We start from the raw sequence: 389,135 nt of genomic DNA, 5'->3' as shown, positions 1-389,135 counted from the left end.
GAGTTCTCAGTGGAACCCCGCTGACCCGGCGGCTTGCGTGCCGTTGTTCCGTGTCAGTGGAGGCGCATTATAGGGAGTTATTTCAGACTGACAAGGGGAAATTTAAAATAACTTTCCGAATGCGTGTTTTTTCACCAAAACCACCATTAACATGCCATAAAATAAGCAATTTGCCGTTTTTGCAGCCGCAATCACACTCCCTGATGGCATACTAATGAATAAGAAAAAGCGTAAGGAAGAACATTCATGCCTTTAAATGCCCAACAGATAGCTGCCCAAAAGAATCTTTCCTATGTTCTGGCAGAAAAGCTGGCTCAGAGAATATTAAAAGGTGAATACGCACCCGGCGCTATCCTGCCAGGTGAAATTGAGCTGGGCGATCAGTTTGGCGTAAGCCGAACTGCGGTAAGAGAGGCAGTTAAGACATTAACGGCTAAAGGTATGGTATTACCGCGCCCACGTATTGGTACACGCGTTATGCCGCAGGCAAACTGGAACTTCCTCGATCAGGAGCTGCTCACCTGGTGGATGACGGAAGATAATTTCCCACAGGTCATTAAACACTTTCTGGTGATGCGTATTAGCCTGGAGCCTCAAGCCTGTTCACTGGCGGCGACCATTGGTACGGCAGAGCAGAAAGCCCATCTCAATACATTAATGGAAGAGATGGTCGAGCTGAAAAGAAACTTCAGACGCGAACGTTGGATTGAAGTTGATATTGCCTGGCATGAGCACATTTATGAAATGAGCGCGAATCCATTCCTGATATCCTTCGCATCATTGTTCCATTCCGTTTATCAGACCTACTTTACGTCGATTACCTATAACGATGTGGTCAAGCTGGATTTGCACCAGGCCATTGTCGATGCAATAGAAGATAGCGATGGCGAACGCGCTTTTGCCGCCTGTCAGGCATTACTGATAGCACCGAACGAGCTCCCGGATAAATAATCTATGTCAGAAAAGAAATCGCGCAGTATGGCTGGATTGCCATGGATAGCCGCCATGGCCTTTTTTATGCAGGCATTAGATGCCACTATCCTCAACACGGCCTTACCCGCAATAGCACATAGTCTTAACCGCTCCCCGCTTGCTATGCAATCAGCCATTATCAGCTATACCCTGACAGTCGCGATGCTGATCCCGGTAAGTGGTTGGTTGGCAGACCGATTTGGTACCCGACGTGTATTTATGATTGCCGTTAGCCTGTTTACGTTGGGATCGTTGGCTTGTGCACTTTCCAGCTCATTAAGTGAACTGGTGGTTTTCCGCGTGATACAGGGTATCGGTGGCGCAATGATGATGCCTGTTGCCCGTCTGGCATTATTGCGTGCTTACCCGCGCAGCGAACTGCTCCCCGTACTTAATTTCGTGACCATGCCCGGTCTTGTTGGACCGATTTTAGGTCCGGTACTGGGTGGCGTGCTGGTAACGTGGGCCAGTTGGCACTGGATCTTCCTGATTAATATTCCCATCGGCATAGTCGGTATCTTCTATGCCCGCAAATATATGCCGAACTTCACCACACCACGCCGCGGCTTCGATATGACCGGTTTCTTTCTCTTTGGTCTAAGCCTGGTACTGTTTTCCAGCGGTGTTGAGTTGTTTGGCGAGAAACTTGTTGCCAGTTGGGTCGCACTTGGCATTATTCTCGCCAGCATTGTGCTACTGCTCGCCTACATTCGTCATGCGCGTCGCCATCCGACACCGTTGATTGCGCTTCCTATTTTTAAAACGCGAACCTTTTCTGTTGGCATCGCCGGAAACCTTGCTACTCGCCTGGGAACGGGATGCGTACCTTTCTTAATGCCACTGATGCTGCAGGTAGGCTTTGGATACCCGGCACTCATTGCCGGTTGCATGATGGCTCCGACAGCGCTGGGGTCAATTCTGGCGAAATCAATGGTGACACAGGTACTGCGCCGACTCGGCTACCGGACCACGCTGGTCGGTATTACAGTGTTTATCGGCCTGATGATTGCACAGTTCTCTTTGCAGTCTCCCGCCATGCCGGTCTGGATGCTAATTCTGCCACTGTTCATTTTAGGTATGGCGATGTCCACCCAGTTTACCTCAATGAATACCATTACTCTGGCCGATTTAACTGATGAGAATGCCAGCAGCGGCAACAGTGTTTTAGCCGTTACGCAGCAGCTGTCTATTAGTTTAGGGGTTGCCATTAGTGCCGCGGTTCTGCGTATCTACGAAGGTATGGAAGGAACCAATACGGTTGAACAGTTCCACTATACCTTTATTACAATGGGCGCGATCACCGTCGTATCGGCGCTGATGTTTATGCTGTTAAGAGCCAAAGATGGGCGCAATCTGATCAAAGATCGACATAAGCCTAAACCGACCCCCGCTCCATCAGAACAGGAGTAAGCTGCAAGCGCTGTTGCTGCAATGCGGGCTGTGCCATACGGTGGATTAACACATCAATGGCCAGTTCACCCAACTCATCTTTCGGTTGGTGAATAGTTGTCAGCGGCGGCGTCATATAACGCGCCAGTTCTATATCATCATAACCGACTACCGCCATATCCTGCGGGATACGCAATCCAGACTGATATAAAGCCTGATATGCTCCAACCGCCATCGCGTCATTGCCGGTAAAAACAGCCTGTGGGCGGTCTTTATGCGACAACAGCGTTTGCATAGCTTCAAACCCACCGCCAAACTCGAAGTCACCGGTGATCTCGTAACCGTCCGGGATAGCCAGCCCTGCACGCTTCATTGCCGCGCGATACCCTTCCAGACGCAGACGCGCCGGTGTTTTATCCAGAGGGCCCGTGATGCAGGCAATGCGCGTAAACCCTTTTTCGATCAGATGTTGAGTGGCTAAATCCCCACCTAACAGGGAGTTATCCTGAATCAGATCGCTTTCACCATCAAAAGGCGACCAGTCCATCATCACGGTCGGTATAGAAGGGTAACGCTGCATGATTTCTCTGGAAGGCTGATGTGTTTCCGTGCAGAGCAGCAGCAAGCCGTCTACCCGCTTTTGCATCAACGTTTCCAGATTACGGTTCATACGCTGCTCGTCACCTTCGGTGTTGCACAGCACCAGGCTGTAACCGCGCTCAAAGCAGCTACGTTCAACACCACGAACCAGCTCAGAGTAAAAGGGATTAGTACTGGCTGTGATTAACATGCCAATAGTGCGGGTCTGATTCAGTTTGAGACTACGCGCCAACGCGGAAGGCGCATAGTTAAGCTCTTTGATTGCCGCATCAACTTTGTCAGTGATAGCCTCACTGACAAAGCGATCTTTATTAATGACGTGAGAAACCGTCGACGTGGAAACACCCGCCAGGCGGGCAACGTCCTTCATTGTAGCCAAGCGTTACCTCTGTTGACTTAAAAACGCTTCGATTTCTTCACGCCATGGAACGGAAGGCTGTGCACCTTTACGTGTGACCGCAATCGCGGCGGCAGCATGTGCAAAACGGATGGCTTCCGATAGCGGAGTCTCTTCCAGTAACGCTGTGATTAACGCACCGTTAAAGGTATCTCCGGCAGCGATAGTATCAACCGCGTCAACTTTAAAACCCGGTACTCGCTGACCTTCACCGTTTACACTGGCCCACACACCGCGACTCCCTAAGGTAATCAGTACAGTATGGATCCCTTTCGCGTGCAATGCCTGCGCCGCTTTAGCTGCATCTTCATCGTTTTCTACCCGGATCCCCGTCAGCTTTTCAGCCTCGGTTTCATTCGGGGTAATAATATCCACCAGCGCCAGCAGCTCGTCGGATAGTTCACGTGCCGGAGCTGGGTTAAGGGCGACCAGAGTCTTATTCTGATGGGCAATCTTTGCCGCAGCCAGAACGCTTTCGATCGGTGATTCTAATTGCATCAGTAACGCAGACGCCTGAGCAATACGGTCACGCTGTGCTTCTACCAACGCCGGAGAAAGAGCAGCATTCGCGCCGGCATGAATACCGATAACGTTCTCACCTTCGGCATTCACAAAAATCAGCGCCACACCGGTCGATTCACCCGAAATAACGCTAATCGGGGCAATATCAATATTATCGCGAGCTAACTGTTTACGCACACTTTCGCCAATATCGTCATCACCCGTACAGGCAATGAACGCGATATTCGCGCCACTACGCCCTGCAGCAACCGCCTGATTCGCGCCTTTACCGCCAAACGCCACCTGATATTGACTACCGGTTACGGTTTCACCCGGTGTCGGGAAAGAGTTAAGGTTGAGGATGTGATCGGCATTAATGCTGCCAAGAACAACGAGGTTGCCTGCGGTTTTCATGTTAGGTATTCCAAGTCAAAGTGCGCCACCGGGTTAGGGTGGCGCGTGCCCTGCTTTTCTTTTTACGCTTTCATCCTCAGAACAAGATCCAGGGATGGCGTATTTATGTCTCCATCAGGTCGCGAGCGGCCTGAATCGGTATTACTGCTTGATAACCAGCTTCAGGTCAACCGGATATTTAGCCTGAACCTTCTCGCCTTTCAGGACTTTATCCGCAGTCTCAACGCCTTTCGCGCCGATCTGATCCGGCAGCTGAGCAATGGTCGCAGCCAGTTTGCCATCATTTACTGCTTTTTCGCCATCTGGAGTGCCGTCAAATCCAACCACCATCACATCAGATTTACCCGCCGTTTGCAGCGCACGCAGCGCACCCAGCGCCATTTCATCGTTCTGGGCAAATACGGCCTGCACGTCAGGATGCGCGGTCAGCAGGTTCTGCATAACGTTCAGACCTTTAGTGCGGTCGAAGTCTGCCGGCTGGCTGGCCAGTACGTTAAATTTGTGTGCCGCAACGGCCTGCTGGAAACCTTCGCCACGCTCACGCGCCGCAGACGTTCCGGCAATGCCCTGCAGTTCGATAACTTTCGCGCCTTCACCGGCTTTTTTCGCGATGTAATCACCCGCAATTTTTCCGCCCAGCACGTTATCAGACGCAATATGGCTTACCACTTCACCTTTAGACGCTACGCGGTCAAGGGTGATAACCGGAATCTTCGCCTGGTTAGCCATCTTCACGGCGTTACCCACGGCATCGGAGTCAGTTGGGTTGATCAGCAGGATTTTAGTCCCGCGAACCGTTAAGTCCTGAACGTTAGCCAGCTCTTTCGCCGGGTTGTTCTGCGAGTCCAGAATAACCAGGTTGTAACCCAGCTTATCTGCCTCTTTTTGCGCCCCATCCTTCAGGGAGACAAAGAACGGGTTATTAAGCGTGGAGACCACCAGCGCAATGGTATCTTTCGCCATCGCATTCGCGCTCACGGTGGCGCTCAGCGCAACAGCAGAAACCAGGGTAGCCAGTTTTTTCATGTTCATATTTAAGATGTCCTGTAATCGTTGTTACTGCTTTTTGTTGTCTACCAGTACCGCCAGCAAAATCACCACCGCTTTGACGATCATCTGGTAATAGGAGGATACACCTAACAAATTCAAACCATTATTGAGGAAACCAAGAATCAATGCGCCGATCAGCGTCCCAACAATGCGTCCTTTACCACCCGCCAGGCTGGTACCACCTAATACCACCGCGGCGATAGCATCCAGCTCATAGCCTGTACCTGCCGTCGGTTGTGCAGAGGAAAGACGCGCCACTTCAATGATGCCCGCCAGCGAAGCCAGCAGCCCACAGAGTGAATAGACGATAATTTTGATTTTACTGACGCTGATTCCGGACAGACGCGTTGCCGCTTCGTTACCGCCCAGCGCATAGATATAACGACCCAGACGCGTGTGGTGCAGCATGTACCACGCCGCGAGGAAAACAATCCCCATAATCCACACCGGCGTAGGGATGCCTAATGGACGACCAATCCCGAACCAGCCAAACAGATCGGCATTATCAGTAAAACCAGTGTTTACCGGACTGCCGTTGGTGTAGACCATGGTCACACCGCGCAGCAGCAGCATCATCACCAGAGTCGCGATAAACGCCTGTACGCGACCTTTCGCGACAATCACCCCGGTTACCGCGCCAATGGCTGCGCCGAGCGCCAGAGCCGCAGCAACAGCCACCAGCGCATTGACTTCAATCCCTACAATCGAAGCCGCAACCGCACCGGTCAGCGCCAGTAAGGAACCGACGGACAGATCGATACCCGACGTCAGGATAACCAGCGTCATGCCGACCGCCATGATGGCGTTCACCGACGTTTGCTGAAGAATGTTGAACAGGTTATTAACGGTAAAAAAGTTAGGGCTCATGGTGGAAACAATCGCGATCAGCACTAACAGAGCGATAAGCGACTTTTGCTCCAGAAGCCATGCTTTAGTGAAATAACGGCGACCAGAAACAGCCTGGGTAGTCATCTTTTTTACTCCTGATTCACGCGATTAAGCTTGCCCACAGCGGCAGCCATTAATACTTCCTGAGTGGCCTGCTCGCGAGTGAATTCACCGCCGAGATGCCCTTCATGCATAACGATAATTCGATCGCTCATGCCCAATACTTCTGGCATCTCAGAAGAGACCAGAATGATGCTCAGCCCATCGGCCTTAAACTGGTTGATAAGCTGATAGATTTCTTTTTTCGCCCCAACGTCAACGCCGCGCGTCGGCTCATCGAGGATCAGGACTTTTGGACGGGTCATCAGACCGCGCGCAATCGCTACTTTCTGCTGGTTACCGCCGGAGAGCAGGCCGATAGCCTGTTCCATCGATGGCGTTTTAACATTGAACAGGCGAATAAAATCACCCACCGCCTGCTGCTCATCTTTATGTTTAAGGCTTCCGCCTGCACGGCTGAAATAGCGCAGCGCGGTCAGTGACATGTTCTCTTTCACCGACATACCGAGCACTAAACCATCGCGTTTACGGTCTTCAGAAATATAGACGATGCCATTAGCCAGTCCATCCTGCGGCGAACGGGTGACAACTTCATGGCCATCAAGCGTGACGTAGCCGCTGGTGCGCGGCAATGCGCCGTACAACACTTTCATCAGCTCGGTACGTCCTGCCCCCATCAACCCCGATACGCCAAGGATTTCGCCTTTACGCAGCGTGAATGACACATCGTTTACGCCAGGGCCGCACAAATTATCGACTTTCAGGCGAATATCACCCGGCGCTTTTTCCAGACGCGGGTACTGATCTTCCAGTTTACGTCCCACCATCATTTCAATCAGCGAGTCTTCGGTAAGCGATGCGACTTCACGCTCGGCAATAAACTGCCCGTCGCGAAAGACGGTTACGTCATCGCAAATCTCGAAGATCTCTTTCATGCGGTGAGAAATATAGACAATGCCGCGTCCCTGGGATTTCAGTTCGCGAATGACGCGGAACAGGGATTCGGTTTCAGTATCGGTGAGGGCATCCGTCGGTTCATCCATAATGATGACCTTCGATTCAAAGCTCAGCACTTTGGCGATTTCAACCATCTGCTGATCGCCAATCGACAGCTCACCGACCAGCCTGTCGCTTTTAAAGCGCAGATTGAGTTTGGCGAGCAGCAGATCGGCTTCGGCGTACATCTTCTTCCAGTCTATTTTGCCAAAGCGATTCACAAACTCGCGACCGAGAAAAATGTTCTCGGCAATAGTGAGTTGCGGGATCAGGTTCAGCTCCTGGTGGATGATACCGATTCCGGCTTCCTGGGAGGATTTCGGGCCGTTAAAGGTGGTCTCTTTACCCAGCCACAATAAGGAACCGGCATCACGGGTGTAGATTCCGGTCAGCACCTTCATCATGGTGGATTTGCCCGCGCCGTTTTCGCCCACCAGCGCCATTACGCGGCCTGGGTAGACATTCAGCGCGGCGCCGGATAGCGCTTTTACGCCCGGGAACGCTTTATCGATCCCTTTGAGTTGCAGTAATGCGTTCATGATGGCCTCAGAACGTGACGCCAGCACAGAGAATGATATTCGCATACGGAGAACATTCTCCGCTGCGAATTACCGCCTGACTGTCTGCGGTTTGTTTTTTGAATTGTTCATGCGTGGTATAACGAATTTCTATGGTGTTTCCCTGGTGTTGTTGCAGTTGCTCAATGTGACTGAGCAACGTTTCGTGGAGTTGCGGATTATGTTGTTTAATTTCCGACGCGAGAATGGCCGCCTCGACCTGCATTTCACGTGTAACCACATCCAATACCTGCATAAAAGAAGGTACGCCCTGGGTTAATGCCATATCGATACGCGTTGTGCTGTTCGGGATGGGTAAACCTGCATCACACACCACCAGCGTATCGGTATGCCCCAGACGGGAGATCACCGATGAAATTTCAGAGTTGAGTACCGTGCCTTTCTTCATTTTCTTTCCCCACTAGCGAAACGTTTCGCTGAAGATAAGTGTAGTTCGAAGAGTGGACAGAAAACCACCGCGACGTTACGAAAATGTGATCACCATCGAAACGTTTCGCAAGGATTATCATGAGATGAAAAGAAAACTGAGAGGGGTCAAACAAAACGCCCCCTTTCACGATGAAAGAGGGCGTTAACAACATTAAATCTCGACCTGCGTACCGAGTTCAATAACCCGGTTCGGTGGGATTTCAAACTGGTCCGGCGCGCGCAGCGCATTGCGCTGTAGCAGCAGATACAGCTTGCCACGCAGGCGCAGATACCATGGTCGTTTGCCGACAATCAACGACTCGTGCGACATGAAGAAGGAGGTTTCCATCATCCGACAGCTTAAGCCTTCCAGACCGCAGCGGTGGAACACTTCTTCAACGTTTGGCGTTTCACGCCAACCGTAGCTGGCCACCACGCGCCAGAAGGTAGGCGACAATTGCTCAATCTGCACTCTACGTACATTGTGTACATAGGGCGCGTCTTCCGTACGCAGCGTCAGCAGAATAACGCGTTCATGCAGCACCTTGTTATGTTTCAGGTTATGCAGCAGCGCAAACGGGATGACGTTCAACGCACGAGACATATACACCGCCGTTCCTGGCACGCGCACCGGTGGGGATTTCTCCAGCGAGGCAATCATCGCCTCCAGAGAGTTACCGTGCTCATGCATGCGACGCAACAGACGGAAGCGTTCGCTTTTCCAGGTCGTCATAATAGTGAACATCACCAGACCCAGCGAGAGCGGCAACCAGCCGCCTGAAACGAGCTTATCGAGGTTTGCAGAGAACAACGGAACATCGATGCACAGGAACGCAACCAGGATCAGGAAGACGAAGTATTTATTCCAGTGCCAGTTTTGCCGCGCCACGGTCGTCGACAGAATGGACGTCAGTACCATCGTTCCCGTTACCGCAATACCGTACGCAGCAGCCAGATTACTGGAGTGCTCAAAGCTCACGATCACGATAACCACGGCGAAATAAAGCATCCAGTTTACGAAAGGAATATAGATCTGACCCGATTCCATTTCTGAAGTATGGATAATCCGCATCGGCGATAAATACCCCAGACGCACAGCCTGGCGCGTCAGTGAGAATACGCCGGAGATAACCGCCTGCGAAGCGATTACCGTCGCCAGCGCGGCAAGGATCAGCAGCGGAATCAGTGCCCAGTCCGGTGCCAGCAGGAAGAACGGGTTTTTGATCGCTTCAGGATGCTTTAACAGCAATGCACCCTGACCAAAATAGTTCAAAACCAGCGAAGGCAATACGACGGAGAACCATGCAAGGCGAATCGGTAACTTACCGAAGTGGCCCATATCCGCATACAGCGCTTCAACACCGGTAATCGACAGCACCACCGCGCCCAGCGCAATAAAGGACAGCGTTTTGAATTCCAGGAAGAAATGAACAGCCCAATACGGATTTAGGGCATGCAACACTTCCGGATTTGCAATAATGCTGCGTACACCCAGCACGGCAAGTACCAGGAACCATATCAGCATAATCGGCGCAAACAGCTTACCGACCATGCCGGTACCGTGTTTTTGAATCAAAAACAGCAGGGTAAGTACGATAATAGAGAGAGGAACAATCCAGGTGTCCAGTTGTGGAGCAATAATCTCCAGACCTTCAATCGCCGACATCACCGAAATGGCTGGCGTAATCACCACCTCGCCATAGAAAAAGCTGCCGCCAATCAATCCCATAATCACCAGCATCGAGGTCGTTCGCGCCGACGTATTACGCCCGGCCAACGACATCAACGTCAGGATCCCACCTTCCCCGGCGTTATCAGCACGCATAACAAATGACAGATACTTAACGGAAACAACCAGAATCAGCAGCCAGAAAATCAGCGAGAGAAAACCAAACACGGCATCACGTTCAACGCCAAAACCAAACTGCCCGGACAAACATTCACGAAGCGTATAAAGTGGGCTGGTACCAATATCACCGTAGACAACCCCAATGGCCGCGAGGGTAATCGCAGACAATGATTGCTTATTATCAGTGCTCATAGACTCGTCTTTCGTTTATACACATCATCGTTCAAGCTACCTCCGCGTTGGCTGCATTCGTTATTCCGCCCATCCCAGGGAATAACTCCATTGCCGCCTTGGTGCAGCTTGATTGATATGGTGTATATATAAGAAATGTGTGCGTCGTCCCTTGGCCCACAAAAAGGCGCACAGTATGCACGATTAATCGCAAAATCGTACCCCTAAATGAGACCAGATTAATCTGGCTCAAAGAAAAATAAACGCGCCTTCAGTCTATTACAGCCCAGGGGCGAAACATCTATACTCGCTGTTTAACGCGGTACATTTGGCGAAAGGACGCCACTTCATTATGGCTCACCCACATTTATTAGCGGAAAGAATTTCCCGTCTGAGCAATGCGCTGGAAAAGGGACTTTATGAACGTAGTCACGCCATTCGCCTTTGTCTGCTGGCCGCGCTCAGCGGCGAGAGCGTCTTCTTATTAGGCCCTCCTGGGATAGCGAAAAGCTTAATCGCTCGCCGACTGAAGTTTGCCTTTAAAAATGCCCGTGCTTTCGAATATCTGATGACGCGCTTCTCAACACCTGAAGAGGTCTTTGGCCCGCTATCCATTCAGGCGCTTAAAGACGAAGGTCGCTATGAGCGCTTAACAGCAGGCTATCTTCCTGAAGCCGAAATTGTTTTTCTCGATGAAATCTGGAAAGCAGGCCCGGCCATTCTCAACACCCTGCTAACCGCCATTAACGAACGCCACTTCCGCAACGGCGCACACGAGGAGAAAATCCCGATGCGCCTGCTGGTCGCGGCCTCCAACGAACTACCTGAAGCAGACAGCAGCCTGGAAGCATTGTACGACCGTATGCTGATTCGCCTGTGGCTGGATAAAGTACAGGACAAGGCCAACTTCCGGTCCATGCTGTTAAGCCAGCAGGATGAAAGTGACAACCCCGTTCCAACAACGTTACAAGTGACCGATGAAGAGTACTACCAGTGGCAAAAAGACATTGGCAAAATCACGCTTCCCGATCGTGTATTTGAATTGATTTTCACCCTGCGCCAGCAACTGGATGCGCTACCGAACGCCCCCTACGTATCTGACCGTCGCTGGAAAAAAGCAATCCGCTTACTCCAGGCCAGCGCCTTCTTTAGCGGGCGCGATGCCGTTGCGCCTATCGACCTTATTCTGCTGAAAGATTGCCTGTGGTATGACGCGCAAAGCCTGAATCTGATGCAGCAACAAATCGAAATATTGATGACCGGGCACGCCTGGCAGCAGCAGGCAATGTTGACTCGCCTTGGGGCAATAATGCAGCGCCGCATCCAGCTACAGCAGCAGCAAAGTGATAAAACGGCCTTCACGGTAATTCGTCAGGGTGGCATGTTCAGCCGCCGTCCTCATTATGATTTACCGCCGGAAGCCAACACTTCCGTACTGACGCTGCTACTGCAAAAACCCCTAAAACTGCACGATATGGAGGTTATCCATATTGCCTTTGAACGAGGCGCTCTGGAGCAGTGGCTGACTAAAGGCGGTGAGATCCGCGGAAAATTAAACGGTATCGGATTTGCCCAGACGCTGAATATGGAAGTCGACAGCGCTCAGCACCTGGTCGTGCGCGACGTCAGTTTGCAAGGTTCTCGCCTGGCACTACCCGGTGCATCAGAAGAAAGCATGCCCAGTGAGATAAAGCAGCAACTTGAAGCGCTCGACAACGAATGGCACCAGCAGCACAGCGAATTTAGTGAACAGCAAAAATGTCTGTTTATTCATAGTGACTGGTTAGGCCGCATTGAAGCCAGCCTGCAGGACGTCGGTACACAGATCCGACAGGCACAACAATGCTGACCCTTGATACGCTAAATATCATGCTGGCGGTCGGCGAAGAGGGGATGATTGAAGAGATGATCATCGCACTGCTGGCTTCCCCGCAGATGGCGGTCTTTTTCAAAAAATTTCCCCGGCTAAAAAAAGCGATTACTGACGATGTTCCCCGCTGGCGCGAAGCGTTACGTAACCGCCTCAAAGATACCCACGTACCGCCGGAGCTCACAGAAGAGGTCATGTGCTATCAGCAAAGTCAGCTCCTCTCCACTCCGCAGTTTATCGTCCAGCTACCGCAAATATTAGCGCTCCTGCACCGACTCCACTCGCCATGGGCTGGGCAAGCGCAGCAACTGGTTGATGACAACAGTACTTTTACGCCCGCACTGCATACTCTCTTTCTCCAGCGCTGGCGCCTGAGCCTGGTGGTTCAAACCACCACGCTTAATCAGCAGCTACTGGAAGAAGAACGCGAACAGTTGCTCAGTGAAGTGCAGGAACGGATGACGCTCAGTGGTCAACTGGAACCTGTGCTGGCGGAAAATGACAACGCAGCGGGTCGTTTGTGGGATATGAGTGCGGGCCAAATCAAGCGCGGTGATTATCAGTTGATGGTGAAATACGGTGAATTTCTGACGCAACAACCCGAACTCCAGCGCCTGGCCGAACAGTTGGGGCGCTCCAGAGAAGCGAAATCCGTGCCGCGTAAAGACGCGCCAATGGAAACATTCCGTACGCTGGTGCGTGAACCGGCCACCGTCCCGGAGCAGGTGGATGGCATTCAACAAAGCGATGATATCCTGCGTTTACTTCCCCCCGAACTGGCCACGTTGGGTATTACCGAACTGGAATATGAGTTCTATCGGCGGCTGGTGGAAAAGCAGCTCCTGACATACCGCCTGCATGGAGAAGCCTGGCGCGAGAAAGTCACGGAGCGGCCGGTTATCCACCAGGATTTTGACGAGCAGCCTCGTGGGCCCTTTATTGTCTGTGTCGATACCTCGGGTTCGATGGGCGGATTTAACGAACAGTGTGCGAAAGCCTTTTGCCTGGCGCTAATGCGCGTCGCCCTTGCCGATAACCGGCGCTGTTTCATTATGCTGTTTTCAACAGAAGTCGTGCGCTATGAGCTATCCGGTCCGGAGGGTATCGAACAGGCGATCCGCTTTTTAAGTCAGCGCTTTCGTGGCGGCACTGATATTGCCAGCTGTTTTCGCGCCATTATTGAACGCATGCAGGGTCGGGAATGGTTTGATGCCGATGCGGTGGTGATCTCAGATTTTATCGCTCAGCGATTACCTGATGAAGTTGTCAATAAAGTGGGGGAATTGCAGCGAGTGCACCAGCATCGTTTTCATGCTGTGGCGATGTCTGCACATGGCAAACCCGGCATCATGCGCATTTTCGATCATATCTGGCGCTTTGATACCGGGATGCGAAGCCGCCTGCTCAGACGCTGGCGGCGTTAATTTTTACAGCAGAGATGCGACGCTTTCACGGACCTGTGCAGGCCACACACCGCACTGAACCTGGCCAATGTGCGGCAACTGCAGCAGCAGCATCGTCAGGCGTGACTGCCCAATACCGCCACCAATGGTCTGCGGCATTTCACCGCGCAGCAGTGCCTGGTGCCACTCCAGACTCAGGCGATCTTCATCTCCGGTCAGAGCAAGTTGGTGTTTCAGCGCATCGGCATCCACGCGGATCCCCATAGAAGACAGTTCAAACGCATCTTCCAGTACCGGGTTCCAGACCAGAATATCACCGTTCAAACCGGCATGACCCAGTTCGGACGCTGAACTCCAGTCATCATAATCCGGAGCACGAACGTCATGACGGTGGCCGTCACTAAGTTTGCCGCCGATCCCGACCAGGAACACCGCGCCCAGCTCTTTTGCAATCGCACGTTCACGACCTTTTGCGTCAAGATCCGGATAACGAGATAACAGCTCCTGGCTATGCACAAAGTGGATCTGCTCTGGCAGGAACGGTGCCAGACCAAATTCTTTGCTTACCGCAGCTTCGGTGGCCTTAATTCCCGCCCAGATAGCCTCTACCGTGCTTTTCAGAGTGGAAAATTGACGCTCACCGTCGCCCATCACGCGCTCCCAGTCCCACTGATCAACATACACTGAGTGCAGCGGGGAGAGGCGATCTTCATCGGGACGCAGGGCCTTCATGTGCGTGTACAGCCCTTCGCCTGCGCTAAAGTCGTGTTGTCCTAACGTTTGACGCTTCCACTTCGCCAGGGAATGAACCACTTCGAATTGAGCGTCCGGCAATGCTTTAACCTTCACCTGCACCGCTTTTTCACAGCCCGACAAGTTATCCTGCGTGCCATCTCCTACGCGGCTGAGGATCGGTGCCTGAACTTCGATCAGACCTAAACGCTCTTCCAGCTGGCGAGAAAAATGAGATTTTACGAAGCTAATTTGACGTTGTTTGGCAATGTAAGCGGTTTTCATTATGTGTACTCCTGTGTCCTGTTGCCCATGATTAAGCAACAGAATGGAGGTAATATTCAATAATCCACAAACAAAAAGCCGACTTCAATTTTGATTCGTTAAAAATAACGTCTAAAATAGAGTGAATCATTAATCTACATAAGAAAAACCTATGGAAAATTATCAGATCGACAATCTGGACCGCGGCATTCTTGACGCCCTGATGGAAAATGCCCGTACCGCCTACGCTGAATTAGCTAAACAGTTCGGCGTCAGCCCGGGGACAATTCACGTTCGTGTAGAAAAAATGAAGCAGGCTGGGATTATTACCGGTGCGCGAATTGATGTCAGTCCAAAACAACTGGGCTATGACGTCGGCTGCTTTATCGGCATTATCCTGAAAAGTGCAAAAGACTATCCGTCAGCGCTGGCCAGACTGGAAAGTCTCGATGAAGTGACCGAGGCGTATTACACCACCGGGCACTACAGCATCTTTATTAAGGTAATGTGTAAATCTATCGATGCCCTGCAACAGGTACTTATCAACAAGATCCAAACAATTGATGAAATTCAGTCCACTGAAACCTTGATCGTCTTGCAGAACCCGATCATGCGTACCATCAAGCCCTGATCGCTTTTTTTTAATCCCCTATTTTTCCACAGGTAGATCCCAACTCGCTCACAGCGTACAATGCTGCCTCTTCATCGAGGTAGCGATCAATGGCAGATATCACTCTTATCAGCGGCAGCACGCTTGGCAGTGCGGAATATGTAGCAGAACATCTGGCAGAAAAGCTGGATGACGCCGGTTTTTCCAGCGAAATACTGCATGGACCGATGCTCGACGAGGTTCCGACTCAAGGGGTTTGGCTGGTTATCAGCTCAACGCACGGTGCGGGAGACATTCCGGATAACCTGCAACCTTTATATGACGCATTGCGTGAGCAGAAACCGGATCTTTCGCAGGTACGCTTTGGTGCCATCGGCATTGGTAGCCGCGAATATGACACGTTCTGCGGTGCGATTGACAAGCTGGAAGCTGAACTGAAGGCCTGCGGGGCGAAACAGATCGGTGAAACGCTCAGGATCAACGTACTGGAACATGAGATTCCGGAAGATCCGGCAGAGATTTGGCTGGGATCCTGGCATCCATTGCTCAGAGATTTGTAAAGATCGTACTTTTTTATGTGGATAACTCTGGTTAAAAGCTTGGATCAACCGGTAGTTATCCAAAGAATAACTGTTGTTCAGTTTTTGAGTTGTGTATAACCCTTCATTCTGATCCCAGCTTATACGGACCAGGATCACCGATCATTCACAGCTAATGATCCTCAACAACCCGTTGATCTTATTCAAAGGATCGCCCTTATCCACAGATAGTTGCGATCCTAATAAGAGATCACAATAAAACAGATCTCTAAATAAAAAGATCTTCTTTTTAATACCCAGGATCCGAGGTCTTTCTCCATCGACTAAAGTTGAGTAGAATCCACGGCCCGGGCTTCAATCCATTTTCACACCGCGTTATGCGAGGCAATTACCATGTTTTATCAGGATCCTTTTGACGTCATCATCATTGGCGGGGGTCATGCAGGCACCGAGGCTGCAATGGCCGCGGCGCGAATGGGTCAACAGACCCTGCTGTTGACACACAATATCGACACTCTGGGACAGATGAGCTGTAACCCGGCGATTGGCGGCATTGGGAAGGGACACCTGGTAAAAGAAGTGGATGCACTTGGCGGCCTGATGGCAACCGCAATTGACCATGCTGGTATCCAGTTTAGAATACTAAACGCCAGCAAAGGCCCGGCAGTTCGCGCCACCCGTGCTCAGGCGGATCGCGTGCTCTATCGTCAGGCTGTACGTACTGCGTTGGAGAACCAGCCGAATCTGATGATCTTCCAGCAAGCGGTTGAAGATCTGATTGTTGAAAACGATCGTGTTGTCGGTGCAGTGACTCAGATGGGTCTGAAGTTCCGTGCCAAAGCGGTTGTATTAACCGTAGGGACTTTCCTCGACGGGAAAATTCACATTGGTCTGGACAACTACAGCGGTGGCCGTGCTGGCGATCCGCCGTCTATCCCACTGTCACGTCGCCTGCGTGAGCTACCGCTGCGCGTTAGCCGTCTGAAAACCGGCACACCGCCGCGTATAGATGCGCGTACCATCGATTTCAGCGTACTTGGCCAGCAAAACAGCGATAACCCAATGCCGGTCTTTTCGTTCCTTGGCGATGTTTCTCAACATCCGCGCCAGATGCCGTGCTACATCACGCATACTAACGAGAAAACCCATGATGTGATCCGTAATAACCTCGATCGTAGCCCGATGTACGCAGGCGTGATCGAAGGTATCGGCCCACGTTACTGCCCGTCGATCGAAGACAAAGTGATGCGCTTTGCCGATCGTAACCAGCACCAGATCTTCCTTGAACCGGAAGGACTGACGTCTAACGAAATTTACCCGAACGGTATTTCCACCAGCCTGCCGTTTGACGTGCAGATGCAAATTGTCCGCTCCATGCAGGGGATGGAAAATGCCAAAATTGTCCGTCCTGGCTACGCGATTGAGTATGATTTCTTCGATCCGCGCGACCTGAAACCTACTCTGGAAAGCAAATTCATCCAGGGTCTGTTCTTTGCTGGTCAGATCAACGGTACGACCGGTTATGAAGAAGCCGCTGCGCAAGGTTTGCTGGCGGGTCTGAACGCCGCACGCTTGTCTGCTGACAAAGACGGCTGGGCGCCGCGCCGCGATCAGGCTTATCTTGGTGTGCTGGTGGACGATCTGTGTACGCTGGGCACGAAAGAACCGTACCGCATGTTCACATCACGCGCGGAATACCGTTTGATGCTGCGCGAAGATAACGCCGATCTCCGTCTGACCGAAATTGGTCGTGAACTGGGTCTGGTGGGGGATGAACGCTGGGCGCGCTTCAATGAAAAACTGGAACGCATCGAACAAGAACGCCAGCGTCTGAAATCTACCTGGGTGAACCCGCTTGCCGAATCTGCAGCAGAAGTGAATGCTCACCTGGCTACGCCTCTGTCACGCGAGGCCAGTGGTGAAGATCTGCTGCGTCGCCCGGATATGACCTATGCTCAGTTGACCTCTTTATCTGCGTTTGCACCCGCGCTTGATGATCCTCAGGCGGCTGAACAGGTTGAAATTCAGGTTAAGTACGAAGGTTATATTGCCCGTCAGCAGGATGAAATCGAAAGACAACAGCGTAACGAGAATACGTTGCTGCCTGCGACTCTGGATTATCGTCAGGTTTCCGGTTTGTCGAATGAAGTTATTGCCAAGCTGAACGATCACAAACCGGTGTCAATCGGCCAGGCATCGCGCATTTCAGGTGTCACGCCTGCCGCCATCTCCATTCTGCTGGTTTGGCTGAAAAAACAAGGTATGCTGCGCCGTAGCGCTTAATCACACTATTTGGGCGGGGGCGTTTCGCTTGCCCGCCCTGCAAATTTGTCGACCCGATACGCTATAGCTTATCGGGTCATTGATTATTAACAGGTAACGACCGTGCTCAACAAACTCTCTCGTCTGCTGGCTGATGCTGGTATTTCTCTTACCGATCACCAGAAAAATCAGCTGATTGCGTATGTCGATATGCTGCACAAATGGAATAAAGCGTACAACCTGACATCGGTGCGGGATCCCAACGAAATGCTGGTGCGCCATATTCTGGACAGCATTGTTGTCGCCCCCCATCTGCAAGGCGAGCGTTTTATTGATGTCGGCACAGGACCGGGCTTACCAGGAATTCCTCTTTCTATCGTGCGTCCTGAGGCGCATTTTACTCTGCTGGATAGTCTGGGAAAACGCGTACGTTTTCTGCGTCAGGTACAACATGAACTTAAACTGGATAACATCACTCCAGTGCAAAGCAGGGTAGAAGAATTCCCTTCCGAGCCGCCTTTTGATGGCGTGATAAGTCGTGCTTTTGCGTCTCTTAACGACATGCTGAGCTGGTGCCACCATTTGCCTGGTCAAAACGGGCGTTTTTATGCTTTAAAAGGGCAATTACCGGAAGATGAGATCGCCACATTGCCTGCGGCGTTCAGCGTCGAATCAGTTGTAAAATTACGGGTTCCGCAACTGGATGGTGAGCGTCATTTGGTGGTTATTAAGCCAAACAAAATTTAATTTTTATCAAAAAAAATAGAAAAAAAACGGCTCTTCAGGTGTTAAAAGTCATAGGGAATAGTGTGGTTAAATGTCGTTACATTTCACTAATGTCTTACGGTTTTGCATCATAACTATAACGTACCGTTTTTTGTTAAAAGTGAAACAAGTCAACTGTGAAAATATCAGCCTGCTAAAAATAGAATCAAAGAATCACCGCTTGTGTTAATTTTTTATTATAAATGTCAATGGGTGGTTTTTTTGTTGTTATTCGCTATTTTTAAAACAGTAACGGATTTTAGGCTTAAATATCAAAAAGTTGAAATGGCATCATTTGCCAAGTAAATAAATAGTGCAGGGGCGAATATGCTTAATATGTGATCTGATGCACGCTTTGCAGCCAGTGTTTACGCGGCTTTTGCAGTTTTGCATGATCGTTCACAGTTTGCCGAAAAGTAATAAATGTGGCCTGGAGAAAAATATTTAAACATTTATTCACTTTTTAGCTACTTATTGTTTGAAATCACGAAGCCGCACCGTATAATTTGACCGCTTTTTGATGCTTGACTCTAAGCCATAAAGAACGTTTTATACGACACGCGGCATACCTCGAAGGGAGCAGGAGTAAAAACGTGATGTCTATGTCGCTCTTGAGTCGAAACGTTGCTCGTAAGCTTTTGCTCACACAGCTTCTGGCGGTAATAGCAAGTGGATTGCTGTTTAGCCTCAAAGACCCTTTCTGGGGCATCTCCGCATTGTGCGGGGGATTGGCAGTGTTACTGCCTAATATGTTGTTTATGATATTTGCCTGGCGTCACCAGGCACATACACCAGCAAAGGGCCGAGTGGCCTGGACGTTCGCTTTCGGCGAAGCCTTCAAGGTGTTAGCTATGCTGGTTTTGCTTGTGGTGGCGTTGGCGGTTTTGAAGGCGGTGTTCTTACCGCTGATCGTTACGTGGGTTTTGGTGCTGGTGGTTCAGATACTGGCACCGGCTGTAATTAACAACAAAGGGTAAAAGGCATCATGGCTTCTGAAAATATGACGCCGCAGGAATACATAGGGCACCATCTGAATAACCTTCAGTTGGACCTGCGTACTTTCTCGCTGGTAGATCCGCATAACCCCCCAGCCACCTTCTGGACACTCAATATTGACTCCATGTTCTTCTCGGTGGTGCTGGGTCTGTTGTTCCTGCTTATGTTCCGTAGCGTTGCTAAAAAGGCAACCAGCGGCGTACCAGGGAAATTTCAGACCGCGATTGAGCTGGTAATCGGCTTTGTTCATGGCAGTGTCAAAGACATGTACCATGGCAAAAGCAAGGTTATCGCACCGCTTGCCCTGACGATCTTCGTTTGGGTCTTCCTGATGAACCTGATGGATTTACTGCCAATCGACCTGCTGCCGTATATTGCTGAGCATATACTGGGCCTGCCGGCGCTGCGCGTGGTTCCGTCTGCGGACGTAAACATCACCCTGTCGATGGCGCTGGGCGTGTTTATCCTGATTCTGTTCTACAGCATCAAAATGAAAGGCATCGGCGGCTTCGCGAAAGAGTTGACGCTGCAGCCGTTCAATCACTGGGCGTTCATTCCTGTCAACTTAATCCTTGAAGGGGTAAGCCTGCTGTCCAAACCAGTTTCTCTTGGTCTGCGACTGTTCGGCAACATGTACGCTGGTGAGCTGATTTTCATTCTGATTGCTGGTCTGTTGCCGTGGTGGTCACAGTGGATTCTGAATGTGCCGTGGGCCATTTTCCACATACTGATTATCACGCTGCAAGCCTTCATCTTCATGGTTCTGACGATTGTCTATCTGTCGATGGCGTCTGAAGAGCATTAATTTACCAACACTACTACGTTTTAACTGAAACAAACTGGAGACTGTCATGGAAAACCTGAATATGGATCTGCTGTACATGGCTGCCGCTGTGATGATGGGTCTGGCGGCAATCGGTGCTGCGATCGGTATCGGCATCCTCGGGGGTAAATTCCTGGAAGGCGCAGCGCGTCAACCTGATCTGATTCCTCTGCTGCGTACTCAGTTCTTTATCGTTATGGGTCTGGTGGATGCTATCCCGATGATCGCTGTAGGTCTGGGTCTGTACGTGATGTTCGCTGTCGCGTAGTAAGCGTTGCTTGAATTAAGAGCAATATCAGAACGTTAACTAGATAGAGGCATTGTGCTGTGAATCTTAACGCAACAATCCTCGGCCAGGCCATCGCGTTTGTCCTGTTCGTTCTGTTCTGCATGAAGTACGTATGGCCGCCATTAATGGCAGCCATCGAAAAACGTCAAAAAGAAATTGCTGACGGTCTTGCTTCTGCTGAACGAGCACATAAGGATCTTGACCTTGCAAAGGCCAGCGCGACTGACCAGCTGAAAAAAGCGAAGGCGGAAGCTCAGGTAATTATCGAGCAGGCAAACAAACGCCGCGCTCAGATCCTGGACGAAGCTAAAACTGAAGCAGAGCAGGAACGTACTAAAATCGTGGCACAAGCGCAGGCGGAAATTGACGCCGAGCGTAAACGTGCTCGCGAAGAGCTGCGTAAGCAAGTTGCTGTCCTGGCTGTTGCTGGCGCCGAGAAGATCATCGAACGTTCCGTGGATGAAGCTGCTAACAGCGACATCGTGGACAAACTTGTCGCTGAACTGTAAGGAGGGAGGGGCTGATGTCTGAATTTATTACGGTAGCTCGCCCCTACGCCAAAGCAGCTTTTGACTTTGCCGTTGAGCACCAAAGCGTTGACCGTTGGCAGGATATGCTGACGTTTGCCGCTGAGGTGACGAAGAACGAACAAATGGCAGAGCTTCTCTCTGGCGCGCTGGCGCCGGAAACGCTCGCTGAGTCGTTTATCGCAATCTGCGGTGAGCAGTTGGACGAAAATGGCCAGAACCTGATTAAGGTAATGGCTGAAAATAACCGTCTTAATGCGCTCCCGGATGTTCTTGAGCAGTTTATTCACCTGCGTGCAGCCAGTGAGGCTATCTCTGAGGTAGAAGTCACTTCTGCCAATGCACTGAGTGATGAACAGCTTACGAAGATTAGTGCAGCGATGGAAAAACGTCTGTCACGCAAAGTTAAGCTGAATTGCAAAATCGATAAGTCTGTAATGGCAGGCGTAATCATCCGTGCGGGTGATATGGTCATTGATGGCAGCGTACGCGGCCGTCTTGAGCGCCTTGCAGACGTCTTGCAGTCTTAAGGGGACTGGAGCATGCAACTGAATTCCACCGAAATCAGCGAACTGATCAAGCAGCGCATTGCTCAGTTCAGTGTTGTGAGTGAAGCTCACAACGAAGGTACTATTGTTTCTGTAAGTGACGGTGTTATCCGCATCCACGGTCTTGCTGACTGTATGCAGGGGGAAATGATCTCTCTGCCGGGTAACCGTTATGCTATCGCACTGAACCTGGAGCGCGACTCCGTAGGTGCAGTTGTGATGGGTCCATACGCTGACCTCGCCGAAGGCATGAAGGTTAAGTGTACGGGTCGTATTCTGGAAGTTCCGGTTGGCCGTGGCCTGCTGGGTCGTGTGGTGAACACTCTGGGTTCCCCAATTGACGGTAAAGGTCCGGTTGATAACGATGGCTTCTCGCCAATCGAAGTTATCGCACCAGGCGTAATCGAACGTCAGTCCGTAGATCAGCCGGTACAGACCGGTTATAAATCCGTTGATGCCATGATCCCAATCGGTCGTGGTCAGCGTGAGTTGATCATCGGTGACCGTCAGACCGGTAAAACCGCGATGGCAATCGATGCCATCATCAACCAGCGTGACTCCGGCATCAAATGTGTGTATGTGGCTATCGGCCAGAAAGCGTCCACCATTTCTAACGTGGTTCGTAAACTGGAAGAACACGGCGCACTGTCCAACACCATCGTTGTTGTGGCGACCGCGTCTGAATCTGCTGCACTGCAATATCTGGCACCTTATGCTGGTTGCGCAATGGGCGAATACTTCCGTGACCGCGGTGAAGATGCACTGATCGTTTATGATGACCTGTCCAAACAGGCTGTTGCTTACCGTCAGGTTTCCCTGCTGCTCCGTCGTCCACCAGGACGTGAAGCATTCCCGGGCGACGTATTTTACCTCCACTCCCGTCTGCTTGAACGTGCTTCCCGCGTTAACGCGGAATACGTTGAGAAATTCACCAATGGTGAAGTTAAAGGTAAAACTGGCTCCCTGACCGCTCTGCCGATTATCGAAACCCAGGCGGGTGACGTTTCCGCGTTCGTTCCGACCAACGTAATTTCCATTACCGATGGTCAGATCTTCCTGGAAACCAACCTGTTCAACTCCGGTATTCGTCCGGCAGTTAACCCGGGTATCTCCGTATCCCGTGTAGGTGGCGCAGCGCAGACCAAGATCATCAAGAAACTGTCCGGTGGTATCCGTACCGCGCTGGCACAGTATCGTGAACTGGCAGCGTTTTCTCAGTTCGCTTCCGACCTTGACGAAGCTACGCGTAAGCAGCTGAGCCACGGTCAGAAAGTAACTGAACTGCTGAAGCAGAAACAGTATGCCCCAATGTCTGTTGCACAGCAGGGCGTGGTGCTGTTTGCGGCTGAACGCGGTTACCTCGAAGATGTGGAACTGGCGAAAATCGGTAGCTTCGAAGCCGCTCTGCTGGCTTACGTTGACCGTGATCACGCTCCGCTGATGCAAGAGATTAACCAGTCCGGTGGCTATAACGATGAAATCGAAGGCAAGCTGAAAGCTATCCTCGATTCCTTCAAAGCAACCCAGTCCTGGTAACGTCTGGCGGTCTGTCTTAGGGCGGACCGCAAGGCATTGAGGAGAAGCTCATGGCCGGCGCAAAAGAGATACGTAGTAAGATCGCAAGCGTCCAGAACACGCAGAAGATCACTAAAGCGATGGAGATGGTCGCCGCTTCCAAAATGCGTAAATCGCAGGATCGCATGGCGGCCAGCCGTCCTTATGCAGAGACCATGCGCAAAGTGATTGGTCACCTTGCGAATGGTAATCTGGAATATAAGCACCCTTACCTGGAAGAACGCGACGTTAAGCGCGTGGGCTACCTGGTGGTGTCGACCGACCGTGGTCTGTGCGGTGGCTTGAACATTAACCTGTTCAAAAAGCTGCTGGCGGATATGAAAACATGGTCCGATAAAGGCGTTCAGTGCGATATCGCAATGATCGGCTCTAAGGGCGTGTCTTTCTTTAATTCCGTAGGCGGTAACGTGGTTGCTCAGGTAACCGGTATGGGGGATAACCCTTCCCTGTCCGAACTGATCGGCCCGGTTAAAGTGATGCTGCAGGCCTACGATGAAGGTCGTCTGGACAGACTGTACGTTGTCAGCAACAAATTTATTAACACCATGTCTCAGGTTCCTACTCTCACTCAACTGCTGCCTTTACCGGCTTCAGAAGATGAAGAGTTAAAACAAAAAGCCTGGGATTACCTGTATGAACCAGACCCGAAACCGCTGCTGGATACCCTGCTGCGTCGTTACGTTGAATCTCAGGTTTATCAGGGCGTGGTAGAAAACCTGGCCAGCGAGCAGGCCGCACGTATGGTGGCGATGAAAGCCGCGACCGACAATGGCGGCAGCCTGATTAAAGAGCTGCAGTTGGTATACAACAAAGCTCGTCAGGCCAGCATTACTCAGGAACTCACCGAAATCGTCGGTGGTGCATCCGCGGTATAACCAGGTTAATTCGTAGAGGATTCAAGATGGCTACTGGAAAAATTGTCCAGGTAATCGGCGCCGTGGTTGACGTCGAATTCCCTCAGGATGCCGTACCGCGCGTGTACGATGCTCTTGAGGTTATGAATGGTAAAGAGAGCCTGGTGCTGGAAGTTCAGCAGCAGCTCGGCGGCGGTATCGTACGTACCATCGCCATGGGTTCTTCCGACGGTCTGCGTCGTGGTCTGGAAGTTAAAGACCTCGAGCACCCGATCGAAGTCCCGGTAGGTAAAGCAACGCTGGGTCGTATCATGAACGTTCTGGGTCACCCGATCGACATGAAAGGCGATATCGGAGAAGAAGAGCGTTGGGCTATTCACCGCGCAGCACCTTCCTATGAAGAGCTGTCCAGCTCTCAGGAACTGCTGGAAACCGGCATCAAAGTTATCGACCTGATGTGTCCGTTCGCTAAGGGCGGTAAAGTTGGTCTGTTCGGTGGTGCGGGTGTAGGTAAAACCGTAAACATGATGGAGCTTATTCGTAACATCGCGATCGAGCACTCCGGTTACTCTGTGTTTGCGGGTGTAGGTGAACGTACTCGTGAGGGTAACGACTTCTACCACGAAATGACCGACTCCAACGTTCTGGATAAAGTATCCCTGGTTTATGGCCAGATGAACGAGCCGCCGGGAAACCGTCTGCGCGTTGCGCTGACCGGTCTGACCATGGCTGAGAAATTCCGTGACGAAGGTCGTGACGTACTGCTGTTCGTCGATAACATCTATCGTTATACCCTGGCCGGTACGGAAGTATCCGCACTGCTGGGTCGTATGCCATCAGCGGTAGGTTACCAGCCGACCCTGGCGGAAGAGATGGGTGTTCTGCAGGAACGTATCACTTCTACCAAAACCGGTTCTATCACCTCCGTTCAGGCGGTATACGTACCTGCGGATGACTTGACTGACCCATCCCCAGCAACCACCTTTGCTCACTTAGATGCAACCGTGGTACTGAGCCGTCAGATCGCATCTCTGGGTATCTACCCGGCAGTTGACCCGCTGGACTCCACCAGCCGTCAGCTGGATCCGCTGGTTGTTGGTCAGGAACACTACGACACCGCGCGTGGCGTACAGTCCCTGCTGCAGCGTTATCAGGAACTGAAAGACATCATCGCCATCCTGGGTATGGATGAACTGTCTGAAGAAGATAAACTGGTGGTAGCACGTGCGCGTAAAATTCAGCGCTTCCTGTCCCAGCCGTTCTTCGTTGCGGAAGTATTCACCGGTTCTCCGGGTAAATACGTTTCCCTGAAAGACACCATCCGTGGCTTTAAAGGCATCATGGAAGGCGAATACGACCACCTGCCAGAGCAGGCGTTCTACATGGTTGGTTCTATCGACGAAGCCGTAGAAAAAGCCAAAAAACTTTAACGCCTTAATCGGAGGGTGATATGGCAATGACTTACCACCTGGACGTCGTCAGCGCAGAGCAACAAATGTTCTCTGGTCTGGTCGAAAAAATCCAGGTAACGGGTAGTGAAGGTGAACTGGGTATTTTCCCGGGTCACGCACCGCTACTCACCGCCATTAAGCCTGGTATGATCCGCATCGTTAAACAGTTCGGTCATGAAGAGTTTATCTATCTGTCCGGCGGCATTCTTGAAGTGCAGCCTGGCAACGTGACCGTACTGGCTGATACCGCGATTCGCGGGCAGGATCTCGATGAAGCGAGAGCCCTGGAAGCGAAACGTAAGGCTGAAGAGCATATTAAGAGCTCTCATGGTGACGTGGATTACGCTCAGGCATCTGCGGAACTGGCCAAAGCGATCGCGAAACTGCGCGTTATCGAGTTGACCAAAAAAGCGATGTAACACCGGCTTGAAAAGCACAAAAGCCAGTCTGGTTTCCAGGCTGGCTTTTTTTGTTTTGTTGCATAAACATTTAAAGTGAAATCTGTTTTGTGATTTAGATCAAAAAAAGTTGATTGGTTAAAAAATGCGGCGTAGACTCTTTTTATGTGATGAATATCACATAATGAACTCAAATAAAAAGAGATGCCAACATGAAATTACTCAATAAAATCATCGCCATGTTCAGCAATATGAGCTTTTAGCTTTTACCTGCCCGTCCTGTGGCGCGATGCTTGATACGGTTTATCAGTCAGCGCCACTTGTTGTTATAGATCCTCTCTTCCTCCTCTTCTCCCTCAACTTTTTATTTTCGCGTACGCATTTTCGGTTTCTTACTGAATCACATAAATAAAATCGGGCTTTGCATGTGTAACTCTTTATTCATGCGGTAAAAAAATAGCAAAAACATTAACCTAAGGCTTTAATAAGAGCATGCTCCTGGTTTTTGGGAGACAAAAGGCGCCGATATAGTCGAAAATAGTGAGTTAATAGTTAGGGATTTTCCCCTATTGAACGTTTTATCTTCGGCCCATTTCATGATGAAAAAAATGTAGTATTTTCAATATGAAAGGGTATAAATTCGTTCTCAAATGACAGTCAGGATGTGTATGTTGAATAATGCTATGAGCGTCGTGATCCTTGCCGCAGGCAAAGGTACACGTATGTATTCCGATCTTCCTAAAGTGCTGCACACTCTCGCAGGAAAAGCGATGGTGCAGCATGTTATTGATGCCGCTAATGAATTAGGCGCAACTCATGTACACCTGGTCTACGGGCACGGTGGTGATTTGCTTCAGCAGACGTTGAAAGATGGCAATCTGAACTGGGTTCTGCAGGCAGAGCAGTTGGGAACCGGTCATGCTATGCAGCAGGCTGCACCGTTCTTTGGTGATGACGAAGACATTTTAATGCTCTATGGCGATGTGCCGTTAATCTCCACTGAAACGTTACGCCGCCTGCGCGATGCTAAACCTCAGGGGGGTATTGGCTTATTAACCGTAAAACTGGACGACCCAACCGGCTATGGGCGCATTACGCGTGATAACGGCAGCGTTACTGGCATCGTTGAGCATAAAGATGCGACCGACGAGCAACGCAAGATCCAGGAAATTAACACCGGCATCCTGATTGCCAATGGCGCTGATATGAAGCGCTGGTTATCTAAACTGACCAACAACAACGTGCAGGGTGAATATTACATCACCGATATCATTGCGATGGCGTACCAGGAAGGTCGTGAAATTGCTGCGGTACATCCGGCACGTATTAGCGAAACCGAAGGGGTGAACAACCGACTTCAGTTATCCCGTCTTGAACGTGTCTATCAGTCCGAACAAGCAGAGAAACTGCTGTTAGCTGGCGTTATGTTACGCGATCCCGCACGTTTTGATCTTCGCGGTTCGCTTATTCACGGGCGCGATGTTGAAATTGATACTAACGTTATCATTGAAGGCAACGTAACCCTTGGCGATCGCGTCAAGATTGGTACTGGCTGCATTATCAAAAATAGCGTAATTGGCGATGGCTGTGAGCTTAGCCCGTACAGCGTGGTGGAAGATGCCCATCTGGAAGCGGCCTGTACTATCGGGCCTTTTGCGCGTCTGCGTCCGGGTGCTGAGCTGCAGGAAGGCGCACACGTGGGCAACTTCGTCGAAATGAAAAAAGCGCGTCTGGGTAAAGGTTCTAAAGCCGGTCATCTGACCTATCTGGGCGATGCTGAAATTGGCGATAACGTGAACATCGGCGCGGGGACGATCACCTGCAATTACGATGGTGCTAATAAATTTAAAACCATTATTGGTGATGATGTGTTTGTGGGTTCGGATACTCAACTGGTGGCGCCTGTTACCGTGGGTAAAGGCGCGACGATCGCCGCTGGAACCACAGTGACGCGTAATATCGCTGATAACGAACTGGTATTAAGCCGTGTACCGCAGGTCCATAAACAGGGCTGGCAGCGTCCGGTGAAGAAGAAGTAAGTGATTTTGCCGGATGGCGGCCTACGTGCGGTGACGTTCTGTAGGCCTGATAAGCGTAAGCGCCATCAGGCAGACAAGAGATGAGGGGATAACATAATCCTCCGCTCAACAAGCAGTACCTATAAAAATAACCCCACTCTCTACAAGGCTCGGGGCGCCCGGAAAGGGCAAATACAGGTCAGCGACAACGACAGGCATAATGCCTAAATTCGGAATTAAAAAATATGTGTGGAATTGTTGGCGCTATCGCGCAGCGTGATGTAGCTGAAATCCTTCTCGAAGGTTTACGTCGTCTGGAATATCGTGGTTATGACTCAGCCGGTCTGGCCGTCGTCGATGCTGAAGGTAACATGACCCGTCTGCGTCGTCTGGGTAAAGTGCAGATGCTGACTGCTGCTGCGGAAGAACATCCGTTGCATGGTGGTACAGGTATCGCTCATACCCGTTGGGCGACACACGGTGAACCTTCAGAAGCGAACGCGCATCCTCATGTTTCTGAACACATTGTGGTGGTGCATAACGGCATCATCGAAAACCATGAACCACTGCGTGAGCTGTTGAAAACGCGTGGCTATACCTTTGTTTCTGAAACCGACACCGAAGTGATTGCTCACCTGGTGCATTGGGAGCTGGAACAGGGCGGTACACTGCGTGAAGCGGTATTGCGTACTATTCCGCAGCTGCGCGGTGCCTACGGCACAGTGATCATGGATACCCGTAATCCGGAAACTCTGCTGGCGGCGCGTTCTGGTAGCCCGCTGGTTATCGGTCTGGGCATGGGTGAAAACTTTATCGCTTCCGACCAGCTGGCTCTGCTGCCGGTAACCCGTCGCTTTATCTTCCTGGAAGAGGGCGATATCGCCGAGGTAACGCGTCGTTCAGTCTCTATTTTTGACAAGACTGGCGCGGAAGTAAAACGTCAGGATATTGAATCTAATCTGCAATACGACGCGGGCGAAAAAGGTATTTATCGCCACTACATGCAGAAAGAGATCTATGAACAACCGAACGCGATAAAAAATACGCTGACCGGGCGTATCAGTCATGGCGAAGTGGATTTAAGTGAGCTTGGCCCTAATGCCAATGCGTTGCTGTCTCAGGTCGAGCATATCCAGATTATTGCCTGCGGCACGTCATACAACTCAGGCATGGTATCCCGCTACTGGTTTGAGTCGCTGGCCGGCATTCCTTGTGATGTGGAAATTGCTTCTGAGTTCCGTTATCGCAAATCCGCTGTGCGTCGTAACAGTTTGATGATTACCCTGTCTCAGTCCGGTGAAACGGCGGATACCCTGGCGGGTCTGCGCTTATCTAAAGAGCTGGGCTATCTGGGGTCGCTGGCAATCTGTAACGTTCCAGGCTCTTCTCTGGTACGTGAATCTGACCTGGCGATGATGACCAATGCCGGGACCGAAATCGGCGTGGCCTCCACGAAAGCATTTACCACCCAACTGACTGTTCTGCTAATGCTGGTGGCGAAGCTGGCTCGTCTGAAAGGTCTGGATGCGACTATTGAACAAGAGATTGTTCACGGGTTACAGGCGCTGCCGAGCCGTATTGAGCAGATGCTGTCACAGGACAAGCGTATTGCCGCACTGGCGGAAGACTTCTCTGACAAACACCATGCACTGTTCCTTGGTCGTGGCGATCAGTACCCCATTGCGCTGGAAGGCGCCCTGAAGCTGAAAGAGATTTCTTATATTCACGCAGAAGCGTATGCCGCTGGTGAGCTGAAGCACGGTCCGCTGGCGCTGATTGACGCGGATATGCCGGTTATCGTGGTTGCACCGAACAACGAGTTGCTGGAAAAACTGAAATCCAACATTGAAGAAGTGCGTGCCCGTGGCGGCCAGTTGTACGTCTTCGCCGATCAGGATGCAGGATTTATCAGTAATGAAAATATGCATATCATCGAGATGCCGCATGTGGAAGAGGTGATTGCACCGATCTTCTATACCGTTCCGCTGCAACTGCTGGCGTATCATGTGGCGCTGATTAAAGGTACTGACGTGGACCAGCCGCGTAACCTGGCGAAGTCGGTTACCGTGGAATAAGCGATACCTCGCTGAACTGAAAATGCCCTGCTCAAAGCGGGGCATTTTTTTAAACGCGTTCTGTTTTTAATCAATTATCCCGCCTGTTTTATGTGACAAACCGTCATCTTCAGCTACTGTTTTCAGTGTCATAAAAAGAAAATTTTGCCGAAATATGATTGTCATATAATCTATTAACTTGCTGTTTTTATACAATTTTTAATTGTTCTTGGCGCATTATTTTTCATTGTCATAAAACTGTCATATTTCGTACATTTAACTGTCACCTGTTTGTCCTATTTTGCTCACAGTAGCAACTCAAACAACAATTTACGAAAACCGTGCAGGAGACATTATGAAAGTTATGCGTACCACTGTCGCAACTGTTGTCGCCGCGACCTTATCTATGAGCGCGTTCTCTGCCTTTGCTGCAGCGAGCCTGACAGGTGCTGGTGCAACTTTTCCTGCGCCAGTGTATGCCAAATGGGCTGATACTTATCAGAAAGAGACCGGTAGCAAAGTAAACTACCAGGGTATCGGCTCCTCCGGTGGTGTAAAACAAATTACCGCAAATACCGTTGATTTCGGTGCATCTGATGCGCCGTTATCTGACGAGAAGCTGGCTCAGGAAGGTCTGTTCCAGTTCCCGACAGTGATCGGCGGTGTGGTGCTGGCGGTGAATATCCCTGGCCTGAAGTCCGGAGAGCTGGTGCTTGACGGTAAAACTCTGGGCGATATCTACCTCGGCAAAATTAAGAAGTGGGATGATGAAGCCATCACCAAACTGAACCCGGGTCTGAAGCTGCCTTCTCAGAACATTGCCGTTGTGCGTCGTGCAGATGGTTCCGGTACCTCCTTCGTCTTCACCAGCTACCTGGCGAAAGTGAACGAAGAGTGGAAATCTAAAATTGGCGCAGGCTCTACTGTGAACTGGCCGACCGGTCTGGGCGGTAAAGGTAACGACGGTATCGCTGCGTTCGTCCAGCGTCTGCCAGGCTCTATCGGCTACGTTGAGTACGCTTATGCTAAGCAGAACAACCTGGCATACACCAAACTGGTTACTGCTGATGGTAAGCCGGTAAGCCCGACAGAAGAAAACTTTGCTAATGCAGCTAAAGGCGCTGACTGGAGCAAAACCTTCGCTCAGGATCTGACTAACCAGAAAGGTGACAATGCGTGGCCAATCACTTCCACCACCTTCATCCTGGTGCATAAAGAGCAGAAGAAGCCTGAGCAGGGCGTTGAAGTGCTGAAGTTCTTTGACTGGGCGTACAAAAATGGCGGCAAACAGGCCAACGACCTGGATTACGCCAGCCTGCCGGACAGCGTGGTTGAGCAGATTCGTGCTGCATGGAAGACCAATGTGAAAGACAGCAGCGGTAAAGCGCTGTACTAAATACCCGTCATACTTCGAGCCGCAGCTGTGTTGGCTGCGCTTGTTCACTCCAGTCACATAGTAAATCTATGCTCCTGGGGATGAATGAGGGACATCCTTGTCCCTCACCGAAGGCAGCCTCCGGCTGTTCAAATTCGTTCCTGACGAATTTGTCACAAGCTTGCCGCCTTGCTGCAACTCGAATTATTTAGGGTATGGCATTACGTTAGCTGGGAAGCACGATAAAATGCGCGCTTCCTGGCCCAAACTTAAAGAGTGATTTATGGCTGCAACCAAGCCTGCTTTTAACCCACCGGGTAAAAAGGGTGACATGATCTTCAGCGCGCTGGTAAAACTGGCTGCGCTGATTGTGCTATTGATGTTGGGTGGCATTATTGTCTCTCTGATCATCTCCTCCTGGCCAAGCATCCAGAAATTTGGTTTCTCATTCCTTTGGACCAAAGACTGGGATGCGCCAAATGATATCTACGGCGCACTGGTACCGATTTACGGTACGCTGGTCACCTCACTTATCGCACTGCTGATCGCCGTTCCGGTGAGTTTCGGCATTGCTTTGTTCCTGACGGAACTTGCACCTGGCTGGCTGAGACGTCCGCTGGGTATCGCTATTGAACTGCTGGCGGCGATCCCGAGTATCGTTTACGGCATGTGGGGCCTGTTTATCTTTGCCCCGCTGTTTGCGACGTATTTCCAGGAGCCGGTCGGTAATATTCTTTCCAACATTCCGTTTGTTGGCGCACTGTTTGCTGGCCCGGCATTTGGTATCGGTATTCTGGCGGCTGGCGTGATCCTCGCCATCATGATCATCCCGTACATTGCGGCAGTTATGCGTGATGTGTTCGAACAAACGCCGGTACTGATGAAAGAGTCAGCCTACGGTATTGGCTGTACTACCTGGGAAGTTATCTGGCGTATCGTTCTGCCGTTCACTAAAAATGGTGTCATTGGCGGCGTAATGCTGGGTCTGGGTCGCGCGCTGGGTGAAACCATGGCGGTGACCTTTATCATCGGTAACACCTACCAACTCGACAGCGCATCGCTGTACATGCCGGGCAACAGTATTACCTCTGCGCTGGCGAATGAATTTGCCGAAGCGGAATCTGGGCTGCACGTTGCCGCGTTGATGGAGCTGGGTCTGATTCTGTTTGTGATCACCTTCATCGTACTGGCTGCGTCTAAGTTCATGATCATGCGCCTTGCGAAAAATGAGGGGGCACGCTAATGGCTACGCTGGAAATGCAAAACACCACCGCACTGGCAGAATCACGCCGTAAAATGCAGGCGCGTCGCCGTCTGAAGAACCGCATCGCGCTGACGCTCTCAATGGCGACGATGGCATTTGGTCTGTTCTGGCTTATCTGGATCCTGATGTCCACGATTACCCGCGGTATTGACGGTATGTCGCTGGCGCTGTTCACCGAAATGACGCCGCCGCCGAATACGGCAGGTGGTGGTCTGGCGAACGCCCTGGCCGGTAGCGGTCTGTTGATTCTGTGGGCGACCGTGTTTGGTACCCCGCTCGGCATTATGGCGGGTATCTACCTGGCTGAGTATGGGCGTAAGTCCTGGCTGGCTGAGGTCATCCGCTTTATCAACGACATTCTGCTTTCTGCACCATCCATCGTGGTCGGTCTGTTTGTTTACACCATCGTGGTAGCAAAAATGGAACATTTCTCCGGCTGGGCGGGCGTGATTGCGCTGGCGTTGCTGCAGGTACCTATCGTTATTCGTACCACAGAGAACATGCTCAAGCTGGTGCCGGATAGCCTGCGTGAAGCCGCCTATGCGCTGGGTACGCCGAAGTGGAAGATGATTTCTGCAATCACCCTGAAGGCGTCTGTATCGGGCATTATTACCGGTATTCTGCTGGCAATTGCCCGTATTGCAGGTGAAACGGCTCCGCTGCTGTTTACGTCGCTCTCCAACCAGTTCTGGAGCACTGACATGATGCAGCCTATAGCCAACCTGCCGGTCACGATCTTTAAGTTTGCGATGAGCCCATTTGCTGAATGGCAACAACTGGCCTGGGCTGGGGTACTGATTATTACCCTGTGCGTACTGCTGCTGAACATTCTGGCGCGCGTCATTTTCGCGAAGAAGAAACACGGTTAAGTTTATTGCCTTGCCGGATGGCGGCGTAAACGCCTTATCCGGCCTACGAATGACATAGATGTAGGCCTGAAAGCTGCGCGCCATCAGGCATGATGAGGAAGAGATTGAAATGAGTATGGTTGATACTGCCCCGGGTAAAATTCAGGTTCGTGATTTGAACTTCTACTATGGCAAATTCCATGCCCTGAAGAACATCAACCTGGATATCGCGAAAAACCAGGTCACGGCGTTTATCGGGCCGTCAGGCTGTGGTAAATCGACGCTGCTGCGTACCTTCAACAAAATGTTTGAACTGTACCCGGAGCAGCGTGCGGAAGGTGAAATCCTGCTGGATGGTGACAATATTCTCACCAACACCCAGGACATCGCGCTGCTGCGTGCCAAAGTCGGCATGGTGTTCCAGAAGCCGACGCCGTTCCCAATGTCTATCTACGACAACATCGCGTTTGGCGTACGTTTGTTTGAGAAACTCTCGCGTGCGGATATGGACGAACGTGTGCAGTGGGCATTGACCAAGGCCGCACTGTGGAATGAAACCAAAGATAAATTACACCAGAGCGGGTACTCTCTCTCCGGTGGTCAGCAGCAGCGTCTGTGTATTGCGCGTGGTATCGCCATTCGCCCGGAAGTGCTACTGCTTGATGAGCCATGTTCAGCGCTCGACCCGATTTCTACCGGGCGTATTGAAGAGCTGATCACTGAGCTGAAAGAGGATTACACCGTTGTTATCGTTACCCACAACATGCAACAGGCAGCGCGTTGTTCCGATCACACGGCATTTATGTACCTGGGCGAGTTGATTGAGTTCAGCAACACGGACGATCTGTTCACCAAGCCCGCGAAGAAACAAACTGAAGACTACATCACCGGTCGTTACGGCTGATTCAGGAGCTTGTTGTGGATAACCTTAACCTTAATAAACATATTTCCGGCCAGTTCAATGCAGAGCTGGAAAGCATCCGTACCCAGGTGATGACCATGGGTGGCATGGTAGAGCAGCAGCTTTCTGATGCGATTACCGCCATGCATAATCAGGACAGCGAACTGGCGAAGCGCGTCATTGAAGGCGATAAAAACGTCAACATGATGGAAGTGGCGATCGATGAAGCCTGCGTGCGTATCATCGCCAAGCGTCAACCTACCGCCAGCGACCTGCGTCTGGTGATGGCGATTATCAAAACTATCGCTGAGCTGGAGCGTATTGGTGATGTGGCGGACAAAATTTGCCGCACCGCGCTGGAGAAGTTCTCGCAACAGCATCAGCCGCTGCTGGTAAGTCTGGAATCGCTGGGTCGTCACACCGTACAAATGCTGCATGACGTGCTGGATGCGTTTGCGCGTATGGATCTCGACGAAGCGGTACGTATTTATCGTGAAGATAAGAAAGTCGACCAGGAATATGAAGGCATTGTGCGCCAGCTGATGACCTACATGATGGAAGACCCGCGTACCATTCCAAGTGTGCTGACCGCGCTGTTCTGCGCACGTTCCATCGAGCGTATCGGTGACCGCTGCCAGAATATCTGCGAATACATCTTCTATTTCGTGAAGGGACAAGACTTCCGTCACGTGGGCGGCGATGAACTGGATAAGCTGCTGGCGGGCAAAGATCCTAAAGAGTGAAAAAACGTAGAAAGTAGGCCGGATAAGCGTTAGCGCTATCCGGCAATTGCCCGGTGGCGCAAGCTTACCGGGCCTACAAAAAATTACCGGGTAATATCCCAACCCCGTGCCTTCCACAATTCCGGCAACTGCGCCAGATCGGTAAAGGTCGTGACTTTTGGGTTTTCGATCGGTTTGTTATGCGGATCGGCACAGAAGTAGAACACTTCCATCCCGGCGGCAATTCCCGCCTGCGCGCCTGCGCTGGAATCATCAACCAGAATGCAGTTCTCAACGTTAACGTCCATTGCTTTTGCCGCATGGAACATCAGGGCCGGATCGGGCTTCCAGCGTTGGATATCGTAGCCGCTGAACAGTAAATCAGGAAAATGGTGCAACATGCCCAGCTTACCCAGCGAATGCTGCATTTTGCTGACCGGACCGTTTGAGACCACGCACATTGGCACTGTCATGCTGTCCAGCAGAGCATTTGCCCCAGCGATAACCTCCAGTTCCGAGTCGAACAGGCGTGCGACCTCTGCGCGGTAAACGGGCTCTAAATCGGCTTTCGCCAGCGTAACGCCGTGCTCTTCGTTGATGATATCGATGATTTCGTAGAGTTTTACGCCTTTAAAGCGTTTAAACACCTCTTCGAGATCGAGTTTGATACCAAACTCCTGGAACATGGCGACATACGCCCGGGAACAGATCACTTCACTGTCGACCAGCGTACCGTCACAGTCAAAAAATACCGCTTCTATCTGGGACATGCCTTCCTCTTATCGCTAGTTTAACGTTTACGTCATGCTTATTTACGCCACGCAATCGTTGCCGTATAAGCAAAATCAATGAAAAAAGTTGCTCATAACCCAACCCTATTGTCGCATTTTGGTATAGGATAGCGACGAATTTTCCCTCCTTGTTCGGAAATTGATAATGAGTCAACAACACACAACCCAGGCTTCTGGCCAGGGGATGCTGGAACGCGTGTTCAAACTGCGCGAGCATGGCACAACGGCACGGACCGAAGTGATCGCCGGTTTAACCACCTTCCTGACGATGGTGTATATCGTTTTTGTTAACCCGCAAATTCTTGGCGTGGCTGGCATGGATACCAGCGCCGTCTTTGTTACCACCTGCCTTATTGCTGCATTTGGTAGCATCCTGATGGGGCTTTTTGCCAATCTGCCGGTTGCGCTGGCACCTGCTATGGGCCTGAACGCATTCTTTGCCTTCGTGGTCGTTGGCGCGATGGGCCTGTCATGGCAGATAGGTATGGGCGCAATCTTCTGGGGCGCGATAGGTCTGCTGCTGCTGACCATTTTCCGCGTACGTTACTGGATGATTGCCAATATCCCGGTGAGCCTGCGCGTGGGGATCACCAGCGGTATCGGTCTGTTCATCGGTATGATGGGGCTGAAAAACGCCGGCGTTATCGTCGCCAACAAAGACACGCTGGTATCTATCGGCAACCTGACGTCCCACAGCGTACTGCTCGGCATTCTGGGCTTCTTTATCATCGCGATTCTGGCGTCACGTAATATTCATGCGGCGGTGCTGATCTCTATCATCGTGACCACGCTGCTGGGTTGGATGCTGGGTGATGTCCATTACAGCGGGATCGTCTCCGCGCCGCCGAGCGTGATGTCGGTTATCGGGCATGTTGACCTGGCCGGTTCGTTTAACATTGGCCTTGCGGGCGTGATTTTCTCGTTCATGCTGGTGAACCTGTTTGACTCCTCCGGTACCCTGATTGGCGTGACGGATAAAGCCGGTCTGGCAGACGCGAAGGGCAAGTTCCCACGCATGAAGCAGGCGCTGTTTGTCGATAGCGTGTCGTCTGTTACCGGCGCGTTTATCGGTACCTCTTCCGTTACCGCCTATATTGAGTCTTCTTCCGGGGTTTCTGTTGGTGGGCGTACCGGCCTGACCGCGGTCGTTGTCGGTCTGTTGTTCCTGCTGGTTATCTTCCTGTCGCCGTTGGCGGGAATGGTGCCGGGATATGCCGCCGCAGGTGCGCTGATTTACGTTGGCGTCCTGATGACATCAAGCCTGTCGCGCGTGAAGTGGGATGACCTGACTGAAGCGGTTCCAGCGTTTATTACCGCCGTGATGATGCCGTTTAGCTTCTCGATCACCGAAGGTATTGCGCTGGGCTTTATCTCTTACTGCGTGATGAAAATCGGTACCGGACGTTTCCGCGATCTCAGCCCGTGCGTCATCGTTGTCGCGCTGCTGTTTGTACTGAAGATTGTGTTTATCGACGCGCACTAAAATATCGGTCTGGACAACGGCCCGCCAGGCATCGTTGCTGGCGGGCTTTTTCTTTAGGCTTTTACACGTTGAATATAGTCGCCAAATGCGGTCAGCTGACCGGTCAGATGGTCCAGCGTGCTTTGGTCGATCACTTCACCCGCCTGCGGGTCCACTTTATTCTGAATCACGCCGCCCATAAATTCCGGCTTGTTCATTACCATCGCGTCGAGGAACACCAGGATTTGACGCAGATGATACTGGCAGCGTGCGCCGCCAATGGCGCCCATGGAGCTGGTCTGGATCAGCACCGGTTTGCCGGATAATGGTTGATCGGGCAGGCGAGACAGCCAGTCGATGGCATTTTTCAGCCCGCCAGGAACAGAATAGTTGTATTCCGGTGTGACGATAACGACGCCGTCAGCCTTCCTGATTTGTTCCGCCAGCGCTTCTACACTTGCCGGAAAACCCTCTTCCTGCTGGAGGTCGGCATCGTACAGAGGAATATCCCCAATCGACGGTAATGCATTCACTTCCATCCCCGCGGGGGCAATTTTTGGCAGCGTACGGGCAACCATTCCATTAAACGAACCCTTGCGCAGGCTCCCCAGTAACGTAACAACATTCAATGTTTCAGACATGGTTACTCCTGTTTCATCATGAAGGTTAAATCAAAGCGTATGGCTCTTTGCTGCGCATAATTGCGAGAACCGGATCAGGCGACCCGTTGGCTCATTGGCGCGTGTCTGGATATCAGGCAAGCTTTTCCAGTCCTGTTTACCATCAAACTCCCAAACGTTGAGTTTTTCAATGGTTGGCGTGACCGCGACCGACCACACCAGCACATCTTCGGCATCGCAAATGGCTTCTATCTGCGTAACGTGAGCACATCTCAGACGGCCCGCACCCGGTAACAGCTGGAGTTCACGTGGATCGTCATTGCACACGTCGCCAGTGAGCTTGAGAACGCTCTGGCGTAACGTTATGAGCTGCGCACGCGCTTCATTGGGGTCGTTTTGATTATTGATCCACAGGTTTTCGTTACTGGAAAAGCGGTAGGAATCTGTGGCATTCGGGGTATGGAACCCGCGAGTTGCCCGCTGAAGCTCCATATCCAGACCGCATGAACCTTCTGTGGTAAGCGCGACGCCGACAATATTCCCGGCATAGGAAATCGAAAAGCCAGGCAGGTTTTTATCGCGAAAAACGGGCTTACCTTTCGCCTCGGTAACAATCTCGGGCAATGTGCTGGTGCCGTAAAGCATAAACATCAGTTCAGCGAGAAGACTTCGGGAGGCCAGAAAGCGTGTTCGGCGGTGAGTGGGTAGATTTCTTACTTCAAAATGACATGGAGTAGGGAGACGAACTGAAACCAGGTGTCCCTCCGTAAGAATCCCTCTGGCAAAATGTGTCGCCATTTTTCGCTCCGTGATTAATGGTCCGTGATTATTATCAGAGTAACATTTACGCGGCCTCCAGGCAGGCTTTACTGCCCAAAAAGTAAACGGAATCGGGATACATTACGCGACATTTACATTTCCAGCGCCAGGGAGGTTAATAAAACAACAATATAGCAAAGGATCTTCATGACATCTCGCGATAGAGTGCCTTGATCGTCTCTTTCAGCCATACGATCTTAGGATTGTGGCTGTTGCGTTTATGCCAAAGTAGGGTGAACGGGACGCGCATTTTTTCCAGTTGCGCTGCATCAAAAGGCATTGGACGTGCCACGAGCGGAAGCTGGTGGAGTTGATTGTAACGCTGACAATAGACCGGGGCGGTGGCTATCAATGCGTGATCGGGCTGCGCGGCCATAAACAGCGACTGCTCAAAGCCTGGCAGACACAATGCGATGTTACGCGCACGCCCCATCTCCTGAAGTACATCGTCCAGCGCCCAGGTGTCGCTCTGCTCCCAGCTAATGCTGATATGGGGATAGCGCAGGAATGTTTCCAGATTCCACTCTTCCTGCAATGCCGGGTGGTCTTCACGCAACCAGACGCAGGGGAGATCGGAAAACAGGACCTCGTGGTCGATCGATAACGGTAGCAGACTCAGCAATTCACGCGAGCGCGGGTGACTTTCACGTCCGGTAAAGCCGATATCCACCTCGCCACGGATAATGGCATCCAGCGAATCGTAATCCCAGTTGTGCACTTTGATCGTTGCCTGTGGATAACGTTGGTAGATCTGTTGGGAGAGCGCGTTAAACATGATCATCACCAGCGGCGTTTCAGCCACTAAATCAAACTTCAGCCCACGTGGTGCTTCATGGTGTGGCTTATCGAGCAATTGATTGCCCATCTGCATCCACTCAGCCAGGCTCTGTTCCATGTTGAGCATCAGCGGCGTTGGCGTTAGCCCCAGCGGGGTGTTAACAAACAAGGGATCGTCAAACCAGGCTCTCAGCTTCGACAGCGATTTGCTGACCGCCGACGGCGTGACGTTCATCCGTTTGGCGGTTTTAGTGACGCTGCGTTCCTGCATCAGGAGTTGCAGGCAGAGCAGTAAATTAAGATCGAGACTGCTGAGGGATTTCTTCATGAGTTGGTGTGGGCCGGTTTGGTGCAACAGTGATAATCAGCATGATACTCACTATGCTACAGCCAATCAGAATCCCGATCAGCATATTCAGTGCGTCGAGACCGAGGATGGCAGCCAACCAAATCCATAGAGATGAACCGCAAACCTGGGCAATGCCTAATGCCGAGCTGGCGACGCCTGCGCGCAGCGAGAACGGCCCCAGCGCCTGGCTCATGGCAACGCCGAAACCGACCGAGAATCCGGCGCAGATTAAGGTTAACCCGAACAACGTTACCGCGTGCGTACTGGCAAGGATTAACACGATGCCCGCAGCCAGGAACAAGACCTGTGAAGTCAGCATCAGGATGCGGGGTTTAAAAATACTCAGTGCGAATGGCGTAGAGAAAGAGACCGCCATACTGATGCCTGCGGTCATGGCCATGGTAGTGGCGTACTCGCCGCGGTCGAAGCCCATAACTTCCATCAGCAGCACCGGAGACGTATTCACGAAGGTCAGGATCACCGACACGCTGAGGGTGGTAATGGCCAGACGGCTTAAGAAAAAACGGTTTACCAGCGACTCTGCGCGATGATCGCTCTGCGTAGAGGTCGAGAGCGTCGCTGGGCGCGATTCTCGCAGGATAAACACCGACAGCAGGCAAACGACCACGCCCATGCCCATCATCGTGTAGAACAGGCTCTGCCACGGGTATTTGAGCATGATCAGATGCCCCATCACCGGAGCCAGTACCGGCACGATACAGGTAATACCGTTCAACAACGACAGTACCTTCGCCCGGCGACGATCGTCGAGCGTATCGCGCAGAATAGCGAAAGCCACCACATAGCAGCAGCCGGCGCCCACACCCTGAATAAAGCGGCCTACCAGGAACGGCGTACCGCTCTCGGCAAATGAACACAGCGCAGAGGCGAAAATAAAGATGAGTGCACCGACAATAGCGACTGGTTTACGTCCTGACTGGTCGGCAACTTTTCCGGCGAAAAGCATCGCCGTCGCCATTCCCGCCAGATAAACCGAAAACGCGATATGCAGCTGCGCCTCGCTGGCCTGTAGATCGGCCGCAATACGGGGCAGCCCCACCAGATACATATCAATACCGGCAGGATAAAGAAGAACCAGGGCGAAACTGCAGATTAGAAAGCGTGTCATAGCGACCTCATGAGAAATGTGGCGCTAAGCATACGGTCAGAGAGTCAACTGCACGAGTTGCCATTTGGACAACAGTGATTTCCGCATGGGAAATTGTTGTTGCCGGATGGCGGTGTAAACGCCTTATCCGGCCTACAGGGCCTGTAGGCCCGGCAAGCATCGCGCCACCGGGCAACACAACGTTACTTACCAATACAGAAACTGGAGAAAATTCGTCCCAGCAGATCGTCGGAGGTAAATTCCCCGGTGATCTCACTGAGGTTCTGCTGCGCCAGACGTAGCTCCTCTGCCAGCAATTCTCCGGCCCATGCGCCGAGAAGTTGGGCTTTACCCTGCTCAAGATGCTCCGCCGCTTCTGCCAGTGCCTGCAGGTGACGACGACGCGCCAGGAAGCCACCTTCCATATTGGTTTCAAAGCCCATGCTCTGTTTGAGATGGTTACGCAGTACGTCAACACCTTCACCGGTACGTGCGGAGAGACGAACCAGTGAGTGGCCATTTACTTCGCTAAGGCCCAGCGTCTCACCGGTAATATCCGCTTTGTTACGCACCACGGTAATCGGCAGTTTGGCTGGCAGACGGGCAATAAAGTCTGGCCAGATGTCAGCTGGGTCCACGGCATCGGTGGTGGTGCCATCCACCATAAACAGCACACGGTCGGCTTGTTCGATTTCCTGCCACGCACGTTCGATACCAATGCGTTCAACTTCATCGCTGGCATCGCGCAAACCGGCAGTATCGATGATGTGCAGCGGCATACCGTCGATATGAATATGCTCACGCAGTACGTCGCGAGTCGTCCCCGCAATGTCGGTCACAATAGCCGCCTCACGGCCTGCCAGCGCGTTCAGCAGGCTTGATTTCCCGGCGTTAGGGCGACCGGCAATGACTACCTTCATCCCTTCGCGCAGCAGGCTACCCTGACGCGCTTCGGCACGTACGGCATCAAGATCGCTGATAACGTTATTGAGCTGCGCTTCAATCTTGCCGTCAGACAGGAAGTCGATTTCTTCATCCGGGAAGTCGATCGCCGCTTCCACATAGATGCGTAGGTGAGTGAGCGCTTCCACAAGATGATTTACCCGTGCGGAAAATGCACCCTGCAACGAGTTCAGCGCCGAGCGAGCGGCTTGCTCCGAGCTGGCATCGATCAGGTCGGCAATCGCCTCTGCCTGGGCTAAATCGAGCTTATCATTGAGAAACGCGCGCTCGGAGAATTCACCCGGTCTGGCAATGCGCAACCCGGGAATGGTCAGAATACGTTTGAGCAGCAGGTCAAGAATCACCGGACCTCCGTGGCCCTGAAGCTCTAAAACGTCTTCGCCGGTAAAGGAGTTCGGGCCGGGGAACCACAGGGCAATCCCCTGATCCAGCGTGCTGCCATCCGCGTCTTTAAACGGCAGATAATCGGCGTAACGCGGTTTGGGTAGTTTCCCCAGTACGGTTTCTGCGACCTCACGCGCCTTCAGGCCGGAGATACGCAGGATACCCACGCCACCACGTCCCGGTGGGGTGGCCTGAGCGACGATGGTGTCGTTATGGCTCATGGTTTGTCTCTTCTTAATGCAATAAAAAAGGCGGTCTAATGACCGCCCTTTACTTTATGTTCCGTTTGCCGGATGGCGGCTTCGCCTAATCCGGCCTACACCGAATCAGGAGTTTTTCTTCTCGCGGCTATGCAGGCCACGCTTCTCCAGACCACGGTAAATCAGCTGCTGCTGAATAATGGTTACCAGGTTGCTGACGATATAGTACAGCACCAGACCTGACGGGAACCACAGGAAGAACACGGTGAAGATGACCGGCATAAAGGTCATGATCTTCTGCTGCATCGGGTCGGTTACGGTGGTCGGAGACATCTTCTGAATGAAGAACATCGTCACGCCCATCAGAATCGGCAGAATGTAGTACGGGTCCTGTGCAGACAGGTCATGGATCCACAGCGCGAACGGCGCATGACGCAGTTCAATGGAGCCCATCAGCATGTAGTACAACGCCAGGAAGATTGGCATCTGGATGATCAGCGGGAAGCAGCCGCCCAGCGGGTTAACCTTCTCAGCTTTGTACAGGGCCATCATTTCCTGGCTCTGACGCTGTTTGTCATCGCCCAGACGCTCACGCATTGCCTGAATCTTCGGCTGCAGCATACGCATCTTCGCCATGGAGGTGTACTGCGCTTTGGTCAGCGGGTACATGATGCCACGAACGATAAAGGTGATAACGATGATGGAGAAGCCCCAGTTACCCAGGAAGCTATGGATCCACTTCAGCAGTTTAAACAGCGGCTGAGAAATGAACCACAACCAGCCGTAATCCACGGTCAGATCCAGGTGCGGTGCAACGGCCGCCATTTTATCCTGAATTTCCGGGCCGACCCACAGAGTACTGGTCATCGCGCCAGTCTGGCCAGGCTGTACCAGTACCGGCTGTGACTTATAGCCGATAGCGGCAATGCCGTTACCCAGGTTAGCGGTATAGAAGTTGTTGGTGCCGTCGTTACGCGGAACCCATGCCGTTGCGAAATACTGTTGCAGCATTGCGACCCAGCCGTCTTTAGCATTGACGTTCAGGTTTTCGTTGTCAGCAATGGTGTCGAATTTGTATTTCTCATACTTCTCATCCGGCGTGGAGTACGCCGCGCCGCGGAAGGTGTGCAGCGCAAAGTTGCTGCTACCTGTGTCGCGATGAGATGGCAGATTGATGGATTGCTTCAGCTGACCAAAGGTGGAGACTTCCAGCGGTTTTTCGCCGGCGTTCTGCACGCTGTAGTTAACGTTGACAGCATATTCACCACGCTTGAGTACAAACGTTTTAGTGAATGTGTTACCCGCTGCGTCAGTATAGGTCATCGGGATCTGCAGTTCGTTCTGACCGTCAGCCAGTACAAACGCGTCTTTTTCGACGTTGTACAGCGGACGCGGGCCGTTAGCCGGGTTATCCGGGCCGTCACGACCTGTCAGGCCACTCTGTGCCTGATAGATGAACTGTGGCGTGGTTTCCAGTAACTGGAACGGTTCGGTAGAACCGAGTTCTTTCGGGTAAGCTGGCAGTGAAGCCTGTTCCACATCACCACCACGGGTGTTGATGGTCAGATCAAGCACGTCAGTTTTAACCGTAATCAGTTTCCCCTGGCCACTGGCCGGTACGCCCTGGTCTGCGGCGCTACCCGCTGCGGTGGTCGTTGTCTGCGTGGTCTGTTGGGCCTGAGGTTGCGGGTTTTTATCCTGCTCCCAGGCTTGCCAGATCATGAAAGACACGAACAGCAAAGCGATGACTAAAAGATTGCGTTGCGAATCCATCGTTAGTGTTCTCTGGTATCAAATGGTCCGGGCGGGACGGGATCGTCACCACCAGGGTGTAAAGGGTGGCATTTTAATACGCGTTTCACCGTCAACCAACTGCCTTTTATCACTCCAAACCTGCGCAATGCCTCAATTCCGTAGCTCGAACAGGTTGGAGTGAAACGGCAATGCGGCCCAAGCAGCGGACTGATCAGGCGTTGATAGACCCGAATAAGGGCTATCAGGACCCGCGAGCCAGGCGACAATGGCGACGCCATAATTTTTCCAACGCTTCCGAGAGAGCACGGTTATCGAGGTCAGCAACCCCTTTTTTCGCCACCACCACGAAATCCATTGCTGGAAGGTCGTGCTGACGTAAACGGAAGCTTTCACGCGTCAGACGTTTAATCCGATTGCGTTCATGCGCACGTTTAACATTTTTCTTGGCGACTGTAAGACCGATACGGGGATGCCCCAGCGAATTCAGGCGGCCGAGGATGGTGATTTGCGGCGTGCCAGCCCGTTGTGGCTGCTGGAAGACGAATGTGAAATGAGTGGGAGTTAACAAACGTAACTCCCTGGGAAATGCGAGCTTAACCACTCAGGGGCTAGCTTTTATTACTTAGAAACGGTCAGACGAGAACGGCCTTTAGCACGACGACGTGCCAGAACCTGACGACCATTTTTATTAGCCATACGAGCACGGAAGCCGTGAGAACGGTTGCGCTTCAGTACAGACGGTTGAAAAGTGCGTTTCATGGCGATTTCTACCTAAACTTGAATAAATTCACTGACTTTTGCGTATACCCGAACGAATTTCGAACGACTTACGCCACAGTGTGGGTGATTAAAGAGGCCGGATTGTAATAATTGTACACTCCGGAGTCAATTCTCTTTCCTTATTTCCCGCTTTTTTCCGCATGGTTTCGCGTAAAAAACAGGCAGCGTTGACGCCGTAAGGCGACCGTTACTCGCTGGGGGTAAGAATTATACGGGCTGGTGGATAAAGCGCAAGGATCGCTCGGGATCTTTATTAGATCGTTTAAGCAGTAAAGCATCTTTACTCATTAATTTTTTCAATATGCGCGCTAAAACCTGCAGCACTTCTCCAGGATCGTTTACACTTAGCCGATTCTGGATCATCCTGTGGATAAATCGGGAAGAATCTGTGAGAAACAGAAGATCTCTTTCTCAGTTTACGCTATGATCCGCGGTCCTGATCGTTTCAATGGATCCTGATCGGGTAAAAATTGCAGATAGCAATTCGCACGTCACCCTTTGCATAGGGTCTTGTCGATGTGCGTCAACAATCATGAATGTTTCAGCCTTTGTCATTTATCGACTTTTGTTCGAGTGGAGTCCGCCGTGTCACTTTCGCTTTGGCAGCAGTGTCTTGCCCGATTGCAGGATGAGTTACCAGCCACAGAATTCAGTATGTGGATACGCCCGTTGCAGGCGGAACTGAGCGATAACACGCTGGCTTTGTATGCGCCAAACCGTTTCGTGCTCGATTGGGTAAGGGATAAATACCTTAATAATATTAATGGATTACTCAATAATTTTTGCGGAGCGGATGCCCCACAGCTGCGTTTTGAGGTTGGCACTAAACCCGTTACGCAAACGCTGAAAACGCCGGTCAACAACGTTGTGGCGCCCGCCCTCGTGGCTCAGCAAGTGCAACCGCAACGTACCGTACCGGCAGCGCGCCCTGGCTGGGATAACGTCCCGGCTCCGGCTGAACCTACCTATCGCTCTAACGTCAACGTCAAACATACGTTTGATAACTTCGTTGAAGGTAAATCTAACCAACTGGCGCGCGCGGCGGCACGTCAGGTGGCGGACAATCCAGGCGGCGCCTACAATCCGTTATTCCTTTATGGCGGTACGGGTTTGGGTAAAACCCACCTGCTGCACGCTGTCGGTAACGGCATTATGGCGCGTAAGCCGAACGCAAAAGTGGTGTATATGCACTCCGAGCGTTTTGTGCAGGACATGGTTAAAGCCCTGCAAAACAATGCGATCGAAGAGTTTAAACGCTATTACCGTTCCGTTGATGCGCTGCTGATTGACGATATTCAATTCTTTGCTAATAAAGAACGTTCACAGGAAGAATTTTTCCACACCTTTAATGCCCTGCTGGAAGGTAATCAGCAGATCATCCTGACCTCGGATCGCTATCCGAAGGAGATCAACGGCGTTGAAGATCGTCTGAAATCTCGCTTCGGCTGGGGACTGACTGTCGCGATCGAGCCGCCTGAGCTGGAAACACGCGTCGCGATCCTGATGAAAAAGGCTGACGAAAACGACATTCGTCTGCCGGGTGAAGTGGCGTTCTTTATCGCCAAGCGTCTACGCTCTAACGTGCGTGAACTGGAAGGCGCACTGAACCGCGTGATCGCTAACGCCAATTTTACCGGCCGGGCAATTACTATCGATTTCGTGCGTGAAGCGCTGCGCGATTTGCTGGCTTTGCAGGAAAAGCTGGTCACCATCGACAATATTCAAAAGACGGTGGCAGAGTATTACAAAATCAAAATTGCGGATCTGCTTTCTAAGCGTCGATCTCGTTCGGTAGCACGTCCGCGTCAGATGGCGATGGCGCTGGCAAAAGAGCTCACTAACCACAGTCTGCCGGAAATTGGCGATGCGTTTGGTGGGCGCGATCATACTACCGTGCTTCATGCCTGCCGTAAGATTGAGCAGTTGCGTGAAGAAAGCCATGATATTAAAGAAGATTTCTCCAATTTAATCAGAACATTATCTTCGTGACGCTATGAAATTTACCGTTGAACGTGAACATTTATTAAAACCGCTTCAGCAGGTCAGCGGCCCGCTGGGTGGACGTCCTACACTGCCGATCCTCGGAAACCTGCTGCTGCAGGTTGCTGACGGTGCGCTTTCTCTGACCGGTACCGATCTCGAAATGGAGATGGTGGCGCGCGTGGCGCTGATCCAGCCGCATGAACCTGGTGCGACCACCGTTCCGGCGCGTAAATTCTTCGATATTTGCCGCGGGTTGCCGGAAGGCGCAGAAATTGCCGTTCAACTGGAAGGCGACCGTATGCTGGTGCGTTCTGGCCGCAGCCGTTTCTCGCTGTCCACGCTGCCTGCCGCCGACTTCCCGAATCTGGACGACTGGCAGAGCGAAGTCGAATTCACGCTACCGCAGGCGACGATGAAGCGTCTGATTGAAGCCACGCAGTTTTCAATGGCGCATCAGGACGTGCGTTACTATTTAAACGGCATGCTGTTTGAAACCGAAGGGGAAGAGCTGCGTACCGTGGCGACCGACGGTCACCGCCTGGCGGTCTGTTCAATGCCTGTCGGTCAGCCGTTGCCCAGCCATTCGGTGATCGTACCGCGTAAAGGCGTGATTGAACTGATGCGTATGCTCGACGGCGGCGATAACCCGCTGCGCGTGCAGATTGGCAGCAACAACATTCGTGCGCACGTGGGTGATTTCATCTTTACCTCCAAGCTGGTTGACGGTCGTTTCCCGGATTATCGCCGCGTACTGCCGAAGAATCCGGACAAACATCTTGAAGCAGGTTGCGATATCCTCAAACAGGCGTTTGCTCGTGCGGCGATCCTCTCTAACGAGAAATTCCGCGGCGTGCGTCTGTATGTCAGTGAAAACCAGCTGAAAATCACCGCTAATAACCCGGAGCAGGAAGAAGCCGAAGAAATTCTGGATGTCTCCTACCCTGGTACAGAACTGGAAATCGGCTTTAACGTTAGCTACGTACTGGACGTTCTGAACGCGCTGAAGTGCGAAAACGTGCGTATTCTGCTGACCGATTCCGTCTCCAGCGTACAAATTGAAGATGCAGCCAGCCAGAGCGCGGCTTACGTTGTTATGCCAATGAGACTGTAATGTCGCTGACCCGCCTGTTGATCCGCGATTTTCGTAATATCGAAAACGCGGATCTCGCTTTATCTCCCGGCTTTAACTTCCTGGTAGGCGCTAACGGCAGCGGCAAAACCAGCGTGCTGGAAGCTATCTATACGCTCGGCCACGGTCGGGCGTTTCGCAGTTTGCAAATTGGCCGCGTGATTCGCCACGAGCAGGAATCGTTTGTTTTACACGGGCGTTTGCAGGGTGATGAGCGTGAGACGTCGATTGGCCTGACGAAAGACAAACTGGGCGACAGTAAAGTGCGCATTGACGGCACTGACGGGCACAAGGTCGCGGAACTGGCGCACCTGATGCCGATGCAGCTGATCACGCCCGAGGGGTTTACTTTACTCAATGGCGGCCCCAAATACAGAAGAGCATTCCTTGACTGGGGATGCTTTCACAATGAAGCCGGATTTTTCACCGCCTGGAGCAACCTGAAGCGCCTGCTCAAGCAGCGCAATGCGGCACTGCGCCAGGTAAGTCGTTATGAGCAACTCCGCCCGTGGGATAAAGAACTGATCCCACTGGCGGAACAAATCAGCACCTGGCGCGCGGAGTACAGCGCCGGTATCGCGCAGGATATGGCGGATACCTGCCAGCAGTTTCTTCCCGAATTTTCTCTCTCCTTCTCTTTCCAGCGCGGCTGGGAGAAAGAGACAGATTACGCCGAAGTGCTGGAACGCAGTTTTGAACGCGATCGCATGTTGACCTACACCGCGCACGGCCCGCATAAGGCGGATTTCCGCATTCGCGCCGACGGTGCGCCGGTGGAAGATACGTTGTCGCGTGGGCAGCTCAAGCTGCTGATGTGCGCCTTACGTCTGGCGCAAGGGGAGTTTCTGACCCGTGAAAGCGGGCGGCGCTGCCTGTACCTGATAGATGATTTTGCCTCTGAACTGGATGACGCGCGTCGCGGACTGCTGGCCAGCCGCTTAAAAGCCACGCAATCTCAGGTCTTTGTCAGCGCAATCAGCGCTGAACACGTTATAGACATGTCCGATGAAAATTCGAAGATGTTTACCGTGGAAAAGGGTAAAATAACGGATTAACCCAAGATAAAATGAGCGAGAAACGTTGATGTCGAATTCTTATGACTCCTCCAGTATCAAAGTCCTGAAAGGACTGGATGCGGTGCGTAAGCGCCCGGGTATGTATATCGGCGACACGGATGACGGCACCGGTCTGCACCACATGGTATTCGAGGTGGTAGATAACGCTATCGACGAAGCGCTCGCGGGTCACTGTAAAGATATCGTGGTAACGATTCACGCTGACAACTCCGTGTCTGTTACCGATGATGGCCGTGGTATCCCAACCGGTATCCACCCGGAAGAGGGCGTTTCGGCAGCGGAAGTTATCATGACCGTTTTGCACGCAGGCGGTAAATTCGATGATAACTCCTATAAAGTTTCCGGTGGTCTGCACGGCGTAGGTGTTTCCGTCGTTAACGCCCTGTCACAGAAGCTGGAACTGGTGATTCGTCGTGAAGGCAAAGTGCATCAGCAAACTTACGTGCACGGTGTGCCGCAGGCGCCGCTGGCAGTAACTGGCGAAACAGAAATGACGGGGACTCAGGTCCGTTTCTGGCCAAGCCACGAAACCTTTACCAACGTCGTTGAGTTCGAATACGACATTCTGGCTAAGCGTCTGCGCGAGCTGTCATTCCTGAACTCCGGCGTGTCTATTCGTCTGCGCGATAAGCGCGATGGCAAAGAAGATCATTTCCACTACGAAGGCGGCATCAAGGCGTTTGTTGAATACCTCAACAAAAACAAAACGCCGATCCACCCGAATATCTTCTACTTCTCCACCGAAAAAGACGGTATTGGCGTTGAAGTTGCGCTGCAGTGGAACGATGGTTTCCAGGAAAACATCTACTGCTTCACCAACAACATTCCGCAGCGTGACGGCGGTACTCACCTTGCAGGCTTCCGTGCGGCGATGACCCGTACCCTGAACGCCTACATGGACAAAGAAGGCTACAGCAAAAAAGCGAAAGTCAGCGCCACCGGTGACGATGCCCGTGAAGGCCTGATTGCCGTTGTTTCCGTGAAGGTACCGGATCCGAAATTCTCCTCCCAGACCAAAGACAAGCTGGTCTCTTCTGAGGTGAAATCGGCGGTAGAACAGCAGATGAACGAACTGCTGAGCGAATACCTGCTGGAAAACCCGTCTGACGCGAAAATCGTCGTCGGCAAAATTATTGATGCGGCGCGTGCTCGTGAAGCGGCACGTCGTGCGCGTGAAATGACCCGCCGTAAAGGTGCGCTGGACTTAGCGGGTCTGCCGGGCAAACTGGCGGACTGTCAGGAACGCGACCCGGCTCACTCTGAACTGTACCTGGTGGAAGGGGACTCAGCGGGCGGCTCTGCGAAGCAGGGACGTAACCGTAAAAACCAGGCGATTCTGCCGCTGAAGGGTAAAATTCTTAACGTTGAGAAGGCGCGCTTCGACAAGATGCTCTCTTCTCAGGAAGTGGCGACGCTGATCACCGCACTGGGCTGTGGCATCGGTCGTGACGAGTACAACCCGGACAAACTGCGTTATCACAGCATCATCATCATGACCGATGCGGACGTCGATGGCTCGCACATCCGTACGCTGCTGTTGACCTTCTTCTATCGTCAGATGCCGGAAATCGTTGAGCGCGGCCACGTCTACATTGCGCAGCCGCCGCTGTACAAAGTGAAGAAAGGCAAGCAGGAACAGTACATCAAAGACGATGAAGCGATGGATCAGTACCAGATCTCTATCGCCCTTGATGGTGCTACGCTGCACACCAATGCCCACGCGCCGGCGCTGGCGGGTGATGCGCTGGAAAAACTGGTTTCTGAATACAACGCCACGCAGAAAATGATTGGCCGTATGGAACGCCGTTTCCCGAAAGCGCTGTTGAAAGAACTGGTTTATCAACCGACGCTGGCTGAAGCCGATCTCACTGATGAAGCGAAAGTCACTGCCTGGGTTTCCCAACTGGTTAACGTGCTGAATGAAAACGAAATGCACGGCAGCACCTGGAACAGCTTTGTGCGTAAAGACGCTGAACTGAACCTGTTCGAGCCGGTGATCCGCGTGCGTACCCACGGTGTTGATACCGACTATCCGCTGGATCACGAGTTTGTGACCGGCGGCGAATACCGTCGTATCTGCACGCTGGGTGAGAAACTACGTGGCCTGATCGAAGACGATGCGTTTATCGAACGTGGCGAGCGTCGTCAGCCGGTTGCCAGCTTCGAGCAGGCGCTGGACTGGCTGGTGAAAGAGTCCCGTCGTGGCCTCGCGATTCAGCGCTATAAAGGTCTGGGCGAGATGAACCCGGAACAGCTGTGGGAAACTACCATGGACCCGGAAAGCCGCCGTATGCTGCGCGTTACCGTGAAGGATGCGATTGCCGCTGACCAGTTGTTCACCACGCTGATGGGTGATGCTGTTGAACCGCGTCGTGCATTTATCGAAGAAAACGCCCTGAAAGCGGCGAATATCGATATCTAACATGTACCTCAGGCCTGCTCCTGTAGGCCTGATAAGCGAAGCGCCATCAGGCAGTTCGTCTGCGTTTGCCGGATGGCGGCTCAGGCCCTATCCGCCCTACCATCGATTGTCAAAAGGGGAATCCCGATTCCCCTTTCCATCCCCCTTTTCGTAGCTGTTTTTTGAGCGGAATCGCGTTAGCATGAGGATGGACTCATTTAATCCGGGGAACTCATGGCTATCAAACTTATTGCTATCGACATGGATGGCACACTTCTGCTGCCCGATCACACCATTTCACCAGCGGTCAAAACGGCGATTGCCGCGGCACGCGCGCGAGGTGTGAATGTGGTGCTGACCACGGGGCGCCCGTATGCTGGCGTCCACAGCTATCTGAAAGAACTGCATATGGAACAACCCGGTGACTACTGTATTACCTACAACGGTGCGCTGGTGCAGAAAGCCGGAGATGGAAGCACCGTCGCGCAAACCGCGCTGAGCTATGATGATTACCGCTTCCTGGAACAACTCTCCAGGACGGTCGGTTCGCATTTCCACGCACTCGATCGCAATACTCTGTATACCGCCAACCGTGATATCAGTTACTACACGGTGCATGAGTCTTTTGTCGCGACCATCCCGCTGGTGTTCTGTGAAGCAGAGAAAATGGACCCGGCGACCCAGTTCCTGAAAGTGATGATGATTGATGAACCAGAAATCCTCGATCAAGCCATCTCGCGTATTCCAGCAGAGGTAAAAGAGAAGTACACCGTGCTGAAAAGTGCGCCATATTTCCTCGAAATTCTGGATAAACGCGTCAATAAAGGCACTGGCGTGAAATCGCTGGCCGATGCGTTAGGAATTAAAGCCGAAGAGGTGATGGCGATTGGCGATCAGGAAAATGATATCGCGATGATCGAATACGCAGGCGTAGGCGTTGCAATGGATAATGCTATTTCGTCGGTGAAAGAAGTGGCTAACTTCGTGACGAAATCCAATCTTGAAGACGGCGTAGCCTGGGCGATTGAGAAATACGTTCTCTCCTGATACACGTATGCCTGGCTTCGGCCAGGCATAAAACATTAAGAATGTTATAAAAATCATGTTTGTATTATCAGATGTGAAATCGCACATTAATCCCCCCACTTAGCACGTAACTTCTATACTCTCCCCCCTTCTTTTATATTCGGGCGATTCCTGCCTGCAACTATGTTTCCTTATGACTAACACACGCATCCGCCTGGTGTTGATGACGTCTTCCTGTTTGGCTTTTCAGGCCTGGGCTGCGACGGATTCTGGCTCAACATTGACACCGCTGTATGACTATCAGGACGATGGTCAGGCTACTTCTTTGCCGACAAAACCCGCGGCTAAACCAACCACAAGCCACTCTGTTTTGCCGTTTTTAGGAGAGGAGGCACGTAAACGAGGCTACGACCTGCCTGAGCCGTTTGGCGTGAATATTAACTACATGAATATCAGGCAAAACATTAATGTAGACAGCATCAATTTCAACGGTCTTTCCCTGCGCGGTCACTCGTTGGATAACGCGTTTAAAATCAACGTCGGCAACACCCGGGAGAGAAGTAAAACCGAAACCTTAAAACTGGATGCCTGGCTGCTGCCCTTTATGAACGTCTATGGTCTGATTGGCTATACCGACGGACACTCTGTTTCGCAGATAGGTGTAGGAATCAAAGGACCACGTAAATACCGTACACCAGCCAATTTGCAGAATCTGGCATTTCAGCTCGACTTTAAAGGCACAACCTACGGTGTAGGAACGACTCTGGTTGGTGGAGTGGGCAACTGGTTTACGGCTTTTGATGCCAACTATACGCAAACACAGTTCGATATCCTTGATGGCAGTATTAATGCCTTTACCATCTCTCCGCGTGTAGGTTATCGCTTTACCACTCCCGGCATGGAGACCCTGCACATGCCATCCGGTAAGTTAAATCTGTGGGTGGGCAGCATGTATCAGGATGTGCAGCAAGAATTTAGCGGCAGCCTGAACGATCTCACGATGCCTTCTGCGGCGCTGCAAAAAATGGTGGATATTGCGAACAAGGATAGCAATGGTCGCTTCGATGTTAAACAACACCTGCAATCCCCCTGGAACGTGCTGGTAGGCGCGCAATATGAGTTGACCCGCAACGTTAATATCACCACCGAAATTGGCTTCGCCGACCGTAATAGCTTCTTTGCTGCGGGAGAGTATCGTTTTTGACGCGCATCGGCCTGCTTCTGTTTTTCTGCCTGTTTGCCGGATACGTTCAGTCGGCGCTGCCGACCCGCAATGAGATTGACGGCTGGCTGAATAAACTGGGCGCCAGCGATAACTTTAACGCTACTAAAGGTATCGACTGGGGAGTGATGCCTGGGCCGTTTTATACCCCGGAACTGGGGCTGGGGATCGGGACGGCGGTAGTGGGGATGTATCGACCCGATCCGAACGATACGGTGAGTCAAAACTCGACGCTGACGTTGAGCGGCTACTTTAGCTCAACGGGGGCCTTTGGCATCACGATGCAAAATTATGCTTTTTTCGCCGACGATCGCTGGCGTTTCTTTCTTAATGGCGCATTAACAGATACCCCAACCTACTACTGGGGGCAGGGTTTTAGCGCCGGAGATAAAGATAGCCAAAAACAGCAATATACCGCTCAGGTCCTGGATTTGCGTCCAACGCTATACCGGCGGTTAGCGCCTAACATCTATCTGGGGGTCGGCTGGTCGCTGAATACCCAGCATGCTGCGCAAATGGACGACAACGATCCGCCGAAAATTGAAACTACGCCGCAGGGGGCATCGGTTCTCAGTTCCGGGAGTAGCGTGGAACTGAGCTGGGACGATCGTGATTTCGTACCCAATCCGCGTAAAGGGCAGTATGCCGATGTGCGCTACACCCGCTTTACTCCTGAGGTGGGGAGCGATACCCGGTTTGATGAATACCAGTTGCATTACAGTCGTTACCACTCTCTGGACGATAAAAACGTGCTGGCATGGGAGGCGGATGGCACGTTTACCCAGGGAGCAGTGCCGTGGAGCATGATGCCGCTGCTCGGTAGCAATCAACGCATGCGCGGTTATTACGAAGGGCGCTATCGGGACAAGAATGTCGTCAGCGGGCAACTTGAGTATCGCCGCAAGCTCGATTGGCGGCACGGCGTGGTCGGTTGGCTGGGTGCAGGGACTATGGGGCCATCATTTAGTGCGCTGGACGACGGACGACTCCTGCCCTCGGCAGGAGTCGGTTATCGCTTTGAATTCAAGCCGCGCGTCAACGTACGCCTGGATTACGGCATCGGCAAAGGCAGCAGCGGTTTCTATTTTCAGGTCGGAGAGGCATTTTGAGCAGGTTGCTGAAAACTATGTCGTTACTGGCATCACTTCTCGCAGGCAGCGCTGGGGCGGCACTGCCAGTGGCATTAGATCTGTCTCCGCAGGTAACAACGAGAGCGACCACCGCGTGGCCTGCTATGCCGCCACAGCCACTGCCTAAAGGGTTACGTCCTTGCTGTGCATTTGGCTACAACTTGCATGCGGAATTGCTGGGCATGCCGGTACCGTTTTATCAGCTGGATAACGTGGTCCCGGCGAGCCACCTTGGATTGCATCAGTACAACGATAGCATGCTGGCCGGGCTGGAAAACCTGACCGGCTTAAGCCGTGAAAATAACGGCATTCTCTACACCACGCACGGTGGCTTTATTGATACCGCCCATGTGCGTGATACCGCTGATATGACGGTCTATATCTTTAGTCAGATCCTGCCGAAACTGGGGCAGGCTTTTACGCTCGATCTGGATAGCGAACTGGCCCAGCGTCGGTTAGTGTTTAATGCCTTTACACCACCAACCGATCCTGTCGCGCGTTACACGCTGGCAGCCTGGCTGGCCGCTCATCTGGCGTTTCAGGTAGCGGAGTGGCATGAAATTGCGCAATGGTACGGTTTTGAGTCTGTTCCCGGATTTTCTGAAGGTGTTTCTGCATTTTCGCCAGAGGATCTTTACTCCAATCTGCTTGGTGCCCGCCTGGCGGTGTCGCTGATTCTGGAGGGGCAAACAGTTTCTCAGGGGGTTTACGAGGTGGCGATGGGGACGGCACTTCGCCAGGCACTTGTCCATCTTGGCGCTCAGTCGCCGGAACTCACCCGTTTCCATTTCGATATGCTGGACGGCCGCTGGTGGAACAGTCGGCGTCGGGTGCCGGAAAAGTATCTGGTGCTGCGGCGTAACTATCAGATGGGGGATAATCGTTTGCCGACACGCGTGCCTGGCGAGCGGGCTGTTCTGCAGCGACTGGCGCTGCCGCACCACTGGCAGGGCGTTGATCTCAATGCTGTCGGAGAGTTGCAACTGTGGCCGGGTACAGCAATGGAGCAGTTACCGCCACCCATTCGTTACTATACGTTCGAGGACTTCCCCGCTTTGGCTGTGAACGCTCAGCAAGCTGATGCGCTTGCGGCCCGCTAAAGGCTTATGGGATACGCGCTGTGCGTGGTAAAAAGGAGCGGTATTTTTCGTCCGGGACACCACCATGAAACAAATCACCTTTGCAGCGCGTAATCATCAGCTTACCAATATCAACACCTGGACACCGGACAGCCAGTGGCTGGTCTTTGATGTGCGTCCTTCCGGTGCATCGTTTACCGGAGAGACGATTGAACGCGTCAATATTCACACCGGTGAGGTGGCGGTGATTTACCGTGCTACGCAAGGCGCACACGTCGGCGTGGTGACCGTTCATCCAAAAGCTGAAAAATATGTGTTCATTCATGGACCAGAAAACCCTGATGAAACATGGTATTACGATTTTCATCATCGACGTGGTGTGATTGCTACGCAGGCAGAGGTGGGGAATCTGGATGCGATGGATATTACTGCGCCGTATACCCCAGGCGCGCTGCGCGGTGGTAGTCATGTGCATGTTTTTAGCCCAAACGGCGAGTTTGTCAGTTTCACCTATAACGATCACGTGCTACATGAGCGCTCACCGGCGCTGGATTTACGCAATGTCGGCGTTGCTGCGCCGTATGGGCCGGTGAATGTATCCGCGCAGCATCCCCGTGAATACAGCGGGAACTCTTGGTGCGTGCTGGTGAGCCAGACGACACCAACGCCAAAACCGGGGAGCGATGAGATTAACCGCGCTTATGAAGAAGGCTGGGTGGGGGATCATACGCTGGCCTTTATCGGCGACACGTTGTCTGTCAGTGGCGAAAAAGTACCGGAACTGTTTATCGTTGATTTGCCACGCCATGAAAGTGGCTGGAAACAGCCTGGCGAGGCACCTCTGGAAGGAACGGAAGCAACAATGCCTGCGCCACCAGCCGGCATCGTTCAGCGCCGTCTGACGTTTACTCATGATCACGCCTTCCCGGGGCTGGTGAATCAACCGCGGCATTGGGTGCGCAGTAATCCAACGGCAGCCGAAATTGCGTTTCTGATGCGTGATGACAACGGTATCGTGCAGTTATGGTTGATTTCCCCACAGGGAGGAGAACCGCGTCAGCTTACCCGCTGTGACACGGATATTCAGTCAGCATTCAACTGGCATCCGTCGGGAAAATGGTTGGGATTTGTACTGCAGAACAGAATCGCTTGTTGTGATGCGCAGACGGGAGAGATTGAATTTTTAACGACCAGCCATGGCAACCCACCTTCAGCAGATGCGATCGTCTTCTCTCCTGATGGCCGACAGGTTGCATGGATGGAAGACGTCGACGGTTTCCGCCAGCTATGGGTGACAGAAACCAGACGTTAACTTAAGGCGCAGGCATTTGAGCTGGGGGGATAACGGCGTTGGTGGCTTGCGTTCTCTCCTCGCTCTTTTCTACGCGAGATCGAACCGAGTTATCTTTGCGAAAGAGATCCCACGGAAGCAGTACCGTATCCAGAACCGCGGTAAAAGGCATATCCAGAATCGCCAGCGACTTTGTTCCCCAGTTTGTATCACTTTCGCTAATCATTGTGGCGCTGGCGCGCGTGCCAGGATATATCCCTTCTTTCCCTCCGGTATGTGACATCACGCTGGAACAGCCGCTGATAAAAACCATCCCGCTGCACATCATCAGTGTTAACACTATTTTTTTTATCATCATTATTTCATCTGCTAATCATCGTGTTTGCAGGGTGAGTTAAAGCGATCCGTTGCGAAAATAACATCACCATCTTGTCGCACTGTGGCGGCAATCGCGATTTAACGATAACGACTGCTCCCCCCAGTGTATGCAATAGACAACAAACTGCAAAAAAAGTCAGAGGAGTACGCTTGAAAAGTTTGTATTAAGACCCATTTTTAGGGTGTAGACAAATGAAGGGCATGCCTGATGGGTGTCCTGGCTACCTGACCTGTCCAAGATGGAAGGTCCAACATTCTCGCTGATTTCAGGAGCTATTGATTATGCGTAACTTTGATTTATCCCCGCTATACCGTTCTGCTATTGGATTTGATCGTCTGTTTAACCTGCTGGAAAACAACCAGGGCCAAAGCAATGGTGGCTACCCTCCGTACAACGTTGAGCTGGTAGACGAAAACCACTACCGCATTGCGATTGCCGTTGCGGGCTTTGCTGAAAGCGAGCTGGAAATTACCGCCCAGGATAATTTGCTGGTGGTGAAAGGCGCGCATGCGGACGAGCAAAAAGAACGTACTTACCTGTACCAGGGTATTGCCGAACGCAACTTCGAACGCAAGTTCCAGTTAGCGGAGAACATCCACGTTCGCGGCGCAAACCTGGTAAACGGTCTGCTGTATATCGAGCTTGAGCGCGTGATTCCTGAAGCGAACAAACCGCGCCGCATCGAAATCAACTAATTTATCTGTCGGGCCGCTTGCGCGGCCCTGCTAAGCACAGGCTTGCCGTCAGGGAGCCGAAAGGTACTTACTCGCTTCTTAGAAGGAGAATATTATGCGTAACTACGATTTATCCCCACTGCTGCGTCAATGGATCGGTTTTGACAAACTGGCCAATGCATTACAAAACGCTGGTGAAAGCCAAAGCTTCCCACCCTATAACATCGAAAAGAGCGATGATAACCACTACCGCATTACCCTTGCGTTAGCCGGTTTCCGTCAGGAAGATTTGGATATTCAACTGGAAGGCACGCGTCTGACCGTAAAAGGTACGCCGCAGCAGCCGGAAAAAGAGACCAAATGGTTGCATCAGGGGCTGGTCACTCAATCATTCAGTCTGAGCTTTACGCTGGCTGAAAATATGGAAGTCTCCGGCGCAAGCTTCACCAATGGCTTGCTGCATATTGATTTGACCCGTAATGAACCTGAAACTATTGCTCCACAACGTATCGCCATCAGCGAACGTCCCGCATTAAATAGCTAAATAGCTCCAAGCCTTTGCCCCGCCAGAAATGACGGGGCTTTTTTGTGCTTTACCCCCCATACATTGCGCTTGTACTCTGCGAGAATCCATTTACTTAATGATGTTATTCACAGGGAACAGAAGAATGAGTGATATAGCATTGACGGTCAGCGTTCTGGCATTGGTGGCGGTTGTCGGGTTATGGATCGGCAACATTAAAGTACGGGGCGTTGGTTTTGGCATCGGAGGCGTACTGTTCGGCGGTATCATCGTCGGACACTTTGTCGATCAGGCAGGGATGACCCTGAGCGGCGATATGTTGCATTTTATTCAGGAATTTGGCCTGATACTCTTCGTCTATACCATCGGCATCCAGGTAGGGCCGGGTTTCTTTGCCTCACTGCGTGTTTCGGGACTGCGTCTGAACCTGTTTGCAGTGCTGATCGTGATTATCGGGGGGCTGGTTACCGCGCTTCTGCATAAGATCTTCGCTATTCCGCTGCCTGTGGTGCTGGGGATCTTCTCCGGCGCGGTCACCAATACGCCCGCACTGGGTGCCGGGCAGCAAATTCTGCGCGATCTGGGTACGCCGGGGGATGTGGTCGATCAGATGGGGATGAGCTATGCCATGGCTTATCCTTTCGGTATTTGCGGCATTTTGCTCACAATGTGGCTGATGCGCCTCATTTTCCGCGTGAACGTTGAGTCCGAAGCTCAGCAGCATGAATCAACGCTGACCAACGGTCATACGCTGATTCAGACGATGAACATTCGTGTTGAAAACCCGAACCTCAATAATATGGCGATTCAGGATGTCCCCATTCTGAACAGCGACAAAATCATCTGTTCACGCCTGAAGCGAGATGAAACGTTGATGGTGCCGTCGCCGGGGACGATTATCCAGATGGGCGATCTGCTTCACCTGGTCGGACAGCCTGGCGATCTGCATAATGCGAAGGTGGTGATTGGGCAGGAAGTGGACACTTCGCTGTCAACGCGGGGTACGGATTTGCGTGTTGAACGTGTCGTTGTGACCAACGAACAGGTGCTTGGCAAGCGGATCCGTGACCTGCACTTTAAAGAACGTTACGACGTGGTGATTTCCCGTCTGAACCGCGCGGGCGTTGAGCTGGTCGCCAGCAGCGATGCCAGCCTGCAATTTGGCGATATCCTCAATCTGGTGGGGCGTCCTTCGTCGATTGATGCCGTTGCCAATGTTGTGGGTAACGCACAGCAAAAACTGCAGCAGGTGCAGATGTTGCCGGTGTTTATTGGGATCGGGCTGGGGGTGTTGTTGGGTTCAATCCCGCTGTTTATCCCCGGTTTCCCGGTGGCATTAAAACTGGGGCTGGCCGGTGGACCACTGATTATGGCGCTGATTTTGGGGCGTATTGGCAGTATCGGTAAGCTGTACTGGTTTATGCCTCCCAGCGCGAACCTGGCGTTGCGAGAGTTGGGTATCGTACTGTTTCTCGCGGTGGTTGGTCTGAAGTCAGGCGGTGATTTTGTTCATACCCTGACGCAGGGCGACGGTCTGAGCTGGGTGGGCTACGGTATTTTTATCACCGCAATCCCGCTGATTACCGTCGGTCTGCTGGCGCGCCTTCTCACCAAAATGAACTACCTGACGCTGTGTGGCATGTTGGCCGGCTCAATGACCGATCCTCCTGCGCTGGCGTTTGCTAACAACCTGCATGCCACCAGCGGGGCGGCAGCGCTCTCCTACGCCACCGTTTATCCGCTGGTCATGTTCCTGAGGATTATCACCCCACAACTGCTGGCGGTGCTCTTCTGGGGATTAGGTTAAAACTGACCTATCCAGTCAGCATATCCAGGAATGCCTGATGCGCTGCGCTTATCCGACCTACATCGTTCACTGTAGGCCGGATAAGGCGCCAGTCGCCATCCGGCATTTCAAAGCACATCTCTCTTTTCCATTGTCTCATCACATTACACTCCCTTTCGTTTGCGAATCAGGTTCATACTCTTTCACTGTTCCGGTATAACGACCAGACTACAATATTGAAGGAGTCGCCATGAAGATTTCCCGCCTTGGAGAAGCGCCGGATTACCGCTTCTCACTGGCAAATGAGCGTACGTTTCTGGCGTGGATCCGCACTGCGCTGGGTTTTCTGGCGGCGGGCGTTGGTCTTGATCAACTGGCCCCGGACTTTGCTACGCCAGTCATCCGTGAGGCACTTGCTTTGCTGCTGTGTCTGTTTGCGGGTGGTCTGGCGATCTACGGTTATCTGCGCTGGTTGCGAAATGAAAAGGCGATGCGTCTGAAAGAGGACATGCCGTACACCAACAGCCTGCTGATTATCAGCGTCATGCTGACGCTTGTGGCGGTGATTGTTATGGCGCTGGTGCTGTATGCCGGGTAGTCGTAAGGCCCGTCGCCAGTCCGATCCTGGTCTACAACCGGAACGGACATCGCTGGCCTGGTTTCGCACGTTGCTAGGCTATGGCGCACTGATGGCGCTGGCGATTAAGCATAACTGGCATCAGGCGGGAGCGTTATTCTGGGTTTCAATAGCGGTGCTGGCAATTGTGGCGATTATTCTCTGGCGCTACACCCGCAGCCGTAACCTGATGGATGTTACGCATAGCGATTTTTCTGAATCTCGTGCGGTGCGTGACAAATTTATGATCTCCCTCGCGGTGTTATCCCTTGCAATACTGTTTGCTGTAACACACGTTCGTCAACTTATCGTATATATCGGGAATTTTGCATGACAGTATGTGAGGACATGGATGTTAGTGAGGGTATTTTAAAGGTGGTGATTGATCACCAGAAGAGTTTGCAACCTATTGAACTGTACCGTGATTTACGACAAGGTGATGTTCGTCTCGTACAGTTTATCCCTCTGATTAAGCGCGATGAAGCAGGCAACCTGACGGCTGAATCTGTCACACCAGAAGGGTGGGGGCAGTTTTTAAATACGATATTTGATATCTGGGTTCGTGAAGATATTAATCGGGTATCTATTCAGCTTTTTGATAAAACTCTGCGTCGATGGTGTGGTCTGGCGGTTCAAATTGAACGGCAATCGACCTCACAGCAGAGCGTGCGTTGTCGGTCATGTTCCTTATCGCAATTTTACCGTGGTGATTGCCCGGTGCATGGGGATACTCACGGGGAAAATGTGCTGTGTGCGGGATATCAGGCCTTCTTTGAACACTCATCACCCCATATGCGCGTCATGCGCGATCTGATTAAACAGCATCGCTCACCGATGGAGCTGATGGCGATGCTGCGTTGAGATCAGAGGGGGTTAGCGCCCTTTCACCAGGTATTGCGCCATCTCGGTTTCCGGCACCATGCCGCCGCCGGTCGCCCACACCAGGTGCGTGGCGTTATTGAGCTGATCCGCGCTCAATCCTTGCATCTGCTGGTAATTCGTGGAGGCGCAAACGTGCTGAGGGCCAGCCATGCCCGCCAGCGCCGATGGCTCAAGGCGAATACCTTCTTCCTGCGCCAGCCAGCCCAGCATATCGTACATAGTCTGATCGTCCAGGGTGTACAGTCCGTCGAGCAGGCGTTCCATCGCCCGGCCAACAAAGCCCGAGGCGCGACCGACTGCCAGCCCATCTGCCGCCGTCAGATTATCGATGCCGATATCCTGCACGGAAATGGTATCGTGCAGCCCGGTGTAAATCCCCAGCAGCATGCACGGGGAGTGGGTTGGTTCTGCGAAGAAGCAATGAACGTTGTCACCGAATGCCAGCTTCAGACCAAATGCCACCCCGCCAGGGCCGCCGCCGACGCCGCATGGCAGGTAAACAAACAGCGGATGATCGGCATCCACCACGCGCCCCTGCTGGGCAAACTGCGCTTTCAGACGCTGACCGGCGACCGCATAGCCTAAGAACAGCGTGCGGGAATTTTCATCATCGATAAAGAAACAGTTTGGATCGGACTGTGCCGCTTTGCGGCCCTGTTCAACCGCCACTCCGTAATCTTCTTCGTACTCCACCACCGTCACGCCGTGGCTGCGCAGCCTGGATTTTTTCCACGCGCGGGCATCGGCAGACATATGGACCGTAACGTTAAAGCCGATTCGGGCGCTCATGATGCCGATAGACATCCCCAGGTTGCCAGTTGAACCTACTGCGATGCTGTACTGGCTGAAGAACTGTTTGAACTCAGGAGAAAGCAGAATGCTGTAATCATCATTTGTCGTTAGCAGACCCGCTTTCAACGCCAGTTTTTCCGCGTGGGTCAGGACTTCATAAATGCCACCGCGGGCTTTAATTGAGCCAGAAATTGGCAAGTGACTGTCTTTCTTCAGCAGGATTTCGCCGTTAATGTGCTGCCCGAACTCTTTTTCCAACCGCTTTTGCATAGCCGGGATTGCGGCCAGCTCAGATTCGATAATGCCCCCAGTGGCGGCAGTTTCCGGGAAGGCCTGCGCCAGATACGGTGCGAAGCGCGTCAGACGCGCGTGGGCATCCTCAACGTCGTGTGCTGTCAGGCCAACATAGGGTAAACCTTCTGCAAGAGAGGTGGTGCCAGGGTTAAACCAGGTTGTCTCTTTCAGAGCCACCAGATCTTCCACTAAAGGATGCTGGGCGATAAGTGTTTGAATGTTTTCCATAGTCAGTCTCTTCGCGCTTAGATAATAAAGGAAAGCAGGAATGTGCAAGCCAGTGCAATAACGGACGCGATAAATGTCGCGGTCGTATAGTATTTGAACGTTTCATTCAGGGTGGCGCCGCAATACTGCTTCACCAGCCAGAACAGGGAATCGGTGACGATCGTGCAGCCAATAGCGCCGGAACCGATGGCAATGGCGATGATCTCCGGGCTAACGTTGGGATAGAGCGGCAGCATCGGTGCCACAATTGCCGTTGCGCCCATCATCGCCACCGTGGCAGAGCCTACCGCCGCATGCAGAATCAGAGCGACCAGCCACGCCAGCAGAATCGGGTGCATATGCATGTTTGAGAGGATCAGCGCGAGGGTATCCGCCAGCCCACTGCTCTTGAGGATAGCGTTGAATGCGCCGCCTGCACCGATAATCAGCAGAATGTTAGCAATCGAGCCAAAACCGTTTTCGGTGTGGGTCAGCAGCGCTCCCATACCAATGTGTTGACGCAGGCCGAGAATGTAGTAGGCCACGAAAACGGCGATAAACATCGCGGTGATCGGGTTACCAATAAACTCCAGCAGCGTATACAGCGTACCGCCTTTCGCCATGTTCAGCTCAGCGACGGTTTTGACCAGCATCAGGCCAATGGGTAACAGGACGGTAAACAGCGTGGCACCCAGCGACGGCAGCGTACTTTCGTCGCGCACTTTCAGGTCGGAAAACTCAGCCGGTACCGGTTTAAATGGCAGACGGTTACCGAGGAATTTCAGGTACAACGGTCCGCCGACAAGCGAAGCCATTAAACCCACCAGTAAGCCGTAGACAATCACGGTGCCAATGTCTGCGCCCAGCTTGTTGGCCACGAACAGCGCCGCCGGATGCGGAGGTACGACGCAGTGCACCGCCATCAGCGCGGTACACAGCGGGATCGCCAGCTTCAGTAATGAGGTATTGGTTTTTTTAGCAATCGAAAAGGCCAGTGGAATCAACAGCACCACGCCGACCTCAACGAACAGCGTGATCCCGCAAATCAGCCCGACCAGCACCATAATGACGTCAGCGGAAAGCCAGCGGCAGCGCTGCAGCGTCAGACCGATGCGTTCGGCCGCGCCGGACACTTCCATCATTTTGCCCAGAATGGTCCCAAGGCCAATAACCGCCGCGAGGAAGCCCAGCGTACCGCCGATGCCGCTCTCAATGGCATTGACCATATCCAGCGGCCCCATCCCCATCATCGTACCCACGAAGAAACTGGCTAACAGCAGCGCCAGAAACGGGTGGAATTTGAACTTCACGATGGTCAAAACGATTAACACGATGCTTATCAGCAGCGTGCTCACAACCCCGATTTGAGAGTGCATAGCTCACCTTGCCCTGTGATTAATATAGGGTTATTGGACAAAAATAAGGCACCGTCTGACAAACGATATAAATCTCCTTTCACATGAGCCAGATTGCATCAAATGAGTGATTTACGTCTAATTACGCTGCATTTATGCGATATGATTCACCTTGATTCATCTTTGTGCTGATTTTTACAGCGAACTTTTTTACACTCCGGCGCATGAATCAGGAGGACTGGAGGTGAGTTTGGATCCCCTACGCGAGGTCAGAAACCGGCTGCTCAATGGCTGGCAGTTGTCAAAGCTGTATACCTTTGAAGTGGCGGCCCGGCATCAGTCGTTTGCGCTGGCAGCAGATGAGCTGTCGTTAAGCCCCAGCGCCGTCAGCCATCGCATTAATCAGCTGGAAGATGAGCTGGGCATTCAGCTGTTTGTCCGTTCACACCGTAAAGTGGAACTCACCCACGAGGGTAAGCGGGTGTTCTGGGCGCTGAAATCGTCGCTGGATACGTTGAATCAGGAGATCCTCGATATTAAAAATCAGGAGTTGTCCGGGACGCTCACCGTCTACTCGCGGCCTTCTATCGCCCAGTGCTGGCTGGTTCCGGCGCTCGGCGACTTTACCCGTCGCTATCCGTCGATTTCACTGACCATCCTGACCGGCAACGACAACGTCAATTTACAGCGTGCCGGGGTCGATTTGGCTATCTATTTTGACGATGCGCCCTCCGCGCAGCTTACGCACCACTTCCTGATGGATGAAGAGATCCTGCCGGTATGCAGCCCGGACTACGCTCGCCGCCATGACCTTACCGGTTCGCTGGTGAATTTGCCGCACTGCACCTTGCTGCATGACAGACAGGCATGGAGTAACGACTCAGGAACCGATGAATGGCACAGTTGGGCGCAGCATTTTGCCGTGAATTTGCCGACATCATCGGGTATCGGCTTTGATCGTTCTGATTTAGCGGTAATTGCCGCCATGAACCATATCGGCGTGGCGATGGGCCGAAAACGGCTGGTGCAGAAACGTCTCGACAGCGGGGAACTGGTCGCGCCTTTCGGTGATATGGCGCTGAAATGCCATCAACACTATTACATCACCACGCTGCCCGGCAGGCAGTGGCCAAAAATCGAGGCATTTATTGGCTGGCTGCAGGAGCAGGTTAAATAAGCGGGCCGCGAATATTTTTTACGCTTTCTCTCTACACGGAAAGTGAAAAAGCATGCTAAATACGTGATATCACTCCTGATGATTTGCGTAAGGACGACCGTGTTAAAGCCGATTGTTTCCCTTTTACTGTTAGCCAGCGCCACCGTGTATGCCGCGCCCCCTGTGCTGACGGCGGCGCTGTATGCGCAGCAGCTTGGCGTTGGAATGGACGTAGACTGGGCTCGCACAGATCGCGGTATCCGCGAGTTCGATCCGCTGGTGGTACGGGATTTCAAGGCGAAGGGGATCTCTCATGTGCGTATTCGTGTGGCTGGTGAGCCAACAGAAGCCAGGCTCATCCATTTGCGCAAGCTGGTAGAGGCTTGCGAGCAATACGGCGTGATCCCGATCATTGCCTATCAGGCAGACGAATATAAAAAAGACCCCAGCGCCGGTAACGAAAAAGAGGTGGTTAACTGGTGGGTGGCGGTGGCGCATTACTTTGGTCAAGGCTCGCCGTTGCTGGGTTTCGACCTGATATATGAGCCTGCCGATAAGCTTAATCACAATCAGACTTCGCTCAATCGGGTGTACGACAAAACGATTCGCACAATCCACGCCATTTCGCCGCAGCGGATGATTTTCATTGCTCCGCGACTGCGCGCGGCACCGGAAGATTTGCCTAATCTGAAATTACCGCCGCAAAGTCAGAATACCGTTCTGGCTGAATGGCATATCTTCCCGTGGGGGCCGCTAAAAAATAACGGTAAGTATCCCTGGACGTCGGGGACTGCGGCAGAAAAAGCCGCCATTCGCGCCCGTATTAATACGGCCATTCACTGGCAACAGAAAACGGGTCATCTCAGTTGGGTGGGGGGCTGGTCGCCGGGAGAGACCATCAAAAACGCGCCTTCTGCCGCGCAAACTGCATTTGCACGGTTTATGGCATGTGAACTGCGCAAGGCGAAAATCCCCTATGCTATCAATGCGGATATGCAGTTCTATGATGGCGAAGAAGGGGCCTGGCGTCCGGCGCTGGAGCCGTTGCTGACGACGATGATCGCGCCAGAATGCGAAAAGCCCGGCGATAAGCCGGGCCATCATACGCTTAAACCGCCTGTCCCTGATGCGACACGCGTGATGCCAGCGGAAGCCAGCAAACAAAAATCAACAGCCCCATAAGGGTCATCAGCAGGCCCAGACTGGCTTGCCCGGTCTGCGGCAGCATGGCAGAAAACCATGCCAGCACGCCGGAACCAATGTTCTGTAATCCCCCAACCAGCGCGCCAGCCGTGCCTGCCAGGAACGGGAAAGGCTCCATTGCACCGCTGGTTGCCAGCGGAAACAACATTCCGGCACCGAAGAAAAACAGTGCGGCAGGAACCAGCAGCGTCCAGACGTTCATCACGTCAAACAGCCCTGGGATCCACATCATTAAACCCGCTACCAGACAGCAGGTCACCGACTGCCACATTAGCGTCGAGAAACGCTTATTAGGGCGACCGGCGAACCATGCGCCGAAAAACGCCGCCGGAATAGGCAGAATAAACAGGATGCTGACCGCCATGCTGCTTAGACCGAGCCGTGCGCCCAATAATACTCCGGAGCAGGCTTCAAAGACCGCAACGCCCGCCAGACCGCCGATCAACATCAGCACGTAACAGGTGAAAGAGCTATTACCAAACAGGGTTTTGTAGCTGGCGATCAGCCGTGGACGCGGCGCACCCGCAGGCCGTGTTTCCGGCATCCAGCGCGCCATGCTAAACGTCACACCCGCACACAGAATCAGCAGGAAAATATAGCAGGCGCGCCAGTTCCACACTGTATCCAGCATGCCGCCAATCAGCGGAGCTAACAGCGGACTGACCAGAATCCCCATGTTTAACAGACTATTGGCGTGGCGCAGTTGCGTGCCTTCGTACAGATCACGCGGTAACGTTCGCGCCATCACACCGCCGACGCCCGTTCCCATCCCCTGAATGGCACTGGCGATAATCAGTACCGTCAGGCTATGAGTGGTAATGGCGACCAGCGTGGCCAGCATAAAAATAGACATCCCGGCGAGGATCACCGGGCGGCGCCCTACGCGGTCTGAAAGGGGACCGTAAACCAGTTGCGACACGCCGTAGGTCAGCAGGTAGGCAGCCATTACGCTTTGCACCGCGCCTTCGCGAACGTTCAGTTCACGCGCCATATCAGCAATCGCGGGGATATAAATGGTTTGCGCCATTTGACCTACCGCCACCAGTAATACCAACATCAACAACAAATTGACGCTTCTATGCCTTTTCATTTCGCTGATTACTTTTAAAAAAGAGAAAAAAGAAGAATAAGGTGCTGCACTTTCCCGTAAATGCGCGTGGAATCTACCACAACAGAAAAAGAAGGCCAGATAGTGGACTGGAATGTTTGTGTGACGGACGGCAGGAAATGTAAACAAAATCCGGCAACAAATGTTGCCGGATTACATCGGGTTTACAACGCGATCATGATAAGCGGAGTAAAACTGCGCCGGCGGCAATACCTCCGGCTGCGACAAGACGTATTCCGGCAACCTTTTCTTTCAGCAGCAGCCACGCGAGCAGTGCGCCAAACAGAATGGATGTTTCACGCAGTGCAGCGACCACCGTCAGCGGGGCCTGAGTCATCGCCCACAGTGCCAGGCCGTAAGACCCCATCGTACCAATCCCGCCAAGAATACCTTTTTTCCACTGCTGTACCAGATAACGTGACGCTTCCCGGCGTCGGGCGAACATCGCCCAACCCAGCAGGCAGGAGCCGTTCAGAAAGAAGGTCCACAGCGTGTAGCCCAGCGCGGTTTCTGAAAGCCGAACACCGGTGCCATCAACCAGCGTATAACCGGCGATAAAACAGGCATTAATGAGTGCCAGGATAATCCCACGTTGCGAGCCGCAGCGTCCGTTAAATGCCATCCCGAGAATAGCCAGACAGATGGTGGCAATCCCCACCCAGGCGAGTAGCGAGAGGCTATCGCCAAGAAACAGGACGCTGATAATCGCGACCAGCAGCGGCGCTGTGCCGCGCATCATAGGATAGGTCTGGCTCATATCCGAAACCTGATAGGTTTTAGCGACCAGGACGGTATAGACCACCTGTAATGCGGTTGAGACAGCTAAAAACGGCAGGCTGGCGGCAGAGGGTTGCGGCGCAAAGGGTAAACAAATCAGCGCCATAATCGCAGCGGTTCCGCTGACGCTTATAGCCGAGTACAACTTGTCGTTTCCCGCTTTTACGATGGCATTCCAGCTGGCATGCAGCAGTGCGGCGAACAGCAAAATGCAGAAAACAGAAAGCGTCATGGCGGAATTCTTCCCTGAGGATGTCATAAAAACGTAACACATTGGCACGACACAAGCACCAGGGAGAAGGTGAAAGGGGAGCGGAGTGTTACCCGCCCCCCTTAGGTGCGACTTGAATCTGAATTACTTAACGTATTTCAGAACGGCATCAAGGAGTTGCAGTGCTGCAACAATGAGTTTGAGGATAAGAATAGCGATATCCACGAGGCTCATACGCTCTCCTTTTGGTACAAGGAGCACGGTGCTGGCGTACCTCGCCGCTGCCTGTTGCCAGCACCTTTGTTGACGTAACACAGTGTGCTCACTTAGGGGGTTAAGGCGCTGACGGCACCACCCGTTTCAGCCAGGACTTTGATGCGCCGGTAAAACAGCGGCCCCCTCGCGCACTGCGAACATTTACAGTATAGATAAATACTGTATGTATGAACAGTATTTTATGGACAAAATCCGCAAAGCGATCCATACTCAGAAACGTCAAAATCCGTGCCTTAAATTGCGCGTTCGTTCCCGATCGCGTATACTTCTTGCGTTGACGTAACACAGTGTGTTCTGCGGTTACCAGCCGCAAACCCTGAAAAAAACCTCGCCCCGGCGGGGTTTTTTGTTTTTACATTGCGTACAGATAAACGTGATCTTTGGCGCATTTTTGCGCAGATGAAAAATTTTCCATTGTCACGCTGAAAAACCTGTGTTTGTATAAATCCTGTTAACCAACAAACAGACAAGGCCCCTAATGAACCCTTCCATGCTGACTGCGACCCTACTAAAAACTGCGCCATCTCGCGCAGCGGTCGTCGTGCGTGTGGTGGTGGTCGTCGGCAATGCGCCGTAGGGTCCGGAACAACACACGATTCCAAAACCCCGCCGGCGCAAACCGGGCGGGGTTTTTCGTTTCAGAGACCTGCCCGGAGCAAAGGCCCAGAATAAAAGGACTGGAGCATGGCAAGTTCGGGCATAACATCCAAGCGTACGCGTTTTACGGGCGCAGAATTCATCGTTCATTTCCTGGAACGTCAGGGAATTAAAGTGGTCACCGGTATTCCTGGCGGCTCAATTCTCCCCGTCTACGACGCCTTGAGCCAAAGCACGAAAATCCGTCATATCCTGGCGCGCCACGAGCAGGGTGCGGGGTTTATCGCCCAGGGGATGGCACGAACCGAGGGTAAACCCGCCGTCTGTATGGCCTGTAGCGGACCGGGCGCAACCAACCTGGTGACCGCTATTGCCGATGCGCGCCTGGATTCCATCCCGTTGGTGTGTATCACCGGTCAGGTTCCGGCCTCGATGATCGGCACCGACGCTTTCCAGGAAGTTGACACCTACGGCATCTCTATCCCCATCACCAAACACAATTATCTGGTTCGCCATATCAATGAATTACCGCAGGTCATGAGCGATGCCTTCCGCATTGCGCAGTCAGGACGCCCAGGCCCGGTGTGGATAGACATACCTAAGGACATTCAAACAGCCGTATTTGAAATTGAAGAGATGCCGGAGCCTGCAGAAAAAGCCCCTGCGCCAACCTTTAGCGCGGACAGCGTTCGCGATGCTGCCGCCATGATTAATGCGGCACAACGTCCGGTGTTGTACCTCGGCGGCGGCGTGATTAACGCGCCGGAGCGCGTTCGTGAGCTGGCCGAAAAAGCAAAACTGCCTACCACCATGACGTTGATGGCGCTGGGCATGCTGCCAAAAGCGCATCCACTGTCGTTAGGCATGTTGGGTATGCATGGCGCGCGCAGCACCAACTTTATTCTGCAAGAGGCTGATTTACTGATTGTTCTTGGCGCACGTTTTGATGACCGGGCAATTGGTAAAACCGAACAGTTCTGCCCGAATGCCAAAATCATCCACGTGGATATTGACCGCGCGGAGCTGGGTAAAATCAAACAGCCGCACGTGGCCATTCAGGCAGATGTCGATGAGGTGCTGGAACAGCTGATCCCATTGATTGAGGCACAACCGCGGGACGCGTGGCATCAGATGGTGGCCGATTTACAACGCGAATTCCCTTGTACTATTCCACAGGAAAGCGATCCGCTCAGCCATTATGGGCTGATTAACGCCGTTGCCGCCTGCGTGGACGACAGCGCGATTATCACTACCGACGTCGGCCAGCACCAGATGTGGGCGGCGCAGGCTTACCCGCTGAACCGTCCGCGCCAGTGGCTGACCTCCGGCGGTCTGGGAACCATGGGCTTTGGCCTGCCTGCGGCGATTGGTGCGGCGCTGGCGAACCCGGACAAGAAAGTGCTGTGTTTCTCCGGCGACGGCAGCCTGATGATGAATATTCAGGAAATGGCGACTGCCAGCGAAAATCAGCTGGATATTAAAATTATCCTGATGAATAACGAAGCACTGGGTCTGGTGTATCAGCAGCAGAGCCTGTTCTATAAGCAAGGCGTGTTTGCTGCGACCTATCCGGGGATGATTAACTTTATGCAGATTGCCGCCGGTTTTGGTCTCGAAACCTGTGATCTGAATAACGAAGCGGACCCACAGGCGGCGCTGCAGGAGATAATCAATCGTCCAGGACCCGCGCTGATCCACGTACGTATTGATGCAGAAGAAAAAGTGTATCCGATGGTACCGCCGGGTGCGGCAAACACTGAAATGGTGGGGGAATAAGCCATGCAACAGCAGACTCATGACAACGTAATCCTGGAACTCACCGTACGCAACCACCCGGGTGTAATGACCCACGTTTGTGGGCTGTTTGCCCGCCGTGCGTTCAACGTGGAAGGTATCCTCTGTCTACCGATTCAGGACAGTGATAAGAGCCGGATCTGGCTATTGGTGAATGATGACCAGCGTCTGGAGCAGATGATAAGCCAGATCGACAAACTGGAAGATGTGGTGAAAGTGGCGCGCAACCAGTCCGACCCGTCGATGTTTAACAAAATCACCGTGTTCTTTGAGTGATTCGCTCAAGGCTTGAACACCAAAGCACTTATCGTTAAGGTAAGCGCTTTTGCCGGATGGCGGTATTAATGCCTTATCCGGCCTACAACGGCACCTGCCCGTAGGCCTGATAAGCGCAGCGCCATCAGGCGTTTTCCAGCACCAGGACATAACCCATGATTACCGTTGCCCTTATCGACGACCACACTATCGTCCGCTCCGGCTTTGCCCAACTGCTGGGGCTGGAACCTGATTTGCAGGTGGTGGCTGAGTTTGGCTCAGGTAGCGAGGCGCTGGCAGGATTGCCGGGGCGCGGCGTGCAGGTCTGTATCTGCGATATCTCCATGCCTGACATTTCCGGCCTCGAACTGTTAAGCCAGTTGCCAAAAGGCATGGCGATTATCATGCTCTCCGTCCACGACAGCCCGGCGCTGGTGGAGCAGGCGTTGAACGCAGGGGCGCGAGGCTTCCTCTCAAAACGCTGTAGCCCCGATGAGCTGATTGCCGCGGTGCGTACCGTGGCGACCGGCGGCTGCTATTTAACGCCGGACATCGCCGTCAAACTGGCGGCCGGACGTCAGGACCCGCTCACCAAACGCGAACGTCAGGTGGCAGAAAAACTGGCGCAAGGGATGGCAGTCAAAGAGATTGCGGCTGAACTGGGCTTGTCACCAAAAACGGTACACGTGCACCGCGCCAACCTGATGGAAAAGTTGGGCGTAAGCAACGATGTTGAACTGGCTCGGCGGATGTTTGACGGCTGGCAATGAACACGTTCTTTTCCCGGTTAGTCACCATTGTTGCCTGCTTTTTTATCTTCTCTGCCGCATGGTTTTGCCTGTGGAGCATCAGCCTGCATCTGGTTGAACGCCCGGAGCTGGCAGTGCTGCTGTTTCCATTCGGCCTGCGCCTGGGCTTAATGCTGCAATGTTCGCGCGGCTACTGGCCGGTACTGTTGGGTGCGGAATGGCTGCTTCTGTTCTGGCTGGCGCAGGAAGTGGCGCTGTCCCATCTGCCGCTTTTGGTGATCGGTAGCTTTCTCACCTTACTTCCCGTCGCACTGACCTCACGTTTCCGCCATCAGCGTGACTGGCGCACATTGTTATTACAGGGGGCAGCGCTGACCGCAGCGGCACTGCTGCAATCGCTACCATGGCTTGGGCAAGGTGAAGAGGCGTGGACCGTGCTGCTGCTGACGCTCACCGGCGGATTAACGCTGGCGCCGATCTGCCTGGTGTTCTGGCACTATCTGACCAGCACCACCTGGCTGCCGCTGGGCCCTGCGGTGGTGTCGCAGCCGGTGAACTGGCGCGGGCGGCATCTGGTCTGGTACCTGCTGCTGTTTAGCGTCAGCCTGTGGCTACAGCTCGGTTTACCCGCCGAGCTTTCGCGCTTCACACCGTTTTGCCTCGCGTTGCCGATCATTGCGCTGGCCTGGCACTACGGCTGGCAGGGGGCGCTGATTGCGACGCTGATGAACGCCATCGCGCTGATTGCCAGCCAGACCTGGCACGATCATCCCGTCGACTTGCTGCTCTCCTTGCTGGTGCAAAGCCTGACCGGGCTGCTGCTCGGCGCGGGCATTCAGCGTCTGCGTGAGCTTAACCAGTCGCTGCAAAACGAATTAGCGCGCAACCATCGTCTGGCTGAACGCCTGCTGGAGACCGAAGAGAGCGTGCGCCGCGATGTGGCGCGTGAACTGCACGATGATATCGGCCAAACCATCACCGCCATTCGTACCCAGGCGGGTATTGTCCAGCGCCTGGCGCCGGAAAACGCAGGGGTGAAGCGTAGCGGGGCACACATCGAACAACTTTCTCTCGGCGTGTACGATTCGGTGCGTCGCCTGTTAGGCCGCCTGCGACCACGCCAGTTGGACGATCTCACGCTGGAGCAGGCCATCCGCTCATTGATGCGTGAAATGGAGTTGGAAAGCCGCGGCATCGTCAGCCATCTCGACTGGCGAATTGACGAATCTGCACTCAGCGAAAGCCAGCGGGTGACGCTGTTTCGCGTCTGCCAGGAAGGGCTGAACAACATCGTTAAGCACGCCAACGCCAGCGCGGTGACACTTCAGGGCTGGCAACAGGATGAACGACTGATGCTGGTGATTGAGGACGACGGCAGCGGCCTGCCGCCGGGGTCGAATAAGCAGGGATTTGGCCTCACCGGGATGCGTGAGCGCATTACGGCCCTCGGCGGTAAGCTTTCGATATCCTGTACGCACGGTACGCGGGTCAGCGTCTCTTTGCCTCAGCGTTATGTGTAAGGAATGGCAATGTTTCAGTTTCTAAAAGCCCCGGCTAATGCGCCACACATTACCAATAAAAGTGAGGTAGATGCCCGTTATCGCTACTGGCGGCGGCATATTCTGACCACCATCTGGCTTGGCTACGCGCTGTTCTATTTCACGCGCAAAAGCTTCAACGCTGCGGTGCCGGATATCCTCACCAGCGGTGTGCTGACCCGCAGCGACATTGGCCTGTTGGCAACGCTGTTTTACATCACTTACGGCCTGTCGAAGTTTGTCTCTGGTATTGTCAGCGATCGTTCCAACGCCCGCTATTTTATGGGCATTGGTTTGATTGCAACCGGCGTGGTAAACATCCTGTTCGGTTTCTCGACCTCGCTTTGGGCCTTTGCGCTACTGTGGGCACTGAATGCGTTCTTCCAGGGCTGGGGGTCGCCGGTCTGTGCGCGTTTATTGACCGCATGGTATTCGCGTACCGAACGCGGTGGCTGGTGGGCGCTATGGAACACCGCGCATAACGTCGGCGGGGCGCTGATCCCGATGGTGATGGCGGCGACGGCGCTGCATTATGGCTGGCGTGCAGGAATGATGATTGCCGGAATACTGGCGATTGTGGTCGGATTTTTCCTGTGCTGGCGGTTGCGCGACAGGCCGCAGGCGATTGGCTTACCTCCGGTTGGCGACTGGCGACATGATGAGTTAGAAATTGCCCAGCAGCAGGAGGGCGCAGGCTTAACCCGCAAAGAAATTCTCACTCGCTATGTGTTGCTGAATCCCTACATCTGGCTGCTGTCGTTGTGTTATGTGCTGGTGTACGTGGTACGTGCGGCGATCAATGACTGGGGTAATCTGTACATGTCAGAAACGCTGGGGGTCGATCTGGTGACCGCCAACACCGCGGTGACCATGTTTGAACTGGGCGGGTTTATTGGGGCTCTGGTGGCGGGTTGGGGGTCAGATAAGCTGTTCAACGGCAATCGTGGGCCAATGAACCTGATTTTTGCCGCCGGGATTTTGCTTTCCGTCGGTTCGCTGTGGCTGATGCCGTTCGCCAGCTACGTGATGCAGGCAGCGTGCTTCTTCACCACCGGATTTTTCGTCTTTGGCCCGCAAATGCTGATTGGTATGGCGGCGGCGGAGTGCTCGCACAAAGAGGCGGCTGGGGCGGCGACCGGGTTTGTCGGGCTGTTCGCTTACCTGGGCGCTTCGCTCTCCGGTTGGCCGCTGGCGAAGGTAATGGAAGTCTGGCACTGGACCGGATTCTTTGTGGTTATCGCCATCGCGGCGGGGATCTCCGCGCTGTTGCTGTTGCCGTTTTTGAATGCCCAGGCGCCGCGTGAGCCTGGTGAAGCGTGATGTACCTCACCTTTTTGCCCCGAGTGGGGTAAAACTAAGAAATTTTCCCGGTTTCACCTGGACGCTGTCTCAGGCGTGATCCCCGGCTGATTTTTACAATGCCTGCTATTCGCAGGTATAAAAATTAGCTCGGAGAGTCCTATGCTGGCCTTCTTAAACCAGGTGCGCAAGCCAACCCTGGATCTGCCGCTCGATGTGCGGCGCAAAATGTGGTTCAAACCGTTCATGCAGTCTTATCTGGTAGTTTTCATCGGCTACCTGACCATGTACCTGATCCGCAAAAACTTCAACATCGCGCAGAACGACATGATCTCCACCTACGGGCTGAGCATGACGCAGCTGGGGATGATTGGCCTGGGCTTCTCCATCACCTACGGCGTGGGTAAAACGCTGGTTTCTTATTACGCGGATGGCAAAAACACCAAGCAGTTCCTGCCGTTTATGTTGATCCTCTCTGCTATCTGTATGCTCGGTTTTAGCGCCAGCATGGGGGCGGGTTCGACCAGCCTGTTTCTGATGATCGCCTTTTACGCGCTGAGCGGCTTCTTCCAGAGTACCGGCGGCTCGTGTAGTTATTCCACCATCACCAAATGGACGCCGCGTCGTAAGCGTGGATCGTATCTCGGTATGTGGAACATCTCCCACAACCTCGGCGGTGCCGGTGCGGCGGGTGTGGCGTTGTTTGGCGCCAACTACCTGTTCGACGGTCACGTCATCGGGATGTTTATCTTCCCGTCGATTATCGCCCTGATTGTCGGTTTTATCGGCCTGCGCTACGGCAGCGACTCCCCGGAATCTTACGGCCTCGGTAAAGCCGAAGAGCTGTTCGGTGAAGAGATCAGCGAAGAGGACAAAGAGACCGAAGAAAACGAGATGACCAAATGGCAGATCTTTGTTGAGTACGTGCTGAAAAACAAAGTGATCTGGCTGCTGTGTTTCTCCAACATCTTCCTGTACGTGGTGCGTATCGGTATTGACCAGTGGTCCACCGTCTACGCTTTCCAGGAGCTGAAGCTCTCCAAAGAAGTGGCGATTCAGGGCTTTACTCTCTTTGAAGTGGGCGCGCTGGTCGGCACGCTGCTGTGGGGCTGGCTCTCCGATCTGGCGAATGGTCGCCGGGCGCTGGTGGCCTGCGTGGCGCTGGCATTAATCATTGCGACACTGGGCGTTTATCAGCACGCCAGCAACCAGTATGTCTATCTGGCGTCGCTGTTTGCCCTCGGCTTTCTGGTGTTTGGTCCGCAGCTGTTGATTGGCGTGGCGGCAGTCGGATTTGTGCCGAAAAAAGCGATCGGCGCAGCCGATGGGATTAAAGGGACATTCGCCTATCTGATTGGTGACAGCTTCGCCAAGCTTGGTCTGGGGATGATTGCCGACGGTACGCCGATTTTCGGCCTCACCGGCTGGGCAGGAACCTTCGCCGCGCTGGACACCGCCGCCATCGGTTGTATCTGCCTGATGGCCATCGTGGCCGTGTTTGAAGAACGTAAAATTCGTCGCGAGAAAAAGATTCAACAATTGAAAGTCGCTTAAGTTAAGTGTGCATTGGTAACTTTTGCCCGCCTTAATGGCGGGCTTTTTTATGCCTTAAACTGGCTGGTTTCATGTACCAGATTACGTAGCCACTGATGAGCGGCATCGCGGTGCGTGCGTTCATGCCAGGCCATGCTTTTTGTAAAACCGGCAATGGGCAGCGGGGGCGGCAAAACGCACATTCGTGTCTCGTCATATGCCAGACGGGCAGGAACCACGGTAATCATATCGCTGATGGCGAGGATGTCCGGCAATACCAGGAAGCTGCTAACCGACAAACCAATCTGCCGTTGGCGTCCGACGCTTGCCAGTGCCTCATCGGTGACGCCCCAGAAACTTTCACCCTCATAAGAAACCAGCACATGCTCCAGCGCGCAGAAGCGATCGAGCGTCAGCGTTTTTCCCGCGTCAGGATGCTCATGACGCATGAGGCAGACGTACTCTTCATCATATAACCCCCGACTGTGCAGGTTATCGGGCGTTGTATCCGGCGTCAGTAACGCCAGGTCGACTTTCCCCTGCTCAAACTGCGTGGTAAGTAGCGCTGGCTCAACCGGAACCACCCGCACACGGATGCCTGGGGCGCGCACGCGAAGCGCGGCAATAAACGGCACGATCACTGCTTTGAGCGCGTAATCCGTAGCGGCGACGGTAAAGGTGAGCGCTGCGGTGAGCGGGTCAAACTGTGTCGGTTTAAGCAGGGTATCGATGTCGCTGAGGATCTGTTTGACCGGGGCGGCCAACTGTTGGGCACGCAGCGTCGGGACAATGCCGTGCGGCGTGCGACTAAATAGAGGATCGTCAAAATAGTCGCGTAGGCGGTTGAGCATACCGCTTACCGCAGGCTGAGTGAGCGACAGCCGCTGTGCCGCCCGGGTTACGCTGCGTTCATCCAGCAGGGCATCCAGCGTTTTTAACAGATTAAGATCGAGCGTTCTGATATCAGATATCATGATGTCTGCCTGCGAGTTCAATAAGTCACATTATGACACGTTCAGTCGTCGACAGAGGTGAATTTGCCGCTATGATGGGCGTCCTGTCTGGTAATGGATGTGCGCATGATTTGGATAATGCTGGCCACGTTGGTGGTTGTTTTTGTGGTGGGATTTCGGGTGCTAACGTCCGGGTCGCGGCGGGCAATTCGCCGTCTGAGCGAGCGGCTGAACCTTGATGTCGTGCCGGTAGAATCGATGATCGATCAGATGGGAAAAGTACAGGGTGAGGCTTTTTTACAGTACCTCCACCGCCCTGATGAATCACATCTGCAAAATGCCGCCCAGGTGCTGTTGATCTGGCAAATCGTGATTGTCGACGGCAGTGAGCAGAACCTGTTGCAATGGCACCGCTGGCTGCAAAAAGCCCGGCTGGCTGCACCTATTACCGATGCGCAGGTACGTTTGGCGCTTGGTTTTCTGCGCGAGATGGAGCCGGATATGCAGGAGCTTAATGCGTTCCAGATGCGCTATAACGCCTTTTTCCAGCCAGAGGATGGCGTGCACTGGCTGCACTGATATCAAAATTTATGATGACGATTATTTTGAATCGTCATTATCTTTATATCTTACGCGAAAGCATGATGTACCTCGTTAACTCACACGACGAGGTACATCATGAATCACGCGACTCAACAAAGTGCAATTATCTGGCCTGAAGCGTATCTGCCGGGGACGACCGATAACTTTGCCTCAAATGAAATTATCGTTGCCGGACTGAGCGCCCGTGCCGTCTGGGCACAGCTTAATGACACAACGCGCTGGCCAACGTATTACAGCAACGTGGCGGATATCCGGTTTCATGACGGTTCCGGTCCGTTGTTAAGCATGGATGCCCGTTTTCGTTTTACGACTTTTGGTTTCCCAATCGAAGCGCAAATCACCGAGTATGTGCCGCCGGTTGACGGCCAGGCCGCGCGTGTTGCCTGGCATGGCTGGGCGGAAGGTGATGCCACTACACGTCTGGATGTGATCCACGCCTGGCTCTTTGAGGATTTACCCGGCGGGCGCGTACGTATTCTGACCCAGGAATCACAAATTGGCGTTCCGGCACAAGAACTGGCGCGTACGCTGCCCAATCCGATGATCAACGGTCACCAGGAGTGGATAACCGGCCTGGCCCGGGCTGCGCGTGACGCTAAATTGAGCCAGTAAGGGTGCTCTGTCCTGGGCCGGATAAGGTGCAGCCGACATCCGATGAATAGTTGTCAAAACGCTAAATGCGTCACAAATTTAATGTTACACTGCGTAAATTTTCTACAATAACCCCACGCAGGTAACAAAATGAGTGAAGCTGTTGAACAAAAATCCCGCGCTGAGGCAAATTCCCGACCTAACTGGTCGGCGGTATTTGCCGTGGCGTTCTGCGTTGCCTGCCTGATAACTGTTGAGTTTCTGCCCGTTAGCCTGTTAACGCCGATGGCGCAGGATCTGGGTATTTCGGAAGGTGTTGCCGGGCAATCGGTGACCGTGACGGCATTTGTCGCCATGTTCGCCAGCCTGTTTGTGACGCAAATTATTCAGGCGACCGATCGTCGCTACGTGGTGATCCTGTTTTCGGTGCTGCTGACGCTTTCCTGTCTGCTGGTTTCCTTTGCCAACTCTTTTTCGCTGCTGCTCATTGGCCGCGCCTGTCTCGGTCTGGCGCTTGGTGGCTTCTGGGCGATGTCGGCGTCGCTGACCATGCGTCTGGTTCCTGCACGTACGGTGCCGAAGGCGCTGTCGGTTATTTTTGGCGCAGTCTCCATCGCGCTGGTGATTGCTGCACCGCTGGGGAGCTTTTTGGGCGGCATCATCGGTTGGCGTAACGTATTTAATGCGGCGGCGGTGATGGGTGTGCTGTGCACGATTTGGGTGGTGAGATCGCTGCCATCGCTGCCTGGCGAGCCGTCGCACCAAAAACAAAATATGTTCAGTCTGCTGCAACGTCCGGGCGTGATGGCTGGCATGATCGCCATCTTTATGTCCTTTGCCGGGCAGTTCGCCTTCTTTACCTATATTCGCCCGATCTATATGAATCTGGCGGGCTTTGACGTTGATGGCCTGACGCTGGTGCTGCTGAGCTTCGGTATTGCCAGCTTTGTTGGTACGTCGCTTTCGTCGATGATTTTGAAGCGTTCGGTCAAACTGGCGTTAGCCGGTGCGCCACTGGTGCTGGCGCTCAGTGCACTGGTCCTGATTCTGTGGGGCAGTGACAAAGTGGTGGCGGCGGGTATTGCGATTATCTGGGGACTGTTGTTTGCGCTGGTACCGGTCGGCTGGTCGACGTGGATCACGCGCTCGCTTGCCGATCAGGCAGAAAAAGCCGGATCGGTGCAGGTCGCCGTGATCCAGCTTGCCAATACCTGTGGGGCTGCGGTGGGAGGCTATGCGCTCGATACTCTCGGACTGCTGTCGCCCCTGATGCTTTCCGGCAGCCTGATGCTGCTGACGGCACTTCTGGTGGCAGCAAAAGTTCGCATAAAGGGTATGCAATAAACTAAAGCTCGGTATGCCGGATCGTTATCCGGCATCCTGGTTATTTTTTTTAATTAAAACCATTGTTTTCGGCAGTATGGGCAAACCATTCGCCGCTCTTTTTCACCGTACGTTTTTGCGTTGCTAAATCTAACTGAACAAAACCGTAGCGGTTTTTATATCCGTTGAGCCAGGACCAGTTATCAATAAAAGTCCACATATGGTAGCCAAGACAATTACAACCTTCGCTGATGCCTTTATGTAGCCATTTAAGATGCTCAGAAACAAATTCAATGCGGTAGCTGTCGTTGATCTGGTCATGCTCAACGAAACGCTGCTCATTTTCCACGCCCATCCCGTTTTCAGAAATAAAACAGCGCGGGTTGCCGTAATTATCACGCAGATTAGTAATAATATCGTAAATACCTGGCTCATAAATTTCCCAGCCACGATAAGGGTTCATTTTCCGCCCCGGCATTTCGTAATAATCAAACAGCCACTCCGGCATAAACGGCGCGTTTGGATTGACGGCAGTATCACGACATTTCACGCGGCGCGGCTGATAATAATTGATACCGAGCAGGTCGATTTTCCCCTCGGCGATGAGCTGACTGTCGCCCGGCTGGCATACCGGTAACTGATCGTACTCTTTCAGCAGTTCGACCAGATCCGCCGGATATTCCCCTTTTAGTACCGGGTCAAGGAAGCTGCGGTTAAACAGCAGATCCGCATGGTGCGCGGCTTGCACATCCGCCGGGTGCTGAGAGCGTGGATAAGAGGGCGTCAGATTTAGGATCACACCGATCTCACCGCCGTAGTTTCCGGCGCGATACGCCCGCACCGCCGTGGAATGCGCCAGCACAGTGTTATACGCCACGGTGGCCGCGCGTTTGAAATCCACCACGTTTGGGTAATGGAAGTCATACAGATAGCCGCCTTCTACCGGAACAATCGGCTCGTTAAAGGTGAACCAGTGCTTCACCCGGTTGCCGAACAATGTAAAACACGTCTGTGCGTAGCGGCCAAACGCCTCAACCACCTCACGGTTTTCCCAGCCGCCTTTCTCCTGCATCACCATCGGCATGTCAAAGTGGAACAGGGTGATAAATGGCGTAATGCCTTGCGCCAGCAGCTCGTCGATGACGTTGTTATAGAAATCGACGGCCTCAGGATTCACCTCGCCAGTACCGTCCGGAATCAGTCGTGACCAACTGATTGAGGTGCGGAAGCTGTTGTGTTTCAGCTGTTTGAGCAGTGCGATGTCCTGTTTCCAGTGCTGATAAAACGTGGATGAGTTCGCCGGACCAACCCCCTGGTGGAAACGCCCTGGCTGGCGGTCGAACCACACGTCCCATGTTGTCTGGCTTTTGCCGCCATTCAGGCTATCCCCTTCGGTTTGCAGCGCCGAGCAGGCACTCCCCCACCAAAAGTTATCAGGAAAACGGTATCGCATTATCTTGCTCCTTGATGTATTTCACTTCCCTACACAATAGGCGATTTTGCTAAACAGAAACCGGTTACAGCGCTCGTTTTTCAATACGATAGTTACAAATCCGGGCATTCAACTTTGCCCAACGCTTCCCAGTAGTTGTTCTGGTTATTTCTTTGTATTGCCAGAATAGCCTCGCGGATATGCTGCTGATTACGTGTATCAGACATAATCGTTTTTTCCCACACGTCATCGGAGGGGGATCCCTGTGGGGTGCAAATCTTGCGTAAATCCTTTAATACGGTGTTTTTTTCATGAACAGACTGTAGAGAGCCGTAAGCCGAATCGGCCTGCGCTAAACCCGGCAGCGTGAAAAGAATGGCAATAAGCGGTAAAGCGGCTCGTTTCATGATAATAATCCTTGTTGTCGATGCGCATCATCTCAAGAGTAAGTGTAGACGGCATGCGCCTCACTCATCAGCCTGTGTTAATTTCTAAACAAATAATCAGCCAGAAGTTGTAGTTTTTCAGGAGGATAGGATGCAAATACAGATTACAGATACCATTACCGAAGACGATCAAAATGCCCTGCTTGCCGGATTGCGCGCCTACAACCGCCAGTTCCTGAGAACCACCAACTTTGGCGACCTGGCGGTGTACTGGCGCGATGAACGCAATGAAATTCTGGGCGGGTTGATTGGCAAAATCAAAGGCGAATGGCTGTGCATTGATTTCCTGTGGATGCATGATTCGCTGCGCAAAGGCGGTTATGGCACAAAATTGATGCAGGCTGCCGAGCAGACAGCGCGTGAGAGAGGATGCCTGCATGCGCTGGTGGACACGATGAGTTTCCAGGCGCTGCCGTTTTATCAGAAAAACGGCTATCAGCTGCAAATGACCCTCGATAACTTTCCGGAAACCGGCTCAGCGCGGCATTATTTGTCGAAAACGTTTTGATGACCGGAAGGTCTGGACGCCGCCTCACTGTCTTGCGTAGCAGAATAGTGTATGTTCTGAACAATCATTTATTTCTTAAGCGGTAAAGAGATGAGACGGATTGAGATAATACTGGGGGAGCTGGAACGGCTGACGCGAGGACTGAATCTTGCCCATCTGGCGCAGGAAACGGCGTTCACAGCGGAAGCTATCGGCTTTAACCTCGGACTGGCGCGCAACTCGGTCAGTAAAGATCTCAATCAGCTCTGGAACGACGGCCTGGCGATTAAAAGCCGCGGACGCCCGGTATTCTTTCTGCATCGTCAGGCGATTGAAACGCTGCTGGGGCGCAAACTCGATGAGTCCGAGCGCGAAGTGCAAACCGTTGCCGACCTGTTGCCTGTTCAGGAAAACCAGGCGACAGAGGATCCCTTTTCTGGCCTGATTGGTTACGATCGCAGCCTGCGCGACGCGGTGGAAAAAGGCCGCGCGGCGGTGCTGTATCCCCACGGACTGCACGTTCTGCTGACCGGTCCCTCCGGCGTCGGCAAAACCTTTTTTGCCGAACTGATGCACCGTTTCGCCTGCGAACGCGCAGTGGGAGCGTCGCCGCCGCTGGTTTACTTTAACTGCGCGGAATACGCCCATAACCCGGAGCTGCTTTCTTCGCACCTGTTTGGTCATCGACAGGGGGCATTTACCGGCGCAAATGAAAATAAACCCGGTCTGGTCGAACAGGCTGATGGCGGCTATCTCCTGCTCGATGAAGTGCATCGTCTGCCGTATGAAGGTCAGGAAAAGCTGTTTTCTATTCTCGACAAAGGTGAGTATCGCCCGCTGGGCTCAAGCGCCGTGGCGCGGTCAATCTCGGTTCGCCTGATTTGCGCCACCACCGAGCCGGTGAGTTCAGCATTGCTGCGCACTTTCCAGCGACGTATTCAGGTATGTATCGATTTGCCCGGCATCCGCCAGCGTTCGGTGGAAGAGCAGGTTGAACTGATCGTTGGCTTCTTACAGCGTGAGAGCCGCAAAATCGAGCGTACGATAAGCATCGACCGTACCTTGCTGCTCTGGCTGTTGAACAAGCCGCTGGAAGGCAATATTGGTCAGCTCAAGAGCGATATTCAGTTTCTCTGCGCCCAGGCCTGGGCTTCGGGAATGACGGAGCACAGCGATACGCTACAGTTGGATAAACGTCTGACCGAGATCCCCTTTAACGCCACGCCGGAACAACGTCTGCTGGTTGGCGCACTGTTCGAAGGCAAAGAGCATTTAAGCATCGATGCCCGCACGCTGCCCGCGCTGAAAAACTCGCTGGCGACCGGAGCCGAAATTGAAGAGAGCGATCTCTTCTACAGCTTCCTGACCCGCGAATATATCAACCTGCGTAACAGCAACGTGCCGCCAGCCGAAACGCTGGCAATCCTCAAAAACAAGCTCAGTTCGATATTTGAATATGGTCTCTATAGCCGCGACAGCGTGGCGCATCCTCCGCGCTATGGCGATCAGATTGAAGAGCGCGTCACGCTGCTGATCGGCTGCGTTGAACAGGTGCTTGGTTTTACGCTGCCGGAAAATCTGATTAACCCGCTGCGCAAACACTTCCTGGCGCTGATTGGCTATGTGCAGCGCGGCCTTATTCCGCAACTTTATTCTTCCAGCCTGATCCTCGATCGCTGCAAAGATGAATATGATAACGCCACGCTGCTATGCCGGAAAATCAATGAACTACTGCATATTCAATGTCCGGCGACGGAAGTGGTCTGGCTGTGCCTGTTCCTCAAAGAGTGTCGCCATTACCGCCAACGGATTGACGCCAGTCCGGACTGCGGGGTGATTTTGATTGCCCACGGTGCGACGACGGCGACAAGTCAGGCGCAGTAAGTGAATCGCGTGCTGGAGCGCGAGGTGTTCAGCGCTATCGATATGCCTTTCGAGCAGTCGGTGCATGACACGCTGGAAGCTTTGACACAGATGATCCAGACCCGAAAATATCGCCGGTTGATCCTGATGGTGGATATTGGCTCGCTGGTCCATTTTGGCAGTACGATCAGCAAATTATTTCAGATAGACGTTCTGCTGATGCCCAATATTACGCTCACCAGCCTGCTGGAAATCGGGCTGGATTTAAGCTACGAAACCAGCGACTTGCCGCAGCTGGCGGCGTTGATGCAGAGCAAAAATATTCCCTGTCAGCTCTGTACGCCGCAGCAGGAAAATAGCGGTAAAGTGCTGGTTATCTCCTGCATCACCGGGATGGGGACGGCAGAAAAAATCAAAAAGGTGCTGGAAGAGAGCTTCGGTGAGTTGATGTCGCAGGATACGCGGATGGTGATCCTCGATTACAACGAAGTCCGCAGTCTGGAGCGCGTGCAGCAGGCGATTAACGCCAGTGAACGCCTGGCGGGAATAGTGGGCACTTTCCAGCCAGGACTGCCGGATATTCCGTTTATCTCGCTCGAGGAGCTGTTCTCTGAGCAAGGCCCCGAGCTGGTACTCAGCCTGCTGACGCCAGATCTCTCCAGCAGCGAACGCCGTCTGGAGATGGAGCGCAGCGCGATGCGCTTTATCAGCGCGTTGACCATGGAGAGCATCATTAACCATATTTCGGTGCTCAACCCGCAGCGTATTCTCAAAGAGATGGAAGGCGTGCTGAACCATCTGACCACCGCGCTTTCGCTCAAACCGAGTCGTCAGGTGACACTGCGCTTCCTGATCCACTGCTGCTGTATGGTCGAGCGTATCGTGATTAACCGCAAACCGTTACAGATGGCGCTGGAGAACAAGCCGGATCTGGATAATCGCGCGTTTAGTGTCATTAAATCTGCTTTCCTGCCGATCGAAGAGGCCTATGCCATTCGCTTATCGGACGCGGAATATTTTTATATCTACGAACTGCTGTATAGCTAATCCCTTTACTGGCGCGGCTTTCTGCTCCGCCAGCACTCATCTCTTCCCTGCGTGACACAAATTCTGGCACAGCCTTTGCTCTGTTTACCTATGTCTATGTAATCGAGCCAGGAGGCCATTTTGACTACCACTGAATCCTTGCCCCAGATCCTGCTGCTGACCCATGGCGGCTGGGGGCAACAGCTTTGCAACAGCCTGCGCATGGTGATGGGTGAAATCAAAGGCGTGACGGAAATTGCGCTGATGCCCGTTGATACGCTCGGCGAGTTTTACCAGCGCGTTGAAGCTGTGGTGAAAACCATGCCGGAAGGTTCACTGATCCTGACTGATTTTATTGGCGGCACCACCTCTAACGTGGCGGCGCGGCTGAGTGCCGATTACCCGGTGGCAGTGATTTCCGGGCTCAATGCCTCTTTGCTGCTGGAGGCGCTCGACAAACGCGAGCATGGCCAGTTGACCACCTGCGTGGCTGAACTGGTCGAGGCCGGGCGTAGCAGTTGCCTGGACGTTGTCGCCCACGTGCGTCAATTACAACAATCACAATAAGGAATAAACATCATGGCAAACATCGTCTTATGTCGTATCGATAGCCGTCTGATTCATGGACAAGTGGTGACTAAATGGGTTGGACAATCTCAGGCCAACCGGATTGCGGTGGTCAGCGATGAGCTGGATGCCGATCCGTTTATGAAAAACATCTACCTGATGGCCGCGCCGCCAAACATCAAAGTGGATTGTTTCGGTAACCAAAGTTTTGCGGCAGCCTGGAAAGAAAACCAGCTTGGTGACGGCAAAGTGCTGGTGCTGTTCCCTTCTCTGGCGGCGGTTCAGGAAGCGGTCCAGTTGGGGTTTGACGTCACTACCATTCAGGTCGGTGGACTGGGCGGCGGGCCAAACCGCAAAGCGGTATTCCAGAACATTACGCTGGATGAAAAAGACGTCGGCATTCTGAGCGACCTGAAAAATCGTGGGATTCAGGTGTTCTTCCAGACTATCCCGGAAGATAAGCCGCAGTCGCTGGACGATATCCTGAAAAAATTCTAATTCTTTGATAACAGGGTACTTAACTATGGATACTTTAGTCTTTGCAAGCCTGATGGGGTTGTATTACTGGTTTGCCCGATTACGCCTTGGCTACACCTTCTCCGCCATGCTGCTACAGCCCGTCGTGATTGCCGTATTCGTTGGCCTGCTGTTAGGCAACATGGAAACGGCGATGATCATCGGTGCAGGCATGCAGCTGGTTTATCTCGGCGTGACCTCTACGCCAGGCGGTAACGTGCCCTCTGATCCAGCGCTGGCCGCCTGTATTTCAATTCCTATCGCCGTGAAGGCCGGAATGGACCCGAACCTGGCTATCGCGCTGGCGATCCCGTTTGGCGTCATCGGCGTGTTCCTCGACCAGTTGCGCCGCACGTTAAACGCAGCGTGGGTGCATATGGCCGACAAACATGCAGAAACGGCCAACATGGCGGGCATTATGCGCTGTGCATTCCTCTACCCGGCGTTGCTTGGCCTTGTACTGCGTTTCCCGGTGGTGTTCGCCGCCAACTATTTTGGTCAGGACGTGGTGGAAAGCTTCCTCAAGCTGATGCCGCACTGGCTGACGCACTCCTTTGAAATTATGGGCGGCATTCTGCCAGCGCTGGGCTTCGCTATCACCATTATGGTGATCGGTAAAAAGAGCCTGCTGCCGTGGTTTATCGGCGGATTCTTCGCAGTGCTGTACCTGAAGGTGGACATCATGGCGATGGCAATCTTTGGTACCTGCGTGGCCTTCCTGATTAAAGGTCTGGCGAAAAATGAAGGAGCAGCATGATGAGCAACGACGTAATGCAACATGAACTGGTGGAGCGTGCGCGTGAAAGCGGCACGCTGACCAAAGCAGACATCACCAAAGCCTGGTTTATCTACTGGCTGGGCGCGGAAGTCTCCAGCTCCTATGAGCGTTTGCAGAGCCTGATTTTCTGCGCCTCGATGACGCCGATCATCAAAAAGCTCTACCCGCAAAAAGAGGAACAGGTAGAAGCGCTGAAACGCCATCTGAACTTCTTCAACTCAGAGCAGACGTTCGGGGCGGTAATTCAGGGGATCTCCATTGCGATGGAGGAACAGAAAACCCGCGGCGAGCCGATCAGCGATGCCTCAATTACCGGGATTAAAACCGGGCTAATGGGACCGCTGGCGGGGATGGGAGACTCCATCATCTGGGCCGCCGTGATGCCGCTGTTAATTGCTATTTTCATCCCATTCGCCGCCAATGGCAGCGCGATGGGCGGAATTGTACCGTTAATCCTCTACCCGGCCATTACGCTGGCAATCAGCTATGGCATGGTGCACAAAGGCTATACGCTGGGACGCGACTCGATAATTGGTCTGCTGCAGGGAGGGCGAATTAAGGAACTGATCTACGGCGCGAACGTGTTGGGCCTGATCATGATGGGCGCGCTGTCGGCAAGCTACGTCAAGATCACCACGCCGTTAAAACTCAGCGCCCTGAAAGGCTCTGAAGTGGTGGTCCAGCAAATCCTCGACTCTATTGCCCCCGGCCTGCTGCCGCTGGCGGCGGTGTTCGCCATCTACTTCTATCTGGTGAAGAAAGGACCGCGTTACACCACGATTTTGCTGTCGATTGTCGCGCTCAGCGTGGTCTGTTCGCTGCTGGGAGTGTTGTAAGCCATGACACAGAATATCTATCAACAACTGGGGCTAAAACAGGTGATTAACGCCTGCGGCAAAATGACGATTCTGGGCGTTTCCAGCGTCGCGCCGGAAGTGATGCAGGCCACCGCGCGGGCAGCCTCGGCCTTTGTTGAAATTGACCGGCTGGTGGACCGTACCGGTGAATTGGTTTCCCGCTACACCGGCGCGGAGGACAGCTATGTTACTTCGTGCGCCTCGGCAGGTATTGCGATATCCGTTGCCGCCGCCATTACGCGCGGCGACCAGGCGCGAGTCACGTTGATGCCGGATAGCGCGGGTATGGCCAATGAAGTGGTCATGCTGCGCGGGCATAACGTGGATTACGGTGCGCCGATCACCAGCGCGATTCGCTTAGGGGGAGGGCGCGTGGTGGAGGTTGGCTCGAGTAATCTGGCGGCCCGCTGGCAGCTGGAGAGCGCGATTACCGACAACACCGCCGCGCTGCTGTATGTGAAATCGCACCACTGCGTGCAGAAAGGCATGTTGAGCATTGCAGACTTCGTACGGGTTGCGCAGGTTCATAACCTGCCGCTGATTGTCGATGCCGCCGCCGAGGAAGACTTACACGCCTGGGTGGCGAGCGGGGCGGATATGGTGGTCTACAGCGGAGCAAAAGCCTTTAACGCGCCGACCTCCGGGTTTATCACCGGGAAGAAACAGTGGATTGCCGCGTGTAAAGCGCAGCACCACGGAATTGCCCGGGCGATGAAGATCGGCAAAGAGAATATGGTCGGGCTGGTGTATGCCCTGGAAAACTATCATCAGGGGCAAACCGTGGTCACCGCCGAAGAGCTTCGCCCCGTGGCGCAGGCGATTTCAGCGATTCGCGGACTGGATGCGGATATTGAGCAGGACGAAGCCGGGCGCGCCATCTGGCGGATTCGTATTCGGGTGAATGCACAAGAGCTGGGGATGGATGCTTACGCCGTAGAAGCGCAGCTGCGAGAGGGTGATATCGCGATTTACGCTCGCCGTTACAACCTTCATCAGGGCGTCTTTAGTCTTGACCCGCGTACGGTCGCAGAAGGGGAAATGGCACTGATCGTGGCCCGACTAAAGGAGATTGCAGACCATGCAGCACATTAATTTTTATCGCAATAAAGTGGCTATTAACGTGCTGGCGAAGGATATCGCCAACGCCCGGGAAATCTATGACGCTGCCGAAGGTCACGCGGTGATCGGCATTCTTTCGGCGCAGTTTGCCTCGGTTGAGGAAGGGGTTAAGGAAGTAAAACGCTGGATGGTCCACGTGCCGTCGATTTCCGTGGGGCTGGGGGCGGGCGACCCGGCGCAGTATTACAAAGCGGCGATGATTGCCTCACGGGTCCATCCGGCACACGTCAACCAGACCTTTACCGGTTGTGGGTTTGCGGCAGGCGCGCTGGCCGCAACGGGCGGTGAACAGACCCATATCAACGCGTTAGTCAGTCCCACGGGCACGCCGGGGGAAGTGTTGATCTCCACCGGGGTCAGCAGCAGCCAGGGCACGCCAGCCCGCGTTTCCTGCGATGCCGCAGTGCGCATGATGCTGGACTCTGGCGCGCATGCCGCGAAGTTCTTCCCTATGGGCGGTGAGAAATCGTTGCCTGAGCTGTACTCACTGGCGACGACAGCGGCACGCAACGGCATGACGTTGATTGAACCGACCGGCGGTATCGATCTCGATAACTTCGGCATTATCCTGCAATCCTGTCTGGAAGCAGGAGTACCGCGCGTCATGCCACATGTTTACAGCTCGATTATCGACCCACAGACCGGTAATACCCGGCCTGCAGATATCATCAGGTTGATGGAGATAGTCAAAGCCCTGGTGTGATGTTGCCATCGTTGGAGAGCGAAAAGAGAATGCCCGGAGGTGCTCACGCCTACCGGGTATTTTTGCGAACATCATTCATGGAAAATGAATGCATTGCAGCAGCATCTATTTATCCTCGAAAGCGCCTCGCAAAGGGGTAATTTCCCTGATGTGGTCTGTGCCACTGGCGAGTAATGTCCCGTCATCTTGTTCTTCCGGTGACGGACCGCCATGCAAAAACCAACAACATCTACACCGCATGATGCGGTGTTTAAAAAATTCTTAGGCCATCCAGATACGGCGCGGGATTTTCTTGATACCTATCTTCCTTCGTCATTACATGAGCTTTGCGATCTGGATACACTGAAACTGGAACCCGGGAGTTTTATTGAGGAGGATCTGCGTGCCAGTTATTCCGATGTTCTGTGGTCGCTAAAAACTAGAACCGGTAAAGGCTATATCTACGCGTTGATTGAACACCAGAGTTCATCGGATGTTCATATGGCATTTCGGATGATGCGTTACGCCATTGCCGCGATGCAAAATCACCTTGATGCAGGACACAAAACGCTGCCACTGGTGGTGCCAATACTTTTTTACCATGGCGTTGACAGCCCGTATCCGTACTCGCTGTGTTGGTTGGATGAATTTGACGATCCAGAAACCGCACGGCAGCTTTATGGTTCTGCCTTCCCGCTGGTAGACATTACGGCGCTGTCTGATGATGAGATTATGCAGCATCGGCGGATGGCGCTACTTGAGCTTGTCCAGAAGCATATACGTGAACGTGACCTGATGGTGCTGGTGGATAACCTGGTTGCTCTGCTGGTTAAGGGATACGCTAATGACAGCCAGGTAGAAACGCTATTTAATTATCTGATGCAGTCTGGCAGCGCACCGCGTTTCGAGGCGTTTATTCGCGAGGTGGCTTTACGCGTTCCCCAACACAAGGAGAGATTAATGACGATTGCAGAATGTTTACGTGAATCAGGGCGAAGAACGGGTCATTACAGTGGCTTACAAGAGGGATTACAAAAGGGCAAGATTGAAGGCAAACAAGACGAAGCGTTGCGGATAGCCCATGCCATGCTGGAGAAGGGGATCGATCGTGAACTGGTGCTAATTATCACCGGGCTTTCAAGTGATGAACTAACGGCATCTTCCGACTAATGTATCTTTTTCCCGTTATGCTTTTTTCTTCTTGCTGATGCTTTTTCGTTTTTTAAACCGCAGCGGCCTTGCCGCTATAGTCATTTCATTACTCATCAGGCGGTTATTGCAAAAGGATAAAACGTGAAGCTGAAGATACCTTTTTTCGGGGCAGGGGCGGCGGTATTACTGGCGGGATTATTGCTGGCAGGATGCGATCAACAGAGCAGTGATGCAAAGCATATCAAAGTGGGTGTGATTAACGGTGCCGAGCAGGATGTGGCGGAGGTCGCGAAGAAAGTCGCTAAAGAAAAATATGGCCTTGAGGTGGAGCTGGTGGGTTTTAGCGGTTCTCTGCTGCCCAACGATGCCACTAATCATGGTGAGCTGGATGCCAATGTCTTCCAGCATCGTCCGTTCCTCGAACAAGATAATAAAGCACATGACTATAAGCTGGTTGCGGTGGGCAATACCTTTGTGTTCCCGATGGCAGGGTATTCGAAGAAAATCAAAACCGTCGCTGAACTTAAAGACGGTTCAACGATTGCGATACCTAACGATCCAACCAACCTCGGGCGGGCGCTGTTGCTGCTGCAAAAAGAAAAGTTAATCACGCTGAAAGCAAATACAGGCCTGCTGCCCACGGCGCTGGATATTACTGATAATCCGCGACACCTGAATATTATGGAACTGGAAGGCGCGCAGCTGCCGCGCGTGCTGGACGATCAGAAAGTGGATGTGGCGATTATCAGTACCACCTACATCCAGCAAACCGGGCTTTCTCCGGTACATGACAGCGTATTTATTGAAGACAAAAACTCACCCTACGTGAACATCCTGGTGGCGCGAGAAGACAACAAAGATGCCGGGAATGTGAAAGAATTCCTGCAATCTTATCAGTCACCGGAAGTGGCAAAGGCGGCAGAAACTATCTTTAACGGCGGCGCGGTTCCGGGCTGGTAATCGTGACCCGTTGCCGCGCCGGTTGGGGTTAAACCGCTCTGGCGCGGCGACGTGAGTCCATTGAGATCAGCACTACCGATGAGAGGATCAAAAGCGTGCCCAGCCAGTCAGGCAGGGTAAAGGTAATACCTAACAACAGTAGTGACAGCAACGCGCTGCTCAACGGTTCTGCGCAGCTTAAAATGCTCGCCTTCGGCCCACCAATCATCTGCGCGCCTTTCAGGTACAGGCTAAACGTGAGCGACGTACCGATGACCACCAGATAGAAAAACGCCAGAATCAAACTGCCATTAACCACGAAGTTTGTTCCCTCTCCGGCATAGAACGGGAGCAGGATCAGGCCGCCTATCAACATGCTCCAGCCGACAATCGGCAGCGTGCCGTAACGCGCGATAAGCGTTGAGGGGTAGGTGGTATAAAACGCGGCGGCAAACGCCGAAGCAATTCCCCAGAACAGCGCGGCAGGTGAAATAGACAGCGACGTTGGGTTACCGTGGGTGACCAGTAAGAAGGTGCCGATGAGCGAGGTGAAGATTGCGGTCAGCACTAAAATCCCCGGTCGTGCTTTGCGCACCACGGAAAACCACGCCACGATAATGGTCGGTGACAAAAATTGCAGCACCGTCGCGGTGGCGGCGTTGGATTTTTCAATGGTCAGCAGAAAGGTGAGCTGTACGGTGAGCGCTCCAACTACGGAAAAAATCAGCAGGCTGATGGCGTCTTTGCGGTTTTTGATAATGGAGAACACTTTGTCGCCGTGAACGAAAGAGAGCATCAGCAGAATCAGCCCGGCGAAAATCAGACGTGTCATGGTCAGAAACTGCGACGACATCTGACTTTGCTCCATGATGTACTGCGCGCAAACGCCTGAACTTCCCCACAATACGGCGGCAATCAGGACGTTCATCATCCCTCTTCTGGTGGAACTCATCTTTCCCTCGGCATGTTGTTTTGTTTTATTTGTGTGCAGGCATCATAGCAGAGATAGCGAAGCGAGTGAGACATGACTGGTGTAGCCCCCCACGCGGCAGGGGGCTTCGGCAGTTATTTTATGGCGCAATCGGCGTCAGATAATCCAGCCGTAGCGGTTCGGCTAGCAGATCGTTCATTTGTAGAATGAACGCCTGGAAATGTGGCAGAGCGATATGCTCGTCCAGACCGGCCTGACCGTGCCAGGATTCGCGTACGTAGAATACATCCGGCGTGTCGCGTAACTGGAACAGGGCATATTCAATATTGCCCGGCTCCCGGCGAGTAGGCAGTAACAGAGCCTGCAGTGCCTGTTTCAGTGCATCGATTTTCCCTGGTTTGGCTTTCAGTACCGCAATAATTGAAATCACTTCTGAATCGGACATGTTAAAACCCCTCCAGCACAATCTTGCCGACCGAGCGACCGGTTTCAATTTGCGCGTGGGCTTTTTGCAGATTCGCCGCAGTGATCGCGCCAAAATGCTCGCCCAGCGTGGTGCGGAGGGTGTTGCTGTCGATCAGCTGTGCCACGCGGGTCAGTAACTGATGCTGCGCAATGATGTCGTGGGTTGTAAACATCGAACGGGTAAACATAAACTCCCAGTGCAGCGAAATGCTTTTGGCCTTCAGCGGACGGGCATCGAGGAATTCAGGATCGTCAATCAGCGCCAGTTTACCCTGTGGTGCCAGTGCGGCAATAATTTGTTGATAATGCTGCTCAGTGTTGTTCAGGCTGGCAACGTGCGTCACCGCCTTAACCCCTATCCGTGCCAGCTCTTCCGTCAGCGGCTTGCTGTGGTCAATGACATGATGAGCGCCTGCTTCACGTACCCATTTCTGGCTTTGCGGACGTGATGCGGTGCCGATGACGGTCATTTTAGTCAGCTTACTGGCCAGTTGCGTCAGGATAGAACCGACGCCGCCAGCCGCGCCAACGATCAGCAACACATCATCTTCATTGCCGTTTTCCTCAACGCCCAGACGGTCAAACAGCATTTCCCAGGCGGTGATCGCGGTCAGCGGCAGCGCCGCCGCAGAGGCGTTATCGAGTGATTGTGGCTTCAGCGCGGTAATACGTTCATCAACCAGCTGAAATTCACTGTTACTGCCAGCGCGACCCAGCGCACCGGCGTACCAGACTTCATCGCCCGGTGAGAACAGGGTGACGGCTTCACCCACGGATTTCACCACGCCCACGGCATCCCAGCCCAGCACGCGCGGCACATCAGCGTTAAAACCTTCGCGAACCTTGGTATCAACGGGGTTGACAGAAATGGCCTTCACTTCAACCAGCAGATCGTGCCCGGTGGCATCCGGCACGGGCAGGTCAATCTCTTGTAAAAATTCAATGTTATTGCCGTTGGTCGCGGCGCGGGTAATAGCGATGGTTTTCATAATCTCTCCGGTTCAGAAACCTTATCTCTGTTGAATAATTCGATGGTAAACCGGCAGCAGAACGGGAAAAATAGCCCTACGGCGACAGGACTTATACTCGGGGAGTGAAAATGTTCCGGCTTGAAGATCTCACGTTGTTTGTCCGCGCCGCGGCGCTGAACAGTTTTAGCGATGCCGCGCGCGAAGTCGGCGTTCAGCCTGCTCAGGTCAGCTCCGCCATCAAGCGTCTGGAGTCTACGTTGGCTATCCGCTTGTTCGCCCGCTCCACGCGCAGCCTGCGCCTGACGCCGGAGGGCGAGGTCTGGCTACCCTATGCCCGCCAGATGCTGGACGTGATGCATGCCGGGCTGCAAAAAATTCAGACCCCAGAAGATGAAGTGTCTGGCACGCTGCAAATTGCTGTGCCTTCCGATCTTGGCCGTAACCTGCTGCTGCCGGTCTTTCAGTCGTTTCGACGCCGATATCCCGCGCTGCGCCTGCGGATTTTTTTCTCCGATCAGGTGACGGATGTCTTTAAAGACCCCGTCGATGTTGCGTTTCGCTATGGCAATACCGAAGACGCGTCTTACATTGCCCTGCCCGTGGTGCCGGGGAACCGACGTGTGCTGGTGGCCTCACCGGATTGGGTTGCACAAAACGGTGCGCCGCAAAGCCCGGGTGACTTAGCGCAGCTCAACGCCATGACCTTCGTATTACGCGGCCGTCTGCACGATCGCTGGACGTTTACGCGCAACGGCGAGGTCAGTAGTGTGCAGGTTAACGGCACCATTATGAGCGACGATGCGGAAGTGATCCGACGCCTGGCAATTGCCGGGGAAGGTGTGGCGTACAAGTCGTGGCTGGATGTCAGTGAGGATGTGCGTGACGGTCGATTACAACTGCTGATGCCGGATTATCAGGGGGAGAAAGTCCCGCTGAATATGATTTGCCCGCATCGGAAGCAGCTTTCAACGGCGGTCCGTCTGCTGCACGACGCAGTGAAGGCGCGGTGTGAAATGCTGGCGCAAAGCTAATAAGCGCTTTACGCCAGAATACTATCGCGTCGCTACTCAGTCTTTTTTCGCCGCGTTGGCAAAGAAAATATCAGACTGAATGTCTTTGGTGCGGATGGTAAATAGCTGATTAGTCAGATCTTCCGTCAGCTTCTCGGCGTCGGCCATGATGCGCAGGTTGAAGTCATTCAGCATCTTATCGGCGGCTGGTTTATCGGTTTTCGCCATCTTCAGATACTCTGCTTCGACCTCTTTTTGCTCCTTCGCCACTTTGTCTTCCCATGCTTTGTAGGCTTTTTTGACGATTGGCGCGAGCTTCGGATAATCGGTCATCGTCAGCGTTTGTAATTTACGATATTTCCAGTAGATAGACTGATCGTCCGCTTTATCGGTACCCATCGTATAGTTAGCCGGATACGCTTTCAGGCCGCTGTAGTACGGAACAAAGGCGGTGAGATCAGCCATGCCCAAACCAATGTAGGTCGTTTCACCGATCTCTTTTGGCAACCACGGACGGACCTGCATAACATGCGCTTCATAGGTGCGGAAGACGCTGACCGGACGCCATGGTTCTTTGCCATTCAGACCGTTGGTGTAGGGGTCATGGCTGGTGCCTTCATAATGGTTACGCAGTACGGCCTTCACATCGTCCAGCGTCATTTTCTTCTCTGGCGTCATGAAGACCGGGAATTCACGCCCTTTGGCCATATCCTGGTTTACGGAAGGATTGAACTCTTTCTGGATGGTCCATACGCGAGGGTCGTTATACGTGCGGTCACGCTCGTCATCACGGGTATAGGCTTTGGAGAAGTTGAATTTGCCATCTTTCGCCGGTTCGTACAGACCCTTTTCGGTCGCAAATTGAATCAGGTTTTTTGACGCCATCATGTCCGGGTTTTTCGGATCGTAATCCTGTAAGCGGCCCTGGTTACCGGTGGCAAAATACTGGTTATTTGGCAGACGCTGCGCCATCCACTGATGGCCGCTGCCGGTTTCCAGATACCAGATCTCGTTATCGTCGACAACGGCAACGCCAAAGCCTTCGCCTGCGCCGACGGTCTCAACGATATGGCCCAATAGCGCCACGGCTTCACGCGCGGTTTTACTCTGCGACAGCAGAATATCCGGGATATCGTCTTCGGTGATCCCTTTATCTTCAACGTACGGGTCGGCGGCCAGCGCTTTTGGTGAGGCAAAAATAGATTCTGTCCCGCTCACGCCAACGCCCAGTTCGTTAAATCCGGTCGCGCCGTGCAGTTGGGTTTTCCAGTTTGGAACCGTGGTATAACGCAGAGAGTTTTTGGGTAGCGGCCAGGTAAAGTCATTCGCACCGTTATGTGCTTTGGTGCTGTATACCCCTGTCTGATTCTGTTTTGCCGGGTGAATGACAAAATGTTGCGCTTTCAGGGCATCGCTGTCAGCGCTACGGGCAACCAGCATCGAGCCGTCCGCTGATGCTTCGTTACCGACCAGCAGGGTCGTACAAGCAAAACCTGATGAAACAACGGCCAAGTTTATAGAAAGTGCAATCAGGCACTTTTTAAAAGTAAACATTACGTATCCCTCATATGTACGCCAAAAATACACCGGAAACATACCGTTTCCTGAAATGCGATAACGTCTGAACCCTCAGACATTGCTCGCGAGAGAGATAAACGCCCCTGCCCACGCCTTCTCCAAATATCCATCCGTAGATTGAAGTCTTCTGGGCAAAATAAAACGCCCATTTCGCTTAATTATTACGCAATAGATATCGTGATATTCAGGATGTTTCCTGATTCGGGATGAAGAATAGCAATGGGTTATTAGAGGATTCAGTGACCCATGTCGCGTAAGTCGATGATGGCAAATATGAATTCCATTGAGGGGGCGTGATTTTTGTTTCCGGATATGACGTTACTTTTTACGGCAATACAACGAAGGAACAGTGGAACTCGCCACTATCCACGCCCCTTTATACTCCTCCATAACCAGACTCAGGCGCTGTCCGGTTTCGCGATAAAAACTGGGCAACGTCTCGTTGATATCGTCTTTATCGGCGGAGTCTGAGAAGGTTTTGACCAGTTGCGTCGACTGCAGTATGCGCGCGTCGTGGTGCTGGGTATAGGTAAAATAGATATTCCTGCTAATACCTGTGACGTGACGTCCGTACAGTTTTCCGGTTAAGGTTGCCAGCCCCTGATGGTCGTACAGCCGATATGACACCGTGCCGGTAAAGCGGTTGCTGCCAATATTCCACTCCACGTTACCGACGCAGTTCAACGGTCTGTCGGCGTAGCGTGAATACCATAGCCAGGCGCCCGAACCCAGCATCAATACCACGCCAATCGCCAGCAGGATAAGATTGTGTATTTTGTTCATTTCCCGCGCATCCAGTAGTAATGAGTAGAACAAAACGCGTGAACATCTATCCGCGCATCCTTATCGCATACAAAGGCCACCATCCTCTGTGCCTTACGGTAACCTGAAAGAAACACATGTTTGTTATATTCACAAAGATCGGGATGCGATTGCATCAGGCTGAAATAGCTTTCCAGATTGTGTTCATTCGGTGAGTAATAAATTTTACAGTTTTCCTGTGAGGGAATTTGCATAGAAACCGACACGAATTTACTAAACGGCATGACAGGTCGAGTCTGATACCAAACCAGCCAGATAATCAGAGTAGTAATAATCACTCCGGTGGTTAAGAAAATGTTCCACCAGGGAATCGACGTTGCTACTTGCGGTGGAGAGGGCATTTCCTCGGGATCGTTGTTTTCCTTAATAAATGGTGCTAAAGGGGGCTCAGTTTGGGAATGTGTGATCGTCTCCACATGCGTACTCTCATTTAATCTGAGTCCACGCCGGGAAATAGTTTTGACTGTATCACGGGGCAACCCGACATCCGCCAGTGCATTGCGCAACGTCAAAATTGCCTGGTAAAAAGTATTGGTCGTGGTCACATTGTTTCTTTCTCCCCAACCTACTTTGAGCAGCGTGCTCTGAGAAACAATGTCACTTGCGTGAGTAATTAAATAGAGAAAACAGAGCGAGGCTGGGATCTGCAGTTGAATTGCTCGCCCTGTCTGTCGATTGACCAGGCTTTTGTTATCAGGATTAAATTCGACCAACTGGTTGATAAGGTACAATGCCCGGCCCTCAGTAACGAAACGTCTCATATGTTGCATCAACATACCCATTTAATATTACATCGAAATGGATAAGACGCCTCTACCTTTGTACTTGATCAAAGATAAGAGTTTTACTCTTAATAATTAAATCCTTTTAATACAATGAGTTATAGTGGCTATATCTTAGGTGATAATTAACTAAGGTTAAATAATAAGAATTAATTACAGGTTTATCTGATTAGCTATTATATTTATCCCACAACATCACAAAGGTTTCTGGTTTTTAGGAATTTTGTGATTTACTAAAATCATTTCGCAAGGTTTTGTTTTAGCAAATAGTGCTGTATTTACGTTTACCGTGATGTCTGGATTTGTGTATAAAACTCCTAATATATGGGCTTTTAATCTGAGATAAAGCTCCGTAATACTTATCAACATAACGACATTTACAGTTGGAGATTATTTTTCTATAGGATTTTATAACATTTTTACCACTCGACTGTTATTAGCGAAAACGGATTTCACCACCTGTCGGATTGACACATTTATTTACCGATGAAATATTTATGGAAAATAACAGGGGCATAGTAGATGAAGAGAAAGCCGCTACAGAGTGTTCGTTGCATAAGCTGTGAATTATCCTGTGAATTATTTCCGGATGCTGCCGTACGCGCACAATACTGCCACCGTGCCGCTTTTGCTGTCTGGCCAGAGGGTAATGATTATTTGAAGAAAGGTATTATTGAAAAGCTTTTACTTAATAATCACAATCATTTATCCCATGGATTTATTTTTATCGATTTTTCATTCCCGAATTTGCGTCTGTTCACCGATCCGCAATGGGTGGATCGCCTGACGCAGAGTGGTATGCATATTGTATTGATAGCGGATCGGATCCTGACGCCGTTAGCCAATTACTGGTTATCGAAAAGCAATAAAATTCAAGGGATTATTTATTCCAGTGATAGTGATGAAGTTCAGCATCAGAAAATACGTCGCTTATTCCGGGGGCATCTCGCCAACAGCAAACGTGGGCGTTCATTGAATTATACGGAAATGATATTACTCAAGCGATTTATTTCAGGGATAAGTATTCAGCAAATTACCCGAATAGATAATATTGATGTTAAGAGAATATATGTCTACAAACTTCGACTTGAAGATAAGTTAGGCCTAAGTATTCATAAAATACTCTCTAACATTTTATAGCTGATTCTCATTTTTATTATTTCCACATCATCGCGATGTGGTGGACGCTCTACGCCTGATAGCAGGAGGCTAATATGCCAAATCCCAAATCTTACTCTCGTATTGCCATCGCGGTTTCAGCCGCATTAACTTCTATGGTATTTTCGGCCCATGCAGCCTGGATTGATGTTGATAGTCTTCCTTCCAGCGGTCTGGTTAGCAGTCTGCCCCCGGAGTTGCAGGCTTTATTTCCTGCACAGGCGAATGCCAGTTTCGCTAAAACCAGCGCGACGCCGAATTATGTTTATCAGTGGAGTGCCGGCACCATTCCCGTTTTTGGTCATGGATTAACGCTGAATGGGCCTGGAGCTGAAGCCTTCGAACACTCTATTACCGTTATTCAGAACAGTGCGACGGGTAGCCCGGGCGTTATTTTCGGTGACGACCTGACGATCCGCACGCAGTCGAAGAATGCCGCTAATAATGGTAAGGATGTTGATGGTATCCGCACGCACGGGGGCAATTCGCCGGATAACCCGGTCTTTATCATCACCGGAGATCGCACCAGCATCTATGTGGACGGTCAGGATGGTGACGGCATTAACGCCGGTTACAGCGCCTATAATCAGGGGCAGGGTTGGAAAGGTTCGGCCAATATTTACGTTGGCGACGATCTGTATATTCAAACCACCGGTTATCAGGGGCGTGGGATCACTGCAAACGCGATGAGAGACGAAACGCAGGCCAAAAATACGATTGTCGTCGGCGACCGGGCACACATTGTGACGATAGGTGACAGTTCAGAAGGTCTTCGCACCGGGCAGAGCGGCTCCTCGATCCGCCTTGGTGATGGTGCCACTATCGAGACGTCGGGTGCTTCCTCAACAGGGATCTATGCCGCCTCATCTTCCAAAACGGAACTGGGCAACAATGCCACGATTACGGTCAACGGCGTCAGCGCACATGCGGTTTATTCCACCAATGCGACGGTGAATCTCGGCGAAAACGCGACGATCAACGTAAACAATTCGGCCAAAGCGGCGTCATACAGCAAAGCGCCACGCGGCCTGTATGCGGCTTCACGCGGTGCGATAAACCTGGCGGGCGGCGCTGCCATTACCATGGCGGGAAATCACAGCAATGAAAGTTATGCCATCAGCACCGAAACGGGCGGCTCCGTAGACGGCTCCGCAGGTGGGCGCTTCCTTATCGACGGCGATCTTCACGCCGCCGGCGCGACTGCCGCGAACAGCAGCCTGCCACAGCAAAACAGTACCATTACGCTCAATATGACCGACAACTCGTTGTGGAGTGGGGCGTCATACATCACCAGCGTCACGGCCGGAACGGGTGTTATCTCGCTGCAAATGAGCGATGCGACCTGGAACATGACCAACAGCTCAACGCTTACTGACCTGACGCTGAACGGCGGGTCCGTGGTGAACTTTGGCCATGCTGACGGAGAACCGTGGCAGACGCTTACCATTAATGAAGATTTCACCGGCAACGGCGGCAAACTGGTTTTCAATACCGTCCTGAATGACGATGCCTCCGAAACCGACAAGCTGAAAGTGCTCGGCAATACCGCCGGTAACGCGTTTGTGGCGGTGAATAATATTGGCGGAACCGGGGCACAAACTGTTGAAGGTATTGAGATTATTGAAGTGGCCGGTAATTCTGACGGCACTTTTGAGAAAGCGGGCCGTATTGTTGCCGGTGCGTACGACTATAACGTGGTGCAAAAGGGCAGCAACTGGTATCTGACCAGCTTTATTCCTGCTCCGCCGGATCCGGAAGACCCGGACCCGGTCGATCCGCATGACCCTGATCCTGTTGACCCAGACCCGGTCGATCCAGACCCGGTAGATCCGATAATCCCTGAGCCGGAAATACCTGTCGCACCTCCGGTCACCGAGCAGCAATACCGCCCGGAAGCAGGTAGTTATCTGGCGAACAACTACGCCGCTAACACGCTGTTTATGACCCGACTGCACGATCGTCTGGGCGAAACGCAGTACATCGACATGCTGACGGGCGAGAAAAAAGTCACCAGTATGTGGATGCGTAACGTCGGGGCGCATACCCGCTTTAAAGACGGTAGCGGGCAGTTGAAAACCCAAAGCAACAGCTATGTGATGCAGTTAGGCGGCGATCTGGCGCAGTGGAGTAGCGACGGCCTCGACCGTTGGCACATCGGCGCAATGGCAGGTTACGCCAACAGCCAGAACCGCACGCAGTCCAGCCTGACCGGCTACCATTCACGTGGTCAGGTCACCGGTTACAGCGTAGGGCTGTACGGCACCTGGTATGCCAATGACGCAGACAAGACCGGCACTTACGTAGACACCTGGATGCTGTACAACTGGTTTGATAACAAAGTGATGGGCCAGGAGCAGGCGACAGAGAAATACAAATCCAGCGGGATAACAGCCTCTGTTGAAGCGGGTTACAGCTTCAAACTGGGTGAAAACGAGCGCAACAGCTACTGGCTGCAACCGAAAGCGCAGGTGGTATGGATGGACGTGCAGGCCGACAGCCACCGCGAAGCGAACGGTACCCGCGTGAAAGACAACACCGATGGCAACCTGATGACCCGTCTGGGTGTGAAAGCCTTTATCAACGGTCACAACGCCATCGACGACGGTAAATCACGCGAGTTCCAGCCGTTTGTCGAAGCCAACTGGATCCACAACACGCAGACGACCCGCGTGAAGATGGATGATGTGAGCAACGACATGCGCGGCACGAAGAACATCGGCGAGCTGAAAGTCGGCGTAGAAGGGCAAATCACCCCGCGCCTCAACGTGTGGAGCAACGTGGCCCAACAGATCGGCGACAAAGGCTACAGCGATACCCGCGGTATGCTCGGCGTGAAATATAACTTCTGATGTAATGCAGTAATGTAAAAGCCGCTGATTAACCGATCGGCGGCTTTATTTTTTGGGGGAATTGTAGGCCGGATAAGCGTTAGCGCCATCCGGCATCTGGTAAATCTGTAATTAACGCTTACAGGTTCAGCCGCACTTCACTGGAGAGTTGCCAGCGTGTTCTCAATTCTGTTCAGCTTCTGATTTGCCTCTTTCAGCTCATCCTGCAATCGTTGCTCCTGCTCGCCGTAGACCATCAGGACGATACAGCCGTTCATCACTTTTACGCTAATCTGTTGCCCGGTATCAAACCCCGCTTCGCGTAGCCACTTGCCGGAAAGAATAATTTTGGGTGTGGATTTGTCGAAAACATTCGGGCGATATCCCACAATTACCGAACGTTCGGTTCCGGATTGGTCGGTGTCTGGGGTAGAATGCGAATCAGCCATAATCAACTCCTTGATAGTTGGTGAGGTTAGCTCTCGTCGGGTACTGCGAATACCGGGCGAGGGCGTTTATAAGTCAGGTCGTCAGGTGTAAAGGTACGTACCTGATCGGTGATATATTGTGCTTGTAGGTACGTACATGTCAACGGCTAAACGCGACCCAAATCAGTCCAAATCCGGAAAGGCTCCAACTTTTCAGATTCGTATCACGCCTGAGTTAAAGGCGCAGTTAGAGGCTGCGGCAAAGGCTGAGGGGATGAGTTTGGGGAACTGGCTCAAAACATTAGCTCGCAATGAACTTTGCCGGTTAGGGATTAAACCTCATAATTGAGAGTGTCTTTATGGTGACCTCGACAAATGCAAGAAAAGAAAATAATAATGTGATTGGTTATCTAAATTATTATTTTTATGAAGATATTAATAGTGATTATGCTGTGCTCCTTAACGGTCCGTGGGGTAGTGGGAAAACTTATTTCATTAAAAATAAATTCTTTAAAGAAGATCATGAATTAACAAAACCTCTCTATATTACATTAAATGGACTAACTTCCATTTCTGAAATTACAGATCAGTTCTTTTCTCAACTACATCCAAAGTTATCATCTAAAGCATTTAGAATGCTAGGTGTTATAGCATCTAGAGCTATTAATGGATATGCAGGAACGGAAGTAGCCAAAGATGAAAATGATAAATCTATTGTAAAAGACATTTTCCTTAATATAAAAAATAGGATTATAATATTTGATGATCTAGAAAGATGTTTAATTCCTATTCAAAGTATTTTAGGTTATATAAACGCTTTTGTTGAGCATGATGGTTGCAAGGTATTAGTCGTTGCAAGTGAGAGTGATATACCTGAAGATCAAAGAGAAGACTACCTTTTAAAAAAGGAAAAGACAATAGGGAAAACTATTTCATTAATACCATCTGTGGGAGAGGTTATTGATTTTTTTTGTGATACAATAAAAAATAATCTAGCAAAAGAAAGTATTTTAAAAAATAAAAAAGATATACTAAAAATCATCAATGATTCTGGTAGTGTTAACTTCAGAAGTGTTCGCGCAATTTTTGGGGATTTTGAGAGGCTAGTTGTTAATTTTGAGAGTTATCTAAATAAATCTACTGTTGCCATAAAAAAGTTGCTAACATCAATGTTAGCTTTAGGTATTGAACACCGACGTGGTAATATTTCTTCCGAGGAAATAGAAAATATCCCAACTAACTCTTTTACCTATTCATTAACTAAGAGTTCACCTGGAAAAATTGATATTATTATCGGAAAATATTCAACAGTTGATTGGTTTGATCCTGTTTTACCTTATGATTCAATAGCTAAAGTCTTCTCGGTTGGTGTGATGGATATAGATAATATCGCGACTCACCTATCTCAACATCCTTTGTTGTCTGTTGATAAGTACTCATATTTTTGGCGAGATTTATGGAGTTGGACCGACTTAACAAGAAGTAAATATTTAATAGCTCTTAATGGATTAAAAGGACAACTTGAAAAGTATGAGATAGTTGAACCTGAAGTGATCTTGCATGTTGTAGGGATTGTATTGAGTCTGGAAATGAAAAATGAAAAGTCACTAACATTAGGGGTAGATGTTGTCTCCTATTTTAAAAAATATGTGCGCAACCTTTTGGGAAAAGGATTGTTATTACCAGACATAGAGTTTTTTAGTGAGTTACACAGCTCTAAATATAATTTAGGATTCATATGTAGTGACAAAGAGGAATTCACAATAATTAAAGAGTATCTGAGTGTTGCTGTAAATGATAGTTTCTATTCTTTACGGAAAAAGAGTTATCCTGATTTTTTATTTTCATTGTTTAAAAACTCAATGGAATATTCGCGTTTGTATGAGTATGGTATTAGTGAAGGTAATTATGGTGGTGTTCCTTTTTTACATTTAATACCTCCGGGTTATTTTTCTCATATGATTATTAATGACTGGAAGTGTAATAGAACACTCCTTGCATCTTTGTCAACAAGATATTCACGAGACTTACATAGTAAAAAATTAGTTGATGAGTATATATGGTTAAAAAAACTAATGAAAATGACTTATAGAGTAGCCAATAATGCAGAAGAACCACAAAAAACACAATTAATTAGTGATTTGGGTTATTATTTTGGGAAAATAGAAGAAAAGATCTAAAAATATTATGTATCTTTAGTTAGTGAAATTTTCTCTGTTTAGTCGGATCATTAAATATATTCAATTTTTTGATAGTTTCTTAATACCAATACCAATACCAATACCAATACCAATACCAATAAATAATTCTCATATTTACTGGGAGGTTCAGCCCTACTTCCTGCCCTCTTTTCCCCACTGTAACAATTCCACTATATCCTTCTCACCTTCAGCTTCTTTTAAGCGCCGTTGTTGTTCAGCAAACTGACTATATTCCGCCTGCGCTTTTTCATCGGCCATTTTCTTGCTGACTTTACCTGGGCCTTGCAGAACCTCACGGTCGTTAAATTGCAGGAACTGATCCAGCTTATCCTGCCAGTCACGCAAAAAGACCTGCTGACGGCGACGGGCCTGATCCTCGGCAAAATCCAGCCACATGTTAACTACGCGGTTGAGTTCGCTGACCTCATCCTGGGTGAGATAATTTTTTGCCACCGTCACGTCACCCTTACGTACCTCTTCACCTTTGTAGCTGGTTAATCCCATATGCGATTTGCTGGCGTCAGCCCGTTTGTGGATGAGTTCAGCAGCAGTATGGCCAGTACAGGCGAAATGTAGTTTGTTCTGGATGGTTTGAAAAAACTGTGTGGTTTCTTTTAGCGACGGTTGATAGTCGGCAGCTAACGCAAAGATCTCCCGCACCCGTAAATAAACCCGGCGCTCGCTGGCCCGAATATCGCGGATGCGTTCCAGCATCTCATCGAAATAGTCAGGCACAGCCGAAGAACCAACAGGCGGATTTTTCAGCCGCTCGTCGTCCATCACAAAACCTTTGATCAGGTATTCCTGAAGTGTTTGGGTTGCCCACTGGCGGAATTGCGTGCCGCGAGGGGAGCGAACGCGGTAGCCGACAGCGAGGATAGCTTCCAGATTATAGTGATCTATCTCTCTTGAAACCTGACGCTTTCCTTCCTGGCGAACTATCCGGAATTTCCGGATAGTTGAATTTTGAGTAAGTTCACCTTCAGAAAAAATGTTGATTAAATGCTCGTTAATGGTGCGAACGTCTTTATCATACAATTCAGCTATTGCCGCCTGAGATAACCAAATAGTGTCTGACTCAAAGCGGCATTCAACACGTACTCTCCCATCACTGCTGGCAAACATAATAAATTCGCCTGTCGGGGATTGTGGTAGGTGTTTATCTGTCATGTCGCCTCCGTTTTAACCAGACTTATAACGCTGCAATCAACGTAGTATGCCAGAGATCGATCCTGGATATAGAAAGCTAAAAAGAGATGTGATTTAAGAAGAACTAACATGAGGCATTTTGGCGGAAGATCACAGGAGTCGAACCTGCCCGGGAACGCTGGCGTCCCCAACTGGATTTGAAGTCCAGCCACCTCACCGGAGATGACGATCTTCCGCGCCTCGATTGCTACATGGAGGCGGGGCGCATTATAGCTACTTCCAAACGTTTCCACACCCCCTCACTCACTTTTTTAACTTCCGTTTATCTATACCATGACCAGTTTCATATAAATCCTCAATAAATCCGTTAGTTACATTTCATCACATTTTTTCGACGCTACCCTGATCACAGAAAACAAGAATCGTAATTTGATAACGAGATATCGGAATACCCGCGCTCACAGGGATGGTTTACAAGAACTGTAACCGGTATCAGTGCGTGTGAAAGTGCTAACAAGGATGCGTAATGAAAAGTGAGATTTTGTCCGTTAAAGAGAAGATTGGCTACGGAATGGGCGATGCTGCCAGCCACATTATCTTCGATAATGTCATGTTATATATGATGTTCTTCTATACCGATATTTTTGGTATTCCGGCCGGATTTGTCGGCACCATGTTCTTACTGGCGCGTGCGCTGGATGCCATCTCAGACCCTTGTATGGGACTGCTGGCCGACCGCACCCGCTCGCGCTGGGGGAAATTCCGCCCGTGGGTGCTGTTTGGCGCGCTGCCGTTTGGTCTGGTCTGTGTGCTCGCCTACAGCACGCCAGATCTCAGTCTGAACGGCAAAATGATTTATGCCGCCATCACCTACACGCTGCTGACCCTGCTTTATACCGTGGTGAATATTCCCTACTGTGCGCTGGGCGGCGTGATCACCAATGACCCCACGCAGCGTATCTCCCTGCAATCATGGCGCTTTGTGCTGGCGACGGCAGGCGGCATGCTCTCCACCGTGCTGATGATGCCGCTGGTGGATCTGATTGGCGGCGAGGATAAAGCGTTCGGCTTTCAGGGCGGGATTGCCGTGCTCTCGGTTGTGGCCTTCCTGATGCTGGCGTTTTGCTTTTTCACCACCAAAGAACGCGTGGAAGCGCCGCCGAGCACCACCTCGATGCGTGAAGATCTGCGCGACATCTGGCAGAACGATCAATGGCGCATCGTCGGCATGCTGACCATCCTCAATATCCTGGCCGTCTGTGTTCGCGGCGGGGCGATGATGTATTACGTCACCTGGATTTTGGGCACGCCAGAAGTGTTTGTCGCCTTCCTCACCACCTATTGCGTCGGCAATCTTATCGGCTCTGCGCTGGCAAAACCGCTCACCGACTGGAAATGCAAAGTCAGCGTCTTCTGGTGGACCAACGCCGCGCTGGCGGTCGTCAGTCTGGCGATGTTCTTCGTACCGATGCACGCCAACATCACCATGTTCGTCTTCATCTTCGTGATTGGCGTACTGCACCAGCTCGTGACGCCAATCCAGTGGGTCATGATGTCTGACACAGTGGATTACGGCGAGTGGTGCAACGGAAAACGTCTGACGGGGATCAGCTTTGCGGGCACGCTGTTCGTACTCAAGCTGGGTTTGGCGCTTGGCGGGGCGATGATCGGCTGGATGCTGGCGGGCGGGGGCTACGACGCCGCAGCGAAAACCCAGAATAGCGCCACCATTAGCATCATCATCGGGCTGTTCACCATTGTTCCGGCTATTTGCTACCTGCTGAGTGCCGTGATTGCCAAACGCTTCTATACCCTGAAAACCCCGTATCTGACTGAAATCATGAGCCAACTGGCTCAGGGTGCGCGCCGCAATCAGCAGGATTTTACGACGAAAGAATTACAGAACTAAGGAACCGACAATGAAAATTAGCGATGGAAACTGGCTGATTCAGCCCGGTCTGAACGTGATTAACCCGATTCAGGTATTCGAGGTCGAACAGCAGGGTAACGAGATGATTGTCTACGTTGCGCCGCGCGATGTGCGCGAACGTACCTGGCAACTGGATACTCCACTCTTCACCCTGCGCTTTTTCTCACCGCAGGAAGGCGTGGTAGGTGTGCGTATGGCGCACTTCCAGGGGGCGTTGGATACCGGTCCGCATTACCCGCTGAACGTGCTGCAGGACGTAAACGTCGAGATGCACAACACCGCTGAATTTGCCGAACTGAAGAGCGGTAACTTGAGCGTGCGCGTGACTAAAGGTGAGTTCTGGTCGCTGGACTTCCTGCGTAACGGCGAACGTATTACCGGCAGTCAGCTGAAAAATAACGGCTACGTGCAGGATACTCACAGCGGGCGTAACTATATGTTTGAGCGCCTGGATCTCGGTGTCGGGGAAACGGTATATGGTCTGGGCGAACGCTTTACCGCACTGGTGCGTAACGGGCAAACGGTAGAAACCTGGAACCGCGACGGCGGCACCAGCACCGAGCAATCTTACAAGAACATCCCGTTCTATATCACCAACCGCGGTTACGGCGTACTGGTGAACCATCCGCAGTGCGTGTCGTTTGAAATCGGCTCTGAGAAAGTGTCGAAAGTGCAGTTCAGCGTGGAAAGCGAGTATCTGGAATACTTCGTTATTGACGGCCCAACGCCGAAGGACGTGTTGAACCGTTATACCCAATTCACTGGCCGTCCCGCGCTGCCGCCAGCCTGGTCGTTTGGCCTGTGGCTGACCACGTCGTTCACCACCAATTACGACGAAGCGACGGTCAACAGCTTTATCGACGGCATGGCCGAGCGCAATCTGCCGCTGCACGTTTTTCACTTTGACTGCTTCTGGATGAAAGCCTTCCAGTGGTGCGACTTTGAGTGGGATCCGGTGACCTTCCCGGACCCGGAAGGCATGATCCGCCGCCTGAAAGAAAAGGGGCTGAAGGTTTGCGTGTGGATTAACCCGTATATCGGTCAGAAATCACCGATTTTCAACGAGCTGAAAGAGAAGGGGTATCTGCTCAAGCGGCCGGATGGTTCCCTGTGGCAATGGGATAAATGGCAGCCGGGCCTGGCGATTTATGACTTCACTAATCCGCAAGCCTGTGAGTGGTATGCCAACAAGCTGAAAGGTCTGGTGGATATCGGCGTTGACTGCTTCAAAACTGACTTTGGTGAACGCATTCCTACTGACGTTCAGTGGTTTGACGGTGCCGATCCGCAGAAAATGCACAACCATTATGCGTACATCTACAACGAACTGGTGTGGAACGTGCTGAAAGAGACTGTTGGTGAAGAAGAGGCGGTGCTGTTCGCCCGTTCGGCCTCGGTCGGCGCGCAGCAGTTTCCGGTGCATTGGGGCGGCGATTGCTATGCCAACTATGAATCGATGGCCGAAAGCCTGCGCGGCGGGTTGTCCATTGGTCTGTCCGGCTTTGGCTTCTGGAGTCACGATATTGGCGGCTTTGAGAATACCGCCCCGGCGCACGTCTACAAGCGCTGGTGTGCGTTCGGGCTGCTCTCCAGCCATAGTCGTCTGCACGGGAGCAAATCCTACCGTGTGCCGTGGGCGTACGATGACGAATCCTGCGATGTGGTGCGCTACTTCACCGAGCAGAAATGCCGCATGATGCCGTATCTGTATCGCGAAGCGGCGCGCGCCAATGAGCAAGGCACGCCGATGATGCGCGCAATGATGCTGGAGTTTCCGGACGATCCGGCATGTGATTATCTCGACCGCCAGTACATGCTGGGCGATAGCGTGATGGTTGCGCCGGTGTTTAGCGAGGCGGGTGATGTGCAGTTCTACCTGCCGGAAGGACGCTGGACGCATCTGTGGCGTAACGACGAGGTGTCTGGCAGCCGCTGGCATAAGCAGCAGCATGACTTCCTGAGCCTGCCAGTTTACGTGCGTGAGAACACCCTTCTGGCGCTGGGCAGCAATAACCAGAAGCCGGACTACGCCTGGCACGAAGGAACCGCGTTCCAGCTGTTCCATCTGCAGGAGGGCCGGGAAGCGGTGTGTGAAGTGCCTGCGATGGACGGCTCGGTTATCTTCACGCTGAAGGCGACGCGTGTAGGTAATACCATCACTGTGAAAGGGAACGGTGAGGCACGTAACTGGACGCTGTGCCTGCGAAATATTCAGAAAATTGGCGGCATTAAATGCGGGTCGCATATGGGCAGCGAGCTGGGTGTAGTTATTACTCCACAGGGCAGTGAGCTGACGATTACCTTGTAAGCATGTGTCGACGTGGTGCCGGATGCGTTTTATCCGGCCCACGCTGCGAGCAGCATTCCAGATCTGAAAATCCAAAACATCCTGAATTAAATTTTTATCTCTGCATATTTGCGAGCGGTATCACTCTGATTCCCGCGGAAAATGTGATCTGCGCCGTAAATATCTCACTATTTCCTCTTTTTGTCTTATTTCTGTCCGGATTGCTGGACACGATTTAGTATTGTTGGCGCATCGTAGTCCTCTTATATTTATCATCACGGATTACACGTGGAGCATAAATGCTTCTTTATAACCTAAATAATTCGAGTTGCAGGAAGGCGGCGACGCAGCGAATCCCCTGAGCGTACATAAGTACGTGACTGGGGTGAGCGACAAATCTGTCGGGAACAGATTTGAACGTCGCGGAGCGACGGCCCTTAAGGGCGAGTCTCATGGATGAGACGAGTAACTCAAAAGTCAACGCACATGCAGCTTGAAGTATGACGGGTATAGATATTTAATCTGGTATGTAATAAGGGTAAATAATGCAAATGATTACCTCGCGACAAAACAGATTATTAAAGTTTCTTCTGTCTAAGAAGGAATATGTCACGCTGCTGAAAATTGCCGAGTATTTATCTGTTTCAGAGAAAACTGTGCAGCGCGATCTGCGCTTACTGGAACCATGGTTATCAGAATGGAAAATAACCATCGATAAACGTGCTGGTGCTGGGGTGATATTAAGTTCCGATAATATTACCGACCTTTTATATATGGACCAGTTATTAGGATCGGAGGGTGATGATACTGACGGCATGATGAATAATTCACGGCGCGTTAAAATTGCTTCGCAATTATTAAGCGAAACGCCGCATGAAACGTCGATCAGTAAATTATCCGAACGTTATTTCATTAGTAGCGCATCGATTGTTAACGATCTGAAAGTAATTGAATCCTGGATTACCCCACTGGGCCTGTCGTTGATTCGCAGTCAGAGCGGCACGCATATCGAAGGCAGCGAGAGCGGTGTACGCCAGGCGATGGCGTCGCTGATTAACGGCGTGATTAACCATAATGAACCTGGTAACGTGGTTTATTCACGTCTTGACCCGGGCAGTTATAAAGCCTTAGTGCATTACTTTGGCGAAGAAGATGTTTTATTTGTCCAGACGTTATTGCAGGAAATGGAGAACGACCTGTGCTGGTCTCTGGGCGAGCCTTATTACGTCAATATCTTTACCCATATTCTGATCATGATGTATCGCATCACGCGGGGCAATGCGCTGCCGAGAAAAGATGAAAATATCACCTCATGTGACGAGAATATTTTTTCCATTGCCAGCCGGATGATTCAACATATTGAAAAACGCATTGCCCACCCGCTACCGGAAGACGAAGTCTGGTTTATATATCAATACATTATCTCCTCCGGCGTGGTAATTGAAGAGCATAACGACGTGAGCGTGATTGGCCATATGCACTCCAGCGACGAAGCGCGTTTGATTACCCATCGGTTGATTACCTCCTTTGCCGAGATGGTCGACAGCGATCTTAGCCAGGACACGGCGCTGTATGACGGATTGCTGATCCACATTAAGCCGCTGATTAACCGCCTGAACTACCAGATCCGCATTCGTAATCCGCTGCTGGAGGATATTAAAGGCGAGTTGCAGGACGTGTGGCGTCTGACCCAGTGCGCGGTGAATCGGGTGTTTAGCGGTTGGGGCGAGCGGTCCGTGTCGGAAGATGAGGTGGGATATTTAACCGTGCATTTTCAAGCCGCAATGGAGCGGCAGATAGCGCGTAAGCGCGTGCTGCTGGTCTGCTCAACCGGTATTGGCACCTCTCACTTACTCAAAAGCCGTATTCTGCGCGCCTTTCCGGACTGGACTATCGTCGGCGTGGTATCGGCAGGCAGCCTGCCCTCCGTACTGACGGACGATATTGAACTGGTGGTATCGACGATAAATTTACCTGCCGTTGCTATGCCGGTCGTGTATGTCACCGCCTTTTTCAATGATGCAGATATTAAGCGGGTAACAGAAACGGTTATTACGGAAAAATTACATCGGGCGACGTTGCTGGTCGTCGAAAATTAATGTCTGAACTCCATGAGGTATGATTGATGGACATCACGAAAATACTCAATACAAATCGCGTTATTTTGGACATGAAGGCCACAAACAAAACGGAGGCTATTGAGGAACTGACGGATATTCTGCAAAAAGATGGGGCAATTAGCTGTCGGGAAACGTTTATTCAGGATGTCTGGCAGCGTGAATCAGAAGGCTCAACCGGCTTCGAAAATCATATTGCGATCCCGCACGGGAAATCCTCGGCGGTGGTCAATACCACGCTGGCAATTGGGCGTACCCGTCAGGATATTCCCTGGGAAACCCTGGATGGCAGCAACGTGCGCTGCATCATTCTGTTTGCCGTACGTCTTGAAGATCAAAACACTACACATATTCGTCTGCTTTCGCAGGTTGCTGGCGCGTTGGCGGATGACGACATTATTGAACAACTGTTAGTCGAAAGCAGTCCACAGAAAATTATTGAGCTTTTTAGCCAATATGCTGAATCCAATGTCTGCTAATTAAAATGTGGAGCATGTTATGAATATTGTTTGTGTTGCCGCCTGTACGGCGGGTATTGCGCACACCTATATTGCCCGTGAGAAGCTAATTAAAGGTGCTAAAGCTCTTGGTCATAATATAAAAGTTGAAACCCAGGGAACCATCGGCACAGAAAACGAATTACTGACAGAGGATATTTCTGCAGCTGATGTCGTGATTCTCGCCGTCGATGTCAAAATAAAAGGGGAGGAACGATTTTCAAATAAACGCATTGTGCGAGTGAAAACTGAAATCGTCATAAAATCGCCCATTCAGTTTCTTGAAAAGGTCGAAAAATCATTAGCTAATAATAACCAGTAGCGATCCTCATTCTGGAGGGATTTCACATGAGTGAAAATAAAATTCCGCTATCTCAGGAAATAAAAAGACATTTATTAACGGGGATTTCGTGGATGATCCCGTTAATTGTCGCCGCCGGGATCTGTATTGCTCTCGGGCAAATACTTGGCGGCACTAACGTGGGTGAAAAAACAGGAACCATCCCCTGGATGCTCAACCAGATTGGCGGTTGGGGGATGGGGTTAATCGTACCGCTGATTAGCGCCGCGATTGCGTACTCCATTGCCGACCGTCCCGGATTTGCGCCGGGCCTGATTGTCGGCTTTGTTTGCGGCGAAATTCATACCGGTTTTATCGGCGGGATGCTGGGCGGGTTTCTGGTCGGATATACCGTCCTGCTACTTAAGCGCTACATCCGTTTGCCACAGTCGATGCAGGGGTTGATGCCCATCATGGTGTTGCCGGTACTGAGTACCGTCATTGGCGGCCTGTTGATGATGACGCTGATTGGCAAGCCGATAGCCTGGCTGCAGGACGCGTTGATTCATCTGCTGGAGTCCATGCAGGGCGGATCCCGCTTTCTGATGGGCGCTATCCTCGGCGCAATGGCGACATTCGACTTCGGCGGACCGGTGAATAAAACCATGTCGCTGTTTGCTGACGGCATGCTGGTCAGCGGTGTGTACGGTCCGGAAGCGGTGAAGTTTGTTGGCTCGATGATCCCTCCGTTCGGCATTACGCTCTCTTTCCTGCTGACGCGTCACAAATACACCCGTGCGGAGCGCGAGGCGCTGAAAGCGGCATTCCCGATGGGGATCTGCATGATTACCGAAGGGGTCATTCCGATTGCAGCGCGCGATCTGTTGCGCGTGGTGGGCTCCTGCGTGGTGGCCTCGGCGATTGCGGGCGGCCTGATTATGGTGTGGGGTGTCGAAAGCCCGGTACCGCACGGCGGCATGTTTGTGGTCCCGCTCTTTACGCATCCGCTGCTGTTTTGCCTGGCGCTGGGGATCGGCACAGTGATTTGCGGTGTCATGTTGTCGCTGTGGAAGAAACCGGTGACCGAGCGTGACGAAGAGTTTGATGAACTCAGCGATCAAAAACTGAAAGACGAAGAGATCACCTTCACCCTGGAATAACCGGAGGCCGTATGTTTGCCGATATGAAAAGCATGGTGACGAAAGCCTGGCGCGAGCAGTACGCGCTGCTGGCCATCAACTGCATGAACCTGGAAAGCGCCCGCGCGGCGGTTCGGGTGGCAGAGAAACACCGTGCGCCCATCATTCTGAATCTGTATCAGGGGCATCTGGAGCATTTTCCGGCCCCGATAGCCGCTGCGGTCGTCAAAACGCTGGCAGAGGAAGCCTCGGTACCGGTCGCGCTGGCGCTGGATCATGGAAAGGATCCTGTACGCATTCGTCAGGCTTTTCGCGCCGGATTCAGCGGGTTAATGATCGATGCCTCCGCCTTTGCGCTGGAGGAGAATATTCGCCAGACCCGTGCAGTGGTTGAACTCGCAGCCAGCGTTTCTCTGTGCGTGGAAGGCGAGCTGGGCCATCTGGCGGATGCTCCGCGCTATGACCATGCCGCTAACGCTGATTTGATGACTCAGGCCGCCGATGTGGAACCCTTTATCCAACAGACCGGGATCGATTTGCTGGCGGTGTCGGTGGGTACGGCGCACGGCATGTACGCGCCGGGCGTTACGCCAGCCATTGATTTCCAGCGGCTGGAGGAAATTGCCCGGTTATCTACGGTACCTCTGGCGCTGCATGGCGGCAGCGGGACGCCGTTTGATCAGCTACAGCGCTGTCCGATGTTTGGCGTCGCCAAGATAAACGTTGGCGCAGCGGTCTTTGAAGCCGGAAAGGCTGCGCTGCTGCATACCCTGTGTCGTGACACATCCGGTGAACTTGTTGATGTCCTGACCCTGATGGAGCAGGCCTGCGAGGAAGCCATTACTCCGTATCTACAGGCCAGCGGCGCTATCGGCAAAGCCTGATTCATTTTCTGTAACGCCTTCTATGCCTCTGCGATGACGCACTGGCAGGGCTTTCTACACCCTGAAACTGGAGAATTAACATGTTAGTTTCGATGAAAGAATTACTGCAACCTACCCGTCAGCACGGTTTTGCCATCGGCGCATTCAACGTGGCGGACAGCTGCTTTGTACGTGCAGTTGTGGAAGAAGCGGAAGCGACCAACACCCCGGCGATTATCTCCATTCACCCCAGCGAACATGATTTTGTCGGCGATGCGTTTTTTAGCTACGTCCGTGATATCACGATGCGTAGCCCAGTGCCGTTTACTCTGCATCTGGACCACGGTGCTTCGGTTGAGCATGTTCTGCGGGCGATTCAGTGTGGGTTTACCTCGGTGATGATTGATGGCTCGCTGCTGCCGTATGAAGAGAACGTGGCGCTGACCCGCGAAGTGGTCAAGCTGGCGCATGCGGTAGGTGTTTCTGTGGAAGGGGAGTTGGGTACGATTGGTCAGACCGGGACGTCAGTGGAAGGCGGCGTGTCGAAGGTTACTTATACCGATCCCGCTCAGGCAGAGGATTTTATCGCCCGAACCGGTGCAGACACGCTGGCGGTGGCAATTGGAACCGCGCACGGGATCTACCCGAAAGGGATGCAGCCAGAGCTGCAAATGAACATCCTGCGCGACATCGCCGGGCGTGTGGATATTCCGCTGGTGCTGCATGGTGGTTCCGCGAACCCGGATGCGGAAATTGCCGAATCCGTGACGCTGGGTGTTGGCAAAATCAACATTTCCAGCGATATGAAATACGCCTATTTCCAGAAAGTCCGCGAAATCCTGGCGAAAGAAACCTGGTGGGACCCGAACGTAATCTACCCAGAAGCCATTAGCGCCGCGCGGGACGTGATCCGCCACAAAATGAAATTGTTCGGTTCAACCGGCAAAGCATCACTTTACTAACGGCATGCAGGCGGGGCGACCCGCCTCTTTCGTAACAAGGAAAAGTGGAATGAAGCGTTCACATATTAATTATGCCGTCGATAAAGCGCATGCCATCGCCGAGACTTTTCGGGTCTGTCTGCCTGATTTTGCGTATTTTACGATCGATGCCTGGCAGCAACAGGATCAATCTCTGTGGCGTGAAGTGCGCGATCTCCAGCTGGGCTGGGATATTACCGACTTTGGACGTGGAGATTTTGCGCAAACGGGACTGACGTTACTGACGTTGCGCAATGGTCAGCCAGGGTCAGCGGGTTATCCCAAACCGTATGCTGAAAAGATGCTGCAAATTCAGCAGGATCAGCAAACGCCATGGCATTTTCATCGCCATAAAATGGAAGATATCGTGAATCGCGGCGGCGGTGACTTATGTATGCAGCTGGCATGGGCCACGCCTGATGACGGGTATGACGCACGGCGTATTGTTGAAGTTAGCGTCGATGGTCAGCGGCGTACCGTTGACGCTGGCGAGACGCTGGTATTGAAACCGGGACAGGGGGTGTGCCTGCCGCCGTACTTGTATCATCGCTTTTGGGCGGAGAAGGCGTTCGTGCTGGGCTGGGAAATCTCGATGGTCAATGACGACCAGCATGACAACCACTTTCTGGAACCAGGCGGTCGCTTCCCGGCGATTGAAGAGGATGAGCCGGTGAAGTGGCTGTTGTGCAGTGAATATATTCGTTTATGAGCGTGAGTAGGCCCGGTAAGCGAAGTGCCACCGGGCAATAAATTATTGCGCAGGTGGTGGTGCTGTGACTTCACTCCCTGAAACCACGCCCGCATGCATGGTCTGCGTGACCTGCTGTTTCTCCACGTTCACCGCATGCAGTTGGCCGCTGACCGTTGGCTTGAGCGGCGCATCGGCCTGAATATTGCCGCTGGCGGTAAGCTGAATATTACCATCGCCGGAAAGCGGCAGTGCGGGCCAGCCCCACTGCTGCAGGATCGTCATTGGCACGCCGCGTCCGTTCAGGCTGATCTGAGCCTGGCGCTGAGGCAACTGCGAAATGCTGGCGGTGGCCTCCAGCAGCCCTTTTTCCGTATAGGCGCTCAGTTCGCTGATATTGATGGTGCTGTTGTTCGCCGTCAGCGCCAGCGAAGGACGACGTACATCCGTGCGGTTAAAGGTAGCAGCAGCGGCGTTGAGGGTGGCGCTCCCGCTCCAGATCCCCCACTGATTGTTCTGTACCAGCCCGAGGTTAGCGCCGTAACCGTCAAGCGCGGTGAGCTGCCACGGGAAACTCGGGTCGATATCAATTACCAGATTGCGGCTGGCGCTGAATTTCTTCAGCGTCAGGCTGTTTAGCCATGTTGGCAGAGGTTTCATCCACTGCTGCTTCCAGTTTTCCGGCAGCGTGTATTCCAGACCGGCAATAGCGGCATCATCGAGGACCAGCGCTTTGTTGCTGCGTAGCCAGTTTCCGGATGTTCTGACCATACCACCTTCCCAGCGGGTGGTGAACTGGCGCAGCGCAATGCCCTGGGGTGAGAACTCGGCGTTCAGAATCGGATCGAAGAAGTGCAGAGAGCCGTAGATAAACTCGCTGGCGTTCATCGACAATTTTCCTTCCTGAGTTTGCCAGTCGTCCCTGCTGAAGGTCATGTTGCGCAAGCTCAGATCGAGATCCGTCACCGCCCAGTCAGGGCCTTGCAGACGGGCATCCGTTACTTCCAGACGACCAATTTGCAGGGAAGGAATGGTGCTTAACGGGGCAAAAAAGTCGGCCAGCGATTTGTCGCTTTGCAGCCGGATATCGTTCAGGCGCAGATTCTCCACTACCCAGCTCCCGTCGGCATTGCGTTGCGCTACGCCGGTTAATGCTCCACGCGCCACGTCTGCGCCAATATTGCTAAGCGTCACCCGGTCATGGTCAATGCTGCCTTCAATCAAGACGTTGGTGGTCGGGACATCGTTGAGCGTCAACGAACTGGCGCTGAGCTGAATTTGCGCTTTGCTGCCGAGAATTTTACCTGCCTCAGGGCTCCAGGGGATGACACCGCCGTTAACGCGCTGGGCGCTGAGGTTCCACTCGCTACCGGGGCTGTTAAGCGCCATATCCTGCAATTGCAGGCGATCGGCCTGAAACGGCAACGGCGCGGTTTGCTGGGAAAGATTCAGCGTGCCGTTTTGCAACAAAATGGTGTCTACGTGCAGCGGGTCTGTGATTTGTCGGCTACTGAGTCCAATATCGACCGTTTTGGCGACCAGCGTGGCGGGCTGACCATCCCGGCCAAAGGTGACGTTTTCCAGCAGAATATGGGAAGGGGAAGAAAACCGGTGATCGATGGCATCAAAGGCCAGATGGTAGCTGCTGTTCTGTGAAACCCAGGCGCTGACGTGCTCTGCGCCCCAGCGGGTTTGCAGTAGAAAATAAAGGCCGAGGATCGCCACTGCAAGGGCGATCAGCACATAAAGAAGCAGCTTTCCAATAAATTTCATGGTCTTCCATCCCGCGAAGTGCACATAGTCAAGTTATGCACGATTTAGACGCAATGCTCAAGGCGGGAATGGTGAAAGAGCGTTACAGCGGCGTTGATTCAGAATCAACGCCGCATTTTGCTTATTGCTTCTCTGGTGGGAACACCAGGTTCAGAACGATAGCGGTAATACCGCCTGCGGCAATGCCGGAAGAGAGCAGGTTTTTCACCCAGTCCGGGGCGAACTGCAGGATCAACGGCTGCTGGGAGACGCCCAGGCCGACGGCCAGCGACAGCGCGATAATCAGAATCGCGCGACGGTTCAGCGGCTCGCGGGACACAATACGCACGCCGGATGCGGCGATAGTACCGAACATTACCAGCGTTGCCCCGCCCAGTACTGGCTCAGGAATATGCTGTACAAAACCGCTGACCGCCGGGAACAGGCCCAGCGCGATCAACATCAGCGCCACCACAAAACCGACGTAGCGGCTGGCAACGCCCGTTAACTGAATAACCCCGTTGTTCTGTCCAAAACAGGAGTTCGGGAAGGTGTTGAACACAGCGGAAACAAACGAGTTCAGACCGTTCGCCAGCACGCCGCCTTTCAGGCGTTTCATATACAGCGGACCAGAAACCGGCTGCTCAGAGACATCAGAGGTGGCCGTAATATCGCCGATGGTTTCCAGCGAGGTGATCATAAAGACCAGCATCAGCGGCAGCAGTAAACTCCAGTCAATGCCCAGGCCATAATAGAGCGGCGTCGGCACCATCAGCAGGTCCTGACTGACCGGCGCGGTATTTTGCGGCAGCATATCCATAAACCAAGCCAGCAGATAACCCGCCGCCATTGCAATCACCAGTGACGCAACGCGCAGGTACGGGTTGCGCTGGCGGTTAAGCAGGATAATCAGCGCCAGCACGACACCAGCCAGCATCAAATTCTTCGGCGCGCCAAAGGTGTTGTCGCTCATTGCCGCGTAACCGCCGCCAATCGACGTCAGGCCCACCTGAATCAGTGACAGGCCGATGATCATCACCACCACGCCTGAAACCAGTGGGGTGATAATACGGCGCGCCAGATGCAGTACGCGTGAGATAACCATCTCGGTGCAGCTTGCCAGCATCAGTGTACCGAACAGTGCCGCCATCATGGTTGGGACATCTGCGCCGCCGGTTTTTAGCGCCGTACCGCCCATAATCAGCGGTGCAACAAAGTTAAAGCTGGTGCCCTGAATGGATAACAGCCCTGAGCCTACCGGCCCCCAGGCTTTGATCTGAATGATAGAAGCCACGCCGGATGCGAACAGCGACATACTGATAATGTGTTGAGTATCCTGAGCCGGTAAACCGAGCGCCTGGCAGATAAGCAGGGCAGGCGTGATCACCGCGACGAACATGGCCAGCAGGTGCTGGCAGGCGGCAAACAGAGTCTGGGCTAGCGGGGGGCGATCTTCAAGACGGTAAATCAGTTCACTGTTGTGAGTCTGCGCAACCGGTTGCGCATTTGTTGACTCTACGGCGTTAACGGACATCAGAGGCAATCCCATGGTGGAAAAGCGGTGATTTTATCTGACCAGGGAAGAAAAGCAAACGTTTGCTAGCAGGTATTCTTAATATTTAAAACGGATAAACAAACATTTTTATATAACTTTTCATCATTTTCTGCTTAAAATCCACCCCGAAAACTCAATAAGAGCTAAAAATCGGTCTGGAATGCATCGTGCGTGATTGTGCTAAACGCACTAATGGAGCTGTAAATGTTTTATCTCGATACGTTATCAACGCTGGTTGCGGCAACCCTTGTGTTGCTGCTGGGACGTAAGCTCGTCCAGTCTGTTTCCTTCCTGAAAAAATACACCATTCCCGAACCCGTAGCGGGCGGCCTGCTGGTGGCGATTGCGCTGCTGGTGCTGAAAAAAAGCATGGGTTGGGAAGTTAACTTCGATATGACCCTGCGCGATCCGTTGATGCTGGCCTTCTTCGCCACTATCGGTCTGAACGCCAATATCGCCAGTTTGCGTGCTGGCGGCCGCGTGGTGGGTATTTTTCTGATTGTGGTTGTTGGCCTGTTGCTGATGCAAAACGCCATCGGTATTGGTATGGCGACCCTGCTGGGTCTGGACCCGCTGATGGGTCTGATCGCTGGCTCGATCACCCTCTCTGGTGGACACGGAACCGGGGCAGCATGGAGCAAGCTGTTTATTGAACGTTATGGCTTCACCAATGCGACTGAAGTGGCGATGGCTTGCGCAACGTTTGGCCTGGTGCTGGGGGGACTGATTGGCGGCCCGGTGGCACGCTATCTGGTCAAACACTCCACCACGCCAGACGGTATGCCGGACGATCAGGCTGTGCCGACCGCATTTGAAAAGCCGGACGTTGGGCGCATGATCACCTCACTGGTGCTGATTGAAACCATCGCGCTGATCGCTATCTGTCTGACGGTGGGTAAAATCGTTGCGCAAATGCTGGTTGGAACGGTGCTGGAACTGCCGACCTTCGTTTGCGTGCTGTTTGTGGGGGTGATCCTCAGTAACGGTCTGGCATTACTGGGCTTTTATCGGGTATTCGAACGTGCGGTTTCGGTGCTGGGTAACGTTAGTCTGTCACTGTTCCTGGCTATGGCGCTGATGAGCCTGAAGCTATGGGAACTGGCTTCTCTGGCCTTGCCGATGCTGGCAATCCTGGTTGTGCAGACCATTTTTATGGCGCTGTATGCGATATTCGTTACCTGGCGCATGATGGGTAAGAACTACGATGCCGCTGTGCTGGCTGCCGGACACTGCGGTTTTGGCCTCGGCGCGACGCCGACGGCGATTGCCAACATGCAGGCGATTACCGAACGCTTTGGGCCATCCCATATGGCGTTTCTGGTGGTGCCGATGGTGGGGGCATTCTTTATCGATATCGTCAACGCGCTGGTGATTAAGCTGTATCTGCTGTTACCGATTTTTGCGCAATAACGGCTGTGCGGCGGGGTAACATCCGCCGCTATGAATCGACTATGCGTTGGAGTAGCGTTCGGTTTCCGGCATCCAGCGTTCTATTAGCGCCACGGCCTGTTGCGGATAACGTTCGTGAATATGGCGAGCAATGCGCTGAACTTCCGGGATAATCGCCTGATCACGCAGTAAATCTGCGACCTTGAATTCTGCCGTTCCGGTCTGGCGAGTACCTAACAGCTCGCCGGGGCCGCGAATCTCTAAATCTTTTTGCGCAATCACGAACCCGTCGTTGCTGTCTCGCAGAACCTGCAAGCGTTTCTGCGCGGTTTTAGACAGCGGTGATTTGTACAGCAGGACGCAGTGGGAGGCCACCGCGCCACGACCTACGCGACCACGCAACTGATGCAACTGGGCCAGGCCCAAACGCTCCGGGTTTTCAATAATCATCAGGCTGGCGTTTGGCACGTCCACACCCACTTCAATCACCGTGGTGGCAACCAGCAGATGCAGTTCACCCTGCTTAAACGCCGCCATTACCGATTGCTTCTCGGCGGGCTTCATGCGCCCGTGTACCAGGCCAATATTGAGTTCTGGCAGCGCCAGTTTAAGCTCTTCCCACGTCGCTTCTGCCGCCTGAGCTTCTAACAGATCAGACTCTTCAATCAGCGTACAGACCCAGTATGCCTGGCGCGCTTCGTGGGTACAGGCGTTGCGCACGCGATCAATGATGTCGCTGCGGCGGGTATCCGGAATCGCCACCGTGGTGACCGGGGTACGTCCCGGTGGGAGTTCATCAATTACTGAGGTGTCGAGATCGGCATAGGCGGTCATCGCCAGCGTGCGCGGAATCGGCGTGGCGGTCATGATGAGCTGGTGCGGGTGGAAACCCTGCTGCTGACCTTTTTCCCACAGCGCCAGACGCTGATGCACGCCAAAACGATGCTGTTCGTCGATGATAACCAGTGCCAGACCGTTGAACTGAACCTGTTCCTGGAAAATTGCGTGAGTACCGACAATCATCTGCACCTGACCGCTGGCGATGGCTTCCTGTTGCGCCAGACGCGCTTTGCCTTTCTGCTTGCCCGCCAGCCAGCCCACTTCAACGCCCAGCGGCGCGAACCAGCTGCGGAAGTTATTTGCATGTTGTTCAGCTAATAATTCGGTGGGGGCCATCAGCGCGACCTGCTTACCATGTGCGATAGCCCGCAGCGCAGCCAGCGCCGCAACCAGCGTTTTACCGGAGCCGACATCACCCTGTACCAGGCGCATCATTGGCACATCCAGCGCCATGTCGCGTTCTATCTCCGCGGTGACGCGGGCTTGCGCGCCAGTAGGTTTGAACGGCAATGCTGCCAGCAGTTTATCTTTTAGCGCGTTGTTAGCACTTAACGGCTGGGCATGAAAACGCTGTGCCCCGGCGCGTAGTGCCAGCATGCTGAGATTATGCGCCAGCAGTTCTTCGAGAATCAGACGTCGCTGCGCCGGATGTTGTCCTGTTTCCAGATCGCTGAGTTGCAGCGACGGTGGGGGGCGGTGCAACGTGCGCAGTGCTTCGGGCAGACTCATCATGCCCTGTAACAGCTCTGGCGGCAGCAGTTCGGCAATGGCGCAAGTATCGAGCAGATCCAGTGCCTGATCGGTCAGCTTGCGCAGCGTGGCCTGCTTCACGCCTTCGGTAGTCGGATAAACAGGGGTCAGCGTTTCCTGTAATTCCGGCGTGCTGAGATCGCCCTGCACACGGTATTCCGGGTGGATCATCTCTGCGCCGTATTTCCCGCGTTTGGCTTCACCGTAGGCCAGCACCCTGCGACCGGTGGCGAGGCTGTTTTTCATCGCTGCACTGAAGTTGAAAAAGCGCATGGTGAGAATGCCGGAGCCATCGCTGATCTGACAGGTCATCATCCGGCGGCCACCGAAGGTGATATTGCAGTTCAGCACTTCGCCTTCAACGGTGGCATAGACGCCCGGCAGCAGTTCGCCAATTTGGTACAGATGGGTACGGTCTTCGTAACGCAGGGGGAGGTGTAGCAGGAGGTCCTGTACGGTGTGCAGGCCAATTTTCGCCAGTTTACTGCTTTGCGCTGCGCCAACGCCGGTCAGAGAGTTGAGTGGGATGGCATCCAGTAAACGGCCTTTCATCGCGTTTATCTCGCAGATTGCATAGTGGCCCACCACGTTGCATCGGCTTCAATTTCGCCCTGCGTGTTTACGTGAGGGTAGGGAAGACCTTTGCGCTTAGCGACATTCGCCAGCACCGGATAACCGCCTTCAAACAGTAAGCGCTGCTGCTCGTCTTGTGGCAGCATGCTGTTTTCTCGTCGGTACATCCCCGCGTTTTGCCGCTGGCGCTGTGCCTCGTACAGAATCAGCGCGGAGGCGACCGAAACGTTCAGCGACTGCACCATGCCAGTCATGGGAATGATGATGTCCTGATCAGCCAGATCCAACGCTTCCTGAGTGATGCCGGTTTTCTCCTGGCCCATCAGGATGCAGGTGGGGCGAGTGTAATCAATCTCGCGAAAATCCACGGCTTTATCTGACAGATGAGTTGCCAGAACCTGCATGCCGCGGTTTTTTAAATGTGTGACCGCATCGCCAATAGTAAGGTGAGTTTTAACCTGCACCCAACTGTTGCTGCCTGCGGCAGAAGAGGCCATGGTGCGCATACGACTACCCGGCCAGACGGCGTGGACTTCATGCACGCCGACCGCATCTGCAGTACGAATAATCGCAGAAACGTTATGAGGTTTGTGGACCTCTTCCATGCAGACGGTCAGATCAGGCTGACGACGTGCGAGCATTTCGCGGATACGTGCATAGCGCTGTTCATTCATAAAACGTGTTCTAGTTACGGTTACGGGTGACTTTGATCACGTCCGGCATGACGCGGATTTTGCGCATGATATTCGCCAGGTGCACACGGTCGCGGGCGGTCAGGCGAATAAAGGCGCTATAGACGCGGCCATCTTTCTCTTCCGTATTCAGACTTTGAATATTGGAGGTGGTCGTGTTAATTGCCGCCGTCAGGTTCGCCAGAGCACCCTGGTGGTTAAACATATCCACCTTAATCTCGGTGATGAACTCCTGCTCCGTCTCTTTATCCCATTCCACCGCCATAAACTTCTCAGGCTCTTTCTGGTAGCCACGAATGTTACGGCAGGATTCATGGTGAATCACCAGACCTTTACCCGGACTGACGTGGGCAATGATGGGATCGCCTGGAATTGGACGGCAGCATTTCGCGAAGGTGATCAGCACGCCGTCTGCGCCTTTGATTGGCAAATGACCGTGACCAGATTGCGCTGGCACGTTTGCTGTTGCTTCGCCCTGCTGGAGGTTTTTCGCAACCACCACGCTCATGGCGTTACCCAGGCCGATTTCTGCGAGTAGATCGTCAAGCGTGGCGAGCTTCATGCGCTCAAGTTCACGCTGGATGCTCTCTGGCGGGATCTCAGCCAGTTTACGGCTACCGCCCAGGGCATGGTTGAGCAGTCGACGACCCAGACTGACGGAATCATCGCGTTTGAGGTTTTTCAGCAACTGGCGAATTTTGGCGCGCGCTTTCGAACTGACGACGAAGTTGAGCCATGCTGCATTCGGACGTGCGCCCGGCGCGGTAATAATCTCAATGGTCTGACCGCTAAAGAGTGGTTGTGAAAGTGGGTAAGGCTGTCTGTCTACGCGTGCGCCGACGCAGGCGTGACCGATATCGGTATGCACGGCGTAGGCGAAATCGACAGGCGTTGCACCGGCAGGCAGTTCAACAATCCGCCCTTCCGGTGTGAAAACATAAATCTCATCCGGGAAGAGATCAGATTTGACGCTTTCAATAAATTCAAACGAGCTACCGGCACTCTGCTGCAGTTCCAGCAGGCTTTGCATCCAGCGCTGAGCGCGGATTTGTGCGGTGGTGCTACTTTCACCGCCGTGCTCTTTGTAAGCCCAGTGCGCCGCCACACCCATTTCTGCCATCTGATCCATGTCTTCAGTACGAATTTGTACTTCAACCGGAACGCCGTGAGGGCCGATCATTGAGGTGTGCAAAGACTGATATCCGTTCGCTTTTGGAATGGCGATATAGTCTTTCACGCGACCAGGACGTGGTTTGTACAGGCTATGCATCTGGCCGAGTACGCGATAGCAGGTATCGGAATCATGAACGATGACGCGAAATGCGTAGATATCCATGATGGAGTGAAAACGCTGCTCTTTGAGCACCATTTTGCAGTAAATAGAGTACAGGTGCTTCTCACGCCCGCTTACGCGACACGGAATACCTGCCTCCTGCAAACGCCCTTCGATTTCAGAGAGGATTTTTTGGATCATCTCTTTGCGGTTGCCGCGAGCGGCTTTAACCACTTCTTTAATCACGCGATAGCGGTTCGGGTACAGCGCTTCAAAACCCAGCTCTTCCAGCTCGGTTTTAATGTGATGAATACCTAAACGGTGTGCCAGCGGACTATAGATTTCGAGGGTTTCACGGGCGATGCGGCGACGCTTGTCCGGGCGTAATGAGCCCAGCGTGCGCATATTGTGAGTACGGTCAGCAAGTTTGATGAGAATGACGCGGATATCCTGCACCATCGCCATAATCATCTTGCGAAAGTTTTCGGCTTGCGCCTCTTTCTTATCGCGAAACTTAAGCTTATCAAGCTTCGATACCCCCTCTACCAGCTCTGCAACGCTTTTACCAAAAAGCTGTTCCATGTCCTGATAGGTGGCTGGGGTATCTTCAATCACGTCATGCAGCAGCGCAGCCATCAGCGTTTCGTAGTCGAGTTTCATCTCGGCCAGAATGCAGGCTACCGCTACCGGGTGCGTGATATAGGGTTCACCGCTTGAACGTGTCTGGCCCTCGTGAGCGTCACGTGCAACGAGATACGCCTGCCGAAGACGCTTAATCTGGTCTTCCGGCAGGTAGTTTTGAATCAGTTGATTCAGGCTTTCAAACAGATACAAGGGCGACCCGCTTTGTGATTAACGACGACCTTCAGCAATAGCGGTAACAGCTTGTAATTCAGCGGCTTCCTGCTCTTGCTGTTCCTGGCGCTCACGCACGTCGAGGATCTGGTTGTTGATCAGACCTTCTTCGATTTCGCGCAGCGCGATAACGGTAGTTTTATCGTTTTCTTCCGGTACGAGCGGATCCTTTCCGCCTACCTGCATCTGACGAGCGCGACGCGCGGCGACCAGTACCAGGTCAAAACGGTTACCAATTTTCTCTACAGCGTCCTGAACAGTTACGCGTGCCATACTTAAAATGCTCCACAGGTGAAGAAATGACTGGGCATGATACTGAATGTGGGTTCAGTCTGCCAACAGTTTGCTGATTAAAGCGTCATGACGCTGCTTTTGGCGGCTCATGCGCAGACGTTCGGCGCGAATGATCGTTTTCAAATCGCCCAGGGCAGTATCGAAGTCATCATTCACAATTAGATAATCATATTCGGCGTAATGGCTCATTTCTGCAACAGCTTGCGCCATACGTTTTGCGATAACTTCTTCGCTATCCTGACCACGGCCACGCAGGCGGCGGTCCAGCTCAATCTTAGAAGGTGGCAAAATAAAAATACTGCGTGCATGCGGCATTTTTTCACGAATTTGCTGCGCACCTTGCCAGTCGATATCTAAAAAGACATCGACGCCCGATGCCAGTACTTGCTCAATTGCCTCACGCGAGGTGCCGTAGTAATTGCCAAATACCTCAGCGTGTTCCAGGAACGCATCTCTGCCAATCATGGTTCTGAATTCATCATGGTTCACAAAGAAATAGTGTTCACCATGCACTTCCCCCGGACGCGGAGCGCGCGTGGTGTGCGAAACAGAAACCTGGGTGTCATACAACGGTTGGGTTTTTAATAAAGCCTGAATCAGGCTGGATTTACCCGCGCCACTGGGGGCAGAAACAATATAAAGCGTGCCTTGAGCCATGAGTATCTTAATGTATGTGATTGTCGAAAGAGAGCCTACATACGGGCTTATTATACACGTAGCCGCTTTGCTACGTAGCCTTTGTCACACTTTTTGCGCATGTTTATTGCGTTTTGCGTACCAGTTTCCTGTTTTATCCACGATTTGCAGCAATTTGTGCAAATGTCAGGAATGGTGCTCGCAGGATGAGTTTTTACCGCTCTGTTTCCTTTTCACTTCGCGCTATATCTGCCGGGAAACGCAGTGTTCAGCGGAGGTAGCATGAGGTTATGGAAAGGCATAGGGGTGATTTTGCTAATGGGATATCTACCCGCCTGGGCGGTTTGCCCCGTCTGGTCGCCTGCCCGGGCAAATGAGGAAATTTCACGACTACAGCAGCAGATAACACAGTGGAATGACAGTTACTGGAAACAGGGTGAAAGTGCCGTAGACGACGGCGTTTATGACCAGCTCAATGCGCAACTCATCCAATGGCAACGTTGTTTTGGCGATGAAGCCAAAACAGATCTGTCTGCGCCCCCAATAAGTGGCACCGTCTCGCATCCCGTGCCTCACACGGGAGTTCGAAAACTTGCCGATAAGCAAGCGCTACAGCAATGGATGCGCGTGCGCAGCGATCTCTGGGTACAACCAAAGGTCGACGGCGTGGCGGTCACGCTGGTTTATCGCAACGGCAATCTGATACAGGCGATTAGCCGTGGTAACGGCCTGAAAGGTGAAGACTGGACGCAAAAGGTTCTTCAGATCCCTTCCGTACCCCATATTACCGAGGGACAGCTCGCTAACAGTACTCTGCAGGGTGAGATATTTTTGCAGCAGGAAGGGCATATCCAACAGCAGAGAGGGGGAATGAACGCCCGTTCAAAGGTTGCTGGAATGATGATGCGGCAGAACACGCCGGAGTTATTACGCTCTCTGAACATATTTATCTGGGCCTGGCCTGATGGTCCGGCGGTCATGTCGGAAAGGCTGGAGCAGCTCACTGCTGCCGGGTTCAGTTTTGCGCAGCGCTATACTCAGGCCGTGAAGAATGCGGACGACGTAGAGCAGGCCCGCGCCAGGTGGTGGACTTCGGCGCTCCCTTTTGTGACGGATGGTGTCGTGGTGCGATCGGGGAAAGAACCGCAGGCGCGATACTGGCTCCCTGGACAGGGAGACTGGCTGGCAGCGTGGAAATATCCTCCGGTGGCTCAGGTATCAGAGGTTACAGATATTCAGTTTTCAGTTGGTAAAAGTGGGAAAATTGCCGTTGTTGCTATGTTGAAGCCCGTCATGCTGGATGATAAGCGGGTGCAGCGCGTCAATATTGGCTCTGTCCGACGCTGGAATGAATGGGATATCGCGCCTGGCGATCAGATTCTGATAAGCCTCGCCGGACAAGGGATCCCCCGTATAGATGAGGTGGTGTGGCGCAGTACCCAGCGTATTAAGCCAACGCCACCTGAGGGGCACTTCAATTCATTAACCTGTTTTTATGCTACCCCGGAGTGTTATGAGCAGTTTGTCGCAAGGCTGGTCTGGCTGGGCGCCAAAGAGGTACTGGGGCTGGAGGGCATCGGCGAGGCGGGATGGCGGGAGCTCCACCAGGCGTATCGCTTTGAGCATATCTTTTCCTGGCTTGGGCTAACTCAGGAACAACTACAGTCCACATTTGGTGTAAGCAAAGGGGAGAAGTTATGGCATCAGTTCAACCTGTCACGCGATCTTCCGTTCACGCGCTGGCTGATTGCTATGGGAATACCGATAACACAGGCTACGTTGAATGCCAGTCGGGATGGTTCATGGCTGCAGTTACACGAGCGTAGTGAACAAAGCTGGCGGCAGCTTCCTTTCATGGGGGAGCGGCGGGCTCGGCAGGTGATGCAGTGGCTGGAGGAGCGAGAGGTCACAGTGCTGAGCAATTGGTTAGCTGCTCAGCGGATCACGGGCTTTATGCCTTAATGCCCTTCATGGCGATAGTAAAATACCGGCAGTCCTAACTTCAGGCGCAGTGCCAGTAAACGTGCTGTAAAGCCGAAAAGCAGGGTGGAGATAACTACGACATCGTGGCTGGAGACATAATGCTGTAGCACGATGTACAGCACGGCAGCGGCAAATGATACGCCGGCATACAATTCTTTCTGGAACACCAGCGGGATGCGTTTGCAGAACATATCGCGTAATACACCGCCAAAGACACCAGTGGTAACCGCAGCGACCACGGCAATAATTGGCCCGTGTCCCATATCCAGCGCCACCTGAGCGCCAATAATAGAAAAGACCACCAGGCCCAGCGCATCCAGTACGAGGAATATTTTACGCAGATAGGGCATGACGGGGGCAATAATGGTGGTCAGTACCGCAGCAGTGGCTACGATAATGACGTATTCAGGGTGCTTTACCCAGCCGAGCGGATAATGCCCGAGAAGAATATCGCGTACCGAACCACCGCCAATGGCCGTCGCGGTAGCAATAATAATGACGCCAAATGTATCCATACGACGACGACCTGCCGCAAGTGCACCGGTCATGGCTTCGGCAGTAATACCAATTAAGTATAAAACGTGTAACAGCATGTATTCCCCCTGATTTGCTGGGGGCTAAGGTTAACGATTTGTGCGCACTGTCACGATTGAGATTTTCTAAGGTGAAGTGATTCTAATAACTACAGCTAATGCTTGTTTGAAGAAAATGCCATATGTTGTGCGCATAACGATATTAGTTATGGTGATAAGTGATGAGAAAATATAATGCGTAGTGAGGGGTTATAAACATGCCCATCGGAAAAGCACGTAGCGCCGCCGTTTACTGGCGAGCCACGTATGATATTTCAACAAAACTATCCCCCCGACCATTGGACAAGTTGACACTCCAGAAGCCATTGGAGGAGTCATCCTAAGTAAACTCTGATATTCAGCGGCCTCTATCCTGAAAAATGCCCCCCTCAGCTATCGCTTCTATGCGTGTAGACACATATACAGCAAAATCTTCAGCATTTAGTCAGTCGGAGTGATAGACATGAGCGTAAGAGAGGAAATTCAGGATGGCAGAGAGGCTGGACATTTAAGAAGTGGGATAATCTACACCGAAGTTTTGGGGTGGATAGATATGGGACATGCTCGAGGAGATGATGTCAGAAAGTTACTCTCGGATATGCACCAAGGCGAGCATTCAGGAAAGGATTATTACGATGTAAAATATACTCAAAGTATGGGAAGAGGAGGGCTCACAATTGGGAAGTTCATCAGATGGAGAATTAGAAAAGGGCGAAGTTTATTTGAACGATATAGTATAGCACTTTCCATGATGATGGCGCTTGCTCATCGTTTTGAAGGTTTACAGTCAAATTTCCCCTTTTATCTTTACACCGACAGCGGTTTCAGTGGTGAGGATTTAGTATCCGATTTGCTGGGGTTCTACCGCGTAGTCTCATATAGTAACCCATTCCCGCTATTGCAGCCCGTCAGCAAAGAGGAAGCCCTCAGGCGTTGGGATTATTATGGTCCAATCGGCTCTTTTAAAAACACCTCATTCCAACCGATTTTTTTCCCGATCCGATGAAATCAGCTTTAGCTCTTCCTGTAAAAGGTGTTTTACCCTCATTCATGAGAACAGTGATACCTTACAGCGACTTTAGTTCTGGTAACGTTAAAATAGTTTCAAGAGATGGAACGGTCGTTAACTAGTAAAAAAGGGAAACATATGAAACAGGCAGTCATAATAGTGCTGATGATAATAGCTATATGCAGCTCTTATTTCTGGCCTAATATTAAAATGAGACTTGCAGGTAACGCACAATATACAGAGTTTGATAAAGCCAAATATGATTATTACACTCCTCAAGTTTTAAAAAAAATGCCGAGAATATCCCAAGTGTATGACTTTAATTATACGAACATTTCTGGTCCTAAGGCTGATGTATGGAGTGTTACGTTCCATGATACCAGGGATACGGGGAGGATTAGTAAATATCTCTCAATGGCGGGCTATGAAAAACAGGTAAAATGTGATGTTGAGGCAGAATGCTGGCGTCTCAGGGGATCCGATGAAGTACTGACAGTCGTGAATATGAACAGCAGTAATGCTGTTCGGATTGATATTCTGAAGAGTATTTATAACGACAAATATATGCCAGATAAATAAGTATTCAATTTTATATAAGTCAGCACTTACTGGCGGTACGGATAGCCTGCATTGAGCAGGCTATCTAGTACGTTACGATAGCATAGGGATGATATTCAAAATTACTCGATATTCTGAATTTGCTCGCGCATTTGCTCGATCAATACCTTCAGTTCAATTGCGGAGTTAGTCACTTCGGCATTGATAGACTTCGATGCCAGAGTATTCGACTCACGGTTGAATTCCTGCATCATGAAGTCCAGACGACGGCCAACCGCCTCTTTTTTCTTCAGAATGTTGTAGGTTTCTTTGACGTGAGCTTCCAGGCGATCCAGTTCTTCAGCCACGTCGATACGCTGTGCCATCAGCACCAGTTCTTGCTCAAGGCGGTTATTTTCCAGCTGCACCTGAGCATCTTCCAGTTTGGCTACCAGACGCTCGCGCTGCCATTGCAGGATTTCCGGCATATGCGCACGTACCTTCGTCACTTCGGCGCTGACGCCTTCCAGACGCTGCTCGATCAGCGCTTTCAGCGCCTGACCTTCAGTTTCACGTGCGACGATGAAGTCATCCAGCGTACCGTCAAGTGCGGCGAGGATTTCGGCGGCAATGGCGTCCAGATCCTGCTCCTGGGCAGCCATTACACCTGGCCAGCGCAAGATATCAACCGGGTTGATTTCACCTTCATCGCTCTGCATTTTGACCCAGTTAGCAGCGCTAACGAGCTGTTTAGCGAGCTTTTCATTCAAAATCAGCTCGCCCTGGGCGCTGGCATCAGGCTCAAAACGCAGCGTACATTCGACTTTACCGCGCGTCAGACGCGTGCGAATACGCTCGCGAACAACGGGTTCAAGACTACGGAACTGCTCCGGCAGGCGAAAATAAGTTTCCAGATAACGCTGGTTTACCGAGCGCATTTCCCAGGTAGCGCTACCCCATTCACCCTTGATTTCACGCCGGGCGTAAGCGGTCATGCTGCGGATCATAGACGTTCCTGTTTTTAAAGATGAGATGGGAGGATTATAGCCATCCACGTCTTGTCAGGATAGGAATAACAGTCGGAAGTCCGTATAATGCGCAGCCACATTCGTTTCAAGCCGGAGATTTTATCATGCGTCCAGCAGGTCGTAGTGCCAATCAGGTGCGTCCCGTCACCCTGACCCGTAATTATACAAAACACGCTGAAGGCTCCGTGCTGGTCGAATTTGGTGATACCAAAGTGCTGTGTACCGCCTCGATTGATGAAGGCGTACCGCGTTTTCTGAAAGGTCAGGGCCAGGGCTGGATCACCGCAGAATATGGCATGCTGCCACGCGCCACACACACCCGTAACGCCCGTGAAGCGGCGAAAGGTAAGCAGGGCGGTCGTACCATGGAAATCCAGCGTCTTATCGCTCGTGCGCTGCGCGCTGCCGTTGACCTGAAGACGCTAGGCGAGTTCACCATTACGCTGGACTGCGATGTTATCCAGGCAGATGGCGGGACGCGCACCGCATCAATTACCGGCGCATGCGTTGCGTTGGCGGATGCGCTGAACAAGCTGGTCGCGAGCGGTAAACTGAAAACTAACCCGATGAAAGGGATGGTCGCCGCGGTTTCCGTGGGCATTGTGAATGGTGAAGCACTCTGTGACCTTGAGTACGTTGAAGACTCTGCTGCAGAAACCGATATGAACGTAGTGATGACTGAAGACGGTCGCATTATAGAGGTTCAGGGCACAGCGGAAGGTGAGCCATTCAGCCATGAAGAACTTCTCACCCTACTGGCGTTGGCCCGAGGGGGAATCGAATCCATTGTAGCGACGCAGAAGGCGGCGTTAGAAAATTGATTTTAAAGGCGACTGATGAGTCGCCTTTTTTTTGTCTGTAATAAAGTGAGATGAGGAGCGAATCCATGAAACCGTATCAGCACCAGTTTATTGAGTTTGCGCTTAGCAAGCAGGTACTAAAGTTTGGCGAGTTTACGCTGAAATCCGGGCGTAAAAGCCCCTATTTCTTCAACGCCGGACTGTTTAATACCGGGCGCGACCTGGCTCTGTTAGGCCGTTTTTACGCCGAAGCGCTGGTGGATTCCGGTATTGAGTTCGATTTGCTGTTTGGCCCAGCGTACAAAGGTATTCCGATTGCGACTACAACGGCCGTTGCGCTGGCTGAACACCACGATAAAGATTTGCCGTACTGCTTTAACCGTAAAGAGGCGAAGACCCACGGTGAAGGTGGCAATCTGGTCGGTAGCGCACTTGAGGGGCGTGTCATGCTGGTGGATGACGTGATCACTGCCGGTACTGCGATTCGTGAATCCATGGAGATAATCCAGGCAAATGGCGCGACGTTGGCAGGGGTACTCATTTCTCTCGATCGTCAGGAACGCGGTCGCGGCGAGATTTCAGCGATTCAGGAAGTGGAACGCGATTATGGTTGCAAGGTGATTTCTATCATTACCCTGAAAGATCTGATTGCTTATCTGGAAGAAAAACCTGAAATGGCAGAACACCTGGCCGCAGTACGGGCGTATCGCGAAGAGTTTGGGGTATAAGAACTGCCGGATGGCGCTGCGCTTATCCGGCCTACGCACTTACCGGGCCTACGGCTTACGGCTTACGTAGGCCGGATAAAACGAAGTCGTTACTGCAGCTGTGCGGCAACCAACGGCCAGCGGGTGTCAAAGTCATCCGTTGGACGGTATTTAAATTCGCTGCGCACGAAACGAGATAACATACCTTCACAGAAAGCCAGTAACTGACTTGCCAGAAGCGTTTCATCTACGGCGTAACCTTCGCCTTCACGCATTCTTTTTTCTCGCAGAACCTGGCGCAACTGTGCCTCAATACGTTCAAAAAGCTGGTTAATACGGCCTTGCAGACGATCCTGTTCAAACATGAGCGCATGCCCGGTCAGAATGCGCGTAAGACCGGGGTTACGTTCACCGAACCCTAAAATCAGCAGAACGATCAGACGCAGACGTGCGCCGGTGTCCTTTTCATCTTTTAAGATCAGATTGATACGGGTAATCAGACTATCTTCGATAAACTCAATCAGGCTATCGAACATGCGGGTCTTGCTGGGAAAATGGCGATACAATGCCGCTTCGGAAACGCCCACAGAGGCTGCCAGTTTTGCTGTCGTGATACGCTGGCTTCCATCACTGGATTCCAGCATCAGCGCCAGCGACTGAAGTATTTCTTCGCGACGATTCCTTTTCGCAGTTTGCTTTTCTACCATGTTACAAAATACCCCTGAAAATAAGCTCTTGCCAGGCAGGCATCCACACAGCGACCGCAAACTGTTGTTTGCGGTGTGTTATTGCGTTATTACGCTATGGGATACTTTTCTACGGGTTACTTGCGCCCGGAATGGCCGAAGCCACCTTCGCCACGATCGGTGGCTTCAAACTCTTCCACCAGATTAAATTCAGCCTGCACGACCGGTACAAATACCATCTGCGCGATACGTTCGCCCGGCTCAATAGTGAAGCTGTCCTGACCACGGTTCCAGATGGACACCATCAGTTGGCCCTGGTAGTCGGAATCAATCAAACCAACCAGATTGCCCAGCACGATACCGTGCTTATGGCCCAATCCGGAGCGCGGGAGCATCACCGCTGCCAGAGAAGGATCGGCAATGTGGATAGCTAACCCGGTTGGCACCAGCGTTGTTGCGCCCGGTGCCAGTTCTACGGCGTCATCAAGACAAGCACGCAGGTCAAGTCCGGCAGAACCAGAAGTGGCGTACGTCGGGAGCGGAAATTGTTGCCCTACGCGCGGGTCCAGAATCTTAACGTCGATTTTTTTCATCATAACGGGTCACGATCTCGTCGAGTAATAATTGGCCCAGGAGTTCTTTACGCTCAAGCGGTAAGACTTTGTCTCCATCCTGCCAAAAAAGGTGTAATGCGTTGCTATCGCTGTTAAACCCTTGAGTTGACAGCGAAACGTCGTTCGCACAGATCACATCAAGGTTTTTGCGGATGCGTTTTTGCCGGGCATATTCTTCCACATTATTTGTTTCGGCGGCAAACCCAACGACAAAAGGACGGTTAGCATCCAGTGCGGCAACACCGGCGATAATGTCCGGGTTTTTGACCATTTTTACTGTTAATTCATCACCCTGCGTCGCTTGTTTTTTTATTTTTTCGTGGGCGACAGTTTCAGCGCGATAATCCGCGACTGCAGCGCAGCCGATAAAAATATGCTGTTGTTGCACTGCAGACTGCACAGCGGCTTCCATTTCCAACGCGGTCATCACATCAACGCGCTGGACAAATGGCGGTGTGGGTAACGAAACCGGCCCCGACACCAGCGTGACGTTTGCCCCGCGTTTTGCGGCAGCGGCCGCGATAGCAAATCCCATTTTCCCGGAGCTGTGGTTGGAAATATACCGCACGGGATCAAGCGGTTCACGCGTCGGGCCTGCCGTAATCATGATATTGAGATGTTGCAGATCTTTGACAGGTGAAAAATGTTCTGCCGCCATATCCACAATCGTTAACGGATCCAGCATACGTCCAGGACCGACATCGCCACATGCCTGGCTACCGCTGTCTGGGCCCCAAATGAGCAAACCGCGTGAGGCAAGAATACCCAGATTGTGCTGGGTCGCGGCTGCGCGATACATTTGCTGGTTCATGGCTGGCAGTACAGCAACAGAAGCAGGCGTTGCCAGACAGATCGTTGACACCAGGTCGTTGGCCATACCTGCGGCGACACGAGCAATCAGGTCTGCTGTAGCGGGCGCCAGGATGACCAAATCGGCCCATTTTCCCAGCTCAATGTGGCCCATCGCAGCTTCGGCCGCGGGATCAAGCAGGCTGTCGGAAACGGGATAACCTGAAACTGCCTGTAAACTCAGGGGAGTAATAAATGCTTTTGCCGCTTCGGTCATCGCCACGCGGACGTAAGCGCCGCGTTCCCGTAAACGACGCACCAGCTCAGGGGTTTTGTACGCAGCAATACCGCCACTGACGCCAAGTACGATTTTTTTACCGGCCAGGCTCATCATGATCTTTCCTGTTGGGTTTCACCAGAAGGCGGATATTTTATCACAATCCGCAATTTGTCGTGCTTTTGACAGCCTTCTACTTTGCGAGGCGCTACGAAGAAGTGAAAACAGCGCGTCGATTCACCGTCGGTGTTATGCCACTATGCGGACGCGGAAGGAGGGAGAAACATGGAAAATACAGGAAGTATGATGCCCCGGGAAAAGCTATTGGCGCAGGGGGCCAGTTCGCTGACCGATGTTGAGTTACTGGCGCTTTTTTTACGTACCGGCATTCAGGGTAAAGATGTGCTTACGCTGGCGAAAGAGATGCTTCAGCATTTTGAGTCGTTGTATGGCTTGTTGTCTGCTGATTACATGGATTTTAGCTATGTTCCGGGAATCGGTATCGCGAAGTATGCACAGTTGAAGGGTATTGCGGAGCTGGCAAGACGCTACTACAACGTGCGAGTGATAGAGGAGCGTGCTCTACTTAGCCCGGAAATGGCGCGTGAATTTCTGCAAAGCCAGCTCTCGCAAGAGGAACGAGAGATCTTTCTGGTGATCTTTATGGATTCTCAACATCAAGTGATTAAACACAGCAAACTTTTTTCCGGGACACTAAGCCACGTCGAGGTACATCCGCGAGAAATTGTCCGCGAAGCGATAAAAATGGATGCTTCCGCCGTGATCCTTGCGCATAATCACCCTTCGGGGTGTGCAGAGCCGAGTAAAGCAGATAAACTCATCACCGAGCGTGTTGTGAAATGCTGTCAGTTCATGGATATCCGGGTGCTTGATCATCTGGTCATTGGGCGCGGAGAGTACGTTTCTTTTGCGGAACGCGGTTGGATTTAACGCACTTTACGCGATCCATCGGGATCTTTGTCTGTTCGGGACTTGAGCATAACGCCGGGTCAGCGTATACTACGCCACCTTTGAGAATCTCGGGTTTGGCATTTGGGCCTGGCAATCGAGAGTTCACTTAGAACTATGCGATGACCGGGCTGTAAAGCCTGACGAGGCGCCGATACCCCATACGAAGCTCGAGCTAATTTGATTTTTGGAGAATAGACATGTCCCGAGTCTGCCAAGTTACTGGCAAGCGTCCGGTGACCGGTAACAACCGTTCCCACGCACTGAACGCGACTAAACGCCGTTTCCTGCCGAACCTGCACTCTCACCGTTTCTGGGTTGAGAGCGAGAAGCGTTTTGTCACCCTGCGCGTATCTGCTAAAGGTATGCGTGTAATCGATAAGAAAGGCATCGATACAGTTCTGTCTGAACTGCGTGCCCGTGGCGAAAAGTACTAAGTACTTAAAGAGGAAATAAATCATGGCTAAAGGTATTCGCGAGAAAATCAAGCTGGTTTCTTCTGCTGGTACAGGTCACTTCTACACCACCACGAAGAACAAACGTACTAAGCCGGAAAAACTGGAACTGAAAAAATTCGATCCAGTTGTACGCCAGCACGTACTGTACAAAGAAGCGAAAATCAAATAATTTTCGTTTTGATGTAAAGAAAAACCCTGCCTCGGCGGGGTTTTTTGTTTTCTGGCCGTCCCCATATTAATGAGACCTGATACAGCGCCGGAGATGCTATGCCTGAATTACCTGAAGTCGAAACCAGTCGCCGTGGTATTGAGCCGCATCTGGTAGGGGCGAAGATTTTACACGCCACTGTGCGTAATGGTCGTTTGCGCTGGCCGGTATCCGAGGAAATCTATCGCCTGAGCGATAAACCTGTCCTGAGCGTACAGCGCCGTGCGAAATACCTGCTGCTGGAGCTGACGGATGGCTGGATTATCATTCATCTGGGGATGTCGGGTAGTCTGCGTCTTCTTCCTGAAGAACTTCCCGCAGAAAAGCATGATCACGTCGACTTAGTGATGAGTAATGGCAAAGTTCTGCGGTATACCGATCCTCGGCGTTTTGGCGCCTGGCTGTGGACAAAAGAACTGGATGGACATAATGTGCTCGCTCATCTTGGCCCAGAGCCGCTGAGCGACGATTTCAACACTGCTTATCTCCAGCAGAAATGCGCAAAGAAGAAAACGGCGATAAAACCCTGGCTGATGGATAACAAGCTGGTGGTGGGGGTGGGAAATATCTACGCCAGTGAGTCTCTCTTTGCGGCTGGCATTCATCCTGACCGCCTGGCATCATCGCTGTCGAAAGATGAGTGTGAGCTGCTGGTACGCGTTATTAAGGCTGTATTGCTGCGCTCTATCGAGCAGGGTGGAACGACGCTGAAGGATTTTCTGCAAAGTGACGGTAAGCCAGGCTATTTTGCTCAGGAGCTGCAGGTCTATGGGAGAGAAGGCGAACCCTGTCGCGTATGCGGAGCGTCAGTCATTGCGACAAAACACGCTCAGCGTACAACGTTCTACTGCCGTCGCTGTCAGAAATAATATTCATTGCAGGCCGGATAAACCTTGTCGGCTTACCCGGCTAAATGCGCTACTTCAACTTATCCATTAGCGCCTGGTGAACATTTTTCGGCAGGAAGTGGGTCACGTCACCCTGGTGGCGGGCGACTTCTTTAACCAGCGATGATGAAATAAACGACCACTCTTTAGATGGCATCAAAAAGACGCTTTCCAGTTGAGGCATTAAGTGGCGGTTCATGTGCGCCAACTGCATTTCATACTCAAAATCAGCCACGGCACGCAGGCCACGAATCAGAATATTAGCCTGATTATCGCGGGCAAAGTTTGCCATTAAATCGCTAAATCCCATGACTTCTATATTACCCAGATGCGCCGTTGCCTGCTGTGCCAGCTGAACGCGTTCTTCCAGCGTGAACATCGGTTTTTTACTGGGGCTTGCGGCAATTGCCAGGATCACGTGATCAAACATGCTCGTCGCACGTGTCACGATATCAAGATGGCCGTTAGTTATGGGATCGAAGGTTCCTGGATAAATCGCCCGTTTTTGCATGACAGCCCTCAATGCGTTTTGGGTGGCAGGTAAGGTTCCAGCAGCTGCAGCAGACGCTGTAGCGCGCCCTGATTTTGGTACAGTACTTCAACAGCATGGCGACCATAAAAATTACGATAATCTTCATCGGTCAGAAGGGACGAAACCTCTTTCACCAGCGTGGTGACGTCAGTGACGGTGATCAACCCACTTGCCTGTTCCAGTCGGGCGCAAATGTCTTTGAAGTTAAAGGTATGCGGGCCCATCAATACGGGAATGGCATGTGCCGCTGCTTCCAGTGGGTTGTGTCCACCACGCTCAACCAGAGAGCCACCGACAAAAGCAAGATCGGCAATTCCGTACAGTAGCATCAGCTCACCCATCGTGTCGCCAATAACCACCTGGGTACTTGAGGACGGCACTTCGCCTGAAGAACGTGTGGTAAAGCTTAGACCAGCCTGGCGTACGAGGTTAATGGCATCCGGGAAGCGCTCAGGGTGTCTGGGAACCAGAATCAATAAAAGATTCGGGAACTGGTGTAACAGCGCCTGATGAGCAGCGATGATGATGCTTTCTTCCCCGTCATGCGTGCTGGTCGCAATCCATACCGGGCGATGCGGTGCCCACTGGCGTCGCAACGTAACTGCTTTAGCGGCCAGCTGTGGGGTGACAGAAATATCAAACTTCAGGCTACCGGTGACGGTGACCTGATTGCTTTTGGCACCCAATGTAATGAAGCGAGCGCCATCCTCTTCGTTTTGCGCAGCAATCAGCGTAATGCGGCGTAATAGCCTGCTAACAAATTTTCCTAATTTAGCGTAGCCAGCGGCTGAACGAGCGGAAAGGCGCGCGTTGGCGATGACCAGCGGGATATGGCGCTTATGCAGTGCAGCGATCAGATTTGGCCAGAGCTCGGTTTCCATAATTAACACCAGTTTGGGGTCAACTTTATTCAGGAAACGGTTCAACGCATCCGGTAAATCATAGGGAAGATAAATATGTTGAACGTCTGTGCCAAAAGCAGATTGCACGCGCTCTGAACCGGTTGGCGTCATGGTGGTTACCGTGATCGGCAAATCCGGGTAACGATGTCGCAGAGCGCGGACTAATGGGATTGCTGCCAGCGTTTCACCCACGGAAACTGAATGGAGCATGATACCGCCTGGTTTCAGTGGGCGGCGATAAAAACCGTAGCGTTCACCCCAGCGTTTACGGTACGCCGGAGCTTTACGTCCGCGCACCCAAAGCCGTATCCAGATCAAAGGCTGAATAAGGTAGAAAAGGGCGGTGTAAAGCAATTCTAGCATAATAGTAGCTGGCTTATGGATGTGCTGGGGATTCTATGTATTTAACTATGGCTTTACCATCATTTTTGCTGATTTTTTGAGGAAACTGTACGGATCACGAGAAAGGGGGCCTGAGTTGTGTTGTCCCGCTTGGTAATCTCAGCAGTGGAAGGCTAAAAACGGAATGGTTATGGTCATAAAAACCGATCTTTTTATGGAATATGCCAGAAACATAACCATTCCTAAAAGACAATAATATCAATGCATTAGCGTTTTTTCTGTGTTTGGTATTTCTTAACTAAATACTTTACATAGAAAATAAAAGCACCGAAGAGTTGCCCATTGTGTTTTAAATGTGTGCTTTTTCGTGATAGCTGTTTATACGTAGTGGGTGCCAATAAAGGAATATCTTTCCACGGCGAATTCTCTCTGGCTATTTTGAAGTATTCGACTTCAGCATAATATTGTGCCCAGTCATGCCAGGGTTTAGTGACGCCGACATAGTGAATGAATACCGTTTGTGATGTGATTTTAAAGGCATCCCCCCCTTTCCTGGCTAACGTATCGATGTTAAAGAATGAATTGAATTTATGGTCCAGGATTTTTACGTGATCATTGAAGAGGACGTTCAACGCATCCTGATCGGGATGTGAGAAACGGTTTTCATTAACCTTTGAAATGACTTGCAGAGTCAAATTAGTATCTTTTAATTCTGGAAGGTTAAAATACATGAAGCCTGAGTTGAAGTACCGGCCTGGATTTATGCCGGCAACAGCAGATGTATCGACAAAGCTATCATGGACAGCCATTAATACATTGCCATTAAATTCTTCCGTGAGTAACGAGGCAAGGCTTCCTTTACATATAATATCAGAGTCAAGATATATAATGCTGCTGAGCTTATCGGCAAAGTAATCTATTGCAATAAGTCTGAAATAGATTGAATAATTCCATGCCTTAGATGCAGTAGGTAGATTTTTTAATTCATTATCATCCAGTACATAAAACGTAATGCGGGTATTATATTGGCTTGCCAGGACAGAAAAAAGATGAAGTTGATGTTCGTCAAGATAATTAGTGAAAATATGGAAATGGAAGTTCAGGTCCCGATTATTTAAAAGTACCGATGTAATTGAAACGCCCGTACCGTAAAGAAAGGGTCTGTCAGCGCCATAGGTAATATTGATACATGTGTTTTTTTTATCGTCATTTTCAATATGTGCATTCTTAATATATTTTATTATATTTTCTTTCACATCTTTTTCCTTTTGATTCTTTCAGAGTGCACGCGTGTTTATGTAAGACAAAATGGCGCTCCTGTCGGCATAGAATAGAACAAACTGTAAAGGAAGGAAAGAGATACTTGGTGATTAAATTTCTTTATTAATCATTATGTTATGTGAAAATATTTTTGTGATTAGAGTGAGGGTACACAGTGAGAGGAAGAGACTAAAATTAATGGGGGATTTTTACGATGTTATATAATAAGATATGCCCCATAAATCGTGCTAGCGAGTGTTTGTCGTTGATTAACAAGGCAATTTGAAGAAGTGAGATTTGAATTTTATGAATCAAGTAAGATACAGTCAAAATGGTAATATCTTGATTTTAAGCAAAGTTGTATTGGTTTTAATGATTTTTGGGTTATTTACGATAGATAATCAAGGGGTGCTAAATATGACCTCTTTGCTCGCTGTAGTTTTATCTATTTACTATATTAAAGCCAATAAAATAGATATTAAAAACATTGTGCTCGATCTCATGCAGAAGAGAAAACTATTGTTACTCTTCACGTTGTGGTGTGTTTTTTGTATTGTATTTTTCACCTATGAAGATAAATCTCTTGATGCCTTTATCATATTGATAAAAGACTGGCGTTACCCGTTAGTGATGATGTTATTTTTTGGAGCATTCAGTAAGCATATAACCTCACTGAGACAGGTCTTTGTCATTGGGGCGATACTTACTCTATCCTATATTGTCTTAGTAGTGCCGATTTTAAGAATTATAAAAAATAACCCGCAGGAACTGTATCTACAGCTTCGCTATGGTTTCGCATTCTATGTTGTTATGCTATTTCCTTTTGTATTAACAGGAGCGATTTTATTCAAGAATCACTTCCTGAAAACAGTATTATATATCATTTCTGCGCTTGCATTCGTCTTTTTATCATACACCGGGAGCCGCGCAGGGATCTTGGCAGTTGTTGTAGAGATTTTCCTGATTTCATTTCTGGTGAGTAAAACCATCAAGAGATTTATGGCTGCTACCTGTGGTTTGCTATTTATAATGGCTGCTTTGCTTATCGGGGCCTACAACACAGTGGGTCAGGTAAAAATGAAAGTCGATCAAACTCTGCAAATGAGTAACGTCACATCCAGTCGTGATGAAATCATCTTAGACCGTTTCCCTTTAGTAATGGAGAATATCAACAATGCCATCTTTGGTATTGGATATGGGAATTCTACATACAATCAGTATTTAGAGGACCATAATGCGCCGAAAAATGGCGGGGTATATTCTGAGCGAAATAACGGCTATAATATAGATGAACCGTTTTTTATGATAATTCTTTATAATGTTGGGGCTATTGGTCTCTTCTTATTTACTGCGGCTTTTTTCATTACATTTAAAGACATATATATCCGAGCCAGAAGCCAAAAAGATATTTTTAGCATTTCATTACTGTGCTCTCTTGTTGGCTATATTCTGGTATATTGTTTATTTGAAAAGATGTTCATAAATGTCTTTTTATTATACAGCATAGCCATCCTGATGTTGTATGGCAAAAATGAGCCAGGAAAAATAACAAATTAACATCAAAATGAGCCTATGTGATGTCGTTGAGAATATAGGCTCAATTTTCCTAATATGATAAATAGTCTCATATATTGTAAATATTAATTTTCCTCTAATTCACATAGAAAATTTCCATAGATATCGAATTGTCAAGTGAATAGTGGTATAATATAAGCGATAAAATAAGATGGTGTGATCTGCAGTACACAGGTAGCTGTTGAGCCTGGGGCGGTAGCGTGATTTGAAAATTAACAATAACCTGAAAGGGTATAGTGTGAAAAAGATCCTGGTAATAAAAATGCGCTTTCACGGCGATATGTTGCTAACCACACCGGTCATCAGCACGCTTAAAAAAAATTATCCTGATGCTGATATTGATGTTCTACTCTACGAAGATACCATTCCTATTTTATCTGAAAACCCCGATATCCATGCTTTGTATGGCATAAAAAATAAAAAGAGCTCTGCTTTTGAGAAAGCAAAAAATTTCTTAGCGCTGATCAAGGTACTACGTGGCAATCATTATGATTTAGTGGTCAATCTTACCGATCAGTGGATAGTTGCTTTATTGTGTCGTTGTTTGGATTGCCCAATAAAGTTGACACATGATTTCTCGCACAGAAATAAAAAATTCTGGCGCGACAGTTTTACTCATCACGTTCCTCTAAGTGGCGATCATTGGGTTGAACGTAATTTGTCTGTGTTGATGCCATTAAATCTAAAAGAATCAGTCCCGGTACTGAAAATGGTTTATGGTGAGCAAGTCTGGCAATCTGTTCGGAAAAAACTTCCTCAGGTTGATACCCAGAAGTATGTCGTTATACAGCCTACGGCGAGACAAGAATTCAAGTCGTGGGAGAATGATAGATTCTCCCTGGTGATTGATGCGATACATCATTTGGGGTATCAGGTTGTACTGACTTCTGGACCCGGTGCCAGCGATATTGCCTGCGTCGATGAGATTGCCAGGGCATGTGAAACTAAACCTTTAACTGAAATTGCCGGGAAGACAACATTCCCTGAGCTTGCTGCATTAATTGATCATGCTGTACTTTTTATTGGCGTCGACTCTGCCCCGATGCATATTGCTGCAGCTGTTAAAACCCCCATCATTTGCCTTTTCGGCGCCACCGATCATATCGCCTGGCGACCATGGTCTGATGATGTGGTTCAATTTTGGGCTGGTGATTACCAACCAATGCCAGTACGTGAAAAACTTGATCGAAGTAAGAAATATTTATCTGCTATACCAGCGGAAGACGTGATTGCAGCCATAGCGTCACGGTTACCTAAACTCGATTAATAAAGCATCCGGATATATAAAATGGTTATTGCTTTCTGTTTGTATAAATATTTCCCTTTTGGTGGGTTACAGCGTGATTTTTTGCGTATAGCGTCGACAGTCGCATCACGTGGACATCATGTTCGGGTTTACACACAATCATGGCAAGGAAATATTCCAGACAGCCTGGAGATCATCATTGTTCCTGTGAGGTCATGCTCCAACAACGGGAAAAATGCTGAGTATCATCGGTGGGTAAGTAAACATCTTGAGAGTAATCCAGCAGATCGGGTTGTTGGGTTCAATAAAATGCCTGGATTAGATGTTTATTATGCTGCTGATGTCTGCTACGCAGAAAAAGTCGCGCAAGAAAAAGGTTTGCTCTATCGTCTGACACCACGATACCGACATTATGCCGCATTTGAGAAAGCAACATTTGCTGAGGGAAAATCAACACAGCTGTTGATGCTAACAGATAAGCAAATTGCGGATTTTCAGAAGCACTATCATACTGAGTCAACGCGTTTCCATATCCTTCCGCCGGGGATTTATCCTGACAGAAAATACAGCTCTCAGGCAGCAAATTGCAGAGCTAGCTTCAGGAAAGAAAATGATATCAGTGATTCCCAGTATTTAATTATACAAATCGGTTCTGATTTTACCCGTAAAGGTGTCGACAGAACTATCAAGGCGATTGCTTCCTTACCGGAAGCTGTCCGCAAACAAACGATTCTATTTGTTGTGGGTCAGGATAAGCCTGATCGCTATATAAAGCTGGCAACAGAGTATGGTGTTGCTGACAATATCAAGTTCTTCCTTGGCCGTAATGATGTCTCAGAGTTAATGGCAGCGGCCGATCTATTGATTCATCCGGCATACCAGGAAGCCGCAGGGATCGTGCTGGTTGAAGCAATTGCAGCAGGTTTACCTGTCATAACAACGGCAGTTTGCGGATATGCTCATTATATTAAAGATGCTGAGTGCGGCATTGTTATTGATGAACCGTTTGAACAAAAATTATTAAATGAAGCTGTTTATTTTTCTTTAACTGACTCAGAGCAGAGAAATGCATGGAAAAAGAATGCACGACACTTTGCTGATACTCAAGACCTTTATAGTCTACCTGAGAAAGCAGCTGATATTATTATAGGTGGTGCCCATGGTTGAATTAAAAGAACCATTTTTATCCTTGTGGAAAGGGAAAGATGCTTTTTCTGAAGTGCAGAAGCTGCAGGGAGAAACATTTAGACAGCTCGAAACGCGTAGAACGATAAGGTTTGAGATTGCAGGTAAAAGCTATTTCCTGAAATGGCACCAGGGAACTAAACTGAAGGAAGTTATCAAAAACTTGTTCTCTTTACGTTTGCCGGTACTCGGAGCTGATAGAGAATGGAATGCTATACACCGTTTGCAGGAACTGGATGTTGATACAATGCACGGTGTTGGTTTCGGGCAACAAGGTATAAATCCGCTCAACCGTATCTCATTTATTATAACTGAAGATCTGAGCCCGGCGGTTAGCCTGGAAGACTATTGTGCAGATTGGTTGGTGAATCCACCTTCGCGGAAAATTAAAATGGCATTAATTGAGCGTCTTGCCATTATGGTCAGAAGAATGCATCAGGGAGGCGTTAATCACCGTGATTGCTATCTCTGCCACTTCTTATTGCATCAACCGGCCAATTTTGAGGATAATACGTTCAAACTGTCGGTTATTGATCTGCACCGAGCTCAGATAAGAAATGCGGTTCCTGTTCGTTGGCGCAATAAAGATCTGATTGGTTTGTACTTCTCCTCGTTGAACATCGGGTTAACGCAAAGAGACTACTTCAGATTTTTGAAGATATACTTTGAAAAAGACATTAATAAAATTATTCGTGATGAGTCTGATCTCTTTGCAACCTATGCAAAAAAAACTGATAAAATTATTAATCATACATCAAAGAATAAACTATAAATATGAAATAATAGACTTTGTATAGCTACATAGAATAGTTAATTAAGTTTATTCAGCTGGCCAGCAATTGTTAACCTTTATTTCACGATGACTGTGCTGGCTTAATTATATTAGAGGGTTTGAACTCATGTACGTGCTGGTCATTTCGCTTCCTTTTGACGATGCCCGACGAAAACGCGTATCAGATATAATGAATGAATTAAATATCGAGTATTCGTTCGTTGATGCTATCTATGGGAAAAATTTGTCTGCCGAAGAAAAGCGCAAGATACCGTTAACTGACTTTCAGCACAGGGAAAACCATACGCCTACTGATGGTGAACTGGGTTGCTCACTAAGCCATATGAAGGCATTTAAACAGTTTGGGCAGAGTGGACAAGATTGGGTTTGTATTCTTGAGGATGACGCAATAATCGATCAGAATTTTAAGGAATTTATATCGACAATTGATGAAAGTGTTCTCAATAAAGATGCGTTATACCTACTTGGTGGGCAAGATGGTTTAAGGTATAAGAATAAAGTTGTCTTAAATTTGCTTAAACTCAAAAAAATTGGTGGCCAGACCTTCGGCAAAGTCATATTTGGTCATGGATATGTTTTGCGAGCCTGCGGTTATTTGATGAATTCGGTAACTGCTCAAAAACTTGTTTCCCGTTTTGAAAATAACTTTTTCATCATAGATGAATGGGCATATCTGATGCGTCAGGGATATTTTTCTGATATATACCTGGCAAACTTTGTCCATCATCCTGAAGAGTTGTCCGGGAGCTGGTTAGAGAAAGAACGTAAAGAGATAAAGAGTCACAAGAAAAAGCAGAAATCACTTTTCAGACGTAAAATTTCATCCTCATACTGGCATGCCCGACGAATTATTCTTGGGTTATGTTGGTGGAAGTAGATGAACGCAATAATGCTTAATCGTGGATGAAATACGATATAGTGCATAGTTTTAGTCAGCTGCAGATATGTTAAATAGCAAAGCGACTGTATAAGAACGAATTTAACATATCTGCGATACCTGAATAATTACAGCAGCGCTATGTGAGAATAAACTTGAGTGGGTTCAAGCAAAGCAAGCTTTCCTTCCGGGGCACGACATGTGACCTGATTCTTCCCGTATCCCCCAATCAACCCCGGGTCCGTAGGGCCATATAGCGTAACATTCGGCCGATCCAGTGCGGCGGTCAAGTGGCTTAATCCGGTATCAACGGATACCACAAATTTAGCGCCGGCTAATATCCGGGCTACATCCCCAAGACTCATTCGCGGTAAAACATCTACGTAATCAAATCCTTCTGCCAGTCGTCTGGCTCGCGCTTCTTCATGCGGAGCCCCCCATGGGAGCTTAATACGTATTTCTGCGTGATTTAATAAGCCAATGAGCTCCCGCCACTTTGCTTCCGGCCAGTGCTTGTCATCACGAGTGGTGGCGTGCAGGAAGACGGCATACTGCCCTGCATCGGCATTGCGTTCATTCAGAAAATGCTGCGCAATAGCGTAATCCCCCTGCGACTGGGATTTGGTATATCCCAGACTTTTCGCGAACAGCTCACGAGTGCGTTCAACAGCATGCTGTTGTTTGGCGATATGATGCTTACGGTTATAAAACAGACTCGCCAGCGGTTCGCGCGCGGTACTCCAGTCCATACCATGCTTAATGCCATGCGCCAGACGTGTGACCAGCGCGGCGCTTTTTACCAGCCCCTGCGCATCGATAACCACGTCATAGTTCTGTAAACGCACCGCCTCGCGAAAAGCTTTGCGCTCAGCTTTAATGGGGGCGGAAAACCAGGCTTTACGCCAGCGGCGAATCGCCACCGGGATCACTCGGTCAACGGTCGGATGCCAGGAGGGGATTTGAGCAAACCCTTCTTCCACTACCCAATCAAACTGAATATCCGTAATGGCCTGCTGCGCATCGGTTAATGCGGGCAACGTATGCAGTACATCGCCCATTGACGATGTTTTAACGATCAGAACCCGCATCCGTCAGACTTCCTCTTGTAACAACAGGTCATTCAGTTCTTCCAGAACGCGCTGAGGTGTGATGTCAATCAGGCTCTGGTGATACCCTTGTGCAGCATCCCCCTTACGCACTTTATGATAGCCCGTAATCAGGCGAATCACGCGAGCTTTGTGGGAGAGTGGTGGAGTGAAATCTGGGCTACTAGGGCCATACAGAGCGACCAGCGGGCGATTTAGTGCGGCAGCCACGTGCATCAAACCGGAGTCATTGGTGACCACGGCTTTGCAGGCGGCGAGCAGAATAACGGCCTGCTCCAGCTGCGTTTCGCCCGCCAGATTACGACACCAGGCCTGCTGCTCAACGCTTAACGTTGCCAGGATTTCATTTCCGGCTTCATGATCTTTTGCCGAGCCAAACAGCACAATCTGATGACCTTCGTCGATCAGCTGTTTTGCCAGTTCAGCATAATGGTAGTGTGGCCAGCGTTTCGCCGGACCAAATTCCGCACCAGGGCAAAAACCGATGATGGGGCGTTCGGCAGAAAGGGAGAACTGACTACAGGTCAGAGACTTTTCACCTTCACTGACCTGCAATTGTGGCCACAGCAGAGGCTGCGGCAAATCTTTAGCCGACAGCATCACGCCTTTATCGTAGGCCAGGGCCACATAGCGTTCGACCATCAGCGGCCATGCATCTTTATCCAGCACACGCGCATCGTTCAGCAGACCATAGCGCATTTCGCCACGCCAACCGGTACGATGAGGAATACCCGCGAAGAAGGGTACCAGTGCGGATTTAAACGAGTTCGGCAGGACATACGCGCGATCGTAGCGTTTATCACGCAAACTGTGGCCCAGTTTGCGGCGCTCGCCAATCTCCAGCGCGCCGTGTCCCAGCGGCATGGCGATGGCGTCGTTGACTTCAGGCATACGCGATAACAGCGGACGGCACCACGCGGGTGCCATCACGTCGATTATGGCCTGGGGATAGCGCGCCTTGAGCGTGCGATAGAGACTTTGCGACATCATCATGTCGCCCACCCAGGACGGGCCAACCACCAGAATCCTCATTGATTGCCTGCCTTATGCGTCGCGGTTCAGCCAGGCCATATATTCCGTCACGCCTTCGGCAACGGTCTTGAACGGTTTGTCATAGCCCGCAGCGCGCAGGTTAGTCAGATCCGCCTGAGTAAATGCCTGATAGCGGCCCTTCAGTTTTTCCGGGAACGGAATGTACTCAATGCTGCCTTTTTTGTGGTATGCCAGCGTGGCATCCGCGACGGCCTGGAAAGACTCTGCGCGACCAGTACCGAGGTTAAAGATGCCGGAAACCCCGTTTTCCAGGAACCACAGGTTTACTGCTGCAACATCGCCGACATAGACGAAATCACGTTTGAAGTTTTCACTTCCTTCGAACAGCTTGGGTGTTTCGCCGTTATTGAGCTGAGTATTGAGATGGAAAGCGACGCTCGCCATGCTGCCTTTGTGACCTTCGCGCGGTCCGTAGACGTTGAAATAACGGAAGCCAACGATCTGAGAATTTGCTTCTGGCAGGATCTGGCGTACATATTCGTCGAACAGGAATTTTGAGTAGCCATAGACGTTCAGCGGCTTCTCATATTCACGAGATTCGATGAAGTCAGAGGTACGACCGCCGTACGTTGCTGCAGAAGAGGCATACAGGAAAGGAATTTCACGCTCCAGACAGTAGTGCAGCAGCTCTTTGGAGTATTGATAGTTGTTGTCCATCATATACTTGCCATCCCACTCGGTGGTGGAAGAGCATGCGCCTTCGTGGAAAATCGCTTCGATATCGCCAAAATCTTCCCCGGCCATAATCTGGATCAGGAAGTCTTCCTTATCCATATAGTCAGCAATATTCAGATCCACCAGATTCACAAACTTGGTGCCGTCTTTCAGGTTGTCCACCACCAGAATATCGGTGATGCCTTTGTCATTCAGGGACTTAACGATGTTGCTGCCGATAAAGCCCGCGCCGCCGGTAACGATGATCATAAATGTAACCTTCGAATTATGGAGTCAGAGACAATCTCAGACACGAATACCTCTAATCATATCACTACATGGCTTCGGCTTCAGCAGTACGTCGCGTCATGTGGCGTGCGGAATTTGTGTTGGTTATTGCTTTCATTGTTTACATTCTTGATTGAAATGGTTTAGGCAGAGTGGTGTATGATTCACGTCGTGAATGAGTGTTCAAGTGCGCGGTGTCGGCTTTTTCGGAGCCATCAACGAATCAATAAGCAAGGTAGAGCACTGTGTTGGGGCTGACAATAGTCGCTGGAATGAAAATTATATATGCAACTAAAAAAAATTATTATTACAGGTTACGAGATCAGTGGACTTGGAGGGACAGAGACCGTTTGCCTTAATTTGGTGAAGCTGCTGCGAATGCAAAGCCCCGATATCGATATCTCTTTTGTTTTTCTTAAGAAAAATAATGGCGGTCATGTCAATGATGAGTGGCTTGCAGGGCAGCGCTATTGTCGTCTTTCTTCTAATATAAAAATAACGAAATTAAGACGGTTGAGTTTTGCTTATTCCTTACGAAAAATCATCAATCGGGAATCTCCTGATATAATTATATCTCTGGATACACTTTCATGCTATATCTGCCACGTTGCAAGAAAATATGCTCACAAGCAGGTTAAGATATTTTCATGGTTTCATTTTTCAATATTTGATTTTTATAAAAATAATTACAAGAAGAAAATAAAATATATAAATAAAGCTGATTATTATCTTTCCATCAGCTCTGGAATAACCCGACAACTTGTTGAAATGGGCATAGACAGACAGCGTATCGCGACGATATTCAATCCTGTTACTCGGCATGATGTCAGTATTCCTACACCTAAGAATCATGCCCGCTTTGTCTATGTAGGTAGGGTTGTTGCCGATGGTCAAAAGAATGTTCGAGGACTTTTCAATGGATTGGCGGAGCTGCAAGGAGCATGGTCTCTGAACGTTATCGGCACCGGCCAGGATGTTGAGACACTAGTTGCACTGGCAAAAACACTGGGGATTAGCGATAACATTCACTGGCATGGTTGGCAGAAATCACCGTGGGAATATATTCAAAATACGCTAAAAAATATTACCTGTTTACTATTAACTTCCCACTTTGAAGGTTTTGGTATGGTTTTGGCTGAAGCCAGTGCTCACGGTGTTTATGCCATTAGCTCTGATTGCGAAACGGGGCCTGCAGACATTATCAAAGAAGGGATAAACGGTAATTTATACCCTACTGATGAACCGGAAAAATTTGTTTCCTTGCTACAAGGTATTGTTGATGGAAAAACGTTGCCTGCCGGCGAACAGATTCAGCAGGCGATTGAGGAATTCTACGAAGATAACTATATCATTAAGGTTAATAAGGCCTTTGCTATGGCAGGATTTACTCTGGCACCGTCATCAGCGTCTCAGGCCATTGATGACGCGACAACGTAAGTCAGGTTGTGATGCCAGGTCTGTCATTCCTGAAAGGTTATGTGGGTACACGTGATTTATGCTGCATTTTAGACAAGTCATGATGAGTCATCTCGTACAAACCAATAGCATTGGGTAATATGTGCTGAAATTTGCCCAGTCTGGAGAATTGCAATGCGTGGGAATTTTTATAAGCAGTTAACGAACGATCTGGAAACCGCACGCGCGGAGGGGTTGTTTAAAGAAGAGCGCATTATTACGTCTGCTCAGCAGGCTGATATCACCGTGGCTGACGGAAGCCATGTTATTAACTTTTGTGCGAACAACTACTTAGGGCTGGCTAACCACCCGGAACTGATTGCAGCGGCAAAAGCGGGTATGGATTCTCACGGATTTGGTATGGCCTCGGTGCGCTTTATTTGTGGCACTCAGGACACCCATAAGCAACTGGAGCAAAAACTGGCGGCATTCCTCGGTATGGAAGATGCCATTCTTTACTCTTCTTGCTTTGACGCCAACGGCGGCCTGTTCGAAACGCTGCTGGGAGCAGAAGATGCCATTATCTCTGATGCTCTGAACCACGCTTCTATCATTGATGGCGTTCGTCTGTGTAAAGCGAAGCGTTTCCGCTACGCCAACAACGATATGCAGGAACTGGAAGCGCGTCTGAAAGAAGCGCGTGAAGCAGGCGCCCGCCACGTATTGATCGCCACCGATGGTGTGTTCTCTATGGACGGCGTTATCGCTAACCTGAAAGGCGTATGCGATCTGGCAGACCAATATGATGCGCTGGTCATGGTTGATGATTCCCATGCAGTCGGTTTTGTCGGTGAAAATGGTCGTGGCTCCCATGAATACTGTGACGTGATGGGTCGTGTGGACATCATCACCGGCACGCTGGGCAAAGCACTCGGCGGCGCATCTGGTGGTTACACTGCGGCACGTAAAGAAGTTGTTGAGTGGCTGCGTCAACGTTCCCGTCCGTATTTGTTCTCTAACTCACTGGCTCCGGCAATTGTTGCTGCTTCCATTAAGGTGCTGGAGATGGTTGAGGCGGGTAGCGACCTGCGCGATCGTCTGTGGGCGAATGCGCGTCAATTCCGTGAGCAAATGTCCGCAGCAGGCTTCACGCTGGCAGGGGCCGATCACGCGATTATTCCGGTAATGCTGGGTGATGCGGTTGTTGCGCAGGCGTTTGCCCGCGAACTGCAAAAAGAGGGGATTTACGTTACCGGATTCTTCTATCCGGTGGTTCCAAAAGGCCAGGCGCGTATTCGTACCCAGATGTCTGCGGCACATACCCCTGAGCAGATTACGCGTGCAGTCGACGCGTTCACACGCATTGGTAAACAACTGGGCGTTATTGCCTGAGGATGTGAAATGAAAGCGTTATCCAAACTGAAAGCGGAAGAAGGCATTTGGATGACCGACGTTCCTGAACCGGAAGTCGGCCATAACGATTTGCTGATTAAAATCCGTAAAACAGCCATCTGCGGGACTGACGTTCACATTTATAACTGGGATGAATGGTCGCAAAAAACCATCCCGGTTCCAATGGTTGTAGGGCATGAATATGTCGGTGAAGTTGTTGGCATCGGCCAGGAAGTTAAAGGCTTCAAAATCGGCGATCGCGTTTCCGGTGAAGGCCACATTACCTGCGGACATTGCCGTAACTGCCGCGGTGGCCGTACTCACCTGTGCCGCAATACCACCGGTGTCGGCGTAAACCGTCCAGGCTGTTTTGCACAATATCTGGTGATCCCGGCGTTTAACGCCTTTAAAATCCCGGACAATATCTCCGATGATTTAGCTTCCATCTTCGATCCATTCGGTAACGCGGTACACACGGCGCTGTCGTTTGATTTGGTTGGCGAAGATGTGCTGGTTTCCGGTGCGGGTCCGATTGGCATTATGGCTGCAGCGGTAGCGAAGCACGTTGGTGCTCGCCACGTAGTGATTACAGATGTTAATGAGTACCGTCTGGAGCTGGCGCGTAAAATGGGCATTACCCGCGCAGTCAACGTCTCGAAAGAGAACCTGACCGACGTGATGGCCGAGCTGGGGATGACCGAAGGGTTCGATGTGGGTCTGGAAATGTCTGGGGCGCCGCCAGCGTTCCGCACCATGCTGGACACCATGAATCACGGTGGCCGTATTGCTATGCTGGGTATTCCGCCATCTGATATGTCCATCGACTGGACGAAAGTTATCTTTAAAGGACTGTTTATTAAAGGTATCTACGGTCGTGAGATGTTTGAGACATGGTACAAAATGGCTGCACTGATCCAGTCTGGTCTGGATTTGTCGCCGATCATCACCCATCGATTCTCCATCGATGAATTCCAGCAGGGCTTTGACGCGATGCGTTCAGGCCAGTCAGGGAAAGTGATCCTGAGCTGGGATTGAATGCGCAAGGTGCATTCAATGTTAATTACGGCCAGATATCGCTATCTGGCCGTATAAACCATAGATTTTATTTTCCGCGGATCTTTCTGGATAACGATCTTATATTTTCTTTAAGCAGGATGAGTTTATAAATTAACCCTCTGCCTTTAACGTTAATATTATATTTTCGTTGTAATGCCAGAATGTCATTTGCCTGGCAGACCTTCATATTTCCCTTACAGGACAGGTCAATAATCCTTAACTCACCCGTTGGTGTGCGAATGAAATTCCCTGGGTGAATGTCATTTGATGCCAGTCCGGCCTTGTGAAGACGCAGTACGCATTGCTTTACCTCGTCAGCATTCTGCTGGTTAATTTCCCTTAAAGGAACCCCTTCAATATATTCATGAATAGTATAAACATAATGGCACTGGCGAAAACGTGTTTTCTCAGCAGCATAGTAGAGATCGGCAGTACAGATGCGCATTTCCGGCGGGAGCCTGTCCAGCTTCCTGATCAGTCGGGAATAGAAAGGGCCGGAGGTAAAGTTCTGTAATTTTTTCTCAAATCGTGGATCAACTTCACGGTCGTTTTTGATGATAAATTTTTGTGAGTTGTACTCGACCAACTCCACGCTGCGCAATGCGTTACCACTGCTCAGCGGTTTGCCACTGATTTCTTTTTTGATGTATTTATTCATCAGTGACTTAAGGTCTTTTCTGGTCTCTTTGCAATAGACCGTAAAACCTTTTTCGTGTGTCTTACTGATGGCCATCTTTTCCCTCAATATCAGCCTATAGAGTACGTTAATTCATAGGGATAGAGTATACAGGTTGTGTACCTCAATATGTAGACGATCTGAGCTATCATCAACCTGCTGAACGCAGGTGTAGCAGGGCATCTTTCTCAAACCGGACGCTTTCGCTGCAGCGTTTCTGCCCATAAATACGTTCTAACCTTAATAATTCCTTAATGAAACTGTAGTAAAAGTCATCAGCGTAATGACAAACCTGGGTTAGTTAGCTGATGAGAAACTGCACAAATATGTTGAGTGTTATTATTCCGTTATATAACGTGGGTGATAGTTTTCGGGATTGCATGGAATCTTTGATCGCACAGACATGGACTGCGCTAGAGATCATCATTGTGAATGATGGTTCAACGGATAACTCTGTTGATATTGCACAACATTATGCGGATAACTATCCCCATGTACGGTTGTTGCATCAGGCTAACGCAGGGGCATCCGTAGCGCGTAACCGTGGCCTGGAAGCGGCCAAAGGGGATTATGTTGCATTTGTCGATGCCGATGACCTGGTTTATCCCAATATGTACGAAACCCTGATGACCATGGCAATTCAGGATGACCTGGATTTAGCTCAGTGTAATTCCGACTGGTGCATTCTTGAAACGGGGCACACCTGGCAATCAATACCGACGGATCGTCTTCGGTCTACGGGGGTGTTGACCGGCCCTGACTGGTTACGTATGGCGTTGGCTTCACGCCGCTGGACACATGTGGTCTGGATGGGAATTTATCGCCGGGATGTTATTGAGAAAAATAAAATAACATTTATTCCGGGGTTACATCACCAGGATATTGTCTGGACGACGGAGTTTATGTTTAACGCTGTACGAGTGCGATATACCGAGCAATCTTTATATAAATACTTCTTACATGATCAATCAATCAGCCGTCTTAAACGACAAGGTTTAAAAAATCTCAACTACCAGCGGCACTATATTAAAATTACGCGGTTATTGGATAGGTTGAATCGTGAATATGCCGATCGGATTACTATTTATCCGGAATTTCATCAGCAAGTTACCTATGAAGCGTTGCGCGTATGCCATGCAGTCCGTAAAGAACAGGATGTGCATATTCGTCAGCGTATGATCGCAGAGATTTTTGTCTCTGGTATGTATAAGCGCATGATAACTAACGTCCGCAGTGCCAAAGTATTGTACCAGGCACTGCTATGGTCATTCCGTCTATGGAAATGGCGCGATAAAAAATCAACGCCTTCGCGTATTGCCCGAAAAGCGCTTAATCTACGTTAGCGTTCATGGTGCTGGGGGAAGATGTGTTCCCCCAGCCTTGCCACTGCAGTCTCATATACTGCACCAGCGTGCTTTGTGTGATGCTTTCTCCTAGCACGCTAAAGAATCGGCTGGCGTAAACCGGCTCCAGAGGTTGTTTCGGTTTGCACAGCTTCACCCCACGGAAAGGATTACGCGGCGCATCTGGCGTACCGTTTCTCGGTGGAGTGAGATTAGGTCTGGAAGTATCTACCTGCGGCTCATTAAGCAGGCTGCTCGGACGAACCAGCGTAATATCGGCTGGCAGGCTATACAGCATCTGCTGCAACACTCGTACCGTAGAAGGGTGGGGGTGCCCGATGGCAATCGCTGACCCGTTACGGCGAGCAAGATCGACTGCACGATTAAACTGACGGCGAATATCCGCTTCGTTTTGTGTATCGTCGAGGAAGACTTTGCGTTTGATGACCTTCACTCCGGTTCCTGCCGCCGCGCGCATGGCCTGGCTGTTGCCGATGGTCATACTGTCGAGGAAGTAGAGGTCGTAGCGTTCCAGAGCTTGCATCACCTTCTGCATGCCGAACAGGCTGGACGTCATCGCACTCCCCATGTGATTATTCAGTCCCACTGCATACGGCACTTTGCTTACCGCGTCGCGAATAATCCGTTCAATTTCTTCGCTGCTCATCTCCGGGCGTAACGTGTCTTTTTCCAGCGGTTGCTTGCTCAGTGGGGCCATCGGCAGATGGATCAACACTTCATGTCCACTGTTATGCGCTTTAGTCGCCATTTCACGCGCATGTGGCGCGTTTGGCAGAACGGCAACAGAGACAGTGGAAGGCATTGCCAGCACCTGATTTTCTGTGTGCGGACGGTAGCCGAAATCATCAATAACGATAGCAAGTTTGCCGGCGAAAACAGGTGTTGCGAATGCCAGCAGGCTGGCGAGTGAGAGCAAAGTACGACGAAACTGAGGCAAAACTTATCTTCCCAACCACGGCTGTGGATTGACCGCCTGACCCTGGCGACGAATTTCGAAATAGAGCGCCGGCCTGCCCTGACCGCCGCTGCTACCCACAAGTGCAATAGGCTGCCCGGCGCGAACCTGCGTACCGACGCTGACCAGCGCGCTCTGGTTATAACCGTAGAGGCTCATATCGCCTTTACCGTGCTCAACGACGACCACCAGGCCATAGCCCTGCAGCCAGTCCGCCAGAATGACGCGACCATCGGCGATGGCTTTGACTTCGGTACCTTCGGATGCGCCAATAACCATCCCTTTCCAACGTAGCTCACCTTGCAGCTGTTCGCCATAGCGATGCAGCGTTGGACCACGAACGGGCCAGAACGCCTGACCGCGTGGTGAACCTAACCCGCCGGTACGAGACATCAGTGATTTCTCGCTTTCGGTTGGCTTATAGGTCGAGCCTTTGCGTGATGCTTCCTGTTGCTTATCACGTACAGCCTGCGCCTCACGTGCTTCACGCTCTGCACGGGCTTTCGCGGCGGCTTCGGCGCGAGCAATACTGTTGCGCAGGCGGGATTCGTTGGCGCGCATCTCGCCTAACTGCTGCTGACCTTGTTGAATCGACGACTCCAGACCCGCGAGCGTTTTCTGGCGTTCATTACGCGCCTGCTCCAGTTTCGCCTGCTGTGCACGCTGTTCGTACAGCAGCGTCTGCTGTTCGCTTTGCTTATCTTCCAGCTCGGCTTTCTGCGAGTCGACCTCTTCGCGGGTTTGCTTCAGCTGTGCGATAGTCTCCTGGCGCGCCTGGTTCAGATAGCCGAAATAGGCCTGCAGGCGTTGCCCGCGCTGAGTCTCTTCACCGCTGAGGATGAGCTGAATACCAGTATGTTCACCCTGGCGAAACGCAGCATCCAACTGGGCTGCCAGACTGCGCTCTTGCGCTGCCCGCTGCTTTTCCAGCTTCGCGAGTGCGGCATTCATCTCAGCGATTTGCGCATTCAGCTGTGCCAGGGAGTTTTGCGTTTCGCGTAGCTGCCTTGCGGCAACGGCGATAGCCTGTTCCTGAGCTTTAAGCTGAGCAAGGAGGGTGGCGCGTTGTTGTTGCTGTTGGCGTACCGCGCGTTCTTTTGCCGCGATATCGGCCTGAATGGATTTGAGCTGATCGCGCTCGTCCGCATGGGCGGAAAAGGCGCACAACAATACGCCAGCGCTAAGCGCGCTGGCGTAGAACAAGGGCCTGACTGAAAACTTACGCAGTTTCACGGCCCGAGTGATGGTATTAATCGCCTTTCCCCTCATGGGGAGGGATTATTCCACGATGAACAGCGGCTTACCAGTCATCTCTTGCGGGATTTCCATACCCATCAGCGTCAGCATGGTCGGGGCGATATCAGAAAGTTTGCCACCTTCAACTGCTTTGACGTTTTTACCACCGACATAAATCAGTGGAACCGGCAGGTTGGTGTGCGCGGTATGCGCCTGACCGGTGGACGGATCGCGCATTTGCTCTGCGTTCCCGTGGTCAGCGGTGATCAGCAGCTGGCCGCCAACGGATTCAACCGCTTTAGCCACCTGCTCAACGCAGTGATCCAGCGCTTCAACCGCTTTAACCGCTGCTTCCATCACCCCGGTATGGCCGACCATGTCGCCGTTCGGGTAGTTACAAATGATGGTGTCGTATTTCCCGCTCTCAATCGCCGCAACCAGTTTTTCGGTCAGTTCAGCAGAGCTCATTTCCGGCTGCAGATCGTAGGTGGCGACTTTTGGCGAGTTGATCAGAATACGGTCTTCGCCTTTGAACGGCTCTTCTACGCCGCCGTTAAAGAAGAAGGTTACGTGCGCGTATTTTTCGGTTTCGGAAATACGCAACTGCGTTTTGTCATTCTTTGCCATCCACTCGCCAAGGGTGTTGGCCAGAGACGCAGGTGGGTAAGCCACCGCAGTTTTGATGTCTGCCGCGTATTCGGTCAGCATCACAAAGTTGAGGTTAACGACTTTCTTACGGGCGAAGCCGTCGAAGTCAGCGTTAACAAACGCACGGGTAATTTCACGCGCACGGTCAGCACGGAAGTTCATGAAAATCAGCGTATCGCCATCTTCCATAGCTGCATCTGCCTGACCTTCGGCACGGATCACGGTCGCTTTGACGAATTCGTCGTTTTCATCGCGGGCATAAGCAGCCTGCAGGCCTTCAACCGCCGTAGCGAACTGGAACTCGCCTTTCGCCAGCGTCATCAGATCGTAAGCCTGTTCCACGCGATCCCAACGGTTGTCGCGGTCCATAGCGTAGTAACGACCGATAATGGACGCTACGCGGCCTTTGCCCAGCGCGGCAAATTTCTCTTCGAATTTCTGCAGTGAATGTTCAGCGCTGCGCGGCGGGGTATCACGACCATCAAGGAAAGCGTGCAGATAGATTTTCTCAGCACCGCGTTCAGCGGCCATTTCTACCATCGCCATGATGTGATCTTCGTGGCTGTGTACGCCGCCAGCAGAGAGCAGACCCATGATGTGTACCGCTTTGCCGCTATTTTTTGCCTGGTCGACCGCATTGGTCAGCACCGGGTTAGCGAAGAAAGTACGCTCTTTAATTTCAACATCCAGACGGGTAAGGTCCTGATACACGATGCGGCCCGCGCCCAGGTTGACGTGACCCACTTCGGAGTTGCCCATCTGGCGATCGGGCAGGCCAACTTCCAGGCCAGACGCATCAATCAGGGTATGCGGACGTTTTGCCCACAGCGCATCCATTACCGGGGTTTTAGCACTAAAAATGGCGTTATCCTGGCTGTCTTCGCGATAGCCGTAGCCATCCAGAATCACCAGTACCATAGGTTTTTTAGAAACCGACATTGCGACAACCTCACACTTAATAGATAAAAAATAATTGCGTAATTTTACTACAGCTGAATCGATAAAGTAGCCCCAGAAGATCAAATAATGAGGGATCGCGTGCCAGGGGGAACACTGATTTACATTTTTTTTTCCGTAGCGCCCCGCAAAAATGCAATCCAATGCACGCTCTGGCTGTATTTGCGCCAACGCGCAGGTATACTCCTTTCCTGGTTTTTTTAATCACTGAGTCGGGAGTTGTTACCCCCCATGCAAGAAATTATGCAATTTGTTAGCCGCCACCCTGTCTTGAGTATCGCCTGGATTGCGTTACTGGCGGCGGTATTGTTTACCACGTTTAAGAGTCTGACCTCAAAAGTGAAGGTAATTACACGCGGCGAAGCGACACGTCTCATCAATAAAGAAGATGCGGTGATTGTTGATTTACGTCAGCGCGACGACTTCCGCAAAGGTCATATCGCAGGCTCCACGAACCTGCTGCCGAGCGAAATCAAAGCCAACAATTTTGGCGAGCTGGAAAAACACAAAAACAAACCTGTTATTGTGGTTGATGGCTCTGGTATGCAGTGCCAGGATTCAGCAACTGCGCTGATTAAAGCCGGTTTTGAGCAGGTATCTGTACTGAAAGACGGCGTAGCGGGCTGGAGTGGCGAGAATCTGCCACTGGTTCGCGGCAAGTAATTTACCCGTCTTCTTTCGTACCGCTGGGTAAAAGAACACTGGAGATAAGTCATGGCCAATATTGAGATCTATACCAAAGCAACCTGCCCGTTTTGCCATCGCGCAAAGGCGCTGTTGAACAGTAAGGGTGTGAGTTTCCAGGAACTTCCGATTGACGGCGATGCCGTGAAGCGTGAAGAGATGATCAAGCGCAGTGGCCGTACAACGGTTCCGCAGATTTTTATTGATGCACAGCACATTGGTGGTTGTGACGACTTGTATGCGTTGGATGCGCGTGGTGGACTGGATCCCCTGCTGCGTTAAGGCGTACGGATAGTATTTAAAGGACAACACTAAAGGGTTTTCTCAACATGTCAGAACAAAATAACACTGAAATGGCTTTCCAGATCCAACGTATTTATACCAAGGATGTGTCTTTCGAAGCGCCAAATGCACCGCATGTTTTCCAGAAAGATTGGCAGCCAGAGGTTAAACTGGATCTAGATACCGCATCTACCCAACTGGCAGATGATGTGTATGAAGTAGTGCTGCGTGTCACCGTAACGGCTTCTCTGGGTGAAGAAACTGCGTTTCTGTGCGAAGTTCAGCAGGGCGGTATTTTCTCCATCAGTGGTATTGAAGGGACTCAGATGGCGCATTGCCTTGGCGCATACTGCCCGAACATTCTGTTCCCGTATGCCCGCGAATGCATCACCAGCCTGGTTTCACGCGGTACATTCCCGCAACTGAACCTTGCGCCGGTCAACTTTGATGCGCTGTTCATGAACTATTTACAGCAGCAGGCTGGCGAAGGTACTGAAGAACATCAGGATGCCTGATGAACCAAAGTAATGCTTCAATGACTGTGATTGGTGCCGGCTCGTACGGCACCGCTCTTGCTATCACCCTGGCAAGAAACGGCCACCAGGTTGTCCTGTGGGGCCATGATCCGAAACATATCGCGACCCTTGAGCACGATCGCTGCAACGTCGCGTTCCTCCCTGATGTGCCTTTTCCCGAAACGCTGCGCCTGGAAAGTGATTTAGCCACTGCGCTGGCCGCCAGTCGTAATATTCTGGTGGTGGTGCCGAGCCATGTCTTTGGCGAAGTGCTGCGTAATATCAAACCGCTGATGCGTCCTGACGCGCGGCTGGTCTGGGCGACAAAAGGTCTGGAAGCGGAAACAGGGCGTCTGCTGCAGGACGTTGCGCGCGAAGCGCTGGGTGATTCTATCCCGCTGGCAGTCATCTCCGGTCCGACGTTCGCCAAAGAGCTGGCGGCGGGCATGCCGACGGCGATTTCTCTGGCCTCGACGGACGACGCCTTTGCTGACGATCTCCAGCAGTTGCTGCACTGCGGCAAAAGCTTCCGCGTCTACAGCAACCCGGATTTCATTGGCGTGCAGCTTGGCGGCGCGGTGAAAAACGTGATTGCGATTGGCGCGGGGATGTCTGACGGCATCGGCTTTGGTGCAAACGCACGAACGGCATTGATCACCCGTGGGCTTACCGAAATGTCTCGCCTTGGCGCGGCGCTGGGTGCCGATCCTGCCACCTTTATGGGGATGGCGGGTTTAGGCGATCTGGTGCTGACCTGTACCGACAACCAGTCGCGTAACCGTCGTTTTGGCATGATGCTCGGCCAGGGTATGGACGTGCAGGGCGCGCAGGACAAGATTGGTCAGGTGGTTGAAGGCTACCGCAATACGAAAGAAGTTCGTGAATTGGCGCACCGTTTTGGTGTCGAGATGCCAATAACCGAGGAAATTTATCAAGTATTGTATTGCGGAAAAAATGCGCGCGAGGCAGCATTGACGTTATTAGGTCGTGCGCGCAAGGACGAGCGAAGCAGCCACTAGCCGTAAGGAACCGTTTCAATCTAACGACCCGACCCGCGAAGAACGGGTCGGTCGTTTTGCTACCTTCTGGAGTACGCAATGCCGTGTGAAGAACTGGATATCGTCTGGAAAAATATTAAAGCGGAAGCCCGGGCACTGGCGGAATGTGAGCCAATGCTGGCCAGTTTTTACCACGCAACGCTGCTCAAGCATGAAAACCTCGGCAGTGCGCTGAGCTATATGCTGGCGAATAAACTCGCTTCTCCGATCATGCCTGCTATTGCGATTCGCGAAGTCGTGGAAGAGGCCTACGCGGCCGATCCTGAAATGATTGCCTCGGCGGCTTGCGATATCCAGGCGGTACGCACGCGTGACCCGGCAGTCGATAAATATTCCACCCCACTTCTGTACCTGAAAGGCTTCCATGCGCTGCAGGCCTACCGCATCGGCCACTGGCTATGGCATCAGGGGCGTCAGGCACTGGCGATCTTCCTGCAAAATCAGGTCTCTGTTACCTTCCAGGTGGACATCCACCCGGCGGCAAAAATTGGTCGCGGTATTATGCTCGATCACGCCACCGGTATTGTGGTGGGCGAAACGGCGGTCATTGAAAACGACGTCTCTATTTTGCAATCCGTCACGCTTGGCGGAACCGGTAAAGCAGGCGGCGACCGTCATCCGAAAATTCGTGAAGGCGTGATGATTGGCGCTGGCGCGAAAATCCTCGGCAACATTGAAGTCGGGCGTGGCGCGAAGATTGGCGCAGGTTCCGTCGTTTTACAGCCGGTACCCCCGCATACAACCGCCGCAGGCGTTCCGGCGCGCATCGTCGGCAAGCCTGACAGCGATAAGCCATCTATGGATATGGATCAGCATTTCAACGGGATTCATCATACGTTCGAGTATGGCGATGGCATCTGATTTCGAGCTATCTTATTTGTCATCTTGAACCCGGGCTGTGCTCGCCATCCTCACGTACTGCGTGTATGCACAGGTCGGCAAGCGCGGTCCGTGTCCAACCTGACTGCGCCGATAACGCTCGAAAATAAACGGTAAATTCTTCCGTAGGTCGGATAAGGCGTCAGCCACCATCCGACATAAATCAACTGCGTAATACCGCGCCAGGATAACCTAACTGGCGCCAGGCCTCATACACCACTACTGACACCGCGTTAGACAGATTCATGCTGCGGCTGTCCGGCATCATCGGAATACGAATTTTTTGTTCGGCAGGCAACGCGTCGAGAATACTGGCAGGCAGACCGCGTGTTTCCGGGCCAAACATCAGATAATCCCCGTCCTGATAGCTTACCGCGCTATGCGCTGGCGTACCTTTGGTAGTCAGGGCAAACAGACGTTGCGGGTTTTCTGCGGCCGCAAAGGCGGCGTAATCAGGGTGGCGCAGCACGGCGGTAAACTCATGGTAATCCAGCCCCGCGCGACGCAGGCGCTTGTCGTCCCAGGTAAAGCCCATTGGCTCAATAATATGCAGACGAAAGCCGGTGTTGGCGCAAAGACGGATAATATTGCCGGTATTTGGCGGGATTTCTGGTTCGAACAAAACGATGTTAAGCATACTGCCCCCTTAATAACGGGGGGCAGAATAACAGAAAGAGCGGGTACTATGCGACGGTCAGCGCGTGAGGTTTATAGCGTTGCAGCTTGTAAATCGTCGCGGCAGCGGCGGCCAGCGCCGGAACGCTGAGGAACATCAGTATGCTATCAGCCTGCCATTGCATAGACAGCAGTTGGGCGCTGGTCATGGTCCCGGCGACGCCGCCAAAGCGGCCCACGCCCTGCATCCAGGCAATGCCCGTCGCGCGACAGTGGGTCGGATAAAACGTGGCGGCCAGCGTCTGCAGCCCGGATTGCGCGCCGTTCATGGTAATTCCCATCAGGAAGATCAGCGCGCCGAACAGGATGATGTGGTTATGTTCAAACCCGAGAGCGAGGGCAAACAGCATCGTCAGAATAAAGCCGAGTGACACCACTTTATGCGCTTCCCAGCGATCCATTAACCAACCGGCCAGCAGGATCCCTGCGGTACCGCCGAAGGTAAATAGCGACGTCAGCCAGGCGGATTCGGCCAGCGGATAGCCCATTCCCAGCATCAGCGTTGGCATCCAGCTCAACAGCACGTAATAGATAACCAATCCCATAAAGTAGGTCATCCAGAGCATCAGCGTGCCCGGCAGCCAGGGCATACTGAATAGCTGTGCCACGCTGCCTTTTTTGACCGTGACACGGTCTTCATCCAGATAAAACTGGGTAACCTGCTCCAGACTTCCCGACATAAAGCGTTGAGCAATGCGTTTAACCTGTGCAACCCCTTTACCGCGGTGAACCAGATACTTCACCGACTCCGGCAGGAACAGCACCAACAATACGGTGAGGGCCAGCGGGGCGATCGCACCGGCAAGCAGTACACTGTGCCAGCCGTAGTTGGGGATAAGCCAGGAGGAGATTACGCCGCCGCCCGCAGCGCCTAACGGAAATCCGCAGTACATGGTGTTAATCGCCATTGAACGACAGCGTTTAGGGGCAAATTCTGAGACCAGGGTGATGGCATTGGGCATTGCCGCGCCAAGACCCAGCCCGGTGAGAAAGCGCCAAAACGTGAGCATATTCAGCGTCTGGGCATAGGCAGTTCCCAGACTGGCGAGACCAAAAAACAGACAGGAAAAAACCAGAACACGCTTACGGCCCATACGATCGGAAATCGGTCCCGCCAGCAGTGCACCAAATGACAGGCCCAATAGCGCGGCGCTTAACACCGGTCCGAGATCCTGTTTCTTGATGCCCCAGTCGGCAGAGAGCGTGGGGGCAATATAGCCCATCGCCGCCGTATCGAAGCCGTCGATGGCCAGGACCAGAAAACCCAGGACAATAATGACCCAGTGGAAGCGCGAAAAAGGACTGTCATCTATCGCCTGCTGGATATTCACTTTTCCGGAATAAGCCATGTTACCCTCGCCCGTTATGATGGTTGTTATCTGTATATTTCGCCCTTGTATTAGCTTGTATATACATCTGACAGGTGGATAAAAAGTTGTCAAATATATTGGTTATAAATGTTAACTGGTCGTTATTTTTGGGTAAAAAATGGTCGGGCTGAGAACAGACCGACCATGCAGAAAGTGGGTTTTATGGGGATATTGTTACGCCGCGCTACCCTGAACCAGAGGTGCCAGCGCAGCAGGCAGGCTCTTGCCCAGTTCCTGTACCAGCGAATCGCGGCTGATTTCGCTAATGGTTTTCGCACCGGTCAGGGTCATTGCCACCTTCATCTCTTTCTCGATCAGATTCAGCAGATTCGTTACCCCAGCCTGACCGTGGGTTGCCAGCGCGTACAGATAAGCACGTCCCAGCAGAACACTATCCGCACCCAGCGCAATCATGCGTACGACGTCCAGACCGTTGCGGATCCCGCTGTCTGCCAGAATGGTGATATCGCCTTTTACCGCATCGGCAATAGCGGGTAACGCGCGAGCTGAAGACAGCACGCCGTCTAACTGGCGACCACCGTGGTTAGAGACAACGATGCCATCAGCGCCGAAGCGTACGGCGTCGCGAGCATCTTCAGGATCGAGGATCCCTTTGATCACCATCGGACCATCCCAAAATTCGCGGATCCACTCGAGGTCTTTCCAGGAGATGGACGGATCGAAGTTATTCGCCAGCCAGCCGATGTAGTCTTCAAGGCCGGTGGGTTTGCCAAGATAGGTCGAGATATTGCCTAAATCATGCGGGCGACCGTTCAGGCCAACGTCCCATGCCCACTGTGGATGGGTGACTGCCTGCCAGTAGCGGCGCAGTGCGGCATTTGGGCCGCTCATCCCGGAATGGGCGTCACGGTAGCGTGCGCCAGGTGTGGGCATATCGACGGTAAAGACCAGCGTGGAGCAGCCCGCCGCTTTGGCTCGCTCCAGGGCGTTACGCATAAAGCCGCGATCGCGCAGGACATACAGCTGAAACCACATCGGACGCTTGATAGTCGGGGCGACTTCTTCAATCGGGCATACGGATACTGTGGAAAGCGTAAACGGAATGCCTTTGGCATCAGCGGCGGCGGCGGCCTGAACTTCGCCCCGACGCGCATACATGCCGCACAGACCGACAGGCGCGAGGGCCACCGGCATTGACAGTTTTTCATTAAACAGGGTGGTTTCCAGACTGAGATCTGACATGTTCTTCAGCACGCGCTGGCGGAGTGCCACCTCTGATAAATCTTCCACGTTACGGCGCAGGGTATGCTCCGCGTACGCGCCACCGTCAATGTAGTGGAACAGGAAAGGGGGCAGAATGCGCTGGGCTGCGGCGCGATAATCGCTGGCTGCTGAAATAATCATGTGTTGTTCTCCCTGCTAATTTCATTATGGTCACCGGGCAGACGGGTGATACGCGCCTGGCGGGCCTGGTCTTCATCAAAGCGTTTAATGGTGGTATGGACAAAACTGAGGTGCGCCATCATCGCCTTCCGCGCGCCATCGGCATCCCCGGCGACAATCGCGTCCAGCACAGCAAGGTGTTGTTCTGTGAGCTGTGAAAATACCGGTGGCACCAGGTACATACGCTGGCGACTCTGTTTTACCGAAGACTGCAATACGTCGAAGAAACCGCGCATGGTCTGTAGCAGCACCACGTTGTGCGAGGCTTCAGCGATGGCAAGGTGAAAGCGAACGTCTGCTTGTGAAGCGAGATCCGGATCTTCACTTTGTGTGGCCTCGAAACAGAGCCTGATTTTCTCTTTGTCGGCGGCTGTGGCGCGCATGGCGGCGTGCCAGGCGGTGCTGGCCTCAATGGCGTGGCGGGCTTCGAGAATATCGAAGCTGTAATCAGGGTCGTCCGCCATCAGGCTTTTCAGCGGCTGAACGATGTTTTGTTCGGACCACGCTTCATGCTGCCAGCGGATAAACGTCCCACCACCACGACGGCTAATCAGCACGCCTTCACTTACCAGCTTTGCCAGCGCCTCGCGCAGCGAATTGCGCGACACGCCGAGCTGTACGGCCAGCTGGCGCTCGGCGGGCAACTTCATGCCCGCTTCCAGCTGTTGTTCTTCAATCAGCGCCCGCACACGAGATGCGACCTCGTCTGACAGGCGTCTGGGCATCACAATCATGGAATCATCCAGGTTAAGACATAGGCCTGCAGCGTGGTAATCACACCCACCATGCAGGTGAAAATCAGGCTGTGTTTGACGGTGAAGCGGAACAGATCAGACTCTTTGCCAACCAGTCCCACTGCCGCACAGGCGATGGCGATAGACTGCGGAGAGATCATCTTGCCGGTTACGCCGCCGGTGGTATTTGCCGCTACCATCAATACGTCAGAAACACCGATTTGCTGTGCTGCCGTTGCCTGTAGTGCTGCGAACAAGGCGTTTGACGAGGTGTCAGAGCCCGTCAGGAATACCCCCAGCCAGCCGAGGAACGGCGAGAAGAAAGTGAACGCGCTGCCCGTGTGAGCCAGTGCTAACGCCAGCGTTGAAGACAGCCCGGAGTAATTAGAGATAAAGGCGAATGCCAGCACCATTCCGATGGAGTAAATAGGCAGCGCCAGATCTTTCAGCGTACTGCCAAAGGTCTGCAGAGCGGCAGACGGCTTCATCTTCAGCCAGACGATGGACAGCAGGGCGGCAAACAGGATCGCAGTACCGGTCGCGGAGAACCAGTCAAATTTGTACACCGCCGCGTAGGCTGTGGCTTCGTGTACGACCGGCGGCATACGGGCTACCAGCTTATCGAGGAACGGAACCGGAATGTTGACGACCCAGTGGTACATCGCCCCGCCAGGGGCAAACAGCGCTTTAAACGGCGGGATGCTCCACAGTGTGACGGTGGCGGTCAGGAACAGGAACGGCGACCAGGCGCGGATGATTTGCCCGGCGGTGTAGCGGGTGCGCGACAGGTCCATATCGACCTGTGAAGCCCCCATATCGCCAAAACGGAAGATGCGTACCGGCTGCCAGCGCTTCAGGAACAGCGTCAGACACACCAGAGAAACCAGAGAAGAGATGATGTCCGGCAGTTCCGGCCCGATAAAGTTAGAGCTGAGGTACTGCGCGATAGCAAACGAGCCGCCCGCGACCATCACCGCAGGCCAGGTCTCTTTCACGCCGCGCCAGCCGTCCATAATCGCCATGATCCAGAACAGTACGATAATCGTCAGGAACGGTAGTTGGCGGCCAACCATCTGACCAATCTCAAAGCTGTCCAGCCCGGTGACCTGACCGGCAACCAGAATAGGAATTCCCATCGCGCCAAACGCTACCGGCGCGGTGTTTACGATCAGGCACAAGCCTGCTGCATACAGTGGGTTAAAACCAAGACCAACCAGCAGCGCGGCGGTTATCGCCACCGGCGCACCGAAGCCCGCGGCCCCTTCGAGGAATGCCCCAAAGGAGAAACCGACAATCAGCATTTGCAGACGCTGGTCAGGGGTAATTGAGAGAATGGATGAGCGGATGATGTCGAACTGCCCGGTTTTAACCGAGATTTTATAGACAAACACCGCTGCAATGATGATCCAGGCTATCGGCCACAGACCATAGAAGAAACCGTACACCACGGAGGCCAGCGCGTGATCGACCGGCATTTTGTAAAACAGCAGGGCGACCGACAAAGCGATCACCACCGTCCATGACGCCGCAACGTAGCCTTTCAGCTTGAGCTTAATCAGGGCGAAGAAAAAGAACAGGATGGGGAGCGATGCGATCAGACTGGAAAGCCAGATGTTACCGGCCGGGTCGTAGTTTTGTTGCCAGAGATTCATTGCAGGTCTCCTGGGGGCCGCTGACATAATGCAATGAGTCTGTGCTCATCTCTTCGTCACACTATGTGTAAAAGTGGCCCTGCCAATATTGTTGTGTAGGGGTAATGACAATGAATGGTTAATCAAATGTTATTTATTGGCAACGGTATTGTACGCACATTTTAATGAAATGTGAGGTATTGGTAGGATCTGACTGAAATTGGTAGGGCCAATTGCGAGGGGAAGCGAAGGACCGGGCAAGCGAGTGTTGCCCGGTGACAGATTAGAACTCGCTTTTCGCGAAGCCCGTCATCTCTTTCAGGCCCATTTCACGGCCAAGCTCGGTCATCGGGTGAACGACGATCAGGCCGCGCACGCTCTTCTTCAGCTTGCCCATGTCGGCCTGTTCTTTTTTGGTGATGGCACGACGGAACGGGAGTTTGCTGAGCTTTTGTGCTTCTTTGCTCAGCTTCTGGCCGTGTACTTCACGCAGTCGTGCGATCTCAGTTTCCAGAGTTTCTTTCTCTTGCTCCAGCTCGGCATATTTGTCGGCGGCTTCAACCAGGGACAGGTCAGCCTGCTGGTGGCGGATAGCGTCAAGACGATCGCTCAGGCGTTTAATTTCGTTTTTTTCGACTTCTTTCATAGGATAGCTTCTGATAAAAATAGGATGAATATCCTATAGTATGCGCGCAGAGCGGGATTATTCACAACTAATCGAAGATAAATAATCAAATGCCGCAAGTATTATTAAGCTAATGTTAATGCTACTTTTTTGATTAATAAGGAACTTTAAGCGATAAGATTGGCCATGGCGCTTTTTATTGGCGGGTTTATAGCGAAGCACGTTTTCCTCAATATAATCGCCCAACCGATCCTAAACTTAAATGAGCAACCGCACAGGCTGAGCGCGGTTAATACATGGAGGAGGGAAGATTATGGCGAAAATAGGTGAGAACGTTTCGGTTCTGATTGATAAGACGGTCGATTTTATGGCTTCCAGCCAGGCTTTTCGCGAATATCTGAATAAAACACCGCCGCGCGACGTAGTCCCTTCTGAAATACCACAGGAGAACGCGCAGCTGTATCTGCAACGTCTGGCGTACTATCGGCAACTGTATCGACCGCAGCAGGAAGAGAAGTAAGCCTGCAGGGTCTTATTTTTGAAAGGCTTTTTTTAAGCTGATTTTAGAAATCAGCTCGGTCAGGGAAAGTACCATCGTGGAGCGTACCATTTGCTGGTAGCGCTGGATTTGCATGGCGTGCAGACCTGAGTCTGAGGTATCAAACTGCGGTGGCGGCGGGAGTGCTGCTACGCAGTGAAGTTCGCCAAACGGACCAAGAATCTCATCGTCGGTGAACGCGTATTCATTGCCGTCATGGTTTAACTCTTCCCGCAGCGCCATCAGTAGTTCCGCATCTTCATACTCCGGGCGGCTGAGTACGCCCAGACCGTAGATGAGCTTGAGACGAACGGAAAGATCGCCCAGCGGACCGTCGCCGTCGAGCAACGGTTCTACGGCATATTTTACCGCATAGTCATCTTTGCGAAATACCTGAAGCACAAGGATATTCACCGCCTCGGTGAGCAGTTCTACGGCGGTGATGAGGAAGCTGCGTACGGTTTTGCCAGCATTCAGACGCTCAAGCACACGATTTTCAAAGGCCTGCGTTTGTTCCATTATTGCCTGCATATCTGACAATCTGTCATTTGGGCGCAGGCAGACCTGCGCCACATTCTCAATCATTTGGTCGCGTTATATGCGTTAACCGCCTCCGCCACCACATCACTATTGGCATCCAGACCGGAAACCTGCGCCAGCGCGGCCTGCGGACCTTTTTCGTCAATCAGCGCGGCCAGTTCCTGTGCCTGCGGATCTTCTTCGCTGCGATAGTGCATTGCTGCCGCAATACCGATAACCAGATTCGTGTGCGGCAGGCCGTACTCCAGCGTGCCCAGCAGCGGTTTAATCAGACGGTCGCCCGCGCTCAGTTTACGCAGTGGCTGACGGCCAACGCGCTCAACGTCATCTTTCAGATACGGGTTTTCAAAGCGACCGAGGATTTTCTGAATATATGCTGCATGTTTTGCCGCATCAAAGCCATAGCGTTTGATCAGTACCGCGCCGCTCTCTTCCATCGCACCTTTTACCACTGCGCGGATTTTCTCGTCGAGAATCGCGTCACGGATGGTCTGATGACCGGTCAATTTTCCGAGGTACGCGGTTATAGCATGCCCGGTGTTCAGCGTGAAGAGTTTACGTTCGACAAATGCCATCAGGTTATCAGTTAATTCCATTCCCGGGATGTTTGGCAGTTCGCCTTTGAATTGCGTCTTGTCGACAATCCACTCGCTGAAGGTTTCGACGGTGACTTCCAGCGGATCGTTGGTCGCAGAAGCGGAAGGGGGAACGATGCGGTCTACGGCGGAATCGACAAAACCAACGTGTTCTTCAACCCAGGCTTTGTCTTCATCTGCCAGCGCGTTCATGACGTGGCCTTTCAGCTGGGTCGTGCCGCGCACCATGTTCTCACAGGCGATGATATTCAGCGGAGTCGCGATGCCCTGCGCCTTGCGTTTAACCAGCCCTTTAGCGATGGCAGGTGCGATGCGCTCAAGCACGACCGGACCAACGGCGGTGGTGACTAAATCTACGTGGGCAATCAGTTCAACGACATCATCGCCGATGCTGCTCACCGCGTTGACGCCGGAAACGGTATCAACCTGCTCGTTTTCACCGACCACATGAACCTGATAGCTATGACGGGCATTCAGGGCATCGAGCACGACCTGATTTACATCCGCGAACGTCAGTTGTATCCCCGCGTCCGCCAGCAGTTTGCCGATAAAGCCACGACCGATATTACCTGCGCCAAAATGTAATGCTTTCATAGTATTAACCTTCATTAATGTTTTTACCCAAGAGGGCTGGGGTGAGGCTTTTCCCTCAACCTAACCCTCTCCACAAGGGAGAGGATTTTGCAGGCCCGGTAAGCGTGAGCGCCACCGGGCAATAACGTTTACTTACGACCCGCCAGCAGCGCCAGAACTTCATCCACGCTGGTGGTATGAGCCAGACGTTCGATCACGGATTCGTCATCCAGCGCGTTGGTCAGGCTGGTAATCACCTGGATGTGCTCGTTGTTACGTGCAGCGATACCAATGACCAGACGGGCGATATCGTCTTCTTCTTCGCCGAAGCGTACGCCTTCCGGATACTGGCAGAACACCACGCCGGTTTTCAGCACGCGGTCTTTGGCTTCAACCGTACCGTGCGGTACAGCGATGGACTCGCCGAGGTAAGTCGGGGTCAGTTTTTCGCGGTCCAGCATCGCCTCGACGTACTCTGGCTCAACATAGCCGCCTTTCACCAGTTGCTCACCGGCAAAGCGAATCGCTTCTTCTTTGTTGGTGGCTTTACGGCCCAGGAAGATATTCTCCGCACCCAGTTTGAACAGGTGGGTATCACCCTCTTCAAAGCTGTCTTTCAGGTGGTCGCGGACTTTCTCTTCGTTCACGTTGTGGCGCTGTGCAGCGACCAGACGTTCGGTCAGATTGGAGTACAGACCGCTGTCGAGGAAGTTGGTCAGCGAAATGTGCTGTGCCTGCGGAACCTGGCGCATAGCGCGTTCGGTCAGGTCACGGTGGGTAATGACCAGATCCACATCCGGCGGCAGATTGTTAATCGCGCTGTTGGTGACGGAAATCTGAGACAGACCGGCATCCTGCACTTTCTTACGCAGTACGCCCGCACCCATGGCACTGGAACCCATGCCGGCATCGCAGGCGACGATGATTTTACGCACATGGCTCAGGTCGTTGGTTACGTCGCCCGCTGCCAGCGGAGATGCGCCTTTGGATTCCGCTTTCATGTCGTTCATACGACGGGTTGCGGCTTCAATGTCATCTTCTTCTTTCACTTTGCTGGTTTTCAGCAGAATCGCCGAGACCACAAAGGAGACCGCCATTGCCGCACAAATTGCCGCGATGTTGGCGAAGTAAGCGCCCTTCGGCGTCATTGCCAGTACGGCCAGGATAGAACCCGGAGAGGCCGGAGACACCAGACCACCGTTCAGGATAGTCAGCGTAAATACGCCAGTCATACCGCCGAGGATAACGGCCAGGATCAGACGCGGGTTCATCAGCACGTACGGGAAGTAAATTTCGTGGATACCACCCAGGAAGTGGATGATAGCCGCGCCGCCTGCAGACTGCTTAGCGCTGCCGCGACCGAAGAACATGTATGCCAGCAGAACGCCCATACCCGGACCCGGGTTAGCTTCAATCAGGAAGAAGATGGATTTACCCATCTCATGGGACTGCTGAATGCCCAGCGGTGAGAAAATACCGTGGTTGATGGCGTTGTTAAGGAACAGGATTTTCGCCGGTTCAACGAAGATAGACGCCAGCGGCAGCATGTCATGGACAACCATGAAGTTAACGCCTGCCGCCAGGATTTTGGACAGTGCTTCAACCAATGGGCCAATGCCAAGGAATGCCAGAATGGCGAGGATCATCCCGATGATGCCAGCGGAGAAGTTATTCACCAGCATCTCAAAACCGGACTTGATCTTACCGTCTACCCAGCCGTCGAAATGCTTGATAGCCCAGCCGCCCAGCGGACCTGCGATCATCGCACCGAGGAACATCGGCATATCAGCACCGACGATCACGCCCATGGTGGTAATCGCGCCCACTACGCCGCCGCGTTCGCCGCCAACCAGCTTACCACCGGTATAACCGATCAACAGCGGCAGCAGATAGGTGATCATCGGGCCGACCAGCTTCGCCAGCGTTTCGTTCGGCAACCACCCTGTCGGAATGAATAATGCGGTGATAATACCCCACGCGATAAACGCGCCGATATTTGGCATCACCATGTTGCTGAGGAATCGACCAAAGCTTTGCACCTTGATCTTAATATCGGATGACATAAAAACACCCCTTCTTATGTTTGCTATCGCGCAGGCTGAAAGCCCGAGGTTTGTTAATGTAGCGGCAGGAGGTAGCCGGACCCTGTAGATACTGCGAAATCTGGCACTGAATCGTTCAACTGTCCAGTTGATGACTTTTAATGTGATCAATGTCACGTAAATATAGGGTTTACGGCATTACTTAATGTGATTTCGATCACAAAACACCGGTATAAAAAAACATCATTACGCGGAAATAGGCTGGAAAAGGCACTTAAATGTGAAGTTGTTCACGTTTTTGCTTTGGCTGTTTGTTGGGTATTTGTGATCTACTTCGCAATAAATATTTGCCAGGATTTCTCCTGATGTGATCTGACGCGGATTCTGTTTCATCTCCCATTTCTTGCTGCTACCCCGCGAGTCGTTCACCTGCAAATTTATACCCTGGTGGTATGGCGGAAATGACTAACTGCAATTATGTTCAAATTACCAGCCATGACTCCTTTCGGCTGCCTGCAATTGAAAGCTCTGATTAGCGTGAATACGAGGCGGGTATGTTTCTAAACTATTTCGCGTTAGGTGTGCTGATCTTCGTTTTTCTGGTTCTGTTTTACGGAATCATCGCCATCCATGATATTCCCTATAACATGGCTAAGAAGCGCAACCATCCCCATGCCGATGCCATCCATACGGCAGGTTGGGTGAGCTTATTTACGCTGCACGTTATCTGGCCGTTCCTGTGGATCTGGGCCATGCTCTATCAGCCAGAACGAGGCTGGGGGATGCAGTCACACATTACGCCGACCGGAAAGGAACAAGACCCTGAAATTGCCGCGCTGGCAGCGCGCATTACCCAGTTAGAAAAAAGGCTGGCTGGGGAGAAAAAAGACGATAACTCCACCTTTCCGGAGATTTGATCATGGATTTGTTGATTGTCCTGACTTACGTGGCATTTGCCTGGGCCATCTTTAAAATATTCCGTATTCCGGTAAACCAATGGACGCTTGCCACAGCCGCATTAGGTGGGGTGTTTATTGTGGCGGGACTCATCTTATTAATGAACTATAACCACCCGTATACCTTTACGGCGCAAAAGGCGGTTATTTCAATACCTGTTACCCCGCAGGTCACTGGAATAGTGAGTGAAGTGACAGATAAAAATAATCAACTGATTAAAAAAGGCGAGGTGTTATTTAAACTCGATCCCGTGCGTTATCAGGCGCGAGTGGACCGACTGCAAGCCGATCTGGTGACCGCCACGCACAATATCGACAATCTGAAAGCCCAACTTTCTGAAGCCGTCGCCAATACTACCCGCGTTTCCGCTGAACGCGATCGTCTGTATAAAGATTATCAACGCTATTTGAAGGGCAGCCAGGCGAAGGTTAATCCCTTCTCTGAAAGCGATATCGACAACGCCCGGCAGAACTATCTGGCACAGGACGCGCTGGTAAAAGGCTCCGTCGCCGAACAGACGCAGATTCAGACTCAGTTAGACAGTATGGTCAACGGGGAGCAATCTCAGGTTGCGTCCCTGCGCGCTCAGCTCGCTGAAGCCAAATACAATCTTGAGCAGACTATCGTCCGAGCCCCCAGCAACGGCTATGTTACGCAGGTGCTTATTCGGCCCGGAACCTACGCCGCCGCGCTGCCTCTGCGCCCGGTGATGGTGTTTATTCCGGAACAAAAACGGCAAATCGTGGCGCAATTCCGCCAGAACTCGTTGCTGCGTCTTAAACCGGGTGATGAAGCGGAAGTGGTCTTCAACGCGCTGCCAGGCCAGGTATTCCCCGGCAAGCTCACCAGCATTCTGCCGGTTGTACCGGGCGGTTCTTATCAGGCCCAGGGAGCATTGCAGTCTCTGACGGTGGTGCCGGGTACCGATGGCGTGCTGGCCACGATTGAACTGGCTCCCAATGCAGATGTGGATGCACTACCGGACGGTATCTATGCCCAGGTGGCGGTCTATTCCGACCATTTCGCCCACGTTTCGGTGATGCGTAAAGTGCTGCTGCGTATGACCAGTTGGATGCATTATCTTTATTTGGATCATTGAGACCAGCATCACCTGCCATTTGTCGTGGCCTGAGCCATACTAAGCGGTGTCCAGATATTCGTTGGACATCGCTTTTTTGTTGGCAAAAAGGACACGGCATGAAACTCATTGGCAGCTATACCAGCCCTTTTGTGCGTAAAATTTCTATTCTGTTGCTGGAAAAGGGCATCACCTTCGAATTCGTTAATGAACTCCCCTATAACGCGGATAGCGGCGTGGCACGATACAATCCATTGGGAAAAGTGCCCGCGCTGGTCACCGATAAGGGAGAGTACTGGTTTGATTCTCCGATCATTGCTGAATATATAGAGTTGTTGGATATTGCACCCGCAATGCTGCCGCGTGAGCCGCTGGCGGCACTCAAAGTTCGTCAACTGGAAGCGCTGGCAGACGGTATTATGGATGCGGGTTTAGTCTCGGTGCGCGAGCAGGCTCGCCCCGCTGCGCAGCAGTCAGAAACTGAATTGCTACGCCAGCGCGAAAAAATTACCCGCAGCCTGGATGTGCTGGAAGGTTATCTGGCGGACGGTACGCTGAAAACGGATACGGTTAATCTGGCAACGATTGCGATTGCTTGTGCCGTGGGCTATCTCAATTTTCGTCGGGTTGCGCCTGGCTGGTGTGTGGACCGTCCACGTCTGGTCAAACTGGTGGAAACACTCTTTCAACGCGAAAGTTTTGCCCGTACGGAACCGCCAAAGGCTTGATGCAGATAATACCCGCCTGAGCAAAGTCACGGTACAATCCTTCCTATATCGATATCCCTCTCCACGGTGGAGAGGGCCACCAACAGCCAGGCCCTTTCATGACAACCGACATGCGTTCACTCTACAGCCAGCTTCCTGCTATCGATCGTTTACTGCGCGATAGCGCTTTCCAGGTCTTACGTGAGTCCCACGGTCATACCCGCGTGGTGGATCTGCTGCGTCATATGCTCGATGAAGCCAGAGAGGCGATTCGCGACACGCAGGCGCTTCCAGCATGGGGGGAAGACTGGGCGCAAGAGGCCAGCGCCCGGCTGGAACGAGAATCGCAAAGCGCGCTACGTCCGGTGATTAACCTGACCGGAACGGTGCTGCATACCAATCTTGGGCGTGCATCACAAGCTGAGGAGGCGATTGCTGCGGTGGTGCAGGCGATGCGTACGCCGGTGACGCTGGAATACAACCTGGATGATGCCGGACGTGGACATCGGGATCGGGCGCTGGCGGATCTACTCTGCCGCCTGACCGGCGCGGAAGATGCCTGTATTGTCAATAATAATGCCGCTGCGGTTCTGCTGATGCTGGCCGCCACGGCCAACGGCAAAGAGGTGGTCGTTTCGCGCGGCGAGCTGGTAGAAATTGGCGGCGCGTTTCGTATTCCCGACGTGATGTGCCAGGCCGGATGTATCCTGCGCGAGGTTGGCACCACCAACCGGACCCATGCGAAAGATTACCGTCAGGCGGTGAATGAAAACACCGGTCTGCTGATGAAAGTCCATACCAGTAATTACAGCATTGAAGGCTTTACCAGCTCGGTTGATGAGGCTGAGCTGGCCGCCATTGGTCAGGAACTGGATGTGCCGGTAGTGGCGGATCTGGGTAGCGGCTCGCTGGTTGATCTCAGTCAGTATGGTTTGCCGCAGGAACCGATGCCGCAGCAACTCATTGCCGCAGGTGTGAGCCTGGTGAGTTTCTCTGGCGACAAACTGTTGGGCGGGCCGCAGGCCGGGATTATCGTCGGTAAAAAAGAGATGATCGCCCGCTTACAGAGCCATCCGCTGAAACGCGCGTTACGGGCTGATAAAATGACGCTGGCAGCGCTGGAAGCAACGCTGCGGCTCTACCTGCACCCGGAAGCGCTGGCGGAGAAGTTGCCGACGTTACGCCAGCTCACCCGCACGAAAGAGGCTGTCCACGCGCAGGCGCTACGATTACAAGCACAACTGACAGAACATTATGGTGCCGAGTTTGCGTTGACTGTCATGCCTTGCCTGTCGCAGATTGGCAGCGGCTCGCTACCAGTTGATAGGCTGCCGAGCGCGGCATTAACCTTTACCCCCCATGACGGGCGTGGAAGCCGCCTCGAAGCGCTGGCCGCCCGCTGGCGTTTGCTGCCCGTGCCGGTCATTGGGCGAATTTATGATGGCCGCTTGTGGCTGGATCTGCGCTGCCTTGAAGACGAGACCCGGTTTATGGAGATGATGCTGAAATGATTATTGCAACCGCCGGACACGTTGACCACGGAAAAACAACGTTATTACAGGCGATTACCGGCGTGAATGCCGACCGGCTGCCGGAAGAAAAAAAGCGCGGCATGACTATCGACCTCGGCTATGCCTACTGGCCGCAGCCGGACGGGCGGGTACTGGGATTTATCGATGTCCCTGGTCACGAAAAGTTTCTGTCCAACATGCTGGCGGGTGTCGGTGGTATCGACCACGCGCTGCTGGTAGTGGCGTGTGATGACGGCGTGATGGCGCAAACGCGTGAACACTTGCAAATCCTGCAACTGACGGGCAACCCACAGCTTACCGTGGCGCTCACAAAAGCCGATCGCGTCGATGAAGCACGCATTGACGAAGTACGTGCCGAGGTGCAAACCACGCTGGGTAACTATGGTTTTGCCGATGCGATACTGTTCGTAACTGCCGCCGGTGAAGGCCGTGGTATCGAAGCGCTGCGTGACCACTTGCTGCAGTTGACGCCGCGTGAACTGGCTCGCGATCACACCTTCCGCCTGGCGATTGACCGCGCTTTCACGGTAAAAGGCGCAGGTCTGGTCGTAACGGGAACGGCGCTCAGCGGAGAAGTGAACGTCGGGGATGCGTTGTGGCTTACGGGCGTCAACAAACCGATGCGCGTACGTAGCCTGCATGCGCAAAATCAGCCGACCGAATACGCTCACGCCGGACAGCGAATTGCGCTGAACATTGTCGGTGATGCGCAAAAAGAAGAGATTAACCGTGGTGACTGGCTGCTTGCAGATGCGCCGCCAGAGGCCTTCTCACGCGTCATTGTCTCTTTAGAACACTCGGCTCCGCTGATGCAGTGGCAGCCGCTGCATATCCACCACGCGGCCAGCCACGTGACCGGACGTATCTCACTGCTCGAAGGGACGCTGGCGGAGCTGGTATTTGATACGCCGCTGTGGCTGGCTGATAACGACAGGCTGGTGCTGCGTGATATTTCTGCCCGTACGACGCTGGCAGGCGCACGTGTCGTGACGCTGAATCCACCGCGTCGTGGGAAGCGTAAGCCGGAGTATTTACAGTGGCTGTTGGCGCTGGAAAATGCGCAGAATGACGGCGAAGCGCTGGCATTGCATCTGACGCGCGGGGCGGTGAATATTCCCGATTTCGCATGGGCACGCCAGCTCAATGGCGACGGCATGCGTCCGTTGATTGAGCAACATGGATTTATTCGCGCCGGGTATAGTCTGTTGAATGCGCCCGTTGCTGCACGCTGGCAGCGTAAGATTCTGGATACGCTGGCGACCTACCATGAACAGCACCGTGATGAGCCGGGACCTGGACGTGAACGCCTGCGTCGTATGGCCCTGCCGATGGAAGATGAAGCGCTGGTCCTGCTGCTGATTGAAAAGATGCGCGATAGCGGCGCTATTGATAGCCATCATGGCTGGCTACATTTGCCGGATCATAAGGCCGGTTTTAGCGATGAGCAGCGTGCTATCTGGCAAAAAGTAGAACCTCTGTTTGGTGATGAGCCGTGGTGGGTGCGGGATCTGGCGAAAACCACGGCTACGGACGAGCAGGCGATGCGTCTGGCGCTACGGCAGGCGGCGCAGCAGGGCATTATTACGGCGATCGTCAAAGATCGTTATTACCGTAATGATCGGATTGTGGCCTTTGCCAATCTGATCCGCGAACTGGATCAGGAGAGAGGATCGACCTGCGCTGCCGATTTCCGCGACAGGCTTAACGTCGGGCGTAAATTGGCTATTCAGATTCTGGAATATTTTGACCGTATTGGTTTTACGCGTCGTCGGGGAAATGATCATTTATTACGCGATGCATTACTGTTTCCCGAAAAGTAATGAAACAATTAATTCAAAAATTAAATGAATTAATACAAAATAGATATTGATTGAAATAAGCACATTAGATTATGAACCTAATGTGCTTTTTAATTTTCAATGTTATTAAAATAACAACCACGATCATATTTTGTTGGGATTATCACTCGTATGCTTCCTGCCTCTTTTGAGTAATTAAGGATCGTACAATGGCTGCTTCAACATTTTTTATTCCTTCCGTGAATGTAATTGGCGCTGGTTCATTAAAAGATGCAATGAATACAATGGCGGAATATGGTTTTCGTCGTACGTTAATTGTCACGGATGCCATGCTGGCGAAATTAGGTATGGCGAGTGAAATTCAAAAAGCGCTGCAGGAACGTGATATTTTCAGCGTAATTTATGATGGTACGCATCCTAATCCGACAACCAGCAACGTTGCCGCAGGTCTGCAAATGCTGAAAGAAAATGCCTGTGATAGCGTAATTTCCCTCGGTGGCGGTTCCCCACACGATTGTGCGAAGGGGATTGCGCTGGTGGCGGCTAACGGCGGCGATATTAGTGATTACGAAGGCGTCGACCGTTCTGCAAAACCGCAGTTGCCGATGATTGCCATTAACACGACGGCGGGAACGGCATCTGAAATGACCCGTTTTTGCATCATTACCGACGAAGTACGCCACATCAAAATGGCGATTGTCGATAAGCACGTTACACCGCTGCTGTCCGTCAATGATTCTTCGCTGATGGTCGGTATGCCGAAGTCCCTGACAGCGGCAACCGGTATGGATGCGCTGACTCACGCGATTGAAGCGTATGTCTCCATTGCGGCAACGCCGATCACCGATGCATGTGCGCTTAAAGCCGTGACGATGATTGCCGAGAACCTGACGATCGCCGTGGAAGATGGCGCCAATGCTCAGGCACGTGAAGCGATGGCTTACGCACAGTTCCTCGCAGGTATGGCATTCAACAACGCCTCTCTGGGTTACGTTCACGCAATGGCGCATCAGTTGGGTGGTTTCTACGACCTGCCGCACGGTGTCTGCAATGCGGTACTGCTACCGCACGTTCAGGTCTTCAATAGCAAGGTGGCCGCAGCTCGTCTGCGCGATTGTGCTGCGGCAATGGGCGTCGACGTGGCTGGATTGAACGATGCGCAAGGAGCCGAAGCCTGTATCGCGGCAATCCGCGAACTGGCGCAGAAAGTGAATATTCCGGCAGGTTTGCGTGAGCTGAACGTTAAGGAAGAAGATTTTGCTGTTCTGGCGACCAACGCTCTGAAAGATGCCTGTGGTTTTACTAACCCGATCCAGGCGACACATGAAGAAATCATGGCGATTTATCGTGCTGCCATGTAATTCGTGATACCTGTCGTAAAGCAGTAAAAGGCTGGCGAATAATTCGCCAGCCCCGTCTACCCTTGTAGTACCCCTACAGCAAGGAGACGGTCATGACCAACAACCCCCCTTCAACGCGTATTTATCCCGGCGAGTATGGTTACCCTCTGAAGTTAAAGGCCCGATACGATAACTTTATCGGCGGCGACTGGGTTGCACCAGTGGACGGTGAGTATTACCAGAACCTGACGCCAGTTACCGGGCAATTACTGTGCGAAGTGGCCTCTTCCGGCAAAAAAGATATCGATCTGGCACTGGATGCCGCGCACAAAGTAAAAGACAAGTGGGCGCAGACATCCGTGCAGGACAGGGCGGCGATTCTGTTCAAAATTGCCGATCGTATGGAGCAAAATCTGGAGCTGCTGGCGACGGCTGAAACCTGGGATAACGGTAAACCTATCCGTGAAACCAGTGCGGCAGATGTGCCGCTGGCAATTGACCATTTCCGCTATTTTGCCTCCTGTATTCGTGCGCAGGAAGGGGGAATCAGCGAGGTTGATAGCGAAACCGTGGCTTATCACTTCCATGAACCTCTTGGTGTGGTAGGGCAAATTATTCCGTGGAACTTCCCGCTGCTGATGGCCAGCTGGAAGATGGCACCCGCGCTGGCGGCGGGTAACTGCGTGGTGCTGAAACCCGCGCGCCTGACGCCGCTGTCCGTGCTGTTGCTGATGGAAGTCATCGGCGATCTGCTCCCGCCTGGCGTGGTGAACGTGGTAAACGGCGCGGGTGGGGAAATCGGGGAGTATCTGGCGACCTCTAAACGCATTGCGAAAGTGGCGTTTACAGGTTCGACGGAAGTTGGGCAGCAGATCATGCAGTACGCCACGCAGAACATTATTCCTGTCACGCTGGAACTGGGCGGCAAGTCACCCAATATCTTCTTCGCGGACGTGATGGATGAAGAAGATGCGTTCTTTGACAAAGCGCTGGAAGGTTTTGCATTGTTTGCCTTCAACCAGGGCGAAGTGTGTACCTGTCCGAGTCGTGCGCTGGTTCAGGAATCCATTTACGAACGTTTTATGGAAAGGGCCATTCGCCGCGTGGAGAGTATTCGTAGCGGTAATCCGTTAGACAGCGTGACGCAGATGGGCGCGCAGGTGTCGCATGGTCAACTGGAAACTATTCTGAATTACATCGACATTGGTAAGAAAGAAGGTGCAGATGTTCTCACCGGCGGGCGGCGCAAGCACCTGGATGGCGAGTTAAAAGAGGGTTATTACCTCGAACCAACCATTCTGTTTGGTAAGAACAACATGCGGGTTTTCCAGGAAGAGATCTTCGGCCCGGTGCTGGCGGTCACGACCTTCAAAACCATGGAAGAGGCGCTGGAAATCGCCAATGACACGCAATATGGACTCGGCGCTGGCGTCTGGAGTCGCAACGGCAATCTGGCATACAAGATGGGACGCGGTATTCAGGCTGGCCGTGTCTGGACCAACTGTTACCACGCTTACCCGGCTCACGCCGCGTTCGGCGGCTATAAGCAGTCGGGCATCGGGCGCGAGACACACAAAATGATGCTCGAGCATTATCAGCAAACCAAGTGCCTGCTGGTGAGCTACTCGGATAAACCACTGGGACTGTTTTAATTTCTCGTCACTTATTGCCCGGTTTTGCGCCGGGCATATCTTTATTCTGCAGTTATATAAAAACCCATATGTCGTTATATAAACAAGATAATTGCACTCCATGTACATATTCATCTACTATCCTCCAATCTATTTTTAAATCCAAATAGAATTCTTATTTGTTATTTCAATCTCTGAGGCAAATATGTTTCTTGATTATTTTGCATTAGGAGTGCTTATTTTTGTATTCCTGGTCATTTTTTATGGGGTTATTATTCTGCATGATATTCCCTATCTCATTGCAAAAAAACGTAATCATCCTCATACCGACGCAATACATGTTGCGGGTTGGGTGAGTTTGTTTACCTTACATGTTATTTGGCCCTTTTTATGGATCTGGGCAACGCTTTATCGCCCGGAGCGCGGATGGGGCATGCAGAGCGCGGATTCTTCCCTGATCCAGCTGCAGGCAAGGGTTGCCGATCTGGAAAAAAAATTGGGTGAGGTGAAGACCTCTGCGGCGGAGTAATATCGATGGATTTACTGATTGTTCTGACCTATGTAGCGTGTGCATGGTCAATATTTAAGATTTTTAAAATTCCTGTCAATAAATGGACAGTACCTACCGCAGCATTGGGCGGTATATTTATTGTGTGCGGACTGATATTACTGATGAATTATAATCATCCGTATACCTTTAAGGCGCAAAAGGCGGTAATTTCTATTCCCGTAGTGCCGCAGGTAACGGGTGTCGTGACGGAAGTGACAGATAAGAAGAATACACTGATCAAAAAAGGCGAGGCGCTATTCAAACTTAATCCGGGGCGTTATCAGGCGCGGGTCGATCGTCTGAAAGCCGATATTGTCACCGCACAGCATAAAGAGCAGGCTCTTGCTGCGCAGTTGGATGAAATGCAAGCCAACACGCAACGGGCAAAGGCTACCCGTGACAAGCTGGCGAAAGATTATCAGCGCTATGCGCAGGGAAGCCAGGCGAAGGTGAATCCTTTTTCTGAACGCGATATCGACGCGGCGCGGCAAAACTATCTGGCGCAGGAAGCATCGGTGAAGTCCTCCATTGCGGAACAACAGCAAATCCAGAGTCAGTTAGACAGCCTGGTGCTGGGGGAAAATTCACAAATTGCCAGCCTGAAAGCACAGTTAGCAGAAGCGGAGTTCAATCTGGACCAGACCGTGGTTCGCGCGCCCAGCGATGGCTATGTGACGCAGGTGCTGATGCGTCCGGGAACCTATGCCGCCGCACTGCCTATGCGCCCGGTGATGGTGTTTATCCCGGATCAAAAACGGCAAATTATCGCCCAGTTCCGTCAAAACTCGCTGCTGCGACTGGAGCCAGGCGATGAAGCGGAAGTGGTGTTTAACGCCCTGCCGGGTAAAGTATTTAGCGGTAAACTGGCTGCTATCAGTCCGGCCGTACCGGGTGGTACATACCAGTCGAACGGGGCGCTGCAATCCTTAAATTCTACGCCCGGTTCTGAAGGGGTGATCGCCACGATTGAGCTGAATGATAATGCGGAGGTTAGCGCGTTACCTGACGGGATTTACGCGCAGGTCGCCGTATATTCTGACCACTTCGAACATGTGTCAGTCATGCGCAAAGTCTTGTTGCGAATGACCAGTTGGGTGCATTACCTGTATCTCGATCATTAAACCCAGGCTGTTTTGCTTGCTCAGTCTACTGCTCCAGCGACTGAGTAAGCTGCCGGCGAATCTCAGCCAACATCTCATCAAGAATATACTGCACCCGCCAGGGCTGATACTCACGCTTGCGGAAAATCGCTACCAGATCCAGCCACCATTCATGTTGTTCAGAAAAACACGGGACCAGCAACCCGACCTGAACATCCTTTTGCACGCTCGTATTCGGCGCAAAAACAATGCCCAGATGGTTTCGAGCCAGCGCCAGTGCAGACTGTGTGTTGTCGCAGACGTAATTTCCCGTCACGCGGTAGTCGTGCATCTCTTTGCCACCGGTGGAGGTAAATCGCCAAATATTGGCATCGTCGATCATCATGGAATCAATCAGAATACAAGAGTGCTGTTCAAGATCTTCAGGGCCGCTTATAGGATGAGTGCTAATATATTCCGGGCTGGCAAAGGCCGTTACTGCATATTTAGTAATAAAACTGGCGACCAATGATTCGTCTTTGGGATGCGCATAGGTGATTAAAACATCACAATCATCAGGAAAGTCGACGCCTTCATAAAATGCTTTCCGTTCAAGATTACATGTTTTCAGTGAGAGGCTAATGTCGCCGATATTCTGAATTTTTGCGATAACATGTTGCGACAGGTAAGCAATAATCCCGGTTGGCGCATATACCGTTACCCGGCCGCGTTTTTCGTGCTTATAGTCAGCAATGAAATTATTCAACTGATCGTTTCGGTCTAGCATGTCATTGATGTAAGGGAGCAGCGCGGTACCAAACGGCGTGAGGGTCAACTGTCGGGTGGTGCGGTCAAACACCTTTAATCCAACCTTTGATTCAAAATCAGCAAGATACTTACTGACGTTAGCTTGTGCAATGCCGAGGATGGTCGCTGCGTGGCTGATGTTTTCACTGGCAGCGATTACCGAAATAATCTTCAGTTCCCGGTGTTTAAGTTGTAATTTATTCATCGCCAAGCCCGATATATATAATTTTTTATATATTACTATATAAATATGGATGTTGCACCGATGAAATTGTAAGCATTATTATGCACGCGCTTTGTAGCTTATTTTAAAATGGAATGTTGGCATGTTAATTAAAAGCAATATTGTGGCACTATTTGCCTTTTCTTTTATGGCGAGTGCGACAGCCGCAGAATTTTCTATTGGCGGTGGCGCTGTATATAATGAATCTCCTTATCGTGGATATAATGATAATGTTCACGCAGTACCGCTTGTCAGTTATGAAAGTGAATCATTTTATTTTAGGCAAACAACGTTAGGTTATATTCTTTCAAAAAACGAAAGCAATGAATTTAGCATTACTGCCTCATATATGCCGCTTGAGTTTGATCCAGGTGATAACGACGACCAGGCGATGAAAAAGCTGGATAAGCGTGACGCTACCGCGATGGCGGGTGCAGCATGGTATCACCATGAAAAATGGGGCAGCGTGAAAGTCTCCGCGGCGGCAGATGTGCTGGATAACAGCAACGGTTGGGTAGGAGAAGCGTCTCTGTTCCGCCAAATGCCGATGGGCAAGCTGACGCTGACCCCGGCTGTTGGCGTGCTCTACTATGACGAAAACTTTAACCAATATTATTACGGCATCTCTGGCAATGAATCCCGCCGTAGCGGGTTATCAAGTTATGCCCCTGGCGATAGCTGGACACCGTATGTTGGCTTGTCCGCTAAATATGCATTGACCAGCAACCTGACGCTGTTGGCCAGCGCTAACTATAGCGTGTTGCCGGATGATATTAAAAATAGCCCGATGGTCGATCGCGATGACAGCTTCACTTTCCTGTCAGGGGTGAGCTGGCGCTTCTGATTCTCACCCGTTTGTCCTCATGGAGGAGGGCAATTTTTTCAGTGTTGCAGGCCGGATAAGACGTGAAGCGTCGCCATCCGGCACGTTTTCACTTACCGCTCATTTACCCAGATACGCATTTCGCCTTCACCACGGTTCGCCCAGCTAAACCACGGAATAAACGTCAGGGTATGCGCCTGACGCGAAGCCGGTGAAACATCATAGTGCCACAAGGATTGCTGCGTCGCGTCGGCGCGACTTTGCTTCACACCTTCAGCCTGAATTAACATCTTATGGCTGAACAGCCCCTTACCCTCGAATACTCTGAACTCACTCTCTTTTGGTAGCCACAAGTTATGCAACTCCTCGCCGTTGTCGGCCTGCTCCAGGCAATACACCAGCGGCCCACGTTGAATAGCGACCTTCCCTGCCACATGGCGCACCAGTGGATTTCCGTACACCCGGCGCACCGGCATCGGCAGGGTCAGACTGAGCGTATCGCCTTCCTGCCAGGTCCGGCTGATGTGCAAGTAGCCTTTGCGAATATCCTGCTCAACCGGCTGACCATTCAGCAAAACCTGTGGCGCGGAGCACCAGTCTGGCAGGCGCAGAGCGAGGGTGTGATACACCGACTGCGGTGATTCGATGGCGATTTTTACCTGTTCATGCCATGGGTAATCCCCGCTAATACGTAGCTTAAGCGAGCCATTTGCAACAGGGACCTCCATGCTATTGCCCACGTACATATTGATATACAGCGCGTCCTGACGTGGCGTGTAGAGGTAATGACCAATTGAGGTTAACACACGGGCGATATTCGGTGGACAGCAGGCGCAGCCGAACCAACGCTGACGAACGGGCTTCACGTGGTCATAAATATGATTAAATTTTAATGATTTAGGGTGCACTTCCAGCGGATTAACGTAGAAGAAATGCTTGCCGTCGAGTGCCATGCCGCCAAGTACCGTATTGTACAGCGCGCGCTCCATCACGTCGGCATACTTACTGTCGGCCTCCATTTCCAGCATTCTGCGGGCGAACATCATCAGGCCGATTGAGGCGCAGCTTTCCGCGTACACGGAGTCGTTGGGCAGATCGTAATCGCTGCTAAATGCCTCCCCACTGCTTTGCGAGCCGATCCCGCCGGTAATATACAACTGGCGCTGGGCCATGTTTTTCCACAGACGCAGACAATCCTGACGCTTGCCTTCGTCCTGGCTTAAGCGTGCCAGATGCGCCACGCCGGTCATCAGGTAGACAAAGCGTACCGCATGACCGATAGCAGTTTGCTGTTCTGAAATAGGCTGATGTGCCTGGCTGTAGGGCTTGTCCTTCACCATCCACGCCGGGCCGTAGGTGTGCCAGTAAGAGGTTTTTCCGCGTTTTTCGTACTCTTCGTCGTAGAAATGAGGCTGTGCGCCGCGCTGCTCAACAAAGTAATTTACCAGCGCCATATAGCGAGGTTGCTGGGTCACTTCGTACAAGCGCATCAGCGCCAGCTCGATTTCCGGGTGTCCGGGGTAGCCGCGCAGTTGATTCTCCCCGAGTCCAAACACGCTGTCGATGTGATCCGCCAGGCGACACACCACCTCTAACAAACGGCGTTTTCCCGTCGCCTGGAAGAACGCGACGCCCGCTTCAATTAAATGACCGGCGCAGTAAAGTTCATGACATTCGGCGAGGTTGGTCCAGCGTTCATTCGGGGCTTTCACCGTGAAGTAAGTATTGAGATAGCCATCTTCACACTGCGCAGCCGCCACCAGTTCAATGACGTCATCGGCCGTTTTCTCAAGTTCCGCATCGGGTTTCTGGCACAGGGACCAGGCAACGGCCTCCAGCCATTTCGCCACGTCGCTATCCTGAAAAACCATGCCGTAAAACTCGCCATCCTGCAGGCCCGCGGCGATACGGAAATTCTCTATTGCATGGCTGGGTTCCGCCTCTGCAATGCGGTCATTGAGCGCATCCCATTGATAGGGGATCACCACGTCACGCACCAACTGCTGATATTGTCCGAGGAACGGATCGCTGACGGTGAGCTTATGCAGGTCGACTTCCAGTACGTTCATTTCGTGCTCCTTAAGGCTGTACATGACGCTGACGCAGATCGGTGGAAATACGCGACATCATCGGGTTATTGAGTTTGCAGATGCGGATAGACAGCGCCAACAGCAGGTGGAACAGTGCGGGAAGCAGCGTCTCCATCGCGGTAATTCCTTGCAGCGAACTGGCGGTTTGGTTACCAGCGCCTGGCTGATAGGCGACAAAAATAAACAGCAGGCTGATGATCCCCGCACTTGAGGCCCAGGCCAGCTTGATGAAAAACAGATTGAAGGCGAAATTCATGCCGGAGGAACGTACGCCGGTTTTCCACTCGCCGTAATCGTCGGCGAAGGCCATCAGCGAGAAGTGCAACGGCAGCGTGAAGCCTAAAATAATGCCATTACCGAGGATCACCGCCAGCCACAGCGTCTGATAAGCCGGGCCGGTTGGCAGGAACCACATCAGCACCGCCAGCGCCGTCAGCACCAGATTGGTGTAGTAATAGAGTTTGACGGTATCGATGCGGCGGGTCAGGGGGCTGACGATCACTGAACCGATGATGGATGCAAAGGTCACCATGGTGAAAAACAGCGACGTATAAGCGGTGCTGCCTTCCAGCACGTAGGTAATAAAATACATGTACCCGCCGCCGCGAATATTAAAGACGTTGATCAGCAGGAAAGACATTACCAGCATCAACAATAGCTGATCGTTTTTGCGCAGCCCGCCAATGTGCTCACGCAGGGTAAATTTTCCCATCATTGCCAGTGGCACACGCTCGCGTACCCAGAAGAAGCAGCACAGGAACATCACCACCGCGATGGCACACAGGATGCCCACGCCAAACTGATAACCCTGCGCGGCATTACCCTGACCGAGAGCATCCACCATCCACGGCAGGCCAACAGAGACCAGGAATCCCGCCACGCCGCACAGCACAAAGCGCCAGGACTGACAGGCGATCACCTCGTTATGGCGGGTCGTCATCGTATTGATCAGCGCACAATACGGTACGTTGATGGCGGTATAGCCGACAGAGAGCAGGAGATAGGTGCCGAATGCCCAGGCGATCTTGACCCCCATGCTGGCGTCCGGGACGGTAAAAGTGAGCACGCCAATAATACCGATCGGAACCGCGACCCACAGTTGCCACGGGCGAAAGCGCCCCCAACGGCTTTGTGTGCGGTCGGCCAGCACGCCCATAATGGGGTCGGAAATGGCGTCAAATACACACAAAGCAATAAATAATGTGCCGACCAGCGCAGGCGTTAACCCGAAGACATCGGTGTAGAAAAATGTCAGGAAGTTCATGATCAGGCAGGTAATGACCGTCCCACCCGCATCGCCTAATCCATAACCAATCTTTTCACGCAGAGATAATTTATCGTCTTGCGCACGATGCGCTAAATCGCTTGTCGTAATCGGAGCCGAAGTCATAAATAACTCCCGGAGAGGATGTTCAGAAAGTGCCCCGCTACATTGCGGGTTTTTTAGTGGTAATTTGCAAAGTACGTTATTTATTCTGCACGAAATGTTTAGCGCAACAAGGGAAGGGAAAAGTATAAAAAGATGACAATTCCGACTTTATAATGAAAATGTGATTTCGATCCGGTGAAAAGTAATTTTATGATTAATAATCAATGATAAAGGTATTTTGAATAATACGAAAAGTGGGAATTTGAATATATATGCTCGAATTGTCCATGTCTCTTCCGATTAAAGTGCAAAATGGTGGGTTATTTATTTCCCGAGGCGTGGGTAGCCATCCGGCGCGGCAATTGCACTCCTGGGAGATTATCTTTGTTGAAAAAGGGACATTAACGATTCGCGAAGACCATACGGTTTTTTGCGTGAATGCTGGGGAAAGTTTGCTGCTGTGGCCGCAGCGCTTGCATATTGGCGTTGGGCAATTTCCGGCTGATTTGAAATTTTACTGGCTGCATTTTGAGGTGACGGCAGAAAACGACGCATCAATAACGGAACCGTTACTTGCTATCCCTCAACATACCCGGGTGAGCGAGCCACAATATATTATTTCGCTGTTTCGCCAGTTCTTACGCGAGCAGGAAAATATACATCGCAGTATCGCGCTGGAACTGATCCTGCTGCTGATTTTGCAGCAAATATCCGCAGCCGCCAGCGAGCAACCTGTCGACAGCCCCGGGAATGCGTTGGCCTGGAAAGCGCAGCAAATCATTCACACCCGGTTCCACCTGCCGATTTCCGCCTCAACGTTGGCGAAAGAGCTGCATTGCAATGCGGATTATCTGGGGCGCGTTTTCCGTGGCGCTTTCCGGCTGACGCTAACCGAAGCGTTGCACCGTCAGCGGGTAAGGGCGGCAGAAAAACTGTTAATCAGCGATTCGCTGTCGCTAACCGAGGTGGCAATGAAATGTGGTTTTAATGACGTGGGTTATTTTCGCAAAATATTCCACAAGCACACCAGCCTGACGCCCGCGGCGTGGAAACGGCGCTATTGCAAAGAACATATCAATAGCGCCTGACCCGTTATTGCCCGTAATAGGCATTCGCTCCGTGTTTACGCAGATAATGTTTATCCAGCAACTCAGACTGCATATCCGGCAACTGCGGGGCTAACTGGCGAGAGAACAACCCCATGTAGGCGCACTCTTCGAGCACCACGGCGTTATGCACCGCGTCTGCCGCGTCTTTACCCCAGGCGAATGGTCCGTGGGAGTGCACCAATACCGCCGGAACCTGCAGCGGATTGAGATCGCGCTGCTCGAAGGTCTGAATGATCACCTCTCCGGTTTGATATTCATATTCCCCGTTGATCTCTTCAGCAGTCATCAGGCGCGTACACGGAATAGAACCATAGAAATAATCGGCATGCGTGGTGCCCCATGCAGGGAGATCCAGACCCGCCTGCGACCAGATCGTCGCGTGGCGAGAATGGGTATGGACGATCCCGCCGATCTGGGGATAACGACGATACAGCGCCAGATGTGTTGGCGTGTCGGACGACGGTTTTTTACTGCCTTCCACCACGTTGCCGCTGGCAATATCCACTACCACCATGTCGTCGGCGGTCATCACCTCATATTCCACGCCGGATGGCTTAATCACCATCAGTTTACGTGTTTCATCCACTGCGCTGACGTTGCCCCAGGTAAAGGTCACTAAACCATGTGCCGGAAGCGCCAGATTGGCCGCCAGCACCTCGGCTTTCAGTTGTTCTAACATGGAAATCCTCCTTCCTGCATGCGTGCTTCTATCCAGCGCCGTGCCTGGATAATTTCCAGTACCGGCTCTTTCGCTTTTTCAGTCCACATTTCAATCAGAAACGACCCGCGATAGTTCAGCTGATGCAGCGTTTTGAAGATGCCAACAAAGTCCACGCACCCTTCGCCAAACGGCACATCGCGAAACTGGCCCGGATGGGTTTCGGTTACCGGCAGCGTGTCTTTCAGGTGGATAGCAGCGATGCGGTCAATGCCCAGCGTCAATTCGGCAGTGACATCATTCCCCCAGGCGCTTAGATTGCCCACGTCCGGATAGACGGTGAACCACGGCGAGGACAACATCTGGTCCCACTTTTTCCACTTGCTGATCGAGTTCATAAACGCGGTATCCATGATTTCTACCGCCAGCATCACCTGCGCAGCGGCAGCCTGCTCCACTGCCCATGCCAGTCCTTCGGCAAAGCGCTGCTGCGTGCCTGCGTCATGTTCTTCGTAATAGACGTCGTAGCCTGCCAGTTGAATGGTGCGAATGCCTAAATCGCGCGCCAGGCGAATGGCTTTGCTCATTATTTCTCGCGCCCGCTCACGCACGGCTTCATCGCGGCTGCCAAAAGGAAACCGACGGTGGGCTGACAGGCACATTGAAGGGATTGCCACGCCGGTTTCCAGCATTGCGCTAACCAGCGAGGCGCGCTGAGCCGGGCTCCAGTCGAGACGCGACAGACGCTCATCGGTTTCATCCACCGACATCTCGACGAAATCAAAACCGCAGCTTTTCGCCAGCACCAGGCGCTCCGGCCAGGAGAGGTCTTTCGCCAGTGCTTTTTCATAGATACCTAATGGATGATTACGCATGCTGTGTTCCCCAGATGGCGTCGATTTGCGCATGGAATTCGCCAGCAACCTGCGCTGGGTTTTGCGCTCCCGCCAGCGCACGCCCGGCAATAAAAGCTTTGACGTTAATTTCGCGGAACAACGGCAGATCGGCGGGCGTGATCCCACCGGTAATCGACAGTTCCAGACCAATATCAGAAAGCGCCTTCATGCGCGCCAGGTCTGCTTCTCCCCACTGTTGTCCGCTGGCCTGCGCATCGCGGCCACGATGGTAAATCGCCTGGCGAACGCCAACGCGATACCAGTCGCGGGCATCATCCAGCGTCCAGTTACCGAACAGCTCCATCTGAATTTCGCCGCCGCAGGACTGCGCGACGCCATGACCTTTCTCTACCGTCGCCAGCGGCGCAGCACAGATGATGGTCATCCAGTTGGCACCTGCTCCAAAGGCTTGCTGCGCGAGGGTTTCGCCCGCATCGGCCACTTTCCAGTCGGCGACGATGATTTTATTCGGGCACTGAGCGCGCAGGGCTTTCACGGCGCTCAGCCCTTCGGTTAAGCAGAGAATCGTCCCCGCCTCAATGATATCGACGCTCTCTTGTAGCAGCGCGACGTCGCGTTGTGCGGCTTCAAGGCTGGTGTGGTCGAGCGCCAGTTGCAGTAATGGTCGACTCATCATTCGTGCTCCTTAATGCGGGCGTGGTAGCCCTGTAGTGCGGTAATTAAATCCAGGTATTGGCGGTATTTACGCTGGTAGCTCGCCTGCGCGGCGGCGTCCGGCAATAACGTGCGCACCGGGTGCTCCAGGCTGCGCTGGGCGTCGCTGAAGTTGGAATAAACGCCGGTGCCGACGCGGGCGGCGAGCGCAGCGCCAAAGCAACCGGTCTCTTCAATCTGCGGCAATTCGATACGTAAACCGCTGACGTCTGCCAGCATCTGCATCCAGATATCGGAGTGCGCCGGGCCGCCGGTGACGCGCAGGGTATGCGCCTGCGTAAAGCGCTCGCGCATGCGGTTGAGGTGGGTCATGTGGCTGAAAACCACGCCTTCGTAGATGGCCTGCAATAAGTGGGCGCGAGTGTGTATCGCCTGCATGCCATAAAAGCCGCTGGTCATCTCCAGCCCGGCGTTGCTGCCGTACAAAAAGGGCAGGAAGAAAAGATCGCTACCAGCTTTCGGTAAGCTGGCAACGGCCTGATTGATCTCAGTAAAAGAGAGTTCGCCCCACTGGGCGGTAAACCATTCCAGATTGCCGGAAGAGGTCGGGCTGGCTTCGTGAACGATGTACTGCCCGTCGTTGACATAGCGCCCATAGACATAGGGATGGGCCTCGTGGTCGCGCAGGCCGTGCGCGATCCCGCTGGTGACCGCCCAGGTTCCCATCACCGCGTTGAGGGTGTATTCATCTTCGATACCGGCACAGAGTGCGGTGGAAACCACATCAAACAGTCCGCCGACGACGGGCGTACCCGCCGCCAGACCGGTTATGGCGGCTGTCTGAGCGGTGATTTCCCCGCATATTTCTGCTGAGCCGACAATCGGCGGCAGCGCATTGTCGATCTCACTGATGCCCAGCCACTGGGTCAGGCGCGGGTCGTACTGACCCGTAGTCATGTTGTAGAGGTTCGACTCGGAGATATTGCTTTCTTCGCAGCCTTTAACACCGGTTAAGCACCAGCGCAGATAGTCATGGCCCATCATCACGCAGCCAATTTGCGCGTAACGTTGGGGTTGATTCTCTTTCACCCAGCGCAGCAATGATGCCGGGTGCCCGGTCCATAACGTCTGGCGGGTGACCGGGTAGAGCTGCTCAGGGATCCCATCCTGCTGCCAGCGCTGAACGATGTCCATCGCCCGGCGGTCGGAAGAGAGGATGGCATTGCCCAGCGGTTTATCCTGCTTATCGAGAAGGAACAGGCCTTTGCCCTGAGCGGAAATACCGACGCCTTTGATTTGATCGCCGCAGACGCCGGTGCGCGCTAACAGCCCGGCGATCGTGGTGACACACTGTTGCCACAGCTGGTGCATATCGCGTTCGGCGTAACCGGGCAGTGGCGATGCGGTCTGCAACGATTGCCGGTTAATGCCATGTTCATGACCTTTGGCGTCATACAACCCGGCTTTCAGATACGTACCGCCACAATCAATACCCAGCCAGAAGGTCTCTTTCTCACTCATCTTGTTATCTCATTTTTGCCGGATGGCGCTGCGCTTATCCGGCCTACGACGGTTGCTACCTGTAGGCCCGGTAAGCGAAGCGCCACCGGGCATTGTTTTACGCTGTACGTTTATGTGGATTCAGTGTCTTTAGCGGAGCGGCACCGGCGTCGCATTTGGCTGGCAGCAGCAGCGCCATCAGCGCGGCCAGAGCCAGTGAGATAGCCAGGCAGTAAACCCCCGCATCTTTGCTATACAGGGTGATGAGTACGCCGACCGCATAAGGACCGCAGAAGCCGCCGAGGTTGCCCAGCGCGTTGATGACCCCACGTGCGCCCCCGGCCATTTCCGCACTGAACAAACGCGCCGGAATGGTCCAGAACACGCCCGCTGCCGATTGCAGGAAGAAGCCGCAGCCGACCAGCGCGGCATAAGCCAGCCAGACGTTATTTTTCAGCGCCACGGAGAGGAACATGCACAGAGCAAAGCCAATCAATGGCAGGCAGACGAACAGCTTGCGTTTGCCGGTGCGGTCAGAGAGAGACGAGAACAGGAACATCCCGGCAATGGCCCCGACGTACGGCAGAATGGCGAGCATACCGACCTGTCCCATGCTGCTGTGCGTCAACTCTTTGAGGATGGTCGGCAGCCACAGGGTGTAACCGTAAATCCCGGTCTGATAGAAGAAGTTCAGCGCGATGAGCTGCCACATGGTTTTATCGGAAAGCACCGCGCCCAGAGAGGCATTTTTGACTTCCGTTCCGGCAATGGCTTTTTGCTCGGCGGCCAGCGTTTCGACCAGGTAATTTTTCTCGGCCTCAGAGATCCAGCGTGCCTCCTGCGGACGGTCGTAAACGGTATAGGCCCACAGCACCAGTACAACGACGGAAAGCAAACCTTCAATGATGAACAGCCAGCGCCAGTCGAGAACGGTGATAATCCAACCCGAGAGCGGAGCGGTGATGATCCCGGCAATCGGCACAAACATAATCACAATCGCATTGGCGCGACCACGCTCGGCGTCGGGGAACCAGTTACTGATCATCGTCAGCACCACCGGCAGCATGCCGCCTTCGGCAACGCCGAGTAAAAAGCGCAGAACCAGCAGTTGGTACTGATTAGTGATTAACCCCGTGAGGACGGAAATAACCGCCCAGGCAACCAGCGACCAGCCAATAAATTTCTTGCCGCTGCCGTGAACGGCAATTTTTCCGCCGGGAACCTGTAAAAACAGATAACCGATAAAGAAAATACCGCCAGCCAGTCCTGCCATGGTGGCGGAAATACCTAATTCCTCATCCATTCCGCCCGGCATCGCGAAGGCGATATTGACGCGGTCCATATAAGAAATAATACAGGCGATGAGAATAGGTGGAATAATCCGCAGCCAGCGCTGACGGGGTATATCTTTGAGTGTAGGGCGAGAGGTCATGTTCATATTAATATTCTCGTAGAGTAGTATTTTATTTTTATAGTTTTGCTTTATTTAATGCGGCGATACCGTCGCGCAATATTGCTACGCGATGGTTCACATCTGTATTGGCGTTTATTTCCAGCAATTTAATACCGGCAAATTGCAATGGTTCGGCTTCTGCGCAGGCGAATAATTCGCGGGCATGGTCGGTGGTCATCAGGCTTTGTGGGCAGAACGGAGCAAACGGGGCGTGTAAGTCCTGCCACTCGCCGTAGTCTCCCGTTATTGTGGTGCCGGAGAACATCAGCGCGCCCAGTTTTCCAGCCCGTTTGGCCTGCTGCGTGTGGGCCAGCGCCAGGGCGGGGTTCTGTCCTTCAATGGCCGATCGCGCCCAGTTAATGCACACGCTGATGTCATACCCGGCAATGACCTCCAGCACATTGTCTAACGGCAGAAAGCCTTTGCGCGGCGCAATGCCGGTCATGGCATCGCAATGTTCCAGCACCAGATCGCAGGACCAGTCCCAGGAGGTAATCTCTTTCAGCGAACGGGCAAACGCGTCGGTGGCCTGCGCAACATTTGGATTGCTGGCATTGGGTGCGGCATGCAGCTCCAGCGCAATCACTTTTCCGGCGTGGGTCGCATTGATATGGTTGATTTTTTGCTGCAGATGACGGTAATACGCCACGCAGGCTTTACGCTGTTCTTCGTCGCTGGAAGCCAGCCCAAAAGCGCTGTTTGCGCCGCGACGGCGCATGGTTTCCATAATGGCGGTGACCACGATTTGCCAGTCGCCCGGCGTATGGTGCAATAACCATTCGTCGCCTAACGGGTGAAGATGTTCAAGGCAGGGCTGCTCCAGCCCGCGAATATCCGGGGTATCGGCGAGCTGTCGCCAGAATTCCTTCTCTTCCTCTTCACTCTTTTGGTGAAATGAGGGTGCACAGGGGTACGCACCGATAATATAACCGGCATTATTAACGCTCATGTTGTGCTCCTTTTTATAAAACTGAAATAGCGACCTTCACGACTATTTTGCGGATCGCCGTGGCGACAGTTTTATGACATGCAGGGCGGTGAACATCCTGCGGGAAAAATATGGCGTAGCTTCCTGGAATCATTTCAATAAACGATTCATGTTCGCTGGCGTGATAAAAAATAATATCGCGCTGTTCTAATAACGATTCACTGATTGGGTTATTCCCGGTATCAATGGCGATACCGATTTTTTCTTCACCCCAGGCCAGAAATTGAATATCCAGATAGCGGCGATGCACTTCCGGGCGATTTTCGGTAACGTCACGCGTGGTTAAATCAATAACCTGCGCGAAGATATTTTTACCGTCGATCTCCACCACGCCCGGTTCCAGTTTGCGGAAGTCTGTGCTGCGCAGAAAGTCGAGCGCCCTTTCAATCGCAGCGGGTAAACGACATGGGTTAGGCTGAACGATATGTCCAAAAATCATACTCTGACTCCTTACAACGCCTGAATTTTGGCCCAGACGCTGTCATCAACGGTGATACCGTTGCGGCGGTTTTCTTCCAGCAGCTTTGTAAACTCGTGGCCCGGCAGGCGGACAGGCGTGTTTTCATCAGCGCGTTCGGCGGTGGTGATGAAATCCATAATCCGCTGTAGCTTGGCATCACGGGTGGCGCCATCGATCAGCTTGTCTACTTCAATGGCGATGAAAATCTGCGAAACGCCATATTCATCGCTGTTGTCCTGGGTGACCTCGGCCACGGAAGAACCGTCAGAAAGCAGGGTGGCGATCATATCCAGCACAATCGACAGGCCAGAACCTTTCCAGTAACCCATTGGCAAAATACGGCGATTTTTTTCGATAACGCCAGGTTCTCTGGTGAGGTTACCTTCATCGTCGAACCCGCCGTCCACCGGCAGTTCACGGCCCGCCAGACGGTTAACTTCCAGCATGCCGTAGGAGAACATCGACATCGACATATCGACCATGGTGATTGGCGTGGAGGGGATGGCAACAATCAGCGGGTTAGTGCCGATGCGGCACTCTTTCGAACCCCACGGCGGCATGACGGCAATCGAGTTAGTCCAGCAGATACCGATGTACCCTTTCTCCGCCGCCTGCCAGCCATAGCTGCCGCCGCGCATCCAGTGGTTGGCGTTACGCAGCGCGACCAGGCCAATACCGTGATCGGAGGCCAGTTCGATGGCTCGGTCCATCATCTTTTTCGCCGTCAAATTGCCGATCGAACGCTGGGCATCCCACTGCTCAATTGCCCCCAGGCTGGTAATGCGCTGCGGTTTGGCCTCAGGAATGATGTCACCGTTATCCAGTTGCTGAATGAAACGGGGAAAACGGTTGACGCCGTGCGAATACACGCCGGACTCGGTGGTGCGCGCAAACATTTCGGCACAGGCATCGGCGGTTTCAACGGCGATATCGCGTGCCAGCAGTACCCGATTGAACGCATCTTTCAACTGCTCAAAAGTGACTTTCATTCCTGTTTCCTTGTTTAAATTTGATCGCTTTTTTATCTCTAAATTTCACTATGCGAAATCTGATTTCAAATATAGCGATCAAATTTTGACAGATCAACGGGGCACCCTGTTTTTTAAAATCATGAAAATCAAATGGTTGTGTTTTTTCGGTTCAGATCGTGAACTGAAACACACTTTGCGCTACCATCAGAGCGCGACGAAAAGGGGAGCGGAAACGATGGGCACAAAAGAGAGTGAGATGACGCAAGACAAAGAGCGGCCAGCCGGAAGTCAGAGCCTGTTCCGTGGTTTGATGTTGATTGAGATTTTGAGCAACTATCCGAATGGTTGCCCGTTGGCGCATTTGTCTGAACTGGCAGGGCTGAACAAAAGTACCGTGCATCGACTGCTGCAAGGGCTGCAATCCTGCGGATATGTCACCCCCGCGCCCGCGGCAGGGAGTTATCGCCTGACCACCAAATTTATTGCCGTGGGTCAGAAGGCGTTGTCGTCACTGAACATCATCCATGTTGCTGCGCCGCACCTTGAAGCGCTGAATATCGCCACCGGTGAAACCATCAACTTCTCCAGTCGTGAAGACGACCATGCGATTTTGATTTATAAGCTGGAGCCGACGACGGGCATGCTGCGTACCCGCGCTTATATCGGTCAGCATATGCCGCTGTATTGCTCGGCGATGGGCAAAATTTATATGGCGTTTGGTCATCCGGACTATGTGGAATCTTACTGGCAGAGCCATCAGGATCTGATTCAGCCGCTGACCCGCAATACCATTACCGGTTTACCGGCCATGTACGATGAGTTGGCGCAGATCCGCGAAAGCAGTATGGCGATGGATCGGGAAGAGAACGAGCTGGGTGTTTCCTGCATCGCCGTGCCGGTGTTTGATATTCATGGGCGGGTGCCGTACTCGGTATCGATTTCACTTTCTACCTCGCGCCTCAAGCAGGTCGGAGAAAAGAATTTACTCAAGCCGCTGCGCGAAACCGCGCAGGCCATTTCCAATGAGCTGGGCTTTACCGTTCGCGATTAGGCGCATGCCTGACGTCGTTCAGGCACCTGACACTATTTAACCGTTTCCCCTGTCCGATCAAAGCGACGGGGGGAATCTCTCTGGCACTCTGTGGTTTTCACGCAGAGGGGGGGGCAATGAACGCGTTTATTATGGCGGATGCGGAAAAATGTATTGGGTGTCGTACCTGCGAAGTGGCCTGTGTCGTCGCGCATCAACAAAACCAGGACTGCGCGTCTGTTTCTTCTGCTGCGTTTACCCCGCGGATCCGCGTGATCAAAGACGACGCCTTTACGACGGCGGTCGCTTGTCATCAATGCGAAGATGCTCCCTGCGCGAATGTTTGCCCAACGCACGCCATTCGTCGTGAACATGGGCATATCTTCGTTGAACAGACACGTTGTATTGGTTGTAAAAGCTGTATGCTGGCCTGCCCGTTTGGGGCGATGAATGTCGTCTCCCGCTCGTCTCGGGTGCAGGCGATAAAATGCGATCTGTGCTGGCACCGTGAGGCGGGACCCGCGTGTGTCGAAGCCTGCCCGACCAGCGCGTTGCAGTGTATAGATGCGGTCAGCATCCAGAAACAACGTCTACGCTCCCAGCCGCTGTGAAAATAGCCCGACCCGTGTCTGGGTCGGGTTTATCATCAGCCTTCCAGCCAGGCGCGTTCGATCTCTTCAGCCAGAATCTTCACGCCAGCCTCGATTTTTTCCGGTTCCGGTACGTAATTCATCCGCATGCACTGATGCGTATGCGGCCAGGGTTTATCCAGCCCTGGGAAGAAGTAATCACCGGGAACCATCAGCACGCCACGTGCTTTCAGGCGCTGATACAGCAGTTCAGTCGTGATGGGCAAATCTTTGAACCACAGCCACAGGAAAATCGCGCCCTCTGGTTTATGGATCAGGCAGCGATCTTCAGATAAATAGCGGCGAATGATCGCAATAGTCTGCTGAACACGCTGATAATAAAACGGTTTGATCACCGTCTCAGACAGACGCAGCAGGTCGTTGCGCTTAATCATTTCGCACATGATTGCCGGACCCATTCCGCCAGGTGCAAGGCTGATAATGCCGTTCATATTGGTGATGGCGGTGATGATTTTTTCATTCGCGATAATGATGCCGCAGCGGGAGCCCGGCAGTCCCAGCTTGGAAAGGCTCATGCACAGTACAATGTTAGGGTTCCACAACGGGCGTGCTTCGCTAAAGATGATGCCGGGGAACGGTACGCCATAGGCATTATCAATCACCAACGGGATCCCATGCTGGTTGGCCAGCCGATCCAGCTTCATCAGCTCTTCATCGGTGATCACGTTGCCTGTTGGGTTGGTCGGACGTGATACGCAGATCATGCCCGTCTCTTCACCGATGTGCAGGTGTTCAAAATCAACGTGATACTTAAACTGACCTTCCGGTAACAGTTCGATGTTTGGGCGTGCTGAGACAAAGAGATCTTCTTCCAGGCCGGAATCGGCATAGCCAATATATTCCGGGGCCAACGGGAACAACACTTTTCGGGTGGTTCCATCGGCGCGACGTCCGGCGAAGAGGTTGAATAAGTAGAAAAACGCGCTCTGACTGCCATTTGTCAGTGCAATATTTTGTGGTTCGATATCCCAGCCCAGCTTCTCACGTAGTAATTTCGCCAGCTCAGACAGTAGCTCGGTTTTACCTTGTGGACCGTCATAATTACAAAGCGCATCAGTGGCTTTGCCGTTTTCCAGCATTTCTGCCAGCAGAGACTGAAAGTAATTTTGCATCTCTGGTATTTGCGCCGGATTACCGCCACCGAGCATGATAGCGCCTGGGGTGCGTAAGCCGTCGTTGAGGTCCTCCATCAGGCGTGTGATGCCTGAATGGCGGGTAAATTTGTTGCCAAAAAGTGAGAATGTCATAGCAGGTGATCTGTCGAACTCAGTATTAAAGTGGCTAACCATAGCGCTACCTATGGCGGGGTGCAAATCAGGCCCACGGAGCAGAATTGATGTTTTGTGCTGCAGATTTTTTTCTGGATAGTTTTTTATATTGAATCTGGCTTCCCGTGCCGTTGAGCATGAGAAGCCTGTTGGGATCAGGGTTGACCGGCCCACACCACCATGGCTTTATCGTCGCCATGTTCGCGGATAAATCCATATCCCTGTTTCAGAGTTAGCGTGGTTTGTTTACCGGCACCAATGGCGGGATGTCTGGCCCTGAACTGGCTGATGCGCTGCCAGTGCGCGACGCTGGCGGCAGATTTCCCGCTAACGTCCTGCCAGTTCATCTGCGAGCGTGTACCCTGTAACGGGTCTGAGCCGGTTGGGCCGAAAGGTCGTGCCGACTCGTCGCCATAAAAGAGTTGTACCGCGCCCGGCGCCAGCAGCAATAGCTCGGCGGCTTTATCTCCACCTTCGCGGAACAAACGCGTATCGTGCGAGGAGAGATAGCTCAGGACGTTGAAGTCCTGCAGTTTATCCGCCATCTGCTGCCAGGTGAGATCCATATTTGCCAGACAATCGACGGCCTTTGCCGCCTGCTCCTGATAGTCGAAATTGATCATCGCGTCGAAGCCGTGATGGTAATAATCGCTTTGCATGACGCCGTGACCCCAGGCTTCGCCGGTCATCCAGAAGGGTTTATCATCCAGCGCTTTATCCGGGTTGGCTTTCTTCCATTCGACTAACGCCGCGCTGGCCTGTGTTTTTAGCTGCTGCCAGGCGGGAAGCTCGACGTGTTTGGCGGTATCGACCCGAAAACCGTCAATCCCGTAATCACGTACCCACTGACTGAGCCAGTGCGTCAGATAATCCCGGGGCGTGTAACCAGCAATGGCTTTGGCGTGCGTATCCGGCTTGTGCTGATAAAAGTTTGGCAGTCCGGAAGGTGTGGTGGATTCGGTTTTCAGATCGGGCAGGAACGCCAGCGACATGGTCAGGTCATCAAAGCCAGGATTGTCGTAATCGCCAATATCGGTGCGGATCCAGTTTTTCCCCCACCATTTTTCCCAGCCGGCTTTATCACTGAAATTGATGTAATCATTAAAACTGTGCCAGCTCTGCCCGGCAGCGGGTTTCCAGTCCGTCCAGCGTTCACCGAGCGTTTTTTTCAGCTCATCGCCCGATAAGTACAGCGCCCCAAACTGATACTCCTGCATATCCGCCAACGTGGCGTAGCCGGTATGGTTCATCACCACATCAAACAGGACACGGATACCGCGCTGGTGTGCGCCATCTACCAGCGCACGCAGATCCACTTCGTTACCCATGTTGGCATCAATCGTTGTCCAGTCCTGGGTGTAGTAGCCGTGGTAAGCGTAGTGGGGAAAATCGCCTTTGGCGCCACCCCCAACCCAGCCGTGGATTTGCTCAAACGGTGCGCTGATCCACAAGGCGTTGACGCCCAACTGTTGCAGGTAGTCGAGTTTACTGGTGAGCCCGCGCAAATCGCCTCCGTGGAAAGTGCCAATTTCCTGCATGCCATCGTTGCGACGTCCGTAGCTGTGGTCGTTGCTCGGATCACCATTCACAAAGCGGTCCGTCAGGACGAAATACACCGTAGCGTTATGCCAGTCGAAAGCAGCCGGGGCATCGGTTTCTGCCCGTTCCAGCAGCAACAGCCCGTTACTGGCCGCGGCAGGCTGTAGGGTAATCGACCCATTCTTTACCGTTGCCGTTTGTTTGCTGTAGTAATCGCGCACCACGGCACCTTCCGGGAAAGTCTGGCTCACATCCAGTGTTAACGGCGAACCATCCCATTTCGGGCACTGGCGAATCTGGGTCGTGACAGGGTCTGCGTCGCTTTTTACCGAGAGCATCAACGTTGGCGTTCCGGAGCGGGTATCGACTTCCAGCGTGTAATCGCCGTCTTTGAATAAACGCCACTGCGGCGGCACGCCTTCACACGGTTTTAGCGACAGCATCTGGTTGAGTTTTATCGCATCAGCAGGCTGCCAGCACTGTTGGTCAAAATTCAGGATTAAAGGGCGAGTACCCTTCGTCAACGCTGCATGGCTGACGAATTTACCCGTACCTTCCGCTTCGAAGGTGGGAAGTTCTGGAGAAGTCCATGATGAGGCGATGGCAATGCCGGGTATCAGCGCCAGCGCAACGGCGGCAAGTTTCATAATGCTGTCCTTGATGCTGCGATTTACGCCAGTTTGCCAGTGAAATCAGAGCGGAAACTCATCCTTAGCGTCGATTCCGCCCGGATGAGAGATGAGGGTGAGCGATCACGCGCAAAAAACGACCTAATTTTGCGATAACCTCCACATTTTCTTCGAATTAACCGCACCCGGAACGGTTTGTACGTGACATAGTTTCAGAATTGGACTATTCCTTTGGGTGCTCTTGACGGCTATTTTTGATATGATTTGAGATTCATCTCTCATTTTTGTGAAAAATATAAGGTGTTGGAATGTTTAAATCCGACCAGGAGACCTAATGATATTGACTCCCATTCGACGATATGGGGCAATGATTCTTATGTTACTCACCATTGCATTTTCGGGTGAGATGCTGGCAAAGACACACACGGCGACAACGAGTCATAAGCCCCAGGTAATCAAGGCAAGTAATACACAGGTAAGCAGTAAACAAGAGTATTCTCGCAATAGTGCAAAGAGTAGTTCACTTCCTGATTTGCGAAAATACCCTTCCGGAACACCAAGGAAAAAAGCGTTTCTCCGGACGGTTATGCCTTATATTACCAGTCAAAATGCTGCCATTACGGCGGACCGTAACTGGCTGATCTCAAAGCAGTACCAGAATCGCTGGTCACCGACTGAGCGTTCGCGTATGAAAGACATCGCGAAACGCTACAAGGTGAGCTGGTCTGGCAACACGCGTAAAATTCCATGGAATACGCTGCTTGAACGCGTAGACATCATTCCTACCAGTATGGTGGCGACTATGGCTGCGGCTGAAAGCGGTTGGGGCACATCGAAACTGGCGCGTAGCAATAACAACCTGTTTGGCATGAAATGTGTCAAAGGCCGCTGCAACAATGCACCCGGTAAGGTGAAAGGCTACTCACAGTTTGAATCGGTAAAAGAGTCGGTGAATGCCTATGTCATTAACCTGAACACGCATCCGGCATACTCTTCCTTCCGTAAATCGCGCGCGCAGTTGCGTAAAGCCGATCAGGAAGTGACAGCGACCGCGATGATCCATAAGCTGAAGGGGTACTCCACCAAAGGACAGAGTTACAATAACTATCTGTTCGCGATGTACCAGGATAACCAGCGTTTAATCGCCGCGCATATGTAATTTCCACAGGCCTGATGGCACGACGCTTATCAGGCCTGTGAGCCGCTCTGCAGGCCGGATAAGGCGAAACCGTCATCCGACACAATTCCCCTACAGCAACACCTCACTGTTCATGTCACGGTACTCTTTTGGCGTCGTGTCGTATTCTTTCTTGAAAACGGAATAGAAATACTGCAACGACGGGTAGCCGCACATTTGTGAAATTTCGTTTATCGCGAGCGTCGTGGAGATCAACAGGCTACGCGCTTTTTCCAGTTTTTCGGCATGAATCACGGCGTGGATGGTTTCCCCGACCTCATCTTTAAAGCGCTTCTCGAGATTCGAACGTGAAATCCCTACTGCATCCAGCACTTGCTCGACTTTGATGCCTTTACAGGCATGGTTGCGGATAAAGTGCATTGCCTGAATGACAGCGGGATCGGTCAGTGAGCGATAGTCGGTTGAACGACGATTCACGACGCGTACCGGAGGCACCAGAATACGTTGCAGCGGCAGTTCTTCATTCGCCAGTAAGCGGTGCAGAAGTTTTGCTGCCTGATAGCCCATTTGTCGCGCGCCCTGAGCAACGGATGACAGTGCGACGCGGGACAGGTAACGGGTGAGTTCTTCGTTATCGATCCCAATAACACACAGTTTTTCCGGCACCGGGATATGCAAATGCTCGCAGGCCTGCAGAACATGCCGCGCACGCGCGTCGGTCACGGCGATAATACCGGTTTGCGGGGGTAAAGTTTGCAGCCAGTCCGCCAGTCGATTTTGGGCGTGTTGCCAGTTTTCTGGTGCGGTTTCCAGCCCCTGATAGACAACACCACGGTACTTCTCTTTGGCGACCAACTGGCAAAAGGCATATTCACGCTCGGCAGCCCAGCGCTTGCCGCTGGAAGAGGGCAGACCATAAAATGCGAATCGGTTGACCCCTTTTTCTTTCAGATGCAAAAAAGCGCTTTCCACCAGTGCATGGTTATCGGTCGCAATGTAATGGACGGGGGGATAATCGCTTTCAAGATGGTAGGAACCCCCAACGCCGATGATCGGAACATCGACATCGGCAAGTAATTGCGCAATGTCATCATCGTCATAATCAGCAATAACACCGTCGCCTAACCAGTCTTTGATATTATCAATACGGGCACGGAAATCTTCCTCAATGAATATATCCCACTCGGATTGCGATGCCTGTAAATATTCACCTACGCCCTCTACCACCTGACGGTCATAGGCTTTATTAGCATTAAATAATAGGGTGATGCGGTGTCGTTTATCAAACATAAGAGCCTGTCCTGAAAGGTTAACGTGGCCTGTCAATACTACCAAAACCGCAGGTGCGACTACTTGATGAAGCGTGACAAATTTCTTATTTGCGTAACGCTACGCAAAATTCACACACCCCGACCAGGAAGACAATTGTCATTTCTTATCTGTGTATTACGGTTTTTTGTTTATTGATGAAGAGCCGATCACGATCGCTTTTTTAATTGCTTATTCAGTGTGCATTTTTGGGAGCCAGCGCACATTTGGGTATTCTCTTAATGGCGGTGTGAAATAACGTAATTGAGCAATAAATCAGGAAATTCCAGTATGACTGTATCGCAGTTTACTTGCCGTATTACCTGATTATGGAGCTTATTATGCAGGCTTATTTTGACCAACTCGATCGCGTTCGTTTTGAAGGTACAAAATCCACTAATCCACTCGCATTTCGCCATTACAACCCTGATGAAATCGTGCTGGGCAAGCGCATGGAAGAGCATCTGCGCTTTGCCGCCTGCTACTGGCACACTTTCTGCTGGAACGGCGCGGATATGTTCGGTATGGGGGCATTCGACCGTCCGTGGCAACAGCCGGGTGAAGCATTGGCGCTGGCAAAACGTAAAGCGGATGTGGCATTTGAGTTTTTCCATAAGCTGAATGTGCCTTACTACTGCTTCCATGATGTTGACGTCTCGCCTGAAGGCGCGTCACTGAAAGAGTATAAAAATAACTTTGCCCAGATGGTGGATGTGCTGGCGGCAAAACAGGAACAGAGCGGCGTGAAACTGCTGTGGGGTACGGCAAACTGCTTTACTAACCCACGTTATGGCGCAGGTGCGGCGACTAACCCGGATCCGGAAGTCTTCAGCTGGGCGGCTACGCAGGTCGTGACTGCCATGGATGCCACACATAAGTTAGGTGGCGAAAACTACGTCCTGTGGGGCGGCCGTGAAGGTTATGAAACGCTGCTTAATACCGACCTGCGTCAGGAACGTGAGCAGATTGGCCGCTTTATGCAACTGGTGGTCGAGCATAAACACAAAACAGGTTTTCAGGGCACCTTACTGATCGAACCGAAGCCGCAGGAACCCACTAAACATCAGTATGACTACGATGCCGCGACTGTTTACGGATTCCTGAAGCAGTTCGGTCTGGAAAAAGAGATCAAACTGAATATTGAAGCAAACCATGCCACGCTGGCAGGCCATTCGTTCCACCACGAAATCGCTACGGCGATTGCTCTGGGGCTATTTGGTTCCGTCGATGCGAACCGTGGCGACGCGCAACTGGGCTGGGACACTGACCAGTTCCCGAACAGCGTAGAAGAGAATGCGCTGGTCATGTACGAAATCCTGAAAGCGGGCGGTTTTACCACTGGAGGCCTGAACTTTGATGCCAAAGTCCGTCGTCAGAGTACTGATAAATACGATCTGTTCTATGGTCATATTGGTGCGATGGATACCATGGCGCTGTCGCTGAAAATTGCGGCCCGTATGATTGAAGACGGTGGCCTGGATCAGCGCGTGGCAAAACGTTATGCCGGTTGGAATGGTGAGCTGGGCCAGCAAATTCTGAAAGGTCAGATGACGCTGACGGAAATTGCGCAGTACGCTGAACAACATAACCTGGCACCGGTGCACCAGAGCGGTCATCAGGAATTGCTGGAAAATCTGGTAAACCATTATTTGTTCGACAAATAACGGACTGCTGAGTACGTCCGTAAGCCCGGATAGCGATTTGCTACCGGGCCTTTCTTTAAGGAACGATACCCTATGTATATCGGGATAGATCTTGGTACATCAGGCGTAAAGGCCATTCTGCTCAACGAGCAGGGCGATGTGGTGGCCTCGCACACGGAGAAACTGACCGTCTCGCGCCCGCATCCGTTATGGTCGGAGCAGGATCCTGAACAGTGGTGGCTGGCGACGGATCGGGCTGTGAAAACGTTGGGCCAGCAGCATTCGCTTCGCGAGGTGAAAGCGCTGGGGATTGCCGGACAGATGCACGGTGCGACGCTACTGGATGAGCAACAGAAGGTTCTGCGTCCGGCAATCCTGTGGAACGATGGTCGCTGTGCTGAAGAGTGCGTCATGCTTGAGGAGCGGGTTCCGCAATCGCGTGCCATCACCGGCAACCTGATGATGCCTGGCTTTACCGCCCCTAAATTGCTGTGGGTGCAGCGCCACGAACCGGACATTTTCAGCCGGGTTGATAAAGTTCTGCTGCCGAAAGATTACCTGCGTCTGCGTATGACCGGAGAGTTTGCCAGCGATATGTCGGATGCCGCAGGTACGATGTGGCTGGATGTCGCGAAACGTGACTGGAGTGACGTCATGTTGTCTGCGTGTCAACTGACTCGCGCACATATGCCGACCTTGTACGAGGGCAGTGCGATTACTGGAACGCTGTTGCCTGGTGTCGCGCAATCCTGGGGCATGTCAGAGATTCCCGTAGTGGCGGGTGGCGGTGATAACGCGGCGGGGGCGGTTGGCGTCGGCATGATGAATGCCGGTCAGGCTATGCTCTCGCTGGGGACTTCCGGGGTCTATTTTGCGGTCAGCGACGGTTTTCTCAGCAAACCGGAAAGCGCAGTCCATAGCTTTTGCCATGCTCTACCTGAAAGATGGCACCTGATGTCCGTGATGCTAAGTGCGGCATCCTGCCTGGAATGGGCGGCAAAACTAACCGGGATGGCAAGTGTACCTGCGCTGATTGATGCCGCACAGCAGGCAAATGAGCAGGCTGAACCGGTCTGGTTTTTACCCTATCTCTCAGGTGAACGTACGCCGCACAACAACCCGCAAGCGAAGGGTGTCTTTTTTGGTCTGACGCATCAGCATGGTCCGGCAGAACTGGCGCGAGCGGTACTGGAAGGTGTGGGATTTGCCTTAGCCGATGGTATGGATGTGGTACATGCCTGTGGCGTGCAGCCCGCCAGCATTACACTGATTGGCGGTGGGGCGCGCAGTGAATACTGGCGTCAAATGCTGTCTGACATCAGCGGATTGCAACTGGATTACCGTACCGGCGGTGATGTTGGCCCTGCACTCGGTGCGGCGCGCCTGGCGCAAATTGCCATCAATCCGCAACGGCCATTATCTGACCTGTTGCCTCAGCTTACGCTGGAGCAGGCGCATTATCCTGACGCCGGGCGTCATGCTCTTTACCAACAGCGTCGAGAAACCTTCCGCCGAATCTATCAGCAATTACAACCACTGATGTCCTGACCCTAAATCCCCTCTGGTAAACAGAGGGGATTTATCAAATATATATTTCAATCTAATAAATAATTGGCGTGCATGAATTTATTCTGAAAGTCCGGCGTAGTGGCATTTTTTTGTGTTGTCTTTAGCGGGTTATTCATATTGTATCCATGATGGATAAGGAGATCCCAATGAAGACGACAAGGCTATTGCCATGGCTATTGTTTCTTTCCGGCGCACTCATTTACGTTATTGGCTTATGGCGGGCGTGCCCGTTATTGAGTGGCAAAGGCTATTTTTTCGGCGTGCTGATGAAGGGAATGTTTGTGACGTACGCTTATCAGCGTGCTGTAAATCTCAATCAGAACGACGAACGCTTCGCCTCTGTGTGTCAGATGGTGGCACTCATCACGATAGGATTGCTACTGGTGGGGGTGTGGAACGCTCCATTAGCGCCCATTGAAAAGGCGCTGTACCCAGCGGCATTCTTTATTTGTTTATGGGGGCAAATTTTATTGTTGCGCCTGCAAAATACGGGGGATTAACTCACCAGCCTGCGCGTATCGATGCGCTGCAACAATATGGACAACAGTAAACTTCCTGCCAGCGTGGCGCTAAAAATCCACAGTATATCCAGCGGCGGCCAGTTTTTGAGCTCAATGCCGTTGGTGCGCAGCGCGTGAATGATCAGCGCATGAAAGCCATAAATTCCTAATGAGTGGCGGGAAATAAGGCCCAGTACCGGCAGTGTGCGCGTGCTGAGCGTGTTTTTGATCAGCGTCAGAAGTGAGGCGGCACAAATAAACACCGCTGGTCCGCAGTAGAGATACCAGGTATCGGCAAAATTGCCTCGCCACTGGAGCTCATGTAGCGTCCCGCGGGAAATAACAAACACGGCGACGAGACACAACGCTGCGCAGAGCCAGGTGAGTGAGCGCTTTTGCGTGTCCATCATACCAATCGCCCGGCCCAGCATGCCGTACAGAATGTAGTAGAACGTATCGCCACTGATGTACAGGTTGATGGGAAGCCACTCAAAGCCGCCAATTTTTTGCGAGACGGTATTGGGATTGGCAATCACGCCTATCACCACCATCAATGCCAGCAGCATTTTTCCGCTGACATTTTTCACCTGAATAAGCGGGGATACCAGGTAGATAACGGCAATAGCGAAGAAAAACCATAGGTGGTAGAACACCGGCTTTTGCAGCAGGTTCTTCAGCGACAGCTCAGCGTTGATCGAGGTAAACAGCAGGATGTAGGCCAGCGCCACGCTACTGTAAAACAGAATGCAGAGCGCGATGCGCGTGAAATGGCGCGGTTTGGCGCTGCGTTCGCCGAAAAAGAGATAACCCGAGATCATAAAAAACAGCGGGACGCTGACGCGAGAGGCGGAATTGAGCACGTTGGCCAGATCCCAATTTACCGGGCTGACGCTTTGCGCATTGGTGATGTACCAGGTCGTGGTGTGAATCATCACAACCATTAAACAGGCGATCCCGCGCAGATTATCAATCCAGTAAATTTTGGGCTGCATCAGTTCCTCTGTTTTCATTAAAAAAAGTCTGACCAGTATTTGCGAACATCGCTCACTGGATTAATCCGAGTTATTACGCTAAAGCTTGTGATGGCCTGGGGAGATTCTCACAATAGGATCCGTTCCCAGACACTAATAATAAGACTGACCAGCAAACCAGGCGGTAATAAAATGATGATGAAGTATTTCTTTCCAGCAATCCTCACACTGCTGCTGGTGGGGTGCGCCGATCCACAATCGTCAGCACCCGTGCAGAAAGCGCAAAAGGGCAAAATTACTGCCACGCGTTCGCTGGACATGGAGTCATTGTGCAAAAGTGAAGCATCGGAGCTTTATAATACGGGCGCCCAGAAAATTGCTATCACCGGTCTTGAGCAATTTCAGGGTAGCTATGAGATGCGCGGTTCTACCTTCCGCAAAGAGAGTTTTGTCTGCTCATTTGACGCAGACGGGCAGTTTTTGCACCTTTCCATGCGCTAAGTTCCCCCTTTTTCCCGTTTCGTACTGTATATCTTGCAGCCAGCGGGTATACTGATCGCTTCCTTTAAATCCACACGTATCCAGCACGAAATAATATGCAAAAGTTTGATACTAGGACCTTCCAGGGCTTGATCCTGACCTTACAGGATTACTGGGCTCGCCAGGGCTGCACCATCGTTCAACCATTGGACATGGAAGTCGGCGCGGGGACATCTCACCCAATGACCTGCCTGCGTGCACTGGGGCCGGAACCGATGGCGACTGCTTATGTGCAGCCTTCTCGTCGTCCGACCGACGGGCGCTATGGCGAAAACCCGAACCGCTTACAGCACTACTATCAGTTCCAGGTGGTGATTAAGCCGTCACCGGACAATATTCAGGAATTGTACCTGGGTTCTCTGAAAGAGCTGGGTATGGACCCGACCATTCACGATATCCGTTTCGTGGAAGATAACTGGGAAAACCCAACACTGGGCGCCTGGGGTCTGGGTTGGGAAGTGTGGCTGAACGGCATGGAAGTCACACAGTTCACCTACTTCCAGCAGGTTGGTGGTCTGGAATGTAAGCCAGTTACCGGGGAAATCACCTACGGTCTGGAACGTCTGGCCATGTACATTCAGGGCGTAGACAGCGTTTACGACCTGGTCTGGAGCGACGGTCCGCTGGGCAAAACAACCTACGGCGACGTGTTCCATCAGAACGAAGTGGAGCAATCCACCTACAACTTCGAATACGCTGATGTGGACTTCCTGTTCACCTGCTTCGAGCAGTACGAGAAAGAAGCGCAGCAGCTGCTGGCGCTGGAAAACCCGCTGCCGCTGCCTGCGTATGAACGTATTCTGAAAGCCGCCCATAGCTTCAACCTGCTGGATGCGCGTAAAGCCATCTCCGTCACCGAGCGTCAGCGCTACATCCTGCGCATTCGCACCCTGACCAAAGCAGTGGCAGAAGCTTACTACGCTTCCCGTGAAGCCCTTGGCTTCCCGATGTGCAACAAAGACAAATAAGAGGCGGCCATGTCTGAGAAAACTTTTCTGGTGGAAATCGGCACTGAAGAGCTGCCACCAAAAGCACTGCGCAGCCTGGCTGAGTCCTTTGCTGCGAACGTTACCGCGGAGCTGGACAACGCTGGCCTCGCGCACGGCAATGTTGAGTGGTTTGCCGCTCCACGTCGTCTGGCGCTGAAAGTCGCTGCCCTGGCAGAATCTCAACCCGATCGTGAAGTTGAGAAACGCGGGCCGGCCATTGCCCAGGCGTTTGATGCTGAAGGTAAACCGAGTAAAGCGGCAGAAGGTTGGGCGCGCGGTTGCGGTATCACGGTTGATCAGGCTGAGCGTCTGACCACCGACAAAGGCGAGTGGCTGCTGTATCGCGCGCATGTGAAAGGCGAAAGCGCTGAAACGCTGCTGCCGAACATGATCGCCACTTCGCTGGCGAAGCTGCCGATCCCGAAACTGATGCGCTGGGGCGCGTCTGACGTTCACTTCGTGCGTCCGGTTCACACCGTGACCCTGCTGCTGGGCGACAAAGTCATTCCGGCAACGATTCTGGGAATTCAGTCCGATCGCGTGATCCGCGGTCATCGTTTTATGGGCGAGCCTGAATTTACTATTGATACTGCCGATCAGTACCCGGAAATCCTGCGTGAGCGCGGCAAGGTGATTGCCGATTACGCCGAGCGTAAAGCGAAAATCAAAGCCGATGCTGAAGAAGCGGCGCGTAAGATCGGCGGTAACGCTGACCTGAGCGAAAGCCTGCTGGAAGAGGTCACCTCGCTGGTAGAATGGCCGGTCGTGCTGACCGCGAAGTTCGAAGAGAAATTCCTCGCGGTTCCGTCTGAAGCGCTGGTACACACCATGAAAGGTGACCAGAAGTACTTCCCGGTTTACGCGAACGACGGCAAATTGCTGCCGAACTTTATCTTCGTGGCCAACATCGAATCGAAAGATCCGACCCAGATTATCTCCGGTAACGAGAAGGTGGTTCGTCCGCGTCTGGCGGATGCCGAATTCTTCTTCAATACCGACCGTAAAAAACGACTGGAAGATCATCTGCCGCGTCTGCAAACCGTGCTGTTCCAACAGCAGCTGGGTACGCTGCGCGACAAGACTGACCGTATCCAGGCGCTGGCGGGCTGGATTGCTGGTCAAATTGGCGCTGACGTTAACCACGCAACGCGTGCTGGCCTGCTGTCCAAGTGCGACCTGATGACCAACATGGTCTTCGAGTTCACCGACACCCAGGGCGTGATGGGTATGCACTACGCGCGTCACGATGGCGAAGCGGAAGATGTTGCTGTGGCGCTGAACGAGCAGTATCAGCCGCGCTTTGCCGGTGATGACCTGCCGTCTAACCCGGTGGCTTGTGCCGTGGCGATTGCTGACAAGATGGACACCCTGGCGGGTATCTTCGGTATTGGTCAGCATCCGAAAGGCGACAAAGACCCGTTTGCGCTGCGTCGTGCTGCGCTGGGCGTGCTGCGTATCATCGTTGAGAAGAACCTGAATCTGGATCTGCAAACGCTGACGGAAGAGGCTGTTCGTCTGTATGGCGATAAGCTGACCAACGCGAAAGTGGTTGATGACGTTATCGACTTTATGCTTGGTCGCTTCCGCGCCTGGTATCAGGACGAAGGTTACACCGTCGATACCATTCAGGCCGTGCTGGCGCGTCGTCCGACTCGTCCGGCTGATTTCGACGCACGTATGAAGGCGGTTTCACACTTCCGTACGCTGGAAGCTGCTTCTGCACTGGCTGCCGCGAACAAGCGCGTATCAAATATTCTGGCGAAGTCTGAAGAAACGCTGAACGACCGTGTGAATGCGGCAACGCTGAAAGAGCCGGAAGAAATTGCGCTGGCGATGCAGGTTGTGGTGCTGCGCGATAAGCTGGAGCCTGTCTTCGCTGCCGGTCATTACCAGGAAGCGCTGGTTGAGCTATCTGCGCTACGTGAACCGGTCGATGCGTTCTTCGAGAAAGTGATGGTTAACGTGGAAGATAAAGATCTGCGTATTAACCGTCTGTCTATGCTCGAAAAACTGCGTGAACTGTTCCTGCGCGTGGCGGATATTTCGCTGCTGCAGTAACGGTCATGAGCTGACTTAGAAAATGCCGGATGGCGGCTTCGCCTTATCCGGTCTACGAGATAAACACCAGTAGGCCGGATAAGCATTGCGCCATCCGGCATTTTTTTATGTTGTTAGCGCAGCTGTAATTTAGTCAGACAGGTCTGGCTGTCTTCCATGGTCTTAATGGGATACTCCGCTGTTTTGCCGTTGTAGCTTACTGCGATGGTGCCTGCCATATTGCGCGGTAGCCAAACTCCGACGAAGCCATTTCGACCACTCTTCATCTCTTTTTGTAGCACCACATCACCCTTGTTATCCGTTACTTTGACATTAAATGTCTTCTCCGGCATTTCGCCCTGGCAGCCAGAAAGGCTGTGGTTGAAGCAAGGATGTGTTTGCCATTCATAAGGGGCAAATGACAGATAGAACTTGTCACCGAGCGGCAGGGTATAGATCTGATCGCCCGAAGAGAGCTTCAGTTCAGTACTGGTGATGGATGCCGAGTAGGGCAGTGGGCGGCTCTGGGGAGACTGGTCAATAGCTTCGACGATTTGCTCGACGGATTTCCCGCTGAGCCCGTGTTCCGCCAAAAAGGTGGCTTCAGGGGTTGCGGCGAACGCGCTACCGGTGGTGAGTAAACCTAAAACCAGCAGCAATGAGGATTTCGACATAGCTTCAATTCCTTGTGAACGTTGTGGAATACAGACTGGCTCACTATAAAGCTTGCCCTTAGGGAAAGGTCAAAGGGGCGGCGGGTAAAGTAATGCAAAGACGCGTGTGGGCGAGGTGTTTTTCGAAGTACAGATAAAAAAAATCCCCGCCGTTGGGCAGGGATTCAGAATTTTGAGCTTTTTAAGCTTACAGGCTGGTTACGTTGCCAGCTGCCGGGCCTTTAGCGCCGCTTTCGATGGTGAAGGAAACTTTCTGACCTTCGTCCAGAGATTTGTAGCCATCGTTCTGGATAGCAGAGAAGTGTACGAACACGTCTTTAGAGCCATCGTCAGGAGTGATGAAGCCGAAGCCTTTGTCAGCGTTGAACCATTTTACGATACCAGTCATTTTACCGGACATAGTGTATTACCTTTTAAAAAATAAGTGTGCCTTTCGGCGATATGGCGTGCTTTACAGATTTTTTAACAGTAAAGGAAATGCTCACTACGAGGGTATCAACGATAACTCTTGAAGGGACTTGCCTTACTAACTGCTGTAATGGTCTGTACGTCAAACCGTTGAGGGCATTAACTCATTTTACGCAGGTGGATGCAACTACTATTTTCTTTTTTGCGGATATTGGCAGTGGAGGAACGGCCCTTCTGCAGGACCGCTCTTATGTCAAACTTGAAAATAACTTAATCCATCAACTGCTTACTTAATCGTGGGTCTGCCTGAATCAGGCGCATCAACTTCAATTCGGTACTGGATGGCTTCACTCGTTTAGACTCCCATTCATGAACCATCGCGACCGTTACGCCCATCACCCGGGCGAAATCATCTGTTTTTAAACCTGTCCCTCGTCGTAGTTGTTCAAATTCAGCGAAAGGGTTGGTTTTTTGCGTCTGGGTAACCGTCTGCGATACATCTTTAAAAACAATCTGCTCCAGACTGCTTAGCAGTTCAAACATAGGATCTTTGTATTCCATTGAGAACTCCTATAAATCACACAGCGGGATCGTGAATTTCATCGAAGCTCATTAAGCGTAGTCGGAAAAAATGAAGGCGAATTTAAGGTATGCGTTGTGGATTCGTTTCAGCGAATCGCGGGTGACAACCTTTAGTTGGCTAACGAACTGATAAAGGTCGGGATCTCCGATCGAACCATTCCAATTGTAAAGATGACTAAAATAGAGTGCCGCTATGTGAAGGGAGCATTGTTGAGCAAAACACAGGGCGGCGGAAACCGTTATTTTCCCCCACAAGATTACGCGGAAAGGGTATCTTGCGGGGCTGACCTGGACTATCCTTGTCAACGTCAGGCACGCGGGTGTCGTTGTGCGCATTTTTGGGTGAAAGGAGTATTAAAATGGCGACAGGTAAGTCCTGCTCTCGCTGGTTTGCGCCTGTTTTGGCGCTCTTAATGGTAGTTGGCCTGAGTGGGTGTTTTGATAAAGAAGGCGATCAACGCAAAGCGTTTATCGATTTTCTGCAGAATACTGCAATGCGTAGCGGAGAGCGTTTACCGACGCTGACTGCCGATCAGAAAAAACAGTTTGGCCCGTTTGTGTCCGATTACGCGATTCTTTATGGCTATTCACAGCAGGTTAATCAGGCAATGGACTCCGGTCTGCGCCCGGTTGTTGATAGCGTAAATGCAATCCGTGTTCCTCAGGATTATATGACTCAGCGTGAACCGCTGCGTCAGGCAAATGGCGCGCTGGGTGTGTTAGGACAACAGTTGCAGAATGCGAAGCTACAGGCAGATGCTGCCCATGGCGCGCTGAAGCAGGGTGATGACCTGAAACCTGTCTTTGATCAGGTTTACAGCAAAGTCGTGACCGCACCGGCAGAGGCGTTACAGCCGCTGATCCCAGCCGCGCAAGTTTTCACGCAGCAGTTGGTGCAGGTAGGCGATTTTATCGCGCAGCAGGATACGCAGGTGAGCTTTGTCGCCAACGGCATCCAGTTCCCAACCTCACAACAGGCCAGTCAGTACAATACGCTGATTGGCCCGCTGGCGGCGCAGCATCAGGCATTTAATCAGGCATGGACTGCTGCGGTGAATGCCGCGCAGTAATCGTCGTACGGTAAGACACATTAAAGGCCGGGTGAGCATCAATGCTACCCGGCCTTTTGTGTTATTTGGCCACTTGCGGATTCACGCAGTTCTTCTCAACTTTCCCCTGCAGTGCGTCAATTAAGTTATCCACAGCACAAGCCGCCATGTTATAGCGCGTTTCATGCGTGGCTGAACCAATATGCGGTACCGCCACCACATTCGGCAACGACAGCAGCGGTGAGTCTGACGGCAACGGCTCTTGTTCAAACACATCCAGGCCCGCGGCATGAATCTCCCCGCTTTGCAGTGCGGCGATCAGTGCGTTTTCATCCACCACCGGGCCACGCCCAGCGTTAATGAAAATGGCAGAAGACTTCATTTTGGCAAACTGTTCGGTACTGAACAGATGGTGGGTTTCGTCCGTTAACGGCAGAATCAGGCAAACAAAATCCGCTTCCTGCAGCAGCGTATCCAGGTCGCAGTAGCGCGCGTTGAAACGTTCTTCCGCTTCCTGATGGTGACGACGCGCGTTGTAGAGAATCGGCATGCTAAAGCCGAAATGCGCGCGTTGCGCCAGCGCCAGCCCAATGCGTCCCATGCCGACAATGCCCAGCGTCTTGTGGTGAACATCGGTACCAAACCAGTCGGCTCCGATGCTTTTTGTCCATTCGCCTGCCTTCACGCGCTCGGCGACTTCCACCACGCGGCGAGCGGTGCTTAACACCAGCGCCATTACCGTGTCTGCCACGGTTTCTGTCAGCACCGTTGGCGTGTGCATCAGCAGCACCTTACGTGCGTTAAGGGCATCGACATCGAAGTTGTCATAGCCTACGGAAATGGTGGAGGTCGCGCGCAGTTTCGGCATTTTCTCCAGCAGGGCGGTATTGACGGCTTCACTGGAGCCCAGCAGGCCTTCCGCGCTGGCAAAGGCTTCGGCGTGCTGTGCTACGGTTTCTGAACGCAGGTTAGGCACCTGAGTGACAGTAAAATGCTCTTCCAGGCGATGCAGTAAATCGTCAGGTAACGCTTTATAGAGAATAATGGACGGCTTCATGCGAATCTCCGTAAGTTAAAATTTAAGCGTGGCGTGCGCCAATAGGTAGCTGTTGATTATTAGCAGGCTTAACGATCAGAGTTAGCCATACTGAGACAAAAAGCGCTACCCCCATAAAAATGTATGAGGCGGACGGGCTGCCGGTGGTGCCATTGAGGTAGCCGACAAACCAGGAACCAAAGAATGAGCCTAATGCGCCCATGCTGTTGATTAATGCCATTGCTCCCCCAGCGACGTTGCGCGGCAACATCTCAGGAATGATGGCGAAGAAGGGGCCATAAGGGGCGTACATGGCCGCACCGGCGATAACCAGCAGTGTGTAAGAAATCCAGAAATGGTCTGCGCCAACGGCCCAGGAGCCAATAAAGGCGAAAGCGGCAATCAGCAGCAGTGGCCAGACAAACAGCTTACGGTTTTGCAGTTTATCGGAAGCCCATGAAACCAGGATCATCGCCGCCGTTGCGGCCAGATACGGAACGGACGAAAGCCAGCCGACCTCTACCATACCCAGGTTGGCACCGCCGCTGCGGATAATTGACGGCAACCACAGAACAAAACCGTAGACGCCAATACTCCAGGCAAAGTACTGCATGCACAGCAGAATAACGTTACGTGAACGGAACGCTTCGCCGTAGTTACGCACGGCTTTGATACCCTGCTGTTCTTTTTCTAACTGGGCCTGCAGCGCGGCTTTTTCGGATTCTGACAACCAGCCTACCTGCGACGGTTTATCTTTTACCAGTACCCACCAGCAGAACGCCCAGATGATGGCCGGAAAACCTTCAATGATGAACATTTCACGCCAGCCCAGCGCCTGAATCAGGTATCCGGACACGACGGACATCCATAGGACGGTGACGGGGTTACCGAGGATCAGGAAGGTATTAGCACGCGAGCGCTCGGACTTCGTAAACCAGTTACTGATATAAATCAGCATTGCGGGCATGACCGCGGCTTCAACGACGCCAAGAATAAATCGGATGGCGGCAAGCATTGGAATGTTGCTGACCATCCCGGTCAGTGACGCGCAGGCGCCCCACAGAATCAGGCAGATAAAAATCAGTTTACGTACGCTGCGGCGTTCGGCGTAAATTGCGCCTGGGATCTGGAAGAAGAAATAGCCAAGAAAAAACAGAGCCCCCAGCAGGGAAGAGATCCCTTTGGTAATACCGAGATCCTCGTTGATGCCGGCTGCGGAAGCGAAGCTGAAGTTCGCGCGATCAAGGTACGCCAGGCTGTACGTGATAAACACGATTGGCATGATGTACCACCAGCGTTTTACTGCATTGGTTGAGCTATTCATAGACTGCCCTCTGGTTATGCTGATACGCCGCCTCTGAATGTAGGGTACAGAGACAGAGTTGGCCGGGAATTTATTCCCCTAATTGTTCACGTGTGGGTAATCCTTCGCTGTCGCCCTGGACCTGAATGGCCAGAGCGCCAATTTTATTGCCCCGGGTCACCGCCTGATGCAGCGAGCGCCCTTCCAGCAGGGCGCTGATAACGCCGACGGCAAAGCCATCACCCGCACCGACGGTATCGACCACATTGTCGACTTTCACCGGTGCGACGCAGCCTTGCTCGCCGCTCGCTGCTTTGTACCAGGCCCCATCAGCCCCGGTTTTGATAATCACGGCCTTCACGCCATGACGCAGATAAAAGTCGGCAATGGCTTCTGGTGTCTGCTGACCGGTTAAAATCATGCCCTCTTTTAATCCAGGCAAAACCCAGTCAGCCTGGAATGCCAGTCGGTTGAGTTTTTCCACCATCTCGCCTTCGCTTTTCCACAGCACTGGGCGTAAATTCGGATCGAACGAGATGGTCTTCCCTTGCGTTTTTAGCGTGCGGGCGGTGTGCGCCAGTAGTTCATATGAACTGGCAGACAGCGCAGCTGCAACGCCGCTCAGGTGCAGGTGGCGTGCGCTGGAGAAATACCCATCGTGATAATCCTCAACGCTGAGATGGCTGGCAGCAGAACCTTTGCGGAAATATTCCACAATGGGATCGGTTCCATTTTCGACTTTAGATTTAAGCTGAAAGCCGGTAGCGTAGCGCCCGTCCAGAGTAACTCCCTGCGCATTAATCCCTTCTTTCTCCAGCGACTTAATAATAAAACGGCCAAAACTGTCGTTACCCACGCGGCTTACCCAGCCTACGTTCAGACCCAGGCGAGCAAGTCCGGTTGCGACATTAAGTTCAGCGCCTGCAACGCGTTTAATAAACTGCTCCACGTCCGCCAAATCACCGGTTTGCGTGGCGACAAACATCGCCATCGCTTCACCAATAGTGACCACATCCAGTGAATTTTTCATGTGTTACTCCTTGCGTAACAGAGCGACGTAGTGACGGGTAACCGCCGCCAAATCCTGCCCTTCCAGGGGAAACTCAATGCCGCGTGGAACATCTGCGGGCAACGTGTCCAACAGCGCCAGCCAGCGTGGTTCCGCGTGATCAGGCGGCACGGCACGGTAACTGTCGCGATGTGATGTGGCGGCTTTCACATGGATGTATCCAACGCTTGAGCCCAACTGCTGTGCAGCCTCTTCCGGAACGTCGCCTACCCACAGCCAGTTGCCCATATCGAAGGTCAGAGATATCGGCAGATTTTGCGTCTGGCAGGCTTCGTTAAAGCGCTGCATCGGCTTCAGGCGTCCGCAGGACGTTTGATCGTTTTCGACAACCAGCTCCATCCCGCTGTTGTCCAGCCATTCACGTAACACGTTGAACTGTTCGGTATGGGAGAAATGGCCGAGGGAGACTTTTAGCCACAGCGCCTGCAGGGCCTGTGCTTCTTCAAGTAGCGCAGGAAGTCGGGGATTGAGGCTACCGTCCTCAAGGAACAACGGCTCAGGCGCTGAGTAACAGGCCAGCAGGCCGAAGATTTCGACAGCAGAGGCCATGGTTGGCAGTGTTTTTAGCTCGGCGTCGGTCAGCATCTCGCGACGGATTTCAACCCCGTCAGCACCGGCTTCGGCAATGATAGGCAGCAGGGCGGTTTGCCCACCTGCGGCGCGTACCTGGTCGTAGCCGTAAGCGGCAGTGACCACCATAATTTTTCTTTTCATGGAAACTCCAAAACTAGCGTTCTTGCTATAACGCTAGATGGAACCGGTTCCAAAGAAAAGGCTATGATGTTGAATTTATGATCACCATCACGAAGGAAATTTAGCGGGCGGTAGAGCCGCGAACGATCAATTCGCCGGAGAAGACCTGTTCCTGAATGGCAGCAGAGCCGCCATCGATCCTGCGTACAACCTGCTCAACGGCGGTATAGCCAATCTGCCAGGTAGGTTGTTTCAACGTGGTAATACCAACGCCCGCCAGTTCGGCCCATTCCAGTTCGTCAAAACCGAGCAGGCCGATATCGCTGCCCCAGTTAAGGCCAATGCGTTTCAGGGCGCGGGCAACCTGCAGTGTGAGAGCGCCATTAGCTGAGATAACGGCTTTGCGCATTCCCCGGTGCTGCTGGTGGAACTGGCGCAGGGTGTCATCGAGTTGCGTATTGTCCGTGAGCGGGACTTCGGCATTTTGCGCGATAACGCCGGGGTACTGTGCGAGGGTGGCGCGAAAAGCGCTCAGGCGCTCGCGGCGGGTATTCACCATGCCCAGCGGTTCGCTGAGGAACAAGATGGCTTCAAAACCTTGTTCGACCAGATGTTCCGTGGCAACTGTTGCCGCCTGAGTGTTATCCAGCCCGACCATATCACAGGCGAAATCGGGAATTTTACGGTCAATCAGCACCATCGGCAGCGCAGACTGTTGCAGACGGTTCAGTCCTTCTTCACGCATCCCGACGGCGTTCACCACGATCCCTTCGACCTGGTAGCTGCGCAGCAGGTCGAGATAATGCAGCTCCTGATCCACTTCGTTGTTGGTGTTACAGACCAGCGGGGTAAAACCTTTGTCACGACAGGCGGCTTCAATGCCGCTTAACACGTTGACGGAGTAGGGATTGGTAATATCGGCGATGATCAGGCCAATCAGGCGGGTACGACCGTGTTTCAGGCCTCTGGCCATCAGGCTTGGACGGTAGTCGAGTTCGGCAATGGCTTGTTCAATGCGGGCCAGTAGCGCGTCGGAAAGCAGGTGCTTTTCACCGTTGAGGTAGCGTGAAATGCTGGTCTTGCCGGTTTTTGCGGCTTTCGCCACATCGCTGATGGTTGCCCGTGTTGATTTGCTCATCGCTGATTTCCCTGAATTTCGTGTGAATACCTTAGCGGGAAAATCTGACGAAGCAAGTAATTTGCCCGGTGGCGCTGCGCTTACCGGGCCTACATGTCGAACGTAGGCCGGGTAAGGCGAAGCTGCCACCCGGCTCAACGATTACTGCACAGGACTCAACGTAATCTCTACGCGACGGTTCTGCGCTTTACCTTCCGCCGTGCTATTGCTGGCGATCGGATTAGACGGACCCATGCCCTGAGTGCGGATACGATTAGCGGCAACCCCTTGCGTGATCAAGGCGCTGGCCACGGAGTCCGCGCGTTGTTGAGACAGACGCATATTCAGATCCTGGCTGCCGGTGCTGTCGGTGAAGCCCAGCACGTTGACGGCGGTTTTATTGTACTCTTTCAGTACCATTGCCACGCCGGTCAGGGTGTTGGCACCAGCAGGTTTCAGGTTGGCGCTGCTGCTGTCGAAGGTGACGTTATTCGGCATATTCAGAATGATGTTATCGCCACTACGCGTCACGCTGACGCCCGTTCCCTGCATTTTTTCGCGCAGTTTGGCTTCCTGCACGTCCATGTAATAACCGATACCGCCACCCACAGCCGCACCTGCCGCTGCACCAATCAGGGCGCCTTTGCCGCGATCTTTCTTCGAAGAAGAGAGTGCGCCAATGCCCGCGCCGACCAGGGAACCAATACCCGCGCCAATGCCGGATTTACCCGCTTCGCGTTCGCCGGTGTAAGGGTTTGTTGTGCAGCCAGAAACCGCCAGGGCGCCGCTCACGATGGCAGCAATAACAAAAACACGTTTCTTCATCTTAATTCCTTAATGACTTTTTCTTCTTTGCCACAGCGACCGTGGCGGTTGATTATGACGTGTGAACATGAAGAAAATTCCAGGGAAGACTCTGAAATTTGTAAGTAACATTGAACGGCATAATAACTAAGCCGTCACATCGCATTCAGGAGCGCCATCTTGGCTAATTCACCCGCACATTACCCGGTGTTAACTGCCGCCCACTGGGGACCAATTCTCGTCGACACCGATGGTGAGACGGTTTTCTCCTCGCGTGGCGCGCTGCTCACTTCCCATCCCAACTCTTTGCAAACCGTGGTGCGCGACCAGGTTCACAGTAAAACGCGGGTACGTTTTCCAATGGTGCGTAAAGGCTTTCTCGCCTCGCCGGAGAATCCCCAGGGCGTGCGTGGGCAGGATGAATTTGTTCGCGTCAGTTGGGACGACGCGCTGAATCTTATCCATACGCAGCATAAACGTATCCGTGACAGCTACGGTCCGGCCTCGATTTTTGCCGGTTCCTACGGCTGGCGATCTAATGGCGTGTTACACAAAGCGGCAACCCTGCTACAGCGTTATATGGCGCTGGCGGGGGGGTATACCGGACACCTGGGGGATTATTCTACGGGGGCTGCACAGGCCATCATGCCGTATGTGGTGGGGGGCAACGAAGTTTACCAGCAGCAGACCAGTTGGCCGATGGTGCTGGAGCATAGCGAGGTGGTGGTGCTGTGGAGTGCTAACCCACTGAATACACTGAAAATTGCCTGGAATGCTTCTGACGAACAGGGTATTGCTTACTTTGAAGCCCTGCGCGATAGCGGTAAGCGATTGATCTGCATCGATCCAATGCGATCGGAAAGTGTGGCGTTCTTTGGCGACAAAATGGAATGGATCGCCCCGCATATGGGAACCGATGTAGCGTTGATGCTGGGTATCGCGCATACGCTGGTGGAAAACGACTGGCACGACGAGGATTTTCTCGCCCGTTGTACAACCGGATATGATTCGTTCGCCGGCTACCTACTGGGTGAATCCGATGGGATAGCGAAAACGGCAGAATGGGCTGCTGAAATTTGTGGTATTCCGGCAGCGAAAATACGCGAACTTGCGGCAATATTTCACCAAAATACCACCATGCTGATGGCCGGCTGGGGGATGCAGCGTCAGCAGTATGGCGAGCAAAAACACTGGATGATCGTCACGCTGGCCGCCATGCTCGGTCAAATTGGCACGCCCGGCGGTGGCTTTGGGCTGTCGTACCATTTTGCCAACGGCGGGAACCCGACACGTCGTGCAGCGGTACTGGCTTCGATGCAAGGGAGCCTCAAAGGCGGTACCGACGCGGTAGATAAAATCCCGGTGGCGCGTATCGTTGAGGCGCTGGAAAACCCCGGCGGTTTCTATCAGCATAACGGTATGGATCGGCATTTCCCGGACATCCGCATGCTGTGGTGGGCGGGCGGCGCTAACTTCACGCATCACCAGGATACCAACCGTCTGATTCGCGCCTGGCAAAAACCGGAGTTGGTGGTTATCTCTGAATGTTTCTGGACCGCTGCGGCGAAGCATGCCGATATCGTGTTACCTGCGACAACCTCTTTTGAACGTAACGATTTGACCATGACCGGAGACTACAGCAACCAGCATCTGGTGCCGATGAAGCAGGTCGTGCCGCCACAGGCTGAAGCACGCAACGATTTTGATGTTTTTGCCGAGCTTAGCGAGCGCTGGGAACAGGGCGGTTACGAGCGATTCACCGAAGGTAAAAGCGAACTGGCGTGGCTGGAAACTTTTTACGACATTGCCGCGCAGCGTGGTGCCAGCCAGCAGGTTACACTGCCGCTCTTCGCTGAGTTCTGGCAAAAGAATGCACTGATCGAAATGCCGGAAAACGCCGCCAATGCGCAGTTTATCCGTTTTGCTGATTTTCGCCGTGATCCACAGGCGCATCCGCTGAAAACGGACAGTGGAAAAATTGAAATCTATTCTGCAAAAATTGCAGGTTACGGCTATGTGGATTGTGCAGGACACCCGATGTGGCTGGAGCCGGATGAGTGGTTCGGCAATGCCGAACCCGACCAACTGCAGGTGCTTTCCGCCCATCCGGCTCACCGTTTGCACAGCCAGCTCAACTACAGTGCGTTACGCGAACAGTATGCGGTGGCGGATCGGGAGCCGGTAACAATTCATCCGCAGGATGCGCAAGCGCGGGGGATTGCCGATGGCGATACGGTCAGAGTGTGGAACCACCGCGGGCATATCCTGGCGGGTGCTGTCGTGACGACAGGGATCAAACCTGGCGTGATTTGTATTCATGAGGGGGCCTGGCCTGATTTGGACCCGGCCGCCGACGGGATTTGTAAAAATGGTGCTGTCAACGTGCTGACCAAAGATCTCCCCAGCTCGAAGCTGGGGAACGGCTGTGCGGGCAATACTGCGCTGGCGTGGCTGGAGAAGTACAGTGGGCCCACGCTGACACTTACCGCGTTTGATCCGCCTGCCAGCCCATAATCCAGGTTGGATGGTGAGTCTCTTCCTGCCATGCGCTGTCTTCAATGCGAAAGCCCAGTGCGTGGTAGAAGTTTACCGCTGATTGGTTCTTCTGGTAGACCTCCAGGCTGAGCAACGAAAAGCGCTGCTGCACATGTTGCACCAGCGCTTTACCGATACCGCTTCTGATGGCGGCAGGCGCGACAAACAGCGCGCCTAAAAAGCGCTCTTCCATCACGCTGGCAAAACCTTTGAGCACACCGTTTTCTTCCCACACCCAGGTTTGCGCAGCGGGCAGGTAGACATCACGTACGATAGGTTCACTCTCGCGCCAGTAGCGTTCTTCGATAAAAGGATGGGCAAAAATGGTGCTTTCCATCCACAGTGCCAGAATTGGTGCCAGATCGTCAGCGTTGGATTCACGAATCATGTTGTTCTCCTGGGTAACAGATGCAGCCGGTGACATGGTCGTTGACCAGACCGCATGCCTGCATAAAGGAGTAACAGATAGTGGTGCCAACAAACTTAAATCCACGTTTTTTTAACGCTTTAGAAAGTGCGTCAGAGGCGAGCGTTGAAGTAGGGATATCGCTCAGACTGGCGGCACGGGTTAACTGCGGTTGGTTATCGACGAATGACCAGACGAACTCGCTAAACGGCTCACCGTTTTGCTCCATTGCCAGCCAGGCGCGGGCGTTGCCGATAATGGCCTGAATCTTTCCCCGATGGCGGATAATACCGGCATCCAGTACCAGCCTTTCTACATCCTCTTCGGTCATCGCCGCAACGGTGGCAGGATCGAAGTGGTGAAATGCCTGGCGATAGTTTTCCCGTTTTTTCAGCACCGTTATCCACGACAGCCCAGCCTGCTGGCCTTCAAGGCAGATCATTTCGAACAGCTTTTTACCATCGGTTTCCGGGACGCCCCATTCCTTGTCATGATAGGCAATGTATAGTGGATCCTGACTGACCCAGCCGCAACGTTGCATACTCTTCCTCGCTGTTTTTACTGGCGTAAAAATTTCATTCGGCTCGCCTTGACGCGCCCGCTAAAAAGACAATATTTAATACAGGGCCTCATGTGCCCGATATCCTTTAAACAATGACAATAATATCGCCGTATTCGGCTCTTTTCTGGAGTCGCGTTGATGATTATAAGAAACAGTAGTGGTCGTCAGAGGTTAACTCTGGCGAACGTCATCGTCTGTGCGCTGTTTGCCAATACGGCATATGGCTGGCAACAAGAATATATCGTTGATGCGCTGTCCGGTCATACGTCGGAACGCTATACATGGGACAGCGATCACCAACCACGTTATAACGACATTCTGGAAGAGCGCATTCGCTCCACCCAGAACGTGGCGGGGCCGGTGGTGAATCTGGCGGACCAAACGGCTCTGGATGCGACCAGCGGTATGAGCGTGGGCTGGAATTTTCCCCTTTCCCGTAAGGTGACGACGGGACCCGTCGCAGCCCTGCATTATGATGGTTCAGCCACCTCTACCTACAACGAATTTGGCGACAGTGTGACTTCGCTAACGCTGACCGATCCGATGTGGCATGCCAGCGTCAGTACCCTGGGCTGGCGGGTCGACTCGCAGTTTGGCGATGTACGGTCATGGGCGCAAATCAGCTATAACCAGCAGTTTGGCGAGAATATCTGGAAGGCGCAATCGGGTCTCAATCGTATGGCGGCGGCGAGTCAGGATGGTAACTGGGTCGATGTCACTGTCGGTGCAGATATGCTGCTGAATCAGCATATGGCTGCCTATGCGGCACTTTCTCAGGCAGAAAATAGTACGAATAACAGCGATTATCTGTACACCATGGGAGTGAGCGCTAAATTTTAACGAAAGAAAGCCGGGATAAAACATCTCTGTTACATATCGGGATCAATAATCACACGCATTCCAGCGATAGCGTGCACTAACTCCGGCAATAAAATTCAGTAACCCGACTTTTTGTCTCGTCATTCATTCCGCAATCCAGGCATTTCATTCCGTCCTGATGGCATTTCATGCCGTTTTCTCCTGGTCATAAAAGCACTTCGGTATGGTTGTCGGCAGAGAATTTCCCATTTTGTTTATGCAGGAAGACTGCTATGAAAACTTCTGATTATCAGCGTACCCGGTGGCTGACACTGATCGGCACCATCATTACCCAATTTGCATTAGGTTCTGTTTATACCTGGAGCCTGTTTAACGGTGCGCTCTCTTCTAAGCTTGATGCGCCGGTGAGTCAGGTTGCATTTTCCTTTGGTTTGCTGAGTCTGGGTCTGGCGATCTCTTCTTCCGTCGCCGGGAAGCTTCAGGAACGTTTCGGTGTGAAACGCGTCACCATGGCATCGGGTATCTTACTGGGTGTGGGCTTCTTCTTAACCGCGCATTCTGACAGCCTGATTATGCTGTGGCTGAGTGCCGGTGTACTGGTTGGTCTGGCGGATGGCGCAGGCTACCTGTTAACCCTGTCCAACTGTGTAAAATGGTTCCCTGAGCGTAAAGGGCTGATTTCCGCCTTTGCGATCGGTTCTTACGGCCTGGGTAGCCTTGGTTTTAAATTTATCGACAGCCAACTGCTGAGCACTGTGGGTCTGGAAAAGACCTTTATGATTTGGGGCGCGATCGTACTGGTGATGATTGTCTTTGGCTCCACGCTGATGAAAGATGCGCCAAACCAGGAAGTTAAAGCCGTAAATGGCGTGGTAGAGAATGACTACACGCTGGCACAATCCATGCGTAAACCACAGTACTGGATGCTGGCAGTGATGTTCCTGACGGCGTGCATGAGCGGGCTTTACGTGATTGGTGTCGCGAAAGATATCGCCCAAAGCCTGGCAAAAATGGATGTGGCAACAGCGGCGAATGCGGTAACCGTTATTTCTATCGCGAACCTGTCAGGTCGTCTGGTTCTGGGTATTCTGTCCGACAAAATTTCCCGTATTCGCGTTATCACCATTGGTCAGGTTGTTTCGCTGGTGGGCATGGCGGCGCTGCTTTTTGCCCCGCTGAATGAAGTGACATTCTTCGCAGCCATTGCCTGTGTTGCCTTCAACTTCGGTGGCACCATTACGGTCTTCCCGTCACTGGTGAGTGAGTTCTTCGGCCTGAATAACCTGGCGAAAAACTACGGTGTTATCTATCTTGGCTTTGGTATCGGCAGTATTTGTGGTTCGATTATCGCTTCACTGTTTGGTGGGTTCTATGTCACCTTCTGCGTTATCTTTGCGCTGTTAATCATCTCGCTGGCGCTTTCTACCACCATTCGCCAGCCGCAACGTAGCGTATTTACTGAGGCTCACGCCTGAATCTATTAGCGGTCTGATTAATACCCGGCGCATATATTTACAAAAATATATGCGCCGTTTGCATTCACCATAAGCACTTTTCTCCCCTCCTGTGGTCTACTTAGCCGCGCCCGTAGACATTTCATCTCTGCTGTTGTCGCATTTTCCCCTGTTTGGTCGATTGACCACTTCACAGGGTGTTTTTATCCCGATTCCCAGGGTTTTTTTGCATGAGATACATTAAATCGATGACGCAGCAAAAGCTTAGCTTCTTGCTTGCGATCTATATCGGTCTGTTTATGAACTGCGCAGTTTTTTATCGCCGCTTCGGCAGCTATGTGCAGGAATTTACCGCGTTGAAAGGAATCTCTGCGGTTGTTGAATTGGCCGGCACCGTGCTGGTTACCTTCTTTTTACTTCGTCTTCTGTCTCTGTTTGGTCGGCGGGCCTGGCGTGTACTGGCTACCTTGGTGGTGCTGTGTTCCGCTGGTGCCAGCTATTACATGACCTTCCTGAATGTGGTCATTGGCTACGGCATTATTGCCTCGGTCATGACAACCGATATTGATTTATCAAAGGAAGTTGTGGGCTGGCATTTTATCGTGTGGCTGGTGTCGGTCAGCATTTTGCCGCTGCTGCTTATCTGGAGTAACCGTTGCCGCTATACCCTGCTAAAACAAATACGTACGCCAGGTATGAGATGGCGTAGTGTGGCCGTTGTTCTGCTGGCTGGCTTGATGGTGTGGGCGCCGATTCGTTTACTTGGAATACAGCAAAAATCAGTTGAACGGGAAACGGGTATTGATTTGCCCAGCTACGGTGGCGTAGTGGCAAATTCATATTTGCCTTCAAACTGGCTGTCCGCGCTGGGTCTGTATGCCTGGGCGCAGGTGGATGAATCTTCAGATAACAATTCGTTGATGAATCCGGCGAAGAAATTTACCTACGTCGCCCCCAAGAATATTGATGATACCTACGTCGTGTTTATTATCGGCGAAACGACCCGCTGGGATCATATGGGCATTTTTGGCTACGAGAGAAATACTACGCCAAGGCTGGCTCAGGAAAAAAACCTGGCCGCGTTCCGCGGATATTCGTGTGATACGGCAACCAAACTTTCGCTACGCTGTATGTTTGTTCGTGAAGGTGGGGCGAGCGATAACCCGCAGCGTACGCTGAAAGAACAAAACGTCTTTTCCGTACTCAGCCAGCTAGGTTTTAATACCGATCTCTACGCGATGCAAAGTGAGATGTGGTTTTACAGCAACACGATGGCGGAGAACATCGCCTATCGTGAGCAGATTGGCGCTGAGCCGCGTAACCGTGGCAAAACGGTTGACGATATGCTGCTGATCTCTGAGATGCAGCAATCAATCAAACCGGACGATAATGGTAAACACCTGATTATCCTGCATACCAAAGGCTCGCACTTTAACTACACGCAGCGCTATACCCGTGAGTACGCCCAGTGGAAGCCGGAGTGTGTCAATGTTGATAGCGGTTGTTCGAAAGCGCAGATGATTAACTCATTTGATAACTCGGTAACCTATGTTGACCACTTTATCACCAAAGTGTTTGACCAGCTGCGCGATAAGAAAGCGATTGTGTTCTATGCTGCCGATCACGGTGAGTCGATCAACGAGCGTGAGCATCTGCACGGTACGCCACGTAAAATGGCACCGCCAGAGCAGTTCCGCGTTCCTATGATGGTGTGGATGTCTGATAAGTATCTGGAAGACCCCGATCATGCGAAAGCCTTCGCCCACCTTAAGCAGGAGGCTGATATGAAGATTCCGCGTCGCCATGTTGAACTGTACGACACCATTCTCGGTTGTCTTGGATATACCTCGCCAAACGGTGGTATAAATGAGAATAACAACTGGTGTCATGTCCCGGACGACAAGAAGATTGTAACCCAGTAATGGGCTGCTGACTTTCTCGCCGATCGAATGGCATTTTGATACTAAGGGATTGACGGGCGCGCAGCTGAGCAGTAAGATGCGCCCCGCATTCGGTGATTGGCGCAGCCTGGTAGCGCACTTCGTTCGGGACGAAGGGGTCGGAGGTTCGAATCCTCTATCACCGACCAAATTAGAAAAGCCCGCTCTTTGAACGGGCTTTTTGCTTTCCGGAATCCACGAGGATGAGAACCTCCGGGGGTAAGAGGTTCGACTCGAGCGTAGCGAGAGAACGTTGCGTCAGCAGCGGCCCGCAGGGCGAGCCACGCAGTGGCGAGTAATCCTCTATCACCGACCAAATTCAAAACCCTGCTCAGCGAGCAGGTTTTTTTTGCTTTGTAGGCCTGATAAGCGCAGCGCCATCAGGCAAAACATTGCAGCATTTTGGCATTGCCGGATGGCGGCGCAGACGCCTTATCCGGCCTACAGGCTCAGTTTCATCCCGGCGTGTATGGTGTTATTCCAACCCCACCTTTGACCTTCATTTTATCTGCAAAAATTGTGCACCACTTCCCACTGACTGTTAACGATTCTGTGACATATTCCATTGCCTTTTTTTATATTTGCTTGAATCTTTTTTTGCGTTACTTATGGCTGAACCCAGCATTTTCCGCTGTGCGTTTTAACGTTCATGGTATTAATCGCTCAGATATGCAGCATGTGTTGAGAAAATTTTCATAATTTGCATAAATGTTAATCACCAAATGTTTCTGAATATGAAGATATTTATTCTGGCATAGTGCGCGTAGCACAAATTTCCCTGCTGAAAATACCCGCCTGCACTTTTTTTAATCTTTGTTTGCCAATTCTCACCGTTGGTGTAAATCGCGGTTACCTGTATTGACGTTTTCACATTCTGTTGACAGATTGTAGGGCATGAGGGGCATTTCATGGAGAATCCGCGCTGCAACTCAGTCGCTTATGTGAACGGAATCCCCATCCTCTTAACGCCGACCCGGCCGGGTAAAAAACAAAAAAGGCCAGGCGGTGCAAACCCACTGCAAAGGGTAAAACAACAAACATCACATTTGGAGCAGAAGAATGAGTATTTCCTTGAAGAAGTCAGGGATGCTGAAGCTTGGTCTGAGCCTGGTGGCTATGACCGTCGCAGCAAGCGTACAGGCTAAAACTCTGGTTTATTGTTCAGAAGGATCTCCTGAAGGCTTTAACCCGCAGCTTTTCACCTCTGGTACCACCTATGATGCCAGCTCCGTGCCGATCTATAACCGCCTGGTCGAGTTCAAAACCGGCACAACTGAAGTGATCCCGGGACTTGCTGAGAAGTGGGAAATCAGCGAAGACGGTAAAACCTATACCTTCCACCTTCGCCCTGGCGTGAAGTGGCAGGACAACAAAGATTTCAAACCGACGCGCGATTTCAACGCCGATGACGTGGTGTTCTCTTTCGATCGTCAGAAAAATGCCCAGAACCCGTACCACAAAGTTTCTGGCGGCAGCTATGAATACTTCGAAGGGATGGGTCTGCCGGATCTGATCTCCGAAGTGAAAAAGGTGGATGATAAAACCGTTCAGTTCGTGCTGACTCGCCCGGAAGCACCGTTCCTGGCTGACCTGGCGATGGACTTCGCTTCTATTCTTTCCAAAGAATATGCGGACAACATGCTGAAAGCCGGTTCCCCGGAGAAAGTGGATCTGAACCCAATCGGTACCGGTCCGTTCCAGCTGCAGCAGTACCAGAAAGACTCCCGTATTCTGTATAAAGCATTCGAAGGTTACTGGGGCACTAAGCCGCAGATCGACCGTCTGGTCTTCTCCATTACGCCTGACGCTTCCGTGCGTTATGCCAAGTTGCAGAAGAACGAGTGCCAGGTGATGCCGTACCCGAACCCGGCAGACATCGCGCGCATGAAGCAGGATAAAAATATCAACCTGATGGAGCAGGCCGGTCTGAACGTTGGCTACCTCTCTTTCAACACCGAGAAGAAACCGTTTGATGACGTGAAAGTCCGTCAGGCGCTGACCTACGCGGTCAACAAAGACGCGATCATTAAAGCGGTTTATCAGGGTGCTGGCGTTGCCGCGAAAAACCTGATCCCACCGACCATGTGGGGCTATAACGACGACATTAAAGATTACACCTACGATCCTGAAAAAGCCAAAGCGCTGCTGAAGGAAGCCGGTCAGGATAAAGGCTTTACCGTTGAACTGTGGGCGATGCCGGTACAGCGTCCATATAACCCGAACGCACGTCGTATGGCAGAAATGGTTCAGGCTGACTGGGCGAAAATTGGCGTTCAGGCCAAGATTGTGACCTACGAGTGGGGCGAGTATCTGAAACGCGCCAAAGCGGGTGAGCATCAGGCGGTGATGATGGGTTGGACCGGTGACAACGGGGATCCGGACAACTTCTTCGCCACCCTGTTCAGCTGTGCGGCAGCGAAAGACGGCTCCAACTACTCTCGCTGGTGCTACAAACCGTTTGAAGACCTGATCCAACCGGCGCGTGCGACCGACGATCACAACAAACGTATTGAACTGTACAAGCAAGCTCAGGTTGTTATGCACGATCAGGCTCCGGCTCTGATTGTTGCTCACTCCACCGTGTACGAACCAGTGCGTAAAGAAGTGAAAGGCTATGTGGTTGATCCATTAGGCAAACACCACTTCGAAAACGTCTCTGTCGAATAATTAAAAGCAATTAAGGAAGCGCTGCGCCCCGGTATTGTGTAGGCCGGATAAGCGCAGCGCCCTCCGGCGTAATGCTTTACCCACGATGCAGTTTGCGTGGGATAAGATTTGTGAGCAATACAGACTCACGGTTCCAGGCCGTGCGTCATTAGAGAGAATCCGGGTTATGTTGCAGTTCATTCTCCGACGTTTGGGACTCGTCATCCCCACGTTTATCGGTATCACTCTTCTCACCTTTGCCTTCGTCCATATGATCCCCGGCGATCCGGTTATGATCATGGCGGGTGAACGTGGGATCTCCCCTGAGCGTCATGCTCAACTGTTGGCTGAACTCGGTCTGGATAAGCCGATGTGGCAGCAGTACCTCCACTATATCTGGGGGGTTATGCATGGTGATTTAGGTATCTCGCTGAAAAGCCGCTTACCGGTGTGGGAAGAGTTCGTGCCTCGCTTCAAAGCGACGCTGGAACTCGGCGTCTGCGCGATGATTTTCGCCGTCGCAGTAGGTATCCCGGTGGGTGTTCTTGCTGCCGTTAAGCGCGGCTCCATTTTCGATCATACCGCCGTTGGCCTGGCGCTGACCGGTTACTCCATGCCGATCTTCTGGTGGGGCATGATGCTGATCATGCTGGTGTCCGTACAGTGGAACCTGACGCCGGTTTCCGGTCGGGTGAGCGACATGGTGTTCCTTGATGATTCCAATCCCCTGACCGGTTTTATGTTGATCGACACCGCCATCTGGGGTGAAGAGGGCAACTTTATCGATGCGCTGGCGCATATGGTCTTGCCTGCGATGGTGCTGGGTACCATTCCTCTGGCGGTTATTGTGCGTATGACCCGTTCGTCGATGCTGGAAGTGCTGGGCGAGGATTACATTCGTACCGCGCGCGCTAAAGGTTTGACCCGCATGCGCGTCATCATCATTCATGCTCTGCGCAACGCCATGCTACCGGTTGTCACTGTTATCGGCCTGCAGGTCGGTACGCTGCTGGCCGGGGCGATCCTGACTGAGACTATCTTCTCGTGGCCGGGTCTGGGACGCTGGTTGATCGATGCGCTGCAACGCCGTGATTATCCGGTAGTGCAGGGTGGGGTATTACTGGTCGCGACGATGATTATCCTCGTCAACCTGCTGGTAGACCTGCTGTACGGCGTGGTGAACCCGCGTATTCGGCATAAGAAGTAAGGGGCCATCATGTCACAGGTTACTGAAAATAAAGTTATTGCTGCGCCGGTGCCCATGACCCCGCTGCAGGAGTTCTGGCACTATTTTAAACGCAACAAAGGCGCGGTCGTTGGGCTGGTGTACGTGGTGGTGATGATCCTGATTGCGGTCTTTGCCAACGTTCTCGCGCCGTACAACCCGGCAGACCAGTTCCGCGATACGCTGCTGGCTCCGCCGGCATGGCAGGAAGGCGGTTCCATGGCGCACCTGTTTGGTACTGATGATGTGGGCCGCGATGTGCTGTCCCGCCTGATGTACGGGGCGCGTCTGTCGCTGTTGGTTGGCTGTCTGGTGGTGGTGCTTTCCCTGCTGATGGGCGTGGTTCTCGGGCTGATCGCCGGCTACTTTGGCGGAATTGTCGATAACGTCATCATGCGTGTGGTCGATATCATGTTGGCATTGCCGAGCCTGTTACTGGCGCTGGTGCTGGTGGCGGTATTTGGTCCCTCGATAGGCAACGCCGCTCTGGCGCTGACGTTCGTGGCATTGCCTCACTATGTCCGTCTGACGCGTGCCGCCGTGCTGGTGGAAGTTAATCGCGACTACGTCACCGCTTCGCGCGTGGCGGGAGCCGGTGCGATGCGCCAAATGTTCGTCAATATTCTGCCTAACTGTCTTGCGCCGCTGATTGTTCAGGCGTCGCTTGGCTTCTCTAACGCCATTCTCGATATGGCTGCCCTCGGCTTTCTGGGGATGGGCGCACAGCCGCCTACGCCGGAATGGGGCACCATGCTCTCTGACGTTCTGCAGTTTGCCCAAAGCGCCTGGTGGGTTGTGACCTTCCCGGGGCTGGCGATCCTGTTGACGGTGCTGGCATTTAACCTGATGGGTGACGGTCTGCGTGACGCGCTCGATCCCAAACTGAAGCAGTAAGAGGTTCGAGATGGCGTTATTAAATGTAGATAAATTATCGGTGCACTTCGGCGACGTAGGTTCCGAATTCCGCGCCGTGGACCGCATTAGCTACAGTGTGAACCAGGGTGAAGTGGTTGGCATTGTTGGGGAATCTGGTTCTGGTAAGTCCGTCAGCTCGCTGGCGATTATGGGGTTGATTGACTACCCAGGCCGCGTTATGGCTGAAAATCTGGAGTTTAATGGTCGCGACCTGAAGCGCATCTCTGAGAAAGAGCGTCGCCAACTGGTGGGTGCGGAAGTGGCAATGATCTTCCAGGACCCGATGACCAGCCTTAACCCCTGCTACACCGTCGGCTACCAGATTATGGAAGCCATCAAGGTGCACCAGGGCGGCAATAAAAAAACGCGTATTCAGCGGGCAATTGACCTGCTGACGCTGGTGGGGATCCCCGATCCGGCCTCGCGCCTGGATGTCTATCCGCACCAGTTGTCCGGTGGGATGAGCCAGCGCGTGATGATCGCGATGGCGATTGCCTGTCGTCCGAAGCTGCTGATTGCCGATGAACCGACAACGGCGCTGGATGTGACCATTCAGGCGCAGATCATCGAGCTACTGCTGGAATTGCAGCAAAAAGAGAACATGGCGCTGGTCTTGATTACCCACGATCTGGCGCTGGTGGCCGAAGCCGCGCACAAAATCATCGTGATGTACGCCGGGCAGGTCGTGGAAACCGGGGCCGCACAGGATATTTTCCGCGCGCCGCGCCATCCGTATACCCAGGCGCTGCTGCGAGCGTTGCCGGAGTTTGCTCAGGACAAAGCGCGTCTGGCCTCGTTGCCGGGCGTGGTGCCAGGGAAATATGACCGCCCGAACGGTTGTCTGTTGAACCCGCGCTGCCCCTATGCGACCGACAAATGCCGCGCTGAAGAACCTGAACTGAACCTGCTGGAAGGCGGTCGTCAGTCGAAATGCCACTACCCACTTGATGATGCCGGGAGGCCTGGGCTATGAGTACGCAAAAGGCCGCCGCGCAACAGCCGCTGTTGCAGGCCATTGACCTGAAAAAACACTACCCGGTGAAAAAGGGCATGTTCGCCCCGGAACGCCTGGTGAAAGCGCTGGATGGTGTTTCCTTTACTCTGGAGCGCGGTAAAACGCTGGCGGTGGTCGGTGAGTCGGGCTGTGGGAAATCCACCCTTGGCCGTCTGCTGACGATGATTGAAATCCCGACCGGCGGTGAGCTGTATTACCAGGGACAGGATTTACTCAAGCACGACCCGCATGCGCAGAAGCTGCGTCGGCAGAAAATCCAGATAGTATTCCAGAACCCCTACGGTTCCCTGAACCCACGTAAGAAAGTTGGGCAGATTCTGGAAGAGCCGTTGCTGATCAACTCGACGCTCAGCAAAGAGGAGCGTCGTGAAAAAGCGTTGGCGATGATGGCGAAAGTGGGACTGAAAACCGAGCACTACGACCGCTATCCGCATATGTTCTCCGGCGGTCAGCGTCAGCGTATCGCCATTGCCCGCGGTTTGATGCTTGACCCGGATGTGGTGATTGCCGACGAACCGGTCTCGGCGCTGGACGTTTCCGTACGTGCGCAGGTGCTGAACCTGATGATGGACTTGCAGCAGGAACTTGGGCTGTCCTACGTCTTTATCTCGCACGACCTGTCGGTGGTAGAGCACATTGCTGATGAAGTGATGGTGATGTATTTGGGCCGCTGCGTGGAAAAAGGAACCAAGGATCAGATCTTCAATAATCCACGTCATCCGTACACTCAGGCGCTGCTTTCCGCAACACCGCGCCTGAACCCGGACGATCGCCGCGAGCGTATCAAGCTGACCGGTGAGCTGCCAAGCCCGCTGAATCCGCCACCGGGCTGTGCGTTCAACGCCCGTTGCCGTCGTCGCTTTGGTCCGTGTACTCAGCTTCAGCCACAGTTAAAAGACTATGGTGGTCAACTGGTAGCCTGTTTCGCCGTTGACCAGGACGAAAACCCACAGCAATAAACGTGGGTTATGACCCGATAACCGGAGCCTTGTGCTCCGGTTTTTTTATAATTCGTTTTTACTCCCACAATGTGAGTCCATTGGCAGAACATTATTCCATAGTGTCTAGAATATAGTCAGATTTTTGGACGGCACAGAAATATCTACTTCGCAGTTGCTAACTACCAGGAGCAAATGTGGTCACGATACGCTGGGATATTAAAACAATTGATCGTCTGTCGATGGTTGAGGATGTCCTGAAGGAATTTTCCTGTTGTGATATCAATATCATCTCCATGAAAGTCACACCTGGACGGATCCTGATTAAATCCTGGTGTCGCCAGTTACAGGATATTTCCTGCGTGCAATCCTGTTTAAGCCGACGCGCCGATATTATTAACGTCGCTTACCTGTGTGAAGAGATAAGCGAGTTGTCGATGTCTGAGCCGGAACGCCCGCGCTATTTCTCTGACATTATTTGCAGCAGCCAGAGCATGCACTCGCTTATCGAAAAGGCGATAAAAATTGCTGACAGCAAATATACCGTTCTGATCCGTGGTGATACGGGCACTGGCAAAGAATTGCTGGCCCGGGCTATCCATAATTCCGGTCAGCGGCGTTTTTATCCGTTTATTCCGGTTAACTGCTCTGCGCTACCTGAGTCGTTGATGGAGAGTGAATTCTTTGGCTATGAGAAAGGGGCTTTTAGCGGCGCAGACTGTAAAGGTAAAAAAGGGTTGTTTGAAATGGCCGAGAAAGGCACCCTTTTTCTCGATGAATTTGGTGAAATGTCGCTGGGCTTACAGGCTAAATTATTGCGCGTCCTGCAGGATGGCGGGATCCGTCGCGTTGGCGGGGCGCAAATTATTCCGGTTAATGTACGCATTATTGTGGCAACCAACGCCAATCTGGAAGAGATGGTGGAGCAACGCCTGCTGCGCGCCGATCTCTATTACCGCATCAATGTACTTTCCCTGACTATTCCACCCTTGCGGGAACGCCCACAGGATATCAGTCTGTTGATTCGCCACTTTGTGCAGAAATACGCGAAGGAGTTCCAGCGGCGGATCATTCTGGATAAAGCTTGCTTTGATGCCCTGCATCATCACAGTTGGCCGGGAAATGTGCGCGAACTGGAAAATACCATTATTCGCCTGATGCTAATGGCGGAGTCCGATGTCATAACGCGGGAAGAATTAGGAATAGTGAATTTTCCCGCCGTTAAGCAAGGCCCGACAGAACGTCCTTTTAAAGAGCAGGTCCAGTGCGCCGAGCGTCAGTTAATTGAACAGATGGTGGAGGAGAATGTGTCGTCACGGCATATCGCCAAAGCGCTGGGGGTGTCACATACCACGGTACTGAATAAAATTCGCAGCTATCAACTGGAGAGTGTGAGCTAAGCGCCGCCAGGTGTTGACGGCGCAGTTTACGCGGGTTATTCAATCAGCTTCAGTAATGGCGACAGGCACAGCAGGATCCCGTACAGCAGAATTAGCCAGGTTTTCAGCCCGCGCAGTTTTTCCAGCTGTGTGACTTTATAGATCAGGAAAAACGGAATAATACACGACACAATCCCGTACAGCGGGCTGCCTAACTGGAAGAACACCAGTACCGATACGCGAAACGATACCCAAATAACCAGCGTAATAACGATAAATGTGCAAATACCCAGCGTAAGCACCAGAGGATTAATTTTCTCCACGTCAATAACGCGGCTCAGAACGTTAAGAATAATTCCTTTAATCGCTTCGTGGAATCCCAAATAAATACCAAAGAATGCGGTTAATACAGCGAAGATATTTAACACTGTTGAGGTGATGTGAATAATCTGACCAGGAATAACCTGCGCCGCCAGAGCCAGTGCAGAAATATTCTGTTCGAAGGCTGAAACGGCCTCTTCGTGGCTAATCGAAAAGGTAAAAGAGAAGGAGAAAAACAGGATGACCGCAATCAGCGTAATGTAACTGATCCGATGCGTGCGTATAGCCATACGTGTGGCCAGTACCCGGTCCGCCACCCGTTTGCGGTAGGCAATGTTCATGGGGTTCAGCACCTGAATAAACACCGCCGAGAAGAAGCAGAATGGGATAGTCAGCAGCACATCGCGAAAGAACACCGATGCTTCAGGAAAGGCGCTGATATTGCTGAAGTTCCAGTGCGGAACCATCGCAAAGCCGAAGATGATGATAATGCCGACTTTTACCACCACCATCGGACCGGAGATTTTGAACAGTAGCTTTTCTCCCCCGGAAGCAATGGCTACCAGTACGGCAAAAATGGCCACTTTGTAGATGATTGACTGCGAAAGGTCGGTATCGGTTAGCCCAAAGGTTTTGATATACGAGGCGCTGTCAAAAACCACCGATAATGAATAGATGAATATTCCATGAATAATCATCAAAAAGTAAATCACACCGAGGAATACACCCCAGTTTTTCCCAAGGTAATGACTTATAATATCGGTGTAGTCATTGCAGGTTTCACTTTCGGATAATGTTTTTAAATAAATGTCCTGCACAATGTACGTTGCCGGGTAAGCGATAATAAAGGCGACAATAAAAACCCAAATGCCGGTTAAGCCAATTTGTACCGGCATCAGAACTGTACCCGCACCAATTGCCATGCCGATGCAGAGTAATACCCAGCCAAAATCGTATTTTGTAAACGGTATTTTCTTTGAGAATGGTACGGCGGTTGCTGTATTGTTGCTTAATTGTATTGTGTTGTCCTGCATAGAACCCCCTGCCCAAAATACCCGTTCTCCCCAAAAAAGGAGCGCGCGTATAGCCAGACTGTTGTGCCTTGATGCTCAACGACCTGAACCGAGCGTCGTCGGTTCAGGCCGTAATGGTCAGAATGTTGCCTTTCTGATGGCGTGTTCAAGGTCGTTAATAATATCTTCTGGATCTTCAAGACCCACAGAAAGACGGATAAGCCCGTCGGTAATACCTGCTTTAAGCCGTTCCTCTGGCGCAACGGGCGAATGTGTCATAGACGCTGGGTGCTGAATGAGGGTTTCGGTATCACCGAGACTGACCGCGAGGAGGCACAATTCTACAGAATTGATCATCCGTCTGCCAGCCTCGAGGCCGCCGGCAATTTCAAAGCTGATAATTCCCCCTGGCAGGCTCATCTGCCGTTGGCCCAGTTCATACTGTGGGTGCGAAGCCAGGCCAGGGTAATAAACGCGGGTAATGGACGGATGCCCTTCGAGGAAGCGGGCGATTTTTAGCGCGTTTTCACAGTGACGTTCCATACGAATGCCCAATGTTTTAACGCCGCGCAGCGTCAGCCAGGCGTTGAAAGGGCTCATACAGCCACCGGTAATATCCTTCAAACCGACAAACCGCGCCTGGTCGATAAACTCCTGTTTCCCGACAATGATGCCGCCAATCACATCACCGTGTCCGTTGATATATTTGGTGACGCTATGCACCACGATGTCTGCGCCCAATTGCAGAGGCTGCTGACAGTACGGCGACATAAAGGTGTTATCCACGACCAGCAATGCGCCTTGCTGATGGGCGATACCGGCTACCGTTTCAATGTCGACCAGCGACAGCGTCGGGTTAGCGGGCGTTTCGATATACACAACTTTGGTTTCCGGGCGCATGGCGGCGCGGATTTCTTCCGGTTTCGCGGCGTCGACAAAACTCACGTTAATGCCGAACTTCGGCATGCTGTGCGACAGAAATGCGTGAGTACAACCATAAATCGCGCTGGCGGAAACGATATGGTCGCCCTGCTGGCACAGCGTCAGCAGCGTTGTGGTGATCGCGGAAATGCCGGATGCCGTTGCCAGCGCGGCTTCACCTCTTTCCAGCACCGCCAGCTTTTTCTCCAGCGCATCGGTGGTAGGGTTGCCTAAACGGGTGTAAATGTACCCGGACTCTTCGAGCGCAAAGCGGGCGGCACCTTGTTCGGCGCTGTCAAAAACAAACGTTGAAGTCTGGAAGATAGGCGTACTGAGCGCGCCAGTTGAAGGGTCGGGTTGTTGCCCCGCGTGAACGATCTGGGTATTGAATCCGTAAGTACGACAGTCAGACATGATATCTCCTTTGATTCGGAACAGAACAGCTCACAGTCAAATAGCAATCGCTGTGCCAGAAAATAAACCAATAGATATCAATTGTTTATTTATATTCTGACATTAATTGTCGGCAGGAATGTTGCCAACTGGCAAGAATCTTTCCAGCGTACTGGCGAGAAAACCGGTGAAATGCGAAGCGCTACGCAGAGCGCAATATTGCGCAGTGATATGGCGAGTGGGCTACCGTAGAATCAGCGGCAAGCCGGGAGTTCCCGGTGAGGCGCAATGTTGCGGGGGCTTGATCCCCGGCGGCATCGGTTGCTGGAAAGAGAAAACCCCCGCACGTTGTTCGGTATAAACCAGGCAACTAAACGGGGGCTAACTTGACTCCAGACAAGTTAAGAATAGCCGCGAACAGTTGCCATTGCAACACAGGCGGCTACATGACGCTCACACAGTTAGGTGTGGCTTTCTGGCACGATTTAGCGGCTCCAATTATCGCTGGCATTATTGCCAGCCTGATTGTGAACTGGCTGCGTAACAGGAAGTAATGCACTTTGCGGGCGTCTGCCTGCCGTAATGGCAACATGCGCCCGAACCAGGCCGCAGGGGTTAACCTTGCGGCCTTTTTCGGCTTAAATGCAGATAAATCTCGTCGCCAGGTGCCTATCCTGTCGCGATAATGCACGCTGGGAAGTTTTCAGATACCGCCTCTCTTAATACCGCTACGATCGGGTATACTCTGACGGCAGTTTTTGTCTATCCGTGGAGAGTCAGTTTGCGTGTCAGTCGCTCGTTAACAATTAAGCAGATGGCGATGGTTGCGGCCGTTGTCATGGTGTTTGTTTTTATTTTTTGCACCGTTTTGTTGTTCCATTTGGTCCAGCAGAACCGCTATAACACGGCTACGCAACTGGAAAGCATCGCTCGCTCCGTCCGTGAACCTCTGTCGGCTGCCATCCTGAAGGGGGATATCCCCGAAGCAGAAATGATTTTAAGCCGTATCCAGCCCGCTGGCGTGGTCAGTCGCGCGGATGTGGTACTGCCCAACCAGTTTCAGGCATTGCGGATGAGCTTTATCCCTGAACGCCCCGTTCCGGTTACGGTGACCCGACTGTTTGAACTGCCGGTGCAGATTTCGCTCCCGGTCTATTCTCTTGAGCGCTCTGCCAACCCACAGCCGCTGGCGTATCTGGTGTTACAGGCGGATTCATACCGCATGTACAAATTCGTGACGAGCACGCTTTCAACGTTAGTGACCATTTACTTACTTTTGTCGTTAATCCTGTCGGTAGCCATCTCCTGGTGTATTAACCGCCTGATTGTGCACCCGTTACGCAAAATTGCTCGCGAACTGAACGATATTCCGCAGCAGGAGCTGATCGGCTATCAACTGGCATTACCGCCTATGCATCAGGATGATGAGATTGGGATGCTGGTGCGTAGCTACAACCTGAATCAGCAACTGGTCCTGCGCCACAGTGAAGAGCAGAACGACAATTCGATGCGCTTTCCGGTCTCTGAACTGCCAAATAAGACGTTCTTAATGGGGCTACTTGAGCAGATTGTTACTGGCCCGCAAACAACTGCGTTGATGATTGTCACCTGCGAAACCCTGCGTGATACAGCCGGTGTATTGACCGAGACCCAGCGGGAAATCCTGCTGTTGACGCTGGTTGAGAAACTGAGATCGGTGCTGGCGCCCAGAATGGTGCTTACTCAGGTGAGCGGCTATGACTTCGCGATTATCGCGCACGGTGTGAAGGAACCCTGGCATGCAATCACATTAGGTCAGCAAGTACTTACTATCATGAATGAACGGTTGCCCATTCAGGGTATTCAGCTTCGCCCGAGCTGCAACATTGGGGTGGCGATGTACTACGGCGATTTGACGGCGGAACAGCTATACAGTCGCGCGCTATCGGCAGTGCTAACCTCGCGTCGCAAGGGTAAAAATCAGATCCAATTCTTTGATCCGCAGCAAATGGAAGAAGCACAGCATCGTTTGACCGAAGAGAACGACATTCTGACCGCGCTTGATCACCAGCAATTTGCGCTGTGGATGCAGCCGCAGGTAGAGATCGCCAGCGGCAAGATGTTGAGTGCTGAAGCTTTATTGCGGATGCAGCAGGCAGACGGAAGCTGGGAATTACCGGAAGGGTTAATCGACAGGATTGAATCCTGCGGTCTGATGGTGACGGTTGGATATTGGGTGCTGGAGGAGTCTTGTCGCCAGCTTGCGGCCTGGCAGGAACGTGGTCTGATGTTACCGCTGTCGGTGAATCTGTCTGCGCTACAGCTCATGCACCCCAGTATGGTGTCGGATCTGCTGGAGTTGTTAAACCGATATCGCATTAAGCCCGGTACCTTGATTCTGGAAGTTACCGAAAGCCGGCATATAGATGATCCAAACGCCGCTGTCGCTATCCTGCGCCCGCTGCGCAATGCGGGGGTACGCATTGCGTTGGATGACTTTGGTATGGGCTATGCGGGTCTGCGACAGTTGCAGCACATGAAGTCACTGCCAGTTGATGTGCTCAAAATCGATAAGATGTTTGTTGAAGGCCTGCCAGAAGATAGCAGTATGATTTCTGCCATTATTCAGCTGGCTCACAGTCTCAATTTGCAAATGATTGCGGAAGGCGTTGAAACCGAAGCGCAACGCGACTGGTTATCACAGGCAGGGGTGGATGTCGCGCAAGGATTCCTGTTTGCCCGTCCGGTTCCGGCAGATATCTTCGAAGAACGCTATTTAGCGAAGGAATCAGCTGATTACAAAAGTTAAAAAAGGTAGCGCTTGTGCGAGCCAGTTCAAAATTTTTAACAAATTTGTATCAATTATGATCCAGGTGCATTTCTGTCATGTTGTGTGGGTGTTACTTTAAGGCCGCAGGTTAAACAAAACCTTACAAGACCTGTGGTTTTTACTTTAAGGACACCCTATGAAAACCTCTATCTTCAAAAGCCTTTACTTTCAGGTCCTGACAGCAATTGCCATTGGTATCCTCCTTGGCCATTACTACCCTGAATTAGGCGCCCAAATGAAACCGCTTGGCGACGCGTTCGTTAAGCTCATTAAGATGGTCATCGCACCTGTTATCTTCTGTACTGTCGTTACCGGCATTGCAGGTATGGAAAGTATGAAAGCAGTTGGCCGCACAGGTGCGGTTGCACTGCTTTATTTTGAAGTGGTTAGTACGATTGCGCTGATCATTGGTCTTATCATTGTCAACGTGGTGCAACCCGGCGCCGGGATGAACGTCGATCCGGCAACGCTGGATGCCAAAGCGGTAGCGATCTACGCCGAGCAGGCAAAAGACCAGGGGATCGTGGGCTTCCTGATGGATATTATCCCGGGTAGCGTCATTGGCGCGTTCGCCAGCGGCAACATCCTGCAGGTATTGTTGTTCGCGGTGATGTTTGGTTTTGCTCTGCACCGTCTGGGCAGCAAAGGCCAGATGATTTTCAACGTAATTGAAAGTTTCTCGCAGGTTATTTTCGGCATTATCAACATGATCATGCGCCTTGCGCCGATAGGTGCTTTCGGTGCCATGGCCTTTACCATCGGTAAGTATGGCGTCGGAACGCTGGTGCAACTGGGTCAGTTGATTATCTGCTTCTACATTACCTGTATCCTGTTTGTGGTCGTGGTTCTGGGCTCCATTGCTCGCGCAACCGGCTTCAGCATTTTCAAATTCATCCGCTATATCCGTGAAGAACTGCTGATCGTACTGGGGACCTCTTCTTCCGAGTCAGCGCTGCCGCGTATGCTTGATAAGATGGAAAAACTGGGCTGCCGGAAGTCGGTTGTCGGGTTGGTTATACCCACGGGCTACTCGTTTAACCTTGATGGGACATCGATATATCTGACTATGGCGGCGGTGTTTATCGCGCAGGCCACCAATAGTCATATGGATATCTTCCATCAGATAACCCTGTTGGTGGTGCTGCTGCTCTCCTCGAAAGGCGCAGCGGGCGTGACCGGAAGTGGCTTTATCGTGCTGGCAGCGACAATTTCCGCAGTAGGGCATCTGCCGGTAGCGGGTCTGGCGCTCATCCTGGGTATTGACCGCTTTATGTCTGAAGCGCGTGCGCTGACTAACCTGGTCGGTAACGGGGTGGCAACGGTCGTTGTGGCTAAGTGGGTGAAAGAACTGGACCACAAAAAGCTTGATGATGTGCTGAATAATCGTGCGCCGGATGGCAAAACGCACGATTTATCCTCTTAATCTCTCCACTTATGCCCGTAGTCCCTTCCAGGACTGCGGGCGTTTGCGCATAATTACCCCCTGTGCCTGAAACTGTCTGTTCGACGGTTTCGGGATTTTTTCACTTCTTCCGTGACATTTTTATGTTCTTGCGGTCTAACACGAAGTGTTTTTAACGTCATATTCAGAGGGTCCTTCTCAGGGCTGTCTTTTTATTTCCAGGATAGTTGATCAGGGGTTCACATGCAGGGCACAAAAATTCGACTTTTAGCGGGCGGCTTGCTGATGATGGCCACTGCCGGCTATGTGCAGGCAGATGCGCTCCAGCCTGACCCGGCGTGGCAACAGGGCACGCTGGCAAATGGTCTCCAGTGGCAAGTGTTAGCCACTCCCCAGCGCCCCAGCGACCGTATTGAGGTCCGCCTGCTGGTTAATACCGGTTCACTCACCGAAAGTACGCAACAGAGTGGTTTCAGCCATGCGATCCCACGTATCGCGCTGACGCAAAGCGGTGGCCTTGATGCCACGCAAGCCCGTTCATTGTGGCAGCAGGGGTTTGATCCTAAACGCCCCATGCCGCCCGTTATCGTTTCCTATGATTCCACGCTGTATAACCTTAGCTTGCCCAATAGCCGGAATGACCTGCTGAAAGAGTCACTTTCTTACCTGGCGAATATTTCCGGCAAGCTGACCATTACCCCTGAAACGGTTAACCATGCGCTGAGCAGCGAAGATATGGTGGCAACCTGGCCGTCAGATACCAAAGAGGGATGGTGGCGCTATCGTCTGAAAGGCTCCACGCTGTTAGGGCACGATCCTGCTGATCCGCTGAAAAAGCCGATTGATGCAGCAAAAATTCAGTCGTTCTACCAGAAATGGTATACCCCGGATGCGATGACGCTGATTATCGTCGGTAACGTTGATGCGCGCAGCGTGGCTGAGCAAATCAATAAAACCTTCGGTGAGTTAAACGGAAAACGTGAAACGCCGGCTCCGGTGCCTACGCTCTCTCCACTGCGTGCGGAAGCGGTAAGCATTATGACCGATGCGGTACGCCAGGATCGTCTTTCCATCATGTGGGACGCGCCGTGGCAACCTATTCGTGAATCCGCCGCGTTGTTACGCTACTGGCGTGCCGATTTAGCCCGTGAAGCGCTGTTCTGGCATATTCAGCAGACGTTATCCAGGAACAACGCGAAAGACATCGGCCTCGGCTTTGACTGTCGGGTGCTGTTCCTGCGTGCACAGTGCGCTATTAACGTTGAATCGCCGAACGATAAGCTGAATGCGAACCTGGGCACGGTGGCTCGTGAACTGGCGAAAGTGCGGGACAAGGGCCTGCCGGAAGAAGAGTTCAATGCGCTGGTAGCGCAAAAAAATCTGGAATTGCAGAAACTGTTTGCCACCTACGGCCGCACCGATACCGATATTTTGATCAGCCAGCGTTTGCGCTCGTTGCAAAACCAGGTGGTGGATATCGCGCCAGAACAGTATCAGCGTTTACGGCAGAACTTCCTTAATGGCCTGACCGTTGAGATGCTGAATCAGGATTTGCGTCAGCAGCTATCGCAGGATATGGCTCTCATTCTTCTTCAGCCGAAAGGGGAACCTGAGTTCAACATGAAGGATCTGCAGGCGACATGGGATAGCATAATGGCGCCGGTTACCGCAGCGGCAACGTCGGCTGAAACGGATGAATCACATCCTGAAGTGACGGATATCCCGCCAGTACAGTAACTTGTAGGCCGGATAAGGCGGTTACGCCGCTATCCGGCATTGGAGATGCCGGGGGCGCTTTGCTTGTCCGGCCTACGGTATGCAGACCGGATAATCGACGTTACTGCGGCATGGCGTCGCGTGGGATAATCGCCCCGCGATGCTGAATAACGGTGCTTGCCGTCAGGTGCCCGCGTTTAGCGGCTTCAGCGGCATCGCCACCGGTTAAACGCACTGCCAGATACCCGGCACTGAAGGAGTCTCCTGCCGCCGTGGTATCGATCACTTTTTCTTTCGGTAATTTTACAGCCGGTACATCGATAAGTCCTTCACCCTCGATGGACACCAGGCAAGAGTCTGCGCCGCGCTTCACAACCACTTCCTGTACGCCAGCTGCGTGAGTCCGGGCAATTACGTCCTCTACGGGTTTTTCACCCCACAGCGCGTCTTCATCGTCCAGCGTCAGGAACGCAATATTGGTGCACTCCAGCATCTGCTGATACACCTGCTGAGTTTCTTCTTTGCTGCTCCACAGACGCGGGCGGTAGTTGTTGTCAAAAATGACCTTGCCGCCGTTGGCGCGACACTCGCGCAGCAGCGACAGCAGTTTGTCACGGCTGGCCGGGCTTAAAATCGCCAGGCTGATTCCGCTCAGGTACAGGTAGTCGAATGTCGCCAGCGTTTTGCAAATGGCGCCGGATTGTTCGCTCTCCAGCCAGAATTTTGCCGCCGCTTCATTACGCCAGTAATAGAAGGTGCGCTCGCCAGTACTGTCAGTCTCAATGTAATAGAGACCCGGCAGACGGTTTTCCATACGCTGGGTTAATGACGTATCGACGTTTTCTCCCTGCCAGGATTCCAGCATTTGCTGGCTGAAACTGTCAGTGCCCAGCGCCGTGACGTAATGTACGGAAAGGGCCGCAGAATCGACCTGACGGGCAATATAAACGGATGTATTCAACGTGTCGCCACCGAATCCGCGCTGAACGTCGGCGCCTTTCTGTGACAGCTCAATCATGCATTCGCCAATCACGGCAATCTTCCTGGACATAGTCGTAACCTGCTCTGAAAAAAATTAGCGTTAGTGTGCGCTGTGGGTGTTAAGTGGTCAACTATATTAAAACAACGTTCCATTATTTTTTTGAGCCAGAACGTGTTCTGTGTCGTTTTTACCGCTGTTTTTATTTTGCGTACTGCTGAACGTAAAGTTCTGCGCCTGAGCGCCGATAACCTTTGACGAGTCCGGTCAGTCACACTCTTATTTACAGGACACCTCAGATGATAAAGCAGGTCACCCAGCAGCTAATTACGCCAGATGCGAGTATCGAATGCTTGCAGGAGCGACGCTATTGGCTGCAGTGCGAGCGTGCTTACACTTATCAGCCCATTTACCAGACCAATGGTCGGCTGATGGCCGTAGAGCTGCTAACCGTCGTGAGCCATCCTGATAACCCTGCTCAACGCATTGCGCCAGACCGTTATTTTGCTGAAGTTGCTGTTCGGCATCGCGTTGAGGTAGTGAAAGAGCAGCTTGAACAACTTGAACTGAAAAGTGATTTTTTCAGAGCCCACGATCTGCTGGCCTCCGTCAATGTCGATGGCCCGACGCTCATTGCGATGCGCCAGGACCCCGAGATCCTGAAAATCATTGAATGCCTGCCCTGGTTACGCTTTGAGTTGGTTGAGCATATCCGCTTACCGAAGGGATCGTCGTTTGCCTCGATGTGCGAGTTCGGCCCGCTCTGGCTGGATGATTTTGGTACCGGGATGGCCAATTTCTCGGCCCTTAGCGAAGTGAGTTACGACTACATCAAAGTGGCGCGGGATCTGTTTGTCATGCTGCGTCAGACGCCGGAAGGCCGTAACCTCTTCACTTTGCTGCTCCAGCTTATGAACCGCTATTGCCGTGGCGTGATTGTCGAAGGTGTTGAAACCCTGGAAGAGTGGCGCGATGTGCAAAACTCACCGGCTTTTGCTGCTCAGGGCTATTTCCTCTCTCGTCCGGTGCCACTGAGTACCCTGGAAGAGGTGATTCTGTCGCTTTGATGCGGATGTAGCGTGCCTCCTTTTCGCCCTGCTGGACTATCTTTAGGACAGGCAAGGGAGGAAGTCAGGAGGAAAACGTGACGAAAACAAGCAAAATAGCCGCATCCGTAGTAGGGTTTTTCTTGTTGCTGATCGTCGTGCTCATCATTGTGATTGCGACATTTGACTGGAACCGGCTCAAACCGACCATCAACCAGAAAGTCTCTACTGAACTCAACCGTCCATTCGCCATACGCGGTGATCTGGGCGTCGTCTGGGAACGCCAGAAGCAGGAAACCGGCTGGCGCAGTTGGGTTCCGTGGCCGCATGTTCATGCTGAAGATATCATCCTCGGCAACCCGCCAGATATTCCCGACGTTACCATGGTGCATCTCCCGCGTGTTGAAGCTACGCTCGCCCCACTGGCATTGCTGACAAAAACCATCTGGTTACCGTGGGTCAAGATGGTGAAACCCGATGCGCGGCTCATTCGGCTGTCGGAGGAAAACAACAACTGGACCTTTAACTTCGCCGGGGATGAAAAACGCGACCCCAATGCGCCGCCACCCGCGTGGTCTTTCAGGCTGGATAACATTTTGTTCGATCAAGGGCGTATCGCTGTTAATGATAAGGTGACGAAGTCGGAGCTTGAGATCCTGGTCGATCCACTAGGCAAGCCGTTACCGTTTAGCGAAGTGACAGGCACCAACAGCAAAGAAGGGGGCGCCAGCGTTGAGGATTACATTTTTGGTCTGAAAGCCCAGGGCCGCTACAACGGTGAGCCGCTAACCGGAACGGGAAAAATTGGCGGGATGTTGGCGTTACGCGGCGAAGGTACCCCTTTTCCGATACAGGCTGACTTTCGCTCGGGCAACACGCGCGTGGTATTTAGCGGCACGATAAATGACCCGATGAATATGGGCGGTGTCGATCTACGGCTTAAATTCTCTGGGGATTCACTTGGGGATTTATACGATTTGACCGGTGTGCTGTTACCGGATACACCACCGTTTGAAACGGACGGGCGTCTGGTGGCGAAAATCGATCCGGAAAAGTCCTCTCTTTTTGAATACCGCCATTTTAATGGTCGCATTGGCGATAGCGATATTCACGGGACGCTGGCCTACACCACCGGCAAGCCGCGACCCATGCTGAAGGGCGATGTGGAATCACGCCAGCTGAGGCTGGCGGATTTGGGGCCGCTGATCGGTGTGGATTCAGGCAAAGGGGCAGAACGGGCAAAACAATCTGAACAGCGCAAAGGTGAGAAGAGCGTTCAGCCTGCTGACAAGGTGTTGCCGTATGACCGTTTTGAAACCGACAAATGGAACGTAATGGATGCTGATGTGCGTTTCAAAGGACGGCGTATCGAACACGGCAGTAGCCTGCCAATCAGCGATCTCTCCACCCATATCCTCCTGAAAAATGCTGACTTGCGCCTGCAGCCACTGAAATTTGGCCTCGCAGGGGGCAGTATTGTTTCCAGCATTCATCTGGAAGGGGATAAAAAACCGATGCGGGGGCAGGCGGATATTCAGGCTCGCCGCCTGAAGCTAAAAGCGCTGATGCCGGACGTGGAGTTGATGCAGAAAACGCTCGGTGAGATGAACGGTGACGCCAGGTTGAGCGGTAGCGGAAATTCAGTGGCTGCGCTGCTGGGTAACAGCAACGGTAACCTGAAGCTATTGATGAATGATGGATTGGTCAGTCGCAATCTGATGGAGATCGTTGGGCTGAATCTGGGTAACTATATCGTCGGACAAATATTCGGTGATGACGAAGTACGGGTGAACTGCGCAGCGGCAAATCTGGATATCGTCAATGGCATCGCGCGCCCACAAATTTTCGCGTTCGACACAGAAAACGCGGTGATCAACGTGACCGGGACTGCAAGCTTTGCATCTGAGCAACTGGATTTAACCATCGACCCGGAGAGCAAGGGCATTCGTATTATTACCCTGCGTTCGCCGCTGTATGTCCGTGGGACCTTTAAAAATCCACAGGCTGGCGTGAAGGCCGGGCCGCTGATTGCACGCGGTGCGGTGGCTGCCGCGCTGGCAACGCTGGTTACGCCAGCGGCGGCGCTGCTGGCGCTAATTTCTCCGTCTGAAAACGAAACGAATCAGTGCCGGACAATCCTGTCGCAGATGAAGAAGTGATGAGCGCGCCGGATGCGGTGTAAACACCTTATCCGGCCTACGGGGGATTGCAGTCTGTAGGCCTGATAAGCATAGCGCCATCAGGCAATCAAATTACAGCGATTGATGCCGTGTCTCATGGGTTAACAGCAGCGCAATCAGCGTTAAAGCCGCCATCGATGCCAGATACGTACCGACCGCCGCCAGACCGTAGTTCCCCTGCAGCCATGCGGCAATATAAGGGGCAACAGAGGCACCGAGAATTGACGAGACGTTATATGAGAACGACGCTCCCGTATAGCGCACTTCAGTCGGGAACAACTCCGGCAGCAGTGCCCCCATCGGGCCGAATGTCAGACCCATCAGGCTCAGGCCAAGCAACAGGAAAGCGAACACCAACACCGGATTGCCAGAACCGAGCAGCGGTTTAAAGGCAAACAGCGCAAACAGAATGATAAGCGTGGTGATGATGAGCATGCTCTTGCGACGACCAAACGCATCGGCCAGCAGGCCAGCCACTGGTACCATAACGCCAAAGCCAATAACCGCCATCATCAGCATCCACAACACTTCATTACGCGGCAGGCCAAGCCCTACGGGGGCTGCGGCAGTGCTGAACGTCATCGAATAGACGGTCATGATATAAAACAGTGTATAGGTCGCCAGCATGATGAATGTGCCAAGGATCGTCACACGAACATGTTTTGTCAGCAGAGTACCCAGCGGGATTTTCACCTGTTTTTTCGCTGCGGCGACTTTGGCAAATACCGGCGATTCGTGGAGAGAAACACGGACGTAGAGACCGATAATGACCAGTACGGCAGAGAAGATAAACGGCACGCGCCAGCCCCAGCTCATAAACTGTTCGTCGGTCAACAGCCAGGAGAGCAACAGGAACGTGCCGTTAGCGAAGAAGAAACCGATAGGCGCACCCAACTGCGGGAATGAACCGTACAGCGCGCGTTTACGCGGTGGTGCGTTTTCCGTTGCCAGCAACGCCGCGCCGCCCCATTCACCGCCCAGACCTAAACCCTGACCAAAACGCGCCAGCGCCAGCAGCAAGGGGGCGAAAATGCCGATTGTTTCATAGCCCGGCAGCAGGCCAATCACAACCGTTGAAATCCCCATGGTGAGCAGTGAAGCAACCAGCGTGACTTTACGTCCAACACGATCGCCGAAATGGCCGAATACGGCGGAGCCGATCGGGCGGGCCACGAAGGCGATAGCAAAGGTAGCCAGCGACTGTAGTGTGGCCGCCGTGGGGTCACCCTGCGGGAAGAAGATGTGGGGGAACACGATCACCGCCGCGGTCGCGTAAATATAGAAGTCGAAGAACTCAATGGCAGTGCCGATGAGCGAAGCGACGACGACTTTATTGCGCGAATTGACCGGGGCGTGTTCCTGTTCGTTATCGAGTGTTGTGGCGGTTGCTTGCATAATATTTTCTTATTTTGGGTCGAACGAAAGGCCATATTACGCACAGCAAAAGAGACATTTCAATCTGTAACAAACTTTGAGATCGGTCAAAAATGGAGCAAAAAGGGGATAATTTTTAGGCTTGAGATTTCACTTCCATGAAATGCTTCACACAATTTAAAACTTAGTTGATAAAACTGGTTTTTGGTTAAATAAAAGTTACGTTCTGGATTTATTCACTAAATCGGTGAGAGCAGGCGGCATTATAATTGCCGGATGGCGCTGCGCTTATCCGGCAATTCACAACTAATCCGGCGGTGGCTATTGCGTTTTCCCCGGCATACGCGGGTCGTCTTTGTATTCCGCTGTGGCAATCCAGGCGGCGCAGAACAGGGTCAAACGCGCGAAGAAGTAAAAGAATGCCATCAGCCCAAGCACCGAACCAAACGCCGCGCCGGAGGGGGATTTTACCAACGATGGCAGCGTGTAGGTCATGACGATCTTAATCACCTCAAAGCCAATAGCCGCAATAAATGTTCCGCGAATCAGCGCCTTCTTACGCGGTCGGTGACGCGGTAGCCGCCAGAAAATCCAGAAGAACAGCAAATAGTTGGCGAAAATGGAGATCGCCAGACCAATCAATCGCCACGCGGGTTTCAGCCACTCAATACCGTCGAGATACAGTGCCGAGATGATCATTTGCTGGGCAGAACCGGCAATGGAGGTAATCGACAGCGTAACGATCAGCGCAATCAGCAATCCAATCAATGAGACAAAATCACGCAGGTATTTAACCCATATTTTTTCCTGATCCTGCGGTGTGCGTTCCCAGAGGTCCCGCGACTGTGCACGAATAGCTTCACGCAGGTTTCCCATCCAGTTAATACCAGAGTAGAGGGCGATTCCAAGCCCCACCAGACCCACGGTGGTACGTTGCTGAACGGCAGTATTGATGGTGTTTTTCAGCGTCGAGGCCAGCGTCGGATCGCTAACGTTGAGCAATATTTTGCTGAAGATATCCTGTAATAACGTGGGGTGTGAGGCGAGAATAAAACCGGCCGCCGCAAACGACACCATCAGGATAGGGATCATCGACAGGAACGAGAAATACGTGATGGCTGCGCCAAACTGATTTCCCATTCGGTCATTAAAACGCTCTGCTGCGCGGATCAGGTGGGCGATAACAGGTTGACGTTGAATTTTATCTGCGAAGGTTATGACTGTTTTCAGCGCCTGGTTCGCTGTGGCGTTTTTCACCGGCGTTGTGGCGGTTTGCTGTTGTTCAGGCGTAGGGTGCTTTGCGTCGTGTTCCTGCGTCATCCGATCGGTAGTCCTTATTTTGTTTACTCATGACATTATAGCCGCTCAGACCCACTTCCCGAAAAATGGGCTAATCCACATAGTCTTTCATCACACCGGTCAACCATTCCATGAACAGATGTACCCGGCGGGAAAGGTTCCGGCGATGTGGATAGAGCAAAGAAACGGGCATGGGTTCGGCCCGATATTGCGGTAACACTTCAACCAGCGCACCGGCGCGAAGGGCTTCACGCACCCCGACGCGTGGTACCTGAATAATGCCCAGCCCGGCAAGACATGCCGCATGATAGGTTTCTGTGCTGTTCACGGTCAGCATGCCGCCCGTTTTTACCCATGCAGTCCCATTGTCTGTAGCCACCTCGAAGCCCTGTGCGCGTGTTCCCAAATTGACCGAATAATGCACCACGGCATGTGAGGCCAAATCCTCCAGGCTTTCCGGATAACCAAAGCGGGCCAGATACTGTGGACTGGCACAGTTAATCTGCGTGAGTTTCCCCAGCGGTCGGGCAATCAGCCCCGAATCTTTCAGTGTGCCAACGCGTACGACGCAGTCGAAACCCTCACGAATTAAGTCTACCAGGCGGTCACTGCTGCTGAGTTCAAGCTCCAGCCCTGGATACTGATGCAAAAAGACGGGCAGGCGGGGCATGACCAGATTTCTCGCCACGCCAACCGGCATATCGACGCGCAGCTTACCGCTGATACTGGCTGGATCGTGATGGAACAACCCATCCAGTTCATCCAGATTGCTCAACAGATCTTTTGCACGTTCGTAATAGATCATGCCGTCTTGTGTGAGCTGAACGCGGCGGGTAGTGCGGTGCAGAAGCTGCGTACCCAGATGATTTTCCAGGGCCTGGATTTGGCGCGATACGCTACCTTTAGGAAGTCCAAGGGTGTCTGCCGCATGCGAAAAACTCTCCAGTTCTGCGACGCGGATGAACAACTGCATTGCGTGAATTTTATCCATTCCCATGCCCTATTGTTGTTCTGAATGAAACAGTAATGCGCAATTAGCGATATTTATTGTTCTTCTACCACCTAATAAGCTTTGTCTCAATCATCACAACATCTGAAATGAGGTTTCTTATGACGCAACGTATCGCATTAGTGACCGGTGGCGGTCGTGGGCTCGGTAAAAACGCGGCACTTAAGCTGGCGAACAAAGGAATAGGTATCGTCCTGACGTGGAACAGCAATGAAAAAGAGGCGCAGCAGGTTGTGGATGAAATTCGGCAATCTGGTGGAAAAGCAGCGGCATTACCGTTAAATGTCGGGGATATTTCAACTTTCCCATCCTTCGTTGAACAGATGAAGCACACCTTAAAGGCACAGTGGCAAAGCGAAGGGTTTGATTATTTATTGAACAATGCCGGAATCGGCATTACTGCGCCGTACTCTGCATTCACCGAAGCGCAATTTGACCAATTGCTGAGCATCCAGTTTAAGGGGCCATTTTTCCTGACGCAGAGTCTTCTTCCGCTGATGAACAAGGGGGGAAGGATCCTCAATGTCTCGACCGGCCTGGCGCGTTTTGCTCTACCGGGCTACAGCGCCTATGCCGCCATGAAAGGGGCGATGGAAGTGCTTACCCGGTATCAGGCTAAAGAGTTGGGGGAACGCGGTATTACGGCAAATATTATTGCGCCGGGCGCGATTGAAACTGATTTCGGCGGTGGGAACGTGCGTGATAACGCGCAACTGAATGCATATATTGCCTCGCAAACGGCGCTGGGACGCGTCGGGTTACCGGATGATATCGGTGATGCCATCGCCGCGTTGCTCAGCGATGAACTCGCCTGGATGACTGCACAGCGTATTGAGGTATCTGGCGGGATGTTCCTGTAACGTGCAACGTGCTTATTCAATAGGCTGCGATAGCTGTTGAATGAGCACTTAATGCTATATTGTAATTTGTAACATATTTATTATTTTTTCAGGATATCTTATTTTCAGCTAAAAATGTATTCTCTGAAAATTAATATTAATAAGGAATTCTGACCCTCGATAAATGAGGAATGTCTCAGAAATCTATCCTGTTCTGCCCGCTTTGTGTAATCCTTTTTCTTGAGCTGTAACTATTCATAACTCTTGCTTTTTTATTCTTCGCTTATCGGTAGAATGACCCCTGCCAAATGGTGAGTTATTATTTTTCCTCGTGAAGAATACCCTTTCGCGTCTCAAGACTACTATTTTTTAGACGGAGAGTTAATAATGCAGGTAATAATGTTTGACAGGCAGTCAATATTTATTCATGGAATGAATATAAGTTTGCAGCAACGAATTCCAGGAGTGAATGTTCAGGGTGTCGGTCAGGCAGATGACCTTTGGCAAAAACTGGAAAATACCCCAGATGCGCTGCTCATGCTGGACGGTGATCTCGACGGTGAGTTTTGCTGCAGCTTGCTGCAACAGATTGCACACTCTTTTTCAACGGTGAAGGTGCTGATCTCTGCCACTGATTGCAGTAAGAAATGGCTGCAGGATGTGACGCAATTAAACGTGTTGGCCATTGTGCCGCGTGACTCTGATGCAGAAACCTTTACTCTGGCGCTTAACAGCGTTGCGATGGGCATGATGTTTCTTCCCAGGGATCACTTAGCGACAAACGATAGCAGTCGGCAAAATATAAAAACATTAAGCGCCCGCCAGCGGGAGATCCTGACCATGCTGGCGGCTGGTGAGTCAAATAAACAAATTGGTCGGCTGTTAAATATCAGTACCGGAACGGTAAAAGCCCACCTTGAGTCACTTTATCAGCGCCTGGAAGTTAAAAACCGTACTCAGGCGGCAATGATGTTAAATGAATTTCTATAATTGATATTTATTTCACGGTCAGACGCTATCTGGCTGTGAAATATTAACCGGCCACCTTTCTGCGTGACAAAAGCGCGTTATCCCAACACTTAGCATCCACGCAATAAAGACTTCTTGTTGAAACGGGTCGTTAAGCTGAGGTTTATTTGTGCGTATTAATGCTTGGCAGATATCCAGATCTGTGAGCAGCAGGGATTCTGCCTGCGCCATTGAAATGGGGGCAATAAAGGTTTCATCGGGTGTAATTTCATGCCCGTAGCCAATGACCCATACACCATTTTTATCCTGATACTTTTCCAGCGACAGGCCCTGCCATTGCTTGATAAATGCAATACCGGCGGAGGTAAAATGAGCGGCGCAATGCGGCATAATGATTTCTCTTAAAAGAAAAACAGTATAAAGATAATTATCAGCAGACGTAGTTGCCATATGGCCATTTTTGGCCATAAACGCCTTACGACTTAAGGGGCGGCATTCACGTTTTAACCGGCTAAACATCCTGTCATCTCAGGCACTTTTCCCGATATGCTATTGCGTATCGCCAGGCATAACCAGTCACCCTCCGTCATTGAGGGGCTGTCGCGCTGTTTTCAACACCGACACGGATTTATCTCCAGAATAAATTTCAATGATTTTGCCGTTGTCACTGCAAAACGCATTTATTTGTTATATGAATGTGTTCTAGTCTACAGCGGCACAATTCTGCGCTGTGCCACGTTTATAAAAAGATAACGAAATACATCGTGAGGCCGCACCTTTCTGGGCTCTTTTAGGGAAGATAATGACCAATAGCGCGTTACAGGCGACATGTGCGCCATTTGAACACTGTTTGGGGATCATCCGTCAGGCGTCGGTGGAAATTTTGCTGCTGTTAGGCGTACATGTGGCAGAGGGCAAAGATCCGCGTTGGTTTCTGGAGCAACTCGATCAGGCCCGACTGAATCTGGGCGGTTGGGGGGCTGTCGCCAGACGCTTGCAGATGAATGATGCGCAACTCAGCCAGTTCACGTTGCGTTTACGCCATCTTCAACAGAGTGTGCCTCAGTATGAAAGCGGTCAGGATGTCAGTGAAAACCAGCTGATTTCCGCGCTGCGTTTTGTAGCAGCACTGGAGCAATTACGCCAGGAACAGCCGCTCCTGAACTATCAAACCGATATCGACATCGGGGGGCAGGATGCGCAGATGCGGGCGCAGCGTCAGCTTCGCGCAATAGAGTTAACGCTCAAAGCCCTCGTCGCACGGGTATGGCCAGATCAGCATCCGCTAAACAGTTTTCTGAAGCAGCACTTTGGTGCCGAACGCTTGCGTCGCTGGTTAAAGCTGGGCGAAGGACGTGATGCGCTGGACGGCATGTTGTTTAGCGAACTGGCGTTGATGGTGGTCGATAAGAAACTATTTGTTCGCCACTTTACGCAGATTTTTAATGATACGTCAGTGTTGATGCTGTTTGTCGAACCGCGCTTAACGCTGCGAATGTTTCTGGATGATTGCCGACAGGCGCGAAACGCTGTCATTGCTCAGCAACCGCTGACGTCAGTACAGCTGATGCTGTTAAATTACCAGTACCAACAAATTACGCATTCTGTGCAGCGAGCGTTTGAAGAGCGCCGAACGCGTATCAATCCTGCATCGTATCTGGAATCTGATGAGTCGACGGTTCGTCAATTCTGGGAAACGGCAAGGCAAAAAGACGAGCAGGCTGGAGGCGATAAAAAGGAAATTGCTGACAGTATCGATCCTCCTGAGAAGCGAGCGCAGCGTACGGCCGAAGAGCGCGAACAGCTGATTTCCGGCATGTTGTGGGTGGCTGTCGGTGTTATGGTTCTGGCGATCTCGCTGGGCGCTTTCTGGCTATTCAATGCACCTGCACCGCAAGCATCTTCAGGGCAAACTGTTGAGATAGTGCAGGAAGAGCCGCGGCGTGATGCGCCTTCTGCGCGAGAATCGGTGACCCGGATGGGCATTACATGGGATACCTTTAATATGCGGGCGGCTATCGATCGCAACGATACCCGCGTCACGTCGCTGTTCCTGCAAGGAGGTATGGACTGGAAGCTGGCGTGGACGGAGCAGGCATTTTCCGCGGGGAACACCGCAGTTCTGAAGCTGCTGCTGCGGTATCCCTCACAGATGGATGAGGCTAAACCCTGCCAGCAGTTTATGACTACGCTCAGTCATGCCATGTCGAATGGCGCATCACTGACGTCACTGCATAAAAGCTACCTACAAAGTTTCTGCTCGACACCGGAGGTCGTTGCTCGTCAGCAGTATGATATGGAACAGGCCAAACTGCGTGTGCGCGCAGATCCAAATGCAGAGAACAAAAAATGGCAGAAAATCCACACCGCGCTGTACGATGCCATTAACTAACGGCCCGATGCATTTCGTGGCATCAGGCCGTCAGACATTTACGGTTCACCGTACAAACCGATTAATCGGCGCACCACGCCATTCGTCCAGCCAAATCCGTCCTGCAGCGGATATTCCCCGCCGCCTCCTTCGCGCGGAGTGCCGTCAGCGATATGGTACTTTTCAATTAGCTTGTGGTGTTCATGATAAAAAACATTAACTGTTTTCAGCCAGTTACGGGCAATTTCATCACCGAGATGGTCATCGCCATACAGTTTGAAGCCCTGGATCGCCATCCACTGCAGCGGTGCCCAGCCGTTGGGTTTATCCCACTGCTCGCCGGTTTCATACTCGGTTGCTAAAATCCCGCCTGGCGTGAGTAAGCGGCTGCGTACCGCATTGGCGAGTCGGTCAGCTTGTTCATGTGTTGCCATGCCGACATACAGCGGCACAATACTGGCGGCAGAGAACAGGGCCATTTGTTCGCGCCGCCAGTCGTAATCGCGATAGCAGCCGTTTTCATCGTCCCACAGATAGCGGTTCACCGCTTCGCGGCGGTCACTGGCTTTCTGGCGAAACTGCGCTTCCGTTTCTTTGTCGCCTTTCAGCGCGGAAATATTGGCGATGGTGCTTTCCAGCTTGTAGAGGAAGGCGTTCAGATCAATCGGGATGAACTGAGTGGTGCGTATGCTGGCAAGGCGGCCTGCATCGCGTAGCCAGCGCGAGGAATAATCCCAGCCGGAGGCCGCGCCCGCGCGCAAATCCCGATACACCTCATTGGGTGGACGACCTGAATGCTTGGCGGTCTCAACGTCTTCAAGCCATGACTCATCACGCGGGGTATCACGATCGTCCCAATAGCGGTTGAGCAGAGAGCCGTCCGACATTCTGATCACGTGACGGTAGGCCTGGTTGAGCACCAGGGAATCGGCGCCATCCATCCAGAATGCGTATTCCATTTTTAGATGTTCAAGGTAGCGACGCGCGCCGCGCACGCCATCTTCTTCAAACAGTTCCACCATCAGCGCAAAGACCGGCGGCTGCGAACGGCTCAGGTAGTAGGTACGGTTACCGTTGGGGATGTGACCATAGTTTTCAATCATCCAGGCAAAGTTATCCGCCATACACTTCAGCAGATCTTCGCGGCCGCTCTCTGCCAGACCCAGCATGGTAAAGTAGGAATCCCAGTAGTAGGTTTCGCTAAAACGTCCACCGGGCACAATATATGACTGCGGTAACGCCAGCAGCGAAGACCAGGGAATATGATCCTGCGGCTCGCGCGTCAGCACAGGCCACAGTTGATCGATATGTTCTTTCAGCGAGCTTGCCGGATCGGACACATATTCGCTGGTGGGGGTTTCCGGCAGCCAGAAATGGTTCTCGACAAAGCGTCGCAGGTCAAAGTCGCGGTGGCGTTTAACTTTGCGATAGCGGATTAAAATGTCCAGTGGGTCCATTTTGGGCGCACAATCAGGGAAGGTTTTGCTATCAGCAAATAGTTTGGATGACTGGACGTGTTCAAACAGCTCGAGGTAACGATCGGCGGGGGTTAACGCATCTGACGCGGGTAACCCTGCAATCATCTCCGGCTCTGGCTCTGCCTCAATCATTTCATCCAGCTTTAACTCGCACGGATCCATTTCATAAAGCAGATCGATATCGATCGTCATTTCTTCTGAAGGGGCGTGGGGTAGTTTCTGGTTGAGCATAATGAGAAAGACCTCCGATGGATGTTGAAAGATTAAGGCTATTGCCCGGTCGTCAGTTAAGCGTAGACATTCGCTTCGGTGTCTGGTGAGTAAAGCGTGCGGTTGATCACATTTTAGTGCTGCATATTATTTAGAAAATAAGACTATCCCAATGAATATAATGAAGAATTCATAATCCTGCGTGACCTGAAGATATTTCATTTTCAGAACATTCGATTGCAACGAGTTGTGAACGGAAAACCATAACAGCTTATCTCCGTAATAGGCACAGGCTATTCTATCGATAGTTATCCCCCATGTAATTGCTTGATACTTATCAAAATAATAAATCCCTTACTTTCTATGATGGTTAAGTCTGATAAAGACTATGCACTCATTATTCTAATTTTTCTGGGTCACAATAACTCACAACGGTGAGGGTAAAATAATGAAAATCATTACCCGTCTTACCGCGATAGCCATAGCTGGCGTCGTGATTTGTTATTTTGGATTATCCGGTTATGTGTGGTATCACGATAATCAACGGAGTAAACAGGCTGATGTTCAGGCCTCTACGCTGGAAGAAAATAATAAAGTACTAGGGTTTTTACGCGAAAAAGGATGCGATTATTGTCACACGCCTTCAGCTGAATTACCTTTCTATTCTTCTTTTCCTGTCGCTAAGCAGTTGATGAATTACGATATTCAACTGGGATATAAATCCTTCAATCTTGAGGCCGTTCGTGCGGCGCTGGTCGCAGATAAACCCGTTTCGCAAAGCGACCTGAATAAAATTGAATGGGTGATGCAGTACGACACTATGCCGCCGACGCGTTATACCGCACTGCACTGGGCTGGCAAGGTAAGCGATACGGAGCGAGCAGAGATCCTGGGCTGGATTGCGAAACAGCGCGAGCAGTATTACGCCAGTAACGATACCGCCGCGCAGCATCGTAACGAGCCTGTGCAGCCGATACCGGAAAGCATTCCGACCGATGCCCGCAAAGTGGCGCTAGGCTTTACGCTTTACCACGACCCGCGTATTTCCGGTGACAGCACGATTTCTTGCGCGCACTGCCACGCCCTGAACGCAGGCGGCGTGGATGGCCGCAAAACGTCAATCGGCGTAGGCGGCGCGGTTGGCCCTATCAATGCGCCGACGGTATTTAACTCGGTCTTCAACGTGGAACAATTCTGGGATGGTCGAGCACCAACATTGCAGGCGCAGGCAGGCGGCCCGCCGTTGAACCCGATCGAGATGGCGTCTAAATCCTGGGATGAAATTATTCAGAAACTGGATAAAGATCCGCAACTCAAACAAGAGTTTATCGCCGTTTATCCGCAGGGATTCAGCGGAGATAATATTACCGATGCGATTGCTGAGTTTGAGAAAACGCTAATTACGCCAAATTCGCCGTTTGATAAATGGCTACGCGGCGATGAAGCGGCGTTAACTGCCCAGCAGAAACATGGCTATCAGTTGTTTAAAGATAATAAGTGCGCGACCTGTCATGGCGGTATTATTTTAGGCGGACGTTCATTTGAACCATTGGGTTTGAAAAAGGACTTTAATTTCGGCGAGGTCACTGCCGCAGATATTGGCCGCATGAACGTCACTAATGAATTACGTGACAAGCTGCGTCAAAAAGTCCCTGGCTTGCGTAACGTTGCGCTGACCGCGCCTTATTTCCATCGCGGTGATGTGCCTACGCTCGACGGTGCGGTAAAACTGATGCTGCGTTATCAGGTGGGTAAAGAACTGCCGCAGGAAGATATTGACGATATCGTGGCGTTCCTTGAGAGCCTGAACGGGGTGTATACGCCATATATGCAGGGTAAATAGACTTTGCCCTGGTCCTGATTCGGACGTAAAAAAACCGACTTCACGTCGGTTTTTTTACGCTTCAGCCCGAGTTGGTGGCTCTGGCCGGGGTGAGATAGTTATCATCTAACAATGGAGCATGCCCCGTGACAGGCAATGGATGAGTAAGCGGGTGCATTCTCACTCCATCTGATGGAGAAAACGGGTGATTGATAAAGCAATCATCGTTCTGGGAGCGTTAATCGCGTTGCTGGAGCTGATCCGCTATCTGCTGCAACTTTTGAACTGATAGCGGAAACGTAACTAAGGGCAAAGAGCTAACCCCTCTTTGCCCTTTAACACTCATGAAGTGCGATTAACGCATGGTAACGAACTCTTCTGCTGCCGTTGGGTGAATCGCAACGGTGTTATCAAAGTCTTTCTTGGTTGCGCCCATTTTCAGTGCGACCGCGAAGCCTTGCAGCATTTCATCCATTCCAAAACCAATACCGTGAATACCGACAATCTTCTCTTCCGGACCGACGCAAACCAGCTTCATGCGGCACGGCTGACGATGTGAGGTGACGGCGGTGTACATCGCGGTAAACGATGATTTATACACTTTCACCTGGTCATCGCCGTGCTGTTCGCGAGCCTGCTGCTCGGTCAGGCCTACGGTGCCAATTGGCGGATGGCTGAAGACCACGGTCGGGATGTTGCTGTAGTCCAGATGTTCGTCCGGTTTGTTGTTAAACAGACGCTCAGACAGGCGACGGCCCGCGGCAACGGCAACCGGCGTCAGCTCAACGGCGCCGGTATTATCGCCGACGGCATAAATACCCGGCACGCTGGTGTTCTGGAATTTATCAACGACGATGTAGCCTTTTTCGTTGGTTTTTACGCCAGTAACTGCCAGGTTGAAGTTATCGGTGGCTGGTTCACGACCAATTGCCCAAATCAGGCAATCTACCGTTTCGCTACGACCATCTTCCAGTTGCAAGGTCAGGCTGCCGTCAGCGTTTTTAACGACCGCTTTCGGAATCGCGTGCGTATGCAGGGTCGGACCTTCGGCGTTCATCACCTCAACCAGGGTTTCGACAATCATCGGGTCAAAGCTACGCAGCGGCGCGTGTTTACGCACGAACAGGTGCGTTTGGGCACCCAGGCCGTTAATCACGCCTGCCAGCTCAACGGCGATGTAACCTGCGCCGACGACCGCAACGCGCTTCGGCAGCGCGGGCAGCTCAAAGAAACCGTCGGAGTCGATCCCGTATTCCACACCCGGAATGTTCGGATGGCTCGGGCGACCGCCGGTAGCAATCAAAATATGATCGGCAGTAATGGTTTCACCGTTCACTTCAATGGTTTTAGCGTCCACGAAGCGGGCAAAACCTTTAATGACATCGACGTTATTTTTACCCAGCACGTTGTCGTACGAGGTATGAATGCGATCGATATAGGCGGTACGGCTGGCGATCAGTTTATCCCAGTCGAACTTATTGATGGTGGTGTCGAAACCGTAATCCGGGCCGTACATATGGATCGCTTCGCGGATTTGTGCGGCATGCCACATCACTTTCTTCGGTACGCAGCCAACGTTAACGCAGGTGCCGCCCAGCTCTTTGGCTTCAATCAGCGCGCATTTCTGGCCGTACATTGCCGCACGGTTAATGGAGGCAATACCGCCGCTGCCGCCGCCAATAGCGATGTAATCATAGTGCTTGGTCATGACCGCTCCTTCATGTTCATTGTAGGGCGGAGAAGCGTTACGCCATCCGCCAAAATATTCGCGATTGTATACCTGATATTAAAAGGTTCCACCGATGGCTGCGATTACTCCGGCACGATCCAGCTTACCGAGGTATGACCGGTTCCTGCCGGAACCAGTTTGCTGTGCAACCACGGCAGAACGTTGTTCATCTGCTGCTCAAGCTTCCACGGCGGGTTAATCACAATCATGCCAGACGCTGTCATACCGCGCTGATCGCTGTCCGGGCGCACCGCCAGTTCAATTTGCAGAATTTTGCGGATGCCGGTGTCTTCGAGATCGTGGATCATGCGCTTGATTTGTTGGCGCAGAACCACCGGATACCACAGCGCATAAGTGCCGGTCGCGAAACGCTTGTAGCCTTCGTTAATACCGGTGACCACCGCCTGGTAGTCGCTTTTGATTTCGTAGGGTGGATCGATAAGGATCAGCCCGCGACGGGAAACCGGCGGTAATTTCGCTTTTAACTGCTGATAACCATCGGCTTTGGCCACGCGCGCGCGCTCATCTTTCTGGAATTCGCCGCGCAGCAGAGGAAAGTCGCTCGGGTGCAGTTCAGTTAACTGCAGGCTGTCCTGCTCACGCAACAACTGGCGGGCAATCAGCGGAGAGCCAGGGTAGTAGCGCAACTGACCGCTGCGGTTGAAGTGCTGCACCACGCCAATGTAGGGTTCCAGTTCGGCTGGCAAATCGTCCTGCTGCCAGATACGGGCGATCCCTTCCAGATATTCACCGGTACGTTCGGCATGCTCACTGCTCAGCTGATAACGGCCAGCGCCAGCATGGGTATCCAGATAGAGAAACGGTTTTTCTTTCTCTTTGAGCGACTCGATGATCAGGCTCTGGACGGTGTGTTTCAGGACGTCGGCGTGGTTGCCTGCGTGATAACTGTGGCGATAACTGAGCATGGGTAATGAAATTCCGCTGAAATGACGATTTGCCACAGTTTACAGCAGATTGGCACAGATTACCCGTAGGCCCGGTAAGCGCAGCACCACCGGGCGTCTTTCCGTCACGGTTAGCATTGAAATCCTCTACACTTAACCCCATTGTACAAATTAATATGCACAGCGCCGGATACGCGCTTCATTCACTCTTTTCAACAGGACCGCGCTAATGACCAATCCATTGCTGACTCCCTTCGAACTGCCGCCGTTTTCTAAAATTCAGCCTGAGCACGTTGTGCCTGCCGTCACTAAGGCGCTGAACGATTGCCGCGAAAACGTTGAACGCGTGGTTGCGCAGGGCGCGCCGTACACCTGGGAAAATCTCTGCCAGCCTCTGGCGGAAGTTGACGACGTACTGGGGCGTATTTTCTCTCCGGTCAGCCATCTGAACTCGGTGAAAAACAGCCCGGAACTGCGCGAAGCCTACGAACAAACGCTGCCGCTGCTGTCTGAATACAGCACCTGGGTTGGACAACATGAAGGCCTGTACAAAGCGTACCGCGACCTGCGTGATGGCGATCATTACGCCACCCTGAACACCGCACAGAAAAAAGCGGTCGATAACGCGCTGCGCGATTTTGAGCTTTCTGGTATTGGTCTGCCGAAGGAAAAACAGCAGCGCTATGGCGAAATCGCCACGCGTCTGTCTGAGCTCGGCAACTTGTACAGCAATAACGTCCTTGATGCCACGATGGGCTGGACGAAGTTAGTCACCGATGAAGCCGAGCTGGCTGGTATGCCGGAAAGCGCGCTGGCTGCGGCGAAGGCCCAGGCGGAAGCCAAAGAGCAGGAAGGCTATCTGTTAACGCTGGATATCCCAAGCTACCTGCCGGTGATGACCTACTGTGACAACCAGGGGCTGCGTGAAGAGATGTATCGCGCTTACTCCACGCGCGCGTCTGACCAGGGGCCGAACGCTGGCAAATGGGACAACAGCCCGATAATGGAAGAGATCCTCGCGCTGCGCCACGAACTGGCACAGCTGCTGGGCTTTGAAAGCTACGCCTTTAAATCTCTGGCTACCAAAATGGCGGAAAACCCGCAGCAGGTCCTCGACTTCCTGACCGATTTGGCGAAACGTGCCCGTCCGCAGGGGGAGAAAGAGCTGGCTCAGTTGCGCGCCTTCGCGAAAGCGGAATTTGGTGTTGATGAGCTGCAGCCGTGGGATATCGCTTACTACAGCGAGAAACAAAAACAGCACCTCTACAGCATCAGCGACGAGCAGCTGCGCCCATATTTCCCGGAAAACAAAGCGGTTAACGGCCTGTTTGAAGTGGTTAAACGTATTTATGGCATCACTGCCAAAGAGCGCACCGATGTTGACGTCTGGCACCCGGAAGTTCGTTTCTTCGAGCTGTACGACGAAAACAACGAGCTGCGCGGCAGCTTCTACCTCGACCTGTATGCCCGTGAACATAAACGCGGCGGGGCGTGGATGGACGACTGCGTCGGCCAGATGCGTAAAAGTGACGGCTCGTTGCAAAAACCGGTCGCCTACCTGACCTGTAACTTTAACCGTCCGGTGAACGGCAAACCCGCGCTGTTTACCCACGATGAAGTGATTACCCTGTTCCACGAGTTCGGCCACGGTCTGCACCATATGCTGACCCGTATCGAAACCGCGGGCGTTTCCGGTATTAACGGTGTGCCATGGGATGCGGTCGAACTGCCGAGCCAGTTTATGGAAAACTGGTGTTGGGAGCCGGAAGCGTTGGCGTTTATCTCTGGTCACTTTGAGACCGGTGAACCGCTGCCGAAGGAACTGCTGGATAAAATGCTGGCGGCGAAAAACTACCAGGCGGCGCTGTTTATTCTGCGTCAGCTGGAATTCGGCCTGTTTGATTTCCGTCTGCACGCGGAATTTAACCCGCAGCAAGGGGCGAAAATCCTCGACACGCTGGCGGAAATCAAGAAACAGGTCGCCGTGGTGCCGGGCCCAGCGTGGGGCCGCTTCCCGCATGCCTTCAGCCATATTTTTGCAGGGGGCTACGCGGCGGGTTACTACAGCTATCTGTGGGCCGACGTGCTGGCGGCAGATGCCTTCTCTCGCTTTGAAGATGAAGGGATTTTCAACCGCGAAACCGGACAATCGTTCCTCGATAACATCCTTACCCGTGGCGGTTCTGAAGAGCCTATGGCGCTGTTCAAACGCTTCCGTGGTCGTGAACCACAGCTTGATGCGATGCTTGAGCATTACGGGATTAAAGGCTGATTTACCCGTCATACTTCAAGCTGCCTCTTCGGCAACTGCGCTCACTCACCCTGGTCACGTACTATTTGTACGTTCCCAGGGATTCCTTCACTTGTTGTCTTGATGCAACTCGAATTATTTAGGGTAAAGCGGAATTGAAAATCTGCTTAATTGATGAAACAGGCGCCGGAGACGGCGCCTTATCTGTTCTGGCCGCCCGCTGGGGGCTGGAACACGATGAAGATAACCTGATGGCGCTGGTAATGACGCCGGAACACCTGGAGCTGCGCAAGCGTGATGAGCCGAAACTCGGCGGCATCTTCGTCGATTTTGTCGGCGGTGCGATGGCCCATCGGCGCAAATTTGGCGGTGGCCGCGGTGAAGCGGTGGCGAAGGCGGTCGGCATTAAAGGCGATTACCTGCCGGACGTGGTCGATGCGACCGCCGGGCTGGGACGCGATGCGTTTGTACTGGCCTCGGTGGGCTGCCATGTACGGATGCTGGAACGTAATCCGGTGGTTGCGGCACTGCTCGACGATGGCCTGGCGCGCGGGTATGCCGACCCGGAAATCGGTCCGTGGCTGCAGGAGCGTTTGCAGTTGATTCACGCCTCAAGCCTGACGGCGTTAACGGATATTACGCCGCGCCCGCAGGTGGTGTACCTCGACCCGATGTTCCCACATAAGCAGAAAAGCGCGCTGGTGAAAAAAGAGATGCGCGTGTTTCAGTCGCTGGTGGGGCCAGACTTAGATGCCGATGGTTTGTTGGCGCCAGCACGTCAGCTGGCGACTAAACGTGTCGTGGTGAAGCGCCCGGATTACGCGCCGCCGCTCGCTGATGTGGCGACACCCAATGCGGTAGTCACGAAAGGGCATCGGTTTGATATTTATGCGGGAACGGCATAGGCCAGATGGTGAGCTATAGTGCCCGATGGCGCTGCGCTTATCAGGCCTACAGTTCGGTGCCGTTAGTAGGCCGGATAAGGCGGTAGCCGCATCCGGCGATTCGACTACACGAATGGAGCCAACGGATCGGCAATCTCAAACGCCACGGCCTTGTCAGCCTTCGGTGGATATATCAACTCACTGACAATAGATACCTTCAGCTTTTTCGCTTCTGCGCGCGTCAGTTTCACCTGCTGATCCCAGCCTTCGGTATACACCGCGCCCCACGCGCCGAGATCCAGACAGGTGACGTAGTTTTCCTGACGATACGGCAGTGGCGCAACGTTCAGCAGGCTGGCGGCGGCATTGTTACCGGCGAATTTACCCAGCAAGATGGCGTGCTGGCAGGTCATCAGCGCATGATTGCCTTTGTCATCGGTGGCGGCATAAGCCACATCGCCGGTGGCATAGATATTATCATGGCCGATGACCTGAAGGTTTGCGTCCACATGCAGGCGGCCCTGACGATCGCGCGGTGCGTCAATTTGCGCCGTTAACCCGTTTGCCTGTACGCCAACCGTCCAGATAACGGTCTGTGAGGCAATGGTCTGCCCATCTTTCAGCGTTACGCCGGACGCATCTACGCACTCCACTTCCGTATTCACCCGCCATTCAACGCCCAGTTCAGCGGAGGCTTCGATAATCACGTCGCGTAATTCCTGGCTCCAGCGTCCGCCTGGCTGAGCGCCGCGTTCAACTACGACAATTCTGGTCTTAGCATCAGCGCCCAATATTTCTCGCAAACGACCTGGTAATTCCAGCGCCATTTCAATGCCGGTAAAGCCGCCGCCGCAGACCACTACCGTATTGCGAGCCTCACTTTCCGGTTGTAATGCCAGATCGTTAATGTGCTGCTCCAGGACGGCGGCGCTTTCAAGTTGGTCAAGGTCAAACGCGTGCTCGGCGGCACCGGCAACGATATCGCGGTTTACGTGGCTGCCGCTGGCGAGCACCAGGCGGTCGTAGCGGCGCAGATGAATGTCACCGTTGGCATCTTTCCAGCTCACCTCTTTAGAGTCCGGGAGGATCTGCTCGACGTGACCTTGCAGGAAGTTGACGCCAGTAACGTCAAACAGCGGTTGCAGTGGTGCGACCAGGGTTTGCACGGCGCTTTCATAAAAGCGCGGGCGGACACGCAGCTCTGGCTGTGGCGCAATCACCGTAATATCAATGGTCTGCTGGTGTTTGTCCGCCAGTCGCGCGGCGCTTAGTGCTGCCCACATACCGGCAAAGCCGGCGCCCACGATCAGAATTTGTTTATGCATTGTTTTTTTCTCACTGGTGACTACGAATCATTTACTCGGATTTTATTTGTCGTAGTTAAGGATTGCAATGCGATCCTGATCCTTTTTTCAGTATTACGCCAGGGTGTTTTATTATCTGTTTGATAAATATCTATTTATATTTTTATGTTCATGCGGGGTTGCTCTGTTATCTGGAATGCCTTAGATGAAAAAGCTACAATAAACTCAGATTCATTTTGGCTGAGATAAAAAATGGCATTTTACAGTTCCGGGGTTGAGTACGGCATCCATAGCCTGATGTGTATGGTCGATAGCAAAGGCGACGCGCGGGATATGAGCGTGCGGGAAATTGCCGAACTACAAAGCGTGCCGTATGACTATCTGGCAAAAATCTTCACCCGTCTGTCGAAAGCAGGTCTGGTGCGCAGTATCGAGGGTAAGGGCGGCGGGTTCCAGTTGGCCAAACCCGCGGAAGACATCACCGTGCTGGATGTGGTCAATGCCATAGATGGCGATAAGCGTATTTTTGAATGTCGTGAAATTCGCCAGCGTTTAGCCGTTTTTGAGGAGCATCCGCCCCAGTGGGCTTGTGAAGGTATTTGCGGTGTGCGCTCGGTCATGGACATGGCGCAGCAGCGCATGGAAGAAGCGCTTGGCCAGCATACGATTCTGGACTTGGCGCGCAAAATGTACCGCAAAGCGCCAGATACCTTCGTGGTGGAAGTACAGGAGTGGATTGATGCTCGCAAAGGATAGCGAGTTAAAATGCCCGATAGCGCAAGGCGATCGGGCATATTGAATGTAGGCCGGATAAGGTAATAGCCGCCATCCGGCACTGAAGGTTATTGCTCGGTGCTCGGTGTATTAATCATGCGGTTCAGCCATGGCACCATAATCGCCATTACAACCGTTACCGCCAGGGTCACCAGGCCTATCTTACTGAACACGTTAGTATAAATAGGCAGCGTCTGGAGTGGGTCGGTAATGTTTTCCGGTACTGCGGTAAACGTTGCGACGTAACCCCCCATCAGGAAGGCTGCTGCCTGCGTCAGGAACCACATCCCAAGAATAAAGCCCATCAGGTGTTGTGGCACCAGTGCGGCGACCATAGCCAGCCCCAGGGCGCTAATCAGCAGTTCACCCAGACTCTGGAACAGATACACCAGCACGATAAACCACGGCGACGTCAACCCCTGCGCATCAGCAAACCACATTCCGGCTGCGGCGGCAGTCAGGAAGCCTAGTGAGCACAGGAACATGCCAAGCGTAAACTTCATCGGCATGGTCAGGTCTTTGCCTTTGTTTCCCAGACGGGTATAGATAGCGGCCAGCACCGGACTCGCCAGTACCACCCAGAACGGGTTCAGCGCCTGGAAGCTTACCGGGTTGATGGCGAAACCAAGAATTTCATGGTGCACGTTATTGATAGCAAAGAAGTTCAGCGAAGTTGGCATCTGCGCGTACAGCACGTAGAACACCACCGCTTCCAGCATCAGGATAAAGGCCACGAACATCTTGTTGCGCCCGGTTTTATCCAGTTTGAAGGCCTGGCGGAAGAAGATGATAGTCACGGCAATCGACAGGACGATCAGCACCAGGTTGGCAACCTGTACATTGTGCATCAGCCAGGCGCAGATAAAGACCATCACAACCGTACCGGCCAGCACATAGAGCAGGTTACGGAAATTCAGCGGCTTATGGTCCGGCTCTGAACCGATATTCTTCACCATGCCACGACAGGCAAAGTAGACCAGTAGTGCAACGATAAGCCCGGCTCCGCACAGGTTGTAGGTCACTGCGTAGCCAAACTTATCGGCAATCACCGGCGCCAGTGACAGTGACAGCAGCGAACCGATGTTAATCGACATATAAAACAGGGTGAAAGCACCGTCCAGACGGGCGTCTTTCGGCGGATAGCATTTTGACAGCAGGCTTGCCGGGTTGGCTTTAAACAGCCCGTTACCGACGGCAATGGTACCCAAAGCAATAAAAATCAGGTCGGGCTTAAGCAGTGACATCCCGGTCATGAAGTAGCCGATCGCCAGCACAATGGCGCCGAGTACCAGCGTGCGTTTGGTCCCTAAAAGATGGTCGCCGACGTAGCCGCCGATGGATATCAGGCCGTAGACCAGCGCGGCAAATGCACCAAAGGTGACAAATGCCTGTTCCTGCGAAAAACCGAGCTGCTTAACAAAAAATACCGCCAGGATGCCCTGAACGCCGTAATAGCCAAATCGTTCCCATAATTCCACAAAGAAGATCATGAAGAACGGACGAGGTTGCTGCAGCAAGCCCGTAGGTGCAGTAGTATTCATATTCCTTCGCCTTTCAAAGCCATCCCGAAAAGTATGAACGCGTATGCTTAAACGCGCCGAAAAAGTCTTATTTTGTTATAGACTGCGGCGATTAGCCGTAAGGGTAGATTATTATAGAGATAGTTTTCGATCCAATTAGTTGATCACACTAATTATGATTTATTTGTTGGATTGATGTACTAATTGTGTCTGAATGATAAAAACAAAAACGCCCGCGCAGGCGGGCGTTTACAGGCTTAACGACTTGCAGCGCGCCGGGTTATCTCCCGACGGCCAGCGTTTTATGCTTCTTCGTCGTCACGCAGCGGAACAATCAACATGTCGACGTGAACAGTGTTGATCAGTTGACGCGCGGAGGACATCAGTTTGCTCCAGAAATCCTGGTGATGACCACAAACGACCAGATCCATGTCGTATTTTTTGATGGCATCAACCAGAACCTGACCCAGGTCGCCGCTACCGCTCAGGGTTTCGGTGATAGGGTAGCCTGCGTTGGTGGACAGCTCGGTTAACGCGTGGTGGGTTTCTTCAGAAATGCGTTTCTGCATGTCGCCCAGATTCACGTCGATTAGCCCGGTGTACAGGTCGGAATAGTTTACGTCAACGTGGATAAGGGAGACTTTCGCATTGTAAGGCCGTGCCATAGAGACCGCTTTTTCAACCAGAACTTTGCTTTCTGGAGAAAGATCAACCGCGATAAGAATGTGTTTATAAGCCATAGTGTTACTCCTTCCATAAGTTGTCGATGACTAGCCTGCTGGCGTTCATTTGCCGCCGCGTCATCCGCGTCCTGCGAACTTTATGCGCGGGGCTAGCCCAGTCGTAAAAACGTACCTTTTAAGGACTATCCTTACATTATAGCGACCGGGATAATCCGTCAATCCGCCTTGCTTGCCAAGTAGTTAAACAAATTTTTTAGTTAATTGCATTGATAGTGATTAACCTTCTGGCAAAAAAATTAACTAATCTCCTACACTATTTAGAGAGGCGCTCGGATGCGTGACACTAACACGAGCGGTTTCGGTTGTACTCTTCACTGAATGGTTTGGCAGGGTATTGGGGAGCGGTAGTCCCGGAAAGGCGTTCCGTGGGCGGGTCGCCGGGGAGGAGATATGATAAGCACCATTGCGTTATTCTGGGCTTTATGTGTCGTTTGCATTGTTAATATGGCGCGTTATTTTTCTTCGCTACGCGCACTGTTAGTGGTACTTCGTGGTTGCGATCCATTACTTTACCAGTATGTCGATGGGGGCGGCTTTTTTACCTCGCATGGGCAACCTAACAAGCAGATGCGTCTGGTGTGGTATATCTACGCTCAGCGTTACCGTGATCATCATGACGATGAGTTTATTCGCCGCTGTGAGCGGGTTCGCGGTCAGTTCATCCTTACCAGCGCGTTATGTGGGCTGGTGTTAATCAGTATGGTCGCGCTGATTATCTGGCACTGATTTCTACGACAGATATAAAAAAAGCGGGTCAGTTTCCTGGCCCGCTTTTTTACTGAGCATGCACTTAGATTAGCTTCAGGGAGAGCCAGTACAGCACCCCGGAAAGGATAATCGCTGCTGGCAGGGTGAAGACCCAGGCCATCAGAATGCTGGTTACCGTTTTACGCTGCAAACCACCACCGTCAACAACCATCGTCCCTGCAACAGAAGAGGAGAGAACGTGAGTGGTGGAAACAGGCATACCGGTGTAACTGGCGAGACCGATAGAGACTGCGGCAGTCATCTGTGCCGACATCCCCTGAGCATAGGTCATGCCTTTCTTACCGATTTTCTCACCAATAGTGGTCGCCACGCGACGCCAGCCAATCATCGTACCGCAGCCCAGAGCCAGAGCAACAGCCATGATAATCCAGACGGGTGCGTACTCAATGGTGCTCAGCATGTCGGTTTTCAGTTTCTTCAGCAGTCGCTGATCGTCGCTGCTTACGCCAGGCAGTTTCACGACTTTATCGGTGGTATCAGAGATGCACAGCATAATGCGACGCAGCTGGCTACGCTGCTCAACGCTTAACTTGTCGTAGGTTTCCAGGTTCGCCAGCATACCTTTTGCACGCTCAAGCGCGTTGATGGTATTTGCCGGGTGACAATGGAACTCTGCCGGTGTTGTTGTCGCCGTTTCCGTCGGAGACGGAACCAACTGATCAACGCCGGTCGCCTGTTTGAGCAGATCAGGACGCTGCTGGAAGTAGGTTTCGACGTTATTGATAGCATCACGGGTACGCGTAATTTCGTAACCAGAAGCATTCATATTCACCACGAAGCCTGCAGGCGCTACGCCAATCAGTACCAGCATTACCAGACCAATACCTTTCTGCCCATCGTTAGCGCCATGAGAAAACGCCACACCGATAGCGGAGAGGATCAGCGCGATACGCGTCCAGAACGGCGGCTTTTTCTTACCGTCTTTCTTTTCACGCTCTGCTGGTGTCAGGTGAATACGTGCCCGCTTCTTGGTGCCGTTCCAGTAACGACGCAGCAAGAAGATCAGACCGCCAGCGAACACCAGACCGACAATAGGGGAAATGATCAGCGAACCGAAAATATTGAGCACTTTCGGGATGTTAAGTGCATCCACCACTGAAGTCCCGTTCATCAACGCATTGGTTAAACCAATACCAATGATCGCGCCAATCAGCGTGTGGGAGCTGGATGCAGGCAGACCAAAGTACCAGGTACCGAGGTTCCAGATAATTGCCGCCAGCAGCATGGAGAACACCATGGCGAGGCCATGTGAAGAACCCATGTTGAGCAGCAGATCCGTTGGTAGCATATGCACGATGGCATAAGCTACGCTGAGACCACCCAGCAAAACACCAAAGAAGTTGAACAACGCAGCCATGACCACCGCCAATTGCGAACGCATTGCACGGGTATAGATCACGGTTGCGACAGCATTGGCTGTATCGTGGAAGCCGTTAATTGCTTCGTAGAACAGCACAAAAGCCAGAGCAAGCAATAATAAAAGCCCGGTATGTAAATCCAGGCCAGCAAACAAATGTAGCATAGGACGTTACGCCATTTTGAGGACATGAACGCGGCGCATTATCAGTGACTTTGGCGGCGCGGGCAAAGTGAAATATAGAGTTTTTTTGATTTGTCTCCTGCTTTGTTTTACACCACTAAAGAATTATCCTATAGAATTCAGGTAAATACCTATTATTGATAGTTTGGTGCTGGTGCGACCACTGAGGAATCTTTACAATTCACGCCCGCTTTTTAGAGAGGATCGCAACGTGGAAAGGTTTGATACCGTTATTATAGGCGCTGGCGCAGCGGGTATGTTCTGTGCCGCGCAGGCAGGGCAAGCAGGCAGTCAAGTACTGCTGATTGATAATGGTAAAAAGCCTGGACGTAAGATCCTCATGTCCGGCGGAGGGCGCTGTAACTTTACCAATCTTTATGTGGAACCGGCTGCATATTTGAGTCAAAACCCGCATTTTTGCAAATCGGCGCTGGCTCGCTATACGCAGTGGGACTTTATCGATTTGGTGGGTAAACACGGCATTGCCTGGCATGAAAAAACGCTCGGCCAGCTGTTCTGCGATGATTCGGCCCAACAAATCGTCGATATGCTGGTGGCCGAATGCGAAAAAGGTAACGTTACGATGCGTTTACGTAGCGAAGTCCTGAGCGTCGCACAGGATGATGATGGCTTCATTCTGGAACTGAACGGGATGACGGTCGGTGCGAAGAAATTGGTTATTGCCTCCGGTGGGCTTTCCATGCCGGGTCTGGGAGCAACGCCGTTTGGTTATAAAATTGCCGAACAGTTTGGTCTGAAGGTTCTGCCGACCCGTGCCGGTTTGGTGCCTTTCACGCTGCATAAGCCACTGTTGGAGCAGCTTCAGGTACTCTCAGGCGTGTCTGTTCCTTCCGTTATCACCGCTGAAGACGGCACCGTATTTCGTGAAAACCTGCTCTTTACGCACCGTGGGCTTTCAGGCCCGGCCGTTTTGCAAATTTCCAGTTTTTGGCAGCCCGGCGAATTTGTCAGCATTAATTTGTTGCCGGATGTTGACCTTGCGAGCTTCCTCGATGAACAACGAAGCGCACATCCAAATCAGAGCTTAAAGAACACGTTAGCGATGCAGTTGCCGAAACGTCTGGTGGAATGCCTGCAGCAATTAGGGCAAATCCCGGATGTGACGCTGAAACAACTTAACGTGCGCGATCAGCAATTGCTGGTCGAAACGCTGACCGAATGGCGGGTGCAGCCGAACGGTACCGAAGGGTATCGCACAGCGGAAGTCACGCTGGGAGGCGTGGATACCAACGAACTGTCTTCGCGCACGATGGAAGCCCGCAAAGTGCCAGGGCTGTACTTTATTGGTGAAGTGATGGATGTCACCGGCTGGTTGGGTGGGTATAACTTCCAGTGGGCGTGGTCGAGCGCCTGGGCATGTGCACAGGATTTGGTGTTGTCCGAGGACAATAAAGTTGTACACAAAGCACTAAAGTTGTAACCATTCTCAAAAAACGACGCTAATGTTGTATACTTACTGAATGTGTGGTTATAGGGTTGGAGACTATAAAATGCACATATAGGTACGTATCAATGTCGTTTTTAGGGTACGATCATGGCTAGGGGTAGGCGTCTCAAATCCTATTTGGATTATGAAAATGCGCTAGGTGACGGCATAGGAGTGGGCTATGGCCAAAGTTATCAGCCCTGGCTTAGAGCTCAGGACGTTAAATCCCGTGGAAACCGTTCGATAGTCTTTGGCCTTAAGACGTTTCGAAACCATCATCTCCTTTCTTCTGTCGAAAGTAACTTTTTCTATCTGGCTGAGTTTAATGACTCGGTGATTGATATCCGGGAACAATTCCCACTCTTTCCTCTCCGGCTTACCCAACAAATAGCAAATCATCTACATTTTCAACATCCTATGGTGAGGGGAGTAAGAGGAGTACCTGTCGAAGTTCTGAATGTTATGACAACCGATTTTTTACTGACCTTGAGAACTCCTGAAGGCGGACTTCGATACAAAGCTATAGCAGTAAAACATAACGAGAGCATACCTGAACGCGAAGCCCAAAAACTTGAAATAGAGAGGATGTTTTGGCAGTTGATTGATGTTGAGTTTCAAATTTATGTTGGCTCGGAACTCAATAACGTCGTCGGTAAAAACATTTGCTGGGCTACTTCTGTATTAAGAGATGGTTCTGAATTTTATGATAAATATCCTCTTGATAAAATCCTATGGAAGCTTAAACCAGATGTTTATCCCATAGTAGGACTACGTGCAATGATTTCATCAATCTTTGGGGTAGATGCACAAGAAGCGATGATGTTATTGCAGGCAATGATTGGATTAAAAATGATAAATGTTGATTTATCATATCCAATACTCGAAACCGGTCTGATAAAGATAATTTCCAATGACCACTATATAGGACTGAACGCAAATGGATATTATTAGGAATTCAGTCTGGCTCTCTCAAGGCACTGATTTGCTTGCAGAGGGACTTTACCGTGTTTTGGATTTTGACAGAAAGGTCGATTTGTTAATTTTGTTTAAAATAAAATCAGAAAGAACGGGTAAGCCAATCCCTTTCTCATTTTCAATGTTTAAATATTATATTGAATCAAATAGCATAACTTGTAAAGATTATATATATCCTTCATATATGTTAGTAGATGAGAAAGAATTAACAGATAAAGACAGAGGAAGGCGAGATGAAAATTACAATATCATTAAAGATCTTGTAGATGACAGAATGTTTCTGTTCGACTATGCATTACATAAAAAGTCGCACCTTTTAATGGATTACTCAAGAAATAAAAAAATATCACAATATACTATCAGAACGCTTCTGGCGTTGTATTGGCGACATGGGCAGGATATTTATGCATTGCTACCCGCATTCTCGAACTGTGGCGCCGCTGGGAAAAGTAGAATCAAACATGAAATTAAACTTGGGAATTCCAAAAAAAACAGAGCATTACCTAATGAACGATCACGTGTTTTCATTCTTAATGAAAGAGATATAAATAATATTAGAAAATCTCTCATTACGTATCATTATAAAGTTAACGGAGATACGATAAAGAAAACATTAGAGAGACATATTGATTTGTATTTTAGGGATGAAATTAAAACAGCAAACCTAGAAAATAGAGCTCCATATGTTCCTTCTTTAAAACAATTTTCATACTGGAATAAAAAACTCTTCACTAAAGATTTCTCGATAAATAAGAAGAACACGAAAAAAGAAATAGACCTCAAAATGCGGGCGCTTTTAGGTAGTGTGGCTAATACAACTGTTTTGCCGGGTGATGTTTTCGAAATAGACTCAACTGTCGCTGATGTACATCTTATTTCGAGTTTAAACAGACGAAAAGTCATTGGGCGTCCTACTATTTATACAGTGGTGGATCGTGCAACAAGAATGATTGTTGGCCTTCATGTTTCTTTATACCATGCTTCATGGCGAGCCGCCCGACAAGCGTTAGCAAATTGCTTTATGCCAAAAAAAGAATATTGTAGATTATTTGGAATCTCTATTACTGATGATGATTGGCCTTGTTCTCACATTCCATTAACATTGATGTGTGACAACGGGGAGATGATTGGTCTTAAACCTCAGGAAGAGATGACCCCCCTGACAAAACTTGAGTTTGCGCCAGTCGGTAGAGGCGACAGAAAAAGCATTGTTGAACGCTGTTTCGGCATTCTGAATGATGAGGTTATTCATAGGCTTATTGGAACAACACGAAGGGGAAAGATTGTTAAAGGAGAGCCAACACCGCAATCCAGGGCTTGTTTAACGATTCAGGAGGTCACGTCTTTACTGATTCGGGAGATACTTGCACATAATCAGAGAACGTATGAGGAACTGGCTTATATCAATCCCTTACTGATTGAAAATGATCTCGTAATATCACCAAAAAATAGTTGGATGATAAGCTTAAAGCACGGGAGATTCAGCGCAAGAGCCGTTGGGGCCGACGAAGTGATCGCACGATTGTTAATCCCTGTGAACGCTAACATTACCGCCGGTGGGATTCAGTACAATAATCTTTTTTATGAATGTGATCCTGAAATTGCATCAGGTGTCAGAGTATTTGGAAGAACCACTTGTGAAGCAAGAATAGATGACAATTGCGTAGATTATATATATGTAAGATTTGACAAAAATAGCATTTTCAAAAAACATTACCTACTTAAGAAAAGAGATGTATTTAAAGGGAAAGCTCATCTTGATACAGATGTAATGGCTGATTGGGTAGATACTCAAAAAGAAATTAATTTATTTACTCTGGATTCGCTCAGCAATATCAATAATAAAGATGAATTTAACAGGAAAGGTAACGAAAGATTAAATGAAATATACGAATCTCGCCGGGTACATGGTAAAGATATTAAAAAGAACAGGAAAAATGAACTTGATTCATTAGGGCGAACTCATGTTGCTAATGGAAGATCTGAACCCCTACTTCCTTCATCCAGTAATGTTCTGCTTTTGCCTGGCCGGGAGGAGAAACAAAGATGGTTAAAAGGTAAGAAGAAGACTGAGGACGCAGAATAATGAATCTTATACGGCGCGTTTCAGCGATATATAAAGAACAGGAGTTACCTGAGTATCGTGGCAATCCCTTAATTGAAGCACTTCCTGAAGCGCTTACGGAAGATGAAGTACTTCTGGAAATGAGTTATTTCCCCGAAATTGACGAAAAAATCCGCTGGACTGCCCCGGCGAATGTTAGAGAGCAGTATGTCGAACGTATAAAGAAATTCCGTTGCCCTCAAACCAATCTTATCCAGGCTTATAAGATGATCTTACGGGCACTTAGGGAAAGCTATGCAGCTCGTAATCCTTTAAAAAGCGGAACAATTCAATATCTTCATTACTATGGAAATGAGCGTCCTGATATTGAGCCAGAAAGTGGATATTTTAAATCCCAGGCTGAAACTATTACGATAGTTGGAATGAGTGGTTCTGGAAAAACTACCATGATTGAGCAAGTCATGGATCATTTCCCTCAGATTATAGAACACAGCAGCTATAAAGGAGTTTTTCCCGGCTTCAGTAAGCAAATTGTATGGGTAAAGATTAATTGTCCATACAATTCAAGTGTGAGAGACCTTTGTGAAGAGATTTTACAAAAATTAGATGATGCAATTGGTATTGAACGAACTACACCTGAGATTAGAAATGGTGCTCTGGCTCGCCAGATTGCACAAAGAATTAAATCATCATTTTTGGGTATCCTTGTTATTGATGAAATGCAGAGGCTTAAATTTTCAAGAACCGGGGGTGAGAGTAAGTTGATTGATTTTTTACATGAAATTGTAGATTCCATGGGGGTATCTATGGTTTTTTGTGGAAATCATCCTTTTGACGAGACGCTGACAAAGAAAATGAGAATTGCCAGGCGGGCAGAGTCTGGTGGTTACATGAAAATTAAGAATGTTAGATACGATTCACAAGACTGGCAATCGTTTATTCATTATTTATGGCCATTACAATGGACAAATGTTGAAACTCCATTAAATGATGAGTTAAACGAAAAATTATTCATTTTATCTAAAGGCAATATTGGATTGGCTCAGATGATTTATCGGGGGGCACAATTAAAGGTTATCGGTAGCGGCAATGAAATCATCACTGGCGCAGTCTTGTCGGCCTCTGTACCGGTACTCGTGAGTCATACGGAGGAATATAAGGATACTCCACTCCCGGGGGCCGCGACTGAAGATGAGGAAGCTAAATGGCTCTCTGCATCTAATGAGGGTGATGCTTCGGCTAAAATCATGGCAGAGAAGTCCCTAAAGTCTTTGATCCCTGGGGATATAGACAGGCCACAGCACAAGGAATTCGTAGGAAAAATAGACGAGGTTTTGCGCAATTTCGACGAGAAAATACTGTCTCTTGACCACGATCTTGTTATCAACAGAACAGCTGAAAAGAAAAATACCTACGATGCTCTTCAGCGTTGCGGGCTTATAAATATAGATCCACTTAATAAATTGTAATGAGGTAACAGTTCGTAACGGTCAAAGAGAGGTGTGGGAAATGAGAATGTTGCCTGTTTTGCCTGATGAATCCTTGTTCAGCCGGTTTTGTCGGACAACTACCGTGTACGGTATGTCCCCATCTTCTCTGTTAACGATCATTTTCAACAAACCTGATATGAACGTCCATCCAATTCTCAATTCAGGATTAAAGGCTATTTCTCTTCATACATCCGAAAGTGCAGATCAGCTCTGGCATGAACAGACTTTACTCCCTCTTTTTGCCTGGGCACTACCAATCAGTCGTAATGAAATTATGGATTTCAACACGACCCCTGCCAGGCTTAATCGATTGTGCCGCCTTAGTAATTTTTCACTAGGGCAGCGCACACTATTGAAGTTTTGCCCGGTTTGCGCTCGTGAAGATACTTTTCATTATGGTGTTACTTATTGGCATCTGGCGCATCAGCTTCATGGGGTTACAACCTGCCATCGGCATCCGGTAGCGCTTGAAAGCATCCATGTCCCTTCTTCACCGCACATACGTATTGGACTGATGCCTCCTGTTTCGTATACAGAACAACTTAGCAATGAGATAGACTTCGATTTTGCTAAGTTTTGTTATGAGTCCCTAAATATAATCAGAAGAAAAGATATTACACACCCCAATTACATGGATGTACTTAAAAAGTTGAATTTATTATCATTGGATGGAAATTTAAAGAAAAATGTATTCTACGCACATGTTTATGCTAAGTGCCAGTTATTTGGGGAGGGTTCATCGGGACTTATACCAACATCCCTAACTGATTATCATTACTGGGAGCCTATACTCAAAGACAAATGTTGTCAGCATCCCACAAAGCATCTTTTGCTTTGTTATTGTTTGTTAAATACTTGCTGGCCAACGTATGCAGGAAGTCGTACTAATAAAAAGAAAGAAATCTTTAAAAGTCATAAGAAATACAGTTTTCATATAGTTGAAAATAATACTAGTGTTAGCAACCTTGGGAAGGAATTTAGTCGCAGCAGATGTTACATTAAAACACTTATTTATAAAAAATACCTGAGGGCGTTTAAGCGAAACACAAAAATTAATATATTCACTGAATTGCTTATCAAGTCTATGGCTGTAAGGGGGTTTAGTCTGGCATCCATAGCTGAGAAAAACTCATTATCGGAAGGAGCTGTATCCTCTGTAATTTCATCTTGTTACGGTTTATGCTCATGGCGTAAAAAATGTAAAAAAGATTCTTTAAGACGGCGTCATAAGCAGAAAATATTAAGATTTATACATAATCAATCCGTTTCTATAACACGAAAGTTAGTCAAAGAAAGTTGTTATGCAAGTTTCTATTGGCTAAATAAACATGAATGTGACTGGCTTAATTCCTGTCTTCCTAAAACAATACGATGCTATAAAAATAAAAGAGTAGACTGGAGCGAGAGAGATATTATCTCATCATCATTAATAAATGATGTTTTATCTCAGGGGCAGTACTCGATGTCACTTACAAGTCTAGATGCTTTACTGGGAGGGCATGGCTGGCTTTTGAAATACAGAGATAAACTACCAATGACAATGATACTTCTCAGAAAAATGGAACTAATTAAATAAGAGGGAGTTATATGGTTTACGAAAATGAATTGTGGCACAGTTTTCTTCTGCGTTCACAGATAATGTATAACTTATCCAATTGCAGGAACATAATATCAAAGTGAATCGCCACGGGTTTAACAGACACCTCAGAGTCATTTAAGATGGCTTAAAGAGAGGTGCCCATGAGCGGTAAGCGTTATCCCGAAGAGTTTAAAATTGAAGCAGTCAAACAGGTTGTTGATCGCGGTTATTCTGTTGCCAGCGTTGCAACACGTCTCGATATCACCACCCACAGCCTTTACGCCTGGATAAAGAAGTACGGTCCGGATTCTTCCACTAATAAAGAAGAGTCAGATGCTCAGGCCGAGATCCGCCGTCTCCAGAAAGAGCTGAAGCGGGTTACCGACGAACGGGACATATTAAAAAAAGCCGCGGCGTACTTCGCAAAGCTGTCCGACTGAGGTACGCCTTTATCCGTGACAACACCTGTTGCTGGCCTGTTCGCCTGCTCTGTCGGGTGCTGGATGTTCATCCCAGTGGTTTTTACGCCTGGCTTCAGCAGCCGCATTCACAACGCCATCAGGCAGACCTGAGACTGACAGGACAGATTAAACAGTTCTGGCTGGAATCGGGATGCGTCTATGGTTATCGCAAAATCCATCTGGATCTGCGGGACAGCGGGCAACAGTGCGGAGTGAACAGAGTCTGGCGACTGATGAAACGTGTCGGGATAAAGGCTCAGGTCGGATACCGGAGCCCGCGGGCACGTAAAGGCGAGGCCAGTATCGTGTCGCCCAACAGGCTCCAGCGACAGTTCAACCCGGATGCTCCGGATGAGCGTTGGGTAACGGACATAACCTACATCAGGACCCACGAAGGCTGGCTGTATCTTGCCGTGGTTGTTGATCTGTTCTCACGCAAAATTATCGGCTGGTCCATGCAATCCCGGATGACAAAGGACATTGTCCTGAACGCACTGCTGATGGCTGTATGGCGGCGTAATCCCCAAAAACAGGTGCTGGTTCATTCGGATCAGGGCAGTCAGTACACAAGCCATGAGTGGCAGTCGTTCCTGAAATCACACGGCCTGGAGGGCAGCATGAGCCGTCGCGGTAACTGCCATGATAATGCGGTTGCAGAAAGCTTTTTCCAGTTGTTGAAACGCGAACGGATAAAGAAAAAGATCTACGGAACGCGGGAAGAAGCCCGCAGCGATATTTTTGATTACATCGAAATGTTTTATAACAGTAAGCGTCGGCATGGTTCTAGCGATCAGATGTCACCGACAGAATATGAAAACCAGTATTATCAACGGCTCGGAAGTGTCTAGATTATCCGTGGCGATTCAGAGCATGGCGCACTAAGGTACGATGCCTTTCCTCGTTTCGAACTGATTGATATGTACAAATTGCATAGCTTGCAGGATATATATGACATTCTTGCCACTAGAAATGGTTATATACTAACTTCCAATATAGTGTCGTTATCTTCTGGTGTTTACGGGTATTTTAACGCTGTTGAAGATGCCTGTCGGAAAAATTTTCACATAACTAATTCATATCCATTGGTAAACATCTCAAACATTCGTTACTGTCACAAATGTATTGTTGAAGATATACACTCTAAAGGCATTGGTTATCTGCGTCATAGATGGTTGTTTGAATCTAAATGTGCAGTTCATAGTACCAGTTTATATGAGGTTTGTTTTGATAACTATTTGAATGCAGTGAAAGGACTTAGTGACTTAATTATAAGTGGAATAAATCCTCATGGTTATTGTTCCCTTGTGGTTGACGTTTCAAACCCTTTCAAAAATCCAGTGTATATATTACCATGTGCACGTAATAAAATTTTAAAATGGATTTCGGACAATAAAAATATGCTGATTTACTTTCTCTTTGATCTCTTCAAATGTAAGTCGCATTCAAGTTTATCTAAGGTTATCGAAGTCAAGATAATGCATGATAGATATATTTCTGCGGTGTTCAAGATGTTAAGTGAAGTTAATTTTTGTAATTTCAACTCATTTATTTCTGATATTTTTGAGGACGTAAGTTATGCCTCTATCGGACTTGATGATTATTCTGTTAATGTGCATTTTCTCAGGCTAAGGGCTGCAGATTGTAAATTTTGCCAGTTGAATGGTAAATATTTTTGCTCACTTTACAATGTAAAACTTCTTCGCTAATTTCACTTCATTTATAAAATACTAAGAAAGCTAGTTAGATAAGGTTTTATATTTTGACTGGGGCAGGAATAAATTATCACTCATAGAGTTTCCCTGGGGGTTACCACCTGTGTATGATGCCGGTTAGCAACAACGTCTAAAAGACCTGCGATCACGTGGGTCCCTCTCCAGCAAAGGGGCAAGGGGTGCTATATAACGGTGTACTGCTTACCCAATACGGCCTTGTATTTGAAAGATGCCGCATCTTGGCAGGATTCGTATTACAGCCTATAGTCTGTTAATGAGCATTACAGCCTATATGCTGTAAATCCCTGCGTTATGCTTGTTAACTCGTCGATACGGAAGGTCACTTATGAACACTCAATACGCTTTGAAGACTTTGAATCAGTTACGTCCTGTTTTAATCGGCTTTCGCAAAGCCAATGGACTGACGCAAAAAGATGTTTCTGAACGTTTGGGTATAACACAGCAAACTTATGCCCGACTAGAGGCCAACCCTGCAAGTGCGGGTTTTGAGCGTTTGTTTAGGGTGTTCAGCGTCCTTGGAGTGGAGATCGTACTTTCATCCAGGGAACCATTGTCAGATGCAAAGCCCGAATACGGAGCTATGCACAATTATTCTTCACTTCCAGCCAGGCGGGAGAAATGGTGACGCCTGGCGCTTCCCGGTCTAATTTTTCTTCAACAAGATTAACCCCTTAGCGGCCTGAAGTATCAGGTTGCGATAGAGCCTTTCATTTCTTCTGTTATGTTAAATACACCATTTTGAGCTATTTCGCTCGGCCTTAAATTATCTCTTCATTCTTCAGTGAAAATTTTATGTCGATCACATTATCGATGAATTTAGGAAATAATCCGTAAATGAAAATCTATCTTCTTTTAAATTCATCAGTGTCAGTAGCAAATATTACGCATAAAAGAATGGTTATTATTATCATTTAAATTATAAAGCTCATGAGTCAATTCCAAAAAATATAATAAGCATTGAAATCATTACCCGTGATTCTGGAGTTTTAACTTTGCCATGTAACCAACCACAAGTTAGTTTCCGGTGTTTTGAGGGGCAGTAAAGTTCTGAAAGCGCGACCAGATCATAATCCCGAAATGTCGTTAAGATATTCTGAATAACGGTTATCCCTGCTTGTTGGCAGGCATTTGAAAATATATTTTGTATTCAGGTTGCAGCAAAACGCTTTCTTACACACAGGACTTCATATGCGGCTCAGAAAATTAAAACTGAAAAACTTCAGAGGCTACAGAAACTCTACTGAAATCATTATTGATGAAAGCATGACGGGTATTGTCGGTCGTAATGACTTTGGGAAATCAACGCTTCTGGAAGCGCTGGCTATTTTTTTTGAAACAGAAGGAATGAAGGCTGACAAGAATGACATGAACTGTTTCAGCCTAAGAGAAGGGGACGGCCGTTTTGAAATAGCCTGTGAATTTGATGACCTGCCCGATTTTATCATGATCGACGACAGGGTGCAGACCACGCTCGCCTCAGAACATCTGCTGAATGAGGACGGCAATTTTGAAATCGTCAAAACGTTTAAAGCAACGACCTCAGGAAAACCGGAGCAGACCTGCATCCGCTGCATCCACCCGGATGAGGAGCCCCTGAGAAATTTACTGGGCATGAAAATTTCTGAGCTCAAGGCGGTGGGAAAAGAAGTTGAAAAAAATGTGGCGGATAAACGCACTGCATCGTTATGGCGTCAGGCCATCAGGGAAGCCGCAGCCCCCTATACCTGTTCGGAAATTATGCTGGATGTCGATAAAGAGTTCGGAACCGACACAAAATCATTATGGGGTAAGATCCTCGATTTGCTGCCCACGTATGCGATTTTCAAAGCCGACAGGGAAAGCAGCGACGGGGATTCCGAAGCTAAAAACCCCTTACAGCAGGCCGTAAAAGACGCTCAGGCTGCGCTGCAGGACAAAATTACAGCGCTGGAAAATGAGATTCAGGACAGCGTCCTGGATGTCGCACAGAGAACGCTGGATAAATTACGTGAAATGGCCCCCGAACTCGCCAGTGAACTGACTCCACGATTTAAGGAGAAACCCAAGTGGACCTTCAATTTCACCCTGGACGGGGAAAATGGCATCCCCATCAATAAGCGCGGCAGCGGGATAAGGAGGCTTATCCTGTTGAATTTTTTTCGGGCTGAGGCTGAAAAGAATGTCGCGGGGACGCCCAGAAATGTGATTTATGCCATAGAGGAGCCTGAAACGTCACAGCATCCGAACTATCAGATGATGCTGATGAAAGCGTTACTGGCACTGGCAGGCCAGCCGCACCGTCAGATTATCGTCACCACCCATGTCCCGGCGCTGGCCGGATTAATCCCTGTCGAAGGCGTACGTTATGTTACCCGAAATGAGGCGGGTGAACCCGTAGTAAAAATGCCGGATGACGCAGTGCTGAAGGAAGCCACTGAAAGCCTGGGGGTGCTGCCAGAGACCGGTATGGAAAGGGCGCAGGGGATTGTTCTGGTAGAGGGAAAGTCGGATGTTACTTTCCTGAGGCATGCGGCCAGTTCATTAAAACAGTCAGGTGCGCTGCCAGCCTCTCTGGAGGACGTGAAAATAGTGCCAGTCCTCATAGGAGGGTGTGGTAGCGTCAAACACTGGGTTACATTGAATCTGGCCAAAGATCTGGGGCTTCCCTGGTGCGTATTTCTGGACTCCGATATTGGGGGAGACCCTGCACAGGTTCTGTCCATCCAGAAGCGTAAAAAAGAAGTAGAGGAGGCCGGTAAGGTATTTTTCGCTACGCGCAAACGTGAGATAGAAAACTATCTGTGCCCGGATCTTATCGAGGAAATTACTGGTGTAGCCGTCACGTTTACGGACACCTGTGACGCTAAAAAAATAATCGGCCGGGCTGTGGGAATGAAACCCGATAATGTACTAGATAAATTCTGGCCTCAGATGACATCAGAAAGAATCATCTCAAGATCAACCTATCATGACGGAACGCAGGAGAGAAGCGAGCTGGTTGAGATCCTGAGCGACATTGTATCCATGACGAGATAATGTATTAAATAAGCATCTCAGGTGCATATATTCCGGTCCTCAACAAAGGACCGGAGTACAGAGTAGTAAAAACCCGAAATTAATCGGGTTTGAATTATATAAAGATTAACCGACTCCCGCGCCCAGGAACGATGTAAAATCACGCTTGTCGTGACATTTCTACAATGTTTACTTTTGACTATCAAGCCATTTATTCATCTGCTCAATTTCACCTTTTTGAGCTTTAATGATGTCCTGCGCGAGCTTTCTCATTTTCGGATCTTTTCCGTATTTGAGCTCGGTCTCAGCCATTGCTATTGCCCCTTCATGGTGCGCTACCATGCCTTTCGCAAAAGCCTTGTCGGGATCGGACTCATTTACGGCAGCCATCATTTTGTCATGCATGTCTTTCATGCCAGCCATATATTCCTGTGACGAAGCCGAGGTAGACATATCAGTCATTTTCATTTCTGAATGTTCTGCTGAAATCGCTGGCAGGGATAACATTAATACTGCAAATAAAGTGTTTCTGGCTTTCATAAAAAATATCCTTTTAGCGTTGATGCCCGTTAACTGTAGCAGAATCTGATAAAAATGCCCCCTGTAGGGGGCAAAGATGTTGCCATATATCCGGTTACGGAAAAATCTATCAAGGAAATAAGGACAGCACAGATACTTCCCTCGCCGTCAGCCTGCACTGAGCATGCGACGATGCGCTTCGGCCATGGCCTGATGTGGGCCAGACTGACCGTTATTCATAAATTCATGGGCAACTGCAGCTCTTTCATGCTCATTCATTGCCGCTAATGACTTCGACGGCCCGGTAGGGGAAACGGTCTGACTTCCCATCATCCTCTGATGACTTTCCACCATTTTCTGGTGCGCATCCGCCGACCCGTTCGTCATGGTTTCATGAGCAATAATGGCCTGTTCATGCTGGTCCATACCGGCCATACGAGGTGCAGTCCCCTGGATCCCGACAGGAGCCGCAGCAGACTGCATCTGGTGAGCAGGTGCCTGTGCATTGTTGACCCGCTCATGGATATTCACGGTTTCAGTGGCCCAGGCCGAAGAAATTAAGCCAAAGCCCAGCAAGGATGCTAATACGATATTTTTCATGATAACTCTCCATTTCTTAATTAGTGATGTCCGGGGGAGTACAACCGGTGTTTTCAGTTCCATAACTGAAACAGGTTCGGAAGTGTTTATTTCTCCGGGAGGGGACTGGATATTCATTTCCTGGCGTCCACTGACGCCGGATATTGATAAAGCAATCCAGCCTTCCTGATAAGTTGCACTAATTATATCGAATGGCTTCTGTTTGCTGCATGACAGGCTAATGACATCTTTGTCATTTAAATCTTTATTCCCAGCACTGGGTGTCCGGAATCATTTTCTCCAGTCTGGGCACGGATAAGATAAAACGCGTTGAGTGTACGTCCGATTCCACCTGCACTCTTCCGTGATGTGCTTCCACGATTGACTTCACAATCGCAAGGCCGATGCCGCTGCCTTCTCCTTTTCGTTGTCTGGACGGATCCACCCGATAAAAACGGTCAAACAACCTTGATAAATGCTCTTCAGGGATTGGTTTCCCCGGATTTTCAATCACAAGGTCAAAAAAGCTCTCCTGCTCTCTTATTGAGACGGTGATTGCCTGTCCCTCCGGGGTATAACGCAGGGCATTGGATAACAGATTATTGATCGCCCTTCTGAACATTTGTGGATCTCCCTCAACCAGGCAGGGCATCCCGTTAAATTTGAGCGTGATATTGCGTTCTTCGGCCCAGGCTTCGAAAAACTCGAAGACTTTCATGACTTCCGCTCTGAGGTCAAACATGACCCTGTCAGGTATCAGCTGATTATTATCTGCCTGTGCCAGGAACAGCATATCGCTGACCATTTTGGTCATCCGGTTATACTCTTCAAGACTGGAATAGAGGACATCCTCAAGTTCCCTCTGTGTTCGATCCTGACTCAGTGCGATTTCAGTCTGCGTCACCAGATTGGTGATGGGCGTTCTGATCTCATGCGCGATATCGGCAGAGAAATTGGCCTGGCGGGTAAAGACATCCTCAATCTTTCCAATCATATGATTGAACGAGATAACCAGTTGCTCCAGCTCAATGGGAACGCGTGTCGGTTCCAGTCGCGCATCAAGATTCTCGGAGGTGATGTTTTTAATGGCATTGCTGACATTACGAAGGGGCAGGTGCCCCTGACGGACAGCGATTCGAATGATCAGAACAATCAACAGGCTTATCACGACGGCAATCGCAATCAGGTTCTTTTTCAGCGCATCGAGGTAATGGAGATGGAAATTAATGGATAGGCCAGTCAGCATGACATAGTTCTGCTGTTTGCCCTGAAATATCGCCTGACCAGAGGAGGCGATAATCCTGTATGTTTCCATCTTCATTTCGGACCCGGTATCCATCGGTCCCGCAGGATCCTCCACCGTCCAGAGAAAGACATCCCGTGCGCGGCTGTGCTCGCTAAAATCTGCTGAATTCACTGCCGGGCGTAGTGCCGCCCCCTGAGCTGAGCTAAAGAGCACTTCCCCCCTGGGATTGAGGAGCAAAAGGGCAACGTTGCGGTAGCTGGCAATTGATTCCTTTATTTTGCTTATTTTTTTATCATCCGGATCCACCGGGGACTGCAGTATACGGTTCAGTGTGGTGCTGATTTGTTGAAGATCGCTGACATCCTGCTCGGCAAAATGATTTTCAACAGAATGCAGCATAAACCAGGTGAATGCGATAAAAGCCAGTATCGTGGACAGGCTGATAAAAAAGGTCAGCCGCAGAGCGAGTGAGAAAGGGCGTCTGGAAGGTTTGCTATGCATCCGGGACCTCCAGCATGTAGCCCACGCCCCGGACTGTCTGGATCAGCTTTGTCTCGTAATCGTTGTCTATTTTAGCGCGGAGTCGCTTTACTGCGACATCGATCGCATTAGTGTCGCTGTCAAAATTCATGTCCCAGACCTGAGAGGCAATCAGGGAGCGGGGAAGAACCTCTCCCTGATGGCGAATGAAGAATTCCAGCAGGCTGAACTCTTTACTGGTGAGCACAATGCGGTTTCCGGCGCGACTGACTTTTCTGGATACGAGATCAATCGAGAGGTCAGCCACCTTAAACTGGCTTTCCGTGATCATCGTGTTTCCCCGCCTCAGAAGGGTTCTCACCCGGGCGAGCAGTTCGGCAAACGCAAAGGGTTTAACCAGATAATCGTCCGCACCCAGTTCCAGTCCTTTGACCCTATGTTCGATCGTGCCGAGGGCTGTCAGCAGTAAGACCGGCATACCCTTTCCGGCAGTGCGCAGCATGCGGATGATATCCCAGCCGTTCACATCAGGTAGCATGATATCCAGAATGACTAAATCATACTCGGCTGTCATGGCGAGATGATATCCGGTAAGACCATTATCAGCGTGATCCACTACGAACCCTGCCTCTGTAAGCCCTTTGCTGAGATATTCACCTGTTTTAATTTCGTCTTCGACGATCAATATTTTCATCTTGCTCCCCGGCTGGCTGCTAATGTCATTCTATTGCGCCCACGATCGTTATCAACGGATTACAGCAAAAATGACAACATTGTCATTATCCTGTCACCCGGCAAACAGAGAGCGTTAGGTAAAGTACCCCTATCAATACTCTGGACTTCATTTGAACCATTTACCAGGTCTGCCTGGACGAGAAGCGTTATGTTCAAATTAAAATTACTCAGCATTAGCACGATATTCATCCTGGCAGGCTGCGTGTCGCTTGCGCCTGAATATCAGCGGCCCGCAGCACCGGTACCCCAGCAGTTTTCACTGTCCCATAACAGCCTGACGCCAGCGGTAAATGGCTATCAGGATACGGGCTGGCGTAACTTTTTTGTCGATCCCCAGGTTACCCGGTTGATCGGTGAAGCTCTGACTAATAACCGTGATTTGAGAATGGCTGCCCTGAAGGTTGAAGAGGCCCGGGCCCAGTTCAACGTCACGGATGCAGATCGTTATCCCCAGCTGAATGCCTCATCCGGGATAACATACAGCGGTGGTCTGAAAGGTGACAAGCCGACCACACAGGAGTACGACGCGAGACTGGAGCTCAGCTATGAGCTCGATTTTTTCGGCAAACTTAAGAACATGAGTGATGCTGATCGCCAGAACTACTTTGCCAGCGAAGAAGCCCGTCGGGCCGTACACATCCTGCTGGTATCCAACGTTTCACAAAGCTATTTCAGCCAGCAACTGGCGTACGAACAACTTCGTATTGCGCGGGAAACGCTGAAAAATTATCAACAGTCCTATGCTTTCGTTGAGCAGCAGCTCGTGACCGGGAGTACGAACGTTCTGGCACTTGAACAGGCGCGAGGACAAATCGAAAGTACCCGCGCCGAAATAGCCAAACGAGAAGGCGATCTGGCTCAGGCAAACAATGCCCTGCAACTGGTGCTGGGAACGTACCGCGCACTTCCGTCAGAAAAAGGGATGAAAGGCGGGGAGATAGCCCCAGTAAAATTGCCACCAAATCTGTCTTCACAAATTTTGCTGCAGCGACCGGATATTATGGAAGCGGAATATCAGCTGAAAGCGGCTGATGCCAATATTGGCGCAGCGCGAGCGGCCTTTTTCCCCTCAATTACCCTGACCAGTGGTCTTTCCGCAAGCAGTACGGAGCTGTCCAGCCTGTTTACGTCAGGAAGTGGAATGTGGAATTTTATCCCTAAAATTGAAATTCCTATATTTAATGCTGGCAGGAATAAAGCCAATCTGAAGCTGGCTGAAATTCGCCAGCAACAGTCGGTGGTTAATTACGAACAAAAAATTCAGTCAGCCTTTAAGGATGTTTCCGACACGCTTGCGCTGCGCGACAGCCTTAGCCAGCAACTTGAGTCACAGCAGCGTTATCTTGATTCACTTCAGATAACTCTCCAGCGTGCCAGAGGATTGTATGCAAGTGGTGCTGTCAGTTACATCGAAGTGCTGGATGCAGAACGTTCCCTCTTCGCTACCCAGCAAACCATTCTCGATCTTACCTATTCCCGGCAGGTTAACGAAATTAATCTGTTTACCGCGCTGGGTGGCGGTTGGGTAGAGTAAATTTATTTAATTAATCAGGAAATTAAAATGCGTAATTCACTTAAAGCCGTTTTATTTGGTGCCTTCTCTGTCATGTTTTCTGCCGGTCTTCATGCTGAAACACATCAGCATGGCGATATGAATACTGCCAGTGATGCTTCGGTACAGCAAGTTATCAAGGGCACCGGTGTCGTTAAAGACATTGATATGAATACTAAGAAAATCACCATTTCGCATGAAGCAATTCCAGCGGTGGGCTGGCCTGCAATGACCATGCGCTTTACTTTTGTTAATGCAGACGATGCTATTAATGCCCTGAAAACAGGCAACCATGTCGATTTCTCGTTTATTCAGCAGGGCAATATCTCCTTACTCAAAAGCATTAACGTGACGCAGTCCTGATTGGCTGTCCGGAGCGATTACATCCTGTGCGCCTGTACATTCACATAGGTATATGTGTGAGTTAACCGTCAGGCGCATATGCCAGGTGTTTTGATTTTTTAGCGGAAAATTGTATGGCTTCTTTAAAGATAAAATATGCTGCAATAATTATCAGCAGCCTCATAGCAGGGGGGCTGATATCGGTTACTGCCTGGCAGTATGTAAACTCAGCACAAAAGACAGAAAAAACAGAACAAAAGGCACCGGAACGAAAGGTGCTTTTCTGGTATGACCCAATGAAACCGGATACCAAATTTGATAAACCCGGAAAATCGCCCTTTATGGATATGGACCTGGTGCCAAAATATGCTGATGACAGTGGCGATAAAAGCAGTGGCGGGATCCGTATCGACCCAACCCAGGTTCAGAATCTGGGATTAAAAACGCAAAAAGTCACGCGAGGAATGCTGAATTATTCTCAGACAATCCCGGCTAATGTCAGCTATAACGAGTATCAGTTTGTTATTGTGCAGGCGCGTTCTGACGGGTTTGTCGAAAAAGTCTACCCCATGACGATTGGCGATCATGTGAAGAAGGGGACGCCACTTATCGATATTACCATTCCGGACTGGGTGGAAGCACAGAGTGAATTCCTTCTGTTATCCAGCACCGGTGGTACTTCCACGCAAATTAAAGGCGTTCTGGAACGGCTTCGCCTGGCAGGTATGCCGGAAGAGGATATTCAGAGACTGCGTTCTACCCGGAGCATTCAGACCCGTTTTACCATTAAAGCACCTATTGATGGTGTCATTACTGCATTTGACCTGCGCACCGGCATGAATATTTCGAAAGATAAGGTGGTGGCTCAGATTCAGGGAATGGACCCGGTCTGGATCAGCGCTGCAGTGCCAGAATCTATCGCCTATCTGCTGAAAGATACGTCGCAGTTTGAAATTTCGGTACCGGCTTATCCGGATAAAACATTCCATGTCGAAAAATGGAATATTCTTCCCAGCGTGGATCAGACAACCCGTACGCTTCAGGTCCGTCTCCAGGTTTCTAATAAGGATGAGTTTCTCAAGCCGGGCATGAATGCCTATCTGAAACTGAATACCAGAAGCCAGGAGATGCTGCTGATACCAAGCCAGGCCGTTATCGATACCGGCAAAGAACAGCGCGTGATTACTGTTGATGATGAAGGCAAGTTTGTGCCGAAACAGATCCACGTTCTGCATGAGTCACAGCAACAGTCCGGCATCGGCTCCGGCCTGAATGAAGGCGATACCGTGGTGGTCAGTGGCCTGTTCCTCATTGACTCTGAAGCCAATATTACGGGCGCACTGGAACGTATGCGCCACCCTGAAAAAACAGAAAGCAGTATGCCAGCAATGTCTGACCAGCCTGTAAATATGCATTCAGGGCACTGAGGAGACGACGATGATTGAATGGATTATCCGGCGCTCTGTCGCCAACCGTTTCCTGGTCATGATGGGGGCCCTGTTTCTCAGCATCTGGGGCACATGGACGATTATTAACACGCCTGTCGATGCCTTGCCTGACCTGTCAGATGTGCAGGTCATTATCAAAACCAGCTATCCCGGCCAGGCCCCGCAGATTGTAGAAAACCAGGTCACCTATCCACTTACCACCACCATGCTGTCCGTGCCTGGCGCAAAAACCGTGCGTGGTTTTTCACAGTTCGGTGATTCGTATGTGTATGTCATTTTTGAAGACGGCACCGATCTGTACTGGGCCCGTTCCCGCGTGCTGGAGTACCTGAACCAGGTACAGGGAAAACTGCCCGCCGGTGTGAGTTCTGAAATCGGTCCGGACGCCACGGGGGTGGGCTGGATATTTGAATATGCCCTTGTCGATCGCAGCGGAAAACACGACCTTTCAGAACTGCGTTCTCTGCAGGACTGGTTCCTGAAATTTGAGCTGAAAACCATCCCGAACGTGGCTGAGGTCGCTTCGGTTGGCGGCGTGGTGAAACAGTACCAGATTCAGGTCAATCCGGTAAAATTGTCTCAGTATGGTATCAGCCTGCCCGAAGTGAAACAGGCCCTTGAATCGTCTAACCAGGAGGCCGGTGGCTCATCCGTTGAAATGGCCGAAGCTGAGTATATGGTCCGTGCCAGCGGTTATCTTCAGAGCATTGATGATTTTAATAACATCGTCCTGAAAACAGGCGAGAACGGCGTGCCGGTTTATCTGCGGGATGTTGCCCGCGTGCAGACCGGGCCTGAAATGCGGCGTGGTATTGCCGAGCTGAACGGCCAGGGCGAAGTCGCTGGCGGCGTGGTGATCCTGCGGTCGGGTAAAAATGCACGCGACGTTATCACGGCAGTGAGGGATAAACTTGAGACGCTGAAGGCCAGCCTGCCGGAAGGCGTTGAAATCGTGACCACCTACGATCGCAGCCAGCTCATCGACCGGGCGATTGATAACCTCAGTTCCAAACTTCTGGAAGAGTTTATCGTGGTGGCCATCGTCTGTGCCCTGTTCCTGTGGCACGTACGTTCTGCCCTGGTGGCGATTATCTCTCTGCCGCTTGGTCTGTGTATCGCCTTTATCGTCATGCACTTCCAGGGACTGAACGCCAATATCATGTCGCTGGGAGGGATAGCGATTGCCGTCGGTGCGATGGTGGATGCCGCCATTGTGATGATTGAGAATGCGCATAAGCGGCTTGAGGAGTGGGATCATCAGCATCCGGGTGAGCAGATTGACAACGCCACCCGCTGGAAGGTGATTACCGATGCCTCCGTTGAAGTGGGACCCGCACTGTTTATCAGCCTGCTGATCATCACCCTGTCCTTTATTCCTATCTTTACCCTGGAAGGTCAGGAAGGACGTCTGTTTGGCCCGCTGGCATTCACGAAAACGTACTCCATGGCGGGCGCGGCCGCGCTGGCCATCATCGTCATTCCGATTCTGATGGGATTCTGGATCCGGGGGAAAATTCCTGCAGAGACCAGTAACCCCCTGAACCGGGTACTGATCAAAGCGTATCATCCATTGCTGTTGCGGGTTCTCCACTGGCCAAAAACAACCCTGCTGGTTGCGGCCTTGTCCATTTTCACCGTTATCTGGCCGCTGAGCCAGGTGGGCGGTGAGTTTCTGCCGAAGATTAACGAGGGCGACCTGTTGTATATGCCGTCGACCCTGCCGGGTGTCTCTCCGGCTGAAGCTGCAGCGCTCCTGCAGACGACGGACAAGTTAATCAAAAGCGTTCCTGAAGTGGCCTCTGTATTTGGCAAGACCGGTAAAGCAGAGACCGCCACGGATTCCGCACCGCTCGAAATGGTTGAAACCACGATCCAGCTCAAACCTGAGGATCAGTGGCGTCCAGGCATGACGATTGACAAGATTATTGAAGAACTCGACAGGACCGTCCGTTTACCGGGGCTGGCAAACCTCTGGGTGCCGCCAATCCGTAACCGTATTGATATGCTCTCAACCGGGATCAAAAGCCCGATAGGTATCAAGGTGTCCGGAACGGTTCTGTCCGATATCGATGCAACGGCGCAGAGTATCGAAGCGGTCGCCAAAACCGTACCCGGCGTAGTGTCTGCTCTCGCAGAGCGACTGGAAGGCGGGCGCTACATTGATGTGGATATCAACCGGGAAAAAGCCTCCCGCTACGGAATGACGGTGGGCGATGTGCAGCTGTTCATCTCATCAGCCATCGGCGGCGCGACGGTAGGGGAAACGGTTGAAGGCGTGGCCCGGTACCCGATTAATATCCGCTATCCGCAGGATTACCGGAACAGCCCGCAGGCCCTGAAACAGATGCCGATCCTGACCCCGATGAAGCAGCAGATCACGCTGGGCGATGTTGCGGATATTAAGGTCGTTTCCGGGCCGACTATGCTGAAAACGGAAAATGCCCGTCCAGCCAGCTGGATTTACATTGACGCGCGCGGCAGGGATATGGTGTCGGTGGTTAATGACATTAAAACGGCGATCAGTCAGAAAGTGAAACTGAGACCGGGTACCAGCGTGTCATTCTCCGGACAGTTTGAACTGCTTGAGCATGCCAACAAGAAACTGAAGCTGATGGTGCCGATGACGGTGATGATCATCTTCATCCTGTTGTATCTGGCATTCCGCCGGGTTGATGAAGCCCTGCTGATCCTGATGAGCCTGCCGTTCGCCCTGGTTGGCGGGATATGGTTCCTGTACTGGCAGGGCTTCCATATGTCTGTCGCAACCGGAACGGGGTTTATCGCTCTGGCCGGGGTGGCAGCAGAGTTTGGCGTGGTCATGCTGATGTATCTGCGTCATGCCATTGAAGCGCACCCGGAATTGTCCCGTAAAGAGACGTTCACACCGGAAGGCCTTGATGAAGCCCTCTATCATGGTGCCGTACTGCGTGTCCGGCCGAAAGCCATGACCGTGGCGGTGATCATTGCGGGTCTGCTGCCAATACTCTGGGGAACCGGTGCAGGTTCAGAAGTCATGAGCCGTATCGCGGCACCCATGATTGGTGGGATGATCACGGCTCCGCTGCTGTCCCTGTTCATTATTCCTGCCGCCTACAAATTAATCTGGCTGCGCAGACATAAAAAAAGCGTGTCCTGAACCTGAAAGGGCACCCCCTGTGGGTGTCCTTCTTTACTGATTCACCCTGACGTCAGGGTTTAAATCGATAATATACAGAGGTGAGTATGAAAAAAGTGGTTCTGATGGCGCTGGCTCTCGGCCTTTCACTGCCCGCGATGGCGAGTGAAAAAGTGATTGATATGTACAAATCTGAAAACTGTGGCTGTTGTTCCCTGTGGGGCAAGGCGATGGAAAAAGACGGGTTTGAAGTACGAACTCACGTCATGAATGATCAGGCGCTGTCAGCCCTGAAAGAAAAGCATGCTATTCCTGCAGGACTGCGAAGTTGTCATACCGCGGTTGCCGGTAATTTGATCATTGAAGGCCATGTGCCTGCGACAACGATACATAAGGCAATGCAGTCTGGTTCAGGTATATACGGTCTCGCCACCCCCGGTATGCCAGCAGGAAGTCCTGGAATGGAGATGGGAGCCCGAAAAGAGGCTTACGATGTTATCGCATTCTCACCGGATGGAAGTAAAAAAGTCTTCCAGCGAATCGAATAGTCAGCGGAACGGCTGATAACGGGACGCCGGCAGCAGGCACTCTTATGCCGGCGGCATTCGTGGTAATCGCATCCATGACATACCCTGAAGACAGAAGATGCTTCGGTATGCATAAGGAGAGTTACTGTGAAAAATGACAATGCAGTGCAACACAACAACCAGACTGCTTCTGAGCAGACATTATCCCCGGACGAGGGCCACGTATTGCATAAGGTGAGAGATCCCGTGTGCGGGATGGACATCCTGCCCGACAGGGCGCACAGCAGCATTCGATACCAGGACCATCAACTTTATTTCTGCTCCGCCAGCTGTGAGAGTAAATTTAAAGCCCATCCCGATCGTTATCTTACCGAAGATGCCAGTGAACATTCCCATCACCATCACCACGATCATCACGAAGTCAGCCCTGATCAGATAAAACAGCCTCACCACCAGGCGGAGAAAGAGAATTCTGAAGGTGTGTGGACATGTCCGATGCACCCGGAGATACGCCGCAGTGGTCCCGGAAGCTGTCCTGTCTGTGGAATGGCACTGGAGCCGCTCGTAGCTACGGCATCCACGGGGCCAAGTGATGAACTTCGCGACATGACAAGACGCTTCTGGCTGGGGTTGTTGCTGGCGTTTCCGGTTCTGGTACTCGAAATGGGATCTCATCTGTTTCCCGCCTTGAGGAATACAGTACCGCCACAGTACAACACATGGCTGCAGCTGCTTCTGGCCTCTCCTGTCGTGTTGTGGTGTGGCTGGCCATTCTTCGCCCGGGCCGGAATGTCGTTACGTAACCGCTCCCTGAATATGTTTACCCTTGTTGCAATGGGCACCGGCGTAGCCTGGGTGTACAGCGTCATTGCAACCGTCTTCCCCTCCTGGTTTCCTGCATCGTTCAGAAACATGGATGGCCTGGTGGCCGTTTATTTTGAAGCCGCAGCTGTTATTACGGTGCTTGTTCTGCTGGGACAGGTTCTTGAGCTGCGGGCACGGGAACAAACCTCAGGCGCCATTACTGCGCTTCTGAACCTTGCCCCCAAAACCGCCAGACGGCTGGATCATGACGGTCATGAAACGGATATTAATGCGGAAGATGTCCTGCCTGGCGATAAGCTCCGCATCAGACCTGGAGAGAGTATTCCGGTCGACGGTATCGTGATCGAAGGCAAAACAACCGTTGATGAATCGATGGTGACCGGGGAATCTATGCCGGTTACCAAAACGGAGGGTGACCCTGTCATCGGGGGGACCATTAATCAGACAGGGAGTCTCATCATCCGTGCAGAGAAAGTCGGTGATGAAACAATGCTCTCACGAATTGTTCAGATGGTCGCTGATGCACAGCGTTCGCGTGCCCCCATCCAGAGAATGGCTGACAGCGTTTCAGGCTGGTTTGTTCCTCTGGTGATACTTATCGCGGTTGTTGCTTTCGTGATCTGGTCTGTCTGGGGGCCCGAGCCCAGGATGGCGCACGGTCTCATTGCGGCTGTGTCGGTCCTGATTATTGCCTGTCCCTGCGCGCTGGGGCTGGCCACGCCGATGTCGATAATGGTGGGGGTGGGCAAAGGAGCCCAGGCCGGGGTGTTAATCAGGAATGCCGAAGCCCTTGAGCGTCTTGAAAAAGTGGACACGCTGGTTGTCGACAAAACAGGCACGCTCACGGAAGGTTCGCCTACGGTGACAGGGATTATCAGTCTCAATCCGGGTGGGGAAACATCTCTTTTGCGTGTAACAGCCGCAGTGGAAAAAGGCTCGCAGCATCCGCTGGGTATGGCAGTAGTTAAAGCAGCACAGGAAAAGGGGATCGCAATACCCGCAGTCACTCATTTCGATGCACCGTCGGGTAAAGGTGTCTCAGGCGATGTCGAAGGTCAACGGGTTGTTATTGGTAATGAACTGGCTATGCAGGAAAACAGTATAGTTATTGATAATCAAAAGGCCGTTGCGGATACGTTGCGGATGGAAGGCGCTACCGTTATCTATGTGGCCACAGACGGGGACCTTGCAGGCCTGATAGCTATCTCGGATCCCGTGAAAACAACCACGCCGGATGCGCTTAAAGCTTTGCGTCAGGCGGGGATCCGCATCGTTATGCTCACCGGGGATAACCAGCTTACTGCTGAAGCAGTCGCACGGAAACTGGGAATAGATGAGGTTGAAGCCGGAATTCTGCCGGATGGCAAAAAAGCAGTGATAACCCGACTGAAAGAGTCTGGCCATGTGGTTGCGATGGCCGGAGACGGTGTGAATGATGCCCCGGCGCTGGCAGCGGCTGACGTGGGTATAGCCATGGGAACGGGTACAGATGTGGCAATTGAAAGTGCCGGAGTCACCCTTCTCAAAGGCGACTTGATGATACTGAACAGGGCCCGTCATCTGTCAGAGATCACCATGAAAAATATCCGTCAGAATCTGTTTTTTGCATTTATCTACAACGCACTTGGCGTGCCTGTGGCTGCAGGTCTGCTTTATCCTGTGTATGGAATACTGCTGTCGCCAGTTATTGCGGCGGCGGCCATGGCTCTTTCCTCCGTCAGCGTCATTGTGAATGCGTTGCGTCTGAAAAGTGTCAGGCTCGGGAAATAACACTGAGTGAAGGGTCAGTTACGAACAGAAGGAGTCCAGTATGAAAAGTACCACCTATGCGCTTATTGCTGTCGCCGCGATCGCGGCATTTGCCCTCCTGCGCGAACACTGGTCACATGTGGCAGGTTACTGGCCATATCTGTTATTGCTGGTCTGCCCGCTAATGCATCTTTTCCACGGCCACGGAGGGCATGGAGATCATCAACATCACGGAAGTGAAAACGATAAAAAAAATTAATCCGGCAGACGGGGCCGCGTCGCGGTCCCGTTATCAGTCCAGGTATCGTTCGTAGTCTCTGGCATGCGCAAAGGCATGCTGTTCGAGTTTGTTATCAGCGGGTGCCGCTGCCCGGAACGCCAGAGAGTTAACAGGGTTGTTATTGATGACCAGCTCGTAATGCAGATGAGGACCGGATGAACGTCCGCTGTTACCGGATAACGCAATAGCACCTCCCCGTGTAACCCTGGCCCCTTTAGTAACGAGTATTTTATTGAGGTGGAGATAGCGAGTTTTAACACCGGCTTTTCCCGTTACTTCAACAAAATATCCCATGGTACTGTTGTATTCGGCCCGGGTGATTTTTCCGTCGATGACGCTGACTATTTTCGTGTTCATGGGCATGGAATAATCAATGCCATTATGGGGACTCACTTTTCCCGATACCGGGTTAAGTCTTGCAGGATTGAAAGGCGAACTGAGTCTTGCTGTGGCCGGTAACGGATAATCGAGACTGCCTTTCCCGGAAGTATCGGAAAGGTTATAGAACTTTTTATCTGATATACGATACGCCGTGTAATTAAATGAACCGGACGTAAATTTATAGGCCACGACACGTGATTTTCCCGCTTTCTTTTGCAGTACGAGTTTTAATGATTCATTTTTTTTCAAATGCCGCAGATTAAACCGGGAAGGCAAGGAGCGCTGAAGAGTAGCGATCTCGTTCGATTCCAGCCCCGAGCGGGTGGCTGAAAGGTAGGCATTTTCTTTTACGACATCGGTAGAATACATTTACTGGAATTCGCCGTTAGCATGAACACTGCGGCGTATGCTAGGGGTTTTCAGGAGGCGTGTCATCTGTCAGTTAATCGGGAGCACCGTTGATGGTCGTCATTTTTGTAACATATCTTGTTTCCCGTTTGCTCCTGAAGCTCTGGGAACTGTATGACCAGCCCGACGGTGATGATTAACGGGACTGAAACAGGTTACGGCAGAGCAATATGGGGCTCATGTCCTGCTACGTAACCCGTCAGTAAAGCCCTGCTGCGCACCTGACGCTAAGCACTAACCCGCCTGCAGTTACCTGGTCGAATACAGCCCGCGAAGCTTTCTTGCCTGCGTCTGATGTGCTTCCGCACCGGCATTATTGACCTGCTCATGCACGAGAGCGGCTTTTTCTCCGGCATTCAGTTCGTTAAAAGAAGAAGACGAGGTCTTTGAATTTGCATCACTGCCGGACAGCATTTTTTTATGTTCCTCAATCATTTTCTGATGCGCATAGGACGCGCTGTTGTTCATAAATGAATGAGCAACAATGGCCCTTTCATGTTCATTCATTTCAGAGAATGAGGGCGTGTTGTTTTTATTAACCCTGTCCGGTAAGTTTTCATGCGTCGAGGAATTCACATGACTGACGGCTGAGGCATTATTAACAAATCGATGTGCTTCATGGGCAATATCACTGGACTGAGCAAAAGCTGCCCCACAAAATAAAGCTGTAAACGCAGTGGTCGTGATTAATATATTCATGTGTAATTACCTTCTGAGGTACATAAAAGATGTCCTTATGATCATATATAAAAATAATCAACCTGTGGGGAAGATGACGTAAATGTAATACAGCTATGTACATTACACGATTGTAATGAATTTGTTTCTTAAGGTGTGCTAGATTCATTTCATTGTAAGTGGATGAACCAGTAATTTAATTTAAATCGGTTCTCGAATTCTGTCAGTAACCATACTTTAAATAAGGGAATGCGCATGCTGTTGAAAACGTCTCGACGAACTTTCCTGAAGGGGTTAACCCTCTCTGGCGTAGCCGGAAGTCTTGGCGTATGGAGTTTCAATGCGCGTTCCAGTCTGAGCCTGCCAGTTGCCGCATCCCTGCAGGGTACTCAGTTTGACCTGACCATTGGTGAAACGGCCGTCAATATCACGGGCAGTGAGCGTCAGGCCAAAACAATCAATGGAGGCCTGCCGGGGCCCGTTCTTCGCTGGAAAGAAGGTGACACCATTACCCTGAAGGTCAAAAACCGTCTTAATGAACAGACGTCCATTCACTGGCACGGCATTATTCTTCCGGCCAATATGGATGGTGTTCCGGGGCTGAGTTTTATGGGCATAGAGCCTGATGATACCTACTTTTACACCTTTAAGGTTAAGCAGAACGGGACTTACTGGTACCACAGCCATTCCGGTCTGCAGGAACAGGAGGGGGTATACGGTGCCATTATCATCGATGCCGGGGAGCCAGAACCGTTTACTTACGATCGTGAGCATGTGGTCATGTTGTCTGACTGGACCGATGAAAATCCTCACAGCCTGCTGAAAAAATTAAAAAAACAGTCGGATTACTACAATTTCAATAAACCAACCGTTGGCTCTTTTTTCCGCGACGTGAATACCAGGGGGCTGTCAGCCACCATTGCCGATCGGAAAATGTGGGCTGAAATGAAAATGAATCCGACTGACCTCGCGGATGTCAGTGGCTACACCTACACCTATCTCATGAACGGGCAGGCCCCGCTGAAAAACTGGACCGGACTGTTCCGTCCCGGTGAAAAGATACGCTTACGGTTTATCAACGGCTCGGCAATGACCTATTTCGATATCCGTATCCCCGGGCTGAAAATGACGGTCGTGGCTGCAGATGGCCAGTATGTAAACCCGGTTACCGTTGACGAATTCAGGATTGCCGTTGCCGAAACCTATGATGTCATTGTGGAGCCTCAGGGTGAGGCCTATACCATCTTCGCACAATCCATGGACAGGACCGGTTACGCTCGAGGGACACTGGCCACGAGAGAGGGGTTAAGTGCTGCCGTTCCCCCCCTCGATCCCCGTCCTCTGTTGACCATGGAAGATATGGGTATGGGGGGAATGGGACATGATATGGCAGGAATGGACCACAGCCAGATGGGAGGCATGGATAACAGCGGAGAGATGATGTCTATGGACGGTGCTGACCTTCCGGATAGCGGGACATCCTCCGCGCCCATGGATCACAGCAGCATGGCCGGTATGGATCATTCCCGGATGGCCGGAATGCCGGGTATGCAAAGTCATCCTGCGTCAGAAACGGATAACCCACTGGTTGATATGCAGGCGATGAGCGTCTCTCCGAAATTAAATGATCCGGGTATTGGTCTTCGAAATAACGGAAGAAAGGTTCTCACGTACGCGGATTTGAAAAGCCGCTTTGAGGATCCTGACGGACGTGAACCTGGCCGTACCATAGAACTGCATTTAACCGGCCACATGGAAAAGTTTGCCTGGTCATTTAACGGAATCAAGTTTTCAGATGCCGCACCGGTGCTGCTGAAATACGGTGAGCGGCTCAGGATCACGCTGATCAACGATACCATGATGACTCACCCCATTCACCTGCATGGTATGTGGAGCGATCTGGAAGATGAAAACGGTAATTTCATGGTTCGTAAACACACAATAGATGTTCCCCCTGGTACAAAACGCAGTTACAGAGTGACAGCAGATGCGCTTGGCCGCTGGGCGTATCACTGCCATTTGCTCTATCACATGGAAATGGGAATGTTTCGTGAAGTCCGGGTGGAGGAATGATGCGAATGAAGAGAAATTTGAAGGCCATACCTGTTCTGGTCGCCGGTTTGTTTACCTCACAGCTTTCTATTGCGGCGGGCTCCGTCTCTGCAGATCCCCACGCCGGGCACGACATGTCTGCCATGCAGATGCCAGCAGATGAGAATTTCACTGAGATGACGTCAATGGAGCCCATTGTAACTGAGAGCAGAACGCCAATTCCGCCTGTTACCGATGCCGACCGGAAGGCTGCATTCGGCAATTTACAGGGGCATGCGATTCACGACAGTGCGATTAATTATCTGGTTCTGCTGGATCAACTGGAATGGCAACGGTCGGATAACACCAACAATTTCAGCTGGAGTGTTAACAGCTGGATTGGAGGCGACACAGATCGGATTTGGCTAAAGAGTGAAGGTGAACGAAGCAATGGGGAAACGGAGGCGGCTGAAGCGCAGTTACTCTGGGGACATGCGGTTGGCCCATGGTGGGATTTGGTTGCGGGTGTCAGGCAGGATTTCAGACCTGCTTCTGCCCGGACCTGGGCTGCTGTCGGTTTTCAGGGGCTGGCACTCTATAATTTTGAGTCTGAAATTACGGGTTTTGTCAGTAATGGCGGAAAAGCAGCCCTTCGTCTGGGAGGAGAATACGACGTTTTACTGACTAACCGGCTCATACTCCAGCCATCCTATGAGGTGAATTTCTACAGTCAGGATGATGAATCGCGGGGTCGCGGCAGGGGACTGACTGACACAGAGCTGGGGCTCCGGCTGCGCTATGAAATACGCCGTGAGTTTGCACCCTATATAGGCGTTTCCTGGAATCAACTTTACGGGAAAACATCCGATATGGCGAAAAGAGAAGGTGAGAAAGACCATCAGGTAGTATTCCTGGCGGGAGCCAGAATCTGGTTTTAACGCACTGATATAAAACACTCAACTAAACAGGTAAATAAAATGTCGATTTTAAATAAAGCCATTCTTACAGGTGGCCTCGTTATGGGCGTTGCTTTCTCTGCTATGGCCCATCCGGAATTAAAAAGCTCTGTGCCACAGGCTGATTCAGCCGTAGCGGCCCCGGAAAAGATTCAGCTTAATTTCTCGGAAAATCTGACCGTGAAATTCTCAGGTGCAAAATTAACGATGACGGGTATGAAAGGCATGTCATCACATTCTCCGATGCCGGTCGCGGCAAAAGTGGCGCCAGGCGCTGACCCTAAATCGATGGTCATTATTCCGCGAGAGCCTTTACCCGCTGGCACTTATCGTGTTGACTGGCGCGCGGTTTCTTCAGATACGCACCCTATTACCGGTAATTACACCTTTACAGTGAAGTAATATTATGAACGACCTGATTATGATTGTTATTCGTTTTCTTCTTTATCTGGATTTGATGGTAATATTTGGATTGCCATTTTTTCAGATATATGGAATAAGCGGTGTCAGACATGAAACCTATAACCTGACTAATTTCAGGTCGTTTATAACTTTTGCTGTTGTTACAGGCATCATTCTTACTGGCATTAATATGCTCCTGGTATCTAATGCCATGAGTGGAGTAACTGACCTCAGAGAATTATCCATCCATGTTATCGAGATGGTGATAGAAGAAACTGATGTGGGTATTAGCTGGATTGTCAGGCTCTGTGCCCTGTTTACCACACTCGGTGCTTTGTTCCTTTACACTAATAAGAGAGTATTGTCCTGCCTGCTGATGACGATGAGTGGGGGCGTGGCGCTGGCTACACTTGCCTGGGGAGGACACGCCGTTATGCATGACGGTCTGCATTACTATCTCCATTTACTGAGCGATCTGACCCATCTCGGCGCTGCAGGTGCCTGGACAGGTGCTCTGGTTGCATTTGCTATCCTGCTGATGCGCAGAAACGAGAATAATGCACAGAGCGTCATTGTGATATCTGACTCCCTGGCAAAATTTGCCACGGCAGGAACGGTGATTGTTGTAGCCCTGATCCTGAGTGCGCTGGTCAACTATCTGTATATTGCTGAGGGTAACTTAACTCCCTTATTCAACAGTTCCTGGGGGAGGATATTGCTTGCCAAGACGGCTCTGTTTGTTCTGATGCTTCTTCTGGCTGCAGCAAACCGGTTTCACCTGGGTCCCCGGCTTGAAGTTATGGTCAGGGAAGGGAATTATGATCGCAGCGTTGCCCTGATGCGAAACAGCATCCTGACAGAATTCGTTGTTGCGATTATCATTCTGGGCGCCGTAGCGTGGCTCGGAATGCTTGCTCCGTCTCAGGTCAGCTAGGGGACAGCCAAAGCTCATGCGTGAGATTTTTACTTTCATATCAGCGAGTTGACCATGCAGCGTATTTTAATCGTTGAAGACGAACAAAAAACAGGTCGTTACCTGCAGCAGGGACTGGTTGAGGAAGGCTATCAGGCCGATCTCTTTAATAATGGCCGCGATGGTCTCGGGGCCGCGTCGAAGGGACAGTATGATTTGATAATACTGGACGTGATGCTGCCTTTCCTCGACGGGTGGCAAATCATCAGCGCACTGAGGGAGTCCGGGCACGAAGAACCGGTCCTGTTTTTAACCGCAAAGGACAACGTGCGGGACAAAGTGAAAGGACTGGAGCTTGGCGCAGATGACTACCTGATTAAGCCCTTTGATTTTACGGAGCTGGTTGCACGTGTAAGAACCCTACTGCGCCGGGCACGCTCGCAGGCCGCAACAGTCTGCACCATCGCCGATATGACCGTTGATATGGTGCGCCGGACCGTGATCCGTTCGGGGAAGAAGATCCATCTCACCGGTAAAGAATACGTTCTGCTTGAGTTGCTGCTGCAACGCACCGGAGAAGTGTTACCCAGGAGTCTTATCTCGTCCCTGGTCTGGAACATGAATTTTGACAGTGATACGAATGTGATTGATGTCGCCGTGAGACGTCTGAGAAGTAAAATTGATGATGACTTTGAGCCAAAACTGATCCATACCGTTCGCGGTGCCGGATATGTCCTGGAGATCAGAGAAGAGTGAGGTTCAAAATTTCCCTGACCACACGCCTGAGCCTGATTTTTTCTGCGGTGATGCTTACGGTATGGTGGTTATCAAGTTTTATCCTGATTAGCACCCTTAATGGCTATTTCGATAATCAGGACCGCGATTTTCTGACAGGTAAACTTCAGCTCACCGAAGAGTTTCTTAAAACAGAGACGTTCAGGAACAAAACGGATATTAAGTCATTATCAGAAAAAATAAACGATGCGATGGTGGGGCACAATGGCTTATTCATTTCTATAAAAAACATGGAAAATGAAAAAATTGTTGAACTCTATGCCAAAAATTCTGTTGTTCCAGCGGTCCTGCTTAATAAGTCGGGTGATATTCTCGACTATATGATCCAGACGGAAGAAAATAACACCGTGTACCGCAGTATCTCGCGGCGGGTTGCCGTGACGCCGGAACAGGGTAAAAGCAAACATGTCATCATTACGGTTGCCACGGATACTGGGTATCACACCCTGTTTATGGACAAACTCAGTACCTGGCTGTTCTGGTTCAATATCGGTCTGGTCTTTATTTCTGTTTTTCTGGGCTGGCTGACCACACGTATTGGTCTGAAACCGCTACGGGAAATGACCAGTCTGGCTTCCTCCATGACCGTACACAGCCTGGATCAGCGTCTAAATCCCGATCTGGCTCCGCCGGAAATCTCTGAGACCATGCAGGAGTTCAATAATATGTTTGATCGCCTGGAGGGGGCATTCCGGAAACTGTCAGATTTCTCGTCTGACATCGCGCATGAGCTGCGCACACCAGTCAGTAATCTGATGATGCAGACGCAGTTTGCACTGGCTAAGGAAAGGGATGTTTCGCATTACCGCGAAATTTTATTCGCTAACCTGGAAGAACTGAAAAGGTTGTCACGAATGACCAGTGACATGCTTTTTCTGGCACGTTCAGAGCATGGTCTGCTGCGGCTGGATAAACATGATGTGGATCTGGCAGCCGAACTGAATGAATTACGTGAGTTGTTCGAGCCCCTGGCAGACGAAACAGGAAAGACAATCACGGTTGAAGGAGAGGGCGTTGTTGCCGGAGACAGCGATATGCTCCGACGTGCTTTCAGTAACCTGCTTTCCAATGCAATCAAGTATTCTCCCGATAACACCTGTACAGCGATACACCTTGAGCGTGACAGTGACTGTGTGAACGTGATGATTACGAATACGATGTCCGGCCAGGTTCCCGCTAATCTGGAACGTTTGTTTGACCGGTTCTATCGCGCAGACTCATCAAGGTTCTACAACACGGAAGGCGCGGGGCTGGGATTATCAATTACAAGGTCGATCATTCATGCTCACGGCGGCGAGCTGTCAGCAGAACAGCAGGGGCGTGAAATTGTGTTCAAAGTGCGCCTGTTAATGGATTAATCCCGTTGTTCAGGAGAAACCTGGAAGGTGACAAAATTGTCATCATTCAGTCACGCGATAAACAGAGGCGGTTTTTTATAATTATTCATAAATCAGGAGCAGCGTGATAACACAATCACCTGGTTCCTGGAGTGATGATTAACCCGCCCTGAGATCAACTGCTTTCTCTGTTATAAGCCATTGATTGTTTGGGTATGTAAACACCGGAGACCCAACCATGAAAAAGATTCTCGTATCATTTGTTGCCATTATGGCTGCCGCTTCATCTGCCATGGCTGCAGAGACAATGAACATGCATGACCAGGTAAATAATGCACAGGCACCTGCCCACCAGATGCAGTCATCTGCTGAAAAAAGTGCAATTCAGGGAGACAGCATGACAATGATGGATATGAGCAGTCACGATCAGGCCGCAATGTCCCATGACATGATGCAAAACAGCAATTCTGCTGCCCACCAGGACATGGCTGAAATGCATAAAAAAATGATGAAAGCTAAACCCGGAGCTACCAACGAAACAGCAAAGTCATTTTCTGAAATGAGCGAGCATGAGAAGGCCGCAGCTGTACATGAGAAGGCGAATAATGGTCAGTCTTCCGTTGTTCACCAGCAGCAGGCTGATAAGCATCGCAGTCAGATCACCCAGAATTAACCCGCAGCTCCACTTGTTAGACCCTCATTTGACGCCGAAGTCACTGGCTTACGCTCCCGTCCGGGAGCGTTTTTTTTCCCATATATCAAACTTTAACTCTGAAGAGGTGGAAGTATCTGACCAACACTGTCACGTAACGCCAGATAACTACAAAAACACCTTTTTCCTCCTGTAAATTGCAGTTCCTGCAAGAACATCAAGGCATAATGTTGGAACAGCGTGTGATACACACTTAGCATCATGTTTTGTATGTGTTTTTTTAAAACTTTACAACTTTAAAGTCTTTTTCAGGTTAAAGGATACAACTTTAATGTCTCTACACAGGTGTCTGAATAAGTGAAAGACTCTGTCTGCACATAATAAGAAAAAATATCATAGTGATGTGTGATACATGAACTGACTCTGACGTGCGTTTCTTAACTCCAGGAATGATATGATAAATCAGTTAAAAATCGCACAGATAAGAGAACGGGAGACACATGGTTATTCCTGAGGTAAAACAGGAGCGGCTCTATCAAAAGATAGCCAATCTCATCATTAAGCTCATCAATGATGGTATTTTTCCGCCGGGAAGCTTCTTACCACCCGAACGTGAGCTGGCGAAGCAACTCGGTGTAAGTCGCGCATCGCTCAGAGAAGCTCTGATTGTGCTGGAGATTTCAGGATGGATCACCATCCAGTCAGGTAATGGTGTGATTGTTGCTGATAAAAAGCATTCCACCAGTGATTATACGATTGAAGAAATCCTCTATTCGCGTGAGTTGGTCGACAGCCATTGTGCGCGTCTTGCTGCTCAGGCCGGGAAAGAAGATCTAATTAGCCAGCTTGAAGCACTGCATCTCAGCATGGAAAAGGCCATTAGCGAAAACAATGTGCATGGTTTTTATTCCCTCGATAAGCAATTCCATCTAACAGTATCAGAAGCCAGCCAGAACCGCGTACTGCTTGATATGTCGCGAATGCTGTGGGAACAGCGCGTTAACATCCCGTATGCCGGACTGGACAAACGTTCCGGCAATCGGGATGTATTAACCAGCATGAATACACAGCATAAAGCGATTGTGGATGCGATCCGCCAGGCTGATGCTGACGGTGCTTACCAAAAATCGCTGGAACATCTGGCCTATGTCAGACAGATCGTGGGTCTTTAATAACACCACGCTATTGGCTCAGAGCGGCTACCGCTGCACGTGCGCCTACGCTGTGCAATTGCTGACAGGCAGCGGTTACGCGTTCGATAAAGTCTGTGTTCTCGCAAAGGTCTCGCCCAAAGATAGTGTCAATTGCTAACAGCGCCCGGACACGTTCTTCTATTGATGGATACTGTTGATAAATAGCCTGATACTGTGCTGACAGCGGATCTATCACCTCAATCGGATGACCTTGTTCATCCACACCGCTGATGTAGCGCATCCAACCGGCGACTCCCAACATCAGATGGCGGGCATCTTCGCCTTTTTTCAGATGGAGTCGAATGGGGTCCAGCAAGCGTTGTGGTAGTTTCTGGCTGCCATCCATCGCAATTTGCCAGGTTCGGTGCTTCAGTGATGGATTAGTAAAGCGCGCAATCAGCAGCTCTGCATAAGCCGCAAGGTCTGTTCCTTCCGGCATCGACAGTGTCGGCGCTTGTTCATTGAGCATCAAAGCACGCGCAGCGTTGCGATACGCCGGGTTGGTCATCGTATCGGCAATCGTTTCATAACCGCCCAGATAACCAAGGTAGGCCAGGAAAGAGTGGCTGCCGTTGAGCATGCGTAACTTCATCATCTCAAATGGCACCACATCTGCTACAAACTGTACGCCCACGCGATCCCAGTCCGGGCGTCCATTGACAAAGTTATCTTCAATCACCCACTGACGGAATGGCTCACAGGCAATGGCACAGGGGTCATCTACCCCAAGCTGTTCTGCGATTTGCGCTAACGTCTCTTCTGTCGCTGCCGGAACGATGCGGTCTACCATCGTGCATGGGAACGTTGCCTGTTCGGCAATCCACTCAGCCAACTGCGGATCGCGCTCGGCGGCTAAACCCAGGACAGCGGTTTTTGCGACGTGGCCATTTTCTCGTACGTTATCGCAGGACAGCACAGTAAAAGCCTTCAATCCCTGCTGACGGCGTAGCGCGAGGGCTTCGACGATATAACCCATTGCTGATTTGGGGGACTGTGGGTGAGCAATGTCGTGCTGGATAAACGGATGATTCAGATCCAGCTCGCCGCTGGCGGCATCTGTGCAATATCCTTTTTCGGTGATGGTCAGCGAAACGATGGCCGTTTCGGGACGTGCCATTGCGTGGATAATGGCTTCACAGCCGTCAAATTCAGGATGCAGCGCTTCTTTCATCGCGCCAATGATTTTAAGCTCTGTCGTTTGTGCTCCGCGCTCGGCAACGGTGTACAGCAGATCCTGCGCCTTCAGGTTTTGAATCAGTGTGGCATCGTTTCCGGGCATCAGGTTGACCTCACAGATACCCCAGTCGCTGTCACTGCTTTCCAGCAAATGATGTGTATAGAGCGCCTGATGAGCGCGGTGAAAAGCGCCGCAACCAAGATGTACGATGCGCGAAACGAGGCGTGAACGATCCCAGCGTGGTCGTGGGGTGGAAATCTGGGCGGTGGCGAGATTCTTGTCCATGACAAACTCCTGTCATTGATGATCTTCTTTGATAATGCGCTATCAAAGACCGGTCCTGACTGAAAGTGAAAAACCGCATGGCAGGGATACCATGCGGCAATGTGGTTACTGATTGAAGAAGGCGCGTTGGATAGCCAGTTCAACGCCGCGTACTTCAGCCAGGCCCTTAAGGCGACCAATAGCGGAATACCCTGGGTTGGTTTTCTTTTTCAGATCATCAAGCATTTGATGACCATGGTCTGGTCGCATGGGGATAAGTGAGGCGTTGCCTTCAGCTTTACGTCGCTGTTCTTCTTCGACTATCGCTTTCACTACGCTGTACATATCGACATCCCCGGAGAGATGTGCCGCCTCATGGAAGGTTTTGGGATTCTCTTCACGTTGTGTGGAACGCAGGTGCGTAAAGTAAATCCGTGGGCCGAACTGTTTGATCATATCAACCAGATCGTTGTCTGCGCGTACGCCGTAAGAGCCTGTACACATCGTAAAACCGTTGGCTGTACTGTTTACGGTGTCCACCATCCACTGCATATCTTCTACAGTAGAAACGATGCGCGGCAGGCCAAGAATTGGGCGCGGTGGATCGTCCGGATGAACCGCCATACGTACACCCACTTCTTCCGCTACCGGAATAATGGCTTTCAGGAACCAGGCGAAATTTTCCCGTAAGGCCGCTTTGTCGATATCTTTATAGGTTGCAAGGTGGCTACGGAATTGGTCCAGCGTATAGCCTTCCTCAGCACCTGGCAGACCTGCAATGATATTTCGCGTCAGCCGAGCTTTGTCCTCTTCGCTCATATTCACAAAACGCTGGTGCGCCTGTGCAATTTCCTCTGCGCTGTAGTCCGCTTCTGCACCGGGACGCTTGAGGATATGCAGTTCAAAGGCGGCAAACTCAATCTGGTCAAAGCGCAGAGCCTTTGAACCGTCGGGTAGCACATATTCCAGGTCGGTACGGGTCCAGTCCAGAACCGGCATGAAGTTGTAGCACACGGTAAAGATGCCGCATTGGGCGAGATTACGCAGCGTCTGCTGGTAATTCTTGATCCACAGATCGTACTGGCCCGTGTGGGTCTTGATGTCTTCATGGATCGGCACGCTTTCCACGACCGACCAGACCAGACCGGCTTTTTCCACGATCGCTTTGCGTTTGAGAATTTCTTCTACGGACCAGACTTCACCGTTTGGAATATGGTGCAGCGCAGTTACCACACCCGTTGCACCGGCTTGACGAACATCGGACAACGACACGGGATCATTCGGGCCATACCAACGCCAGGTTTGTTCCATCGCTTTATCTCCTGGAAAAATTAATGAAAGGTCACATTGATCTTCAGATAGCGTTCCGGGTATTGATCGAGTTCCTTCACGGCGTCAGGCACATCATCAATATTCACCACCTTGCTGACGACATCCGCAGGATTAATGTTCAGCGTAGACAGCATCTGTAACGCTTCTTCGAATTCGCCAGCACTGGTACGTGATCCGCGCAGATCCAACTCTTTAAACGTGATCAGGTTAGTGGGTAACGATGTCTCCTGTTTTGGCCAGCCGGTGAAAGCAATACGACCCGCAAACGAAGCAAGATCCAGCGTTTCGCGAATTGCACTGTTGGCACCAGATGCTTCGACGACAACCTGTGCCATCGTCCCCTGTGTGATATCTTTTATCGCCTCAACAACCTGGGTGTTCGACGGATTGATGACGTAAGGCACGCCCAGCGATTTTGCGTACTGAAGTCGTTCGTCCACGATATCGATCAGAATTGGCGTCGCACCGTAGCGCAATGCGCTCAATGCTGCCATCAGACCAATCGCACCGGCTCCAATAATGGCGATATGCTCCCCGGCCGTCAGTTTGGCGCGATGTAGCGCATGCAGTGCGATAGTCAGTGGTTCAGCCAACGGAGCCATCTCAGTGGCGACGTCATCCGGGATTTTGTGAATCAAATGCGCGGGGTGAGCTACCACCTCCTGCATCGCACCATCAATATGTACGCCAATTACCTTCAGGTTTTCACAGCAATTTGTTCTCCCCACTGAACAGGGGTAGCAATGGCCACAATAAATATAAGGATCAACAATAACGCGGTCACCTTCCTTAATATTTGCTGGCATGCCATTGCCTTGTTTAATAACAATACCAGTGACTTCATGTCCAATAATACGTGGATAGGTCACCAGGGGATTAGTGCCGCGAAATGCACCTATATCAGAGCCACATATTCCAGCAGCATCAACTTTTATTAATACTTCATTATCTTTCTTTTCTGGATAATCAACCCAACGGGTTTCAATTTCACCAGGTTTATTGATGTAGACAGCTTTGACTTTCATTTGTTTTTAATCCTTTATTTTTGACAAATACGAATACCAGACAGCTGGAAACAATCGCAATAGCACCAGCCAGATAGAATGCGTAATCATATTTACCGCTGAACTGAACAATAAATCCGGTGACCAGAGGGCCAATGATTCCGGAGATATTTGCCAGCCCATGCATGGCGCCACCGACGCTACCCACTTTATCTTTGTGTACGACATCCTGAATAACTGCCCAATAAATAGGTCCAGTTAAATACAACAGGAATAACGAGACTGACATCAATCCAACGGCACTGCCGATAGTGGTAACTGTTCCAGAAACCGCCACACAGATTGCCGCTCCAGCCAGGCAAACACCGAGAATGAGACGGCGAGAAAGCAGGGCATTGCCCGTTACCCGATAGATAAAGTCAGAGCATACGCCACCCAATACCATGCCGATTGCACCAATCACCCAGGGGATCACCGTTGCAATGCTGATTTCTTTAATATCAAGGTGTAGCGAGTGGTTCAGATAGCTTGGGAACCAGGTCAGGAAGAAAAAGAGTATGTAGTTATAGCTAAAGAAGGCCAGCGTCGTTGCCCACACCATCGGCTGCTTCATGTAGTAGCCGAGAGAAGGCATCGCTTTACCGTCATCCGCTAAAATAATGTCATCATGGTTTTCAAAATCGACACGTTCTTCCGGGGCGAGGTGTTTACTTTTTGAGGGTTTATCACTGGCAATGAAATACCAAAGTAATACCCAGGCTAAACCAAACAGGAAAATAATACCGAACGCCGGACGCCAGCCTAATGAAAGAGCCAGCAGGCCAACTACCGGGCCGGAAATTGCGCCACCCAACGGCGAGCCAGCGCTGAAAATACCGATGGCAGTGGCAGATTCTTTACGCGAAATCCAGTTATTGATAATTTTATTACCTGCAGCACTGACCGGCCCTTCAGCCATGCCGAATAATACGCGGACAGCCAGCATAGTCCATAAGCCAGTAACCAGACTGGTCATCCCACAAAATACTGACCAGAGTAACGCGGCGACCAGAAATACTGTTTTGGGACCAAATCGGTCACTGGCCCAGCCACCGATAAAGTTAAACAGTGCATAACCAACAAAGAATGCGCTGAATATCATACCCATCTCAGCAGCATTGAATCCTAATTCCTTTTCGATGAGTGGAGCGGTGATCGACAATGCTGAACGATCCATATAGTTAAGCATGTAAACTATAAAAAGAAGAAAAACGATAAGCCATCCCATTGTTTTTCTTTTCATGATATATCCTCTTATTGTGGTCTAGCGGCCTGACCACAATATTTAAAACCTATTTTAAGATCACCATTCTTTTGATGCGAATGTGATCAACATAACGAAAAATTAGTGCTTTAAATAATCACGATCAAATGTGTGTTGGCGTATCTTTATGAATTTTAAGGTTTTTGTTGTGAGCGGTAAAATTTAGGATAAAAGCGAACTTGGTATTCAACACCTATTTTGGATGGATATTGCAATAGCGTCGTACAGGGAGAACGGCGAACGTTCAGCGCAAATCAGGCGGCTACGTACAGTCACAGTGGTATCCCACCCGCTGAGAACAGAAAAATGGCTCATAATGACCTCGTTTTGTAATGATTCATTAACATTTGGGCTACATGTCACAGAATCAACGATGAGACTAAAAGTCGCTTTGACACGCTTTGGGTTACCTTCTAGAGTGGAAAAATACAGATTTTAGATAAGAGACTATCTGTGAAATTAAGATGGTCTCTTATTGCATTTTTTTAGCTAATGGCGACCTTCTTCCGAATATTATGAAGGGGAAAGCCATGTCCGCATGTTCATTCTCAAATCCGATAAAAATCCGCGGTGTAGATGATGTCATTAATTTCATCGATGCCAGGGGAAAAATCAGTGGCAGAGCTGGTGTTATTTGGTGGTTGGCACTAGGCGGCCTTTTTCTTGATGCTTTTTCAAATTCAGCTCTCAGTGCTGGATTAAACCCAATGACCCGCAATTTAAATCTTACTGCGACCGAAGTTGCACTACTTACCTCATTTTCATCCTGGGTCGCCATATTATTTAACCCAATTGGCGGCTGGATAGCCGATCGCTGGGGTCGTGTGCCACCGCTGATCATTGCCAAAATAATGGCGGTGATTGGTGCTTTGTTGGTGATGTCATCCTCCAGTTTTAGCACGATAATCGTGGGTCGCTTCTTTGTTGGCGTCTCTTACGGGATGGACTTTGCTGTGGCAATGGCCATGCTGGCAGAGTTCACGCCTGTGAAACTCAAAAGCCGTCTAAATACCTGGCAGGGTGTCTGGTATGTTGCCGTTTGTTTAAATTTGGTATTAGCGCTGATGTTTTACTCATGGGACGTAGGTGATGCCATCTGGCGTTATTCCATTGCTGTAACGGCGTTATGTGGAATCATCGTTCTGTTTTTCCAGTTCCGTTATTTAGTGGAAAGCCCGGTTTGGCTGGCAAGGAAATCCCGATTACCTGAAGCTATCGTTGCCATGAATAAAATATATGGTGAACAGTTTATTCTGGCGCCGAAAGCAGAACAGAAACCCGTTATTGGTCAGGCTGAAAAAGGCGCAAGAAATGTGCTGTTAATATTCCGTGGCGTCTATTTACCACGTACGATTCTGGCTTCGACCGTTCAAATCTGTCAGTCAATCCAATATTTCGGTGTGGGCTGGTATTTACCGGTTATTAGTGCTGCGATGTTTGGTAAAAATTTTGTTTACGCAACCTTATGTTCACTATTTTTTAACGTTTTCGGTATCGTCGGCGGTTTCTTATCTCCCGCGATTGGCCGCCGTCTGGGATTGCGCCGCTCCTCGGCGATCGGTTTTGCCGTGGCCTTCCTCGTGCTACTCACGCTGGGTCTGTTCAGTGACACTATGCCACTTTGGGCCTCTTTGCTGGTCCCTGCACTGTTTATTCTTTGCCACTCTGGCGGACCTGGTGCAAACGGGAAAAGCCTGTCGTCACTCTCTTTTCGCAGTGAACTGCGGGCTGGCGCGAACGGCGTGGTCGGTGCGCTCGGGGCAATAGGTGCGGCGCTCGGGCTGTTTATTTTCCCGGTATTCCGTGATTTGTATGGCCTGCAAACGACCTTCCTGATCATGTCTGCCGTGCCGCTGTTTGCGAGCATTATCTGTTTTGTTATTCCGTGGGACCCCACTCGCACCACTATTCAGCCGGATAACGAGCCAGGTGCGCCGCAGTTCGAATCACCCCATTCACCTTATCCAGAGTCGATGACCCCAGAATCAAACAGGAGTACGAAATGAGTGAATACGAAGATGTCATTCTGGCTATCGATGAAGGTACATCGGGGACCCGTGCGGCAGTTGTTGCACAAAATAGCCAGGTTCACTGCCTGGAATACCAGCCGCTTCAGGTCAGCAGTCTGCGTCATGGTGTGGTGGAACAAGATGCTGATGAGGTCTTGCAGGCCACTATTGAGGTTTGTCGCAAAGCGATAGCTAACGCGCAATGCAACAAGATGCGCATTGTGGCGCTGGCGATTGCGACCCAACGCTCAACGGCAGTGCTGTGGGATGCGCAAACGGGTAAGGCATTAACTCCGGCGATGGTATGGCAGGATGCGCGTTTCACGGATGAACTGGCCCAGTTAGCCCCTGAATGGGATGCAAAACTGCTGCCACGGATAGGGCGACCGGTTGGGATACGCTCTCCTTATCTTTGGGCGTCGCACCATCTTGCCAATACGCCTGCGGTGGCGAAGGCGTATCAGGCTGGAACGCTGGTCTTTGGTACCGTTGATAGCTGGTTGCTTTGGCATTTGGCGCAGGAGAAAAAAAGTGTCACCACACCGACAAATGCCACCTCCGCTGGCGCGTATTGCCTCAAAGAGCATCACTATCATTTGCCATGGCTACAGACTCTGGGCTTCCCGGCGTCATTGCTGCCTGAATTACATGATGATGCCGATGACTTCGGCACCACTCATGAAGATATTCTGGGGATAAGCGTGCCGATCCTGGCCTGCGCAGGGGATCAGTTTGCAGGGGCTATTGGGCTGGGGTGTACCGAGCGAGGACAGGCTTTTTGTATGCATGGCACTGGCAGCTTTGTTGATTTAATGATGGGGCCAACGGTACCAACCTTGCAAAAGGGCTGTGAAAGTACGCTCACCATGACGGCGCGCCGCCAAAAAGGGCTTTCGCATTTCTCTGTCGAAACCTTTGTCCCCACTACCGGTTCGGCGCTCAACTGGGTGTGCGAAAAACTGCATTGGTTTGACTCACCCGAACAGATCAGCGAACTGGCCGCGCAGGCTAGCGACGCGGGTGGCGTGAGTTTTATTCCGGCGCTAACGGGGCTACGCGTACCCCATCTCCAGCCTCATGCCCGTGCGTCCCTGAACGGTATCTCAATCTCGACCACGCGCTCGCAGGTGGCCTACGCGATTCTGGAAGGGATTGCGCATTCGGTCGCGGCCTGTATTCGCGCAAATGAAGCGGCAACCGGGATCCCCACAAAAGAGTTGGTAGTCGGGGGAGGGTTATCCAATAGCGATACGTTATTGCAAATCCAGGCCGATCTTAGCGGTATTCCCGTGCGGCGAATGGCCGAAACGGCGCGGGCAAGCTTACGTGGCGTTGCGTTTTTGGCTGGTGCCGATGGGCTGCTGTGGGACTCGCTGCCGGATGCCTGCGCCATGCTAAAAACCGCGCGGCTATTTGAGCCGAAAATCAGTCATGACCTTCGCGAACAAAAAATTAACCGCTGGGCGATGCGTATTGCACTCGAAATGGAAGCCGCCGACAGCCTCACCTCAGCTAATCAGGAGCACACTTACTCATGAAGTTTTTCCCTTCGCGAAAGCCCAACAAAACCTGTAGTGAGATGTACGGTGCAGAGCCATTACGTCTTCAGCGCGCTGAACAACTGGATCGACTGGAAAGCGACACCTACGACATTCTGATTGTCGGTGGTGGTGTAACCGGAGCCTACGCGGCGTTGGATGCCAGTCTGCGTGGCTACCGGGTGGCGCTGATTGAGAAAAGTGACTTTGCCTCAGGCACGTCATCAAAGTCATCGAAAATGGTACACGGCGGTCTGCGCTATATCGAACAAGGGAATCTGGGGCTGGTTCGCCACTCTTTACTCGAACGCCAGCGTATGCGGAGGAATGCCCGTCATCTGGTGCAACGGTTACCCTTTTTATTCCCGGTGCTCGATAAAAATGGCGTATTCGACAAGCGGATGTCTGCTGCATTTGAAAGCCTGCTCTGGACCTACGACCTTGCGGGAGGATGGCGGGAAGGCATCCTTCACCAAAAACTTACCCCTGCGGAAGTGCTGTCGCATTGCCCGACGCTCAAAGAAGAACAGCTATCCGGTGGTTTTATGTATTTCGATGCCCGTGTCGACGATGCCCGACTTACGTTGGCATTGGTGCGCACGGCGGCGTTTCATGGCGCGGTGGTGACCAACCATGCGGAAGTCATCGAAACCACGCGCGACCAGCACGGCAAAGTGAATGGGGCCATCGTCTGTGCCGATGGCAGAGAAATTCAGGTCAACGCGCGGGTTGCCATCATGGCGACGGGCGTCTGGCTGCGTGACTGGAATGGGCTGAAAAAAGGTGACGCATCACCGCTGAATATCCGTCCTGCCAAGGGGGTACATGTTGCTATTCCGTGGATGAAGATCCGCAATGATTGCACGGTGACGATCCCGGTTGCCGGGCGCAGCCGCCGCGCGACGATCACCCGTTGGGGCAACGTTTCCTATTTGGGGACCACGGATGAGGATTATCAGGGCGATCTCAATGATGTTCACTGCAATCGCGCTGAATTGGACTTTCTGCTGGAAGGTGCGAATTCGGCATTGAAAACCGATCTCCGCCCGGAAGACGTGGTGGGTAGTATCGCCGGTTGCCGCCCTCTGGTGGGGACGGCGGGAGGCAAGACCGTTGAAATGAAACGTAATCATGAAATCACGGTTGCGGCAGATGGTCTGATTACGATTGTCGGCGGCAAGCTGACGACATCACGTCATATGGCAGAAGAGACCATCGATGCCGCCAGCAAAATACTCGGTCGTAAAAAGGCCTGCTCAACTAAAACCGCCTGGTTGTTGGGGGCGGCGGGCTATGACCCGCAGGCGATTCTGGCATCGGGCGGTTTGTCTGCGCACCTGGGGGAGCGCTACGGGACTGAAGCGCATTTTGTCAGTGACCTTATCCAGTCCAATCCCTTACTGGCAAAGCCAATTGTGGAAGGGCTTCCCTATACCGAAGCTGAAGTGGTGTATGCCGTGCGCCATGAACTCGCCAGCACCATTGATGATGTGTTATCGCGCCGAATTCGTGCCCGTCTGATGGCTCGTGATGCGTCAGCGAATGCTGCGCAACGCGTGGGGGAAATTCTGCAACAAGAGCTTAAGCTTCAGCCTGAACAGGTGGCCCGGCAGGTAGCCAGCTATCAGGCGGCAATTAAACATGAAAAATCAACACTTATGGGGACATCCGAATGATCAGTAAAGAAGCGATTAAACGCGGTTACAACCGTGGAAATTATACTGTAGGTGCACACACGCGCCCGGCATGGGCGACGGATATCAAAAGCAGCGGTGGCGCGAAAGGGATGCAGATTGATCCGGTGGCGATGAGCGAAGCGACGTTTGATCGACTACGGGTCATTGCAGATGAGGTGCTGACATCGGAATCTGATGTGATTACCTGGACCCGTGACTGGTGGGCCGGTTCGATGATTGCGGAAACCCAGGGCGCACCGGCCACGTCAAAAGGGGCGATTGTACGTGTCTCTACGGTAGAACAAATTCAGGATGTGATGCGTCTGGCGAATGCGTTGGCAATCCCGGTCACGGTTTCCGCCGGGCGCAGTAACGTCACTGGTGCCGCATTGCCGTTGCGGGGAGGCATTGTGCTGGACGTTTGCGAACTCAACAAACTTATCGACTTCGATCCACAAAGCCAGATTGTTGACGTTGAAGCCGGCATGTTCGGCGACATTTTTGAACAAACTATCCAAAAAGAGTACGGCATGACGATGGGCCACTGGCCGTCATCGTTTGGTATCAGTACCGTGGGCGGTTGGGTGGCCTGTCGTGGCGCGGGACAGCTGTCGACCCGCTACGGCAAAATTGAAGATATGGTTTATGGGATGGATGTCGTCCTTGCCGATGGCCGCTTAATCACCGTGGGTGGCTATGCGCGTAGCGCAACGGGGCCTGATCTACAGCAGATGTTTATTGGTTCTGAAGGCACATTGGGTGTGATTGTCCGTGTGCGTTTGAAGCTTCATCGCCTGCCGGATTATGGCCGCGCCATCGCCTGGGGTTTTTCCAGCTTCGCCAGTGGACTGGAGGCATGTCGCGAAATCTTACAGCATGGGGCGAATCCGGCGGCACTGCGTTTGTACGATAACCTGGAAAGCGGCGTGCAGTTTGGTCTGCCAGAGACCAATGTCCTGTTGATTGCGGATGAGGGGGAGCCTGAGATTGTCGATGCAGTAATGGCTATCAGCGAACGTGTGTGCCAACGCGGCGGACAACAACTCGACGGCGAGGCTATTTTTGAACGCTGGCTGGACACCCGATATCTGACCGGAAAAAGTGCTGAAGGCTTTAAAAAGAGCCCGGGTCTGGTGGCGGATACGCTGGAAATGGTGGGACGTTGGCGCGATCTTAGCGACGTGTATGATGATGTGGTGGCCGCTATTAACGCCGTACCCGGCACGCTGGCCGGTTCGGCGCATCAGTCTCACGCCTATATCGACGGCGCATGCCTCTATTTCTCATTGCGCGGTGATGTGGCGATTGAGCAACGTGCGGCCTGGTATCGTGCGGCATGGGATGCAGCGAATGCGGTGCTAATTAAGCACAACACCTCCCTTAGCCACCATCATGGTGTTGGTCTCCTGCGTTCGCCCTATATGCAGGCTTCTTTAGGCGAATCGCTTTCCGTTCTGGCGGATATCAAATACGCGCTGGATCCGAAAAACATTCTTAACCCAGGCAAACTGGGGTTAAGCGTCGATCTTCCTTCACATCAGGCAGGTCAGTAATGATCAAAAATCTTGGCGTGCTCCTGGCACGCCAGCCCGTCATTATGGCGATTTACGGTATTGAGCAATTGAAAACCGCGCTGTCCAGCAAGGCGGAAGTCTGCATTATTGCCAATATTGACCTGATTAAGCTCCATCCGGTGATAGAACTGCTGTCGCAGGCGGGGAAGTACGTCATCGTGAATATCGACAGCTGCAATGGGCTGTCCCAGGATAAGGGCGGCATTGATTATGTGGCCGAAACAGGAGCGATGGGGTTGCTCTCGACGCGTTTGCAAACCGTACAGCGAGCGAAAAAGTGTGGACTGGTGACGATGCAGAAAATCTTTGTCACCGACCGTTCTACCTGGCTACGCAGCCTGAAAGCCGTAGAACAAAGCGAACCCGATTACGTGCAACTGATGCCCGCGCAGATGTTGCCGCTACTCTCACAGGCTGACCGTAATGTGTTGCCGCCAATAGTGGCATCAGGCTTCGTCTGTAACGAGGAACATGCTCAAACGGCGCTGTTACACGGCGCGATAGCCGTTTCGAGCAGTGATAGCGCGTTATGGGATATAGACCTTCACCGTTAGAACACCGGGAGCCCGACCATGGAGAATTCACAACTTTTTGTTATTGCACATTATTTTTCTCGTAAGGGAATGGGGGACAAGGTCAATGATGCGCTCAGACTGCTTGCCCAGGCCTCGCGTCAGGAGCCTGAAAACATCACCTATGAGTTTTTCCGTTCTACGGAAGACGGCGATCGCTTTGTGATTATTGAAACCTATCGTTGTCCTGAGGGTCTCGAACTTCATCGACAAACGGAGCATTTTCAACGTATTGGCGTTGGGATTATCAACCCGTTGCTTGAGCGTAAAGAGGTGAAAAGCTTTCTCACTCATGCCGATACACCGCGTAGTTAAAAGCTGGCCATTTTTACTACCAGGAGTACATCAATGAACAATGTCATGAAGGATTTTACGTTTTCAACTGTACCGGAAATTATCGTCGAGTGGGCGGGAGCATCACGAGCAGGGGAGATTATTCAGCCGCGATTTAGCGCGCGTCGCGTGTTGTTGGTGACCGACCCCGGACTGGTCAAAGCAGGGATTCTGCCGCCTGTTTTGCATAGCCTGCAAGAGGCAGGGTTTCAGGTGACGGTCTATGATCGGGTCCAACCCGATCCGCAGGAACGTCTTGTCCGGGAAGCCTTACAGGTTGCTCGTGATGACCATTGCGACATGGTCATTGGTCTGGGCGGCGGCTCCTCGCTGGATGTCGCGAAGCTGGTGGCCGTGTTAATCAACTCTGAGCAAGATCTGCAGGCGCTTTACGGTATTGGCAAAGTTTCCGGGCAGCGTCTGCCGCTGATTAACATCCCTACCACGGCAGGGACGGGCTCAGAAGTCACTAATATTTCGATTTTGACGACCAATGATGACAGCAAAATGGGGATTGTCGCACCACAGCTATATGGCGATTTGGTGCTGCTGGATGCGCAATTGACGCTTGGACTTCCTCCGGTTCATACGGCGGCGGCTGGCATCGACGCGATGGTGCATGCCATTGAGGCTTATACCGGTAAACATAAGAAGAACCCCATTTCGGATGCGCTGGCGCGGGAAGCATTACGCTTAATTAGCCGCCATCTGGTGACTGCCTGCCGTGATGGGAACAACCGTGAAGCGCGAGAAAATGTTCTGCTGGGCGCGATGCTGGCAGGCCAGGCTTTTGCCAATTCCCCAGTGGCCGCAGTGCATGCGCTGGCTTATCCCCTTGGCGCACGACACCATATTCCACATGGGTTGTCGAATGCGTTGATGCTGATTCCGGTGCTGCAGTTTAATGCGCCAGTCGCTGCGCCGTACTATGCCGAGCTGGCTGCTGTTATTGGCGAGGAGGTGTCGGGGAATATGGAGAAAGATGCCGCGATATTTATTGCTGCGATGGTACGCATTATTGCTGAATCGGGTGCACCGAAAAAGCTGCGCGATGTCGATATACCTGCTGAAACGCTGGCGATATTGGCTCAGGATGCCATGCAGCAGACTCGTCTTCTGGATAACAATCCTGTTCTGCTCACGGCAGATGATGCGTTGCGGCTATACCAACACGCGTTTTAAACAGAACACTCGCCAAAAGCTTGTCCGGCGAGTGGATTGCCGGACACTGTTTTGCCCGATGACATAGCGAGAACAACCGAATAGACATATCGAATCCAGGTGTTAGTATTCAATAGATAGCAGTTATGAGTATGCGTGTTTCATTTCCGGCCAGGAACGCTGATGATGACAACATTACTACCCGATTTCACAGCATTTTCGTCATTCACTTCCTTCGCGGTATGCGTTGCTATAACGCCTGTCCGCTCTTTGGCCATCGTTTATCATTCCTTCTCATCCCGGATGGAATCTCTCACTGAATAGCAGTTCAGTGGGTTTTGTGACACGCATCGTTTGATAACAGGGATTACGGCGGGTCGAATATGGATAAGATTAAGCGTCATCTGGTGTGGTGGGGCGCGGGTATTGTGGTGGTGGTTGCTGCAATAGCATGGTGGATGTTGCGTCCTGCGGGGATACCGGAAGGGTTTGCCGCCAGCAACGGCAGAATTGAAGCCACTGAAGTGGATATTGCCACCAAAATTGCCGGACGTATTGATACGATCCTCGTATCGGAAGGGCAGTTCGTTCGTCAGGGCGAGGTGCTGGCGAAAATGGATACCCGCGTGCTGCACGAGCAGCGGCTGGAAGCGGTCGCGCAAATCAAAGAAGCGGAAAGTGCAGTTGCGGCGGCACGGGCGTTGCTGGAACAACGGCAAAGTGAAATGCGCGCCGCGCAGTCGGTGGTAAAACAGCGCGAGGCGGAACTGCAGTCGGTCTCTAAACGTCACGTGCGCTCCCGTTCGCTATCCCAGCGTGGGGCCGTGTCTGAGCAACAGCTGGATGACGACAGGGCTGCGGCGGAAAGCGCGCGCGCGGCGCTGGAATCCGCCAAGGCGCAGGTCTCTGCGGCAAAAGCCGCAATTGAAGCCGCCCGTACCAGCATTATTCAGGCGCAAACCCGCGTAGAAGCCGCGCAGGCCACCGAACGTCGTATTGCCGCTGATATTGATGACAGCGAGCTGAAAGCCCCGCGCGATGGTCGCGTGCAGTACCGTGTCGCCGAACCGGGCGAGGTGCTTTCCGCGGGCGGGCGCGTGCTGAATATGGTCGATCTCAGCGATGTCTACATGACATTCTTCTTGCCGACCGAACAGGCTGGCCTGCTGAAGATTGGCGGTGAAGCGCGACTGGTGCTGGATGCCGCACCGGATCTGCGTATTCCGGCGACCATCAGCTTTGTGGCTAGCGTCGCGCAGTTCACGCCGAAAACGGTTGAAACCAGCGATGAACGGCTGAAGCTGATGTTTCGCGTCAAAGCGCGTATTCCACCAGAGCTGTTGCAGCAGCATCTGGAGTACGTGAAAACCGGTCTGCCGGGCATGGCCTGGGTGCGTCTGGATGAAAATCGCCCCTGGCCTGACGACCTGGTGGTGAGGTTGCCGCAATGACGCATCTGGCGCTGGTTCCCGTTCCTCCCGTGGCGCACCTTGACGGCGTGAGTCAGCATTACGGGAAAACGGTAGCGCTGAACAACATCACGCTGGATATCCCCGCCCGCTGTATGGTGGGGCTGATTGGCCCGGATGGCGTCGGAAAATCGAGCCTGCTGTCGCTTATTTCCGGTGCGCGGGTGATTGAACACGGCAACGTGATGGTGCTGGGCGGCGATATGCGCGACCCAAAACATCGCCGGGATGTCTGCCCGCGTATTGCCTGGATGCCGCAAGGGCTGGGTAAAAACCTGTACCACACGCTGTCGGTGTATGAGAACGTCGACTTCTTTGCCCGGCTGTTTGGTCATGACAAAGCGGAACGCGAAGCGCGGATTACCGAGCTACTGAATAGCACCGGACTGGCGCCGTTTCGCGATCGTCCTGCCGGGAAACTCTCGGGTGGGATGAAGCAAAAGCTGGGGCTGTGCTGCGCGTTAATCCACGACCCGGAATTGCTCATTCTTGATGAACCCACCACCGGGGTAGACCCGCTGTCCCGCGCCCAGTTCTGGGATCTGATTAACAGCATTCGCCAGCGTCAGACCAATATGAGCGTGCTGGTCGCCACCGCCTATATGGAAGAAGCCGAGCGCTTTGACTGGCTGGTGGCGATGAACGCGGGTGAGGTATTGGCCACCGGCAGCGCCCAGCAGCTACGAGAACAAACCAACAGCGCCACGCTGGAGCAGGCGTTTATTGCGTTGTTACCTGAAGCGCAGCGTCAGGCGCACAAACCGGTGGTGATCCCGCCGTATCACGCTGAGCAGGAAGAGATTGCCATTGAGGCGAAAGATCTGACCATGCGCTTCGGCAAGTTTGTCGCCGTTGACCACGTTAACTTTCGTATTCCCCGCGGGGAGATCTTCGGCTTTCTCGGCTCCAACGGCTGCGGTAAATCCACCACCATGAAGATGCTCACCGGTCTGCTGCCCGCAAGCGAAGGTGAGGCGTGGCTGTTTGGGCAAGCGGTTGACCCGAAGAATATCGATACCCGCCGCCGGGTAGGCTATATGTCGCAGGCGTTTTCGCTCTACAGCGAGCTGACCGTGCGGCAAAACCTTGAGCTACACGCGCGACTGTTCCATATCCCCGAAGCGGAAATCCCCGGGCGGGTACAAGAGATGAGCGAGCGCTTTTCGCTGACCGATGTCGAAGACACGTTGCCCGGTGCGCTGCCGTTGGGGATCCGTCAACGCCTGTCGCTGGCGGTGGCGGTGATCCATCGCCCTGAAATGTTGATTCTTGATGAGCCGACCTCCGGGGTCGATCCGGTGGCAAGGGACATGTTCTGGCAACTGATGGTTGATCTGTCGCGTCAGGATAAAGTCACCATTTTTATCTCCACCCACTTTATGAACGAAGCGGAGCGCTGCGACCGTATGTCGCTGATGCACGCCGGAAAAGTACTCGCCAGCGGCACGCCGCAGGAGCTGGTGAAACAGCGTGGTGCCGCCAGCCTGGAAGAGGCTTTTATCTCCTGGCTACAGGAAGCAGCAGGCCCGGCGCCGGAAGCGACGCTTTCGCAAGCGACTGCTCCGCTGGTGCATGAAAACAGTCAGCCGCCGCGGCAGGGCTTTAGCCTGCGGCGCTTGTTCAGCTACAGCCGCCGTGAAGCTCTGGAGCTGCGGCGGGACCCGGTGCGTTCAACGCTGGCGCTGATGGGGACGGTGATCCTGATGCTGATCATGGGCTACGGCATCAGCATGGACGTGGAAAATCTGCGTTTTTCGGTGCTCGATCGTGACCAGACCGTCAGCAGCCAGGCGTGGACGCTGAATCTGGCGGGATCGCGCTATTTTATTGAGCAGCCGCCGCTCACCAGTTATGACGAGCTGGACAAGCGAATGCGTTCGGGCGAAGTGGCGGTAGCAATAGAGATCCCGCCAAACTTTGGCCGCGATATCGCGCGTGGCACGCCGGTGAAGATTGGCGTCTGGGTCGATGGCGCAATGCCGAGCCGCGCTGAAACGGTCAGAGGTTACGTGCAGGCGATGCACCAGACCTGGCTGCAGGATGTGATGGCGCGTCAGCCCAATGCCAGTGGGCAAAACGGGCTGATGACCATTGAAACCCGTTATCGTTACAACCCGGATGTGAAGAGCCTGCCGGCGATTGTTCCGGCGGTGATCCCGCTGTTGTTGATGATGATCCCTTCCATGCTCAGCGCACTCAGCGTAGTGCGCGAGAAAGAGCTCGGATCGATTATCAACCTGTACGTCACGCCCACGACCCGCAGTGAGTTTTTGCTCGGCAAACAGTTGCCTTACATCGTGCTGGGCATGCTGAACTTTCTGCTGCTGTGCGCGCTGTCGGTGTTTGTGTTCGGCGTGCCGCATAAGGGCAGCTTTATGACCCTGACGCTGGCCGCGCTGCTGTACGTCACCATTGCCACCGGGCTGGGGCTGTTAATCTCCACGTTTATGAAAAGCCAGATCGCGGCCATTTTTGGTACGGCGATTATTACGCTTATCCCGGCGACGCAGTTTTCCGGGATGATCGATCCGGTCGCCTCGCTCGAAGGGCCGGGCCGCTGGATTGGCGAAATCTACCCGACCAGTCATTTTTTGACCATTGCGCGTGGAACGTTCTCTAAAGCGTTGGATCTGACGGATCTCTGGCAGCTGTTTATGCCGCTGGCAATCGCCATTCCGGTGGTGATCGGTCTGAGCGTATTACTGCTGAAAAAACAGGAGGGGTGATGCGCCGATTACGCAATATTTATAACCTCGGCATCAAAGAGTTACGCAGCCTGCTGGGCGACAAAGCGATGCTGACGCTGATCGTCTTTGCCTTCACGATTTCGGTTTATTCTTCCGCGACCGTCCTGCCGGGTTCGCTGCATCTGGCGCCGATTGCTATTGCCGATATGGACCAGTCACAGCTGTCGAACCGGATTGTGAACAGCTTTTATCGCCCGTGGTTTTTACCGCCGGAGATGATCACCGCCGATGAGATGGATGCCGGGCTGGATGCCGGACGCTACACCTTCGCCGTGAACATTCCGCCTGATTTTCAGCGCGATGTGCTGGCAGGAAGACAGCCGGATATTCAGGTTAACGTCGATGCCACGCGGATGAGCCAGGCCTTTACCGGCAACAGTTATATCCAGAATATCATCAGCGGCGAAGTGAACAGCTTTGTGGCGCGTTACCGTGACAACAGTGAGCCGCCGGTGGCGCTGGAAATGCGCATGCGCTTTAACCCCAATCTGGAACCTGCCCGTTTTGGCGCGGTGATGGCAATCATCAACAACATTACCATGCTGGCGATTGTGCTTACCGGCTCGGCGCTAATTCGCGAACGTGAGCACGGGACCATTGAGCATCTGCTGGTGATGCCGGTAACGCCGTTTGAGATCATGATGGCAAAAATCTGGTCGATGGGGCTGGTGGTGCTGGTGGTTTCCGGTCTGTCGCTGATGCTGATGGTAAAAGGTGTGCTTGGCGTACCCATTGAAGGTTCGATACCGCTGTTTATGCTGGGCGTGGCGCTGAGCCTGTTCGCGACCACCTCGATCGGTATTTTTATGGGCACGCTGGCGCGCTCCATGCCGCAACTGGGATTGCTGATGATTCTGGTGCTGTTGCCGTTACAGATGCTCTCCGGCGGCTCTACGCCGCGTGAAAGCATGCCGCAGGCCGTACAGGACATCATGCTGACGATGCCGACCACCCACTTTGTCAGCCTGGCGCAGGCGATTCTTTATCGTGGCGCAGGGTTCGGCATCGTCTGGCCGCAGTTTCTGACGTTGCTGGCGATTGGCAGTGCGTTCTTCCTGATAGCGCTGCTGCGCTTTAGAAAGACGATTGGCACGATGGCGTGAACATTATTGCCGGATGGCGGCTACGCCTTATCCGGCCTACAAACGAGAACGGGTGTAGGCCGGGCAAGCGAAGCGCCCCCGGCAACGAAACAGGTAATTACTCTTCTTTCGGCAGGCACTGCAAATGACCGTGGCGCACTCCGCGCTGGGAAATCACATCATCGGCAAAATGCTGAACATCGCCCATGTCGCCTTTTAGTACGGCGATTTCCAGGCAGTCGTCATGGTTGATGTGAACGTGTAGCGTAGCGACCGATAAATCATGGTGATGGTGCTGCGTCGAAACAATGCGGCTGGCCAAATCACGCTTCTCATGTTCATAAACATACGAGAGTACCGCGAAGCCCTGAGTGCCATGCTCCTGGGTCGTTTCCTGCGCCAGCGCACCACGCAAAATATCGCGAATCGCTTCAGAACGGTTGTTGTAACCACGGCGCTGGCTCAGGCTATCCAGCGTTTCCAGTAAATCGTCATCGAGAGTAATGGTGACTCGTTGCATCTGCAGTTAACCTTTCATGTCGCGCGTCGGCGCACAGGGAATGCGGGAGTTACAGCCTCTGCACGGCGTCGGCTGTCAGGGTAAATGGCGTTGGCGTGCACACGGCCAGACTCAGGGTTTCGAGCTGGCACTGGCTAACGGAGAGCGAGGATGTCAGTGTAGTGCTATCGACGCTGACAATTTGCCAGGCGCTGCCGCCACGCTGCTTAACGATGGCTTCTTTGCGCGTCCAGATGCGCCAGAAAGCCGCCAGTTGGTGTTCCGGATGTTCTGCTTCGATTTCGGCATGTTCCCCAAGACTGAACACCGTATTCGCCAGCGTCTTCCAGTTTTCGCGCGGGCGCACGACTTCAATATCGCAGCCCACTTCCCCTTCGTCGCTAAGCAGCAGAGCAATGTCATCACCGCTGTGGCTAAGATTGAACCACAGCGGCGTGTCGGCTGAAAAGGCCGGTTTTCCTTGCTCGCCGTAGACGATATCAGGCAATGGGGAAAGGGCATGGGAAAGCAGCACGCGGCCAGCCAACCAGCGTGCGCGGCGAGCACCCTGCGGTGCCTGCTCATAGAGCGCATGAGGCAGCACGCCGGTGCTTAAATCAGAAACTTTCCCTAGAACGATCCGGTACATATCACGGCCAACGTTTGATGATGATAGAAGTATTGATGCCGCCAAACGCAAAGTTATTGCTCTGCAAAAACTCGCAATCAATCTTGCGGGCTTCACCCATAATGTAATCCAGCGCGCCACAATTGGCATCTGGCTGACTCAAATTCAGCGTAGGCGCAAACCAGCCTTCACGCATCATTTGCAGACTCATCCAGGCCTCCAGTGCGCCACAAGCGCCAAGGGTATGCCCAAAATAGCTTTTAAGCGAGGATAGCGGCACATTATCACCATAAATTGCGGCAGTCGCCTGACTTTCTGCAATATCGCCACGATCGGTAGCGGTACCGTGCGCTGAAATATAGCCGATATCCCGGGCGCTAATACCGGCCATGCTCAGCGATTTTTCCATGCAAATCTGCATTGTCTCACGCTGTGGCTGGGTGATATGGGCAGCATCGCAGTTAGTGGCAAAGCCGACGATTTCACCGTAAATCGTTGCTCCGCGCGCTTTAGCGTGTTCCAACTCTTCCAGCACCAGCGTACCAGCACCTTCCCCGATGACCAGACCATCGCGTTTTTCATCGAATGGGGAGGGGGTGGTTTTCGGTTCGTCGTTGCGCTGGCTGGTGGCGAACAGCGTATCAAATACGGCGGCTTCGGAAGGGCACAGTTCTTCTGCACCGCCGGCAACCATCACCGTTTGATAACCGTGTCGGATGGCTTCCCATGCGTAACCAATTGCCTGGCTACCGGAGGTGCAGGCGCTGGATGTCGGGATGACTCGCCCACGCAGGCCGAAAAACAATCCGGTGTTAACAGCCGTGGTGTGCGGCATCATTTGCACGTAGGTCGTGCCGGTGATGTTATTGGTGTGCTTCTCGGTCAGCATGGTCGCGAACTCACTCACCGGCCCGGTGCTGCCTGTGGAGGAACCGTATGCTATTCCGGTTTCACCGTTGGTCAGTACCCGATCGCCAATCAGTCCGGCTTGTTCTAACGCCAGTTCTGATGCGCGAGTGGACATCAGCGACACGCGACCCATGGCGCGAATGCGCTTGCGGGTATAGTGTTCCGGCAGAGTGAAGTTATCGATCGGCGCACCCAACAGCGTGTGCAGTCCGTCATAAACCTGCCACTCCGGCATTTTGCGTACCGCATTTTCATACGCCAATAGCCTGGCTGAGACATCCTGCCAGTTTTCGCCAAAGGCGGTGACGCCGCCCATGCCTGTAATCACGACACGACGTGTCATAACATCCCTCCATTGATGGAAATCACCTGGCGAGTGACATAGCCCGCCACATCCGACATTAAATAACTGGCAAGCCCGGCCACTTCTTCAGCCTGACCTATCCGTTTCATGGGGATCATCGACATCGCCTCTTTCAATGCGGCTTCTTCCATCTCGATCATCCCGGTATCAATCAGTCCTGGTGCAATACAGTTTACGGTAATTTTGCGTTTTGCCAGTTCGATGGCCAGCGCTTTGGTGGCGCCAATAATACCGGCTTTTGCTGCACTGTAATTAACCTGACCGCGGTTGCCCATCACGCCGGATACCGAAGACAGTGTGATGATACGACCCCCCTGGCGTGCGCTAATCATCGGCATAATGCACGGATGAATGACGTTGTAAAAGCTGTCGAGGTTGGTGTGGATCACCGCATCCCAGTCGTTATCGCTGAGCGCAGGGAAGGCGGCATCACGCGTTACCCCGGCGTTGCTGACAATGCCGTACCATGCGCCGTTAACCTCAATATCGTGCTCCAGTACTTCACGGCATTGCTCGCGATTGGCAACGTCAAACGTCAACAGACGCCCTGCGCCGCCAGCGGCGAGGATAGCCTCCAGCGTGTCTTGTGCACCTTGTGCATCGCGATGATAGTGCACGCCGACCACAAAGCCGTCTGCCGCCAGTTGTCTGGCGATGGCGCGACCGATACCTTTGCTGGCACCCGTAACTAAAACTGAACGACTCATGTGGACGCTCCTTGTTGAAATAGCGTGTTAATTTCTTCTGTTGTCGGCTGGAAGGTGTTGACGCGACCGGTTGCCAGCGTCTTGTTGTCTGCCTGAATGACGCATTCAAAGCTACCGAATCGTGCATCCTGCATCAGCAATTTGACATGGATGCTCAGCCGCTTCCCGGCAGGCAGAACACCCGCAGCACAGACTAACTCGCGTGCGCCCAGCACCATACCTAATGCAATACTCGCCTGACCGTGTTGCTGGCGGTGCCAGCCAGACCAGACGCCAATGGTCTGCGCCATTAATTCCAGTGCGAACCAGCCGGGCAGATTGCCATCGGGGTCGAGGAAAGGGGCCAGTACGCTGTTTGCCGATACCGTCACGTGGCAGGTGGCGGTTTCGTCCGCCACACTGACGACCTCTTCAAGGAGCAGCATCGGCGCGTCATGCGGTAAATAATCGCCCGGTGATAAATAGTGGCTCATGAGATTCTCCCGAGCAGGATGCTGGCATTATTACCGCCGAAGGCGAACGAGTTAGATAAGATTACCGGGCGAGTCAGCGGCTGCGGTTGTTCAATGATGCCGCAGGGTGGCAATGTTTCATCGCGCGGCGACTGGCTAAAATCCTGCGGTGGCAGGGGCAGGTTGCGTTGCAGAATCAGCATACTGATTGCTGCTTCGGTGATCCCGGCCGCGCCCAGCGTGTGCCCGGTCAGGTGTTTGGTTGAACTGCATGGGACCGTGTCGCCAAATAGCGTGCTTACGACGTTGGACTCAATCTGATCGTTGAGCGGAGTGGCCGTTCCGTGCAGATTGATATAGCCCACGTGTTCCGGTGTCATTCTTGCGTCGTTAAGTGCCTGGCCTATGGCGCGAATGGCACCTTCTCCCTGCGGGTGGGGAGCCGAAATATGGTATGCATCGCTGGATTCGCCGACGCCCAGCAGCGCAATGGGCTGTGGCTCGCGGGTTAATACCATCAAGGCGGCGCCTTCGCCGATGGTGATCCCACTGCGGTCGCGGCCAAACGGCTGACATCGCGTTGGGGAGAGCGATTCCAGACTGTGGAAACCGTTGATGGGCATCCGACTTAGCGTATCTGCACCGCCGACAATGGCAATATCCACCAGACCAGATTCGATTAAGCGACGCCCGCTCATGATAGCCCGTGCACTGGACGAGCAGGCGGTTGAGAGCGTAAAGGCCGGGCCATCCAGCGCCAGCCAGTGGCTAAGAAAACGCGACGGATCGCCCAGTTCCTGCTGCGGGTAGCGCCAGTCGGTGCTCTCTTTGTCGTTGAGCATCAGATCAACGTGAACGTCACCTTCATTCAGACCGGAGGTGCTGGTGCCGAGAACGACAGCAATACGATCGCGGCCAAACCGGGCGATAGCGTCGTCTACCTGTGGCTGGATTTGTGCCAGTGCAGCCAGCAGTAGCTGGTTATTGCGCGAACGATGTGCGCTAAATTGCTGAGGGATCGCGGGCAGATCACCGTCTACACCTGCTAATACGGCGGGTGGATGTCCTTGTAGCCAGTTCGCGCGCGGACGCATTCCCGGCGCTATGCCACGTGTGAGGTTGGCGGCGATTTCATCGGTGTTATTGCCCAACGCGTTAATCATGCCAACGGCAGAAATGTAGATCATCTCAGTCACCCAGGTATTGAATGGTGATGTGGTATTTAAATACGTGCTGCTCAATGCTGATCGGTTCGCGTTTTCCTTTGCGATTCAGATACGTGATTTCCGTGACCAGTTTGCCGCGGCTATTGCGCAGTTCACGTGTATCGCCCGTATCGACGAGCGTCCAGCCTTGAGGTAATTGCGGTTGCCAGGCGCTAATTGGCCAATGACTAAGCATCACGTCAGCCAGCACCTGGCTTGCGGGCGGCAGTTGCGGAACGATGATCGATTGTTCGGTGTGCAATCCTTTTTCATCGTAAGTCACGAGGAACAGGCGAATGCCAACTGATGACAACCCGGCCAGTGTGATTTTCTTATCATCAGCATTAAGCATGACCAACAGCGACTGCGTTTTGCCGTTAAAACTTCCGGTCAGCAGCTGTTGTGAATTCACCGCGGGAGAAATCCCCGGAGCAGGTAGCGTCACACGTGTTCCCGGCTCTAACCAGGCTTGCGGGCGGCCTTGCTGTTCCGGCTGTGTGTGGCTGCAACCGGCAAGAATCAGTGCGGCGAGCGCTATCATTAACGGCCTGATAAGGCGAATCCGCCACCCGGCAAAAAATGTCGATAACATCATCTTTTTTTCTTCTCTCTTTTCGTTGGCATCGCCAGCGGTGACAGCAAAAATGCAGTGAAAATACCGCTCACCAATACAATGCCAAAACTGCTGATTGCCTGAGTGGCACTAAAGACCAGCATGCCGAGCGTCAGGAGCGTAGTCATCATCGCCAGTGTGATAGCCAGTAGCGACGTCAGTGGCGTACCGCGTGGATTACTGAAAAACAGCGTGTAGTTAATGCCAATCCCCAGCACCAGCACCAGTGCCAGCAGCGAGAACAGGTTGAGCGCGTGCCCACTCAGAGCCAGTACCGCCAGACCACAACCTAAAGACAGCACCGAGGGGACCAGGCTAATAAAGCCTTTACGCCAGCCAAGTCGAATGACGGCGCCACTGGCAATTACTGCCAGCGCAACGCATAGCAAGCCCGTCAGAATATGGCGATACAGCGCAAACAGAGTGTCAAAGCTGCTCTTACGATCCACCCACGTAACGCCGGAATATTTTGTGCTGAGCGTGTTTAAAGCATCACTTTGTTTCACTCCTTCAACGGGAACCAGCACGCTGCTTTCACCGTCTGCCAGCGACAGCCACAGTAAGCGCCAGCCTTCACTGGCCGGGCTGGAAAGCCAGGCATCGACGGTGACCGGCATAGCGCTAAGATCGGGTTTCACCGTTGTCAGCCCGGCGCTGTTTAAGGCTTTTGTGACGGCGGGCGCGGCATCTTTTAACAGGGTGAGATCCTGCTGCTGCCGGGCGAGCGAATTTAACGGAATAGTGCGATATCCGCTGAGTAATCCGTCTTTTTTTGCCTCTTCCAGCGCGGGAGTAAAGGCTTCCAGTCGCTCCAGCGTTTGTTGAGCGGATTTGCCGTACACGACAAACCACTTCTGGTCGACGCTTTGCCCGGTCAGGGCGGTAATTGCTTTTTCCTGAGCGAGAATGTCCTGCGGCAGCGCCTGTAACTGGGAGATATCATCGTCTACGCGTAGCGTTGCCATGCCTGCCAACGAGAACAACGCGAGCGCCACCGGTAGGCCAACGGATAATTTCTTATTCCGCCGCCAGGCGGCAAGCCAGCGTAGCATGAGTACCATTGCCGGAACCGGGCGCACCGGCAACCTGTGACACAACCATGGGTGCCAGAAAATGACCGTCAGGCACGAGGCACTCAGACCCACCGCCGCGAATACCGCCATCTGGCGAATACCGGGGAAGGGGGCCAGCATCATAATCAGATAAGCCGCCACGGTAGTGAGCAGTGCCAGGAGCAGGGCATTGCGTACTTTGGCAAGGCTTTGCCATGGCGATGTTTCTGCACCGTGCACCATCCGCTCGGTCAAATAGTAGAGCGTATAATCGGCGGAAATACCGATGATGCTCATGCTCATCACCAGCGTCATCAGATGGAGTTCGCCAAAAATCAGCAACGTGACGACGGTTCCCGCCAGCGCGCCAATACCAATTGAAATCAGGCACATCAGCAGCGGACGCAGCGAACGAAACACGGCCACGATGAGCAGGATCACCCCGATCACGGTCGCTATGCCTAGGGTCGAGATATCCTGTTTCGCCTGCTGGCTGGCGTAATCGCTGTAGAACAGCGTTCCGCGAGACAGTAATTGTGCCTGCGGATAGTGGGCTTTGAACTCACCTTCCAGCGTATTCAGCGTGGTGACCAATTGGTGCGTCTGTTGCATATCAAACGATGAGCCGGTCAGCTCGCCATGTAACAGATACCAGTAGTTGCTTTGCTCGTCCTGAGTGACCAGCCAGCCGTCCATCAGGCGTAAACGCTGGCCATTTTTGGCCATGGCCAACTGCGAGCCGCGCATCAGCATGAGGGGATCGTTTTGCAACTCTTTGCCGCTGACACCGGAGAATGCGGAGTAAAGCTGGGACAGGATCCACTGGGCCTGGGCTTCGCCGCCGTTTTGCAGACGAGCGCGGGTATCGTTATCTATCAGGCCGTTACGGTGTTTCCAGAAGAAAGCCCCCCATGCCTGCTGGCTGTCGGTGTCCATCGGGCCTTTCACCTGGGCCAGCGCGTGCGATTTTTGCAGCAGCGTCAGCCAGTCTTGCGCCGCCGACGGGTCCGGTTGCTTACCGGGACTCACCAGCCAGACCAGTTGCCGGTCGAGGCGCTGCATAAAGCCTTCGTTCAGGCTCGGGGGAATGTCGCCCATTGCCTGTTTTGGCAGCATGGCCAGCACGCTGCTATTGAGCCTGGCCTGCGGGAGTAGCGTCAACAAGACGCCCAGCATAATCAGGCAGGCGAGCCCCCATAACAGCGCGGGACGTTTACTGGGCGGCAAAGCGTTGGCGTTCATCATCGGTCAGTTGCGCTGGCGTCAGTTGGTGTTGGGAAAGCGCGATATCGGTGCGATCGCCCTGCTTGTCATTGAGCTGAATGCTCTCCAGGTAGGTCTTGCCGGCTAAATCAATCGTCGCGAAAATCTTATCCAGTGGCGTGGTGATTGGCGTCAGGCGTAACGTCCAGCGCCCCTCCCCTACGTCGGTAAAGGTCACGCGGAAGTTTTGCTCCAGCACCTTACGATCCGCCTGGAATAATGCACGTAGCAGATGATTGAACTGGAACATTTGCGGGTTGTTTTCGGCGGTGATGGTCTGCGGTGGCTGACCGTTAATCACCTGAACCATCCGCTTATCATCAAGCAACAGTTGCATCGGGAACGGCGCGGTTTGGTCCCACAACAGACCCTGGTCACGGGCGATTAGCATTTTGCCCTGAGACCGCAGCGGCTGCGGCAGATCTTTTATCGTCCGGGTTTGATCGAAATGGGCGCGAACGACCGGCTGTTCGGTAAAACGCTGTTGCAGGTCATCAAGCGTCAGGGCGCTGACAAAAGGGCTGATGAGCAGCACCAACAATGGCCATAATTTCATGGCGTCACTCCCATTCGTTCAAACAAAATATCCGGGCTGACAAAGCACAGCTCACGGCTTTTTTCGTCCACGGCGACCTGGATGGTATAGCCCGTTGTGGCGCGTTTTCCTGTTTCAGCATCGAAAATGTCGTAGTCGATACGCAGGCGATTTTCGAACTCTTTAATACGGGCACGCACACGGATACGCTGCTCGAAAGTCAGGGCGTTGCGATACTTCACCCGGGTGTCGACCACGGGCCACAAATAGCCGGACGCTTTCATCTGCCGATAACCGTAATTGAATTGGTTCAGCAGTGCCTCGCGGGCAATCTCGAAATAGCGGAAGTAGTTGCCATGCCACGCTACACCCATCATATCGACGTCGTGAAACGGAATAGTCAGCTCGACTTCAGCCGTAAAGCGGGGATCGTTAAGCACCCTTTACTCCTTGTCTTTGGTGTCCGGCAACTGCCAGAAATCGAAAAAGTTAAACCAGTCGAGTGGCGACTGAAGTGCATAGTGCTCAAGGCGTTCGGCGTAGCGATCGACGCTATTCTGTAATGCCTGTTGTCGGGTGGCACGCGGCAAGAGCAGCGGGTCAGCAAATGGTTCGCAGTGGATGCGTAGTTTCTCCTGCTGGCGCAGGGCGAAAATCAGATCCACCGGACAGCGTAAAATAGACGCAAGAATGAACGGGCCCTGTGGGAAGGGCGCAACTTGCCCCATAAAGCGGCTCCAGCAGACACGCCATTCGCCGCCACGTTGGGTAGTGACTGCGATGCGATCGCCAACGATGGCGATCCATTCGCCACGATCCAGTTTCTCTTTGAGCAGAATGGCGGTATCCGGGCCAATATCGTTCACCGGTAGCAGGTTTAACCCAGCCTGCGGGGCCATCTCTTCCATAATTTTTTTAAAGCGTTGGGCGTTATCGCTAAATACCAGCGCATTGATTGTTTTACTGCCCTGTAGCTGGGCGAGTGCCCGACAGGCTTCGACATCGCCCAAATGTGAGGCCAGCAGCAGTTTTCCTCGCGGGTCGCTGACATTTAGCGTCTCTTCTGCGCCTGGTGCAAAAACAACATCGCGGCCGACGTGCAGCTCACCGCGCCAGCTGGCAATTTTATCCAGCATCGCGCCGCCAAAACGCAGGAAATGCTGATAACTGGTCAGGTTTGACGGTACTGGCATCCGGCGTGCGATCAGTTGCGCCCGTACGCGGCGAATCCAGCTCTGAGAGGCTTTTCGGGCAGTTGATGCGGTGAGCCAGTAAACGCCGACTACCGGATACAGTAGCAGGGAGAAGGCTTTGCGACCCAGTAAACGCCAGACCAGCAACATCAGACGCATTCCCCACAGCCCTTTGACTTCCTGCTGCTGCGCCCAGTGTGTTGATGAACGACGAAAAAGCAGGGAGGGGATGCGTGGCAACATGCCAAAAAACAGGCGAGTGTGCATTAATGAAATGCGCAGATTGTCTTTGAGCGCGTCAAAATGGGATAGCCCGTCCTGCGGATAGATGACTCGTGTGGGGATAAAATAGCTGGGGTTGCCTTGCCAGTAGAGACGCACCATTACTTCTGTATCAAAATCCATCCGTTTGCCGAGCGTCACGCGCTGTGCCAGTTGCAGTGTAGGTGTCACCGGATACACCCGGAAGCCGCACATGCTGTCTTTTAGCTGCATCGAGAGCGTTTCTATCCACACCCAGATGTGGGTTACCCAGCGTCCGTACAGGCGCGAGCGAGGGACAGAATCATCGTAAATCGGTTGCCCGGAAATGAGCGCTGCCGGATGTTCTTTTGCCAATGCAAGCAGCCTGGGAATATCTTCAATGGCATGCTGACCGTCGGCATCGACCTGCACGGCATGACTGAACCCGGCATCTGCCGCCGCCTGAATTCCGCTAATCACCGCCGCGCCTTTGCCTGCGTTGACCGGCAGGCGAATTAACGTCAGATTGCCGTATTCTGCCGCCAGGCGTGCCAGTTCATCTTGTGTGGTCTTGTCGCTGCCATCGTCCACCACAATGCAGGGGAGATTGAATGGCTGAAGACGATCCAATACGCCCGACATCATTGCGCCGTGGTTATAGCAGGGGATCAACACGCACGGGGAAAACGTCAGCGACATAACCGAATCTTCCCGCTGCTGGCGGTATGGCGCGCTTCACCGTCGTGGCGCTGATAACTAAAAGAGAGTATCTGACGTTCTTCCTGCCAGCTCAGACTCAGGGTGATGGTGGTTCCAGGCAATAGCGGTGACTGGAACTTCACGTTCTGAATACTGTGAAAACGCCAGCCAGGGACCAGCAACGTGGTGGCGTAATGCATCGCCCAATCCAGCTGTGCAACGCCTGGCAGTAGTGGCTGCACGGCAAAATGCCCGCTGAACCAAAACAGCGAAGGGTCGAGATGTAAAACAATCTCAGCCTGTTGAGGCTGTGCCTGATGGCGCTCGATTTCATGGGGTTTCATGAAATAACTCCTGTAATTGCGCATAGACACGCTTGTTCATACTGTTGACCGGAATCTCATCAATCACCCGCCAGTAGCGGGGAACGGCGACCGGCTCCAGCCAGGGCAACAGCGAACGTCGCCAGGTCAGTTCTTGCTGTTTTCCTCCGCACGCGAGCCAGCGTTGGTGGGTTTTGTCATCCAGTACCAGCAGGACGCCAACGCCCTGGCGTCCCCCGCGTGAGACCGGCAATGCCGCGACATCACGTATACCGTCCAGTGCCAGCAAGCGTTGCTCCACTTCGCTGAGTGAAATGCGTTTCTCTTCAATCTTGACGACTCGCCCGCGCCTGCCCATCAGGCGAAACTGACCATTTTCGGTAAATTGCAGAATATCATCCAGCAACAGGCCATCATCAGCGGTAATTAGCGGTGAAAATACACGAAACGCGTCATTTTCTGGCTGAAATCTGACGCCGGGAAAAGGCAGCCATGCCACATCATCTTGATGGCGATAACGCCACGCAAGGATCCCGGTTTCAGTGCTGCCGTAGATCTCATCGGGCCAGACATTCAGCCAGTCAGCAGCCTGTGCGACGTCCTGCCAGGGCAGCATACCGCCCGCAGACAGAATCAGTTCGACCGGCGGCGGTGCCAGGTGGTGGTCGAGGCGTTTCAGAAACGCCGGACTGCTGATAAACGCATACCGATGCTCATGGCTCAGCGCCGCCAGTTGTTCGGCATACCATAGCATTGCCGCGTGCAGCGGCAGACCTAAGGCCATTGGCAAGAAGATACGAAACGTCAGACCATACAGATGTTGCGGAACCACTGATGCGACCACCCGGCAACCTGCGAGACGATCGGCAAAGCGCGTCGCGAGCAATGCCGCTTCGCTATCCAGACGAGCGATCGGTTTGATCACGCGTTTCGGCTGGCCGGTCGAACCGGAAGTGAACAACTCCACAAAGGCGTCGCTGCGTATTGCCGGAAACGTGATGTCGTGGGTCACGGATGTCATGGCAGAACTGACCACCCGTAGCGTTCCCTGCCACTCCAGCGTTTTATCGCTCAGTACGCCGTCAAACAGCCTGTGCTGCTCGTTTAACAACGAAACGCGACAATGCCCAGGGATCACCGGCGTTTTGCCAGCATGTAGTGTGGCCAGCAGCGCGACGATAAATAAATAGCTGTTCTCGAAGCACAATGCCCAGCGCTCACCTTCCTGCTGCTGAAGGTATGTTATCAACTGGGCCACATCATGGCGCAGATGACCCAGCGTCCAGGTATGCTCTTCCTGCCACGCAACAGGGACGTCGTTCGGGCGTGGGTCACAGAGCCATTGCGCAAGTGTGAGGGGCTGCTTCATTGGGTATCTCGTTTTATCACCAGTTGGCGAACTAACCACTCGCCGGCCATCAATGTTCCCATCAGTAAATAGGAAACCATACCGTTCCAGGTCGTCCACAGGGTCATATCGCCATTCAGTGCGGTAAAGAGCGCAACGCTGCCGTTGATGATGAAAAAGGCGCACCAGATTTGTGTCACACGGCGTGTGTAGCGTACTCCTGCCTCGGGCAGATTTGGGTCGCGCAGCCGCGCCAGGCGTTCAACAATGGGCATCGCGGACCAAAGCGATCCGCCAAAAACCGACAGCATCACGGCGTTTACCACTACCGGATAAAACAGCAGCAACTGATGTGTTTTGAGCAGATAACTGGCAATGCACAACGTGATACCCGCAACCGCCACGACCTGTGTTACAACGCGCAACGGCCCCGCCTGTCGCCGGGTCTGGCGAAAGCGTAAAAAAAGGAGTAGCGCCATCAACGGTAGCAACCAGTGCAGACTGTTATGCGCAAGGCCAAACCAGATCAAAAACGGCCAGGCCAACAACAGTAGGCCTGTTAGCAGTTGTACGACTGGCAGCGAGCGAGTGCCCGACACGGTGAATTACGCTTCTTTGAGAAGGCGTTCTACCGCGTCGACGACATCTTGTACGGTGCGTACTGCTTTGAACTCTTCCGGTTTAATTTTCTTACCGGTTTTCTTTTGCAGATGCACGATCATGTCGACGGCGTCGATGCTGTCGAGTTCCAGATCTTCGTACAGGCGCGCCTCAGGCTTAATGTCCTGCGGGTCGACTTCAAATAGCTTGACCAGCAGTGATGAGACTTCTTCGTAAATGGCTTTTTGTTCGGTCATAACGGACTATCCTCAGGCACGTTGCGCGTGAATGAACGATGCCAGCGTGGCGACGGAGAAGAAGTGCTGGCGCATTTCTTCGCTCTCTGCTGAGAGGACCACGCCATACTCGTTTTTCACCGCCAGCCCAAGCTCCAGGGCGTCGATTGAGTCCAGACCTAATCCATCGCCAAAGAGTGCCGCTTCGGTATCAATATCGTCAGCTGTCAGTTCGTCGAGATTCAATGTCGTTATAATGAGATTTTTGATTTCAAGATAAAGCGCTTGCATCATTAATTCCTGAAAGAGGTAAAGTACCTGGTTGTAATTGAAGCAAAAGATGCCGGTTCAACTGCCTTGCGGCCAGCGCCGGTTCTTGTGAATTTGCGTCGTAAAATTGGTCGATCTTAACCCGTTCGTGTACTGAAACGGTAAACATGGGCTTTATCGATGGGACGTCGTACCATTTGCTTTCTTTATCCAGCATTTGTTCGCTGCAGTTTATGGTTACGATGCGTAAATCGCTGCTGCAGCGTACGGCGATATTCGCCGCACCACGCTGTAACGTCATTTCCTCTCCGGGGCGTGTACGGGTTCCCTCGGGGAAAATTAAAATGGTATCGCCTTGTTCCAGACGTTGCTGGCACGCGGGTAACAGCGCATCAGCCTGACTGTTAATCAGATAATCTGCTGCCCGGACCACGCCGCCAAGAAACGGGTTTTTTAGTAATGCGCTTTTCACCAGACAGTCGGTTTCTGGCATGACCGAGGCCAGTAGCACGTAGTCAATGAGCGTCGGATGATTGGCGACGACCAGGCACCCTTGTTCGTTGCGTAAAATGTCTCGTCCTGCAATCTGGTAATCCAGCACGCCAAGTCGCTTCGCCACCGTTAAAAAGAGGCGAAAACTGGCAGCAATGCTGCGTCTGGCGATACGCCGACGTCGGGCTTTATCCCATACTGCGATGAGCAATACGTTAAACCAGACAGTAGAAAGGAGCAGTCCACCGAGGCCAAACAGGGCAAAGCAAAAACCGGTCATCACCAGTCGCCATACCCAATTAAGCCGCAGGAAAATCGTGTTCATCCCTGACTCCACTGCCACTGTACGCGCTCGCCTGGCAGGGTAAACGCCGCGGTATCTTGCAAATAATGTTGTAAAAACAACAGGCTTTGTGGCAATGGCGTCTCACCTTGCGCGCAGTGTGGACGGGTTTCGCATTGCCAGCGATCACCGGATTCAATAACCAGCGCGACGGCAAACGGCCATGTCGGCATATCAGGCGGCAACTGTGGATGATAAAACTCGGGCAGAAAACCGTCGAAATCGACCATCAATACGCGCTGATATCCCGCCTGCAACAGCCCGATGACTTCGCATAGCCCCTGCTGGAACGTATCCCTGCCAGCGGAAAGCGAGGAGGAGACAATCGGCTTTTTCGCGGCGATGGTCAGGTTTCCCACAGCAGAATTATGCACAGAGAGGGCGAAATCGGTTGGTGAGAGAGCCTGCTCAGTCGCCAGGGCGTGCAGGATCCTGTAGTTACGCTCCAGCTCACCATGGCGGCTGGTGTACAACACGGCATCGATATCATGACGGCGTAGCATCGCCAGCCCGCAATCAACGGCCAGTTTGCTACCGGAGCTGAGGCGGCGAGCCGTCATCATCGGTAACTCGCTGAGTTTAGCCAATGGCGCGGTGGGATCGATGGCGTGCGAAAACCGTGACCATTCATGCCACTGTTCTGTTTCGCTTAATCCTGGCGCCTTGGCCTGCCAGTCGATAATGTTGAAAGCAAATTTCATCAACGCGTATCCGCGGTAAATCGGTTGTTCCGATTGTTTCTTATTTTTTCTTCTGACATATCAATAAAGTATGTCCAACACCTAAGTTGTCGTGGCGTTCATCTACCTGAAAACCTGCCTGATTCAGATAGTGATAAAACTTCTCTACGCTGTAGAAGCGGCTGTTGCCATTCGCCATACAGGTAAAATAAAGCGAAGACGCATTCAGGCTAAATGAGGCCGCTTCAAATTTTTGGGCATCCCAAAACAGTTCCATAATGCACAGCTTCGCGCCCGGTTTCATCACCCGAGCAATGTTGCTCAGAATGGCGATAATTTGTTCCGGGGAAAAACAGTCCAGAAATTGGCTCATCCACCAGATATCTGCCTCTGCGGGTAAAGGCGAGTCGCTAAGCATATCCACAGCATGGAAATTTATGCGATGGGATAATCCCGTATTTTCGATATTTTCGCGGGCAAGTGCAATTTGTTGCGGCAAATCTAATAGAGTGACTGCAATATTGTCATCATGTTGACAACAACGTAATGCCCATTTCCCGGTATTTCCGCCGATATCGTACAGGGTTGCAGGGGCGCTGGCGAATACATATGGCAATGCGGCATCAAATGCGCCATCTGAATAGTAATGATCGAAAGCGAACCAACTTTCACGCGCAGCCAGGGGTAATTGCGACAGTGCAGGATAGATTGTTGGCCAGTCGCCAAAAATTTTTAATCCCGCGGGCTTCCCTTCTTTCAGCGCATTCTCCAGATAGAACAGTCCCTGATAACAAACATCCTGGGTGAAATCCATATTCACACGCGTCATCGTGTCATGTAAAAGGAAGTGGCCGACTTTAGCGAGGTAATAATATCCTTCTTTGTGGGTAATAATTCGCCCACTTAACCCCATATCCAACAGGATGCTGGCGGCATATTCGTTGATGGTGCTGTTTTCGGTAATTTCGTCGAGCGTGGCGCCGCGTTTACCTTGCTTGTCCAGCCAGGTGAGTACTCCCGCATTTCGCAGACACAACGCGGTTTGAAAAAGCATAGGGGCAAAGGCGATACGTTGTGCTTCAGTAATGGCATCCAGTGCGCTAAGCGAATCCTGTTCGTACATGTGGGGACAACCTGTTAAATGGCAGAGAGTAAGAGTATCGGGCCTTTTCGGCCCGACTTTAGGCGTAATTACAGATTGGCACCGGCTGACAGATTGAGCTGGATGTCTTTATCCAGATTGCGTACCCAGCGGTTGTAGTTTTTATGAATTTTTCCACCAGAAGCCTGCAGGTTAAGGCTGCTGTCGTATTTAATGTCATAGCTGGTGGCGGTATAGGTGATACGGACTTCAGCCACATGATCGCGGGTTTGTTGGCGTGCTTTAATGACACCAGGACCGGCTTCAGACATGACCCATTGGCGTTGAATGCCCGCTTTCAGAATGGCGGTTTTAACCTGATCCTGAGTGTGCCCCGCGCTTACGCTGGTGTGAACTTGATCGATCGGCGCAGTACGTGCACATCCCGCCAGCGCACCGACAACGGCAATGGCCGCAAACCACTTAATATACTGTTTCATTAAAACTCCCTCTCAAAGTACTGTTTATACGTGTTTAATAATAAGCTTCGAAATAATGATCACCCTGCAGCTCCCGTGATTTTATTTAAGCTAAATCAGCATCTTATTTCACGTGTCCGATAGCAAGGCGATGAGGTTGCCGGATGGTAATATTCGGTGACTTTCTTCAACGGAAATTTTTCAGCGTAATCATCGGCGAGAAGTATAGATTTTTAGATAAAACGTATCAAATAAAATAACCTTTAAATATAGGCAGATAGTTTGAGTTAAATGCTGTGGGGGGATTCATTATTCTTATGTGGTTTGGCAAAGACATCCGTACGTTGACTTATGTATTTTCTTTATTAAAAAATGAAATCCTTTTCACTCTTTATTTAAGATAAATTGCGATATATACCTGTATGGATATCAGTTTAACGGGCATATAAAAAGATAAAAACTACCTCGGTTGGTAGTTTTTCAGGGTAGCCGACTTTTGGGTCTGCCGGGACCCAGCAAAATGGCCAGTTTGCTGCCACCAGTGGTGGTTTCCATCCAGATTTTACACACGCTGGTTAACGGCACAGAGAGCAGCATGCCTACCGGGCCGAGCAGCCATCCCCATACCAACAGAGAGAGGAAGACGATTAGCGTCGATAATCCCAGGCGATGCCCCATCATGCGCGGCTCGAGGATATTGCCAATCACCATATGCACCACCAGAAACAGCGCGCCGACCAGTACGCATTCGTAAATGCCGTTGAACAGCAGCGCCTGAATCATGGGCGGCACGGCGGAAATAACCGAGCCTATATTGGGCACATAATTGAGCAGGAAGGCCAGCACGCCCCACATCAGAGCAAACTGAATCCCCATCAGCGCCAGTCCCAGCCAGACGATAGCGCCAGTCCATAGGCTGAGCAACGTTTTCAGTGCCAGATAGTGAGATACGCCCTTGAGCGCCCGATGCAGCCCTGCAATATGGATTTGTGGGTTGTTCAGCGCAAAGCGCAGCTTATAAGGAACATGGCGCACCTCAAACAGCATAAAGACGACCGTCATCACCAGCAGAACGACGCTGGCCATGGCGCCAGAGAGGCTGGTCATCAGTGTGGTGGTGAAGGTCATGAGTTTATCGGAATCGATACGTTGCAGGATGCGCTCTGGCGACATATGCAAATTCAGAAAGGGCACCATCTCTTGCAGATACAGGACTTTGCGCGTCAGCTCCTTATTGTATTTGGGTAGCATAGCCATGAATTCCGTGATCGAAGACGCCAGAACGCCGATCAGTGCCGTGAGGACGAACAGCATGACCACCACTACGAGCGTAATGGCAACCGGGCGACGTACTCCCCGGCGAATAAACCAGGTGACCAGCGGATTCAACACAATGGCAAAAAAGAGAGCCAGCAGCAGTTGCACAATGATATCCGCCGCGGCATGAATACCGGCGAGGATCACCACCAGCGCGGCCAGTTTAAGTAAAATGTGCAAACCTGTTTTGTCAGGCTGAATGGTTGTCATGTCTTCTTCCTGTGTGCATTTTTGCATTAAGTGTAGCGGCTGGCTTGCTGCCGATATTCCTAATCTGGTTACTGATTTCTGGGCTGCAACATGGTAGAAATGAAACACTGTTGTGAATATGTGGTGACCCTCCATGCCCGAACCCGTCGCTGAACCGACGCTGAGCGGTTTACGCCTTAATCTGCGCATTGTCTCCGTGGTGATGTTTAACTTCGCCAGCTATCTGACCATCGGCCTGCCGCTCGCGGTATTGCCGGGCTACGTCCATGATGTGATGGGATTCAGCGCCTTTTGGGCTGGACTGGTCATCAGCCTGCAATATTTCGCTACGCTGCTGAGCCGTCCGCATGCTGGTCGCTATGCCGATTTGCTGGGGCCGAAAAAGATTGTGGTATTCGGACTGTGCGGCTGTTTTTTAAGTGGTCTGGGCTATTTACTGGCGGGCTCAACGAACGGCTGGCCGTTGGCCAGTCTGCTGCTGCTATGCCTGGGTCGCGTGATCCTTGGGATCGGGCAAAGCTTTGCCGGGACTGGCTCTACGCTGTGGGGCGTAGGGGTTGTGGGTTCAATGCACATTGGACGGGTGATTTCATGGAACGGTATTGTCACTTATGGCGCGATGGCGATTGGCGCCCCGCTGGGCGTACTGTTTTATGCCTGGGGTGGCTTACAGGGGCTGGCGCTGACGGTAATGGGCGTGGCGCTGCTGGCAATATTGCTGGCGCTCCCTCGTCCGGCGGTAAAGGCCAGCAAAGGCAAACCGTTGCCGTTTCGCGCGGTGCTCGGACGCGTCTGGTTGTACGGCATGGCGCTGGCGCTGGCCTCGGCCGGCTTTGGGGTGATCGCCACGTTTATTACCCTGTTTTACGACGCTAAAGGCTGGGACGGCGCGGCTTTCGCGCTGACGCTATTTAGCTGCACGTTTGTCGGTACTCGTCTGCTATTCCCAAATGGCATCAACCGGTTAGGCGGGCTGAATGTGGCGATGATCTGCTTTAGCGTCGAGATTGTTGGGTTGCTACTGGTCGGGATGGCTTCCATGCCGTGGATGGCGAAAATTGGTGTTCTGCTGGCCGGGGCCGGGTTCTCGCTGGTTTTCCCGGCGCTGGGCGTGGTGGCGGTAAAAGCGGTCCCACAGCAAAACCAGGGCGCTGCGCTGGCGACCTACACGGTATTTATGGATTTATCGCTGGGTGTTACCGGGCCGCTGGCTGGGCTGGTAATGACGTGGGCGGGCGTGCCGGTTATCTATCTGGCGGCAGCAGGGCTGGTGGCGGTGGCGTTATTGCTGACCTGGCGGTTAAAAAAACGGCCTCAGGTGGTGTCACCGGAGGCCGCGTCATCGTCTTAACCGTTACTGGATAACCAGCGTGTTAATGATGTTTTCTGCGGTAGTCTGCGCCTTTTGCTGATCGTCAGCAGGCAGCGTGATTTGCAGGGTCAGCAGTTGGTTATCCACTTTGCCCAACACCACAGAAGAGTAAGCGGTCTGGCCTTTAGCCGAGATGATGCTGTCTAACTGCTGCAGCGTGTGGCCTTTCAGCTCAATGGATTTATTGGTGACGACCTGCAACTGCGGGTCACGGCTACGCTGCTGATCTTCCAGACGTTTTGCCAGCACAGCCAGGTCTTCGTTGGTGTTGTCGCCAACAATCACAATCACCGCTTTCTGGCCGGTTGCGTCAGAATAGACGTGCATATTGTTCGCCTGAGTGCCCAGCTTGCCGCTCTGATCGGTCATATCCGCTGGCAGGGAAAAACTGAGTTTGCCGTCGAGCAGGCTGACCGGTTGTCCGGTGGCGTTACTTTCTGCGGCAGCTTTCTCTGCTGGCGCTTTTGTATCGCTATTATCACAGGCCGCAAGCCCCATAACCAGCAGGCCAATACCGACATATTTAACCAGATTGCGCATTGACTTCTTCCTTTCGATAAACGGCCATAACGGCTCATTCGTCCATCTTATCACAACTCGGAAAATGAACCTTTAACTCGTCTGCAATGCAGCGATTTCGGATTTATCTGCCAGCCTTTTCAGCAACATATTCAGCAGCACGCCGTACATCGGCAGGAAGAAAATAATGCTGATCAGCACCTTGAAACAGTAATCGACCAGCGCGATTTCCATCCAGTGCTCGGCCATAAAGGCATCCGGGCTGCGCCAGAAGGCGATAAAGAAGAAGGCTAACGTATCGCTGATGTTGCCAAACAGCGTGGAAGCCGTTGGCGCCAGCCACCAGCGACGGTTCTGACGCAGGCGGTTAAAGACATGCACATCCAGAATTTGTCCCAGCGCGTAAGCCATAAAGCTGGCGGCGGCGATACGGGCGACAAACAGGTTAAAGTGCAGCAGTGCGCCAAATCCCTGCCATGATCCCATATAAAACAGGGATGAAACGACATAGGAGATCAGCAGCGCGGGGATCATCACCGCAAAGATGATGCGTCGTGCCAACGGCGCGCCAAAAATACGCACGGTCAGGTCGGTGGCGAGGAAAATAAACGGAAAGCTAAACGCGCCCCATGTGGTATGGAAACCAAAAATGGAGATCGGTAGCTGCACCAGATAGTTGCTGGAGGTGATCACCAGCAGATGAAATAACGATAGCCAGAACAACGCTTTTACGCGCTGAGATTGTGTAAACGGAGTCATATTGTGACCTTTTTGTTGGATGGGGTGAGGGAACCCAATAAAAAACCGTCGCATGATACTGCTTTAAGAACACATTGCAATGGTTGTTTTTCACGCAATCGTTAACCTGATTGGCTTACGCCACAACAGAGCGTAAAATAACGCCGTTTTTGAATGAACGAGACTACGATGAGCGATCTGTTTACCTCTCCCGACCATACTCTTGATGCCCAGGGGCTGCGCTGCCCGGAACCGGTGATGATGGTGCGTAAAACCGTACGTGGCATGCAGGCCGGTGAAACACTGCTGATTGTCGCCGACGATCCGGCAACAACCCGCGATATTCCTGGCTTCTGTACCTTTATGGAGCATGAGCTGGTGGCTAAAGAGACCGACTCGCTGCCGTACCGCTATCTGCTGCGTAAAGGTCACTAGTTTTGTTTGCCGGATGGCGCTAACGCTTATCCGGCAAACAAAGAACGTGTAACCCGTAGGCCGGATAGGGCAACGCCGTCATCCGGCAAAAACTATCCTTTACGTAACAACCGCAGCGCGTTAGCAGTCACCAGTACCGTCGCGCCCGTATCTGCCAGCACCGCCAGCCACAGTCCGGTTATCCCGAGCAGCGTGGTGACGAGGAAAATCCCCTTCAGACCCAACGCAATCGCAATGTTCTGGCGAATATTGGCGTGGGTGGCCCGCGCCAGTTGAATCATTTGCACCAGACCACGCAGGCGGTTGTGGGTCAGGGCGGCATCGGCGGTTTCCAGCGCGACGTCGGTTCCGCTCCCCATGGCAATACCGATGGTGGCTGCTTTCATCGCCGGAGCGTCGTTGATGCCGTCGCCAACCATCGCCAGCGGCGACTGTTGGTTAAGATGGGAAACTGCCTGCACTTTATCTTCCGGCAATAGCCCCGCTTTGAATTCAAGGCCCAGTTCACCGGCAATGGCGGCCGCTGCACGTGGGTTATCACCAGTCAGGATCACCCCTTTCACGCCAATCTGATTAAGTTCGCTGATGGCGGTGCGGGCATCGTCGCGCAGCGTGTCCTGTAAGGCCAGCACGCCGAGTACAGTATCGTTACGCAACACCAGCACCACCGTTTGACCCGCGCTTTCCAGCTCGCTTATCTGCCCGGCAAAGGCATCGGCAGGCTGTTTACCGGCGGCGCAAATCAGCACGCGCTCGCCGTCGACCCGCGCTTCAATGCCAGATCCGACTAATGCGCGCTGTTCTTTCGCGACAGGTATAGCCAGTTCGCGCGTTTGTGCTTCCCGAACAATCGCCTGCGCCAGCGGGTGTGTCGCGCCTTGCTCTACCGCTGCCGCCAGCGCCAGCAGTTCAGCCTCGCCAATACCGCTCTCCGGGTGAATCGCTGTGACGCGCGGTTTACCCACGGTCAGAGTACCCGTTTTATCAAACGCGACCTGCGTGACTCTTCCCAACTGTTCCAGCGCGGCCCCGCCTTTGATTAGCGCGCCACGACGCGCCGCGGCGGCAAGACCAGAGGTAATGGCTGCGGGGGTTGAAATTACCAGTGCACATGGGCAGCCAATCAGCAGCAGCGTCAGCCCTTTATAAATCCACTCCTGCCAGGATGCGGCAAACAGTAGCGGTGGTACAAGGGTAACCAGCAGCGCAACCGCCATAATGGCTGGGGTGTAAATCCGGCTGAAACGGTCAATAAAACGCTCAATGGGGGCGCGACGTTCATCCGCTTCTTCAATCAGCTTCAGAATACGGTCAATGGCGCTGGCGCCCGGTTCGGAGAGCACTTCCAGCGTAACCAGACGATCCACGCTGGTGGCGCCTGCCGGGACTTTCTCGCCGGTGGCGCGTTCAACCGGGATCGATTCGCCGGTCAGGGCGCTTTCATCAAAACTGGCAAAGCCGGAGACCAGTTTGCCGTCGGCAGGTAAACGCCCACCCGCGGCCACTTCGATAACATCGCCAGGGCGGAGGGTATTAATAGCCACCTCTTCGCGCTCGCCGTTACGCAGGCGCGTGGCGGTTTCCGGTTTGAGCGCCATCAGCGCGCTAACCCCTTTACGGGCACGGCTGGCAGCCCATCCTTCCAGACGCTCGCCGATTAAAAACAGCAGCAGTACCATGGCGGCTTCCGCTGTCGCGCCGATAAACAGTGCGCCGATGGCGGCCACGCTCATTAATGTTTCAATGGCAAAGTAGCTGCCGGTTTTCATCAGACGCAGAGCCTGACGGGCAATGGGGTACAGACCGACCAGCGTGGTGGCGATAAATGCTATCTGACCGAAGGGATGATTGAACTGCTCCAGCCCCCAGCTAATCGCCATCATGATAATCAGCGAAATCAGCGGTAGGTTTTCTTTAAACCGCGATTCGGGGGCTTCTTCTGGTGCCTGCTCATCACGCAGGGTATAGCCTGCTTTCTGCACCGCATTTTCAACTTGCTGGCGGATATCGGAACCGGCGTCGACCACCAGTTTTTCGGTGGCAAACAGCACCTGAACCTGGTTAACTCCGCTGACCTGGCGGACCGCATTCTCTACTTTTCGGGCGCAGGCCGCGCAGTCCATACCTGCCACTTTCCAGGAATAACGGGTACCTAGTACGGTATCGGATACGGGTGGCGTAGTGGAGCAAGTTCCTTCGCAGCAGCAGTCATCAGCCTTCTTTGGCGCAGGCGCTGGCTTGAAAGAAGAGAATTGTGGGGCTTTTTTGCCACTGGTATCAGGTGTCGACATGGCATCCTCCGGTTGATAATCATTTCGTATTAACCGGAGGATACACTCTGGAGTCGACTCCAGAGTCAAGCATTTTAAAGATACAACGAACGAACAATCAGGAAATGTCCGGCGAAGTAGCAGGCGGCGGCAATGGCGTTATCGGCGCGGAAGCGGCGACGGTAATGGCTACCCAGCCAGACAATATTGCCGATGAACAGGAGCGATGCGCCCATAAATGCCGACAGCGCCGGAGCGGTCGGGCGGAAGAACCACAGTTCGCCAGCCATCCAGACCATCATCAGTGTGATGCCAATAAAGGTACAAATAGCGATGCGCAACTCTTCCAGGCGCGTCCAAATCACAGCAATCAGCAACGCCCCCAGCACCACCAGTACCAGCGGCAAAGGCCAGAAGAACGACAGCGTCATTTGGCTGGCGAAGTAAATGGTATACAGCAGGTGTGACAGGAAGAATGCCCCAACTGCGTACAGCAGGCGTTGGCGCGGCAATAGCGTCAGCGCGTCGCCCAGCAGTGAAGCCAGCAAGCCGGCCAGTACCAGGTAACTGATAGCGTTAAACATTGGCGCCTGCCAGGCCAGCAGCGCCAGCAGGAGTAACGTCAGGGGTTTAAAGACCCAGCGTTGCCAGGCAGGCCCACGATAGGAAGCATCCACGAACAACCATGCGGAAAGGCAGACAGCGATAAACGACCAAAGCATCTTAGTTCCTTGAATTCGTTATTTTTTCGTAAGCGGGGTGCTCACGGCTCTACTGTCCAGTGTAGAGGTCGATACTGCCAGATGACAACACCATAACGGGCAATGTATGCTTATTTCCGCATTTTCTGATGGGTTAATACTATGAGCAAACCACCACTTTTTTTCATTGTTATCATTGTCTTAATCGTTGTCGCAGCGTCGTTTCGCTTTGTTCAGCAGCGACGTGAAAAAGCGGATAATGATGCCGCGCCGCTGGTGCAAAAGCAGGTGGTGGTGACGAATAAGCGGGAAAAGCCGCTAAACGACCGACGCTCCCGTCAACAGGAAGTGAGCCCGGCGGGCACCAGCATGCGCTATGAAGCCAGCTTCAAACCGCAAAGCGGCGGCCTGGAGCAGACGTTTCGTCTGGATGCCCAGCAGTACCATGCGCTAACGGTCGGGGATAAAGGCACGCTGAGCTACAAAGGTTCGCGTTTTGTTGATTTTACGGCTGAACGCTAAGGTTTCATTTGGCTGATGCCGGATGGCGGTTTACGCCTTATCCGGCCTCCTGGTTTTGTCGTCCCGGCTCGCTATGCGATACCAGGCAAAGTGAGCACCATTACTTCTTCAACTGGTCTTTAATCTTCTTCTGCCATACCAGCAGTTCAAATACGCCGAACAGAAAAATACGCACTTTCTCGCCGCTGGTCATTTGCGGGCCATCTTTCGGCATGGTTGATTTCAGCAGCGCCAACTGCATGCCGTGCATCAGCACCATAAACACCAGAGCCACATTCACGAAGATATTGAGCGGACGTGGGAACGGTTGAAAAATATTCAGTAGCAGGAATGCCCAGACACACAGCATCAACAGACGTCCCAGATTAATCAGCATGTTGCTCTCCTTGTGCTTCACGTTGATACAGACGATAAGCAACCTGCCCAGCCACTTTTTCGCGGTATAACGACCAGTTAACCGGAACCGGCGGCAGGCCGTTTTCGACTTCGCTTTCCACGTAAATATACGCTTCATTTGCCAGCCAGCCGCGAGTTTCCAGAAGAGTTAATGTTTCTTCCAGTAATCCTTTACGAAACGGCGGATCCACAAACACCACGTTATGCGGCGTACCGGCCTGGGCCAAAAATGTCAGGGTATTGGTGTTGACCACGCGGGCATGGGGTGCTTTCAGCGTGGCGAGATTCTTTTGCAACTGCTGAGATACCGCGCGATCCATCTCCAGCAGCGTGGCATCTGCCGCATAGCGGGAGAGTGCTTCCAGACCCAACGCGCCGCTGCCGGCAAAGCAATCAAGGCAACGGGCATCGACCATCACCGGGGCCAGCCAGTTAAACAGCGTTTCGCGTACGCGGTCGGTGGTCGGACGCAGTCCGGGGCTGTCCGGAACCGGGAGTTTACGGCCTCGCCATTGCCCGCCAATAATGCGGATCTGTCCGCTGCCAGAGTGATTCGGTTTTTTCATTTCTATTATTGCTCAATCCGCCTATAGCATGTCATTCCAGGCGGTGATGTGAGTTAAGTTAAGTGATAGACTATTTCATCATTTTTTTAGCTGCTATGTACATAGCGTTGACGCTGTGCCATGAAGCAACAGCGGGGGAGTGTAGTCGCAAATGGCGAAAGAGAAAAAACGTGGCTTTTTTTCCTGGCTGGGCTTTGGTCAAAAAGAGCAGGCACCGGAAAACGAGACAGAAGTAAAAAACGAAGAACAACAACCGGTTGCTGAAGAAACTACCGTCGTTGACGAACAGCCGCACGTCGAGGAAACCCGTAGCGAGGCGGAAACGCAAGCCTTTGCAGCTGAAGTTGTTGAAGTCACTGAACAGGTTGCGGAAATTGAGAAACTGCAGCCGGAAGAAGAACCTGTTGCCGAACAAGCGCAGCCGGAAATTGAGCCGGTTGTTGAACCCGTTGCTGAAACTGTAGTGGAAACGCCAGCGGCGGTGGTTATCGAACACGAAGAATTACCGCTGCCGGAAGAGGTGAAAGCCGAAGACGTTTCTGCCGAAGAGTGGCAGGCCGAAGCGGAAACCGTAGAAATCGTTGAGGCGGTTGAAGAAGAACCCGAAAACGAACCGCAACTGACCGACGAAGAGCTGGAAGCGCAGGCGCTGGCCGCTGAGGCTGCTGAAGAAGCCGTCATAGTGGAGCTGCCAGAAGAACCTGCTGTAGAAGAATCGGCAGAAGAAGAGGTGGTTCAGGAGCAGGAAAAACCGACCAAAGAAGGTTTCTTTGCGCGCCTGAAACGCAGCCTGCTGAAAACAAAAGAAAACCTCGGTTCCGGATTTATCAGTCTGTTCCGTGGTAAAAAGATCGACGATGATCTGTTTGAAGAGTTGGAAGAGCAACTGCTGATCGCCGATGTGGGCGTAGAAACAACCCGCAAGATCATTGCAAATCTGACAGAAGGCGCCAGCCGCAAGCAGCTCAAAGATGCAGAAGCGTTGTACGGCCTGCTGAAAGATGAGATGGGTGAGATTCTGGCGAAGGTTGACGAACCACTGAATGTTGAGGGCAAAACACCATTTGTTATCTTAATGGTTGGCGTCAACGGTGTGGGGAAAACCACCACTATCGGTAAGCTGGCGCGTCAGTTTGAGCAGCAGGGTAAATCGGTGATGCTGGCGGCGGGCGATACTTTCCGTGCGGCGGCGGTAGAACAGCTGCAGGTATGGGGTCAGCGTAACAATATTCCGGTGATTGCTCAGCACACCGGCGCAGATTCTGCGTCCGTTATCTTTGACGCCATTCAGGCGGCGAAAGCGCGTAACGTAGACGTGCTGATCGCTGATACCGCAGGGCGTTTGCAGAACAAATCGCACCTGATGGAAGAATTGAAAAAAATCGTTCGCGTGATGAAGAAGCTGGACGTTGATGCGCCGCATGAAGTTATGCTGACTATCGATGCCAGTACCGGGCAGAATGCGATAAGCCAGGCCAAACTGTTCCATGAAGCGGTGGGTTTAACCGGTATCACCCTGACCAAGCTGGACGGAACGGCGAAAGGCGGGGTCATTTTCTCGGTTGCCGATCAGTTTGGTATCCCTATCCGCTATATCGGTGTGGGCGAACGTATCGAGGATTTACGTCCGTTTAAAGCGGGCGATTTTATAGAGGCACTTTTTGCCCGAGAGGATTAACAATGATTCGCTTTGAACATGTCAGCAAGGCCTATCTCGGTGGGAGACAAGCGCTGCAGGGAGTCACATTCCATATGCAGCCTGGCGAGATGGCGTTTCTGACCGGCCACTCCGGCGCGGGGAAAAGTACCCTGCTGAAGCTGATTTGTGGAATTGAACGGCCCAGCGCCGGGAAAATCTACTTTAGCGGGCATGACATCAGCCGTTTGAAAAACCGTGAAGTGCCGTTTCTGCGTCGCCAGATCGGCATGATTTTTCAGGATCACCACCTGTTGATGGACAGAACCGTCTTCGACAACGTGGCAATCCCACTGATCATTGCGGGTGCCAGCGGGGACGATATTCGTCGTCGCGTGTCAGCGGCGCTGGATAAGGTCGGGCTGCTGGACAAAGCGAAGAACTTCCCGATTCAACTCTCCGGCGGTGAACAGCAGCGTGTGGGCATCGCCCGCGCGGTGGTGAACAAGCCTGCGGTACTGCTGGCGGATGAACCGACGGGGAACCTGGATGACGCGCTGTCAGAAGGGATCCTGCGTCTGTTCGAAGAGTTTAATCGCGTCGGGGTAACGGTATTAATGGCGACGCACGATATTGGGCTGATCTCCCGTCGTTCTTATCGCCAGCTTGTCCTGAGTGACGGACACCTGCATGGAGGCCTGGCGCATGAATAGGCGTGACGCTATCAATCAAATCAAACAGTTCGGTGGACGACTGGATCGCTTTCGTAAATCGGGCGGCGCACCGGGTGATGGCGGTCGCAACGCGCCAAAACGTGCGAAAGCGTCGCCAAAACCGAACTCGCGTAAAACCAACGTCTTTAACGAGCAGGTACGTTATGCGTTCCAGGGCGCGTTACAGGACCTGAAAAGTAAACCGCTGGCGACATTTCTGACGGTGATGGTTATCGCTATCTCACTGACGTTGCCAAGTGTTTGTTACATGGTCTACAAGAACGTGAACCAGGCGGCAAGCCAGTATTACCCGTCCCCGCAGATCACCGTATATCTGCAAAAAACGCTGGATGATGATGCGGCGGCACGTGTGGTGGGGCAGTTACAGGCCGAACAGGGCGTGGAGAAAGTGAATTACCTCTCCCGTGACGATGCGCTGGGCGAATTCCGTAACTGGTCTGGCTTTGGCGGCGCGCTGGATATGCTGGAAGAGAACCCGTTGCCCGCCGTGGCGGTGGTGATCCCGAAACTGGATTTCCAGGGCACGGAATCACTGAACACGCTGCGTGATCGTATTGCACAAATCAACGGTATCGATGAAGTACGCATGGATGACAGCTGGTTTGCACGACTGGCGGCGTTAACGGGCCTGGTCGGACGCGTTTCCGCGATGATTGGCGTGTTGATGGTGGCGGCGGTCTTCCTCGTCATCGGTAACAGCGTGCGTCTGAGCATTTTTGCGCGTCGCGATACCATTAACGTACAGAAACTGATTGGTGCGACGGATGGATTTATCCTGCGTCCGTTCCTTTACGGCGGCGCGCTGCTGGGTTTTTCCGGCGCATTTCTTTCACTGATTTTGTCAGAAATTTTGGTGATGCGCCTGTCATCAGCGGTGACTGAAGTGGCACAGGTTTTCGGAACGAAGTTTGATATCAACGGCTTATCATTCGATGAGTGCTTGCTACTCCTGCTGGTATGCTCAATGATTGGCTGGGTGGCAGCCTGGCTTGCCACGGTTCAACATTTACGCCACTTTACCCCCGATTAAAAAATCTCTGGTATAATCTTTCCCTGCACTGAGTAGTTCGCTCTGCAGGGAAAGAGCCCTGTTTTCTCTTCCCGGCGCATTCATCGTGATGTCACATTTTGTGCGTAATTTATACACATTACGACATGGAACTTGTGGATAAAATCACTGTCTGATAAAAGATTGAATGATATTCTCGTTGCTCATAAGCTCTGGCATGGTTGTTGCTATTGGTTTTTACCAACGCCAGATGACAAAGATTGAGAGGATTTGAATGACCAAAGAAATGCAAAATTTAGCTTTAGCCCCTGTTGGTAACCTGGAGTCTTACATCCGGGCTGCGAACGCGTGGCCGATGTTGTCGGCTGACGAGGAGCGGGCGCTGGCTGAAAAGCTGCATTACCAGGGCGATCTGGAAGCAGCTAAAACGCTGATCCTGTCTCACCTGCGCTTTGTTGTTCATGTTGCTCGTAACTACGCGGGCTATGGCCTGCCGCAGGCGGATCTGATTCAGGAAGGTAATATCGGCCTGATGAAAGCCGTGCGCCGTTTCAACCCGGAAGTGGGTGTGCGCCTGGTCTCCTTCGCCGTGCATTGGATCAAAGCCGAGATCCACGAATACGTTCTGCGTAACTGGCGTATCGTGAAAGTCGCGACCACTAAAGCGCAGCGTAAGCTGTTCTTTAACCTGCGTAAAACCAAGCAGCGTCTGGGCTGGTTTAACCAGGATGAAGTGGAAATGGTTGCTCGCGAGCTGGGTGTTTCCAGCAAAGACGTGCGCGAAATGGAATCCCGTATGGCGGCGCAGGACATGACGTTTGACATGTCTTCGGACGACGAGTCCGACAGCCAGCCGATGGCTCCGGTTCTGTATCTGCAGGATAAATCCTCCAACTTTGCTGATGGCATTGAAGAGGATAACTGGGAAGATCAGGCCGCGAACAAACTGACCCACGCAATGGAAGGTCTGGACGAGCGTAGCCAGGACATCATTCGTGCCCGCTGGCTGGACGAAGACAACAAGTCGACGTTGCAGGAACTGGCCGATCGCTACGGCGTTTCCGCTGAACGTGTTCGTCAGCTTGAAAAGAACGCGATGAAAAAACTGCGTGCGGCGATCGAAGCGTAAACTTTCTGCCAAACTGAAAATGCTGATAAACCCTGGATGAAAATCCGGGGTTTTTTGTTTTTATCTCTCCTGCTCTCTCCTGACGTTCTATGCTTTTTGTCATCAAGTTGTTATCTGCATGTCAAATTTAGCTATTCCAAAATAATAAAAATCGGGTATGTTTTAGCAGAGTATGCTGCTAAAGCATGGGTGGCTATCCAATAATCGAAATAAAGTGCTGAACAACAACATCACAACACACGTAATAACCACAATAATGGGGATTGTCAGGATGAATATGAAGGGTAAAGCGTTATTGGCAGGATGTATCGCCCTGTCTTTGAGCAATATGGCGTTTGCTAAGGATATTAAAGTTGCTGTCGTCGGCGCGATGTCCGGCCCGGTGGCGCAGTATGGCGATCAGGAATTTACTGGCGCAGAGCAGGCGATTGCAGATATCAATGCCAAAGGCGGCGTGAAAGGCGACAAACTGGTCATGGTGAAATATGACGATGCCTGTGATCCGAAACAAGCGGTAGCGGTTGCTAACAAAGTGGTCAACGACGGGATTAAATACGTTATCGGCCACCTGTGTTCTTCCTCCACTCAGCCTGCGTCAGATATCTATGAAGACGAAGGCATTCTGATGATTACCCCAGCGGCAACGGCGCCAGAGCTGACCGCACGCGGCTATAACCTGGTGTTACGTACCACTGGTCTGGATTCCGATCAGGGCCCAACGGCCGCCAAATATATCGTTGAAAAAGTGAAGCCGAAGCGCATTGCGATCGTGCATGACAAACAGCAGTACGGTGAAGGCCTGGCGCGTTCCGTGCAGGACAACCTCAAGAAGGCTAACGCTGATGTGGTGTTCTTTGACGGGATCACCGCCGGTGAGAAAGATTTCTCTACGCTGGTGGCGCGTTTGAAGAAAGAGAATATCGATTTCGTTTACTACGGCGGTTACCATCCGGAAATGGGGCAGATCCTGCGCCAGTCTCGCGCCGCGGGTCTGAAAACTCAGTTTATGGGACCTGAAGGGGTAGCGAACGTGTCGCTGTCTAACATCGCGGGTGAGTCTGCAGAAGGCTTACTGGTAACGAAACCGAAGAACTACGATCAGGTTCCGGCAAACAAACCGATTGTGGATGCGATCAAAGCCAAGAAACAGGATCCGAGCGGTGCATTCGTATGGACCACCTACGCCGCGCTGCAATCCTTGCAGGCCGGTCTGAACCAGTCTGACGACCCGGCTGAAATTGCCAAATACCTGAAAGCAAACTCAGTGGAAACCGTAATGGGGCCTCTGTCATGGGATGCGAAGGGCGACCTGAAAGGCTTCGAATTTGGCGTGTTTGACTGGCATGCTAACGGGACGGCGACCGACGCCAAATAATTTTCCCGGCGCCTTTCGCGCCGCAGGTGTGTTGGCTGCGTTATTCAACCCCGGTCACTTACTTCTGTAAGCTCCCGGGGACTTCATAACTTGCCGCCTTCCTGCAGCGCGAAATTCTTGGAAAATTGCGAGGTGGTTTTTTATTTTTTCTCCCAGCATGTAGGCCGGATAAGCGTCAGCGCCATCCGGCTTTTTTATCTTTTTTCCCAGCCATTTTCCTGGGCCGTAAACCCTAACGCCTGCATAAACGCGGCCATTACGCTGCGGTCTTCAACGCCGACGTCGGCCATCCACCATGAACTCACATCAGGGTTTACCCGGATCACTTCTTCGATCAAATACTGCCCGACGCCGCGACGGCGGGTGATATCGCGTACGCGCAATGAATCCAATGCGCCTTGTGTGCCGCTCAGGGTTACGCGAATTGCGCCTAACAGACGCTCGTTAAAGCGCGCGGCGTAGATCCGGTGCGTTTCATCTACGCTTAATGATGAGGCGGAATATTCCGGCCAGATTTTGCCAAGATCGATGAGATCCTGATCACTGAAGTTTTCTAAACGAACGATGGTCAGCTTCATTAACAGCATGTCCAAATCACAAAAGATGGAATGAGTGTACCGAAATAATTCGTCCGGATGCTTTCTCTTTTTTATGTGAATAACCAGATTAATAATTTTGTAACAACAGTAATGACAGTTTGAAACCGTAGAGATTGAAAAACAGGCAGAATAATACCCTGGAATGCAGCATTTTATTCCGCTCTTTGTACCGTTATTTTATGCTGACAAACGTGCTTTTTTTTGTTTATCTATAGTGAAAAGCAGAATATTATCTTTTCTTAATCGACTGAAAAATAGAGATTTTAGCCTTATTTTGCTTAAATGACTGCGCTAAACCATTAATGAGACTGGTAAAAATAGTGCAGTTCAAAAAAAGCACAGACTGCTTTTTAACCACATAAATACAAAATATTAATTACGTCACGAATGGGGATTCAGGTAATGAAACGGAATGCGAAAACAATCATCGCAGGGGTGATAGCACTGGCAATGTCACACGCGGTCATGGCGGAAGATATCAAGGTCGCTGTTGTTGGCGCGATGTCAGGTCCGGTCGCGCAGTGGGGCGATATGGAATTTAATGGCGCACGTCAGGCGATTAAAGATATCAATGCCAAAGGTGGGATCAAAGGCGACAAGCTGGTCGCCGTGGAATATGACGATGCCTGCGATCCGAAACAGGCCGTTGCCGTCGCGAACAAAATCGTCAACGACGGCATTCAGTACGTAATTGGCCACCTGTGTTCTTCATCGACTCAACCGGCATCAGATATTTACGAAGACGAAGGCATTCTGATGATTTCTCCGGGCGCGACTAACCCGGAGCTGACGCAGCGTGGTTACGCGCACATCATGCGCACCGCGGGTCTGGACTCCTCTCAGGGGCCGACTGCCGCGAAATACATCCTGGAGCAGGTGAAGCCACAGCGTATCGCCATCATTCATGACAAACAGCAGTACGGTGAAGGCCTGGCGCGTTCGGTGCAGGACAGCCTGAAAGCAGGTAAAGCCAACATCGTTTTCTTTGACGGTATCACCGCCGGGGAAAAAGATTTCTCTGCGCTGATCGCTCGCCTGAAAAAAGAAAATATCGACTTTGTTTATTACGGCGGCTACTACCCGGAAATGGGGCAAATGCTGCGCCAGGCACGTTCCGTCGGGCTGAAAACCCAGTTTATGGGACCAGAGGGCGTCGGCAATGCGTCGCTGTCTAACATTGCCGGTGATGCCGCTGAAGGCATGCTGGTGACCATGCCAAAACGCTATGACCAGGATCCGGCGAATAAAGCTATCGTCGATGCGCTCAAAGCTGACAAGAAAGAGCCAACTGGACCGTACGTGTGGATCACTTATGCAGCAGTCCAGTCATTGGCGACCGCAATGGATCGTAGCGGTAGCAAAGAGCCGCTGGACCTGGTGAAAGATCTGAAAGCACACGGGGCTGATACCGTGATTGGGCCGCTGAAATGGGACGAAAAAGGCGATTTGAAGGGATTTGAGTTTGGTGTCTTCCAGTGGCATGCGGACGGTTCATCGACCGTCGCGAAGTAATACCTGAAGACGAGTTATCCCACCGCCCGTGTAAAACGGGCGGGTTAAGAAAGGTTACCTTATGTCCGAGCAGTTCCTCTATTTCTTGCAGCAGATGTTTAACGGCGTCACGCTGGGAAGCACCTACGCGCTGATCGCCATCGGCTACACGATGGTGTACGGCATTATCGGCATGATCAACTTCGCCCACGGCGAGGTGTATATGATCGGCAGTTATGTCTCCTTTATGATCATCGCCGCGCTAATGATGATGGGCATTGATTCCAGTTGGCTACTGGTCGCGGCGGGCTTCGTCGGCGCGATTGTGATTGCCAGCGCCTACGGCTGGAGCATTGAACGCGTGGCGTATCGGCCCGTGCGCAGCTCCAAGCGCCTGATTGCGCTAATTTCCGCTATCGGGATGTCCATCTTCCTGCAAAACTACGTCAGCCTCACTGAAGGCTCGCGCGATGTGGCACTGCCCAGCCTGTTTAATGGCCAGTGGACCGTTGGCAGTAGCGAAAACTTCTCTGCTTCCATCACCACCATGCAGCTGGTTATCTGGATTGTAACCTTCCTGGCGATGCTGGCGCTGACGCTGTTTATCCGTTATTCCCGTATGGGGCGCGCCTGCCGTGCCTGCGCGGAAGACCTGAAAATGGCCAGCCTGCTCGGCATCAACACCGATCGCGTGATTGCGCTGACCTTTGTGATTGGCGCGGCAATGGCGGCGGTAGCGGGCGTGCTACTCGGTCAATTCTATGGCGTAATTAACCCCTATATTGGCTTTATGGCCGGGATGAAGGCCTTTACTGCGGCGGTACTGGGCGGCATCGGTAGTATTCCTGGGGCGATGATCGGCGGCTTGATTCTGGGTGTCGCGGAAGCGCTCTCCTCTGCTTATCTGAGTACTGAATACAAAGACGTCGTTTCATTCGCGCTGCTGATTCTGGTGCTGCTGGTGATGCCGACCGGTATTCTGGGTCGCCCGGAGGTAGAGAAAGTATGAAACCGATGCATTTTGCAATGGCGCTGCTCTCTGCCGCCATGTTCTTCGTCCTGGCGGGCGTCTTTATGGGCGTTCAGTTAGAGCTGGACGGTACCAAGCTGGTGGTCGATACCGCTGCGGATATCCGCTGGCAGTGGGTGTTTATTGGTACTGGCGTGGTCTTCCTCTTCCAGTTGCTGCGTCCCGTTTTCCAGAAGAGCCTGAAGAGCGTCTCCGGGCCGAAGTTTATCCTGCCGGCGATTGACGGCTCCACCGTTAAACAGAAGCTGTTCCTGGTGGCGCTGCTGGTCATTGCTGTCGCATGGCCGTTTATGGTGTCGCGCGGCACGGTGGATATCGCCACGCTGACGATGATTTATATCATCCTTGGCCTCGGTTTAAACGTGGTGGTCGGCCTTTCCGGCTTGCTGGTGCTGGGCTATGGCGGCTTCTATGCCATTGGTGCGTACACCTTTGCGCTGCTGAACCACTATTACGGTCTTGGTTTCTGGACCTGTTTGCCGCTGGCGGGATTGGTATCGGCGGCGGCAGGATTCCTGCTTGGCTTCCCGGTTCTGCGTCTGCGCGGCGACTACCTGGCAATAGTGACCTTAGGCTTTGGCGAAATCGTGCGTATCCTGTTGCTCAATAATACTGAAGTCACCGGTGGCCCGAACGGTATCAGCCAGATCCCGAAACCGACCTTTTTCGGTCTTGAATTCAGCCGTAGCGCCCGTGAGGGCGGCTGGGATACCTTCAGCAACTTCTTTGGCGTGAAATACGATCCCTCTGACCGTGTGATTTTCCTCTACCTGGTGGCGCTGCTGCTAGTGGTCTTCTCGCTGTTTGTCATCAACCGCCTGTTGCGTATGCCGCTGGGCCGTGCATGGGAAGCGTTGCGTGAAGATGAAATCGCCTGCCGTTCACTGGGCTTAAACCCTACGCGCATCAAGCTGACCGCCTTTACCATCAGCGCCGCGTTCGCCGGTTTTGCCGGTACGTTGTTTGCCGCGCGCCAGGGCTTTGTCAGCCCGGAATCCTTCACCTTTGCCGAGTCGGCCTTTGTGCTGGCGATTGTGGTACTGGGCGGAATGGGCTCACAGTTTGCGGTGATCCTGGCGGCCATCCTGCTGGTGGTGTCACGCGAGCTGATGCGTGATTTCAATGAATACAGCATGTTAATGCTGGGTGGTTTAATGGTACTGATGATGATCTGGCGTCCGCAGGGCTTGCTGCCGATGACCCGTCCACAGTTGAAGCTGAAAAACGGGGAAGCAAAAGGAGAGCAGGCATGAGTCAGCCATTATTATCGGTTAGCGGCCTGATGATGCGTTTTGGCGGCCTGCTGGCAGTCAACAATGTGTCTCTGGATTTGCATAAAAAAGAGATAGTCTCCCTGATTGGCCCGAACGGCGCGGGGAAAACCACGGTCTTCAACTGCCTGACCGGGTTCTATAAGCCGACCGGCGGGACGATTAAGCTGCGCGACCAGCACCTTGAAGGGCTGCCGGGCCAGCAAATTGCGCGTATGGGCGTGGTGCGTACCTTCCAGCACGTGCGTCTGTTTCGCGAAATGACGGTGATTGAAAATCTGCTGGTGGCGCAGCATCAGCAACTGAAAGCTGGGGTTTTCTCCGGGCTGCTAAAAACCCCTGCTTTTCGCCGCGCGCAGGATGAAGCGCTGGACCGCGCCGCCACCTGGCTTGATCGTATCGGCCTGCTGCAGCATGCTAACCGACAGGCGAGCAACCTGGCCTATGGCGACCAGCGCCGTCTTGAGATTATCCGTTGCATGGTCACTCAGCCGGAAATTCTGATGCTTGATGAACCTGCTGCGGGTCTTAACCCGAAAGAAACCAAAGAGCTGGATGAGCTGATTGCTGAGCTGCGCGACCATCACGACACCACCATCCTGCTCATTGAGCACGACATGAAGCTGGTGATGGGCATTTCAGACCGTATTTACGTGGTGAACCAGGGGACGCCGCTGGCGAACGGGACACCGGAGCAGATTCGTAACAACCCGGACGTGATCCGCGCCTATTTAGGCGAAGCATAATGGTGGTGAGGCATAAGATGGAAAAAGTCATGTTGTCTTTTGACAACGTCAACGCCCACTACGGCAAGATCCAGGCTCTGCACGATGTCAGCTTGTATATCAACCAGGGTGAAATCGTGACGCTTATCGGTGCCAACGGTGCGGGGAAAACCACGCTGCTCGGAACGCTGTGCGGCGATCCTCGGGCAACAAGTGGGCGTATTGTCTTTGATGGTAAAGATATTACCGACTGGCAGACGGCAAAAATCATGCGTGAAGCGGTGGCGATTGTCCCGGAAGGGCGTCGCGTGTTTTCCCGTATGACGGTGGAAGAGAACCTGGCGATGGGTGGTTTCTTTGCCGAGAAAGGCCAGTTTCAGGAACGCATCAAGTGGGTGTATGACCTGTTTCCTCGCCTGCATGAGCGCCGTATTCAACGTGCGGGAACCATGTCCGGCGGCGAACAGCAGATGCTGGCGATAGGCCGTGCGCTGATGAGCCAGCCGAGGCTGCTACTGCTTGATGAACCGTCGCTGGGTCTGGCGCCGATTATCATCCAGCAGATCTTTAACACCATTGAGCAACTGCGCGAGCAGGGGATGACGATTTTCCTCGTCGAACAAAACGCCAACCAGGCACTGAAACTCGCCGACCGTGGGTACGTGCTGGAAAACGGCCACGTGGTGCTGGAAGATACCGGTGATGCATTGCTGGCTAACGAAGCGGTGCGTAGCGCTTATTTGGGCGGTTAACAGTTATCTAAATAGACAAGGGGCTCATCAGGCCCCTTTTTTATTGCGCTATGTTATTATTGATAATGATTATCAATAATAAAAATGAACATGGAGAAAGGATGACACGTTCAGGTGCCTGTATGGCTATTGGAAGTCTACTATTGGCCGGCTCATTCAGTGCGCAGGCAGTGAAAGAGCAAACTTTCGATCCGCGCGATCCTGCAATCTGGCAAGAAAAGCCGGTCAACCCGTCAGCACAATCCAACTCACCCTGCGAGGTATTCAGCAGTTCTGTGTGTCCGGGCAGGGAAGACGAAAAATCGGATATCCAGCGTGACCGTGAGCGGCGGGAACAGCAGCGTTTACAGAACGAATATGAACGCCGCTGGCGAAGAGAGTAAGACTGGAAACGCAATCATTCATACCTGCAAGGATTGCGAGTTCTGTCCCAGCATTTGTGCACTATATTCTGTATAATCAATAGCTTGATTTATATTTTATATCAATGGTAATTGCATGAATGATTCACCGCATCAAACTAATGTGCAGCCCATGCCCGCAATTGATGGCGTCACGGTTTCCTTTAATGGGCTGAACTATCTGCGTCCAGAACTCCTGCTGGATTTTGTCAGTATTAGTCCATCACCATTGCTCGCCGTAACGCCTGTAGCGCTGCTGTATTCCTCTGTGGGCGTGCTTCAGCAAGTCGATTTGCGCAAGCTGCCGGTGGAAGTCTGTGGGCGCGTGGTTTATCCCATCTCTTCGCTGAAGCTTCCTGCATTACGGGGAAAACTCATCATCAACGCCCAGTCACGGCGACTCAAGTTTCTGGAAAGCCTGGTGGCGATATCTCCGGAAGATAACATTCATGGTATGCAGATCCTGGGTCTGGCGCTGGAATTCACGTTTGCACAGCCTGCCTGATCTTACCAGGGTGATAAAACCTTCTTTATTCACCGGGTAAAGCATACCGCTACCCGGCTTTGTTGTGCACCACCCCGCATTTTCCTGTCACTACGCTTTCACCGCCTTGCCATCTGTTTGTCGCCTTACTATCTTTTTTTTGTAATAAAAAAGTTATTTTTCTGTCATTCGAGCATGTCATGTTACCCCCGCGAGCATAAAACGCGTGATATCGCGCATCCGGCACAACAAGAGAGATAACCGATGATATCGTTACGACATACAGCTTTAGGACTGGCACTTAGCCTGGCGTTTGCAGGTCAGGCACTGGCGGTCACCACCATCCCATTCTGGCACTCAATGGAAGGCGAACTGGGTAAAGAAGTTGACTCACTGGCGCAACGTTTTAATGCCGCCAATCCCGACTACAAAATTGTTCCGCAGTACAAAGGCAACTACGAGCAGAGCCTGAGCGCAGGTATTGCCGCTTTCCGTACCGGAAACGCGCCTGCGCTGCTGCAGGTTTATGAAGTGGGTACGGCAACAATGATGGCTTCGAAAGCCATTAAACCGGTCTATGAAGTATTCAAAGAGGCTGGCATTAACTTCGATGAGTCTCAGTTTGTACCGACCGTTTCCGGTTACTACACCGACTCTAAAAGTGGACATCTGCTCTCCCAGCCGTTTAACAGCTCCACGCCGGTGCTGTACTACAACAAAGATGCCTTTAAAAAAGCCGGTTTAGACCCTGAGCAGCCGCCGAAAACCTGGCAGGACCTGGCGGAGTACACCGCGAAGCTGAAAGCGGCAGGTATGAAGTGTGGCTATGCCAGCGGCTGGCAGGGATGGATTCAGATTGAAAACTTCAGCGCCTGGAATGGTCTGCCGGTAGCAACCAAAAACAATGGCTTTGACGGTACTGACGCGGTGCTGGAGTTCAATAAACCGGAACAAGTAAAGCATATCGCCCTGCTGGAAGAGCTGAACAAAAAAGGGGATTTCAGCTACTTCGGGCGTAAGGACGAATCCACTGAGAAGTTCTATAACGGGGATTGTGCCATTACCACCGCCTCTTCCGGTTCGCTGGCTGATATCCGCCACTACGCGAAATTCAACTATGGCGTCGGAATGATGCCCTACGATGCCGATGTGAAGGGCGCGCCGCAGAACGCCATTATCGGTGGAGCCAGCCTGTGGGTGATGCAGGGTAAAGACAAACCCACCTACGAAGGCGTGGCGAAGTTCCTCAACTTCCTGGCGAAGCCTGAAATTGCTGCCGAATGGCACCAGAAGACTGGCTATCTGCCGATCACCACCGCGGCCTACGATTTGACCCGTGAGCAGGGCTTCTATGAGAAGAATCCGGGGGCGGATATCGCTACGCGTCAAATGCTCAACAAGCCGCCGTTGCCGTACACCAAAGGGCTGCGTCTGGGCAACATGCCGCAGATCCGCACCATCGTGGATGAAGAGCTGGAAAGCGTCTGGACCGGGAAGAAAACCCCGCAGCAGGCGCTGGATGCCGCCGTTGAGCGTGGCAATCAGTTACTGCGTCGCTTTGAGCAATCGACCAAATCGTAATGTGAAATGCCGGGTGACGGCTGCGCCTTACCCGGCCTACAAATGCGCGTAGGCCGGATAAGCGTAGCGCCATCCGGCGCTGTTCAGGAATCAAACTTCCATGTCTTCATCCCGTCCGGTGTTCCGTTCGCGCTGGCTTCCCTATTTACTGGTGGCTCCGCAGCTGGTTATCACCGTTATTTTCTTTATCTGGCCTGCCGGTGAAGCGCTGTGGTACTCGCTACAATCCGTTGATCCGTTTGGTCTTTCCAGCCAGTTTGTCGGACTGGAAAACTTTGTCGCGCTGTTTCATGACCCGTACTACCTCGACTCATTCTGGACCACCATTAAGTTCAGTACGTTAGTCACGGTAAGCGGTCTGCTGGTGTCGTTATTTTTTGCGGCGTTGGTGAATTACGTGGTGCGCGGCAGCCGTTTTTACCAAACGCTGATGCTGTTGCCTTACGCCGTTGCGCCCGCCGTTGCTGCCGTATTGTGGATCTTCCTGTTTAACCCCGGGCGCGGGTTGATTACCCATTTTCTCGGTGAGTTTGGCTATGACTGGAACCATGCGCAAAACAGCGGTCAGGCAATGTTCCTGGTGGTGTTTGCGTCGGTCTGGAAGCAGATTAGTTACAACTTCCTGTTCTTCTTTGCCGCATTGCAGTCTATTCCTCGCTCGCTGATCGAAGCCGCCGCGATTGACGGTGCGGGGCCGGTTCGCCGCTTCTTTAAGCTGGCGCTGCCGCTCATTGCCCCGGTGAGCTTCTTCCTGCTGGTGGTGAATCTGGTGTATGCCTTCTTTGACACCTTCCCGGTGATTGATGCTGCCACTGCAGGCGGGCCGGTACAGGCGACCACGACGCTGATTTATAAGATCTATCGCGAAGGATTTGTCGGGCTGGATCTGGCTTCTTCCGCTGCACAATCGGTGGTGCTGATGTTCCTGGTCATTATTTTGACGGTGGTGCAGTTCCGCTATGTGGAAAGTAAGGTGCGTTACCAATGATTGAGAACCGTCGTGGGCTGACAATATTCAGCCATGCCATGTTGATTATGGGGATCATGGTGATCCTGTTTCCGCTGTACGTCGCGTTTGTCGCGGCGACGCTGGACAATAAAGCGGTGTTTGAGACGCCGATGACGCTGGTTCCCGGTACACAGCTGCTGGAAAACATGAAATACATCTGGGTCAACGGCGTGGGCGTCAACAGCGCACCGTTCTGGCTGATGATGCTCAACAGTTTCATCATGGCGTTCAGCATTACGGTAGGGAAAATTACCGTTTCTATGCTCTCCGCATTCGCCATCGTCTGGTTCCGCTTTCCGCTGCGCAACCTGTTCTTCTGGATGATTTTTATCACCCTGATGCTACCGGTTGAGGTGCGTATTTTCCCGACGGTAGAAGTGATCGCCAACCTGAAGATGCTCGACAGCTATGCGGGTCTGACGCTGCCGTTGATGGCATCTGCGACAGCGACTTTCCTGTTCCGTCAGTTCTTTATGACCCTACCGGATGAACTGGTTGAGGCGGCGCGTATTGACGGCGCGTCACCGATGCGTTTTTTCCGCGATATCGTACTACCGTTGTCAAAAACCAATCTGGCGGCGCTGTTCGTGATCACCTTTATCTACGGCTGGAACCAGTATCTGTGGCCGTTGTTAATTATTACCGACGTCAATTTGGGCACTGCGGTGGCGGGTATCAAAGGCATGATTGCCACCGGTGAAGGCACCACGCAGTGGAACCAGGTAATGGCAGCCATGCTGCTGACGCTCATCCCTCCGGTAATCATCGTGTTAGCCATGCAGCGCGCGTTTGTGCGTGGTTTAGTGGACAGTGAGAAATAAAAATGGCTGGTTTAAAACTACAGGCAGTAACCAAAAGCTGGGACGGCAAAACCCAGGTGATTAAACCGCTGACGCTGGACGTCGCGGACGGGGAATTTATTGTGATGGTTGGGCCATCCGGCTGCGGTAAGTCTACGCTGCTGCGGATGGTGGCCGGGCTTGAACGGGTAAGCGGCGGCGATATCTGGATTGATAATAAACGCGTCACCGAGATGGAGCCGAAGGATCGCGGCATTGCGATGGTCTTTCAAAACTATGCTCTCTACCCGCATATGAGCGTGGAAGAAAACATGGCCTGGGGGCTGAAAATCCGCGGGATGGGCAAGGAGCATATTGCTGAGCGGGTGAAAGAGGCGGCGCGTATTCTCGAGCTGGGTGAGCTGCTCAAACGTCGTCCGCGCGAACTTTCCGGCGGCCAGCGCCAGCGCGTAGCGATGGGACGAGCGATTGTGCGTGACCCGGCGGTATTCCTGTTCGATGAGCCGCTTTCTAACCTTGACGCCAAGCTGCGCGTACAGATGCGTCTGGAGTTACAACATCTGCATCGCCGACTGAAAACCACCTCGCTGTACGTGACGCACGATCAGGTTGAAGCGATGACCCTCGCCCAGCGGGTTATGGTGATGAACAAAGGCATTGCCGAGCAAATCGGCACCCCAGTTGAGGTGTATGAAAAACCCGCCAGCCGCTTTGTGGCGAGCTTTATCGGCAGCCCGGCGATGAATCTGCTCGATGGGCGCATCAGCTCTACGGGTACCCATTTTGAGCTGGAGGGCGGCATGACGTTGCCCATTGGCAGAAGCGCCAGGGAGTGTATTGGGCGTAACATGACGCTGGGTATCCGCCCGGAGCATATTGCGCTAAGCTCGCAGGCCGAAGGTGGCGTGCCGCTGGTCGTCGACACGCTGGAAATGCTGGGTGCAGATAACCTGGCACACGGACGCTGGGGCGAGCAAAAGCTGGTGGTGCGACTGGCGCATCAGCATCGCCCGACGGCAGGCAGCACGCTGTGGCTGCATCTGCCGGAAAATCATCTGCATCTTTTTGATGGCGAAACAGGACAACGCGTATGAATAACTGGCCTTACCCCCATATTGTCGCCCATCGCGGCGGCGGTAAGTTAGCCCCGGAAAACACCCTGGCGGCGATCGACGTGGGGGCGCGATACGGGCATACCATGATTGAGTTTGACGCCAAATTGTCGAAAGACGGTGAGATCTTCTTACTGCATGACGACAACCTGGAACGCACCAGCAACGGCTGGGGCGTGGCTGGCGAGCTGAACTGGCAGGATTTATTGCACGTGGATGCAGGCGGCTGGTTTAGCGGTGAGTTTAAAGGCGAACCGTTGCCGCTGCTCTCGCAAGTTGCTGAGCGCTGTCGCCAGCACGGCATGATGGCAAATATTGAGATCAAACCCACCACCGGGACGGGGGCGCTCACCGGGAAGGTCGTGGCGCTGGCCGCGCGGGAACTGTGGGCGGGAATGACGCCACCACTGTTGTCATCCTTTGAAATTGATGCGCTAGAAGCGGCGCAGCAGGCGGTGCCTGAACTGCCGAGAGGTTTGCTGCTGGATGAATGGCGCGAAGACTGGCGCGAGCTGACCACGCGGCTTGGCTGCGTCTCTATTCATCTTAATCATAAGCTGCTGGATGAGGCGCGCGTGGATGCGCTGCGCGATGCGGGGCTACGTATTCTGGTGTATACCGTCAACCGACCCCAGCGCGCGGCGGAACTGCTGCGCTGGGGTGTGGACTGCATCTGTACCGATGCCATTGATACGATTGGCCCGGATTTCCAGCCCTGTTAAGGCCCAATCGTTTTTAACGGAACGTTAGGCTGCGGCGTGCTGGAGGGCTTCAGCATGTCGCCGTTCTTTTTCTCCGACAGCATATGTTGCTTATTGAGCGAGCTGTCCGGATTACGGGTTCCACTCAACATCCCTCCGTTGCTGTTAGGCAGCATTTGCTGCTGTCCAGGATTCAACTCGCCCGGCTGAGACTGCAGCACGCGCTGGGTGTTCGTGTTGATTTGGTTTTCCATATGCTGTTGCTGCATGCGCGTCTGCGTTTGCAACTGCTGGTTGAGCATCCCTTTCTGCTGAATCTGCTGTGATTGCATTTGGGTTTGCATACGCTGCTGACTCGGGATCTGATAACCGGGTTGATTCGGGTTATTCATGGTGTTGATGGGCTGTGCAAAGCCAGCAAACGGCAAGAGCATGGCTAAAAGTAAGAGTCGTTTCATCGCTTTTCTCCTCTCGGGGATCGTTTAAGTTTACTCCTTTCTCGCCGTTACGATGATTATTTCAGAGTTATGCACCAGGCTTAGTGGGGGCCGACCCCCGTACATCTGGAGAATAACGATGATAAAACCGACGTTTTTACGCCGGGTAGCCATTGCTGCTCTGCTCTCAGGAAGTTGTTTTAGCGTGGCTGCCGCGCCGGCTGCGCCACCGCCGGTATCCTACGGTGTCGAGGAAGATGTGTTCCATCCCGTTCGCGCGCAACAGGGGATGGTGGCTTCCGTAGATGCTTTAGCCACCCAGGTTGGGGTGGATATTCTGAAACAGGGCGGGAATGCCGTTGATGCCGCTGTTGCCGTGGGCTACGCGCTGGCGGTGACGCATCCGCAGGCGGGTAATCTGGGCGGCGGTGGGTTTATGCTGCTGCGTACCAAAGACGGTAACACCAAGGCGATCGATTTTCGTGAAATGGCTCCCGCTGGCGCGACCCGTGATATGTTCCTTGATGAACAGGGCAACGCCGATGCGAAAAAGTCGCTAACCTCACATCTGGCATCCGGTACGCCGGGTACCGTGGCGGGTTTCTCGCTGGCGCTGGAGAAATACGGCACGATGCCGCTGAACAAAGTCGTGCGCCCGGCAATGAAGCTGGCGGAAGAAGGCTTTGTGGTTAACGACGCGCTGGCCGACGATCTGAAAACCTATGGCAGCGAAGTGATCCCTAATCACGAGAACAGTAAAGCCATTTTCTGGAAAGACGGCGAGCCGCTGAAAAAGGGCGACAAGCTGGTGCAAACGAACCTGGCGAAAAGCCTCGAGATGATTGCCGAAAATGGTCCGGATGCGTTTTATAAAGGGGCGATTGCCGATCAGATTGCGGAGGAAATGCAGAAAAACGGCGGGCTGATGACGAAAGAGGACTTAGCCGCCTATAAAGCCGTTGAGCGTACGCCGATTAGCGGCGACTATCGCGGGTATCAGGTATTCTCTATGCCGCCGCCGTCCTCAGGCGGGATTCACATCGTGCAGATCCTCAATATTCTCGAAAACTTCGATATGAAGAAGTACGGGTTTGGCAGCGCCGATGCCATGCAGGTAATGGCTGAAGCGGAGAAATATGCCTACGCCGACCGCTCGGAGTATCTGGGCGACCCGGATTTTGTGAAGGTGCCGTGGCAGGCGCTGACCAATAAAGCCTATGCCAAATCGCTTGCCGATCAAATTGATATCAACAAGGCTAAGCCTTCCAGCCAGATCAAACCTGGCAAGCTCGCGCCGTATGAAAGCAACCAGACCACCCATTTCTCGGTGGTGGATAAAGACGGTAATGCCGTGGCGGTGACGTATACACTGAACACCACCTTCGGCACCGGGATTGTGGCGGGTAACACCGGCATTCTGCTGAATAACGAAATGGACGATTTCTCCGCCAAGCCGGGCGTGCCGAACGTTTATGGGCTGGTGGGCGGCGATGCCAACGCGGTTGGGCCGAAGAAGCGTCCGCTGTCATCAATGTCGCCGACTATCGTGGTAAAAGACGGGAAAACCTGGCTGGTTACCGGCAGCCCTGGCGGGAGCCGAATCATCACTACCGTGCTGCAAATGGTAGTCAACAGCATTGATTTTGGAATGAACGTCGCCGAAGCGACCAACGCGCCGCGTTTCCACCATCAGTGGTTGCCCGATGAACTGCGCGTTGAGAAAGGGTTTAGCCCGGACACCATTAAGCTGCTGGAGCAGAAAGGGCAGAAAGTCGCGCTGAAGGAAGCGATGGGCAGCACGCAGAGCATTATGGTAGGACCGGATGGCGCACTGTATGGCGCGTCCGACCCACGTTCCGTGGATGATTTAACGGCGGGATACTGATGGTATTGCCGGGTCTGCCGTTGATGCAGGCCCGGCGAGTGCTTCCTGACGGTTTCTTACCCGTTATTTCACGCGCGCCATAAAGTACGCATCCACGTACTCGCCGTTGCGCAGGCCGTATTTCTTACCGGTGCCTTCGATCTCAAAGCCATGCTTTTTATAGACCGCAATCGCAGGTTCGTTATCAACAAACACCGTTAACTCGATACGGTCGACGCGCAGCCAGTTGTCGCACATGTCGATCATCGTACGGAGAAGCGCGCTGGCAACGCCGCGATTCTGCCAGCGGGCATCAACGCAGATACCAAAATCGGCGACATGGCTGCGGCGCGGGCGCTGCGCGACCTCAATACAGAGGTGCCCCACGACGATATCGTCAATGCACGCGACCAGTTGTTTGATTCCGACCCGTTCGGTTAGTCGTTCTTGCCACATCTCCATGGAAGGATGAGGAACCTGTAGCGTGTTGTGATACACCTCCGGCTGGGCATGGATCTGACGAATTGCGTCGTAATCTTTCTGTTCAGCGTGGCGTATCACTATCTCACTCATTCCTTATCTCCTTCAGGGTTAATTGAGTCTTTACCCTCGCTGAGAAAGAAAATTCCGTCAACTGCATTTTTTTTGCAAAAAGAAGTAGACAAGTGCGAATGAGAATGATTATTATTGCTCTGCGTTCAGGGGAACCCCTACGGAGAACCTGAAAGCACGACATTGCTCACATTGCTTCCAGTATTACTTTAGCCAGCTTTTGCTGGCTTTTTTTTTTGGGGTTTTGTTTCAGCCTGGCTTACTTGTCATTTTGTCCCCGGGAAGTGCTCGTGCTCCTCACGTACATTTAGTACGCTCCGGGCCCTGCGCGCTTGCCGTGAATAAAATGACCGCGACGCCGACGGCCGATCCTGTCGCACCTGTGGTGCAGTTCAAACGCCATCCGGCAAAGATCCAACATTCAGTCTCCAGCCGCTTTGCGCTATGGTGTAGATAATCATCTTCAAAAGGACTGTCTCATGACCTTACACTGCGCATTTATTGGTTTTGGTAAAAGTACCACTCGCTACCATTTGCCGTACGTCCTCAACCGCAAAAATAGCTGGCATGTCGCGCACATTTTCCGCCGTAACGCCAGGCCGGAAGAGCAGGCGCCGCAGTATTCACATATTCACTTCACCAGTGACCTCGACGAGATCTTAAACGATCCGCAGGTGAAGTTAGTGATCGTTTGTACCCATGCTGACAGCCATTTTGACTACGCCAAACGTGCGCTGGAGGCGGGTAAAAACGTGCTGGTTGAGAAACCGTTCACGCCGACGCTGGCAGAAGCAAAAGTGCTGTTCGAACTGGCGCAAAGCAAAGGACTGACCGTTACGCCGTACCAGAATCGCCGTTTTGACTCCTGCTTCCTTACCGCCAAAAAGGCGATTGAGAGCGGCAAACTCGGCAAGATTGTTGAGGTTGAAAGCCATTTTGATTATTACCGTCCCGAGGCGGAAACTAAGCCGGGATTGCCACAGGACGGCGCGTTTTATGGCCTGGGCGTACACACCATGGATCAGATTATTTCGCTGTTCGGACGCCCCGATCATGTGGCTTATGACATCCGCAGCCTGCGTAATAAAGCGAATCCGGACGATACCTTTGAAGCGCAACTGTTTTACGGCGACCTGAAAGCCATTGTTAAAACCAGTCATCTGGTGAAAATCGACTATCCGAAGTTTATCGTCCATGGCACCAAAGGCTCGTTTGTGAAGTACGGCATCGACCAGCAGGAAACCAGTCTGAAGGCCAATATCATGCCGGGTGAGCCAGGTTTCGCTGCTGATGATTCCATCGGAATGCTGGAGTATGTCAACGATGACGGCATCACAGTAAAAGAAGAGGTGAAGCCGGAGATGGGGGATTACGGTCGCGTCTATGATGCGCTGTACCAGACGCTGACCGCCGGTACGCCTAATTACGTCAAGGAATCTGAAGTTCTAACCAACCTGGAGATCCTCGAACGCGCCTTCGAACAGGCATCTCCGGCGACGATAACCCTCGCCAAATAGCGTTAATCGACTCTTCTGGGTTTATTCATATTTTTTGAACAGAGGAGTCAATTTTCACCCTCTATGATCCCAGACGGATTGAGTCCACACTTACTCCATCGAAAACATCTGGGGGTGAACACAATGATCTATTTACGCAAAGCTAACGACCGCGGTCATGCGAATCATGGCTGGCTCGATTCCTGGCATACCTTCTCTTTTGCCAACTACTATGACCCGAACTTTATGGGGTTCTCGGCACTGCGCGTGATTAACGATGACGTGATTGACGCAGGTCAGGGCTTTGGCACTCACCCCCATAAAGACATGGAAATCCTGACCTACGTGCTGGAAGGCGCAGTAGAACATCAGGACAGCATGGGCAACAAAGAGCAGGTTCCTGCCTGTGAGTTCCAGATTATGAGCGCCGGGACGGGGATCCGTCACTCGGAGTACAACCCGAGCAATACTGAGAAGCTGCATCTGTATCAGATCTGGATCATGCCGCAGGAAAACGGTATTACGCCGCGCTATGAACAGCGCCGTTTCGATGCTGCTCAGGGTAAACAACTGGTGCTGTCGCCTGATGCCCGCGATGGCTCGCTGAAAGTGTACCAGGATATGGAGCTGTACCGCTGGGCGTTACTCAAAGATGAGCAGTCGGTACATCAGATTGCCGCTGAACGTCGCGTCTGGATCCAGGTCGTTAAAGGCAACGTCACCATTAACGGAACCAAAGCGACCACCAGCGATGGTCTGGCAATCTGGGATGAACAGGCAATTTCTATTCATGCCGACAGCGACAGCGAAGTGTTGTTGTTTGACCTGCCGCCTGTATAAAAATACACGGCATCCTTCAAGCCGCATCTGTGTTGGCTTTCCTCGCTCACCCCGGTCGCGTACTTAATGTACGCTCCCGGGGATTTAATGAGGGACATCCTTGTCCCTCACCAGAGGCAACCTTCGGTTGTTCAAATTCGTTCCTGACGAATTTGTCACTACGTCGCCGCCTTGATGCAACTCGAATGATTTTGTGTATTTCTCACAATAAAAACTCCTTTTTTTCTCTGCAAAGGTTCATGCACGTCCGTGGTAAACTGGGGGAATCTATCCCTTTTTAACGCTTCAGGACGATGAAAAAGAAAAGACCCGTACTTCAGGATGTAGCCGACCGCGTGGGCGTGACCAAAATGACGGTCAGTCGCTTTTTGCGTAACCCGGAGCAGGTCTCCGTGGCGCTGCGGGGCAAAATTGCCGCTGCACTTGATGAGCTGGGTTATATTCCCAATCGCGCTCCTGATATCCTTTCTAACGCCACCAGCCGCGCTATCGGCGTGTTGTTACCGTCTCTCACAAACCAGGTTTTTGCTGAAGTGTTACGCGGCATTGAGGCCGTCACCGACGCCCATGGTTATCAAACTATGCTCGCGCACTACGGCTATAAGCCAGAGATGGAACAAGAGCGCCTGGAATCGATGCTGTCGTGGAATATCGATGGCCTGATCCTCACCGAACGTAGCCATACGCCTCGTACGCTGAAAATGATTGAGGTCGCCGGGATCCCGGTGGTTGAGCTGATGGACAGCCAGTCCCCGTGCCTGGATATCGCCGTCGGCTTTGACAACTTCGAAGCCGCGCGTCAAATGACCGCCGCTATCATCGCCCGCGGGCACCGTCATGTTGCCTATCTTGGCGCACGTCTTGATGAACGTACTATCATCAAACAGAGAGGCTACGAGCAGGCAATGCATGACGCCGGTCTGGTGCCGTACAGCGTGATGGTGGAACAGTCTTCTTCCTACTCCTCCGGTATTGAACTCATCCGTCAGGCGCGGCGCGAATATCCGCAGCTCGACGGCATTTTCTGTACCAACGATGACCTGGCGGTAGGGGCGGCCTTCGAATGCCAGCGTTTAGGGCTGAAAATCCCGGATGACATGGCGATTGCCGGATTCCACGGTCACGACATCGGGCAGGTGATGGAGCCGCGTCTGGCGAGCGTGCTCACGCCGCGTGAACGGATGGGCAGCATTGGTGCTGAACGTCTGCTGGCACGCATCCGTGGTGAAGCAGTCACACCTAAAATGTTAGATTTAGGTTTCACCTTGTCACCGGGTGGATCTATTTAAGCCAACAAGTTTGAAGTAGCTCACACTTATACACTTCGAGCACGAATGGATATTGCTTCTCTATTTATCCGGCTGGACAATGTTACCGATAACAGTTACCCGTAACAATTTCCAGATTCTTGTACCAGTGGGGGCAACGCTTTGAGCACGACTAATCATGATCACCACGTTTACGTTCTGATGGGCGTATCGGGCAGCGGTAAATCTGCTGTCGCCAGCGAAGTGGCGCATCAACTGCAGGCCGCGTTTCTTGATGGCGATTTTCTCCATCCGCGCAGCAACATCATGAAAATGGCTTCCGGTGAGCCACTCAACGATGATGACCGTAAACCGTGGTTACAGGCGTTGAATGACGCCGCTTTTGCGATGCAGCGTACCAACAAGGTTTCGCTGATCGTCTGTTCCGCTCTGAAAAAAGTCTATCGCGACCAGCTGCGCGATGGTAACCCGAACCTCTCTTTCATCTATCTGAAAGGGGATTTTGACGTTATCGAAAGCCGTCTGAAAGCGCGTAAAGGCCACTTCTTCAAAACGCAGATGCTGGTGACCCAGTTTGAAGCGCTGGAAGAACCAGGTGCGAATGAAAGCGATGTACTGGTGGTCGATATCGATCAACCACTGGACGGTGTGGTCGCCAGCACCATTGAGGTTATTAACCAGGGCAGTAAGTAGTGAGTACATTAACGCTTGTTTTAACAGCAGTAGGGTCCGTTTTATTACTGCTGTTTTTAGTGATGAAGGCGCGTATGCACGCCTTCCTTGCTTTGATGGTGGTGTCTATTGGTGCAGGTCTCTTTTCCGGTATGCCGCTCGATAAAATCGCCGCGACTATGGAAAAAGGGATGGGAGGCACGCTCGGTTTCCTGGCGATTGTTGTGGCGCTGGGGGCGATGTTTGGCAAGATTTTGCATGAGACCGGCGCAGTCGATCAAATTGCCGTCAAAATGCTGAAATCCTTCGGCCACAGCCGCGCACATTACGCGATTGGCCTGGCCGGTCTGATTTGCGCGCTGCCGCTGTTCTTTGAGGTGGCGATTGTGCTGCTGATTAGCGTGGCGTTCTCGATGGCGCGTCACACCGGTACCAACCTGGTTAAATTAGTCATTCCGCTGTTTGCCGGCGTAGCGGCGGCTGCGGCGTTTTTACTGCCGGGGCCAGCGCCGATGTTGCTGGCTTCGCAGATGCACGCTGACTTTGGCTGGATGATCCTGATTGGCCTGTGTGCCGCGATTCCGGGCATGATTATCGCCGGACCGCTGTGGGGTAATTTCATCAGCCGTTACGTTGAGCTGAACATTCCTGATGATATTACCGAGCCGCACCTGGGTGAAGGTAAAATGCCGTCCTTCGGCTTTAGCTTGTCGCTGATCCTGCTGCCGCTGGTATTGGTTGGTCTGAAAACCATCGCCGCGCGCTTTGTGCCGGTTGGTTCTTCAACTTACGAATGGTTTGAGTTTATCGGTCACCCGTTTACCGCGATTCTGGTTGCATGTCTGGTGGCGATTTACGGTCTGGCGATTCGCCAGGGTATGCCAAAAGACAAAGTGATGGAGATCTGCGGTCATGCGCTGCAACCGGCGGGGATTATCCTGTTGGTGATTGGTGCAGGTGGCGTGTTTAAACAGGTGCTGGTTGATTCCGGCGTCGGTCCGGCGCTGGGCGAAGCGTTAACCGGAATGGGTCTGCCGATTGCCATTACCTGCTTCGTGCTGGCGGCAGCGGTGCGTATCATTCAGGGTTCCGCGACCGTGGCGTGCTTAACGGCAGTCGGTCTGGTGATGCCGGTGATTGAACAGCTGAACTTCTCCGGTGCGCAGATGGCGGCACTGTCAATTTGTATCGCGGGCGGTTCGATCGTGGTCAGCCACGTTAACGACGCCGGTTTCTGGTTGTTCGGTAAATTTACCGGCGCAACGGAAGCACAAACGCTGAAGACCTGGACGATGATGGAAACCATCCTCGGCACGGTCGGCGCAATTGTCGGTATGATTGCCTTCCAGCTGTTGAGCTGAGTCCTGTTGCCCGGTGGCGCTTGCGCTTACCGGGCCTGAATTCATTGCACATCGTAAGCCGGGTAAGCGTCACCCGGCTTTTTTTACAGCATTACCATGCCTTCATCTGTTTTCAACCAGCGCGGTGCTTTCAGCGTGTCGGCGAAATAACCCACCAAATCCTGCAACAAATCACCTGCCACTCGCTCCATATCATCAGAAAGCGTTTTGCTCATCAGCAAATGCGTCAAAAGCTGGCAGTAACGCCCCATCTGGTCTGGCTCAGGCTCGAAAAGGGGAAAACGGGTCGGGAATGTTTCTACCGTCAGACTGGCCTGCAGATGCTGCGGTACAGGCTCCGTTAAGGTCGGTTGCAATAACACGAGACAGGCCGACAGACGTGCACAAATCGCCAGTTTTTCAACCGGGTCATGGCATTCAACCAGTCCTTCGACAAAACGCTCGCAGTTATCCGCCAGTTCGGTGAAGTCCGTGGCATGGCTAAAGGGCAGGGTAAATAAAGAGTGCGAAAAGAGAGGGGTAGTTGCCATAGGGCAGCCTCCAATGAGTGATTTTCATCCACCACTGGAGAGGCTAATCTCACTGGTGGTGGAACCGAACAGGGTTAGCCTTACCGGCCTCATCGGATACCGGCGCGTCTTGCGACGCCCCCGCTCGGTCCACCATTGGAGTGTACCTAAGCGTGCGACACAAAAATACTTGCGTCACCGATGAAGGAGTTCAGAAGGCTAATTCTGGCACCTGATTATGCAGGTGCAGCGAGAAGATAATGCTTATCCGCGATGCTGACAAGAGGGCATTCTGGAAGGCACCTCGCAGAAATGAAAATACGTTATATCAGCGACTTAAAAGCATAAGGAATACCTGAAATTACAGCGGTGCCGTTGGCCCGGCTGAAAATCGCTGAGCTGTTTCCTGGACGCCGGGGCGACGCGCAGGGATGCGCGTCGAGGGCGCCGTTTGCATGGATGCTACCTGCGCCCGTCCCCGGACGCGGGAAGGAATAAGGCGAGGACAAAATTGCCAGGAGCAATTTTGAACAGCGCTTGCGCTGGCCCCGAAGGGGTGAGCCCCAGGGATGGGGCGAATATTCCGCGACGCGGCGATTTTCCTGCCGGAGAGCCGGGATTGTTAAGGGGGCTGCGTAGCCCCCTTAACACGTTCACCGGTGAAGAAACTCCAGAGAAGCAACGAACATAACGTGAACGGAATCGTTCTCTGAAATGCCATGCTCTCCAGCTTCAAAACGGTTACCCCTTCATCCACATCCGTACGCCATCAAGGAACATCTGGGTGGCCATCATCACCAGAATCAGCCCCATCAGGCGCTCCAGCGCGTTCACCCCTTTCTCGCCCAGCAGACGTAAAAACAGCGAAGACTGCAGCAAAATCACAAACGTACCGCCCCAGGCGATCAGCAGGGCAATCACCAGATGCCCCATCTGATTAGGGTACTGATGCGACAACAGCATTAATGAGGCCAGGATTGTTGGGCCTGCCACCAGCGGAATCGCCAGCGGGACGATAAACGGCTCTTCACCCGCCGGAAGCCCGGTGCTATTCCCGGTGGCGCTGGGGAAAATCATCTTAATGGCGATCAGGAACAAAATGATGCCCCCGGAGATAGAGACGGTTTCCGCGCGCAGGTTAAGAAATGCCAGAATTTTCTCGCCCGCAAACAGGAATATCAGCATCACCAACAGCGCAATGAACAGCTCGCGAATCATAATCGCGCGGCGGCGTTTTGGTTCGGTATGTTTCAATACGGACATGAAAATGGGCAAATTTCCGAGCGGATCCATAATCAGGATCAACAAAACTGCCGCTGAAATGATTTCATTCATAACTCAAATTCCCTGATAATTACCACGGACTTTCTGCTTGCTTGCGCAGCGGGATAAGTCGCATTACTGATGGCTTCGCTATCATTGATTAATTTCACTTGCGACTTTGGCTGCATTTTGTATGGTGAAGGATATGCCACCAGGACACTGGCATACATATACGCATCATCCTTCAAACTGCCTCTTTGTTGGCTTCACTCAGAAACCCCAATCGCATAGTTTTCTATGCTCATGGGGATTTCTTCGCTTGCCGCCTCGATGCATTTTGAATGATTTTACGTATAAACACAGCACACATCTCTGCAGGAAAAAAACGCTATGAAAAATGTTGGTTTTATCGGCTGGCGCGGTATGGTCGGCTCTGTTCTCATGCAACGCATGGTTGAGGAGCGTGACTTCGACGCCATTCGCCCTGTTTTCTTTTCTACTTCCCAGCTCGGGCAGGCGGCACCGACATTCGGTGGAACCGCGACCGGCACGCTTCAGGACGCTTTTGATCTGGATGCGCTGAAGGCGCTCGATATCATCGTGACCTGTCAGGGCGGCGATTATACCAACGAAATCTATCCAAAGCTTCGTGAAAGCGGTTGGCAGGGTTACTGGATTGACGCGGCCTCTTCGCTGCGTATGAAAGACGACGCCATCATTATTCTCGATCCGGTTAACCAGGATGTCATCACCGATGGCCTGAATAAAGGGATTAAGACCTTTGTCGGCGGTAACTGCACCGTTAGCCTGATGCTGATGTCCCTTGGTGGCCTGTTTGCCAATGACCTGGTCGACTGGGTCTCCGTGGCGACCTATCAGGCGGCTTCCGGCGGCGGCGCGCGTCATATGCGCGAGCTGTTGTCTCAGATGGGTCATCTGTATGGCCATGTGGCCGAGGAGCTGGCGACCCCTTCCTCTGCTATTCTCGACATCGAACGTAAAGTGACGACCCTGTCCCGTAGCGGTGAACTGCCGGTTGATAACTTTGGTGTACCGCTGGCCGGTAGCCTGATTCCGTGGATCGACAAACAGCTCGATAACGGTCAGAGCCGTGAAGAGTGGAAGGGACAGGCGGAAACCAACAAAATTCTCAACACGTCTTCCGTGATCCCGGTTGATGGTCTGTGCGTGCGCGTCGGCGCGCTGCGCTGCCACAGCCAGGCGTTCACCATCAAATTGAAAAAAGATGTGTCTATTCCGACCGTGGAAGAACTGCTGGCGGCGCACAACCCGTGGGCGAAAGTAGTACCAAACGATCGTGAAATCACCATGCGTGAGTTAACCCCGGCGGCCGTTACCGGCACGTTGACCACGCCAGTAGGTCGTCTGCGTAAGTTGAATATGGGACCGGAGTTTCTGTCAGCCTTTACCGTAGGTGACCAGCTGCTTTGGGGTGCTGCGGAGCCATTGCGCCGCATGTTACGTCAACTGGCGTAATGGTTTGTTAATGATCAAAGGGTGCTGAGTCACCCTTTTTTTTGCGTAATACAGGAGTAAGCGCAGATGTTTCATTTTTTACCAGGAGTAAGATAAAGCATTGGCTATTCTTTAAGGGTGACTTAGTACCGGAGGTATTAAGTTGTTGCCTGAAGGTGGGACGACGCAGAGAGGATGCACAATTGTGCTGCGCCGTTCAGGTCAAAAAAAGTGTCGCTACCTGATGTCGAAAATCAGTTGGAAGGGGTGACACCATAAAACAGGATGACAACCATGTCCGTTCGTATCGATAGAGACGTGATTAATGCGCTAATTGCAGGCCATTTTGCGGATCCTTTTTCCGTACTCGGTATGCACCAAACTGACGCTGGACTTGAAGTCCGCGCCCTATTACCTGACGCCACCGAAGTGTGGGTGATCGAACCCAAAACCGGACGCAAAGTCGGCAAGCTGGATTGCCTCGACTCTCGTGGTTTTTTCTGTGCAGTACTTCCCCGCCGTAAAAATTTCTTTCGCTATCAATTGGCCGTTGTCTGGCATGGACAGCAGAATCTGATTGATGACCCTTATCGTTTTGGTCCGCTGATCCAGGATATGGATGCCTGGCTGTTATCTGAAGGTACGCACCTGCGACCTTACGAAACGCTGGGTGCGCATGCGGATACTATGGATGGCGTAACCGGCACGCGCTTTTCCGTCTGGGCACCTAACGCTCAACGCGTGTCAGTGGTTGGGCAGTTCAACTACTGGGATGGCCGTCGCCATCCGATGCGCCTGCGCAAAGAAAGCGGTATCTGGGAGCTGTTTATCCCCGGCGCGCAGCATGGTCAGCTGTATAAATATGAGATGATCGATGCCAACGGTAAGCTGCGAATCAAAGCGGACCCTTACGCCTTCGAAGCGCAAATGCGCCCGGAAACCGCGTCGCTTATCTGTGGTCTGCCGGAAAAAGTGGTGCAAAGCGAGGAGCGTAAAAAAGCCAACCAGTTTGATGCGCCGATTTCTATCTATGAAGTGCACCTGGGGTCATGGCGTCGTCATACCGATAACAACTTCTGGCTGAGCTACCGCGAGCTGGCGGATCAGCTGGTGCCTTATGCCAAGTGGATGGGCTTTACCCATCTCGAACTGTTGCCGATTAACGAACACCCGTTTGACGGTAGCTGGGGTTACCAACCTACCGGCATGTATGCGCCGACCCGTCGATTTGGCACGCGCGATGACTTCCGCTATTTTGTCAATGCCGCGCATCAGGCGGGGCTGAACGTCATTCTCGACTGGGTGCCGGGTCATTTCCCGTCGGACGACTTTGGTCTGGCTCAGTTTGATGGCACCAGTTTGTATGAACACAGCGATCCGCGTGAAGGCTATCACCAGGACTGGAACACGCTGATCTACAACTATGGCCGCCGTGAAGTCAGCAACTATCTGGTGGGCAACGCCCTGTACTGGATTGAGCGCTTTGGTATCGATGCGCTGCGCGTGGATGCCGTGGCATCGATGATTTATCGCGACTACAGCCGTAAAGAAGGGGAATGGGTCCCAAATGAATTTGGCGGTCGTGAAAACCTCGAAGCTATTGAATTTTTACGCAATACCAACCGTATTCTTGGCGAACAGGTGCCTGGTGCGGTGAGCATGGCGGA

At 52.0% G+C, this 389,135-nt stretch carries 358 protein-coding genes, 2 tRNA genes, 1 other RNA gene, 4 pseudogenes and 1 other annotated feature (1 of these 366 only partly in view); of the genes and pseudogenes, 213 read left to right on the top strand and 152 right to left on the bottom strand.

Features of this window, described 5'->3' with window-relative positions; genetic code table 11:
• The first annotated feature begins 246 nt into the window (after positions 1–246).
• Together SK32_RS20180 and mdtD are read left to right on the top strand one after the other, a co-directional pair.
• Positions 247–951: a FadR/GntR family transcriptional regulator gene (locus SK32_RS20180; RefSeq protein ID WP_048213796.1), complete on the top strand. Its 705-nt coding sequence runs from the start codon at positions 247–249 to the stop codon at positions 949–951.
• Positions 952–954: 3 nt separating this feature from the next.
• A complete protein-coding gene (gene mdtD / locus SK32_RS20175; RefSeq protein WP_048213795.1) occupies positions 955–2,382 on the top strand; it encodes a multidrug transporter subunit MdtD in 1,428 nt (475 codons plus the stop codon).
• Here mdtD and rbsR read toward each other — a convergent pair.
• From rbsR to kup, 7 genes are all read right to left on the bottom strand, one after another.
• The gene (gene rbsR / locus SK32_RS20170) at positions 2,348–3,340 is read right to left on the bottom strand and encodes a ribose operon transcriptional repressor RbsR (protein WP_086523518.1); all 993 of its coding nucleotides are present in this window, start codon (positions 3,338–3,340) and stop codon (positions 2,348–2,350) included. The genes mdtD and rbsR overlap by 35 nt on opposite strands.
• A gap of 3 nt (positions 3,341–3,343) precedes the next feature.
• Complete coding sequence (gene rbsK / locus SK32_RS20165; RefSeq protein WP_048213794.1) at positions 3,344–4,273, bottom strand: ribokinase; 930 nt, start codon at positions 4,271–4,273, stop codon at positions 3,344–3,346.
• A gap of 141 nt (positions 4,274–4,414) precedes the next feature.
• The gene (rbsB, locus tag SK32_RS20160; protein WP_003023760.1) at positions 4,415–5,305 is read right to left on the bottom strand and encodes a ribose ABC transporter substrate-binding protein RbsB; all 891 of its coding nucleotides are present in this window, start codon (positions 5,303–5,305) and stop codon (positions 4,415–4,417) included.
• Positions 5,306–5,329: 24 nt separating this feature from the next.
• Positions 5,330–6,295: a ribose ABC transporter permease gene (gene rbsC / locus SK32_RS20155; protein ID WP_003826999.1), complete on the bottom strand. Its 966-nt coding sequence runs from the start codon at positions 6,293–6,295 to the stop codon at positions 5,330–5,332.
• 5 nt (positions 6,296–6,300) lie between these two features.
• Entirely contained in the window at positions 6,301–7,806 is a 1,506-nt protein-coding gene (gene rbsA / locus SK32_RS20150) for a ribose ABC transporter ATP-binding protein RbsA (protein ID WP_003023764.1), read from the bottom strand.
• A 7-nt stretch (positions 7,807–7,813) separates the two neighbouring features.
• On the bottom strand, positions 7,814–8,233 hold the full coding sequence (gene rbsD / locus SK32_RS20145; RefSeq protein ID WP_003023766.1) for a D-ribose pyranase: 420 nt from the start codon (positions 8,231–8,233) through the stop codon (positions 7,814–7,816).
• Between the two features lie 192 nt (positions 8,234–8,425).
• Positions 8,426–10,294, bottom strand: coding sequence for a low affinity potassium transporter Kup (gene kup, locus SK32_RS20140; RefSeq protein WP_048213793.1), 1,869 nt, complete (start codon positions 10,292–10,294; stop codon positions 8,426–8,428).
• Positions 10,295–10,625: 331 nt separating this feature from the next.
• Here kup and ravA point away from each other — a divergent pair, with 331 nt between their 5' ends.
• Both ravA and viaA read left to right on the top strand, forming a co-directional pair.
• Positions 10,626–12,122, top strand: a complete 1,497-nt coding sequence (gene ravA / locus SK32_RS20135) for an ATPase RavA (protein WP_048213792.1) — start codon at positions 10,626–10,628, stop codon at positions 12,120–12,122.
• The gene (gene viaA, locus SK32_RS20130; protein ID WP_048213791.1) at positions 12,116–13,567 is read left to right on the top strand and encodes an ATPase RavA stimulator ViaA; all 1,452 of its coding nucleotides are present in this window, start codon (positions 12,116–12,118) and stop codon (positions 13,565–13,567) included. Before ravA ends, viaA begins: the two co-directional genes overlap by 7 nt.
• 3 nt (positions 13,568–13,570) lie before the next feature.
• On the opposite strand, the gene asnA is transcribed toward viaA, so the two are convergent.
• Positions 13,571–14,563, bottom strand: a complete 993-nt coding sequence (gene asnA / locus SK32_RS20125; RefSeq protein ID WP_005121446.1) for an aspartate--ammonia ligase — start codon at positions 14,561–14,563, stop codon at positions 13,571–13,573.
• Between the two features lie 151 nt (positions 14,564–14,714).
• On the opposite strand from asnA, the gene asnC reads away from it, so the two are divergent.
• The 20 genes from asnC to phoU all read left to right on the top strand — a co-directional run bounded on the left by asnC (position 14,715) and on the right by phoU (position 35,382).
• Positions 14,715–15,173: a transcriptional regulator AsnC gene (asnC, locus tag SK32_RS20120; RefSeq protein ID WP_003023780.1), complete on the top strand. Its 459-nt coding sequence runs from the start codon at positions 14,715–14,717 to the stop codon at positions 15,171–15,173.
• Between the two features lie 89 nt (positions 15,174–15,262).
• Positions 15,263–15,712, top strand: a complete 450-nt coding sequence (gene mioC / locus SK32_RS20115; protein WP_048213790.1) for an FMN-binding protein MioC — start codon at positions 15,263–15,265, stop codon at positions 15,710–15,712.
• 372 nt (positions 15,713–16,084) lie between these two features.
• Positions 16,085–17,974 carry a tRNA uridine-5-carboxymethylaminomethyl(34) synthesis enzyme MnmG gene (gene mnmG, locus SK32_RS20110; protein ID WP_048213789.1) on the top strand — a complete coding sequence of 630 codons (1,890 nt, stop codon included), beginning with the start codon at positions 16,085–16,087 and terminating at the stop codon, positions 17,972–17,974.
• Between the two features lie 102 nt (positions 17,975–18,076).
• A complete protein-coding gene (rsmG, locus tag SK32_RS20105) occupies positions 18,077–18,700 on the top strand; it encodes a 16S rRNA (guanine(527)-N(7))-methyltransferase RsmG (protein WP_048213788.1) in 624 nt (207 codons plus the stop codon).
• A gap of 614 nt (positions 18,701–19,314) precedes the next feature.
• Entirely contained in the window at positions 19,315–19,695 is a 381-nt protein-coding gene (gene atpI / locus SK32_RS20100) for a F0F1 ATP synthase subunit I (protein WP_048213787.1), read from the top strand.
• Positions 19,696–19,703: 8 nt separating this feature from the next.
• On the top strand, positions 19,704–20,519 hold the full coding sequence (gene atpB / locus SK32_RS20095; RefSeq protein WP_005121454.1) for a F0F1 ATP synthase subunit A: 816 nt from the start codon (positions 19,704–19,706) through the stop codon (positions 20,517–20,519).
• Positions 20,520–20,565: 46 nt separating this feature from the next.
• On the top strand, positions 20,566–20,805 hold the full coding sequence (atpE, locus tag SK32_RS20090) for a F0F1 ATP synthase subunit C (RefSeq protein ID WP_000429386.1): 240 nt from the start codon (positions 20,566–20,568) through the stop codon (positions 20,803–20,805).
• A gap of 59 nt (positions 20,806–20,864) precedes the next feature.
• Positions 20,865–21,335, top strand: a complete 471-nt coding sequence (gene atpF, locus SK32_RS20085; RefSeq protein WP_040232304.1) for a F0F1 ATP synthase subunit B — start codon at positions 20,865–20,867, stop codon at positions 21,333–21,335.
• 14 nt (positions 21,336–21,349) lie between these two features.
• Positions 21,350–21,883, top strand: coding sequence for a F0F1 ATP synthase subunit delta (atpH, locus tag SK32_RS20080; protein WP_048213786.1), 534 nt, complete (start codon positions 21,350–21,352; stop codon positions 21,881–21,883).
• A gap of 12 nt (positions 21,884–21,895) precedes the next feature.
• Positions 21,896–23,437 carry a F0F1 ATP synthase subunit alpha gene (gene atpA / locus SK32_RS20075; protein ID WP_003827026.1) on the top strand — a complete coding sequence of 514 codons (1,542 nt, stop codon included), beginning with the start codon at positions 21,896–21,898 and terminating at the stop codon, positions 23,435–23,437.
• A 50-nt stretch (positions 23,438–23,487) separates the two neighbouring features.
• Positions 23,488–24,351: a F0F1 ATP synthase subunit gamma gene (atpG, locus tag SK32_RS20070; protein ID WP_005121458.1), complete on the top strand. Its 864-nt coding sequence runs from the start codon at positions 23,488–23,490 to the stop codon at positions 24,349–24,351.
• A gap of 26 nt (positions 24,352–24,377) precedes the next feature.
• Positions 24,378–25,760 (top strand): F0F1 ATP synthase subunit beta, encoded by a 1,383-nt coding sequence (atpD, locus tag SK32_RS20065; RefSeq protein ID WP_003023806.1) that lies wholly within the window; start codon positions 24,378–24,380, stop codon positions 25,758–25,760.
• Positions 25,761–25,780: 20 nt separating this feature from the next.
• Positions 25,781–26,200 (top strand): F0F1 ATP synthase subunit epsilon, encoded by a 420-nt coding sequence (locus SK32_RS20060; RefSeq protein ID WP_005121460.1) that lies wholly within the window; start codon positions 25,781–25,783, stop codon positions 26,198–26,200.
• A 647-nt stretch (positions 26,201–26,847) separates the two neighbouring features.
• Positions 26,848–28,218 (top strand): bifunctional UDP-N-acetylglucosamine diphosphorylase/glucosamine-1-phosphate N-acetyltransferase GlmU, encoded by a 1,371-nt coding sequence (gene glmU / locus SK32_RS20055; protein ID WP_048213785.1) that lies wholly within the window; start codon positions 26,848–26,850, stop codon positions 28,216–28,218.
• Between the two features lie 224 nt (positions 28,219–28,442).
• Positions 28,443–30,272: a glutamine--fructose-6-phosphate transaminase (isomerizing) gene (gene glmS, locus SK32_RS20050; RefSeq protein ID WP_048213784.1), complete on the top strand. Its 1,830-nt coding sequence runs from the start codon at positions 28,443–28,445 to the stop codon at positions 30,270–30,272.
• A gap of 334 nt (positions 30,273–30,606) precedes the next feature.
• Complete coding sequence (gene pstS, locus SK32_RS20045; RefSeq protein ID WP_048213783.1) at positions 30,607–31,647, top strand: phosphate ABC transporter substrate-binding protein PstS; 1,041 nt, start codon at positions 30,607–30,609, stop codon at positions 31,645–31,647.
• 262 nt (positions 31,648–31,909) lie between these two features.
• Positions 31,910–32,869, top strand: coding sequence for a phosphate ABC transporter permease PstC (gene pstC, locus SK32_RS20040; protein WP_048213782.1), 960 nt, complete (start codon positions 31,910–31,912; stop codon positions 32,867–32,869).
• Positions 32,869–33,759, top strand: a complete 891-nt coding sequence (gene pstA, locus SK32_RS20035) for a phosphate ABC transporter permease PstA (RefSeq protein ID WP_048213781.1) — start codon at positions 32,869–32,871, stop codon at positions 33,757–33,759. Before pstC ends, pstA begins: the two co-directional genes overlap by 1 nt.
• 109 nt (positions 33,760–33,868) lie before the next feature.
• The gene (gene pstB / locus SK32_RS20030) at positions 33,869–34,642 is read left to right on the top strand and encodes a phosphate ABC transporter ATP-binding protein PstB (RefSeq protein WP_003023821.1); all 774 of its coding nucleotides are present in this window, start codon (positions 33,869–33,871) and stop codon (positions 34,640–34,642) included.
• Between the two features lie 14 nt (positions 34,643–34,656).
• Positions 34,657–35,382, top strand: coding sequence for a phosphate signaling complex protein PhoU (phoU, locus tag SK32_RS20025; protein WP_003023824.1), 726 nt, complete (start codon positions 34,657–34,659; stop codon positions 35,380–35,382).
• A gap of 83 nt (positions 35,383–35,465) precedes the next feature.
• Here the strand turns inward: phoU and yieH are convergent, their stop codons facing one another.
• Positions 35,466–36,131 (bottom strand): 6-phosphogluconate phosphatase, encoded by a 666-nt coding sequence (yieH, locus tag SK32_RS20020; protein WP_048213780.1) that lies wholly within the window; start codon positions 36,129–36,131, stop codon positions 35,466–35,468.
• Positions 36,132–36,297: 166 nt separating this feature from the next.
• Here yieH and adeP point away from each other — a divergent pair, with 166 nt between their 5' ends.
• On the top strand, positions 36,298–37,635 hold the full coding sequence (gene adeP / locus SK32_RS20015) for an adenine permease AdeP (RefSeq protein ID WP_048213779.1): 1,338 nt from the start codon (positions 36,298–36,300) through the stop codon (positions 37,633–37,635).
• Positions 37,636–37,688: 53 nt separating this feature from the next.
• Here the strand turns inward: adeP and SK32_RS20010 are convergent, their stop codons facing one another.
• The 10 genes from SK32_RS20010 to SK32_RS26765 form a co-directional block, all read right to left on the bottom strand.
• Positions 37,689–38,255 carry an NADPH-dependent FMN reductase gene (locus SK32_RS20010; protein WP_048213778.1) on the bottom strand — a complete coding sequence of 189 codons (567 nt, stop codon included), beginning with the start codon at positions 38,253–38,255 and terminating at the stop codon, positions 37,689–37,691.
• A 30-nt stretch (positions 38,256–38,285) separates the two neighbouring features.
• On the bottom strand, positions 38,286–39,032 hold the full coding sequence (locus SK32_RS20005; protein ID WP_048213777.1) for a 4'-phosphopantetheinyl transferase family protein: 747 nt from the start codon (positions 39,030–39,032) through the stop codon (positions 38,286–38,288).
• A 166-nt stretch (positions 39,033–39,198) separates the two neighbouring features.
• On the bottom strand, positions 39,199–40,158 hold the full coding sequence (gene yidZ, locus SK32_RS20000; protein WP_048213776.1) for an HTH-type transcriptional regulator YidZ: 960 nt from the start codon (positions 40,156–40,158) through the stop codon (positions 39,199–39,201).
• Positions 40,127–41,308, bottom strand: a complete 1,182-nt coding sequence (locus tag SK32_RS19995; RefSeq protein WP_048213775.1) for an MFS transporter — start codon at positions 41,306–41,308, stop codon at positions 40,127–40,129. Before SK32_RS19995 ends, yidZ begins: the two co-directional genes overlap by 32 nt.
• Before the next feature lie 182 nt (positions 41,309–41,490).
• A complete protein-coding gene (gene mnmE, locus SK32_RS19990; RefSeq protein ID WP_003840593.1) occupies positions 41,491–42,855 on the bottom strand; it encodes a tRNA uridine-5-carboxymethylaminomethyl(34) synthesis GTPase MnmE in 1,365 nt (454 codons plus the stop codon).
• A 105-nt stretch (positions 42,856–42,960) separates the two neighbouring features.
• The gene (gene yidC / locus SK32_RS19985; protein ID WP_048213774.1) at positions 42,961–44,607 is read right to left on the bottom strand and encodes a membrane protein insertase YidC; all 1,647 of its coding nucleotides are present in this window, start codon (positions 44,605–44,607) and stop codon (positions 42,961–42,963) included.
• Between the two features lie 2 nt (positions 44,608–44,609).
• Positions 44,610–44,867: a membrane protein insertion efficiency factor YidD gene (yidD, locus tag SK32_RS25240; protein WP_003023846.1), complete on the bottom strand. Its 258-nt coding sequence runs from the start codon at positions 44,865–44,867 to the stop codon at positions 44,610–44,612.
• Positions 44,831–45,190 carry a ribonuclease P protein component gene (gene rnpA / locus SK32_RS19980; protein ID WP_003023848.1) on the bottom strand — a complete coding sequence of 120 codons (360 nt, stop codon included), beginning with the start codon at positions 45,188–45,190 and terminating at the stop codon, positions 44,831–44,833. Before rnpA ends, yidD begins: the two co-directional genes overlap by 37 nt.
• A 17-nt stretch (positions 45,191–45,207) precedes the next feature.
• Positions 45,208–45,348, bottom strand: coding sequence for a 50S ribosomal protein L34 (gene rpmH / locus SK32_RS19975; RefSeq protein ID WP_003023858.1), 141 nt, complete (start codon positions 45,346–45,348; stop codon positions 45,208–45,210).
• A 228-nt stretch (positions 45,349–45,576) separates the two neighbouring features.
• Positions 45,577–45,657, bottom strand: a complete 81-nt coding sequence (locus tag SK32_RS26765; RefSeq protein ID WP_418222139.1) for a hypothetical protein — start codon at positions 45,655–45,657, stop codon at positions 45,577–45,579.
• 297 nt (positions 45,658–45,954) lie between these two features.
• On the opposite strand from SK32_RS26765, the gene dnaA reads away from it, so the two are divergent.
• From dnaA to SK32_RS19930, 9 genes are all read left to right on the top strand, one after another.
• A complete protein-coding gene (gene dnaA, locus SK32_RS19970) occupies positions 45,955–47,358 on the top strand; it encodes a chromosomal replication initiator protein DnaA (RefSeq protein ID WP_048213773.1) in 1,404 nt (467 codons plus the stop codon).
• Positions 47,359–47,362: 4 nt separating this feature from the next.
• Positions 47,363–48,463 carry a DNA polymerase III subunit beta gene (gene dnaN / locus SK32_RS19965; protein WP_005121477.1) on the top strand — a complete coding sequence of 367 codons (1,101 nt, stop codon included), beginning with the start codon at positions 47,363–47,365 and terminating at the stop codon, positions 48,461–48,463.
• Complete coding sequence (gene recF, locus SK32_RS19960) at positions 48,463–49,536, top strand: DNA replication/repair protein RecF (RefSeq protein ID WP_048213772.1); 1,074 nt, start codon at positions 48,463–48,465, stop codon at positions 49,534–49,536. The genes dnaN and recF overlap by 1 nt, the downstream gene beginning before the upstream one ends.
• A 28-nt stretch (positions 49,537–49,564) precedes the next feature.
• A complete protein-coding gene (gene gyrB, locus SK32_RS19955; RefSeq protein ID WP_048213771.1) occupies positions 49,565–51,979 on the top strand; it encodes a DNA topoisomerase (ATP-hydrolyzing) subunit B in 2,415 nt (804 codons plus the stop codon).
• Between the two features lie 213 nt (positions 51,980–52,192).
• Complete coding sequence (gene yidA / locus SK32_RS19950) at positions 52,193–53,005, top strand: sugar-phosphatase (protein ID WP_048213770.1); 813 nt, start codon at positions 52,193–52,195, stop codon at positions 53,003–53,005.
• A 172-nt stretch (positions 53,006–53,177) separates the two neighbouring features.
• Positions 53,178–54,188 carry a hypothetical protein gene (locus tag SK32_RS19945; protein WP_075551444.1) on the top strand — a complete coding sequence of 337 codons (1,011 nt, stop codon included), beginning with the start codon at positions 53,178–53,180 and terminating at the stop codon, positions 54,186–54,188.
• A gap of 5 nt (positions 54,189–54,193) precedes the next feature.
• A complete protein-coding gene (locus SK32_RS19940) occupies positions 54,194–55,315 on the top strand; it encodes a BamA/TamA family outer membrane protein (RefSeq protein ID WP_086523819.1) in 1,122 nt (373 codons plus the stop codon).
• A complete protein-coding gene (locus tag SK32_RS19935; RefSeq protein ID WP_370529569.1) occupies positions 55,312–56,436 on the top strand; it encodes a DUF4056 domain-containing protein in 1,125 nt (374 codons plus the stop codon). The genes SK32_RS19940 and SK32_RS19935 overlap by 4 nt, the downstream gene beginning before the upstream one ends.
• A 64-nt stretch (positions 56,437–56,500) precedes the next feature.
• Positions 56,501–57,727 (top strand): YidR family protein, encoded by a 1,227-nt coding sequence (locus SK32_RS19930; RefSeq protein WP_048213767.1) that lies wholly within the window; start codon positions 56,501–56,503, stop codon positions 57,725–57,727.
• Position 57,728: 1 nt separating this feature from the next.
• Here the strand turns inward: SK32_RS19930 and SK32_RS19925 are convergent, their stop codons facing one another.
• Complete coding sequence (locus SK32_RS19925; protein ID WP_162873168.1) at positions 57,729–58,061, bottom strand: YceK/YidQ family lipoprotein; 333 nt, start codon at positions 58,059–58,061, stop codon at positions 57,729–57,731.
• A 239-nt stretch (positions 58,062–58,300) separates the two neighbouring features.
• Positions 58,301–58,373 (top strand) — a sequence feature (ROSE (Repression Of Heat Shock gene Expression) occurs in the 5'-region of heat shock genes and acts as an RNA thermometer to modulate expression.).
• Between SK32_RS19925 and ibpA the strand changes: the two genes are divergently transcribed.
• From ibpA to SK32_RS19895, 6 genes are all read left to right on the top strand, one after another.
• Complete coding sequence (ibpA, locus tag SK32_RS19920) at positions 58,367–58,780, top strand: small heat shock chaperone IbpA (RefSeq protein WP_040231504.1); 414 nt, start codon at positions 58,367–58,369, stop codon at positions 58,778–58,780. It overlaps the preceding feature by 7 nt.
• Before the next feature lie 94 nt (positions 58,781–58,874).
• Positions 58,875–59,303 carry a small heat shock chaperone IbpB gene (gene ibpB, locus SK32_RS19915; RefSeq protein ID WP_005121488.1) on the top strand — a complete coding sequence of 143 codons (429 nt, stop codon included), beginning with the start codon at positions 58,875–58,877 and terminating at the stop codon, positions 59,301–59,303.
• 124 nt (positions 59,304–59,427) lie between these two features.
• On the top strand, positions 59,428–61,089 hold the full coding sequence (locus SK32_RS19910; RefSeq protein ID WP_048213765.1) for a putative transporter: 1,662 nt from the start codon (positions 59,428–59,430) through the stop codon (positions 61,087–61,089).
• A gap of 229 nt (positions 61,090–61,318) precedes the next feature.
• Positions 61,319–61,666 carry a YidH family protein gene (locus SK32_RS19905; RefSeq protein WP_005121491.1) on the top strand — a complete coding sequence of 116 codons (348 nt, stop codon included), beginning with the start codon at positions 61,319–61,321 and terminating at the stop codon, positions 61,664–61,666.
• On the top strand, positions 61,656–62,018 hold the full coding sequence (locus SK32_RS19900) for a DUF202 domain-containing protein (protein WP_048213764.1): 363 nt from the start codon (positions 61,656–61,658) through the stop codon (positions 62,016–62,018). Before SK32_RS19905 ends, SK32_RS19900 begins: the two co-directional genes overlap by 11 nt.
• Positions 62,015–62,545 carry a radical SAM protein gene (locus tag SK32_RS19895; protein ID WP_048213763.1) on the top strand — a complete coding sequence of 177 codons (531 nt, stop codon included), beginning with the start codon at positions 62,015–62,017 and terminating at the stop codon, positions 62,543–62,545. Before SK32_RS19900 ends, SK32_RS19895 begins: the two co-directional genes overlap by 4 nt.
• Positions 62,546–62,557: 12 nt before the next feature.
• Here the strand turns inward: SK32_RS19895 and dsdA are convergent, their stop codons facing one another.
• Together dsdA and dsdX are read right to left on the bottom strand one after the other, a co-directional pair.
• Complete coding sequence (gene dsdA / locus SK32_RS19890) at positions 62,558–63,880, bottom strand: D-serine ammonia-lyase (RefSeq protein WP_048213762.1); 1,323 nt, start codon at positions 63,878–63,880, stop codon at positions 62,558–62,560.
• A 17-nt stretch (positions 63,881–63,897) separates the two neighbouring features.
• On the bottom strand, positions 63,898–65,235 hold the full coding sequence (gene dsdX, locus SK32_RS19885; protein WP_048213761.1) for a D-serine transporter DsdX: 1,338 nt from the start codon (positions 65,233–65,235) through the stop codon (positions 63,898–63,900).
• A gap of 229 nt (positions 65,236–65,464) precedes the next feature.
• Here dsdX and dsdC point away from each other — a divergent pair, with 229 nt between their 5' ends.
• Positions 65,465–66,391 carry a DNA-binding transcriptional regulator DsdC gene (dsdC, locus tag SK32_RS19880; protein WP_048213812.1) on the top strand — a complete coding sequence of 309 codons (927 nt, stop codon included), beginning with the start codon at positions 65,465–65,467 and terminating at the stop codon, positions 66,389–66,391.
• A gap of 78 nt (positions 66,392–66,469) precedes the next feature.
• Positions 66,470–67,552: a cellulase family glycosylhydrolase gene (locus SK32_RS19875; protein WP_048213760.1), complete on the top strand. Its 1,083-nt coding sequence runs from the start codon at positions 66,470–66,472 to the stop codon at positions 67,550–67,552.
• Here the strand turns inward: SK32_RS19875 and emrD are convergent.
• The 3 genes from emrD to tisB form a co-directional block, all read right to left on the bottom strand.
• Positions 67,479–68,663: a multidrug efflux MFS transporter EmrD gene (gene emrD / locus SK32_RS19870; protein ID WP_048213759.1), complete on the bottom strand. Its 1,185-nt coding sequence runs from the start codon at positions 68,661–68,663 to the stop codon at positions 67,479–67,481. The genes SK32_RS19875 and emrD overlap by 74 nt on opposite strands.
• A 193-nt stretch (positions 68,664–68,856) precedes the next feature.
• On the bottom strand, positions 68,857–69,690 hold the full coding sequence (locus SK32_RS19865) for a DMT family transporter (RefSeq protein ID WP_048213758.1): 834 nt from the start codon (positions 69,688–69,690) through the stop codon (positions 68,857–68,859).
• Between the two features lie 123 nt (positions 69,691–69,813).
• On the bottom strand, positions 69,814–69,903 hold the full coding sequence (tisB, locus tag SK32_RS19860; RefSeq protein ID WP_003023909.1) for a type I toxin-antitoxin system toxin TisB: 90 nt from the start codon (positions 69,901–69,903) through the stop codon (positions 69,814–69,816).
• A 520-nt stretch (positions 69,904–70,423) separates the two neighbouring features.
• Between tisB and ivbL the strand changes: the two genes are divergently transcribed.
• From ivbL to ilvN, 3 genes are all read left to right on the top strand, one after another.
• The gene (gene ivbL, locus SK32_RS25230) at positions 70,424–70,522 is read left to right on the top strand and encodes an ilvB operon leader peptide IvbL (protein ID WP_003827118.1); all 99 of its coding nucleotides are present in this window, start codon (positions 70,424–70,426) and stop codon (positions 70,520–70,522) included.
• 107 nt (positions 70,523–70,629) lie between these two features.
• Positions 70,630–72,318: an acetolactate synthase large subunit gene (gene ilvB / locus SK32_RS19855; RefSeq protein ID WP_048213757.1), complete on the top strand. Its 1,689-nt coding sequence runs from the start codon at positions 70,630–70,632 to the stop codon at positions 72,316–72,318.
• Positions 72,319–72,321: 3 nt separating this feature from the next.
• Complete coding sequence (ilvN, locus tag SK32_RS19850; RefSeq protein WP_003023914.1) at positions 72,322–72,612, top strand: acetolactate synthase small subunit; 291 nt, start codon at positions 72,322–72,324, stop codon at positions 72,610–72,612.
• 36 nt (positions 72,613–72,648) lie between these two features.
• On the opposite strand, the pseudogene SK32_RS26760 reads toward ilvN, so the two are convergent.
• Positions 72,649–72,741 (bottom strand): annotated as a pseudogene (locus SK32_RS26760) (hypothetical protein); the annotation flags it as partial.
• Positions 72,742–72,767: 26 nt separating this feature from the next.
• Here SK32_RS26760 and uhpA point away from each other — a divergent pair.
• The 4 genes from uhpA to uhpT all read left to right on the top strand — a co-directional run bounded on the left by uhpA (position 72,768) and on the right by uhpT (position 77,731).
• Positions 72,768–73,361, top strand: a complete 594-nt coding sequence (uhpA, locus tag SK32_RS19845) for a response regulator transcription factor UhpA (RefSeq protein WP_048213756.1) — start codon at positions 72,768–72,770, stop codon at positions 73,359–73,361.
• Positions 73,358–74,860: a signal transduction histidine-protein kinase/phosphatase UhpB gene (uhpB, locus tag SK32_RS19840; RefSeq protein WP_048213755.1), complete on the top strand. Its 1,503-nt coding sequence runs from the start codon at positions 73,358–73,360 to the stop codon at positions 74,858–74,860. Before uhpA ends, uhpB begins: the two co-directional genes overlap by 4 nt.
• Positions 74,861–74,869: 9 nt before the next feature.
• Complete coding sequence (locus SK32_RS19835; protein ID WP_048213754.1) at positions 74,870–76,198, top strand: MFS transporter; 1,329 nt, start codon at positions 74,870–74,872, stop codon at positions 76,196–76,198.
• Positions 76,199–76,339: 141 nt separating this feature from the next.
• Positions 76,340–77,731 (top strand): hexose-6-phosphate:phosphate antiporter, encoded by a 1,392-nt coding sequence (gene uhpT / locus SK32_RS19830; RefSeq protein WP_003023929.1) that lies wholly within the window; start codon positions 76,340–76,342, stop codon positions 77,729–77,731.
• Positions 77,732–77,778: 47 nt separating this feature from the next.
• Here the strand turns inward: uhpT and SK32_RS19825 are convergent, their stop codons facing one another.
• A complete protein-coding gene (locus tag SK32_RS19825; protein ID WP_048213753.1) occupies positions 77,779–78,684 on the bottom strand; it encodes a LysR family transcriptional regulator in 906 nt (301 codons plus the stop codon).
• 105 nt (positions 78,685–78,789) lie between these two features.
• On the opposite strand from SK32_RS19825, the gene SK32_RS19820 reads away from it, so the two are divergent.
• From SK32_RS19820 to nepI, 3 genes are all read left to right on the top strand, one after another.
• The gene (locus tag SK32_RS19820; protein WP_048213752.1) at positions 78,790–79,242 is read left to right on the top strand and encodes a DUF1198 family protein; all 453 of its coding nucleotides are present in this window, start codon (positions 78,790–78,792) and stop codon (positions 79,240–79,242) included.
• 99 nt (positions 79,243–79,341) lie between these two features.
• Positions 79,342–79,878: an SRPBCC domain-containing protein gene (locus SK32_RS19815; protein WP_048213751.1), complete on the top strand. Its 537-nt coding sequence runs from the start codon at positions 79,342–79,344 to the stop codon at positions 79,876–79,878.
• A gap of 129 nt (positions 79,879–80,007) precedes the next feature.
• Entirely contained in the window at positions 80,008–81,201 is a 1,194-nt protein-coding gene (gene nepI / locus SK32_RS19810) for a purine ribonucleoside efflux pump NepI (RefSeq protein WP_048213750.1), read from the top strand.
• A gap of 49 nt (positions 81,202–81,250) precedes the next feature.
• Here the strand turns inward: nepI and SK32_RS19805 are convergent, their stop codons facing one another.
• Together SK32_RS19805 and SK32_RS19800 are read right to left on the bottom strand one after the other, a co-directional pair.
• Positions 81,251–82,633, bottom strand: a complete 1,383-nt coding sequence (locus SK32_RS19805; protein ID WP_048213749.1) for a glycoside hydrolase family 1 protein — start codon at positions 82,631–82,633, stop codon at positions 81,251–81,253.
• A gap of 92 nt (positions 82,634–82,725) precedes the next feature.
• Positions 82,726–83,019, bottom strand: a complete 294-nt coding sequence (locus SK32_RS19800; RefSeq protein WP_003840665.1) for a YicS family protein — start codon at positions 83,017–83,019, stop codon at positions 82,726–82,728.
• Between the two features lie 130 nt (positions 83,020–83,149).
• Between SK32_RS19800 and SK32_RS19795 the strand changes: the two genes are divergently transcribed.
• The 10 genes and pseudogenes from SK32_RS19795 to nlpA all read left to right on the top strand — a co-directional run bounded on the left by SK32_RS19795 (position 83,150) and on the right by nlpA (position 93,065).
• Entirely contained in the window at positions 83,150–83,566 is a 417-nt protein-coding gene (locus SK32_RS19795) for a GNAT family N-acetyltransferase (RefSeq protein WP_003844473.1), read from the top strand.
• Between the two features lie 90 nt (positions 83,567–83,656).
• Positions 83,657–86,455 (top strand): annotated as a pseudogene (dagR, locus tag SK32_RS19790) (transcriptional regulator DagR).
• Positions 86,456–86,575: 120 nt separating this feature from the next.
• Entirely contained in the window at positions 86,576–87,001 is a 426-nt protein-coding gene (locus SK32_RS19785; protein WP_040231533.1) for a PTS sugar transporter subunit IIA, read from the top strand.
• A 12-nt stretch (positions 87,002–87,013) separates the two neighbouring features.
• Entirely contained in the window at positions 87,014–87,499 is a 486-nt protein-coding gene (locus SK32_RS19780; protein ID WP_003023959.1) for a PTS sugar transporter subunit IIB, read from the top strand.
• 25 nt (positions 87,500–87,524) lie between these two features.
• Complete coding sequence (locus SK32_RS19775) at positions 87,525–88,274, top strand: PTS mannose/fructose/sorbose/N-acetylgalactosamine transporter subunit IIC (RefSeq protein ID WP_003023960.1); 750 nt, start codon at positions 87,525–87,527, stop codon at positions 88,272–88,274.
• Positions 88,271–89,131: a PTS system mannose/fructose/sorbose family transporter subunit IID gene (locus SK32_RS19770; protein ID WP_163190207.1), complete on the top strand. Its 861-nt coding sequence runs from the start codon at positions 88,271–88,273 to the stop codon at positions 89,129–89,131. The genes SK32_RS19775 and SK32_RS19770 overlap by 4 nt, the downstream gene beginning before the upstream one ends.
• A gap of 3 nt (positions 89,132–89,134) precedes the next feature.
• On the top strand, positions 89,135–90,244 hold the full coding sequence (gene dgaE, locus SK32_RS19765) for a D-glucosaminate-6-phosphate ammonia lyase (protein ID WP_048213747.1): 1,110 nt from the start codon (positions 89,135–89,137) through the stop codon (positions 90,242–90,244).
• Positions 90,231–90,974 carry a 2-dehydro-3-deoxy-phosphogluconate aldolase gene (dagF, locus tag SK32_RS19760; protein WP_048213746.1) on the top strand — a complete coding sequence of 248 codons (744 nt, stop codon included), beginning with the start codon at positions 90,231–90,233 and terminating at the stop codon, positions 90,972–90,974. The genes dgaE and dagF overlap by 14 nt, the downstream gene beginning before the upstream one ends.
• Before the next feature lie 210 nt (positions 90,975–91,184).
• A complete protein-coding gene (locus SK32_RS19755) occupies positions 91,185–92,123 on the top strand; it encodes an Rpn family recombination-promoting nuclease/putative transposase (RefSeq protein ID WP_008323821.1) in 939 nt (312 codons plus the stop codon).
• 123 nt (positions 92,124–92,246) lie between these two features.
• Entirely contained in the window at positions 92,247–93,065 is an 819-nt protein-coding gene (nlpA, locus tag SK32_RS19750) for a lipoprotein NlpA (RefSeq protein ID WP_048213745.1), read from the top strand.
• Between the two features lie 28 nt (positions 93,066–93,093).
• On the opposite strand, the gene SK32_RS19745 is transcribed toward nlpA, so the two are convergent.
• From SK32_RS19745 to SK32_RS19735, 3 genes are all read right to left on the bottom strand, one after another.
• On the bottom strand, positions 93,094–93,996 hold the full coding sequence (locus tag SK32_RS19745) for a carboxylate/amino acid/amine transporter (protein ID WP_048213744.1): 903 nt from the start codon (positions 93,994–93,996) through the stop codon (positions 93,094–93,096).
• 118 nt (positions 93,997–94,114) lie between these two features.
• Positions 94,115–94,420 (bottom strand): putative quinol monooxygenase, encoded by a 306-nt coding sequence (locus SK32_RS19740; RefSeq protein ID WP_003023975.1) that lies wholly within the window; start codon positions 94,418–94,420, stop codon positions 94,115–94,117.
• Between the two features lies 1 nt (position 94,421).
• Positions 94,422–95,429 (bottom strand): zinc-binding alcohol dehydrogenase family protein, encoded by a 1,008-nt coding sequence (locus SK32_RS19735; protein WP_048213743.1) that lies wholly within the window; start codon positions 95,427–95,429, stop codon positions 94,422–94,424.
• A gap of 110 nt (positions 95,430–95,539) precedes the next feature.
• Between SK32_RS19735 and SK32_RS19730 the strand changes: the two genes are divergently transcribed.
• Positions 95,540–96,442: a LysR family transcriptional regulator gene (locus SK32_RS19730; RefSeq protein WP_048213742.1), complete on the top strand. Its 903-nt coding sequence runs from the start codon at positions 95,540–95,542 to the stop codon at positions 96,440–96,442.
• 36 nt (positions 96,443–96,478) lie between these two features.
• Here SK32_RS19730 and SK32_RS19725 read toward each other — a convergent pair whose 3' ends face one another.
• The 3 genes from SK32_RS19725 to SK32_RS19715 form a co-directional block, all read right to left on the bottom strand.
• A complete protein-coding gene (locus SK32_RS19725; RefSeq protein ID WP_005121531.1) occupies positions 96,479–97,975 on the bottom strand; it encodes a C69 family dipeptidase in 1,497 nt (498 codons plus the stop codon).
• 342 nt (positions 97,976–98,317) lie between these two features.
• Positions 98,318–98,782: a hypothetical protein gene (locus SK32_RS19720; protein ID WP_048213741.1), complete on the bottom strand. Its 465-nt coding sequence runs from the start codon at positions 98,780–98,782 to the stop codon at positions 98,318–98,320.
• Complete coding sequence (locus tag SK32_RS19715) at positions 98,779–99,552, bottom strand: winged helix-turn-helix domain-containing protein (protein ID WP_048213811.1); 774 nt, start codon at positions 99,550–99,552, stop codon at positions 98,779–98,781. Before SK32_RS19715 ends, SK32_RS19720 begins: the two co-directional genes overlap by 4 nt.
• Positions 99,553–100,125: 573 nt before the next feature.
• On the opposite strand from SK32_RS19715, the gene SK32_RS19710 reads away from it, so the two are divergent.
• Both SK32_RS19710 and misL read left to right on the top strand, forming a co-directional pair.
• The gene (locus SK32_RS19710) at positions 100,126–100,743 is read left to right on the top strand and encodes a transcriptional regulator (RefSeq protein WP_048213740.1); all 618 of its coding nucleotides are present in this window, start codon (positions 100,126–100,128) and stop codon (positions 100,741–100,743) included.
• Positions 100,744–100,817: 74 nt separating this feature from the next.
• The gene (gene misL / locus SK32_RS19705) at positions 100,818–103,610 is read left to right on the top strand and encodes an intestinal colonization autotransporter adhesin MisL (RefSeq protein WP_048213739.1); all 2,793 of its coding nucleotides are present in this window, start codon (positions 100,818–100,820) and stop codon (positions 103,608–103,610) included.
• 137 nt (positions 103,611–103,747) lie between these two features.
• Here misL and SK32_RS19700 read toward each other — a convergent pair whose 3' ends face one another.
• Positions 103,748–104,038, bottom strand: coding sequence for a SymE family type I addiction module toxin (locus SK32_RS19700; protein ID WP_048213738.1), 291 nt, complete (start codon positions 104,036–104,038; stop codon positions 103,748–103,750).
• A gap of 136 nt (positions 104,039–104,174) precedes the next feature.
• Here SK32_RS19700 and SK32_RS25225 point away from each other — a divergent pair, with 136 nt between their 5' ends.
• On the top strand, positions 104,175–104,366 hold the full coding sequence (locus tag SK32_RS25225; RefSeq protein ID WP_075551443.1) for a toxin-antitoxin system HicB family antitoxin: 192 nt from the start codon (positions 104,175–104,177) through the stop codon (positions 104,364–104,366).
• Positions 104,367–104,376: 10 nt separating this feature from the next.
• Positions 104,377–106,197 (top strand): P-loop NTPase fold protein, encoded by a 1,821-nt coding sequence (locus SK32_RS19695; RefSeq protein WP_048213737.1) that lies wholly within the window; start codon positions 104,377–104,379, stop codon positions 106,195–106,197.
• Between the two features lie 153 nt (positions 106,198–106,350).
• Here the strand turns inward: SK32_RS19695 and SK32_RS19690 are convergent, their stop codons facing one another.
• Both SK32_RS19690 and SK32_RS19685 read right to left on the bottom strand, forming a co-directional pair.
• A complete protein-coding gene (locus SK32_RS19690) occupies positions 106,351–107,388 on the bottom strand; it encodes a virulence RhuM family protein (protein ID WP_048213736.1) in 1,038 nt (345 codons plus the stop codon).
• Between the two features lie 119 nt (positions 107,389–107,507).
• Positions 107,508–107,602 (bottom strand) — tRNA-Sec (locus tag SK32_RS19685).
• Positions 107,603–107,893: 291 nt separating this feature from the next.
• Between SK32_RS19685 and SK32_RS19680 the strand changes: the two genes are divergently transcribed.
• The 9 genes from SK32_RS19680 (at position 107,894) to SK32_RS19640 (ending at position 118,169) form a co-directional block, all read left to right on the top strand.
• Positions 107,894–109,276 (top strand): glycoside-pentoside-hexuronide family transporter, encoded by a 1,383-nt coding sequence (locus SK32_RS19680; RefSeq protein ID WP_048213735.1) that lies wholly within the window; start codon positions 107,894–107,896, stop codon positions 109,274–109,276.
• A gap of 10 nt (positions 109,277–109,286) precedes the next feature.
• Positions 109,287–111,605: an alpha-xylosidase gene (yicI, locus tag SK32_RS19675; RefSeq protein ID WP_048213734.1), complete on the top strand. Its 2,319-nt coding sequence runs from the start codon at positions 109,287–109,289 to the stop codon at positions 111,603–111,605.
• A gap of 524 nt (positions 111,606–112,129) precedes the next feature.
• Positions 112,130–113,683, top strand: a complete 1,554-nt coding sequence (locus SK32_RS19670; protein WP_048213733.1) for a BglG family transcription antiterminator — start codon at positions 112,130–112,132, stop codon at positions 113,681–113,683.
• A gap of 26 nt (positions 113,684–113,709) precedes the next feature.
• Positions 113,710–114,180 carry a PTS sugar transporter subunit IIA gene (locus SK32_RS19665; RefSeq protein ID WP_003024008.1) on the top strand — a complete coding sequence of 157 codons (471 nt, stop codon included), beginning with the start codon at positions 113,710–113,712 and terminating at the stop codon, positions 114,178–114,180.
• 19 nt (positions 114,181–114,199) lie between these two features.
• On the top strand, positions 114,200–114,520 hold the full coding sequence (locus SK32_RS19660) for a PTS fructose transporter subunit IIB (protein ID WP_048213732.1): 321 nt from the start codon (positions 114,200–114,202) through the stop codon (positions 114,518–114,520).
• Between the two features lie 26 nt (positions 114,521–114,546).
• A complete protein-coding gene (locus tag SK32_RS19655) occupies positions 114,547–115,638 on the top strand; it encodes a PTS fructose transporter subunit IIC (protein WP_003837581.1) in 1,092 nt (363 codons plus the stop codon).
• Between the two features lie 11 nt (positions 115,639–115,649).
• A complete protein-coding gene (locus SK32_RS19650; RefSeq protein WP_048213731.1) occupies positions 115,650–116,501 on the top strand; it encodes a class II fructose-bisphosphate aldolase in 852 nt (283 codons plus the stop codon).
• A gap of 80 nt (positions 116,502–116,581) precedes the next feature.
• Positions 116,582–117,442, top strand: a complete 861-nt coding sequence (locus tag SK32_RS19645; RefSeq protein ID WP_003827236.1) for a ketose-bisphosphate aldolase — start codon at positions 116,582–116,584, stop codon at positions 117,440–117,442.
• Positions 117,443–117,491: 49 nt separating this feature from the next.
• A complete protein-coding gene (locus SK32_RS19640) occupies positions 117,492–118,169 on the top strand; it encodes a D-lyxose/D-mannose family sugar isomerase (protein WP_048213730.1) in 678 nt (225 codons plus the stop codon).
• A gap of 42 nt (positions 118,170–118,211) precedes the next feature.
• On the opposite strand, the gene SK32_RS19635 is transcribed toward SK32_RS19640, so the two are convergent.
• Positions 118,212–119,921: an AsmA family protein gene (locus SK32_RS19635; RefSeq protein WP_048213729.1), complete on the bottom strand. Its 1,710-nt coding sequence runs from the start codon at positions 119,919–119,921 to the stop codon at positions 118,212–118,214.
• A gap of 121 nt (positions 119,922–120,042) precedes the next feature.
• Positions 120,043–121,434, bottom strand: coding sequence for a xanthine/proton symporter XanP (gene xanP, locus SK32_RS19630; RefSeq protein ID WP_048213728.1), 1,392 nt, complete (start codon positions 121,432–121,434; stop codon positions 120,043–120,045).
• 225 nt (positions 121,435–121,659) lie between these two features.
• Here xanP and gltS point away from each other — a divergent pair, with 225 nt between their 5' ends.
• The gene (gene gltS, locus SK32_RS19625; RefSeq protein WP_003024029.1) at positions 121,660–122,865 is read left to right on the top strand and encodes a sodium/glutamate symporter; all 1,206 of its coding nucleotides are present in this window, start codon (positions 121,660–121,662) and stop codon (positions 122,863–122,865) included.
• A 39-nt stretch (positions 122,866–122,904) separates the two neighbouring features.
• Here gltS and recG read toward each other — a convergent pair whose 3' ends face one another.
• Genes recG through gmk form a run of 5 tightly spaced genes read right to left on the bottom strand, consistent with a single transcriptional unit; the run spans position 122,905 to position 128,778 of the window.
• A complete protein-coding gene (recG, locus tag SK32_RS19620) occupies positions 122,905–124,986 on the bottom strand; it encodes an ATP-dependent DNA helicase RecG (RefSeq protein WP_048213727.1) in 2,082 nt (693 codons plus the stop codon).
• Positions 124,987–124,991: 5 nt separating this feature from the next.
• A complete protein-coding gene (gene trmH, locus SK32_RS19615; protein WP_003837594.1) occupies positions 124,992–125,681 on the bottom strand; it encodes a tRNA (guanosine(18)-2'-O)-methyltransferase TrmH in 690 nt (229 codons plus the stop codon).
• 10 nt (positions 125,682–125,691) lie between these two features.
• Positions 125,692–127,806, bottom strand: coding sequence for a bifunctional GTP diphosphokinase/guanosine-3',5'-bis pyrophosphate 3'-pyrophosphohydrolase (gene spoT, locus SK32_RS19610; protein WP_048213726.1), 2,115 nt, complete (start codon positions 127,804–127,806; stop codon positions 125,692–125,694).
• Positions 127,807–127,824: 18 nt separating this feature from the next.
• The gene (rpoZ, locus tag SK32_RS19605; RefSeq protein ID WP_000135058.1) at positions 127,825–128,100 is read right to left on the bottom strand and encodes a DNA-directed RNA polymerase subunit omega; all 276 of its coding nucleotides are present in this window, start codon (positions 128,098–128,100) and stop codon (positions 127,825–127,827) included.
• A gap of 54 nt (positions 128,101–128,154) precedes the next feature.
• Positions 128,155–128,778: a guanylate kinase gene (gene gmk, locus SK32_RS19600; RefSeq protein ID WP_005122601.1), complete on the bottom strand. Its 624-nt coding sequence runs from the start codon at positions 128,776–128,778 to the stop codon at positions 128,155–128,157.
• A gap of 261 nt (positions 128,779–129,039) precedes the next feature.
• Here gmk and ligB point away from each other — a divergent pair, with 261 nt between their 5' ends.
• On the top strand, positions 129,040–130,719 hold the full coding sequence (gene ligB / locus SK32_RS19595) for an NAD-dependent DNA ligase LigB (RefSeq protein ID WP_048213725.1): 1,680 nt from the start codon (positions 129,040–129,042) through the stop codon (positions 130,717–130,719).
• Here ligB and SK32_RS19590 read toward each other — a convergent pair.
• On the bottom strand, positions 130,716–131,333 hold the full coding sequence (locus SK32_RS19590) for a trimeric intracellular cation channel family protein (protein ID WP_003024049.1): 618 nt from the start codon (positions 131,331–131,333) through the stop codon (positions 130,716–130,718). The two genes, ligB and SK32_RS19590, sit on opposite strands and share 4 nt — an antisense overlap.
• 442 nt (positions 131,334–131,775) lie before the next feature.
• Between SK32_RS19590 and SK32_RS19585 the strand changes: the two are divergent.
• Positions 131,776–132,443, top strand: a pseudogene (locus tag SK32_RS19585) (hypothetical protein).
• A 16-nt stretch (positions 132,444–132,459) separates the two neighbouring features.
• The gene (locus tag SK32_RS19580) at positions 132,460–132,900 is read left to right on the top strand and encodes a hypothetical protein (protein ID WP_048213724.1); all 441 of its coding nucleotides are present in this window, start codon (positions 132,460–132,462) and stop codon (positions 132,898–132,900) included.
• A 101-nt stretch (positions 132,901–133,001) separates the two neighbouring features.
• Here SK32_RS19580 and SK32_RS19575 read toward each other — a convergent pair whose 3' ends face one another.
• On the bottom strand, positions 133,002–133,865 hold the full coding sequence (locus SK32_RS19575) for a YicC/YloC family endoribonuclease (protein WP_003024052.1): 864 nt from the start codon (positions 133,863–133,865) through the stop codon (positions 133,002–133,004).
• A gap of 125 nt (positions 133,866–133,990) precedes the next feature.
• Here SK32_RS19575 and rph point away from each other — a divergent pair, with 125 nt between their 5' ends.
• The gene (gene rph, locus SK32_RS19570; RefSeq protein ID WP_003024054.1) at positions 133,991–134,707 is read left to right on the top strand and encodes a ribonuclease PH; all 717 of its coding nucleotides are present in this window, start codon (positions 133,991–133,993) and stop codon (positions 134,705–134,707) included.
• Between the two features lie 65 nt (positions 134,708–134,772).
• Positions 134,773–135,414, top strand: a complete 642-nt coding sequence (gene pyrE / locus SK32_RS19565) for an orotate phosphoribosyltransferase (RefSeq protein WP_048213723.1) — start codon at positions 134,773–134,775, stop codon at positions 135,412–135,414.
• Positions 135,415–135,503: 89 nt separating this feature from the next.
• Here pyrE and slmA read toward each other — a convergent pair whose 3' ends face one another.
• The 3 genes from slmA to coaBC form a co-directional block, all read right to left on the bottom strand.
• Positions 135,504–136,100, bottom strand: coding sequence for a nucleoid occlusion factor SlmA (gene slmA / locus SK32_RS19560; RefSeq protein ID WP_048213722.1), 597 nt, complete (start codon positions 136,098–136,100; stop codon positions 135,504–135,506).
• Positions 136,101–136,216: 116 nt separating this feature from the next.
• Entirely contained in the window at positions 136,217–136,675 is a 459-nt protein-coding gene (dut, locus tag SK32_RS19555; RefSeq protein ID WP_006687626.1) for a dUTP diphosphatase, read from the bottom strand.
• Positions 136,653–137,873 (bottom strand): bifunctional phosphopantothenoylcysteine decarboxylase/phosphopantothenate--cysteine ligase CoaBC, encoded by a 1,221-nt coding sequence (gene coaBC, locus SK32_RS19550; RefSeq protein WP_086523817.1) that lies wholly within the window; start codon positions 137,871–137,873, stop codon positions 136,653–136,655. The genes dut and coaBC overlap by 23 nt, the downstream gene beginning before the upstream one ends.
• 171 nt (positions 137,874–138,044) lie before the next feature.
• On the opposite strand from coaBC, the gene radC reads away from it, so the two are divergent.
• The 4 genes from radC (at position 138,045) to mutM (ending at position 140,263) form a co-directional block, all read left to right on the top strand.
• The gene (gene radC / locus SK32_RS19545; protein ID WP_048213720.1) at positions 138,045–138,710 is read left to right on the top strand and encodes a RadC family protein; all 666 of its coding nucleotides are present in this window, start codon (positions 138,045–138,047) and stop codon (positions 138,708–138,710) included.
• A 218-nt stretch (positions 138,711–138,928) separates the two neighbouring features.
• Positions 138,929–139,165: a 50S ribosomal protein L28 gene (gene rpmB / locus SK32_RS19540; protein ID WP_002436699.1), complete on the top strand. Its 237-nt coding sequence runs from the start codon at positions 138,929–138,931 to the stop codon at positions 139,163–139,165.
• 22 nt (positions 139,166–139,187) lie between these two features.
• A complete protein-coding gene (gene rpmG / locus SK32_RS19535) occupies positions 139,188–139,355 on the top strand; it encodes a 50S ribosomal protein L33 (protein ID WP_003024094.1) in 168 nt (55 codons plus the stop codon).
• A 98-nt stretch (positions 139,356–139,453) separates the two neighbouring features.
• Positions 139,454–140,263, top strand: coding sequence for a bifunctional DNA-formamidopyrimidine glycosylase/DNA-(apurinic or apyrimidinic site) lyase (gene mutM / locus SK32_RS19530; RefSeq protein WP_048213719.1), 810 nt, complete (start codon positions 139,454–139,456; stop codon positions 140,261–140,263).
• Between the two features lie 49 nt (positions 140,264–140,312).
• Here the strand turns inward: mutM and coaD are convergent, their stop codons facing one another.
• The 3 genes from coaD to SK32_RS19515 all read right to left on the bottom strand — a co-directional run bounded on the left by coaD (position 140,313) and on the right by SK32_RS19515 (position 143,313).
• Entirely contained in the window at positions 140,313–140,792 is a 480-nt protein-coding gene (coaD, locus tag SK32_RS19525) for a pantetheine-phosphate adenylyltransferase (protein WP_048213718.1), read from the bottom strand.
• Between the two features lie 8 nt (positions 140,793–140,800).
• Positions 140,801–142,078, bottom strand: a complete 1,278-nt coding sequence (gene waaA / locus SK32_RS19520; RefSeq protein ID WP_048213717.1) for a lipid IV(A) 3-deoxy-D-manno-octulosonic acid transferase — start codon at positions 142,076–142,078, stop codon at positions 140,801–140,803.
• Positions 142,079–142,323: 245 nt separating this feature from the next.
• Positions 142,324–143,313: a glycosyltransferase gene (locus SK32_RS19515; protein ID WP_053065239.1), complete on the bottom strand. Its 990-nt coding sequence runs from the start codon at positions 143,311–143,313 to the stop codon at positions 142,324–142,326.
• Between the two features lie 310 nt (positions 143,314–143,623).
• Between SK32_RS19515 and SK32_RS19510 the strand changes: the two genes are divergently transcribed.
• From SK32_RS19510 to SK32_RS19490, 5 genes are all read left to right on the top strand, one after another.
• Positions 143,624–144,874, top strand: coding sequence for an O-antigen ligase family protein (locus tag SK32_RS19510; RefSeq protein WP_048213716.1), 1,251 nt, complete (start codon positions 143,624–143,626; stop codon positions 144,872–144,874).
• Positions 144,875–145,154: 280 nt separating this feature from the next.
• Positions 145,155–146,159: a lipopolysaccharide core heptosyltransferase RfaQ gene (gene rfaQ, locus SK32_RS19505; RefSeq protein ID WP_048213809.1), complete on the top strand. Its 1,005-nt coding sequence runs from the start codon at positions 145,155–145,157 to the stop codon at positions 146,157–146,159.
• Between the two features lie 21 nt (positions 146,160–146,180).
• Entirely contained in the window at positions 146,181–147,305 is a 1,125-nt protein-coding gene (locus SK32_RS19500; RefSeq protein WP_048213715.1) for a glycosyltransferase family 4 protein, read from the top strand.
• Positions 147,298–148,095, top strand: coding sequence for a lipopolysaccharide core heptose(I) kinase RfaP (rfaP, locus tag SK32_RS19495; RefSeq protein ID WP_048213714.1), 798 nt, complete (start codon positions 147,298–147,300; stop codon positions 148,093–148,095). The genes SK32_RS19500 and rfaP overlap by 8 nt, the downstream gene beginning before the upstream one ends.
• A gap of 127 nt (positions 148,096–148,222) precedes the next feature.
• Entirely contained in the window at positions 148,223–148,993 is a 771-nt protein-coding gene (locus tag SK32_RS19490; RefSeq protein WP_048213713.1) for a glycosyltransferase family 25 protein, read from the top strand.
• 128 nt (positions 148,994–149,121) lie between these two features.
• Here SK32_RS19490 and rfaC read toward each other — a convergent pair whose 3' ends face one another.
• Genes rfaC through rfaD form a run of 3 tightly spaced genes read right to left on the bottom strand, consistent with a single transcriptional unit; the run spans position 149,122 to position 152,076 of the window.
• Complete coding sequence (gene rfaC / locus SK32_RS19485; RefSeq protein WP_048213712.1) at positions 149,122–150,081, bottom strand: lipopolysaccharide heptosyltransferase RfaC; 960 nt, start codon at positions 150,079–150,081, stop codon at positions 149,122–149,124.
• Between the two features lie 3 nt (positions 150,082–150,084).
• Positions 150,085–151,131 (bottom strand): ADP-heptose--LPS heptosyltransferase RfaF, encoded by a 1,047-nt coding sequence (gene rfaF / locus SK32_RS19480; RefSeq protein WP_048213711.1) that lies wholly within the window; start codon positions 151,129–151,131, stop codon positions 150,085–150,087.
• Positions 151,132–151,143: 12 nt separating this feature from the next.
• The gene (gene rfaD / locus SK32_RS19475; RefSeq protein ID WP_003827312.1) at positions 151,144–152,076 is read right to left on the bottom strand and encodes an ADP-glyceromanno-heptose 6-epimerase; all 933 of its coding nucleotides are present in this window, start codon (positions 152,074–152,076) and stop codon (positions 151,144–151,146) included.
• A gap of 303 nt (positions 152,077–152,379) precedes the next feature.
• Here rfaD and SK32_RS19470 point away from each other — a divergent pair, with 303 nt between their 5' ends.
• The 3 genes from SK32_RS19470 to tdh all read left to right on the top strand — a co-directional run bounded on the left by SK32_RS19470 (position 152,380) and on the right by tdh (position 155,916).
• A complete protein-coding gene (locus SK32_RS19470; protein WP_048213710.1) occupies positions 152,380–153,531 on the top strand; it encodes a glycosyltransferase in 1,152 nt (383 codons plus the stop codon).
• Between the two features lie 153 nt (positions 153,532–153,684).
• Positions 153,685–154,881: a glycine C-acetyltransferase gene (kbl, locus tag SK32_RS19465; RefSeq protein ID WP_048213709.1), complete on the top strand. Its 1,197-nt coding sequence runs from the start codon at positions 153,685–153,687 to the stop codon at positions 154,879–154,881.
• A 9-nt stretch (positions 154,882–154,890) separates the two neighbouring features.
• Positions 154,891–155,916: an L-threonine 3-dehydrogenase gene (gene tdh, locus SK32_RS19460; protein WP_005120462.1), complete on the top strand. Its 1,026-nt coding sequence runs from the start codon at positions 154,891–154,893 to the stop codon at positions 155,914–155,916.
• Positions 155,917–155,983: 67 nt separating this feature from the next.
• Here the strand turns inward: tdh and rfaY are convergent, their stop codons facing one another.
• Positions 155,984–156,670 carry a lipopolysaccharide core heptose(II) kinase RfaY gene (gene rfaY, locus SK32_RS19455; protein WP_048213708.1) on the bottom strand — a complete coding sequence of 229 codons (687 nt, stop codon included), beginning with the start codon at positions 156,668–156,670 and terminating at the stop codon, positions 155,984–155,986.
• Positions 156,671–156,921: 251 nt separating this feature from the next.
• Here rfaY and SK32_RS19450 point away from each other — a divergent pair, with 251 nt between their 5' ends.
• A complete protein-coding gene (locus SK32_RS19450; protein WP_048213707.1) occupies positions 156,922–157,956 on the top strand; it encodes a glycosyltransferase in 1,035 nt (344 codons plus the stop codon).
• On the opposite strand, the gene SK32_RS19445 is transcribed toward SK32_RS19450, so the two are convergent.
• The 3 genes from SK32_RS19445 to gpmM are packed head-to-tail and all read right to left on the bottom strand — an operon-like array spanning position 157,943 to position 161,755.
• On the bottom strand, positions 157,943–158,914 hold the full coding sequence (locus tag SK32_RS19445) for a divergent polysaccharide deacetylase family protein (RefSeq protein WP_048213706.1): 972 nt from the start codon (positions 158,912–158,914) through the stop codon (positions 157,943–157,945). The genes SK32_RS19450 and SK32_RS19445 overlap by 14 nt on opposite strands.
• Positions 158,915–158,917: 3 nt before the next feature.
• Positions 158,918–160,177 (bottom strand): murein hydrolase activator EnvC, encoded by a 1,260-nt coding sequence (gene envC, locus SK32_RS19440; protein ID WP_231591591.1) that lies wholly within the window; start codon positions 160,175–160,177, stop codon positions 158,918–158,920.
• Between the two features lie 33 nt (positions 160,178–160,210).
• Positions 160,211–161,755, bottom strand: a complete 1,545-nt coding sequence (gene gpmM, locus SK32_RS19435) for a 2,3-bisphosphoglycerate-independent phosphoglycerate mutase (RefSeq protein WP_048213808.1) — start codon at positions 161,753–161,755, stop codon at positions 160,211–160,213.
• 249 nt (positions 161,756–162,004) lie between these two features.
• Between gpmM and SK32_RS19430 the strand changes: the two genes are divergently transcribed.
• From SK32_RS19430 to cysE, 5 genes are all read left to right on the top strand, one after another.
• Positions 162,005–162,436: a rhodanese-like domain-containing protein gene (locus SK32_RS19430; protein WP_005120473.1), complete on the top strand. Its 432-nt coding sequence runs from the start codon at positions 162,005–162,007 to the stop codon at positions 162,434–162,436.
• 51 nt (positions 162,437–162,487) lie between these two features.
• Positions 162,488–162,739 (top strand): glutaredoxin 3, encoded by a 252-nt coding sequence (gene grxC, locus SK32_RS19425; protein ID WP_003024152.1) that lies wholly within the window; start codon positions 162,488–162,490, stop codon positions 162,737–162,739.
• A 47-nt stretch (positions 162,740–162,786) separates the two neighbouring features.
• Positions 162,787–163,254: a protein-export chaperone SecB gene (gene secB / locus SK32_RS19420; protein ID WP_003024155.1), complete on the top strand. Its 468-nt coding sequence runs from the start codon at positions 162,787–162,789 to the stop codon at positions 163,252–163,254.
• A complete protein-coding gene (gpsA, locus tag SK32_RS19415) occupies positions 163,254–164,273 on the top strand; it encodes an NAD(P)H-dependent glycerol-3-phosphate dehydrogenase (protein WP_003024157.1) in 1,020 nt (339 codons plus the stop codon). The genes secB and gpsA overlap by 1 nt, the downstream gene beginning before the upstream one ends.
• 78 nt (positions 164,274–164,351) lie before the next feature.
• Positions 164,352–165,173: a serine O-acetyltransferase gene (gene cysE / locus SK32_RS19410; protein ID WP_003024160.1), complete on the top strand. Its 822-nt coding sequence runs from the start codon at positions 164,352–164,354 to the stop codon at positions 165,171–165,173.
• 181 nt (positions 165,174–165,354) lie between these two features.
• On the opposite strand, the gene trmL is transcribed toward cysE, so the two are convergent.
• The 6 genes from trmL to SK32_RS19380 all read right to left on the bottom strand — a co-directional run bounded on the left by trmL (position 165,355) and on the right by SK32_RS19380 (position 171,651).
• Positions 165,355–165,828, bottom strand: a complete 474-nt coding sequence (trmL, locus tag SK32_RS19405; protein WP_048213704.1) for a tRNA (uridine(34)/cytosine(34)/5-carboxymethylaminomethyluridine(34)-2'-O)-methyltransferase TrmL — start codon at positions 165,826–165,828, stop codon at positions 165,355–165,357.
• A 46-nt stretch (positions 165,829–165,874) separates the two neighbouring features.
• Entirely contained in the window at positions 165,875–167,215 is a 1,341-nt protein-coding gene (locus SK32_RS19400; protein ID WP_048213703.1) for an MFS transporter, read from the bottom strand.
• 195 nt (positions 167,216–167,410) lie between these two features.
• Positions 167,411–168,601, bottom strand: a complete 1,191-nt coding sequence (gene lldD, locus SK32_RS19395) for an FMN-dependent L-lactate dehydrogenase LldD (RefSeq protein ID WP_048213702.1) — start codon at positions 168,599–168,601, stop codon at positions 167,411–167,413.
• The gene (gene lldR / locus SK32_RS19390; RefSeq protein WP_048213701.1) at positions 168,598–169,374 is read right to left on the bottom strand and encodes a transcriptional regulator LldR; all 777 of its coding nucleotides are present in this window, start codon (positions 169,372–169,374) and stop codon (positions 168,598–168,600) included. Before lldR ends, lldD begins: the two co-directional genes overlap by 4 nt.
• The gene (gene lldP / locus SK32_RS19385; protein ID WP_003837651.1) at positions 169,371–171,026 is read right to left on the bottom strand and encodes an L-lactate permease; all 1,656 of its coding nucleotides are present in this window, start codon (positions 171,024–171,026) and stop codon (positions 169,371–169,373) included. Before lldP ends, lldR begins: the two co-directional genes overlap by 4 nt.
• Before the next feature lie 262 nt (positions 171,027–171,288).
• Positions 171,289–171,651, bottom strand: a complete 363-nt coding sequence (locus tag SK32_RS19380) for a YibL family ribosome-associated protein (RefSeq protein ID WP_048213700.1) — start codon at positions 171,649–171,651, stop codon at positions 171,289–171,291.
• A gap of 292 nt (positions 171,652–171,943) precedes the next feature.
• Here SK32_RS19380 and SK32_RS19375 point away from each other — a divergent pair, with 292 nt between their 5' ends.
• A complete protein-coding gene (locus tag SK32_RS19375) occupies positions 171,944–172,150 on the top strand; it encodes a hypothetical protein (RefSeq protein WP_048213699.1) in 207 nt (68 codons plus the stop codon).
• Positions 172,151–172,162: 12 nt separating this feature from the next.
• Here the strand turns inward: SK32_RS19375 and mtlR are convergent, their stop codons facing one another.
• The 3 genes from mtlR to mtlA all read right to left on the bottom strand — a co-directional run bounded on the left by mtlR (position 172,163) and on the right by mtlA (position 175,940).
• On the bottom strand, positions 172,163–172,753 hold the full coding sequence (mtlR, locus tag SK32_RS19370; RefSeq protein ID WP_048213698.1) for a mannitol operon repressor MtlR: 591 nt from the start codon (positions 172,751–172,753) through the stop codon (positions 172,163–172,165).
• Entirely contained in the window at positions 172,750–173,898 is a 1,149-nt protein-coding gene (gene mtlD, locus SK32_RS19365; protein WP_048213697.1) for a mannitol-1-phosphate 5-dehydrogenase, read from the bottom strand. The genes mtlR and mtlD overlap by 4 nt, the downstream gene beginning before the upstream one ends.
• A gap of 128 nt (positions 173,899–174,026) precedes the next feature.
• Positions 174,027–175,940 carry a PTS mannitol transporter subunit IICBA gene (gene mtlA / locus SK32_RS19360; protein WP_048213696.1) on the bottom strand — a complete coding sequence of 638 codons (1,914 nt, stop codon included), beginning with the start codon at positions 175,938–175,940 and terminating at the stop codon, positions 174,027–174,029.
• A 533-nt stretch (positions 175,941–176,473) separates the two neighbouring features.
• Here mtlA and SK32_RS19355 point away from each other — a divergent pair.
• The 9 genes from SK32_RS19355 to SK32_RS19315 all read left to right on the top strand — a co-directional run bounded on the left by SK32_RS19355 (position 176,474) and on the right by SK32_RS19315 (position 186,634).
• Entirely contained in the window at positions 176,474–176,836 is a 363-nt protein-coding gene (locus tag SK32_RS19355) for a DUF3302 domain-containing protein (protein WP_048213695.1), read from the top strand.
• Between the two features lie 2 nt (positions 176,837–176,838).
• Positions 176,839–177,975, top strand: coding sequence for an HlyD family secretion protein (locus SK32_RS19350; protein WP_048213694.1), 1,137 nt, complete (start codon positions 176,839–176,841; stop codon positions 177,973–177,975).
• A 98-nt stretch (positions 177,976–178,073) separates the two neighbouring features.
• A complete protein-coding gene (locus SK32_RS19345) occupies positions 178,074–178,682 on the top strand; it encodes a glutathione S-transferase (protein ID WP_048213693.1) in 609 nt (202 codons plus the stop codon).
• A 98-nt stretch (positions 178,683–178,780) separates the two neighbouring features.
• Positions 178,781–180,172: an L-seryl-tRNA(Sec) selenium transferase gene (selA, locus tag SK32_RS19340; RefSeq protein WP_048213692.1), complete on the top strand. Its 1,392-nt coding sequence runs from the start codon at positions 178,781–178,783 to the stop codon at positions 180,170–180,172.
• Positions 180,169–182,013 (top strand): selenocysteine-specific translation elongation factor, encoded by a 1,845-nt coding sequence (gene selB, locus SK32_RS19335; protein WP_048213691.1) that lies wholly within the window; start codon positions 180,169–180,171, stop codon positions 182,011–182,013. Before selA ends, selB begins: the two co-directional genes overlap by 4 nt.
• Before the next feature lie 188 nt (positions 182,014–182,201).
• Entirely contained in the window at positions 182,202–183,353 is a 1,152-nt protein-coding gene (gene yiaY, locus SK32_RS19330) for an L-threonine dehydrogenase (protein WP_048213690.1), read from the top strand.
• Positions 183,354–183,445: 92 nt separating this feature from the next.
• Positions 183,446–184,984 (top strand): aldehyde dehydrogenase AldB, encoded by a 1,539-nt coding sequence (gene aldB, locus SK32_RS19325; protein ID WP_048213689.1) that lies wholly within the window; start codon positions 183,446–183,448, stop codon positions 184,982–184,984.
• Between the two features lie 184 nt (positions 184,985–185,168).
• The gene (locus SK32_RS19320) at positions 185,169–185,492 is read left to right on the top strand and encodes a DUF3302 domain-containing protein (protein WP_048213688.1); all 324 of its coding nucleotides are present in this window, start codon (positions 185,169–185,171) and stop codon (positions 185,490–185,492) included.
• Positions 185,493–185,497: 5 nt separating this feature from the next.
• Positions 185,498–186,634 (top strand): HlyD family secretion protein, encoded by a 1,137-nt coding sequence (locus tag SK32_RS19315; protein WP_048213687.1) that lies wholly within the window; start codon positions 185,498–185,500, stop codon positions 186,632–186,634.
• Between the two features lie 25 nt (positions 186,635–186,659).
• Here the strand turns inward: SK32_RS19315 and SK32_RS19310 are convergent, their stop codons facing one another.
• A complete protein-coding gene (locus SK32_RS19310) occupies positions 186,660–187,604 on the bottom strand; it encodes a LysR family transcriptional regulator (protein ID WP_048213686.1) in 945 nt (314 codons plus the stop codon).
• Positions 187,605–187,725: 121 nt separating this feature from the next.
• Here SK32_RS19310 and SK32_RS19305 point away from each other — a divergent pair, with 121 nt between their 5' ends.
• Complete coding sequence (locus SK32_RS19305; RefSeq protein WP_048213685.1) at positions 187,726–188,466, top strand: MipA/OmpV family protein; 741 nt, start codon at positions 187,726–187,728, stop codon at positions 188,464–188,466.
• A gap of 92 nt (positions 188,467–188,558) precedes the next feature.
• Here SK32_RS19305 and SK32_RS19300 read toward each other — a convergent pair whose 3' ends face one another.
• Both SK32_RS19300 and SK32_RS19295 read right to left on the bottom strand, forming a co-directional pair.
• Entirely contained in the window at positions 188,559–190,514 is a 1,956-nt protein-coding gene (locus SK32_RS19300) for a glycoside hydrolase family 127 protein (protein ID WP_048213684.1), read from the bottom strand.
• 10 nt (positions 190,515–190,524) lie between these two features.
• Positions 190,525–191,925: an MFS transporter gene (locus SK32_RS19295; protein ID WP_048213683.1), complete on the bottom strand. Its 1,401-nt coding sequence runs from the start codon at positions 191,923–191,925 to the stop codon at positions 190,525–190,527.
• A 251-nt stretch (positions 191,926–192,176) separates the two neighbouring features.
• Here SK32_RS19295 and SK32_RS19290 point away from each other — a divergent pair, with 251 nt between their 5' ends.
• Entirely contained in the window at positions 192,177–192,992 is an 816-nt protein-coding gene (locus SK32_RS19290) for an AraC family transcriptional regulator (protein ID WP_048213682.1), read from the top strand.
• Positions 192,993–192,996: 4 nt separating this feature from the next.
• On the opposite strand, the gene araD is transcribed toward SK32_RS19290, so the two are convergent.
• The 8 genes from araD to yiaK form a co-directional block, all read right to left on the bottom strand.
• Positions 192,997–193,692 (bottom strand): L-ribulose-5-phosphate 4-epimerase, encoded by a 696-nt coding sequence (gene araD, locus SK32_RS19285; protein WP_048213681.1) that lies wholly within the window; start codon positions 193,690–193,692, stop codon positions 192,997–192,999.
• The gene (locus tag SK32_RS19280; protein ID WP_048213680.1) at positions 193,686–194,546 is read right to left on the bottom strand and encodes an L-ribulose-5-phosphate 3-epimerase; all 861 of its coding nucleotides are present in this window, start codon (positions 194,544–194,546) and stop codon (positions 193,686–193,688) included. The genes araD and SK32_RS19280 overlap by 7 nt, the downstream gene beginning before the upstream one ends.
• On the bottom strand, positions 194,539–195,201 hold the full coding sequence (ulaD, locus tag SK32_RS19275; protein WP_048213807.1) for a 3-keto-L-gulonate-6-phosphate decarboxylase UlaD: 663 nt from the start codon (positions 195,199–195,201) through the stop codon (positions 194,539–194,541). Before ulaD ends, SK32_RS19280 begins: the two co-directional genes overlap by 8 nt.
• A complete protein-coding gene (locus tag SK32_RS19270) occupies positions 195,201–196,703 on the bottom strand; it encodes an FGGY-family carbohydrate kinase (RefSeq protein ID WP_048213679.1) in 1,503 nt (500 codons plus the stop codon). Before SK32_RS19270 ends, ulaD begins: the two co-directional genes overlap by 1 nt.
• A gap of 97 nt (positions 196,704–196,800) precedes the next feature.
• Positions 196,801–198,120, bottom strand: a complete 1,320-nt coding sequence (locus SK32_RS19265) for an MFS transporter (protein ID WP_003837687.1) — start codon at positions 198,118–198,120, stop codon at positions 196,801–196,803.
• Positions 198,121–198,151: 31 nt separating this feature from the next.
• Complete coding sequence (locus tag SK32_RS19260; protein WP_048213678.1) at positions 198,152–199,084, bottom strand: DUF4862 family protein; 933 nt, start codon at positions 199,082–199,084, stop codon at positions 198,152–198,154.
• 13 nt (positions 199,085–199,097) lie between these two features.
• The gene (locus SK32_RS19255) at positions 199,098–199,562 is read right to left on the bottom strand and encodes a YhcH/YjgK/YiaL family protein (RefSeq protein ID WP_048213677.1); all 465 of its coding nucleotides are present in this window, start codon (positions 199,560–199,562) and stop codon (positions 199,098–199,100) included.
• 11 nt (positions 199,563–199,573) lie between these two features.
• Positions 199,574–200,572 (bottom strand): 3-dehydro-L-gulonate 2-dehydrogenase, encoded by a 999-nt coding sequence (gene yiaK, locus SK32_RS19250; protein ID WP_048213676.1) that lies wholly within the window; start codon positions 200,570–200,572, stop codon positions 199,574–199,576.
• Positions 200,573–200,789: 217 nt separating this feature from the next.
• On the opposite strand from yiaK, the gene yiaJ reads away from it, so the two are divergent.
• Complete coding sequence (gene yiaJ / locus SK32_RS19245) at positions 200,790–201,605, top strand: IclR family transcriptional regulator YiaJ (RefSeq protein ID WP_048213806.1); 816 nt, start codon at positions 200,790–200,792, stop codon at positions 201,603–201,605.
• Between the two features lie 116 nt (positions 201,606–201,721).
• The gene (locus SK32_RS19240) at positions 201,722–202,195 is read left to right on the top strand and encodes a 4Fe-4S dicluster domain-containing protein (protein ID WP_048213675.1); all 474 of its coding nucleotides are present in this window, start codon (positions 201,722–201,724) and stop codon (positions 202,193–202,195) included.
• Positions 202,196–202,230: 35 nt separating this feature from the next.
• On the opposite strand, the gene avtA is transcribed toward SK32_RS19240, so the two are convergent.
• The gene (avtA, locus tag SK32_RS19235; RefSeq protein WP_048213674.1) at positions 202,231–203,481 is read right to left on the bottom strand and encodes a valine--pyruvate transaminase; all 1,251 of its coding nucleotides are present in this window, start codon (positions 203,479–203,481) and stop codon (positions 202,231–202,233) included.
• A gap of 176 nt (positions 203,482–203,657) precedes the next feature.
• Positions 203,658–205,688 (bottom strand): alpha-amylase, encoded by a 2,031-nt coding sequence (malS, locus tag SK32_RS19230; protein ID WP_048213673.1) that lies wholly within the window; start codon positions 205,686–205,688, stop codon positions 203,658–203,660.
• A gap of 316 nt (positions 205,689–206,004) precedes the next feature.
• Here malS and SK32_RS19225 point away from each other — a divergent pair, with 316 nt between their 5' ends.
• Positions 206,005–206,829, top strand: coding sequence for a protein bax (locus SK32_RS19225; RefSeq protein ID WP_048213672.1), 825 nt, complete (start codon positions 206,005–206,007; stop codon positions 206,827–206,829).
• Positions 206,830–206,919: 90 nt separating this feature from the next.
• Here the strand turns inward: SK32_RS19225 and xylR are convergent, their stop codons facing one another.
• A complete protein-coding gene (xylR, locus tag SK32_RS19220; protein WP_048213671.1) occupies positions 206,920–208,098 on the bottom strand; it encodes a D-xylose utilization transcriptional activator XylR in 1,179 nt (392 codons plus the stop codon).
• 359 nt (positions 208,099–208,457) lie between these two features.
• On the opposite strand from xylR, the gene xylA reads away from it, so the two are divergent.
• From xylA to yiaB, 3 genes are all read left to right on the top strand, one after another.
• Positions 208,458–209,780 carry a xylose isomerase gene (gene xylA / locus SK32_RS19215; RefSeq protein WP_048213670.1) on the top strand — a complete coding sequence of 441 codons (1,323 nt, stop codon included), beginning with the start codon at positions 208,458–208,460 and terminating at the stop codon, positions 209,778–209,780.
• Between the two features lie 72 nt (positions 209,781–209,852).
• Complete coding sequence (gene xylB, locus SK32_RS19210) at positions 209,853–211,307, top strand: xylulokinase (RefSeq protein ID WP_048213669.1); 1,455 nt, start codon at positions 209,853–209,855, stop codon at positions 211,305–211,307.
• 167 nt (positions 211,308–211,474) lie between these two features.
• On the top strand, positions 211,475–211,828 hold the full coding sequence (gene yiaB / locus SK32_RS19205; protein ID WP_048213668.1) for an inner membrane protein YiaB: 354 nt from the start codon (positions 211,475–211,477) through the stop codon (positions 211,826–211,828).
• Here the strand turns inward: yiaB and SK32_RS19200 are convergent.
• Complete coding sequence (locus SK32_RS19200) at positions 211,825–212,820, bottom strand: acyltransferase (RefSeq protein ID WP_040231778.1); 996 nt, start codon at positions 212,818–212,820, stop codon at positions 211,825–211,827. The genes yiaB and SK32_RS19200 overlap by 4 nt on opposite strands.
• A gap of 171 nt (positions 212,821–212,991) precedes the next feature.
• Here SK32_RS19200 and SK32_RS19195 point away from each other — a divergent pair, with 171 nt between their 5' ends.
• The 3 genes from SK32_RS19195 (at position 212,992) to glyS (ending at position 216,386) form a co-directional block, all read left to right on the top strand.
• Positions 212,992–213,300, top strand: coding sequence for a YsaB family lipoprotein (locus tag SK32_RS19195; protein WP_048213667.1), 309 nt, complete (start codon positions 212,992–212,994; stop codon positions 213,298–213,300).
• A gap of 95 nt (positions 213,301–213,395) precedes the next feature.
• Entirely contained in the window at positions 213,396–214,307 is a 912-nt protein-coding gene (glyQ, locus tag SK32_RS19190; RefSeq protein ID WP_001168551.1) for a glycine--tRNA ligase subunit alpha, read from the top strand.
• Positions 214,308–214,316: 9 nt separating this feature from the next.
• Positions 214,317–216,386: a glycine--tRNA ligase subunit beta gene (gene glyS, locus SK32_RS19185; protein WP_048213666.1), complete on the top strand. Its 2,070-nt coding sequence runs from the start codon at positions 214,317–214,319 to the stop codon at positions 216,384–216,386.
• A gap of 113 nt (positions 216,387–216,499) precedes the next feature.
• Here the strand turns inward: glyS and cueP are convergent, their stop codons facing one another.
• From cueP to SK32_RS19170, 3 genes are all read right to left on the bottom strand, one after another.
• The gene (cueP, locus tag SK32_RS19180; protein WP_048213665.1) at positions 216,500–217,039 is read right to left on the bottom strand and encodes a copper-binding periplasmic metallochaperone CueP; all 540 of its coding nucleotides are present in this window, start codon (positions 217,037–217,039) and stop codon (positions 216,500–216,502) included.
• A gap of 187 nt (positions 217,040–217,226) precedes the next feature.
• Complete coding sequence (gene cspE / locus SK32_RS19175) at positions 217,227–217,439, bottom strand: transcription antiterminator/RNA stability regulator CspE (protein ID WP_000014594.1); 213 nt, start codon at positions 217,437–217,439, stop codon at positions 217,227–217,229.
• Between the two features lie 278 nt (positions 217,440–217,717).
• Positions 217,718–218,008, bottom strand: a complete 291-nt coding sequence (locus tag SK32_RS19170) for an HTH-type transcriptional regulator (RefSeq protein ID WP_048213664.1) — start codon at positions 218,006–218,008, stop codon at positions 217,718–217,720.
• Positions 218,009–218,388: 380 nt separating this feature from the next.
• Here SK32_RS19170 and SK32_RS19165 point away from each other — a divergent pair, with 380 nt between their 5' ends.
• A complete protein-coding gene (locus SK32_RS19165; RefSeq protein WP_048213663.1) occupies positions 218,389–219,099 on the top strand; it encodes a DUF3053 domain-containing protein in 711 nt (236 codons plus the stop codon).
• Positions 219,100–219,160: 61 nt separating this feature from the next.
• Here SK32_RS19165 and ghrB read toward each other — a convergent pair whose 3' ends face one another.
• From ghrB to SK32_RS19135, 6 genes are all read right to left on the bottom strand, one after another.
• Positions 219,161–220,135: a glyoxylate/hydroxypyruvate reductase GhrB gene (ghrB, locus tag SK32_RS19160; protein ID WP_048213662.1), complete on the bottom strand. Its 975-nt coding sequence runs from the start codon at positions 220,133–220,135 to the stop codon at positions 219,161–219,163.
• Positions 220,136–220,157: 22 nt separating this feature from the next.
• Positions 220,158–221,438: an MFS transporter gene (locus tag SK32_RS19155; RefSeq protein WP_048213661.1), complete on the bottom strand. Its 1,281-nt coding sequence runs from the start codon at positions 221,436–221,438 to the stop codon at positions 220,158–220,160.
• Positions 221,439–221,508: 70 nt separating this feature from the next.
• Positions 221,509–222,447 (bottom strand): sugar kinase, encoded by a 939-nt coding sequence (locus SK32_RS19150; RefSeq protein WP_048213660.1) that lies wholly within the window; start codon positions 222,445–222,447, stop codon positions 221,509–221,511.
• A 3-nt stretch (positions 222,448–222,450) separates the two neighbouring features.
• Complete coding sequence (locus tag SK32_RS19145) at positions 222,451–223,200, bottom strand: sugar phosphate isomerase/epimerase family protein (protein ID WP_048213659.1); 750 nt, start codon at positions 223,198–223,200, stop codon at positions 222,451–222,453.
• Between the two features lie 100 nt (positions 223,201–223,300).
• Positions 223,301–224,317 (bottom strand): LacI family DNA-binding transcriptional regulator, encoded by a 1,017-nt coding sequence (locus SK32_RS19140; RefSeq protein ID WP_048213658.1) that lies wholly within the window; start codon positions 224,315–224,317, stop codon positions 223,301–223,303.
• A 141-nt stretch (positions 224,318–224,458) separates the two neighbouring features.
• The gene (locus SK32_RS19135) at positions 224,459–225,121 is read right to left on the bottom strand and encodes an OmpA family lipoprotein (protein ID WP_003024287.1); all 663 of its coding nucleotides are present in this window, start codon (positions 225,119–225,121) and stop codon (positions 224,459–224,461) included.
• Between the two features lie 159 nt (positions 225,122–225,280).
• Between SK32_RS19135 and SK32_RS19130 the strand changes: the two genes are divergently transcribed.
• Entirely contained in the window at positions 225,281–227,614 is a 2,334-nt protein-coding gene (locus SK32_RS19130; RefSeq protein WP_048213657.1) for a molybdopterin guanine dinucleotide-containing S/N-oxide reductase, read from the top strand.
• On the opposite strand, the gene SK32_RS19125 is transcribed toward SK32_RS19130, so the two are convergent.
• Both SK32_RS19125 and tag read right to left on the bottom strand, forming a co-directional pair.
• On the bottom strand, positions 227,583–228,023 hold the full coding sequence (locus SK32_RS19125; protein ID WP_048213656.1) for an N-acetyltransferase: 441 nt from the start codon (positions 228,021–228,023) through the stop codon (positions 227,583–227,585). The two genes, SK32_RS19130 and SK32_RS19125, sit on opposite strands and share 32 nt — an antisense overlap.
• Entirely contained in the window at positions 228,013–228,582 is a 570-nt protein-coding gene (gene tag / locus SK32_RS19120; RefSeq protein ID WP_048213655.1) for a DNA-3-methyladenine glycosylase I, read from the bottom strand. The genes SK32_RS19125 and tag overlap by 11 nt, the downstream gene beginning before the upstream one ends.
• Positions 228,583–228,741: 159 nt before the next feature.
• On the opposite strand from tag, the gene SK32_RS19115 reads away from it, so the two are divergent.
• From SK32_RS19115 to SK32_RS19065, 13 genes are all read left to right on the top strand, one after another.
• The gene (locus SK32_RS19115; protein ID WP_048213654.1) at positions 228,742–229,443 is read left to right on the top strand and encodes an autotransporter outer membrane beta-barrel domain-containing protein; all 702 of its coding nucleotides are present in this window, start codon (positions 228,742–228,744) and stop codon (positions 229,441–229,443) included.
• Between the two features lie 251 nt (positions 229,444–229,694).
• Complete coding sequence (locus tag SK32_RS19110; protein WP_048213653.1) at positions 229,695–230,897, top strand: L-lactate MFS transporter; 1,203 nt, start codon at positions 229,695–229,697, stop codon at positions 230,895–230,897.
• Between the two features lie 209 nt (positions 230,898–231,106).
• The gene (gene eptB / locus SK32_RS19105; RefSeq protein WP_048213652.1) at positions 231,107–232,798 is read left to right on the top strand and encodes a kdo(2)-lipid A phosphoethanolamine 7''-transferase; all 1,692 of its coding nucleotides are present in this window, start codon (positions 231,107–231,109) and stop codon (positions 232,796–232,798) included.
• Positions 232,799–232,888: 90 nt separating this feature from the next.
• Positions 232,889–232,965 (top strand) — tRNA-Pro (locus SK32_RS19100).
• Positions 232,966–232,999: 34 nt separating this feature from the next.
• Positions 233,000–233,132, top strand: a non-coding RNA gene (locus tag SK32_RS25195) — RtT sRNA.
• A gap of 86 nt (positions 233,133–233,218) precedes the next feature.
• Complete coding sequence (locus SK32_RS19095) at positions 233,219–233,515, top strand: hypothetical protein (protein ID WP_048213651.1); 297 nt, start codon at positions 233,219–233,221, stop codon at positions 233,513–233,515.
• A gap of 209 nt (positions 233,516–233,724) precedes the next feature.
• The gene (locus SK32_RS26280; RefSeq protein ID WP_162873164.1) at positions 233,725–233,961 is read left to right on the top strand and encodes a hypothetical protein; all 237 of its coding nucleotides are present in this window, start codon (positions 233,725–233,727) and stop codon (positions 233,959–233,961) included.
• Complete coding sequence (dppA, locus tag SK32_RS19090) at positions 233,876–235,483, top strand: dipeptide ABC transporter periplasmic-binding protein DppA (protein ID WP_048213650.1); 1,608 nt, start codon at positions 233,876–233,878, stop codon at positions 235,481–235,483. Before SK32_RS26280 ends, dppA begins: the two co-directional genes overlap by 86 nt.
• Before the next feature lie 166 nt (positions 235,484–235,649).
• The gene (gene dppB / locus SK32_RS19085; RefSeq protein WP_003837733.1) at positions 235,650–236,669 is read left to right on the top strand and encodes a dipeptide ABC transporter permease DppB; all 1,020 of its coding nucleotides are present in this window, start codon (positions 235,650–235,652) and stop codon (positions 236,667–236,669) included.
• A 9-nt stretch (positions 236,670–236,678) separates the two neighbouring features.
• Positions 236,679–237,581 (top strand): dipeptide ABC transporter permease DppC, encoded by a 903-nt coding sequence (gene dppC, locus SK32_RS19080; RefSeq protein ID WP_003837734.1) that lies wholly within the window; start codon positions 236,679–236,681, stop codon positions 237,579–237,581.
• Positions 237,582–237,591: 10 nt separating this feature from the next.
• Entirely contained in the window at positions 237,592–238,575 is a 984-nt protein-coding gene (dppD, locus tag SK32_RS19075; RefSeq protein WP_005133837.1) for a dipeptide ABC transporter ATP-binding protein, read from the top strand.
• Positions 238,572–239,576, top strand: coding sequence for a dipeptide ABC transporter ATP-binding subunit DppF (dppF, locus tag SK32_RS19070; protein ID WP_048213649.1), 1,005 nt, complete (start codon positions 238,572–238,574; stop codon positions 239,574–239,576). The genes dppD and dppF overlap by 4 nt, the downstream gene beginning before the upstream one ends.
• Positions 239,577–239,752: 176 nt before the next feature.
• Positions 239,753–240,955 (top strand): sigma-54 interaction domain-containing protein, encoded by a 1,203-nt coding sequence (locus tag SK32_RS19065; protein WP_048213648.1) that lies wholly within the window; start codon positions 239,753–239,755, stop codon positions 240,953–240,955.
• A 35-nt stretch (positions 240,956–240,990) separates the two neighbouring features.
• Here the strand turns inward: SK32_RS19065 and SK32_RS19060 are convergent, their stop codons facing one another.
• Positions 240,991–242,289, bottom strand: coding sequence for an aromatic amino acid transport family protein (locus SK32_RS19060; protein ID WP_048213647.1), 1,299 nt, complete (start codon positions 242,287–242,289; stop codon positions 240,991–240,993).
• Between the two features lie 117 nt (positions 242,290–242,406).
• The gene (gene megL / locus SK32_RS19055) at positions 242,407–243,603 is read right to left on the bottom strand and encodes a methionine gamma-lyase (protein ID WP_048213646.1); all 1,197 of its coding nucleotides are present in this window, start codon (positions 243,601–243,603) and stop codon (positions 242,407–242,409) included.
• A 425-nt stretch (positions 243,604–244,028) separates the two neighbouring features.
• Between megL and SK32_RS26100 the strand changes: the two genes are divergently transcribed.
• The 4 genes from SK32_RS26100 to SK32_RS19035 all read left to right on the top strand — a co-directional run bounded on the left by SK32_RS26100 (position 244,029) and on the right by SK32_RS19035 (position 249,530).
• Positions 244,029–244,136 carry a type I toxin-antitoxin system toxin Ldr family protein gene (locus tag SK32_RS26100; protein ID WP_048213645.1) on the top strand — a complete coding sequence of 36 codons (108 nt, stop codon included), beginning with the start codon at positions 244,029–244,031 and terminating at the stop codon, positions 244,134–244,136.
• A 227-nt stretch (positions 244,137–244,363) separates the two neighbouring features.
• Positions 244,364–246,370, top strand: coding sequence for a biofilm formation regulator HmsP (gene hmsP, locus SK32_RS19045; protein ID WP_075551445.1), 2,007 nt, complete (start codon positions 244,364–244,366; stop codon positions 246,368–246,370).
• A 157-nt stretch (positions 246,371–246,527) separates the two neighbouring features.
• A complete protein-coding gene (gene dctA / locus SK32_RS19040; RefSeq protein WP_048213643.1) occupies positions 246,528–247,814 on the top strand; it encodes a C4-dicarboxylate transporter DctC in 1,287 nt (428 codons plus the stop codon).
• Between the two features lie 222 nt (positions 247,815–248,036).
• Complete coding sequence (locus SK32_RS19035; RefSeq protein WP_048213642.1) at positions 248,037–249,530, top strand: M16 family metallopeptidase; 1,494 nt, start codon at positions 248,037–248,039, stop codon at positions 249,528–249,530.
• A 100-nt stretch (positions 249,531–249,630) separates the two neighbouring features.
• Here the strand turns inward: SK32_RS19035 and SK32_RS19030 are convergent, their stop codons facing one another.
• Positions 249,631–250,560, bottom strand: a complete 930-nt coding sequence (locus tag SK32_RS19030; RefSeq protein WP_048213641.1) for a 2-dehydro-3-deoxygluconokinase — start codon at positions 250,558–250,560, stop codon at positions 249,631–249,633.
• 227 nt (positions 250,561–250,787) lie between these two features.
• Between SK32_RS19030 and pdeH the strand changes: the two genes are divergently transcribed.
• On the top strand, positions 250,788–251,555 hold the full coding sequence (pdeH, locus tag SK32_RS19025; RefSeq protein ID WP_005133851.1) for a cyclic-guanylate-specific phosphodiesterase: 768 nt from the start codon (positions 250,788–250,790) through the stop codon (positions 251,553–251,555).
• A gap of 77 nt (positions 251,556–251,632) precedes the next feature.
• Positions 251,633–253,693, top strand: a complete 2,061-nt coding sequence (locus tag SK32_RS19020; RefSeq protein WP_048213640.1) for an AsmA family protein — start codon at positions 251,633–251,635, stop codon at positions 253,691–253,693.
• 93 nt (positions 253,694–253,786) lie between these two features.
• On the opposite strand, the gene SK32_RS19015 is transcribed toward SK32_RS19020, so the two are convergent.
• From SK32_RS19015 to SK32_RS19005, 3 genes are all read right to left on the bottom strand, one after another.
• The gene (locus SK32_RS19015) at positions 253,787–255,109 is read right to left on the bottom strand and encodes an MFS transporter (RefSeq protein ID WP_048213639.1); all 1,323 of its coding nucleotides are present in this window, start codon (positions 255,107–255,109) and stop codon (positions 253,787–253,789) included.
• Between the two features lie 300 nt (positions 255,110–255,409).
• A complete protein-coding gene (gene yhjD / locus SK32_RS19010) occupies positions 255,410–256,408 on the bottom strand; it encodes an inner membrane protein YhjD (RefSeq protein ID WP_048213638.1) in 999 nt (332 codons plus the stop codon).
• Positions 256,409–256,478: 70 nt separating this feature from the next.
• Entirely contained in the window at positions 256,479–257,378 is a 900-nt protein-coding gene (locus SK32_RS19005; RefSeq protein WP_048213805.1) for a LysR family transcriptional regulator, read from the bottom strand.
• Between the two features lie 119 nt (positions 257,379–257,497).
• Here SK32_RS19005 and SK32_RS19000 point away from each other — a divergent pair, with 119 nt between their 5' ends.
• Together SK32_RS19000 and SK32_RS18995 are read left to right on the top strand one after the other, a co-directional pair.
• Positions 257,498–258,256, top strand: coding sequence for an SDR family NAD(P)-dependent oxidoreductase (locus SK32_RS19000; protein ID WP_048213637.1), 759 nt, complete (start codon positions 257,498–257,500; stop codon positions 258,254–258,256).
• Positions 258,257–258,622: 366 nt separating this feature from the next.
• Positions 258,623–259,225, top strand: a complete 603-nt coding sequence (locus tag SK32_RS18995; protein WP_048213636.1) for a helix-turn-helix transcriptional regulator — start codon at positions 258,623–258,625, stop codon at positions 259,223–259,225.
• Between the two features lie 18 nt (positions 259,226–259,243).
• Here the strand turns inward: SK32_RS18995 and SK32_RS18990 are convergent, their stop codons facing one another.
• The gene (locus SK32_RS18990) at positions 259,244–259,594 is read right to left on the bottom strand and encodes a glycoside hydrolase family protein (protein ID WP_048213804.1); all 351 of its coding nucleotides are present in this window, start codon (positions 259,592–259,594) and stop codon (positions 259,244–259,246) included.
• Between the two features lie 412 nt (positions 259,595–260,006).
• Between SK32_RS18990 and SK32_RS18985 the strand changes: the two genes are divergently transcribed.
• Positions 260,007–261,596: an STY4199 family HEPN domain-containing protein gene (locus SK32_RS18985; protein WP_048213635.1), complete on the top strand. Its 1,590-nt coding sequence runs from the start codon at positions 260,007–260,009 to the stop codon at positions 261,594–261,596.
• A 38-nt stretch (positions 261,597–261,634) separates the two neighbouring features.
• Here the strand turns inward: SK32_RS18985 and SK32_RS18980 are convergent, their stop codons facing one another.
• Entirely contained in the window at positions 261,635–263,284 is a 1,650-nt protein-coding gene (locus SK32_RS18980) for an alpha,alpha-trehalase (RefSeq protein ID WP_048213634.1), read from the bottom strand.
• Between the two features lie 427 nt (positions 263,285–263,711).
• On the opposite strand from SK32_RS18980, the gene SK32_RS18975 reads away from it, so the two are divergent.
• Both SK32_RS18975 and dinQ read left to right on the top strand, forming a co-directional pair.
• Positions 263,712–265,106, top strand: a complete 1,395-nt coding sequence (locus tag SK32_RS18975; RefSeq protein WP_003837773.1) for a cytochrome-c peroxidase — start codon at positions 263,712–263,714, stop codon at positions 265,104–265,106.
• A 184-nt stretch (positions 265,107–265,290) separates the two neighbouring features.
• Complete coding sequence (dinQ, locus tag SK32_RS26095; protein WP_003837776.1) at positions 265,291–265,374, top strand: damage-inducible type I toxin DinQ; 84 nt, start codon at positions 265,291–265,293, stop codon at positions 265,372–265,374.
• Positions 265,375–265,440: 66 nt separating this feature from the next.
• Here the strand turns inward: dinQ and gorA are convergent, their stop codons facing one another.
• Entirely contained in the window at positions 265,441–266,793 is a 1,353-nt protein-coding gene (gorA, locus tag SK32_RS18970; RefSeq protein WP_048213633.1) for a glutathione-disulfide reductase, read from the bottom strand.
• Positions 266,794–266,897: 104 nt separating this feature from the next.
• A complete protein-coding gene (locus SK32_RS18965; RefSeq protein ID WP_003023347.1) occupies positions 266,898–267,740 on the bottom strand; it encodes a 23S rRNA (adenine(2030)-N(6))-methyltransferase RlmJ in 843 nt (280 codons plus the stop codon).
• Between the two features lie 208 nt (positions 267,741–267,948).
• On the opposite strand from SK32_RS18965, the gene prlC reads away from it, so the two are divergent.
• Positions 267,949–269,991, top strand: a complete 2,043-nt coding sequence (prlC, locus tag SK32_RS18960; protein WP_048213632.1) for an oligopeptidase A — start codon at positions 267,949–267,951, stop codon at positions 269,989–269,991.
• Between the two features lie 134 nt (positions 269,992–270,125).
• Complete coding sequence (gene rsmJ, locus SK32_RS18955) at positions 270,126–270,875, top strand: 16S rRNA (guanine(1516)-N(2))-methyltransferase RsmJ (protein WP_048213631.1); 750 nt, start codon at positions 270,126–270,128, stop codon at positions 270,873–270,875.
• Between the two features lie 104 nt (positions 270,876–270,979).
• Here the strand turns inward: rsmJ and SK32_RS18950 are convergent, their stop codons facing one another.
• Positions 270,980–272,179, bottom strand: a complete 1,200-nt coding sequence (locus tag SK32_RS18950; RefSeq protein WP_048213630.1) for an NAD(P)/FAD-dependent oxidoreductase — start codon at positions 272,177–272,179, stop codon at positions 270,980–270,982.
• A 231-nt stretch (positions 272,180–272,410) separates the two neighbouring features.
• Between SK32_RS18950 and SK32_RS18945 the strand changes: the two genes are divergently transcribed.
• On the top strand, positions 272,411–272,914 hold the full coding sequence (locus SK32_RS18945; protein ID WP_048213629.1) for an RrF2 family transcriptional regulator: 504 nt from the start codon (positions 272,411–272,413) through the stop codon (positions 272,912–272,914).
• An 86-nt stretch (positions 272,915–273,000) separates the two neighbouring features.
• On the opposite strand, the gene dtpB is transcribed toward SK32_RS18945, so the two are convergent.
• On the bottom strand, positions 273,001–274,473 hold the full coding sequence (gene dtpB, locus SK32_RS18940) for a dipeptide/tripeptide permease DtpB (protein ID WP_048213628.1): 1,473 nt from the start codon (positions 274,471–274,473) through the stop codon (positions 273,001–273,003).
• 281 nt (positions 274,474–274,754) lie between these two features.
• Positions 274,755–275,192: a universal stress protein UspA gene (gene uspA / locus SK32_RS18935; protein ID WP_003023368.1), complete on the bottom strand. Its 438-nt coding sequence runs from the start codon at positions 275,190–275,192 to the stop codon at positions 274,755–274,757.
• A gap of 393 nt (positions 275,193–275,585) precedes the next feature.
• On the opposite strand from uspA, the gene uspB reads away from it, so the two are divergent.
• Positions 275,586–275,921, top strand: coding sequence for a universal stress protein UspB (gene uspB / locus SK32_RS18930; protein ID WP_003023371.1), 336 nt, complete (start codon positions 275,586–275,588; stop codon positions 275,919–275,921).
• 64 nt (positions 275,922–275,985) lie between these two features.
• Here uspB and pitA read toward each other — a convergent pair whose 3' ends face one another.
• Positions 275,986–277,485: an inorganic phosphate transporter PitA gene (gene pitA, locus SK32_RS18925; RefSeq protein WP_048213627.1), complete on the bottom strand. Its 1,500-nt coding sequence runs from the start codon at positions 277,483–277,485 to the stop codon at positions 275,986–275,988.
• A 229-nt stretch (positions 277,486–277,714) separates the two neighbouring features.
• On the opposite strand from pitA, the gene SK32_RS18920 reads away from it, so the two are divergent.
• The 9 genes from SK32_RS18920 to SK32_RS18885 all read left to right on the top strand — a co-directional run bounded on the left by SK32_RS18920 (position 277,715) and on the right by SK32_RS18885 (position 290,268).
• A complete protein-coding gene (locus SK32_RS18920) occupies positions 277,715–278,944 on the top strand; it encodes a BaiN/RdsA family NAD(P)/FAD-dependent oxidoreductase (RefSeq protein ID WP_048213626.1) in 1,230 nt (409 codons plus the stop codon).
• Between the two features lie 114 nt (positions 278,945–279,058).
• Entirely contained in the window at positions 279,059–279,901 is an 843-nt protein-coding gene (locus SK32_RS18915; protein WP_000090707.1) for a TnsA endonuclease N-terminal domain-containing protein, read from the top strand.
• Entirely contained in the window at positions 279,888–282,011 is a 2,124-nt protein-coding gene (locus SK32_RS18910) for a transposase (protein WP_000351437.1), read from the top strand. The genes SK32_RS18915 and SK32_RS18910 overlap by 14 nt, the downstream gene beginning before the upstream one ends.
• Positions 282,011–283,459 carry an ATP-binding protein gene (locus SK32_RS18905; protein ID WP_001049180.1) on the top strand — a complete coding sequence of 483 codons (1,449 nt, stop codon included), beginning with the start codon at positions 282,011–282,013 and terminating at the stop codon, positions 283,457–283,459. The genes SK32_RS18910 and SK32_RS18905 overlap by 1 nt, the downstream gene beginning before the upstream one ends.
• A 40-nt stretch (positions 283,460–283,499) precedes the next feature.
• Entirely contained in the window at positions 283,500–285,056 is a 1,557-nt protein-coding gene (locus SK32_RS25165) for a TnsD family Tn7-like transposition protein (protein WP_001324699.1), read from the top strand.
• A 164-nt stretch (positions 285,057–285,220) separates the two neighbouring features.
• Positions 285,221–286,368, top strand: a protein-coding gene (locus SK32_RS18895; RefSeq protein WP_087770335.1) for an IS3 family transposase whose coding sequence is annotated in 2 segments (ribosomal slippage) — positions 285,221–285,458 and positions 285,458–286,368 — 1,149 coding nt in all. Because the reading frame shifts where the segments join, the coding sequence is not laid out codon by codon here.
• 69 nt (positions 286,369–286,437) lie between these two features.
• A complete protein-coding gene (locus SK32_RS26495; protein ID WP_231591590.1) occupies positions 286,438–287,226 on the top strand; it encodes a hypothetical protein in 789 nt (262 codons plus the stop codon).
• A gap of 352 nt (positions 287,227–287,578) precedes the next feature.
• Entirely contained in the window at positions 287,579–287,878 is a 300-nt protein-coding gene (locus SK32_RS18890) for a helix-turn-helix domain-containing protein (RefSeq protein WP_001097216.1), read from the top strand.
• 563 nt (positions 287,879–288,441) lie between these two features.
• Positions 288,442–290,268 carry an AAA family ATPase gene (locus tag SK32_RS18885; RefSeq protein WP_001239419.1) on the top strand — a complete coding sequence of 609 codons (1,827 nt, stop codon included), beginning with the start codon at positions 288,442–288,444 and terminating at the stop codon, positions 290,266–290,268.
• Between the two features lie 168 nt (positions 290,269–290,436).
• Here SK32_RS18885 and copM read toward each other — a convergent pair whose 3' ends face one another.
• The 4 genes from copM to silR all read right to left on the bottom strand — a co-directional run bounded on the left by copM (position 290,437) and on the right by silR (position 293,765).
• A complete protein-coding gene (gene copM / locus SK32_RS18880; RefSeq protein WP_000647571.1) occupies positions 290,437–290,787 on the bottom strand; it encodes a CopM family metallochaperone in 351 nt (116 codons plus the stop codon).
• A 147-nt stretch (positions 290,788–290,934) separates the two neighbouring features.
• Positions 290,935–291,366 carry a silver-binding protein SilE gene (gene silE, locus SK32_RS18875; protein WP_000790485.1) on the bottom strand — a complete coding sequence of 144 codons (432 nt, stop codon included), beginning with the start codon at positions 291,364–291,366 and terminating at the stop codon, positions 290,935–290,937.
• A 244-nt stretch (positions 291,367–291,610) separates the two neighbouring features.
• Entirely contained in the window at positions 291,611–293,092 is a 1,482-nt protein-coding gene (silS, locus tag SK32_RS18870; protein ID WP_000555736.1) for a copper/silver sensor histidine kinase SilS, read from the bottom strand.
• Entirely contained in the window at positions 293,085–293,765 is a 681-nt protein-coding gene (gene silR, locus SK32_RS18865; protein WP_000697968.1) for a copper/silver response regulator transcription factor SilR, read from the bottom strand. Before silR ends, silS begins: the two co-directional genes overlap by 8 nt.
• Positions 293,766–293,954: 189 nt before the next feature.
• Here silR and silC point away from each other — a divergent pair, with 189 nt between their 5' ends.
• From silC to SK32_RS18830, 7 genes are all read left to right on the top strand, one after another.
• A complete protein-coding gene (gene silC / locus SK32_RS18860; RefSeq protein WP_000475506.1) occupies positions 293,955–295,340 on the top strand; it encodes a Cu(+)/Ag(+) efflux RND transporter outer membrane channel SilC in 1,386 nt (461 codons plus the stop codon).
• Positions 295,341–295,367: 27 nt separating this feature from the next.
• Positions 295,368–295,721 carry a cation efflux system protein CusF gene (gene cusF, locus SK32_RS18855; RefSeq protein ID WP_001246155.1) on the top strand — a complete coding sequence of 118 codons (354 nt, stop codon included), beginning with the start codon at positions 295,368–295,370 and terminating at the stop codon, positions 295,719–295,721.
• 113 nt (positions 295,722–295,834) lie between these two features.
• The gene (gene silB, locus SK32_RS18850) at positions 295,835–297,127 is read left to right on the top strand and encodes a Cu(+)/Ag(+) efflux RND transporter periplasmic adaptor subunit SilB (RefSeq protein WP_000157620.1); all 1,293 of its coding nucleotides are present in this window, start codon (positions 295,835–295,837) and stop codon (positions 297,125–297,127) included.
• A 10-nt stretch (positions 297,128–297,137) separates the two neighbouring features.
• Positions 297,138–300,284 carry a Cu(+)/Ag(+) efflux RND transporter permease subunit SilA gene (silA, locus tag SK32_RS18845; RefSeq protein ID WP_000574029.1) on the top strand — a complete coding sequence of 1,049 codons (3,147 nt, stop codon included), beginning with the start codon at positions 297,138–297,140 and terminating at the stop codon, positions 300,282–300,284.
• Between the two features lie 86 nt (positions 300,285–300,370).
• On the top strand, positions 300,371–300,811 hold the full coding sequence (locus tag SK32_RS18840) for a DUF411 domain-containing protein (protein WP_000758228.1): 441 nt from the start codon (positions 300,371–300,373) through the stop codon (positions 300,809–300,811).
• Between the two features lie 126 nt (positions 300,812–300,937).
• Positions 300,938–303,385 (top strand): Ag(+)-translocating P-type ATPase SilP, encoded by a 2,448-nt coding sequence (gene silP, locus SK32_RS18835; protein ID WP_023331515.1) that lies wholly within the window; start codon positions 300,938–300,940, stop codon positions 303,383–303,385.
• 40 nt (positions 303,386–303,425) lie between these two features.
• Positions 303,426–303,623, top strand: coding sequence for a DUF2933 domain-containing protein (locus tag SK32_RS18830; protein ID WP_000843494.1), 198 nt, complete (start codon positions 303,426–303,428; stop codon positions 303,621–303,623).
• 33 nt (positions 303,624–303,656) lie between these two features.
• On the opposite strand, the gene SK32_RS18825 is transcribed toward SK32_RS18830, so the two are convergent.
• Both SK32_RS18825 and SK32_RS18820 read right to left on the bottom strand, forming a co-directional pair.
• A complete protein-coding gene (locus tag SK32_RS18825) occupies positions 303,657–304,394 on the bottom strand; it encodes a peptidoglycan DD-metalloendopeptidase family protein (protein WP_000287501.1) in 738 nt (245 codons plus the stop codon).
• 288 nt (positions 304,395–304,682) lie between these two features.
• A complete protein-coding gene (locus tag SK32_RS18820) occupies positions 304,683–305,132 on the bottom strand; it encodes a copper resistance protein (protein ID WP_001023257.1) in 450 nt (149 codons plus the stop codon).
• A gap of 234 nt (positions 305,133–305,366) precedes the next feature.
• On the opposite strand from SK32_RS18820, the gene pcoA reads away from it, so the two are divergent.
• The 8 genes from pcoA to SK32_RS18780 all read left to right on the top strand — a co-directional run bounded on the left by pcoA (position 305,367) and on the right by SK32_RS18780 (position 313,369).
• Positions 305,367–307,184, top strand: coding sequence for a multicopper oxidase PcoA (gene pcoA, locus SK32_RS18815; protein WP_048213625.1), 1,818 nt, complete (start codon positions 305,367–305,369; stop codon positions 307,182–307,184).
• A 5-nt stretch (positions 307,185–307,189) separates the two neighbouring features.
• On the top strand, positions 307,190–308,080 hold the full coding sequence (pcoB, locus tag SK32_RS18810; RefSeq protein WP_001378118.1) for a copper resistance outer membrane transporter PcoB: 891 nt from the start codon (positions 307,190–307,192) through the stop codon (positions 308,078–308,080).
• A 39-nt stretch (positions 308,081–308,119) separates the two neighbouring features.
• On the top strand, positions 308,120–308,500 hold the full coding sequence (gene pcoC / locus SK32_RS18805) for a copper resistance system metallochaperone PcoC (protein ID WP_000025662.1): 381 nt from the start codon (positions 308,120–308,122) through the stop codon (positions 308,498–308,500).
• Between the two features lie 55 nt (positions 308,501–308,555).
• Positions 308,556–309,434 carry a copper resistance inner membrane protein PcoD gene (gene pcoD, locus SK32_RS18800; protein ID WP_326924515.1) on the top strand — a complete coding sequence of 293 codons (879 nt, stop codon included), beginning with the start codon at positions 308,556–308,558 and terminating at the stop codon, positions 309,432–309,434.
• 54 nt (positions 309,435–309,488) lie between these two features.
• Positions 309,489–310,169 carry a copper response regulator transcription factor PcoR gene (gene pcoR / locus SK32_RS18795; RefSeq protein WP_001188930.1) on the top strand — a complete coding sequence of 227 codons (681 nt, stop codon included), beginning with the start codon at positions 309,489–309,491 and terminating at the stop codon, positions 310,167–310,169.
• Entirely contained in the window at positions 310,166–311,566 is a 1,401-nt protein-coding gene (pcoS, locus tag SK32_RS18790) for a copper resistance membrane spanning protein PcoS (RefSeq protein WP_001211180.1), read from the top strand. The genes pcoR and pcoS overlap by 4 nt, the downstream gene beginning before the upstream one ends.
• A gap of 217 nt (positions 311,567–311,783) precedes the next feature.
• The gene (gene pcoE / locus SK32_RS18785; protein WP_000723069.1) at positions 311,784–312,218 is read left to right on the top strand and encodes a copper resistance system metallochaperone PcoE; all 435 of its coding nucleotides are present in this window, start codon (positions 311,784–311,786) and stop codon (positions 312,216–312,218) included.
• A gap of 479 nt (positions 312,219–312,697) precedes the next feature.
• Positions 312,698–313,369, top strand: a complete 672-nt coding sequence (locus tag SK32_RS18780; RefSeq protein WP_048213623.1) for a FadR/GntR family transcriptional regulator — start codon at positions 312,698–312,700, stop codon at positions 313,367–313,369.
• Positions 313,370–313,379: 10 nt separating this feature from the next.
• Here SK32_RS18780 and SK32_RS18775 read toward each other — a convergent pair whose 3' ends face one another.
• The 4 genes from SK32_RS18775 to SK32_RS18760 form a co-directional block, all read right to left on the bottom strand.
• Positions 313,380–314,852: a fructuronate reductase gene (locus tag SK32_RS18775; protein WP_048213622.1), complete on the bottom strand. Its 1,473-nt coding sequence runs from the start codon at positions 314,850–314,852 to the stop codon at positions 313,380–313,382.
• A 105-nt stretch (positions 314,853–314,957) separates the two neighbouring features.
• A complete protein-coding gene (gene uxuA / locus SK32_RS18770) occupies positions 314,958–316,142 on the bottom strand; it encodes a mannonate dehydratase (RefSeq protein ID WP_048213621.1) in 1,185 nt (394 codons plus the stop codon).
• 20 nt (positions 316,143–316,162) lie between these two features.
• Positions 316,163–317,188 carry a zinc-binding dehydrogenase gene (locus SK32_RS18765; protein WP_048213620.1) on the bottom strand — a complete coding sequence of 342 codons (1,026 nt, stop codon included), beginning with the start codon at positions 317,186–317,188 and terminating at the stop codon, positions 316,163–316,165.
• Positions 317,160–318,449 carry an MFS transporter gene (locus tag SK32_RS18760; RefSeq protein ID WP_048213619.1) on the bottom strand — a complete coding sequence of 430 codons (1,290 nt, stop codon included), beginning with the start codon at positions 318,447–318,449 and terminating at the stop codon, positions 317,160–317,162. Before SK32_RS18760 ends, SK32_RS18765 begins: the two co-directional genes overlap by 29 nt.
• Positions 318,450–318,985: 536 nt before the next feature.
• Here SK32_RS18760 and SK32_RS18755 point away from each other — a divergent pair.
• The 10 genes from SK32_RS18755 (at position 318,986) to SK32_RS18710 (ending at position 332,652) form a co-directional block, all read left to right on the top strand.
• Positions 318,986–320,476 carry an MFS transporter gene (locus SK32_RS18755; RefSeq protein ID WP_320338602.1) on the top strand — a complete coding sequence of 497 codons (1,491 nt, stop codon included), beginning with the start codon at positions 318,986–318,988 and terminating at the stop codon, positions 320,474–320,476.
• Positions 320,473–322,017, top strand: coding sequence for an FGGY family carbohydrate kinase (locus tag SK32_RS18750; protein ID WP_048213617.1), 1,545 nt, complete (start codon positions 320,473–320,475; stop codon positions 322,015–322,017). Before SK32_RS18755 ends, SK32_RS18750 begins: the two co-directional genes overlap by 4 nt.
• On the top strand, positions 322,014–323,693 hold the full coding sequence (locus SK32_RS18745) for a glycerol-3-phosphate dehydrogenase/oxidase (RefSeq protein WP_048213616.1): 1,680 nt from the start codon (positions 322,014–322,016) through the stop codon (positions 323,691–323,693). Before SK32_RS18750 ends, SK32_RS18745 begins: the two co-directional genes overlap by 4 nt.
• Positions 323,690–325,246 (top strand): FAD-binding oxidoreductase, encoded by a 1,557-nt coding sequence (locus SK32_RS18740; protein ID WP_048213615.1) that lies wholly within the window; start codon positions 323,690–323,692, stop codon positions 325,244–325,246. Before SK32_RS18745 ends, SK32_RS18740 begins: the two co-directional genes overlap by 4 nt.
• Complete coding sequence (locus SK32_RS18735) at positions 325,246–325,821, top strand: glycerol-3-phosphate responsive antiterminator (protein ID WP_048213614.1); 576 nt, start codon at positions 325,246–325,248, stop codon at positions 325,819–325,821. Before SK32_RS18740 ends, SK32_RS18735 begins: the two co-directional genes overlap by 1 nt.
• A gap of 18 nt (positions 325,822–325,839) precedes the next feature.
• Positions 325,840–326,154 carry a putative quinol monooxygenase gene (locus SK32_RS18730; RefSeq protein WP_048213613.1) on the top strand — a complete coding sequence of 105 codons (315 nt, stop codon included), beginning with the start codon at positions 325,840–325,842 and terminating at the stop codon, positions 326,152–326,154.
• A 33-nt stretch (positions 326,155–326,187) separates the two neighbouring features.
• Positions 326,188–327,354 carry an iron-containing alcohol dehydrogenase gene (locus SK32_RS18725; RefSeq protein WP_048213612.1) on the top strand — a complete coding sequence of 389 codons (1,167 nt, stop codon included), beginning with the start codon at positions 326,188–326,190 and terminating at the stop codon, positions 327,352–327,354.
• A 362-nt stretch (positions 327,355–327,716) separates the two neighbouring features.
• The gene (locus SK32_RS18720) at positions 327,717–328,784 is read left to right on the top strand and encodes an HlyD family secretion protein (protein WP_048213611.1); all 1,068 of its coding nucleotides are present in this window, start codon (positions 327,717–327,719) and stop codon (positions 328,782–328,784) included.
• Positions 328,781–331,528: a ribosome-associated ATPase/putative transporter RbbA gene (rbbA, locus tag SK32_RS18715; RefSeq protein WP_048213610.1), complete on the top strand. Its 2,748-nt coding sequence runs from the start codon at positions 328,781–328,783 to the stop codon at positions 331,526–331,528. The genes SK32_RS18720 and rbbA overlap by 4 nt, the downstream gene beginning before the upstream one ends.
• Positions 331,528–332,652, top strand: a complete 1,125-nt coding sequence (locus SK32_RS18710) for an ABC transporter permease (RefSeq protein WP_048213609.1) — start codon at positions 331,528–331,530, stop codon at positions 332,650–332,652. The genes rbbA and SK32_RS18710 overlap by 1 nt, the downstream gene beginning before the upstream one ends.
• A gap of 97 nt (positions 332,653–332,749) precedes the next feature.
• Here the strand turns inward: SK32_RS18710 and nikR are convergent, their stop codons facing one another.
• The 21 genes from nikR to SK32_RS18605 form a co-directional block, all read right to left on the bottom strand.
• A complete protein-coding gene (gene nikR / locus SK32_RS18705; protein ID WP_005121550.1) occupies positions 332,750–333,151 on the bottom strand; it encodes a nickel-responsive transcriptional regulator NikR in 402 nt (133 codons plus the stop codon).
• A gap of 49 nt (positions 333,152–333,200) precedes the next feature.
• Positions 333,201–333,779 (bottom strand): 4'-phosphopantetheinyl transferase AcpT, encoded by a 579-nt coding sequence (gene acpT / locus SK32_RS18700; protein ID WP_048213608.1) that lies wholly within the window; start codon positions 333,777–333,779, stop codon positions 333,201–333,203.
• A 1-nt stretch (position 333,780) separates the two neighbouring features.
• Positions 333,781–335,010 (bottom strand): beta-ketoacyl-ACP synthase, encoded by a 1,230-nt coding sequence (locus SK32_RS18695; protein WP_048213607.1) that lies wholly within the window; start codon positions 335,008–335,010, stop codon positions 333,781–333,783.
• Complete coding sequence (locus SK32_RS18690) at positions 335,007–335,738, bottom strand: 3-ketoacyl-ACP reductase FabG2 (RefSeq protein ID WP_048213606.1); 732 nt, start codon at positions 335,736–335,738, stop codon at positions 335,007–335,009. Before SK32_RS18690 ends, SK32_RS18695 begins: the two co-directional genes overlap by 4 nt.
• Positions 335,735–336,211, bottom strand: a complete 477-nt coding sequence (locus tag SK32_RS18685) for a hotdog family protein (RefSeq protein ID WP_048213605.1) — start codon at positions 336,209–336,211, stop codon at positions 335,735–335,737. Before SK32_RS18685 ends, SK32_RS18690 begins: the two co-directional genes overlap by 4 nt.
• Positions 336,208–337,377 carry a beta-ketoacyl-[acyl-carrier-protein] synthase family protein gene (locus SK32_RS18680; protein ID WP_048213604.1) on the bottom strand — a complete coding sequence of 390 codons (1,170 nt, stop codon included), beginning with the start codon at positions 337,375–337,377 and terminating at the stop codon, positions 336,208–336,210. Before SK32_RS18680 ends, SK32_RS18685 begins: the two co-directional genes overlap by 4 nt.
• A 1-nt stretch (position 337,378) precedes the next feature.
• A complete protein-coding gene (locus tag SK32_RS18675) occupies positions 337,379–337,990 on the bottom strand; it encodes a DUF3261 domain-containing protein (protein ID WP_071887398.1) in 612 nt (203 codons plus the stop codon).
• Entirely contained in the window at positions 337,987–340,305 is a 2,319-nt protein-coding gene (locus SK32_RS18670) for an MMPL family transporter (RefSeq protein WP_048213603.1), read from the bottom strand. Before SK32_RS18670 ends, SK32_RS18675 begins: the two co-directional genes overlap by 4 nt.
• Entirely contained in the window at positions 340,274–340,879 is a 606-nt protein-coding gene (locus SK32_RS18665; protein ID WP_048213602.1) for a LolA family protein, read from the bottom strand. The genes SK32_RS18670 and SK32_RS18665 overlap by 32 nt, the downstream gene beginning before the upstream one ends.
• Positions 340,876–341,298: an acyl-CoA thioesterase gene (locus tag SK32_RS18660; RefSeq protein WP_048213601.1), complete on the bottom strand. Its 423-nt coding sequence runs from the start codon at positions 341,296–341,298 to the stop codon at positions 340,876–340,878. The genes SK32_RS18665 and SK32_RS18660 overlap by 4 nt, the downstream gene beginning before the upstream one ends.
• 3 nt (positions 341,299–341,301) lie before the next feature.
• On the bottom strand, positions 341,302–342,993 hold the full coding sequence (locus SK32_RS18655) for a glycosyltransferase family 2 protein (protein WP_048213600.1): 1,692 nt from the start codon (positions 342,991–342,993) through the stop codon (positions 341,302–341,304).
• On the bottom strand, positions 342,984–343,337 hold the full coding sequence (locus SK32_RS18650; protein WP_048213599.1) for an ApeI family dehydratase: 354 nt from the start codon (positions 343,335–343,337) through the stop codon (positions 342,984–342,986). Before SK32_RS18650 ends, SK32_RS18655 begins: the two co-directional genes overlap by 10 nt.
• Positions 343,324–344,685, bottom strand: a complete 1,362-nt coding sequence (locus SK32_RS18645) for an AMP-binding protein (protein WP_048213598.1) — start codon at positions 344,683–344,685, stop codon at positions 343,324–343,326. Before SK32_RS18645 ends, SK32_RS18650 begins: the two co-directional genes overlap by 14 nt.
• On the bottom strand, positions 344,682–345,263 hold the full coding sequence (locus SK32_RS18640; RefSeq protein WP_048213597.1) for a COG4648 family protein: 582 nt from the start codon (positions 345,261–345,263) through the stop codon (positions 344,682–344,684). The genes SK32_RS18645 and SK32_RS18640 overlap by 4 nt, the downstream gene beginning before the upstream one ends.
• Before the next feature lie 6 nt (positions 345,264–345,269).
• The gene (locus tag SK32_RS18635) at positions 345,270–345,521 is read right to left on the bottom strand and encodes an acyl carrier protein (protein ID WP_005121566.1); all 252 of its coding nucleotides are present in this window, start codon (positions 345,519–345,521) and stop codon (positions 345,270–345,272) included.
• A 12-nt stretch (positions 345,522–345,533) separates the two neighbouring features.
• Positions 345,534–345,791 carry a phosphopantetheine-binding protein gene (locus SK32_RS18630; protein ID WP_048213596.1) on the bottom strand — a complete coding sequence of 86 codons (258 nt, stop codon included), beginning with the start codon at positions 345,789–345,791 and terminating at the stop codon, positions 345,534–345,536.
• Positions 345,772–346,587 (bottom strand): lysophospholipid acyltransferase family protein, encoded by an 816-nt coding sequence (locus tag SK32_RS18625; protein WP_048213595.1) that lies wholly within the window; start codon positions 346,585–346,587, stop codon positions 345,772–345,774. The genes SK32_RS18630 and SK32_RS18625 overlap by 20 nt, the downstream gene beginning before the upstream one ends.
• Entirely contained in the window at positions 346,584–347,306 is a 723-nt protein-coding gene (locus SK32_RS18620; protein WP_048213594.1) for a beta-ketoacyl synthase chain length factor, read from the bottom strand. Before SK32_RS18620 ends, SK32_RS18625 begins: the two co-directional genes overlap by 4 nt.
• A gap of 40 nt (positions 347,307–347,346) precedes the next feature.
• The gene (locus tag SK32_RS18615) at positions 347,347–348,408 is read right to left on the bottom strand and encodes a class I SAM-dependent methyltransferase (protein ID WP_048213593.1); all 1,062 of its coding nucleotides are present in this window, start codon (positions 348,406–348,408) and stop codon (positions 347,347–347,349) included.
• Between the two features lie 68 nt (positions 348,409–348,476).
• A complete protein-coding gene (locus tag SK32_RS18610; RefSeq protein ID WP_122973906.1) occupies positions 348,477–348,854 on the bottom strand; it encodes a hypothetical protein in 378 nt (125 codons plus the stop codon).
• A 471-nt stretch (positions 348,855–349,325) separates the two neighbouring features.
• Complete coding sequence (locus tag SK32_RS18605; RefSeq protein ID WP_048213592.1) at positions 349,326–350,372, bottom strand: AI-2E family transporter; 1,047 nt, start codon at positions 350,370–350,372, stop codon at positions 349,326–349,328.
• Positions 350,373–350,505: 133 nt separating this feature from the next.
• On the opposite strand from SK32_RS18605, the gene SK32_RS18600 reads away from it, so the two are divergent.
• Entirely contained in the window at positions 350,506–351,723 is a 1,218-nt protein-coding gene (locus SK32_RS18600; RefSeq protein ID WP_003827545.1) for an MFS transporter, read from the top strand.
• A 3-nt stretch (positions 351,724–351,726) separates the two neighbouring features.
• On the opposite strand, the gene SK32_RS18595 is transcribed toward SK32_RS18600, so the two are convergent.
• Positions 351,727–352,284, bottom strand: coding sequence for a DcrB family lipoprotein (locus SK32_RS18595; RefSeq protein ID WP_048213591.1), 558 nt, complete (start codon positions 352,282–352,284; stop codon positions 351,727–351,729).
• Positions 352,285–352,356: 72 nt separating this feature from the next.
• Positions 352,357–353,022 carry a 7-cyano-7-deazaguanine/7-aminomethyl-7-deazaguanine transporter gene (locus tag SK32_RS18590; RefSeq protein WP_016154846.1) on the bottom strand — a complete coding sequence of 222 codons (666 nt, stop codon included), beginning with the start codon at positions 353,020–353,022 and terminating at the stop codon, positions 352,357–352,359.
• Positions 353,023–353,190: 168 nt separating this feature from the next.
• Here SK32_RS18590 and tusA point away from each other — a divergent pair, with 168 nt between their 5' ends.
• A complete protein-coding gene (tusA, locus tag SK32_RS18585; protein ID WP_003023404.1) occupies positions 353,191–353,436 on the top strand; it encodes a sulfurtransferase TusA in 246 nt (81 codons plus the stop codon).
• 92 nt (positions 353,437–353,528) lie between these two features.
• On the opposite strand, the gene zntA is transcribed toward tusA, so the two are convergent.
• Positions 353,529–355,727 carry a Zn(II)/Cd(II)/Pb(II) translocating P-type ATPase ZntA gene (gene zntA / locus SK32_RS18580; protein ID WP_048213590.1) on the bottom strand — a complete coding sequence of 733 codons (2,199 nt, stop codon included), beginning with the start codon at positions 355,725–355,727 and terminating at the stop codon, positions 353,529–353,531.
• Positions 355,728–355,801: 74 nt separating this feature from the next.
• Positions 355,802–356,428: a lysoplasmalogenase gene (locus SK32_RS18575; protein ID WP_016151123.1), complete on the bottom strand. Its 627-nt coding sequence runs from the start codon at positions 356,426–356,428 to the stop codon at positions 355,802–355,804.
• 141 nt (positions 356,429–356,569) lie between these two features.
• Here SK32_RS18575 and SK32_RS18570 point away from each other — a divergent pair, with 141 nt between their 5' ends.
• The gene (locus SK32_RS18570) at positions 356,570–356,929 is read left to right on the top strand and encodes a DUF2500 domain-containing protein (protein ID WP_048213589.1); all 360 of its coding nucleotides are present in this window, start codon (positions 356,570–356,572) and stop codon (positions 356,927–356,929) included.
• Positions 356,930–357,029: 100 nt separating this feature from the next.
• Here the strand turns inward: SK32_RS18570 and SK32_RS18565 are convergent, their stop codons facing one another.
• Positions 357,030–357,305: a DUF1145 family protein gene (locus SK32_RS18565; protein ID WP_048213588.1), complete on the bottom strand. Its 276-nt coding sequence runs from the start codon at positions 357,303–357,305 to the stop codon at positions 357,030–357,032.
• Entirely contained in the window at positions 357,295–357,891 is a 597-nt protein-coding gene (gene rsmD / locus SK32_RS18560; RefSeq protein ID WP_048213587.1) for a 16S rRNA (guanine(966)-N(2))-methyltransferase, read from the bottom strand. The genes SK32_RS18565 and rsmD overlap by 11 nt, the downstream gene beginning before the upstream one ends.
• 151 nt (positions 357,892–358,042) lie before the next feature.
• Here rsmD and ftsY point away from each other — a divergent pair, with 151 nt between their 5' ends.
• The 5 genes from ftsY (at position 358,043) to livJ (ending at position 363,774) form a co-directional block, all read left to right on the top strand.
• On the top strand, positions 358,043–359,569 hold the full coding sequence (ftsY, locus tag SK32_RS18555) for a signal recognition particle-docking protein FtsY (protein ID WP_048213586.1): 1,527 nt from the start codon (positions 358,043–358,045) through the stop codon (positions 359,567–359,569).
• A gap of 2 nt (positions 359,570–359,571) precedes the next feature.
• Positions 359,572–360,240: a cell division ATP-binding protein FtsE gene (gene ftsE, locus SK32_RS18550; RefSeq protein ID WP_006687468.1), complete on the top strand. Its 669-nt coding sequence runs from the start codon at positions 359,572–359,574 to the stop codon at positions 360,238–360,240.
• Positions 360,233–361,291: a permease-like cell division protein FtsX gene (ftsX, locus tag SK32_RS18545; RefSeq protein WP_048213585.1), complete on the top strand. Its 1,059-nt coding sequence runs from the start codon at positions 360,233–360,235 to the stop codon at positions 361,289–361,291. The genes ftsE and ftsX overlap by 8 nt, the downstream gene beginning before the upstream one ends.
• A 253-nt stretch (positions 361,292–361,544) precedes the next feature.
• Positions 361,545–362,399 (top strand): RNA polymerase sigma factor RpoH, encoded by an 855-nt coding sequence (gene rpoH / locus SK32_RS18540; RefSeq protein WP_003023425.1) that lies wholly within the window; start codon positions 361,545–361,547, stop codon positions 362,397–362,399.
• A 271-nt stretch (positions 362,400–362,670) separates the two neighbouring features.
• On the top strand, positions 362,671–363,774 hold the full coding sequence (gene livJ, locus SK32_RS18535; protein WP_140168316.1) for a branched chain amino acid ABC transporter substrate-binding protein LivJ: 1,104 nt from the start codon (positions 362,671–362,673) through the stop codon (positions 363,772–363,774).
• 83 nt (positions 363,775–363,857) lie between these two features.
• Here livJ and SK32_RS26090 read toward each other — a convergent pair.
• Both SK32_RS26090 and panM read right to left on the bottom strand, forming a co-directional pair.
• Positions 363,858–363,984, bottom strand: a pseudogene (locus SK32_RS26090) (hypothetical protein).
• Positions 363,969–364,352, bottom strand: coding sequence for an aspartate 1-decarboxylase autocleavage activator PanM (gene panM, locus SK32_RS18530; protein ID WP_048213802.1), 384 nt, complete (start codon positions 364,350–364,352; stop codon positions 363,969–363,971). Before panM ends, SK32_RS26090 begins: the two are co-directional and overlap by 16 nt.
• Before the next feature lie 423 nt (positions 364,353–364,775).
• Between panM and livK the strand changes: the two genes are divergently transcribed.
• The 12 genes from livK to ugpQ all read left to right on the top strand — a co-directional run bounded on the left by livK (position 364,776) and on the right by ugpQ (position 375,751).
• Entirely contained in the window at positions 364,776–365,885 is a 1,110-nt protein-coding gene (gene livK, locus SK32_RS18525) for a high-affinity branched-chain amino acid ABC transporter substrate-binding protein LivK (RefSeq protein WP_048213583.1), read from the top strand.
• A 61-nt stretch (positions 365,886–365,946) separates the two neighbouring features.
• On the top strand, positions 365,947–366,873 hold the full coding sequence (livH, locus tag SK32_RS18520) for a high-affinity branched-chain amino acid ABC transporter permease LivH (protein WP_003023435.1): 927 nt from the start codon (positions 365,947–365,949) through the stop codon (positions 366,871–366,873).
• Positions 366,870–368,147, top strand: a complete 1,278-nt coding sequence (livM, locus tag SK32_RS18515; RefSeq protein ID WP_048213582.1) for a branched chain amino acid ABC transporter permease LivM — start codon at positions 366,870–366,872, stop codon at positions 368,145–368,147. Before livH ends, livM begins: the two co-directional genes overlap by 4 nt.
• A complete protein-coding gene (gene livG, locus SK32_RS18510) occupies positions 368,144–368,911 on the top strand; it encodes a high-affinity branched-chain amino acid ABC transporter ATP-binding protein LivG (protein WP_048213581.1) in 768 nt (255 codons plus the stop codon). Before livM ends, livG begins: the two co-directional genes overlap by 4 nt.
• A gap of 17 nt (positions 368,912–368,928) precedes the next feature.
• On the top strand, positions 368,929–369,642 hold the full coding sequence (gene livF / locus SK32_RS18505; protein WP_086523486.1) for a high-affinity branched-chain amino acid ABC transporter ATP-binding protein LivF: 714 nt from the start codon (positions 368,929–368,931) through the stop codon (positions 369,640–369,642).
• Between the two features lie 101 nt (positions 369,643–369,743).
• Positions 369,744–370,025, top strand: a complete 282-nt coding sequence (locus SK32_RS18500) for a hypothetical protein (RefSeq protein WP_048213580.1) — start codon at positions 369,744–369,746, stop codon at positions 370,023–370,025.
• A 115-nt stretch (positions 370,026–370,140) separates the two neighbouring features.
• Complete coding sequence (locus SK32_RS18495) at positions 370,141–370,548, top strand: hypothetical protein (protein WP_048213579.1); 408 nt, start codon at positions 370,141–370,143, stop codon at positions 370,546–370,548.
• A gap of 243 nt (positions 370,549–370,791) precedes the next feature.
• On the top strand, positions 370,792–372,108 hold the full coding sequence (gene ugpB / locus SK32_RS18490) for a sn-glycerol-3-phosphate ABC transporter substrate-binding protein UgpB (protein WP_016151119.1): 1,317 nt from the start codon (positions 370,792–370,794) through the stop codon (positions 372,106–372,108).
• Between the two features lie 100 nt (positions 372,109–372,208).
• Positions 372,209–373,096: a sn-glycerol-3-phosphate ABC transporter permease UgpA gene (gene ugpA / locus SK32_RS18485; RefSeq protein WP_003837841.1), complete on the top strand. Its 888-nt coding sequence runs from the start codon at positions 372,209–372,211 to the stop codon at positions 373,094–373,096.
• On the top strand, positions 373,093–373,938 hold the full coding sequence (ugpE, locus tag SK32_RS18480) for a sn-glycerol-3-phosphate ABC transporter permease UgpE (RefSeq protein WP_003023450.1): 846 nt from the start codon (positions 373,093–373,095) through the stop codon (positions 373,936–373,938). The genes ugpA and ugpE overlap by 4 nt, the downstream gene beginning before the upstream one ends.
• Positions 373,939–373,940: 2 nt before the next feature.
• Entirely contained in the window at positions 373,941–375,011 is a 1,071-nt protein-coding gene (locus SK32_RS18475; RefSeq protein WP_048213578.1) for a sn-glycerol-3-phosphate import ATP-binding protein UgpC, read from the top strand.
• Positions 375,008–375,751 carry a glycerophosphodiester phosphodiesterase gene (ugpQ, locus tag SK32_RS18470; protein WP_048213577.1) on the top strand — a complete coding sequence of 248 codons (744 nt, stop codon included), beginning with the start codon at positions 375,008–375,010 and terminating at the stop codon, positions 375,749–375,751. The genes SK32_RS18475 and ugpQ overlap by 4 nt, the downstream gene beginning before the upstream one ends.
• Here ugpQ and SK32_RS18465 read toward each other — a convergent pair.
• On the bottom strand, positions 375,748–376,188 hold the full coding sequence (locus tag SK32_RS18465; protein ID WP_003023456.1) for a DUF2756 family protein: 441 nt from the start codon (positions 376,186–376,188) through the stop codon (positions 375,748–375,750). The two genes, ugpQ and SK32_RS18465, sit on opposite strands and share 4 nt — an antisense overlap.
• Positions 376,189–376,306: 118 nt before the next feature.
• On the opposite strand from SK32_RS18465, the gene ggt reads away from it, so the two are divergent.
• Positions 376,307–378,052, top strand: coding sequence for a gamma-glutamyltransferase (gene ggt, locus SK32_RS18460; protein WP_048213576.1), 1,746 nt, complete (start codon positions 376,307–376,309; stop codon positions 378,050–378,052).
• A 63-nt stretch (positions 378,053–378,115) separates the two neighbouring features.
• Here the strand turns inward: ggt and yhhY are convergent, their stop codons facing one another.
• A complete protein-coding gene (yhhY, locus tag SK32_RS18455) occupies positions 378,116–378,604 on the bottom strand; it encodes an N-acetyltransferase (RefSeq protein WP_048213575.1) in 489 nt (162 codons plus the stop codon).
• A gap of 458 nt (positions 378,605–379,062) precedes the next feature.
• Here yhhY and SK32_RS18450 point away from each other — a divergent pair, with 458 nt between their 5' ends.
• The 5 genes from SK32_RS18450 (at position 379,063) to gntU (ending at position 384,220) form a co-directional block, all read left to right on the top strand.
• On the top strand, positions 379,063–380,100 hold the full coding sequence (locus SK32_RS18450; RefSeq protein ID WP_048213574.1) for an oxidoreductase: 1,038 nt from the start codon (positions 379,063–379,065) through the stop codon (positions 380,098–380,100).
• A gap of 123 nt (positions 380,101–380,223) precedes the next feature.
• Positions 380,224–380,919: a quercetin 2,3-dioxygenase gene (yhhW, locus tag SK32_RS18445; protein WP_048213573.1), complete on the top strand. Its 696-nt coding sequence runs from the start codon at positions 380,224–380,226 to the stop codon at positions 380,917–380,919.
• Between the two features lie 293 nt (positions 380,920–381,212).
• Positions 381,213–382,208 (top strand): gluconate operon transcriptional repressor GntR, encoded by a 996-nt coding sequence (gene gntR / locus SK32_RS18440; protein WP_044701392.1) that lies wholly within the window; start codon positions 381,213–381,215, stop codon positions 382,206–382,208.
• 141 nt (positions 382,209–382,349) lie between these two features.
• Complete coding sequence (gntK, locus tag SK32_RS18435; protein WP_048213572.1) at positions 382,350–382,880, top strand: gluconokinase; 531 nt, start codon at positions 382,350–382,352, stop codon at positions 382,878–382,880.
• Positions 382,880–384,220, top strand: a complete 1,341-nt coding sequence (gene gntU / locus SK32_RS18430; protein ID WP_003023477.1) for a gluconate transporter — start codon at positions 382,880–382,882, stop codon at positions 384,218–384,220. Before gntK ends, gntU begins: the two co-directional genes overlap by 1 nt.
• 83 nt (positions 384,221–384,303) lie before the next feature.
• Here gntU and SK32_RS18425 read toward each other — a convergent pair whose 3' ends face one another.
• Both SK32_RS18425 and yhgN read right to left on the bottom strand, forming a co-directional pair.
• On the bottom strand, positions 384,304–384,750 hold the full coding sequence (locus SK32_RS18425; RefSeq protein WP_048213571.1) for a hypothetical protein: 447 nt from the start codon (positions 384,748–384,750) through the stop codon (positions 384,304–384,306).
• 720 nt (positions 384,751–385,470) lie between these two features.
• Complete coding sequence (gene yhgN, locus SK32_RS18420; protein WP_003023480.1) at positions 385,471–386,064, bottom strand: NAAT family transporter YhgN; 594 nt, start codon at positions 386,062–386,064, stop codon at positions 385,471–385,473.
• Positions 386,065–386,382: 318 nt separating this feature from the next.
• Here yhgN and asd point away from each other — a divergent pair, with 318 nt between their 5' ends.
• Positions 386,383–387,489, top strand: coding sequence for an aspartate-semialdehyde dehydrogenase (gene asd, locus SK32_RS18415; RefSeq protein WP_003837862.1), 1,107 nt, complete (start codon positions 386,383–386,385; stop codon positions 387,487–387,489).
• A 273-nt stretch (positions 387,490–387,762) separates the two neighbouring features.
• A protein-coding gene (glgB, locus tag SK32_RS18410; RefSeq protein WP_048213570.1) for a 1,4-alpha-glucan branching enzyme crosses the window boundary here: on the top strand, positions 387,763–389,135 show its 5' portion. 814 nt of this gene lie beyond the right edge of the window; 1,373 of the gene's 2,187 nt are visible here — the first part of the coding sequence; it begins with the start codon at positions 387,763–387,765; the stop codon falls past the right edge of the window.

The sequence above is a fragment of the Citrobacter sp. MGH100 genome (assembly GCF_001034465.1).
GTDB lineage: Bacteria > Pseudomonadota > Gammaproteobacteria > Enterobacterales > Enterobacteriaceae > Citrobacter > Citrobacter youngae.
The sequence above is the reverse complement of the archived record's forward strand: the minus strand, read 5'-3'. Positions and strand labels throughout refer to the sequence as shown.

What these genes read in the sequence shown, in the direction of transcription:
- SK32_RS20180 (WP_048213796.1), top strand. Translation starts at nt 247, where the DNA reads ATGCCTTTAAATGCCCAACAGATAGCTGCCCAAAAGAATCTTTCCTAT.
- mdtD (WP_048213795.1), top strand. Translation starts at nt 955, where the DNA reads ATGTCAGAAAAGAAATCGCGCAGTATGGCTGGATTGCCATGGATAGCC.
- rbsK (WP_048213794.1), bottom strand. Translation starts at nt 4,273, where the DNA reads ATGAAAACCGCAGGCAACCTCGTTGTTCTTGGCAGCATTAATGCCGAT.
- rbsB (WP_003023760.1), bottom strand. Translation starts at nt 5,305, where the DNA reads ATGAACATGAAAAAACTGGCTACCCTGGTTTCTGCTGTTGCGCTGAGC.
- rbsC (WP_003826999.1), bottom strand. Translation starts at nt 6,295, where the DNA reads ATGACTACCCAGGCTGTTTCTGGTCGCCGTTATTTCACTAAAGCATGG.
- rbsA (WP_003023764.1), bottom strand. Translation starts at nt 7,806, where the DNA reads ATGAACGCATTACTGCAACTCAAAGGGATCGATAAAGCGTTCCCGGGC.
- rbsD (WP_003023766.1), bottom strand. Translation starts at nt 8,233, where the DNA reads ATGAAGAAAGGCACGGTACTCAACTCTGAAATTTCATCGGTGATCTCC.
- kup (WP_048213793.1), bottom strand. Translation starts at nt 10,294, where the DNA reads ATGAGCACTGATAATAAGCAATCATTGTCTGCGATTACCCTCGCGGCC.
- ravA (WP_048213792.1), top strand. Translation starts at nt 10,626, where the DNA reads ATGGCTCACCCACATTTATTAGCGGAAAGAATTTCCCGTCTGAGCAAT.
- viaA (WP_048213791.1), top strand. Translation starts at nt 12,116, where the DNA reads ATGCTGACCCTTGATACGCTAAATATCATGCTGGCGGTCGGCGAAGAG.
- asnA (WP_005121446.1), bottom strand. Translation starts at nt 14,563, where the DNA reads ATGAAAACCGCTTACATTGCCAAACAACGTCAAATTAGCTTCGTAAAA.
- asnC (WP_003023780.1), top strand. Translation starts at nt 14,715, where the DNA reads ATGGAAAATTATCAGATCGACAATCTGGACCGCGGCATTCTTGACGCC.
- mioC (WP_048213790.1), top strand. Translation starts at nt 15,263, where the DNA reads ATGGCAGATATCACTCTTATCAGCGGCAGCACGCTTGGCAGTGCGGAA.
- mnmG (WP_048213789.1), top strand. Translation starts at nt 16,085, where the DNA reads ATGTTTTATCAGGATCCTTTTGACGTCATCATCATTGGCGGGGGTCAT.
- atpI (WP_048213787.1), top strand. Translation starts at nt 19,315, where the DNA reads ATGTCTATGTCGCTCTTGAGTCGAAACGTTGCTCGTAAGCTTTTGCTC.
- atpB (WP_005121454.1), top strand. Translation starts at nt 19,704, where the DNA reads ATGGCTTCTGAAAATATGACGCCGCAGGAATACATAGGGCACCATCTG.
- atpE (WP_000429386.1), top strand. Translation starts at nt 20,566, where the DNA reads ATGGAAAACCTGAATATGGATCTGCTGTACATGGCTGCCGCTGTGATG.
- atpH (WP_048213786.1), top strand. Translation starts at nt 21,350, where the DNA reads ATGTCTGAATTTATTACGGTAGCTCGCCCCTACGCCAAAGCAGCTTTT.
- atpA (WP_003827026.1), top strand. Translation starts at nt 21,896, where the DNA reads ATGCAACTGAATTCCACCGAAATCAGCGAACTGATCAAGCAGCGCATT.
- atpG (WP_005121458.1), top strand. Translation starts at nt 23,488, where the DNA reads ATGGCCGGCGCAAAAGAGATACGTAGTAAGATCGCAAGCGTCCAGAAC.
- atpD (WP_003023806.1), top strand. Translation starts at nt 24,378, where the DNA reads ATGGCTACTGGAAAAATTGTCCAGGTAATCGGCGCCGTGGTTGACGTC.
- SK32_RS20060 (WP_005121460.1), top strand. Translation starts at nt 25,781, where the DNA reads ATGGCAATGACTTACCACCTGGACGTCGTCAGCGCAGAGCAACAAATG.
- glmU (WP_048213785.1), top strand. Translation starts at nt 26,848, where the DNA reads ATGTTGAATAATGCTATGAGCGTCGTGATCCTTGCCGCAGGCAAAGGT.
- glmS (WP_048213784.1), top strand. Translation starts at nt 28,443, where the DNA reads ATGTGTGGAATTGTTGGCGCTATCGCGCAGCGTGATGTAGCTGAAATC.
- pstS (WP_048213783.1), top strand. Translation starts at nt 30,607, where the DNA reads ATGAAAGTTATGCGTACCACTGTCGCAACTGTTGTCGCCGCGACCTTA.
- pstC (WP_048213782.1), top strand. Translation starts at nt 31,910, where the DNA reads ATGGCTGCAACCAAGCCTGCTTTTAACCCACCGGGTAAAAAGGGTGAC.
- pstA (WP_048213781.1), top strand. Translation starts at nt 32,869, where the DNA reads ATGGCTACGCTGGAAATGCAAAACACCACCGCACTGGCAGAATCACGC.
- pstB (WP_003023821.1), top strand. Translation starts at nt 33,869, where the DNA reads ATGAGTATGGTTGATACTGCCCCGGGTAAAATTCAGGTTCGTGATTTG.
- yieH (WP_048213780.1), bottom strand. Translation starts at nt 36,131, where the DNA reads ATGTCCCAGATAGAAGCGGTATTTTTTGACTGTGACGGTACGCTGGTC.
- adeP (WP_048213779.1), top strand. Translation starts at nt 36,298, where the DNA reads ATGAGTCAACAACACACAACCCAGGCTTCTGGCCAGGGGATGCTGGAA.
- SK32_RS20010 (WP_048213778.1), bottom strand. Translation starts at nt 38,255, where the DNA reads ATGTCTGAAACATTGAATGTTGTTACGTTACTGGGGAGCCTGCGCAAG.
- SK32_RS20005 (WP_048213777.1), bottom strand. Translation starts at nt 39,032, where the DNA reads ATGGCGACACATTTTGCCAGAGGGATTCTTACGGAGGGACACCTGGTT.
- yidZ (WP_048213776.1), bottom strand. Translation starts at nt 40,158, where the DNA reads ATGAAGAAATCCCTCAGCAGTCTCGATCTTAATTTACTGCTCTGCCTG.
- SK32_RS19995 (WP_048213775.1), bottom strand. Translation starts at nt 41,308, where the DNA reads ATGACACGCTTTCTAATCTGCAGTTTCGCCCTGGTTCTTCTTTATCCT.
- mnmE (WP_003840593.1), bottom strand. Translation starts at nt 42,855, where the DNA reads ATGAGCCATAACGACACCATCGTCGCTCAGGCCACCCCACCGGGACGT.
- yidC (WP_048213774.1), bottom strand. Translation starts at nt 44,607, where the DNA reads ATGGATTCGCAACGCAATCTTTTAGTCATCGCTTTGCTGTTCGTGTCT.
- yidD (WP_003023846.1), bottom strand. Translation starts at nt 44,867, where the DNA reads ATGGCGTCGCCATTGTCGCCTGGCTCGCGGGTCCTGATAGCCCTTATT.
- rpmH (WP_003023858.1), bottom strand. Translation starts at nt 45,348, where the DNA reads ATGAAACGCACTTTTCAACCGTCTGTACTGAAGCGCAACCGTTCTCAC.
- SK32_RS26765 (WP_418222139.1), bottom strand. Translation starts at nt 45,657, where the DNA reads ATGAGTAAAGATGCTTTACTGCTTAAACGATCTAATAAAGATCCCGAG.
- dnaN (WP_005121477.1), top strand. Translation starts at nt 47,363, where the DNA reads ATGAAATTTACCGTTGAACGTGAACATTTATTAAAACCGCTTCAGCAG.
- recF (WP_048213772.1), top strand. Translation starts at nt 48,463, where the DNA reads ATGTCGCTGACCCGCCTGTTGATCCGCGATTTTCGTAATATCGAAAAC.
- gyrB (WP_048213771.1), top strand. Translation starts at nt 49,565, where the DNA reads ATGTCGAATTCTTATGACTCCTCCAGTATCAAAGTCCTGAAAGGACTG.
- yidA (WP_048213770.1), top strand. Translation starts at nt 52,193, where the DNA reads ATGGCTATCAAACTTATTGCTATCGACATGGATGGCACACTTCTGCTG.
- SK32_RS19945 (WP_075551444.1), top strand. Translation starts at nt 53,178, where the DNA reads ATGACTAACACACGCATCCGCCTGGTGTTGATGACGTCTTCCTGTTTG.
- SK32_RS19930 (WP_048213767.1), top strand. Translation starts at nt 56,501, where the DNA reads ATGAAACAAATCACCTTTGCAGCGCGTAATCATCAGCTTACCAATATC.
- SK32_RS19925 (WP_162873168.1), bottom strand. Translation starts at nt 58,061, where the DNA reads ATGATAAAAAAAATAGTGTTAACACTGATGATGTGCAGCGGGATGGTT.
- ibpA (WP_040231504.1), top strand. Translation starts at nt 58,367, where the DNA reads ATGCGTAACTTTGATTTATCCCCGCTATACCGTTCTGCTATTGGATTT.
- ibpB (WP_005121488.1), top strand. Translation starts at nt 58,875, where the DNA reads ATGCGTAACTACGATTTATCCCCACTGCTGCGTCAATGGATCGGTTTT.
- SK32_RS19910 (WP_048213765.1), top strand. Translation starts at nt 59,428, where the DNA reads ATGAGTGATATAGCATTGACGGTCAGCGTTCTGGCATTGGTGGCGGTT.
- SK32_RS19905 (WP_005121491.1), top strand. Translation starts at nt 61,319, where the DNA reads ATGAAGATTTCCCGCCTTGGAGAAGCGCCGGATTACCGCTTCTCACTG.
- SK32_RS19900 (WP_048213764.1), top strand. Translation starts at nt 61,656, where the DNA reads ATGCCGGGTAGTCGTAAGGCCCGTCGCCAGTCCGATCCTGGTCTACAA.
- SK32_RS19895 (WP_048213763.1), top strand. Translation starts at nt 62,015, where the DNA reads ATGACAGTATGTGAGGACATGGATGTTAGTGAGGGTATTTTAAAGGTG.
- dsdA (WP_048213762.1), bottom strand. Translation starts at nt 63,880, where the DNA reads ATGGAAAACATTCAAACACTTATCGCCCAGCATCCTTTAGTGGAAGAT.
- dsdX (WP_048213761.1), bottom strand. Translation starts at nt 65,235, where the DNA reads ATGCACTCTCAAATCGGGGTTGTGAGCACGCTGCTGATAAGCATCGTG.
- SK32_RS19875 (WP_048213760.1), top strand. Translation starts at nt 66,470, where the DNA reads ATGATTTGCGTAAGGACGACCGTGTTAAAGCCGATTGTTTCCCTTTTA.
- emrD (WP_048213759.1), bottom strand. Translation starts at nt 68,663, where the DNA reads ATGAAAAGGCATAGAAGCGTCAATTTGTTGTTGATGTTGGTATTACTG.
- SK32_RS19865 (WP_048213758.1), bottom strand. Translation starts at nt 69,690, where the DNA reads ATGACGCTTTCTGTTTTCTGCATTTTGCTGTTCGCCGCACTGCTGCAT.
- tisB (WP_003023909.1), bottom strand. Translation starts at nt 69,903, where the DNA reads ATGAGCCTCGTGGATATCGCTATTCTTATCCTCAAACTCATTGTTGCA.
- ivbL (WP_003827118.1), top strand. Translation starts at nt 70,424, where the DNA reads ATGAACCCTTCCATGCTGACTGCGACCCTACTAAAAACTGCGCCATCT.
- ilvB (WP_048213757.1), top strand. Translation starts at nt 70,630, where the DNA reads ATGGCAAGTTCGGGCATAACATCCAAGCGTACGCGTTTTACGGGCGCA.
- ilvN (WP_003023914.1), top strand. Translation starts at nt 72,322, where the DNA reads ATGCAACAGCAGACTCATGACAACGTAATCCTGGAACTCACCGTACGC.
- uhpA (WP_048213756.1), top strand. Translation starts at nt 72,768, where the DNA reads ATGATTACCGTTGCCCTTATCGACGACCACACTATCGTCCGCTCCGGC.
- uhpB (WP_048213755.1), top strand. Translation starts at nt 73,358, where the DNA reads ATGAACACGTTCTTTTCCCGGTTAGTCACCATTGTTGCCTGCTTTTTT.
- SK32_RS19835 (WP_048213754.1), top strand. Translation starts at nt 74,870, where the DNA reads ATGTTTCAGTTTCTAAAAGCCCCGGCTAATGCGCCACACATTACCAAT.
- uhpT (WP_003023929.1), top strand. Translation starts at nt 76,340, where the DNA reads ATGCTGGCCTTCTTAAACCAGGTGCGCAAGCCAACCCTGGATCTGCCG.
- SK32_RS19825 (WP_048213753.1), bottom strand. Translation starts at nt 78,684, where the DNA reads ATGATATCTGATATCAGAACGCTCGATCTTAATCTGTTAAAAACGCTG.
- SK32_RS19820 (WP_048213752.1), top strand. Translation starts at nt 78,790, where the DNA reads ATGATTTGGATAATGCTGGCCACGTTGGTGGTTGTTTTTGTGGTGGGA.
- SK32_RS19815 (WP_048213751.1), top strand. Translation starts at nt 79,342, where the DNA reads ATGAATCACGCGACTCAACAAAGTGCAATTATCTGGCCTGAAGCGTAT.
- nepI (WP_048213750.1), top strand. Translation starts at nt 80,008, where the DNA reads ATGAGTGAAGCTGTTGAACAAAAATCCCGCGCTGAGGCAAATTCCCGA.
- SK32_RS19805 (WP_048213749.1), bottom strand. Translation starts at nt 82,633, where the DNA reads ATGCGATACCGTTTTCCTGATAACTTTTGGTGGGGGAGTGCCTGCTCG.
- SK32_RS19800 (WP_003840665.1), bottom strand. Translation starts at nt 83,019, where the DNA reads ATGAAACGAGCCGCTTTACCGCTTATTGCCATTCTTTTCACGCTGCCG.
- SK32_RS19795 (WP_003844473.1), top strand. Translation starts at nt 83,150, where the DNA reads ATGCAAATACAGATTACAGATACCATTACCGAAGACGATCAAAATGCC.
- SK32_RS19780 (WP_003023959.1), top strand. Translation starts at nt 87,014, where the DNA reads ATGGCAAACATCGTCTTATGTCGTATCGATAGCCGTCTGATTCATGGA.
- SK32_RS19775 (WP_003023960.1), top strand. Translation starts at nt 87,525, where the DNA reads ATGGATACTTTAGTCTTTGCAAGCCTGATGGGGTTGTATTACTGGTTT.
- SK32_RS19770 (WP_163190207.1), top strand. Translation starts at nt 88,271, where the DNA reads ATGATGAGCAACGACGTAATGCAACATGAACTGGTGGAGCGTGCGCGT.
- dgaE (WP_048213747.1), top strand. Translation starts at nt 89,135, where the DNA reads ATGACACAGAATATCTATCAACAACTGGGGCTAAAACAGGTGATTAAC.
- dagF (WP_048213746.1), top strand. Translation starts at nt 90,231, where the DNA reads ATGCAGCACATTAATTTTTATCGCAATAAAGTGGCTATTAACGTGCTG.
- SK32_RS19755 (WP_008323821.1), top strand. Translation starts at nt 91,185, where the DNA reads ATGCAAAAACCAACAACATCTACACCGCATGATGCGGTGTTTAAAAAA.
- SK32_RS19745 (WP_048213744.1), bottom strand. Translation starts at nt 93,996, where the DNA reads ATGAGTTCCACCAGAAGAGGGATGATGAACGTCCTGATTGCCGCCGTA.
- SK32_RS19740 (WP_003023975.1), bottom strand. Translation starts at nt 94,420, where the DNA reads ATGTCCGATTCAGAAGTGATTTCAATTATTGCGGTACTGAAAGCCAAA.
- SK32_RS19735 (WP_048213743.1), bottom strand. Translation starts at nt 95,429, where the DNA reads ATGAAAACCATCGCTATTACCCGCGCCGCGACCAACGGCAATAACATT.
- SK32_RS19730 (WP_048213742.1), top strand. Translation starts at nt 95,540, where the DNA reads ATGTTCCGGCTTGAAGATCTCACGTTGTTTGTCCGCGCCGCGGCGCTG.
- SK32_RS19725 (WP_005121531.1), bottom strand. Translation starts at nt 97,975, where the DNA reads ATGTTTACTTTTAAAAAGTGCCTGATTGCACTTTCTATAAACTTGGCC.
- SK32_RS19720 (WP_048213741.1), bottom strand. Translation starts at nt 98,782, where the DNA reads ATGAACAAAATACACAATCTTATCCTGCTGGCGATTGGCGTGGTATTG.
- SK32_RS19710 (WP_048213740.1), top strand. Translation starts at nt 100,126, where the DNA reads ATGAAGAGAAAGCCGCTACAGAGTGTTCGTTGCATAAGCTGTGAATTA.
- misL (WP_048213739.1), top strand. Translation starts at nt 100,818, where the DNA reads ATGCCAAATCCCAAATCTTACTCTCGTATTGCCATCGCGGTTTCAGCC.
- SK32_RS19700 (WP_048213738.1), bottom strand. Translation starts at nt 104,038, where the DNA reads ATGGCTGATTCGCATTCTACCCCAGACACCGACCAATCCGGAACCGAA.
- SK32_RS25225 (WP_075551443.1), top strand. Translation starts at nt 104,175, where the DNA reads ATGTCAACGGCTAAACGCGACCCAAATCAGTCCAAATCCGGAAAGGCT.
- SK32_RS19695 (WP_048213737.1), top strand. Translation starts at nt 104,377, where the DNA reads ATGGTGACCTCGACAAATGCAAGAAAAGAAAATAATAATGTGATTGGT.
- SK32_RS19690 (WP_048213736.1), bottom strand. Translation starts at nt 107,388, where the DNA reads ATGACAGATAAACACCTACCACAATCCCCGACAGGCGAATTTATTATG.
- SK32_RS19680 (WP_048213735.1), top strand. Translation starts at nt 107,894, where the DNA reads ATGAAAAGTGAGATTTTGTCCGTTAAAGAGAAGATTGGCTACGGAATG.
- yicI (WP_048213734.1), top strand. Translation starts at nt 109,287, where the DNA reads ATGAAAATTAGCGATGGAAACTGGCTGATTCAGCCCGGTCTGAACGTG.
- SK32_RS19670 (WP_048213733.1), top strand. Translation starts at nt 112,130, where the DNA reads ATGCAAATGATTACCTCGCGACAAAACAGATTATTAAAGTTTCTTCTG.
- SK32_RS19665 (WP_003024008.1), top strand. Translation starts at nt 113,710, where the DNA reads ATGGACATCACGAAAATACTCAATACAAATCGCGTTATTTTGGACATG.
- SK32_RS19660 (WP_048213732.1), top strand. Translation starts at nt 114,200, where the DNA reads ATGAATATTGTTTGTGTTGCCGCCTGTACGGCGGGTATTGCGCACACC.
- SK32_RS19655 (WP_003837581.1), top strand. Translation starts at nt 114,547, where the DNA reads ATGAGTGAAAATAAAATTCCGCTATCTCAGGAAATAAAAAGACATTTA.
- SK32_RS19650 (WP_048213731.1), top strand. Translation starts at nt 115,650, where the DNA reads ATGTTTGCCGATATGAAAAGCATGGTGACGAAAGCCTGGCGCGAGCAG.
- SK32_RS19645 (WP_003827236.1), top strand. Translation starts at nt 116,582, where the DNA reads ATGTTAGTTTCGATGAAAGAATTACTGCAACCTACCCGTCAGCACGGT.
- SK32_RS19640 (WP_048213730.1), top strand. Translation starts at nt 117,492, where the DNA reads ATGAAGCGTTCACATATTAATTATGCCGTCGATAAAGCGCATGCCATC.
- SK32_RS19635 (WP_048213729.1), bottom strand. Translation starts at nt 119,921, where the DNA reads ATGAAATTTATTGGAAAGCTGCTTCTTTATGTGCTGATCGCCCTTGCA.
- xanP (WP_048213728.1), bottom strand. Translation starts at nt 121,434, where the DNA reads ATGTCCGTTAACGCCGTAGAGTCAACAAATGCGCAACCGGTTGCGCAG.
- gltS (WP_003024029.1), top strand. Translation starts at nt 121,660, where the DNA reads ATGTTTTATCTCGATACGTTATCAACGCTGGTTGCGGCAACCCTTGTG.
- recG (WP_048213727.1), bottom strand. Translation starts at nt 124,986, where the DNA reads ATGAAAGGCCGTTTACTGGATGCCATCCCACTCAACTCTCTGACCGGC.
- trmH (WP_003837594.1), bottom strand. Translation starts at nt 125,681, where the DNA reads ATGAATGAACAGCGCTATGCACGTATCCGCGAAATGCTCGCACGTCGT.
- rpoZ (WP_000135058.1), bottom strand. Translation starts at nt 128,100, where the DNA reads ATGGCACGCGTAACTGTTCAGGACGCTGTAGAGAAAATTGGTAACCGT.
- gmk (WP_005122601.1), bottom strand. Translation starts at nt 128,778, where the DNA reads ATGGCTCAAGGCACGCTTTATATTGTTTCTGCCCCCAGTGGCGCGGGT.
- ligB (WP_048213725.1), top strand. Translation starts at nt 129,040, where the DNA reads ATGAGGTTATGGAAAGGCATAGGGGTGATTTTGCTAATGGGATATCTA.
- SK32_RS19590 (WP_003024049.1), bottom strand. Translation starts at nt 131,333, where the DNA reads ATGCTGTTACACGTTTTATACTTAATTGGTATTACTGCCGAAGCCATG.
- SK32_RS19580 (WP_048213724.1), top strand. Translation starts at nt 132,460, where the DNA reads ATGAAACAGGCAGTCATAATAGTGCTGATGATAATAGCTATATGCAGC.
- SK32_RS19575 (WP_003024052.1), bottom strand. Translation starts at nt 133,865, where the DNA reads ATGATCCGCAGCATGACCGCTTACGCCCGGCGTGAAATCAAGGGTGAA.
- rph (WP_003024054.1), top strand. Translation starts at nt 133,991, where the DNA reads ATGCGTCCAGCAGGTCGTAGTGCCAATCAGGTGCGTCCCGTCACCCTG.
- pyrE (WP_048213723.1), top strand. Translation starts at nt 134,773, where the DNA reads ATGAAACCGTATCAGCACCAGTTTATTGAGTTTGCGCTTAGCAAGCAG.
- slmA (WP_048213722.1), bottom strand. Translation starts at nt 136,100, where the DNA reads ATGGTAGAAAAGCAAACTGCGAAAAGGAATCGTCGCGAAGAAATACTT.
- dut (WP_006687626.1), bottom strand. Translation starts at nt 136,675, where the DNA reads ATGATGAAAAAAATCGACGTTAAGATTCTGGACCCGCGCGTAGGGCAA.
- coaBC (WP_086523817.1), bottom strand. Translation starts at nt 137,873, where the DNA reads ATGAGCCTGGCCGGTAAAAAAATCGTACTTGGCGTCAGTGGCGGTATT.
- radC (WP_048213720.1), top strand. Translation starts at nt 138,045, where the DNA reads ATGGAAAATACAGGAAGTATGATGCCCCGGGAAAAGCTATTGGCGCAG.
- rpmB (WP_002436699.1), top strand. Translation starts at nt 138,929, where the DNA reads ATGTCCCGAGTCTGCCAAGTTACTGGCAAGCGTCCGGTGACCGGTAAC.
- rpmG (WP_003024094.1), top strand. Translation starts at nt 139,188, where the DNA reads ATGGCTAAAGGTATTCGCGAGAAAATCAAGCTGGTTTCTTCTGCTGGT.
- mutM (WP_048213719.1), top strand. Translation starts at nt 139,454, where the DNA reads ATGCCTGAATTACCTGAAGTCGAAACCAGTCGCCGTGGTATTGAGCCG.
- coaD (WP_048213718.1), bottom strand. Translation starts at nt 140,792, where the DNA reads ATGCAAAAACGGGCGATTTATCCAGGAACCTTCGATCCCATAACTAAC.
- waaA (WP_048213717.1), bottom strand. Translation starts at nt 142,078, where the DNA reads ATGCTAGAATTGCTTTACACCGCCCTTTTCTACCTTATTCAGCCTTTG.
- SK32_RS19510 (WP_048213716.1), top strand. Translation starts at nt 143,624, where the DNA reads ATGAATCAAGTAAGATACAGTCAAAATGGTAATATCTTGATTTTAAGC.
- rfaQ (WP_048213809.1), top strand. Translation starts at nt 145,155, where the DNA reads ATGCGCTTTCACGGCGATATGTTGCTAACCACACCGGTCATCAGCACG.
- SK32_RS19500 (WP_048213715.1), top strand. Translation starts at nt 146,181, where the DNA reads ATGGTTATTGCTTTCTGTTTGTATAAATATTTCCCTTTTGGTGGGTTA.
- rfaP (WP_048213714.1), top strand. Translation starts at nt 147,298, where the DNA reads ATGGTTGAATTAAAAGAACCATTTTTATCCTTGTGGAAAGGGAAAGAT.
- SK32_RS19490 (WP_048213713.1), top strand. Translation starts at nt 148,223, where the DNA reads ATGTACGTGCTGGTCATTTCGCTTCCTTTTGACGATGCCCGACGAAAA.
- rfaC (WP_048213712.1), bottom strand. Translation starts at nt 150,081, where the DNA reads ATGCGGGTTCTGATCGTTAAAACATCGTCAATGGGCGATGTACTGCAT.
- rfaF (WP_048213711.1), bottom strand. Translation starts at nt 151,131, where the DNA reads ATGAGGATTCTGGTGGTTGGCCCGTCCTGGGTGGGCGACATGATGATG.
- rfaD (WP_003827312.1), bottom strand. Translation starts at nt 152,076, where the DNA reads ATGATCATCGTTACCGGCGGCGCGGGCTTTATCGGCAGCAACATCGTT.
- SK32_RS19470 (WP_048213710.1), top strand. Translation starts at nt 152,380, where the DNA reads ATGCAACTAAAAAAAATTATTATTACAGGTTACGAGATCAGTGGACTT.
- kbl (WP_048213709.1), top strand. Translation starts at nt 153,685, where the DNA reads ATGCGTGGGAATTTTTATAAGCAGTTAACGAACGATCTGGAAACCGCA.
- tdh (WP_005120462.1), top strand. Translation starts at nt 154,891, where the DNA reads ATGAAAGCGTTATCCAAACTGAAAGCGGAAGAAGGCATTTGGATGACC.
- rfaY (WP_048213708.1), bottom strand. Translation starts at nt 156,670, where the DNA reads ATGGCCATCAGTAAGACACACGAAAAAGGTTTTACGGTCTATTGCAAA.
- SK32_RS19450 (WP_048213707.1), top strand. Translation starts at nt 156,922, where the DNA reads ATGAGAAACTGCACAAATATGTTGAGTGTTATTATTCCGTTATATAAC.
- gpmM (WP_048213808.1), bottom strand. Translation starts at nt 161,755, where the DNA reads ATGTCGGTTTCTAAAAAACCTATGGTACTGGTGATTCTGGATGGCTAC.
- SK32_RS19430 (WP_005120473.1), top strand. Translation starts at nt 162,005, where the DNA reads ATGCAAGAAATTATGCAATTTGTTAGCCGCCACCCTGTCTTGAGTATC.
- grxC (WP_003024152.1), top strand. Translation starts at nt 162,488, where the DNA reads ATGGCCAATATTGAGATCTATACCAAAGCAACCTGCCCGTTTTGCCAT.
- secB (WP_003024155.1), top strand. Translation starts at nt 162,787, where the DNA reads ATGTCAGAACAAAATAACACTGAAATGGCTTTCCAGATCCAACGTATT.
- gpsA (WP_003024157.1), top strand. Translation starts at nt 163,254, where the DNA reads ATGAACCAAAGTAATGCTTCAATGACTGTGATTGGTGCCGGCTCGTAC.
- cysE (WP_003024160.1), top strand. Translation starts at nt 164,352, where the DNA reads ATGCCGTGTGAAGAACTGGATATCGTCTGGAAAAATATTAAAGCGGAA.
- trmL (WP_048213704.1), bottom strand. Translation starts at nt 165,828, where the DNA reads ATGCTTAACATCGTTTTGTTCGAACCAGAAATCCCGCCAAATACCGGC.
- SK32_RS19400 (WP_048213703.1), bottom strand. Translation starts at nt 167,215, where the DNA reads ATGGCTTATTCCGGAAAAGTGAATATCCAGCAGGCGATAGATGACAGT.
- lldD (WP_048213702.1), bottom strand. Translation starts at nt 168,601, where the DNA reads ATGATTATTTCAGCAGCCAGCGATTATCGCGCCGCAGCCCAGCGCATT.
- lldR (WP_048213701.1), bottom strand. Translation starts at nt 169,374, where the DNA reads ATGATTGTGATGCCCAGACGCCTGTCAGACGAGGTCGCATCTCGTGTG.
- lldP (WP_003837651.1), bottom strand. Translation starts at nt 171,026, where the DNA reads ATGAATCTCTGGCAACAAAACTACGACCCGGCCGGTAACATCTGGCTT.
- SK32_RS19380 (WP_048213700.1), bottom strand. Translation starts at nt 171,651, where the DNA reads ATGAAAGAAGTCGAAAAAAACGAAATTAAACGCCTGAGCGATCGTCTT.
- SK32_RS19375 (WP_048213699.1), top strand. Translation starts at nt 171,944, where the DNA reads ATGGCGAAAATAGGTGAGAACGTTTCGGTTCTGATTGATAAGACGGTC.
- mtlR (WP_048213698.1), bottom strand. Translation starts at nt 172,753, where the DNA reads ATGATTGAGAATGTGGCGCAGGTCTGCCTGCGCCCAAATGACAGATTG.
- mtlD (WP_048213697.1), bottom strand. Translation starts at nt 173,898, where the DNA reads ATGAAAGCATTACATTTTGGCGCAGGTAATATCGGTCGTGGCTTTATC.
- mtlA (WP_048213696.1), bottom strand. Translation starts at nt 175,940, where the DNA reads ATGTCATCCGATATTAAGATCAAGGTGCAAAGCTTTGGTCGATTCCTC.
- SK32_RS19355 (WP_048213695.1), top strand. Translation starts at nt 176,474, where the DNA reads ATGTTTCTAAACTATTTCGCGTTAGGTGTGCTGATCTTCGTTTTTCTG.
- SK32_RS19350 (WP_048213694.1), top strand. Translation starts at nt 176,839, where the DNA reads ATGGATTTGTTGATTGTCCTGACTTACGTGGCATTTGCCTGGGCCATC.
- SK32_RS19345 (WP_048213693.1), top strand. Translation starts at nt 178,074, where the DNA reads ATGAAACTCATTGGCAGCTATACCAGCCCTTTTGTGCGTAAAATTTCT.
- selA (WP_048213692.1), top strand. Translation starts at nt 178,781, where the DNA reads ATGACAACCGACATGCGTTCACTCTACAGCCAGCTTCCTGCTATCGAT.
- selB (WP_048213691.1), top strand. Translation starts at nt 180,169, where the DNA reads ATGATTATTGCAACCGCCGGACACGTTGACCACGGAAAAACAACGTTA.
- yiaY (WP_048213690.1), top strand. Translation starts at nt 182,202, where the DNA reads ATGGCTGCTTCAACATTTTTTATTCCTTCCGTGAATGTAATTGGCGCT.
- aldB (WP_048213689.1), top strand. Translation starts at nt 183,446, where the DNA reads ATGACCAACAACCCCCCTTCAACGCGTATTTATCCCGGCGAGTATGGT.
- SK32_RS19320 (WP_048213688.1), top strand. Translation starts at nt 185,169, where the DNA reads ATGTTTCTTGATTATTTTGCATTAGGAGTGCTTATTTTTGTATTCCTG.
- SK32_RS19315 (WP_048213687.1), top strand. Translation starts at nt 185,498, where the DNA reads ATGGATTTACTGATTGTTCTGACCTATGTAGCGTGTGCATGGTCAATA.
- SK32_RS19310 (WP_048213686.1), bottom strand. Translation starts at nt 187,604, where the DNA reads ATGAATAAATTACAACTTAAACACCGGGAACTGAAGATTATTTCGGTA.
- SK32_RS19305 (WP_048213685.1), top strand. Translation starts at nt 187,726, where the DNA reads ATGTTAATTAAAAGCAATATTGTGGCACTATTTGCCTTTTCTTTTATG.
- SK32_RS19300 (WP_048213684.1), bottom strand. Translation starts at nt 190,514, where the DNA reads ATGAACGTACTGGAAGTCGACCTGCATAAGCTCACCGTCAGCGATCCG.
- SK32_RS19295 (WP_048213683.1), bottom strand. Translation starts at nt 191,925, where the DNA reads ATGACTTCGGCTCCGATTACGACAAGCGATTTAGCGCATCGTGCGCAA.
- SK32_RS19290 (WP_048213682.1), top strand. Translation starts at nt 192,177, where the DNA reads ATGCTCGAATTGTCCATGTCTCTTCCGATTAAAGTGCAAAATGGTGGG.
- araD (WP_048213681.1), bottom strand. Translation starts at nt 193,692, where the DNA reads ATGTTAGAACAACTGAAAGCCGAGGTGCTGGCGGCCAATCTGGCGCTT.
- SK32_RS19280 (WP_048213680.1), bottom strand. Translation starts at nt 194,546, where the DNA reads ATGCGTAATCATCCATTAGGTATCTATGAAAAAGCACTGGCGAAAGAC.
- ulaD (WP_048213807.1), bottom strand. Translation starts at nt 195,201, where the DNA reads ATGAGTCGACCATTACTGCAACTGGCGCTCGACCACACCAGCCTTGAA.
- SK32_RS19270 (WP_048213679.1), bottom strand. Translation starts at nt 196,703, where the DNA reads ATGAGTGAGAAAGAGACCTTCTGGCTGGGTATTGATTGTGGCGGTACG.
- SK32_RS19265 (WP_003837687.1), bottom strand. Translation starts at nt 198,120, where the DNA reads ATGAACATGACCTCTCGCCCTACACTCAAAGATATACCCCGTCAGCGC.
- SK32_RS19260 (WP_048213678.1), bottom strand. Translation starts at nt 199,084, where the DNA reads ATGAGCGTTAATAATGCCGGTTATATTATCGGTGCGTACCCCTGTGCA.
- SK32_RS19255 (WP_048213677.1), bottom strand. Translation starts at nt 199,562, where the DNA reads ATGATTTTTGGACATATCGTTCAGCCTAACCCATGTCGTTTACCCGCT.
- yiaK (WP_048213676.1), bottom strand. Translation starts at nt 200,572, where the DNA reads ATGAAAGTCACTTTTGAGCAGTTGAAAGATGCGTTCAATCGGGTACTG.
- yiaJ (WP_048213806.1), top strand. Translation starts at nt 200,790, where the DNA reads ATGGGCACAAAAGAGAGTGAGATGACGCAAGACAAAGAGCGGCCAGCC.
- SK32_RS19240 (WP_048213675.1), top strand. Translation starts at nt 201,722, where the DNA reads ATGAACGCGTTTATTATGGCGGATGCGGAAAAATGTATTGGGTGTCGT.
- avtA (WP_048213674.1), bottom strand. Translation starts at nt 203,481, where the DNA reads ATGACATTCTCACTTTTTGGCAACAAATTTACCCGCCATTCAGGCATC.
- malS (WP_048213673.1), bottom strand. Translation starts at nt 205,688, where the DNA reads ATGAAACTTGCCGCCGTTGCGCTGGCGCTGATACCCGGCATTGCCATC.
- SK32_RS19225 (WP_048213672.1), top strand. Translation starts at nt 206,005, where the DNA reads ATGATATTGACTCCCATTCGACGATATGGGGCAATGATTCTTATGTTA.
- xylR (WP_048213671.1), bottom strand. Translation starts at nt 208,098, where the DNA reads ATGTTTGATAAACGACACCGCATCACCCTATTATTTAATGCTAATAAA.
- xylA (WP_048213670.1), top strand. Translation starts at nt 208,458, where the DNA reads ATGCAGGCTTATTTTGACCAACTCGATCGCGTTCGTTTTGAAGGTACA.
- xylB (WP_048213669.1), top strand. Translation starts at nt 209,853, where the DNA reads ATGTATATCGGGATAGATCTTGGTACATCAGGCGTAAAGGCCATTCTG.
- yiaB (WP_048213668.1), top strand. Translation starts at nt 211,475, where the DNA reads ATGAAGACGACAAGGCTATTGCCATGGCTATTGTTTCTTTCCGGCGCA.
- SK32_RS19200 (WP_040231778.1), bottom strand. Translation starts at nt 212,820, where the DNA reads ATGCAGCCCAAAATTTACTGGATTGATAATCTGCGCGGGATCGCCTGT.
- SK32_RS19195 (WP_048213667.1), top strand. Translation starts at nt 212,992, where the DNA reads ATGATGATGAAGTATTTCTTTCCAGCAATCCTCACACTGCTGCTGGTG.
- glyQ (WP_001168551.1), top strand. Translation starts at nt 213,396, where the DNA reads ATGCAAAAGTTTGATACTAGGACCTTCCAGGGCTTGATCCTGACCTTA.
- glyS (WP_048213666.1), top strand. Translation starts at nt 214,317, where the DNA reads ATGTCTGAGAAAACTTTTCTGGTGGAAATCGGCACTGAAGAGCTGCCA.
- cueP (WP_048213665.1), bottom strand. Translation starts at nt 217,039, where the DNA reads ATGTCGAAATCCTCATTGCTGCTGGTTTTAGGTTTACTCACCACCGGT.
- cspE (WP_000014594.1), bottom strand. Translation starts at nt 217,439, where the DNA reads ATGTCCGGTAAAATGACTGGTATCGTAAAATGGTTCAACGCTGACAAA.
- SK32_RS19170 (WP_048213664.1), bottom strand. Translation starts at nt 218,008, where the DNA reads ATGGAATACAAAGATCCTATGTTTGAACTGCTAAGCAGTCTGGAGCAG.
- SK32_RS19165 (WP_048213663.1), top strand. Translation starts at nt 218,389, where the DNA reads ATGGCGACAGGTAAGTCCTGCTCTCGCTGGTTTGCGCCTGTTTTGGCG.
- ghrB (WP_048213662.1), bottom strand. Translation starts at nt 220,135, where the DNA reads ATGAAGCCGTCCATTATTCTCTATAAAGCGTTACCTGACGATTTACTG.
- SK32_RS19155 (WP_048213661.1), bottom strand. Translation starts at nt 221,438, where the DNA reads ATGAATAGCTCAACCAATGCAGTAAAACGCTGGTGGTACATCATGCCA.
- SK32_RS19150 (WP_048213660.1), bottom strand. Translation starts at nt 222,447, where the DNA reads ATGAAAAATTCACTGGATGTGGTCACTATTGGTGAAGCGATGGCGATG.
- SK32_RS19145 (WP_048213659.1), bottom strand. Translation starts at nt 223,200, where the DNA reads ATGAAAAGAAAAATTATGGTGGTCACTGCCGCTTACGGCTACGACCAG.
- SK32_RS19140 (WP_048213658.1), bottom strand. Translation starts at nt 224,317, where the DNA reads ATGAGCAAATCAACACGGGCAACCATCAGCGATGTGGCGAAAGCCGCA.
- SK32_RS19135 (WP_003024287.1), bottom strand. Translation starts at nt 225,121, where the DNA reads ATGAAGAAACGTGTTTTTGTTATTGCTGCCATCGTGAGCGGCGCCCTG.
- SK32_RS19125 (WP_048213656.1), bottom strand. Translation starts at nt 228,023, where the DNA reads ATGATTCGTGAATCCAACGCTGACGATCTGGCACCAATTCTGGCACTG.
- tag (WP_048213655.1), bottom strand. Translation starts at nt 228,582, where the DNA reads ATGCAACGTTGCGGCTGGGTCAGTCAGGATCCACTATACATTGCCTAT.
- SK32_RS19115 (WP_048213654.1), top strand. Translation starts at nt 228,742, where the DNA reads ATGATTATAAGAAACAGTAGTGGTCGTCAGAGGTTAACTCTGGCGAAC.
- SK32_RS19110 (WP_048213653.1), top strand. Translation starts at nt 229,695, where the DNA reads ATGAAAACTTCTGATTATCAGCGTACCCGGTGGCTGACACTGATCGGC.
- eptB (WP_048213652.1), top strand. Translation starts at nt 231,107, where the DNA reads ATGAGATACATTAAATCGATGACGCAGCAAAAGCTTAGCTTCTTGCTT.
- SK32_RS26280 (WP_162873164.1), top strand. Translation starts at nt 233,725, where the DNA reads ATGGAGAATCCGCGCTGCAACTCAGTCGCTTATGTGAACGGAATCCCC.
- dppA (WP_048213650.1), top strand. Translation starts at nt 233,876, where the DNA reads ATGAGTATTTCCTTGAAGAAGTCAGGGATGCTGAAGCTTGGTCTGAGC.
- dppB (WP_003837733.1), top strand. Translation starts at nt 235,650, where the DNA reads ATGTTGCAGTTCATTCTCCGACGTTTGGGACTCGTCATCCCCACGTTT.
- dppC (WP_003837734.1), top strand. Translation starts at nt 236,679, where the DNA reads ATGTCACAGGTTACTGAAAATAAAGTTATTGCTGCGCCGGTGCCCATG.
- dppD (WP_005133837.1), top strand. Translation starts at nt 237,592, where the DNA reads ATGGCGTTATTAAATGTAGATAAATTATCGGTGCACTTCGGCGACGTA.
- dppF (WP_048213649.1), top strand. Translation starts at nt 238,572, where the DNA reads ATGAGTACGCAAAAGGCCGCCGCGCAACAGCCGCTGTTGCAGGCCATT.
- SK32_RS19060 (WP_048213647.1), bottom strand. Translation starts at nt 242,289, where the DNA reads ATGCAGGACAACACAATACAATTAAGCAACAATACAGCAACCGCCGTA.
- megL (WP_048213646.1), bottom strand. Translation starts at nt 243,603, where the DNA reads ATGTCTGACTGTCGTACTTACGGATTCAATACCCAGATCGTTCACGCG.
- SK32_RS26100 (WP_048213645.1), top strand. Translation starts at nt 244,029, where the DNA reads ATGACGCTCACACAGTTAGGTGTGGCTTTCTGGCACGATTTAGCGGCT.
- dctA (WP_048213643.1), top strand. Translation starts at nt 246,528, where the DNA reads ATGAAAACCTCTATCTTCAAAAGCCTTTACTTTCAGGTCCTGACAGCA.
- SK32_RS19035 (WP_048213642.1), top strand. Translation starts at nt 248,037, where the DNA reads ATGCAGGGCACAAAAATTCGACTTTTAGCGGGCGGCTTGCTGATGATG.
- SK32_RS19030 (WP_048213641.1), bottom strand. Translation starts at nt 250,560, where the DNA reads ATGTCCAGGAAGATTGCCGTGATTGGCGAATGCATGATTGAGCTGTCA.
- pdeH (WP_005133851.1), top strand. Translation starts at nt 250,788, where the DNA reads ATGATAAAGCAGGTCACCCAGCAGCTAATTACGCCAGATGCGAGTATC.
- SK32_RS19015 (WP_048213639.1), bottom strand. Translation starts at nt 255,109, where the DNA reads ATGCAAGCAACCGCCACAACACTCGATAACGAACAGGAACACGCCCCG.
- yhjD (WP_048213638.1), bottom strand. Translation starts at nt 256,408, where the DNA reads ATGACGCAGGAACACGACGCAAAGCACCCTACGCCTGAACAACAGCAA.
- SK32_RS19005 (WP_048213805.1), bottom strand. Translation starts at nt 257,378, where the DNA reads ATGGATAAAATTCACGCAATGCAGTTGTTCATCCGCGTCGCAGAACTG.
- SK32_RS19000 (WP_048213637.1), top strand. Translation starts at nt 257,498, where the DNA reads ATGACGCAACGTATCGCATTAGTGACCGGTGGCGGTCGTGGGCTCGGT.
- SK32_RS18995 (WP_048213636.1), top strand. Translation starts at nt 258,623, where the DNA reads ATGCAGGTAATAATGTTTGACAGGCAGTCAATATTTATTCATGGAATG.
- SK32_RS18990 (WP_048213804.1), bottom strand. Translation starts at nt 259,594, where the DNA reads ATGCCGCATTGCGCCGCTCATTTTACCTCCGCCGGTATTGCATTTATC.
- SK32_RS18985 (WP_048213635.1), top strand. Translation starts at nt 260,007, where the DNA reads ATGACCAATAGCGCGTTACAGGCGACATGTGCGCCATTTGAACACTGT.
- SK32_RS18980 (WP_048213634.1), bottom strand. Translation starts at nt 263,284, where the DNA reads ATGCTCAACCAGAAACTACCCCACGCCCCTTCAGAAGAAATGACGATC.
- SK32_RS18975 (WP_003837773.1), top strand. Translation starts at nt 263,712, where the DNA reads ATGAAAATCATTACCCGTCTTACCGCGATAGCCATAGCTGGCGTCGTG.
- gorA (WP_048213633.1), bottom strand. Translation starts at nt 266,793, where the DNA reads ATGACCAAGCACTATGATTACATCGCTATTGGCGGCGGCAGCGGCGGT.
- SK32_RS18965 (WP_003023347.1), bottom strand. Translation starts at nt 267,740, where the DNA reads ATGCTCAGTTATCGCCACAGTTATCACGCAGGCAACCACGCCGACGTC.
- prlC (WP_048213632.1), top strand. Translation starts at nt 267,949, where the DNA reads ATGACCAATCCATTGCTGACTCCCTTCGAACTGCCGCCGTTTTCTAAA.
- SK32_RS18950 (WP_048213630.1), bottom strand. Translation starts at nt 272,179, where the DNA reads ATGCATAAACAAATTCTGATCGTGGGCGCCGGCTTTGCCGGTATGTGG.
- SK32_RS18945 (WP_048213629.1), top strand. Translation starts at nt 272,411, where the DNA reads ATGGCATTTTACAGTTCCGGGGTTGAGTACGGCATCCATAGCCTGATG.
- dtpB (WP_048213628.1), bottom strand. Translation starts at nt 274,473, where the DNA reads ATGAATACTACTGCACCTACGGGCTTGCTGCAGCAACCTCGTCCGTTC.
- uspA (WP_003023368.1), bottom strand. Translation starts at nt 275,192, where the DNA reads ATGGCTTATAAACACATTCTTATCGCGGTTGATCTTTCTCCAGAAAGC.
- uspB (WP_003023371.1), top strand. Translation starts at nt 275,586, where the DNA reads ATGATAAGCACCATTGCGTTATTCTGGGCTTTATGTGTCGTTTGCATT.
- pitA (WP_048213627.1), bottom strand. Translation starts at nt 277,485, where the DNA reads ATGCTACATTTGTTTGCTGGCCTGGATTTACATACCGGGCTTTTATTA.
- SK32_RS18915 (WP_000090707.1), top strand. Translation starts at nt 279,059, where the DNA reads ATGGCTAGGGGTAGGCGTCTCAAATCCTATTTGGATTATGAAAATGCG.
- SK32_RS18910 (WP_000351437.1), top strand. Translation starts at nt 279,888, where the DNA reads ATGGATATTATTAGGAATTCAGTCTGGCTCTCTCAAGGCACTGATTTG.
- SK32_RS18905 (WP_001049180.1), top strand. Translation starts at nt 282,011, where the DNA reads ATGAATCTTATACGGCGCGTTTCAGCGATATATAAAGAACAGGAGTTA.
- SK32_RS25165 (WP_001324699.1), top strand. Translation starts at nt 283,500, where the DNA reads ATGAGAATGTTGCCTGTTTTGCCTGATGAATCCTTGTTCAGCCGGTTT.
- SK32_RS26495 (WP_231591590.1), top strand. Translation starts at nt 286,438, where the DNA reads ATGTACAAATTGCATAGCTTGCAGGATATATATGACATTCTTGCCACT.
- SK32_RS18890 (WP_001097216.1), top strand. Translation starts at nt 287,579, where the DNA reads ATGAACACTCAATACGCTTTGAAGACTTTGAATCAGTTACGTCCTGTT.
- SK32_RS18885 (WP_001239419.1), top strand. Translation starts at nt 288,442, where the DNA reads ATGCGGCTCAGAAAATTAAAACTGAAAAACTTCAGAGGCTACAGAAAC.
- copM (WP_000647571.1), bottom strand. Translation starts at nt 290,787, where the DNA reads ATGAAAGCCAGAAACACTTTATTTGCAGTATTAATGTTATCCCTGCCA.
- silE (WP_000790485.1), bottom strand. Translation starts at nt 291,366, where the DNA reads ATGAAAAATATCGTATTAGCATCCTTGCTGGGCTTTGGCTTAATTTCT.
- silS (WP_000555736.1), bottom strand. Translation starts at nt 293,092, where the DNA reads ATGCATAGCAAACCTTCCAGACGCCCTTTCTCACTCGCTCTGCGGCTG.
- silR (WP_000697968.1), bottom strand. Translation starts at nt 293,765, where the DNA reads ATGAAAATATTGATCGTCGAAGACGAAATTAAAACAGGTGAATATCTC.
- silC (WP_000475506.1), top strand. Translation starts at nt 293,955, where the DNA reads ATGTTCAAATTAAAATTACTCAGCATTAGCACGATATTCATCCTGGCA.
- cusF (WP_001246155.1), top strand. Translation starts at nt 295,368, where the DNA reads ATGCGTAATTCACTTAAAGCCGTTTTATTTGGTGCCTTCTCTGTCATG.
- silB (WP_000157620.1), top strand. Translation starts at nt 295,835, where the DNA reads ATGGCTTCTTTAAAGATAAAATATGCTGCAATAATTATCAGCAGCCTC.
- silA (WP_000574029.1), top strand. Translation starts at nt 297,138, where the DNA reads ATGATTGAATGGATTATCCGGCGCTCTGTCGCCAACCGTTTCCTGGTC.
- SK32_RS18840 (WP_000758228.1), top strand. Translation starts at nt 300,371, where the DNA reads ATGAAAAAAGTGGTTCTGATGGCGCTGGCTCTCGGCCTTTCACTGCCC.
- SK32_RS18830 (WP_000843494.1), top strand. Translation starts at nt 303,426, where the DNA reads ATGAAAAGTACCACCTATGCGCTTATTGCTGTCGCCGCGATCGCGGCA.
- SK32_RS18825 (WP_000287501.1), bottom strand. Translation starts at nt 304,394, where the DNA reads ATGTATTCTACCGATGTCGTAAAAGAAAATGCCTACCTTTCAGCCACC.
- SK32_RS18820 (WP_001023257.1), bottom strand. Translation starts at nt 305,132, where the DNA reads ATGAATATATTAATCACGACCACTGCGTTTACAGCTTTATTTTGTGGG.
- pcoA (WP_048213625.1), top strand. Translation starts at nt 305,367, where the DNA reads ATGCTGTTGAAAACGTCTCGACGAACTTTCCTGAAGGGGTTAACCCTC.
- pcoB (WP_001378118.1), top strand. Translation starts at nt 307,190, where the DNA reads ATGAAGAGAAATTTGAAGGCCATACCTGTTCTGGTCGCCGGTTTGTTT.
- pcoC (WP_000025662.1), top strand. Translation starts at nt 308,120, where the DNA reads ATGTCGATTTTAAATAAAGCCATTCTTACAGGTGGCCTCGTTATGGGC.
- pcoD (WP_326924515.1), top strand. Translation starts at nt 308,556, where the DNA reads ATGGTAATATTTGGATTGCCATTTTTTCAGATATATGGAATAAGCGGT.
- pcoR (WP_001188930.1), top strand. Translation starts at nt 309,489, where the DNA reads ATGCAGCGTATTTTAATCGTTGAAGACGAACAAAAAACAGGTCGTTAC.
- pcoE (WP_000723069.1), top strand. Translation starts at nt 311,784, where the DNA reads ATGAAAAAGATTCTCGTATCATTTGTTGCCATTATGGCTGCCGCTTCA.
- SK32_RS18780 (WP_048213623.1), top strand. Translation starts at nt 312,698, where the DNA reads ATGGTTATTCCTGAGGTAAAACAGGAGCGGCTCTATCAAAAGATAGCC.
- SK32_RS18775 (WP_048213622.1), bottom strand. Translation starts at nt 314,852, where the DNA reads ATGGACAAGAATCTCGCCACCGCCCAGATTTCCACCCCACGACCACGC.
- uxuA (WP_048213621.1), bottom strand. Translation starts at nt 316,142, where the DNA reads ATGGAACAAACCTGGCGTTGGTATGGCCCGAATGATCCCGTGTCGTTG.
- SK32_RS18765 (WP_048213620.1), bottom strand. Translation starts at nt 317,188, where the DNA reads ATGAAAGTCAAAGCTGTCTACATCAATAAACCTGGTGAAATTGAAACC.
- SK32_RS18760 (WP_048213619.1), bottom strand. Translation starts at nt 318,449, where the DNA reads ATGAAAAGAAAAACAATGGGATGGCTTATCGTTTTTCTTCTTTTTATA.
- SK32_RS18755 (WP_320338602.1), top strand. Translation starts at nt 318,986, where the DNA reads ATGAAGGGGAAAGCCATGTCCGCATGTTCATTCTCAAATCCGATAAAA.
- SK32_RS18750 (WP_048213617.1), top strand. Translation starts at nt 320,473, where the DNA reads ATGAGTGAATACGAAGATGTCATTCTGGCTATCGATGAAGGTACATCG.
- SK32_RS18745 (WP_048213616.1), top strand. Translation starts at nt 322,014, where the DNA reads ATGAAGTTTTTCCCTTCGCGAAAGCCCAACAAAACCTGTAGTGAGATG.
- SK32_RS18740 (WP_048213615.1), top strand. Translation starts at nt 323,690, where the DNA reads ATGATCAGTAAAGAAGCGATTAAACGCGGTTACAACCGTGGAAATTAT.
- SK32_RS18735 (WP_048213614.1), top strand. Translation starts at nt 325,246, where the DNA reads ATGATCAAAAATCTTGGCGTGCTCCTGGCACGCCAGCCCGTCATTATG.
- SK32_RS18730 (WP_048213613.1), top strand. Translation starts at nt 325,840, where the DNA reads ATGGAGAATTCACAACTTTTTGTTATTGCACATTATTTTTCTCGTAAG.
- SK32_RS18725 (WP_048213612.1), top strand. Translation starts at nt 326,188, where the DNA reads ATGAACAATGTCATGAAGGATTTTACGTTTTCAACTGTACCGGAAATT.
- SK32_RS18720 (WP_048213611.1), top strand. Translation starts at nt 327,717, where the DNA reads ATGGATAAGATTAAGCGTCATCTGGTGTGGTGGGGCGCGGGTATTGTG.
- rbbA (WP_048213610.1), top strand. Translation starts at nt 328,781, where the DNA reads ATGACGCATCTGGCGCTGGTTCCCGTTCCTCCCGTGGCGCACCTTGAC.
- SK32_RS18710 (WP_048213609.1), top strand. Translation starts at nt 331,528, where the DNA reads ATGCGCCGATTACGCAATATTTATAACCTCGGCATCAAAGAGTTACGC.
- nikR (WP_005121550.1), bottom strand. Translation starts at nt 333,151, where the DNA reads ATGCAACGAGTCACCATTACTCTCGATGACGATTTACTGGAAACGCTG.
- acpT (WP_048213608.1), bottom strand. Translation starts at nt 333,779, where the DNA reads ATGTACCGGATCGTTCTAGGGAAAGTTTCTGATTTAAGCACCGGCGTG.
- SK32_RS18695 (WP_048213607.1), bottom strand. Translation starts at nt 335,010, where the DNA reads ATGACACGTCGTGTCGTGATTACAGGCATGGGCGGCGTCACCGCCTTT.
- SK32_RS18690 (WP_048213606.1), bottom strand. Translation starts at nt 335,738, where the DNA reads ATGAGTCGTTCAGTTTTAGTTACGGGTGCCAGCAAAGGTATCGGTCGC.
- SK32_RS18685 (WP_048213605.1), bottom strand. Translation starts at nt 336,211, where the DNA reads ATGAGCCACTATTTATCACCGGGCGATTATTTACCGCATGACGCGCCG.
- SK32_RS18680 (WP_048213604.1), bottom strand. Translation starts at nt 337,377, where the DNA reads ATGATCTACATTTCTGCCGTTGGCATGATTAACGCGTTGGGCAATAAC.
- SK32_RS18675 (WP_071887398.1), bottom strand. Translation starts at nt 337,990, where the DNA reads ATGATGTTATCGACATTTTTTGCCGGGTGGCGGATTCGCCTTATCAGG.
- SK32_RS18670 (WP_048213603.1), bottom strand. Translation starts at nt 340,305, where the DNA reads ATGATGAACGCCAACGCTTTGCCGCCCAGTAAACGTCCCGCGCTGTTA.
- SK32_RS18665 (WP_048213602.1), bottom strand. Translation starts at nt 340,879, where the DNA reads ATGAAATTATGGCCATTGTTGGTGCTGCTCATCAGCCCTTTTGTCAGC.
- SK32_RS18655 (WP_048213600.1), bottom strand. Translation starts at nt 342,993, where the DNA reads ATGTCGCTGACGTTTTCCCCGTGCGTGTTGATCCCCTGCTATAACCAC.
- SK32_RS18650 (WP_048213599.1), bottom strand. Translation starts at nt 343,337, where the DNA reads ATGAAACCCCATGAAATCGAGCGCCATCAGGCACAGCCTCAACAGGCT.
- SK32_RS18645 (WP_048213598.1), bottom strand. Translation starts at nt 344,685, where the DNA reads ATGAAGCAGCCCCTCACACTTGCGCAATGGCTCTGTGACCCACGCCCG.
- SK32_RS18635 (WP_005121566.1), bottom strand. Translation starts at nt 345,521, where the DNA reads ATGACCGAACAAAAAGCCATTTACGAAGAAGTCTCATCACTGCTGGTC.
- SK32_RS18630 (WP_048213596.1), bottom strand. Translation starts at nt 345,791, where the DNA reads ATGCAAGCGCTTTATCTTGAAATCAAAAATCTCATTATAACGACATTG.
- SK32_RS18625 (WP_048213595.1), bottom strand. Translation starts at nt 346,587, where the DNA reads ATGAACACGATTTTCCTGCGGCTTAATTGGGTATGGCGACTGGTGATG.
- SK32_RS18620 (WP_048213594.1), bottom strand. Translation starts at nt 347,306, where the DNA reads ATGAAATTTGCTTTCAACATTATCGACTGGCAGGCCAAGGCGCCAGGA.
- SK32_RS18615 (WP_048213593.1), bottom strand. Translation starts at nt 348,408, where the DNA reads ATGTACGAACAGGATTCGCTTAGCGCACTGGATGCCATTACTGAAGCA.
- SK32_RS18605 (WP_048213592.1), bottom strand. Translation starts at nt 350,372, where the DNA reads ATGACAACCATTCAGCCTGACAAAACAGGTTTGCACATTTTACTTAAA.
- SK32_RS18600 (WP_003827545.1), top strand. Translation starts at nt 350,506, where the DNA reads ATGCCCGAACCCGTCGCTGAACCGACGCTGAGCGGTTTACGCCTTAAT.
- SK32_RS18595 (WP_048213591.1), bottom strand. Translation starts at nt 352,284, where the DNA reads ATGCGCAATCTGGTTAAATATGTCGGTATTGGCCTGCTGGTTATGGGG.
- SK32_RS18590 (WP_016154846.1), bottom strand. Translation starts at nt 353,022, where the DNA reads ATGACTCCGTTTACACAATCTCAGCGCGTAAAAGCGTTGTTCTGGCTA.
- tusA (WP_003023404.1), top strand. Translation starts at nt 353,191, where the DNA reads ATGAGCGATCTGTTTACCTCTCCCGACCATACTCTTGATGCCCAGGGG.
- zntA (WP_048213590.1), bottom strand. Translation starts at nt 355,727, where the DNA reads ATGTCGACACCTGATACCAGTGGCAAAAAAGCCCCACAATTCTCTTCT.
- SK32_RS18575 (WP_016151123.1), bottom strand. Translation starts at nt 356,428, where the DNA reads ATGCTTTGGTCGTTTATCGCTGTCTGCCTTTCCGCATGGTTGTTCGTG.
- SK32_RS18570 (WP_048213589.1), top strand. Translation starts at nt 356,570, where the DNA reads ATGAGCAAACCACCACTTTTTTTCATTGTTATCATTGTCTTAATCGTT.
- SK32_RS18565 (WP_048213588.1), bottom strand. Translation starts at nt 357,305, where the DNA reads ATGCTGATTAATCTGGGACGTCTGTTGATGCTGTGTGTCTGGGCATTC.
- rsmD (WP_048213587.1), bottom strand. Translation starts at nt 357,891, where the DNA reads ATGAAAAAACCGAATCACTCTGGCAGCGGACAGATCCGCATTATTGGC.
- ftsY (WP_048213586.1), top strand. Translation starts at nt 358,043, where the DNA reads ATGGCGAAAGAGAAAAAACGTGGCTTTTTTTCCTGGCTGGGCTTTGGT.
- ftsE (WP_006687468.1), top strand. Translation starts at nt 359,572, where the DNA reads ATGATTCGCTTTGAACATGTCAGCAAGGCCTATCTCGGTGGGAGACAA.
- ftsX (WP_048213585.1), top strand. Translation starts at nt 360,233, where the DNA reads ATGAATAGGCGTGACGCTATCAATCAAATCAAACAGTTCGGTGGACGA.
- rpoH (WP_003023425.1), top strand. Translation starts at nt 361,545, where the DNA reads ATGACCAAAGAAATGCAAAATTTAGCTTTAGCCCCTGTTGGTAACCTG.
- livJ (WP_140168316.1), top strand. Translation starts at nt 362,671, where the DNA reads ATGAATATGAAGGGTAAAGCGTTATTGGCAGGATGTATCGCCCTGTCT.
- panM (WP_048213802.1), bottom strand. Translation starts at nt 364,352, where the DNA reads ATGAAGCTGACCATCGTTCGTTTAGAAAACTTCAGTGATCAGGATCTC.
- livK (WP_048213583.1), top strand. Translation starts at nt 364,776, where the DNA reads ATGAAACGGAATGCGAAAACAATCATCGCAGGGGTGATAGCACTGGCA.
- livH (WP_003023435.1), top strand. Translation starts at nt 365,947, where the DNA reads ATGTCCGAGCAGTTCCTCTATTTCTTGCAGCAGATGTTTAACGGCGTC.
- livM (WP_048213582.1), top strand. Translation starts at nt 366,870, where the DNA reads ATGAAACCGATGCATTTTGCAATGGCGCTGCTCTCTGCCGCCATGTTC.
- livG (WP_048213581.1), top strand. Translation starts at nt 368,144, where the DNA reads ATGAGTCAGCCATTATTATCGGTTAGCGGCCTGATGATGCGTTTTGGC.
- livF (WP_086523486.1), top strand. Translation starts at nt 368,929, where the DNA reads ATGGAAAAAGTCATGTTGTCTTTTGACAACGTCAACGCCCACTACGGC.
- SK32_RS18500 (WP_048213580.1), top strand. Translation starts at nt 369,744, where the DNA reads ATGACACGTTCAGGTGCCTGTATGGCTATTGGAAGTCTACTATTGGCC.
- SK32_RS18495 (WP_048213579.1), top strand. Translation starts at nt 370,141, where the DNA reads ATGAATGATTCACCGCATCAAACTAATGTGCAGCCCATGCCCGCAATT.
- ugpB (WP_016151119.1), top strand. Translation starts at nt 370,792, where the DNA reads ATGATATCGTTACGACATACAGCTTTAGGACTGGCACTTAGCCTGGCG.
- ugpA (WP_003837841.1), top strand. Translation starts at nt 372,209, where the DNA reads ATGTCTTCATCCCGTCCGGTGTTCCGTTCGCGCTGGCTTCCCTATTTA.
- ugpE (WP_003023450.1), top strand. Translation starts at nt 373,093, where the DNA reads ATGATTGAGAACCGTCGTGGGCTGACAATATTCAGCCATGCCATGTTG.
- SK32_RS18475 (WP_048213578.1), top strand. Translation starts at nt 373,941, where the DNA reads ATGGCTGGTTTAAAACTACAGGCAGTAACCAAAAGCTGGGACGGCAAA.
- ugpQ (WP_048213577.1), top strand. Translation starts at nt 375,008, where the DNA reads ATGAATAACTGGCCTTACCCCCATATTGTCGCCCATCGCGGCGGCGGT.
- SK32_RS18465 (WP_003023456.1), bottom strand. Translation starts at nt 376,188, where the DNA reads ATGAAACGACTCTTACTTTTAGCCATGCTCTTGCCGTTTGCTGGCTTT.
- ggt (WP_048213576.1), top strand. Translation starts at nt 376,307, where the DNA reads ATGATAAAACCGACGTTTTTACGCCGGGTAGCCATTGCTGCTCTGCTC.
- yhhY (WP_048213575.1), bottom strand. Translation starts at nt 378,604, where the DNA reads ATGAGTGAGATAGTGATACGCCACGCTGAACAGAAAGATTACGACGCA.
- SK32_RS18450 (WP_048213574.1), top strand. Translation starts at nt 379,063, where the DNA reads ATGACCTTACACTGCGCATTTATTGGTTTTGGTAAAAGTACCACTCGC.
- yhhW (WP_048213573.1), top strand. Translation starts at nt 380,224, where the DNA reads ATGATCTATTTACGCAAAGCTAACGACCGCGGTCATGCGAATCATGGC.
- gntR (WP_044701392.1), top strand. Translation starts at nt 381,213, where the DNA reads ATGAAAAAGAAAAGACCCGTACTTCAGGATGTAGCCGACCGCGTGGGC.
- SK32_RS18425 (WP_048213571.1), bottom strand. Translation starts at nt 384,750, where the DNA reads ATGGCAACTACCCCTCTCTTTTCGCACTCTTTATTTACCCTGCCCTTT.
- yhgN (WP_003023480.1), bottom strand. Translation starts at nt 386,064, where the DNA reads ATGAATGAAATCATTTCAGCGGCAGTTTTGTTGATCCTGATTATGGAT.
- asd (WP_003837862.1), top strand. Translation starts at nt 386,383, where the DNA reads ATGAAAAATGTTGGTTTTATCGGCTGGCGCGGTATGGTCGGCTCTGTT.